Genomic DNA, 461,373 nt, shown 5'->3' with positions numbered 1-461,373 from the left:
CAGCTCCGGTCTGATCGACCAAAGGCTGCCTTGTTTGGCGGGGTATAGGGTTTATGCTGCATCCCGGAGGCGAGGAGGAGTGAAGTCATGATGCCCGGCTGGCTGGTTTTCGGATCAGCCCTTTTTTATCTGCTGATGCTGTTTGCCATCGCAACCTATGGCGACCGCTCGGCGCGCCAGCGGCGCAGGCGGACAGCCGGCCGCCCGATCATCTATTCGCTCAGCCTGGCCATCTACTGCACCTCCTGGACCTATTTCGGCGGCGTTGGCCTCGCCGCCTCGCGCGGACTGGAATTCACCGCGATCTATATCGGTCCGATCCTGATGTTCACGCTGGGGATGCCGATCCTCAGGCGGATCGTGACCCTGGCCAAGGCGGAAAAGCTCACATCCATCGCCGACTTCATGGCGGCGCGCTACGGCAAGAGCCCGCTGGTGGCCGCGCTTGTGGCCCTGATCGCGGTCATCGGCACGATTCCCTATATCGCGCTGCAGCTCAAGGCGGTCTCGTCTTCGGTCGCGGTGATGGTCGATGTCGAGCAATTGAACCGGGTGACACAGACCTTCTTCCTCTCCGACATCGCCTTCTTCGTCACCCTGGTGCTTGCTGCCTTCGCGGCGATCTTCGGCACGCGCCACACCGACGCCACCGAACACCAGGACGGCCTGATCCTCGCCATCGCGATGGAATCGCTGGTCAAGCTTTTGGCATTCACGCTGATCGGGCTGACAGTGGTGTTCATGCTTTTCGACGGTCCCTGGGACCTGTTGCAGGCCGCGACCGCCAATGCCGAGGTGATGACCGCGCTGACGCACGAGACCCCGCTGTTGCGCTGGGTCCTGCTCACCGTGCTTTCGGCATTCGCCATCATCCTGTTGCCGCGCCAGTTCCATGTCACGGTGGTGGAGAACAGGACGCCGGGCGAGTTGCGGCTGGCGGGGTGGCTGCTGCCGCTTTATCTCATTGCCATCAACATCTTCGTTCTGCCGGTGGCGATTGCCGGTGTCCTGCAGTTCGGCTCCGGCGGCGGAAGCGATCTTTTCGTGCTTGCGCTGCCGATGGCCAACGACATGCCGATGGTCACGCTGATCACCTTCATCGGCGGTTTTTCGGCAGCGACGGCCATGGTGATCGTGGCCTCGGTGGCCGTCGCCATCATGATCTCCAACGACATCATCGTGCCGGTGGTGCTCAGGCGCCGCACCCGCCGCGGCCAGAGCGGCGATTTCGCTAACCTGATCCTTACCATCAGGCGGACAGCCATCGTCGCGATCCTGCTGCTCGGATTTGCCTATTATCGCGCTGCCGACACCAATGCCGGCCTTGCCTCGATCGGGCTCTTGTCCTTCGCGGCCATCGCCCAGCTCGCCCCGGCCTTCTTCGGCGGGCTTTTCTGGCGCCAGGCAAATGCGCGCGGCGCCATTGCCGGCCTTTCCAGCGGTATTGCGATCTGGGCCTACATCCTGATGGTTCCGAGCCTGGGCGGACCCGATAACAGCCACGTCGCGGCCTCCATCCTCGATTTCATCATTCCCGGTGCGCAGTTTTCCGGACCGGGGGCAGACCCGCTGTTCAACGCGGTGGTTCTGAGCCTGCTGGTCAACTGCCTGTGCTATGTGGTCGGATCACTGTCGCGGCGGCCAAAGTCTATCGAGCGCATACAGTCGGCCGTGTTCATTCCGGAAAGCCAGCGGATGACCACTTCGGGGCGCAGCTGGAAAACCAAGGTGACGGTCGGCGACCTGAAGCAGACCATCAGCCGCTATCTCGGACAGGAGCGGACCGAGCGGTCGTTTCATTCGCACGAGCGCGCCATAGGCCGGTGGATCAACGAACATGATCCGGCCGATATGGGCATGTTGCGGTTTGCCGAGCAACTGCTCGGCAGCGCCATCGGTTCGGCCTCGGCGCGGCTGGTGCTGTCGCTGCTGTTCGAGCGCGCCGATGACATTCCCGGCGACACGGCGCGGCTGCTCGACGAGGCATCCGAAGCACTGCAATACAACCGCGATCTCTTGCAGACGGCACTCGGACAGATGGACCAGGGCATTACGGTGTTTGACAACACCAACCGGCTGACGGTCTGGAACAAGCGCTTCCGCTCGCTTCTGGAATTGCCCGAGCAGGTCGGCCAGGTCGGATTCCCGCTGGAAAACATCATCTCCATCCTCGTCGAGCGCGGCGACCTGAAGGCGGGCGAGGAGCAGGAAGCCCTGGACCGCTTTCTGATCATGGACAAGCCGTTCTCGCTGACCATCGGCCCGGAAAGGCGGATCATCGAAATCCGCTCGAACCCGATGCCTGACAGCGGCATCGTCACCACCTATGCCGACATCACCGAGCGGGTTGCGGCCGACATGGCACTCAAGCAGGCCAACGAGACGCTTGAACAGCGTGTTACCCAGCGAACCGCAGAACTGACCCGCGTCAACCGCGAGCTGGAAAAGGCGCAACTGACCGCCGAAGAAGCCAATATCGGCAAGACGCGGTTCCTTGCCGCAGCCGGCCACGACATCCTGCAGCCGCTCAACGCCGCCCGCCTCTATTCCTCGACACTGGTCGAACGGCTGGGCAATTCGCCAGACCAGAAGCTGGTGCAAAACATCGATTCCTCGCTTGAATCGGTGGAGGCCATCCTGGGCGCGGTTCTCGATATCTCGCGGCTCGACACCGGCGCGATGAAGCCGCAACTGGCGAGCTTTCCGCTCAATGACCTGTTGCAGCGGGTGGTCACCGACTTTGCGCCGGTGGCGCGCGAGAAAAACCTCAGATTCACCGTGATGCCCACAAGCGTTCACGTGCGCTCCGACCCCAACCTGTTGCGGCGGCTGATCCAGAACCTGGTGTCAAACGCCATCAAATACACGCGCGAAGGCCGGGTCCTGGTCGGCGTCCGCCGGCGCGGCGACAAGGTCATCATCCAGGTCATCGATACAGGTATCGGCATTCCGACCACCAAGTTCCGTACGGTTTTCAGGGAGTTTGCCCGGCTTGAAGAAGGCGCCCGGACGGCGTCCGGGCTGGGGCTCGGCCTGTCGATCGTCGACCGCATTGCACGCGTGCTCAAGCATTCGGTCGATATTGCGTCGCAATCCGGCAAGGGGACCGAGTTCCGGGTGGAGCTGCCGGTCGAAACCAACATCGTGCAGACCAAGGCACAGCCGCGCCGTGCCGGGAGCAGCGCCGCAAACAGCAACCTCAAGGGCCTGCGCGTCCTGTGCATCGACAATGAACCGAAGATCCTCGAAGGCATGACGCTGCTGCTGAGCGGATGGGGATGCGCCGTGCTGGCGTCGGATTCGTTGAAGGACAGCCTGAGGATCGCGGAAACCGAAGACGCGCCAGATGCGATTTTCGCGGATTTCCACCTTGATGACGGCACCGGCATCGAGACAATCATCGCACTGCGCAAGCTTTGGAGAATGGACATCCCCGCTCTGCTGGTAACAGCCGACCGGACCCCGGAAGTGCGCGGCATGGCAGAAGCCGAGCGGATCGCTGTTCAGAACAAGCCGATCAAACCCGCCGCGCTGAGGGCGTTTCTCAATCAGGTGACGGTCATGCGGCGCACCGCCGCGGAGTAGCCGGTGCGCTCAGTCGCCCTGACTGAGAACCTCGGCGCCGATCTTCGAAAGCTGGATCACAGCCTGGGTGCGGCTGTCGACGCCGAGCTTCTGCAGAACGGCGGACACATGGGCCTTGATCGTGGCTTCGGAGACGCCGAGCTCATAGGCAATCTGCTTGTTGAGCAGGCCTTCGGCGAGCATGCCAAGGACCCGTCCCTGCTGCGGTGTCAGGGTCTGGATGCGGGCGATCAGGCTGGCGATCTCCTGATCGTGCTCGGATCCCAGATCAACGTCCGGCGGCGTCCAGATCCCGCCACCGAGAACGGTGCGCGCGCCTTCCCGGATTTCATCGATGCTGGCGGATTTGGAGATGAAACCGGATGCGCCGAGTTCGAGTGCCCTGCGCATTGTGGAGACATCATCGGTGGCAGAGACGACCACCACCGGAAGGCTTGAAAACTCGGCGCGAAAGGCAATCAGGCCGGACAGGCCCGAGACGCCTGGCATGGTCAGGTCAAGAAGAATGAGATCGGCTTCCGGGTGGTCGCCGGCTTTCTTGCGTGCGCTTTCCAGATCCCCGGCCTCGAGAATTTCAATGTTTGCATCAATCCCCTCCAGGGCCTGCCGCATGGCACCCCGGAACAACGGATGATCGTCCGCAATAATGAATGTCATCTGCGCCATGCACTCTCCCCCTCCCGATCGCGCTGCCGCTGCAAACCGGCATGAAGCCGGCTTGGGCAAATCACTCTAGCGGCGCGCTAAGCCCTCGCGCAATAGCACGGGCGAGATGATGCTCCAAACGCAGGCAGACTCCAAGGTGTATCGGCGCTCAGGTCCGATCCGGGATCGGTTCCAGGGGTATCTTCGGCTTGTCCTCGAATTCCTTCTCAAGTTCTTCGACCATTTCGAAGAACCGGCGCATCATCTTTTCCATCGCATTCAAGGCACGGTCGAGTTCAGCCTCGTCGGGAATGCCAGGATCTTGCTCCGTGGGCGCCACCAGGTCGAGCCGCTTCTCAAGTGCTTCAACACGCGCAGACAGGTCCGAGAGGCTTTCCTCGAACGCCCGGCGTTCATCGGCGGCCAGCCGGCAGACAAGCTGGCCGGTCTTTTCGGTGCAGATCGACATCTCACCGGTCCGGGTGTCGAGCCGGACAAATCCGTTCTCGGTCCTTTCGAGTGTATAACGGCTTGAACCCGGTTCCTGGGCATAAGCCGCAGCTGCGATCGGCAGGGCGAGAACGGAAGCGGTGAGAATTGCAAAACGGGTCATGACGGCACACTCCTGTTTCTGTATGTGATGACACGCAATAAAGACGAAATCGAGAAGTGGACCCGGTGGGCCCGCCCAAAACGGGTTTCCAGGCGCAACAGCGGGAAAGCGAGACGCACCACAATGCATGCGACCATCTACAAGATCACGCCCGAAACGCTTTGGCGCGCTGCGGAAGCCGAAGGCCGGTTCACAGGCGCACCCGTCGATCTGGCGGACGGTTTCATTCACTTTTCCACGCGAGACCAGGCGATCGAAACCGCACAAAAACACTTCAGCGGTCAGGAAAACCTGCTGCTGGTTGCTGTCGATGCCAGCGCATTGGGCGAAAAGCTGGTGTTCGAGACATCCCGCGGCGGGGCGCTTTTCCCGCACCTGTACGCCGACATGCCGTTGTCGGCGGTCAAATGGGTCAAGCCGCTGCCGCTCGGACCTGACGGCGCCCACGAGTTTCCGGACATGGAGTCGTGATGAGCCTGATTGACGGAATTGCACGGGGTGCGCTTTTCAAGCTCGATCCGGAAACCGCGCACGGACTTTCGATCACGGCGCTCAAGAGCGGGCTGGTGCCAGGCTGCCGGGCCAACCTTGACCCGCGGCTTTCGGTCAACGTCGCAGGACTGGCCTTCCCCAACCCGCTGGGCATGGCCGCCGGATTTGACAAGAACGCGGAGGTGCCCAATGAGCTCATGCGCCTCGGGTTCGGATATGCCGAGATCGGAACGCTGACACCGAAGCCGCAACAGGGAAATCCGAGACCGCGGATCTTCCGGCTGGTCAAGGACCATGCCGTGATCAACCGGCTGGGCTTCAACAACCAGGGACACGCGACAGCACATGCGCGGATAACGGCACGCCCGCGTGACGGCATTCTCGGTATCAACATAGGCGCCAACAAGGACAGTGACGACCGCGCCGGGGATTATGTCGCCGGCATTGATCTGTTCGCAGATGTCGCCGACTATTTCACCGTCAACATCTCCTCACCAAACACACCGGGGCTGCGCAACCTGCAGACCCGAGAGGCCCTTTCCGAACTCATGGGCCGGGTGCTGGCCGAACGCGACCGGAAGGCAAGGCGGATTCCGGTGTTCCTCAAGATCGCGCCGGATCTGACCGAGCCCGATCTCGACGACATCGCGGCCGAATGCCTGACGCACCGGCTCGACGGCGTGATCATCTCGAACACGACGCTGTCGCGCAACGGCCTGTCCGCGGACCCGAAGCGTGACGAATCGGGTGGATTGTCGGGACGCCCGATGTTTGCGCGCTCGACCATCGTGCTTGCCAAGATGCGGCAGAAGCTCGGGACCGACATGCCGCTGATCGGCGTTGGCGGGATCGACAGTGCCGAGACGGCCGCGGAAAAGATACGCGCCGGCGCTGACCTGGTTCAGCTCTACACCGGCTTCATCTATGGCGGTCCTATGCTGCCGGGGCGGATCTTGCGCGGCCTCTCCCGCCTCTGCGACCATGAAAACCTCAAATGCATCTCGGACCTGCGTGACAGCAGAACCGGCCACTACGCCGGAATGGCCATTCCGGAATAGGATCAGGCGGGGCCGAAAGCCGTGTTGCTGCGTCGCGGCAGCAGCGCCATCAGGGTGAAGCCCCGCGCCATCAGGAAGATGTTGAGCGAGATCCAGAGACCCAGATTGCCCCAGACCTGGGTGAAGACGATCGACAGGCCGATAAACAGGGCAAGGGACAAAAGCATCATGTTGCGCATGTCGCGCGACCATGTGGCGCCAATGAAGACACCGTCCATCTCGAAGGCGAGCACGCCCGAAAGCGCCGTCAGCGCCGCCCAGAACAGATAGGCGCCTGCCTCCAGCCGAACCGGTTCGAGGGTCGTCATCAGGCCGATGACGGCATTTCCGAATATCAGGAAAAACACTGTCGTGAACCCGGCAAGCGCGAAGCCCCAGAACACCGTCAGGCGAACGGCCTTGTCGAAAGCCGGACGGTGGCGGGCGCCGATGGCCCGGCCGGCGAGCTGCTCGGCGGCGGTGGCAAAACCGTCGAGATAATAGCCCGCGACCATGAAGAAATTCATCAGGATGGCATTGGCGGCCAGGGTGGTTTCGCCAAAACCGGTGCCCTGCCGGGTGAACCAGGCAAAGGCCGCGATGAGCGCAAAGGAGCGGATCATGATGTCACCGTTGAGCGCCATCAGCCGCATGACCGCCGGCCGGTCGATGATCTGCTTCCAAGATGGGCTGTGGGCGCGGTCAAACCTCCGCCGAATGACCAGGAAACCCATGGCGCAACCGGTGAACTCGGCGATCACCGTGGCCAGAGCAACGCCTTCAAGGCCGTAGCCCAGCCCCAGTCCGAACCATATCGACAGGATGATGTTGGTGCCGTTGATGACCGATTGCAGCAGCAGGCCGGTTCCGCCCATGCCGCGGCCGAGCACATAGCCAAGGATGGCGTAGTTGGCCAGAGCCGCGGGAGCCGAGAGAGCGCGTATGACCAGATAGGTCGAGGCGGCCGCCGCCACCTCGCCCTGGGCGCCCATGAAAGCCAGCCCTGCAGCCAGAAGCAGCGGCGTGGCCGCAATAATCAGCAAACCGGCGACGACGGAGATCATCAGCGACCGCCAGAAAACGGCCTGTTCTTCCGTCGGATAACCCCGCCCCATGGCCTGGGCGACCAGGCCGGTGGTGGCCGAGCGCAGGAAGTTGAAGGTGGTGAACACCAGATCAAACAGGATCGCCGCGATCGCCAGGCCACCCAGCAACGCCGCATCGCCCAACCGTCCGACCACGGCGGTATCCACCAGTCCCAGAAGCGGGGTGGTCAGAAAGGCCAGCGTCATCGGCACCGCGATGGCAAACACCATGCGGTTGGTCACCTCGAAAGCACGACCTTCCGGCGGCAGGACATCGGTTTTGAGAAGCATATCTGACAAGCGGCGCAAACCCAGCGGGAATAGATGTCTCTTTCCTGTTCGAGTTCGATCCTGCTGTAAAGGGCCGCACGCATCACACGGCATCAATGCTTTTGATGAATCGGAAGGGGGCGAAATGCCGCGACGCTCCCGATGGACGATTGGCGCAGCCCCGGGCATAAGAAGCCATGCCTCTGCTGCCGATTGTCCACGCCCCAGACTATGATGCCAATTTCGACCCTGGCCATCGGTTTCCGATGGGCAAGTACACACGGCTGATGGAGCTGATCCGGGACAGCGACACGGGATCACGTTCTGTCTTTCACGCACCGGCGCCGGCGTCTGCGGCATGGCTGTCGCTTGCCCATGAACGCGGCTATGTGGATCAGGTGCTGGCCTGCAAGGTCCCGTTGCCGATCGAGCGCGAGATCGGGTTTCCGGTCAATGAACGGGTGAGCCTGCGCGCGCGGCTCGCCACCGCCGGCACGGTGATGGCGGCACGGCTGGCTCTCCATGGCGGCATTGCCTGCAATACGGCTGGCGGCAGCCATCATGCGCGGCGGGCGCAAGGGGCCGGCTTCTGCACCTTCAACGATGTGGCGGTGGCCGCGCTTCTGCTGCTCGCCGATGGCGAGGTGGGCCGTGTCCTGGTCGTCGATCTCGATGTACACCAGGGCGACGGCACAGCGGAGATCTGCGCCGGCATCGACGCCATCCGCACCGTGTCGATGCACAGCGAGAAGAACTACCCGGTGCGCAAGCAGACCTCGTCGGTCGACGTGGCGCTGCCGGACGGGGTACGCGACGAGGCCTATCTTGAAACGCTTGACTGGCTGCTGCCGCGCAGCATCGACAACTTCTCGCCCGACCTGGTGTTCTACAATGCAGGCGTCGATCCGCATGAACACGACCGGCTCGGGCGGCTGTCACTGACAGACCGGGGGCTGAAGCACCGCGACCGGCGGGTTTTCTCGTTTTTCAGGCAACGAGGCATCCCGGTGGCGTCAGTTCTTGGCGGCGGCTACAGCCGCGACGTCGACGCCGTCGCCCGGCGGCATCTCATGACCTTCGAGGCTGCGTCCGAATTCGTCTGAGAGCGGGCGCTATCTGCGCAGGCTGAGCAGCCGCATGATGATGAAGACCGGGATCACGACACCGGCGCCAAGCACGAGATAGCCGCCGAAACGGCCGAGCGCGGCAAAGCCGGTTTCCCACAGGTTCACCAGAAAATCGCGAACGATGTAGAGGATATCGACCGGATACCAGTTGAAGGCCGCCATGACGACGCCGACCACGAAAGAGGCCACCAGCAGCTTGAGTGCCGTACGACCGGGCGTATCACCCAGAAAGCGTGTCAGACCATTGCTCATGCCGGCGATTCCCGTGTTTCGTCGGCCTTCACATAAGCACGGTAGAGGCCGCGGGCAATACCGTCATTCGATGCCGTCGATCATGCGCTCGAGCGTTTCCAGCCTGTCGGCTTCGCCCGGAGGCTTGTCCCAGCGCAGGCGGTTGATGCGCGGAAACCGCATGGCGACGCCGGACTTGTGACGGGACGAGCGGGCAATCCCCTCGAACGCAACCTCGAAGACGAGCCCCTTGTCTGCCGCGGCGCGCACCGAGCGGACCGGACCGAAACGCTCGATGGTGTTGTTGCGGACATATTTGTCGATCTCGAGGAGTTCCTCGTCCGTGAAGCCGAAATAAGCCTTGCCGACGGGCACAAGCTCGCCCGGCTCGCGCCACACACCGAAGGTGTAGTCGGAGTAGAAGCCCGAACGTTTGCCGTGGCCGCGCTGGGCGTACATCAGCACCGCGTCGATCAGGAAGGGGTCGCGTTTCCACTTGAACCACTCGCCCTTCGGCCTGCCGGGCAGATAAGGCGCCGACTTGCGCTTGATCATCACCCCTTCGATTACCGGGTAAGGCGGATCGGCCCGGAGAGCGGCAAGGTCATCCCAGCTGTCGAATGCCAGCATCGCGGAGCAGTCGAAACGTTCCGGGTTCAATCCGGCAACAAAGCTTTCGAGGCGGGTGCGGCGCTCGATAAAAGGTTTCGAGCGAAGATCCTCTTCGCCATCCTGCAGCAGGTCATAGGCGCGGAAGAAGGCCGGATGATCGCGCAGCTGCCGTGCTGTTACAGTCTTGCGGTTGAGGCGCTGCTGCAGATCGGAGAAGCTGCCGGTCTCGATGTGACCGCCGGCGGAACGCGCCACCAGCAGTTCGCCATCGAGTGCGCCGTCGAAGGCGATGGCATCAACAAGATCGGGAAATGCCGCCGAGATATCGTCGCCGGTGCGGGTGTAGAGCCGGCTGATGCCGCGTTCGGAGGCCGCCTGGACGCGGATGCCATCCCATTTCCATTCCGCGGTGAAATCCGCCGGATCGAGTTTCTCGAAATCCCTGTCCTCAATGGCGTGCGAGAGCATCACCGGGCGGAACGGCGCGGCGCCGGCATTGACCGGTTTCGGACCTGATCCCTCGAGCCAGGCAAACAGATCGGCATAGGGCGCGCTCAGACCGTGCCACAATTCCTCGATCTCGTTGACCTCGACCTTGCCGAATGCGGCCAGCGCCTGCTTGATCAACCGGCTCGAAAGTCCCATGCGGAACCCGCCGGTGACCAGTTTGAGAAGCGCATAGCGGCCCGGCGGATCGAGCCGGTCGAGCCAAGCCTCGACGAGGCCGGGGCCTTCGCGGCGCGAGGAGGCCTGCAGGGTCTCGACCACCTCGGCCAGTCCCGGTGCGTCATTGCGGCCCGGACGAGAGACCGCCTTTTCAGGCCAGGCCAGGGCGATGGTTTCGGCCAGGTCGCCGACATAATCGTAGGAATAGCCGAAGAGTTCAGGATCCATGCGCGACGAGATCAGTTCACGCAGTTGCGCCGGCTTGACCGCCGGGATGTCGAGATCGCGGGCGATGGCGGCGAGCGCATAGCCGCGTTCGGGATCGGGGACTCTGCGGAAATAGTCCTGCAGTAGCGAGAGTTTGGCATTGCGCGAGGGCGTAAACGCCAGCATGTCGAGAAGATCGGCGAAGCGGTTCACGGCTCAATCCCCCTCATCTTCATAGCCGACCAGATGCAGCGGCCTGGCGGGGATACCCTGCATGGCACACCAGCGCACCAGCGCCTCCTCGCGGCCGTGGGTGACCCAGACCTCGCCCGGCGCCACGGTCTTGATAGTTTCGGCAAGCTCGTCCCAGTCGGCATGATCGGAGATCACCAACGGCAGTTCGACGCCGCGCTGGCGGGCACGCGCCCTGACCTGCATCCAGCCGGAAGCGAAGCTGACCAGGGGATCGGGGAAGCGGCGCGCCCACTTTTCGCCAAAAGCCGAGGGCGGGCCGAGAACGATGGCACCGGCGAAATCGCCCTTGGCACCGGCGGCGACGGTCGCCGGACGCAAATCGCCGAGCCCGATGCCCTGGCTTTCGTAATAGTCGCATAGTTTTTGAAGCGCGCCGTGGATATAGAGCGGCTGGTGATAGCCTGCGTCACGGATGAGGCGGATGACGCGTTGCGCCTTGCCCAGCGAATAGACGCCGACCAGATGGGCGCGCTCGGGATTGCGCGAGACCGAACGCAGCAGCCGGCCGATTTCGTCAGCCGCGATCGGGTGCCGGAATACCGGCAGCGCAAAGGTCGCTTCAGTGATGAAGACATCACAGGCGACCGGCTCGAACGTGGCGCAGGTGGGATCCGGTCTTGGCTTGTAGTCCCCCGAAGCGACAATGCGCATTCCCTCCCTCTCGACGGCGATCTGGGCCGATCCCAGGACATGGCCGGCGGGATGAAATGTCACGGTCACGTCCCCGATCCGGATCACCTCGCCCAGGCCCGCCGGCTGGGTGGCGCCAGCGTGGTCGGCACCATAGCGGATCGCCATGATGTCGAGCGTTTCCGCCGTCGCCAGCACATGGCCGTGACCGGCGCGGGCATGGTCGGCATGGCCATGAGTGATCAGCGCCCGATCGACGCCGCGCACCGGATCAATGAAGAAATCCCCCGGCGGGCAATAGAGCCCTTCGCGGCGGGGGATCAGCAGATCTTCAGGTTTCATTTTCATGCCAATCAATTAGGGCGGCTGCGTGACTTGCAAAAGGGCTTGCGTATTCTGCGCGGCCAACGCATAGGCTCCATCAACGGTTCCTGTTTGGTCCACACACATGACATCCTACCAGCTTTCCTCTGGCGATCTGACTGCCGATCGCCGCGCTCACTACGCCCGTCTGTACGCGGAATCCGGCGATCTGGCTGCTGCAGCCGATCTGCAGTCACAGGCGCTTGAACTTGCGCCGCACTGGGCCGCGGGCTGGCACCAGCTTGGCGGCTACCTCGAAAAGTCCGGCGATCACGCGGGGGCTGCCGATGCATGGCGCAAGGTGCTCACGCTTTCGCCAACGGACATTTTCGGCGCAAGCCTGAAGCTGTCGCTGACCGGCCAGGCGGAGATGCCGTCGACCCCGCCCTCAGAATATGTCGAAGCGCTGTTCGACGGCTATTCCGACCGTTTCGATACAGCCCTTCTGGAAGATCTCGGCTATTGCGTGCCGGAACGTCTGACCGCCCTGCTCGGCGAAACTGCCGGCAACGAGACCCAGTTCGCCAGGGTGATCGACCTGGGCTGCGGTACCGGCCTGTTCGGCGAACGGATCCGGCGCATGACCTCCTGGCTCGAAGGCTATGATCTGTCGCAGGGCATGCTGGCTAAGGCCGGAGAGAAGGGTCTGTACGACCGGCTCGGTCAGGCCGACATCCTGAAGGGGATCGCCGCTGCGCGACTTCCGGGCGCGGAACCGGCCGAGCTTGTCGCCGCAGCGGACGTGTTTGCCTATTTCGGCAACCTCGCGCCAGTCATCCAGGTGGCGGCGAACCTCGTCGCAGCCGGAGGACTGATGGCCTTTTCGCTGGAAGCCGGCCCGGAGGATTGCGATTGGCTGTTGCAACCTTCGCTGCGCTACTGCCACGGCGAACCCTATCTGCGTGGCCTGCTCGAGCAGCATGGCCTCGACATCCGTCGACTGTCGCGGGAGCCGATCCGGCGGGACGGCACCGAGGTGATTTCGGGTCTGCTGGTGGTCGCGCGCAAGCGCCCGGGCGTGGTGGCGACAAAGCAGCAAACGGCCGACTTGCTCTCCGACCCGCCTCGTGTCGCGCTTAACTGAAAGCTCCGGACACGGAAGTTTCTGAGGTCAGGCCAGGACGAAGCGAACGGCAATGGCCTGGCAGGTGCTATGGAACAGGCGGACCGTGCCTGGGCTTGATGCAGGCCCATGTTCCCGGGCCTATCGTCACGACCCGTCTTGGACTGGCCGCGGCGCTGCACTAGATTGCCAGCCGTGAAAGCCGAATCTGCGCCTGCCACCGACAATCCGGGATTTGCATTGCCCGAGCCGTTCCTGGGCTGGTTCGCCAGCCGCGGCTGGCAGCCGCGCGCGCATCAGCTGGAACTTCTTTCCGAAACCGCAGCCGGGCGCTCGATGCTGCTGATCGCGCCGACCGGCGCCGGCAAGACGCTGGCCGGCTTCCTGCCGAGCCTGACCGAGCTCGCCGCCCGCGGCAAACCCAAGCCCGGCTCCGCCGGTGCGCGATCGCTGCATACACTGTATATCTCGCCGCTCAAGGCGCTGGCCGTCGACATAGAGCGCAACCTGGCGCGACCGGTCGAGGAAATGGGCCTGCCGGTGCGGATCGAGACACGGACCGGCGACACGCCGCAATCCAAGCGCGCCCGGCAACGCACCGATCCGCCCGATATTCTTCTGACCACGCCGGAACAGGTGTCGCTGCTGATCGCCAACACCCACGCCGAGCGGCTGTTTTCCGGCCTGCGCTATGTGATCTTCGACGAACTGCATTCGCTGATCTCCTCCAAGCGCGGCCATCTGCTATCGCTGGCACTGGCGCGGCTGCGGAAACTGGCGCCGGGTCTGCGGACCATCGGCCTGTCGGCGACGGTGGCGGATCCGGAGGAACTGCAGCGCTGGCTGGTGCCGCAATCGCGCCTGACCGATGAGCGCGCCGGGAGGATCACGGTGGCCGGCGGAGCAAGCCCGATCATCACCATTCTTGAGAGCGAAGAGCGGATTCCGTGGTCCGGGCACTCGGCGCGCTACGCCATCCCCGACGTCTACCAGACCATCAAGGATCACCGCACCACGCTGATCTTCGTCAACACCCGCAGCCAGGCGGAACTGCTGTTTCAGGAGCTGTGGCGGATCAATGACGACAGCCTGCCGATCGCCCTGCATCACGGCTCGCTGGATGCGGCGCAGCGGCGGCGGGTGGAGGCGGCGATGGGGCGCAACGAGCTCCGCGCCGTGGTCGCCACCTCGACGCTGGACCTCGGGATCGACTGGGGCGACGTCGACCTCGTGGTGCATGTTGGCGCGCCAAAGGGTGCAAGCCGGCTGGCGCAGCGCATCGGGCGGGCAAACCACCGCATGGACGAGCCGAGCCGGGCCATCCTGACGCCGGCGAACCGCTTCGAGGTGCTGGAATGCCAGGCCGCGATCGACGCAAATTACGTGGGCGCGCAGGATACGCCATCAGGTGGCGACGGCGGGCTCGACGTGCTGGCCCAGCACGTGCTCGGCATGGCGGCGGCGGCTCCCTTCGATGCGGAGGATCTCTATGCGGAAGTGACCAGCGCCTCGCCCTATTCAGACCTCGACCGGGAGACTTTCGACAAGGTGATCGATTTCGTCGCCACCGGCGGCTATGCGCTCAAGAGCTACGAGCGTTATGCGCGGATCCGCAAGCGCGCCGACGGTCTGTGGCGGATCTCCAATCAGCAGGTGGCGCAGCAGTATCGGCTCAACATCGGCACCATCATCGAGGCGCCGATGCTCAATGTGCGGATGACCAGCCGCAAGAACGGCACATTGTCGGGCCGCGGCGGACCGCCGCTGGGCAAGGTGGAGGAGTATTTCCTCGAGACGCTGGCGCCGGGCGACACGTTTCTGTTTTCTGGCAAGATCCTCAGGTTCGAGGGCATCCGCGAGAACGAATGCCTGGTCTCCAAGGCCTGGGACCAGGATCCGAAGGTGCCGGCCTATGCCGGCGGCAAGTTTCCGCTTTCGACCTATCTCGCAGACAGCGTGCGGGCAATGATCGCCGATCCGACGAAATGGGGCGCCCTGCCCGACCAGGTGTCGGACTGGCTCAGGATGCAGCAGCAGGTCTCCCAGCTGCCCTCAAGCGACAGCCTGCTGATCGAGACGTTTCCGCGGGCCGAACGGTTCTTCATGGTGCTCTACCCCTTCGAAGGCCGGATCGCGCACCAGACTCTGGGTATGTTGCTCACCCGCAGGCTGGAGCGCATGCGGGCGCAGCCGCTCGGCTTCGTCGCCACGGACTACTCGCTGGCGGTCTGGGGGCTCGAGGACATGGGGGCGATGATTTCCGATGGCCGGCTTGATCTCGCCGAGCTGTTTGACGAGGACATGCTGGGCGATGACCTCGACGCCTGGCTCAACGAATCCTGGATGCTCAAGCGGACCTTCCGGGCCTGTGCGGTGATCTCCGGGCTGATCGAGAAACGGCACCCCGGCCAGGAGAAATCCGGGCGCCAGGTAACGGTTTCAGCCGACCTGATCTACGATGTGCTGCGCACCCACGAACCCGACCACATCCTGCTGCAGGCGACGCGCGCCGATGCCGCACAGGGGCTTTTGGACATTCAGCGGCTCGGCGCTATGCTCAAGCGAATCAAGGGGCACATCCAGCACCGAGCGCTTGAGCGCATCTCGCCGCTGGCCGTTCCGATCATGCTGGAAATCGGCCGCGAGACGGTTGCCGGCGAGGCGCATGAGAGCATATTGGCCGAGGCGGCAGAGGACCTGCTTACCGAGGCCCAGAACCAGATCTGAACGGAACACCCATGCATGGCGCGAATGCAGCGCTTGAAAGCGACACCCCGGCAACCGGCCCATTGACGGCCGAGCTTTCCGTCAACGGCACTGCGGTGGTGTGCGACCGCATGGGTGTGCTCTGGCTGCCTGGCAGCGCCACGCTTGTGGTCTCGGACCTGCATCTGGAAAAGGGTGCTGCCTTCGCCCGGCGCGGCATGATGTTGCCCCCCTATGACACTGCCGCCACGCTTTCGCGACTAGGCGCGGCGATCGCCAGCTATGCGCCGCGCCTTGTGATCAGCCTGGGCGACAGCTTCCACGACCGGATCGGTTCGGCGCACTTGCCCGAGTGTTACCGGGAACAGTTGCAAGGCCTGCAACGCGGGCGCGACTGGGTCTGGATCGAGGGTAATCACGACCCTGATCGTCCAGTGGGGCTGGAGGGCAGTTTCTGCAGCGAGCTGCATGTGGAGAGCCTGGTGTTCCGGCACGAGCCAAAAGCGGGTGCGGCGGACGGCGAAATCGCTGGTCACCTTCACCCCACAGCGCGCGTCATCAGACGCGGCAAGGGCGTGCGCCGGCCGTGTTTTGCCAGCGACGGCAAGCGGCTTCTCATGCCGGCATTCGGCGCGACCACGGGCGGGCTGGAGCTGCGCCATCCCGCAATGCGCGGTCTGTTCGACCGCACGCGGCTGGTAGCGCACCTTATTGGCCGCGAGCGGATCTATTCGGTTGCTTACAACCGTATGAACGGCTGAACCCGCAAAGACCTGCTATCGCACCGGCCGGCCCGGCATTCACGCAAGCAGGACGAGGCCGATCGAGGCGATCACGATGGCGCTGATGGTCAGGCGCAACCGCCCGAACCAGGTCGGCAGCAGGCCAGTGCCGGCGCTCTTGAAATCCCATGCCGCCTGCAGTGCAAAGCCGGCGGCCAAGAGCAGCAGCGACCAGGGGCGATCGATCAGCAGGGCCAGCCAGGCGGCCAGCGAGGGCGCGACACTCAGGATCATCTGTTCGGCGGCGCGGGCCGGTTGGTCAAGCGTCAGGGCACGCCCCCAGCGAACTCCGCCCATGAACGACAGGATAACGGCGCCGTAGCCCAGAAAGGCCGTTTCACCGCCCAGATGCGCGGCGGCGAATGCGGGCGAAATGACCGCGGCAACCGCCATAGCCAGAAACGGAATTGCTCCCAGTCCCGCCAGAAACCAGGCGGTGGCAATCATGCTGGATTGATTCCGGTGTGCGCTCATGCCGGTCCCTGCTCCGATATGCTGATGATCAGTCCTTGCGGAAGATGACGCTGCCCAGCCATCCGGTCAGCGTTGCGAGAAGCACCGCGACGATGCCGTAGGCCAGTGAATAGACATGGGCAAAATTGTAGATGAACTGCTCGAGGCCAGTCTTGACCACGCGGAGCGGGATCTCTTTTTCCATGACGAACTGGCTGTTCTTGTAGAGAACCGCACGAACCGTGTGCTGGCCGACAGGGATGTTTGCCGGAAGCCGGACGGTGGCCCGGAACAGGGCCTTGGAGATGAACTGCACGCCGGTCGGATCACGCTGGTACAGCCCCCCGACCTGCTTTATGCGGCGCAGCGCGTCGCGAAACTCGGTCAGGCGGGATCCGTCGCCGATGCTGCCGGTGGGAACGAGGCGGATGTTGTTGATGCCGATGTCGCGGGAGGCAAGCTCCATCAGGTTGGCGATATCGGCCAGCGGCCGGGTGCTCGACATCGAATAGGAGGCAGGAATCGGCCCGAACTGGATCGAGTGACGGTTGATCCAGATCCCGGCAACGCGCTCCTTGCGCCTGACGGTGGTGGGTTTGCGCGGACCTTCCAGCGCCACAACCACATCATAGGCGAATGTGGCCAGCAGCAGTTCGTCGGCGCCGTCGATGGCCCCGAACACGGTGATGTCCGCACCGGAGAAATCCGAAGTGATGGCGATCTCGTTGGTGGAGATCCCGATATCGATCCGTTCCGAGAACTTGTCGTTGATGGTGACTGTGGGATCAACAAGCTGGGCCGCGGCGGGGAGAGCCGCCAGCAGGAACACACCGAAGAGGAAGGCTGCGTACCGCATCAGAACCCGAAACTCCCGCTGACCACGGAGTAGATTTCATCGGGTGGCAACACCAGGCCGAAACCAAGCCGGATGCCAACCGCGAGGACGAGCAGTGCAAGGCCTGCGCGCAGCTGCTCGCCACGCATCTTCTGACCGACGCGGACACCATATTGCGCGCCGATAACGCCCGCGACCATCAACAGCCAGGCGAGAACGATGTCGACCGAATAGTTGGTCGTCGCCTGAACCACCGTGGTGAAGGCGGTGACGAAGATGATCTGGAACAGCGATGTTCCAATGACCACGCTGGTGGGGATGCGCAGCAGATAGATCATGGCCGGAACCATGATGAAGCCGCCGCCGACGCCCATCACCGAGGTCAGGATGCCGATGGCGAAACCGAGCAGGATGACCGGGATAACGCTGAGATAGAGCTTCGAACGCTTGAACCGCATCTTGAAGGGCAGCCGATGCACCCAATTGTGCTGGCCGGGCTTGCGCAGCGACACAGGCTTGTTGTTGGCGGCGCGGCGCAGCGAGTTGACGCTCTCCCACAGCATCAATCCGCCAACCGACCCCAGAAACACGACATACAGCAGCGAGATGATCAGATCGAGCTGACCCAGGCGGCGCAGCATGGAGAAGATCTGAATACCGACCGTGGCGCCGGCGAGACCGCCGACAAGCAGGACAAGTCCGAGCTTGATATCAAGCGTGCCGCGGCGGAAATGCGCCAGCGCGCCCGAAACCGAAGAAGCGACAACCTGGTTCGCGCCGGTGGCGACCGCAACCGCGGGCGGGATGTTGTAGAAGATCAGAAGCGGCGTGATCAGAAAGCCGCCGCCCACGCCAAACATACCGGACAGGAAACCCACTGCCGCGCCCATCCCGAGGATGACGAAGATATTGACCGACAATTCTGCGATCGGCAGGTAGATAGTCACCTTGCGCCCCCGGGCGTCAATGACGGGAAAAAAGGTTGCGACCGGGTAGCCCCGACAATACGGTTTTGCGCGTTTCGACGGTGCGAGTCAAATCGGATAAGGTCATCGCGGCAAGGTTTTACCGCAGTTACCTGTATATTTTACATCGTCTGCGGCAACCGGTCTGCGCGTCCCCAAAACAAGGTCCCAAATGTGACAACAAGCCCTTGAACAACGGCTTCTGGCAGCCAACTGTCTTGTCCGCCAATGCTGCCTCAGGGCGGCCACAGGCGTTGCTTGCGGAGCAGCGGGATCAACCGTTGCGCGCGAGCAGCTCCTGAACCAGCCGGTCGTCGATTTCGCCGGTGGCGGCCATGCCGATCGAGGCCTGGAATTCCTTGATCGCGGAAACGGTCTTCTTGCCCATCACGCCATCGGGTGGTCCGGCATCGAACCCGTTGTTGTTGAGGATCGCCTGAATGTTGCGGATCGCCTTGCTCATGTCCACCGAAGCGGTCTCGGTGGAAGCACCCTGCCACGAGGCGGGAACCTCGACTTCATTGGCATCGGCATTGATCGGCTCGGCCGTCCAGTTGGCGACTGCGGCGCGAGCCGCCTCGGCCTGTTCCGGCCGAAGTGCGTTGAACACCTCGTCACGCTTGACCGCGGCGTCCTTGTCTCCGTCATTGGCCGCGATCGCGAACCATTTGTAGGATTTCTCAAGGTCACGGGTCACACCGTCGCCACGGGCGTAGAGGATGGCGAGGTTTACCTGGCTGTCGCGCACGCCGACTTCGGCAGCGCGCTCGAACCACGCGGCGGCATTCTCGTAGTCCGGAACCTGACCGGCTGTGGCGTAGAGAACCGCGAGATTGTGCATGGCGCTGGCATTGCCCTGCTCGGCGGCCAGCTGGTACCACTTCTTGGCAGCGTCGAGGTCACGCTCCAGGCCGCTCCCTTTCTCGTAGAAATTGGCAATACGGTACTGCGACGGGGCATGACCGAGATCAGCCGCACGCTGATACCAGCTTGCCGCCGACTTCAGGTCGACAGGAACACCGCGTCCTTCGGTGAAGCGTGCGCCGATTTCATAGAAAGCCAGCGGATTGCCCGCAGCCGCAGCAGCCTTGAGCGCTCCTGTTGCCGCATCCTGGGGCAGGCCATCCAATGCCGCGGTCAGAACCTCGTCGCCCGCCGGCGCTGCCTGCTCGACCGGTGTGATTGCCGCCGTGGCCTCGGGCGATGTCGATTGCGGCGCCATCTCGGTCATCTGCGAGGGTGTATCGGTACCGGGCTCGATCACCCGGACCTCGGGCAAGCGGGTTTCGACCACTGGCTGTTCGGCCTCGGCACCCGCCACCATGTCGGAAACATCTCCACTCAAGGCAGTCTGATCGGTCGTTTCTGCGGGCTCGACAATTGCTGGCTCGACATTGGCTGTTTCCTCGTTGCCGCCCGAGAGCAGGCCCGAGACCAGCGGAACGGTCATGATGGCCAGCAGGATCGCGCCGGCCGCCATCAGGATCGGCCGGCGTTTCGACTTGAGCACCTCAAGCATTCCGCCGCCACCGCTCTTGCGGCCCTTGCCGATGGTTTCGACCTCCGCGGCAGCCGCCATGGCAGCGCGACGAGCGGATGCGAGAAATTCGGTCTTTTCCGAACCAGTGTCGGCGGGGCCACCGCCACGCTGACGTTCCGCGGCCTGGGCCTCACGTACCTTCTGCAGGATGCGGTTGATGTCGGGCGCGCCCGATCCCGGCTCAAGCGGCATGTTGGCGGTTTCCGCATCCATTTCCATCGACGGATCGAGCGGCGGAGTATCGTTTTCGGTGAACTGGGGTTCGGCCTGTGCCTTCGACGCATCCCGGCCTGGCCGGATGCGGGCCGCCAATCCTGAGAGGAACGACTTGTCACCGGTCTTGCCGGTTTCGGGCATTTCGTCGTCGCCGGCTTCAGCCTCCTGGCTCTTTGCATAGGCCGCCGCCAGGGCAGCCGCTTCGGATGGCGAGCGGGCCGCGTGCGGCTTCATCTCCGCCTCGGAGCCGTCCATCTCGGACAATGCATCCTCATGTTCGCCTGCCAGCTCCATCACATCCTCGAGGGACTGGGCAGAGGCCTGCGGCATAGCGGTACCGAACGCTGCGCGGCTGGCAGGCTCGTCATGCGAGGCGCCCTGATGGAGCCCCGGCGCTGGCGCACCGAGGCGCTCCAGACGTTCGGCGATCTTCATCATGGTTTCCTGGACCGCCTCGAACGCGCGGGTGGTCCTGTCCTCGGTCTTGCGGCTGAGCCCTTCGAGAGCCTTGAGGTCGTCGGCGAGCGCCGTAATAACCTCCATGTTGGCAATTGACTGCGGCGAAGGCGCGCTGCCCATCTGCCCTGAATAGGCAGACAGGGCAGCTTCGGCGGCCTGGCGGGCCGCTTCGACGACAAACTCGTCGCTGGTTGCCAGATGCTCCTCGATCGAGGCCAGACGCTCGTCGAAGGCCTCGGTTCCGGCTGCCGAAGGTGCGGAACTGATCAACCGCGAGAGATTGGCAATCTGGTCCTCAAGACCGCGCATGGCCTCATCGCTGGGGCCGGCCTGACCGGTGCTCGACATGTCGAGCCGATCGGCAATGTCGGCAAGCCTGGCTTCCAGGCTCTCCATCCCGGGCATCATCATCGGTGCCTGATCGACATAGGGTCTGTCGAGCCGGGCCGAAATCTCGGCCAGCTGAGCTTCGACATTTTCAAGTCCGCTTACCGGCTGCATGGCGTGACCGGCAGCCGAGACTTCGGCCTGCTGCAACCTGGCGGCAATCTCTGAAAGGCGGGCATCGAGGGTTTCAAGACCGGGCAGCGGGTCGACGCTGCGGGAAACCGTGGCCTCGGCCCGGCCGATGAGGGCTTCAAGCCGGCCGATTACGGCTTCGGGAACGGTGCCGGTCTGCGGCTGTGGTACCGACAGGCCTTCAATCTGGTGAGCCAGGTGGTCGAGCCGGGCAATCAGCGCGTCATCCACGCCGCGCGCGTCGAGGGCTTCGATCTTGCCGGTGATGTCACTGAGATAATCCTCAAGCTCGGGCATACGGTCTTGGCGGGCGCCGTTTTCGAGATAGGACTGCAGATGTTCGATCCTGGCATCGAGCCGGGCAATGGCCTCCTCGTCGGCCAGCTGGGCGATCCGGGATGAAAGATGTTCGATGCGGCTGCCGATCTGGTTTTCGACGGCGGAGGGCTCGAGTTCGTCGATCTTCTGGGCAACAGAAGCCAGCCGGGCCTCGAGGCGTTCGAAGGGAGCATTGCTGGCGGCAGCCGAACCGGGTGCGGGCAGTGCCGCAATTGCACGGGTGATCTCATCAAGACGGGCGCCGAGAAGCTCGAACTGCTCCGGGAAATCCGGTCCCGCGGTAACCGACTGGCGTGACATCGCCTCGATCGTCTGTGACAGTTCGGCGATCTTGTTCTCGATCACCTGCCCCTGACCGGATTCGGGCATGGTTGCAAGGAATTCGCGGATCTCGTCGACACGGTAGGCAAGATTGACGAGCTCTTCGCGCAGTGCGGCCACGTCGAGACCGGCGACCTGCTCTTCCATGGACTGCCAACGGTTTTCAAGTGCGCGAACACTCTCCTCCCGGGCGAGACGATCGACCATCTCGCGCATGGAATCGAGCTCGAGCCTGAGGGCATCGGCGCCGCCATCCTGCGCGCCGAGCGCATCTATCGAAGCCGAGATACCGGCCAGGTCGCGGCGCAGTTCCTTGGGCAGCGACTGCTCGCGGGCTTCCCTGCGCAGTTCGCCCATCTCGCGGCGAAGCGCTGCCATTTCAGTGATAAGCTGCTCGCCGAGGTCCGGTTGCGAAGCCTGGGGCACGGCTGAAACCGGGTCCACCATTGCGGTCTTTCTGGTGGATTGACGTCCCTGATTGTCGCGGCTGGAGTGTGCTTTGACGCCCTGCGCGGACTTTCCGTGCTGTGCCTGCTCAAGGGCGCGCTGGCGGGCGCGGATATCGTCCAGCAATCCATCACCAAGACCGGAGGGCTTGACCCTCGCCGCTGGGGCTTGTGGCTGTGTCGCGGCCGGATAGCGGCCAGGCGCGGCAGTTGCGCTGCGGCCCATCATCGATTCAATTCGCGCTTCCAGGCTCTCGATCGTACGGTTGAGCGAATCCAGCGAGGAGCCGCCCGTTCCTTGCCTGTTTGAATGAGATCGCGATCCGTTCATTTTTGCTTCCGCTTCGCGTTGTTGACCGGAGCTTGCCGCTCCACCCCCGTCCGCAGCACATCCATTTCGCTCTTCGGCCAACCCGCGAACATCGCCGACGCCGAAAAGCCAGACTTCAAACCGGCAAAAACAAGATACAATGAATCCGGGCTTACTGCTCTTCGCCCACACATTCTGCGAAACGTGGTAAACAACCCGTTAACCAAGGTTACTTTTCTTTCGCGAACGAAGCTGAAATCCGGGCGACTTGACGTGGCGTAAGGTATAATGTCACACCGCGATCGAGCTTTTCGGAAAACAGAGAAATGGCGGCCCAGGCCAACGATGAACACCATGACAGACACCAGCGCGGACCACGATGAAGCGGTCTACAGGATTGGCGATCTGGCCGAGGAATTCGGCGTCACGCTGCGTACCCTGCGATTTTACGAAGACAAGGGCCTGCTCAAGCCGACACGGGTCGGAGTCACACGGCTTTTTTCCAAACGCGACCGGGCTCGCCTGAAGCTCATTCTCCTGGGCAAGCGGGTCGGCTTCTCGCTGACCGAAGTCAAGCGTATGATCGACCTTTATGACCCGCGCGGCAAGAATGTCACCCAGCTCAAGGTTGCCCTGTCGAAGGGGGAAGCGCAAATGCGGGTGCTGGAAGAACAGCGCGCGACCATCAACACGGCCATCGAGGAACTCGAGCGCACCATTTCCGTGGTTCGGGAAATGCTGGCCGAATCAGATGGCCCCTGAACTCGCAACCATCAGCCTTTTTCATGTAACCCGCTCAAAAGGCGGGTTTTTTGTTGGGCGCCGCCCGGCATACCGGTTCGCCGCGGCGCTGCAGGCCTTGTTGCAGCCACAGATGATGACTAGATTCTGATCCGACAGCTAACTGAATTTCGACTTTTTTGTCGTCTCTCCGGTCAAAAAACACTGGTTTTTGCATAGTTTTGGGATCAAGATGAGATCGAGGACGTAATCAGCTCCATTTTTTACGTTTACGCAAACGTCAAAGTTTAGTAAGCAGCTGGACGAGGATCGCCGGGCTATCGTGCCTGCGGCGACGCAACTACAAGGGATGAGGATCCATGCCAGTCTTCAAGGCACCGGTCGACGACACGCTTTTCATTCTCAACGACGTGCTCGGATATGAGCGCTACATGAACCTGCCGGGGTTCGCCGATGCGAGCCCGGACATTGTCGAGGCCATCCTTCAGGAGGGCGCGCGCATTTCCGAAGAGGTGATGCTGCCGCTCAATCAGGTCGGCGATCAGGAAGGCTGCACCCGGCACGACGACGCCACGGTGACCACGCCAAAGGGCTTCAAGGAAGCCTACAAGCAGTATCGCGAGGGTGGCTGGCTCGGACTGGCGGCACCGGTTGAATTCGGCGGCCAGGGTCTGCCTTATGCTTTGCATGTCGCGGTCGGCGAGTACATGTCCTCGGCGAACCTGTCGTTCATGATGTATCCCGGCCTCACACAGGGCGCGGTTGCCGCGATCCACGAGCACGGCTCGGACGAGCAGAAGGCCAAGTACCTGCCGAAGATGATCGAGGGCACCTGGACCGGCACCATGAACCTGACCGAGCCGCATTGCGGCACCGATCTGGGACTGCTGCGCACCAAGGCGGTGCCGCAGGCTGACGGCAGCTACAAGATTTCCGGCCAGAAGATCTTCATCTCGGCCGGCGAACACGACATGTCCGAAAACATCATCCACCTGGTGCTTGCCCGTATCGAGGGCGCGCCGGAAGGGGTGAAGGGCATCTCGCTGTTCATCGTGCCGAAGTTCATGGTCGGTGACGACGGCGCGCTGGGCGACCGCAACCCGGTCTCGTGCGGCTCGCTGGAAGAGAAGATGGGCATTCACGGCAATGCCACCTGCGTAATGAATTACGACGAGGCAACCGGCTACCTGATCGGCACCGAGAATGCCGGCCTCAAGGCCATGTTCGTGATGATGAACGAAGCTCGCCTCGGCGTTGGCCTGCAGGGCCAGGCGATGGGCGAAATCGCCTATCAGAACGCGGTGGCCTACGCCCGCGAAAGGCTGCAGGGCCGCTCTCTGTCGGGCGCCAAGGAGCCTGAGAAGAAGGCCGATCCGATCATCGTCCATCCGGACGTGCGGCGCACGCTGATGACGATCCGCGCCTTCAACGAGGCCGGCCGCGCCTTCATGCTGTGGACCGCGCTGAAATCAGACGTCGCGCACAAATCCGAAGTCGAAGCCGACCGGCAACAGGCCGACGACCTGCTGACCCTGGTCACGCCGGTGGTCAAGGGCGTTCTCACCGACAAGGGTTTTGACCACGCTGTGATGGCGCAGCAGATGTTCGGCGGCCATGGCTACATCGAAGAATGGGGCATGAGCCAGTATGTCCGCGATGCCCGCATCGCCATGATCTATGAAGGCGCCAACGGTATTCAGGCGCTTGATCTGGTCGGCCGCAAGCTTGGCCAGAACGGTGGTCGCGCTGTGATGGCGTTCTTCAAGGAAGTCGGCGATTTCTGCGAGGAGAACCGCAACAACGAAGAACTGGCGCTCTACACCAAGGGCCTGAAGAAGGGTCTCAACGACCTGCAGGCCTCGACCATGTGGCTGATGCAGAACGCGATGGCGAAGCCTGACAATGCTGGTGCCGCCTCGACCGACTACATGCACCTCTTCGGGCTTGTGGCGCTTGGTTACATGTGGGCGCTTATGGCCAAGGCTGCCGTTGACAAACGCGCGTCCGGTGCGGACGGCAAGGACGAGTTCCTCGCCTCCAAGCTGCTCGTCGGCAAGTTCTACATGGAACGGATCATGCCCGAGACTTCGATGCGCAAGGCCCGCATCGAAACCGGAGCGGACACCATGATGGAACTGGCCGCGGACGCTTTCTGAGCACCGCGCACCGTCTGGTCGAGAAAATGGCGGGCGCCCTGCGCCCGCCGGGAATTCTGGGAGGAAGACATGGCGACATTGCCATCGGAAGTGCTTGGCGTACCCCGTCCGGACTGGATGGAAGACGACGTTGCCATGCTCGAGGACATGGCCAGCCGCTGGCTGGAAGCGGAAGTGGTTCCGCATTACGACCGTTATGAGAAACAGGAAATGGTCGATCGCAGCGCCTGGGAAGGCGCAGGCGCGGCCGGCCTGCTCTGCGCTTCCATGCCGGAAGAGTACGGCGGCTCGGGCGGCACCTACGCCCACGAGGCGGCCATTATCGAAGCGCTGGGGCGCACGGGAACCGACGGCTTCGGCATAGCGCTGCACAATGCCATCGTCGCGCCCTACATCCTGCATTTCGGCTCGGAAGAGCAAAAACAGAAATGGCTGCCGAAGATGGCGTCCGGCGAGATGATCGGCGCCATCGCCATGACCGAACCTGGTGCCGGCTCGGACCTGCAGGGCATCAAGACGACAGCCAAGAAGGATGGCAATCACTACGTCATCAACGGCTCGAAGACCTTCATCACCAATGGCCAGCATGCCAATTTGATCATCGTCGTGTCCAAGACCGATCCGACCAAGGGCGCCAAAGGCACCTCTCTGATGGTGGTCGAGACCGACGAGGTCGAGGGGTTCCGGCGCGGCCGCAATCTCGACAAGGTGGGGCTCAAGAGCAATGACACGTCGGAGCTGTTCTTCGACGATGTCCGCATTCCCACCGCCAACATGCTCGGAACCGAGGAAGGCCAGGGCTTTGCCCAGCTGATGACGGAACTGCCGCAGGAACGGCTGCTGATCGCCAACCAGGCGATCTCGATGATCGAACGGGCGCTGGCAATCACCATAGACTATGTCAAGGAACGCAAGGCCTTCGGCAAGGCGGTGATCGAGTTCCAGAACACCCAGTTCAAGCTGGCGGAGCTGAAATCCGAAGCCACGATGGCGCGGGTGTTCGTCAATCACTGCGTCGGCGAGCACCTCAAGGGGCAGCTCAGCTCGACCACCGCCTCGATGGCGAAATACCTGACCACGGACCTGCAGTGCAAGGTGGCGGACGAGTGCGTTCAGCTGCATGGCGGCTACGGCTACATGAACGAGTATCCGGTGGCCCGGATGTTCCGCGACGCGCGGGTGCAGCGGATCTATGGCGGCACCAACGAGATCATGAAACTGCTGATCGCAAGGAGCCTGTGAGCCAATGACCGAATTCACGCTTGATTGCTTCCTGGAAAGCGGCAACGCCTACAAGGTGGCGCTGATGCTCGAACTCAGCGGTGCCGACTGGGCGCCGCGGCGGGTAGCGTTTTTCTCCGGGCAGACACGGTCGCCCGAATTCCGCAGCATGAACGTCATGGGCGAGGTGCCGGTTCTCACCCATCACACCCCTCACGGCGACGTGGTGCTGAGCCAGTCCGGCGCCATCCTCGACTACCTGTCACGCGAAATCGACCGTTTCGGACCCGCGAACGAGGACGAACGCCGGGAAATCCTGCGCTGGCTGTTGTGGGACAATCACAAGCTGACCAGCTATGTGGCGACCTACCGGTTCATGAGCCTGTTTCAGAAAAAATCCGACGATCCGGTGACACAGTTCTTCCACGCCCGGGCCGTAGGTGCCTGGAAGGTGCTCGATGCGCATCTCAAAGGACGCGATTTCATCGTTTCGGGCCATCCGACGATCGCTGACCTTTCGATCTGCGGCTACCTGTTCTGGCCCGACCAGATCGGCATGGATCTGACCACCTATCCCAACATTGCCGCCTGGCTGGACCGGATCGCCGCCCTGCCCGGATACAAGAGACCCGAAGACCTGATGCCGAGCGGGAAGGATCCCGCCACGGCTACCGCCTGACCCGAACACCAAACCCTGGAGATCACCGCAATGGTTGATGTATTTGTCTATGATCACGTCCGCACCCCGCGGGGCCGCGGCAAGAAGGACGGAAGCCTGCACGAAGTGCCATCGGTGCGGCTTGCCTCGCACATGCTCGAAGCTCTGCGCGACCGCAACGGTCTCGACACCAAGAAGGTCGACGACATCGTCATGGGTTGCGTCGACGCGATCGGCGAAGCCGGCGGCGACATCGCCCGCGCTGCAACCTTCGAAGCCGGTTACGCCACAGAGGCGCCCGGGATCCAGATCAACCGTTTCTGCGCATCGGGCCTGGATGCGATCAATTTCGGCACCGCCAAGATCGCCCAGGGCGCGGACGACATCGTCATCGCCGGTGGCGTGGAATCGATGTCGCGCATCGGCATCGGCGCCCAGGGCGGCGCCTGGTTCATGGATCCTTCTGTCAATATCCCGGCCTACTTCATGCCGCAGGGGATTTCGGCCGATCTGATCGCCACCAAGTACGGCTTCACCCGCGATGACGTCGACGCCTATGCGATGGAAAGCCAGAAGCGTGCGGCGAATGCCTGGGAGAAGGGCTACTTCAAGAAGTCCGTGGTTCCGGTCAAGGACATCAACGGCCTGACCATTCTCGATCGCGACGAACACATGCGCCCGGGCACCGACATGCAGGCGCTGGCCAGCCTCAATGCCTCCTTCGGCATGATGGCGGAGATGGGCGGCTTCGGCTCTGTCGCCATTCAGGCGCATCCTGAAATCGAAAACATCAACCATGTCCACCATGCCGGCAACTCGTCGGGCATCGTCGACGGCGCCGGCCTGGTGCTGCTCGGCTCGAAGCGCGGCGGCAAGACCATGGGTCTCGAGCCGCGTGCCCGGATCAAGGCCTTCGCCAATATCGGTTCGGATCCGGCGCTGATGCTGACCGGTCCGGTCGATGTCACCGAGAAGCTGCTCAAGCGCGCCAAGATGAAGATCGAGGATATCGACCTGTTCGAGCTCAACGAGGCTTTCGCCTCTGTGGTGTTGCGCTTCCAGCAGGCCTTCGACATTCCGTCCGACAAGATCAACGTCAATGGCGGTGCCATTGCCATGGGCCATCCGCTGGGCGCCACCGGCGCGATGATCCTCGGCACCGTGCTCGACGAACTCGAGCGCCGCGATCTCAACACCGCCCTTGTCACGCTGTGCATCGGCGCGGGCATGGGCACCGCGACGATCATCGAACGCGTCTGATACCCGGAGAACAATCATGAGCAATGAAATTTACACCGTAGACGTCGACGGCGACGGCATCGCGCTCGTCACCTGGGACATGGCCGACCGTTCGATGAACGTGTTCACGCAGGCAGCCCTCGAGCAACTCGACGCGCTGGTCGACCGCTTCGTCGCCGATGACGCGGTCAAGGGCGTCGTGTTTACCTCCGGCAAGTCGACCTTTTCGGGCGGCGCCGACCTGACCATGATGAAGACCATGCTGGCCGGCATGGCGGAAGAAAAGCGCAACAACCCGGAAAAAGCCCAGCAGATGCTGTTTGATCAGGTCGGCAAGATGAGCTGGCTCTACCGCAAGATCGAAACCTGCGGCAAGCCGTGGGTCTCGGCGATCAACGGTGTGTGCATGGGCGGCGCATTCGAATTGTCGCTGGCCTGCCATGGTCGTGTGGTGGCGGATTCGCCTTCGGTGAAAATGGCCCTGCCTGAAGTCAAGGTCGGCATCTTTCCGGGCGCCGGCGGCACCCAGCGTGTTCCACGCCTGACCAATGCCCAGGACGCGCTGCAGATGATGACCACCGGACAGTCGCTGACGCCGGCGCGGGCCAAGGCGATGGGCCTGGTTCACGAGGTGGTTGAACCGAAGAAGCTGATTTCCGCCGCCAAGGCGATGATCAAGAACGGCCTGTCGCCGGTCGCCCCGTGGGACGTCAAGGGCTTCAAGCTGCCGGGCGGCCAGATCTGGTCGGCGCAAGGGGCACAGCTGTGGCCGGCGGCATCTGCCATCCTTCGCCGCGAGACCCAAGACAACTATCCTGCCGCGAAGGCCATCCTGCAGAGCGTCTTTGAAGGCCTGCAGGTCCCCATCGACACCGGCCTGAAGATCGAGCAGCGCTATTTCAGCTATATCCTGCAGACGCCGGAAGCTCAGTCGATGATCCGGTCTCTGTTCGTCTCGCTGCAGGAGATCAACAAGGGCGCGCGCCGCCCCGAGGGCATAAAGCCGACCAAGTTCCGCAAGATCGGCGTCGTCGGAGCCGGTTTCATGGGCGCGGGCATTGCCTACGTGACAGCCAAGGCCGGCATCCCTGTGGTGCTGATCGACCGCGACGACGCCGCTGCGCAGAAGGGCAAGGCCTACTCCGAGGACCTGGTCAAGAAGGGCGTCCAGAAGGGCAAGACCACAAAGGAAGAGGGCGAGAAGCTGCTGTCGCTGATCTCGACCTCGACCGATCACGCAGACCTCGCTGACGCCGATCTGGTAATCGAGGCCGTTTTCGAGGACCGCGACGTCAAGAAGGCGGTGACGGAATCGATCGAGGCGCAGATCCGTCCGACCACGGTCTATGCATCGAACACCTCGACACTGCCGATCACTGGGCTGGCAAAGAACTCGAAGCGTCCGAAGAACTTCATCGGCATCCACTTCTTCTCGCCGGTGGACAAGATGATGCTGGTCGAGATCATTCTCGGACGCAAGACTTCGGACAAGGCGCTTGCCGTGGCCCTCGACTATGTCGCCGCGATCAAGAAGACCCCGATCGTGGTCAACGACACACGCGGCTTCTTCGTCAACCGCTGCGTGCTGCGCTATATGAACGAGAGCTACAACATGCTTGCCGAAGGCGTGCCGCCGGCGATGATCGAGAACGCCGCGAAGATGGCCGGCATGCCGGTCGGGCCGCTGGCTCTCAATGACGAGGTCGCCATCGATCTTTCACTGAAGATCGTCCGCGCCACCATCGCCGATCTGGGCGAAAAGGCCGTCGACCCGCGCCATCTGGAGCTGGTCGAAACCATGGTCGAGAAGGAAGGCCGGCTGGGACGCAAGAACGGCAAGGGCTTTTACGATTACCCGGCAAAGCCCGCCAAGAAGCATCTGTGGCCGGGGCTGAAGACGCTCTACCCGCAGCAGGACCCTGCCAAGGTTGACGTCAAGGAACTGCAGAACCGCTACCTGGCGGCAATCGCGCTCGAAGCAGCACGGACCGTGGAAGAAGGTATCGTCACCGATCCGCGGGAAGCCGATCTCGGCACCATCCTCGGCTTCGGCTTCGCGCCCTACACGGGCGGTGCGCTGAGCTATATCGACACCATGGGCGCGAAAGCCTTTGTCGACATGTGCAAGGTGCTGGCGCGGAAATACGGCAAGCAGTTCAAGGCACCCAAGCTTCTGGTCGAGATGGCCGAGAAGGGCGAAACCTTCTACGGCCGGTTCAACCCCTACCGCGAGGACAAGGCAGCAGCGTAATCGCTACAATTCTGCAAGGATTACTCAAACGGGCCTTCGGGCCCGTTTTTCATTTTCAGGATTTTGCTGCCACCAGCGTGTAGCACAGCGGCAGTTGCGCCTCGTTGCCGAGATAGATGTCATAGGCAACCTCCCGATTGGAATGCGGATACTCCTTGAGCTCCACGATCTGCAGTCCCGCCTTGACGCACCCGGTGACGATGTCGCCCATGGTGTGGAAATGCCAATAGGAGGGCGGTGCCTTACCTGTTGCCGATCCGTCGTAGACGATTTCTTCCTCGGTGATGAACGGTTCGGTGCGGAAGTAGGAATAGCGCAGCGTGTGGGGATCGGCTGCATAGGGCTCGAACATGTCCAGCACGGGATGGGTTTCGTAAATGACCAAACGCCCGCCGGGAACCAGAAGCGAGGCTGCTACTTTCAGGAAGCGCGGAAGATCCGGCATCCAGTTAAGCAGGCCTATGGTGATCAGGGCCAGGTCGAACCGTCCTTCCAAGCCCTCGGGCAAGGCATAGACATCGGCACAGACAAAGCCGGCCCGGGCACCATACGGTGACACCGCCCGCAGCTCTTGGGCCTGGGAAATGAAGGCATCGGACTGGTCAATGCCGGTGGCATGGGTTGCGCCGAGAGCCAGCATCGACAGGGTTTCGCGGCCATTGTTGCAGCCGATCTGCACGACGCTGGCACCATCAACTCTGTTGGAGGCGAGCACGGCCGAAACAGTGGAATCAAGCGTGGAGAAGGATGGGTCGGCGAAGCCCGAGAGCTGCCGCTGCCATTCCTCGCTCTGCCTGTGGCGAGGCGCCGATGCATTCCAGGCCAACCTGTTGGCTTGGGTAAACTCCTCCGTGTCTCTCGTCATCCGCGAAACCTCCTGCTCTAAACTCGTGCCGATACCCGCAGCGCAGCATCAGTCCCGTCAACCGCATCCCCGATGCAACGCGCGCCTTCAAGATAGCCAGAATATTAACCGGGGCAAAAGCATGATGCGGAATGAAGTTTGCCAAGGGAGCCTTGCCGGAACACCGCGCTTTCGGCACTGTCGGCAAAAAGGGAGGTCTGTCCAATGCCGGTGATCGATTACTATTTCTACTGCGCCTCGCCGTTTACCTATCTCGGCCACAACCTGATCTGCGAGGTGGCGGAGCGGCACAAGGCCACGCTGAACTACAAGCCGGTGAACCTCGCCGCCCTGTGGGATGTATCAGGCGCAGTGCCTCCCGGCCAACGGCCGCCGGTCCGGCAACGGCTGCGGCTGATCGAGCTGCAGCGGCTTGCCGAATGGCGCGGCCTTCCGATCAAGACCACGCCGTTGCACTGGCCGGTGGACGCGGCACTTGCCGACAAGATCATCATTGCGCTGGTGGAAGCCGGCCATGACCCGCGCTATTTCATGGGCAAGGTTCTCTCCGGCTGCTGGGCCAATGACGACAATATCGCCGATGAAGCCGTGCTGACTTCCTACCTGTCGCAGGTCGGTCTGGATGCCAAGCCGGCGATCATGGATGCCAAGACCGACGAAATTGCCATTATTCGCGAGCGCAATTCGCGCGACGCAATCGCCGCCGACGCCGTCGGCGTGCCCACCTACGTCCTCAATGGCGAACCGTTCTGGGGTCAGGACCGGATTGAACTTCTCGATCAGGCGCTGACCACCGGGCGCAGCCCGATCCGGCCTCACTGAAGGTTCAGACAAGCTGTCCGGACCGCGATCAGGAGGGAGGATATTTTTCCTAACCGGGTTTACTCCTCGGCTTCCGATCATGTAGAAAGGTAATGTACGGGTCTGTTTCAGCGGGTCCGGCTCTTGTTCTGAACAGCGGGAACCTTGGACAATGCTCTCGCATGAACGCATCTGGTCGGCGCTCGATGCGCTGGCCGAACGCCACGGTCTGACGGCCTCGGGACTGGCCCGGCGCGCCGGACTGGACCCGACCGCATTCAACAAATCCAAGCGATGCGGAGCTGACGGCCGCGACCGCTGGCCCTCGACTGAATCGCTCGCCAAGGTTCTTGATGCCACCGGATCCTCGCTGGACGATTTCATGAGCCTGGTGCGGGGCGGGCAGACCACGCCCGAAAGCAGTTTTCCCGATGGTGCATTTCCGCCGCAGGCCGGTTCGATCCCGCTTCTGGGTTTCGCGCAGGCCGGCTCCGGCGGCTTTTTCGATGATGGCGGCTTCCCGGCCGGGCAGGGATGGGATGTGGTGGACTTCCCGGCGCAGCCGGCCGAAAGGCCCGGCGTCTATGCGCTGGAGGTGCAGGGTGACAGCATGTTGCCGCTTTACCGGGACGGCGACATCCTGATCGTCGAGCCGGGTGCACAGATCCGCCGCGGCGACCGGGTGGTGGTTCGCTCGCGCGAGGGCGAGGTGATGGCCAAGGTGCTCAACCGGCAGACACCAAAATCTGTTGAACTGATCTCACTCAACCCCGACCATCCCAATCGCAGCTTCGATGTCAGCGAGATCGACTGGATCGCCCGCATCATCTGGGCAAGCCAGTAAGCGCTTCATCACCCGTCGGAACCATGCAGCGTTCCGGAACAAGGCTGCCGGGACACAGATGAGCGGCAGGTGCGGCCTTTTACGGTTTTGTCGCCTTTCGGCTTGTGTGAAACGGCTGCGGCTCTTATCTATCGTGAAAATTCAGGAGACGAACTGCCAATGTCCGAACGTGTTACCACCCATGATGCGCTGATCTATCTGATGGTTACCATGTCCGCCGTCGACAAGGCCATGAACGATGCGGAACTGGCCCGGATCGGCCGACTGGTGACGTTCCTTCCGGTGTTTGACGGCTTTGATGCGGAGCGCCTCGTCGGCGTCACGCGGGCCGCAGCCGAACTGCTCAAGGGTCCTGAAGGCCTCGACATCGTGCTCGAGGTCGTCCGCGATGCGGTGCCTCCGAAACTTTACGACACCGCCTATGCGCTGGCCGTCGAGGTTGCCTCCGCCGACTACAATATCCAGCAGGAGGAAATCCGGCTGTTGCAGATGGTCCGCGACCGGCTTGGTCTCGACAAGCTGACCTGTGCCGCCATCGAACGAGGCGCGATCGCCCGCTTTCGCAGCGCCTGAGTGCGGCCCCTGCCGTGGCCCCCGCGCCGACGTGTCGCAGGCTTTCACCGGATCGTGTTTCGCCAGAAGCCGGAGGCTGTGGCATGAGGAGACCGTTACACGATACGGAGGCGCACAATGACGCTGTTCGGCCTGTCCGAGCCGGTGATCCGGATTCTGGCATTTTCCACGATTTTCATCGCGCTCGCTGCCATTGAACTGCTGGCACCGCGGCTTGAACGCAACGAGATGCGCGGGGCGCTTAAATCCCGCCGCTGGATGACCAACCTTGCCATGGTGGTGCTGTCCTCGGTGGCGCTCAGGGTCGTGTTTCCGCTCGCCGCAGTCGGCACCGCGCTTTGGGCGCAATCCAATGGTTTCGGCCTGTTTCCGCTTCTCGGTGTGCCGCTCTGGGCGGCGGGAATCATCGCCTTCGTCCTGCTCGATTTCGCGGTCTGGCTCGAGCATGTGGTCAGCCACAAATGGCCATTGCTGTGGCGCATCCACCGCATGCACCATGCCGATACCGGGTTCGACCTGACCACCGCGTTGCGATTTCATCCCCTTGAAATCGTGTTGTCGATGTTCTGGAAGGCGGCCGTCATCATAGCGCTCGGTGCGCCGCCCGTTGCGGTTCTGGTCTTCGAGATCATTCTCAATGGCGCGGCGATGTTCAATCACGCCAATATCCGGCTGCCCAAACCTGTCGACGCCGTGCTGCGGCTCCTGATCGTGACGCCGGACATGCACCGGATTCACCATTCGACCGATCCGCGCGAAACGGATTCGAACTATGGATTCAACCTGGCTATCTGGGACCGGCTGTTTTCAACCTACACGCAAACGCCACGGCGCGGCGACACCGGTATCGAGATCGGGCTGTCGGAGTGGCGCGACAGCCGCACCGCCGGTCTTGGCTGGGCGCTGGCCCTGCCGTTCCGGTTTCCACCCAGGCCAAGGCCGGATCGCCGCACCGGTCAGTAAAGCCCGTTGGGAAACCAGCGCAGGTAGAGTTCGGTGAAACGCCCGTTTCTGTTCAGGGCTGCAAGTGCGTGGTCGAAAGCCTTGGCGAGAGACGTGTTGCGCGGCCGTACCGCGATCGCCAGCCCCTCCCCCAGATGCGCCTGGGAAAAAAAGGGGCCGCCTAAGAACCGGCAACAATTCTCCGCCGAGCGGCTGGACAGCCAGAATGACAATTGCAGGCCGTCACCGAAGACGGCATCTATGTTGCCGGCCTTGAGCGCATCGAACATCCATTCCGTCCGGGTGAAGGTGACCGGCCTCGTTTCTGAGAACCAGTCGCGCAGCATCACCTCGTGTGCGGTGGATTCCAGCACCCCGACGCGCTGGCCGCCAAGCGCCACTGCGCTGTCCTCGCCAGAACTCGCCTCGCCTGCGAGCACGAACCGGGCCGGCAAGGCCAGGTAAGCGCGCGTGAAGCGGTATTTCGACCGGCTTTCCGCGGTGATCGCCAGGCCCGAAATCAGCGCTTCGGCCTGCCCCTTTTCCAATGCACCCTCAAGCTCACCCCAAGGCAAGGCCTGGATCTGGCAGCGCGGCAGCACATCCAGCTCCTCACATATTGCGCGCGCCAGATCGATGTGAAACCCGGCAAGATGGCCGGTCTGATCGAGAAAGCTGAAGGGCGGAAAATCAACCGTGGTGACGAAACGGATACGGCTGTAAGGCGCCAGATCCGGAAGCGGAACGCGCTCCCGCGGGTCCATGTAATTGGGAACGATCAGGCCGTCAGCGCTCGCGGCCGGGAAAACCGCGGCAAGAAAAACAACCAAAGCGCACATTATGCGGGAAATACCCCGCAATATTAGGGGTGCATTAATGCGCGTTTTCACTACCATAGATTTAGTATCCCACTCCAACAGCCTTGTATGTATCAGAGTCATGGCAGCAAGCAAAAGCTCAGATCATCCGGTTTCCGGCAAGGCCGGCGAGGACATGACCGCCGATGGGGTGATCGGCAACGGATACGATCCGGTACAGCCTGTCCGGTTGCATCCTACCCTGAGCGAGACGAGCCCCGAAGCCCGCTTCTTTCTGCAATGCGGCATTGGCAAACCTCACGTCAGAGCCGCCACAGAAGCCGCGCGCGCCAACGCAACCACCATAGAAAAGGAACTGATGGCGGAGGGCCTGATCGACCCCGATCTCTACTATCGCTGGCTGGCGTGTGAACTCGGTCTCCCGCATCTCGATGAGATAGATCCGGAAGAAGTTGTCCGGCTGCCGTCAATGGACGTGCTTTTGCACCGGGACGGACCGCTGAGGCTTTTGCGCGCCGGCGGACAAGTCACGGCAATCGTGCCCGAAGCACGGCAGATGGACGACTACCGGAGCCGCCTGCGCGACATGCCAGGGCTGCGCGACAGCCTTGCCATCGCCTCACCTGCCACCATCCGCAAAGCTGTCTGGCAGGCCGATGCAGCCGAACGGGTGAGGCGGATCACCTTCGAACTCGACCAGGACCGGCGTGACGCAAGTGCCCGTCGGGTCATGACCGGCTCACAGGGGTTTCTTCTGGGGCTGGCGGTCTATCTTTCCGCCACCTGTCTTGTGCTGTGGCCTTTCGCGGCCTTTACCGTGCTGCATATCGTCCTGACGCTGTTCTTCTCCGGTGGTATCTTGCTTAGGCTTTGCGCTCTCGTGATGTCCGCTTTCAGGCGGAACCGCACACACGCCTGCGAGCCGCCGTCCGGGACCCGGCTTCCGGTCTATACAGTGCTCATTGCCCTGCATGACGAAGCCGAGATGATCCCAGCCATCGTCTCACGGATCTCGGCGCTACGCTGGCCCAAGAGCCTGCTGGACGTGAAATATGTTTGCGAAATCGATGACACGGCAACGATATCGGCGCTGCAGGCGCAACAGCTCGGGCCGGAATGCGAAATCGTTCTCACTCCCGATTTCGGCCCGCGCACCAAGCCCAAGGCCCTGCAATATGCGTTGCAGGGAGCACGCGGGTCGCTGGTCGCGGTCTACGACGCGGAAGACAAACCAGCACCGGGACAGTTGCTTGAAGCCTGTGCGGCCTTTGCCGAGGGTGACGACCGGCTTGGGTGCGTACAGGCACCATTGGCAATTGCAAACCTTGGTACAAACTGGATTTCCGGACTGTTCGCACTCGAATACAGCGGCCTGTTTCGTGTGCTCATTCCCTTTCTGGCACGGGTGCGGATGCCGATCCCGCTTGGCGGGACATCAAATCATTTCAGGAGGGTTGCCCTCGAGGCTGCCGGCGGATGGGATCCGCACAATGTGACGGAGGACGCGGATCTCGGCCTCCGCCTCTATGCCCATGGCTACCGTACAGGGACGCTGAACAGCGCAACCGTCGAAATCGCCCCCTCCACACTCGAGGTTTGGACACGCCAGCGAACACGCTGGCTCAAGGGCTGGGCCCAGACCTGGCTGGTGGCCATGCGCCGGCCGGTGCACACTGTCAGGGCGCTTGGACCAGCCGGATTCGTGGTTTTCCAGCTTATGATCGCCGGCATGCTCGTCTCCGCGCTGGCGCACCCGCTGATGTTCGCCTTCATCGGATTGACGCTGGCCTGGCTGGCAAGCGGCATGGCTTCTCCAGTCTCGGACCTGCACCGCATCCTGATGTGGATCGACCTTATCAACATCGCCGGCAGCTACCTGGTGTTTGCCAGCATGGGATGGAGAGGTTTCACGCGGCACGAACGAACCCGGCTGAAGCGCCGATGGGTGCTGCTGACACCGCTCTACTGGCTGCTGATGTCGGTCGCCGGGTGGCGGGCATTGGGACAGCTCGTTTCCAATACGCATCTTTGGGAAAAGACCCCTCATCCCGCAGCGCCGGAATGGGCGGCCATGGCGGAAGCTGCGAACAACCTTGCGAAAAATCCGGGAATGGAGCGGGTGAAGGGAATCGAACCCTCGTCTTAAGCTTGGGAAGCTTCTGCTCTACCATTGAGCTACACCCGCCTGCGCCGGTGATCCTTGGCGGTGTTGAGCAGCCGTGTCAAGCAGGATCAATCCGCAAGGCGGCTTGACGCGCCGCGGGCGCCACCTCATATCAGTGGCGCTTCTTCAAACCCCAGAATTGCTTCATGGACCAGTTGAAAACCTTTTTGTCGTCGCGCCGCTTCGAGGCCTTCATCACCGCGCTGATCGTGATCAACGCGATCACGCTGGGCCTCGAGACCGTACCCGAAGTCATGCAACGCTTCGGTGTGGTGCTGACTGTGCTCGACCGGGTCATTCTCGGTGTTTTCGTGGTGGAGGTGTCGGCCCGACTTCTCGCCTGGCGGCTCGACTTCTTCCGCGACCCCTGGCGGATCTTCGACCTCCTGGTGGTCGGGGTGGCGCTGATCCCTGCGACCGGCAACCTTTCGGTGCTTCGCGCGCTTCGCATCCTGCGCGTACTGAGGATCATCAGCATGGTGCCGTCGCTCAAGCGGGTTGTGGGCGGACTGGTCAGCGCGTTGCCGGGCATGGGATCGATCATGCTGCTCTTGACGCTGGTGTTCTACGTGTTCTCGGTGATGGCGACGAAACTCTACGGCGACACGTTTCCGGACTGGTTCGGCTCGATTCCGGCTTCAGCCTATTCACTGTTTCAGGTGATGACGCTGGAAAGCTGGTCGATGGGGATTGTCCGTCCGGTGATGGAAGTGCATCCGATGGCCTGGACGTTCTTCATACCGTTCATCGCCTGCACCACGTTCACGGTACTCAACCTGTTCATCGGCATCATCGTGTCAGCCATGCAGGAGGAGCACGAAGCCGAGGCGACCGCAGACCGGGAAGCCATGGCATCCGACCAGAGCGCCATGCTGGAAGAACTCAAGGCAATCCGGAAAGAGCTTGCCGAGATGCGCGCCGCACAGGCTGGCGGCCAAGGGATAAGCTGACGGCTGGCCAGAAGCTGCCCTCACCGGAACTCAGCTGCGAAAATGTTTCGACAGTTTGAGGCCTTGAGCCTGGTAGTTCGATCCGGCCCCGGTGCCGTACAGAGCCGCGGGCCTCTCCAGCATCCGCTCGTAGATCAGCCGGCCGACGATCTGGCCATGCTCAAGAATGAACGGGACCTCGTGGCTGCGTACTTCGAGTACGGCACGGCTTCCTGCACCACCGGCCTCGCTGTGTCCGAACCCCGGATCGAAGAAACCGGCATAATGAACCCGGAACTCGCCGACCAGCGGATCGAACGGTGTCATCTCGGCGGCATAGAGCGGAGGAACGTGTACGGATTCACGGCTGACCAGAATGTAGAATTCATCCGGATCGAGGATAAGGTCGGCGGAACCGCGATTGTACAAGGGCTCCCAGAAATCGAAGACCTCCTGGGCGCCGCGCTTGTCGACATCGATAACCGCGGTGTGGTGCTTGCCGCGATAGCCGATCAGACCATCCTCGCCCTGCCCCATCAGATCGATCGACAGCGCGATGCCGCCTCCCGAGACATTCGGCGTTTCGGAGGCAACCAGAGTTTCGGTGCGGTGAAGAGCCGAAAGTTCATCCTCGTCCAGCACCGCGTGCCCCTGTCGAAAACGGATCTGCGACAGGCGCGAGCCGGTACGGGCGACAATCGGGAAGGTGCGCGGGCTGACCTCAAGCCACAGGGGGCCAGTGTAGCCGGGAGCGATCTTGTCGAACTCCTGGCCGTGATCGGTCATCACCCGGGTGAAAATATCGAGACGCCCGGTCGAGCTTTTCGGATTGGCGGAGGCGGATATCTCCTGCGGCAGATCCAGGCTTTCAAGCAACGGCACGATATAGACGCAGCCAGTCTCAAGCACAGCGCCTGCGGTCAGGTCGATCTCGTGCATGCTGAGACGGGCGAGCTTGTCCTCGACCCTTGCCGAGGGGCCTGGCAAAAAGCTGGCGCGAACCCGGTAGGCGCGGGCGCCGAGCCTCAGGTCAAGGCTGGCAGGCTGGATCTGGTCGGCATCGAGCGGTCGACCGGAGGCAAGCTTGCCGGCATCAAAGAGCGCCTTGATTGCGCGATCTGAGAGAATGCCCGCTGCCACGGTCCGTGCGCTCCGTTTTCCAAGATGTCTTGATGGCAAGGGGAAGCGATTGACGCAAGCGCGGGAAGCCCCTAAAAGCGAGGTTATCCCGTGGTGATTTGGCCGACCGGCTTGCAGCCACGTAAAACAAGTCGCTAAAAAGGTCGGGTTGCAAAACCGGCTCGCGACTTCGCAAGCCGGTTTTTTTGTGTGTTGGACAAAGATCATGACAAGCAACCGACAATTCCGCCCCGCCACCCAGCTCGTGCATGGCGGCACCAGCCGCTCCGGTTTTGGAGAAACATCCGAAGCAATCTTCCTGACGCAGGGCTTTGTCTATGACAGCGCCGAGGCAGCGGAAGCCCGCTTCAAGGGCGAGGATCCCGGTTTCGTCTATTCACGCTACGCAAACCCGACCAACGACATGTTCGAAAAGCGCATGTGCCTGATGGAGGGCGCAGAGGACGCACGGGCAACGGCGTCTGGAATGGCGGCAATTTCGGCGGCGCTGTTGTGCCAGCTGAGGGCCGGAGACCATGTGGTTTCCGCGCGCGCCCTGTTCGGTTCCTGCCGCTGGGTGGTGGAAACATTGCTGCCCAGATACGGCATCGAGTCCACCCTCGTCGACGGACGTGACCTTGCCAATTTCGAAACCGCGATCCGGCCCAACACCAAGGTGTTCTTTCTTGAAAGCCCGACCAATCCGACACTGGAAGTGGTCGACATTGCAGGCGTCGCCAAGCTCGCCAACCAGATCGGCGCCAAGCTGGTGGTCGACAATGTGTTTGCAACACCGCTGATGCAGAAACCGCTCGAACTGGGCGCGCATGTGGTGGCCTATTCCGCAACCAAGCATATCGACGGCCAGGGGCGCTGTCTGGGCGGCGTTGTGCTGTCGGACAAGGACTGGATTGACGAGCATCTTCACGACTATTTCCGTCACACCGGCCCGTCGCTGTCGCCGTTCAACGCCTGGACCCTGCTCAAGGGGCTTGAAACCCTGCCTCTGAGAGTGCGGCAGCAGACAGAGAACGCGGCACGGGTGGCCGATTTCCTGGCAGACCATCCGGCGATCGCGCGAGTGATCTATCCCGGTCGCGCCGACCATCCGCAGGCCGAGATCTGTGCCCGGCAGATGAAGGGCGGGTCAACACTGGTGGCGCTCGAGCTGAAGGGCGGCAAAGAGGCGGCATTCTCGATGCAGAACCGGCTCGAGGTGGTGAAGCTGTCCAACAATCTCGGCGACACCAAGAGCCTGATCACGCATCCGGCGACGACGACGCACAAGAACCTCTCGGAAGAGGCCCGCGACGAGCTGGGAATTGGCCCCGGGGTGCTGAGACTGTCGGCCGGGATCGAGGATGCCCAAGACCTGATCGAGGACTTCGATCGCGCGCTCTCAGGCCTTTGAGGCCGGGTCGGGAAACTCGGCGCGTGCCTGCATGATCCGCGACAGCGCTGTGTAGAGGCAGATTGCCGCAAAGACCCAGGCCACCGGCGCAAACCAGGCCGGCCAGAGGCAGAAGACTGCAAACACGATATAGGTCTCGCTGGCTTCGGCGAGACCGGTGGTGAAGTAGATCGATTTGACGCCCCGTGCCTCGGTGCTGAGCCCGCGTTTTTCCGCAACGATCGCATAGGCAAGAAAGCTGGCGCCGTTAACGTAAAACGAGAAGATCAGCGCCGCACCGGCCAGTGCGTTCGCGCCGGGATCGAGGACGACAAAAGCCAGGGGAACGGCTCCGTAGAAAACGAAATCCAGCGTGATGTCGAGATAGCCGCCGAAATCGGTCGTCCGGGAGGCGCGCGCCACCGATCCGTCCAGGCCGTCACACATCCGGCTGACAATGATCAGCGCCAGCGCGGCAATCATGTAATCCAGAGCGATCAATACCGCTGCGGCAAGGCCGATGACGCACGCGAAAATCGTCACGTGGTCGGCTTTCACACCACGCTGCGCCAGCCACACGCCTGCCCGGTCGAGGCCGGGCTGTATGATCTTGCGTGCGCTTCCGTCCATCATGAGCTGATCTCCCCGTTCGGCTCCGAGTGATAGCGCTGCGGCTGCGGCCCGTCACCTGCCGCGTCCGCACCGCTTCATCACAATCAAGTCAACGCAAAGCGTGAAACCAGCCGGTTTGTGGGCATCTGCATGCTTGACGCAAGCACCTCTGTGTAGAATGAGTGTCGCAAGGAGTGGCATATGTACCGTGCGCTAACACGCGAAATCGAAGTAACGGTGGAACCCTATTATCTCGAGGACCAGTCGGACCCCGAGGACGGACGCTATGTCTGGGGCTACCGTATTGTCATCATCAATCACTCCGACCAGATCGTGCAACTGCAAAGCCGCTACTGGAAGATCACCGACGAGAACGGCATTGTCGACGAGGTGCGCGGCCCCGGCGTTGTGGGCGAGCAACCGGTTCTCGGCCCCGGTGACACCTATGAGTATTCGTCGGGCTGTCCACTGGACACGCCATCGGGTGTCATGGTCGGCACCTACCAGATGCAATCGGCTGCGGGCGAGCTGTTCGACGTCGAGATCCCGGCCTTCTCGCTGGACCTGCCGGGAATGGCAAGAACGCTGAATTGACCGCTTTTTCCGAATTCCGCCCAGTCATGCTGGTGACCGGCCTGCTGGTGGCGACACTGGGCGTGGCCATGCTGCTGCCCGCTCTTGTCGACCTGGCGGCCGACAACAAGGACTGGATGATCTTTGCCAGTTCTGGCACGATGACGATGCTCGTCGGGCTCGGCCTGTTTGCCGCCAATCGCGGCATTCCGAAGGGTCTGTCGACTCGCCAGGCGATGCTGATGACCGTTGTCTCCTGGGTCGCACTGGTGGCGTTCGGCGCACTGCCATTTCACTGGTCGGGGGTCGTGCCGAGCTACACCGACGCGTTCTTCGAATCGATGTCGGGGCTGACCACCACCGGCGCCACGGTCATCACCGGCCTGGATGGCGCTCCGCCCGGCATCCTGTTCTGGCGCGGGCTGCTGCAATGGCTCGGCGGTCTGGGGATCATCGTCATGGCGATTGCCGTGCTGCCGATGCTGCAGATCGGCGGCATGCAGCTGTTCAAGGCCGAGGCCTTCGACACGGCGGAAAAGATCCTGCCCCGCGCCACCCAGATCTCGACCTCGATCACGCTTGTGTTCATCGCCATGACCGGGCTTTGCGCCGTGGCCTACATGGCCGTGGGCATGGCAGCCGATGACGCGGTGATCCATGCGATGACCACGGTGGCGACCGGGGGGTTCTCGACCAAGGATGCATCCATCGGATATTTCAACAATGCCGCCGTCGAATGGATCGCGGTGGTGTTCATGGTGCTCGGCTCGATTCCGTTCATTCTTTATGTGCAGATGCTGCAGGGACGTTTCCGTCCGTTTCTGGCCGATGACCAGGTGAAGGCCTTTGCCGGCTTTCTCGCCGTCGCGATTCTTGCAGGCTGGATGATGGCGCATTTCAGCGAGAACCATATCGGCCTCGAGGGCTTGCGGCATTCCGCCTTCAACGTGGTCTCAATCGCCACCGGCACCGGATACGCCTCCACAGACTACGGCCTCTGGGGCCCCCACGCGGTGACGTTCTTCTTCATCATCATGTTTGTCGGCGGTTGCGCCGGCTCCACCTCCTGCGGCATCAAGATCTTCCGGTTTCAGGTGCTGATCGAAGCTGTCCGGCAGCACGTCTCCCAGGTGATGTATCCGCATGGCGTGTTTCGCGCACGCTTCAACGGAAAGCCGATCCAGGACCGGGTCATCGCCTCGGTGATGAGCTTCTTCTTCCTGTTCATGACCTCGTTCGTGGTGCTGGCCATCCTGCTGCGGTTGAGCGGGCTCGACACCGTCACGGCCCTGTCGGGTGCAGGCACGGCGCTTTCGAATGTCGGGCCGGGCCTGGGCGAGATCATCGGCCCGTCCGGAAACTTCCAGTCGCTGAGCGACCTCCAGAAATGGCTGCTTGCGGCCGGGATGTTGCTTGGACGGCTTGAGCTGTTCACCGTGCTGGTGCTGTTCCTGCCGCGGTTCTGGCGGTCGTAACCCGGTTCAGGCGCGCTGTCCGACCGTTCGCCTGCCATAGATGTAGGAAAAACTCCTGGCAATATCATCACCGATGCCGACCAGTGCCGGAACCAGAAACAGAACCAGCAGCGTGGTCATCGCCAGTCCAAAGACGATGGTGATCGCCATGGGCAGCAGGAACTGGGCCTGAAGGCTTGTTTCGTAGAGCAGCGGCAGCAGCCCGCCGATGGTGGTCAGCGAGGTTAGCAACACGGCCCGCAGGCGATCCCGGCTGGCGCCGATGGCTGCCTCTGCAAGACTGTCTCCCTCGGCGCGTCGCTCTTCCAGGCGAGCCACCAGGATGATGGAATCATTGACCAGGATGCCGGCCAGGCCAAGCAGCCCGATGAAGGACAGGATTGTCAGCTGATAGCCGAGCACCCAGTGGCCGAAAATCGCCCCGATGACGCCGAACGGGATGATCAGCAGCACCGCAATGGGCCGCCAGTAACTGGCGAAGACCCAGGCAAGAATGATGTAGATCACGCTCAGCGCCACGGCGACCCCAAGCTGAAGGTCGGCAAAGGCGTTTTCCTGCTCCTCGGAGCGCCCACCGAAAGTGTAACTCACGCCATGACGGCCGGCGATCAGGTCGAGTTCACCGCTGCTGGTAAGTTGCTCTACAACCCCGCCCGTTGTTGTCACCGCGGTGTCGATGTCGCCGGTCACCGAGATGGTGCTCTGGCCGTCTCGGCGCTGGATCGCTGAAAAGCCCTGGCGCTCGGTCATGTCGACCACTTCCGACAGCGGCACAAAGGTTCCGCCTGGGCTCCGCAGCTCAAAATCCCGCAAGGCCTGGGAGCCTGGCGAAGCAGGCTTCTGGACCAGGCGAACGGTCACCTCGTCATCGCCGCGGGGAAACCGGAACGGTACGGATCCATCAAAGGCGTTGCGGATCTGGCGGCCGACCTCCTCGATGGAAAAGCCGAGTGCGGCGCCATGCGGCGTCAGTTCCATGATCAGCTCGGGCTTGCCCCAGGGAAGGTTGTCATCCAGTCCGGTGATGCCGTTGATGCCCGACAGCAGCGCGACCACATCGGCAGCAGCGGTTTTCAGCGCCGCTACCCGTTCACCCTGCAGACGGACCTCGATGTCCCTGCCCGGAGGACCGCCGCGTGACTGGGCGACAGTGAAGCGGGTCACCCCTGCGATATCCGGAACGGCCTTGCGCCAGGCATTGACGATGTCGGGAGTGCGGATGTCCCGCTCCTCGGATGTGGTCAGCTGCACCCGGATGCGGGCGGTGGCGCTGCCGCTACGGCTTGAGGCTCCAAAAGTGGTGAAAACCGCCTTGATCGAAGAGGGACCGCTGCCTGACAAGGCCCTGTCGGCTTCGCGCAGGGCTTCCTCGTGGGCGGCGATCGCTTTCAGTGCGATGTCTTCCGGCAGACCTGCGTTGAAAATGATGGTGCCGGAGATGTTCTCGGCTTCCGGCGAGGGGAAGAAGACAAACTCGACGCGTCCGGAGCGAGCCAGGCCGATGGCCAAAACCATGACCATGGCAAGCGCGATCGACAGGGTCACGTAACGCCAGTTCCAGGCCATTTGCACCAGGCGGGCGAAGGGGACATCACGAAACCAGTCGAAGCCCCGGTCGAATGCGCGCCGGAAGCGGCTCTCGCCGGCATCCTCCATACGCACGCCCGCGCGGCTGTTGCGCCGGCGCAAAACCAGCAGCCCCCATTCCATCAGTGTTGCCAAAGCCAGCGACACCGCCACCACAATTGCCATCCTGGCCAATTGCGGAAGGTCAGCAAACCCGCGCGCGGCGGCGCGCACGCCGCTGTCCTCGGCACCCAGCGCGAGGTCCACCGCAAGCCGCCCCGACAGCCCGGTGAGGAATACCATGACTATGAGAGCCACCAGGAACTGGCGCCACCAGGACCAGCCGGGCGGCTTGCGGCCGGCCAGCGAATTGGCCAGGTGTCCGGGAAGGATGAGAAAACATTCGAGCAGGCTGGAGACCAGCACCGCGATCACCACCATCGGCAGCACCGCCATCATCTGGCCGATTGTATCGCCGATCAGCAGGATGGGGGCGAAGGCCGCCAGCGTGGTCGACATCGCCGCGATCACCGGGGTGAACATCATGCCGACACCGTTTTCGGCAGCCGTTTGCGGATCATCACCCATCTGCAGCCGCGTGGCAGTGTGCTCGCCAACGACAATGGCATCGTCAACAATGATGCCGAGCATCATGATCAGCGAGAACAGCGACATCATGTTGATCGTCTGGCCGGACGCGTACATGAAGCCGATTGTGGCCAGCATCGCCACCGGGATGCCCGCGGCCACCCAAAAGGCGATGCGGGCATTGAGAAACAGGAACAGGATTGCCACGACGACGAGCAGGCCGCCCAGCCCGTTCTTGACCAGGAGCCAGATCCGCGCCGACAGCGCATCGGAGGCGACCTCGTAGGTAGCTATCTCGACACCAGGCGGAAGCCTGGGCCCGATCTCGTCGATATAGGCAGACAGGATCGCAGCCGTCTTGAGCGTATCGGCCGTCGGGGCGCGCCGGATGTCGAGTTCTATGGCAGGCGATCCGCTGGCCAGGCCCCTCGTGTCGTCGGCGTCAAACCCGTCGGTGATGGTGGCGATGTCACCCAGCAGGACCTTCTCGCCGCCAGTGAAGGACTTGACTTCAACGCCGGCCAGTTCCCTTGCGCCCTGGGCATCGGCCAGCGTCCGAAGCTGGCGGTCGACCGCGCCCTCGACCGTACCCGAAGGCAGATCGCGGCTGTTGGCGGCAATGGCGGAGGACACGTCGGATATCTTCATGTCCAGACGCCGCAGTTCGATCTCGGGGACCTCGACGCGGATCTCCGCGCCACGCAGGCCGGTAAAGTTGATCTTGTCGATACCGCGATCGATCAGTTCGTCGCGGATGCGCTTGGCCCAGGCCCGCTTGACCACTTCGTCGGCGCTGCCGAAGACCGCGAGCTTGGCAACGGTGTCAAAGAACACCGACCTGGTGATCGTTGGTTCTTCCGCATCCTCGGGCAAATTGCCGACCGCCTTGACCGCGGTCTCCACATCGGTCATCGCCTGGGTCATGTCGGTGCCGTCGGCAAACTCGAGCCGGACCGTGGCCGAGCCTTCCGCTGCCGTGGACGTCATCCGGTCGACGCCGGAGATGTAGCGCACCTCCGGTTCAACCAGAGCCAGCACATTGGTTTCGACGTCCTCGGCGCTGGCACCCGACCAGGCCACACCGATGCTGATTGTCGGGCGGTCGATGGTGGGGAAGAACTGGGTGTTGATGCGGGCAATCGAGAAAGCGCCGAACAGGATCATCAGCACCATCAGCAGATTGGCGGCGTTGGGGTGGCGGATGAAGGTGCTTACCAGACCGCGTCCGGCAAACAATCCCCGGCCCGGCAGGTCGCTGCCGCTCATTCCCCGGCGTCCACGGCTGGAGCGGAAGGCTGTTGCGGATCCGATGCAGCGCCGCCAACGGAAGGCTCACGCACGCGCACGCCTTCTGTGGCTTCTGTCAGGCGGGTGACCAATACGGTGTCGCCATCCTCAAGGCTGCCATCGACAATCGCATCCTCGCCGTCCCAGGCGATCAGCCGGACGGCGCGCCGCTCGAGCTTGCCGTCGACCACCACGAAGACATGATCGGAATTGCGCACGGCGGTCTCGGGAAGCCGGAATGTCTCAGGCCAGATACGGTCTGGCACGGTCAGCGACACGAAGGCGCCGGGGCGCAGTTGCACCGGGTTGTCGGCCTCGCCGATGCGGGCAAAGACTTCCACCCCACCGCGTTCGGCGGTCACGCGGGCGCCGATCCTGTCGATGACTGCCGGCCAAGTGTACCGTGTACCGCCAACGCTCCAGCCCAGTTCGACCTGGCGGCCGACAAGCGGGTCAGTATCGGTGGCCATGCGGCCATATTGCGCGTTGGTGAGGGTGAATTTCACATCGAGCGCCGTATCGTCATAGATCGACGCAACAACTTCATTGGCGTTCACCGACCGGCCGGTCTCAACGGTTTCATCGGAAATGATGCCGTCAAAAGGAGCAATCAGCGCGGTCTCCTCGAGCCTTCGCTGAGCTTCGCGGATTTTCCATTCAAGCCGCTCGGCATTGGCCTCCTGCTGGGTGCGCTGTGCTTCCGCAATCAGGATGTTGTTGCGCCGCTGGCTCGAGGCCTGCTCGCGCTGGGACACGATCAGGCGTCGTGCATCAACCTCCTTGTCGGTCAAAGCGCCTGAATCCGCGAGCGAAAGAGCCCTTTCCAGATCGGCGCGACCAAGTTCGAGCTGTGCTTCCGAAGCTTCAAGTTGTTCGCGCTCGGAGGCGAGACGCGCATCGATCTCTGCAATTGCGGCGCGGGTAGAGGCCAGATTGGCGCGCGCCTCGACCAGAGCCCCTTCATAGGCAAAAGGGTCGATACGCAAAAGAACAGTCCCCTCGGCGACGCGGCGCCCGGCGACCATATCGGGATGGATCTCGACGACGTCACCGCTCACGGTGGTGCGCAGGTCGACATTACGGCCAGTCTCGACCTGCCCGTACAGGCGGATGTCCGGACGGTTGTCTGCGCGCTCCGCAGCTGCTGTCTCAACGGTGTAGACCAGCGGCGTAAACGGTCTGGGCGTACGCTCACGCTTGGAGGCGGCGAGGCTTTGCATCGCCAGCCAGGCACCGGCGAGCACCAGCGCCATCAGGGCAAACTGAACCAATGGCCGCAAAAATCCGAGGCGTGCCGACGGCGATCGGGCGCGCGAGGGTTCCAAAGGCACGTCCAGAGGCTTGTCCGCCTTGTCGAGCATCACTTCACTCCGTTGCAACCCAACAGGTAACGTAATGCGGACACATGGCAAATTAAAGTTTCGTCATCTTTACGGGCGCAAGCCCTCAGCGCCGGAACTCGGCCGGATCGAACTTGTAGGCCGTCGAGCAGAACTCGCATTGCACGGTGATCACGCCGTTCTCGATACTGTGCTCAAGCTCTTCTTCCGAAAACCCATCGAGCACCTCACCCAGCCGTTCGCGCGAGCAGCTGCACTTGTCGAAGACCGGAACCGGCGGATAGACCTTGGCACCGCGCTCATGGAAGAGCCGGTAGAGGAGGCGCTCGGCGCCGACCTCCGGATCGGTCAGTTCGCCCGGATCCACGGTTGTGACCAGCGCCTTGGCTTCCGCCCAGCTGTCGTCTTCATCATGCATGATGGCTTCCATGCCTTCCGGCAGGTCACCGCCCGGAAGGTCGGGGGTGCGCATGCGATCGGGTGCCTGCGGCAGGAACTGGACGACGATGCCTCCGGCCCGCCAGCTGTGACGCGGCTTGCCGTCTTCATCGCGGTCGATGAGCTCGGCGACAGCCAGCCGGACAATGGTGGGAATCTGCTCGGACTGGCGAAAATAGGTTTCAGCCATGGCTTCCAGCGTATCGCCCTTCATCTCGACGATGCCCTGGTAGCGCTGCATGTAGGCGCCCTGATCAATGGTAAAGGCGAGAATTCCATTGCCGAGCAGTTCGGCGGGCTTCGTCGTCCCGGCAGCCTCCGCAGCAGCCAGGCGCTCTGCATCAAAGCGGGCATAGGCGCGCAGATTACCGGGCGTCGAGAAGTCCGCGACCAGCAGGTCAACAGGTCCATCACCCTTTGTCTGGACGATCAGCTTGCCTTCGAACTTGAGCGAGGTGCCGAGCAGCACTGTAAGCGCGATGGCTTCGGCGAGCAGACGCGCAACCGGCTCGGGATAAGCATGCCGGCCGAGAATCGCGTCGATCATGGGGCCAAGCTGAACCGTCCGGCCACGCACATCGAGGCCGTCCACCTCGAACGGCAGGACGCGGTCGTCTCCGGCGAAGTCCTGTTCGCCAGGGGTCTGGATTTCGGTTTCCATCATCAATTCCGATTGTCTATCGTGGCACAGGGCACACATTGACCATTCAGGGTTGGCCGGTCAGGGCTGGCCGGTTCCACTTTTCAACCGGCCATATAGGTACTGAACGCCGAAAGCGCCAGAGGCGCTACAGAACGCCCATGCACCAGCGCATGATCGCCTTTTGCGCATGCAAGCGGTTCTCCGCCTCGTCAAACACCACCGACTGCGGCCCGTCCATCACACCGTCGGTGACTTCCTCGCCGCGATGAGCCGGGAGGCAGTGCATGAAGAGAGCATCCGGATTGGCCTTCTGCATCAGAGTTTCATTGACCTGGTAAGGCACGAAGATATTGTGGCCGCGCGCCTTGTGTTCCTGGTTCATCGACACCCAGGTGTCGGTGATAACGCAATCGGCACCGTTTACCGCGCGATCAGGATCGGCACTGATGTCGATTTCCGCGCCCTGCTTGCGGGCCCACTCGACGAATTTCGCCTCGGGTTCCGACCCTTCAGGGGTTGCGATCTGCATGCGGTACCCGAACTGCGCAGCCCCTTCGATGAGCGAATGCAGCACATTGTTGCCGTCGCCCGTCCAGGCCAGCGTCTTGCCCTTGATTGGCCCGCGATGCTCCTCGAACGTCAGAATGTCGGCCATGATCTGGCAGGGATGCGTGTCGTCGGTCAGGGCATTGATGACAGGCACCGTGGCATGTTCGGCGAGTTCGAGCATACGGGAATGATCCAGCGTCCGGATCATGATGATGTCGACATAGCGCGAGAGAACCTTTGCCGTATCGGCAATGGTTTCGGCCCGACCGAGTTGCATCTCCGTTCCCGACAGAAACAGCGTTTCGCCACCGAGCTGCCGCATGCCGACATCGAAGGAGACACGAGTGCGTGTCGAGGGCTTCTCGAAGATCATGGCCAGCATCTTGCCAGCGAGTGGCTTGTCCGCTTCGGTCGCCGTCTTGGCGGATCGCGCCGCGTCGAGCATGGCACGCAACTCTCCGGCGCTGACGGCGGAGAGATCGAGAAAATGCCGGGTGCTGGCGGATGGGGTCTTGGTCATAAAATCCGGTCCGTTTAGTTGGCTGCACCGTTGCGGGACAGCATTTCGAGCGCGGCCTCTGTCTTTGCGAGCGCTTCGCGGGCTTCTTCGGCGGTCACGATCAAAGGCGGCAGCAAACGGACGACATTGTCGCCGGCCGGGACTGCCAGAAGATGCTCACTGCGCATCGCCGCAACCAGATCCGCATTGGATTTGGCACACTTGATACCGAGCATCAGGCCGGAGCCGCGGACGTCAGCAATCAAATCCGGATAGCGATCCTTGAGTGAAGCCAGTCCCTGCCTGAGCACCAGAGCAACATCATTGACGTGCGGAAGAAATCCATCGTCGAGAATGATATCCAGCACGGCATTGCCGACCGCCATGGCAAGCGGGTTGCCGCCATAGGTGGTGCCGTGGGTACCGAGCGTCATGCCGTCTGCCGCACTGGCCGTGGCCAGGCAGGCGCCAAAGGGAAAACCGCCGCCGATGCCTTTTGCCACTGCCATGATGTCCGGCTCAATGCCGGCCCATTCATGGGCGAACAACTTGCCGGTCCGGCCCACACCCGACTGAACCTCATCAAGGATCAGCAGGATGCCATGTTCATCGCACAGCTCGCGCAGGCCGCGCATGCATTCATTGGGCAGCGGACGGATACCGCCCTCGCCCTGCACCGGCTCGACCAGAATGGCGGCTGTTTCACTGGTAATCGCCGCCTTCAGCGCCTCATGATCGCCAAATGGAACCTGATCAAAGCCTTCAACCTTCGGCCCGAAGCCTTCGAGGTACTTTGGCTGGCCTCCGGCGGCAATCGTCGCCAGGGTCCGGCCGTGAAAGGCGCCCTCGATAGTGACTATGCGATAGCGCTCGGGCTGGCCATTGACGAAGAAATGACGCCGCGCGGTCTTGATGGCACACTCCAGCGCCTCGGCACCGGAATTGGTGAAGAAGACCTTGTCGGCAAAGGTCACTTCGGTCAGCCGTTGGGCGAGGCGGGACTGATCGGGGATCTCGTGCACATTGGATAGGTGCCAGAGACGATCGGCCTGGGCCTTGAGCGCCCCAACAAGATGCGGATGGGTGTGGCCAAGGGAATTGACCGCTATGCCGGCGGCAAAATCGAGATACCGCTCGCCCTCGGGTGTTTCCAGCCAGACGCCATGTCCACGCTCGAACACGATCGGAACGCGGTTGTAAGTGTCATAAAGCGGCTTGGCTTCAGCCATGGCGCTTCTCTCCCCCTTCGAGAACGGACAATACGGCACCACCCTTGCCTTGCGACCGCTACGGCGAGACAAGGCAGGGCATGCCGGAAAACCAAAATGCCGCCCTTTCCGGGGCGGCGTGGGCACTATTTACAATTAGGGCATGCCTGTCAATGAGACAGCAGGCGCGGCTCGGGCCACGGCGATCGCTCCGGTCATTCGCCCAAGCAGCCGGGGATATCACCCCCAAGTCAACGCTGAATGGTGAGAATTGATACCCACCTCCTAAGTTGGGGAAAACCGCAAAAAGGAATCAGCATGATTCGGCTGACTCTTGTCACGGAGTCCGCCGACCACTAAGTTGAAGGCATGAAATAGACGTTCGCGGCGGACACTATTCACCTCACTGTAACCGAGCGTTCGAGTTCCGGTCTTCCGGGGCGACGGTGAGGGATTCTGCCATCCCGGGATACGGGATACGGGGAGAGTATTGCATGAACTGGACTGATGAACGGGTTGAAAGACTCAAGAAACTCTGGGCGGACGGGCTCAGTGCCAGCCAAATCGCGGCTCAGCTGGGCGGCGTCAGCCGGAACGCGGTGATCGGCAAGGTGCACAGGCTCAACCTGCCCGGTCGCGCCAAGAGCGGCGGGCAGGCATCGGTGCGCACCAAGCGCACGACCGCGGCGCCGCGCGCACCGAATTATGCCGGGCGGACAGCAAGCCAGACGACAACCAGAACCGTCAGCCGATCGAGTGGCGGCGCAGCCCTGAAGCAGGATCTGGATGTCGTTGCATCGGAAGAGATCGACACCCGTCCGATGGAGGATGTGGTGGTGCCGATTTCGCGCCGGCTCTCGCTGGTGGAGCTTTCCGAGCGCACCTGCAAATGGCCGGTCGGTGATCCGCTGCAGGAAGGTTTTCACTTCTGCGGCAATGATTCCGGCGATTCCTCGCCCTATTGCGGCTATCACGCCAAGATGGCCTTCCAGCCGTCGAGCGAGCGCAAGCGCGCCCGCTGAATTGATATGCCTCTCACAGGCAAAAGGTTTGGATCACGAAAAAGCCCGGGGTGAAGCCGGGCTTTTTCGTTGGAGCTCTTGTCTGAGATGGCGGTAAATCCCGCGTCAGCCCTCGATCGAGTAGCCCGCGCCGCGAACGGTGCGGATGGTGTCGCGCATGCCGGAGAGATTGACCGCCTTGCGCAACCGCCCGACATGCACATCGACCGTGCGCTCGTCGACATAGACATCATGACCCCAGACACCATCGAGAAGCTGGGCGCGGGAGTAAACCCGGCCGGGTGAACTCATCAGGTATTCGAGAAGCCTGAACTCGGTCGGCCCCAGCTTGATGTCCCGGCCACGGCGCTTGACCCGGTGGGTTTCGCGATCGAGTTCGATATCGCCGACCTTGAGCAGGCTGGAAATGACTTCCGGACGGGCGCGGCGCAGCATGGCCCTGACACGGGCCAGCAGTTCGGGCGTCGAGAACGGCTTGACGACGAAATCGTCGGCACCCGTCGCCAGACCGCGAACCCTCTCGCTCTCCTCGCCACGTGCGGTGAGCATGATGATCGGCAGCCGCTCGGTTTCGGGCCGGGCGCGCAGACGGCGGCACAACTCGATGCCGGAGATGCCCGGCAGCATCCAATCGAGGATCAGCAGATCCGGAACCCGCTCCTGAAGTGCAATTTCAGCCTCGTCACCGCGCAGCACGGTGTCGACCTCGTAGCCTTCAGCTTCCAGATTGTAGCGAAGCAGCACCGAAAGTGCCTCTTCGTCCTCAACCACAGTAATACGTGGACTCATCGCCATGGGTCATGCACTCCGTAGCGCTCTCAGTCCGAACCCGGTGCGGGCGCGACCATGGTGGCGGTATCATCGTCCTTCGGCCGTTCGGCTGCCAGCTGCTCGCCGGTGGCCACGTAATAGACTGTCTCGGCGATATTGGTGGCGTGATCGCCGATCCGCTCAATGTTCTTGGCGCAGAAAAGCAGGTGGGTGCAGGCAGTGATGTTGCGCGGATCTTCCATCATGTAGGTCAGAAGTTCGCGGAACAGCGAAGTGTAGATCGCGTCGATCTCCTCGTCACGCTCGCGGATCGAATTTGCGAGATCGGGCGAACGGGTTGCGAAGGCGTCCAGCACTTCCTTGAGCTGAGTCAGAGCCAGTTCGGCCAGATGCTCGAGGCCGCGGACCAGCTTGCGCGGCTGGGCCATGGTGTGAACGGCGATCACCCGCTTGGCGATGTTCTTGCCCAGATCGCCGACCCGCTCAAGATCGGAGGCGATCCGGATCGAGCCGATGATCTCACGCAGATCCGAGGCCATCGGCTGGCGCTTGGCAATTACCAGAACTGCCTTGTCGTAGATTTCACGCTCGCCATTGTCGAGCAGCAGATCTTCGGAGATGACGCGCTGGGCTGAGCCGGTATCGGCATTGACCAGGGCCGCGACGGCGTCGGCAACCATGCGCTCGGCAATGCCGCCCATTTCCGACAGCCGGCGCGTCAGGAAACGAAGGTCATCATCATAAGAAGTGACTGTGTGTGCTTCGGGCATGGTTTGATCCTTCAATCCTGTAATCGTGACGCAAAAGGCAGTCGCATTAGCCGAAGCGGCCGGTGATGTAGTCCTGGGTCAGCTTGTTGTCGGGATTGGTGAACATCTTGTCGGTATCACCTTCCTCGACAAGATAGCCCAGATGGAACATCGCCGTGCGTTGCGATACACGGGCAGCCTGCTGCATCGAGTGGGTCACGATCACGATGGTGTAATTGACGCGAAGCTCGTCGATCAGTTCCTCGACCTTTGCGGTGGCGATCGGGTCGAGCGCCGAGCACGGCTCGTCCATCAGAATGACTTCAGGGCTTACGGCGATGGCGCGTGCGATGCAAAGCCGCTGCTGCTGGCCGCCCGACAGACCGGTGCCCGGCTCCTGCAGACGATCCTTGACCTCGTTGAAAAGGCCGGCCTTGATCAGGCTGCGCTCGACAACTTCGTCCATCTCCGCGCGGGTCGAAACCTGGCCGTGAATGCGCGGTCCGTAAACGATGTTTTCGTAAATGGACTTGGGAAACGGGTTGGGCTTCTGAAAGACCATGCCGACGCGTGCCCGCAATTCCACGACATCGATCATCGGGGCGTAGATGTTTTCGCCGTCCAGCGTGACTTCGCCGTTGACCCGGCAGATATCGATCGTGTCATTCATCCGGTTAAGACAGCGCAGAAAAGTCGACTTGCCGCAGCCAGAGGGTCCGATGAGCGCCGTCACGCTGTTCTTGCGGACATCGAGATTGACATCAAAAAGCGCCTGCTTTTCGCCGTAGAAAACGCTGACGTCGGTGCCGCGCATCTTGATCGCGGATTCCTCGATGGCAGCATCAACCGCTTTTTCAGTCGCCGCTTCAGACATGATGTTCATCTCCGTCTTCCCTTCAACAGTTTCAGTATACTCAGGGCTTGGTTGATTCAAAGGTGACAGCCGGGTCCTACCAGCGGCGCTCAAAGCGTCGGCGCAACAGGATGGCGATGGCGTTCATGACGAGCAGGAAGATCAGCAGGACAATGATCGCGCCCGATGCCCGCTCGATAAAGGCCGGGTCGCCCCGCTGGGTCCAATTGTAAACCTGGACCGGCAGTGCGGCAGCCGGGTCGAAAAAGCCTTCGGGCGGCGCAGCAGGATACTCACGCACGAATGCCACCATGCCGATCAACAGCAATGGTGCCGTTTCACCCAGTGCCTGGGCCAGACCGATGATTGCTCCGGTCAGGATGCCGGGAGCCGCGAGCGGCAGCACATGGTGGAAAATGGCCTGCATTTTCGAAGCGCCAATTCCGAGCGCCGCGTCACGGATCGATGGTGGGACTGCCTTGAGTGCGGCGCGCGTGGCAATGATGATGGTGGGCAGCGTCATCAACGTCAGCACCAGAGCACCGACAATCGGAGCGGACTGCGGCAGGCCGACGAAATTGATAAACAGTGCCAGACCCAGAATACCGAACACGATAGAAGGCACAGCAGCGAGGTTTGCAATGTTGACTTCAATAAGGTCAGTCCACCGATTCTGCGGCGCAAACTCTTCAAGATAGATCGAGGCTGCGACACCGATTGGCAGCGACAAGGCCAACACTATCATCATCATGTAGGCAGATCCGAGAATGGCAACGCCGAGGCCAGCTGCTTCAGGCCGGGTGTCAGAGGCGTCAGGCGCGGTGAAGAAAGCCCAGTTGAAGCGAAGGTCCAGAATTCCGGCTTCCTTCAACCTATCGGCAAGAACCAGCTGCTCGGGCGAAATGTTGCGGTCGAGTGCCGCGCTTTCCATGGTCACCCTGCCCTTGAAGTAGCCGTCGATACGACCGGACGCGAGGAGATCGAAGGAAATCGTTTCGCCTATCTGGTCGGGGTTGGCCAGAATGAAGCGGCGCAGTTCAGCCGGGGCTTCCCCCGAAATGAGCGCAGCCGCTTCATTCGGGTTGACGCCTTCGGCCGCAAATCCGCGTTTGTCTAGCATGTCCTGCACAGCAGTCTTGATCAGAGGCTGGATCGTGAAAGTCGTGATCTTCTGCAGATCCTCTGGCGCGCGGTTGCCATTCTTGTCCAGCTTTGCAGGATCAAGATAAACGTCCAGGGCGATATAGGTCTGGTTGAAGGACGACAGACCGTTCGACAGGATCGATGCCATCAGTCCTACAAGCGCGAAAATACCAATTGCAACGGCCGCAAGGCCCATCATCCGGAAGCGCTTCTCCGCCGCATTGCGTTTGCGGGTACGCTCTCCAACATTCAAAAGCGAGCGTCCGGTGGTGCCAGCCCCGGCGGAATGATCGGCGGTGATTTCGGTCATTCGTATTGCTCCCGGTATTTGCGCACAATGTAGAGCGCCAGAACATTCAGGCCGAGCGTGAAGACGAACAGGGTCAGGCCAAGCGCGAAGGCCACAAGGGTCTCGGGGCTGGCAAACTCGGTGTCTCCAGTCAACTGGCTCACGATTTTCACGGTGACGGTTGTCATTGCCTCAAAGGGATTGAGGTCAAGGCGAGCCGCAGCCCCTGCCCCCATGACGACGATCATGGTTTCGCCGATGGCGCGGCTGGCAGCCAGCAGGAAAGCCCCGACAATTCCCGGAAGAGCGGCAGGGAGGATAACCTGCTTGATGGTTTCCGACTGGGTAGCGCCGAGGCCATAGGAACCATCGCGCATCGCTTGCGGCACAGCATTGATAATATCATCGGACAATGACGAGATGAACGGGATCAGCATGATGCCCATCACAAGGCCGGCGGTCATCACCGATGCTGACGACGTTCCAAGGCCCAGCGGCTGGGCTATCCAGTCGCGAAGAAACGGGCCGACTGTTATGAGCGCAAACAAACCATAGACGATCGTTGGGATACCGGCGAGCACCTCGATGGCGGGCTTGGCGAAGCTGCGCAACGCACGTCCGGAATATTCGGCAAGATAGATCGCGATCATCAGGCCTATCGGGACGGCCACGAGGAGGGCGACGAAGGATACGTAGAGCGTACCCCAGAGCAAAGGCAGAAACCCGAAATCGGAGCCACCGCGAAACTGCGGATTCCAGACAGTCGAGAAGTAGAATTCGCTCGCCGGGTAGAGCTGGAAGAACTGCAATGATTCAAACAGCAGCGATGCCACGATCCCGACAGTGGTCAGGATAGCCACCAAAGAGGAGCCCATCAGAAGCGCCTTGATAAAGGTCTCTGTGATGTTGCGGGCGCGCATTTTGGGCGTGATACGTGACCAGGCCCAGAAAGCGAAAGCCAGAGCGACGACGATCACGGCGACGTTTCGAACCGAAGAGGCGATGCTGTCGAACTCGCGGTAGGACTTGGCCGCTTCAAAAACGGCAGGGGCCACGTCGGAGCCAAGCGCCACACCGACTTCGGCAAGCCGAGAGCGGACATTGGTCAGGTCGGCCCGCATGTCCACCAGCTCGCTTTCAGAAACATCTCCTTGAGCGAGGATCAATCCCAAACCATCGGAAATCCGACGTACATCGACCATCACCAGGCTCTTGGCACCGCCTTCCGGAACCACCGAGTCAGGGATTTTGGCGCTGATGCTGCTCTCGATGACGATGGGCTGCAGAAACAGCCATGCGGCCATCAAGAAAAGCGCGGGCACGGCAGTAAAAAGTGCGACCGATTCTCCGTAATAACCTGGAAGAGAATGGAGCTTCACCCCCTCCCGCTTTGCGGCCTGCAAAGCGCGCCGCCTACCCAGAACATACCCGATCGCGGCGAGTATGAGCACGATGATTGCGATGGTGCCTGGAGTCATTTCGAAGTCGCCCTGTTCGCGAGGAAGGGCGGCGCACCAGGCGCCGCCCTCTTGGCGTCAAACGGATCAGTTCAGCGCGCCCATCGGGGTACGGCTCTTCACCATTTCCTGCGTCTTGGCGAGCTCCGGATCGGAAACCAGACCGTAGGCAGCGAGCGGGCCGTCGGGGCCAGCGATTTCGTCAGAGACGAAGAACTCGACATATTCCTGGAGACCAGGGATCACGTCCAGATGTGCGTTCTTGACGTAGAAGTAGAGCGGACGCGAAACCGGATATTCACCCGAAGCGATCGACTCGACCGAAGGAACAACGCCACCCATGGTGCCGACGCGGATCTTGTCGGTGTTGTTCTGATAGAAGGACAGGCCGAAAACGCCGATGCCGTTCTTGTTGGCGTCAACACGAGCCAGCGTCTCGGTGTAGTCGCCGTCGATGTCGATCGAGACGCCATCGGTGCGGAGAGCCATGCAGGCGTCGTCCACGTCTTCGGCACCAGCGGCCTTGTGGGCCTCAGCAGCGCCGTTTTCTTCGCAACCAGCGATGATGACCTTCTCGTCGAAGACTTCGCGGGTGCCGTGCTTGGTGCCGGGAACGAATGCCAGGATTTCCTGAGCCGGAAGATCGGCGCGGATTTCGTTCCAGGACTTGTAAGGGTTGTCGACCAGCTGGCCGTCCTTCAGGACCTTGGCAGCAAGTGCATTGTGCCAGTCCGAAGGGGTGAACGCGTACTCAGGACCATTGATGTCCGAGGCGAACACGATGCCATCGTAACCAATGCGGACCTCCTGGATCTCGGTCACGCCGTTGGAGGCGCAAAGGTCGATGTCGGACTGCTTGATGCGCGACGAAGAGTTGGCAATGTCGATGGTGTTTTCGCCAACACCTTCGCAAAGCTTCTTGCGGCCTGCGCCCGAACCGCCGGATTCAACAACCGGGGTCGGAAACTCGAAGTTTTCACCGAAGGCTTCGGCAACAATCGAGGCGTAGGGAAGAACAGTGGAGGAACCAGCGATCTGGACCTGGTCACGGGCGACAGCAGCACCGGTGAGTGCCGAGGAAGCCAGGATGGCGGCTGCGGCGAGTTTAATTGCGTTCATGGGAATCTCCCGTCATGGGTCAGGGTGGCAAGGCCCTTTTGCAGGACCATGGTGTCAGCCATCTAAGGCTGGCCTTTTCTAGGCCTTTCGGGATTCCGTTTTATGACAATTAGATCACTGTTTTATGACATTTTAAGTCATTGATATTAATTGTATAATTGATTTTTTGTTGAGATCTTGCCGGAGACGGAGGGGCCGAATTTGACAGTGAAGGCCGATCCCTCCCCCGGCGTGGAGCGTACAACCAGCCGGGCTCGATGGCGGGCAAGGATGTGTTTGACGATCGCCAGGCCAAGACCGGTCCCCTTTTTCGCCCTGCTGGTCTCCACATCGACGCGATAGAACCGTTCGGTGAGGCGGGGAACATGCTCCTTTGCTATACCCGGGCCAAAGTCCCTTACCGTGACATGCGCGCCTTCCCCCTCGGTGTCGGCAACGGTGATCTGAACGCGCTTGCCGGTCTGGCCGTATTTGCAGGCATTCTCGATCAGGTTGGAAAAGACCTGGATGAGCTCATCGACATCGCCGGTGACGACGGCTGCCTGTTCGGGCAGTTCCAGTTCGATCTCGACGCCGAGGTCGCTTGCCATCGGCTTCAGCGTATCAACCACGTGCGCGACCGTCCGTCCTAGATCGACTTCCCCCTCAGGGGCGACATGGGCGCGCATCTCGAGCCGCGACAGCGACAGCAGATCGTCGATCAGGCGCGCCATGCGTTGCGCCTGTTCCAGCATGATGCCGAAAAACCGGCTGCGAGCGGCTTCGTCGTTGCGTGCCGGCCCCTGCATGGTCTCGATGAATCCCATCAGCGAAGCCAGCGGCGTTCTGAGTTCGTGGCTGGCATTGGCAACAAAGTCGGTCCGCATCCGGTCCATGCGCCTTGCTTCCGTGAGATCGCGGAACGTGATGACAAACAATCGCTTGCCCGGATCGGCAGCAGTGGAAACCGGTGCAACCCGGACCTCGTGCCAGCGCTCCGATGGCACCCGCTCTGTATGCTCTACGCTCTCGGGAATGCCGCGAGCGACCACCCGCGCGACAAGATCGAGTATGGCCGGCGATCTTATCCGTGCCGACAGCACCGCGCGCTCGGGATAGGCGCCGACAAGGGATCTCGCGGCAGCGTTCTGGCGCACGATCTGGGTGTCCCGGTCGAACACGATCGTAGGCATGTCGAGCGCCTCGATAATGGCAAAATCCGGCGGGTTCAGTTTCGCAGCCTTTTTCCTCGCGCGAGACCGGGCGCCGGCCTTGCCCGTGCGCCAGAACAGCAGACCTGCCGCGAAGGCGCCGTAGCCGATCAGAGCCTGCCACGGCTCCAGACCCGCAGGCACCGTGGCAATCGCGGCCACACCAGCCAGAACAAGCGGGAGCACGTGGGACCTGAGGCGTGCGGCAAGACCAGTCCGGGCCTCTTCGCCTTCCGGCAGATCCTGTGTGTTTTCGACCATTGATTTCCCCGTCCGGACTTGTCCGCTTGCGTGATGCTCTACTTGTTTAACTCCACAACTTGAAATCACAATGACGATGTGGCCTTTCAAGTGGGAAACCGGCCGGTCCGGCAAAAGAACAGGTGATCAGGATACCCGGAATGTCCAGTTACAGAACCGAAACCGACAGCTTTGGCCCGATCGAGGTGGAAGCAGACAAGTATTGGGGGGCGCAGGCACAACGCTCGCTCGGCAATTTCAAGATCGGATGGGAAACCCAGCCGCTTTCGATCGTGCGTGCACTGGGAACCGTCAAGCGGGCCGCGGCGGAAACCAACATGGAGTTGGGCCGCCTTGATTCGGAGACCGGCAAGGCCATCGTGGCCGCTGCGCAGGAGGTGATCGACGGCAAGCTCGATGGGCATTTCCCGCTTGTGGTCTGGCAGACAGGATCGGGCACCCAGTCCAACATGAACGCCAACGAGGTGATTTCCAACCGCGCCATCGAGATGATGGGGGGCGAGATGGGATCGAAGAAACCGGTCCATCCCAACGACCATGTCAACATGAGCCAGTCTTCCAACGACACCTATCCGACGGCCATGCACATTGCCTGCGCCGAGCAGCTGGTCCATCACCTGCTGCCGGCGCTGAAACAGCTGCATGGGGCCCTTGATGACAAGGCGAAATCCTTTGCCGGGATCATCAAGATCGGCCGGACCCACACGCAGGACGCAACGCCGCTGACGCTCGGGCAAGAGTTCGGCGGATACGCAGCACAGGTCGCCTCCTCGATCCGCCGGATCGAAACGACCTTGCCCGGCCTTTACGAGCTGGCCCAGGGCGGCACGGCGGTCGGCACCGGACTGAATGCGCCGGTCGGCTTCGCCGAGAAAGTGGCCGAGCGTGTCGCGGCCATAACTGGGTTGCCGTTTGTCACCGCTCCCAACAAGTTCGAGGCGCTGGCCGCCCATGACGCCATGGTGTTTTCGCACGGCGCCATCAATGCCGCGGCGGCGGCGCTGTTCAAGATCGCCAACGACATCCGCTTTCTGGGCTCAGGCCCGCGCTCGGGTCTGGGCGAACTGGCCCTGCCGGAGAACGAGCCGGGCTCGTCGATCATGCCCGGCAAGGTCAACCCGACCCAGTGCGAGGCGATGACCCAAGTCTGCGTGCAGGTGTTCGGCAACAATGCAGCCTTGAGCTTCGCCGGCAGCCAGGGGCATTTCGAGCTCAATGTCTACAATCCGGTGATGGCCTACAATTTCCTGCAGTCGGTGCAACTGCTCGCCGATGCCGCTGTCTCTTTTACCGACAATTGCGTTGTCGGCATCGAGGCCCGAAAGGACAATATAAAGGCGTCGCTGGAACGCTCGCTGATGCTTGTCACCGCGCTGGCGCCAACGATTGGCTATGATAACGCGGCGGCGATTGCCAAGAAGGCGCATGCGAACGGCACCACCTTGCGTGAGGAGGCTCTCAAGAGCGGCCTCGTGACAGCGGCCGATTACGACCGTATTGTCCGTCCCGAAGAGATGACCCGTCCCGGTTGAAGCATCGTGACGTCGGTCCGTTCTCAGGGTGAAGCGCGTAGCGAAAGGAAGAGAGAATGGGCAGCGATACAACCAGCCGGGCAGTCGAGATCGAGGTCGATGGCAAGCTGAGGAGCTTCGACATCGACGATCCGAAGTTGCCGGACTGGGTGGATGACCATGCCTTCACGTCGGACAACTATCCCTACAAGAAGAAACTTGATCGTGACGAGTACGAAGACACGCTCGAAGCGCTGCAGGTTGAACTGGTCAAGGTGCAGACCTGGCTCGGCGAGACCGGCAAGCGGGTGATTTCGGTGTTCGAAGGCCGCGATGCGGCCGGCAAGGGCGGATCGATCGGCGCGACCCGGGCCTACATGAACCCGCGGTCGGCCCGCATCGTGGCCCTGCCCAAACCCACCGAGACCGAGCGCGGGCAATGGTACTACCAGCGCTATGTCGATCATTTCCCGACATCCGGCGAATTCGTGATGTTCGACCGCTCCTGGTACAACCGCGCCGGGGTGGAGCCGGTGATGGGGTTCTGCACACCCGAGCAGCACGCGCATTTTCTCGAGGAAACCCCACACTTCGAACGCATGCCGGTGAATGCTGGCATCCACCTGTTCAAGTTCTGGCTCAACATCGGACGCGAAATGCAGCTCAAGCGCTTCCACGACCGCCGCCACAGCAAGCTCAAGTCCTGGAAACTGTCACCGATGGACATCTCCAGCCTGAACAAGTGGGATGACTACACGGAAATGCGCAACCTGATGCTCAAGCAAACCCATAGCGACCATGCGCCATGGACCGTGGTGAAGGCCAATGACAAGCGGCGTGCCCGGATCAATGTCATTCGGACGATCCTGAAGGAACTGCCCTACACCGGCAAGGACAAGGGCGCCATCGGCGAGATTGACGAGGCAATCGTCGGAATGGGCGCCGATGCGGTGGGCAGATAAACCCGAGACGGCGCATTTGACGACTTCTCAAGCCATCTGGGCGCTTTCAGCCAGAGGCTGTGACCAATAATGCACGAAATTTTGACGCTTACGTCAAGGGAAGGCATTGCAACGGGGATCGTGGCATTCTAAATCTTGAAGGAACCGGCGTGAGGGAAGAGGAGCAGCAGCCACACCAAGGCATGCGCCCGCATCCGGATATAAAGAGGGAGTGAGACATCATGAACACGACTGCTGCCAAGGATCGCATCTGGCTGGCGTCCTATCCGCCAAACACCGCTTCCGACATCGGAGCGCTGCACTACTCGTCAATCGCAGGGCTGATCGAGGATTCGTTCAAGCGGTTTGCCAGCCGGCCGGCCTATACCTGCATGGGCAAGACCATCACCTATTCGGAAATGGAAAGCATGTCCTCGGCGATCGGCGCCTGGCTGCAATCGCTTGGCCTTGAGAAGGGCGACAGGGTTGCGGTGATGATGCCGAACATCCTGCAGATGCCGGTGGCAATGGCGGCTGTACTGCGCGCCGGCTACACGGTGGTCAATGTCAACCCGCTCTACACGCCGCGTGAACTTGAACACCAGCTCAAGGATTCGGGCGCCAAGGCCATTCTCATTCTCGAGAACTTCGCAGTGACGCTGCAACAGGTGATTTCCAGAACCGACGTCAAGCATGTCTGCGTGGCGACCATGGGCGACCTGCTGGGCCTGAAGGGCCACCTGGTCAATTTCGTTGTCCGCAAGGTCAAGAAGATGGTCCCGGACTGGTCTCTGCCCGGCCATGTCAGCTTCAAGGCGGCGCTTGCCGCCGGCCAGGGAAAGACACTCAAGCCCGGAAACTCGAAGCCCGATGACGTAGCCTTCCTGCAATACACCGGCGGCACCACCGGTGTGTCCAAGGGTGCCACGCTGACCAATGCCAACGTGCTTTCGAACGTGGCGCAGAACGACCTGTGGCTTCCCGCAGCCTTCATCAAGAAGCAGAAACCCGATGTGCTGCTCTATGTCTGTGCGCTGCCGCTCTACCATATCTTCGCGTTGACGGTGAATGCGCTGATGGGCATGTCGCAGGGTGCACACAACCTGCTGATTCCAAACCCCCGCGACATCCCGGGCTTCGTCAAGGAACTGGGCAAGTACGAGTTCCACGTCTTTCCGGGACTGAACACCCTGTTCAACGCGCTGCTCAACAACGAAGACTTCCAGAAGCTGAACTTCAAGCCGCTGCTGCTGTCGCTTGGCGGCGGCATGGCGGTACAGCGACCGGTTGCGGATCGCTGGAAGCAACTGACCGGCTGCGTGATCTCGGAAGGCTACGGGTTGTCGGAAACCGCTCCGGTGGCCACGGCCAACCGGTTTGACGCCGATGATTTCTCCGGGACGATCGGCTTGCCACTGCCTTCGACCTATATCGACATCCGTGACGAGGATGGCAAGTCGATGCCGCTGGGCGAAGTCGGCGAGATCTGCATCAAGGGTCCGCAGGTGATGGCGGGTTACTGGAACCGAGCGGACGAGACCGCCAAGGTGATGACCGATGACGGCTATTTCCGCTCCGGCGACATGGGCTTCATGGACGAGAGCGGCTACACCAAGATCGTCGACCGCAAGAAGGACATGATCCTGGTCTCGGGCTTCAATGTCTATCCGAACGAGATCGAGGAAGTTGCGGTATCGCATCCGGGCGTGGCCGAAGCCGCAGCCGTTGCGGTGCCCGACGAGCATTCGGGCGAAGCGGTCAAGCTGTTTGTGGTGCGCAAGGATCCGAACCTGACCGAGGCCGATGTGAAGGAACATTGCGCCACCGGGCTGACCAACTACAAGCGCCCGAAGATCGTTGTGTTCAAGGATGAATTGCCGAAGACCAATGTCGGCAAGATCCTGCGCCGCGAATTGCGCGACGCCTGAGCGAAAACTCGATTCAAGACATACGAGGCCCGCGGGAAACTTGATTTCCCGCGGGCCTCGCCGCATAGGTGGGCATCCCAAACATGGAGTTCCCGCCTTGTCGAAGATCACCCATCAGGCTTTGTCCGCCCTCAAATCCCACCTTGCAAGCGATGCGCCCCGTGACCTCCGGGCTGCCTTTGCAGAGGATTCCGGCCGTGCTCGCCGTTACACGGTCGGGCTTGACGATCTGCGGATGGATTTCTCCAAATGCGCGGTGAATGACGAGACCCTGGCGCTGCTTTCCGGACTGGCCAAGGCAGCCGGTGTCGAGGCGCAGCGGGACCAGATGTTTGCGGGTGAGGCGATCAACACGACGGAAGGCCGCGCGGTTCTGCACACCGCCCTCAGAGCCGCAGCCGATGCCGACATCCGCGTCAATGGCGAGAACGTGGTGCCGCAGGTCCATGCGGTGCTTGACGCCATGGGACGGTTCTCGGACGGGGTGCGCAGCGGATCGATCCTCGGCGCAACCGGCAAGCGCTTCACCGATGTGGTCAATATCGGCATTGGCGGCTCGGATCTTGGCCCGGTAATGGCGACGCTGGCCCTGGCGCCCTACCATGACGGCCCGCGGCTGCATTTCGTCTCCAATGTCGATGGCGCGCATATTGCCGACACTTTGTCCGGCCTCGATCCGGAAACAACGCTGATCATCGTCGCCTCGAAGACCTTCACAACGATCGAGACCATGACCAACGCCGCAACGGCGCGGGAATTCATCGTCTCGAGCCTGGGCGAAGCCGCGGTAGCCCTGCATTTCGCAGCGCTCTCCACCGCGCTCGACAAGGTGGCCAGGTTCGGCCTCAAGGAAGACCGCGTTTTCGGTTTCTGGGACTGGGTCGGCGGTCGCTACTCGCTGTGGTCGGCAATCGGCTTGCCGCTGATGATTGCCATCGGCAAAACCGGTTTCGGAGATTTCCTGGCCGGAGCGCGGGCCATGGACGAGCATTTCAAGTCCGCTCCGATCGAGCGCAACCTGCCGATGCTGCTTGGACTTCTGGGCGTCTGGCACCGGCTTGTCTGCGGCTATCCGAGCCGGGCGATCATTCCCTATGACCAGCGCCTGTCGCGGTTCCCGGCCTATCTGCAGCAGCTCGACATGGAATCGAACGGCAAGTCTGTCGGACTGGACGGCAAGCCGGTCGAGACCGCATCGGGACCGATCGTCTGGGGCGAACCCGGAACCAACGGCCAGCACGCATTCTTCCAGCTGCTGCACCAGGGCACCGACGTGATCCCGGTGGAATTCATGATCGCCGCCAGAGGCCACGAGCCGCAGCTTGCGCATCAGCACCAGTTGCTGGTCGCTAATTGCCTGGCGCAATCGGAAGCGTTGATGCGCGGCCGCACCACGGAGGAAGCACGGGCGCAGCTGATGGCCGGTGGCACTTCGGAGAGCGAGGCCGACCGGCTTGCGCCACACAAGACGTTTCCGGGCAACCGGCCGTCGATCACTTTCGTCTACGAGATGCTGACACCTTTTGCGCTTGGGCGGCTGATCGCACTCTACGAGCACCGGGTGTTTGTCGAAGCCCAGATCTTCGGGATCAACGCGTTTGACCAGTGGGGTGTCGAACTTGGCAAGGAGCTCGCCACCGCGCTGCTGCCGGTGGTCAAGGGCGAGAACAGCGGCGAAGGTCATGACAGCTCGACCCTGATGCTGGCAGAAACCATTCGTCAGATGCGCGGCGACGCCTGAGGGCCTGATCAGAAAACGGTCAGAAGCCGATTTCCCGGGCCCAGGGCGGATTGGCGCCCGGCCGCGAGACCGTGACGGCGGCGGCCCGGGCGCCGAGGCTGAGCGCATTGCGGATGGCATCAGCGGAGAGGGTCTTCATCGCCTGCTTGGTCAGCAGATTGTCGCGTTTCAGCGAAGCGAGAATGCCGGCGTTGAATGTGTCGCCAGCGCCGACCGTATCGGCAACCGTGACAGCGACACCGTCAACCTCGACCGTGTGTTCGCGGGTAAAGCCGATGGCGCCCCTGGCACCGCGGGTGAAGACCACCAGGCTGGGCCCCTGCCCGAGCCAGAGCCTTGCCGCGGTTTCCATGTCGGGCTGGCCAAACCATTCGAGGTCCTCGTCCGACATCTTCAGGATATCGCTCATGGCGATCATGCGGTCGATGCGGGCGCGGTGCTTGTCCGTATCGGTGATGAAGCCGGGCCGGATGTTGGGATCGAGCGACATGACGCGCGATCCCTGCTCGCGCCGCATCAGGCTCTCATAGGTGGAGCCGCAGGGTTCGGAGATCAGGCTGATCGCGCCGAAGTGCAAGGCTTCGACGGTTTCACCGAGATCCGGCAGATTTGCTTCGGTGATCATCCGCCCGGCGGTGTTTTCATCAAAGAAGGCGTAGCTGGCGTGGCCATCGACCAGCCGGACGAATGCCAGCGTGGTGTTCAGATCAAGTGTCGCGCACGGACTGTGGTCGACGCCGCTGGCGGTCAGCGCTTCGCGCAGGATATCGCCGAACATGTCGCTCGAGAGACCCGTGAAGAAACTGGTGTCGACACCGAGGCGACCGAGTGCCAGAGCCGTATTGAACACCGCGCCGCCGGCATAGGGCGCAAAGGCGTCCTCGCCTTGTGTCGATGTCCGCGGCAGCATGTCGATCAGCGCTTCGCCACAACAGATGATCATCGTGTCTCCTCCACATGGTGCCCAAGCGGACAGGGTTGCCTTGCCTTATGCCGGAAGTTCGGAGACGCCGCCATGCTGCGCCGACCATTCAAGCGGCGCATCGAGGAAGGCCTCGACAGAGGCGAGCGTTGCCGGATCGAAGGCTTTCTGCCTTGTCGCTGCAGCCAGCACGTCGCGCCAGGTGGCGAGATAGTGCAGCTCGACATTGCCGTTGGCGAAACGCTTTCCGGCCTCTTCAAAGATGCCGTAGTAAAACAGCGCAATGCCGTGATCGACCGTGCAGCCCGCCGCGCGAATGGCGTCGATGAAGGTGAACATCGATCCGCCGGCGGTGGTCAGATCCTCGATCACCAGCACCCGCGACCCTTCGGGCAGTTCGCCCTCGATCTGGGCGTTGCGGCCATGGCCCTTGGGCTTCTTGCGTACATAAATCATCGGCAGGCCGAGCCGTTCGGCGAGAAAGGCGGCGAAGGGGATGCCTGCGGTCTCACCGCCGGCCACACAGTCAAACTGCTCGAAGCCGGCTTCCGACAGGATCGTGGCGGCGGCGAAGTCCATCACCGCGGAGCGGATGCGCGGATAGGAAATGAGCTTGCGGCAATCGATGTAGACCGGGCTCATCAGCCCCGAGGCAAACTTGTAGGGCTCGGTGGCGTTGAAATGCACCGCCTTGATTTCCAGAAGCTGGCTGGCAACAAGTTCGGCGATCTTCGCCTTGTCGGGAAACGTGTTGGAAAACATCGGCGTTGCCTCCAGGGTCGGGCCCGGACACCAGGTCCGGCGAGGGTTTCGGGGATCCGAATACCAGTTCGGACCACGCGGTTAAAGTGCGCTCAGGCAACTTCCCAGTGGATGGGCACAAGCGGGTCGAACACCGTCACTGGCCCGTCACCGGTCTCGATCCTGTCGGGCCAATTCACCGGCTGGTCGCGCCGGACCAGTGTCACGGTCTCGCTGTTGACCGGCAGTCCGTACCACGCCGGGCCGTTAAGGCTCGCGAATCCGGCAAGCCTGTCGAGCGCCTTGTCTTCCTCGAAAACGTGGGCGAGGCACGACAGGGTGTTGATCGAGGTGAAGATGCCGGCGCAACCGCAGGCGCATTCCTTCAAGGGATCGACATGGGGTGCGGAATCGGTGCCGAGAAAGAAACGCCTGTCACCGGAAGTCGCAGCCTTGCGAAGCGCCAGCCGGTGGCTCTCGCGCTTGGCGACAGGCAGGCAATAGTAATGCGGCTTGATACCGCCTGCGAGGATGGCGTTGCGGTTGATCATCAGGTGATGCGTGGTGATGCTGCCAGCGAGGTTGGCGTCCGAACCCATGACATAGTCGATGCCGTTGGATGTGGTGATGTGCTCAAGCGTGATCTTGAGCCCGGGCAGGTTTCGGCGCAGCGGATCGAGCACGGTTTCGATGAAGACAGCTTCCCGGTCGAAGATATCGACCGCAGGATCGGTGACCTCGCCGTGAATGCACAGCGGCATGCCGATCTCGGCCATCTTCTCGAGCACGGGCATGACCTTGGCAAGGTCGCGGACACCGGAGTGGGAATTGGTGGTGGCACCCGCGGGATAAAGCTTCACCGCCGTCACCAGCCCCGAGGCATGGGCGCTTGCGACATCCGCCGGATCGGTGCCTTCGGTCAGATAAAGCGTCATCAAGGGCGTGAAATCGAGTCCTGAGGGCAAGGCCGCCATGATGCGGTCGCGATAGGCTTCTGCATCCGCACTGGTGACCACCGGGGGCACAAGGTTGGGCATGATGATGGCGCGGGCGAAATGCCGGGCGCTGAAGGGCAGAATGCCTTCGAGCATGGCGCCGTCGCGCAAGTGCAGGTGCCAGTCATCAGGCTTCGGAATGGTAATCTCGACCACGCTGGGGTTCTCCCTGGATTAGCTTGCCCTATCTGCCCGGCTCTGCCGGGGTTGACCTTTTCGGCCTCGGGCGGCAACTGATAGGCATGCCTTTAGCAGGCAACAGGCAAACAGGGAAAGACTTCATGGATCTGGGATTGACAGGAAAACGTGCTCTTGTGCTGGCGTCATCGCGCGGACTGGGCCTTGGCATCGCGGAAGCCATTGCCGCCGAGGGCGCTGATGTGCTGATCACCGGACGCGATGGCGCGCGTCTGCAAGCGGCGGTCGAGGCGATCAATGCGCGCGGCGCGGGCACCGCACGGTTCGTGGTGAGTGACCTTACCGACAAGGCCACGCCGGCGCTGCTTGAGGAAACCGTCAAGCGCGAGTTTGGCGGCCTGGATATCCTGGTCAACAACACCGGCGGCCCGCCTCCCGGCCTGATGAGCGAGGCCGACCTGTCGGTTGTCCACCGCCAGTTCGAGATCATGGTGATGAGCGTGATGGACATTACCGCACGCTTCCTGCCCGGAATGCGGGCGCAGGTCTGGGGCCGGGTGTTGACCGTGGCCTCCTCGGGCGTCATTCAGCCGATTCCCAATCTGGGACTGTCCAACGCGCTGCGCTCGACGCTCGTCGGCTGGTCGAAATCAATGGCCAACGAAACCGCGGCTGACGGCATCACCTTCAACATGCTGCTTCCTGGCCGCATCGATACCGAACGGCTGAAGGAGCTCGATGCCGCCAACGCCAAGCGGTCGGGCAAGGATGTGGCTGAGGTTGCCAAGGCGGCCCAGGGCCAGATCCCGGTCGGCCGTTACGGCGAGGTCGAAGAATTCGCCAATACGGCCGCATTCATCGTCAGCGCGCGGGCGAGCTACGTCAACGGATCGATGATCCGCTGCGACGGCGGCGCTATCAAATCTGTCTGAGATTAAATGCGAGCCGGGTCCCTGCGGCCCGGCTCGACATTACAGAGCGCGCTTGAGGCTTTCCTCGATATAGGTCTTGCGCAGGCCGAGCGTGACCGGACCGGGCTTACCGCCCGACAGCTCTACGCCGTCGATCGAGATCACCGGTCCGACAAAGACGGAGGCAGAGGTGATGAAGGCTTCCGCGGCGTTCTTCGCTTCCTCGATGGTGAATTCGCGCTCCTCGACCTTGGTGCCATTGGCTTCCGAATAGACCATCAGGGCTGCGCGGGTAATGCCGGGCAGGATCGAGTGCGACAACGGCCTCGTAACGATGGTGCCGTCCTTGGTGACGATGAAGGCATTGTTGGAGGTGCCTTCGGTGACCACGCCATCGCGCACCATCCAGGCATCATCGGCGCCGCGCGCCTTGGCTTCCATCTTGCCAAGCGAGGGGTAGAGCAACTGCACCGTCTTGATGTCGCAACGGCCCCAGCGCAGGTCCGGTATCGAGACGACCTTCATGCCGTTCTTCGCCACCGCCGTATCGATCAGCGGACGGCTCTGGGTAAACAGCACCAGCGTTGGCGTAAGCTTTTCGGTATCGAAGAGGAAATCCCGGTCGATGGCGCCTCGGGTCATCTGCAGATAGACCACGCCTTCCTCGACCTGGTTGCGGCTGACCAGTTCGCGGTGGATTGCCAGCAACTCATCGTCATTTACGCTAAAGCGCATGCCGAGTTCGCCGGCGGAACGGTGCAGCCGCGCGATGTGGGCCGGAAAATCGATCAGCTTGCCGCCCAGCACCGAAGCGACTTCGTAGATACCATCGCCGAACAGGAAGCCCCGGTCGAAGACCGAGATCTTGGCTTCGTTTTCCGGCACATAGCTTCCATTGACATAGACGGTGCGCATGGCGGTCCCCTTGTTGCTCGCTTCCACCTCATGCCAAATTTGGCTGGCGCCGCCAACAGCTATTTTGGCGCGCGGCGCAATCTCCACGCAGGGTCGGAGCGCTAGACAGAGGCGGACCGACCGCTGGAAAAGCTTCCATGACAGCACGCATTGCCTATACCAAACCATCCATCACGGAGCTGGAAGTCAGCTACGCCACAGACGCCGCCCGAAACGGCTGGGGCGCACAGTGCTACGACTATCTCAACCGGCTGGAACGCGACTTCGCGGCCCATCTTGGCGTCAGGCACACGATCGCGACGTCAAGCTGCACCGGGGCCCTGCATCTCGGACTGGCGGCGCTGGGCATCGGGCCCGGCGACGAGGTGATCATGGCGGACACCAACTGGATCGCCTCGGTGGCGCCCGTCGTCCATCTCGGCGCCACACCTGTTTTCGTCGACATTCTGGCAGACACATGGTGCGCCGACCCGGCGCAAGTGGAGGCGGCGATCACACCCAGGACCAAGGCGATCATGGCGGTCCATCTCTACGGCTCGATGTGCGACATGAACCGGCTTCTAGATGTCGGAGAGCGCCACGGCATCGCCATTGTCGAGGACGCAGCCGAGGCGATCGGCTCCGCCTGGGGCGAAAAGCGCGCCGGGTCGATGGGCGCCTTCGGCACGTTCTCGTTTCACGGAACCAAGACGATGACCACCGGCGAAGGCGGCATGTTCGTCACCAACGACACGGCGCTTTTCGAGAAAGTGAATACGCTTTCCAACCATGGCCGCGACGCAAGTGAGCCGCGCCAGTTCTTCCCGCTGATGACCGGATACAAGTTCAAGATGTCAAACATTGCCGCGGCCATTGGTTGCGCGCAGATGGAACGTATCGACGAGTTGATCGACGGCAAGCGGCGGATCATGGCGCACTACCGCGAGCTGTTGGCAGGGGTGAACGGCATTTCTCTGAATGTGGAACCCGCCGGCGTCACCAATGGCTACTGGATGCCGACGGTGGTGTTTGATCGCGATACCGGGGTCAGCCGCGAGCAGCTGATCGAGGCCTTCAAGCAGGCCGATATCGATGCGCGGGTGTTCTTCTGGCCGCTGTCCGAACTGCCGATGTTCGAAGCCAGGCCCGGCAGCACGAATGCCCGCGACATTGCCGCCCGCGCCATCAACCTGCCGAGCTATCACGACATGGATGAAGCGGCACAGGCGCGCGTTGCCGACGTGATCAAGGGTGCGCTCAAGGCGTGATGAGATACGCCTTTGGCATCATTCCTGACCAGGTGTCTGGTCCAGTCAGCCGACGGACTTGCCTGTAAGCGCTGTCGCAACCTTGGCCTTTTTCTCGGTCAGCTCAACCTCGACCTTGGCCGCTAGCTTCTTATCGCCAGCTTCGGAATCGCGGTCACGAACTGTCCACCCCAGTCGCTGATAAAGGTAAGCTGGGTCCTGATTTCTGTCTCTATGTTCCATGGCAGAATTACCACCCTGTCTGGTTGGTCGGAGATGAGCCGATCTTCCCCGACAATCGGAATGTGCGAGCCGGGCATGAAGCGCCCCTGCTTGGCCGGATTCCGGTCGACGACGAAGGCGATGTCGCCGGCATCGACACCGGCGAAATTGAGAAGCGTGTTGCCCTTGGCGGCAGCACCGTAAGCTGCAACTTTCAAACCGGCTGCGCGGGCTTCGGCGAGAAAACCGCGGAAACCGTCCCGCGCCGCTTCCGCCGTTGCCTGGAAGCCGGAATAGAAATCGCGGCTGTCCATTCCGGCGCGGCGTTCGGTGTCGAGCATGGCTTCGACCGCCGGCGTCACCTGATGGGCGGCGTGATCGCTGCGACAGGCAAAGACCCGGAGACTGCCACCGTGGTGCGGGGTGGTTTCGACATCGAAGACCGTCAGGCCGTTGGCCTTGAAGATGCGGGAGACGGCGAGCAGCGACAGGTAGGAGTAGTGCTCGTGATAGGCCGTGTCGAACTGGTTGCCGCGGACCATTTCGTAGAGATGCGGGAACTCGAAGGTCGCGACACCCTCAGCCTTGAGAAGCGTTGCGAAGCCGCCGACGAAATCGTTGATATCGGGTACGTGGGCAAGCACGTTGTTGGCGGCGATGAGATCGGCCTGCCGCCCCTCGGCTGCAAGGCTGTCCGCCAGTTCCCGTCCGAAGAATTCCTCGACGATCTCGATGCCCCTGGCGCGCGCGGCTTCGGCGGTGCTGCGGGTCGGCTCGATGCCGTAGCAGGGAATGCCGAATTCGCGCGCATATTGCAGCAGGTAGCCATCATTGGCGGCGACCTCGGCGACGAGACTGCCGGGGCCAAGAGCGAAACGGTCGCGCATCGAGGCGACATAGGTCCTGGCGTGCTCGAGCCAGGTTTTGGAGAAAGAGGAGAAATAGGCGTAGTCCCCGGAGAAGAACTCCTCCCGGTCGGCGAAATCCTCGGTCTGGGTCAGCCAGCATTCCGTGCAGGTACGGATGACAAGCGGATACCGCTTCTCCGGCCGGGACACGCCTGCCTCATCGAGATAGGAGTTGGAGGGCGGTGCTTCGCCAAGATCGAGAAACGGAATGAAATCGGTGTCACCGCAATGCCTGCAACGCATCATGAGAATTGCCCCGCTGCGGCGATCACCGGATGGGCGGCATCACGCGCCGAAAGACCTGTAACCGGCAGCGGCCAGGCAATGCCGAGCGCAGGGTCGTCATGACGCAGGCCGGTTTCGTGTTGCTGGTTGTAGGCGACAGAATGGATATAGATCAGCTCCACATCATCGGTCAGCGCCTGGAACCCGTGGGCGAAGCCTTCCGGGATCAGGATGGCGGTGCCGGCGTCCGCTGAAAGCTCGACGCCAACATGCGCGTGACGGGAGGGGCTGTCCCGACGGATGTCGACGGCGACATCGTGGACGGCGCCGCGAATGCAGACGACCAGCTTGGCCTCGGCATGCGGCGGTCTCTGGTAGTGCATCCCGCGCAATGTTCCGGCCCTGGAGGTGCGGCTGTGGTTGATCTGCGCCACAGGGCCGGGCCAGCCGATTTCCGCAAGAGCCTCAGCGCAGAAGATGCGGGTAAAGACGCCACGCTCGTCGACAAAGGGTTTGCGCTGCACCAGCACCGGCCCGTTTTCGCAATCGGGCATCAAGGGGGTCAGCGTGAACGGGGACGCACTCACCGGATGCACGCCATCGCCGCGCGCCGGACGTCCTCGAGATAGGCGCAGCAATCGGCCTCGCACAATTCCCGCGCCGGGCGGCCGGACAGGAAATCCCGGTACCAGCCGGCGGTTCGGGTTACGGTCCTGTCGAGGTCCCAGAGACCACGAATGCCAAGGCCGGTTTCTGCCAAGGTAGGATCGAGATCAAGCTTGTGTGCTTCCGCCGGCCCTTCAGGGGTGTCTGCGAAATCGGTTCGCACCTCACCAAACTCGCGTGCCGCCAGCGACAGTACGGTGCGGACCGAAGCGCTCTCCGCGCGTGGGCCAAAATTGTAAGCCGGAGCCGACGCATCTGCCGAGGCCAGGCTTTCGGCAAGCACCAGATAGCCGCGCAGTGGTTCGAGCACATGCTGCCAGGGCCGCGTCGCCTCGGGTCGCCGGACCTTGAGCGTTTCGCCCGATGACCAGGCCCGGACGGCATCGGGGATCAGCCGATCCCCGGCCCAGTCTCCGCCGCCGATCACGTTGCCGGCCCGGGCGGTGGCGATGCTGCATCCCTCGTCGGCGAGCCGGCTGCGCCAGCCTTCGACCACCATTTCACAGGCCGCCTTGCTGGCGGAATAGGGATCATGTCCGCCAAGAGGATCGGTTTCGACGAAGGCGCGTCCGTCATTGACGTTGCGGTAGACCTTGTCGGTCGTGGTCACGACAACCGCCCGGACAGTCTTCACCTGCGCCAGGGCCTGCAGCAGATTGTTGGTCCCTTCGACATTGGTGGCGAAGGTTCCGTGCGGATCGCTGTACCCGCGCCGCACAAGGGACTGGGCGGCAAGATGGAAGACGATCTCGGGCCGCGCCCGCCTGACAAGACCCTCAAGATCATCTGCATTGCGGATATCGATGGTCTCGCTTGCCAGCCGTTCGGGCGCATGCAACTCAGCGAACAATGATCGTGGCTGCTCCGGCGCCAGCGAGCAGCCGGTTACCCGCGCACCCATGGCTTCCAGCCAGAACAGCAGCCAGGCACCCTTGAACCCGGTGTGACCGGTAAGAAGCACCTTGCGCCCGCGCCAGAAGTCACGGCTGGGAAGTCCCTCGATCACCAGCTTCTCCAAGGCGCGCTCCCTTCGGTCCAGAGCGCCTCGAGCATGGTCTTGTCGCGCAGCGTATCCATCGGCTGCCAGAAGCCGCGGTGGAAGAAGGCCCGCAATTCGTTCTCGTCCGCCAAAGCGGACAACGGCTCGCCCTCGAAGCTGGTGCGGTCACCCTCGATACGCTCAAGTACCGGGTTGGAAAGAACAAAGAAGCCGCCATTGATGAAGCCGCCTTCGCCTTCCGGCTTTTCGATGAAGCCCTGGACCTTGTCACCGTCGAGCTTGAGCGCGCCGAAGCGGGCGGGCGGGCGCACCGCTGTTACCGTGGCAAGCCGTCCATGGGATTTGTGAAACCTGATGGTGGCGGATATGTCGACATCCGAAAGCCCGTCGCCATAGGTGAAGCAGAAACTGTCCTCGCCTTCGAGATAGGGGGCCACCCGTTTCAGGCGTCCGCCAGTGAGGGTGTTTTCGCCGGTATCGACCAGTGTCACCCGCCAGTCCTCGGCGCTCTGCCGGTGAAAATGGACGGTGTTGTCGGACATGTCGAAGGACATGTCCGACATGTGCAGCGCGTAGTTGGCGAAGTATTCCTTGATCACATAGCCGCGGAAGCCACAGCAGATGATGAAATCGCGCAGACCGTGGGTGTGGTAAAGCTTCATGATGTGCCAGAGAATCGGCCTGCCACCGATCTCCACCATGGGCTTGGGCCGCAGATGGGTTTCTTCCGAGAGCCGCGAGCCCAGACCTCCGGCCAGAATGACAACCTTCATGAAACCGCTCCCGGATCGGAGCTGCAATGACGCAAGCCATCCGCTGGCCCGCCGGGCCGGCAGATGGATACAGGCCTCGTTGTCGCCCCATGGTTCATGGTGCCCGTCGTTCCCCTGACAATCAGCTACCCGAACCTAGAGAGACAAGCTTTCCCGAGGCTGGCGCGGATCCCGATCATTCGGAGGATGCCGGTTCATTCAGCCTCGCTGATCAACCGGGGCGAGAAGCATTGTTCATCAGTGCGGGCTTGCCTATAAGTGGTCGAGATGCTTGCGCGCGGCGCATGCGAAAGCCCAACCGCCGCTCGCGGCGCAGCACGAGGACGATATGCTCGAAGAAGGCAAGCTTTACGTCGGCACCAGCCGCAACCCCGACGACAGCATCAACAAGGGCGAATATCTCGATCTGAAATACGCCAACCGCCACGGCCTCGTCACCGGCGCGACCGGCACCGGCAAGACCGTGACGCTGCAGATTTTGGCCGAGAGCTTTTCCAATGCCGGCGTTCCGGTGTTCTGCGCAGACGTCAAGGGTGACCTTTCGGGCATTGCCGCAATTGGCGAGTACAAGGACTTTCTTGAAAAGCGGGCCAAGACGATCGGGCTCGATCCCTACGAGTTTCAGGAATTTCCGGTCATCTTCTGGGACCTGTTCGGCGAGAAGGGCCACCGCGTCCGCACCACGATCTCGGAAATGGGGCCGCTGCTCCTGGCGCGGCTGATGGATATGTCCGACGCCCAGGAAGGCGTGCTCAACATCGCCTTCAAGCTGGCCGACGAGAATGGGCTGCCCCTGCTCGACCTGAAGGACCTGCGCGCGCTGCTCAACTACATGGCGGGCGAGACCGAAAGCCTTTCGGCCATGTATGGCAACATCACCAAGCAGTCACTGGCCACGATCCAGCGCGGGCTGCTGGTGCTCGAGCAGCAGGGCGCCGAGCACTTCTTCGGCGAGCCGGCGCTCAAGATCTCCGACATCATGCGCACCACCAATGACGGACGCGGCGCAATCTCGGTGCTGGCAGCCGACAAGCTGATGATGAATCCACGACTCTACGGCACCTTCCTGTTGTGGCTTCTGTCGGAACTGTTCGAGGAGCTTCCAGAAGTCGGTGATCCCGACAGGCCACGGCTGGTGTTCTTCTTCGACGAGGCGCATCTGCTGTTTGACGAGGCGCCGAAGATCCTCATTGACCGGGTCGAGCAGGTGGTGCGGCTGATCCGCTCCAAGGGTGTCGGGGTCTATTTCGTCACCCAGAACCCACTTGATGTCCCCGAAACCGTACTTTCCCAGCTCGGAAACCGGGTCCAGCATGCGCTTCGCGCCTATACGCCGCGCGAGCAGAAAGCGGTGAAGGTTGCGGCCGAGACGTTCCGGCCCAATCCCGCCTTCGACTGCTTCGAGGCGATCACGCAACTGGGTGTCGGTGAAGCGCTGGTTTCGACACTGGGTGCCAAGGGCGTACCCTCAATGGTCGAACGGACACTCATCCGGCCGCCTGCGTCGCGGCTCGGTCCGATCACCGAACCGGAACGCCAGAAGGTGATGGCCGTCAGCCCGGTTGCCGGACAATATGATACCGATCTTGACCGCGACAGCGCCTTCGAGATGCTGGCGCGCCGCGCAGAGGAGGCCGCGAAGGCCGAGGAAGAGGAGCGCCGCCGCGAGGAGGAGAAGGATCAGGAACGGCCCGAAAGCCGGCGCTGGACCCTGCCCGGCTATGGCGACGAGGATGACGAGGACGATCGCGGCCGGAGCAAGTCCTCCCGGCGCAAGAGGTCGAGCCGCTCGCGTCCGGGCTACCAGCGCCAGACCGTGACCGAAACGGTGATCAAGTCGGTTGCGCGATCGGCCGCGACATCGCTTGGCCGCGCCTTGGTGCGGGGCATCCTGGGGTCCCTCAAGAAGGGCTTTTGACCAGGCTCGCCAAGCCTTTCCGGTTATCCTGGGCCGCATCCGGCGACCTGTTGGCGCCGGAACGGCAAGGGACGGGATAGGTGGTCCGGAACCCGTCCGGCTCTGTCGTCGCGGCAGGATCAAAGCAACTGACCTGCCCGACGCCACCCACCCAGATCCTTTGCGGATCTATCGCCCTGGTGACGTTCGGCCGGACTTCGCGATGCACCTCGAAGTGCAGGTGCGGAATGCCGCCAGCGAGTGCGCCGGTGTTTCCAAGGGTGGCTATCATCTCGCCCCGCTCGACCCTGTCGCCCTTTGACACTTTCCGGCTGTTGAGATGCTTGTATACCGTGATGTCTCTCAACCCGTCAGGGCCGGGTCCGTGATCTATGGTCACCCGGTTGCCATAGGCGGGCTCAAAATAGGAGCCTGTCACCTGACCACCCGCGGCAGCGAGCACCGGGGTGCCGATCCTGTCGACGATATCGATTCCCAGATGACCAGACCCATCCGGATCCCGGTAGAACTGCTGCGAAATCGACGGCGCACTCTGCGGCATGATTACCGGGATCTTTGCATTGTGGTCAGGCAGGTATGACGTCGCCCAGCCGGACTCCTGGGGCACGCACCCCGCGGACAGGAGAAGACTGGACAAGGCCGCGGTCGCGGCAAGCATGCGAGGCGTCTGAGGCATTCCCGTATCCCGGAAGTCGATGCCGGTATCACACCCGGCTGCAAGACCAATCTGGGTTCGAGATAGCACGAGCGGGCAAATCTGCTCAATAGTCAGGACGTTGCAATCCGGGAACGTCCGACACAGAGGAAGCTTGAGGCATGAAAAGAGGCGCCCGATGCGGCTTCCGGAGCCACATCGGGCGGGGAAGGCTTCAGATCACCAGGATCGGAGTCCGCGTCGGCACCCGGTCGTAGAGGTCGCAGATATCCTGATTGAGCAACCGCACGCAGCCTGACGACACGGCCTTGCCGATCGACTTGTATTCGGGACTGCCATGGAGGCGGTAGAGCGTGTCTTCGCCGTTCTGGAAGATATAGAGCGCACGGGCCCCGAGCGGGTTGTCGAGGCCGGGCGCCATGCCTCCGTTTGCAGCCGAATAGGGCTCGAGCTCGGGCTGACGCGCGATCATTTCAGCAGGCGGCGTCCATTTCGGCCATTTCTGCTTCCACTGCACGACGGCACGGCCCGACCAGGCGAAGCCGTCCCGTCCGATGCCGACGCCGTAGCGCATGGCACGGCCGTTCTCGCGCACCAGGAACAGGAAGCGCTGGGACGTGTCAACGACGATCGTCCCGGGGCGTTCACCGGTGGGGTCGGCCACTTCCTGGCGCAGAAACGCCGGGTCGATTTCCTGATAGGGAATGGCCGGCAGCGGGAAAGGCTCATCAAGCTTGGGGCCGTACATGCTGTCATAATAGGACGAGCGGCCGACCAGTCCGGATCCGCGATTGTCGGGTACACGGTAGGTGGGCGAGGTGTCAGCCACAAATTGTTGCGTGGTCTGGGGGCCAGCGCATCCGGCCAGCGTGGCGGTTGCCGCCGTTCCGAGCGCCAGAAAGCTCCGCCTGGTCAGGTGCGATGTTGCACTTGCGCTTGCTGACACACCGGTCAAGTTCTGTCGTTCGTCATTCAATCCGGTCATGCCGCGGAAATCCTCAGGTCTCAAGAAATGGAAATCGTCGCCGACGTCCGTCCGGAGATTTCCCCGGCCCGACTCAACGCGCTGGGGCACATTTGAGTTCCGATTGTGACTTTCCCACGTCTGGCTTGTGGCGAACTTGCCACAGGCTCCGGATCCCCGCTGACATTTGCGTGAAGGGCTGGTGAATGGGGCCGTGCGCCCGCGCCGGGTTCTACTCGACGCCGTTGAGATCGGGCAGGATCAGCGAGGGCGAAAGGTCGCGATACTCGTCGGGCATCCTGGCCCGGTTGATCCAGACCGTACGAAAGCCGAACTTGGTTGCACCGGCAACATCCCAGCGGTTTGACGACTGGAAAGACACCGCGCCAGGATAGAGCCTGTAGGCCGTCGTGACCATGTCATAGACCGCCGGATCAGTCTTGAAGGTTTTGAGTTCGTCGACCGAAAAGACATCATCGATAACCGTGTCGAGAGCGGCGTTGCTGACGGCCGAATCGAGCATCTTCACCGATCCGTTGGACAGGATCGCAACCCTTGCGCCGGTGGCTTTCAGTGCCTTGAGCACGGCTGGAACTTCCGGATAGCAGTCGAGCCTGAAATAGGCCTCGAGCAATTGCAGCCTGAGGCTCTTGTCTGCGCTTGGCACGCGCTCGAAGGCATGGTCGAGTGCCTCTTCCGTCAACGCCCAGAAGTCGCGCCACTGGCCCATGAGCGCCCGGGTCCAGGAGTATTCCAGCTGCTTGGCCCGCCAGATCTCCGACAGCAGCTGCCCATCCGGTCCAACGGCATCCGCGTGACGGCGCACGGCGGAATGAACATCAAACAGGGTTCCATAGGCGTCAAAGACATAAGCGGCGTAGGCCATTTTACAATTCCTCTCGTACTGGGCGCACGATGCCCGTGTTGCAGTGCAACAGTCAAGCGCCATCCACCACACACCGGCCGTGCGGGACACGTCCAATTGTTTCCCGACCGGGCGGCCGGACGCAAGGATCGTGCGATTGGCTAAGCGCCAGCGGTTTGTCGCGGCGGGATGACTTGACGGCAGGGCCAGCGGCGGTCGAATGTCGGGTGACAGAGTACTTACCGGCAGGAGGACACCATGGCCGTCAACACCCAAGCCCGCACCAAGACCTGGACCTATGTCGATGGCGAGTGGCTCGAAGGCAATCCACCGCTGATCGGACCGGTCAGCCATGCCATGTGGCTCGGCTCGACGGTGTTTGACGGGGCGCGCTGGTTTGACGGGGTGGCTCCAGATCTCGATCTGCATTGTGCGCGGGTCAATCGCTCGGCCGATGCGCTGGGAATGCGGGCCACCATGGAAGCCGGCGAGATTGAGGCGTTGGCACGCGAAGGGCTGAAGAAGTTCGACGGCAAGACCGCCGTCTACATCAAGCCTATGTACTGGGCCGAGCATGGCGGATACATGTCGGTGCCGGCAGACCCGGACTCCACGCGGTTCTGCCTGTGCCTGTTTGAAAGCCCGATGATTGCCTCCTCCGGTTTTTCGGTAACCGTCTCGCCGTTCCGCCGCCCGACCTATGAAACCGCGCCGACCAACGCCAAGGCAGGCTGCCTCTATCCCAACAACGGCCGGGCGGTGATGGAAGCCAAGTCCCGCGGCTTCGACAACGCGCTGGTGCTCGACATGCTCGGCAATGTCGCCGAAACCGGGACATCCAACATCTTCATGGTCAAGGACGGGGTGGTGTTCACGCCAGCTCCGAACGGAACTTTCCTGACCGGTATCACCCGGTCCCGTGCCATCAGTCTGCTGCGTGAGTCCGGCACCGAAGTGGTGGAGAAATCGCTCTCCGTTGCCGATTTCATGGATGCCGACGAGATCTTCTCGACCGGTAACCACTCGAAGGTGGTTCCGGTGATCAAGATTGAGGACCGGGAACTGCAGGCCGGGCCGACAGGCCGCAAGACCCGCGAACTCTACATGGACTGGGCGCACGGCTGAGACGTCGGGGCGAGAGACAGGGTCGACCGAGATGAGCGAAAGACACAGATATTCCACCGGATCTCCGTTCGAAAAGGCCGCGGCCTATTCCCGTGCCGTGCGTCAGGGGCCGTTCGTGCACGTCTCCGGCACCACCGGCTATGACTATGAAGCCATGGAGATGCCGGCCAGCGTCGCTGACCAGGCGCGCAACTGCTTGACCACGATTGCCGCCTCGCTGGCGGCTCTCGAAGCCAGCATGAGCGACGTGGTGCGGGTAAGGTATTATATCACCAAACCCGAACATTTTGATCTTGTTGCGCCGGTCCTGGCGGAACATCTGAGCGGCATCGATCCTGCAGCGACAATGATCGTCTGCCAATTGATCCGACCGGAAATGCTGATCGAGATCGAGGTGACCGCCCAGGTCGAGTAACCGCCGACCGGGTCAGACCCGGATCTCGCCCGCCATCTCGTCCTCGATGTGAATGCGGATGATCTCATCGAACGAGGATTCGGCGCTGAACCCCAGCGCCAGCGCCCTGTCGGGGGCAAAGCCGCGCGGCCAGGCCGAGACGATGCGCATGATCTCGGGCGCAGGCTCACGGCGGATGAGCGCCACTGCCTTGTCTCCCGCAATGCGCCGCAGCGCCTCGATCTGGTCTGCCACCGTGGCCGATACTCCGGGCATGTTGAGCGCCCGGCGATGTCCGACCGGGCCCGTGTCCATCGTCGCGGCATGGATCAGGAAGCCGACAGCGGCGCGCGGGCTTGCATGCCAGTGCCGGACCGTATCGGGGACCGGGAGGACGGCCGGCTTGCCCGCCAGCGGTTCGCGCAAGATGCCCGAGAAGAATCCCGATGCAGCCGCGTTGGGCAGCCCGGGGCGGATGCAGATCGTCGGCAGGCGGATAGCCATCCCGTCAAAAAAGCCGCGGCGGGTGTAATCCTGCAGCAACAATTCGCCGATCACCTTCTGCGTGCCGTAGCTGGTCAGCGGCGCGGTCAGGAAGGTATCGTCGATCTCGTCGGGCACGGGAGCGCCAAAGGCCGCGACGGAAGACGAAAACACCACGCGCGGGCAATAGCCGTCCATTTCGGAGAGATGACGGATCGCATCAAAGAGGTGGCGGGTCCCATCGAGATTGATCCGGTAGCCCTTGTCGAAATCCAGTTCCGCCTCTCCCGAGACAATGGCCGCCAGATGAATGATCACATCGGGCCGGCCGGCGACCAGCTGGCGTGCGGCTCGGGGATCGGAGATATCGAGCGCAAGGCCTGCGGCCTCGCCTGAAAACCCTGCCGGAATTTCCGGCTTGACCACGTCCGCGAGTGTCAGCCTGGACACGTCGCGATCACCCAACCTGCCGGAGGCCACAACGGCACTCAGCAACTTGCGGCCGATCATCCCGGCTGCTCCGATCACCAGTAGATGCATTGTGCCGCCCTCCCGTTCCCCAATCCAATCGGGACGGTAAGGCGAGAAACCTCAAAGCGCAATTGACAAGGGTACATCGTGATGCGGCAACTTATCAAAAGCCCGAAATGCGCCGACCGGTGCCAGGGTGATTGTCGCCGCCGTCCGGTTGGCCTAAACCGGTATGTCCACAAGTGAGTCTTCGGCACAGGGTTCTCCGGCCGGAAACACGGAGAGCCCCGCGCATGTCCCAAACCTACCGGCCGGTCCAGGCTGCCCTCTGGATGTGCGGATCGATCAGTTCCTTCTCGGCCATGGCCGTGGCGGGCCGCTATGTCTCGGCTGTCCACTCGACCTTCGAGATCATGGCGTTCCGTTCTCTGGTAGGCCTCATCATCGTTCTGGGTCTGGCCAGCGCAAGCCGCCGGCTTGGCGAGGTCAGGCGTAACCGGCTGAAACAGCATTTCTTCCGGAACCTGTTCCACTTCACCGGACAGAACCTCTGGTTTTTTGCTCTCGCGTCAATCCCGCTGGCGCAGGTGTTCGCGCTCGAGTTCACGACACCCGTCTGGGTCATCCTGTTGAGCTTCGCGTTTCTGGGTGAAAGGCTGACCGGCTCCAAGATCATTGCCGCAGGCCTGGGCTTTCTGGGCATTCTCGTTGTTGCGCGGCCGGATTTCGGCTCGCTGGAGCCCGGTTTGATCACCGCGGCCATGTCGGCGATCTTCTTCGCAGCCACCATCATCATGACCAAGGCACTGACCCGTCACGAAAGCATTGTCTCGATCCTGTTCTGGCTGACCTTGTTTCAGCTGGGCTTCGGTTTTGTGGCGCTGGTGCTGCAGCCCTCGGTCACCTGGCCGACGCTCGCAACGCTGCCATGGCTGCTGGTGATCGGCGCCGCAGGCTTGCTGGCGCATTACTGCCTGACCACCGCGCTGTCGCTGGCGCCGGCAAGTTTCGTCATGCCGATAGACTTTGCCCGGCTGCCGCTGATCGTCATCATCGGCGCCATACTGTTCGGTGAAAGGGCCGACGTCTTCATCCTGCTCGGCGGAGGCATCATCATCCTGGCCAACTGGATCAACATCCGCGGCGGGAAGAGACAGGCGCGCCAGATCGCCGGCTGATGCACACACATGCTGCGGAGAAAGACGCTTTTACAAGATCGGGAAATGGTGCCGCTTACGTGACTCGAACACGTGACCCCGTCATTACGAATGACGTGCTCTACCAACTGAGCTAAAGCGGCAGGCCAGTTCATCGGCGGGTTCGGGGTTTTGGCTCCGCGCCCGCATGATGGAGCGCAAATACCGTGATTGCGGTGCAAATTCAAGTCAGCATGTAGATAGCGTTGCAGTTTTTGGGCATGCCAGCCACCGCAGGCTTTCGCCCGGACAGGGAGCCGACTTCCGCAGCTTTTGCCCGCCTACAGTCCGGTCTGGTCGCCGGCCAGCGGATCGGGGCCGTACTCGTTGCTGCCATCAGTGCCCTTCTGGACGAACCACCACAGCAGCACGAGAAAGCCGATCAGCGGGATCAGCCCCAAGAGCAACCACCAGGCCGAGCGGCCCGTGTCATGAAGCCGGCGCCCGCCTGCGCAGATCGAGGGGACGACGGTTGCCAGGCTGAAGATGGCGGATAACACGTTGGCATCCCCGAACAGGATGGTGTCGACCAGGCTCAGCACGCCATTGCCGATCAGCAGGAAGAGCGCGAACCACCAGTATTCGGAACGCCGGGCGCGGCCGGATATGGTGGCATATTTCTGGAAACAGGTCCTGACAGCGGTTTGGAAATCCATGACAGCGCTCCTTCGACTATCCCGACGCCCGGGATTTGAGAGCAAAGTGGTGCGGCTGTCCAGTCATTCGCAGTGTAAAACAGTCAACAAAGATGACCGGATGCGATCCCATCGGGACTGCATCCGGAGTTCCGGCGGCGCCGGGAAGAGTGACCTAAAGCGCCAGGCGCGTGCGGGCGGCATTGTATTCGGTCTCCAGCCGGTCGACGAGTTCGGACACCGGGCCGATCTTCTTGACCGCTCCGATACCCTGCCCGGAGCCCCAGATTTCCTTCCAGGCCTTCGGTCCGGATGTCGACTTGTCGAAGTCCATCTTGGTCGGATCGGCCTCAGGTAGATTGTCCGGATCAAGGCCGGATGCGGTGATCGAAGGCTTGAGGTAGTTGCCCGGAATCCCGGTAAAGAAGTTTGAGTAGACGATGTCCTTGGCTTCGCTGTCGACGATCATCTGCTTGTAATCATCAGTTGCGCGGGCCTCGTCGGTGGCTATGAAGGGCGAGCCGATATAGGCCATGTCGGCCCCCATGGCCTGGGCTGCGAGAACGGCTCCGCCGTTGGCAATCGAGCCCGAAAGCAGCAGCGGTCCGTCAAACCATTCGCGGATTTCCTGGACCAGCGCAAAGGGCGAGAGCGGACCGGCGTGGCCACCGGCGCCGGCGGCGACCGCGATCAGTCCATCAGCGCCCTTGTTGATGGCCGAATGGGCATGGCGGTTGTTGATGATGTCATGCAGCACGATACCGCCATAGGAATGGATCGCGGCGTTGACTTCGGGCACAGCGCCGAGCGACGAGATCACCACCGGCACCTTGTATTTGACGCACATGGTCAGATCGTGCTCGAGCCGCTTGTTGGAGCGATGGACGATCTGGTTGACGGCAAAGGGAGCGGCCGGGCGGTCCGGGTTCTTGGCGGTGTGATCGGCGAGGCCTTCGGTGATTTCGGCGAGCCATTCGTCAAGCTGGGCTTCGGGGCGGGCGTTGAGCGCGGGAAACGACCCCATGATACCCGCCTTGCACTGGGCCATGACCAGCGGCGGATGGGAAATGATGAACAGGGGTGCGGCAACGACTGGAAGCCGGAAATTGGTCTGGAGAACGGCGGGAAGGGTCATATGGCCTCGCAAATCACAATGACGTTTACGCAAACGTCAATTTCCATAGCAGAGCCCACCGGCACTGAAAAGACTTGACTTGGCCAGCCCAACTCCACAGGCCGATTGGCCCCGTTTTTCGAGCAAGCTTGAGTTTTACCGGGTTAGCGGATACGCACAGCAGGAAGGCACGGGCGGCCAGATGGCGATTTGACCACGGCATCCTGTCTGAACCGGGCCCTGGTGACCCGGGGGTGCCAGAACTGATTTTTGCGGACCGGCTGTGGCCGGACCGCGTGGCACGGAGACAGACCATTGACCGGCATGGAAGCGGCAATTCGCGGGGCTTTGGACAAGGCGGGAATACCCGGTGCGCAGGCCCGCCGCCGTATTTACGATTCCGCCAGGGCGGCGCTCGACCGCAGCCTCGAGCGGCAGGGCATCACCGATCCGGAACGGGTGGATGATCACCGGCACAGGCTGGAACTGCTGATTGCCGAGATCGAGGCCGAATGGACCCCTCCCGCTGCCGAAGAGCCGGCACCCGCAGCAGCTGCCCCTTCCGTGGAACTTCCCGCAGACACCGGTCCGGCGAAAGCCGAGGCGCCTGCCACTTCCCGGCCGGTCTACGATGTGCAGGCGGTCCTCGGCCCCGAACATGATCAGCCGGAGGTCACCCATGTCTCCCGCGACGGCACCGATGCCGGAGTGGACGCACCGCAGCAAGCCGCACCGACCGTGGGTTCGGTATCGCGGCGGCCAAGCGCGCCGGCTGCCGGTGCCAATCTCGATTTTGCTCCCGACGCGCGCGATCATGAAGGCGCAGGCGCTCCGGTTTCCGTTGCTGCCGAGGAGCGTCCCGCGCACATCAAGGCCCCGGCTTCCGGTTCCGGAAAACCGGCCAAGAAGGTCAAGACCCCAAAACCGCGCAAGGAAAAGCGCCGGCGCCCGGTGTTTGCCTCGATCTTCTCTGCCGCGGTCATGCTGTCGTTTCTGGGAATCGGTGTCTGGTGGCTGATCGAAAGCGGCGCACTCAAGAGTGCAGCCGAACGCGACACCGGCGTACCCAATCCTCCGCCTTCGCTCAGCCGGGATGATTTTGCCGGAGGGCCGCAACAGCTCAATCCAGGCTCCGGATTTTCAGGAGAATGGGCGAATGTGTTCACGCCCGGCCGCGACGGCACGCCGGAGGTCCGCGGCAATGCCCGCGCGGAGGTGATCGAGGAAGAGGAAAGCACTGCGCTTCGAATTTCGTCGGGCAGCGGCGGCACAAGTGGAGAGGTGCTGGTGCCGCTCGGACCTGAAGTCATGCAGGCGCTTGCAGGCCGGCAGTCGGTGCTGGCGCTGACCGTCCGCTCCGCTTCGCCGGAGACAACGCAGATCTATGTCAAATGCGAGTTCTCGGTACTGGGCGATTGCGGCCGCCGCCGCTTTGACGTGACCTACGACACAACCGATGTGCTGTTCAGTCTCGACTTCGACAGGGCGCTGGCCCCGAATGAAGGCGGTTACCTGGTGATCAACAGCGACATTTCCGGCGCCGGAAAGAGCATCGACCTTCTGGCGGTACGGATCCGCCCGCTGAATTGATCTGCCTGATCTTGGGAAATGGCTGCCTCATCGCCGTTTGACTGAACAAAAACGCCCGCTTCACAGCGGGCGTTTTCTGTTGCGACAGCCTCAGCCGACTTCGGTGACGCGGAGATAAGGGCGGATCTCCTCCCAACCCTGCGGGAAGATGCCCTTGGCGTCCTCGTTGCTGACGGAAGTCGGGATGATGACCTTGCCGCCCGGACGCCAGTCAGCGGGGGTGGCGACCGTCTTTGCGTCAGCCAGCTGCAGGGCGTCGATGACCCGGATGATCTCATCGAAGTTGCGGCCGACATTCATCGGATAGGTCATCGTCAGGCGGATCTTCTTGTCCGGATCGATGATGAACACCGACCGCACGGCGGCGGTGGTGCTCGCATTGGGATGGATCATGTCATAGAGCTCGGCCACCTTGTGGTCCTTGTCGGCCACGATCGGGAAGGTCAGGGTGGTCGATTGCGTGTCGTTGACGTCCCTGATCCAGGCCATGTGCTCCTCGACGCCGTCCGTCGACAGCCCGATCGGCTTGACGTTGCGGGCTGCGAACTGGTCGGAAAGCTGCGAGGTGCGGCCCATTTCGGTGGTGCAGACCGGGGTGAAATCAGCTGGATGGCTGAAGAAAAACGCCCAGGACGAGCCGATCCACTCGTGGAAATCGATCGGGCCGTTTGTGGTGTCGGCCTTGAAATTTGGGGCAGTGTCGCCAATCCGTATGGTCATGAAAATCTCCTTAGTCTGGTTGGGAGGTTGTGATCCTGGTTTGTGAAGGTCCGGCGGCAAGCTCGAGCGCCGCCTGATGCTGGCTGAGGAAAACCTTGCCACTGAGATGCTGCAGGAAATCGCCGCGGCGCAGCCGGTCCATCACCGGGCCCTTGACCTCACTGAGATGGAATGTGACGCCGAGCGCATGCAGACGCTCGTTGATCGCCTCCAGCGATTCCAGCGCGCTCATGTCGATCTCGTTGACCGCCGGGCACATCAGCACCACGTGCTTGAGCTGCGGACGCGCCGCCACCATGTCGTAAAGGCTGTCTTCCAGATAGCGCGCATTGGCGAAATACAGGCTTTCGTCGACCCTGAGCGTCAGCACGGTCTCGTCGATCTCCACCTTGTGGCGCTTGACGTTGCGGAAATGCTCGGTGCCGGGAACCCTGCCGACCACGGCCATGTGCGGCCGCGACGACTTGTAGAGATGAATCAGGATCGAGAGCAATACGCCAGCGGTGACGCCGACCTCGACGCCGAAGAGCAGCGTCAGGGCGATGGTGGCTGTGACGGCGGCGAAATCGGCGCGCGAATAGGCCCAGGTCTTTTTCAGGATCGAGAAATCCACGAGCGAAAGGACCGCCACGATGATGGTGGCGGCAAGCGTCGCCTGCGGCAGGTTGTAGATCAGCGGCGTCAGCAGCATGGCTGCGAGCAGCAGCCCAACCGCGGTATAGGCGCCGGCGGCAGGCGTTTCCGCGCCGGCATCGAAATTGACCACCGAACGGGCGAAACCGCCGGTGACCGGGTATCCGCCGGTGAACGCCGCGCCGACATTGGCGGCGCCCAGGCCGATCAGTTCCTGATCGGGCACGATGCGCTGGCGCTTGCGGGCGGCAAGGGTCTGGGCGACCGAGACCGATTCGACAAAGCCGATGATCGAGATCAGCACCGCGGGACCGATCAGCTGGCCGAGCAGATCGGGCGAGAACGACGGCATGGTCAGCGGCGGAAGGCCCTGCGGTACATCGCCAACGACCCGGACGCCCGCGGTTTCACTGAGATTGAAGACCCAGGCGATGAAGGTGGTGACAAAGACCGCAGCCACCGGCCCGGCCTTGGCCAGCACTCCGGCCAGCTTGGGCTTCATGCCTGTCGACAGCAATAGCGGCATCAGCCCCTTGCGCACCCAGAACAGGAAGGCCGTGGCGCTCACTCCGATTGCCAACGTGATCCAGTTGATCTCACCCAGATGCTCGAACAGGGACTGCAGCAACTCCGGCAGGTTGGCGCCTCCGGCAGAAATGCCAAGGATATGGCGCAACTGGCTCATGGCGATGAGTATGCCCGAGGCGGTAATGAAGCCGGCGATGACCGGATGCGAGAGGAAGTTGGCAAGAAAGCCGAGCCGGAAGATCCCGAGCAGGATAAGGAAGGCACCCGACAGGAAGGCCAGCGTGACGGCGGCAAGCAGCAGTTCGGGCGAGCCCGGTTCGGCGATGTTACCGATCGCTGCCGCAGTCATCAGCGAGACCACCGCCACGGGTCCCACGGCCAGCGCCCGGCTGGTGCCGAAGATGGCGTAAAGCACGATGGGCGCGATCGAGGCATAGATCCCGGTCTCGGCAGGCAGGCCGGCCAGCAACGCATAGGCCAGCGACTGCGGGATCAGCATGATGGTGACGATGACCGCCGCGACAAGGTCATTGCCCAGCGCGTCGCGATCATAGCGGCGGCCCCAGTCGAAGACCGGCATGACGCGGGCAAGGCGATTGATGATTGCGTGATCTTTTTGCATGTCGATGTCCTTGCAGCGCATCCAGCGCCGGCGTTTAGCAACAGATCGGGATGCCGGCGCCCTTTCCGGAGCGTCGGGCCAGATTTGTCATTGTGGTTCCGTCAGTTCAGCCGACGACTTCCGGCCTGGCCATCCATTCCTTGCCCTTGAGCATGGCCTTCCAGTAGATCGGCGGCAGGATGCGCTCCTTGAGCAGCCAGGAGATCCGGCTCGGCCTGGTGCCGTCGACGAGAAAGCCGGGAAAACTCGGCAGCAGCTTACCGCCGTAGCCGAATTCGGCGAGAACGATCTTGCCACGCTCCACCGTCAGCGGGCAGGAACCGTAGCCGTCGTAATGGGCGATGCCCTTGACGCGTCCTATGTCGGCCAGGACGTTGTTGGCGACCACCGGGGCCTGCTTGCGGGCGGCGGCAGCCGTCTTGGCGTTGGGCGCGTTCATCACATCGCCCAGCGACCAGATGTTCTCGAAAGTCTTGTGGCGCAGGGTGGTCTGATCGACATCGACCCAGCCTGCCGCATCGGCAAGCGGGCTGACGCGGATGAAATCCGGTGCTGTCTGCGGCGGCACGACATGGATCATGTCGAAAGACTTTTCGACTATCTCCTTGTTGCCGCCGGCATCGGTGACCGAGAACCAGGCCTTCCTGGCCGGGCCATCAATCCTGACCAGATTGTGCATGAAGCTCAGTTGGGCATTGTACCTGGCGATGTACTCTTGAAGCGCGGGCACATAGTCCTTGACCCCGAAGAGCACGCCGCCGGCGTTGCAGAACTCGATCTCGATGTTTGCCAGATCGCCGGACTTGAACCAGTGATCGCCGGAAAGATAGAGCGCCTTCTGCGGTGCTCCGGCACATTTGATCGGCATCGGCGGCTGGGTGAAGATCGCCTTGCCCGATTTCATGCCCTTGACCAGCTTCCAGGTATAGGGCGCCAGATCATAACGGTAGTTCGACGTCACACCATTTCGTCCGAGGGTTTCGGGCAGCCCTTCGATGGCGTCCCAATCGAGCTTGAGGCCGGGGGCGACAATCAGGCGATTGTAGCGGACCACCCGGCAGCCATCGAGGATCACCGCGTTGTTGGCGGGCTCGAAGGCTGAAACGGCGGCCTTGATCCAGGATACACCGCGCGGGATCAGCGATCCCATGGTGCGGGCGGTGACTTCGGGTTCGAAGATGCCGCCGCCGACCATCGTCCATCCGGGCTGATAATAATGAACGTCCTGCGGGTCGATGATGGCGATGTCGAGGTCGGACACCCGGGCAAGCAGGCTGGCAGCGACGGAAACGCCCGCCGACCCCCCGCCGATGATGACGATGTCATGGGAGAAATCGGCAACATCCGTGGGTGTCTTGCCGCCATTGGCAATGCGCCTTACGACGCCCGACATGTCGTATCCGGCCGCCTTGGTGGCGGCCAGAATGGTGGGCAGAGGCGTGCCGCGCGCACCTTCGGCCAAGGCCCAGAGCGTGGTCGACCGGGTGCCGGTGCGGCAATAGGCGAGCACGGGACCGGGAAGATCAGAGATCGCGGCATCGAACCTGCCGGCGTCCTCGTCGGCCACGCGACCGGGAATGATCGGCATGTAGTGGGCCTCAAGGCCCGCGGTGCGGGCTGCCTCCTCGATTTCGGCGAAGGTCGGCTGGTCATTGCCCTCGCCGTCGGGGCGATTGCAGATGATCGAACGAAAGCCCGCCATCTTCAACTCGGCCACGTCGGCCGGGGCGATTTGCGGGCTCACCGAGAGCCCGCGGTTGATCTTCCTGATGTCCATGACTGCTTTCATCCAATCCGTGGTTACGGCCTGTCCGGTGTCGCTTTATGGTCGAAGGAGCCCGTCAAAGTCCGTTGACGGGAACCTTCAGCATTGCACGCCCGTCCTTATCGGTCGGAATGTCACCGGCGCGCATGTTGACCTGCAGCGACGGGATGATCAGCCGCGGCATGGCCAGCTGGGCATCGCGCTCGGTGCGGAACTTGATGAAATCCTCACGGCTCTTACCGCCACCGACATGGATGTTGTGAGCCTTCTCGTCGCCGACCGTGGTTTCCCACTGGATGTCGCGACCGTTCGGACCATAATCATGGCACATGAACAGGCGCATCTCGTCGGGCAGCGACAGCACTTTCTGGATCGAATCGTAGAGCGTGGCTGCATCGCCGCCAGGGAAATCGGCGCGGGCCGATCCGCCATCGGGCATGAAGAGGGTGTCGCCGACAAAGGCGGCATTGCCCATGACATGGACCATGCAGGCGGGGGTGTGGCCCGGCGTGTACATGGCGACGGCCTGCATCGTGCCGATCTGATAGGTATCGCCATCCTTGAACAGGGCGTCGAATTGCGAGCCGTCGCGCTGAAACTCCGTGCCTTCGTTGAAGATCTTGCCGAAGGTGTCCTGTACGACCATGATCTTGTCGCCAATGCCAATCTTGCCGCCCAGCTTGTCCTGGATGTAGGGCGCGGCGGAAAGATGGTCGGCGTGAACATGGGTCTCGATGATCCATTCCAGCGTGAGGCCATTCTCCTGAATGTATTCAATCATCCGGTCGGCGTGGCCGTAGGTGATCCGGCCGGCGGCATAGTCGATGTCCATGACGGAATCGACGACAGCGCAGGACTTGGAGGCAGGGTCCCTGACCACATAACTGATGGTGTTGGTGTCGGGGTCGAAGAAAGCCTTGACCTCTGGTGTGACAGACATGTCCACTGGATAGTTCGACATTGTATCATCTCCTCTTTTCGTCAGGTCGGATTTTGCGCCGCCGAAGGTTGCGGCGCCATGTTCACGATGCCGGGTCACCCGGAGGCAACCCGGCGCTTTGCTCAGAATGCCTTGGCAGGCTTGTGGCGCAGGCCGTCGAGCGACCGGGCCAGCACGATGCCGATGATCATGGCGCCAACGAAGGCGATGACATCAAGGCCGCCGAAACCGAGCGCAGGGATAGCGCCGCCGGGACAAAAGCCGGCAATGCCCCAGCCAATTCCGAAGATGGCCGAGCCCCCGATCAGCCTCGCATCAATGGTCCGGTTGATCGGAAGATGGAATTCCGCATCGAAGACCGGCTTCTTGCGGGCGCCGAACACCAGCACGTAACCGATCGCAGTCGTTATCAGTGCGCCGCCCATCACGAAGATCAGGCTGGGATCCCAGCTGCCGGCAACGTCGAAGAAATTGAGCACCTTGGCCGGGTTGGCCATGCCGGAGATGGCAATGCCAAGACCGAAGATCATTCCGGTGAGGCCGGACAGGAGAAGCTTCTGCATGGATCAGATCCCCGCAATGTGACGGACGACATAGACGGTCAGTCCGGTGAAAATCATGAAGGTGATCGTTGCCGCGATCGAACGCGGCGACAGCCGCGCCATGCCGCAGACACCGTGGCCCGAGGTGCAGCCGGCACCGTAGTAGACGCCAACGCCGACGATCAGGCCGCCCAAAGCCAGCAGCGGCAGCGAGACGGGAACGGCGTAGGGAATCGCACCACCGGCAGCCAGAAAAACCATCGGACCAATCACAGCGCCGGCAAGAAAGGCAATGCGCCAGGCCCAGTCAGTCGATATCGGCGGAATAATGCCCGTGAGAATACCGGTCATGCCGGCAATGCGGCCATTGAACGCCATCAACAAGATTGCCGAAAGGCCGATGAGAATGCCGCCGGTCAGTGACATCCATGGCGTGAATTCTGTTTCCATGCTTGTGTCTTCCCTCTTTGGATTGTGCCGTTTGAAGGCAGGGCGTCGTTGCGCCCGATCCAGATATATATAAGCGATATTCCATATTCAAGAGGTTAAATATATCTTCGTGTGAGGTAAGCTCACAAAAAAGAAGCGCCGCACCGGCGACGCTTCCAATAGCAGGCTCAACTGCTGCTTCGGCCTAGCCGGCAGCCATCTTCGGCTTGCGGATGTCCGGATGCAGGGTCTTGCCCAGGATATGGTCATCTGTCCCGATGACATGACTGCTTGAACCGACAATCAGCCGGTCCGGGTGATGGACAACCAGATGATCCTTGTTGGGATAGGGCAGGCTCGACAGGAAGTGCTTCATGCAATTGAGTCGTGCGCGTTTCTTGCAGTCGGACTTGACGATGGTCCAGGGCGCGTCGGCTGTGTCTGTGTAGAAGAACATCGCCTCCTTGGCCTCGGTGTAGTCGTCCCACTTGTCGAGCGAGGCCTTGTCGATGGGCGACAGTTTCCATTGCTTGAGCGGATCCCTCTCGCGCTGGCCAAACCGCCTGAGCTGTTCGCCCTGCGTCACCGAGAACCAGTACTTGAACAAAAGGATGCCGGAACGGGTGAGCATGCGCTCGATCTCGGGTGCCTCGCGCATGAATTCGAGATATTCAGTCGGCGAAGAAAACCCCATGACACGCTCAACACCTGCGCGATTGTACCAGGAGCGGTCGAACAACACCATTTCGCCCGATGCCGGCAGATGCTCGATGTAGCGCTGGAAGTACCATTGCGAGCGTTCCCGGTCGGTTGGCTTGTTGAGGGCCACAACACGGGCGGTCCGCGGGTTGAGATGCTCCGTAAAGCGCTTGATGGTGCCACCCTTGCCGGCCGCATCCCGGCCTTCAAACAGCATCACCACCTTCTGGCCGGTATCCTCGATCCAGCGCTGGGCCTTGAGCAACTCGACTTGCAGTCTGGCCTTTTCCTTTTCATAGGCAACGCGGCGCATTCGTGTCTTGTAGGGATAGACCCCCTGCTCGAACAATTGCGCGATCGCAGCTTCGTCCTTGCGGATGTCTGCTGTGGTCAACCGCGGTGGCTTGGCCTCAACCGTTTCCTTGTCCGATGTTTCGAGCACCGTCTCGGAGAGTGCGGCCGCCACGTCGTCGACCGTTGTTTCGAGTTCGCTTTTTGTGTCTTCCATTTCATGCCCCGCTCAAACAAAGGGGCAGTATAGCCGCAAGACGCACATCCAGCCTTGACCAGTGTCAAACCATGACAAACAAAATGGCGCCGGGCGGCGTCGCTGGCATCGGTAAATGGGACGACGCCTCAAAACCCGACGGTTTGCCTCAGCCGTTGCGATAGGTGTAGCTGTAGCCGTTAAGCGCCGGAGCTCCTCCGAGGTGGGCGTAAAGAATCTTCGAGCCTTTGGGGAAAAAGCCCTTTTGCGCAAGATCGATCATGCCCTGCATCGACTTTCCTTCGTAGACCGGATCGGTGATCATTGCTTCTGTCCGTGCGGCAAGGCGGATCGCCTCATTGGTCTCGTGGCTTGGGACGCCATAGGCCGGATAGGCATAATCGGGGTTGATGACGATCTCGTCGTCACGCACCTTGCGGCCAAGCTCAACAAGATCCGCTGTGTTGTCCACGATGCCGCGGACCTGTGCACGCAGCTGCTCGGGGGTTCCAGAGCCATCGATGCCGATGACCCGGTTCGCCCGGTCGTCGGCAGCAAAGCCCACGATCATGCCGGCCTGTGTCGAACCGGTGACGACGCAGACAATGATGTAATCGAAGGTGATCCCCATTTCGGCTTCCTGGGCGCGCACCTCCTCGGCGAAACCGACATAGCCGAGGCCGCCGTATTTGTGCACCGAGGCACCGGCCGGGATCGGATAGGGCACGCCGCCGCGGTCGCGTACCGACTGCAGCGCATCCTCCCAGCTCTGGCGGATGCCGATGTCGAAACCCTCGTCGACCAACCTGCTGTCGGCGCCCATCAGGCGAGTGAGCAGGATATTGCCAACCCGGTCGTAGACCGCGTCATCATGCGGCACCCAGCTTTCCTGGACCACCACGCATTTCATGCCGATCTTTGCTGCAGTCGCGGCGACCATGCGGGTGTGGTTGGACTGGACGCCGCCGATCGAGACCAGGGTATCAGCGCCAGCGGCGATCGCGTCGGGCACGATGTATTCGAGCTTGCGCAACTTGTTGCCGCCCAGCGCCAGGCCCGAATTGCAGTCATCCCGCTTGGCATAGATCTCCACATCGGCACCAATGGCTGCGCTCAGACGCGGAAGATGCTCGATCGGGGTCGGGCCTGCGAAGGTGAGCGGGTAACGGTCGAATTTGGCGAGGTTCATGGGTGTCTGTCCGTGGGTTGGGGCCTGGTCGGCGCGAGGTGGCTTATTCAGGAGAGAAACCTAACCCGGATCGCATGAAAGGTGCTTTCAAACTCGTCGTGTGGAATTTATCATGCAGCAAATTCGAAGCAAAATTTCGATGGATCTTTCCATAGGAATATCAATTTACGGAAGTTTCTTTCATGCCTGCTGATCTTGATAAAATTGACCGCAAGATGCTCAAGCTGCTGCAGGCGGACGGGCGGCTGAGCAATGCCGATCTCGCCCAGAAGGTCTCCGTCAGCCCTGCAACCTGCCATCGCCGCACCCAGCGGCTGGTCGACGAGGGCTTCATCAAGGGGTTCAGGGCATTGATCAATCCGCACGCAGTTTCGCGCGGCGCGCTGGTCATGGTCGGCGTGGTGCTCGATCGCTCAACGCCCGAGAGTTTCGCAGCCTTCGAGACGGCGATCCGCAAGTTGAGCTTCGTGCTCGACTGTCATCTGGTCGCCGGCGACTTCGACTATTTCCTGAAAGTGCGGGTGCAGGACATGGCCGATTTCAACAAGCTGCACGGCGAGCAGCTCATCGCCTTTCCAGGCGTGCGCCAGATCCGAAGCTTTTTCGTGATGAAAGAAGTCACCGACAACGCGCCGCTCGACTTCTGAGGTCGGTCGCCCGCCTCAGTTGGTGGCGCTCACCAGTTTGGCGACGCGGTCGATCGCCAGCAGGTAACCCTGCGTGCCGCAGCCGGCGATGACGCCGTCTGCGCGCAGCGACACATAGGAATGGCGGCGGAATTCCTCGCGCTTGTGCACGTTGGAAATGTGGACTTCCATCACCGGGCCTTCGAAAGTGTTGAGCGCATCGAGGATCGCTATCGAAGTGTGGGTGTAGGCGCCGGGGTTGATGATCACGGCTACCGCATCTTCACGGGCCTCGTGGATCCAGTCGATCAGCTGGTGCTCGGCATTGGATTGCAGGAACCGGACGGCAAGGCCATAGCTTTCGGCCTGGCTCAGGCAGGCGGCCTCGACATCGGCCATGGTTTCGTGGCCATAGATTTCCGGCTGGCGCTTGCCCAGAAGATTGAGGTTCGGTCCGTTGAGGACATAGATCGTGCCGGTCACCGGGTCTGCCTTTCGCTGATGCCCCGAAACGGGGCGATGCAAATTCCTAGCCCGAGCGCACGACATGCCGCAAGCCTTGCCGGCGATCATTCCAATCCGTAGGGCACTGTTTTGCGGGTGTTGGGATCGACCACCAGACGGCGCTTGAGTGGGGGGACTGCGCGCTGATGGCAGTTGCGGCGCTCGCAGATCCGGCAGGAGACGCCGATCGGTTCGAAGGCCTCGGCGCGGGCGATGTCGAGATCGTCGGCGTAGACCAGTTCGCCGGCGTGAGCCACCTCGCAGCCGAGCGCTAAGGCATAGGACTGCACCGGATCGCGCCAGCCGCCGGAGGGTTTGGAGACCGCAGTGGCAAGGCAGAGATAACGCACGCCGTCCGGCGTTTCGGCCAGCTGCCGGATGATCCGGTTCGGGGTCTCGAAGGCGGAATGCGCGTTCCACAAGGGACAGGCAGAGCCGAAACGGGCGAATTGCAACTTGGTGGCGGAATGACGCTTGGTGATGTTGCCGGCCTTGTCGACCCGGGCGAAGAAGAACGGCACGCCCTTCTGTCCCGGCCGCTGCAGGGTCGAAAGCCGGTGCGCCACCTGCTCGAGACTGGTTGCGAACCGGTCGGCCAAAAGCACAAGGTCGTGGCGCAACTCGCGTGCAGCGGCGCTGAAAGCGCCATAGGGCAGGATGGCGGCGCCGGCAAAGTAGTTGGCAAGACCGATGCGGCAGATACCGGCGGCATCAGCCGAGCGGAAGCGCGCCTCGGAGATGATCCGGGTCATCGCCGCGTCATGCTCGATCAGCGCAATCTGGCAGGCAATCTGGAAGGCCTGGGTCGAGGCCGGCGTGCGCGGATTGAGCCAGAGCACGCGGCTGACCGGATCGAAACGGCGCAGCCCGCCGCCATTCGCATCGCCCTGCCCCGCCCCCGGCTCGCTGCCGGCGCCGATCACCACCCGCACCCGGTGGCGCCGTTCGATATGGTCGGCCAGCGCCTTGAGGCTGACGCCGCGGCTCTTGGCCAGGTCCCGGCTCAGCGCCTCGCCGGCGAGATCCAACTCGTGGATGTAGTTGTCGACATAATGGAAGAAATCGCGGACTTCCTCGTATGGCGTCGGCTCGCTCAGTGCGCCGGACCGCTCCAGCGTCTCGTCGAGTTCGGCGAGCTGGTCGCCGGAGCGGCGCATGGCCTGGTGCAGAGACAGGAAGGCGCGGGCAAAGGACGGGGCGTTCTGCACCACCAGCTTGACATCGGTCAGCGACGGTTGTGCCCCGCCCGAGACCGGATCGGCGAGCGCCTCGGAGACATCGGCGAGCAGCCGGTCGCTATCCTGGTCGGACAGGGTGGTGATGTCGACGGAGAAGGCTTCGGCCAGGGCCAGCAGCACCGAGGCACTGACATGGCGTTGGTTGTTCTCGATCTGGTTGAGATAGCTGGTGGAGATGCCAAGCTTCTGGGCAAAGCCGGCCTGGGTCAGGCCGTGCTCGCCGCGGATGGCGCGGACCTTGCCGCCGATGAAGAGCTTGCGTGCCCGCATGAATGTTCGCAACTTTGCAAAATTGCAGATGCAAACATTACTAGTGCAACATGCTTACCTTTTCAACCCTGTTGCGGCACGTTCATTCGCGCTACCACCGGACAATCATTTCCCGGTTTCACGGAGTGCCCGCCTTGACCCTTTATGCCGCCCTGACCGCCTCCCGGCCCGAAAAACTGGCCATCGCCAGCCTCGTGGCCATTGCCGGCTCGATTCTGCTGACGCTGTCAGCCAAGCTCTCGATCCCCTTCTACCCGGTGCCGCTGACCATGACGACGTTTGTCGTCATCGGGCTAGGATTGGCGCTAGGGTCCCGGCTCGGCTCTGCTGCGGTGGCGCTGTATCTTGTCCAGGGTGCGCTCGGCCTGCCGGTGTTTGCCGGCACGCCGGAGAAGGGCATCGGCCTTGCCTACATGATGGGACCGACCGGGGGCTATCTGCTCGGCTACCTCTTGGCTGCCTTCGCTGCCGGCACGCTTGCCGAGCGCGGCATGGACCGCTCGCCGCTGAGCGCGTTCCTCGCGGCCATCATCGCCAGCGCCATCATCTATGTGCCCGGCGTTTTGTGGCTCGGCGCGCTGTTTGGCTGGGACCAGCCGATCCTCGCCTGGGGGCTGACGCCGTTCATCCTTGGGGATGCGACCAAAGCAGCCTTGGCAGCGGCAGTGTTTCCGGCAACATGGGCGATGATTGCGAGAAAGGGAGGCCTGTGATGCGGGAGATTATCGAAGAGGTTGAACACCGGCGCGAACAGGCCCGGCTCGGCGGCGGGCAGGCGCGCATCGACGCGCAGCACGCCAAGGGCAAGCTGACCGCGCGCGAACGGCTGGAAGTGCTTCTCGACGAGGGATCGTTCGAGGAATACGACATGTACAAGACCCATCGCTGCACCGATTTCGGCATGGAAACCCAGGTGTTCCCCGGCGACGGCGTGATCACCGGCTGGGGCACCATCAATGGCCGCCCGGTCTACGTGTTTTCGCAGGACTTCACCGTGTTCGGCGGCTCGCTGTCAGAGACGCATGCCGAGAAGATCTGCAAGGTGATGGATCTCGCCGTGCAGAACGGCGCACCGCTGATCGGGCTCAACGATTCCGGCGGCGCGCGCATCCAGGAGGGCGTGGCCTCGCTCGGCGGCTATGCCGAAGTGTTCTGGCGCAATGTGCAGGCCTCGGGCGTGATCCCGCAGATCTCGGTGATCATGGGTCCCTGCGCCGGCGGCGCGGTCTATTCACCTGCGATGACCGACTTCATCTTCATGGTCAAGGACACGAGCTACATGTTCGTGACCGGCCCGGACGTGGTCAAGACCGTGACCAACGAGATCGTCACGGCGGAAGAACTTGGCGGCGCCTCGACCCACACGAAGAAATCCTCGGTGGCCGATGGCGCTTACGACAATGATGTCGAGGCGCTGATCGAGATCCGCAGGATGTTCGACTTCCTGCCGCTGTCGAGCCGCGAGACACCGCCGGTGATCCAGACGGCAGACGCGCCCGACAGGATCGAGAACGCACTCGACACGCTGATCCCGGACAATCCGAACAAGCCCTACGATATGCGCGAAGTCATCGCCCGGGTCGGCGACGAGGGCGATTTCTTCGAGATCCAGGCCAACCACGCCAAGAACATTCTCTGCGGCTTCATCCGCCTCAACGGCTCGACCGTCGGCGTCGTCGCCAACCAGCCGATGGTGCTGGCCGGCTGCCTCGACATCGACTCGTCGAAGAAGGCGGCGCGCTTCGTGCGCTTCTGCGACGCGTTCAACATCCCGATCCTGACGCTGGTCGACGTGCCAGGCTTCCTGCCGGGCGTCGGTCAGGAGTATAACGGCATCATCAAGCATGGCGCGAAGCTCCTGTTCGCCTACGCAGAGGCCACCGTGCCGAAGGTCACGGTGATCACGCGCAAGGCCTATGGCGGCGCCTACGACGTGATGGCGTCCAAGCACATCCGCGCCGACGTCAACTATGCCTGGCCAACGGCGCAGATCGCGGTGATGGGGGCCAAGGGCGCGACCGAGATCCTGTATCGCTCGGAGCTTGGCGACCCGGAGAAGATCGCGCAGCGGACTGCGGATTACGAAGACCGCTTCGCCAACCCGTTCGTCGCCGCCCAACGCGGCTTCATCGACGAGGTGATCATGCCGCATTCAACCCGGCGCCGCGTGGTCCGCGCCTTCGAGATGCTGAAGACCAAGAAGGTGACGCAGCCCTTGCGTAAGCACGACAACATTCCGTTGTAAGCCGCCGCAGCCCCCCGGAGGAGCACACCATGAAGATCACCCGCGCAGGATCGACGCCCTCGGCAAAAGGGCCGGAAGAGTACTTCACCGGCACGGTGCGGCTCGACAGGCTGTTTGTGGCCGAGGCACCAGGGCGGGTCCAAGGGGCGGCGGTGACGTTCGAGCCGGGCGCGCGGACGGCATGGCACACGCACCCGCTGGGGCAGACGATCATCGTCACATCGGGGCTCGGACGGGCGCAGCGCGAGGGCGGACCGATCGAGGAAATCCGGCCGGGCGACGTGGTCTGGTTCGAACCGGGCGAGAAGCATTGGCATGGCGCGGCTCCGGAAGTGGCGATGACGCATCTCGCCATCCAGGAGGCGCTTGACGGAGTTGCTGTGACGTGGCTCGAGAAGGTGGAAGATGCGGATTATCTGGGTTGATGCAGCGCCTTGCGGGCGCTCACGGGATTTTGACAGGAACGGCGCGGTTGCTGGCGGCTGCAATTCTCCGACTTTCGGCCTATATGCTCCGGTGAGACAATTCTCACCAACAAGGATCCCATTTCATGACTGATGACACCAGCTTCCCGCCAGAAAACAATTTTCCCGCCGGCTACCAGCCTGCAAAGCTGTGGGAATGGAAACAGGGCAATGGCGGCCGCTTCGCCAATATCAACCGGCCGATTTCCGGCCCGACGCATGACAAGGACCTGCAGGTCGGCAAGCATCCGCTGCAGCTTTATTCGCTGGCGACGCCGAACGGCGTCAAGGTGACGGTGATGCTGGAAGAGCTGCTCGCCGCCGGTCACAAGGGCGCGGAATACGACGCGTGGCTCGTCAATATCGGGGAAGGCAACCAGTTCGGTTCGGGCTTTGTCGACGTCAATCCGAACTCGAAGATCCCGGCGATGGTGGACCATTCGACGCCGGAGCCGACACGGCTGTTCGAAAGCGGCTCGATCCTTCTTTACCTGGCCGAGAAGTTCGGCGCGTTCCTGCCCAAGGAGCACCATGCGCGCACAGAAGCACTCAACTGGCTGTTTTGGCAGATGGGCTCGGGTCCGTTCCTGGGTGGCGGCTTCGGGCACTTCTACGCCTATGCGCCGATGAAGATCGAGTACGCGATCGACCGCTTCGCCATGGAGGTCAAGCGCCAGCTCGACGTGCTCGACAAGAACCTCGCCAAGAACGAGTACATGGCCGGAGCTGAGTATTCGATTGCCGACATGGCGATCTGGCCCTGGTACGGCACGCTGATGCAGGGCAACGTCTACAATGATGCCGCCACCTATCTCGACACCGGCATCTACACCAACCTGAAGCGCTGGACCGACCAGATTGCCGCGCGCCCGGCGGTAAAACGGGGACGCATGGTCAACCGCGCCTTTGGCGATCCGTCCGAGCAGTTGCACGAGCGTCATGACGCCAGCGATTTCGAGCTGCGCACCCAGGACAAGCTCGACGCCCAGAAGGAAGGCAAGGCCTGATGGCAAAACTGCCTGAAATGACCAAGCACCGAGGGATCCCGTCCGGCCTGCCCGGCACGGGGTTCCAGTTCACCATCCGCAGGGCCAATCCGCGCGGGGTCTCGCCGATCATCAACCGCCGCCGGATGGCGGACCGGACATCGACGGAAAAGCTCGCCGATGCGGCCTTTCTGCATGCGCTCTGGCACCTTTACGGCGACGAGCCGTTTGAGCGCGGCAACCTCGATGCGGGGCGGATCAGTTGGCTGTTCGGGCGGGAGATCGTGCCGGCAGAAGAGCCGTTCGATCCGAAATCATATCAGGCGCTGCTCCGGATTGACGAACGCGTGGGGCGGGCGAGCTATCCCGCCGCATTCGAGGATGTGCTTGAGGTCTGAAGACCATGGCTCTCTCCTGAATGGGGAGAGCCGCGAACAGGCATCCGGATGACCGGGTGTCTGAAATACCCCGGGCACGGACCCGGGTGAAACGACTGGAAGTCATGGGCCACAGGCCCATCAGCGGGGGTAGAAGTGCATGTTTTCCAAGATCCTCATCGCCAATCGTGGTGAAATTGCCTGCCGGGTCATCAAGACCGCGCGGGCAATGGGCATCAAGACGGTTGCCGTCTATTCAGACGCCGATCGCAATGCCGTGCATGTGGAGATGGCTGATGAGGCCGTGCATATCGGTCCGCCGCCGGCCAACCAGTCCTACCTGATTGCTGACAAGATCATTGCCGCGTGCAAGGAAACCGGCGCAGAGGCCGTGCATCCGGGTTACGGCTTCCTGTCCGAGCGGGCCTCGTTCTGCGAGGCGCTGGAGAAAGAGGGCATCGCCTTCATCGGCCCGAAGGTGAAGGCCATCGAGGCGATGGGCGACAAGATCACCTCTAAGAAGATCGCCGCCGAAGCCGGTGTCTCCACCGTGCCCGGCCACATGGGGCTTATCGATGACGAGGCGCATGCGGCCAAGATCGCCGCCGAGATCGGCTATCCGGTGATGATCAAGGCATCCGCCGGCGGCGGCGGCAAGGGCATGCGGATTGCCTGGAACGACGCCGAGGCGCGCGAGGGCTTTTCCCGCTCGAAATCGGAAGCGGCAAGTTCGTTTGGCGATGACCGGATCTTCATCGAAAAATTCATCGAGGAGCCGCGCCACATCGAGATCCAGCTGATCGCCGACAGCCACGGCAACGCGGTCTATCTCGGCGAGCGCGAATGCTCGATCCAGCGCCGGAACCAGAAGGTGGTCGAAGAGGCCCCCTCGCCCTTTCTCGACGCGGAAACCCGCAAGGCCATGGGCGAGCAGTCGGTGGCGCTGGCAAACGCCGTGGACTACCAGTCTGCCGGCACGGTGGAATTCATTGTCGACAAGCACCGCAACTTCTATTTCCTCGAGATGAACACGCGGCTGCAGGTCGAGCATCCGGTGACCGAGCTGATCACCGGTGTCGATCTGGTCGAGCAGATGATCCGGGTTGCAGCGGGCGAGAAGCTCCCGTTCACGCAAGCCGATGTGAAGCTCAATGGCTGGGCGGTCGAAAGCCGGCTCTACGCCGAGGACCCCTACCGCAACTTCCTGCCCTCGATCGGCCGGCTGACGCGCTACCGGCCGCCGCAGGAAGGCACCAGCGACGGCATCACCATCCGCAACGACACCGGGGTCACCGAAGGCTCGGAGATCTCGATGTTCTACGATCCGATGGTGGCCAAGCTGTGCACCCACGCGCCGACCCGGCTCGAGGCCGTCGACGCCATGGCCGACGCGCTTGACCGGTTCGAGGTCGAGGGCATCGGCCACAATCTGCCGTTCCTGTCGGCGCTGATGCAGCACCCGCGCTGGCGCGAGGGCCGGCTGTCGACCGGCTTCATCGCCGAGGAGTATCCGGAGGGCTTTGCCCCGGTGCCGCCCAATGATGACACCATCAAGCGCTTTGCCATTGCGGCGCTGCTGCTCAGCCACATCTCGGGGGAGCGCAACGCACAGATCTCCGGCGCGCGATTCAGCCAGGCGGAAAAGCGCGCGCATGAGGACAAGGTGGTTCGGATTGCTGGCCAGGAGATCACCGGCCATATCGACGACACCGACGATGTCTACCTGGTGCGGCTGCCGGGACGCGAGCCGCTGTCGGTGACAACAGACTGGACGCCAGGCGCAAAGCTGGCAGCATTCGATATCGATGGGGTGACCAACGCCATCAAGGTCGAGCCCGCCGACGCCGGATGGCGGCTGCGGCAGCTTGGCGTCGATGTGCGGGTGCAGGTGTTCAGCCCCCGCATCGCCGAACTGGCCCGGCTGATGAAGGAGAAGGTGGCGCCCGATACATCGAGCCTGCTGCTCTGCCCGATGCCCGGCCTGATCGTCTCGATTGCCGTCAACGAGGGCGACGAGGTGCAGGAAGGCCAGACGCTGGCCGTCGTCGAGGCGATGAAGATGGAGAATGTGCTCAAGGCCGAGCGCAAGGGCGTGGTCTCACGCATCCCGGTGAAGGCCGGCGACAGCCTCGCCGTCGACGAGATCATCATGGAGTTCGCGAAATGAGCAAGACCACGCGCGACTGGCTCGAGCTTGCCACCAAGGATCTCAAGGGCAAGCCGATCGAGAGCCTGAACACCGAAACGCCGGAAGGCATTACGCTGAAGCCGCTCTACACCGCGGATGACCTGCCCGAATCCGCCGCCTCCGAACTGCCGGGCTTCGCGCCGTTCACCCGCGGGGTGCGCTCGACCATGTATGCGGGACAGCCCTGGACGATCCGGCAATATGCCGGCTTCTCGACGGCGGAGGATTCCAACGCGTTCTACCGCAAGAACCTGGCGGCGGGCCAGAAGGGCCTGTCCGTTGCCTTCGATCTCGCCACCCACCGGGGCTATGATTCCGACCACCCGCGGGTGACCGGCGATGTCGGCAAGGCCGGCGTGGCGATCGATTCGGTCGAGGACATGAAGATCCTGTTCGACGGCATTCCGCTGGGCGAGATGAGCGTGTCGATGACCATGAACGGCGCTATCATCCCGGTCTTGGCGATGTTCATCGTCGCTGGTGAGGAACAGGGCGTCGAGCGCAAGGCGCTGACTGGGACGGTGCAGAATGACATCCTCAAGGAGTTCATGGTCCGCAACACCTACATCTATCCGCCAGAGCCCTCGATGCGGATCGTTGCCGACATCATCGAGTTCACCGCGGCCGATATGCCGAAGTTCAACTCGATCTCGATCTCCGGCTATCACATGCAGGAGGCCGGGGCGACGCTGGCGCAGGAACTGGCCTACACGCTGGCCGACGGCATGGAATATGTCCGCGCAGCACAAGCCAAGGGGCTGAGCGTCGACGCGTTTGCCGGCCGGCTGTCGTTCTTCTTCTGCATCGGCATGAACGTGTTCATGGAGGCGGCGAAACTGCGCGCGGCGCGCCAGATGTGGTCGAAGATCATGACCGATTTCGGCGCGAAGTCCGAACGCTCGAAGATGCTGCGCACGCATTGCCAGACCTCGGGCGTGTCGTTGACCGAACAGGATCCCTACAACAACGTGGTCCGTACCGCGTTCGAGGCGATGGCGGCGGTGCTCGGCGGCACCCAGTCGCTGCACACCAATTCATTCGATGAGGCGATCGCGCTGCCGACGGAATTCTCGGCCCGCATCGCCCGCAACACGCAGCTGATCCTGGCGCATGAGACCGGCATCACCAATGTGGTCGATCCGCTCGGCGGCTCCTATTATGTCGAGAAGCTGACCGCCGATCTGGCCGAGAAGGCCTGGGAACTGATCGCCGAGGTCGAGGCGCTCGGCGGCATGACCAAGGCGGTCGAGCAGGGCCTGCCGAAGATGCGCATCGAGGAGGCGGCGGCCCGCCGGCAGGCGCGGATCGACCGGGGCGAGGACGTGATCGTCGGCGTCAACCGGTTCCGGCTCAACGACGAGCCGCAGGTCGATATTCTCGACATCGACACCGACAAGGTGCGCGCCGGTCAGGTGGCGCGGCTGAAGAAAATGCGCGACAGCCGCGATCCCAAGGCGCACGAAGCCGCGATCGCAGAGCTCGAACAGGTGGCGAAATCCGGCAAGGGCAATTTGCTTGCCGCCGCCGTCGAGGCAGCGCGGGCGCGGGCCTCGCTGGGCGAAATCTCCGACGCCATGGAGCGCGGCTTCGGCGGCCGCCACCATGCCATTACGAAGGTTATCGGCGGAGTCTACGAGGACGTCTATCACGATGATCCGGAATACCAGGCAATCCGGGACCGCATCGCTGACTACACCACTGACAAGGGCCGCGCGCCGCATGTGCTGGTGGCCAAGATGGGCCAGGACGGCCACGACCGCGGCGCCAAGGTGATCGCCACGGCGTTTGCCGACATGGGCTTCAAGGTGGATCTCACCGACATGTTCGAAACGCCGGCCGAAGTCACCGACAAGGCGATTGCACTCAACGTCGACGTGGTCGGAGTCTCGTCGCTCGCCGCTGGCCACAAATCGCTGGTGCCCGAACTCATCACCCGGCTGAAGGACAAGGGCCGCGCCGACATCCAGGTCGTCGTCGGCGGCGTCATCCCCGAACAGGACTACGCCTTCCTGCGCGAAAAGGGCGTGGCCGAGATTTTTGGGCCCGGCTCGAATGTGCTCGATGCGGCAAATGCCGTGCTGGCGCGGATTTCGGGGCTGAAGCGGAATATGTGAGCCCCCTCATCCGTCAGCGTTGCTGACGCCTTCTCCACCACGGGAGAGGGGAGGAATTTGCGGCGGCCGGCGGTAGACACCTCTTCCTTCTCCCCTCGTGGGAGCAGGTGGATCCGGGCGTTCCGTAAACGACCGGAGACGGATGAGGGGTATTCTCAGTGGCCTATCGCCAGTCCTGCTTAAGCGACGGGTCCCGCGCAAAGGCCAGGATCGTCGCGCAAGCGCTTTCCAGATCGCTGATCACATCGTCATTCCACAGCCGCAGAATACGGAAGCCACGCTCTTCAAGATTTGAATCGCGGGCCTTGTCCCGTGGGCTTTCTGCGTGCTGACTGCCATCCAGCTCGACAATCAGCTTCGCTTCCATGCAGACGAAATCGGCAATGAAGCCACCTATCGGCACCTGGCGACGGAACTTCAGCTTGTCGAGCCGACGGTTGCGCAGAACGCCCCATAACCGCTGTTCCGCCTCGGTCGGAGCTCGGCGCATATCACGTGCGAAACCTCGCAGCCGTTCGATATCCTTGCTCATCCAGCGCCTCATCAAAGTTGACAAGCCCCCTCATCCGTCTGCGCCGGTTCACGGAACCGTCGCATCCACCTTCTCCCACGAGGGGAGAAGGGAGTGGCGGCACGGCGGTCGGCTCAGCCTCCCCAGGTCCGCTCCAGCAGCGATACCCAGTTATTCCGCGCGATCTTTTCGATCAGCTCTTCGCCATATTGCCGCTCCCGCATCTGATCGATCAGCGCCTGAACGCCAGTCACATCTCCAATCACGTCAGGGAGTTCGGCGCCGTCGAAATCTGAGCCGAAGCCGACATGGTCTTCGCCGAGCTTTTCGACAAGATGATCAAGGTGGCGCATCACCGGATCCCAGCCGCAATCGGTCGATTTGCGGCCATCGTCGCGCAGGAACACGGTGGCGTAGTTGAGGCCGACCATGCCTCCGCTCTCGCGGATCATGGCCAATTGCCGGTCGGTCAGGTTGCGGGTCGAGGACGTGACCGCGTGGGCGTTGGAATGGGTGGCGACCAGCGGCGCGTCCGAGAGGCTGGCGACATCGTCGAAGCCCTTCTCGTTGAGGTGCGACAGGTCGATCATGATCCTGAGCTCGTTGCAGACCCTGACCAGGTTCTTGCCGGCGTCGGTGAGGCCGGAGCCGGTGTCGGGATCGCCCGGAAAGCGAAACGGGACGCCGTGGCCGAAGACGGTCGGGCGGCTCCAGACCGGGCCGAGCGAGCGCAGGCCCATGGCGTGGAAGGCGTAGAGCGCATCCAGATCAGGCCCGATGGCTTCCGCACCTTCCATGTGCATGATCGCGGCGATGGTTCCGGTTTTTATGCAGGCACGCAGGTCGGCGGTGGTGCAGCAGATCTTCAGCGCGCCTGCGGAAGCCCGCTCCATCCACATCAGCTGGCCGGCCATTGCGAGGGCCGTCGCCTGGGTCTCAGCCGCTGTCATCTGCGGAGGTAGCGGCAGATCATAGGGCGGCGCGTCCATCATCGCCTGATAGTCGGGAGCGCCATCCTCTTCGGGTGACGGGATGTAGATGGCGAAAAAACCGCCCGCAAAGCCCGCCTCTCGCATGCGCGGCAGGTCGAGATGGCCTTCCAGCCCCTGCTCTAGCCACAGCGTCTCGCGACGCTCCGGTTCGCGCAGCAGGCGCAGCAGGAAATCATTGTGGCCGTCAAAGAACGGAACAGTCGCCATGGCTGGCTCCATCAGCGCCGAAGGGCGGGATCGCGGGTGAAGCCCTCGCTCGCCGTCAGCAGGTTGCGGGTGTAGTCCTTCGCCGTAGCATGGGCCTGCAGCGCCTCGCGGGTCAACTCTTCGACCACCTCGCCGCCCTGCATCACCATCAGGCGGTCACACATGTGCGAGACGACGGCCAGGTCGTGACTGACCAGCACATAGGTCAGGCCGCGCTCGGCGCGCAGCCGGTCAAGCAGGTTGAGCACCTCGGCCTGGATCGAGGCATCGAGCGCCGATGTCGGCTCGTCGAGCAGGATCACCTTCGGCTCGAGGATCAGGGCGCGGGCAATGGCCACTCGCTGGCGCTGGCCGCCGGAAAGCTGGTGCGGATAGCGGAACCGGAAGCCAGATCCGAGGCCGACATCCTCGAGCGCCTGTTCAACCCGGTCTTCGGCGTGATCGAAGCCGTGGATGGCGAGTGGTTCGGACAAGACCCGATCGACGGTGTGGCGGGGATGCAGCGAGGCATAGGGATCCTGGAACACCATCTGGACGCGGCGGTAGAAGGCCTGGTCACGCGGCATCTGCACCGGATCACCGGCAATGCTGATCCGGCCGCCGGTTACCGGCGCCAGACCGCACAGCGCGCGCAGCACGGTGGACTTGCCGGACCCGCTCTCGCCGACGATGCCGAAACTCTCCTCCTCCTCAACGGCAAGCGACACGCCCTTGAGCGCACGCACCTGCCGACCGCTGCCTTCAAAGGTGACTTCGAGGTCCTCGATATCGATGAAAGCCATCCGGATTTCCTACTCGAGCCAGGCAGCGTCACGCGCCAGAACGGGCAGCGGGCGGCTGTCGCCGGTGATGGTCGGCAGGCAGTTGAGCAGCCCCCTGGTGTAGGGATGGGCGGCTTCGCTCATCCGCCGGGCGTCGAGCTCCTCGACCACCCGGCCGGCATACATGACCAGCACCCTGTCGCAGAAGGTGGACACCAGCCTCAGGTCATGGCTGATGAAGATCAGCCCCATGCCGCGCTCGCTGACCAGCCGGTCGAGAATGCGCAGCACCTCGATCTGCACCGTCACATCAAGCGCCGAGGTCGGCTCGTCGGCAATCAGCAGATCGGGCTCGGTGACCAGCATCATGGCAATCATGGCGCGCTGGCCCATGCCGCCGGAGAGTTCATGCGGATAGGCCGCCATCACCCGCTCGGGATCGCGGATCTGCACGGCTTCCAGCATGGCGATCGACTTGTCGTGCGCCTCGGACTTGCCGCCATGCAGCTTGACCGCCTCCATCAGCTGCCGGCCGATGGTCATCACCGGGTTCAATGAGAATTTAGGATCCTGCATGACCATCGACATGCGCGCGCCGCGCAGCTTGCGCCATTGCCTGGTGCTCGCGTGGCGCAGATCGATGCCATCAAATTCCAGCCGGTCCGCGGTTGCTGTTCCCGAAACAGGGGTCAGGCCCAAGAGGGCGCGGCCAGTTTGGGACTTGCCCGATCCACTCTCGCCGACAATACCAAGCCGCTCACGCCCCAGGCTGAAACTGACACCGCGCACCACCTCGACCGGTCCCTGTCGCGAGGGGAAGGCGATGCGCAGGTTCTCGACGGACAGCAGCGGGCTCATTTCTCGGCCTTCGGGTCAAGCACGTCGCGCAGGCCGTCGCCGAGCAGATTGAAGCCGAGCGAGACGGTGAAGATGGCGATGCCGGGCATGGTCGCGACCCACCAGTAATCGATGATGAAGCGGCGCCCGCCGGCAATCATCGCGCCCCATTCGGGTTGGGGCGGCTGCGCACCGAGACCCAGGAAGCCCAAGCCCGCGGCAGTGAGGATGATGCCGGCCATGTCGAGCGTGACGCGGATGATGACCGAGGACAGGCACAGCGGTACAACGTGGCCCCAGATGATGCGCCCGGAGGACGCGCCCTGCAGGCGGATGGCGTCGATGTGCTCGGCATTGCGAATGGTCAGCGTTTCGGCGCGCGCCAGCCGTGCATAGGGGGGCCAAGAGGTAATGGCGATGGCGATGATGGCGTTCTCGATGCCGGGGCCCAGGGCCGCGACAAAGGCCAGCGCCAGGATGAGCCGCGGGAAGGCCAGGAAGATGTCGGTTATCCGCATCAGCACGGTGTCGACCCAGCCGCCGAAATAGCCCGAGACGGTGCCGACCAGCAGGCCGATCGGCGTGGCGATGATGGCAACCAGCGCCACCACCATCAAGGTCAGCCGTGCGCCGTGGATCACACGGCTGAAGATATCTCGGGCAAGATCGTCGGTGCCCATCAGATGATCAAGCGACGGCGGCAGCAGCCGCTCTGTGCGCAGGTCGCCGCCGAGCACAGGATCATACGGCGCAATCACATTGGCAAAAATGGCGACCAGGACCAGCAGGACGACGATGGCCAGGCCGATCATGCCGAGCCGGTTGCCGGTGAACAGGAGCCAGGTGCGCCAGGCCTGGCCAAGGCGCGCCTGGCGGCGTGAGGCCGGCTGCTCGCTCTGCAGCCATTCGCTCAGGCTCCGGCGGGAGGCATCGATGCTCATGCGCGCCTCCTGACCCGGGGGTCGAGAACGGTGTAGAGGAAATCCGAGAGCAGGTTGAGGCCAACGAAGATGATGCCGATCAGCAAAGTCCCGCCAAGCACGGCGTTCATATCGGCGTTCTGCAGCGAATTGGTAAGGTACTGGCCGAGGCCGGGCCAGGCAAAGACCGTTTCAGTCAGCACGGAGCCTTCCAGAAGGCTGGCATAGGACAGGGTGACGACGGTGACCAGCGGCACGGCAGCATTCCTAAGCGCGTGCACCCAGATGATGCGCCATTCGGCGACGCCCTTGACCCGCGCGGTGACGATGTATTCCTGCGCCAGCTCGTTGAGCATGAAACTGCGGGTCATCCGGGCGATATAGGCCATCGAGAAATACCCGAGCAGCGAGGCCGGCAAGGCGATGTGCGAGACCACATTGCGAAACGCACCCCATTGGCCCTGCATCGCGGTATCGAGGAGAAACAGGCCGGTGGTCGGCGTGAAGGCATACTCGTAGGAGATGTCGATGCGGCCAGGGCCTGCGACGATGCCCCATTTGGCGTAGAAAACCAGAAGGCCAAGCAGGCCGAGCCAGAAGATCGGCGCGGAATAGCCCATCAGGCCGACGATGCGCACCACCTGGTCCACCAGTTTGCCCTGCCTGACCGCGGCCCAGACGCCGACCGGGATGCCAAACAGCGTGCCGATCAGGATCGCCACCGTCGCCAGTTCAAGCGTTGCCGGGAAAGCCCGGGCAATGTCGTTGATGATCGGCTTCTTGGTCAGCAGGCTTTCACCAAAATCGCCGGTGACAGCCTTTTCGACATAGAGGCCGAATTGCACGTAGAGCGGCCGGTCGAGGCCAAGCTCGACAAAGGCCTTGTCATAGGTCGACTGTGAAGCACGGTCGCCAACGACGGCGAGCACCGGGTCAACGGGCACCACCCGGCCGATCAGGAAGGTGACGACGAGCAGGCCGAAAATGGTGACGGCAATGGTGGCAAGCAGCCGGACGGCCTTGCCCAGGAAAGCCGGAAGGGCGCGGCTGCGCCCTTCCGCAAAAGCGGACGTCGCAGACACTTACTTGGTCACGGCCTTGAACGAGTTGTCGTTGAAGGACGGGCCGACGACAAAGCCCTCGACATTCTTGCGGCGGGCGAGAACCTCGATTTCCTGGAACATGATGACAAACGGCGAGGTCTGCTGATGCTCGGTCTGGAGATCGATATACATCTGCGCCCGTTTTTTTGCGTCTCCCTCGAGGATCGCCGCATCAGCCTTGAGCGTCATTTCAGGGATGTCCCAGGCATTGCGCCAGGCCAGCGGCTTGGAGGCGGCGTCATCGGAATTGTCGGGATTGCGGGCAAAGGTATCGGCATTGGTGTGCGGATCCTGATAATCCGGGCCCCAGCGGCCGATATAGATGTCGTGGTTGCGGGCGCGGTACTTGGTCAGCGTTTGCTGGCCATCGCCCGGGATCAGCTCCATCTTGATGCCGGCCATCGCCATGGTCTGCTGGATTGCCTGCCCCATCGCGGTGATTTCAGGCGTGTTGCGGGTGTCCATGGTGACGGTGAAGCCATCCGGCAAACCTGCTTCGGCAAGCAGTTCCTTGGCCTTTTCGACATTGAGCGAAAACGGTGTCTCCTCAAGAGCGCCCAAAAAGCCGCGCGGCAGGAAGGCCTGGTGCGGGATAACCTTGCCCTTCATGATGGTGTCGGAAATCGTGGCGTAGTCGACCAGATATTTCATCGCCTGACGAACCTGCGGCTTGGCAAGGTTCTCGTTTTTCTGGTTGAGACCGAGGTAGTAGATCGATCCCTTGACGCCGCTTTCTACGACAATATCCGGATTTTCAGAGAGGGCGGTGATTTCCTCGGCGCCGACATTGCGGGCGATATCGATATCACCCTGCTCGAGCAACAGGCGCTGGGTGGCGGTTTCGGGAATGTGGCGATAGATGGCCCGGGCCATCGGGGCAGCGTCGCCGGAATAGTTATCGTTGCGTTCAAGCACAATGGCTTCGTTGGCGCGCCAGTCGCGGATGGTGAAGGCACCGGAGCCGGCATAGTTTGTCTTGAGCCAGTCATAGCCGAAATCGCCATCGACCTCGTTGCTCTTGACCAGTTCGCTGTCAACGATGAAGCCCACGGTTGCCGTCAGGCAGTAAAGTACCAGTGTCGGCGCATAGGGCTTGTCCATCTCGAATTCGAAGGTCATGTCGCTGGTCTTGCGAATCATGGCGTCGACATTGTCGGCGGAAAAGCCGAACTGGGTCAGGATGAAGGCCGGCGACTTGTCGAGCTTGATGGCGCGCTGCAGCGAGTAGACCGCATCTTCGGCGGTGATCGGATTGCCCGACGCGAATTTCATGCCGGGGCGGATGGTGAAGGTGAAGGTCTTGCCGTCTTCGGAGACCTCCCATTTCTCGGCAACGACGCCAAAGATCTCGGAGACATCCTTGACGTTGTAGCCGATCAATCCCTGATAGGAGTTGCCGAGAACCTCGGAGGCGGTGAACTCGAAGACCTCGGCCGGATCGAGCGAAATGACGTCGTCGATCGCCCAGGCCTGGATCAGTGTATCAGGCGGTGTTTCAGCCTGCGCAGTGACTGGAGCGAAGGCAGCAGCCGTGCACATCAGCGCAACAGCCATTAATTTCTGAACGTGTTTCACGGCAAAACTCCCAGCTAAACGTGTTCCCGAACAAATCCTTGCGGGGGCCAGCATTTTGCCTTGTCACCCTGCGGATGCTCCATTGAGGTCACAGGCCGGAGAGACTGTCAAGCGCGCCGCTGGCAGCCGGAGGCCGCTGGTCACCATCAGCCCCGACGGGAACACGCGGGAAACACGAAAAATCCTGCTGGGAAATCTCGAGGGCAATACATCTTATTGTTTTAATTATATATATTTGCCCAACGCTGTTCCAAACAGCGTCAGCTGGCGGCAAGTCCGAAGGATACTGCAGTCCAGGCAAGGCCAAGCAGAAACACCGTCTCCAGCACGATGACGGCAACGTGACGCCAGCCCAGGTCCATCATGGCCTTCATGTTCGTGCGTACCCCGAGCGCCGAGATCGCGATGACCAGAAACCAAGAAGATGCATCGACAAGCAGTACCGCAACAGCAGCAGGGATCAGGCCGACACTGTTGGCGATTGTGACCACACCGAAGCCGACCACGAACAGCGGCAGCCGCACCTGGGAGAAGCCTGATTCGCGGCGGGCGGTCGCCAGTGCGACAATGATCAGAACCACCGGCAGAAGTGTGACGCGCAGCAGCTTGACGATGGTTGCGGTGTCGCCGGCCTCAGTCGAAATCGAGTAGCCAGCACCGACCACCTGAGCCACGTCATGAACTGTCGCCCCGATCAGAAACCCGCTTTGCTGATCGCTCAAGCCGGCAAGGCCGAACAGCACCGGGTAGATGATCATGGCGATGGTCGACAGCGTGGTCACGGCCACGACCGTGAACAGCACATTGCGTTCGGTCTTGTCATTGGCGGGGATCACCGCTGCCAGCGCCAGCGCCGCGGAAGCACCGCAGATGGCGACCGAGCCACCGGTCAGGATGGCAAAGCGCCAACCGCGCGAGAACAGCTTGGCGCAGATGAAACCGAAGCCGATCGTCAGCGCCATCAGGCTTGCCACGGTTACCAGCCCGGAAGTTCCGATGCCAGCGATGTCGCCAAGCGTGATGCGGGCGCCGAGCAGCACGATGCCAAGCCTGAGCAGAGTCTTGGAGGCAAAGACCACGCCTTCGGACGTGCGCTCCTGATCGGCCATGAAGTTGAAGGCCATGCCAATGAGCAACGCGAACAGCATCACCGGCGCAACGTAATGCTCGGACAGAAACTTCGCCGCCGCAGCTATCGTGAGAGCAAGAAGCAGGCCCGGAAACAGGGTTTTCGCCCGCAGGGGAAAATTCAACATGGAGGTCATCTATTCAACTTTGCAGATCAACACTTCGAAAGATCAATACCCGGCATGACATGCAGCATGGACATGACACCAGGCTGTCCGCTTCGATCCAATCCGCAGCGGTCCGTCAGCGGGCAACTCGAACCGCCCTGCAATTCCGGGGCAACTTCATGGCTCACGCAAAACCGGAGGATGGAGCCCGGCCCCATCCCGCGCTCACGGCCTCAGGACAATCTTGGGCGCGGCGGCCCGTCCGGCAAGAATGTCGGCAAAAGCCCTAGCGCCGTCCTCAAGAGGGCGCTGTTCGGCCCAATCGAGGCTGCCGAGGCGGCCATCGAAGATCGCCGCGGCGGTATCGCGGAAATCCTGGGGGCTGTAGGTGTAGGCGCCGATGAAGGTGATCTCCTGCAGGGTCAGCCGCCGGATATCGAGGCCCGAAGACGCGTCGCCCAGCCCAATGTGGACAATGACGCCGCCCGGCCGGGCGGCGCGGCTGGCCGCCGCCCTGGTTGCCGCAAACCCGACACCGTCAATCACAAGGTCATAGCCTCCCGGGTCCTCGGCCGTGATCTCATCGGGTGTGGCAACAATGAAATCTCCGGCAGACTTCAACGCCGGCAAGCGGCGCTGGTTGGCTTCACTGATGGTGATGTCTACCGCACCAATTGCCCTGAGCGCCAGAGCCGCACCGAGACCGATTGCGCCACCACCGATGACCAGGCACCGCGCAGCCTGCAGGGGAACATCACCAGCGCGCGCTCCCAGCCGCACGGCGTGCCAGCCACAGGCCAGCGGTTCGGCGAGACATGCCTTTTCGAAAGACACATGATCGGGCATGTCGACAAGATTTTCCGCCGGGATGGCGATGTACTCGGCAAAAGCGCCCTGACGCGGCGCCATGGACAGGATCTGTCGCTTTGCACAGAGGTTGTTGCGCCCGGTCTTGCAGGCCCGGCACTTGCCGCAGGTGGCAAGGGGGTTGACCGTAACCCGCCGCCCGGCACCGGGGCCATCAACGACGACGCCCGAAGCCTCGTGGCCAAGAATCAAGGGTGCAGGGCGACGCTCGTCATGGCCGAGATAGGCATGCATGTCAGAGCCGCAGATACCCACCGCCTCGACCCGGACAAGGCACTCGCCGGACGGCAAAGAGGGGGCGGGTTCATCACGCCAGACCAGGCTTTCGGGTGCTGTGTAGACAAGCGCTTTCATCTGGCGGTGTATCCCCCGTCAACGAAAAGGACCTGGCCGGTCACGTAGACAGAAGCCTCGGAGGCAAGGAACAGCAGCGGACCTTCGATGTCTGCCATCTCGCCATTTCGGCCGATGCAGGTCGATCCCGCATGCATGGCCGAGACTGACGGGTCGGCAAACACGGGCCCGGTCAGTTCGGTGGGAAAAAACCCGGGTGCAAGCGCGTTGGCATTGATGCCGTCACGGGACCAGGCCTCCGCCATGGCGCGGGTCATCTGCTCGACCCCGCCCTTGGAGGCGCCATAGGCAATGCCGTTGCTGAAGGCGCGGCGCGATTGCAGCGAGGCGAAATTGATGATCCGGCCCCAGCGTTTGCGGCGCATGCCCGGAACAAGCGCCTGGGCAAGAAAGAAGGGCACCGTGAGATTGAGCGCGATGGTCCGCTCCCAGCCTTCGGGCGTGACCTGATCAGCCGGCTGGCGCAGATTGAGCCCTGCGGCATTGACCACGATATCCGGCGGACCGAAGGGCTCGGAGACCCTGGCCGCAATCGCGGCAATGTCGGCGCCTGCAGCCAGGTCAGCGGCAAGGCTTGCGGTTTGACCATCCGTCTCCGCACGCCATTGCTCGAGAGACTCCGCACGCCGGGCGAGACCAACGACGCGGGCACCCGCCAGGGCGAGAAAAGTCGCCGCAGCCCGGCCAAGCCCCGAGCTTGCACCGGTGACGAGCGCGACCCGGCCCTTCAGGCCGAACAAAGCCTCACTGCTCATGTCAGATATCCTGGCCGGTTCCCGAGAGATCGAAGTTCTCGCCGGGGAAATACTTCCGCAGCCTGATGTCGGCGGTGCGGGCATGACCTTCCATGCCTTCCAATCGCGAGATCCGGGCCGTCGCCTCGGCTATGGACTTCGAGCCTTCACGGGTGGCACGCTGCCAGGTGACGATCTTCATGAACTTGTGAACCGACAGCCCGCCGGTATAGCGCGCAGCACCCGAGGTGGGCAGCACGTGGTTGGTGCCCGACGCCTTGTCGCCGAAGGCTACCGTGGTTTCCTCGCCCAGGAACAGCGAGCCGTAGCAGCCCAGCCGACCCAGCCACCAATCGGTATCGGCGGCCTGCACAGTGAGATGTTCCGGTGCGTAGTCGTCGGAAGTTGCAGCCATTTCCTCGCGGCTGTCGCACAGAATGACCTCGGCGAAATCGCGCCAGGCGGCCTCGGCGTTGTCGCGGTTGACCTCGGGCAAGGTGGCGATGTGCTTGGGGACGAGCGCCATAACCGCCTCGGCCAGCGCGCGATCATCCGTGACCAGCCAGACCGGAGAGTTGTAGCCATGCTCTGCCTGACCGACGAGATCGGCGGCGACGATTTCCGGATCGGCGTCCTTATCGGCCAGGATCAGGCTGTCGGTGGGACCGGCAAACATGTCAATGCCGACACGGCCAAACAGGATGCGCTTGGCTTCGGCGACGAACTGGTTGCCCGGTCCGACGAGAATACCCGATGGCGGCACGTCAAACAGCCCGAAGGCCATCGAAGCCACACCCTGGACACCGCCCATGGCGAGGATCGTGTCGGCACCGCAGATGTCGGCGGTGTAGAGGATTGCCGGATGAACCCCGACATCGGGGCGCGGCGGCGAACAGACGGTGATGTGCTTGCAGCCCGCCACCTTGGCCGTGGTCACCGTCATGATCGCGGACGCCACATGGCTGTAGCGGCCACCGGGCACGTAGCAGCCGGCGGCCTCGATCGGGATGGTCTTCTGCCCCGCCGTCAGGCCCGGCACGATTTCGACCTCGATGTCGGTGAGGGTCTTCTTCTGGGCCTGGGCGAACTTGCGCACATTGTCGTGGGCGAAGCGGATATCGTCCTTGAGCTTCTGTGGCAGGCTTGCTGCAGCCGCCTCGATCTCCTCGCGGGTGACCTTTATATTGCCGGTGTAGCGGTCGAACTTCTCGGCATAGCTGCGTGCCGCCGCCTCGCCACCAGCTTCGATCTCGTCGAGAATCGACTGGACCGTGTCGCGGACCGACCCGGAATCGGAGGTGGAGGTTTTGACGGCTTTCTTGAGATAGGTACGGGACATGTCTCCGGTCCTCCTTATTGATGATTTCGGACTACTGGTAGATTTCCGGCAGCAGGGTTGTTGAGAGTGCAGGGACATAGGCAATGATCAGCACGACGAGCAGCATGAAGAATACAAACGGGATTGCCTGCCAGGCTATTTTCAGAATCGACTCACCAGTGATGCCAGACACGACAAACAGGTTGAGACCGAGCGGTGGCGTGATGAAGCCAACGCCGAGCGATGTGATCATCATGATGCAGAACTGGATCTCGTTCATGCCGATGTTGTCGGCCAGCGGTTTTAGAATGGGCGCCAGGATCACAATGTTGGGGGTCGTTTCCATGACGCAGCCGGCAGCGATCAGGATGAAAATCATCAGCAGGATGAGAATGTAGGGATCCTCGCTGATAGAGGTCACCGCAGCGACGAAGCCTTGCGGCACGCCCATGATGGCAAGCGCCTGGGCCAGCGGCAGCGAGAAGGCAATGATCGGCAGGATCACGCCGACCACCTTGGCGGACCCGAGCAGCATGGCGGGAAAGTCCGACAGTTTCAGCGTCTTGAGGAAGAAGCCCATGATGATGGTGACGATGACGGCGGTGGCGCCAGCCTCGGTGGGTGTCAAACGCCCGGAGAAGATGCCGTAGAAGATGATTCCGGGCACCAGGAACGCGTACCAGCCAGACTTCAGTGTCGTGCGCAGATTGCTGAACCACTCGGCGAACGTCATCGGTTCGCCACCTTCGTACTTGTAGATCCGGTTGACGACGATGTTGGTGATCAGGATCGAGATCAGGATACAGATCCCGGGAATGAGCGCCGCCAGGAACAGCGTGGAAGCGGAGATGCCAAGCACCAGACCGATGATGATGTAGGCGATCGATGGCGGGATCAGGATGCCGGTACAGGCACCTGCTGCAACCAAGGCACAGGCATAGGGCCGCGGATAGCCGCTTTCCACCAGGCGGCCGATGGTCATCCGGCCCACCGCAGCCGCACCGGCGGCATCGGAGCCCGAGATGGCTGCAAACATGCCGCAGACCAGAACCGTGGCGGAGCCAAATCCGCCCTTGGTCCAGCACGTCAGCGCCTCGGCCACATCGAGAAACTTGCGGCTTAGACCGGTGCGAACAAGCACGTCGCCGGTCAGGATAAAGAGCGGGATCGCGGTGAGCGCAAAGTGATCAATCCCGTCAAACAGGGATTCGCCGACCAGAGAAAGTGGCAGCGCACCGGACATGATCAACATCATGATCGCGGCCGAGCCGATTGCCGCCCAGACAGGGATGGCAAGCGCGCACAGGACGACAAACAGGATCACCGGCGCGTAGAAATCCCAACCCAGGACAACCGTGTTTAATTGCTGATTCCACAACATGGCTGATCCTCAATCAAAGAGCTGGTTGCCTTCGAACACCGGCCGGCCGGTTCGAAGCGAATTGAAATCGTGGATGAAGGACTGGATCAGCCGTGCGATGAGAAGTGTGAAACCAATCGGCACCGCCATCAGGAACCAGACCATGGACACGCGCAGGCCGTGGCTGACGGACCCAAATTTCCAGGACACCGTGACAGTTTCAAAAGACCAGTAGAGCGCAACCAGGGCCACCGAAAACATGACCAGGTCGCCCAACATGTAGAGCAGCGCTTTCATGCGCGGGCCGAGGTAATGCATGATGACATCAATGCGGATATGCGCGCGCTCGCGCACCGCGGAGGCCGCCCCGATCCAGGCGAGATAGATGAAGGAATAGCGGACCACCTCCTCTCCCCAGATTGACGAGTAGGAAAAGGCTTCGCGCCGCAGAACTTCAACGGCCATCGTCACCACAAGCAGAACGTAGAAGACCAGCAGGGCCCACCGTTCCGCATTCCTGTCCAATGCTTTGAGAAATCCCGGCACGTCTATCCCCTCCTGCGCGACCGCAGGAAACACTCCCCGTGGTGCAAGCTGACATGAAAGACTTTTAAGTGGGGCCGGCGCCCGGTGAGGCGCCGGCCTGGATCAGGCATTACGCGTCGTGGACGTAGTAACGGCCCATCGTGCTTGCGGCTTCATCAAGCTTGTTGAAGACATCCATCGATCCGGCCAACTCCACCTTGAAGGAGTCCCAATCGGACTTCTGGTAGCCGCCAACGTCTTCCCATTCCGCGAGCTGATCATCGGTCAGCGAATGGAATTCGACACCGGACTTGCGCAACTCGGACATGGCGTAGTTGCGGGCTGCGGGAACCTTGGCGAGGTTCTGCTGTGCGGTGATCTCGCCGGCGAACTCGATGCCTTCCTGCACGTCAGCAGGCAGGCCGTTGAACCATTCCAGGTTCATCGAAAAGACCTGGCTGTCAGGGACGGCCTGGGTAAAGGTCACATGGCTCAGAATGTCCTTGAAGCCAAAGACAAAGAGCGCTCCGACGGACGGATCGAGTGCATCGGCAACACCCTGCTTGATGGCAGACGGGGTTTCGCCCCATGCCACCGGTGTCGGGTTCGCGCCGACCATACGATAGTATTGCTGCAACATCGCCGAGCCGGGAACGCGGAACTTGACGCCTGCCATATCAGCCGGCGACATGACCACGTTGCCGCCCTTGCGGACTGCGACAACACGTGGGTCGATCACGATGTAGAACAGAGGCTTGAAACCGGCTGCCTCGATCTTCGGATGGACTTCCGACTTCCAAGTGTCGGAGTTGACCAGATTGACGAATTTCTGGTTGGCGCCGCAGAAATAGGGAAGATTGATCAGGTCGGCAGCGGGCGCGAAAGGCGCGAAGTTGGACAGCGAATGCTGTGCCGCCTGAATGGTACCACCCTGAACCTTCTGTACAAGAGCACCACCGGCCCCCAGCTGGCCGCCAGGTGCGAGCCGGACGTAGACCTTGCCGTTTGTGGCGTTCTGGATGTTTTCCTTCAGGTCAAGCTGCATGATCGGATAGCTGCGTGACGCGCCGAGAATATAGGCAGTGGCAATGGTCATGACGTGCTCGGCCGCAGCCTCGCGCTCGCTCTCTTCCTTGGCTGTCTGCGCCACGGCCTGATCCGACCACAATGTGCCCGCAGCGCCGGCCACCATGGCAACGGTAAACGCGCCTGCGCCAGTCAGCTTAAGAAAATTGCGCCTCTCGATCGAAGCCACTTCATCCTGGATTTTCTTGTCAGTCATCGGGTTTCCTCCTCCCTTTGAATTGTCATGGATTTGTCGTCGCTTCGCTGTCCCTCAAGACTGAGAATACCGACGACAAAGAAACAGCAGGAGATTGCAAGCACCAGTGCTTCGGCTACATCGGACATGAAGGCCGCGCGAAAAAATGCACCGGCAAGAACATCAGCAGTGAACAGCGCCATAAACAGGGCTGCGATCCAGAATGCGGATTTTCGAGCTTGCGTCATGACCCCTCCCAAGGTTCCAACAAAATCGAGTGTAAGCGCTTACATCAAATCATGCAAGCGCTTACATCGTGCATCTTGAAATTTGCGGGTATAGTGAAACAAAGAGGGGCAATGAACGAATTCGCAAAACCAACGCTGGATGACGTGGCGCGCGCGGCAGGAGTGTCGACGGCGACGGTTTCACGTTGCCTTAACGCGCCGGACCGGGTGATCGCTACGACACGGGAGCGGGTGATGCAGGCGATCGAGACGCTCGGCTACACGCCGGATTTTGGCGGGCGGGCGCTGGCCTCCCGCCGGACCAACACGGTTGGCGCGATCATTCCGACCATGGACAACGCCATTTTTGCGCGGGGATTGCAGTCGTTCCAGGAGGCCCTGTCGCGTTTCGGCAAGACGCTGCTGGTGGCGAGCTCGGGCTATTCGCCGGCGCGCGAACGCGAACAGATGGAAGTGATGGCAAGCCGCGGCGTTGACGGCCTTTTGCTGATCGGCTCTGCGCGGCCCGAGGCGAGCGTCGAATTCCTGCGCCGCCGCGGCATTCCGTTTCTCGGCGCCTGGAACCTTGGCGGTGAGGACGGCTATTTCGTCGGCTTCGACAATCGCGCCGCCGCGGCCGGACTGACCGAGAAAGTCCTGGCAAAGGGGCATCGCCGGCTCGCCATGATTGCCGGCATCACCGAGATGAACGACCGCGCCGCCGACAGGATGGAAGGCGTGCGGGCCGCTGCGGAACGCGCCGGCATTCCTGCGGATGAGCTACCGGTGATCGAGGCGGCCTACACGTTTGACGAGGGCGCAAAGGCCTTCGGGAACCTGATGGCGCTTGCGCCACGTCCGACGGCGGTTCTGTGCGGCAATGACGTGCTTGCGGTGGGGGCCATGCAAAAGGCGCGCGAACTCGGCCTGCGGGTGCCCGAGGACGTATCGATCACCGGGTTCGACGACATCGATCTGGCCGGCGTGGTCGATCCGAAACTGACCACCGTGCGGGTGCCGCACAACCGCATGGGTGAGGCCGCAGCCGAGATGCTGATCAGGCTGATCAACAAGGAACAGGTGGAGCGGCGGATCGAGATCCCGACGGCAATTGTCGAACGCGGAACGCTGGGGCCGCCAACGCCCGATCCGGCGACATAGCCATTTCCGCTAGCGCTGCCCGCCCTGCCTGGCCTTCGCATCAGTGGAAGTTCCTGCCTTTAGGCAGAGCACGGCCTGCATTTCTGGCTGTCGCCAGTTCCTCATAGTCCCGGCGCAGTTCCGGTGCCTCGCGGATCAGCCTGATGATGCGGGCGGCGGGCTTGGTGCGCGGGCGCATGTCCTCGATCGGGCGGCGCACCTCGTCGGCATTGGCGAGCCCGCCCATCTCGGCTGCCATGTCAGAAATCTGCGCCATCATCGGGGTCAGGTCCTCGAGATACTCGGCCACGACATGGATAACCCCGTCCTCGTTCTGCAGCCTGCCGCGCACACCGACGCAGCGGCTGCCGAGCACGATGGCGCGGAACTTCTCGAACACCTTGGGCCAGACGATGATGTTGGCGACACCGGTCTCGTCCTCGATGGTCTCGAACACCACGCCCTTGGCCGAGCCGGGCCGCTGCCTGACCAGCACGAGGCCTGCAACCTTGACCTGCCTGCCTGAACGGATGTCCTGCAGATCGGAGTTGGGCCGGCAGCCCTTGCCCGCCAGCCGCTCGCGCAGGAAGGACATCGGGTGCGCCTTCAAGGAAAACGACAGCGCCTGGTAGTCATTGATCACCTGCTCGCCCAATGGCATCGGCGGCAGGTGGACATCGGGTTCCTTCTGCAGATCATGGCTGTCGGCAAGGGCGAACAGCGGCAGCCGCTCGGCACTCGAGAGCGGGTCGAGCGCCTTGACCGCCCACAGCGCATCACGGCGATCGAGCCCGATCGAGCGGAAGCAATCGGCCTCGGCCAGCTGTTCGATCGAACGGCGCGGCAGGCCGGAGCGCATCCACAGATCGCGGACACTGTCATAGCCGCGGCCGCGGTTCTGCATAAGCTGCAGGGCTTCGGCTTCGCCGAACCCCTTGACGTGTTGCAGCCCCAGCCGCACCGCATGGGCGTGCTTCATGATGCCCTTCATCTCGCGATACCGGGGTGAGAGCGGCTGTGGCGCCGGATCCGGCTCCAGTGTCGCGTTCCAGTCCGAGCAGTTGATGTCGACGGCGCGGATCTCGACGCCGTGCTCGCGGGCGTCGCGGACAAGCTGGGCGGGCGCATAAAAACCCATCGGCTGGGAGTTGAGAATGGCGGCGCAGAAGACATCCGGGTAATGGCACTTGAGCCAGCAGGAGACATAGACCAGCAGCGCGAAGCTCGCCGCATGGCTTTCGGGGAAACCATATTCGCCAAAGCCCTCGATCTGGCGGAAACAGTGCTCGGCGAAGTCGCGCTCGTAACCGTTCCTGACCATGCCTTCAACCATCTTCTGCTGGAATGAACCGATGGTGCCGACCCGGCGGAAGGTGGCCATGGCGCGGCGCAGCTTGTCGGCCTCGCCGGGTGAGAAGCCGCCGGCGACGATGGCAATGTTCATCGCCTGCTCCTGGAACAGCGGCACGCCGAGCGTCTTGCCGAGCACATTGCGCAATTCCTCCTTCGGAAAGGAAACCTGCTCCTTGCCCTGACGGCGGCGCAGGTAGGGATGGACCATGTCGCCCTGGATCGGGCCGGGCCGGACGATCGCCACCTCGATGACCAGATCATAATAGCAGCGCGGCTTGAGGCGCGGCAGCATCGACATCTGGGCACGGCTTTCGATCTGGAACACGCCGATGGTGTCGGCGCGGCAGATCATGTCATAGGTGGGTTTATCGCCATCGGGCAGCGAGGCGAGCGTTTCGGCGCGGCCGTAATGCGTTTCCAGCAACGCGAAGGCCTTGCGGATGCAGGTCAGCATGCCGAGCGCCAGCACGTCGATCTTGAGCATGCCGAGACTTTCGAGATCGTCCTTGTCCCACTCGACGATGGTTCGGTCCTCCATCGCCGCGTTCTCGATCGGGATCAGCGAGGACAGCTTGTCGCGGGTAATCACGAAACCGCCGACATGCTGCGACAGATGACGCGGAAAGCCAACGATCTGAGAGGCAAGATCGAGCATCTGCGCCAGGTGCTTGTCGGCCGGATCGAGACCTGCCCGGCGGGCGTCCTCGGCGTCGACCTCGCGCGACCAGCCGCCCCACTTGGTGCCGGATATGGCAGAAATCGCATCGTCGGAAAGCCCGAACACCTTGCCGACCTCGCGGATCGCCGAGCGGGCGCGGTAGGTGATGACGGTGGCGGCGAGCCCTGCCCTGTCGCGCCCATACTTCGCGTATATATACTGGATCACCTCCTCGCGCCGCTCGTGCTCGAAATCGACGTCGATGTCGGGCGGCTCGTTGCGCTCCTCGGAGATGAAGCGCTCGAACAGAAGGTCGACCTTGCCGGGATCGACCTCGGTGATCTCGAGGCAATAGCAGACGGCGGAATTGGCGGCCGAACCGCGGCCCTGGCAGAGGATTTCCTGCGAGCGGGCGAAGCGGACGATGTCATAGACAGTGAGGAAATAGGGGGCGTAATCGAGCTTCCTGATCAGCTGCGTCTCATGGGCAATGGCCTTGAGCACCTTTTCCGGCGCGCCGCCGGGATAGCGCTTCTTCAGGCCGATGGCGGTGAGCTGTTCCAGCGCCGCTTGCGCAGACAGAGGCTCTGGCCCGAGTTCGGCGAACATCGGCGCATCGGGATACTGATAGCGCAGTTCATCGAGCGAGAATCGTATCCGCCCGAACAGAATGGCGGCTTGCGCCACCGCCGCCTCGTAGCCCCTGAACAGATGCAGCATCTCGGCATGCGATTTGAGGTGCCGCTCGGCATTGATCTCAAGCCTTGTACCGATGCTCGCCAGCGTCCTGCCCTCGCGGATGCAGGTCAGCACATCCTGCAAAGGCCGGCGTTCGGGCGCGTGGTAGAGCACGTCGCCGATCGCCACCAGCGGCAGATCATGCTCACGCGCCAGCCGGGCAAGGCTTGCCATGTGGCGCTGGTCGGTGCCGCCATGGGCGCGGGACAGGGCAAGATACAGATGGTCGGGAAAGGCTTTGCGCAATGGCTCCAGCACTGAGGCGAGACCCGCCCCGGCGGCTGCGGCAGGTGCGACGACGGCCATCAGCAGGCCTTCGCCATGTGTGAGCAGATCGTCGAGCGTCAGGTGGCATTCGCCCTTCGGCGCGCGGCGTTTTCCCGTGGTCAGCAGTTCGCACAGATGCGCATAGGCCGCGCGGTCCTGGGGCCAGACCAGGATATCGGGAGTGGTATCCATGAACACCAGCCGGCAGCCGGTGGCAAAGGCAAGCCCAGCCTCCTTCGCCGCCATGTGGCCGCGAACGACGCCGGCCAATGAATTGCGGTCGGTTATCGCAATACCGCCGAGGCCGAGCCGGGACGCCTGCACCACCAGTTCCTCTGCATGCGATGCGCCACGCAGGAAAGAGAAATTGCTGGCAGTGGCCAGTTCGACATAGGCCGGCCCGATGCGGGGCGAGCCCACATTTGGTGGAGAGATCTCATTCATGCAAACAGCCCGTGCATGTACCAGGCGGGCTCGCTGGTTTCGCGGCCGTAAAGCCCGTGGCGGAACATCCAGAAGCGGTAGCCCTGCCGGTCCTCGACGCGGAAATAGTCGCGGGTGCGGGCACCGCGTCCGTCGCGCCACCATTCGCAGGCGATGCGCTCGGGCCCCTCGGAGCGGGCGACCTCGTAGGAGACATTGCGCCAGCGAAACCTGAGCGGCGGACCATCGGGCACCTCGGCGATGGTCTGCATCAGTTCCGGCCGGTCGAACAGGATCAGCGGCCGGGTGATGATCTCGCAGGGAGCTTGCGGATCCGGCGAGAACGCCAGCGCGGCATTGCCCGCGGCGGATCTCCGGGCTCCAGAACCGGGGGCGCCAAGATGAGCGACCGGCTGGCGGCCGAAACTGCGCTCGGGAATATGGGTATCGGCGAGCACGAAGCGCTGGACCCGATCCAGCCCCAGCCGCGCGCCCAACCGGTCGACCAGGGCATCATGGCCCTGCCCGGCAGCGTGATGCGCCATCATCTCCGTTTGCCCGCCTTCGAACGGATCGGCATGGACCACATCGAGCCGGATCAGGTCGAAACCGAAGCCGGCGTCGAGATCATCATGCAGGCCGGCGATGCGTTCGGCGAAGAGGCGGCTGATCATGCGGGCATCGCGCAACGGTCTGGCGGTCTGCACATCAAGCAGGCTCACATGGCCGTCGACCCGGAACAACTTGAGCCGGCAGTTGCGCAGGCCGAGGCCGCGACGCTCAAGCGGTTCGATGATGCCCGCGGCGAGGGCTGCGATCACATGGCTGATCTCGTCCTGGTGGGTGACCGGCTCGGCGAAGCGGCGCTCGGTGGAGAGTTCAGCCACCGGCATGATCGGCGAGATCGCCTCGGCCTCGCGCCCCAGGGCCTGGTCGAGCCGCTGCATCAGCCGGGCGCCGAAGCGGGCGGCCAGCGGCGCGCGCGGCAGGCCGGCAATGCAGCCGATGGTCTTGAGGCCGACGCGGCCAAGCGAGGCGACCATTTCAGGCGGCAGGCGCAGGCCGCTGAGCGTCAGCGGCAGCACCGCCTCGGCATGCGCGCCCCCGGCAATGATCCGCGCCTGGCCATAGCGCGCCATGGCCCAGGCGGCGCCCGGGGTGTCGGCGAGGCAGAGCCGGACGTGAAAGCCCTGCGCGCGCAGCCTTGCCTCTAGGTCGGCGATAAGCGCCGCCTCGCCGCCAAGCAAATGGGCGCAGCCGGTGATGTCCATGAACAGGCCGTGATCTCGCGCCACCTCCGGGGCGGTATCCAGCGCAACAAGCGGCGTATAGCGCTCGCACCAGCCGGCGATCTTCACGAGCAGCGCCCGGCTTGCCTCGTCGTCGGCAGGATGGCAATCGAGATCGGGCACCAAGGCGCGGGCGTCGCTGAGCGTCTGGTTCGGCCTGATGCCGCGGGCGCGGGCGCGCTGATCGAGCGCCACGATGCGGATGGCGTTCTTGACCGTATCGGTGACGACGACAGGCGGCGTTTCAGGATGCGCGTCCAAAATCCTGCCGGCGATCCAGGACTTGCCCCATCTGGCCCGGTGCACCCGGTCGGTCGGCAGATGCGGGAAGGCGATCGAGAGGATGCGCTGACGGCTTGGTGCGTGAGGCTGGATGGGGTGCGGCATGGTGGAAACTTCTGTCTCTGGGGTTCCAGGCTAAAAGCCATTGGCCGGTCCGTCCGGCGCGGTTGCGTTCCAGCGTGAGCAACAGCCGCATTGCCCCCACGCCACGTTCAAGAGTGTCGTCCGCCCCCGATGGTTTGGTGTTCACCCGCCAGCGCGTGGCCGCTGCACTGGCCTCCTCCTCGCCACTCTGGCGCAAAGTCAGCGCCAGCACACCGCTTTGCCGAGCGCGCAGCATCAACCGCCGCGTGGCGGTGATGTCGAAGCGCGCCGGATTGCCCTTGATCTGGAAGACCAGCGCCGCCAGCCCCGCGCATCCCGCCGCCTCGTCGGCCGCCCACATGGCGCCCTGCAGATCGCCCGGCTCGACCATCGTCATCGATGACGGGTCGAGCCCGTACTGGGCGAGGCCCGCCGGGAAAAGCCCGCCGCCATCAACCCGGGTGGCCGGATCGCTGACCCAGACGATGCCGCTGCGCCCCATCCTATCGGTGTGAATGGCACGGGCGGCGAGGCCGAGCGCAAATCCGGTGGCAGCACCGATGTCGCGCGCCAGCGGGCTGCGCACCTCGTGCAATCCGCCGCAGGCCAACCCGCCATCGAGACAGTGATCGACCGCGCTGGCGCCGAGCGGCAATGGTTGAGCCTCGCTTCCATCGCCAAGCGCCATCCCCCGGTGCGCCTGATACGCCTGGGCCTCATAGGCGCGGGTGCGCGCCTTCAAGATATCGGTCGCGGTCTGCAGCCTCGAGAGACTCATGCTTGATCCAACTTGTTCCTGTTATGTTCTAATAAACACCGGACTCGAGGCGAGAGTCAATCGGATGATTTGTGGACAAGAACTGAGGGGATTTTTTACCGGATGGAGCAAGCCCATCCGGCGTTTCGCATCAGATCGCGCGCGACGTGGCGAGGATCACATCACCGCGCCCATTTGCCAGGGCACGAATTCGGCGCCGCCGAAACCCAGCTGCTCGCTCCTGGTTTCCTCGCCGGAAGCCACGCGCAGGAACAGCTCGAAGATCTCGCGGCCCTTGTCCTCAAGGCTGACGGCATCGGTGATGATGTCACCGCAATTGACATCCATGTCCTCGGACATGCGGCCATACATTTCCGAATTGGTGGCGAGCTTGATGCAGGGCGTCGGCTTGTAGCCCGACACCGATCCACGGCCGGTGGTGAACGCGATCAGATTGGCGCCAGAGGCGATCTGCCCGGTCACCGAACAGGGATCGTAACCGGGGCTATCCATGAACACGAAGCCGCGCTCGGTGATCGGTTCGGCGAATTTGTAGACCTGGGTCAGCGGCGCGGTGCCGCCCTTGGCGACAGCGCCCAAGGATTTTTCGAGGATGGTGGTCAGCCCGCCCTTCTTGTTGCCGGGCGAAGGGTTGTTGTCCATCTCGCCGCCATTGCGCGCGGCGTAATCCTCCCACCAGTGAATGCGCTCGACGATCTTGGCGCCGACCTCGGGGGTGACCGCGCGGCGGGTCAACAGGTGCTCGGCGCCGTAGATTTCCGAGGTCTCCGACAGGATGGTGGTGCCGCCATGGGCGACCAGCAGATCCGACGCCGCACCGAGCGCCGGATTGGCGGTGATGCCGGAATAGCCGTCGGAGCCGCCGCACTGCATGCCGATCACCAGATGTTCGAGCCCTGCCGGCGCGCGCGCAATCTTGTTGGCCTCGGCTGCCATTTCCCTGAGCTCAGCGACACCGCGCTCGATGGTCTTGCGGGTGCCGCCGGACTGCTGGATGGTCATGTAGCGGAAATTGCCGTCCTTGCGCATCCTGCCCCGGCCAACCAGATCAGGCACCTGCATGACCTCGCAGCCGAGGCCCAGCAGCAGGATGCCGGCGAAGTTCGGATTGCGGGCATAGCCCTGCAGGGTGCGGAACAGGGTGTCGTAGCCCTCGTCATTGCCCGACATGCCGCAGCCAGTGCCATGCACGATCGGCACGACGCCATCGACATTTTCAAATTCGTCGAGCCAGCCCTGCTTCTCCACCGCCTCGGCGATGAAGCGGGCGACAGAGCCAGAGCAGTTCACCGAAGTGAGAATACCGAGATAGTTGCGGGTGCCGACAGAGCCATCCGCCCGGTGATAGCCCATGAAGTGACGCTTTTCCGAAGGCGCGGCAAGCGGCCGGACCTCGGTCGAGAATTCCTGCGCCTCGGCGTGGCCGCCCATGCCGAGATTGTGGACATGGACATGTTCGCCGGGCGCAATTGCACGGGTCGCGATGCCGATGGTCTGGCCATAGCGGAGCACCTTCTCGCCTTCGGCAATCGGTCGTACCGCAATCTTGTGTCCGCGCGCCACCGCTTCGGCGAGCGGGACATCGAGCCCGGGCACGATCGCGCCCCCGGCCAGATCCTTGAGGGCAATGATTACATTGTCGTCTGCGTTGAGACGGATTGTCTGGAGGAGATCTCTTGTCATCGGTCAGAGCGCTTCGTGGTTGCAAAGCCGGATCGGAACCGGATCTCGGACCGGATCGTGGCTTGACAGGAGGATAACTCTATCTAACATGTTAGTATGCCAGTCAGCGAGGATAGTCCACTGCGAGACGCGAAAAAATTCCTGCCCGCGCTTCAGCCCCTGAATGATTTTCCCGGCTCGCTCTCCCAGAAAGTCTACATGTCGCTCAAGCAGGCAATCCTGTCGCTGGCCTTCCGCCCGGGCGAGCTGATGCAGAAATCTCAGATCTGCAAAGAGCTCGGCGTTTCGCGCTCGCCGGTGACCGAAGCCATGGCGCGGCTCGCCAGCGAAGGCCTGGCCGATATCGTGCCGCAGGCGGGAACCTATGTGACGCGGTTTTCAATGGCGGAAATCCGCGAGGGTGCATTCCTGCGCGAGGCGCTGGAACTCGCCGCCGTCGAGCGGGTTGCCACCACGATCACCGAGGAGCAACTGGTCCTGCTCAAGCGCAATCTGCGGATTCAGGAAGTGCTGATGCAGGATGGCGACACGGCAGGCTTCCACCAAATGGACGCAGAGCTGCACGAGCTGATCCTGTCGTTCACCGGTTACCGGCGGCTGGCATCGCTCGCGGAAACCGCCTGGATCCACGTCAACCGGGCGCGTCATCTCAACCTGCCGATGCCGGGCCGGATGCAGGCCACGCTCGCCGAGCACAAGGCCATCGTCGCAGCACTCGAAGCGCGGGATCCGGAAGCCGCCCGCCAGGCAACCCGGCATCACCTGCGCCAATTGATCCTGCTGCTCGAACCGCTGGTCGCGGAACGGCCGGAGATGTTCACCAACGGATAGTCCGCCATACACAAGGTATGGCGGCAATCTTCTCAGGCATTGACCGGGGCGTCTTCGCGCATCAGCCCTTCGGTCTTCAGATCGGCCCAGAGCACGGGCGGTATTTCCGCGCCGGCGGCAACCGCATTGGCCTCCATTTCAGCCACCCCCTGCCCGCCCGGAATCACCGAGACGACGGCCGGATGGCGCAACGGAAACTGGAACGCCGCATCGACCATACGCGTGGTATGGTGTTTGCAGACGGCCTCGATGCGGGCAACACGATCCAGAATCGGCTGCGGCGCGGCATCGTAATTGTAGAAGGCCCCCGGCTTCGGGCCGGTTGCCAGAATTCCCGAATTGTAGGGGCCGCCGATGATGATGCCGATGCCCCGCTCGGAAGCCAGCGGCAGGAATGTTTCAAGCGCCTGCTGCTCCAGAAGCGTGTAACGGCCGGCAAGCAGGAACAGGTCGAAATCGCCACGCTCGGTCAGCCACTGGCAGGCCTGCCATTCGTTGACACCGGCGCCGAACGCCTTGATGACGCCCTGATCGCGCAAAGACAACAACGCCTTGTAACCGCCGGCCATCAGCTCCTCGAGCCTCGCATTGCGTGCCGCTTCGCTGCCATGGGTGAAGATGTCGAGATCATGAGCATAGAGAATATCGATGCTGTCGACGCCGAGGCGTTCGAGAGAGAATTCGAGCGAGCGCATGACGCCGTCATAGCTGTAGTCGTAGACTTCCCGACGTGTGGGCACGTCGAAGAACTTGCCCGCGCCGGTGCGCTCCTCGCCGGGCTCGCAGCGGCGCAGCAGACGTCCAATCTTGGTCGAAAGCACGTAGTCGCCGCGCGGCTTGCCGCGCAGGAAGCGGTTGAGCCGGGTTTCGGCAAGCCCCAACCCATAGAGCGGCGCAGTGTCGAAATAGCGGACTCCGAGATCCCAGGCTTTGGTCAGCACCGCATGGGCCTCATCATCGGAAATGGCGCGATAGAGATTGCCAAGCGGCGCCGTGCCGAAGCCGAGTTCGGTGAATGTGAGCCCGCCATTGCCGATCCTGTCCCAGTGCCGTGTCTTCATCTGTCTCTCCCTGTTCGCGCGGAAACCTAACCGATCCTCTCGTGAACCGCATCCCTCCTATTGCCTGTGTCGGCAATTTGCAGTGGGAGAACCCGTCCGCAGGCCGATAGGGCTTGAATAGCGGACTGTCCCGCTGCAGGATCGCCGGCAATCGCGCCCTCCGGCAACGGCGCGCAAGGACATTACCGGGAGGACTTCATGCTCAAGGGACTGGATCCGCGGCTCAATGCCGAGGTGCTCTACGCGCTTCGCGCCATGGGGCACGGCGACACGCTGATTATCGCCGACACGAATTTTCCGTCAGACACGCTTGCCCGGCAGACGGTGCTCGGCGAGCTGCTCAGGATGGACAACCTGACCTCGGCCCAGGCCGTGGAAGCGGTGCTTTCGGTGCTGCCGCTCGACACGTTCGTCGACGACTTTGCCGGCCGGATGGAAATCGTCGGAAGTCCGGATGAAATCGCCCCGGTGCAGGCGGAAGTCCAGGCTGTGATCGATGCGGCGGAGGGCAGGCACCGGCCGATGATCGGAATCGAACGGTTCGCCTTCTACGATACCGCCAAACAGGCCTATGCGGTGATCCAGACCGGCGAACGGCGGTTTTACGGCTGCATCATGCTGCGCAAGGGCGTTATCCCGCCGGACGCATAGGCCAGCCGCGCCGATTATACCGGAGTTGACGGGCGGGAAGCCTTGCAAGCCCACCCGCCACTCAAGGCACCGGAATGTAGAGCATGTATTTGCGGCTCTCCGCAACCGGCGCGCCGACATTGCCGAAACGGGCCAGGAACTCGGCCTGGCGGTATTTCGGCACCATTACCCCGTCGCCTGCGGCAAGCCAGCTTTCGAGATCCTCAAGTGAGTTGAGCCGGGTGATATCGCCATCTGTGTAGAATTCGGCAGAAAAACTCCGGTCCCAGAGAATTGCCAGCCTGCCGGATGCGTTGAAGGAACCTATCAGCGCCGCTTCGGAAGGGAGAGCTGTGCGGGCGAGGCCAAGGACAGAGACAAGGATGATGCCCCCCGCGACCACCACAACCTCCGCCACGCCGAGATGGACCCACTTCGCCTGGGCAGGGCCGGAGCGCAGCCAGAGCATGACGGCAAGCAGCGAAGCTGCCGGAACACCCGGAAGCACATGGGTCACAATCGTATTTTGCACGGGCGTGAACAGCACCAGCGGCGTGAGAACGAACAGCAGCAGGTAGAGATACAGACCGGTGTCGTCGGGCGTCTTGCGCGGCACGCCCTTGCGCAGGCGCCAGAGCAGGATCGGCAACAGCGGGCTCCAGGGAAGCGTGGCGAGAATCCAGAACAGCCAGATCATGCCCCTGGGATGCGCCGGCCCGGAACTGTATAGCCCGCCGGCCCATCCCGGCTCGAAGTAGCGCTGGACGTGCTCGCCTATGATGGAGATCCCCAGATATCCGGGTGCGATGCTTTCTGCAGCGACATACCAGGGCATGACCAGGATCGCGATCAAGGCGATTCCGCCGATCCAGGGCAATTGCTGCAGGTCCTTCCAGCTGCCGCGCCAGACCATATAGAGGCCGATCGGCAGCAGCGACAGGATCCAGGCCACGGGGCCCTTGGCCAGAAGCCCGACGGCGAGACCTGCGAAGAACAGCCAGCCCCAGCGGCGGCTTCCCGACAGACCATTGTAAAATCCGGCCATGGCGGCAGTGACACCAAGAGTGAGCGCCATGTCTGCCTGAACCAGGGCCGACGCCACGAAAAAGAGCCCAGAGCTCGCCACCAGCAGTACCGCAACGGCGGCTGTTATCCGGTCAGTGAGACTTCGCGCCCACAACCACAGGATCGCCAGTGTGGCGAGAGCCGACAGAAGGACACCCAGACGCACGGCAAAGGCCGTGACACCGAACAGCGCTATTCCGGACGCCGAGAGCCAGCTGTGCAGCGGCGGCTCGGCCAGGTACGGAATGCCAAGGTCGAACAGCGGGGTTATCCAGTTACCGGTTTCGGCCATCGTGCGGGCGATTTCGGCATAGCGCGCCTCCGTCGTATCGGTCAGCGGAACCCAGACCATCGCGGCCACGCGCACGGCCAGCAGCAGCAGCAAACCCGAGAGGATGGCCTGGCTTTTGGTCAATTCATTGTCCCTTGAAGCAGGATTTTTGTCTCGCAGTCGCGGCTTTCCGGAGCATGGCCGGCGCATTGCATTTCATCATCGGCATCACCGGGGTGCACCATCATCAGGCAGTCCGGACCCGCCGTTTCCAGCAGGCGAGGTAACCAGTGACGAACACTGGCCGGATCGTCAAGACGAAGGAAACCAGAGAAATCCCGGTTGACCTCGTGTCCCGCCCGCCTGAAGACCCGCCGCGCCCACGCGGCCAGCGCCATGATCAGCACGCCCTTTGCGCCACCGGCGCGAAGATTGCGCCACCGCCCCATCCATGTGGCAGGCAGCGGCACCCTGATCCAGGTTTTCGGTCCAAAAGGCAATTCCGCGGCCAGCGGCGCGATCCACGGAACACAGTGGCAATGCTGGTGGCCATCATAATAGTCGGGCAGATGATCGAAGAGCGCGACAAATGTCTTGGCCTGTTGCCTGAGCGAGGCTTCAACGACCTCGCGCAACCGGGCATCCGGCAACAGCCGCAGGAGCCGCGACAGCGGCCAGACATCGGCGTATCCGGGCAGCGCCTGAGTGAGATTGAGATGCAGGCCGACCTGCGCGCCCGCATCCCTCAGTGCCTTGAGCCGCGCAACGTCGCTGGCGTTGATGGCATCATTGACCATCACGGAGGTTGCATCGAGCCGCCGGGCCTCCATCAGCGAAAGGATGACCCGGTCATGCTTGCGGCCAAGCCCGAAATCATCAGCGATCCTCAACAACGTCTCCCTTGCGGCTGATGTCTTCCGCCAGGATGTAGGGGGGGCGTTTCTTGGCCTCCTGAACGGATTTGCCGATGTATTCTCCAAGCAGGCCGAGAAAGATCATCTGGACGCCGCCGAAGAACGCGATCAGTGTCAGGACCGAGGCAATGCCGTTGGCCACCCCTGTGAAGAACAGCGTCTCGATGACGACATACAGGCCGTAAACCAAGCTGAACATGGCGATAACAATGCCCGCCATGGCCATCAGCCGCAGCGGCGTTGTGGTAAAGCTGGTGATGGCGTCCATCGTTATCGACAACAGACGGAGCGCACCGAAGCTGCTCGTGCCGTGCTCCCGCACGGCGGGCGCGAGCGGCAGGCCGACCTGGCGGAAGCCGACCCAGCCATACAGCCCCTTCATGAACCGGTCACTTTCAGGAAGCGAGCAAAGGGCCTTCATGAAGCGACGATTGATCAGGCGGAAATCGCCGGCGCCCGGCGGAATCTTATAGCGGATGTTGCGGTTGATAACCCAGAAGAAAACCCTGGAGGCCGCAGCCTTCAGATAACCCTCCGAGGAATGGCGGCTGACCTTGTAGGCATAGACGCTGTCGGCGCCTTCATCGAGCCATATCCGGACGAACTTGGTGATCATCTCCGGCGGATGCTGAAGATCGGCATCCATCAGAACCGCCGCATCGGCGGACCGGGCAGCGTCTATGCCTGCCGACAGCGCGGCCTCCTTGCCGAAATTGCGGGAGAATTGCAGAAGGCGGACCGGGCGCGGACCGAAATCATGGGCATTCAGAATGGAAAAACTGTCATCGCTGCTGCCGTCGTCAATGAAGATGAAGCCGACGGCGAGCTTGAATTCGTCCGCCAGATTGCCGGAAATGGCTTCCAGCCGGTCGAGCAATTCTGGCAGCACCGCGGCCTCGTTGTAGACGGGAACGACGATTGACAGGGTTTTTCCGGTCATGACGGCTTCTTTGCGAAAATGACTGCTGACGACACAGCGAAATTGATAATCGAGGCCACACCGATCGCGACAAGCAGCGCCACGGTCAGGGGCAGACCGGCATAAAGCGAGAGTTTTAGCAGCAGGGCGCGCAGAAGGAAGACCAAACCGCTCCAGGCCATGAAAATCAGATAACGCCGCACCAGGTTGTCATTGGCTTCATGAAACGTGATGCGGCTGTGAAAAAGGAACACAACGGTAGCACTGACGATCATCGTCAAAGCCAGAGCGATGGCGGGATCAAGGCTCATCCAGCGGGCCAGCGCCAGTGTCGCCAGATAATCAATGGCTGCGCCAATGACCGATCCGCTGGCAAAAAGGGAGAATTTCCTGAGCATCGTCAATTCTTCCGGTTGAGGGCGGGCCCTGACCGGTGCGATCCGATCATGTGACGCCCGCTGCCACCGCTGACGCGGTGAGCCCCAAATTCAAACTGTTGGGGAGCCGGTATATTGGGTGCCGCCACCAACGGCAATAGTTGGATTGGGAGCCGGCGGACGGGCGCGCCGCAATCACCGGCGTCTCTTGGCCGGGCACGACCGGGTGCCGCCCAGCGCGGCGATCAGGCCCCGTTCCACTCCCGGGCGGGAGGGAATCTCAGGTCATCGCCTGTTCACTCGGCGAGCAATGCCTTGTAGGCGTCGCGCAGAACGTTCTTCTGTACCTTGCCCATGGTGTTGCGGGGCAGTTCATCAAGAACGACGACACGCTTGGGCTGCTTGAAGCGGGCGATCTTCGGCTTGATGCTTTCGAGGATGGCCTCCTCTTCAAGCTTGGCACCCGGCCTGGGCACCAGCACCGCCACCACACCCTCGCCGAAGTCGGCATGCGGCACACCAATGACGGCGGATTCCAGTACGCCGTCTTCCTCGTCAAGCAGGAGTTCGAGCTCTTTGGGATAGATGTTGTAGCCGCCGGAGATGATCAGGTCCTTGGAGCGGCCGACGATCTGGACATAGCCGTCTGCATCGATGACGCCGACATCGCCGGTGATGAAGAAGCCGTCATCGCGGAATTCTTCTTTCGTCTTTTCCGGCATCTGCCAGTAGCCGGAAAAGACGTTGGGACCCTTGACCTCGATAATGCCGATTTCACCCTGCGGCAGGACCTTGCCAGTCTCGGCGTCGACGATGCGCAAGTCGACGCCGGGCAGCGGGAAGCCAACGGTGCCCGCGCGGCGCTCGCCGTCATAGGGGTTGGAGGTGTTCATGTTGGTCTCGGTCATGCCGTAGCGCTCGAGAATCCGGTGGCCGGTGCGCTGTTCGAACAGGACATGGGTTTCGGCCAGAAGCGGCGCGCTGCCGGAAACGAACAGCCGCATGTGCCTAACCAGATCACCGGTGAAGGCGGGCTCATCAAGCAGCCGCGTGTAGAAGGTCGGAACCCCCATCAGTGCGGTTGCCTCAGGGATATTGGAGATGATCGCCTCGGCGGAGAAGCCGGACAGGAAGATCAGCGACGCGCCGGCGCTCAAGGTCACGTTGGTGGCAACGAACAGGCCGTGAGTGTGGAAGATCGGCAGCGCATGCAAGAGCACATCGTCGCTGGTGAAGCGCCAGACATTGACCAGGGTCTGGGCATTCGACAGCAGGTTGGCATGGCTGAGCATCGCGCCTTTGGAGCGGCCGGTGGTGCCCGACGTGTAGAGAATGGCGGCAAGGTCACCCGCCGACCGCGCGACGGTTTCAAAGGTGGTCGGTGCGGCCAACCCGGCGTCATTGAGCGAGCCCGCGCTGGTTTCGTGGCTCTGCCAGACGCCCATGGTTTCAAGCCCGATGCCAAGCCTGGCGGTCAGCGTCTCGTAGTCCGCGCGTGTCTTCGGATCGCAGACGAAGATACGGGGGGTGGCGTTATCGAGAAAATACTCGATCTCCGCCGGCGTGTAGCCGGTGTTCAGCGGCAGAAAGACGCCGCCGGCACGAACCACGGCAAGATAGAGCATGATGGCTTCGATGGATTTCGGCACTTGGACGGCAACGCGGTCGCCTGGTTTGACGCCCAGGCCCACCAGCACATTGGCAAAACGGCCCGACACATCCTCGACATCGCCATAGGTGTAGCGGCGGCCGTCTTTCGGCAGGGTCGCAAACAGCGCGTTTCGGCCGTCCGGTGTCGCCAGCTTGTCGGCGAGCAGTCCGTCAAAAAGATAGTTGTCAGCCATTTTCATTTCCTGCCATTGCTGTTTGCGGCCGCTGCATCGGCCAGCGTCTTCACATCCCGCGAGGCCGCCACGGTGTGGTTTTCGGCAAAGCCTTCGTGGAACTGACCGATCTTCCTGAGATCATAAAGGTAGTTCACCATCAAGCCGCAGGACTGCCGCACCCCGTTTGCCGAGAGGTCCGCGCCGGCGTGGATGTCGTGCACCATGGCGCCGTTGTTGAGGTGAAAGCGCGCCACCGGGTCTAGCGGCAGGCCGTTGCGGTCCTTCTGGTTGATCAGGTAGCTCGCCGCCTGGCGGCGCAACCACTGCGACTGGTCCCCAAGCCCGGCCAGATCACCGGTGTCCGTCGCAACCTTGACAGCCTGGGCCACCGCGTCCGCATTTGGCTGATCGGCGAGAGACTGGCTCAGCCAACGACAGAGGCCTGGAATCGGCGACAGGGTGACGAAGGTGGTGATTGACTTCACCTCGGCCTGCAGATCCTCGACCACCTGCTTGATCAGCGAATTGCCGAAGGAGACGCCGCGCAGTCCCGCCTGGCAATTGGAAATCGAGTAGAACACGGCCGTGTCGGCACTTGCGGGATCGAGGATCTCGCGGTTCTCGGCCAGAATGGCCTGCACCGAACCTGGAACACCCTTCACCAGCGCAACCTCGACAAAGATCAGCGGATCATCCGGCATGGCGGGATGAAAGAAGGCGTAGCAGCGCCGATCGGCGGGTTCGACACGGCGGCGCAGGTCATCCCAGTCATCGATGGCATGCACTGCCTCATACTTGATGATTTTTTCGAGAATATTGGCCGGGCTCTGCCAGTGGATGCGGCGCGGCACCAGGAATCCGCGGTTGAACCAGGAGCCGAACAGGTGCTGGAAATCCAGATCAGTCCGGCCGAAGCTTGGGTTGTCCCTGAGCAATCCGAGGAGGTGTGCGCGCATGCTGACCAGTTCGCCGGTGGCGCCCGGAACCCTGTTGATGCGGCGCAGCAGCTCCTGACGCCTGGGTTCGGCGGCTTCCAGGAGGCCCGCAAGGTTGTCCGGAGAACGGTCGGCCTGATAGGCCGCGGTCAGCGCCTTCAACTTTTCGGTATCGATATCGAGCTGTTCGGTAAGGTAGCGGAAGAATTCAACTTCGGCCTCTGGCGTGAGTTCACTGAACTGCGACAGGATCTGCTGCCCCATGCTGTGCGAGGCCCCCTCGCTCGAACTTGTAATCAGCGCCTCGCAGAGCTCGGTGATCGAGCGCCCGTCGCCCTTGATGCGAGCGAGGTTCGGTCGTTCGAACAGCGTCGAGAGCAGGTCGTAGAAGAAACCCGACCGGTTCAAATCGCACCCCCCATGATCAGGTTTGGCAGGAAGGTTGCGATCGACGGGAAGATGCACAGAAGCACGATGGCGAGGATCATGCACATCACGTAAGGCAGCGAACCGCGCAGGATGGTGCCGAGCGAGATGTCCGGGGCAATCGAGTTGATGACGTAGAGGTTGAGGCCGACCGGCGGCGTGATCAGGCCGATCTCCATGTTGATGGTCAGCACGACGGCGAACCAGTAGGGATCAAATCCGGCATTGATGATGATCGGCAGCAGGATCGGCGCGGTCATCAGGATCACCGCCACCGGCGGCAGGAAGAAGCCGGCGACCAGCAGGAAGACATTGATGATTGCCATCAACACCCAGCGGTTGACCTCAAGGTCGGAAATCCAGCCGGCGATGGACTGGGTGACAAAGGTCGAGGACAGGGTGAAGGCGAAGAGTTCGGAGGCCGCGATGATCATCATGATCATCACCGATTCCCTGGTCGAATCGCGGAACATCGACAGGAACGGCTTGGCCGAGAACATCTTGTAGACCACGACCACCAGCACCAGACAGAACAGCGCGCCCACGCCGGCGGCTTCCGACGGCGTGGCGACCCCGCCATAGAGTACGAACAGGATACCCGCGACGATGGCCAGGAACGGCAACACCCGCGGCAGGATCTCGAGCTTTTGCTTGAGCGAGTAATGCTGCGTCACATCTGACAGCTTCAGACCGCTGCGCCAGCAGGAAAACAGTGTCCAGGCCATGAAGATGGCGGTCAGCATCAGACCGGGAATTAAACCGGCGAGGAACAGCCGGCCAATCGAGGTTTCGGTCGAAATGCCGTAGACAATCATGGTGATCGAGGGCGGAATGAGAATTCCGAGCGTACCGCCGGCAGCGATCGAGCCAGCCGAAATTCCGTCCGGATAGCCACGCTTGCGCATTTCGGGGATGCCCATCTTGCCGATGGCAGCACAAGTGGCGGGCGACGAACCGGACAGCGCCGAGAAGATCGAGCAGGCGCCGAGATTGGACAGCACCAGGCCGCCCGGCACGCGGTTGAGCCAGCGGTCGAGTGCCTCGTAGAGATCCTTGCCGGCAGGAGAATTCGAGACCGCGGCACCCATCAGGATGAACATCGGGATCGAGACCAGCGTGAACGAGTTGAGCCCGGAGAAGAAGGTCTCGCCAAGAATGTCGAGCGAACGGAAGCCGTCGATCAGCAGCAGGGTTCCGATGGAGACCGCGCCAAGTGCAAAGGCGATGGGCATGCCGATGGCAAACAGCGCGATCAGCACGAGGAGAATGAGGAGGCCGATTTCAAGCGGGCTCATGCTGCGGCCTCCGAGGTTCCGGTCCAGTTCTTGTAGATTTCCGCGACGTATTGCAGGCACAGGATGATGATCCCGAGCGGCAGGGGCAGAAGCGGGATCCACAAGGGCAGAGCCCAGACGGTGTCTGTGGTCCAGCCCTTCGACAGCGCTTCGTAGAAGTAATGCCAGCCGGACCAGGCGAGCAGGCCGCAGAACGCCAGGCTCAACAGCGCAGCAAGGACATCAAGCAGCCGCTTGGCCGTGCCTCCGAGCAGATTGGGCAGAAGGTCAACCGAGACATGGCCCTTGAGCATCAGCACGTAAGGTGCACCGATGAACGTGGACGCGATCATGGCGTAAACCACGAATTCGGTCTGCCAGATGGTGGAGGCGCCCAGGAAATAGCGCATGAATACCATATGCGAAACCACAAGCGTGGAAGCGGCGATCAACAGCATGGACGCCATGCCGCACAGTCGCGACGCCGCCTCAATGGCCGAAACAAAACGTTTCATCTGTGGGAAATCCTCGGATCGAAGAAGGGGCGGAGCAGACGGAAGAAGGGGGAGGCGAACCTCCCCCCGGTCCGCCGCTTTATTCTACTGCGAGCGCCGCATCGATCAGTTGCTGGCCGCCATCCACCTTTTCGGCGAACTGCTTGTAGGCAGTCTCCTTGGCTATCGCCAACCAGGCGTCGTAGTCTTCCTTGGACATCGACACCACTTCGACGCCGGCCTTCTTGAAGGTTTCGACCATCTTGTCATCGAGGCCTGCGGCCTCCTTGTCGAAATACTCCTCGGCCTTCTTGCCGGCGGCCATGACGGCAGCCTGCTGCTCCGGCGTCAGACGGTCATAGGTTTCCTTGGAAATGAGCATCGGCTCGTACATGAACCAGAGCGAGTTCTCGCCCGGTTCGGTCAGGCAGGTGACCTGCTCGTAGATGCGATAGGACACGAACGAGCCCGAAGAGGTGTTGGTGGCATCGAGAACGCCGGTCTGCATGCCGGTGTAGATTTCCGACGACGCCATCGAGGAAATCGATGCGCCTGCGCCAACCAGCATCTGCTCGAAGGCAGGGCCCGCGGCGCGGGTGACCTGACCCTTGATGGTGTCGGGCGAGGTGATGCAGTTCTTTTTCGAGGCGAATGCGCCGCCGAGCCAGGCGTCGGCAATGACAATGGCGCCATTGTCCTCGATCAGCTTCTTGATCTCGGTCATGAAGGGCGAGGCGTTGAGCCGCTTGGCTCGGTCATGATTGCGCACCAGGCCCGGCATCAGAGTTGCCGAAAACTGCGGCACGCGGCCCGATGCGTAGTCGAGCGGGAACGAGGTGATGTCGAGCTGGCCCTTGGTCAGCGCGCCCCACTGTTCCTTGGCCTTGTAGAGCGACTGACCGGGATAGACCTGAACATCAAGCCCGACATTGGCGGCCGCCAGTTCCCTGGCGAAAAGCTGAACCATCTCATCGCGCGCATCGCCCTTGCCGCCCGGAAACTGGTGCGACGCCTTGAGCGTTTCTGCCTGTGCAAGCCCGGTCATGGCGATGGATGCGGCAAGCATGCCCGCAAGAGCTGATAATCCTAGTTTCATGTCTACCTCCCAGAAGATTGTGGCCAGCGAACCTCCTCCGGTCCTGGCCACCAAATGGGATCACTTTCTGAATGCAATGTCAAATCTCTTGTATACAAGAATATTGAATTTGCATTTCGGAACGGATTGCGCATGATGCGATCCATGGGCACACGCATCGCAGACACCATTCGCGAACGCATCGAACAGATGATTGTCACCGGCGAGTTTGCCGATGGCGAACGGCTCGATGAAGTCAAGCTGGCCGAGCAGTTCGGCGTGTCCCGGACGCCGCTGCGCGAGGCGTTCCAGTCTCTCGCAGCCTCGGGGCTGCTGACGCTGGAAGCGCGGCGCGGCGCCTTCATCCGGCATCCGGATTTCGTCGAACTGGTCGAGATGTTCGAAGTGATGGCCGAACTTGAGGCGATGTGCGGTTTCCGCGCCGCGCGGCGGGTGAACGAGCAGCAGATGCGCGACATCGGCCGCACGATCGAGGCTTGTGAGGCTGCGATCGCACGCGGTGATTCCGACGAGTACTACCGCGAGAACGAGACCTTTCATCATCTGCTCTACGAGGCCAGCGGCAACAGTTTCCTGGCGCGGGAAGCAGCAAGGCTGCACAAGCGGCTCAAGCCCTACCGGCGCATGCAGTTGCGCGTCAACGGCCGCATGCCTCAGTCAATGCGGGAGCACAGGGCGGTCTATGCGGCGCTCGAGAAGTCCGATCCGAAAGCCGCCGCGGCAACATTGCGGCAACACGTCGCCATCCAGGGCGAGCGCTTCAATGATCTCATGGCAAGCTACCGGCAGATCGCGCCGAGGAAAGCCGGCTGACGGCTGCAGCCGTCCCCCAGCCTGGATGCCGGGCGGAACGTAAAGACCATACTCTCTTAAGCGACGGGCAGGTTTTCAATGGCCTTCTTGGAACAGGCCGGCAGACGTTCGGGTGCCAGCTTGAGCATGGATTCCAGACCGCAATTGCCACGCACGAGATCGTCGAGCGTAACCATATCGAGTTCGTGATAGAACGCTTCCACCGCACGCTCGATAAAACTGCGCAACCGGCACTCAGCGGTGAGCGGGCAGGTGTTCTGATCGCCCGCGAAACATTCGGCGAAGGGAACACTCGATTCGAAAACCCGGAAAATCTTTCCAATACTGATCTCGGACGGCTTGAGACCCAGTTGCAACCCGCCGGTCCGGCCTCTCAGGGTCTCGACAAAACCATGCTGCTGAAGCTGGTGAATGACATGTCCGAGATGATTGCCCGACGCATTGCACGCCCTGGCGATGTCGGAGGACCGGACCACCTTGCCGTCATTGACGGCGCAAAACATCAGCACACGGGCGGCGAGGTTGGTTCTGGTTGTCAGTCGCATGGCATGTTTCCGTTGGATTTGACCAACTTGGAAAATACACTTCGTTGATCCGTTGCGAGTTGATCCAGATCACTTTCCTGCCCTTAGGGAACAGATAACACGCATTGTGAAAACAACTTTGCAGGCGAATATGTCGTCACAACAAGATGCCCACCCGAAAGCGGATGCGCAAATGCTCGAACAAATGATGAGCGCCGCTGAGGGGAAAGTGCGCCTTGCCTCGATGCTGAGCGCAGCCTCTTCACTGATCTGGCCGCTGCAGGCCGGGGTCGTCGCAATGGCGATTGCCGGGCTGCTTGGGCCGGTGGAGGGACCGGAACCGCTTGCAGTCGCATCGGTGTTCGTCCTGCTCGGACTTGTCAGGGCTTTGCTGAACCACCAGGCGGAGCGGCTTCTGTTTGCGGCCGGCGTGACCATCGTGAGCAGCGCGAGGGAGGAAATCGTCCGGCGCGAGATGCGCACGACGGACAGTGGCGGCGCGGCGTCCACAGCCGTCCTGGCGAGCGAGAAGCTCGACCACATGATTCCTTACGTGACCCGTTACGCACCGGCGCAGGCGCGGGTGATGACAGTGCCCCTTGTCATCCTGGCCTTGAGCTTCTGGTTCTCCTGGGCGGCAGGACTGGTTCTGCTTGTCACCGGCCCGCTGATTCCTGTTTTCATGGCGCTGGTCGGGCTTGCCGCAAAGGAGGCAAGTCAACGACAGATGGCGGATATCGGTACGCTCAACGATCTTCTGATCGACCGGCTATCGGCACTTGTCGACATCAGGCTGCTTGATGCCGGACCGGCCGTGATCGCTGATTTCGCCGCCAGTGCCGACCAGCTCAGATCCCGCACCATGAACGTGCTGAAGATTGCCTTCCTGTCCTCAACGGTGCTGGAGTTGTTTGCCGCGATCGGCGTGGCGATGATGGCTGTCTATGTCGGCTTTGCCCTGCTCGGGGCCATCGAGTTCGGATCCTATGCAGCACCACTCACTCCCGCCGCCGGGATCTTTCTGCTGCTGCTGGCTCCGGATTTCTACCAGCCATTGCGGGATCTTTCGGCAGCCTGGCACGACAAGGCCGCGGCGCTGGCGGTTGCAGGCGAATTCTCGGAATGGCGGGCGCGAACACCCCGGGAACTGGCGGGCAAGGGAGGCGCCTCGGAGCGCCTCCCCGGAGCAGCGGAGATCAGACTTGAGGGCGTGGCGGTGCATATCGGCGGCCGGGTGATCCGCTATCCGGACATTGCGATCCAGGCGGGAGAAAGCGTGGCCCTGATGGGGCCATCGGGTGCGGGCAAGACCACGCTGTTGCGGCTGCTTGCCGGATTGGCGCTGCCGGAAGAGGGAGTGATCCATGTCGCGGGCGAGAAGCTTGATTCGGCGACCGCGGATGGCTGGCGCGCGCGGCTCGGCTGGATGCCGCAGGCGCCGCATTTCCTCGATGCCAATCTGGCCGACAATGTAAGCCTTGGGAAGACCGGCGATCTGGAAGAGGCGCTGCAGGCCGCCGCGGCAGGCTCGGTGATTGCTGCACTGCCCGGTGGAAAAGAAGCATGGCTCGGAGAAACCGGCGGCGGCATTTCCGGCGGCGAAGCCCGGCGGATCACGCTGGCGCGGGCGATCTTCGCTCGGCCCGACATTCTGCTTGCCGACGAACCGACGGCCGATCTCGATGCCGAAACCGCCGGTGTGGTGATGGCCGGACTGGCCAGGCTGGCCGGCCAAGGCTGCGGTCTGATTATTGCCACCCATGAACCGGCGCTGGCCGCCCGGATGGACCGCACAATCCTGATCGGAGCTGACGCATGACCGCGAGCAATCACAATCGCCATCGTGGCGGCGCGGCGTTGTGGCAGGTTTTCCGGCTGATCCTGCGGGACCAGTCAACCGCGTTGATCCGCGGCGCCGCGCTGAGCCTTGTCGTGCTGATCGCCGGGATCGCGCTTCTCGGCCTTTCCGGATGGTTCATCACCGCAGCCGCGGCTGCGGGACTGGCCGGGATGGGCGCGGTCTTCGATGTCTTCCGGCCCTCGGCCATGGTCCGCTTTCTGGCACTTGGCCGGACCGCCGCACGTTATGGCGAAAGGTTGCTGACCCACGACGCCACGCTCAAAGCACTGACGACGATCCGGGTCCGGCTGCTGGCCACCACCGTCACCGCCCCGCATGACCTGCTGGTGCGGCTGCGTGGCCCCCAGGCCCTCAACCGGCTGATGGCGGATGTCGACGCGCTGGATGGTGTTCCACTGCGGCTGATCCTCCCACTCGCGGCCGGCATTGCAGCGCAACTGATCACCTTCGCGGCGCTATGGTGGCTGGTGGATCTGAGCGTGGCATTATGGATTGCGACCGGCTTCCTTGGCGCGGCAGCCATTGTCCTCGCTCGCGCAGCACGCGCTGCCGCACGCTCTTCCGGCGAAGAAGAGGCCGCGGCTCAGGCCTTCCGGTCGCAGCTCATCGATCTGATCCGTGCCCGCGACGATCTGGCGGCCTATGGACAACTGACGCGCCAGGGCGAGACCGTTCTGGCTACCGATGCCGAACGGCACCGCCGCCGCGCTGATCTGGACCGTATCGAACGGCGGGCAGGGTTCGCGCTGTCACTGACCGGAACCGTGGTGGCGGCAGGCGCTCTTGCGATCGGGATGATGCTCGCACGCAACGGCATGATCACACCGGCACTGGCAGCCATCGGGTTCTTTGCTTCACTGGCATTGATGGAAACCATCGCTCCCCTGCGCCGGGCGATGGCTGATCTGGGCCGGATGGGCGTGGCCGCACAACGGGTTGCGGCAAGCCTGAACACTGTCGCGCTGGCACCCAAGGACGGGCTTTCCGGCCAGACTGCCGAGTTGCAGATCAGGGATCTCTCCTTTCGACGCGACGGGGCGCTCCTGCCAATCCTCGACAAGGTGTCCCTGGCCATTTCGGCAGGCGAAAGCGTGGCCATTACCGGGCCGAGCGGATCGGGAAAAAGCACATTGCTGCTGCTAACCGCCCGTCTGCTTGCACCGGAAGCCGGACAGATCACGATCGGCTGCCTGCCCCTCGCAGATTGGGACGAATCCCGACTGCGCGCCGTTGTCACTCTGGTTCCGCAACGCAGCGCGCTGATGGCGGGCACAGTCGGGGATGCCTTGCGGCTCGGGTGTCCGGACGCATCCGATGCGGCCCTGTGGGAGGTGCTCGAGGCCGTCTCGCTGACGTTAGTCATCCGTTCCAAAGGCGGGCTGGAATGCAGGCTTGGTCCACAGGGAGCGGGCCTGTCGGGTGGCGAGGCCCGCCGGCTTGTTCTTGCCCGCAGCCTGTTGCGGCGACCAGGACTGCTGCTCATGGACGAGCCCACCGAAGGGCTGGACGAAAAGACGGCCCTCGCCGTGCTCGCCGGGATACGGGCCTACCTGCCGGCGGCATCCATTCTGACCGCGTCCCACCGTCCTGCCGAAATCGGCTGGGCGGATCGCGTCATCCAGCTGGATCAATGCCGAGCCATGGGACCGGCGGGACCCAAAAAGCTCCAGCCGTCCAAATAAGATACATCAGTAATGCAGCTTTATTGATCCAAATCAATGTCAGCCACCCCGCCCTGACATATTCAAAAATTCATAGATATATTCTGGGGGTGCATGGTGTGCTCCCCGTTCCAAGGAGCAAAGCAAATGGAGTTCGGGATCGTCGAGCTGTCACGGCTGCAGTTCGCCATGACGGCCATGTATCATTTCCTCTTCGTGCCGCTGACGCTGGGTCTTTCGATCCTCGTGGCCATCATGGAGACGGTGTATGTGATGACCAACCGTCCGATCTGGCGGCAGATGACCAAGTTCTGGGGCACGCTGTTCGGCATCAATTTCGTGCTCGGCGTCGCCACCGGCATTACCATGGAATTCCAGTTCGGCATGAACTGGAGCTACTACAGCCATTATGTCGGCGACATATTCGGCGCGCCGCTGGCGATCGAGGGGCTGATGGCCTTTTTCCTCGAGGCGACCTTCGTCGGGCTGTTCTTCTTCGGCTGGGACAAACTGAGCAAGGTGGCCCACCTGACCGTCGCCTGGCTGGTGGCGATCGGCTCCAACTTCTCGGCATTGTGGATCCTGATTGCCAATGGCTGGATGCAGAACCCGGTCGGCGCTCAGTTCAACCCGATGACCATGCGCATGGAAATGACCGATTTCTACGAGGTGCTGTTCAACGAGGTTGCCCAGGCCAAGTTCGTCCATACCGTCTCGGCCGGCTATGTCACCGCCTCGGTCTTCGTGCTCGGCGTCTCGGCCTGGTACCTGCTGCGCGGACGCCATATCGAACTGGCCCGGCGCTCGATCACCGTGGCCGCCGCCTTCGGTCTCGCATCTGCGTTCTCCGTGGTGCTGCTGGGCGATGAATCGGGCTACAGCGCCACGCACAGTCAGAAAATGAAGCTCGCTGCCATCGAGGGCATGTGGGAAACAGAGGCGGCGCCGGCCTCGTTCACGGCCTTCGGATTTCCCGATCAGGAAGCGCGGACCACCCACTATGCCATTCATGTTCCCTATGTGATGGGACTGATCGGCACCCGCTCGCTGACCACTTCGATACCGGGCATCGAGGAGCTCGAAAGCCAGGCGGAAACCCGCATCAAATCCGGACTGATCGCCTATGACGCGCTGATGCATATCCGCGAGGCGCGCGACAATGCCGATCCGGCGGAGACCGCTCGGTTCGAGGCCCATTCCGCCGATCTCGGCTTCGCGTTTTTGCTGAAGAAATATGTCGACGATCCGCGCCAGGCGACGCCCGAGCAGATTGTCCAGGCCGCCAATGACACCATCCCAACCGTCTGGCCGCTGTTCTGGGCCTTCCGGATCATGGTTGCGCTTGGCTTCGGCTTCATCGCGACGATGCTCTACTTCTTCTATCGCGCCTCGTTCAAGGGCATGGATTTCCCGCGCCCGGCCCTGCATCTGGCGGTGTGGATGATCCCTGCGCCCTGGATTGCAGCGGAACTGGGCTGGTTTGTCGCCGAATTCGGTCGTCAGCCTTGGACCGTGGACGGCGTGCTGCCGACGGCCATGTCGGTCTCGGCGCTTTCAATGACCGAGGTGGCGCTGACGCTTGCCGGATTTGTCATCTTCTACACCGTCCTGTTCGTCATCGAGATGGGGCTGATGCTCAAATACATCCGCAAGGGCCCCTTTCAGGACGTCGAGGAAACCGACGCCTGGGTTATCAGACACACAGAACGGCTGGCCGGACGGCGCAATGCCGACGCCATCGCCATGCCAGCGGAGTAAGAACCATGATCCTGCACTCTCTTATCGACTATGACATCTTGCGCGTGATCTGGTGGGGTCTGCTCGGCGTCCTGCTGATCGGCTTCGCGCTCACCGACGGCTTCGACATGGGTGTCGGCGCCCTGCTGCCCTTCGTTGCCGAAACCGATGTCGAGCGCCGCGTGGCGATCAACACCGTAGGCCCGGTCTGGGAAGGCAACCAGGTCTGGTTCATTCTCGGCGGCGGCGCGATCTTCGCCGCCTGGCCACCGCTCTACGCGGTCTCGTTCTCCGGCTTCTACCTGGCAATGTTCGTGGTACTCGCCGCTTTCATCGTCCGGCCTGTCGCCTTCAAGTACCGCTCGAAGCGGGATGACGTGCGCTGGCGGACGTCCTGGGACTGGGCATTGTTTGCCAGTGGCGCGATCCCCGCTCTCTTGTTCGGCGTTGCCGTCGGCAATGTCATCCAGGGCGTGCCGTTTCATTTCACCGATGATTTGCACACCATCTACGAGGGCGCCTGGTACACCAAGTTCATCGGCCTTCTCGATCCCTTCTCGCTGCTTGCCGGGGTGGTGTCGCTGTCGATGCTGGTGATGCATGGCGGCGCATGGCTGACGCTGAAGGCGGAAGGCAATGTGCGTGACCGGGCCCGCCGTTTCGGCTCCATCGCGGCACTGGTTGCCGTGGCGGCCTATGCGCTGGCCGGCGTCTGGATGGCCCTCGGGATCGAGGGCTACCGCATCGTCGGCGACTACCTTACCACCGGCCCGTCAAACCCGCTGCATTTCGAGGTGGAAAAGACGGCAAGCTGGCTCACCGCCTATTCGGACCGCCCATGGATCGCCATTGCACCCATCATGGGCATTGCCGGCGGCCTGCTGACTTTCCTCGGGCTGCGCGCCGGGCGCGAAGTCTCGACGCTGCTGGTTTCCAAGATGGCGATCCTCGGTGTGATCTCGTCGGTCGGGCTGACGATGTTCCCGTTCATCATGCCGTCCTCATCCGACCCGCGGTCGTCACTCACGGTCTGGAACAGTTCATCCTCGCACATGACCCTGTTCATCATGCTGGTGGTGACCGTGATCTTCATGCCGATGATCCTTGCCTACACGGCATGGGTCTACAAGGTGCTGTGGGGCAAGGTCACCGAGGCCGACGTCACCGACAATTCTCATTCCGTCTACTGATCAGGAGGATCAAGATATGTGGTATTTCGCCTGGTTGCTGGGGCTCCCGCTGGCCGCAATGTTCGCCGTCGTCAACGCCATGTGGCTGGAACTGCAGGAAGACAGCCGCATGATCAATGACCAGGGCGGCAATCCTCATCGGGATAAAACCCGAGGCTGATCCGGCTGTCCCGATCCGAACCTCAAAGGCGCCCTGAACCGGGCGCCTTTTTTCGCGATACCCCATTTTATAAAAGAATATAAATATATGAATGTATTTTGACCCAGATCAAGGTTTGCCGGCAATTCATGTGGCAAACATGCGGTATAATTCAGGAGAAGGACGGGATGACCCAATCAGCTTTCGCACCCTCGAGACGCATCTTCCTGGGCCTTGCCGCAAGTGGCATGGCCGCAGCCGCCTGGAGCGGTCCGGTCCGCGCGGCCCCGGTCAAGACCTCCGCGCGCGTGGTGATCATCGGCGCGGGCGCCGGCGGCACCGCCCTGGTCAACAGGCTGATCGATCGCCTAGACGGCGCGTCAATCACCATCATCGATCCCAGCGAGAAGCACCTCTACCAGCCCGGGCTTTCGCTGGTCGCGGCGGGGCTGAAACCAGCATCTTACACCGAGAGCAGGACCACCGACTGGCTGCCCGGCGGCATCACATATATCAACAAGGCCGCCGCCGGTATCGATCCCGAGACCCGCAGGGTGACGACCTCCGGCGGACAGGCGGTCGACTATGACTTCCTGGTTGTCGCCCCCGGCCTTGTTCTCGATCACGACGCAATCGAGGGCTTCTCGCTCGACCTCGTCGGCTCGAACGGTATCGGCGCGCTCTATGCCGGTCCGGAGTATGCCGCGCGCACATGGCAGGCCGCGTCGAAATACACCGAGGAAGGCGGTGTCGGGATTTTCACGCGCCCGGCGACCGAGATGAAATGCGCCGGTGCGCCGCTCAAGCACACCTTCCTGATCGATGACATCGCCCGTACCGCAGGCAATGCGGGCAAGACCGAGATCATCTACGCCGCCAACAACCAAAGCCTCTTCGGCGTTCCGATCGTTTCGGAAAAGGTGCGGATGCTGTTTGAGAACCGCGGCATCACGCCGGCCTACAGCCATGTGCTCAAGTCCATCGAGCCGGGCAGCCAGCGCGCCACATTCGCCACTCCCGACGGTGATACGGAGCTTGAATACGACTACCTGCATGTCATCCCGCCGCAGCGCGCGCCCGACGTGATCCGGCAGTCGGGCCTGTCCTGGGCCGACAAATGGACCGACCAAGGCTGGGTGGAAGTCGACAGGCAGACGCTCAGGCATCTGCGCTACCCGGAAATCTTCGCGCTCGGCGATGTCGCCGGCGTGCCCAAGGGCAAGACCGCCGCCTCGGTCAAATGGCAGGTTCCGGTGGTCGAGGATCACCTTGTCGCAGCCATTGCCGGCACGGAAGGCACCGCGACCTACAACGGCTATACCTCCTGCCCACTGATCACCCGCGTCGGTCGCGCCATGCTGATCGAGTTCGACTACCAGAACAATCTCACCCCCTCCTTCCCCGGAATCATCGCGCCGATGGAGGAGTTGTGGATCAGTTGGCTGATGAAGGAAGTGGCGCTGAAGGCCACCTACAACGCCATGCTGCGCGGCAAGGCCTGAGGAGAACGCCATGAAAGACCTGACCTTCACCACCCTGATTGCCGTCTTCGAGGAGATCTTCGGCCGCGGCCTGTTCTGGGCCATGGTGGTGGCCGCAGTCGTGATCACCGCCGCCTATCTCTACGTGCTCGTGCGCGACCGGTCGATGTCGATGCGCAAGTTCCTGCTGGCGCAGCTGTCGATGCCGTTGGGCGCCATCGCCGCCGTCCTGTTCGTGCAGCTGATCACAAACTCCGGCTTCAGCGACATCGGCGGCCCGATCGACCTGATCGTGCTTCTGGGCGTGGCAAGCCTCGGCGCTGTCGGCATCGCCGTTCTGGTCTACACCCTGCAATCGCTCATTCGATCCCGGACCGGATAGAATCCGCAATCCCGGGATACGTGCGGGGCGGCATCTCTCCGCACAACACCCTGCCCCGCGACGATGGAGTTGCGTTTCAGATTTTTGCCGCCAGACTGCCAGAAACGCCGGTTCTGCCGACCCTTCCCCAGCCGACCTTCGCCCTTGGCAGCGATGCCAGGTCTCCGCCATCCTCGTCTTCGGCGATGACGCGAAACCAGGTGTCGGGGTCAAAACCGGATATCTTGGCTCCCGATGCGCAGCCGGCCGTCAGTTCCGCCATTTTTCGAGAGAGAAGACGGGTAGCCTCGGCGGCTGCGAAACTGGTGCCGGTGATCGGATGACCGAGCCGTCAAACCGCGTGTTTCGCCACCCGTATTCCTACCCGGACGAACACGAACCTGACCCTATGTGGCGGTGAGTCTGAAGGTGATAACGCAAACCGTGCCGGGTTTGCCGGAGGCGGCCGCTTCTGAGAGAGTTGATCCGATTCACGTTCCCTGCCGTGACAAGACTAGATCTGTCTCGACCCTCTCTGCGGGGCTCAAAGTCCGCCTATGCAAGTGTATTTTGTGTCGAGATAGTCGTCGATCCCCTGCCAGCTCCCCTCCTTGCCGATACCAGATTCCTTGAGGCCGCCAAACGGTGCCTCAGGGCTGACAATCAGCACCTCATTGATGCCGATCAGGCCATATTCGAGCTGATCCTGCAGCCGGAACATCCTTGCCAGATCCCTGGTGTAGGCATAGGCGGCAAGCCCGTAGTCCGTGTCGTTTGCTGCAGTGATTGCCTGCTCCTCGGTGTCGAACCGGTAGACCGGAGCAACAGGCCCGAAAATTTCCTCCCGGGTAAAGCGCATCTCACTGCTCGCGCCGGAAAGCACCGTGGGGGCATAGAACAGACCACCGCGCGTGTGCCGGTCGCCTCCGGTGACGACCTGTGCCCCTTTTGACAGCGCATCGCCGACGAGCTCTTCCATTTTTGCCAGTGCGGCTTCATCGATCATCGGGCCTTGCTCGGCACCGTCCTCGTTGCCCGGCGCAACCTTGAGAGCTGCGACCCGTTCGGCAAAGCGTGCCGTGAACTGATCGTAGATGCCCGACTGAACGTAGAGCCTGTTCGTGCAGATGCAGGTCTGGCCGGCATTCCTGAACTTGGCAATCAATGCGCCTTTCACCGCGCGGTCGAGGTCCGCGTCGTCGAAGACGATAAAGGGCGCGTTGCCTCCCAGTTCCATCGACACGCGTTTGACGGTGCCGGCCGCTTCGCGCAGTATCTGCTTTCCAATTTCCGTCGAGCCCGTAAAGGTGATCTTGCGGACCAGCTTGTTGGCGGTGATTTCTCCGCCGATCTCGCCCGCCGAGCCGGTGAGGATATTGACCACACCGGGCGGAAAGCCGGCCTGCTCGGCCAGAAGCCCCCAGGCCAGCCCCGACAAGGGAGTTGCCGTGGCTGGCTTGACAACGACCGTACATCCGGCGGCCAGCGCCGGTCCTATTTTCCGGGCGAGCATGGATGAAGGGAAGTTCCAGGGTGTTATCGCGGCAACAACGCCAACCGGGTGGCGCGTGGTCATCAGTTTCCGACCCTTGACCGGCGCCGGAATGACGGCCCCGTCGGTGCGGCGTGCCTCTTCCGCGAACCACAATACGTACGCCGCGGAGGAGCCGACCTCGGCGCGCGATTCCGCAAGAGGCTTGCCCTGTTCAGCTGTCAGCAGCGAAGCCAGACCTTCGAGATTGTCGACAATCAACTGATGCAGCCGGCGCAACAGTACGACGCGCTCGTTAAGCGGCATTGCGGCGTATTGCGGAAAGGCAGCATGCGCCGCTTCAATGGCGCGGCGGGTTTCTGCGGCACCGCAATTCGGCACCGTCGCAATCACACTGCCGTCAGCGGGATTGACCACATCAATGGTCTTCCCCGAGTCCGCTGAAACCCAGTTTCCGGAGATAAGATTGGCCTGACGGACAAGGTGCTCATGCGACATTGGACGTTCCATTTCGTGTTGGTAAAGGCCTTCGATGGCCGATTGGTCGTGCCCGCCGCGGTCAGCCAAGAACTTCCTGAACCGCGCCCTGCAAGGCCTCCACAACCTGATCAACCTCCTGGGGGGTAATGCAGAGCGGGGGAGCGAAACCGATGATGTCGCCTTCGGGCATCGGGCGGGCAATGACACCACGCCGCAGCATCGCCGCGGAAATCTTGCCGCTCATGCTCATCGGCGGCTCAAACCACTTGAACGTGCCGGGATCCTCCATGAATTCGACAGCAGCCATCAGGCCTACACCGCGGACTTCCGCGACATTGGGATGGCTTCCGACAGCATCACGCAAGCGCTGAAGCAAATAGGGACCGGTGCTGGACGCGTTGCCGAGCAATCCCAGTTCATCGACCAGATTGAGCGTGGCAATTCCGGCAGCGCAACTGACCGGATGGGCGGAGTAGGTCCAGCCATGGGCAAGAGCGCCGAAATCATCGGACCCCTGCATCAGGACGTCGAACACCCTTTGGGAAATGACCGAGCCCGACAGCGGCGCATAGGCGCTGGTCAGCCCCTTGGCGATGGTCATGAAATCGGGCTTCAGGCCATAGTGGGTTGCGCCGAACATGCTTCCGGTGCGGCCAAAGCCGCAGACGACTTCGTCGCTGATCAAGAGGATATCGTAGCGATCAAGCAGCTCCTGAACCCGTCCCCAGTATCCCTCCGGTGGCGGCAGGATCCCACCGGTTCCCATGACCGGCTCGCCAATGAATGCCGCGATGGTTTCAGGCCCCTCAGACAGCATCATCGCCTCGAGATCGGCGATGAGACGGTCGGTGAAGGCAGCCTCGCTCAGTGTCGCATCGTCCCTGCGCAGATAATGCGGTGTTGCGGCGTGCAAAAACCCTTCAAGCGGCAGATGAAAGCGGGCATGGTAGGCCTTCAGACCTGTCATCGACCCGGATACGATTCCGGAACCGTGATACGCCCGCCAGCGGCTGATGATCTTTCTCTTCTCAGGCTTGCCGCGCAGGATGTTGTAATGCCAGGCAAGCTTCACATTGGTTTCGTTCGCATCAGATCCGGACAGGCCGAAATAGACCCTGGCCATGTGCTCCGGCGCCCGATCCATGATCAGCCGGGCCAGTGTTATCGCCGGTTCATTGCCGTGCCCGGCAAAAGCGTGAAAATAGGCGAGTTTTTGCGCCTGATCATTCATCGCGTCGGCGATTTCCGTGCGACCGTAGCCGACATTGACGCAGTAGAGCGCAGCAAACGCGTCCAGGAACCGGTTGCCGTCGCGGTCCTCGATATGAACACCCTTGCCGCCAGTCACGATCCGGCCGGGCACATCGCCGCGGGCGTGGTTCGCGGTGTGCGTGGTGGGATGGAGCAGACAGTCCCGATCCCAGGCAGCAAGTTCGTCGTTGATCGGGCCTGCCAAACTCATATGAAGCTCTCCAGTCGGGTGTTGCTGATCAGTTCGGGCACGGATGCCTGATTTGGCAGAGAGAGAACAAATGCCACCATCCCAGCCACAGTTTCCGGCTGGAGCCTGTCGGCCTTCGGGGTGGCGGCGGGGGCATTGCCGATCAAGTCGGTATCGATCGCGCCCGGACACATGGCGGTCGCCCGGACGCCTTCGTCCCATCCTGAAAAGCGGACCGCCTGGGTCATGGCCAGAAGAGCATGCTTGGTCATCGCATAGCCGACAGATGTTCCGCCTCTAAAGCGCTTCGCGTCGGTTGAAGCGATGTTGACCACACGTCCCTGCCCGGTTTGCTTGAGATGAGGGAGCGCGGCGCGGATCAACCGGAACGGCGCCTTGACGTTGACCGACCAGAGATCATCGAGATCTTCTTCGCTGCCCTGCTCGAAGTCGACCATTCGCAGGATGCCGGCATTGTTGACCAACGCATCGATGCGACCGAAATGCGCAACCGTCTGGTCGACCCATGATTGCGCAGTGGCAGCATCAGCGGAATCGAAACGACAGCAAAGCATACGGCCTTGCGCTCCCGCTTCCATGTCAGCTTGGGCTTTTGCCGGATTGCGCATGCCGAGCGAAACCGACCAGCCGTCAGCCAGCAGCCGCTCTGCAATGGCCGCGCCAAGACCGCGCCCAGCACCTGAAATCATGGCAACACGCGTTTCCATCTAGAAAAGCCCCTGATAGACGCCGCCGTCGTTTACGATGTTCTGGCCCGACATGAAGCCGGACTGGGCAGAGCACAGGAAGGCGATCAGGTCCCCGCACTCACTGGGGTCTGCGAACCGCCCGGCGGGACAGGTCGACAACCGGTTTTCCACGATGGCTTCGTAGGTGGTGTTGCCGCGCTTGGCATGGCCGTGGAGATTGGTGTGCAGCGCGTCGGTATCGAACAGGCCCGGGCAGACCGTGTTGATCGTCACATTGTCGGGCATCAGTTCCCGGACCATGGCAGCGACCGCACCCGACAGCGCCAGTCGCGCGGCATGGCTGTGAGCAAAACCCACCTGCGGAAACTTGATGAAGCTGACCGACATGTTGACGATGCGGCCGAACTTGCGGGCCTGCATTCCCGGTGCGACGGCGGTGATCATTTCCAGCGACGACAGGAAATGGGTCTCCATCCAGTACCGCCAATCCTCGGCCGAGATCTTGGCATAGGGTGTCGGAACCTGCCTGACCCCGGGGTTGTTGACAAGAATATCGACATCACCCGCCGCATCGAGGATCTGCTTGCGGCCCTCGGCGGAGTTGAAATCGGCAGCGACCGTTGTCACCTCGACGCCGAATTCCGAACGAATATCGGCGGCAGACTTCTCCAGTGCCTCTGCAGACCTTGCGTTCATGATCAGCGAAACGCCTTCGCGCGCCAGCGAACGTGCGGCGGCGAGGCCAAGCCCCCTGCTTGCAGCGGACACGATGGCCTTGCGGCCCTTCAATCCAAGATCCATGTCTATCTCCCTTGATCAGGCCGGTTCCGTGACAGGCGAAAGCAAGGCTTCCAGCCCCTTGCTCAATCCAACCAATGCAGTGCCGGTCAATGGCAGCAACGGTGGACGCGGCAAACCGCCACCCGGCAATTCCAGCAGGTTCATCGCAGCCTTTGTCGCCGGGTATAGCGTGCGGCCGTCACTGGTGAACAGATCCGTAAGTTCCATGCCGGTCTGCTGCAGTTCCCAGGCTTCGTCGAGACGACCGGCGACCGTTGCATGCCAGAGATCGAGGCACCCCTTGGCCCAGACATTGGGGAAACAGTCGATCAGGCCATCTGCGCCCGCGAGCGTCGCCGGCACGCCATAGACCGAGGAGGGGCCGCAGAAGACCAGCAGGCGGTCCTTGACGGCATTGAGCGTGGCATGGAAGTTTCTCCAGCTGCCAGAGCTTTCCTTGATACCGACAACCATGTCGAGATCGGCGAGCTTGTCGGCAATCTCGGGCGTGATGGCATTCCCGGCATTTCCCGGAATGTTGTACAGCAGGATCGGCAGCACCGCTTCTTTGTTGACCGCTTCAAAATGGGCAATCGTTTCCGCTTCCGTCAGATGCGCGAAATAGGGTGGCATAACGAGAACACCGTCCGCTCCGGTTTCCTTCGCCGCATGGATCTGGTCGATCACGTCTTCGGGACGAATTGCGCCGGTACCGATGATGGCAGGGCCTTTGCCCTTGCAGGCCTCTACGGTCAGCCGTGCAACCTGAGAGCGCTCTTCCATGCTCATCGCCCAGAACTCTCCCGTACATCCGGATGCGACCATTCCAGTGGCTCCGGCATCGAAGAGACGTTCTATATTGGCGACGAAAGCCGCTTCGTCGATGCTGAGATCCGTGCGGAATGGTGTTGTTATGGCGGGCATCGGCCCGAACCAATTTACAGATGAGCGGTTCAACTTGGATCTCCTGAGGAAAGTGCAGCTTTGAATGGGTAACGGGTCACGGCCGGACCGCGACGGAAGCGATGTTCAGTCTCCTGCCCGTGGGGCCAGCCGCAAATACGTGGGCTGCTTCGGACTGAATGGACATCTGGATTGTTTCGCCGGTTTTCCAATCAGTGCTGGCAGGCACTCGCCCGGTCATGCGAAGGCCACCTTCGATCTCGACAACCACGATGTTCTCGTGTCCCGTTCTCTCGACCAGTTGCACCACTGCCGGCGTTGGCCCCTCGCCCAGCAGCAGATTTTCCGGGCGCACTCCGAGGCAGGCTTCACCGCCCCGGGCATCGGCGACCAAAGGCCCCACGGGTACCGAAATGCTTCCCGACCGGAACATCCACCGATCACCTTCTTGGGAAAGGTCACCGTCTATGAGGTTCATCGACGGCATCCCGATAAAACCGGCGACAAACCGGTTGGCGGGTTCGCGATAGACCTCTTGCGGTGGGGCAAATTGCTGAAGCTTCTTGTCATACATGACCGCGATCCGATCTGACATGGTCATCGCTTCAAGCTGGTCATGGGTCACGTAGACCATGGTTCGGCCGAGGCGCTGATGCAGCTCGACCAGTTCAGCGCGCATGATTCCTCGAAGCTTGGCGTCGAGGTTGGACAGCGGTTCATCGAGCAGGAACACTTTCGGATCACGCACCAGAGCACGACCCAGGGCCACACGCTGCTGCTGGCCGCCGGAAAGCTGCCTTGGCTTGCGCGACAGCAGCGGGGTCAGTTGCAGCATCTCTGCAACACGGGCGATCATGGGGCCCTGCTCGCTGCGGGGAACGCCCCGTTTCTTGAGCGGGTAGGCGATGTTCTTTTCCACCGACATGTGCGGGTAGAGCGCATAGCTCTGAAAGACCATTGCGATATCGCGCTTACCGGGCGGCAGATCATTGACCACCCTGTCGCCGATGCTGATCTCCCCGGAACTGGGAAATTCCAGTCCGGCAAGCATGCGCAGCGTCGTTGTCTTTCCGCATCCGGACGGTCCAAGCAGAGAGACGAATTCGCCTTCTTCTATCGACAGGTCCAGTCCTTCAACGGCAATGAAGTCGCCGAATTTTTTGTGGACGTTCTTGAATACTACATCGGCCATGATCAACCCTTGACCCCGCCAGCGCCGAAGCCGCGGGTTAGATAACTTTGCAGGAAGGCAAACACGATGATCAGCGGAACGCTCATCATCACCGAGGCCGCCATCAACAGCGACCATTCGACGTTGAATGACGAGATCAGCATGTTCATCACGCCGGTTGTGAGGGGACGGGTGTTGTCGGAATTCACCAGCACCAGAGCGTAAAGATATTCGTTCCAGGACAGGATGAACGTGAACAACGCCGTCGAGATGATGCCCGGCAGAAGCTGCGGCAAGATCACGTCGCGAAACGCGCCCATGCGGGAAGCGCCGTCAACCAGGGCAGCCGATTCCAGATCCTCCGGTATTCCTGCCATGAACGAACGAAGCAGCCACAGCGCATAGGGCAGCGCAAAGGTCGTATAGGCTATCACCAGGCTGAATATCGTGTTCGACAAGCCAAGGCCGACCAGCATGAGATAGAGCGGAATGATGAGGACGACCGAAGGCAGCAAGTAGGTAAAGAGGACAAGAAACGCCAGGCTCTCGCGTCCCCAGTACTTGAAACGCACGATCGAATAGGCGCCAAGCGTCGCGATCGAGACGACCACCACCGTGGTGACAACCGAGAGGACCACCGAGTTCTGGAAGTAGGTGAGGAAATTCGTTTCACTGAGCAGCCGCCAGTAGTGCTCGAACGTGGTGACTTCCGGCAATATTGTCGGAGGTCGCCGGAAGAGCTCGGACTGCGGCTTGAGCGACGTGACCACCATCCAGAACAGCGGAAAGGCGACTGCCAGCACAATGGCCCAGGCCATCAAGTTGAAGAGAACGCGGCGTATCATGCGTCTTTCTCCCCGGTCTTGCGAATGTAGAGGATCATGAAGACCAGCATCACCGCCATCATGGCGACCGCGTAGGCCGCAGCCATTCCCATGTTGTTGAGGGAGAAGGCTTCCTTGTAGACGAGCAGCGGCAGTGTCTGGGTCGAGGTGACGGGGCCACCACCGGTGAGCAGGAAGATCAGGTCGAATTCCTTGAAGTCCCAGATTGCGCGCAGCATGATGATAACCACGAGCACATCACGCAGCTGAGGCAAAGTGATATCGAAAAAGCGTGCAACCGGGCCGGCGCCGTCAATGCGGGCAGCCTCGTAAAGCGAGTCGGGGATCGTCTGCAGCCGTGCCAGCACGGCGATGACAACAAACGGAAAATACTTCCATGCACCCACGAGAATGACCGAAATCATCGCATTGGGCATGGAACCAAGATAGTCGACCGGCATGTCGATCAGCCCTGCGGCCATCATCAGATGGTTGAGGATGCCGTAGAGATCGTTGAACAGCCAGCGCCAGACCAGAACCGCAACAACGGTCGAGATGAAATATGGAAACAGGATCAGGCTGCGTGCAAGACTGCGAAACCAGATGTTCTGGTGCAGCACCAGGGCCATGCCGATACCGAACAGGATCTGAAGGCTGAGTGTGCCAACGGTCCAGATCAGGTTGGTGCGAAGAGATGCCCAGAACTCACCCTTGCCAAGCAGCTCGCGATAATTGTCCAGACCGACCCATTCGCCTTGCAGCGTCGGGGTGTAGATGTCGAACAGGCTCAGATAGATTGCCGAAACCAGCGGGTAGACGATAACCGCGCAAAACACCAGGACGGTAGGCGCAATCAACATCATACCCAGAGTGGCGTAGTGCCGCTCCAGCTTTGTCTGCTTGTTTTTGATCATTGGGTTTCTCATGAGCGCGTGGCGGCGAAATCACCGCCACGCGAGTTGCGATCTCAGCCCTTCATGATGGCTTCGATTGTCTTCGATGTCTCGCCCAGAACAGTATCGGCGTTCTCGCCGTTGAGCACGACGCGCTGAACAAGGTCCGCAATCACTCCGCTGCCGACAACCTCACCGCCCTTGTCGTTGGACTTGTGCGCTGCCGATTCATAGCCGAGATTGTAACCGCCCGCCGCAGCGGAAGCCATCAGATCGACTTCGGATTCGTACGCCTTGATGATCGCATTATCGAGATACATCGGATTCGTGCTGATCGACTTGAGCACCGGCAGCACATGGCCGGGAGCTGCGTGCAGCTGCTTGATGTAGCCTTCCGGGTTGAACAGGAAGGCCGCGAACATCTTGGCCGCATCCTTGTGCTTGGACTGCGCCGGGATAAAGACGCTCGGGAAGTCGTTGAACGTCCAGGGAGCCACATCGGTCGAGATCCGGGGATAGGTCACGCAGGTGACGGAGTTGGCGATGCCCGGATTCTGAGCATTGACGTTGGCCAGCACGCGGCCTGCATAGATGCCGGTGGCTGATGCGCCGCTGACAAATGCAGTCAGGCTCTCGCCCCAGCTGTAGTTGGTGGCACCGGGAGGGCACAGCTCACGCATGGAAGCATAGAAGTCCAGCGCAGCGCGAGTGGCGTCGCTGTCGATGTCGACTTCAAGATCCGGCGTGAAAACCTGCCCGCCTGCCTGGTGGATGACGCCGATGAAGATCAGCGAGGTCATGGAATTGCGGCCATAGGGCAGCGGGGCACCGTACACGCCACCGCCCTGCATGGCCTGACAGGCCGCGCGCAATTCGTCCCAGGTCTCGGGCGCCTTGTCGACGCCGGCAGCTTCCATCAGGTCTTTTCGCAGCCAGAGCATGTTGGCGGCAGTGTTGCCGATGCCCGTGCCGATGTACTTTCCGTCGGCAGCCTTGAAGACATCATTGGCTCCAGCATAGTAATCATCGGCGCCGATAGCCTCGATGACATCGTCAAACGGCTCGACCAGACCGTTCGCGTAATAGCTCGCGACCGCAAAGGACGGCAGGTGCGTAACCACGTCCGGCACTTCGCCGCTCGAGAACGCAGCAGCGAGCTGCGGCGCATACCCCTCATCCGACGTCGTCTCGAAGACTACCTTGATACCGGGATGCATGGCTTCGAACTGCTCGATCTGGAACTTGTAGGCCGCCACCTGGTCGGGTGAGCCTTGCGGCGACCACCAGCGCAGGGTCACATCTTGGGCCCATGCCCGCACCGGAAGCGTCGCCAAAACGGTCGAAGCCGCCAGGCCCTTGAGTGCGCCGCGGCGCGTCACATCGAATTTCCCATTCCCCGAATTGCTCATTATCGTCTCCCTTGGTTGCTGATTTTGTTCACATACCGTACTCTTGTGCGATATAACACCATTTTTGGATTGTGTGGCAAGTGTTGATTTTGAGATTTTTCCGCTGCACCCCCACAATCGCGTGTGCTAAGGCGTCTGGGAAATTTACAATTGTGCGCGAGGAGCCGAATCATGGCGCAGAAACCCAAATCGGAAGCCAAGCATGAGAGCACTGGCATAGGTCCAAAGTCCGGGCAGCGCACAGGTTTGATGACCGCTTCATCCGATTTCCAGGATGATCCAGACAATGGTGGCCTGAATCCGCGGGACTATGTGAGTTCGCTCGCCCGGGGGCTTGAAGTGCTCCGCGCCTTCAATCGCACACGCCGGAAGATGACCCTGTCGGAAGTTGCCGCCGAAACCGGAAACACCAGGGCCGGTGCCCGGCGGATTCTGCTGACCCTCGTGCATGAAGGCTATGCGGTCGCCGATGGAAAACTCTTCGACCTGACCCCGCAGGTGCTCGAACTGGGCTATTCGGTGCTGTCCTCCAAGGGCGCCTGGGATATTGCGCGTCCCTTTCTCGACCATCTTTCCGAGGAGATCCGCGAATCGGTGTCAGCAGCGGTTCTGGACAAATTCGAAGTGGTTTACGTCAGCGGCACCCAGTACCACCGGGTGATTTCCGTAGGCATAACCGTAGGCGCGCGTTTCGCGGCTCACTGCACAGCGACGGGACGCGTGCTGCTGGCCGCACAACCACCGGAGATGTGGCCGGGCATTCTGCAGAACATTCCGCTGTTTCCCATGACAGATCGCACCGTGACCGACCGCAACGAGTTTCGAAAGATACTCGAAACCGTCCGAGACAAAGGCTGGTCGATTGTCGACCAGGAACTGGAAAAGGGCTTGCTGTCGATCGCGGTTCCTCTGCGCAATTCCTTTGGCGGCCTCGTTGGCGCAATCAATGTCGGCGCCCCGACCCTGCGCATGAGCGCGGACAACATGGTGGAAACGGTGTTGCCCAAGCTGCAGCAGACCGCAGCGACCATCTCACAGGCACTCAAGCACTGAACCGCCCCGGCGTGAATGGATCGATATCCAGTGGCGGCTCATTGCCGAGCGCCAGGCAAGCGGCCGCCCGCCCACACAACGGTCCCAATGTGTAGCCGGCGTCGCCGGGCACTGCGAGGATGATCCTTTCGGCGCCGGGCACGCCGCCCAGAAGCGACTTGCCGTCCAACGTCGTGTTCATCCCCGCCCAGGTTCTGATCACCCTGAGCTGACCGATGGAAGGCACCAGCCGTGCCGCCAGGGCAATATTGCCGAGCAGGGATTGCGCCAGAACGCCGGGCACATCCTGATTGCCGCGGCTCTGCGCCTGCCATCCACCGCCAATAACGATCTGGCCTGATCCGAATTGTTTGAGGGTGATGGACCGCTCAGCATGCTGAATGAGATGATTGATCTGCCCGGCCCCCGCCTCGGTTATGTTCATATGCAGTGGCTCGGCCCTGACGGGCAGGTCCAGTCCGAACCCCTGCACAAGAGATCCAACCCCCCAGGCGGCTGCAAGGATGACCTTGTCGCAGTGATGAACACGGCCGCTGGCGCAATGGACGGTGACATGTCCCTGCTGTCCCAGCCCGGTCACATGATCGATCTGCATGTCCACTCCCAGCTCGATGGCACGCGCGCGGAGGCGGACATTGGCCACAAGCGGGTTCAGCTTGCCTTCATCGTGGCAGAGCTCGGCACCGACGATCTGTTCTCCAAGCCAAGGGGCAAGCTTGTCCAGTTCGCTTCGACCCAGCAAGTCAACGTGAAGACCCTGGCGAGCTTCCCGCGCAGCCTTTTGCTCGAGAAACGCCATTTGCTCCGCGCTTTCAGCCAGCATCAGGCCGCCCTTTCGGACAAGTTCGAACGGCCCGATCTCCCTGTCCAGCCGCTCCCATTCCTTCACGGCACTGAGGTAAAGCGGCAGCGAGGCCTCGACGTTGGGGGCCTGATCGGGAAACAGCCTGATGAACCGGCTTTGCATCTGGACATGAAGGCTGCCCGCATTCGCGTTCGATCCCGCGTTGATGGCCGCGTCGACGAGTGCAACACGTGCGCCGCCTTCGGCCGCAGCGATCGCCGCCGTCAATCCGACGATACCGCCGCCAACGACAAGCAGATCAATCGTTTCCATCCAGCATCTCCTGTGCTGCGAGGATGGCGGTTATGCTGACGGGCTTGATTGGAACCCGTGGCGCGTAGAAACTACGGTCTTCCACCTGACGATTGTCCCGCTCCGCGACCATGCGCGCCGTCACCGGCCCGCAATAACGCCCCTGACACCTGCCCATCCCGGCCCGCGTCGCGCGCTTGACCGTTCCTGCGTGCCCGGGCGCGGTGCCCAGCGCCTGGCGAAGCTCGCCGAGAGAAACCTCTTCGCAGCGACACACGACAAGATCATCGTCCTGCGCCGACAGATCCCGAGGCCCAATGTCATAGAGTGCCCACAGCCGTTGCTGGAACCGGCGATGCGCGGCAAGACTGGACTGCAGTTTTCGCAGATCCGGCACTGGCGTGTCGCGGCAGTAGGAAGCGGCAGCCAGCCCCGCAATGGTGCCCTCGACGCTGGCAGCAGGCGCGCCGCCCAGGCCAGCGCAGTCGCCTATGGCATAAAGCTGCGGCACGCTCGTTTGCATGGTTGAATCCCGCTTGCACCGAAGGTGGCCAAAAGCTGGGTCATACCTCATGTCCGCACCAAGCAAACGCAGGATTTCGTTCTGAGGCTCAAAACCATCATTCATGCACACGGCATCCACCAGGTGGTCGATCTGACGTTCGTGGGCATCCTTGAAACTCGCCTTCAGACCGTTTTCGACCTCAACGACACGGGACAGGCTGGTCTGATGGGCCACGTTGACCCCGCGTTGCCGCAACCCCAGCGACATCGCCAGCCCGCGTGCCGCAAGCCGAGGGCCCGCAGCAACCATCCTGGCGGCAGCCAGCGGCTGCCGATGTGGCGGGCGGGCGGACTCGGAGACCATCACCACATCCGCCCCACCGCGAGACAGTTCCAGAGCTACCTGAAGATTGAGCGGCCCGGAGCCGGCGACGACCACGCGTTTGCCCGGCAGGGTCCGATAGCTCCGCCAGAGCGTTTGTGCGGCACCGGTGGTCATGACTCCGGGCAGCGTCCAGCCAGGCACCATGCGTGGGCGCTCAAAGGCGCCCGTCGCGACGATGAGTGTCCTGGGTCTGGCAATGAGCGCTCGGCCTTCGTGATGGGCCATGACGAGAAGGCCTTCAAACACGCCCCAGACCTCAACCTCCGAGAGGATCTCCACACCGGCGGACACGGCCGCGGCGATCAGTGCCGCACCATCCTGCTGCTGGGTATCCAGCACAGAGGCGGCCCCGGCCGCCTGCTTATAGTATTGCCCGCCCGAGACCTTGCGCTCATCAAGGACGACAACTCCGGCACCGGATCCGGCCGCTGCGATTGCTGCATTGAGCCCACCGGCTCCGGCACCGATGACCAGAACGTCTGGCGCAAGCTGCCGGCCTTCCTGCGTTTGCACGGCCGGCTGCTCGGTCAGCGCGGCAAAGGCGACCTGCGTGGCAACCTGCATTCCGTCCCTGGCGGGCGTCATACAAGCTCGCTGGTTCGGCACGCCATTGACGGTGACCAGGCAGTCCTGACACACACCCATGCCGCAGAACATGCCGCGCTTTTCCCCCTTCGCCGTGACGCGGAAAGGGCGCTGGCCGGCTTCGGTCAATGCTGCAGCCACCGACTGGCCGATGCGCAATGCGACCGGACGGCCATTGAAGGTGAAACCCGAAGGTTGATCAGACATCGGCCTCTCCCAGCAGTTTGTCACGAACGGCCACAAGCCGCGCGACAGCCTTTACACGCCATTCCGCCCGTTTCGGAAGAGCCTGCTCGGAAACAACCGCGCGGCGTTCCGATTCAACCCGCGACACCAGCGCTGTACTCCAGTCGCAGCCGGTTTCGCCTCTGCCCTCTCCCATCGCCCGATAGGCCGGACCCATTCGCGCAGCATGGGCGCGGATGCCGCCCGGCGTATTGAGTTCCGCCGTTTCAAAGGGACCCGAGAGTGCCCATCTCGGGCCGAGACCGAGCCGCATGACCGCATCGAGATCCTCGGCGCCGACGACTCCTTCGTCAACCAGCCGGTAGGCCTCGCGCAGCACGGCCCCCTGAAGACGATTGAGCACAAAGCCCTCGATCTCGTGACCCAGCCGGACCGACCGAAAACCCGCACGATCGAAAAGAAGCGAAGCCTTCTCCATGGTCTGTGGAGATGTCGCCGGCGCCGGGCACAATTCAATCAGGCGAAGGATTGCGGGCGGATTGACCGGATGTGCCACCAGACAGCGTGCCTGATCCGCGGGACGGGGGAGAATGCGTGACATCGGAATTGCCGACGATGCCGTCGCGAGGATTGCATCCTGGGATGCCCGCTCCAGCAGATCCAGGAAGATCGCCTGCTTGTCCTCAAGGCGTTCAGGCCCAGCCTCAATCACCATATCGGCTTTTTCCACGGTACTATCGAGGCTGCCCACTACATTCAGCTTGCCGTTTCCGCCACGCTCCAGACCGGCCAGTGCCATTGCAGCGCGCTGCGCTTCAATGGCCTGCGTTGCAGCGCTGCTGCGTTCCGTATCAGGGTCGCAGATGGTGACTTCGAAACCGGCATCCCGGAACACGGCTGAAAAGGAAACGCCGATTGATCCGGCTCCCAGAACGACAAGATGGCCTGCTTGCTTCATGAATCTTCATTTCTTGCATTTTGAGTTCACATAACGCACAAATGTACGAAACACCTATAGGATGAGGATGCGGGACGCGCAACATGGCAAACACCAACAGTCTCAAAGGTCGCACCGCGGTGGTCACCGGTGGCAGCCGCGGCCTCGGACGAGCGATAGCCCGCAAGCTGGCCGATGCCGGATCAGCCGTCGTGATACTGGATCTGCCGGAGGCGCTGGCAAAGGCCGAGCTGCCATCAGACTGGACAACATTCGACATCGATCTTTCCCGGCCGGATTGCGGTCAGGCGCTTGAAGCGATCGCAGACGAGGTTGGAGCTGTTGATATCGTAATCGCCAATGCCGGAGTGGTGCCGCCCTGGCGTGGGATGCGCCAGCTTGACGCAGCCGAGTGGCAGACCGTGATGACCATCAATGTATGGGGTGTTGCGGCCACTCTTGGCGCCTTTGCCGCAGCGCTGGCCCGCTCGGATCATGGCAGCGCTGTCGTGATGGCATCCATCAATGGCTACAAGGCCCATCCAAAACAGGTCCTCTACACAACATCCAAGCATGCCGTGCTTGGGGTGATGCGCGCCGCTGCGCTCGACATGGGGGCCGACGGGACCCGGGTGAACGCGATAGCTCCGGGTCCGATCGCCACGGATGCCTTGATGGCGCGACTGGAAAGCCGGCACAGCAACGGCGGCCCCTCGCCAGATCAAGCCCTGGCGATTCTCGCCGCAGAGACCTCAACCGGCCGCCTTGCGACCGAGGATGATGTGGCCGAGGTGGCGTTGTGGTTGGCATCGGACGCTGCGGGCGGAATCACGGGCACCGTGGTGCCCGTGGAATCCGGCCTGGGCTGATCAGCCCAGAGGTTTCCAGCCATGGCTGGCAAGGATCGCATGACTTGCGCGAATATCTTCGTCCGGATCGGAATTGGCATCCAGGGCATCGGTGATGATCTCCATCACGGTCGCGCCCCGATAGCCGATCTCCTGGAGTGCCTTGAAGGACGGGCCCGGATCGACAATCCCCGTTCCGAGTCGCGCGTGCTTGAACTCTTCGGCGCCTGAATCGGATATGTGAACGTTCTTGAGCATGTCACCAAGCATATGGATGGCCGCAGCCGGATCTTCCTTGATGAAGACCGAGTTGCAGATATCGAAATTGATCCCGATCGACGGATCGATCAACTCGGCGGTTTCCTTCATGTCCTTTGCGGTCGGAAGGAAGGTGAAGGGAACGTTCTCAAGAAGCAGGGTCACGCCGGTTCCCCTGGCATGGTCGACCAGCTTCTTCATGCCCTCGACAAACCAGTCCAGCATCCATTTCGTCGGCGGATTGATCAGGCTGTTGACCGGTCCCGGAATGGCGACAAGGTAAGGACATTTCCATTCCGCCGCGAGGTCGATGGCTTCCCGGTACCGGTCAAGCGTATACTCACGCATCAACTTGTCGACACCGTTTGGATTGTTGTCGAGCAGGGGGTAGCAGAACGAGGTGAGACTGCAGCCTTCACCTTCCAGCCAATCGCTGTAGGAACGCCGCTCTGCGGCATCCATTTCGCGCGGCCAGCAGTGGGGAGGAAAAATCATCATCTCAAACTTGTCATAGCCCAGACCGCGCAAATGCTTCAGCGCGTCGAGGCCACCATGGGAATAGAGGAAGGGAAAGGTGCTGGCTGCAACGTCGGTACCGGACATAAAAAATTTCCTTTTCGCTTGTCAGGCCTTGCCCGACATGTTCATTTGCGCACAAATGTTACTATACCGCACGAAGCGGATCATTCAACTCGAAATCCGGGAACCTCATGTCCAGTCTGCTGTTTTCACCGCTCACCATTGGCAAGCTCGAACTTGCCAATCGAATTGTGGTTGCGCCGATGTGCCAGTACATGGCCAGTGACGGCGTACCGGCAGACTGGCACCTGGTCCATCTGGGCCAGTTTGCGCAGTCCGGGCCAGGGTTGATCCTGGTTGAAGCCACCGGTGTCGAGGCCGAGGGGCGTATTACCCCTGCTTGCACCGGCCTTTATTCCGATGCCTCGGAAGCAGCCTTTGCCAGGATCATCGATTTCTGCCGCTCGGTTGGCGAGAGCAAGATCGGGATTCAACTCAGCCATGCGGGGCGCAAGGGCAGCACGCGCAAACCCTGGGAGGGTGCAGGCCAGATCAGTCTCGCGGAAGGTGGGTGGAAAACAGGCGCTCCTTCGAACGAGCCCTATCTGGAGGGCTGGGAACCGCCTTCGGAAATCGATCACTACGGCCTTGATCGCATAAAGGCGGCCTTTGTGGATGCCACACGGAGGGCAGCTCGCGCCGGCTTCGATCTCATCGAGGTGCATGCGGCGCACGGCTATCTGTTGCACCAGTTTCTCTCGCCGATCAGCAACCGCCGCAAGGATGCCTATGGCGGCTCTCTGGAAAACCGCATGAGGTTTCCGCTCGAGGTTTTCGATGCGGTGCGGCAAGCCTTTCCCGCCGACCGGCCGGTTATCCTGAGGCTGTCAGCCACGGACTGGATCGAGGGCGGCTGGGACCTGGTGCAATCGGTCGAGTTTGCCAAGGCGCTCAAGAAAGCCGGATGCGAGATGATCCATGTGAGTTCAGGGGGACTTGATCAACGGCAGGAAATCGTTGCCGGCCCCGGCTATCAGGTCCGGTTTGCCGACGAGATCAAGTGGCAGGCTGAAACAGCCACGCTGGCGGTCGGACAGATCACCGATCCGGTTCAGGCGGAAACCATTCTCTTGAGCGGGCAGGCAGATGCCGTGGCTCTGGCTCGCGGAATGCTGTGGGACCCGCGCTGGGTCTGGCACGCCGCCAAGGAGCTGGGCGCGGAAGTTCAGCTTCCAGCCCCGTATGCGCGCTGCAATCCGGCGATGCGCGGCAAGCCATTCATCACCAGGAGCTAGCAATGTCGCACAATCTTCAAGGAAAGACGGTGATCGTTACCGGTGCCTCGAAGGGTATCGGAGCCGCAACAGCCAGGGCCATGGTTGATGCCGGCGCGAAAGTCATCGCCCATTACGGCGGCGACCGCGCCGGTGCGGAATCCGCCCTCGCGGATGCGAAACCTGATCAGGCCCACCTCGTGCAGGCCGATTTCAGTGACATGCACCAGGTCGAGCGGTTCTGGAGCGAGGCAATCGAGATTGCCGGCAAGATCGACGTGCTCGTCAACAATGCAGGCATCATGCGCCAATCCGGCGGCATCGCTGACCCGATCGAGCAATGGGACAAGGTCTGGCAGGAGGCGATGGCGGTCAACGTCCATGCACCGGCTCGGCTGATGCGTTTTGCTGTCCAGTCGTGGCTTGACGCGGGCTGTGGCGGAGCCGTCATCGGAATCGGGAGCTGGGTAAGCACGCGCGGATCGTCAAATCCCGGCGCAATTGCCTATGCAGCATCAAAGGCTGCAATCGCAGCGGCCACCAAGACGGTCGCCCGCAATCACGCAGCCGACGGAATTCTTGCCTATGTGATTGCGCCTGGTGTTGTGCGCACACGCATGTCTGAAGAGTCGGCGGCCCGCACCGGAGGCGAAGCCGCCGTCACCGCCACCCTGCCGATGGGGGAATGGGTTCCACCGGAAGAAATCGCGGATCTGGCGGTCTACCTGGCCCATGGGCGTGCCCGCCATCTCACCGGGAGCACCATCGACATCAACGGTGCGGCCTATATCCGATGAGGAGGCCCGCGCTTCGTTCGCGCGGACCTTCCGCACCGTGTTCCTGCCACGGAATGCGCCCGCTGGCGGCCTGCCTGCTACGAGCCAGCCTCGATCCTGTCGACAATACGTTCAAGTTCGGCCATGAGTGGGACCATCTTGGCCACACGTTCAGCGCCTTCCTTGCCAAGCGAGGCGAATGTCGTGATCGGAGCGCGCACATCACCGACCGGGTAACCCGCTGCCGCAGCCAGCGCCTTCGAGTAACACTGATGGCCGTAGAGCGGATGGCCCTCCGTGATGATGGCGTCGAATTTCTTGATCACGCTTTGCACTGCCCAGACATCCTCCCAGCGCCCCTGCTCCGCCCACTCCACGAACTTGACCGAGGCTCTCGGAATGTAGTTGCCATAGGGGTTGACGTAACCGGTGGCGCCCATCTTGTAGCTTTCAAGCACACGCTGTCCCGCCCAGACATTCATCACCCCCTCGCTTGCAACGATGATGTCATGGACGCGCGCGGTGTCCTGACTGGCCTCCTTGATATAGCGGATCTGGCTGAACGCCTTGGTCAACCGGGCAACAAGCGATGCGGACATGTCGACGTTGGACGTGAACGGGTTGTTGTAGAGCATGATCGGGAGGTTTTGCGCTTCGCATATCGCCTTGTAATAGTTGAAGATCTCGTCTTCGGTCGGCGTGTAATAGTAAGGCGGGATAATCATCAGTCCATCCGCACCGAGCGCCTCGGCCTCCTTGGAATAACGCACAGCGTTCGGAGTGTAGGCATTCATGGTCCCGACCAGCACCTTCATACGGCCGTTGACGTGTTTGACGGTTGCTTCGACAAACGCACTGCGCTCTTCGTCGGTGATCGTCAGAAATTCGCCAGTGGTGCCGAGAATGATGATGCCGGGAACACCGCAGGCAACCTGCCAATCGAGAAAGCGCTCCCAAGCCGAATAGTCAATCGCTTCTCCACCCGGCGTGAAAGGCGTGATCGTAACCGTATAGCTGCCGGAAAAAGTCGTCGTCATTGGATGGTCCTCATGAGTCCCCGGAATGCCCGGGCTGGGTTGAAGGTTGGATATGAAAACTGATGTTCTCGTGATCGGCGGCGGTATCGCAGGGGCGGCGACCGCCTATTACCTGGCCACCGAAGGTGTCGATGTGACACTGGTTGAAGCCGATGATCTCAACACCCAGGCATCCGGCGCGAATGCCGGGTCGATTCACGTGCAGATCCAGCACCCCGAATTTGTCAGCCTGGGGCCTGACTGGGCCCGAGCCTATGGCCCCACACTCCGGCTTCTGATCGAATCGCAACAGATGTGGCTGGGACTGGGTGCAGAACTTGGGGTGGATCTTGACGTCAGCCTGGGAGGCGGATTGCTCGTCGCCACAACACCGGAACAGATGCGGCAGATCGAGGCAAAGGCCAAGATCGAGCGCAGTTTCGGGGTTCCCATCGAGATCCTCGACAGGGACAGCTTGAGAATACTCGCGCCCTATCTCGCGGAGACCGCGATCGGTGCCGGGTTCTGCCCCATCGAGGGAAAGGCCAACCCGCTGAAAGCGACGCCGGCATTTGCGGCGGCTGCAGAACGCCGGGGCGCGAGCATGCTGACGCGGACCCGCATCCTCGGCCTTGAACCGACGTCCGGAGGATACCGCGTGAGGACCGGGGAGAGAACAATCGAGGCGCGCAGGATCGTCAACGCCGCCGGTGCAGCGGCCGCCGACATCGCGGCCATGCTCGGGATCCCAATTGCTCTGCAGGGCGTTCCGCTGCAGGTCACGGTCACCGAACCGGTGGCGCCGCTGATTCCGCATCTGGTCTATTCCGCAGCGGGCAAACTTTCGCTCAAGCAGGCCCACAACGGCAGCTGCCTGATTGGCGGCGGATGGCATGCCCGCCGCCTTGCCGACGGACGGCTGGTGACCAATCCGGCTCATCTTGCCGGCAACATGACCAATGCAGCCAACCTGGTGCCCACGCTCGGGCAGGCCCGGGCGGTTCGAAGCTGGACAGCGACTGTCAATGGAACGGAAGACTGGAGACCAATCATTGGCGAGGTGCCAGGCCATAAGGGTTTCTTTCTGTCGCTGTTTCCCTGGGTGGGCTTCTCGGCGGGTCCGATCACCGCAAGGCTGACGGCCGACATGATTCTCGGCCGCCAACCGCGATTGCCGCTCAACGGTGTTTCAGCGCTTTTCTGAGCACCAAGGCACCAGCATCGCCAACACGCCTCAGGCTGAACCGCTGCGCGCCTTCGCGTCGCCAGCACGCTTTCGCTGCCACGCCCGCCAGGTCATTGCCCATGCTTTCGGATCCTCGAAGACGCTGCCGTCAACCTGGGCGATCGCCTGGTTGTGAGGAGCCGACTTGACCAGTTCGGGCGTCTCCCGGGCTTCCTGGACAATACGGGCGACGACACCGATCCACTGGTCAATGTCCTGTTTGGACCACAATTCCCCGGCTTCCGGCGTGAACGGTTCGGCAACGATCCAGGGCTCATGGCTCATCCACCACGGATCGATGCCGTAGTCGGCCATGCGATTGGCGAAATCGGCGGTGCCGATTCCAGTCTCCTGAGCCAGTGGTCCAAGCGACCAGCGGGTCATCTCCATGCGCCGCTTGCGGATGTGCGGATTGGATATCTCGATACCGGCAATCTCACCGAGCTTCTTGTCCATGTAGTTGTTGGCCACGACGGAGATATCGGAGGCCATCGCGATCCCCTCGGCGCCCATCGCGCGGGCCCATGCATAGGCCTTCACGACCTGGGGGACATTGCCCCAAAACTCGCGGATCTTGCCGAGCGATTTCGGACGGTCATTGTCGAGGCGGTAGGTGTCGCCCTGCTTCACCACAACCGGTGCCGGCAGATAAGGAGCAAGTTCATCCGAGCACCCAAAGGCGCCAACTGCCGGGCCACCTCCACCCTTGGGGGCACCAAAGGTCTTGTGGAGCATGAACATGCAGGCGTCGAAACCGAGTTCACGGGCAGACAACTTGCTCATCACGCCATTGAAGTTTGCGTGATCGTAGAAGCACAGGGCGCCGGCCTCCTTGGCCAGGCGCACCCATTCCTTTATCTCCGGATTGTAGATGCCCATGTCGTCGGGATTGTTGATCATGAGAAGCGCGGTCTTGGGACCGATCGCAGCCTTCAGTGCTTCGATTGACGGGTAGCCGTTTTCCTCGAGCGGCAGATTGATCACGGTAAAGCCGGCGGCCGCAGCCGTTGCCGGATTGCACGGATGCGCCTGGATCGAAGTCACCATCTCGGTGCGTTGCCCAAGCTCGCCCCGGTCGGCCCAGTAGGCGCGGGCGAGTGCCGCCATCGTATAGGCTGCGTCCGCGCCGCCGCCTGCCTGGAACACAAACTGGTCCATTCCCGAGAGGTTTTGCAGGATTCCATCGAAATCATGAATGATTTCAAGAACGCCTTGCAGGGTATCCGGGTGCTGATAGGGATGAACCTCGGCCAGTTCCGGTCGCAAGGTTGCCGCTTCTGCTGTCTTGGAATTGTACTTCATCGTGCAGGTGCCAAACAGGCTGATGCCCATCATGCCGAGCGTCATCTGAGACAGGTGGAGGTAGTGGCGCTGCGCCTCGAACTCGGTGATCTCGGGAAGTTCCGGCCTGTCCTTGCGCTGCATCGCCGCGGGGATCTCGGCCACCTCAATTTCCTGCTCGGGCGCGGGAAACAGCTGCCCGCGGGCGCCGGGGCGTCCCAGCTCCATGACTACCGGTTCATCCCAACGGGGGGCGTGATAGTTTGGCAGTTTCATTGGCAAATCTCCTTCACTGCATCGGCAAGTCGGCGGATATCGGCGGCGCTGTGGACTTCCGTCACGCAGTAAAGCGCCGCCTGCCCCAAACCGTGCCCCTCGCCTGAAATGTCCTTTCCACCAAAGATGCCGCGCGCCCTCAGCGCGTCATTGACGGCTTCAACCGTCTTTCCGGTGTCATCGAAATTGACCACAAACTCCTTGAAGCCTGTCTCGGGCCAGACTGCCTTCACGCCCGGGATCTCGTTCAACAACCGGGCTGCATATCGGGCCCGCGACAGGATGAGGGTCCCGACCTCGCGGAATCCTTGCGGCCCAAGCAGGCTCATGTAGACCGCACCGGCGATGGCCCAGAGATAGGTGGAATTGCCGGTCCAGTCCTTGCCATGCTCGCGCGAGCCATAGGAATTCTGGTGTGAGGCGGCGAGGCCGAAACCCACTTGGCCGGGTTCGGCCGTGGGGGCGATGGAAACAAGAAACCCGTTGTATTCCCGGACATAGCGCTCTTCGTCACGAGAGGCGATGAAACCTCCGACCCCGCCACCACAATGCATGTGCACGCCAAGGGGCTGAACCGGACCGGTGACGATATCGGCGCCATAGTCCCCCGGAGCCATCATCACACCGAGGCTTATGGGGTCCACGCCGACAATCGTTTCCGCGCCGGCTTCGCGTGCAAGCCGCGCTATCTCGGCGGCACCGTTCTCGATCGTTCCCAGATAGGCGGGGTTCTCGAAATAGACAGCGGCAACATCCGGGCCCAGTTTCGATTTCAGGTCACTGATTGACAATCGTCCGCTGGTCGGATCGGCCGCGACGGGCACCACCTCGATGTGGCTTTCCATTTCGCTGGGCTGACAGTAGGTCCTGATCACAGAGAGCCTCTCAGGGTCTGACAGAACAGGAAGCAGCACCTTGCGCCGGCCCGTCAGCCTGGTGGCCATTCGTATGGCGTGGCCTATCGCGCAGCCCCAGGAGTAGACCGGCAACTGCACGACATCGAGATTGAGCAAAGCACCCAGCTGGCTCGAGAATTCGAACCAGGCCTGGTTGCGACCGTGGTCGGACTGGTATGAGCCCCAGACATTTGTGGCAAACTCGGTCCGGCCGACGATCTCATCGACAACGGCGGGAACATGGTGCTGCCAAACGCCCGCGCCGAGAAAGCTCAGATTGGTCTCGCAATCCTCGTTCTTGCGCAGCTTGGACACGAGATCCCGCTTCAGCTCCATTTCCGAGCCCAGCGCGGGAGGCAGATCAAGTGGCGCCTTGCGAAAGTGGTCCGCGGGAATCTGCTCGAAAACGGCGGCCACATCCTTAACCCCGATTTCGTCAAGCATCTGTTGCAGCGCTCCCGGCGCCGATAGAGCCATCCATGGATGGGCACGCTGTTCGATAGTCATGGAATTTTCACCTCACCTGCAATTTTCGTACAAAGGTTCGCACAACGCACGAATTGTTTCAACTCGCAACGACACGCATCATCATGAATCTGCCCCTGTCCGTCTGCACACGGATGAACCCGGCCAACTCCTGATCGAGATCCGGATCGCCTGTATCGACGAACAACGCGGCAGCGGAAAGAGTGGAGAGCTTGTCTTCTGTCGCCAGAACCCTGAGCCCTTCGCGTCCTGCGCGGCGTATGACGTCAGCGCTGATTTGCTGGTTGCCTCTACCCAGCAAGAAGCCCTGCTGACCCGTCACTCCAAGCACAATGCGTACCGGCCGGTCATCGAGGAATGATTCAATCCGGGGTGCCGTCGCGTCCTGAACAAGACATTCACCGTCTCTGAACACATCCACACCGAGAAGCGTCGGCTCATGACCGAGAGCCCTTGCGAAAGCTCCGGCGCTGCTGCCGGGGCCAACGATGTAGAGAGCGCCAGGCTCGCAAGCCCGTGCACATTCGTGTGCGGCAGCGGCAAGAGCCGCCGCCGAATCGCGGCGCGGCCCACCCTTGGCAGCCTGCATCCGGTTTGCCACCACCGGAACCCGCGCGAGACCATAGAGACGCGGCGCAAGGCGTCCAGCACGCAAGGCCACTTCATCAATGTCCATGACTTCCGCCTCATCCGTCCAGCCGGCCCTGCCATTGCCTTCGACAAGATCAGCGAGGATGTGCCCCGCGCTCTCCGGAGACACTGCGAAGACACCCGAATGCATCTTCACCCCACAGGGAATTCCGAGCATGCCCGCCCCGCTGGAAAGCGCTCCGGCAACATCACGGGCTGTCCCGTCACCGCCGGCAAAGACGACCATGTCCACCGCACCCAGCACCGCAATCGCCTCACGTGTGTCGCGCGCGGTACCGGTTGGCGGGCCTGCGGACACAACGTCAAGATCAAGTCCGAGGTCACTCGCCCAACACTGACCGAGGCTTCCGGCAGCAACCCTCAGCCTGGCCCGAGGGCATCGTTTTGCAAGAATTGCCAAGGCCCTGCGCGCCCGCGGTCCGGACTGGGCCTCGGCCCCGCGGCGCAAGGCTTCGGCGACCGCATCGGGACCATCCGTTCCCTTGAGTCCAACGGTGCCCCCCATACCCGCGATCGGATTGACAATCACGCCGATCTGCATGTTTCGCCGTCACTATGCGACATCACCAGCGCTCCAGAACCCGCACAGATGTTTGCCAATGGAGAAAACCTTCATCAATCGCCATCCAACGCTGAAATCTGCCTTGCCACAAGGCAACATATCGAACTTTTGTTTATTATGCGCACTTTTCTGCTTGACGCAACGCCATCGAGGCGCACCATTGGCCACAGGCATGCAAATGCGCCGGCAACCGACCAGGATTGGAGAGCCACGTGATCAAATTCTTCTACAACGGGGCCCCAAATCCGCTGAAAATTGCCCTCTTCCTGGAAGAGGCGGGAATGAGCTACGAGGCCATACCCGTGGACACGAAACGCGGCGACCAGCACAGCGACAGCTTTCGGGCGATCAACCCGAACTCCAAGGTGCCGGCGATCGTCGATGGCGACACCGCAATCTTCGACAGCAACGCGATCCTGCTCTATCTGGCTGAAAAGGCGGACCAGTTTCTGACAAGTGAGCCTGAGAAAAACCGGGGGCAACTTCTTTCATGGCTCATGTTCGTGGCCTCCGGGATCGGACCCTATTCGGGACAAGCGGTTCATTTCCGCCATTTCGCGCCGGGTGAAAACGAGTATGCGCGCGAGCGATATGCACATGAGGCGCGACGACACTGGCAAATCATCGAAGACCGGCTGAAGCTCTCGCCTTACATGCTGGGCGAGGATTACTCGATCGTGGACATGTCGGTGTGGGGGTGGGCAAGCAGGATCCCTTTCATGATGGGGGAGGATGCCATGGCGGATTACCCTTCGATCGCGCGGCTCATGACCGAAATCAATGCGCGCCCTGCAGCAGCCCGCGCAATGGCGCTGCCTGATCGTCACTCTTTCAAACAGGCCTTCGACGAAGACGCGATCCGCAATCTCTACCCGCATATCCACGCCATCAGGCAAAGCCAGTGACACCGCTCCTTCCGATGGGGCGAGTGCCGAAGTCCGTACCCGTTCATGCCGCACTCACCCGCGGCGCCGATCTTGCCGAAGCTGAATGGGTTCTGCCGCCGCTGGCATGCCTGGGCATGTCGGGTGCGCTCTTGCCTCTTGTCCCGCGCCAGTCACAAACACATACCCCAGGCGAGTGTTCCGGATGAACAAGCCGCCACCTGTCGATTGGCCCGAAAGCGTCTGGCGAACAGCCGTTTCGCGTGTGCGCGCGGGGCGCCGACTGGCGCCCGATCACTGGCCGGACAACGCCCGGTGTGCGCTCGCCCTGTCCTTTGACTGCGACCATGAAACCGCCGAGCTTGGCGCGGGAGGGCAGGCCGTCGGCCGACTTGGGTGGGCCGAGTTCGGACGCCGGGTCGGCGTGCCGCGCATTCTCAACCTGCTGACACACTACTCTGCTTCGGCCAGCTTCTTCATTCCTGCCGTCGCTGCCTTGATCGACCCTGATGAGCCGCGCCGCATTGCCGCCGAAGGGCACGAGGTCGGTGTCCACGGCTGGATTCACGAGAACACCTCGACCCTCGACGCGGCTACGGAGAAAGCCATGCTGGTGCGCAGCCGCGACACGCTTGAGCAAATCACCGGGCAGCGACCAACCGGGCATCGAGCAGCCCATTGGGACCTGAGCGAGAACACCATTCGACTGGTTGCCGAACTGGGGTTCGCCTACGACAGCTCAATGATGGCGGACGAGGACTGCTACGAGCTGGTTCTGGACGGGACAGCCTCGGGAGTGGTCGAGATCCCCGTCGATTGGGTGCGCGATGACGCGGTCTATCTGTCCTTCAACAGGACTCCACCTGCACGACCCTACGCTTCACCTGAACAGGTTCGAGACATCTTCATTCGGGAGTTCGATGCCGCATTCGACGAAGGCGGCCTCTGCCAGCTGGTGATGCACCCGTTCGTGATCGGATACAGGTCACGTATCTGGATCCTGGAGGAAATCCTGCGCCATGCCAGGGCCCGCGGGCCAGTCTGGATCGCATCCCACGACGCCGTGGCGCAGCACGTCAAGGACAGTTGCCCCGTAAAGTAAAACCGGGACGGTCAGGCCGTCTTGCGCGTTGCGCAACTGCAACCCGAGAAGACAAGGCCCTGCCCGCCGAGGCGCGCAACCGTGCACGCAGTCACGGATCGGGGCACGAAAGTAGATCTGGCACGCTCTCCACAATTACCGAGAAACAGGATTGACATGAGCCGGATTCTACAAGAGGCTAGATTATCGCACAAATGTTCGTTTAGCGCACAAGTGCGAAATCGCCTGCTACGGAGCACGTAGCCAGGAAGACACCACTTGGCCCGAAACGGGCATTCATATGGGAGAAGATGTCACATGCTCAGAAGAACTCTGCTCACTAGCATTGCCGGTCTGGCAATTGCCGCTGCAACGGTGACGACGGTCCAGGCCCGAAGCCTTGATGACATTCTGGCTGACGGCAAGATCCGCATCGGCATCAACCCGAACTTCCCCAACATGAGCGTGCGCAACAGCGCGGGCGAATGGGAAGGTTTCGACATCGAGATCGGCAAGGCCCTGGCCGCAGCCATCGGCGTGGAAGTCGAATGGGTGCCGACAGAAACTCCGCAGCGGGTACCGTTCCTCGTCTCGGACCGCATCGACATGTCGCTTGGCGCCCTGACCCGAAATACCGAGCGCGCCAAACTGATCGACTACACCGTTCCGCTGCACACCGAAGTTCTTGCTGTGCTGACCACCGAAAACGTCGAGGGCAACAACTGGAAGGACTTCGACCGGGACGGAATGACACTGGCAAACATGCGCGGTAACTGGACGGTCGACTGGACCGCGGAAAACATGCCGACCGCAAACGTTGAGCTTGTCGACACGCTCGCCGACACGGTGCGAATGGTCGCACAGGGCCGCGCCGATGCAATCGTCGAGAACATCGACTTCTACATGGCCTTCACCAAGAACTACCCTGACGTGAAATGGCGCGTTGTAGATGATCCGATCTTTGTCGCCTACTGCGCCATCGGCGTCAGCCAGGGCAATGACAACCTCACCGAGGTCCTCAACATCGCCCTCTACAACCTGCATTCGGAGGGCACTGTGAACGCGACCTGGGAGAAGTTCTACGGAGCCCCAATGCTGCGCGCAGTCATGCCAAACCCCTACTTCTGATAGGAAACCGGCGTTCGCACCCGTGGCCTGCAGGCCGCGGGTGCCTCGGGGCGAAATCGGCACATGAACTACACGTTTCAATATGGCGTCGTCTGGAAAAACCTTGGCGAACTTTTCGACGGGGCGATCCTCACGTTCCAGCTCGGGGCCGTTTCCTTTGCGGGGGGCGCGCTGATCGGGCTGTTTTGCGCCGCCCTGATCGCCTACGGCCCGTTCATCCTTCGCCTTCCGGTCCATGTCTATGTCGTGGCCGTGACCAACACGCCGGCCCTCATCCAGATCTACTTCCTTTACTACGGCCTGCCAGAGTTCGGGATACGCTGGTCGAGCGAAGCCTGCCTGCTGATCGGACTGATATTGAACGCAGGTGCCTACCTGACCCTGATCATGCGAGCCGGCTTCCTGTCGGTGCGGCGGACCGAACTGGAAGCGGGCCAGGTCCTCGGACTGTCGATCGTGCAGCAGGTGCGGTACATCGTGGTGCCGCACATCGCCAAGTCCATCTATCCCGCAATGGCCAATTTCTTCATCGTGATCCTTGTGATGGGAACTTCCATCGGGTCGCTGATCGGCGTCGATGAACTGACCGGACAGGCGATCAACCTGTCTTCGGTGAATTACCGCTGGCTCGAATACTTCACGGTTGTCGCGCTGATGTATGTGGTGCTGACCTTCATCGCCAGCGTGGGACTGGCCCTGCTCGGCCGCTGGGCCTTCCGGGTCAAGGCGAGGATCTTCTGATGGACCGCCTGATCGAACAGATCCCGCGCTTCTTTACCGCCAGCAACGTGATGATGCTGGCGGAAGCGGCATACATGACGCTGGCCATCACCGTCGTCGGCTGCCTGATCGGTTTTGGGCTTGCGCTCGTTCTGGTCTACCTTCGCCAGACGCCCGGTCTGTGGGCGCTGCCGCTCAGACTTGTCTGCGTGACCTATGTCGAGTTCTTCCGGCGCATACCGTTCCTCGTGATCGTCTATCTGGTGCTTTTCTTCATCCAGGCCCTGACGCCAAACGCATCGCTGTTTTCGATTGCCGTCATCGCCATCTGCCTCTACGCGATAGCCTACACGGCAGACATCATCCGCGGCGGACTTGAATCCGTGCCTCAGACCCAGGTCGAGGCTGCGCGTGCCATGAACCTTTCGCGTTTCCAGACCACCTTCATGATCGTTCTGCCGCAGGCGTGGCCGGTCATTGTTCCGCCGTCGATCGCCTTTGCAGTGTCTTTCATCAAGGACACCGCACTTGTCAGCCAGATCGGCGTGTTCGAACTGACGTTCCGCGGCAAGGAGTTGAACAACCAGGGTTATTCGGGTGTTCTCGTTTTCGGCACGATCGCGCTTTGCTATTTTATTCTATCCTTCCCACTCACCCTCTTGGGCCAACATCTGGAGAAACGGCTTGCTACACCTCGGGGTCAACGACATTCGCGCAAGCTACGGCGCCCTTGAAGTCCTGCGCGGCATCAGCATGTCCGTCAAGAAGGGCGAGATTTCCGCGCTCGTGGGCCCTTCGGGGTCGGGAAAATCAACCGTCCTGCGCGCGCTGGTCGGTTTGACACCGATCACCGGCGGCAACATTGAAATCGCAGGTCAGACCATCGACTATCGCAGCGCACGCTCGGTCCGGGCTGCCCGCGACACCATGGCCATCGTGTTTCAGCAGTACAACCTGTTTCAGAACATGACGGTAATGGGAAATGTCACGTTTGCACCGATCAAGATCAAGCGGCGTCCGGTCGCTGAAGTCGAGGCCCAGGCAAAGAAACTTCTCGACCTCGTCGGATTGGGAGACAAACATGGCGCTTATCCCGACCAGTTGTCCGGCGGCCAGCAACAGCGTGTGGCGATCGCCCGGGCGCTTGCCCTCGAGCCAAAGATCCTGCTTCTAGACGAGGTGACGTCCGCTCTGGACCCTGAACTCGTCACCGAAGTGCTCGACACGATCCGGCGGCTTGCTGGAGAGGGAATGACAATGATCCTTGTCAGCCACGAGATGGCCTTTGTCCGGGAAGTCGCCAATCAGGTCGTCTTCATGGACCGCGGAGAGATCATCGAGAGCGGAACGCCGCGGGAGATCTTCGACAATCCGAAGACAGACAGGGCCCAGGATTTCTTCAGCAAGATACTCAGGCACTGACCGACTTGAAGGAAACCGCCGTTCGCTGATTGAACCAGGCAGGTAGCACAGTCAGCCAAGGGAGCCGGTCGATAATGCCTTGAGCCGCCATGTCGGCAAGTGTCTTGCGGGCAATGGTGACGATTGCCCTTGTACCATTATGACAGTGTTGAGCGTCGAGGCGATCCGCGAACCGCCGGGTTTCGGCAAGCAATGCATGCGGGCTGCAGATGGCGACGAGATCGATCCTGTCACCGCCGGCATTGAACTTCCGCCACGGCTGACTCAGATCGTCGGGCGCCCGGGACAGATGCTCGAGCCCGGTGAGAACCGGAATGCCTGCCGGGGACCTGCTTCCGGCCAGCCAGCCGAGCATCGGCCACAGCGCATCGTCGAATGACGCAGGCAAAGCCACGCGGATTTCGCAGACTGGCTTATCGCAATGAACCGGTAGGGCGTCTCACCTCTAGCTTTGCGTCAGCCTGCCTTTTGCCCTGGCGGTAAAGTTTGCGAGTGCCGCACGTCAGATTTTCCTGGTTTTCGCTCAGGGAAGGCACGACGGCTTGACAAGAACCAGCTTCTCCACCGCGTCTCACACCAACAGTTCGGTGGCGACCCGTTTGCAACTCATCATGAAGAATGCGCTTTCAGCATAAGCTGAGAACACGCGCCTTGCTGATCCAGAGAGGAAGAAATGGCGCGCCCGAAAGGATTCGAACCTCTGACCCCCAGATTCGTAGTCTGGTGCTCTATCCAGCTGAGCTACGGGCGCGCGCTGCAGGTGTCTTTCGCCTGCGAGGCGTTCTCCTAAAACGGACTGCGGGGGATTGCAAGCGGATTTGGCGAAAAAAGCGATTGTCCCGCAATTGTCGCACATCTGGCCAAACCGGGCTGGCAAGCGCATGGTTTTCCAAGCTTCGAAGGCTGCCGCCGGGGCGGGTTGCGGCCATACGGCAGGATGTAGCGTCCATGCCGCCGGAATCAGGCGCGGGCCCGGTACCCGTCAAGCGGCACCGGCTGGTCGGGCAGTTCGATGCAGAAGGATGTTCCCTGCGAAACGGTGTCGTCAAGGGCGATCGAGCCGCCATGGGCCAAAACCAGTTCCCGGGCGATGGCCAGTCCCAGGCCGGTGCCGCCGGATCTTGCCGAGCCCCGGAACGGCTGGAACAGGTTCTCCCGCGCCCGTGCCGGAAGCCCCGGCCCGGTATCGCTGACCCGGATCTCCACCACCGACCCGGTGCGGTGCGCGGACAGGGTCACACGCCGGACAAGCACCGGATCATCAGATGGGTCGGAGGCAAAAGCCTGCACGGCGTTGCGCACCAGATTGTAGATCACCCGGAACAGCTGATCGCTGTCGGCCTCGATCTCGAGCGTTCCATCGACATCGACCACGTAGTCGATATCGGCCTCGGTCTCCTCGGCAACGATCTCGGTGACCTCGCGGGCAAGGGCTGCGAAATTGAGGAAGCGTCGGCGCGGCTTGGCCTCGCGGGCCTTGCCATAGGCCAGCACCTCGCTGGAATAGCTCACCGCCCGGTCGATGGTGCGCAGCAGCTTGGGTGCGAAGCGCTTGACCATCGGATCATCGACCGTCGCCAGACGGTCGGACATCAGCTGCGCGGAGGTGAGGATGTTGCGCATGTCGTGGTTGATCTTGGAAACCGCAAGACCGAGATCGGCGAGATGGCGCTGCTCCTTGAGCGTCTGCTGGAGCCGTGTCTGCATGTCGGCAAGATGGCCCTCGGCGGCGGTCAGTTCATCGACCGGCGGGCTCGGGACGATGATGTTGCCCGGATTTTCCGGGTCCTTGGCGAAGGCCTTCATGTTCTCGGTCACGCGGTGGATCGGGCGGATCAGCATGCGGCTGATCGAGAAGAAAACCAGGCTTGCGGTGATGAGCGAAATCAGCACCGAAAGAAAGAACACGTTGCGCCCGTAAATCAGCATGGCGTGGCGCAGTTGCGCGTCCTCGAGCACCAGCTCGATGGTCATGCCCGGGTCGTCCGCCACCAACCCCTCGACCCGGATCACCCGGTCGCCGCCAAACAGGATGGTGTCGAAGGCATCCGCCAGCGCGCTCAGCGGCGTGACCGCCGACAGATCATAATGATGAGTGACGACAGGCGGCATGTCACCGCTGGCGATCATGCGGGCAGCACCGTCCTTGTGCAGGACAATGGCCTTGGTGCCGGTTGCCATCAGCGCATCGTTCTGGATGGATTGCGGCAGATCCATTTCGTTGACGCCGTCAACCACCACGGCGGCCGCAGCGGCGGTGTTGAGCCGATCCTGCAACCAGCGGACCCTCGTATTGGCAACCGACGGCACAAAAATCAGCACTTCGGCGATCATCACGAACAGGATGGTAAGCCACAGGAGCCTTGAAGACAGGCTCATTCCCCTCATCACTTGCCCGGCCGGAACCGGGTCAGTTTGCGTCTGGTCGTCGTCCGCCATGGCCGGGCCCCTGCTTTGTGTCCCTCATCCGAAACGCCTCAAGAAGCGCACGAGCCAGCGCACGAACGGCTTGCGGGTCAAGGGTGTATAATAGGAAACCGCGGCGCGTTTTCCAATCTCCGTCATTGTCGGATAGGGCGGGACGTAGCCACGCACATCCTTGAGCGTCATCGAATTGGTGATCGCGAGCGCCCACATGTTGATCATCTCGCCTGCGCCGGCACCGGCGATGGAAACACCGAGGATGCGGGCCTTGCGGTCGACCACCAGCTTGATCAGTCCGGTTGTCCTGCGCTCGGCCTGGGCTCGGTCGTTCTCTGCATAGGGCCAGCGCAGGATCGAGATCCGGCCGCCGTGGCGCTTCGCAGCCTCTTCCTCGGTCAAGCCGACATGGGCCAGCTCGGGGTCGGTATAGGTTGCCCAGGGGATGATGTCGCGCTTTTCCTTCGCAGGCAGGCGAAACAGGATTTGCTGCACCACCAGGCCGGCATGATAGCCCGCGACATGCGTGAACTGCAGGCCGCCCGCGACGTCGCCAATGGCATAGATGCGCTTGTTGCTTGATCTGAGATTGGCGCCGACCTTGATGCCGCGCCGGTCATGTTCGACGCCGGCGGCATCCAGACCCAGTCCATCGACATTGGCGAGGCGGCCAACGGCAACCAGCACGTCGGAGCCGTCGACGAAGCCTTCGCCCGATTCCGTTTCGTAATTGACGCGGACGCCGGTCTTGCCGCGCTTTTCGACCGACGTCACCTTGGAGCCTTCGTGGATGGTCACGCCTTCGGCGCGTATGTTCTCGAGCACGATCGCCGCCAGTTCCGGATCGTCCTTGCCCAGTGCCCTCGCGCCCTCGACAACGCTGACCTCGGCGCCGAGCCTGCGATGGGCCTGGGCCATTTCCATGCCGATCGGGCCGCCACCGATGATGATGAGGTGTTTGGGCGCACGGGTGCGCTCGAACAGGGTTTCATTGGTCAGGTATTCAACAGTATCAAGGCCCGGAATCGGCGGTACGAAGGCAGACGACCCGGTAGCGACGACATAGCGCCGGGCGCGGATCTCGGTCTGGCCGGCCATCAATGTCGTCTTGTCGACAAAGCGGGCTTCCGCCTCGATCACGTTGACGCCCATCGCACGGAAGCGCTCAACGGAATCATTGGGCGCAATGGCACCGATGACCGAATGAATGTGATCGTGGACCTTTCGGAAATTGACCTTGGCCTCGCCCGCGGTGACGCCGAATTCAGGCGCCTCGGCAATGGCGTGGGCATGCTTTCCGGCGGCGATCATCGCCTTGGAAGGCACACAGCCGTAGTTGAGGCAATCGCCACCCATCTTGCCCTTTTCAACGAGCACAACATCGACGCCGAAAGCCGCGGCGGCGGCAGCGACCGAGAGCCCGCCGGAGCCTGCGCCGATGATGCAGATGTCAGGTGTCAAAGCGGTGCTCATAGGCTGTCTTCCATTTGATGTGAACGCTGGCGGGGAGTGGAACCGTCCGGTGTCAGCCGCGCCCGCGAAACTTGCGGACTATGGTGGGGATTGCCGCGACGATTGCAAGCCCCAGAAAGGCGATGGTGATCTCCGGCGTCACCAGGTCCGAAATCGAGATCTCGCGCCCGGCCGCAGCAACGATGACGCTGTCGAGGCCCTGGCCCAACCAGGTGTAGGCGAAGGTGCCGGGAATGATGCCGAGGAAGGTTGCCGCCACGTAGGTGCGCAGCTTGATGTCGAAAAACGCCGGGGCAATGTTGATGACAAAGAATGGAAACACCGGGGCAAGGCGCAACACCAACAGATAGCTGAAGGCGTCCCTGGAAAAGCCGTCGGCGAGCCTGGCGGCAAAGGGACCTGCGCGCTTTCGCAGGACATCGCCAAAGGCGGACCTTGCGGCAAGGAAAATCGCAGCGGCACCGGTGGTGGCGGCAAAGACCGTCAGGGTGCCGGCAATGAACCAGCCGAACACGAAGCCCGCAAAGATCGTCAGGATCGAGGCTGCGGGAAAGGCAAAGGCGACGGCCAGTGCATAAAGCACGAAATAGCCCAGCGCCGAGGCAATGCGGTGATCGGCGACGAACTGCTTGAGCGCGTCACGCTGCTCGGCCAGCACCGCAAGCGAGATGTAATCCTGCACGCCCGCGGCATAGGCGGCCACAAGGCCCATCACGATGATCGCCAGCGGCAGGTAGCGCCGCCAGCTGGCAGGCTTGGCGGTGTCCGGCGTTGCCTTGGGGGTCTCTGCCATGGCCTTGTCCATCTGCCCGGTCGGGGATTGTGACGTCATGCGGGATCTCCAGGTTTGTTGCGGCTGCTTGCTTGCCGTCGGGTTTGCCTGAAGCATGAATAGAAGACTGCGGCCTCCACCGCCAATGACAATGCCTCGCCATTTCCCAAACTCGCGTGAGCCCGGAACGCTTAAATCTCACGGCAGCGTGAGAGCGGCGTCATCAGGCCTAAAGCGCGTTGATGCTCCAGTCGTAGTCATAACCTGAAATGGAGGCGGAGGCGATCCGTGCCGCCTTCTGCGGTTCGGCCAGTGACATCCAGTGTTCCTTGAGCCGGCCCTTGCCACCGAAATCACCCGCATACCAGGAGTAGATCTTCGAGGCCGTGATGCGTCCGCTGTCGACCGCCACGCCGCGGGGATGGTTGACATAGTCCACCGCGTTGACGCGCAGAAGCGCATCGACATTGGCACCGGTGAAGGCGCGGGTGGCAAGGTTGGGACAGGAATAGGAAGCGCAGTTGAGCCCGTAGTGGGACATCGGATCATTGAAAAGGGCACGGACGATCTCGTGCTCGACATCGTCAAGCGACAGCTCGGTTGCGTTGACTGTAATGACCTTGGCTTTCCAGGGGCCAGAGCCAAACAGGAACGAACCTCCCAGATTGATCTTCTTGATCGAAGTCACCGGATAGGCCTCCGCCACGATCTCAAGGGTCTTGGCGTTGTAGAGGTTGATCCAGTAGGCGTGGGCCTCGTTGCGGGACAGGGATACCGGATTGACCGCCTCCAAAGCGGCAATGTAGGCGCGCAGGGAGGCCAGATTGGCCTTTACGCCGCGATAATCGACCCGGTTGTAGCCACTGGCATCCGGCTTGACCAAAGCCTTGAGAAGCGCGTCAAAGGCCGCATGGTCGACCCCCGCCTGCCCTTTTGGTCTGAAACCGGTCATGGCTGCGAGTGCGGGTACGGGTCCAAACGCGGTTGTTGCGGCAAGGCTTGCAGATCCGATGAGAAGAGTGCGGCGATCAAGGGTCATGGTTTCGGCTTCCCAGGTTCTAGGCGGCGCGGTATTGCTGACAAGGACTTGGTGCAGGTTGCGAGCCGAGGCAACCACCTGAGCCGCAATGTCACCGGCTTGTGAACGGACGTGAGCGGAGTGCATCCCGCCAGAAGCGGCTTCGGATGCAATGAAAATGCGCTCAGACCTTGCGCGGCAAGCCGTACTGGCGTGCGGCGACGGCGGAGGGCTCATTGACTTTTGGCCCCGATCGCGCCTATAAGCCGCTCGTCCGTGGAAGCTTCCGGTTTCCGGGAGCGTGTTTTGACGGACTGAACACCCAAACCAAGATGTTCCAAGAAGGGCCGCACACCGCGGTATTAAAATAAATGCCAAAGCGTACTTACCAACCATCCAAGCTTGTTCGCAAGCGGCGTCACGGTTTCCGTGCACGCATGGCAACCAAGGGCGGCCGCAAGGTCATCCAGGCTCGCCGCGCCCGCGGGCGCAATCGTCTGTCGGCCTAAGCGCTGGCGACGGGCCCGCGAAGGACTACGATCGCGTGGCACAGGACGATACCATCATGAAACCCGGGCGGCTTAAAACCCGGCCGGATTTCCTCGCCGTGCAGAAGGGAAAACGCCTGCGCGGCCCCTATTTCCTGCTCGAAACCCTCGATCGAGGCGCTCCCGACCAGCCCGCCCGCATCGGTTTTACGGTGACTAAGAAGCAGGGCAATTCGGTCGAGCGCAACCGCATGCGTCGACGCCTCAGAGAAGTCGTGCGGCAAATGGCAGGGGTTCCATTCAAGCCCGGACATGACTATGTGGTGGTCGCACGCAGGGATACGCTCGGCGCGCCGTTTGCCGGACTGATCACCGCGCTCACCGAGCGGGTGAAGGAAGCCGACAGACAGAAACGGCCTCAACAGACGCACGCCGGCGCCGCCCGGCGTAACGGACAACACCAGACCAACAGGCAGCCTAGGCCTGAACATCAGGATTGAGTGATGGAAAACAATCGCAATTATTTCGTCGCAATTCTCTTGTCGGTGCTTGTCCTGATTGCCTGGCAATTCCTCTATGTCAGTCCGAAGATCGAACGCGAACGTCTCGCGGCGGAAGCGCTTCAGGCCGAGCAGGCGGCGCAAGCCCCTGCAGCTGGCACCGGCGGTGCGGTCACTCCCGGCGCGGTGAGCGGCTCGGCGCCCGGCAGCGATGCGGCAGTTCCCGGAACGATCACGCAGGCCGCGGGCCTGTCGCGCGAGGATGTACTCGCCCAGACCGACCGGATCAGCATCGACACACCGTCGATCACCGGGTCGATCAACCTGTCCGGCGCCCGCATCGACGACGTGCTGCTCAAGGAATACCGCGAAACGATTGATCCCGAGAGCCCGATCATCACGCTGTTCAGCCCCGCGGCCATGGCCAACGGCTATTTTGCCGAAGTCGGCTTCATTGCCGATGCGCAGTCGGGCCCGGCTCCTGGTCCCAACACGGTCTGGACCGCCGCTCCAGGACAGACCCTGACGCCGACCACGCCGGTCACGCTGACCTATGACAATGGCGAAGGCCTGGTGTTCACGCGTGTCATTTCAGTCGATGAGCATTCGCTGTTCAACTTCGAAGACACGATCACCAACACTGGCGATGAAGCCGCATCGGTTGCCGGCTACGGCCGGGTAACGCGGTTCTTCAAGCCCAAGACCCAGGGCATCTACGTACTTCACGAGGGCCTGATCGGCGTCGTCGGCGAAGAAGGCCTGCAGGAAATCGACTATTCCGATGTCGAAGACACCCCGGTCATCAGCGTCGCCAAGGCAACTGCGGGCTGGATGGGCATCACCGACAAGTACTGGGCGGCAGCGCTGATCCCGCCACAGGGCTCCGGTTTCGAGACCCGTTTTGCCCACTTCACCGACGGGCGCGCCCGCTACCAGTCGGACTTCAAGTCAGATGCAATGGCAATCGCACCGGGCGGCAGCGCCACCTCGACCACGCTGGTCTTCGCAGGCGCCAAGCAGGTCCCGATCATCGAAGGCTACCAGGATCAGTACAATATTCTCAATTTCGACCTGATGATCGACTGGGGCTGGTTCTACTTCATAACCAAGCCGATGTTCTGGCTGATCGACTACCTCTACAAGCTGTTCGGCAACTTCGGCCTTGCGATCCTGGCCACCACCGTTGTGGTGAAACTCATCTTCTTCCCGCTGGCCAACAAGTCCTATGTGTCGATGGCCAACATGAAAAAGGTTCAGCCCAAGCTCGAAGAGCTCAAGGCCAAGCACGGCGACGACAAGATGGCGCTGCAGCAAGGCATGATGGAGCTCTACAAGAAGGAAAAGATCAACCCGGTGGCCGGCTGCTGGCCGGTGCTGTTGCAGATCCCGGTATTTTTTGCGCTCTACAAGGTGCTTTACGTCACCATCGAAATGCGTCACGCGCCGTTTTTCGGCTGGATCCAGGACCTGTCGGCGCCCGATCCGACCTCGATCTTCAACCTGTTCGGCCTGCTGCCCTATGATGTGCCGACGTTCCTGATGATCGGCATCTGGCCGCTGATCATGGGCATCACCATGTTCATCCAGATGCGGATGAACCCGACGCCTCCGGATCCCACCCAGGCGATGATCTTCACCTGGATGCCTGTGGTCTTCACCTTCATGCTGGCCACCTTCCCGGCCGGTCTGGTGATCTACTGGGCATGGAACAACACGCTGTCGGTGCTCCAGCAGGGTGTGATCATGAAGCGCCAGGGCGCCAAGATCGAGCTTTGGGACAATCTCAGGGCACTGTTCAAGCCCAAGAACAAGACCAGCTGAACGGCGCGGAGGCCGGAGCGATGACCCAACTGTCCGCAGATCCGGCAATGCAAGCTGCCAAGGAGCTCTCGGCGACGCTGTTTTCCAAGCCGTGGGTGTTCATTCGCGGCGTGCCTTCACTGAAATTCCTGCCGCCTGAAGGGCCGCCGGAGATTGCTTTTGCCGGTCGTTCCAACGTGGGCAAGTCCTCGCTGATCAACGCGCTGGTCGGTGTCAACGGGCTTGCACGGACGTCGAACACGCCGGGCCGGACCCAGGAGCTGAACTATTTCGTTCCATCGGGCTATTCAGGCGATGAGGGTGATCTGCCACCAATGGCGCTGGTCGACATGCCCGGTTACGGCTACGCAAAAGCGCCGAAGGACCAGGTCGACCTGTGGACCAAGCTGGTGTTCGACTACATGCGCGGCCGGTCGACCCTGAAGCGGGTCTACCTGCTGATCGATTCGCGCCACGGATTGAAGAAGAACGACGAGGGCGTGATGGACCTGCTCGACAAGGCGGCGATGTCCTATCAGGTGGTTCTGACCAAGACCGACAAGATCAAGGCCGCGGGCGTGCCACGGCTGATCTCCGAAACCCTTTCGGCGCTCAAGCGCCGGCCGGCGGCCTATCCGGAAGTGATCGCCACCTCGTCCGAAAAGGGCGAAGGCATTTCCGAGCTGCGAACCGCGATCGCTCTTGCGATCACGCTTTAACACATCCGTTCTCAGTCATTGCCGGCCGGTTTGAAGGTCAGGGCAAAACCGTTGATGCAGTGACGCTTGCCCGTCGGCGGCGGGCCGTCATCAAAGATATGGCCGAAATGGCCACCGCAGCGGCGGCAATGGACTTCGGTGCGTACCGAGAACAGCGACCGGTCCTCCTTGGTGCGCACGGCATTGTCCTCGGCCTCCCAGAAACTCGGCCAGCCGGTGCCGCTGTCAAACTTGGTTTCCGACGAATAGACCGGAAGATCACAGCCGGCGCAATGAAACATGCCTTTTCGCTTCTCGTAGTTGAGTGCGCTGGTAAATGGACGCTCGGTGTCTTCCTCGCGCAGTATGGCAAACTGTTCGGGCGTCAGGCGATCGCGCCATTCCGCTTCACTGAGCGTGATTTCGAATGAGCCTTCCGACGCGGTCGCAGGGGTCCATCGGCCAAACACCGACAGGGCCACTCCGGCAACGCCGGCAGTCAAAAGCGCGCGGCGGCTCAATTCTGTCTTCGTCGTCATCGTGTTTCTCCTTTTGGTGATCTGAACCTAGGGTGGCTCTCGGACAAAGGCCAACCACATGTTTTCACTTGCCTGTGAGGTGCCCCCCCGCCCCTAAGGGCGAGAGGTCGGCCTGGCGTGACACGCCTGTGTCTTTATCAGGGGGTGGCGTGCCACGCCGCAGCCTCGGGGAAGCCGGGGTTCAGGTTCAGCCCTTGGGCAGAAGCACCTTGTCGATGACGTGAATAACGCCGTTCGACTGGTCGACATCGGCAATGGTGACATTGGCCACAGCACCGGTTTCGTCCTCGATCATGATCTTGTCACCCTGGTAGGTAACGCTGAGCATGCAGCCGCCCACAGTCTTGACCGGATGCGCGCCGCCATCATCGTCAACCATCTTCATGATCGCTTCAGACATCGCGTCGGCGGCAACAACATGACAGGTCAGAACCTTGGTCAGCTGGTCCTTGTTCTCAGGCTTCAGCAGGGTGTCGACAGTGCCATCCGGCAGCGCGGAAAAGGCTGCGTTGGTGGGTGCGAAGACGGTGAACGGACCTTCGCCCATCAGCGTGTCGACGAGGCCCGCGGCCTTGACCGCAGCAACCAGTGTGGTGTGATCGGCAGAGTTGACGGCGTTTTCGACGATGTTCTTGTCGGGGAACATTTCGGCGCCGCCGACCATCTTGTTTCCGCCATGACTTGCGGCAATGGCCAGGCTTGCGCCGGAGAAAAGGACTGCTGCTGCAGCAATGGAGCGAAGAGTATTTTTCATAATCAGCCTCTTTTGTGTTTTCAGGCCGGATCATCCGGGCCTTGTTCACCCGCCGCATCTTTGCTGCGGCGGTTAAAGAGGAAGACGGGAGGCATTCGGAAAAAGTTTCGGATGCCGGGATTATTTTCTGCCAAGAGGTCCCGACAGCACGACAGGACCGGTGACCTCGCCAGTCGGCGAGCCACCCAATGGCTCCACGCTGACAGCAAGCAGGGCGCCGTCGGAGATCTTGCTGACCAGGCCCTGATCGAGAACCAGGCGGCCGCCATCAGCCGGCACCAGGCCCAGCGAAACCGGCTGAGCCCCCTCGCCTTCCACCAGCCACAACTCGAGCGACTTGCCGTCATCGGGCGAGAACGCTGCGGGAGTGATGGTGAAGGCGCCGTCCGCCGGGTCGAGGGCGGCAATCAGGCCGACGGAGCTTCCGGGAGCGCCCAGCTCGGCAACTAGCGATGGCTGCGCACCGCGACCGGCAGGCCCTGCCAGATTGCTGGTATAGATGCCAAATGCGGCCGCAGCGGCAACCGAGGCAAAGGCAAGACCGCGCCAGAAGACCAGCGAGCCCCACAAGCCGCCTGCCGGCCTGGCGGCTTCGGCAAACAGGCGCGCGTCGATCCGCGCCTTGACGCCCTGTGGCGGGCTTTCCGGCGTGTAGGCATCGTCGAGATTTGAAAGATCAGCCTGCCACGAGATCACCAGCCCCGCGAATTGACTGTCGCGGGCCATGCGCTCCTCGACCATGCGGCGCTCGGCGAGCGGCAGCACGCCAAGCACATATTCGCCGGCCAGGGCATTGTCGTCGGGGATTTGCGCACCGCTACTCATCGGTTCAAGCACTCTCTCAGTTTCATCAGGCTGCGCCGCAGCCAGGTTCGCATTGTGTTGAGCGGCACCGCGTTGCGGTCGGCCAGCTCCTGATAACTCAACCCCTCCACATAGGCCGCCACGACCGCGGCAGCCTTGTTTTCCTCCAGCTCGCCCAGGCACCCGTCAATGCGCCGCGCTTCACCGCTCAGCATCGCGCGGGCCTCCGGATCCGGCGCCGCATCGGCGATTTCCGGCGCATCGTCATACTCCAGCGTCGCAGGCTGACGGCTTCGGATCAGGTCGATCGCCTGATTGCGGGCGATCGTGACAAGCCACGCCATGGCCGAAGCCTGCTCCGCCCTGAAACTGCCAGCGCGTCGCCAGATGCGGACATAGACCTCCTGAATCGCATCCTCAGCCTGGGCCCTGTCCTTTAGAATACGCAGGGCGACGCCAAATAGTTTCGCGTTGGTCTCATCATAGAGTGCAGAAAACGCCTTGCGGTCACCCAGCGCGGTGCGCGCGATCAATTCCGAGAGTAATTCTTGACTCATAACAGCTTCGGTTTCTCCGCAGGTTCACCCAACAGATAGCAGTTTCCTGAAATCCTGAAACCCTATACGGCGAAATTGCAGGCGGGGTTGCACGGTTTCGGGCCGGCTGGCGCAATGTTTGAACCAGTTATTGAAGCCGGGCCGGATTGGAGCTAAACAGCGCCGGACCTTTTGTCGCCTGCGCGCAATCAAAACCGGGACGCCACGCCAATGTCTGACACTCCAAGCGGCGACGCCGCCACACAGGCCCGCCTGCTCGCCGAGGCGCTGCCTTTCATGCAGCGCTACGAGAACAAGACGGTCGTGGTCAAATATGGCGGACATGCGATGGGCAATGCCGCGCTCGGCAAGGCCTTTGCGCAGGACATCGCCCTGCTCAAGCAATCCGGCGTCAATCCGATCGTGGTCCATGGCGGCGGCCCGCAGATCGCCGCCATGCTCGCCAAGATGGGCATCGAATCGAGGTTTGAGGGCGGTTTGCGGGTGACCGACGAGAAGACCGTCGAAATCGTCGAGATGGTGTTGGCGGGCTCGATCAACAAGGAGATCGTCGCGCTGATCAACGCCGAGGGCGAATGGGCCATCGGGCTGTGCGGCAAGGACGGCAACATGGTTTACGCCGAGAAGGCGCACAAGACCATGACCGATCCCGATTCCAACATAGAGCGCGTTCTCGATCTCGGTTTTGTCGGCGAACCGGTGGAAGTCGACCGCACGCTGCTCGACCTCCTCGCCAAGTCGGAAATGATCCCGGTTCTGGCGCCGGTCGCGCCGGGTCGTGACGGCCATACCTACAACATCAATGCCGACACCTTTGCCGGCGCGATCGCGGGCGCTGTCGAAGCGTCACGGCTGCTGTTCCTGACCGATGTTCCCGGTGTTCTCGACAAGAACGGCAAGCTGATTGACGAGCTGACCGTCCGCGAAGCGCGGGCACTGATTGCCGACGGCACGATTTCAGGCGGGATGATCCCCAAGGTGGAAACCTGCATCGAAGCCATCGAGCGGGGCGTGAAGGGCGTGGTGATCCTCAACGGCAAGACCGCCCATGCGGTGCTGCTGGAGCTGTTCACCGCCCATGGCGCCGGCACGCTTCTGGTTCCCTGACAGGGCCTGTCCGGCCGGCGTCTTGAACAAAAGCCCAAGCGCGCCGCAATCCGTCCCGCGCCATCGCCTACCGGCAATCTTGGGCGGCATCGCATTCAGGCGCGGACGGCAACTGGCCGGAGAGGTTCGGTGTCAGTCCCGCCGCCCCGAGACCCTGGCCGAAACGCCTGGATTGCGCGGTGAAAGCATCGCGGGAGTTGGGATCAAGAATGGCGATCGGTGCAGTGATCGCGGCGCCAGCCACGGACCCGACGGTGTTGGACAGGGTGATCGCGGACGCGCCGAGTTCGGTGCCAAGACTGACATCCTGATTGGTAACGGTCTGGCCGGCGATCAACCGCTGACCCAGCAGTCTGACCACTTCCGGGCTCTCGGCAAATTTCGAATGGTTGAGGCTGTCACCGACCTGCAGCGCTGAGAGATCGAGCACCGTGATCCCGCTGCGCTCGAGGCTTTCGCGATAGACCGGGTTGCTGATGTCGATCTGGCCAAGCCGGTCGACATTTCCTGAAATCCGGCGCGACAGGGTCAGGGCGCGGTCATCCTTGGAGACGAAGACCGTAAATTTCGGCCGCTTTGCGCCCATGTCGACGATCTGCTGTTGGAAGACGTCAACGTCGAGATCGGGAGAGGCGAGGATGACGTCGCTGATCTTGGCCGGGATGCCATCGTTGCGGATCGCCATCTGCCTGAGAGATTCCACCGTCAGCCAGGTCCCCATCGAATGGGCGAGGATCGTGATTTCCTTGATCTCCGGCACGGCCACCGCTCCGGTCAGAAGCAGTTCGAGTGCGGAGCGCGAGTAATTGGTGCTTTCCTTGTCATAGCCATAGTCAAAGACATTGCCGCGCGAAGGCCAGGTGAACATAACCGGGGTGGCGTCGGTCTTGCTGTCATGGGCGATCTGGGCGAAGCGATAGACCGCGCTCTCGTAGCGGGTGTTGAAGCCGTGAACAAACACCAGCAACCGTCCGCTGGACGACCGGTTGCGATCATACCAGGCCTCCACCTCGGCAACCGAGTCCATCTGTTTGGCCGAGAGGGTGGCAAAATCCCGCGCCGGATCGGGCGGTATCTTCTTCGGCCACTGGACCTCGCCGATCTTGCGGCGGCTGTCGGGCGGAATGGAGACGACAATTTCGTTGAAATCAATGCGGGCGCCACGCTCTCCGGAGTATAGCAGGCCCGGATTGTCGGAGGGCGCACGGGTGGTGGCGACCATGATCGACACCTCGGTCGCGTCCGATGCGGTCTGGGCCACGGGGGCCAGCACACCTTCGGGCGGGCTGGCGCAACCGGACATCAGCGGCCCGAGCAGAAGAAGCGCCACGGCGAGCGGTCGCTGCAGGGGGCGGCCCCTGGGCTTCATCATCTGCGGGCGCCGGGCGGGCATAACTCTCTTCCGTTCCTGTTCGCTGTGAAACCGGCGTCGGTTAAAGTGCCACCGCCACACCGCAGTTCAGACCAGCAAAAGCACGAGTATGCCGGCTACGATCAGGATGCAGCCGGCAATCTCAAGCTTGTTGACGTGTTCCTTGAAGACTAGCACCGACGAGGCGAATGTGAAAATCATTTCGATCTGCGCCAATGCCTTGACGGCGGCGGCGGTCTGCAATGTCATCGCCATGAACCAGCCGAAGGACGCTGTTGCGCCGACGAGGCCGACCATCGCCGAGATCTTCCAAGCGGCGCGAACCCTAGCCAGTTCGCCGGGGGATTTCATTCCCATCCAGATCAGCATGATGATGGTCTGCAGAATGATCGCCACAAGCAGTGTAACAGCAGCCTGCATCATGAAATTCGGTCCCATGAGCGACAACGAGGCAGCACGGTAGCCGACGGCGGCGATACCAAAAAACGTCCCCGAAGCCAGGCCAAGAGCCGCGGTGCGAGAGAAGACCGATCGCATCAGCGCGGCCGCGCCCGACGCCGAGCGGGCGACCGAGATCAGAACAACGCCGACGAGGCTGATGGCGATTGCGGCAAGGGTTCCGGCGCTGACCCGGTCGCCCAGGAAGATCAGTCCGAACAGCGCGGCCTGGGCAGGTTCGGTGCGCGAATAGGCGGTGCCCACCGTAAAATTGCGGTGGCTGAACATCTGGATGAGAAAAGCCTGGGCGGTAATCTGGGCAACGGCGGCCAGGGTGACCCATCCGAAAAACGCAGGATTTGGCCGGGGAAGCGGGTAGCCCGCGCCGAAGACAAGCAAGGCGACGAAGGCCAACGCGAACGGCACGCCGAAACCGAACCGGACGAAGGTCGCGCCGCTGGTGCCCATCACCCCCTTGAGATGTTTCTGCAGAACCGAACGGATGTTCTGCAGGAATGCGGCGGCAATGGTTATGAGAACCCAGGTTTCCATGTTGATGCGGCAGATCCAGTTTCAGGAAGCAGACATGAGACGCCCCGCCTTCCTGCAAAACCGAAGCCGGGCCACTAACGGCAGGATCAAGGATCTAGCAGCCGCGCACCCGGCGCGGCAAGCCAATCGCAGAAGAAGCAGAGTTAAGAAAACTTCTTACGCCGCGCGGGTCATCCCGCCGGCGATGACCACACAATTCCGGCCGTTGCGCTTGGCTTGATAGAGCTGGCTGTCGGCCTGGCGCATGACCTCCTTGGTGCGGGTATCCGGAGCGAAGGGGGCTCCACCGATGCTGACCGTGACCTTCAGCTGGCTGCCGTCCGCAGCGGTGATACAGATGTCCTCTACATTGCTGCGGATCCGCTCGGCGATCCCCGTGGCATTTTCGGTGCTTGAACCACGGAGGATCACCGCAAATTCCTCGCCGCCAATCCGGGCACCCAGATCGGTGTCCCTGATCGATCCGGCAATCGCCTGCCCCACTGCCAGCAACGCCCCATCTCCGGCATCGTGACCGTGAAGGTCGTTGATCTGCTTGAAGTGGTCGGCGTCAATCATCAGCAGATAGCCCGAATCGGACTGGCGCTTGAGGTCGGAGAGATGGGCAAGAAACCGGTCCCGGTTGGCAAGCCCGGTCATGGTGTCGTGACTTGCCCGGTGTTCGAGATCCTCGTGGGCAGCCTTCAGCCTGGCATGGACCTCGGAGAGGTTGCGATGCGCTTCGCCCAAGGCCTTGTTCGCGGCCTGGAGTTCCATGGTGCGGCGGCAAAAGACATAGGTCGCGGGAGGGGTTACCAGCAGCGGGCAGAAACCGGCGATGGGAAGCGCCAGCGGCAAGGCACCGGTCTCGCCGATCAGTACCATGATCGTCGTGGTGATCACCAGCGAGAGGACAACCGAGCCCCCAGTCAGCAGAACCATCTTTCTGAGTATCGCAAGTGAAACCGTCGGCGGCGTGCCGGTCGTTTGCATGGTGGGCGCTTCCTGCTGTTGTGGCGGGCGATGCTTCGCAGGATAGTTTTGACAGCGGGTATACAGACTAGGTAAATCTGCTGTTTACAAACGGCGCCGGTGTCCCAGGTTGAACCATACCGATGCCCTTCAGACAGGATTGAGATCTTCATGCACGAAAAATCGGCCCTGCCCGATCCCTCAGCGTTCGCCCATGTGACCGAATGGGTGTTCGATCTGGACAACACGCTCTACCCGCGCCACATCGATCTTTTCTCCCAGATCGACAAGAAGATGACGCACTATGTCCGAACGCTGCTCGGGCTTGAACATGACGACGCGCGCGCCATCCAGAAAAAATATTATCGTGAGCACGGCACCACGTTGCAGGGGCTGATGTTGCATCACGGCATCGATCCGAATGACTTCCTCGAGAAGGTTCACGATATCGACTACTCCTGGGTCAAGCCGGACCCGGCGCTTGGAGAGGCAATCAGGGCGTTGCCTGGCCGCAAGTTCATTTTCACCAATGGCGATACCCCGCACGCCGAGCGGACGGCGCGGGCGCTCGGGATCCTCGATCATTTCGACGATATCTTCGACATCATCGCGGCAGACCTCAAACCGAAACCGGCGCCCGAGACCTATGACAGGTTTCTCGCCAGGCATGGCGTGCACAAGGACAAGGCGGCGATGTTCGAGGACCTGCCGCGCAACCTGCTGGCTCCGCATGCGCTGGGAATGCGAACCGTGCTGATCGTACCCAACAATCTGGACGTGGTGCTGGACGAGGTCTGGGAGCACGAGGGCAAGGACGGCAACCATATCGACCATGTCACCGACGACCTTGCAGCCTTCCTGAGCCGGATCGTGTCGTGACAAGGCAAAGCCCGCGAGAGTGGGGCCGGCGAGAGTGGGCCGGCAAGCGCTGGACCGACGCTTTCCTTTCCAAAGTTTAATCTACATTACAGGGCTTTAAGTGGTGATCGTCAGCGGGAGTGGCCACATTGGGGTGGAAGGCAACGCAACCCCGACAAAAGGACATCTCTCATGAAAAAGACATTTCTCGCCACAATCGCCGCCGCCCTGATCGCATCCACCGCCGCACCGGCTCTGGCCGCACAAGGAGGCGGACAGAGCAAGGGAGACGGGCCGCGCCACGGTCCACGCATCGAACGGATGATGGAACGCTTTGACGCCGACCGCGACGGTGCTGTCCTGCTCGAGGAAGTCTCGGCACATCGCCTGGCGATGTTCGAAAGCGCCGACACCGACAAGAACGGCTCGCTGAGCAAGGACGAGCTCAAGGCCTTCGGCGAGATGCGCAAGGAGATGCGTCAGCAAAACCGCGAAGAGCGCCGCGCCGAACGCCAGGGCAAGATGGACGGCGATCGTGACGGCCGGATGGCCGGCAAGCATGATGGCAAGCGTCACGGTGAAGGCAAACGCCACGGCGGCGAAAACCGGGCAGAGCGTCGCGGCGGACCGCGCATGGAACGCCTGGATGCCGACAAGAACGGTGAAATCAGTCTCGAGGAGTTCACCTCGCTTGACGCCAAGATGTTCGAGCGTTTCGACCGGAACGGCGACAAGAAGATCGACGTCACCGACTTCTACCGTTCTGCCGCCGCCGACAACAACTGATCCTGAAGGATCGTCGCACATGGAACCAGGCCGGTGTCACATCCGGCCTGGTTTTTTCATGGAGCGCTGATAATGCCGTAATGGGCGGCGATGACGGCCCAGGCTTCATCGGCGGTGTCGACGAAATTGAGCAGGTCGAGATCGCCCGGAGAGATGGTGCCGAAATCGGCCAGCGCCTGAAAGTCGACGATGGAGTTCCAGAACTCGGATCCGAACAGGATCAACGGCACATGCTCCATGCGGCCGGTCTGGATCAGGGTCAAGGATTCGAACAGCTCGTCCATGGTGCCGAAGCCGCCGGGAAAGATGGTGACCGCCTTGGCGCGCATGAGGAAGTGCATCTTGCGAATGGCGAAGTAGTGGAAGTTCAGGCTGAACTCCGGGGTCACATACTCATTGGGCGCCTGTTCGTGCGGCAAGACCACATTGAGACCGATCGAGGCCGCACCGACATCATGGGCACCACGGTTTCCCGCCTCCATCACGCCTGGCCCGCCGCCGGTGCAGATGACGTATTCCTGGCCTTTGGTGGTCAGCGAGTGGTTTGAACAGATCCGCGCAAATTCCCGCGCCTCATTGTAGTAGCGGGCCGCAGCAGTGAGATTCTTTGCCTGAACATCGTTCTTGGCGGCCCAGGGCTCCTTGCCGGGTTCGGGAATGCGCGCGCCGCCAAACATGACCACCGTCGAGCGGATGCCGGCTTCCATCAGGATCATTTCCGGCTTGAGCAGTTCCAGCTGCAACCGGACCGGCCTGAGTTCCTCGCGGCAGAGAAAATCCTCATCGGCATAGGCCAGCCGGTAGGCCGGCGACATGCTTTGCGGGGTCCGGGGCTGGCGGTCGGCCCTGAGCTTGTCCTCGCGGCTGTCGGCCAGCGGATCCCATACCTGATTTGTGCGCTTGGCATTCATCTGCAAATTCCCGTTTGACGTTGCCCGCCAGACCGGAATTGACCCCGCGCCCTGCCTCCCTTAGGAGATGTGCAACGGCGCCGGCGGGCCGGCCCGACAGGCCAAGGCCGCCCATACTAGACGTTGAACCCTTAAGGAATCGCCACGATGAAACATGATTTGGCCGCTCTCGCCAGCACGATCGAAACCGCCTTTGACGCCCGTGATACGGTCTCCACCTCAACCCGCGGCGAAGTCCGCGATGCTGTGGAAACGGCGCTCAACCTGCTCGATCTCGGCGAAGCCCGCGTCGCCTCGCGCGGCGATGACGGAAGCTGGACCGTCCACCAGTGGCTCAAGAAAGCCGTGCTCCTGTCGTTCCGGCTCAATCCGATGGAAGTCATCAAGGGCGGTCCGGGCGAAGCTGTCTGGTGGGACAAGGTGCCGTCGAAGTTCGAAGGCTGGAGCGCCAATGAATTCGAACGCGCCGGGTTCCGCGCCGTTCCCGGCTCGATCGTCCGTCGCGGTTCGTTCATCGGCAAGAACGTCGTGCTGATGCCGTCCTTCGTCAATCTCGGCGCCTATGTGGACGAAGGCTCGATGGTTGACGGCTGGGCCACGGTCGGCTCCTGCGCGCAGATCGGCAAGAATGTGCACCTGTCGGGCGGCGTCGGCATCGGCGGGGTTCTCGAGCCGCTGCAGGCCGGCCCGACCATCATCGAGGACAACTGCTTCATCGGCGCGCGCTCGGAAGTCGTGGAAGGCTGCATCATCCGTGAAGGCTCGGTGCTCGGCATGGGCGTCTACATCGGCAAGTCGACCCGCATCGTCAACCGGATGACCGGCGAGATCAGCTATGGCGAAGTGCCGCCCTATTCGGTGGTTGTTGCAGGCTCGATGCCGAGCTCCGGCACGATGGGCAACGGGGCGGCTGCGCCAAACCTCTATTGCGCGGTGATCGTCAAGACGGTCGACGCACAGACCCGGTCGAAGACCGGCATCAACGAACTGCTCAGGGCCTGAGAATAGCTGATGGCGCGGCGGCCCGGATCCGGCATGCGCTGGCTTCTGTTCAGCGTTTACGGCCGGCTGTCGCGCAAGACCTATGCTCTGACCATGTTGTTCTGGACAGCGGTGCTGTCGATCCCGGTCTCGGCGGCGGTCCAGGCCGACCCCGACAGCGGTGCAATGGCCATGGCCGGCTTCGGTTTCATCTTCTCCTTCCTGCTCGCCGCCTGGTCGATCGCGGTGACGAGCATCAAGCGCCTGCATGATGCCGGTCTGCCGGGCATTCTGGTCGGTGTGCTGGTGATCCCGGCGGCCTCCTTCTTCATGCTGCTGATCATCATGCTCTGGCCGTCGGTGAAGGGCCCCAACAAGCATGGGCCCGGACCGGACCAACCGGGATACTGAACGCGGCCTTTTCTCGCGGTCCGCGCCAGTCGACAGTGCCGGGCCAATCGTCTAATCACGAAGCATGAAACTTACCGATCCGACTCAAACACTTGCCGCCCTGATCCGCTGTCCGTCGGTGACCCCGGAAGAGGGCGGGGCGCTGACCACGCTTGCCGAAATGCTCGACCGGCTCGGCTTTCGCAATGACCGGGTGACCTTTTCCGACGAAGCCACGCCGGATGTGGAGAACCTCTATTCCCGGCTTGGCTCGGGCGGGCCGCACCTGATGTTCGCCGGGCACACCGACGTGGTGCCGGTCGGCGACGAGGCTGCCTGGACGCAGGGGCCGTTCGGCGCAGAGATCGTCGATGGCGAGATGTATGGCCGCGGCGCTGTCGACATGAAGGGCGGTATCGCCTGCTTCGTTTCCGCCCTGGCCCGGCTGATCGAGCGCAAGGGTGCGCCCGAAGGTTCGGTTTCGCTGCTGATCACCGGCGACGAGGAAGGCCCCTCGATCAACGGTACCGAGAAGCTGCTCGCCCATGCAAAAGCCAAGGGCGAGAGCTGGGATGCGGCCGTGGTTGGCGAACCCACCAACCCAGCCGAGATGGGCGACATGATCAAGATCGGCCGGCGCGGTTCACTGTCGGGTACCCTCAGGGTCGACGGCGTGCAGGGCCATGTCGCCTATCCGCACCTGGCCGACAATCCGCTGCGCGGACTGGTCATGCTGGCCGATGCATTGCTCGACCCGCCGCTTGATGCCGGAAACGAACGTTTTCCGCCGTCCAATCTCGAAATCACCAGCATCGATACCGGCAACACGGCGACCAATGTGATCCCGGCGCGAACAACCGCCCGGTTCAACATCCGCTTCAACGACATGTGGAGTGCCGAAACCCTGGCGGACGAACTGCGCGCCCGCCTGGAACGGGCCGCGAGACAGGCGGGGCTCCGGCCAGGGCGGGATCCGGTGCGCTACACTGTGGAGTTCGACCAACGTTCCTCGCCCTCATTCCTGACACGTGATGATGCGCTGATCGATGCGCTGTCGGAAGCGGTCAGGGAAGCGACGGGACGGACGCCGGCGCTGTCGACCACCGGGGGGACATCCGATGCGCGGTTCATCAAGGATTACTGCCCCGTCGTCGAGTTCGGGCTGGTCGGCAAGACCATGCACATGGTCGATGAACGGGTTGCGCTGAGCGATCTTGAAAGCCTGACCGGGATCTACGAGCTTTTCATCGAACGCTGGTTTGAACGCCAGCGCTCAAGGGCGGGCTGAGCTTGGCAGGCGGCCTCGTACCATCGCGGCTTGAGGCCGGACGGTCCCTGGCCGGACTGTTCTACCTGATCCTTGGCAACCGTGACGGCTTGCGCCTGTTCGATCTGTCTGCGGATGGCTTCTGGCGCTCTTTCGGGGCATTCTTCTGGGCCTGGCCGGTGCAGTGCTTTCTGTGGACCGGGATCTGGCGCGCGGCGCCGGAAACACGGCCCGAGAGCGCCCAGGAGATCTTCAGGTTCTTCCTCGTCTCGACCGGGTTCGACGTGGCTGCCTGGGTGCTTCCGGCACTGCTGCTGCTGGCCGTCTGCCAGTTGTTCGGTATCTCTGCGAAAGCCCCAAGGCTGGTTATCGTCAACAACTGGTTCGGGCTGCTGTCGGCCTATATCGGGTTCTTTCCCGCGGCACTGCGCTATCTGACGCCGGTCTCCGACACCGCCAACGCCTTCATCTCGCTGGGCGTCTACGCCTTTGTCATCTGGCTCTACTTCCGGGTGGTGCGGATGAGTGTCGAGGGTGACCTGATGATTTCCATCTTCATCACGTTGATGATGGTGATGACCGGCCTTACCGTTTCCGAAATCGCCTTCAGCGCACTGACCCGCTGACACCACGGGTTCCACAAGCGGACGGGCTTTCGCATCGTCGGGTGCTAAAAAGCCATCCCTGCCCCTTCATCGAGAAAGGATCAGGGATGGCTCGGATCAGGATTCTGCAGTGTCGATCAGGCGGCGAGTTCCTCGTCCGTCGAGAACAGCGCATCGAGATCGAGGTAGCAGATCATCTGTTCGTCGACCGGAATGATCGCCCTGGTCAGTGCCCGCTCGGCGGCCGGCAGTACATCCGGGGCCGGCTGGAGATCGGCATTGTTAACGGTGATCATGTCGGAGACGTTTTCGACCAGAAGCCCAACCAGCTTGCCGGCAATGTTGGTCACGATGATTGCCGAGCGCTCGGTCGGCTTGATCGCCGGCAGGCCAAGACGGATGGCCATGTCGATGACCGGGATCACCGAACCGCGCAGGTTGATCACACCAAGCACATGCGGCGGCGAGTGCGGCAGGGTGGTCGAAGGCGCCCAGCCGCGGATTTCACGGACCGACATGATGTTGACGCAGAAAACCTGCTTGCCCAGATGGAACGAAATAATCTCAAGATAGCCGCTGTTGGCCACGTTGTTGTTCGCGGATTCTTGCATCAGAATTCCTCCCAGTCGTCCTGTGACGCTGCGGTTGAGTTGTTGGATTTGCCGACACCAAAAGCGCTGGCGACGGTTTTCAGCATGTTTCGGGCCGGAGACTGAACTGGACGCGACCCGGCGGTGGAGGCGCTGACACTTGCCGGACCATTGGCGCCTGCCGCCGGCCTGTGTGAAGCGGTCTGTTTGGCGGAGCCGGACGCCGTGGCGTGGACCGGCACGGATGCAGAGCGGCTGCCTGTAAGGTTGAACTGACGGACCAGCCCCTCAAGCGAGGCCGCGCCGCTGGTAAGCCGGTGGGTGACAGCGGTGGTTTCCTCGACCATGGCGGCGTTCTGCTGGGTCACCTGGTCCATCTGGTTGACCGCCGAGTTGATCTCGGTAAGTCCATTGGCCTGCTCGCGTGCGGCGGTGGCGATGGAGTTGATCTGGTCGTTGATGGCGCTCACGTGCTCGGCGATCAACGAAAGCGCCTCACCGGTTTCGCGGACCAGGGTGACGCCGGACTTGACCTCTTCACCCGACTTGTTGATCAGGCCCTTGATGTCCTTGGCGGCGGTCGCAGAGCGCTGTGCCAGTTCCCGGACTTCCTGAGCCACCACGGCAAAGCCCTTGCCGGCCTCACCGGCGCGTGCAGCCTCGACCCCGGCATTGAGCGCCAGCAGGTTGGTCTGGAAGGCGATCTCGTCGATCACGTTGATGATCTTGGAGATCTCGCCGGAGGCATCCTCGATGCGGCCCATGGCATGAATTGCCTCGGCCACCACCTTGCTTGACGTCTCGGTCGACTGTTTGGCTTCAGCCACCTTGCTGGTCGCCTCGTCGGCGCGCTGGGAGGAGTTCTTGACCGTGGCGGTGATTTCGTCGAGTGCCGCGGAGGTTTCCTCAAGCGAGGCGGCCTGCTGCTCGGTACGCCGTGACAGGTCGTCGGCTGCGGCACGCAGTTCGCCGGTGTCGCCATTGATGCCGAGAATGTTCTCACTCACGTCGCTGAGCGTTGCATTGAGTTTCTCAACCGATGCGTTGAAATCAACCCTGAGCCTGTCGAGGCTTTCGATGAACGGCTCGTTGAGCCGGATTGTCAGATCGCCTTCCGAGAGCTTGTGCAGACCATTCGCAAGCGCGTCGACAGCCTGCTGCATCCTGGCGGTTTCCTCGGCCTTGGCGGTTTCGCGATCCTGGCGCCGCTTTTCGGTCTGGGTGCGGGTCTCGTCAGCCTCACGCTCGAGCGCTACCTTTTCGATGGCGGCATTGCGGAACACGGCCACGGAGCGCACCATTTCACCGATTTCGTCCTTGCGATTTTCACCGGCGAGTTCAATCGACGTGTCGCCCTCGGCAAGCCGGCGCATGTTTTCCACAAGCGATTCGATGGGTTTGGTCATCGAGCGGGAGAACCAGGTGCTTACGGCAATGGCGCCAAGCAGAAGCAGCAGCGCAATGCCAAGGATGGCGTTGCGCATCATCACCATGCTGGCGCCGGCCTCGCGCTGGTCGATCAGCGCAGCGACGGTCCAGTCGGCGCCATCGAACTTGACGCCGGTCATGGCGACGTCGGCCTCCATGTTGCGGTAGCCGTCAACCGTACCGACGATCACGGCGGACCCATTGGCCTGCGCGACGAGATCGCTGTCGACCTTGACGGTGAGCTTGTCGTTTTCCGGCGTCCGGACCGAGTCGCTGATCAGGTAGCCCTGAGAGTTGAGCAGCACGGTTTCACCGGTTTCGCCAAGTCCTGAAGTGTTCGAAATGATATCGGCAATCTTGCCACTGGGCACGCGGATGATGATGACACCGACCATACCCATCTGAGAATTGAGCGCATGGCCCATGAAGGCGACGGGCCGACCGTCAGCTGCCGGATAGGCGGTGTAATCGGCGAACACCGTACTGTCGGTCACATTGGCGCCGACAATGCCTTCGAAAACCCGTCCGATGCCGGTGTCCTTGAGAGCCTCGGAACGCAGATTGCCGGCATAGTCGTTGTTCTTGTTGACCGAATAGATGACGTTGCCACTCATATCGACGAGGTAGAAGTCCTCCCATCCACGGCTTTCCGTCATCTCGCGCAACTGTGCATGATAGCGCTCGTGGGTCTGGTCGTAGGAACTCACCTTGGCGACATCCGGATCCTTGGCGGTGTCATACTTCTGGCGCTCGCCTTCCGGGAAGGGATTGTCGGTGATGTAGCGCCGCTTCAGCTCGTTGGTAACGTCGTTACCAAGGAAGCCCCAGTCGTACTTGAAACTCTCGAGCGCCATGCGCATCAGATTGTTCTGCGACGTTGCGGTCAGGTCCTGCTGAAGGTTGGCGAGGAAGGTTTCAAGCTGGTTGCGACGACCGTCAACGACAGCTTCGAGCTTCTCGACGATCTTCTCGTTAACCGCACTGGACCCAATCTGAAGGCTGACAACGCTGGAAACGCCGATGGACATGATTGTCAACAAGGCGGCGGCAAGCGGCAGTTTGCGCGAAATGAGCATCAGGATTCCCGGTGTTCGAACAACTTCGTTGACATGTCTCGCTGTGTCGAAGACATCCAGCACGGCATCATGCGGTCCACGCGAGCGTAGATACTGGCTTCGGAAGCTTTCCGTCTTTTATGTTATTATTCAGTTAACCGAGGTTTGCGAGTTTTCGGAATTGTAACATTGAGGGATGATTTCGCTCCAAATTGGCCCTGGAGACGATTCCATCCGGACTGTTGACCCGCAAGCAAACCATTCACGCGGTGCCGGACCGGATGACAGCAAACGGTTTGACGGGCGACCGAGCTTCGATCAAGTCCCGTGGCAAGCCAGACCATTTCCGGTGAAAAGCGGACTGGCCGAAAAAGCCCTGGCTTACTGTTTCACGCCATTCCGGACGCGAAACCGGTTCCCACTCTTGCGGGAACAGCTCCAAGATCCGCATGCCTCAACTGTCAGGATCGGGATATTCGACCGCGCGAAAATACAGGCCCTGGGGAGCGGCCACCGGTCCGCAGGCCTTGCGATCCCTGGCCACGAGCGCGGCCTCGACATCATCGGCGGACCACTTGCCTTCGCCCACCAGCCGCAGCGTTCCGGCAAAGGAGCGGATCTGGTTGTGCAGGAAGCTGCGCGCGGAGGCGTGGATCTCGATGAGACCATCGGCATCGCCCGTGACCACATCGAGACGCTCGAGGCTGCGCACGGGCGAATTGGCCTGGCAGCTCATAGAGCGGAAGGTGGTGAAATCGTGCCGACCTACGAGACGCTGCGCGGCCTCGTGCATGGCAGCGGCATCGAGCGGTTTGGGTGACCAGAGGGCCCGGTTCTTCTCGATCACCAGCGGCGCGCGGCGGCAGACTATGCGATAGATATAGTGACGTTTCACTGCCGAAAAACGGGCATCGAATTCCTCATCGACCTGGCGGGCGGCCAGGATGACAACCCGCTCCCTGGCCATCAGCAGATGCGCGTTGATGGCATCACGCACCGTGTCCTCGGGCCAGGTTTTCTCGAGATCGACGTGGGCGACCTGGCCGAGCGCGTGAACACCTGCATCGGTCCGTCCGGCGCCGCGGATGCTGACGGTCTCACCACAAAAGCCATGAATCGCCGTCTCGATCGCCTGCTGGATCGAAGGATGATCGTCCTGGCGCTGCCATCCGGCATAGCCGGTGCCGTCATATTCGATATCAAGCCGGTAGCGCGGCATCAGCCGATCACCGTGCCCTGGGGAACCGGCGTTCCGCGCAGAAAATCCCCGGCCGCGAGCGGCTTGCCGCCGGCCTTCTGCAAGGTGAGCAACCGGATCGCGCCCTCGCCGCAGGCGATCGTCAGGTGGTCATCGAGCGCGGTCCCGGGACCGACCTGATGCAGGCGGGTGTCCGCGAGCTCTGTGGCCAGCAGCTTGACCCGTTCGCTGCGGCCGGCGGCGTCGAGCTCGAACCAGGCGCCCGGCGACGGGGCGAGACCGCGCACATGGTCATGCACCTGCTGCGCAGATCTGGAGAAGTCGACCCTGGTTTCGGCCTTGCTGATCTTGGCAGCATAGGTGATGCCGTCATCGGGTTGCGGCGTGACCGGCAGCAGGCCTTCCGTTTCAAGCCGCGCCATGGCCTCAACCATCAGCTCAGCCGTCACAGCAGAGAGTTTGTCATGCAGTTCGCCAGTGGTCATGCAGGGCGTGATGGCGACGGTTTCTGTCAGCGCCACCGGACCGGTGTCCAATCCCTCGTCCATCTTCATGATCATCACGCCGGTCTCGGTGTCGCCCGCGATGATGGCGCGCTGGATCGGGGCTGCACCGCGCCAGCGCGGCAACAGCGAGGCGTGGCCGTTCCAGGCGCCCAGCCGGGGCGCATCGAGGATTGCTTTGGGCAGGATCAGACCGTAGGCGACGACCACCGCCGCGTCGGCTTCAAGCGCCCGAAACGCCGCCTGCTCCTGTTCGTTCCGGAGGCTCTTTGGGGTGAACACAGGAATGCCCAGCCGCTCTGCGATGCGGTGAACCGGTGACGGAAGCACTTCAAGCCCGCGGCGGCCGGCCGGGCGCGGCGGCTGGGAGTAGACCGCAACGATCTCGTGGCCAGCCTGATGCAGCGCCTCAAGTGTAGGCGCCGCGTAGTCCGGCGTTCCCATGAAGATGATGCGCATGGCGGTTCCTCAAAACACGGTCGCGGCAGGCGAACAGCCGCCAAACGGCAAATTCCAAGCCTGGTCTCAGGCGGTGACGCGCTGCTTGGCGAGCTTTGTGAACTTGCGCACCACCATGTCCCGCTTGAGCTTGGAGATGTGGTCGATGAACAGGACGCCGTTCAAATGGTCCATCTCGTGCTGCAGGCAGGTGGCGAGCAGGCCGTCGGCCTCGGTCACCTGTTCCTTGCCGGCACGGTCGAGATGCCTGACGGTAATCGTGGCGGGACGCTCGACCTCGGCATAGTAGTCGGGGATCGAAAGGCAGCCCTCTTCGTAGACGCTGGTCTCGTCGCCGGTCGCCACCAGTTCGGGGTTGATGAAGACCTGCGGATCGGGCTCTTCGTCCTTGCCGGCAACATCGATCACAAGCAGCCGCCGCGGCACGCCGACCTGGATCGCCGCCAGGCCGATGCCCGGCGCGTCGTACATGGTTTCGAGCATGTCATCGATGAAACTGTTCATTTCCGAATCGACACGCTCCACCGCCAGACTTTGCTGGCGGAGGACTGGGTCGGGCAGGTAGATGATCGGCTTGATGGTCATGGCGGTGAAATAGTCATTGATCCGCGCGGCGTCAATCTGTGACCGACATCGCACCAACACGATGTTCCCGTTTTGATCTGACAAAGGGCGGAGAATCAGCTAGGCCATGGCGATGCAGACTGGCACCACGCTGTTTTCAACCCCGCTTCTCGAGCTCAACGGCCACATGGTCACGCTGGGCGAAACCCTGCTTGGCGCGCTGGCAGCGCTCATGCTGATTGCGATCTGGCTCGGTGTCAGCCTGGCGCGCACCAGCCGGAGACGAGCCACGGCAGAGGCAGATGCCGCGGAGCGAACAGCTCAGGCCGAAGCACGGCTCGCCGAGATCCTCAAGGCGCAATCGGAAATGCAGGGCCGCATGGGCGCCATGGCCGAGCTGTTTGGTGCGCGGCAGGCCGAACTCAATCAATCCATCGGCCAGCGCATCGACGGCATGACCCAGCGGCTGGGGTCCTCGATCACCGAGCAGACCAGGTCGACGCACGAAAACCTTTCGAAACTGCAGGAGCGGCTGGCGGTGATCGATACGGCGCAGAACAACATCCAGTCGCTGGCGCGCGATGTGGTCGGGCTTCAGGCGATCCTGTCGAACAAGCAGACCCGAGGTGCTTTCGGCCAGTCGCGGATGGAAACGATCATCCAGGACGGGCTGCCTATGGGGGCGTTCCGGTTTCAGCCGACGCTGACGAACGGGATGCGGCCGGACTGCACCATCGCCATGCCGAATGGTGCGCCGGACCTGGTCATCGATGCAAAGTTTCCGCTGGAAGCCTGGAACGCGATGCGCGAGGCGGAGGCCGAAGGCAGCGGCGAGCAGGCGGCGCAAAATGCACAGCAACGCTTTCGCCGGGACATCGAGGTCCATATCCGCGACATTTCGGACAAGTACCTGATTGCCGGTGAAACCCAGGACACGGCGTTCCTGTTCGTGCCCTCGGAATCGATCTTCGCGGAGATCCATGAGAGGTTCGAGGCGATCGTTCACAAAGCGCAGCGCTCACGGGTGGTGATCGTCTCGCCGTCGCTGCTGATGCTGTCGATCCAGGTGATCCAAGCGCTGCTCAAGGACGCACGGATGCGCGAACAGGCGCACCTGATCCAGGGCGAAGTGATCCGGCTGATGGAGGATGTCTCGCGGCTCGATGACCGAGTGCGCAAGCTGCAGGCGCATTTCTCGATGGCGCAGAAGGATGTCGACCTGATCCTGACCTCCTCTGACAAGTTGACCAGGCGCGGCGCAAAGATCGAGGCGCTGGAATTTGCGCAACTGAGCGAGGGGACGGCAGCAGCGCCTGCTCCGGAACAGACCACGACCGACGCCGGGTCACGCGAGAGCCCGAAATTCGAACCGCGCTCCTCAACGCTCAAACTGCGTGTTGTCGATGAAGACGACTGACCCCTTTTCTCCACACCGATAAGCTGACAGAAAGCTTGCGACACGATTGCGAGCGCAGCCCGGTTGCCACATGGCGGATGCGGGCAAGCAAGGGAGGCCGCCATGATCACCGTCATCGGATCAGTCAACATGGACCTGATCGCCACCACGCCGAGACTTCCTGAACCGGGCGAGACCGTCTCCGGCACGGATTTCACCACGGCGCAGGGCGGCAAGGGCGCCAACCAGGCGCTGGCGGCGCAACGGGCCGGCGGAGCGGTGAAGATGTGTGGCGCAGTCGGCAATGATAGCTTCGCCACCGAAGCGCTCGCCCTGCTTGAAGACGCCGGCACGGACCTCGGCCGCGTCCGCCACATCGAAGGCCCCACGGGCACCGCGCTGATCCTTGTTGGTGGTGATGGCGAGAACATGATCGCCGTCATTCCCGGTGCCAACGGCCATGTGACGGCTGAAGACGCCGATCAGGCGGTAGCGGCGATGGCGGCGAGCGACACGCTGGTCCTGCAAATGGAGATCCCGGCGGCGGCGATAGGGGCGGCGCTGAAGGCCGCAAAGACCAGGAGCGTCCGAAGCATCCTCAACATCGCGCCGCTGACCGATGCGGTCGAACGGCTTGCGCCGCTTGCCGACATCGTCATCGCCAACGAGACCGAATTCAGCCGGCTGTCCGGCCGTCCGGCGGAAACGCTCGCTCTGGCGCGCGACGAAGTCGAGGCGTTGCATGCCAGAACCGGTCAATGCCTGATCGTCACGCTGGGCGGCGACGGCGTGCTGTGGGCGAGAGACGGCAAAGTGGAGCACGTGGCATCGCTGAAAATCAAGCCGGTCGACACGGTGGGCGCCGGCGACACGTTCTGCGGCTATCTGGCCCAGGGGCTCGACGCCGGGATGGACTTTGCCACAGCTGTCCGCCGCGCCGCCGTGGCAGGCGCGCTGGCCTGCCTCAAACCCGGCGCACAGCCGTCGATTCCGCTTTCTGGAGAAGTCGATGCCCGGCTCTAAAGCCGGCCGACGCGCTCGATAAACAGATCGAAAAAGCGGTCGGCGTCGACGTCCCTGACGACAAAGGCATTCTCCGTCCGGCCGGTGACCTTCCACCAGTCGACCACGGTGGCGCCGAGGGTGAGGTCAGAACCGGTCTCGATCTCGACATTGCATGAGCGGCCGGAAAATATGCCGGGATCAATCAGCCAGGCGATAACCGTGGGGTCATGCAGCGGGCCGCCGTCGGTGCCGTATTTTTCCTCGTCAAATCGCTCGAAGAACTCCAGCATGTCGGCCATTGCCACCGAAGGACGGTTGCCGTTGGCGCGCAGGCGCTCGACCCGGACCCTAGTGGTCAGCACCTTGTGGGTGACATCGAGCGGCATCATGGTGATGGCGACACCGGTGCCAAAGACGATCTTCGCGGCTTCGGGATCGACATAGATGTTGAACTCGGCAGAAGGCGTGATGTTGCCGCCCTCAAAATAGCCGCCGCCCATCAGTACGATCTCCTTGATCCGTTCAACGACATCCGGCGCGCGCTCAATGACTGTGGCGATGTTGGTGAGCGGACCAAGCGGGCAAAGCGTAACTGTGCCTGCCGGCTCCCTGCGCAGGGTCTCGATGATGAAGTCGACAGCATGAACCGTCTCCAGGGGTCTCGCGGGCTCGAACAGATCGATACCGTCAAGGCCGGTCTTGCCATGCACGTGCTCGGCGGTCACCAGCTTGCGGGCAAGCGGCCTGTCGGCCCCCGCATAGACCGCGATGTCGCTTCTTCCGCAGATCTCGGTGACGATGCCTGCGTTGCGCGCCGTCAGCGCCAGCGGCACGTTGCCAGCGACCGCGGTCACCCCGAGCACCTCCAGTTCCGGGCTGGCGAGGGCCAGCATGATCGCGGCAGCGTCGTCCTGGCCAGGGTCGGTGTCGATGATGATCTTGCGCGGCGTCATGGTCGGTCCTTCGGGGAATGCGATTCGGTTGGCGCGACCTTAAGAGCCGTAACCGCGATCGGGCAAGGTTCTTGCGAAGCAGGAATGAAGTTCCCATATTACCTGCATGCCGGATGCCGATCGAGGGTCTGGCGCCTGTCGCTTGAAAACGAGGACAAGCCATGTCTCGCATGACGCCCTTTTCAAGCCCGCTGCTGCTGGGCTTTGACACGATGGAAAAGACCCTGGAGCGGATCGCCAAGGGCTCTGAAGGCTACCCGCCCTACAATATTGAACGAATCCGGGCCTCGGCCGACGGAAGCAAGGCCGAGCGGCTGAGGATCACACTCGCCGTTGCCGGCTTCTGTGACGAGGATCTGGAGGTGACGACGGAAGAAAACCAGCTCGTCATCCGTGGACGCCAGTCCGACAATGACGGCCGGGAATACCTGCACCGCGGCATCGCCGCGCGGCAATTCCAGCGCATGTTCGTGCTGGCCGATGGCATGCAGGTCGTCAGCGCCGAATTGAAGAACGGATTGCTTTCCGTCGATCTAATTCGACCGGAACCGGAGCGCATGGTGCGAAAAATTAACATTTCGGTTCGAGACTGAAGATTAGAGTTCGAGCCAACAGGATGTTTCCTGCCACCTACAGGAGGAAATCGACGTGATTGCCAAATCGGGAAAGACCCAATTGTCCGCCAATGATCTGGCCCTGCTGGGCGCCGGCAAGATCGGTTATATCCGCAAGATGCGTTCCGAGGACGTCAGCGCCCGCTTTCCGGAAGCGCCGGTGCTCGACCCCGGCCTTGAACTCTGGGCGCTGTTCGGCGCCGACGGTACGCCGATCCTGTTGACCGACAACCGGTCGAGCACCTTCTACCGCGCCGCCGAAGACGAACTCAAGACAGTCGCCCTGCACTAAAGTCAGTCATCTTCGGCTGGAATCGCTCCAGGCCCATCGGCCAAAACCTGGATGCGCAAAAATTGAAGCCCGAAAATCCTTTGGATTTCCGGGCTTTTCACTGTGGTCAATTTGAAGATTGGTGCTTGCGCTGTCGGCAGCCTTCAGAACGCACGCGCCCTCAGGCGGCGTTGGATTCCGGCTCCTCGGTCAGGAAGGCATGCAGCGACGCGGCGTTGTCGGTGGCGCGCAACTTGGCCACCATCTCGCTGTCGCGCATGACACGGGCGATCCGCGAGAGTGCCTTGAGATGATCGGCTCCTGCCCCCTCGGGCGCCAGCAGCAGAAACACCAGGTCGACGGGCTGATCGTCCAGCGCCTCGAAATCGACGGGCTGGTCGAGGCGCGCGAACACGCCGACAATCTTGTCAAGAGAGGCCAACTTGCCGTGCGGGATGGCAATACCGTTGCCAACGCCGGTGGAGCCGAGCCGCTCACGCTGCAGAATGACGTCAAACACCTCGCGCTCGGCAAGTCCGGTGACTTCCGAGGCTTTGGCTGCCAGTTCCTGCAACAGCTGTTTCTTGGAGTTTGCCTTGAGCGCTGGCAGAACAGAGTTCTGCGCAATCAGATCAGCAAGCGCCATAATAAATTCCTTGTTCCGGGTCCGCTTTCCGGACCTCATTGTTCGCATCATGTGAACGGCTGCAGGCCGCCGCCGGTTCCATCGGGCGCCAGCCTGCCTGCCTTATATCATATCAGCCAACGCCGTCAGGACCTGACCCCGCCTGCGTCTATCCAGCCGATATTTCCATCATCGCGGCGATACACGACGTTAAGGGCATCATTGCCCGCATTGCGGAACATGAGGATCCGTTCGTCCGTCATGTCCAGAGCCATAACAGCATTGGCCACGCTCATCGTCACCAGTTGCTTGGTGCTTTCGGCGATAATCGCCGGGGCATAGTCCTCAGGCACTTCAACGGCATCGTCATTGGCCGAGTCCACAACCGCATAGGCCAGCTCCGCCTGAGCCTGATGATTGTTGGCGTGATGATCCTTGAGACGGCGCTTGTAGCGGCGAAGGCGCTTTTCCACGCGTTCCGCTGCAGCGTCGAAAGCCGGCTGCGGATCCTGGGCCTCCCCAGTGGCGTGCAGCACGACACCGGTGTCGAGATGGATCTTGCAATCAGCCTTGAAACGCGACCCCGACTTTTCCACGATCACATGGCTCGAAAAGCCACCGTCGTAGTACTTCCGAACCGCACCTGTGACATGGTCCTCAATGCGGGTCATGAACGACTCGCCGATTTCCATATGCTTACCCGACACTCGCACGCTCATGGGTCATCCCTTCTTGTTATGACTTGGGAATTTAGTCTAAGCCATGCGCCGCGCTCATCCAAGCGTCCGACGGCGGTCAAATGGTCCGGTCCATGCAATTTTTCGCTTGACAGTACCGGCTCGAGGCGCGCGGTCAAAACACGCCACCCAATGCGGAGCGGCTTCTACGCCGATGTTGCCAGACTGTCAAGTTTGGCACGGCTTTTGCTTAAATCGAAAACAAATTCAAGCCATTGACGGCCGCGGATCAAACCGCCGCCGCGCGGGCCCTCGCCCGTTTTTCGCGACGCCGCTGCACCGACGAGGGAATGGCCATGGCTTCGCGGTACTTGGCCACCGTTCGCCGGGCAATCTCGATCCCTGCCTTCTTGAGCAGGTCAACGAGATCATCATCGGACAGCACCGCTTCAGGGGCTTCCTGATCAACCAGCACACGGATCCGGTGACGCACTGATTCGGCAGAATGCGCGTCGCCGCCGGCCTGCGCCGAAGCGATGGAGACGGTGAAGAAGTATTTCAGCTCGAAAACGCCGCGCGGCGTGATCATGTACTTGTTGGAGGTCACCCGGCTGACGGTGGATTCATGCATGCCGATGGCCTCGGCCACCGCCTTGAGATTGAGCGGCCGCAGGTGATCAACGCCATGGAGCAGAAATGCATCCTGCTGACGGACGATTTCGGAGGCCACCTTCATGATCGTGCGGGCCCTCTGGTCAAGCGACCGTGCCAGCCAGTTGGCGGTCTGCAGGCACTCACCGAGAAAATCATGTCCGGCGGCATCTTTTGGCATCTTGCCGGTGACGGTGGTGAAATAGGTCTGGTTGACGAGCACCCGAGGCAGCGTGTCCGGGTTGAGTTCGACGTTCCATCCTCCATCAGAGGAGGGGCGGACCGAAACATCCGGCACAATCATCTCGCTCGAACCGGTCTCGAACCGGGTGCCCGGCTTGGGATCGAGCGCCCGGATCTCGGCCATCATGTCGAGCAGATCTTCCTCGTCGACACCGCAAATCCGGGTCAGCGCGGCAAAGTCACGGCGCGCCAGCAGTTCGAGATTGTTGACCAGGGCCGCCATTGCCGGATCCAGCCGGTCCTTGCGGGCGAGCTGCAGGGCGAGACACTCGGACAGGGAGCGGGCAAACAGGCCGGCGGGCTCGAACTCCTGAAGCCGGGCCAGCACGCCGTCGACCTGCTCCGGATCGGCGCTCAGCCGCTCAACGGTTTCCGCCATGTCTCCGACCATGTAGCCGGCAGCATCAAGCTGGTCGGCAAGCTCGGTGGCGATCAGACGCTCGGCGGGCTCGGCAAAGGCGAAGGCGATCTGTTCGGCGACATGATCGCGCAAGGTCGGCGCCCTGGCGGCAAAATCATCAAGATCGTAGCCTTCACCCGACCGACCGCCATCGCTGCCGGGCATCGATTTCCAGTTGTCGATGAATTCGGGCTGATCCACTCGTTCGGTGCCATGATCGTCGGGAAAGACATTTTCATAGCGCGCGTCGATTTCCGAGGTCATCCGCTCCGCCTGGGAATCGGCATTTCCAGCCCAGGTGGCATCCTCTCCCGGATCGCCTTCCGCCACCTGCGGCTTGGCCGGTTCTGCAGCTTCGGAGACACTATCGGGCTGATCGTTTTCGGAACTGACCAGTTCAAGCAGCGGGTTGCGCTCGACTTCCTGTTCGATGAATCGGGTCAGCTCGACATGACTGAATTGCAGCAGACGGATCGACTGCATCAGTTGTGGCGTCATGACCAGTGATTGGCTCTGACGCAGTTGAAGACCGGCTGACAAGGCCATGGCGACGCACTACTCCCCGCTCGGGCCGCCGCCAGAACAAAAACGGCACCGCCGCCTTCCTTCTGTCCGGATTCGGGACGCCTCCATCGACGCCCCTTCGACCCATCTGGCCCGAAAATTGCTTTTTTCTCCCTTCGGGTCAAGTGCGACCTATGGACAGGGTAAAAATGCCTCCCGCCGGCCCCGGAATGCAGCAAATCCATCGTCCGGAAGCCCGGCACAAGGCTCCACCAAGTCAGAGGGAGAATTGTTCGCCGAGATAGAGCCGTCGCACATCGGGATTGGCGACAATATCAGAGGGACGGCCATGGGTCAGGAGCACGCCCGCATTCATGATGTAGGCCCGGTCAATCAGGCCAAGCGTCTCACGCACATTGTGATCGGTGATCAAAACACCGATGCCGCGCCGGGTGAGGTGGCGCACCAGGTCCTGAATGTCGGAAACGGCGATCGGATCGACGCCGGCAAAGGGTTCATCGAGCAGCATGAACGTCGGATCGGAAGCGAGCGCGCGGGCGATTTCCAGCCGGCGCCGTTCACCGCCGGACAGTGCAATCGAGGGGGACTTGCGCAGATGCGAGATATGGAATTCCTCGAGCAGGCTGTCGAGCTTGTGCTCGCGCTTGGCGCGGTCCTTTTCCACCACTTCGAGCACGGCGCGGATATTGGCCTCGACACTCAGTCCGCGGAAGATCGAGGCTTCCTGCGGCAGGTAGCCGACGCCGAGGCGGGCGCGGCGGTACATCGGCAGGCTTGAGACATCATGGCCGTCGATCTCGATCGAGCCGGCATCGACCGGCACCAGCCCGGTGATCATGTAGAAACAGGTGGTCTTGCCGGCGCCGTTCGGGCCGAGAAGACCCACCGCCTCGCCGCGGCGCACACCCAGAGAAACACCGTCGACCACGCGGCGCGACTTGTAGGACTTGGTCAGATTGCGGGCAATCAGTGTACCGTCATAACGTGCGCTGGCGGCGGGGGGCTCCTCGCCGCTCCCGATCACACTCTCGTTAACTCGCTTCGAGAACAGGCCGCGAATCACTGTTTGGGTCGCGATTTGGGGTCAAGCTGGATCATCACCCGGCGGCCGCAGCTGTCGAGCTTAGCCTGGCCATTCTTCATCTGCACGGTCAGCTTGCAGCCAATGAAGACGTTTTCGGCGTCGGTGAGCACGACCTTCTCGCCCGTGAGCACCAGGATCTCGTCGGCCATGTTGAAATTACCTGCATCGGCGGTGGCCGTCTGGGTGCCCGAGCGGATCAGCACCTTCTTGTAGAGTTCGATCTCGCGGATATCAGCCGTACCGGAGGATACCGAACCACCGTCATTGGTGTAGTTGACGATCATCTCGCCCGCCTGCAGCACGGTATCACCCTGCACCACCTTGACGTTGCCGGTGAAGGTGGCCTGGCTGGTTTCCTCGTTGATCTTGAGCAGGTCGCTTTCGATCTGGATCGGCTCGTCGCCCGAAAGGGCGAGGCCCGACATCCGGCTTTCGGTCGTCTGGGCCTGGGCGGCAGGCGCAAGCAGGACGGCGGCGAAAACGACCGCAGCAACCCTCAAGATATGCAAAGGCGTTCTTGCCATGTCAGTTCTTCGCTCCATCCGTCGGCTTGATGGCCGATGGGTTGATCGTCATGCGGACCTTGTCCTGAAAGATGATGACGCGGCCCTTATCTGTCATCTGCATGGATTGCGCAACCACGGAGGCCTCCCCCGAACTGATCGAGACCGGCGCATCCGAGCTCAGTCCGCCGCTGGCAAGATCAATGTTCGCCGATTGCAGCTCCGCCGAAAAGCCGTTTTCACTGGTCACGGTAAAGGGCTTGTCGAACATCATGGTTTGAGCGGTGCGATTGTAGGTACCGCTGACGGCATTGAGCACCGCCTGGTCGCCGTTCGACACCGGAAGATCGGCAAGAATCTCCTCGAGCACGATGACGTCGGGCGAGGTCAGGTCCTGCACCGCGCGGGCGGCGCGCATGGTGTAGGGCCGTGCACCGGGCCCCTCGCCGCTCATCACCGGGTTCTGCATGACGAGCTTTCCATCGCGGATCACCACCGATTCGATGCCGACGCCCTCCGGCACCAGGCCATCGACCCAGGAGACGAGAATGAAGGCGAGGATTACAAGAGCCGCCGACAGCGGCAGCAGGATCTTGAACAATCTGACCAGCCGGGAATGGGCCAGCGCGCGCTTGTATTCGGCATGAGACCGCCCGGCATAACTGCCGCTGTTGGGCATCCCTGAGACTGACGATGTTGTCATTCGGTCCTGCGGTCTTGATGGCTTTCGGCGCCGATCTGCACTCGGATGCGGCAAGGTCAGATTTTCAGTCCGGCTGTGGCGCCAAGTGTCGGTTGCGGTTGGTTTCACATGCCAATATGGTGATTTTGCGAAGCAGTCGACGCAGATTGCCACGCCTTGGCGACAATGGCAAAACCATAGCGGATATCGGGCACAGGCAAAATGCTCTGGCCCTGCCGGCTTGCTGCCTTAAATAGGCGATAGCGGCCGATGCCGAACCTGCAGCGGCGTGCGTTTGATCAAGCGCACGCCGCTGCAAGACTGTAAACCACTGCATGGTGCAGTAACTGCCCGTTTTGGGAGGAACACGCGTGACTGACCCGAACATTCTTGCAGACCGCCGCCGGATCCGGCGCAAGCTGAGCTTCTGGCGGTTCATGACCGTTGTCGTGGCGATTGCGCTGGTGGCCGGCCTGTTCGCGCGTTTCCAGGGTTCGGGCCGGAACAGCGACCATATCGCCCGCATCGATATCAGCGGGGTGATCACCGACGACCAGCGGCTGCTCGACCTGATCGAGGACGCCACCGAGAACGAGGCGGCAAAGGCGCTGGTGGTTTCGATCTCCTCACCGGGCGGCACCACCTATGGCGGCGAGCGCATTCACAAGGCGCTGGTCGAAGCCGGCAAATCAAAGCCGGTGGTTGCCGACATCCACACGCTGGCCGCATCGGCAGGCTACATGGTCGCGGCCTCCACCGACCATATCGTGGCCGGCGAAAGCTCGATCGTCGGCTCGATCGGGGTGATCTTCCAGTATGCGCAGGCACAGGATCTGCTCGACAAGATCGGAGTCAGGCTCGAGGAGATCAAATCCTCGCCGCTTAAGGCCGAGCCGTCCCCATTCCACGAAGCGAGCGAAGAAGCCAAGGCGATGATCCGCTCGATGGTGCTCGACAGCTATGACTGGTTCGTCGATCTGGTGGCCGCGCGCCGCGAGATGGAACGTTCACAAGTTCTGACGCTGGCCGACGGCTCGATTTTCACCGGACGCCAGGCGCTGGCCAACGGCCTCGTCGACGCGCTGGGGGGCGAAGCCGAAATCCGCGCCTATCTCAAAAGCCGCGATATCGACGATACGCTCGAGTTTGTCGACTGGGAACCTGCCAGCGAAAGCGAAAACCTGTTGCTCGGAGCAGGCGTGGCGAGCATTCTGCGTCAACTGACCGGCCTGCCGGCATCGCTTTCCGATGAAATCGACCGCCTGTCGGGTGGCAAGTTGTTCCTTGACGGCCTTGTGTCTGTTTGGCAGGTTGGCTCCCAGTCGGAGCGTGTCGAGTAGGGGCGAGGAAACATGATCAAATCGGAGTTGGTTCAAGCGGTTGCGGCGCGAAACCCGCACCTCTATCACCGTGATGTCGAGAATATCGTCAATGCCGTGCTGGACGAGATCACCGAGGCTCTGTCCGATGGCAACCGCGTCGAACTGCGCGGGTTCGGGGCCTTTTCGGTGAAGAACCGTCCGCCACGCTCGGGACGCAACCCGCGCACGGGCGATCCGGTGTTCGTCGAGGAAAAATGGGTGCCGTTCTTCAAGACCGGCAAGGAGTTGCGCGAGCGGCTCAATCCGGACGACAAGGACTGAGCTTGCGCGATCCGCGGTGCGGCCCTATCTGCAGGATCGAGGCTGAGCGGTTTTCGGCCTCGACAAAAAGGCGGTCTAGCCGCGTGGATCAAGGACAAGACAGGATCGAAACATGATCAAGCGCATCATCGCACTGGCCATCTTGGTTCCATTGGGCATCGTTCTCATCATGCTGTCGGTTGCCAACCGCACCGCCGTGACGCTGGCGCTCAATCCGTTCGATCCAACGGACACGGTGCTTTCGGTCACCCTGCCGTTCTTCGTGTTTCTGTTTCTTGCCCTGATCACCGGCATGATCCTCGGATCGCTGGCAACCTGGTTCAAGCAAGGCAAGCACCGCAAGCAGGCGCGGGTTCAGGCCAATGAAGCGGTGAAGTGGCATACGGAAGCCGACCGCCAGAAGGCCAAGGCCCAGCAGATCGCCGCCGCCCTGCCCGCACCCGACAAGCGCGACGCTGCCTGAGGCAGTAGCGGACCATCCGGCCACCTTGGGACGAACCCCACACAAGGCGCAGCCAGCACACATCTTCCTCCCGGCGACAAGCCCCCCGCCGGATTGCCCCCTCCCCCCAGTGCGTCTCTCGCCTAGGCGACCTCACGCGATCGCTTTGTTCGACGGCGAAACAAGAACCAGCCACCCCAAAGGACGACATTGAGCAGCAGAACTGCATAGATTGCCGGTTGCGGGCTTTCAATCGAGCTGATCGAGCCGGCATAGCTGGCGATCAGCACGTAAGGAAGGGTGCCTACCGCATAGAACATGCAGTAGCGGGCAAACCGCATCCCGGTGGCTCCCGCGATGCAGGCGGTCACCTCAGGCACTATCGGAACGGCCCGCGACAGCATGATCATGACCGGTCCGCTTTGCTGGAAGGAACAAGCGAGCGATCGGCGCTCGTCGGGATCCCTGATCAGCAGCGCGATGGCGCCTTCACCCCACATACGGCTGATCCAGAACCCGGAAAACGCCGCCAGAGACATGCCGGCGAACGCCGCCGCTGCGCCTGCCGGAAAACCCACGAAGAACCCGGCCAGGATCGTTATGGTCAATGTCGGCACAGCGACAAAGAGATCCGCGTAAAGCAACAGCACCACAATGCTGATGACCCAGACAGGATCCACGGACTGGGCCCATTCCAGCCAGAGCCGTACGTTGTCGACCGTGAGAATGCCGAGCAGCCGCCCGACAATGAATGTAAGGGCGAAGATAGAGCCGAGGGTCAACATGACTTTGAGAAGAGATCTCATCGCTTATCCCCTTTTCATGATCTTGGCGGCAAGGCCCGGGGCTATGCGCAGGAGGATCCGCAGGGCCTTTACCCTGCCGACGTCGATGGTGGTGCGATCCGATGCGAGCCCGGTGATGATCGTTGTGGCAACCCTGTCGGGGGGCAGCTTTCCGCCGCCGCGCCCGTTGGTCATCGCGGTATCGACCAGAGGAAGGAAGACCTGCCTGACCGCAACATTCGTGTCCTCAAGCTGATAGGACAGCGACTGCGAGAAGATGTTCAAGGCAGCCTTGGTGGCGCAATAGATCGCCGAACCGGCCTTCGGCGCCAGCGCCAGACCGGAATTGATGTTCACGATCATTCCGGCGCCCGACTGCATCAGGCTTGGCAACAGAAGATGAACGAGGGTGCAGATGGAAGCGAAATTGACATCGATCTCGCGCCGGATGGTTTCGTAGCGGAAATCCGAATCGGTAAAGCGGGGGGTATACTGCACAGCCGCATTGTTGATCAGCACGTCGATCGTCCCGGCGGATTTCGCCAGCGCATCGGCAGCACGCTCAACGGAGCCGAGGTCGGCAAAATCGGCTTCATAGATGTCAACATTCGGGAACGCCCGACGCAATGCCTCCAATCCCGCGGAAGGTCGAGCGATGACCGAGAGGCGGTTGCCGGGTTGAAGCTGGCGCAGCAACTCCAGTCCAAGGCCCGAGGCCGCGCCGGTGATAACAATATGTTTGTCGTGAAGGTTCATGCTGATTACCTGTTTTCCACGTCACTTTTCGTGGAAACTAGGCTTGCGACCGCGCTCTGGAATTAACCCGGGATAACACGGATGAAAATTGCCGACTTCATCGCCGCCAATGGCCGCCACCTTGAAAGGGACACCGGCGAGCATCTGTTTCGGCAGGGCGACGAGGTCTCATCCCTGTTCCTGGTGAGCCGTGGCCTGCTGAAGGCCTATTATCTCTCAGGCGACGGGAAGGAGAACATCAAGTCCTTCATTCTGCAGGGCGATGTCATCGGCAGCCTGGCATCCTGCCATGGCGGCGGGAGCTGCACCTTCAGCCTGATATGCCTGGAACCCTCGGAACTGATCCGGTTCAGTTTTACCGAACTTTCCGCCGCAATCCGCTCGGATGCGGAACTGTCGGCCGAGACAGTGGACTTCCTGCTGGGCTTCGGCATGAAGAAGGAAATGCGCGAATATGAGCTTTTGTGTCTTTCCGCGGAGGAACGATACCGGCGGCTGCTTCAGGCAACGCCCCAGCTGTTCGAGCGCGTCACCCAGAACGAGATCGCGCGTTATCTGGGCGTCACCCCGGTCGGACTGAGCCGCATCAAAAAGCGAGTGCTCGACCGTCGGGCCTAGCGCGCGTCGGCGATTTCCCTGCGGTGCCGCGCGGCGGCAACCGCCCCCCTCACGCCCCTGCAGCCTTCGCACTCACCACTTCGTTGAATTTGGTGAAGAACTGGCCAGCCAGTTTCTTCGAAGTGGAGTCGATCAGGCGGGAGCCGAGCTGGGCGAGCTTGCCGCCGACCTGGGCCTTCACATCGTAGGTGAGCACGGTTTCCGCACCGTCCTCGACGAGCTTGACGTCGGCGCCACCCTTGGCGAAGCCGGCGATGCCGCCCTTGCCTTCGCCGGAGATTGTGTAGCTTTCCGGCGCGTTGATGTTTTCAAGCGTCACATCGCCGGTAAATCTGGCCGAGACCGGGCCGATCTTGATCCTGACGGCCGCCGACATCTCGGTGTCGGAGCTCTTTTCCAGGCTTTCGCAGCCCGGGATACACTCACGCAGCACGTCAGGATCATTGAGCGCTTCCCAGACCAGTTGACGCGGGGCGGCAATGCGTTCTTCGCCGTTCATTTCCATCGGACATATTCCTCCCTGAATGCTGCCCTATCTATGCAAAGCGAAAACGGCTTTGCCAAGTCCATATCGGGTTGCTATGTCCAAACCCTCATGAAATCGCCGGTCATGGCATCGCCTGTGCCCTGACCCCATTCGCAGACTGGACATTCCGGACCTTGGCCGACAAGCGCACCCAAAAGCCACGACGCGGCAGTTCTTCCAGACCCGGTGATGCCAGACCGAAGGCCGCCGCCAGGTCGAAGGCTGGCGGACCGGGCGGCGGCAAGCCCCGTGATGACAAACGGAGCGACGGCCCGAGGGACGGTGTGTCGGGTCCAAAGCCGGCTGCTGCAGGCGCCCGTACGGCCCCGCGCGCGCGGCCGGACCGGAAGCCCGCTGACAGGCCCGCGCCCGACAAGCGCGGGGATGTTCAACAGCAAGCGCCGATTAGACCATTGATCAAGCGGCAGGGCGCACTGCCAAGCCAGACCGCGCCGCTGATCCTGGAAACCGGCAACGAGGACGGCTACCAGCTGCTCGACATGGGGCTGAACGAGGCCGGCCAGGGCGAGAAGCTCGAACAATATGGCAGCCTCAGGATCGTCCGCCCGGAAGCGCAGGCGCTGTGGAGCCGCGGGCTGCCGGATTCGGAATGGACCAAGGCGGACGCGGTGTTTACCGGCGACACCGACGAGGACGGCATCGGCCGCTGGGCATTTCCCAATGTCCCGCTCGGCGAAACCTGGCCGATGAAGCTGCTCGGGGTCGACTTTCACGGCCGGCTGACTTCGTTCCGCCATGTCGGGGTGTTTCCCGAGCAGATCGCCCACTGGCGCTGGATGGCGGACAGGATCACGGACTCCAGGCGGCCTCTGAAAGTGCTCAATCTGTTTGGTTATACCGGGGTCGCCTCGCTGGTGGCGGCCAAGGCCGGAGCCGAAGTCACCCATGTCGATGCCTCGAAGAAGGCGATCGGCTGGGCGCGGGAGAACCAGGCGCTGGCCCGGCTCGAGGACAAGCCGATCCGCTGGATCTGCGAGGACGCGATGAAGTTCATCGCCCGCGAAGAACGCCGCGGCAACCGCTACGACATCATTCTGACCGATCCTCCGAAATTCGGACGGGGACCGAATGGCGAAGTCTGGCAGCTGTTCGAGCATCTGCCGCTGATGCTCGACATCTGCCGCGAACTGTTGAGCGACAAGCCGGTGGGCCTGGTGCTGACGGCGTACTCGATCCGGGCCTCGTTCTACGCCACACACGAGTTGCTGCGCGAAACCATGCGCGGCGCCGGCGGCCGGGTGGAGTCGGGCGAACTGATCATCCGCGAGAGCGGCAAGCCGGAGGCGGACGAGTGCCGGGCGCTGTCGACATCGCTTTTTTCAAGGTGGCTGCCCCAATGAGCGATCACGAAACTCCACGGAGTGGTGCGGCTCGGGTGGGACAGGTGAAGGACATCACCAGCCTTTCCAATCCGATCGTCAAGGACATCCGCGCGCTGTCGATGAAGAAGCACCGCGACGAGACCGGCACCTTTCTCGCCGAGGGGCTAAAGCTGGTGATCGACGCGATCGATCTGGGCTGGTCGATCCGGACGCTGATCTACGCCAAGGCGCAGCGCGGCAAGCCACAGGTGGAGAAGATCGCGGCGCTGACGGTGGCGCGTGGCGGCCTGGTGCTGGAAGTGAGCGAGAAAGTACTGACCGCGATCACGCGGCGCGACAATCCGCAGGCGGTGATTGCCGTTTTCGACCAGAAACTGGCACCGCTTGCGGGCATTTCGCCGGCAAAGGACGACACATGGATCGCGCTCGACCGGGTCCGCGACCCGGGCAATCTCGGCACCATTATCCGCACCGCCGACGCGGCGGGCGCCTCCGGCGTGATCCTGATCGGCGAGACCGTCGATCCGTTCTCGATGGAAACGGTGCGCGCCACAATGGGATCGGTTTTTGCAGTTCCTCTGGTGCGGGCCAGCGAAGCCGAGTTCCTGAGCTGGTCGAAAAAATCGTCCGCGCTTGTGGTCGGCAGCCACCTCAAGGGCAGCGTCGACTACCGGACGATCGGCTACAAGGACCAGCCGGTGGTGCTCTTGATGGGCAACGAGCAGCAGGGCCTGCCCGATACCCTGGCCACAGCCTGTGGCAAGCTGGCGCGCATCCCGCAGACCGGCCGGGCGGACTCGCTCAACCTGGCGATCGCCACCGGCGTCATGCTGTTCGAGGCGCGCAGGCACCTGCTCGAGCTTGACGAGCCCAGCGCATGAGCGGGAGCGTGAAGAAACCGTCGGCGCTGAGCCGGATCGTGCCGATGCTGTCGCTGGTGACCGGCGCCGTGGCGCTGGATCAGCTGATCAAGTGGCTGGTTGAAACACGCCTGCCGTTTCACGAGCTGGTACCGGTGATCCCCATGTTCGCGCTCTACCGGACCTGGAATGAGGGAATCGCGTTTTCGCTGCTCAAGGGGCTGCCCGATTCAGGCCTGCTGGCGCTGACAGCTGTGGTGATCGTCTTCGTGCTTTACCTTTGGTGGCGGACGCCTTCGGACCGCGGCATCGCGCATCTGGGTTTTGCGCTGATCATCGGCGGAGCGCTCGGCAACCTGATTGACCGGGCCGTCTATGGCCACGTGGTCGACTACATCCTGTTTCATACCGAAAGCTGGTCGTTTGCCGTGTTCAATCTTGCCGACAGCTTCATCAGCATCGGTGCAGGGCTGATCGTGCTTGATGAAGTGATCGCCACACTCCGCGAGCGCAAGAACCGAACCTGAGATCCGACCCGGCGCCGCCACCCTTGATCTTGGGATCGGGGCGGGCCAGTCTGGGCCAACACATGAGAGGAGCTTCCATGCAAGACCGTTTCAAGGGCATTCTGCTCACCCGCGACGAAAACAAGGTGATGTCGGTCAATGTGACCGAACTCGGCCTTGATGACCTGATGGAAGGCGACGTGGTCGTCGAGGTCGAATGGACCACGGTCAACTACAAGGATGGCCTCGCCATCACCGGCAAGGGACCGGTGGTGCGGCGCTGGCCAATGGTGCCGGGCATCGACTGTGCCGGTACGGTGGTCAGTTCCGAGAACGAGCGTTTCAAGGCCGGCGACAAGGTGATCCTCAACGGCTTTGGCGTCGGCGAGGTGCACACCGGCGCCTATGCGGCTTATGCCCGGCTGAAGGGCGACTGGCTGATCCCGATGCCCGAGGGCATGGATGGCCGCTCGGCGATGGCGATCGGCACCGCCGGCTACACCGCCATGCTGTCGGTGATGGCGCTTGAACGCCATGGCATCACGCCCGGACGCGGCCCGGTGGTGGTCACCGGCGCCAATGGCGGCGTCGGCACGGTTGCGATCGCGGTGCTGGGCAAGCTCGGCTACGAGGTCATCGCCTCGACCGGACGCACCGAGGAAGCCGAGTTCCTCAAGAGCCTCGGCGCCTCCGAGGTCATCCATCGCGACGAACTCTCCGGCCCGGCCAAGCCGCTCAACAAGGAACGCTGGGCCGGTGCGGTTGACGCGGTGGGCAGCCACACGCTGGCAAACGTTCTGTCGATGACCTCTTACGGCGGCGCGGTGACTGCCTGTGGCCTGGCACAGGGCATGGACCTGCCCACATCGGTAGCGCCGTTCATCCTGCGCGGCGTTTCGCTGCTCGGCATCGATTCGGTGATGGCTCCGCTGGCGCTCAGGCAGGAAGCCTGGTCGCGCCTGGTCAAGGATCTGGACATGGGCAAACTCGAGGCGCTGTCGACCGAGATCGGCTTTAACGGCATCGTCGATGCGGCGCATTCGATCATAGACGGCAAAATCCGTGGACGCGTGGTCGTCGACATGAAGAAGAGCTAATGCGCAATCTCTAAAATTTGACGGTTTCGCTGAAGTCTTTGCTCACGGGGCCCGTGCTATCACGGGCCCATGATGACAGAACCGCTCCGACTGCAAGAAACCCTCCAGCGCGCCCTGAGCGAACAGGTTGCGGCGCATTCTAGCGCGCCGCACATCGACCTGGCACACCGGCAACCAGTTCCCGACATTGTCGTTGACAGCGAACGGCGCTCGCCGGAGATCCCGGATACCCCGGCATCGCGACCGTTGTTCGCGGTTGCAGCCGCGCTGGGCGCCACCGCAGCCTCGGTGGCCTTCAACGCGCCCGCTGTGCTGCTTGCCTCGGTGGCCGGGATCGCGGTTTTCGCGGCCATGCCCTTGTTGCGACGGTCCTTCAACATCTCCGCAGCGACAAACCCGGCCCGTGCGAAACCGGTCGCCAACCGGTTTCAGGAACATGAGAGTGACCGCAAGTGGGAACTGGGCGAATTTTCCAACCAGCTCGCCGGGCTGTTTGATGCGCTAGGCGACATGGTGGTCATTTGCAGCCTGAACGGCCAGATCGTCTATGCAAACGAGACTTTCAGGACCGCGACGGGATTTGACAATCCGGTCGGCCTGACGCTCGCCATGGCCGGGGTCGAACCGGTCGATTCCAGCGGCCAAGGCCCTCTCGAACTGCTGCTCGGCGAAGGGCCGGAGCAGACCATCTGGTCCTGGCACGAGACCACGGCCCGCGATCCCGTATCCGGCACACTGACCCGGCAATGCATCGGTCGCAACATCACCGAGGCAAGGCGCACCGAAGCCGAACTGGTCGATGCACGGGAAAGAGCGGAAGCCGCCAACCATGCCAAATCGCGTTTCCTGGCAACCGTCAGCCATGAGATCCGCACGCCGCTCAACGGCATTCTGGGCATGACCCACCTGCTCGAGCAGACCCAGACAACGCCCGAACAGGCAAGCTATCTGAAAACCGCAAGCGAATCCGGCATGGCGCTCTTGTCGCTGATCGAGGATCTGCTCGATGTAACCTCGATCGAGGCCGGCCGCCTGCACCTTCGGCACGAGGAAGGCAGTCTCGAAGACCTGGTCAACGGCGTGTCGGAACTGATGGCCTCGCGCGCCCACGAGAAAGGCATCGAGATTGCGGTTCACATCGCACCGGAAGCGCCGCGGCGGATCACCTCCGACATCGGCAGGCTGCGACAGGTGCTGTTCAACCTGGTCGGCAACGCCATAAAGTTTACCGAAACCGGCGGCGTGCTGATCGAAGTGACGCGTGAAGACGGCCAGCTTGCGTTCATCGTGTCCGACACCGGACCGGGACTGAAGGACTCCGATCAGGCGCGGATTTTTGGTGAGTTCGAACGGGCCAGCAACGGTCCGACCCGCAAGCATGGCGGCGCCGGTCTTGGGCTGTCCATTTCCGCGCGCATCGTCGAGGCGCTGGGCGGTGAGATCGGCGTGGCCTCGACGCCGGGGCAAGGCAGCGCTTTCCGTTTCACCGTGCCGGTGAGGGAACTGGCGGTGCCGGAGAACGGCGCTCCGGTTCGTGGCCCGCTGGCCGACCGTGCCGTGCTGTTGATCGCACCACGCGGTCCGGTCTCGACAGCCCTGCTGTGGACGATCCGGGATCTTGGCGGAATCGCCGAGACTGCCGACGACGCCGAAAGCATGATTGCAGCGCTGACCCGGCTGTGCCGCTCCGGCGCCCAGATCAGCGACATCGTCATCGATCGCCGGTTCGCCGATCGCGCGGATAGCCTTCTGGCATCGGCGCCGATCGAACTTCCCAACGACATCGCCCGTACTCTGGTGATCGCGCCGGAAGACAGCCGCGATCTGGAAAGTCATTCCGGCCATGGCGCCAATGCCTGGCTGGTTCGTCCGGTCCGGCGGGACTCGCTGATCAATGTGCTGACCCGCCGCGACGACCGTGAGGATCGCGACCGGTTGTGCGGCAAGCCCAGGCCGGTGATGCTGGAGCGGTCGTCCGACAACCCGACCCTCGATATCCTTCTTGCCGAGGACGATCCGGTCAACGCGCTGGTCGTGCGCACCAATCTCGCGCGTCAGGGCCACCGCGTGACTGTCGTGGTCAACGGACGCGACCTGGTAACCCAGGCGATGGAACGCCCCGGCGGCTCCGCCGGCTACGACCTCGTCATCACCGACCTGTCCATGCCGGAACTCGATGGACGCAGCGCCATCGAACAGATCCGCGCGGAGGAAGCCGCGGGCCACCTCGCCCGTCTGCCGATCATCGTGCTGACGGCCGACGGACAGGCGTCGACCCGGGACGACCTGCTTGCCGCTGGAGCTGATGGACATGCGGAAAAACCGGTCGATCCGGAGTGGCTGCTGCAGCTTGTGACCATGACCGCCGGCAAGAGAGTGCGCGCTGCGGGCTAAGGTCCGTCTCGCAGACAAGTCTCCACTTGAAGGTCAGCAAGGGTTTTCATCGCATCGGCCTTGCCGGAACACAGTATGACCTCCAAATTACCACATGCGGGATGGCAAATGTCACTCGGATGTCGCAGAATCATGGTTGATACCCGGCATCACCAAGCGGGAGATTACCCATGGAAACGCAATTGAACCGGTCTGTTTCTCATCCATTCCCGGCCCCCCTCGCCGGCTACGAGCCGGCAAGCCGGGTGCTTGGCCGTATCGGTTCGCTGGAAGTCCGGCTGGCCGCAACGCGGAGCGAGATCGAGGCCGCACAGGTGTTGCGCTACAGGGTGTTCGTCGAGGAGATGGGGGCAAAACTTCCCGAAGACGCCATGCGGCAGAAGCGGGATTTCGACACGATCGACCGTTATTGCGATCATCTCCTGGTGCTCGACACGGCCCTTGCCGGTGCCGTCGAGGAACAGATCGTCGGGACCTACCGGCTGCTCCGGCAGGAGGTCGCAGCGCGCCATGACGGTTTCTACTCGCAAAGCGAGTACGATGTGATGGATCTGGCCGCGCGCAACCCCGGCAAGCGCTTTCTCGAGCTTGGCAGATCCTGCGTGCTGCGCGAATACCGCACCCGCCGGACGCTTGAAGCGCTGTGGCAGGGCAACTGGGCCTATGCGCTTGCCCATGGCATTGACGTGATGTTCGGGTGCGCCTCGTTCCCCGGCGACCGTCCCCATGCGCATGCGCTGGCGCTGTCGTTTCTCAATCACAGCTGCGCAGCCGATGCGGACTGGAAAGTGAGCGCGATCGCCGGCCGTGGCCTGTCAACGGACATGATGCCCGTCGAAGCGATCAATCCCCGCGCAGCGCTCACCGCGATGCCGCCGCTGATCAAGGGCTATCTCAGGATCGGGGCGCTGGTCTCTCACGAAGCCGTCGTCGATAGCGCCTTCGGCACCACCGATGTGCTGGTGATCCTGCCGGTCAAGCAGATCAACGGCCGTTACATCAATCACTACGGCGCCGACGCTTCGCGTTTCGCGGCGTAAACATCGCGGACTTTTCGCTCTGCGCGAACCAATCGGACCCCCTTGAAGGGCCAGACGCCTTGCGTCTTCGCGTGCGCTGCCGATCAACTGCAGACAGCAGCAGAAGGGCAAGGCGTTCGTTCTGGCTGGCGCGAGAAGGGAAAAAATCGGGCGCTATGCCGATCTTTTGCTTTCCGCAAGCAGCAGCGCCGCCATCGTCATGACGAAAAAGACAAAGAGCTGCCGGTTGACGTTCCAGATCAGATACGTATCCGAGAGGCCGAAGACAAACGATCCCGCGAGGGTGATGAGCCCGGCCTGTCCCAGCATCTTCCTGACCGGTTCTGGCCTCAAGTAAGCGCGCCAGAACACGACAGCGGACACGGCGTACACCAATGCCCAGCTCAACAGGCCAGCCAGGCCCTTTTCCGCAAGGATCTGTATCGGCTCACTGTGCAGGGCCCCGAAGCCACCCAGCCCATTGGCTACATCTTTGTGAGCGAAGTTTTGCTCAATTCTCTGCGTCACCCCCTCCCTTGTGTGCCCAAGCCAGGGTTTTTCAGGCCAGATGGTCAACCCGAGCTTCCACAGCTCCAGGCGCGGCGATACGGAACCGTCAACCATTTCCCCGCTCCGGAACCATTCCATCGCCCCGATCGCGGCATGGTTGATGCGTTCCATGGTACTCTTGACCGGCATGAGCGGCAGAAGCGCGAGAAAGGTCACGGCCACGAGAACCAGTGACAGCCTTTCGCGCCTGGAGGCGCGCCAGAAATCCTCGACGACAACCCAGGCAAAAACGAGAGGCGCGAGCGGCCAACCTCCTTTTGAAAGGGTCAACAGACTGGCGGCGAGTCCCAGTAAGAAGCCGGCATAGGCCAATGCAAGCCAAACCGGCTTGCGCAGGTTGAAGGGCGGGTCATGTCTGCCGGCAAGCGTAACCGAGCCCAACAGAAGCGCATTGTTGCCGAAGAAAATCGGACTGGTCAGGAAGCCGCTCGGCCGTTCGGCGCCAAGGTGGATCGATTGATACATGGCGATGGCGCATGCAAGGCCGGCGCCCAGCAAACACCCAAGCCATATGAAGCGGCGATCGACCCGACCGTCCAGCACGGCCAGGAAAATCAGCGGCGCCCACAGGAACGGAATATACATTTCATAGTAGCCGGCCGGGGCCTGCTGCCACAGGCTGATCGCTGCGCCGACGAACGCAAAAGCCATGAAGACCAGAGGCAGCTTTCCAGCCAGAGTGGGCTGGATCAACGGTGCGCGGGCGAAAAGGCGCTTCGCGAGAAAGACCAGACCCGCAATGGCAATTATCGCGGTGCCGATTGAATACCCCCCCGGCACCGACAGGCTTGCCGCCAGAAAAACCATCAGGCCAAGGCTTGCCAGTATCGAGACCAAATCCGGTTTCCGGGCAGGTGTTTCAGCTGTTAAGGCGCTCATCGAGAATTGATATCTCCGTTTTCGATTTGGCTCCGAAAGGGCGTCAACACTGGACAAAGCTCCGACCAAAGTCCACTGACACGGGCGCACTGCTTGCGATTATCTCACCCAACCCGCTCAAGGAATCATTTTCTTTCCGGCTTGAGGTCAGTTCGGTTGCCAGACCGTGACCGCTTCCCGCGTCCCGTCGGTTACCGGAAAGCCGTTTTCTGACGGGCGGCATGGCCAAATCCCCGAGTGCAGATACGCGTATCGCGGCACCGGGGCCAGCGCGGCGGCCCGCGTTACCAGTGAATTGTCCGCATCTGAGTTACAGGCCACCTTTTAGGGTTGCATTTCAAAGGCGTATTGCTGTGAGTGACCATCCGGAATTAAACCAAAATTAACCATGAATGCCGCAGTCTGGATCTTCATGTTGCAGCCGAACCCGAGGATCGCTTCCGCACGGTCTGCTGCAAGCCGAAAATGCACTTTGAAGGTTTGAGTTCGTGCAGCATTTGCAAAAGGCCGCAGAATTTCCGAACCGCCATCAGCAGATGGCGGACCGCGGATGAAGCGGGTTGACCGGCTCCGGATCCGTCACGACGACGAGATCGCAAAATTGATGGAAACAGAAGCCGGCCAGGCGGAGTACTGGCGCCGGCTTGATGACGAATGCCATCAGAGCCCTTTGATCTGGCTTCTGGAAGAGAGCCTGGAGCTTGAGGGTGACGTCATCGAGTGTGGCGTGTACCGCGGCGGCAGCACCCGCCTGATGGGCCGCAGGATGCGCGATCTCGCGCCCGGAAAGCCGCTTTTTGCCTGCGACAGTTTCGAGGGATTTCCCCAAGACCGGATTCTCGACGCCGATCTCGGCCCGTTCCGCTTCCGCTTCAAGATCCGCCGCAAGTTCCGCCATGCGATGGATGTGCCGGGTCGGCTGATTGCATTCTTCGACACCTACCGTGTCAACGGCCACGTGGTGAAGGGGTTCTTTTCCGAAACGCTGCCCCGGATGCGCCGGCGCAAGTACTGCTTCATGTTCATCGACTGCGATATCTATGAATCGCATCTCGACTGCCTCAACGTGCTCTATGACCAGCTGGTCCCGGGCGGCATCGTGGTGTTCGATGATTACGCCGAACCGAAATGGCCCGGCGCCTCGCGCGCCGTGGACGAGTTCTTTGCAGACCAGCCGGTCAAGCCGGAACAGCTGATGCTCGGACGCAAGTCGGTCTGGTTCGTTCGCAAGCCGCAGGCCGAACAACAACCGGCGGAAATTTACGAACCGCTATTGCTCAAGCGCGCCTGAACCGAAGCACTGCCTGCTCTCCGCCGCTCAGTTCGACGCGTTGTAGGCCGCAATCGCCGCCATGTTGACGATGTCGGAATCCTTGGCACCCATCGAGACGATCTGGATCGACTTGTCGAGGCCGACCAGCAGCGGGCCGATGACGGTTGAGCCACCGAGTTCCTGCAGCATCTTGGTCGAGATCGAGGCCGAGTGGAACGCCGGCATGACCAGCACGTTAGCGGTGCCCGACAGGCGGCAGAAAGGGTATTGCTCCATCACCTTGGAATTGAGCGCCACATCGGCCGCCATCTCGCCGTCATACTCGAAATCGACCCGGCGCTTGTCGAGGATCCTGACCGCGTCGCGCACCCGTTCCGAGCGCTCGCCGGTCGGGTGACCGAAGGTTGAATAGGCCAGCATCGCCACGCGCGGCTCGTAGCCGAGCCTGCGGGCCATGCCTGCGGCTTCCTCGGCAATATCAGCCAGTTCCTCGGAGTTGGGCATGTCGATGACGGCGGTATCGGCGACAAACACGGTGCGGCCCCGGCACAGTGCCAGGGAGACGCCGATCATCCGGTGGCCGGGCTTGACGTCGACGCAGCGGCGAATGTCCTCGAGCGCGGTCGAATAGTTCCGCGTCGTGCCGGTGACCATGGCATCGGCATCGCCGAGAGCCACCATGCAGGCGCCGAAATGGTTGCGGTCGGTGTTGATCAGCCGCTGGCAATCGCGGTGCAGGTAGCCTTTGCGCTGCAGCCTTGCATAGAGATAGTCGGTGTAGGCATCGACACGGCGCGAGACGCGGGCATTGACCAGTTCGAGACCCGGACGGTCGAGATCGATGCCAGCCTGTTTTGCGGTCTCGCGCATCTGCTCTTCGCGGCCCAGAAGGCAGGCGGTGCCGAGCCGCTGGTTCACATAGGAAACAGCGGCACGCATGACTTGCTCTTCCTCGCCCTCGGCGAAGACGACGCGGCGCGGGTGGCGGCGGACACGCTCGTAAAGCCGCTGCAGCGTCGAGGCGATAGGGTCGCGCCGGGCGGAGAGCTCCTGGGCATAGGCGTCCATGTTGAGGATCGGCTTCTGCGCCACCCCCGAGTCCATCGCGGCCCTGGCGACCGCAACAGGAATAGCCGAGATCAGGCGCGGATCGAACGGCACCGGAATGATGTATTGCGGACCGAAGCGGGGGCGGACGCCCTGATAGGCCGCGGCGACATCGTCGGGCACATCCTCGCGGGCCAGATTGGCCAGCGCCTGGGCGGCAGCGATCTTCATGTCCTCGTTGATGGTGGTGGCCCGCACATCCAGCGCGCCGCGGAAGATGTAGGGGAATCCGAGGACATTGTTGACCTGGTTGGCGTAGTCCGAGCGGCCGGTCGCCATGATCGCGTCATTGCGGATCGAGGCGACCTCTTCGGGCGTGATTTCCGGGTCCGGATTGGCCATGGCGAAGATGATCGGGTTCTTGGCCATCGAGGCGATCATCTCGTTGGTCAGGGCACCCTTGGCCGAAAGACCGAAAATGACGTCGGCACCTTCCATGGCATCGGCCAGCGAGCGTGCCTTGGTCTCCACCGCATGGGCCGATTTCCACTGGTTCATGCCCTCGGTGCGGCCCTTGTAGATCACGCCCTTGGTGTCGCAGAGCGTGATGTTCTGCGGCGCAAACCCCATCGCCTTGACCAGCTCGACGCAGGCGATTGCCGCGGCACCAGCGCCGTTGCAGACGAGCTTGGTGGTCTTGAGATCACGGTCGGTCAGATGCAGCGCGTTGATCAGGCCCGCAACCGCGATGATCGCGGTGCCGTGCTGATCATCATGGAACACCGGGATATCCATGATCTCGCGCAGGCGCTGCTCGATGATGAAGCAATCGGGCGCCTTGATGTCCTCGAGATTGATGCCGCCGAAGCTCGGCCCCAGAAACCGCACGCAGTTGATGAACTCGTCGACATTTTCGGTGTCGACCTCCAGATCGATGGAATCGACGTCGGCGAAGCGCTTGAACAGCACCGACTTGCCTTCCATCACCGGTTTGGAGGCCAGGGCGCCGAGATTGCCAAGGCCCAGAATGGCGGTGCCATTGGAAATGACGGCCACCATGTTGCCCTTTGCGGTGTAGTCGAAGGCGCGCGAGGGATCCTCGGCAATGGCCTTGACCGGAACGGCAACGCCCGGCGAATAGGCCAGCGACAGATCGCGCTGCGTCGCCATGGGTTTTGTCGGGTTGATTTCGAGCTTGCCGGGCCGGCCGCGGGCGTGGAAATCCAGCGCCTCCTGATCGGTGACCTGAGAAATCGAGCGATCTGACTTGTCCGTCCCTGGCATATGTCTCCATCCCGTTGTGGGCGACCTTGTGTATGGCGCCTCGTAACTGTTGTCTTTGTCCTCATCCCACCGTTAGGGTGGTTGGCACGGCCTGTAAAGCCGCGCGGCCGGTGAAGCTTACATCGCAAAGATTTGAAAACCCAAGACAGGCATTACCTCTTGAACGCCGAATCCCCGCTTAATCCTGCCATACTGACGACCGCCCAGCTTGCCTCGCCGGAAAGCCGGGCGACCGCGACGCCGATGATGGAGCAGTTCATCGAGATCAAGGCGAACAATCCGGATTCGCTGCTGTTCTACCGGATGGGGGATTTCTACGAGCTGTTCTTCGAGGACGCGGTGGACGCGTCGCGGGCGCTCGGCATCACGCTGACCAAGCGCGGCCAGCACCTGGGCCAGGATATCCCGATGTGTGGCGTGCCGGTGCATGCGGCAGACGATTACCTGCAGAAGCTGATTTCGCTCGGCTTCCGGGTCGCCGTCTGCGAGCAGACCGAGGACCCGGCGGAGGCGAAGAAACGCGGCTCGAAATCTGTGGTACGGCGCGACGTGACCCGGCTGGTCACGCCCGGGACGCTGACCGAGGAAAAGCTGCTCGATCCGTCGCAGTCGAACTTCCTGATGGCGCTGGCCCGGGTCAAGGGCGCGGGTGAATCCCAGTTCGGGCTGGCCTGGATCGACATTTCCACCGGTGCGTTTCATGTCGGCGAAAGCCGGCTGGCGCGGCTTCTGGCCGACATTGCCCGGGTGGAGCCGCGCGAGCTGATCCTGGCCGACAACGTGTTCCACGACCCGGAGCTTCGGCCGCTGGTCGACCAGCTCGGCCGGGTAGCCGCACCGCAGCCGGCGGTGCTTTTTGACAGCGCCTCGGCGGAAGGCCGGATCGCGCGGTTCTTCGAAGTCAGCTCGCTGGATGGTTTCGGCAGTTTCTCGCGGGCGGAACTGGCGGCGGCGGCGGCGGCGATTGCCTATGTCGAGAAGACCCAGATTTCCGAGCGGCCGCCGCTGGGCCGGCCCGAGCGTGAAAGCGACGGCGCGCGGATGTTCATCGACCCGGCGACGCGGGCAAGCCTCGAGCTGGTGCGGACACTGTCGGGCGAGCGGCAGGGCAGCCTGATCAAGGCAGTCGACCGGACCGTGACCGGCGGCGGCGGACGCAAGCTCGCCGAATGGCTGATGGCGCCGCTGACCGATCCGGATGCCATCAATGCGCGGCTCGACGGCGTTTCGCATCTGATCGCCAATCCCGGCCTGAGCGAGAAACTGCGGCGGGCGATCAAGGGCGTCTCCGACATGCCGCGAGCACTGTCGCGGCTGGCGCTCAACCGCGGCGGACCGCGCGATCTCGGCGCCATTCTTGCCGGATTGAAGGCCGCCACCGATATCGCCGCACTGTTTGGCGACGGGGAAACGCCACCGCATTTGCAAAGTGCGGTGAATGCACTCAGGGCGGTTCCCGGCGAGATCGGCGCTCGGCTGGCAGCGACACTTGACGACGAATTGCCGCTGATGAAGCGCGACGGCGGCTTTGTGCGGGCAGGACACTCGCCGGAACTCGATGAACTCCGGGCGCTGAGAGATCAGTCGCGGCGGGTGATTGCCGGGCTGCAGCTGTCCTATGCCGAGGAAACCGGGGTCCGGTCTCTCAAGATCAAGCATAACAATGTGCTGGGCTATTTCATCGAGGTGACGGCGCTCAATGCCGGACCGCTGACCGAGGGCGACGAGGCCAAGTCCAAATACATCCACCGGCAGACCATGGCCAATGCCATGCGGTTTACCACCACCGAACTCTCGGATCTGGAAACCCGCATCGCCAATGCGGCGGGCGAAGCGCTGGCGATCGAACTATCGGCCTTTGACGAGCTGGTGCTGATGGTTGTGGCCCACGCCGATGCGATCAAGGCGGCAGCAGACGCGCTGTCGGTGATCGACGTGACCGCCGCACTCGCGGAGCTTGCCCAGGAGCAGGGGTACTCGCGCCCGAAGGTGGACGACAGCCTCGCCTTCGAGATCGTCGCGGGACGCCATCCGGTGGTCGAGCAGGCGCTGAGAAAGCAGGCAGCGCAGCCGTTTGTCGCCAATGACTGCAACCTGTCGCCACCCGAGGGAAGCGATGATGGCGGCGCGATCTGGCTGCTGACCGGGCCCAACATGGGCGGCAAGTCGACCTTTCTGCGACAGAACGCGCTGATTGCCATCATGGCGCAGATGGGCTCGTTCGTGCCAGCAGGCAGTGCCCATATCGGCGTGGTCGACCGGCTGTTCTCGCGGGTCGGGGCCTCGGATGATCTGGCGCGCGGGCGCTCGACCTTCATGGTCGAGATGGTCGAGACCGCGGCGATCCTCAACCAGGCCGGGCCGCACTCGCTGGTCATCCTCGATGAGATCGGCCGTGGCACCGCCACCTTCGACGGGTTGTCGATCGCCTGGGCGGCGGTCGAGCATCTGCATGCCCAGAACTGTTGCCGGGGCCTGTTCGCGACCCATTTTCACGAGCTCACCGCGCTGTCGGAGAAACTGCCGCGGCTTTCGAACGCCACCATGAAGGTCAAGGAATGGCAGGGCGACGTCGTGTTCCTGCACGAGGTCGGCGCCGGTGCCGCAGACCGCTCCTACGGCATCCAGGTGGCGCGGCTTGCGGGCCTGCCCGACGCGGTGGTGTCACGCGCCCGCGAGGTGCTGCAGCTGCTTGAAACCAGCGAGCGGGAAAACCCGGCGGCACGGCTGGTCGACGACCTGCCGCTGTTTGCGGTGCCCGTGCACAGGGGAGTGGAGAAGGCTGCAAAGGGACCGTCGCAGTCCGACGCCTACCTCACAGAAATCAACCCGGACGACATGACCCCGCGCGAGGCGCTGGAGGCGCTGTATGAACTCAAGCGGCGGCTGGTTGAGCCGGGGAAAAGCTGAGCCTCGGCACGGCACGCACCTTTGGCGGGGTTCCATCCCGACCAAAAACCGATAAGAGAGGACCGGCTGCGCAGCACGATCGCAGTTCGGTAACGAGGAAACGGAATGAGCCAGTTCGACGTCCTGTGCATCGGCAATGCGATTGTCGATATCATCGCCCGCTGCGACGAGACCTTTCTCGTCGACAATGCCATCATCAAGGGCGCGATGAACCTCATCGACGCCGAGCGGGCGGAACTGCTCTATTCCCGCATGGGCCCCGCCATCGAGGCCTCGGGCGGCAGCGCCGGCAACACGGCGGCCGGCATCGCCAGTTTCGGCAGCCGGTCGGCCTATTTCGGAAAGGTGGCCGATGACCAGCTCGGCAAGATCTTCAACCACGACATCCGGGCGCAAGGGGTTCATTTCGAGACCCGGCCACTGAAAGACACGCCGCCCACCGCGCGCTCGATGATCTTCGTGACACCGGATGGCGAGCGTTCGATGAACACCTATCTCGGCGCCAGTGTCGAGCTTGGCCCCGAAGACGTTGAAGCCGACGTGGTGGCCGGCAGCAAGGTCACCTATTTCGAAGGCTACCTGTGGGATCCGCCACGGGCCAAGGATGCGATCCGGCTCTGCGCCGACATCGGCCACAAGCATGGCCGGGAAATGTCGATGACGCTGTCGGACCCGTTCTGTGTCGACCGTTACCGAAACGAGTTTCTCGAGCTGATGCGCTCGGGTACCATCGACATCATCTTCGCCAATGCGGACGAAGCCAAGTCGCTCTACCAGACCGACAATTTCGAACATGCGGTGTCGCAGCTGCGCAAGGACTGCAAGCTTGCGGCGATCACACGTTCCGAGCATGGCTCGGTCATCGTCCGGGGTGATGAACGCTACGACATCGACGCGATCGACATTGATGAGGTGGTCGATACCACCGGCGCGGGCGATCTCTATGCGGCGGGTTTCCTGCACGGCTACGCCCACGGCAAGCCGCTCGATGTCTGCGGCAAGCTCGGCAGCCTGGCCGCCGGCCTGGTGATCCAGCAGATCGGCCCACGGCCGCAACTGTCGCTCAAGGACGCCGCCCTCGACGCCGGGTTCGTCTGACCCCAGCCTGCCTTACATGACGTCTTCGGGCGGGCGGCCTGCGCGTGAGCGGTAGGGCGAAAACGCCCAGCCATAGCGAATGGCGCCGCCGCGGACGGCAAAGGCGGCGGTGACACCGATGGCCGACGCCAGGATCAGTGGCGCGCCGAGCAGGCTGGCGGCGACATAACCGCCGGCCCCGACCAGAGCAGCCGAGACATAGATTTCGGGACGCATCAGCACCGAAGGCTCGCCGGAGAGAAGATCCCGCAGGATGCCGCCCAGTGTCGCCGTCATCATTCCTGTTACAAGGGCGACGATCGGCGAGCCGCTGAGCGCCAGACCCTTGGCCGCGCCCATCACCGCATAGGCGGAGAGACCGATGGCGTCGAGCCAGAGCAAGAGCCGATAGCGCGATTCCACCAGGTGCGCGGTGAAATAGACAATCACCGCGACAAAGACGCAGACGACCAGGTAGGCGGGCTTGCCAACCCAGAACACCGGCGTTGCGCCGAGCACGATGTCGCGGAAGGTGCCGCCGCCAATGCCGGTCACGGCGGCAAGAAAGACGAAGCCGATCATGTCGAGCTGTTTGCGCGAGGCGGCCAGCGCGCCGGTGGCGGCAAAGACCGCGACACCGGCATAGTCGAGTGCATCAAGCGGGGTCATGGGTGGTTCCTCTCCCCGCCGGGGCAGGCCTCAGACGTCGTAGCCGGAGGCCGGATCCGGGCCATCGGAATCTGATTGCGCGGCTTCGGGCTGCGCGGTTTCCTTGGGGCCACCCTTGGAAACGCCGACCATGGCCGGACGCAACATCCGGTCGCCGATCACGTAGCCGGGCTGAACCACGTCGAGGACGGTGTTGTTGGGCACCTCGGTGTTTGGGACCTCGTACATGGCCTGGTGGAAGTTCGGATCGAACTTCTGGCCCATCGGCTCGAGCTTGCGCACACCGTGACGCTCCAGCGTCGACAGCATCGCGCGTTCGGTCAGTTCGACACCCTCGACGAGGGTCTTCAGGCCGTTGTCGGACGCAGCCTCGGACTGTTCCGGAACCGCCGCGAGGGCGCGCTGAAGATTGTCGGAGACCTGCAGCATGTCACGGGCGAAGCCGGAAATGGCGTAGCTCTTGGCGTCCTTGATCTCGCGCGCGGTGCGGCGGCGCAGATTTTCCATCTCGGCGGCCATGCGCAGGCGCTGGTCCTTGAGATCGGCAATCTCGGCCATCAGCACCTGCATCGGGTCCAGCTCCTGTTCCTGGCCAGGATTGGCGGCCTGTTCAACCTCGGGTGCGGCGTCGGCCTGCGGCTTATCGTGTTCGCGGCCCTGGCTTTCATCGCTCATGTTGTGCATGTCCTGACTGTTGTGATGAGTGTCTGAGGATCACCGATTGCATGGATGACCCGGAGATATGCCACGCATATCGACGTTCGGGCCGTAAAAATCAAGGCCCTGCAACGCGGCGGCGTGCTTGCGCCGGCCTGCAGGGCAAGCGAAAACCGCAATCTGCGGAACCCTGCCAAGCCGCCCTGCGGCAGCCATGTCCTGGCCCGGCCGCCGCGCTATTTGCGAACCAGGCGCGAGACCAGCTGCGCGGTGTAATCGACCATCGGGACAATACGGGCGTAGTTGAGCCGGGTCGGGCCGATGATGCCGACGGCGCCCACGACCTTGTCCTCGCCGTCGCGCCAGGGCGCCACGATCAGGGATGAGCCCGAGAGCGAAAACAGCTTGTTTTCCGATCCGATGAAGATCCGCACACCGGAGCCCTCCTCGGCCAGCGTCATCAGCTCGATCAGGCTTTCCTTGCGCTCAAGTTCGTCAAACAGCAGCTTGAGACGATCGAGCTCCTCGCCAGCAGAAAGGCCTTCCAGAAGATTGCCGCGGCCACGCACGATGAGCCGCGCGGTGCTGGCACCCTCGCGGCTTCCGGCCCAGACCGCCAGGCCGCGCTCTACCAGATCGCGCGAGAGCACATCGAGCTCGGAGCGGACCTCGTCGGTGATCCGTTCCAGTTCCTGGCGGACCTCGCTCATCGTCCTTCCGGCCAGATGGGCATTGAGAAAATTAGCCGCCTCGGTCAATTGTCCGGCGGTAACGCCATCCGGCAATTCCATCACACGGTTCTCGACCTGGTCGTTGCCACCGACCAGCACCACCAGCGCCCGCTTTGGGTCGAGCCTGATGAACTCGATATGGCGGATGGTGGAATCCTGCTTGGCGGCGATGACGAGGCCTGCCCCGCGGGTCATGCCCGACAGCATCTGGCTGGCCTCTGTCAGCAGTGTCTCGACCGGACGGCTGGTGTCTTCGGAATGGACCTGACGCTCAATTGTCTGGCGCATCTCCGGCTGCAGATCGCCGACCTGCATGAAGGCGTCGACAAAGAAGCGCAGGCCCTTCTGGGTCGGCAGCCTGCCGGCACTGACATGGGGTGCGTAGATCAGGCCGAGATCCTCGAGATCACTCATCACGTTGCGGATGGATGCCGGTGACAGCGACATCGGCAACATCCGCGAAAGACTGCGGGAGCCGAGCGGATCGCCGGATTCCATGTAGCTTTCCACCAGTGCGCGGAAAATTTCGCGCGAACGTTCGTCAAGCGCCCCGACAAGGTCCGCCGGGATGGATGGGGTGTTCATGGTCATGTCTTGGTCATGGTCATGTGCAGTTTCCTACAGGCCGCCTGCGGCGCTGCCTAGCGGGAATATAGGTATTTGCGCCTCAACACGGAAGAGGCAACCCGCACCTGGCGGCATTGGCATCAGCCTCGGCGCAATCGTCGGGGTGGAGCGCTTTTTCTTTGCATCGGGCGGCGCGCGCCGATAGAAGGCGGCAACATTGAAATCAGGAGAGATATCATGCGCCCATCGGGCCGGAACACAGACAAGATGCGGGCGGTCAGCTTCGAACGCAACGTTTCCAAGCACGCCGAGGGCTCTTGCCTGGTCAAGTTCGGCGACACCCATGTGCTTTGCACCGCCAGTCTTGAAGAACGGGTTCCACCGTGGCTGCGCAATGGTGGCAAGGGCTGGGTCACCGCCGAATACGGCATGCTGCCGCGCTCGACAGGCGACCGCATGCGCCGCGAAGCCTCCTCGGGCAAGCAGGGCGGCCGGACGCTTGAAATCCAGCGCCTGATCGGCCGCTCGCTGCGCGCCGTCGTCAATCTCGAAGAACTCGGCGAACGCCAGATCACGGTCGATTGCGACGTCATCCAGGCCGATGGCGGCACCCGCACGGCCGCCATCACAGGCGCATGGATCGCGCTGCACGACTGCCTGAAGTGGATGGAAGCGCGGGCCATGGTTCGCACCGAGCGCGTGCTCAAGGACAATGTCGCCGCCGTCTCCTGCGGCATCTTTGCCTCGCAGCCGGTGATCGATCTCGACTATCTCGAGGATTCCGCGGCGGAAACGGACGCCAATTTCGTCATGACCGGCTCGGGCGGCATCGTCGAGATCCAGGGCACGGCCGAAGCCGAGCCGTTCACGCAGGAACAATTGCTCGAACTTCTGGAACTGGCCAAGAACGGGATTGCCGATCTGGTCGCCATGCAGAAGGAAACGGTCGCAGGACCGCTGTAACACCGATGACGGACGCGCCCCTCACCAAACTGCTGGTCGCCAGCCACAATGCCGGCAAGATCTCGGAAATCCGTGACCTGTGCGGACCGCTCGGCGTCGAGGTCACCTCGGCGGCAGAACTCGGGCTGCCGGAACCCGAGGAAACCGGCGATACATTCGAGGCCAATGCGGCAACCAAGGCGCTTGCCGCCGCGAAGGCCTCGGGGCTGATCGCATTGTCGGATGATTCAGGCCTGGTGGTCGACGCGCTCGATGGCGCACCCGGAGTGTACACTGCCGACTGGGCGACGCTTGAAGACGGAAGCCGCGACTTCAACGTGGCCATGCAGAAGGTCGAGGATGCGCTCAAGGCGCGCGGCGCGGAAACCGACGCGCAGCGTACCGGACGCTTTGTCAGCGTGCTGTGCCTGGCAACGCCCACGGGCGAGGTCAGCTTCTATCGCGGCGAGGCGGACGGCGTTCTTGTCTGGCCACCGCGCGGGTCGCTGGGCTTCGGCTACGATCCGGTGTTCCGCCCCGATGGCCATAGCCGCACATTCGGCGAAATGCCGGCTGAAGAAAAGCATGGCTGGACTCCCGGCCAGGCGACCGCGCTGTCGCACCGCGCGCGCGCCTTCAAGCTGTTTGCGGAACAACGTCTCGGTGTAGCCGCAACGTGAGCACGCCGTCCCGCCCAACGGACCAACCGGTATCCGGATCCGGCACCCACAGCGGTACCGGCGTGAACGCCACCCATGCAGCCGACAGCATTGCGCCGGACACCGGCAAGCCCGGGTTCGGCGTCTACCTGCACTGGCCGTTCTGCGCCGCAAAATGCCCCTATTGCGATTTCAACAGCCATGTCCGGCATGCCGGTATCGACCAGCAGGCCTATGTTGCGGCTTTCAAGCAGGAAATCGCAGCGATGCGGGCCATGTCGGGCCCCAGGGTTGTCACCAGCATGTTCTTTGGCGGCGGCACGCCGTCGCTGATGTCACCCGACACGGTCGGCGCCATTCTCGATGCGGTTCGCGACGCCTGGGTGGTGCCGGAAGGGATCGAGATCACGCTGGAGGCCAACCCGTCGAGTGTCGAGGCCGGCCGGTTTCGCGGCTACCGGCAGGCGGGGGTCAACCGGGTGTCGATGGGCGTGCAGGCCCTCAACGACCCTGACCTGAAACGGCTGGGACGGCTGCACAACCGGGCCGAGGCGCTGAAAGCCATCGGGCTGGCGCGCGAAATCTTCCCGCGGATGTCGTTCGACCTGATCTATGCGCGGCCGGATCAAACCGCGGAGGCCTGGGCAGCGGAACTGGAAGAGGCCATTTCGCTGGCCGCCGACCACCTGTCGCTCTACCAGCTGACGATCGAGGAAGGCACACCGTTTTACGGATTGCACAAGGCCGGCAAGCTGATCGTCCCCGATGGCGACCTTTCCGCCGAGCTTTATGAACTCACCCATCGGGTGTGCGAGCGGCACGGGCTGCCCGCCTACGAGGTGTCGAACCACGCCCGGCCTGGCGCCGAGAGCCGGCACAATCTGACCTACTGGCGTTATGGCGACTATGCCGGCATCGGCCCCGGCGCGCATGGCCGGCTGTCGACCAAGACCGGCAAGATTGCCACGGCGACCGAGCGCACTCCAGAGACCTGGCTGAAGCTTGTTGCAGAAAACGGTCATGGTATGACCGAAACAACCGAACTGACGGCACAGGAGCAGGCCGACGAATTGCTGCTGATGGGATTACGGCTGCGCGAAGGCATCAACCTGAAACGCTGGGGCGCATTGGCCGGGCGAGGACTCGATCCCGACCGCACCGATTTCCTGATCCATCACGGCATGATCGAGAAGATGGGTGCGGACCGGATCCGCTGCACGCAAGCGGGCATGCTGGTGCTCGACGCGGTGGTTGCCGATCTCGCGTTCTGAGTGTCAGGATGCTTGTCGAGGTTTCGACACGCCACTGAACAATCCGCTCTTGCCGTGCACCGCCGTGCGCCTGCCTGCCGATCTTGCCTGACCTCATGGCGCGCCGATCCGGTCACCCCTTCCCCGTTGCGCAGTGTGAAAACTGTGTTGATACTGAACATGCGTTTCGAAACGGGCCAATCAAGCGGCTTCAAAACCAGGAAACATTGACTCTTTCCTCTTCATTTTCGCGCAAGTTTTGCACATTAAACTCCTGTCGATTACATCTATATTTTGTCAGGACAGCAGAACATGTCCAAATTACTCACGTTCCTCAAAGGAATAACCGGCAGGGTGACTACTCTCCTGGTCCTGATCGTTTCTGTTTCAATTCTCATCACGGCAACGCTGGGCTATTTCAAGCTCTACCAGGTGACCGCAGCGAATTCCGAGATCCGCATCGACCGCGCCGCGCGGGCAGCCACGGCACTGTTTGCGGAGCGTCTCGCCTCCGAGTTCACAGTGATCCGCGACGAGGCCGGTACTCCGCTGGCCCTGCGGCTGAAAGGGGAGGATCCGACGGGAGCCCTAACCTTCCGTGACGCCCATGACGCGCTTCTCAAGGAGATCGGGGCTATCAACCAGGGTGCCGCCAACCTGTTCAGACTCAATCCCGAGTCCCAGGCGTTTGACCGGTTTGCCACGACTTTCCGCAGACCGGACGGATCGATGCCGCCGCCGATGTCGATCGGGATCATGCACCCCGCCTATGACAATCTGATCAACAACCGGCCGCATCTTGGCGAGGTTCCGGTGATGGGGCGGATGCGGCTGGCCTATCTGACGCCGATCCAGACGGCCACCGGCAGTGTCGCCGGCGCACTGGCCGTCGATGTCGGCTGGGTGGACGATCTGGTCGCGGCAAGAAACGAGCTGCGGCGGCAGATCATTATTGCAACCGGCCTCATTCTCGTCCTGGTCGCCGCCTTCGGCGCCGCCAGCCTGGGTGCCGAGCTCAAGCCGCTCAGGGCGCTTTCGCGGTATGCCGAGGACCTGGCTGCCGGAGCCCCAGCGGGCGCGGTGCCCTACAGGAAGCGGAACGACGAGATCGGCGCGCTGGCGCAGGGGCTCGAAAGGGTGGTCGCGCTGCAGGGAAAGCTTGCCCACCTCGCCTATACCGATCCGTTGACGGGCCTTGCCAACCGCAGCAGACATCTCAACGACCTCGACCAGGCGCTGAGCGAAAGTCTCTCGGGGCAGCGCAAGTGGACCCTGCTGCATATCGACCTCGACAAGTTCAAGCAGGTCAACGACGGATATGGCCAGAGCGTCGGCGACCGGGTGATCAAGCTCATCGCTGCCCGCATCAAGGACACTGCCGGAGACAGCGCCCGGATTGCCCGCCTGGCCGCGGACCATTTCGCGGTGCTGATCGGTGATGGCCGCCCGGCCGAGGAGGTGGAAACACTGGCGGAAAAACTGCTGACCGAGATCCATGAGCCGCTGCAACTCAACGCCGGCGAAATCCGCCTGACCGGCTCGATCGGGATCGTTCTACTGCAACACGACGCCAGCGATGCCGATGAGGCCCACCGCAACGCCGGCCTCGCCCTGCGCAAGGCCAAGGCAAAGGGCGACCGGGCGGTGTTCTTCTCATCCGAGATGCTTGACGATTTCCAGAACCACATGCGGATAGAGCGGATGCTGAGGCTGGCGATCGCCGATCGCGAGATCGAGGTTCACTTCCAGCCGCAGGTCAACCCGGCGACCCACCAACTCGCCGGTGTCGAGGCGCTGGCACGCTGGACCCATCCGGCGGAAGGACCGATTTCGCCGGGCATGTTCATTCCGATCGCCGAGGCCAGCGGCCAGATCGTCGACCTGGGAACCCTGATTCTCGAACTGGCCTGCGAACAGGCTGCGAAATGGCGCGCGGCCGGTTTCGGGTTCCGTCACATCTCGATAAACGTTTCGCCGATCCAGTTGTGGCAGCCGAATTTCATCGAGGTGGTCAAGGACGCGCTCAAACGCCATGACCTGGCGGGCAACGAGATCTGCATCGAAATTACGGAAGGGGTGTTTGTCGACCAGAGCAAACAGCGCATCGAAAAGGTTCTGGCGGCGTTGCGTCAGCTCGGTGTGCTGCTGTCACTTGATGATTTCGGATCGGGCTATTCCTCGCTGGGGTATCTCAACCGGCTTCCGTTCGACCAGCTGAAGGTCGACCGGAGCTTCGTCTCCGACATCGACACGGATGTGCGCAAGCAGAAGGTGATGCGCGGGATCCTCGAACTCGGCCGTGGCCTGGGTTTTGACATCGTCGTCGAAGGTGCCGAAACGCTCGAAGAGGTCACCGTGATCCGTGACATAGGCTGCGATGCCATACAGGGCTATTACTATTCCAGGCCGGCCCCCGCCTTGCTGATCCCGGAAGTGGTCAAGAAGATCCAGCGCCTGAAGCCGAGCGAGCAAGCCCGCACCGCCTGAGCGGCTATTGACCGGCAAGAACCGTTGACCACCACGCGCCAGCTCCGCTGCGACAGGAGGCTCAACCCGCCTTGCGGCCCAATTCGGGCCGGGGAAGAAATCTCCCGATCTCGCTCCCAGCGACGGGGGCGGAGTAATAGTAACCCTGAACCAGAATCCCGCCGAGCTTCTTGAGCACCTCGAGCTCCTCGCTGGTCTCGACGCCTTCGATGACACAGTCCAGATCCATGTCGGAGCTGAGTGCAAGCAGGGACTTGACGATCTTGTAGCTTGCCGGGTTCTTGTGCAGACCGGAGACGAAACTGCGGTCGATCTTGATCTTGGTCAGCGGCAGCGCGTGCAACTGGCTGAGGCTCGAATAGCCGGTGCCGAAGTCGTCCAGCGCCATCCCGCAGCCGAGGATCTTGAAGATCTCGATAGCGGCCTTGGCCTGGGCAAAATCATACATCATCGCCGTTTCGGTGATCTCCAGATCAAGCCGCCTGGGATCCATGCCGCTTGACAGGATGATGCCGACAATGGTCGCCACATCGTCGGATGAACTGATGTCGTGCGTGGACAGGTTGAAGGACAGGCCCACCTCCTCAGGCCAGGTGATGGCCGTAGCAAGGGCCTTTCTCAGCAATGTGCAGGTCAGTTCGCTGATCAGCCCGATACGTTCGGCAACAGGGATGAACACGGCAGGCGAGACGTTGCCGAGCACCGGACTGTTCCACCGCGCCAGGGCTTCGAACGAAACGGTCCTGCCGCTTTGGATGTTGACGATGGGCTGGAAGAAGACGGTCAGCTCCGCATCAAGATCAGCCTTGCTGAGCAATTGCTCCAGTTGCTGGTTCTGCTCGATGGCGGCAACATGTTCCTTGCTGAACAGAAGCGCATGACCGCGGTTTGATTCCTTGCCCTTGTAGAGCGCGTAATCGGCCCGCTCATAAAGCTGGTGCACGTCTTCGGCGAGCTCGGGATACACGGAAAAGCCAATCGATCCGGAGATCAGGACCGTCGAGTCGCTCAGCACGAACGGGGTCCGCAGCGCTGCGCAGATCTCCTCACCAAGGCCGATCAGGGCCTCGTTGTCGGGACAATCGTCGACAATGAAGGCGAACTCGTCACCACCCAGCCTTGCGACATGACCACTGTCGCCGACAAACGCCAACAAACGCTGGCCAACCTCGTAAAGCAGGCTGTCACCGGCGGTATGACCATAGAGATCATTGACGGGCTTGAAGCCATCGAGATCGATGAGACCGACAGCCAGCCGCCGGCCTTTCGCGTTTGAGAAGTCCTGTTCAAGCCGTGCGAAGAACTGGCGGCGGTTGGACAGTCCGGTCAGGCTGTCCAGGTTGGCAAGCCGTTCATTTTCGTGGTTTGCAGTTTCCAGCTTGGCTCGGGCTGTCACCGCTGCGGAGAAATGCCGGTACTGCACCGTGACGACCAGCAGCAGGGCGACTGACACCAGCACCAGGTTCACAGCCATGCCCAAGAAGGAGGCGATCCCGGCAAGGCTGAAATAGGTCACGAACGAAATGTTGATCACGGCCGCGACAATGAACGCCGCCGAGGGCAATTGCTGCAGACAGATGATCACACCCAGGCCGGTGATGCCGACGAAGAAAGCGATATTGCCGCGCATGTAGGCATCGCCATAGGGATAGAGCGACAACGACCATGCAACGAGAGCAGCAGTGAGGATGAAGCTGAACTGATTGGTTCGGGTCAGCGCCTTGTGCGCGGTTTTGGCATCGGGCACGGCGGAGACGGAGCGCCACCAGCTCGCGACTCGGACACAGCACACCACTGAAATGAAGGCCGGAATCCAGATCGTCAGCCAATCGGGCGCCCGTTGCGCAAAGGTGATGGCAAGCGCCCATGCATTGATCAGCACGATCGCATACATCAGGGGCACCTGTTTGGAAAAAACCTCAAACTGGGCCTTCAGCAGATCTGCATTGTCGGCAGGCACCACCAACAGACGTCGCAACCGAGAAACTGCAGTTTTCATCACTTTTGAGTGCCGTCGTGGATTGCCGGAAAGAAACGCTCACGATGGAAATACATAAAGTATATTAAATTTGAGTATCCCGGACTTGCGGGGTTGATGCCGCGGCGCCAGGACCGGAAAGACAGACAAGCCAAGGAAAACCGGCGGCAGACTGCCAGCTCCGGTCGCGCAGACGAGGAGGCCGCTGTTCATATGCTCACCATGATGACGCAGTATACCGGGCTTGCCGGGGCCGATCTGGCTATTGTTCTGGCGGCAGTGTTCCTTGCGGGTCTCATCCGTGGCTTCGCCGGCTTCGGATTGTCGGCCATCGTGATGGCCTCCGCTGCGACCCGGATTCCACCGGTTGAACTGATACCGGTCTGCTACCTGCTTGAGGGGGCGGCGAGCCTGGCGATGTTCCGGGGCGGGATGGCGCATGCCGACATGAGAATTGTCCGCGGGCTGGTGATCTGTTCGGCCATCGGTATTCCGATTGGGCTGCTGGCCACCACAAGCATGGACATCGAGCTTTCCAGAAAACTGGCGCTGTGCCTCATCCTGGCCTTGACGGCGGCGCAGTTCTTCCGCCTGAGGCCTGCTTTCCTGAGCACCACAAAGGGTCTGTATGCCAGCGGTCTTGCCGCCGGGATCGCAACCGGGCTTGCATCTGTCGGTGGCATGGTGATCGCTCTCTACGTGCTGGCCAGCGAAGCGCCGCCCAGACAGATGCGCGCGTCGCTGGTCATGTTCCTGGCGATCAGCATGTTCACCTCGCTGATCTGGCTCATCGCCTACGACCTGATGACCATGCAGGCAATCTGGCGCGGCGCATTGATGGCTCCGGTGGCGCTGCTCGGGGTGTGGGCTGGAATCCTGCTGTTCCGGCCGGCCTATGAGCCAATCTACAAGACCGCCTGCCTGATGCTGCTCGCACTCCTGTCTGCAGTCGGATTGATCAGCCAGTTCAACTGAGACCTTTTCCCACCGGCCTCACAGCTGATCAAGCAGCATGCGCCGGATCCTGGCAGCCTTTTCAAAGTGATCGAGCCGGTGAGTGCTGATCCACCATGTCGCCGCTTCCATCAGCAGTTCCGGATCGTCATTCCTGTTGGCAAAGAAGGCATAGAAGGACAGCCCGACGCCTTCGCCATTCCGCGCGATCTTCGTCTCGCAGACGGCGATCGCCTTTTCTCTCAGTGATGCACGCATGAAGGCTCCCCGTATTGGCACCCGCTTCTAGAAGGGCCAGCGGTCAAAAGCTGTCAGCAGCAGTGTCCAGCAAGCTCGAAGGCGGGGGCAACCGCCAAAATTCCGGGCGGTTGCCTCTCACACCCGGTTCAAAAACTCTGCTACACCCGCCCTTGAGACTGAAACATGGCCCGCCGGGGTGACAGACCAGGCCGGGTTACGGGGCACAGATGACGCGCGGAAAATCAACAGCTTCGGCTGACGCCGGCAACAAGGGCACAATGGAAGCCGACCGGCGGGCACGGTCGTTTCGCATCGGTGCGCACGAGATCGCCGCACGGCCGCTCGAGCCGGGGCTCTATCTGGTTTCCACCCCGATCGGCAATCTCGGCGACATGACCATCCGCGGGCTGGAGACGCTTTCGGGCGCCGACATCATCGCCTGCGAGGATACCCGCGTCAGCCGGGTGCTGCTCGACCGCTTCGGCATCGCCACCCGTCCCCACGCCTATCACGAGCACAATGCCGAGCGCGCCGGGCCGAAGCTGATGGAAGCGCTCGAAGCCGGGAAAAGCGTGGCGCTGATCTCCGATGCCGGAACGCCGCTTGTCTCGGATCCCGGCTACCGGCTCTCGCAGACCGCGATCGAGGCCGATATCCCGGTGATCCCGGTTCCCGGAGCCTCGGCGCCGATGGCAGCCCTTGTCGCTTCGGGCCTGCCCAGCGACACCTTCCTGTTCGCGGGCTTCCTGCCGTCGAAAGACAAGGCGCGGCGCGATCGTCTGGCATCGTTTGCTGCAACCGAGGCGACGTTGATGTTCTTCGAAAGCCCGAACCGCATCGCCGCCTGCCTGAAGTCAGCCGCCGCGGTTCTGGGCGCAGATCGCCCGGCTGCCGTATGCCGGGAGCTGACCAAGGCTTACGAGGAAATCCGGCGCGGCACGCTGGGCGAGCTTGCCGCACGTTACGAGGACGAGAGCGTGCGCGGCGAGATCGTGCTGGTGATCGGCCCCGGCTCGACGCCGGCTCCTTCGGAGGGCGATGTCGACCTCCTACTGGCCAAGCTTGCAGCCGATCTGCCCGCCGGCAAGGCTGCGACGGAAGCGGCCAGGCTCACCGGCCTCAACCGCAAGGATCTCTATGCCCGATTGCTCGCCCTGAAAGCCATTTCACCGGAAGGCGAGGCGTGAGCGCGGGCGACAGGCTCGACAGGAAACGGCGCTCCGAGCGCAAGGGCCGCCGCGCGGAATGGTTTGCGGCGATGGCACTGATGCTCAAGGGTTACCGCATCGTCGCCCTGCGCTACCGCACGCCGCTGGGGGAAATCGACATCGTGGCGCGCAAGCGTGATCTCATCGCCTTCATCGAGGTCAAGGCGCGGCGGGATCTGGCCTCGGGAGTGGATGCTGTGAGCTATTCCGCGCAACGGCGGATTCAGGCTGCGGGCGAGTTGTTCATCGGTCGGCAGCCGGCTTCCGCAAGCCTGTCCTGGCGGCATGACATCATCGTGGTCAGCCCGTGGAAGTGGCCTGTGCATCTCAAGGATGCTTTTTAAGGGGCGTGGTCGCGGAAGCCAGCCTGCACGGTTTCTTTTTGCCGCGATCTTTCATGACCGGACCGTCATGCTCAGCTTCAGTAACACGGCTTGCGCCGCTGCTGCCACGCACGAGCAAGATGACCCAACCGGCGGCCGCATCGATCAGGCAGACAATCCGGTAGATCAGCTGCGCTCCGCGTCCGCCATGCAGTTCCATGAAGGCATCCTCCTGACGCTCGGCCCTGGTCTTGCCGGCCTGCGGGAAGGGCCGTGAGCCAGCTCCCTTTCCTGAATTGTCGATACGCATCTACCTGCTCCCCGGCTTGGGCCCTTGAAGGGTTTCTTAACGGGCCAGTCTTGACGAGAGCCCAGAGTAGTGGCTGGCTGGCACTTTCGAAATGAAACGAATTGAAAGGTTCATTTCATGAATGAAACGACTGCCAGGTGGGAGGACCTTCATCTTTTTCTCTCGGTTGCACGGGAGGGCGGGCTGTCGGCTGCGGCGCGGGTGACGGGCCGCAGCGCCGCGACGCTGGGGCGGCGGATGCTCTCACTCGAGCGCTCGATGGGGCGCGAGCTGTTTGTCCGGCACGAGCGCGGTTACGAACTGACCGGCGAAGGCCGTGACCTGCTTGTGGAACTGACCGAGATCGAGGCTCGCATCACCAGGCTTGCGGTCAGACCCGGCAGCGGCGAGAGGCGGCTGGTGAAGATTTCCGCCGGCTCCTGGACCACGCTGCTCCTGCTCGACAATCTTGACAGGATCACCGGAACCCCGGCCGATCTCCGGCTCCGCTTTGTTTCCGCCGAAACTTCGCTGAACATAACCCGCCGCGAGATCGCCATCGGCATCCGCAATGCGCGCCCGACGGATCCGGGCCTTGCCGGGCAGAGCCTGTCGCGCGTGGAATTCGCACCTTATGCCAGAGCAGGTGCGCCAGATCGCTGGATCAAGGTTATGGCCGACACACCCTCGGCGCGCTGGCTCGACAGGATGACCGGCACCGATGCGGTCTGCGAGGTCACCGCGCCGCGCAACAGCCTCGACCTCGCGCTTGCCGGCAAGGGCATTGCCCTGCTGCCCACCTTCATCGGCGACCGGCAGACTGGGCTTGATCGGGCAGGCAGCACCATCGCGGAACTGGCGCATGAACGCTGGATCGTCACCCACCAGGACGATCGCCATCTGCCCGAGGTCCGCCGCGCCATAGACCGGTTGGCCCGGGTGCTCGGAGGGCGGTGAGCGGTCAGGCGGCGGGCCTGAAACCGATATGGATCTCTGCGGAGAACACTGTTCCGTTGTCAAATGTGTAGATGTGGGACCCACCAAGCTGCATCACCATTCCCCTGATGATCTTCGTTCCCATCCCCATGCTGATGGTGGCCGGGTCAAACCCGGGACCGTTGTCGGTGATCACCAGCCTCGCCAGATCCTCCGACATTCCCTTGAGGCTGATGGATACCGTTGCTCCGGCTCTTTCCAGATCGGCATATTTGAGCGCGTTGGTGACGACCTCATTGATCAGCAGCGCCAGTGGTGTGGCGCGCTCGTGGCTGATCAGCAGCGGATCGATGTCGAGGGCCAGCTGCGCGGAGGTGCCATAGGCCTGGAAGAGCTTTTCGGTGATCGAGGAGATGAAGGCCGGCGCATCGAGCGCAGCATAGGCATCCCGGTTGTACATGTGCTCATGCACCGCCGACATGGCTGCAAAGCGCAATTGGATGTCCGTCTTGATGGCTTCGGGAAGATTCTGCATCCGGACCAGCGACTGCATGGACTGCATGTTGTTCTTCACCCGGTGATGGATCTCGCGAAACAGCATGGTGTTGGTCGCTAGCGCATTTTCCAGCTCATCATTGCGGCGTCCGTCCTTCTGCAGAAGCCTTATGATCCATATCGCACAGAGTGCCAGGGCGAGAGTCGTCGGGATGACGACAATCAGGAAGATCCAGACCCGGCGCCAGAACCGCCACATCGTTTCAGCGGTTGAGACTGACGCCAGCGCGATGAGATCGGTGCCCGGAACCGACTGGTAACTGACCACACGTTGCACTCCGTCAACCGGGGACCTGGCGGTGTAGACACCGACGTCCGAGCTGGGAAGCATATGCGTGAACAGCGTGTGCCGGCTAAGGTCGACGGGGCCTTCGGCCGGCGGGTAGCGGGCAACCAGCATGCCGTCGGAACGCAGAATGCTTATGGTTGATCCGGGCCCCAGATCGAGGGACTCCAGCAGGCTCTCGAGCAGAACTCCGTCAAAGGAAATGATGGCGACGCCAATGAACACGCCCTGGCGCTCCAGGCGTCGGCTGAAGGTAAAGATCTCGCTGCCGTCGAGCCGACTCATGAGAAGCGACGAGGTGAAGAAATGCTTTCCTGCCGCGGGCTGTGCAAAATACTCCCGGTCGCGAATGTCGATGTCCACAAAGTTCGGATCCGTGGTGTAAAGGGTCTGTCCCCCGGCGGCGACAATGTAGGCCTTGGCGGTGGCGGGAAGCCCTTCGAGAGCATCCCGGAGGCCGGTCAGGGTGGTGGTCTGGTTGGGCTGGACGTCCCGGCCCAGAGCCGAATCCATTCGCCTGAGCGCCTGTGCTGCGACCTCCACAATCCATGCCGTATTGACCCTGACCGCCTTGGCAGCCGCCGATGCGGTGGCTTCCGCGCGATCCTGCTGTTCGTTTACCCCCTGATAGATAAAGGCACCGATGATGGCGGAATAGATCAGCAGAGTTGCAACGATAAAGATTATTGCGGCCCGCGCCGAAGCGGCAATCGCTTTTGTGACCATTGGGGATCCTTTGCACAGCCCACCCGACGCAACGTGCGGCGGCAGCCGAATTGACGGCCGCAGGCGGGTTCCCGCGGTCGTCATCATCACACCTGCAATTTTCCGGCGGAACTCAACGTGCCGATCCGCAAAAGGTTCCCTAGACTTTTCTGCTGGTGGCAAAAAAATTTCGGAAAGGACAGCTGCCACTCTCTCCCAATACGTCCCTCCCCGTTGCAATCCTCCCCCCTCAGCGCCTATGTGAGAGCCTGAGACTTGGCGGAGACACACTACCCATGAGCAAGATCAAGAATGTCGCGGTCCAGATGGACCATGTGAGCTCTATCAAGATCGGCGGCGATTCCACCTTCGCCATGTCATTGGAGGCGCAGGCGCGCGGCTACAAGCTGTTTCACTACACGCCGGACCAGCTGTCGATGCGCGACGGCGTCGTCCAGGCGATCGCCGAGCCGATGATCCTGCGCGATGTCGAGGGCGACCATTTCGAGCTCGGGCCGCAGGAGAAGATTGATCTTTCGAGCATGGACGTGGTGCTGCTTCGCCAGGATCCGCCGTTCGACATGTCCTACATCACCTCGACGCATCTTCTGGAGCGGGTGCATCCGAAGACGCTGGTGGTCAATGATCCGGCCTGGGTGCGCAATTCGCCCGAGAAGATCTTCGTCACCGAGTTCCCCGACCTGATGCCGAAGACGCTGATTTCCCGGGATCCGGCGACGATCAACGCCTTCCGCGCGGAAGTCGGCGACATGATCCTCAAGCCGCTCTACGGCAATGGCGGCGCCGGCGTGTTTCACGTCAAGCCGGACGACCGCAACATGTCCTCGCTTCTTGAAATGTTTGCGCAGATGTACCGCGAGCCGTTCATCGCACAGGAATACCTGTCCGATGTCAGGGCCGGCGACAAGCGCATCATCCTGATCGACGGCGAGCCGGCGGGGGCGATCAACCGGGTGCCGGCCGAGCACGATTCCCGCTCCAACATGCATGTCGGCGGCCGCGCCGAGCACAGCGAACTGACGAGCCGCGAAAAGGAGATCTGCGCCCGCATCGGGCCGTCGCTGAAGGCGCGCGGCTTCATCCTGGTCGGCATCGACATCATCGGCGACAAGATGACCGAGATCAACGTCACTTCGCCGACCGGCATCCGCGAAATCAGGAATTTCGGCGGACCGGATGTGGCGGCCCTGTTCTGGGATGCGGTGGAATCCAAACGCGCGCACTCCTGATCCACGCTTCCTGCGGCGGCCATTGAACCAACCACGGCCACAGGCGTTCAAACCCTGAGTGCAACGCACAGGGGGAGACGATGCCGCGGTTGATGACACTGATGACTGCCCTTGCTCTTGGCTGGCTTGCCGGGCTCGCCGGCAGTGCGGCCGCCCAGCAATCCGCACCGGGAGATGTCTACTTCGAAGTCGAGGCTCTGAACCCCGGCCTCGCCGGAGAACCACGGATAAACCGCAGCACCCCGCAAGCCGCGCTCGAGAGCTTTCTGGATCTTGCAAAGGACGGAGACTACGCCAGGGCCGCGCATCTGCTTGACCTGAGCTCGATCGCGGTGGCGGACCAGCCCAGCGCCGGACCACAACTGGCACGCCAGCTCGAGAAGATCCTCGAACGCAAGGTCTGGATCAATTGGGAAGGCCTCCCCGACCGTCCCGATGGTCTCGACATTACCGCCAGCCCGAAGGACCTCCTGGCCGGCAGCCCCCGCCGGTCGCTGCGGCTCGCGCTGATCGAGCTCGACGACCGCCCGGTGCCTCTCCGTCTGGAGCGTGTCAAACCGGCAGACGGCCAACCGGTCTGGGTGTTTGCGGCCCGGTCTGTCGAGACCATTCCGGCGCTGCACCAGGCCTATGGCGAGAGCTGGCTCGAGCGGTCGATGCCGGCCTGGGCGCAAAAAGAGATAGTGTCAGGTCTCGCCGCCTGGCAGCTGCTTGCCCTGCCGCTGCTGCTGATGTCCGCGGGGCTGGCGGGGTGGCTTGTCTACAGGATGCTGCGAAATGCCGGCAGCCAGCTGCGGCCGGGTTTCTGGGGACGCTTGCTCAGCCGGCTCGCCTTGTCATTCGGGGTGCTGACCGGTGCGGTAACCGGCTACGCGATGCAGGGGCGCCTTTTCGTGTTCTCAGCCACTATCGATACATTTTTCGCCCCACTGCTGCTGATGATCCTGTTTGGCGGCGCGCTGACGGTCTTTGTGCAGACCATCGACATGATCCTTGAACGCACCCTGACCAAGGACATCTCCGAACTCGAGAAACCCGAGAACCGCGAGATGCGGGCGTTCCAGACCAATCTTTCGGCGTTTCGCCGGATCGGGATCGTGCTGGCCATCATGCTGGCCGCCGGTGTGCTGCTGACCCAGATCAACCTGTTTGCCACGACCGGCGTCGCCCTGATCGGCTCGGCCGGGGTCGTGACCCTGATCCTGGCTTTCGCTGCCCGCTCGGCACTCAGCAACATTATGGCCAGCTTGCAGATCGCCATCTCCAAGACGGCGGCGATCGGCGATTCGCTGTTCTTCGAGAACCGCTGGTGCTACGTCGAGAAGATCAACTTCACCTATGTTCTCTTGAAAACCTGGGACAGCCGGCGGCTGATCGTTCCGGTGACCTACTTCGTCTCGGAGCCATTCGAAAACTGGACCAAGCGCGACCCGACCATGACCAAGGTTGTCCGGCTCCGGCTGCACCACAGCGCCGATATCGACAGCCTGCGCGAGCGCTTCGCAAGCTTTGTCCGGGACAATGACAAGGTCATCGACAAGGACGGTGCGCGCGTGCTCGTCGTTGACCACGACGCCACCGGCATGCTGGTCGGGTTCTACGCCACCGCGGAAGAGCCGCTGACGGCGTGGACGATGGAATGCGAATTGCGCGAGGCGATGCTCAAGGCCGCCAGCGAGCTCGAACTGGAGCGCAGCGAAGGCCGGCAGTTCCTGCCAGCCGAGCGCGACAGCCGGATTTCCGACTTTGCCGGGATGCAAGACACGCAACAGGGCGGTGCAAGGTCCGCGACATGAAACCTGTCACGGTCCGGCCTGAGGGTCTGCACACCAGAGGGATGCGGTTCGGCCGGCAGATTTCGACCTCGCACATCGGTGCCGATCAGCGGCCCGGCTACTTCAGCGCCGCGGCGACATTGCCGGGAATGAATTCGGTGATCTTGTAGCGGGCGACACCGGCCATGTGAAACGGGTCGGCGGTGATCAGGTCCTCGATATCGGCGACAGACCGGCCGCGGGCGATGATGACACCGCCGGTGCGGGGCACCTTGGCGCCCGAGGCCAGGAACAGGCCTGCGGCATAATTGCGCTCGATGAAGGCCATGTGCGGGGCGACCAGCGGGTCGATGGTTTCAAGCGCGGTGATGTAGGTCAGGTCGATGACGAACAGGTTTTCGCCATCCTTGAGAAAGGCCATTCTACTGCTCCGTGCCGGAATGACCGCGAGATGCTTTCCGGTCGACTGCCCAAATTTCCGGGGCCAGCCCGGAACGAAGCTCACCACGTAATTCAGTTTCCGCTGATTTTGTACCCCACGCGGGCAACAATCATGTGCAGATCGCAGGTTTTCTCATTGAATTTTTCAGGCTGCGTATTGCTCAGGTTGAGACTGCGCTTCCTGGACCGGCATAACCAGGTTCCAGAGCAGCAACCGGTGCAGGAAATCTGCCAGGAGCGATGCTCGATTGCATCGCCCAGGCCGCAGACCGATGGAATCGGTGGATTCTGATCAAGTTCTGGCAATCGGGCGTTCCGGCCCTGCAACCCGGCACAACCCATTTCTCCTTAATGGTGTATTTGTTGCCATATTGTTCTTGTTTTAGTCCGCATGCCGTGTTTCAATGGAATCCAGATCGCGTATAACGGGTATTCGATCATGCCCGGCGCAGGTGGACAGGCAACATGAAGGGGCAGGCACACATGGTTGCGCGGGTCAGCACGGTTTCATTTCAGGGTATCGAAGCGGTGCCGGTCGACGTTCAGGTTATGATCGCGCCGGGCAAGGTGAACATGCATATCGTCGGGTTGCCGGACAAGGCCGTGGCCGAGAGCCGCGAGCGGGTCCAGGCCGCCCTGCATGCCTCCGGGCTGTCGCTGCCGGCCAAGAAGGTGACCGTCAACCTGGCGCCGGCGGACCTGCCCAAGGAGGGCAGCCATTTCGACCTGCCGATCGCGCTTGGGCTGATGGCCGCCCTCGGGGCTATTCCCGGCGATGCGCTGGACGGTTACGTGGTGCTGGGCGAACTCTCGCTTGACGGCACCATCGCCAGCGTCGCCGGCGCGCTGCCGGCCGCCATCGGGGCGAACGCGCTCGGCAAGGGACTGATCTGCCCGGCGGCAAGCGGGCCGGAAGCGGCCTGGGCCGGCGAGGAGATCGACATCCTGGCGCCGCGCTCGCTGATCGCCATTGCCAACCATTTCCGCGGCACCCAGGTGCTGGGCCGCCCGGTACCGGCCATGCGGGCAGCACCCGCCAACCTTCCGGACCTGTCGGACATCAAGGGCCAGGAAACCGCCAAGCGGGCGCTCGAGGTGGCTGCAGCCGGCGGTCACAACCTGATCATGGTCGGGCCTCCCGGGTCCGGCAAGTCGATGCTGGCGGCGCGGCTGCCCTCGATCCTGCCGCCGCTGTCGGCGGCGGAACTGCTGGAAGTCTCGATGATCCACTCCATTGCCGGGCAACTGGCGGGCGGCAAACTGTCCGACCGGCGACCGTTCCGGGCGCCACATCATTCAGCCTCGATGGCGGCAATGGTCGGCGGCGGTTTGCGGGCCCGGCCGGGCGAGGTGTCGCTGGCGCACAACGGCATCCTGTTTCTCGACGAGTTCCCCGAATTCACGCCGCAGGTGCTCGATTCACTCAGGCAGCCGCTGGAGAACGGTGAAAGCGTGATTGCACGGGCCAATCACCGGGTCAGTTACCCGGCCAACATCCAGCTGATCGCGGCGATGAACCCCTGCCGCTGCGGTATGGCCGGGGAACCGGGGCACAGCTGCTCGCGCGGACCGCGCTGCCAGACCGATTACCAGGGCCGGATCTCTGGCCCGCTGATGGACCGGATCGATATCCGCATCGATGTGCCTGCTGTTACCGCGCAGGACCTGATCAGGCCGGAAGCGGCAGAAAAAAGCGCCGATGTGGCTCTCCGGGTCGCGCGGGCGCGGGCCATGCAGCAGGACCGCTTCCGAGGCCTCGGACGCCCCGACATTCGCACCAACTCCCAATGCTCGACTTCGCTTGTCGAACAGGTGGCGAAACCTGACCAGGCCGGACAGGCACTGCTCAGCGATGCGGCCGAGAAGATGCGGTTTTCGGCCCGCGCCTATCACCGCATTCTCAAGGTGGCGCGAACGCTCGCCGATCTCGACGGCGCCGAGACTGTCGGCCGCATCCACCTCGCCGAGGCGATCTCCTACCGGATCGGGGCGGAACGGGTGTCGGCGGCGGCGTGAGCTTGATCGCAATAATTGACATCTATTAAATCTAAAGCTTATTCTAATCAATCATTCAAATATCGGCACATCCTAGATGATAAAACAATTTCTTTCATTAACGATCATCGCTCTTGCTACATTTAATGCAAATTCTCAGGATTACTTCGGAGAATTTGACGGGGAGCCGAACGGTGTTTTTATTCGGGGCGGAGAAAGACCACTTTTCAGACTTAACAGCCCACTGACTTACATTGATCCCAATAGCCTCAAGTGGACGGCGCCTTCAGGCGAAGTTGTTGATGGGGCATCCATTCCACAATACGCATGGAGCATCATCGGTGGCCCATTTTCGGGCAACTATATTCGGGCCGCAATTATCCATGATTACTATTGTTGCGCCAAGACACGCGACTTCGCTGATACGCACAAAGCATTTTGGCGCGGGCTGCGGCTTGACGGAATCGGCAATGCGAAGGCCAACCTAATGTGGGCGGCAGTCCGGGCTTTCGGCCCCAACCGTTGGAATGTGGACCCCAAGCGGACTCCACCTGTGCCATGCGACTTAGGAGATAGCGCTATTGAGGGAAAAAGTGTGCAAGTGCGTGGGATCGCTGCGACCAAATTGATCGCCATGCGTCGGACCTTGGAGTCAACTGGGGGGCGGGTTCTTGATGTGATAGATGGGACGGTTGTTCTGGCCGAATCCGAACAAGCAGCCGAGTACCTGGACTTTTTGCACGACGCAATGCTGGAAAATTTCAACGTCCCACGCGAAAAACTCGGCTTGTTTTCCAACCTAAGCGACTTCGAATTTTCACAGCTTGCCAATGCGGATAACCGCGACGCAACTGTGTTGGTGTGGAACATCGAACAGGTACCTGAATTAGCAGCTTACTATTCAGACGAAGCCAAGGCAGTTTCCGATGCATATGCTAACAACGGATTGGAGATCGGCGGTTCCATAGCCGAGCCGTTTGCCCAGTCATCCTGGAATCCCGCGCTCAATAGAGTTGAGAGTATCCAGCGGTGAGTAACTTTTCCGCTTTCTCCGCGGTCTGGTAACGCTCCGCCTCAGCCGCCCAGACCGTCGAACAGCGCCGTCGACAGATAGCGCTCGGCGAAGGAGGGGATGATGACAACGATCTGCTTGCCGGCATTTTCCGGACGCTGGCCAACGCGCACCGCCGCTGCCAGCGCCGCTCCGGAGGAAATTCCGACCGGAAGGCCTTCGAGTTTCGCCACCCGGCGGGCCATGTCGAAGGCCTCGTCATTGGTGACCTTGGCGATCTCGTCATAGATGCCGGTATCGAGCACGCCCGGCGCGAAGCCGGCTCCGATGCCCTGGATCTTGTGCGGACCGGGATTGCCGCCCGAGAGCACCGGTGAGTCTGCCGGCTCGACGGCGACGACCTGAACACCAGGCTTTTTCGCCTTCAGCACCTGGCCGACGCCAGTGATGGTGCCACCGGTGCCGATGCCGGAGACCAGGATATCAATGGCGCCGCCGGTATCGTTCCAGATCTCCTCGGCGGTGGTGGTGCGGTGGATTTCCGGGTTTGCAGGGTTCTCGAACTGCTGCGGCATCACCGAATCCGGAATTTCGTTCAGCAATTCCTCGGCCCGGGCGATGGCGCCCTTCATGCCTTTCGGCCCCTCGGTCAGCACCAGTTCGGCACCGAGCAACGCCAGCATCTTGCGGCGTTCGACCGACATGGTTTCCGGCATGGTCAGGATCAGCCTGTAGCCCTTGGCAGCGGCCGCGAAGGCCAGCGCGATGCCGGTGTTGCCCGAGGTCGGCTCGACCAGCGTGGTCTTGCCTGCCTCGATCTTTCCTTGCGCTTCCAAGCTCTCGACCATGGCGACGCCGATGCGGTCCTTGACCGAAGCGATCGGGTTGAAGAACTCGAGCTTGGCAAGAAGATCGGCCTTGACGCCATCGGCGTTCGCAAGCTTGCCGAGCCGCACGATCGGCGTGTTGCCAATGGTGTCGATGATGGAATTGTAAATGCGGCCACGGCCAGGCGTTTCACTCGAGTAAGCGGACATGAAAATGCTCCTTCTGGTTGGCGCGAGTGTAGGTCAGGCCCTGACCTCGCGCCAGCCATCACCATCGACGAGGCGCTGATCGACGCGCAAATTTGTTCTCGTTCTGAAGCTCATCGCGGAATGGTATTCCGCTTTTCGGCTCAGACGGCATGATCCTGGCCGCGAGCATCCAGGAACGGTTCATTCTCCGCCCGCGTCCGGGTGCAACGTGGGCACCCAGTGCATGGCCCAATCGCCCAGCGGTTCCAGATGGCTGAACAGTTCCCGGCCCGTTGCCGTCAGTGCATAGCCCTCACCGGTGTTCTCGATCAGGCCGACACTGCGCAACTCCTTGAGACGGGTGTTGAGGACACTGGGCGACGCCGAGCCGCAGCGCGCCTGCAGGTGGCGGAAGGTTCGAGGGCCTTCGGCCAGGTTCCACAGAATGCCCATGGCCCAACGCCGGCTCAGCAGATCAAACAGCACCATGATCGGCTGTCCGCTCCGTGAGCCGCGAACCGGCTCTCCCAATCTGGCAACCGGCTTGCCATCGCTGGTCATCGCTGCCTCCCCTTGATGCGCAGCTCACGCCAAGCGCCACGCGTCTTGCTACTATATTCGTAGCGGTGTACTGCTACTGATAACGTAGCAGGCTACAGGAACAGCTGGAATGGGCAAGGCATCTTTCATCGACATCGTGCTCTGGCTGGCTCTGGCCGCGATGTGGAGCTCGTCATACGCTGTGATCAAGATCGGCGTTGCAACGCTCGAACCGGCGGTCCTCGTTTTCGGACGATTGCTGGTGGGAAGCGTCATCATCTACACGGTCATGCGTTGGCGCGGGCTGGCTCTTTCACGGGATCCGGCGGTATGGTTCTCCTATGGGGTGACCGGGCTGCTGGGCAGCGCTGCGCCGTTTCTGCTGATCACCCATGGCGAGCAATCGGTCGACAGCGCGCTCGCCTCGATCCTGATGGGCGCATCGCCGGTGATGACCCTGCTGCTTGCCGCATGGCTGATCCCGCAGGAGCGGCTGACGCTGCGCACGTCAGTCGGCATCATAGGCGGGTTATCGGGCGTCGCCGTGCTTGTCGGGCCGGCAGCACTTGCGGGGCTGGGTGCACAGCTCGGCGGACAACTGGCGATCCTCGCAGCCACCGCCTGCTATGCCGCCTCCACGGTCTATATCCGCCGGGCAGTCACACGCCCGCCCCTGGAGATGGCGGCCGGATCAATGCTCTTTGCCAGCCTGATCATGGGATGCGTACTGGCGCTTTCGGGCGCTCAGCTTGGTCAGATGGACTTCGGCGTCACATCGCTGGGCGCAGTGCTCTATCTCGGGCTGTTTTCGACGGCCTGCGCCAACCTGATTTACTTTCACCTGGTGCCACGGCTGGGGGCGACGCGGATGTCGCAGGTCAATTTCGCTGTTCCCGTTGGCGGGGCGTGGCTGGGTTTTCTGCTGCTTGGCGAGGCCTTGACCACACAGCGGCTGATCGCGCTGGCGATCATCATCGGGTCGATCTATCTGGGCACCAGCAGGCCCGCAAAGCCACTCAACGGACAAGGAACCCCGCCGCCAGCGGATCATCCTGCTCGACGGTGAACTCCGCCCTGCCCGCATAAAATGCGCGTCCGGAGACGAGCGCGGTGATGGCCGAATGCGGCCCGCAAGTCGTTACCGAAGCGACCGATCCCGAAAAACGGCTGCCGATAATGCTTTCAAATGTCCGTGCCTGACCCGGCGCGATCTGGCCGCGGGCATGCATCGCCGCCAGCCGGGCGGTAACGCCGGAGCCGGTGGGCGACCGGTCGACCTGCCTTTCGGCAAAGACGCAGACATTTCGGGTGGGCTGATCGGAAAAGGCGTCGCGCCCGTCAGTCAGGATCGAGCCATAGAGGAATGCCAGGTCCTCGGCATCGGGATGGCTGAGCCGGGTGGTGGCCTGAACGGCCCTGGTCAACTGGTCGGCCGCCTCGACAAAGGCCGAAACCGGATCGCGGCCGAATTCGAGCCCGAACTGGCGGGCGTCGGCCAGAGCATAGAAGGCGCCGCCATAGGCGATGTCGAAGCTGATCTTGCCGTGGTTTTCGAGGCCGCGGTTTTCGAGCGTGAGCTCCTGATCCCGGGCGAACAGGAACGACGGCACGCTCTCGAAGCTGACATCGGCAGCCTTGCCATCGCGGATAACCACTTCGGCGCGCACCATGCCACAAGGGCACTCGATGTTGACCGTGGCGCGGTCGCCTTGGGCCTCGACCAGGCCCTTGTCCACCGCATAGCGACCAAGCGCAATGATGGCGTGGCCGCACATGGTGGAATAGCCCTCATTGTGCATGAACAGCACCGCCAGGTCGGCGCCGGGCAGATCCGGTTCGACCAGCAGCGCGCCATACATGTCCGCATGGCCGCGCGGCTCGAACATCAGAATCTTTCTGAGATGGTCGAGATGATCGCGGACATAGGCGCGCTTTTCGAGGATCGTGCCCCTGGGCAGCTCGGGATAGCCGGAGGTGACAATCCTCAGCGGTTCGCCGCCGGTGTGCATGTCAATGACGGTGAGCAGGCCGCTCATGCCGTTCCCGTGGAGCCGAAACCGCCGTCGCCTCGGGAGGTTTCGCTCAGACTGTCCTGGATGACGATCCGCGCCTGGACCACGGGGGCGATCACCAGCTGGGCGATGCGCATGCCGCGGGTGACGGTGAAGGTTTCGGTGCCGAGATTTGCAAGGATCACCATGACCTCGCCGCGATAATCGCTGTCGATGGTGCCGGGCGTGTTCAGGCAGGTGATGCCGGACTTCAGCGCCAGGCCAGAGCGCGGACGAACCTGGCCCTCGAAGCCGTGCGGGATTTCCATGGCCAGCCCGGTGGGAACGGCGGCACGGGCCCCCGGCGCGATTTCCAGAGGAGCATCGTCGGCGACGGCGGCGCGCAGGTCCATCCCGGCGGAGCCGGTCGTCTCATAGGCGGGAAGCTCCAGTCCCTCGCCATGCGGGAGGCGGCGCACAAGCAGCACCGGTGTAGCATCAGCGGCGGACGGGGACAGGTGGGCAGGCTGGATCATGGGACAAGCTTTTACTCTTGGCGGGCCGAGGTCAATTGCATGGCGGGCGGCAAGACGGTAGAAGGCAGCGCAATCAACAGGAATCCGCCGCCAATGCCCGAACCACTCGCAGAGGAAGTCGGCCGCCGCCGCACCTTCGCCATCATCTCTCACCCGGACGCCGGCAAGACCACGCTGACCGAAAAGCTTCTGCTGTTCGGCGGCGCGATCCAGCTGGCAGGCGAGGTCAAGGCCAAGAAGGACCGGATCCAGACCCGCTCGGACTGGATGAAGATCGAGCGTGAGCGCGGCATCTCGGTGGTCACCTCGGTGATGACGTTCGAGTATGACAATCATGTCTTCAACCTGCTCGACACGCCGGGCCATGAGGACTTTGCCGACGACACCTACCGGACGCTGACGGCGGTGGACGCAGCCGTGATGGTGATCGACGCGGCCAAGGGCATCGAGCCGCGAACTTTGAAGCTGTTCGAGGTCTGCCGGCTCAGAGACATTCCGATCATTACCTTCGTCAACAAGATGGACCGAGAGGCGCGCAATCCGTTCGAGATTCTCGACGAGGTGGAGCAGAAGCTGGCGCTCGACTGCGCGCCGATGACCTGGCCGATCGGACAGGGCAAGAGCTTTTCGGGCACCTATCACCTCGCCAAGTCGGCGATCCGGCTGTCGGACAAGGAAACCGCGCTGACCCCGGTGAACGGGCCGGAATCGGACAAGGTGGCGGGGCTGTTGCCGGAGAATGAACGCGAGACCTTCATCGAGGAGACCTCGCTTGCGGCGGAGGCGTGCAAGCCGTTCGACCTCGAAGCGTTTCGCGAAGGCCACCTGACGCCGGTCTATTTCGGCTCGGCGCTGCGGAATTTCGGGGTGCGCGACCTGATCGACGCACTCGGCGCATTCGCGCCGCAGCCGCGGGCTCAGGTGGCGGACACGCGGACGGTGGAGGCCACCGACCCGAAGATGACCGCCTTCGTGTTCAAGATCCAGGCCAACATGGACCCAAACCACCGCGACCGGATCGCCTTCGTGCGGGTCTGCTCGGGCAAGCTGGAACGCGGCATGAAGGCGCGGCTGGCGCGCACCGGCAAGCCGATGAGCCTGTCGGCGCCGCAGTTCTTCTTCGCCTCGCAGCGCCAGATCGCCGACACGGCCTATGCCGGTGACGTGGTCGGCATTCCCAACCACGGAACCTTGCGGATCGGTGACACGCTGACCGAGGGCGAGGCGCTGGTGTTCCAGGGCGTGCCGAACTTCGCGCCGGAAATTCTCCGCCGGGTCAGGCTCGAGGATGCGATGAAGGCGAAAAAGCTCAAGGAAGCGCTGCAGCAAATGGCCGAGGAAGGCGTGGTGCAGCTGTTCTCGCCCGAGGACGGTTCGCCGGCGATCGTCGGCGTGGTCGGCGCGCTGCAGCTCGACGTGCTGAAGGAGCGGCTGCACGCCGAATACGGGCTTCCGGTGAGTTTCGAGATGGCGCGGTTCTCGATCTGCCGCTGGATCTCGGCGGACGACAAGGCCGACCTCGAACGGTTCGTCACCAGCCACCGCGGCGACATTGCCCGCGATCTCGACGGCGACCCGGTGTTCCTGGCCTCCGACCAGTTCTCACTCAACTACGAGGCCGAGCGCTGGAAGATGATCGACATGGTGGCGATCAAGGAATACCACGTGGCCAAGGCCGCCTGAGGCGGGTTCCGGAGCTTTCCCCCGGGGCGTCCACAGCCCGCGCCAGCAAGGCCGGAACAATCCGCCCGCCCCTGCGTTGTCCGACAGAGTCCTGTCGCAGACCACGGGGGTAGAAAGCATGTCCACGTCCTACATCCGCTTCGCAGCCATGATCGCCACATCGACGCTGGTGATGTTCGGACTGATGTATCTCAACACCTTTGCGGCCGACCATGCCTGGTTCAGCCAGACGCGGATGTGGATGGCGCTCTACATGGGTGCTGCCATGGCCGCGGTGATGCTGAGCTTCATGCTCGGTATGTACAGGAACACCCGGCTCAATGCGGCGATCTTCGTGGCCGCGGCGCTGGTGTTTGCGGTCTCGCTCTACCTGGTGAGAAGCCAGGACACGGTGGGCGACGAGGCCTGGATGAAGGCGATGATCCCGCATCACTCGATCGCCATCCTGACCAGTTCGCGAGCCAATCTCGAAGACCCGCGGGTGCGCGAGCTGGCTGACGATATCATCGACACGCAACGGCTGGAAATCGCCGAGATGGAAGCGTTGATCGCCGACCTGAATGGCGGCCCGGAGGCAACCCCTGAAGTGGATGGACGTTAGGTTACCTCCGGTAAAACGCCCCCCCGAAACTACCCGGACGTGTTGATCTCCCGCCTGTCCGGAATCGCAACCGGCCCCCGCCTTCGTTGAACTTGCCCTGAAGCCAGCCCCGACCCGGCCGCCGGCAGCGCGGCTCGGCACTTGCCCCCAAATCCGGACCGGTTTCCAGCCACGGCAAAAAACCGCGCGCGAAAATCTCGCCGGCGGGATGGGGCAGTTCCAGGCTCCGGCGTCAAAACCGGTGTGCGGGGCACGGGCAACCGGCCCGTGGTGGTGGTGAAGAAAGGGCTTGGCACAGTCTCCCGCGCCCCGCCGGTGACGGATCTCCCGCGCCTTCCGGGCACGGGCGGGCTTCTCCTCCTGCAGCGGATCATCTTGAGCCCCGGGCGGTTTCGTCCTGTTCGGCGCGTGAACCGAACCCGCCCTCTCCCCGCATGCGCGCGCGGCAAGCCGTGCGGCATCACCTCTGGGACTTGTCAGGCCGGCGTCTCAAAGCGGGCGGTGCCTATGGCGCCCGGCCAGCCCGCCGGGCACGCACACACACCTGAAACGCCGCCGGGGCCGGCAGAGCCGGGCCTTCCGGTTCCGGCCTTCGCATGATCACCCTGATGTCAGCTCCGCTTGAGGCTGACGGGCACCGGTGCTGGCCGGGATGATTTTCCCGCAAGCGCCTAGCGCGCGATACGGCCGCGCCCGCCAGACCTCACCGCCTCCCGCCAACCGCAGCTCCGTGGTCCGCGATCATCCGTTCCGACGGAAGGTGGAGTGATGATCGCATGGCGAGAGAGGGTGGGGAAAAAGACGGAGGGATTTTCTGGGTTGAACGCTTGGGATGAGTCCGCGAACAGATGTTCAGTCAGATACGACGGGTTCTGTCCTGCATAGAGTCTGCACGGGTGAAATCAATCGTCACACCTCATTCAAATCGAAGAATTACCGCAACCCAAATTTAAGGCGCACTAATATACAGAGACGATGATGTTTCCACGTAAAACAAGGCCAAGCCTCGCCTCACGGAATCCAAATCGCAAGAAACTGAATATGTGTTTGCGTTGACATCGAAGGAATTGTCGAGCGAAGCAGACGGAGATACGAGAAATATTTTCATGAGACTCGATACCATTGCCAATTATCTGACGAAACTGGAGGATCCGGTAAGACAGCAGGCAATGGTGGACTCATACTCGCTTGTTCTGCGACCCATTCTGATACCCGCCTGCGCATATTATCTGTTCGTCACATGGGAACACTGGCAAACGCAGACCGGAATTCTGCTGATCATGTTCTCTTTCATCAGCATGACGACCGCTCTCAGCTTCTATATGTTTCACAAGCATTTGACGAGCAATCGGACGATGTCTCTGGCCAGGCTCGAAGTTCATAGCCTGGCAATGCATCTTTTCATGTACCTCAACCTTTTGAGTTACCTTCTCGTCTACGACGTACAGACTCGCTACATCTATTTCGTTTTATTGGCATTCATCTTTGCGATAACGGGTGCAACTGCGCGCACAGTCATGATCAGCGTTCCACTGTCATTGGCAACGCTTTACTGGTTTTCCACATCGCTCCCCAGCGACCTTTATGCCGAATATCTATCCATTATCGTTGCAACTGCCTTTGCCTCAATCAGCATGACCGGGCTACTCAGGCATGCGATCATTCGTCAGATCGACGCACGATTACTTGCCGATGAAATGACGGCCAAGGCACAATCCCTTGCAGACTCCGACACACTAACGGGGATTCCCAACAGGCGGGCTATCTTCGAGAAGATCGACGCTTTGATTGAGCGTGGCAAGCCGTTCTGGCTTGGAATATTCGACCTCGACGGGTTCAAGGCGATCAACGATGTGTATGGCCATTCGATGGGCGACCGCCTGCTCTGTGCAGCCGTAGACCGGGTGATGGAACAGGTCTCGGAAGGGGTAATGATCGGCCGGATCGGCGGTGACGAATTCGCTGCCATTCTTCCCGGAAACCTCACCGAACAGCAGGTCAAGAAACTCGTCAGCAACGGGATAGAATCGATCACTTCCCCCTACGTGATCGACAACCAGGAACTCACGGTAGGGGCTTCGGCGGGTTTATCGCATTTTCCGGACATGGGAACCCACAGCACGCAACTTTATGAACAGGCCGATTTCGCGCTGTACAAGGCCAAAACTCATTTCCGCGGACAGTGTATCCTTTTTGAAGCGGCCGACAGTGAGGAAATGAAAAACGCAATCGCGATCGAGCGGGAATTGCGTGAAGGCAACCTTGAAGAAGAACTGTTTCTCGTTTTTCAACCGCAATACTCACCGAGCCAGAAGCGTGTCCTGAGCTTTGAAGCACTTGCCCGCTGGGAAAATCCAAAGCTCGGGCTTGTCCGCCCTGACCAGTTCATTCGTGTGGCCGAACGCTCCGGTTTCATTCAGAAGATAACTGGAATTCTGTTCCGAAAGGGACTGGCGGAGCTGAAGAGATGGCCCGACGACATCGGCCTGTCTTTCAACCTTTCGGCGCGCGACATCTCGGATCAGACCTTCGTCCTGTCTCTCCTCGGAGAGATCATGAAGGCGGAGCTCTCGCCGGCCCGTCTGGAGTTCGAAATAACCGAAACAGCGGTCATGTCTGATCTGGCAACCTCCAGCGCCGTTCTCAGCCGGCTGAGGAGCAGCGGCTGCAAAATCGCACTTGATGATTTTGGTTCTGGCTACTCAAGTTTCGAGTATCTCGATCAGCTGCCGCTAGACAAGGTCAAGATTGACAGGAGTTTCATCCGCAAGGTTCCTCACAGCATCACTTCGCGTGAAATTGTGGCGGCCATCAATGGATTGTGCTCCAAGCTTAACCTGCGGTGTGTGCTGGAGGGCGTCGAGACCGACCACGAAATGGCCGTTCTCGAGGAACTACAGCCCGACCTGATTCAGGGATACCTGTTTGGCCGGCCGATGAGCGGGGAGGACGCAAGGCAGTTGATCGCGGACCAGCAGCAGCAAAACGCAGATCACGCTGTACGGTACATCCAATCCGCTTAAAGAGTGCACTTGATCATGTCACTGAGCTGGCTGTGCTCATTGCGGTTATGTTGCATCAAAATTTGAAAACGGCCTCTGCACGGAAGTCATTTATGGGCGGCAAAGCGAACTCTGGTTCGCCGCTTAACAGAACTTTTCGAAAAGAGCCGAGTGGCGGCTTCTGCACAATCGATCCAAAACGACAAACGACCGCAATGGGAGTGCAAAACCGCCCCCACCCCCTCACCTGATCACATGCACCGCGCATTTGGCGTGGCGGACGACGCGACCGGCGGTGGAGCCGAGGAAGTAGTCCTGCAGGCCGGGGCGGTGGGAGGCGATGATGATGCAGTCGATGTCGTGATCGTCGGCGTAATCGACGATGGTCGAGCCCGGGTGGCCGCTGACGACCACCGGCTTGACGTTGGCCACGCCTCCGAGTTCCGCCTTCAGGCGTGCCTCGGCCTCCGCATGCCGTGTGCCGGCCTGCTCTGCGGGGACATATTGCGCCGCATAGGCTGGGATGTCCTCAAGCACGTGCAGCGCCGTCAGCGACGCGCCCCCGGCGGCGAGCGCGCGGGCGATATCGAAGGCCGCGGCGATGTCATGGGCGTGGTCGAGTGCGGTGGCAACAAGGATGTTCTTGTACATGGTCAGGTCCTCCTCAATCTCGAAAAACTAGCACAACCGCTCTGCAGCCGTGTTGATTTGGCTCAAGGAATGGGCGGATTTCGACTTGCCGGGCGCCAACGGCCGCTCGCCGGGCAGCCTGCCTCGTCAACTGGGTCAGATACTTGGGCAAGGTATCCGCGCCGGGCAGTTTGACCGCGACCGGGCGGGCGGAAGGCGCGGGATCAGGTCGGTCCGGCTTAACCCGTTGCAGCGGGCTCTCGTCATTCTCAGGCGGCGGTCTATATGGCCGGGTGTGGCGCACGCGCGGACGGACGGAAGGGCGCGTGTGAGGCTTGCAAGGCAGGATTGTCAGCAGGGGGATGCGCGTTATGAAGACTGGCCTTTATCGGATGGCTTGCGGCGCGGCGGCGATGGCCACTGCACTGGGGTGCGCTAGTGCCGCGAACTCGGACGCGGAACAGGCGCGGCTCGACGGTTTTGCGATCGACCGGACCGAGGTCACGGTCGGCGCCTTCAAGGATTTTGCCCAACGCGCAGGGCTTGAAACCATGGCCGAGCGCGAGGGCGGAGGTTTCGAATGGGGCGCTGGATGGGAGCGGCGGCCGGGCTGGACCTTCCGCACACCCTTCGGGCGCGCTGCAGACGACAGCGAGCCCGCGGTGCATGTGAGCTGGGAGGAGGCGGACGCCTTCTGCGCAGATGCCGGCGGACGGTTGCCGACGCGCGAGGAATGGAGCCGCGCGGCCTATACCGAACAGCGCCCGAGCCCGACCGACGGGTTCGAGACCGGGCGCAGCTACGTTTACCCGGTGGGTGACGCGCCGGAGGGAATGAACAACAACCGGACAGGGCATGTGGCGGCTGGCAGCACCAGGCGCGGCGTCAACGGGCTTTACGACATGGGCGGGAATGCCTGGGAATGGCTCGCCGACCGGCGCGGCGAGGACGCGCTGACGGCGGGCGGCAGCTGGTGGTACGGGCCAAGCGCCACACAGGCCGAGGGCATGCAGTGGAAACCCGCCTCATTCTACGCGGTCTATGTGGGGTTCCGCTGCGCTTATGACTGAAGAGACTTCAGCCCCCCGCGGTCTTGCCAGGAGACTGCCGGGACAGCCGAGGGGCTCCGCGCAATGCGGCTCGCTGGAGCCGGCCGCATTGCGCGATAGTATTGCTCAGGCCGACTGCATGTCGAGCGCCTTGCCGTCAAACCGACCGGTGATGGCAGCTTCGGCGAGAAGCCGTGCAACATCGGCGCGGGCGGCCTTCGCAGTCTTGTCGACATTCTCGCCGAGGACGACGTTTTCGCTTTCATCGCCATCGGTAAGCGCCACCGGGCGCAGGATGGCATGGGTTACGGACGAACCCTTGAGGTGTTCGTCGGCGGCATGCTTGGCCTTTAGATAATGGGCGAGATCGCCTTCGGGGTCGGACTGGTCGGCACCGATGGAACTGAGCATGACGAAGCGCTCGACACCGGCGCTTGCGGCCAGATTAACCAGGCGGATGGCGCCGTCGCGGTCGACCTTCTCGGTCATTTCCGGGCCGGTGGAGCCGCCTGATCCGGCGGCGAAGACAACCACGTCGACGCCCTCGCAGACGCCGGGCTGAAGATCGGTAAGGTCGCCCTGACGCAAGGCAACGCCCTCGGGCAGAGTGCTGGTGTCGGAGCTTTCGCGGACAAGCGCGATCGGGCTCTGGCCCTGATCGAGCAGGGTCTGGACCAGATGGCGGCCGGTCTTGCCGGTGGCGCCGGCGACGAGGATAGTCTTGGGCATGATGAATGTCCTTTTGAGTTCGAATGGCAATCGGGGGCCGGCTGGCCCGGAACGGGAAGCCGGGAGACCGGGTCGGGTACGGCGGTTTATTCCGAAGGCGGGACCATCGGCCCCGCGGCTTCGGTGGCGGCGATGTAGCCTGGCTGGCGCTGCAACTGCTTCCAGTAATCGGCCACGGCCGGATGGCCTTCGAGAAGGCCGAAACGGTCAAGCATCGCGATCAGGTAGGAAAACTGGATGTCTGCCAGCATCGGCGCCTCACCGAAGAGAAGCGGCCCCTCGCCGCGTTCGCCGGCGATATAGGCGAGATGGTCGTCGAGCGCCGCCTGCGCCTGCTCGGGCACCGGCTTGCCGTCGAAGGCCGGCAGGATGGCGCGCAGGACGACGGGGGCGAAGGAGCCCTCGACGTAATCAAGCAGCGCTTCGTGCCGCCAGAAGGCGGGAGTGCCGTGGGGCGGCCGGTGCGTGGTGTCGCCGTATTTCTCGACGAGGTAGCGCAGGATGGTGGCGGATTCGGCGATGGTCTCGCCATCATCCTCGACCACCGGCGACTTGCCGAGCGGATGAACCCGCGACAGGTCTTCGGGGGCGCGAAACGCTTCGGTGCGCCGGTAATCCACCCGTTCGCAGGGCTGGCCAAGATCGGCCAGCAGCCAGAGCACACGGGTGGCGCGCGAATACTGAAGGGCGTGCAGCGTGATCATGGCAGGAAGATCGCCTTGGCGTTGACGAATTCCTTCATGCCGAAACCGCCGTGCTCGCGACCGTAGCCGGAATCCTTGACGCCGCCGAAGGGCATGTTGGGATCAGCTGCGCCGAAGGAATTGATGCGAACCATGCCGGTGTCGAAATGATCCCGGGCGAGCTTCAGCGCCCGGCCCTCGTCGCGCGAGAAAATGCCGCCGCCGAGACCATAGCGGCTTTCATTGGCAAGCTGCATGGCGTGCTCGTCGTCGCGGGCGCGGATGATGGAGGCGACCGGGCCGAAGATCTCGTCGTCATGGGCAGGCATGCCGGGCTTGAGGTCGCCGAGCACGGTGGCCGGGTAGTAGGCGCCGGTGCGGTCCGGCGCTTCGCCGCCGCAGAGAATGCTGGCGCCCTTTTCAACGCTTTCGTCGACTTGGCTCTTCACGGTGTCGAACTGATCCTGGCTCGACAGCGGGCCAAGGTCTGTGTCCTCATCCATGGGATCGCCCATGGTGACGGATTTCATCTGCGCAACGAAGGCCTCGACGAAGGCGTCGTAGACCTTGTCGGTGACGATGAAGCGCTTGGCCGACACGCAGGTCTCGCCATTGTTGTAGAGCCGGCCCATAGCCGAGAATTTCACCGCGGTTTCGATGTCGGCATCCTCGAGCACGAGATAGGCATCGTTGGAGCCGAGTTCGAGCACGGTCTTCTTCAGTGCCTTGGCCGCAACCGAGCCGATATGCCGGCCTGCGCCATCGGAGCCGGTCATCGTGACGCCACGGACCTTCGGGTGCTCGATCAGCTTGTCGCTGGTATCATGGTCGATGAGCACGACCTGGAACAGGTCTTCGGGCAGACCGGCCTCGATACACAGTTCACGCAGGCGCAGGCCCGAGCCGGTGCAGATGCTGGCATGCTTGAGCACGCAGCCATTGCCGGCCATCAGATTGGCGGCAAGCACGCGGATCGGCTGGTAGAGCGGAAAGTTCCATGGCTGGATCGAGTAGATCACGCCGATCGGCTGATAGCTGACAACTCCACGCTGACCCTTGGTGCCATGGGTCCGCTCCTCGTCGGCCAGCATCTCCGGCCCGTTCTTGGCGGTGTAATCGAGAATGGCAGCACAGATCTTGATCTCGGTGTGACCATCCTTGAGCAACTTGCCGGTCTCGCGGGTCATCAGTTCGGCGAGTTCATCTGCATTGTCACGCAGCTTCTGCGCGATCCTGGTGAGATAAGGTGCCCGCTCCTGATGCGAGAGTTTGCGCCATTCGAGAAAAGCCTCATGGGAAGCCTCAAGACGGCGGGTGGCTTCTGCCTCGCTCATCAGCTCATAGGTCTCGATGGGTTGTTCTGTCGCGGGGTTGATGGTTGTGATTGTTGACATGCCTGCTCCTTTTGGGATTCGGCAGGTCAACGGGCAGGGCTGGCAGAAGTTCCGCGCTGCGGCGAGATCGCACAGGCGGGATGAAGCCCGGTTTTCCGGGGTTTCGGAGCATGGCTCGTGGTTTGCGACCTGTCACGAAAGCGTGAGTACAGCCCGTTTTCCGTGCTTTCGCAGGTTACTCGATCTCAGGCCGGGGGAAGCGGCAGCGACAGAACACAGTGAAAATTCGGCTCAAGCTCCGTCGTCACCTTGCCAGACCATTTGGATTCGACCAGCTGGCGGATCAGCCTGGTTCCGAAACCGGTCCCGGGCGTTGTCGCCGCCGTCTGGCGAATGCCGTCGCTCCATTCGAGCACGAAGCTCTTGCGGTCACCGTCGGAGGTAACCGACCATTTGAGACTGACCCGGCCGCTCTCGCCTGCGAAGGCGCCATATTTGCTCGAATTGGTCACAAGTTCATGCAGCACAAGGCTGAGATCGAAACACATGTCGGCAGACAGGATGACGTCACGTCCGGTGATATCGGTACGGTCGGTGAAGGGTTCGATTGTCTGGGCGACAAGCTCTCGAACACTGGCCTTGGTCCAGCCGCCATTGGAAATCAGTAGGTTCGACCGCGACATCTGGGCCAGCCGCGCCTCGAACTTGACCTTGGCCTCGGCGAGGCTGTCGGCATTGCGAACGGTCTGGTTGAAGATCGAGGTGACGAACTGCAGCATGTTGCCCGAGCGGTGGGCGATCTCACGCACCAGGAGCCGCTGGCGCTTGCCGGCTTCATGCTGGCGGTGGCAGCTGGCGATGAGATTGGCAACCGTGACGAGGAACGCGACCTCGCCATCATCAAAGTCACGGATCCGGGTGTCATGCACGCCGATGACGCCGAAGGGGCGAGCGCCCGTGCCCGGAATAGTGACACTGATGCCGCTGCGCACGCCATGCTCGTGCAGAAGCGGCGGGCCGTCAAAGCGGGTTTCGCTGCGCAGATCATGGACCACCACCGGCCCCTGCACCGACAGCGTGTAGCCCGCCTGCGAGGCAAGCTCGACGCCAACGCTTGCGGTGCCGACGAGCCCCTCGTGCCAACCCACACCGGACGCCAGCCAGAGATGATCGGCCTGGTCGGCGAAAGGCAGGATCTTTGCAAGAGGCAGTTCCAGCACCTGGGCCACCAGCGCAATGGTCCGGTCCATGAAGGACTGAAACGATCCCTCGGCAAGGGCCAGCGTTCCAATCTCGGTCAAGGCCTCCTGACGCGCCAGTTGCCGGGTCTTGTTACGCGCTTCGCGCAATTCATTGGTGATGTCGCGGGAGATCACCAGATATCCGGTCGGCGTTCCCCTGGCGTCGGTGATCAGCGACAGCATTTCGTCCCAGGTGGTGCGCTTGCCCGAAGGGCTTACAAAATCAGCGGTGAACCGGCCAGCGCCCGACAGTTCGGCAGTCTTGGCCGCCGCCATTGCCGAATCGCGATCGGCACCCTGCCAGAAATCGAAATAGTTCCTGCCAACCGCATCCTCGGGCGAGGCCATTTCGAGGCTTGAGCAGCCGCAGGGATTGATGGAGCGAAGCGTGCCGTCCAGATCGACCAGCTTGATGCAATCCTTCGAATTGCGCAGGATCGATTCGGTCAGCTGATTGCTGGTGTCACGCTGACGTTCGCTTTCACGCAGTTCGGTGATGTCATCGAGTGTGTTGATGGCGCCAATCATCTGGCCATCAGCGTCGCGGATCGGCTGCGGCGAGACCAGAACGTGGCGCAGGTCGCCATCTGGACGTTCGACAAGCATTTCGGTTTTGCCGACCGGCTCACCGGTTTTCAGGCAGACCGCCATGGGGCAGTCTTCAGGATTGACCGGTGTTCCGTCCGGACGCCTCAACCCCAGTGATCCACACCAGAGGCTGACTCCGATTTCCGGTTCGCGCCCCCAAAGGGCAGTAGCCGCAGGATTGAAATAGGTGATGATGCCGTTGCGGTCCGTCGTGTAGACCGCGTTGCTCATCGCATCGAGGAGCGGGCGCGAGGTCTCCAGTCCACCGCGGTCGGAGATGTTCGTAACGGGCTTTGTCGACATGGCCGTGATACCCTTTACTGCGTGTGCCCCGGTTGGATGCACGAATGTGCCGATCTACCGCATTTTCTGAAAATGAACAGGGCGCGAAGCTGCTACCAGAACATAGGTACACCTTATCCCGGTTTCCAATCAACCAACTGCGGTGTAAGCCCTTATCGAACTTCCCACATCCTGACCGGTCCCGATCATGAAAGCCATCCTGTACGAAGCCTTCAGCCAGCCACCAAAACTGGTCAGCCTTCCCGATCCTGCACCGAAGCCGCACGGGGTGGTGATACGGGTGATGGCCACCGGTGTGTGCCGGAGCGACTGGCATGGCTGGGTAGGGCATGATGCCGATATCGTGCTGCCGCATGTGCCGGGGCATGAGCTTGCGGGAATAGTCGAGGCGGTGGGTAACGAGGTGACGCGCTGGAAGCCGGGCGACCGGGTGACGGTTCCGTTTGTCGGCGGCTGCGGCTCCTGCCCGGAGTGCCATGCCGGACATCAGCAGGTTTGCGACAACCAGTTCCAGCCCGGTTTCACGCATTGGGGATCGTTCGCGGAATATGTGTCGATCGAACGCGCCGATCTCAATCTGGTTGCGCTGCCCGAGAGTCTCGATTTCGCCACCGCGGCGAGCCTGGGCTGCCGGTTCGTCACTTCGTTCCGGGCGGTCATCGATCAGGGCAAGGTTTCCGCCGGTCAATGGGTTGCCGTGCATGGCTGCGGCGGTGTCGGGTTGTCCGCCATCATGATCGCTGTCGCGGCGGGCGCCAATGTGGTGGCCGTGGATATCTCCGAACCGGCGCTTGCTCTGGCGCGCAAACTGGGCGCGGTGGCGACGGTCAACGCCCGCGACGTGGACGATGTGCCCGCGGCGGTGCTGGAGATCTCCGGTGGCGGAGTGCATGTTTCGCTCGACGCACTGGGTGCGATCGGTACATGCGTGAACTCGATCCATTCGCTGCGCAAACGCGGCAAGCACATACAGGTCGGCCTGATGCTGGGAAATGACAGCATGCCGCCGGTGCCGATGGGCAGGGTCATCAGCCACGAGCTTGAGATCCTCGGAAGCCACGGCATGCAGGCGCACCGCTACGGCGCGATGTTTGAAATGATCGCGGCGGGACGGCTGAAGCCGGCCGAACTGGTGGGACGAAAGATCACCCTGGCCCAATCCATCGACGCACTGATGGGAATGGACCGGTTCGAGGGGGTCGGCGTGACTGTGGTCACCGAGTTCTGACACCGTGGCGTGAGCCCCGGATCCCGGCTCGCGCGCGGCCTGGTTCGCCATCTCTCTGGACTTTCGACCCGGGCTAGGCAGCCATCTCCGCATTGAGCTTCGCGAGGCCCGATTTGAGCGCAGCGATACAGGCCGGATCGAAGGCGGAACCGGCGTCGGCATCGAGAATGGAGAGCGCCTTGGAGATGGGCATGGCGGCGCGGTAGGGCCGCTCCGCCGAGAGCGCGTCGAAGACATCGGCAACCGTGAGTATTCGTGCTTCGAGGCAGATTTCGGCGCCGGCAAGGCCATAGGGATAGCCCTTGCCATCAAGCCGCTCGTGATGGGCGGCGGCGACCGGAGCTATATCGGTGAAGGCTGCAACGCGCGCAAGGATGGCCTCGCTTTGCACCGGGTGGCGCCTTATCGACGCCCACTCCGCTTCGTCCGGCTTGCCGGGCTTGTCGAGCACCTGGTTGGAAACCCCGAGCTTGCCCAGGTCATGCAGCAAGGCGGCACGGCGAAGCCAGCGGCGGTGGGCGGCATCAAGGCCAAGTTCCTCGGCGATCATGTCCGTGTAGAGCGTGACACGATTGGAATGGTCGGCGGTAAAAGGGCTCTTGGCGTCAACCACATCGGAGAAGGCGGCGGCGACATCATCGAGATAGTCTTCATCCACCACTTCCGAGGTCAGCCCCGGCTGCATCGCAAATACGCGGGCCTCGATATCCGGCGCGACAAGCGCAGGCCAGAATTCCGGATCGGACTGGGCCTGCAGGAAGGCGTCGACCAGCGCGGGATCGAACCAGTCGCCGGCGCGGGCCCCGGCTTCACGAAGTGCCGCGGCGGCGCCGTTTTCGTTGTGGAAAATGTCGATCACCTGGGCGAGAAGCGCGATGTTGGAGATCACCGGGATTTCCTGCGCCTTCAGGCCCTCGGGCTTGCCTGAGCCATCCCAATGCTCATCAAGCGAAAGGATGCCGCTCTGAACAGCCTCGGAAAAGCGCATCCGGGCCGCAATGTCGGCGCCGCGATGGCAGCGGGTCTCGATCAGGCTGCGGGATATCTCGCCGCCGTTCTGCAGGATGTTGACGATGGCGCGGATGCGCTCGCTCAGGCCCGATTCCAGCCCGGTCTTCTTGAACACGAAGCGCAAGGCGGACGAGAGACTGCCGTCAATGGTCTTGAAATCGCGCTTGAAGGAAATGTCGTCGGCGAGATAGAGCTCGCAGATCCGCGCGGCGTTGCTCGAGCAGCCGAGATCCTTGAGCAGCAAGGTGTAGTAGAGATCACTGAGCATTTCGACGGGCAGGTTCAGCGCCTCGCCGATACGGGTTCCAATCCAGCAGCAGCGGATGCAGTGGCCTTGCGGCTGCCCCTCGGTCAGGTCCAGCGCATAGCTGAGTGCGCCCAGCAGTTCGGCGCGTCTGAAGGCCTGGGGACGGAGTTCTGCGATTCGGGTCAGGTACAGGCTTTTGCTCATCGGGTCCCCTTTAGCGACACCATCCCTATCAGGCGCGGCTTAAGAAGCCTTTACTGCCGAAGCGCATGGCGAGACGCGCTTGACGAAATCCGGAAGCAGGATTATTCCTTATATGGAAATTAATCTCATATACGGGAATTCACTTGACAAACCTGAACTCAAGACTTGCGGAGCGGCTGAAACAGATCCGGGCTGAAAGGGGCTGGTCACTGCAGCAGTTGGCGGAGGCCAGCGGGATCAGCCGCTCGACACTGTCGCGGGTGGAGAACGGCGAAGTCAGCCCCACGGCGGAGACACTCGGCGCTCTGTCGACCTGTTACCGGATGACGATATCGCAGTTGCTGGCACCGATCGAAGCACCATTCGCACCGCTGGTGCGGAAGGGTGAGCAGAGCCAGTGGCAGGACGCCGACAACGGGTTTTCACGCCGGGTGGTTTCTCCGCCCAGCGGCGGGCTGTCCGCAGAGGTGGTGCGCTGCGACCTCGACGCCTACCAGGACATCTCCTACGCGGCCCCTTCCCTGCCCGGGCATGAGCATCACCTGCTGATGCTTTCCGGCAGGCTGACGGTCAACACCAGCGGCGAGGAGTACCTGCTCGAGGCGGGCGACTGCCTGCGCTACCAGCTTTACGGCCCTTCGCGCTTCCGGACCGGCAGTGATGCCGCGTCCTATCTCATCGTTCTTGTGTGAGGCATCATGACCAGCATCAGCATTCATTCACTCGCGGCCGACGCGCTTGACTTTCATGCCGGCAGACTTGCGGAGATCATGGCGCATACGGTCAACGACGGTGCAGCGATCGGATACATGCAGCCCTTTTCAACTACCGACGGGCGCGCCTTCTTCACCACCCAGGTATTTCCGGAAGTCCGGGCCGGTAAGCGCAAGCTGCTGGCAGCGGAACTTGACGGAGAGATTGCCGGGAGCGTGCAGCTGATCCTGGCGCTGCCGCCCAACCAGCCGCACCGTTGCGAGGTGGCGAAGATGATGGTGCATCCGGTGGCCAGGCGAAAGGGCGTCGGACGCGCCCTGATGGCGGCCCTTGAGACGGAAGCGCGCGCCGCGGGCAAGACACTCATCACGCTCGACACCAAGACCGGCGACAAGGCCGAGCCGCTCTACAAGGCTGCCGGATTCCGCACCGCCGGGATCATTCCCGGTTTTGCGCTCGACCCGGACGGAGCGGCGATGCACGCCACCACCTACATGTACAAGGCGCTGTGACCGCTGGGGCGAACTTCATCGAGACCCCACAGATGGATGCCCGGGCTTTCAGTCATCGCTCACCGGTTCGCGATTTTCATCGAGCAACCTGCGGATCGTCACGAGCGTCGGCATAGCACCGACCATGGCTTGCCGGTGCTCGTCTTTCAGGAAGCTCCCGAAGGTGCGCGCAGAGGCTGCAATTGCCTGACTGTGGAAATGGCGGCCGCTATCAGTCAGATAGACCAGCTTTGAACGGGCGTCCTGATCGCATGGGCGGATTTCGATGAAACCGCGTTTTTCCAGAACCTTGAGCGAATGACTCATCGTGGCCTTGCTGACCTCCATGGCACCGGCCAGAGCCTGTGGCGTCTTCTCATCACCCAGCCGGACAAGATGGAGGATGATGGCGAAATGGGACGGATGGACGCCGTCCGGCAAGATCTTCGAGATCAATGTCTTGCAGAGCAGGTCAATGGTGTTGACCTCATTGAAAAAGGCGTAGGCTTCGTTGCGTTCCTTGCCGGAATTCGTCACGTGTCTTTTTTCCCCTTGCTTTGCCCCGACGGCCGGGACCGAAGGCGAACGGTCCGGACCAGAGGCCAGCCGCACTGGCATTCCGCCATCGCGGAATTCAGTTTCGCAGGGCTTGGTAGCATAAACAGCAAAGATTTTCTCGTCTGTGACTCTCAAACTTTTGGTGGCGAGCCCGTGAAGCGCTGACTGCTTCGCATCACGGCGGACGCCGGTACGGGACGCTGGTTCGGGCTCACAAGACGCGTTGAGGTTTCAAAACGACGGCGCGGCTCAGTGGCTTCACTTGATGCCCGGATTGCGGTTTTGATCTAGCAGCGTGCGAATCGCGGCAAGACCTGGCAACAGGTCGCTGATTGTGTCGATGTGGGACTCGCGCAGGAACTGGCTGAAGGTGCGGGCTGCGGCACCAATCGCTTCGCCCTGGAAGGCGCGGCCGGAGTCGGTGAGGAAAACATTCTTGGACCGGGCGTCGGTTCCGTTCGGCCGGATCTCGATGAAGCCATGGCCTTCGAGGACCTTGAGCGAATGGCTCATGGTCGCCTTGGTCACCTGCATGGCGCTGGCGAGTGCGCCCGGCGTCTTGCCGTTGCCGGCACGCGCGAGATGGACCACGATGGCGAAGTGAGACGGGTGGACGCCGTCGGGCAGCACCTTTCCGAGCAGCGTTGTCCCCAGTTGGTCGATTATGGCGACTTCATTGAAGAACGCGAAGACCTGGCCTGCTTTGTTCCCCGAATCCATTCTGTCCAGAGTTCCCTCTACAATTCTCGCCAGCCCGGCAATACCGAACGGGTTGCCAAAACTCGGTGCGGTCTTCCTGAAATCAACCATCTTCCGACGCAAATCCCGAAGGACCTTAGCACGGAACATTCCCTTTGCGGGAAGGCCCTGTCATATAATCAAACTGTTCCGGCCACCGCGCATCATGCCTGACGGCCAGAGTGTTGGGTGTCCCGGTCTGAAAGCCGCTTCCTGCAACCGTTTCAAGCGGGTGCTTCAGTCCGGCCCGACGGCGCTGTTGCTTTCGAGCAGCCGGCGGATCGACACGAGACTGGGAAGCGCTTCGCCCATCACCCGGAAATCGTCGTCACGAAGAAAGACCCCATAAAGCCTGGTCAGCGCGGCAACCGCCTTTTGCTGAAAATCGCGTCCGGCATCGGTGATGAAAACCTCCTTGGACCGGGCATCCGACACGCTTGGCCGGGTCTTGATGAAACCGCGCTTCTCAAGCACGGCAAGCGAATGACTGATGGTCGTTTTCGTCACCTGCATGGCATCGGTGATCTGCTGGGGCGTCTCGCCATCGCCGCCCCTGGCCAGATGATTGACGATGTAAAAATGAGAACGATGCAGATCGTCCGGCAGGCATTTGTCAAGCAAGGCTTCCGAGAGCTGGGCGGTCTGGCAGGCTTCACGAAAATAGGCGAACACGTCCGCAGGGCCGTAGTTGGTTTTTCTCAGGCGGTCGGAACTCATCGTGTTCACACCTTTCGCAACGCTGGTCTGGCAAGGCGGCGTGAACAGAACCGATCCACAGCCTTACCGGTTCGCGAACATTTGCACCGTACGGCCTTCAGTTGCAAGCCGGCTTGGCTTTCGTGGTAAACCAAAAGCCTCGATCGGCTTCCCTTTAGAATATGATAAAGCTTTTAATATCATGGGCTTGAACCATTCGCCCGGCGGCCGTCATCGGGATGGGGCACCGAGCCGCAAATGAAAACTGGCTGATTGCAACTTGAAGGCGGGGAGCGCTGGATGGAGGCAAACCGCTGTCGCCCGAATGAAGCTTCTGAACGTCACATCGCAACTGGTTTGACATCAAACATCATCCTGTCCCGAGGGATCCGATCGAGCTTGAAAGCACGCATCCGCCCGCCGGGATGGTGGGCTGACCAGGCACAGCCGGCAAAAACAATGCCGGGACTGATCCCGGCATTGTCACGCTCAAGAGGTTGACCGGCGCTAGTGTGCCGGCCTGATGAAGGTACCGTTCTGCAGTTCGGTCACCGCCTGGATGAGTTCCTGGCGGGTGTTCATGACGATCGGGCCATGCCAGGCGACAGGCTCCTGGATCGGCTTGCCGGAGACCAGCAGGAAGCGGATGCCCTGGTCGCCGGCCTGAACCGTGATCTCGTCGCCGGTGTCGAAGACCACCAGCGTGCGGTCGCCCGACATGTCGCGGATCTGGATTTCCTCGCCTTCGACTTCCTTTTCGACCAGCACGCCGAACGGCCTGGATGCATCACGGAAGGTGCCGGAACCGGCGAAGATGTAGGCGAAGGCCGAACGGTAGGCGTCGACCTTGAAGGTCTTGCGCTTTCCGGGCGGCACCGAGATGTCGACATAGGACGGCTCGGCGGCAATGCCGTCGACCGGGCCGCGCTTGCCCCAGAACTCGCCGCAGATGATGCGGGCGGCGGTGCCGTCATCATCGATTTCGACCGGGATGTCGGAGGCGGTGACGTCCTGGTAACGCGGTGCGGTCATCTTCATCGACGACGGCAGGTTGGCCCAGAGCTGGAAGCCGTGCATCTTGCCGGCGAAATCGCCCTTGGGCATTTCCTGGTGCATGATGCCGCTGCCGGCGGTCATCCACTGCACGTCGCCCGCGCCCAGGGTGCCGGTGTTGCCGAGGCTGTCGCCATGCTCGACGGTGCCGGCCAGCACATAGGTGATGGTCTCGATGCCGCGATGCGGATGCCAGGGAAAGCCCTTGAGATACTTCTCGGGCTGGGAATTGCGGAAATCGTCAAACAGCAGGAACGGATCGGTGAGCGACGGATCGTCGAAACCGAAGGCGCGCTGAAGATGCACACCGGCACCTTCGAGGTGCGGCACGGCGGTGGACTGGTGGCGGACTGGCCTGATGGACATGGAAGTCTCCTCGGTATCGTTGCCGGATAAAGGGCCGGCAGGATTTGCGTTGGCTGGAATGTAGCGGGCGGGACGGCGTCTTATAAGGGTCTACATGGAAACGGATTGTTCAATTTCGGGCACCCATTGCCGGAACTCCGGCGGGCAGCACGCGTTGTCAACCTGTCACACGAAAAGGAGACCGAGATGAGCCTCAAGATGGATTCCAAACTCGAGACCGAACTGACGCCCGAAGAAGTTTCGGAGCACAACAGCCTGACGACCGACGAGAAGATCGAACGGATCACCAACATGAAGTTCGAGCTGGAGCGGCAGACCGGCCGCGGCACCGCCGATCTTGACCAGGTCGAAGCCCGGATGGCGTCGATCAACATGGCGCTGTCGCGCCTGAAGGACCGGAAGGACTGACGTTTGGGCTCAAGCGCCCTTTCAGCCTGATGAGCCGCGACCGAGCGCGGAGAGCGGGATCTGCGTCGTCTCCTTGATCTCCTCCATGACGAAGGAGGCGGAGACGTCGGCCAGTTTCACCTTGGCGATCAGCCGCTGGTAGAGACGGTCATAGGCCTTGACGTCGGACACGCGGGCGCGGAGCACGTAATCGAGATCGCCGGAGGTGCGGTAGACGCCAACGATCTCGGGAAAGCCTGCGACTGCCTCGCGAAACTGCCTGAGCCAGTCGGCATCATGGCTGGCGGCGCGGACGAAGATGAACACCGAAAGGCCGCAGCCGGCCGCTTCCGCATCAAGGATGGCGACGCGATCCCTGATCAGCCCACGCTCCTCCATCAGCTTGACCCGGCGCCAACAGGCATTGCGCGACAGGTTGACCCGCTCGGAGAGCGCGTCCACCGACAGGGTACCGTCGCGCTGGAGCTGGGTGAGTATTCGGACATCCATATCGTCAATCTGGTGCATGTCGGGACATATATCCCAATTTTTTATTACGATAAAGGACAAATGGGACATTTCTCCCTCTGAATCGGGCTATCCTCTCAGGAACCAATTCAAATGAGGGATACAAGCACATGTCCAACCAGATCGCCCGCCTTTTCACCGACCACCCGCAATCGGTCGACGAGACCTATTTCGAACACCTGGTTTTCGCCGGCAAGTTTTCGGCCAAGCTGTTTGCTGCCGGGTTTTGCGCGCTGATCCACGCGATCCTGCCGTTTACCTTTGAGAAAACTGCAAGCCGTATGATCAACGAGATGCATCACCGGATGCACAACCGGAGCAAATAGACGCGCATGTGCCGATGGGCCGCCTACCGTGGAACGCCGATCCCGCTGGAGCAGATCATCTCCGCGCCGGGTCACTCGCTGGTCGAGCAATCGCAGCAGGCCACCCAGGCCAAGACGGCAACCAATGGTGACGGCTTTGGCGTGGCCTGGTATGGCGAGCACCCCGAACCCGGGCTTTACCGTGACGTGCTGCCGGCCTGGTCGGACTGCAATCTGAAATCGCTGGCGCGGCAGATCCGCTCGCCGCTGTTCCTGGCCCATGTGCGCGCCTCGACCGGCGGGGCGACCAGCCGCGACAATTGCCACCCGTTCGTCAATGGCCGCTGGTCGTTCATGCACAACGGCCAGATCGCCGGCTTCGAGAAGATCCGGCGGCCGATGGAAACGGCCCTTTCTGACCGGCTTTACCAGGCCCGGCACGGCACCACCGATTCCGAGCTGCTGTTCCTGCTGGCGATCGAATTCGGGCTCGAGACCGATCCCGCGGCGGCCTTCGGCGAAGCCATCCGCTTTGCGCTTTCGGAAGCGGCCCGCGCCGGCGTGCGCGAGCTGGTGCGGTTCACCGCGGCGTTTTCCGACGGCGAGACGCTGCACGCGATCCGCTACTCCAACGACGACTACGCGCCGACGCTCTATTCCGCACCGACCTGCAACAACCAGGGCCACTGCCTGGTGTCCGAACCGTTTCACGACACGGACACGAAATGGCACGAGATCCCGGCGGGGAGCATCGTCACGCTGACTGCGGGCGGGATATCGTCGGCACGGTTTGCGCCGGTGCAGGTGGCGGCGGTGAAGGTGGCTGAAGTGGCCTGAGGACGGACAAGGTTCGAGGAGCGCCATAGCAACGACAGCCCTTTCCCCGAGCGTCGACCCTTGGATGCCGCATTTCGGCCGATGTCGAATTCTGACAAGGGATTCGTGGATTTCTGGTTGCTTCGGTGATCGCCAATCCAGATTGCGCACTCTTTGAGCGGAAGCGAACCATGTTTCTCTTGATTTAGCAGGATTTGTCGGTCGCACCTCACCTAACATGGGTTGAGGTATCGCAATCTGGAGAAAATGATGAAGCCAACCCCAAAGAGTTTTACCGTGGAAAGGTCCGGCTGGTCTTCGATATTGAGCAAAGCACCAGACGGGAAGAAGGTCTTGGCGCTTTTCATCGTCTCGAACCTTGTCTATGTGCTCATGCTCACGGTTACCATACCGCAAGTTCAGCAATACTCCGGAGGGCTGCTGCCTTTCGATATCATGCCAACGGGCTACGGCATCGATTACGCACAGACATTTCTGGACAGTCTTGGCGAGGAGGGCAGGCACTATTACCTGACCCGCCAGTTGGCATTGGATATGATTTACCCGGCTCTGTACGCTCTGGCAGGCGCAGCAGTCTGGTTATGGCTCCTTGGAAAATTTCAAAGCCGAACAGCTTTCCCAAGTTGGATTTGCGTCTTGCCATTGATTAGCGGCGCGGCGGATTACATCGAAAACGGACTGGTCATTACACTCTTGATGCACTTTCCAACAATCTCGCCTTCTATCGTTTGGCTCAGTTCCGTGTCTACCGTTTTCAAGTCGGGTGTGATGATGTTCTTCGCCCTCCTCTTGATACTGCTGGTTCTCTCGATCGGGTTGCGTAGATTATCGAATGGGGGGGCTTGATCTTGCCCCCCACAGCGGTGAAGGCAATGCGAGCAACGCAACAGAGCTATCGTGACCGTCTGGACCGTGTCACAGCGTATCTACATGCCAACGTGGAAAGCGACATCGACATTGTCTCGCTGTCCAATGTGGCCTGTCTGTCCAGCTATCATTGGCACCGGATTTACACCGCCATGGTCGGAGAGACTGTAGCCGCCACGCTACGACGTTTGCGCTTACAACGCGCAGCTGACCGTTTGGCTAACTCAGATATGAAGATATCAGACATCTCGAAACTGGCACAATATCGCTCGCAGGACGCCTTTTCGCGTGCTTTCCGTGACGCCTACGGCAAAACACCGGGTGCTTATCGTCTAAGCGGCAGCCATGCCGCATTCAAAGCCGCTATTGCCAATGCGAATGCGAAAGGCTTTCACGTCAGCATAGAACATCATGACGCGGTCCGATGTGTCAGTGTCCCCCATATCGGTTCATACTTACGAATCGACGCCGCGATGACACGACTCTTTAGCATTTTGACAAAAGCACAAATGTTGGCGCAAAACGCACCGATGCAGGCAGTTTTCTACGATGACCCAGATCTGCGACCTGAGGAAACTCTGAGGTCTGCGGCCTGCACACCCTGGTCTGAGGGTCTGGAAATACCGAAGGGTACTGAAGAACTGCTGCGACCAGCCGGGCGCTATGCCAAGCTAAGATACAAAGGGCCTTACGCGAATATGAGGGGCGCCTATCACTGGCTCTATGGTGTCTGGCTGCCCGGTTCAGGCTTTGAAATCTCGGAGCGTCCGGGATTTGAGGCGTACCTCAACTCACCTGTTGATACCAAACCGGAGGATCTGCGCAGCGATATCTTCCTGCCCATAGACGACCAGCAATGAGAACTATCCTAGGTATTCCTCAGCAACTCGGCAGCCATAGATTTCAACTGGCCGGGCGGCAATGACGGCTGTCAATTCAACGAATCTGCATTTCTCGATTGCAGCCAGATCGCTGGGCCTGCTTCATCCAGTGCTGCCACGACGCGCCATTTCTGGATCAACGAGAGCTGAGCCAAGCTAGTCCCAGTCGGCGATGAACTTGGCAATCCTTGCCGCCAGCCTTGCCGCAGTTTCGTCCTTGCTCAGATCGGGCCAGTCCTCGACGCCATCTTTCGAGACAATACGGACGCGGTTGCGGTCGCCGCCCATGATGCCGGTTTCTGGCGAAACGTCGTTGGCGACGATGAAATCTGCGCCCTTGCGGGCGAGCTTGGCTTGCGCATTGGAGATCACGTCGGCGGTTTCGGCGGCGAAGCCTACCACCAGCTGAGGACGGTTCTGGTGGTGGCCGATGGTCCTGAGGATGTCGGGGTTTTCGGTCAGTTCGAGCGGCGCGGGCCCCTCGCCTTCCTTCTTCTTGATCTTGTTGTCCGCCGAGGCTGAAACGCGCCAGTCGGCGACGGCGGCAACGAAGACGGCGATGTCGGCGGGCAGGGCATTGGTGACGGCATCAAGCATCTCGCGGGCGCTCTCGACATGGATGACGTTGACGCCTGCGGGATCGGGGATCGTCACCGGGCCGGAGACCAGCGTCACTTGCGCGCCGAGACGGGCGAGATGGGCGGCGATGGCGTGGCCCTGCTTGCCGGACGAGCGGTTGGCGATGTAGCGCACCGGGTCGATCGGCTCGTGCGTCGGGCCCGAGGTGACGATGGCGGTCCTGCCGGCGAGCGGCTTCGGTGCGTCGTCCATGAGCGCCTCGATGGCGGCCACGATCTGCAGCGGCTCGGCCATGCGGCCCTCTCCGGCCTCATTGCTTTCGGCCATCTCGCCGGACATCGGGCCGATGAAGCGGATGCCGTCCTGCCGGAGCATTTCCACGTTGCGGCGGGTGGCGGCGTGGGACCACATCGCCGGGTTCATGGCGGGTGCGACCAGCACCGGCTTGTTGGTGGCGAGCAGGACGGTGGAGGCGAGATCACCCGCGAGGCCGTTTGCCATTTTCGCCATCAGGTCGGCGGTCGCGGGGGCAACGCAGATCAGGTCGCAGTCGCGCGCCAGCCTTATATGGCCGACATCCTGCTCGTCCTCGCGCGAGAACAGATCGGTGTAGACGTGGCCGGAGGACAGCGCGCCGACGGCCAGCGGCGTGACGAACTCCTGCGCGCCCGCCGTCATGACGGGCCGCACCTCGGCGCCGCGTTCGCGCAGGCGACGGATCAGGTCGAGCGACTTGTAGGCGGCGATGCCGCCCGAAATGATCAGGAGGATGCGTTTGCCTGAAAGCGTCATGATGCGGGTTCCCAGGGGTTGATGAGCGTGACACCGCAATCGGCAAAATCGCGGGTATTGCGGGTGGCAATGGGCAAGCCGCGACGAAGTGCGATGGCGGCAATCTGGGCATCAACACCAGTTATGGGTCGGCCCATCCGTTTTCGCCGGCTGACAATCTCAGCGTAGAAAACAGCGTCCGCAGTCTCGAAAGGCAAAATCCGGCCCTGCTCATATGGCATCAGGAAATTCTTCACGAAGGTCTCAAGGATGGATTTCCTCCGGCCATCCGGAAGAAGTTCTATTCCAAGCAGGATCTCGGCTTTGACAATAGCCGGAACATAGAGGCCATCTTCGGGTACGGAACTGAACCAGTCGACAACTGCCCGCGACGGTTCAGCCGCCACAAATTCCGAAATCACATTTGTATCGAGGATCATTGACGGTCTTGCCAATCGGCAAACGCTTCACGTTCCCCGGCCAGTTCCGTGCGTTCGGGGATTTCCAGATCTGCGGTCCCGTATTTCTCGCGTAGCCTTGAGACCCTGTCCCAAAGACTTTCCCTGGCCTCGGCAGACCCGGAAAGGCCGGTGCGCAACAGCACGCGGGCCTCTTCTTCCATCGACACGCCATGACGGGCGGCGCGCTCGCGCAGCGCCTGCTTCACGGAGTCGTCGAGATTGCGAATGGTCAGCGTTGCCATGATGCACCTCACGGGCAGAGATCTTTCTATGACTGCAATGTAGGCATTGCATGCATTGCAGTCAAACGCGACCGGTCACGACGCATCGCGGCATCTGCCCGGGCCGCTGATCATCACAGAGGCAGGGCATCCTCCGTGGAAGCGACAACCCGGCGCCGGGCCGGGTTGTCCAGGTCTCATGCGGTCAGGCCGCCCTGATCAGGCCGCCTTGACGATCTCGACCATCTCGATTTCGAACACCAGGTCCTGTCCGGCCAGCGGGTGGTTGGCGTCGACGGTCACTTCCTGTTCATCGAGGGCGGTGATGACGAGCGCCACCTGGCCTCCCTGAGGCGTCTGAGCCTGCAATTGCATGCCGGCCTGCGGCTCGAGTTCGGGCGGCAGGGCGCTGCGCGGGATTTGCTGAACCTTGGCGGCATCATGGGGGCCGTAGGCCTCTTCGGCCGGAACGGTAACCGTCTGCTTGTCACCGACCTTCATGCCCGCGACTTCGCGGTCAAGGCCGGGAATGATCTGGCCGGAACCAACCTCGAATTCCAGGGGCTCGCGTCCCTCGGAACTGTCGAACCGGGTGCCGTCTGTCAATTTGCCGGTGTAGTTTATCCGCACGATATCGCCGGATTTGGCCTCGCTCATATGTTCATCCAATGCTTGTGTGTACCCCGGCATATCAAAACGCGGAAACGCCAGAGGCATTCCGCTGCCGGGTTTTCTGTCGGGACGGCGCTCAGATGGCCCGTCGGCGAATGCTGGCCCGGCCCAATGGCCGGCGCACGGCACAAGCTAGCGCAATACGGGCGCGAATTGCAAATTCCTCCATGCCAGCCCGCATACATGCCCGACCGGGGACGGGGGGATTTACCTGAGCCCCATTGTGTGGGTCGCCTCGGTCTCGTCGACCGGCACGAAACCGAGATGCTCATAGAAGCTGCGCGAGGCCGGGGTGGCACGGAGGCGGACGCGGGGGAACCAGACGGAGGCACCGTCGAGAGCCCGGTCGACAAGGGTCCGGCCAACGCCGAATTGGCGGTGATCGAGATCGACATAGAGATGTCGGATGCGCCCGGCGATTTCGCTTATGTAAGGGTCCCGGTTGAGGCCGCAGAAGCCGATCAGACTTGCGCCATCGAAGGCACCGACAAGGCGTTCACCCGGACCGTCGAAGCGGTTCTCGCCTGACTTCCAGTCATGCCTCATGCGCTCGACAAAGGGATAGCCATCGGCCCAGGCCTCATCGGCCAGGGGCTCCACGTCGATATCGTCAAGGGAAATGGGACGGTAAAAGGTCACACTTACCATATAGGGTGGAAGGCGAGCGCCATCCAGACCGCAGCCGCAGCGATGATCCACAACGCCACCCGGCCCGAACGGGTGTGGCGCGCCTCGGCCTTGCCGATGGCTTCGGAGGTGGCGGGATCGAAACGCAGACCGTTTTCGGCCATCTCGCCGACCTCCTGCGAGAAGCGTTCGGTGCGGGCAGCAAGATCCGGCAGTTGCTCGGCAAGCTTGAAGGCGGCGATGGCGCCTTCGCGGATGTCAACGGCGATGCGCTTGGGACCGAGATTGTCGCGGATCCAGTCGCCCACCACCGGCTCGGCGGCCTTCCACATGTTGAACCTGGGATTGAGCGTGCGCGACACGCCCTCGACCACGACCATGGTCTTCTGCAGCATCACCAGCTCTGGCCGGGTTTCCATGTCGAACAGCTCGGTGACCTCGAACAGAAGCGTCAACAGCCGTGCCATCGAGATGGTTTCCGCCGGCTGGCCATGGATCGGCTCGCCGATGGCGCGGATCGCCTGGGCGAAGCTCGCCGGGTCATGCCTGGCCGGCACATAGCCGGCTTCAAAATGCACGTCGGCGACACGGCGGTAATCCCGGGTGATGAAACCGTAGAGGATTTCGGCGAGGAAGCGGCGTTCCTTCTTGCCCAGCCGGCTGACGATGCCCATGTCGACAGCGACGATCATGCCCGCCGGGTCGACGAAGAGATTGCCCTGGTGCATGTCGGCGTGAAAGAAGCCGTCGCGCAGGGTGTGGCGCAGGAACGACTGGATCAGCGTGTCGGCGAGCTGATCGAGATCGTGACCGGCAGCCTTGAGGCCCGACACATCACTCATCTTGATGCCGTCGATCCATTCCATGGTAACCACATCGCGTCCGGTCCGCTCCCAGTCGACTGCCGGCACGCGGAAGCCGGGATCGTCGCGCGTGTTGTCGGCCATCTCGGACAGGGCGGCGGCCTCGAGCCTGAGATCCATCTCGATGCGGGTGGTCTGTTCGAGCGTCTTGGTGATCTCCACCGGGCGGAGCCGGCGCGAGGACGGGATGAAGCGCTCCTGCAGTTCCGAGACCAGGTAGAAGGCTTCGAGATCGCGCCTGAAGCGCTGGCGCACGCCGGGGCGGACCACCTTGACGGCGACCTTGCGGGTGCCGTTTCCATCGGTGACTTCGGCGGGATGGACCTGGGCGATCGAGGCCGCCGCAATCGGCGGATCGAAGCGCGAGTAAAGCTCGTTGACCGGTCGGCCGAGCGAAGCTTCGATTTCCGCGCGGGCAAGCGCTTCCGGGAAGGTCGCCATCCGGTCCTGCAGCCCGGAGAGATCATCGGCGATCTCGGCGCCGACCACATCGGGCCGCGTGGCCAGGAACTGGCCGAGCTTGACCCAGGACGGCCCCAGCCGCTCGACGGCACGGGCCAGCCTGTCGGTGCGTTCGGCAGTTCTGGCCTTGCGCCGGGCCAGCAGGCCGGCGACCCGGTGGCCGAATTTCGCCGGTGCCGGGAGCTCGTCGGCTGGCAGTGACGAGATCACGCCCTCGCGCACAAGGATGAAGCCCGCCCGCATCAGGCGCAGATAGGTACCGAGACTTGCCATGCCGGTCAGATCTTCCAGGCCGAATGAAGCGCCGCGATGCCGCCGGTGTAGTTGGTGTAGCCGACACGGGAGAAGCCGGCACGCTCGATCATCCGGGCGAAATCGGCCTGGCGCGGGAATTTGCGGATCGATTCGACCAGATACTGGTACGGCTCGGCCTCGCCGGCAATCGCCTTTCCAACCGCCGGAATGCCGTTGAACGACCAGGCATCATAGACGCGATCGAGGATCGGCATCTCGACTTCGGAGAATTCAAGGCAGAGGAAGCGGCCGCCGCGGCGGAGCACGCGGTAGGCTTCTCTCAGCGCCTTGTCGATGTCGGGCACGTTGCGGATGCCGAAGGCGATCGTGTAGGCGTCGAAACTCGCGTCCTCGAACGGCAGTTCCTCGGCATTGGCCTCGACAAAGTCGAGATTGCCGGAATAGCCCTTCTTTTGGGCGCGTTCGGCACCGACGCCGAGCATCGAGCCGTTGATGTCAAGCACGGTGCCCTGGGCCTGACCGTCCGAGGCCGCAACAATGCGGAAGGCGATGTCGCCGGTGCCGCCGGCCACGTCGAGAAAGCGGAAGCCGGGGCGGCGCGGCGGATTGAGGCTTGCCACCATGGCATCTTTCCAGACCCGGTGCAGTCCACCTGACATCACATCATTCATGATGTCATAGCGCTTGGCGACCTTGTGAAAGACATCATTGACCAGATCCTGCTTTTCGCCATCGGAGACGGTGCGGAAGCCATAGCTGGTCTGCATGCCGCCATCTGAGGAAACGCGCTGTTCTGACATCTCTTAATCCCGTACTTCTTCACGCCAGCGTCAAGCCGTCGGGCTTTGCGCATGGGAACCAGTCAATTCTGCCGCGACCATAGCGGATCGCTCCGCTCCACGCTATCTAGGCAGGAAACACCAGCCTGCGGCAAAGCGCTCCGCCTTATAGGTCAGCCATTCGCATATTGCCACCAGCCCGAGGAGTTCGCATTGCCTGAATTGCCAGAAGTCGAAACGGTGCGCCGCGGCCTCGCGCCGGTGATGGAGGGCGGCAGCATCATCCGCGTCGAGCAAAGGCGCGGCGACCTGCGATTTGCCTTTCCGCCGGACTTTGCAGCGCGACTTGCCGGCCGGCAGATCATCTCGCTGGGCCGGCGGGCAAAATACCTGGTGGCCGATCTCGACGACGGCATGGTGCTGGTGAGCCATCTGGGCATGTCGGGTTCGTTCCGGATCGAGGCGGATGAGGGGGGAAGCCTGAAGCCTGGCGTCTTCCACCACGCGCGCTCGAAAGACGACAAGCATGACCACGTCGTGTTTCACATCGACGGGCCGGCGGGCCGGGCACGCATCATCTACAATGACCCGCGCCGCTTCGGCTACATGGACCTGATGGCGCGGAGCGCACTGGCGGAGCATCCCTGGTTCAGAAGCCTCGGAGTGGAGCCGACGGGCAACAGTCTCGACGCCAATGAACTGGCGAGCCGTCTTGCCGGCAAGACCGCCCCGCTGAAGGCGGCGTTGCTCGACCAGCGCATCATCGCGGGCCTGGGAAACATCTATGTATGCGAGGCGATGTGGCGGGCGGGGCTGTCGCCGGTCAAGCTGGCAGGAAGACTCGTCACCAGGACCGGGCGTCCGCGCAGGGAACTTGACGTGCTGACCCAGGCGATCCGCGCCGTGATAGAGGAGGCCATTGCCGCCGGTGGATCCTCGCTGAGGGACCATATCCGGACGGACGGCACGCTTGGCTATTTCCAGCATGGATTTTCCGTCTATGACCGTGAGGGAAAGGCTTGCCCACGGCCGGGCTGTGGCGATACGGTCCGCCGCATCGTGCAGAGCGGTCGATCGACATTCCATTGCCCGCGCTGCCAGAAAAGCTGACCGGACCAGATTGCCTGCCGGGGAGGACAGCCCGAAAGGCTGCAACAAGGAGAGATACGCGATGGCGCTCAAGACTTTGAAGACTGAAACACGCGGCCGGGTGGCCATCATCACGCTCAACCGGCCCGATGCGCTCAACGCGCTCAATTCGGAGCTCTTGAGCGAGCTGCGCGAGACTCTGGCCCAGTATGGCGCGGACGAGAAGATCGGCGCGATCGTGCTGACCGGTTCCGAGAAGGCCTTCGCGGCGGGCGCCGACATCAAGGAAATGCAGCCAAAGGATTATGTCAGCGCCTATATGGAAGACTTCTTCGAAGGCTGGAGCGCGGTTTCCTCCACCCGCAAGCCGGTGATCGCGGCGGTGGCGGGTTATGCGCTCGGCGGCGGCTGCGAACTGGCGATGATGTGCGACTTCATCATTGCCGCCGACACGGCGAAGTTCGGCCAGCCGGAAATCACGCTTGGCGTGCTGCCGGGCATGGGCGGCACCCAGCGGCTGACCCGCGCTGTGGGCAAGGCCAAGGCGATGGACCTGTGCCTGACCGGCCGGATGATGGACGCCGAGGAAGCCGAGCGCTCGGGCCTGGTGGCTCGCGTGGTTCCGGCAGCCGAACTGCTGGCGACGGCAACCAAGGCAGCCGAGAAGATCGCCGGCTTCTCCCTGCCGGTGGCGATGATGGTGAAGGAATCGGTCAATCGCGCCGACGAGGTGCCGCTTGCCGAGGGGCTGCGCTTCGAGCGGCGGCTGTTTCATTCGCTGTTTGCCACGGAAGACCAGAAGGAAGGCATGTCCGCCTTCATCGACAAGCGCAAGGCACAGTTCAAGCATCGCTAGGTAAATGCGGTGGCGGGCGCCCGGAAATCGGTTTTTCGCGTTGACGAAAGCCGCGATACCCGGTATAGGCCCGCCATCGAATGGCAGCTTTCGGGCTCGCCGTGGTTTTCTCGCATTCCGCATGTCAAAGCGACACACCTCGCAAGAGGCGCTTTCCGGTCGGAACAGAGCATGTGACACATTGAGAGGCATTCATGGCCAATACAACTTCGGCGAAAAAGGCGACCCGCAAGATTGCCCGCCGCACTGACGTAAACAAGGCACGCCGTTCGCGTGTCCGCAGCTTCCTCCGCACCGTCGAGGAAGCCATCAGCTCCGGCGACCAGACCGCTGCAGCCGCAGCGCTGAAGGCCGCCCAGCCCGAGCTGATGCGCGCCGCCAGCAAGGGCGTGGTGCACGCCAATACCGCTTCGAGAAAGATTTCGCGGCTGTCTAACCGGGTCAAGGCACTGAGCGCCTGATCGTTCAAAATTTTGTTTGTCGACTAAAGGCCCGGTTCGTCCGGGCCTTTTTCGTTGTCCTACAATGACTTGCGCCAGCGCTGCCCGAGAGCCCGGCAAAGACCTGTCATGCACCTGTCATCGTGACATCGAATTTTCTTTAAAAACAATTACTTGCCAGAGGTACCGGATTCGGCTGGTGATAACGAAACCGGAATCACCGCTTATCCTGTCAAGCCCCGAAATTTTGTATCCAAGACTTCCTGACGCCCTCAAAAATGAATGAGCCGGTGAAAAGGCAATGAATCCAATCGCCTGTTCCCGAGGCTCTCGAGAAGCTTTTTTCAACCTTTGCGAGTCAATCCCTAAAGTGTGAATGAAACGTAAATATCCTGCTTGATCTGACCAACCCATCCTGCCTAAATACTCCTCGACAAGGGGCATGGAGCCGGGCGGCTCCGAGGATAGTTTGGCTTATTTCAGGTAACCTTTTCCAGCCTGCCTTTTGTTGCGCGGCGGTTTTTGCCGGGCAAACCCAAAATAAAACCATCGGTTGCACTGGCTGAGCTATCAGCCATGCGGTGGCGCTTTAACTCTGTCGAAACAGGTGTTTCGGCGGAACGATGAAGATGTGTCCAGGATCGCGATACGAGGTCGGCGATCTGGACGGGACAAAAGGAGCGACGAAGGCGGGGGGCCCGCAGCATCAAATGGACATGACGATCGGGACACTGTCCGAGCCGGACCATGATGGTCGGGACGGCTTACCTAAATGTGGCAACAGGGAAATACAGCGGCGATGCAAACACAAATCACACCAGCGCTTAGGGCGGCACAATGGAGCGCACAGGAAACCGACGCCCAACCGCTTGGCGAGAATGTTTGCCCGACGACTGACAAAGGGGCGGACATGAACAAGAATACCAAGACCTTTGATCGGGTCATGGCGCGATTGAAAGCGCAGGTCGGGCCGGAGGTCTTCACAAGCTGGTTCGGGCGGCTCAAGCTGCAATCAGCCTCCAAGAGCGTGGTGAGGCTGTCAGTGCCGACCGCATTTCTCAAATCCTGGATCAACAACAAGTATCTCGAGCAGATCAGCGCGCTGTTCAGCGAGGAAGATGCGGACATCCTGAAGGTCGAGATCGTCGTGCGATCGGCGACCCGGGCCAGCCGCCAGGTACCCGAAACCGACACCGATGCGGCCGCAAATTCATCCGCCGTCCAGCCGGCACCGGCTCAAGCGCGCAAGGACCTTCATCTTTCGGTCAAGGGCGCGGGGGCGCATCTTTCGACCTTTCCAAAGGGGCCACAGGCCGCCAACACGGTGATCGGTTCGCCGCTCGACCCGCGCTACACCTTTGAGAGCTATGTCGAAGGCTCTTCCAACAGGGTGGCTCTGGCGGCAGCCAAGACCATCGCCGAAGCGGGCACCGGCGCGGTGCGGTTCAACCCGCTCTTCATCCATTCCAATGTGGGCCTGGGCAAGACCCATCTCCTGCAGGCGATTGCCGCGGCAGCCAGCCGGCATGCCCGCAATCCACGGGTGGTCTATCTGACCGCCGAATATTTCATGTGGCGCTTCGCCACGGCGATCCGCGACAATGATGCGCTGTCGTTCAAGGAATCGCTGCGCAATATCGATCTGCTGGTGATCGATGACATGCAGTTCCTGCAGGGCAAGTCGATCCAGCACGAGTTCTGCCATCTGCTCAACATGCTGCTCGATTCCGCCCGCCAGGTCGTGGTCGCCGCCGACCGCGCGCCGTGGGAGCTGGAATCGCTTGATCCGCGTGTTCGCTCGCGGCTGCAGGGCGGCGTCGCCATCGAGATCGAGGCCCCTGACTTTGACATGCGCCTGGAAATGCTGCGCCAGCGGCTGGCGATTGCCCAGATCGATGACGGCACGCTTGATATCGGCGAGGACATTCTCGCCCATGTCGCCCAGAACATCACCTCAAGCGGCCGCGAGCTGGAAGGCGCGTTCAACCAACTCCTGTTCCGCCGCAGCTTCGAGCCCAACCTGACGCTGGAGCGGGTTGACCAGTTGCTTGGCCACCTTGTCAATGCGGGTGAGCCCAAGCGGGTGCGCATCGAGGACATCCAGCGGGTGGTTTCGCGGCACTACAATGTCTCGCGGCAGGAGCTGGTGTCGGATCGCCGCACGCGGGTGATCGTCAAGCCGCGACAGATCGCCATGTACCTGGCCAAGACGATGACCCCGCGGTCGTTTCCCGAGATCGGGCGGAGATTCGGCGGACGCGACCACACCACGGTGCTGCATGCGGTGCGCAAGATCGAAGAGCTGATCAACTCGGACACCAAGCTCGGCCACGAGATCGAACTGCTCAAGCGGCTGATCATCGAATAGGGCGCAATTGCCGGTGCTTATCCCCAGAATCCCGGTCCGGGCCGAAAGGTCCGGGCCGGTTTTTGTTGCAATTCGGGGGCATAATCTGCCATTTTGTCCGCCCGGCCTGGGCGCTCCATGCGCCTTTCCATGGCCTCGACCGGACAAAGCCGGACAAGACAGAATTTGAAAGGCCGGCGCGGCCAAGCGCGGGCCCCCAGCCAAACGGTAGTCAAACCATGCGTGTCACCCTCGAGCGTTCCAACCTCCTCAAGTCGCTGAACCATGTTCATCGCGTGGTCGAGCGGCGCAACACCATTCCGATCCTGTCGAATGTGCTGCTCAAGGCCGAAGGTGCAACGCTTGACATGAAGGCGACCGACCTCGACCTGGAGATCACCGAGGCGACACCGGCGATGATCGAGCAGGCGGGCGCCACCACGGTGCCGGCGCATCTGCTCTATGACATCGTGCGCAAGCTCTCCGACGGCTCCGAGGTGCTGCTGTCGACCGATGCCGACGGCACGTCCATGACCGTGGCGTCCGGCCGCTCGAAATTCTCACTGCAGTGTCTGCCGGAATCGGATTTTCCGGATCTGACCGCGGGTGCCTTCACCCATACGTTCAGATTGCCCGCAACGCAGCTGAAGATGCTTATTGACCGGACCCAGTTTGCGATCTCGACCGAGGAGACCCGGTACTATCTCAACGGCATCTTCGTCCATTCGATCGAGAGCGAGGGCGCGTTGAAGCTGAGAGCCGTTGCCACTGACGGTCACCGCCTGGCGCGCGCCGACGTCGACGCACCCTCCGGCTCCGAAGGCATGCCGGGCATCATCATTCCGCGCAAGACCGTGGGCGAACTGCAGAAGCTGGTCGACAATCCGGATGTCACCGTCACGGTCGAGCTGTCGGATGCAAAAATCCGCTTTACCATCGGCTCGGTGGTGCTGACCTCGAAACTGATCGACGGCACCTTCCCCGATTACCAGCGGGTGATCCCGACCGGCAACGACAAGGAACTGACCGTCGATTGCCAGAGCTTTGCCCAGGCCGTCGACCGGGTTTCGACGATCTCCTCGGAGCGCGGACGCGCGGTCAAGCTGGCGATTGCCGACGGGCAGCTGACGCTGACGGTGAACAATCCGGATTCGGGCAGCGCGACGGAAGAACTCGCTGTCGGCTATGATCGCGATCCGCTGGAAATCGGCTTCAACGCCAAGTATCTGCTGGACATCACCAACCAGCTGTCGGGTTCGGATGCGGTGTTCATGCTGGCTGATCCCGGCTCCCCGACGCTGGTGCGCGACACCGCAGGCGACGATGCGCTCTACGTGCTGATGCCTATGCGGGTGTAGAGGGCGCTGCCCTCACGCACCGAAACGGGCTGCCGGCCGGAACACGGCTGAGCGGGGAGTTGCATGGCCGCCAGGGTGCATATCGAAAAACTCAAACTCACCGGGTTCCGCAACTATGCGAACCTGTCGCTCACTCTCGACGAGCGCCATGTGGTGCTTACGGGCGACAATGGTGCGGGCAAGACCAATCTCATGGAAGCGGTGTCGCTGCTTACCCCCGGCCGGGGCATGCGGCGAGCCCCCTATGGCGACCTGATCAGATCTGGACCGAGGCCTGATCCTGGGGCCGGAACGGAGCCAGCAACCGGTTTCAGCATTTTTGCCAGCCTGGAAGGCATGGCCGGCGCGACCGACATCGGCACCGGCGTGGACGGCGGCGAGGAAGGCGGATCGCGCCGGGTGCGGATCAACGGTGCGCCGGCACGGACCACCGACGAGCTTCTCGACCATCTCAGGCTGTTGTGGCTTACCCCGGCGATGGACGGGCTGTTTACCGGATCAGCCGGCGACCGGCGGCGGTTTCTGGACCGGCTGGTGCTGTCGGTGGACCCGGCTCATGGCGGCCGGGCGCTGAACTATGAACGGGCCATGCGCAGCCGCAACCGGCTGTTGTCGGAAGGGCGGGCGGATCCTGCCTGGCTCGACGGGCTGGAAGCGCAGATGGCCGAACTCGGGGTCGCGATGGCGATGGCGCGCAACGAGGTGGTGAGCCTGCTTTCCGATCTGATCGAAAGCCATGCCGGGCACAGCGTGTTTCCCGCCGCGACGGTGCGGCTGGAAGGCTTTCTCGAAGACGAGGCGCTGGCATCGGCGAGCGACATGGAGGCTGCCTTCGCGCAGATGCTGGAAAGCGGCAGGCGGCGGGATGCGGCGGCCGGGCGGACATTGTCGGGGCCGCACCGCTCCGACCTGATCGTGCATCACCGCGCCAAGGCGATGCCGGCGGCGCTGTCCTCGACCGGGGAGCAGAAGGCGCTCTTGATCGGGATCGTGCTGGGGCATGCGCAGCTGGTGCGGGCCATGACCGGGCATGCGCCGATCCTTCTGCTCGACGAGATCGCCGCGCATCTTGACGAAGGCCGCCGGGCGGCGTTGTTTGATCTGATCGAGGCGCTCGATTGCCAGGCCTTCATGACCGGAACCGATGTCTCGATGTTTGCAAGCCTTGGGTCGCGGGGACAGATCTTCCTGGTGGCGGATGGCCAGGTGACGCCGCACGTGGACGCCGCTGCCGGTTGAGGCCTACGACAGATTGATGCCCGGGGGCATCCGGAGAGCAGACATGGACAGTTCACATCTCGATCCCGACGAAGTGGCGCGCTACGCAAGGCACATCGTGCTTGCGGAAATCGGCGGCGCCGGCCAGCAGCGGCTGAAGGCGGCGCGGGTGCTGGTGATCGGCGCCGGCGGGCTGGGCTCTCCGGTGCTGAGCTACCTGGCAGCCGCCGGCGTCGGACTGCTGGGCGTGATCGACGATGACGAGGTGTCGCTGTCCAACCTGCAACGCCAGATCCTGCACGACACGGCCAGTGTCGGCATGGCCAAGACCGAGAGTGCCGCCCGGTCGCTTGCCCGCCTCAACCCGCACACGCGGGTGGTGACCCACCAGACGCGCCTGACGGCGGACAATGCGGTGGATGTGCTGACCGCCTATGACATGGTGGTGGACGGGTCGGACAATTTCGACACGAGGTACCTGCTGGCGGACACCTGCGAGACGCTGAAGATCCCGCTGGTGACCGCCGCTGTCGGGCGCTTCGACGGATCGCTCACGGTGCTCACACCCTATGAGAAGAATGCCGAGGGCAAGCTATGCCCAGGCTACCGGGACCTGTTTCCCGAACCGCCGCCGCCTGGGCTGGTGCCCTCCTGCGCCGAAGCGGGCGTCGTGGGCGCGCTCACCGGCGTGATCGGTACGCTGCAGGCAATGGAGGTGATCAAGCTGATCACCGGCGCGGGCGAACCGCTCATCGGACGATTGCTGCTCTATGACGGGCTTGCAGCGAGCTTCCAGACCATCCGCTACGGGCGGCGGAAAGGCTAGGCACGGGACAGTTTCCTCTTGCCCGCGCTCACGGTGAAACCGAACCCAGCAATTGAGGGGTAAAGGTAAACTGTCCCCGAACTTCTGAACTCCGAACTCCGGCCTCAGTTTCTCAGCGGCAGCACGCGGTCGGGCGGGCGGTGGCCGTCGAAGAAGGTGCGGATGTTGATGATCACCTTGTCGCCCATGTCGATGCGGCCTTCGATGGTGGCCGAGCCCATGTGCGGCAGAAGCACCACCTTGCCTTCCGAAGCAAGCTTGAGCAGCCGCTTGTCGACCGCGGGTTCGTGTTCGAACACATCGAGCCCGGCACCGGAAAGGCGGCCGTCGCGCAGCGCCTGGATCAGCGCATCCTCGTCGATGATGCCGCCGCGGGCGGTGTTCACAATGTAAGCGCCAGGTTTCATAAGCTCTAGCCGACGGCTGGAAAGCAGATGGAACGTGGCGGGCGTCGAAGGGCAGTTGACCGAGACGATGTCGACGCGCGCCAGCATCTGGTCGAGGCTGTCCCAGTAGGTGGCCTCAAGCTGATCCTCGGTGGCCGGGTCGACACGGCGGCGGTTGTGATAATGGATCGACAGGCCGAAGGCCCTGGCGCGGCGGGCAACGGCAGTGCCGATGCGTCCCATGCCGATGATGCCGAGCCGCTTGCCGCCGATGCGGTGGCCGAGCATCCAGGTCGGCGACCAGCCCTTCCAGCTGCCATTGGCGCCGATGATGACATTGGCGCCCTCGGTCAGCCGCCGCGGCACGGCAAGCATCAGCGCCATGGTCATGTCGGCGGTGTCATCTGAGAGCACGTTCGGGGTGTTGGTGACGGTGATGCCCTTCTTCTGCGCGGCCTCGACATCGATGTTGTCGACGCCATTGCCGAAATTGGCGATCAGCTTCATCTGCGGACCGGCCTGTTCGATCAGCGCGGCATCGATCCGGTCGGTGACGGTGGGCACCAGAACATCGGCGGATCGCATGGCGGCAACAAGTTCGGGCTGGGTGCGTGGGTCGTCATTGATATTGAGCTCGGCGTCAAACAGTTCGCGCATGCGTGTTTCAACCGCATCCGGCAGACGGCGGGTGATATAGACCTTCGGTTTTTTCTTGTTGGGCATCTTATTCAGGTCCAGCGTTGAGAGCTTCTTAACCAAACTCGGCGACATTGATTTCAGCGTTACGCTTTTTCTAACAGACCCTCCGGCGATGACAATCCAAAGCGCCGGGATTGCTGTTTAAAAAAGCGTCACAGGCTCACAACCGGCCACAGGCGGCGCTCCCCGAGCTCGACGCCAGGGCCCGTCCAACGCCCGCCGGGACGGCGGCACAAGCGAGCCTGGAACCAGAACTGCAGCGGCGCCGCCCCTCCCCGGCGCCCCAACCCAAAAGGTGTGAGTCATGCGTCGCCTTTCCCTTTTTTCCGCAACCTGCCTGGCGCTTGCGGGCCTGGCGATCAGCCCGATGCTCGGGTCCGGAACAACCGCAGGCTTTGCGGCTCATGCGCAGGCGGCGACGAAAGGCCCCAGCGGCCTGCCGCTGCCGCGCTTTGTCAGCCTCAAGGCCAAGCGGGTCAATCTGCGCATCGGCCCGGGCCGGGACTACGCGGTGGCCTGGCTCTACACCCGCTCCGGGGTGCCGATGGAAGTGATCCAGGAATACGACAACTGGCGCCGGGTGCGCGACGCCGAAGGCACCGAGGGCTGGGTCTACCAGTCCCTGCTGTCAGGCGAGCGCACGGCGATGACCGCGCCCTGGAAGAAGGGCGAGGCCACGGATGACTTCATCAACATGCACCGTGAAGCCCGCACCAATGCCGATGTGGTCGCCCGTCTCGAACCTGGCGTGGTGGTTTCGGTGAAGACCTGCAACGGCGACTGGTGCGAGGCCGAAGCCGAGGGAACCAGCGGCTGGGTCGCGCAGAGCGAGATCTGGGGCGCCTATCCGGGCGAAGCCTTCAAATAGGCCCGGATCGGACCCTCGCAGCGTTATCGCAGCGGATGATTTCGAACTCTGTGGAAAACGGGTCATCGCACTGTTGATGTGACTTACCGGTCTTTCGGGGCTTATGCAGGCCAACTTCCCGGCGCGCATCGCCAACCACCACATGTCGGATGCGATGCAATGTCCCCTGCCGCTCCAGCGCGCGTCATCGGGACTTCATAAACACATGACAAGGCCTCCGCGGGGATATGTTTCCTCTCCGCAGCTACAGGAGGTCATTGTGACTCTTGCAAACATTCAATTTTCACGTCGTAATCTTTTAAAATCCGGCGCCGTCGTCGGCCTGACAGCCATGTCGCCATTCCTAACGTTTCGCTCTGGCGCCGCCGCTGAGGGCGAATTGCAGATGGTTGCCGCCACGCCGAATCCGAACGGCGCTTTCGAGCGGCTGTTCCTGCTCAAGGGCGATCCGTTTTCCGGCCCCATCAGCACCATCATCACGGCCGAAGGCAACCCCGTTCCGCAGTCGTCCATGGCCGCCGGCGAACGCCGGGTTCTGCGGCTGATGCATTTCAATGACCTGCACAATCACCTCACCGACACCCATGGGAAAAAAGGCGACACGCACCGGCTGTCGCAGATGGTCAAGACGGTTCGCGAAACCAAGGCCGCGGCAGCAGACAACGAAGCCGTGCTGTTCATTTCCGGCGGCGACGACCACACCGGCTCGGTGTTCGACGAATTGCTGGGCTGGTCGCCGGAGGGCTTTGTCGCCGATCCCGCCTATCGCAGCTATTCAGCGGCAGGTCTCGACATTGCGGTGCTCGGTAATCACGAGTTCGACCGTGGCTGCGAAGTGTTGAAGACGGGTCTCGCAGATGCGACTTTCCCGGTGTTGTCGGCCAATGTCCATGGTTCGAAATTCATGGCCATGAACAAGGATTATTCCTGTGCGGCGATTGCCGAAGCCAAGGGCATGCGCATCGGATTCATCGGCCTGACAACAGCGGTCGATACACGGGTCGGTCAGGAGTCCGATTCGGATCTGGCGGTTTCCAGTCCGGTGGAGGCCGTCCGCAATCTGCTGCCGGCTGTGGCCTCAATCTGCGATGTCGTCGTCATCCTGTCGCATTGCGGCTACGGCTCCGGCAATCACATGAGCGGCAAGGCGGCGACCAACCGGATGATCGGCGAAGGCGATTTCGACATCGCTGCCGCTGCGGCTCCGCTGACCGACAAGCCGATCGTGCTGATCGGCGGCCATTCGCACACGCGTCTGAATGCCGAAGGCATCGACCTCGACAACATGATCGAGGGCGTGCTTTTGACCCAGGCCGAAGCCAACGGAGCCTATCTCGGCGAGATCGCGATGTCGATCGCCGCCGACCAGGGCCGCAAGGACTGGTTCTCCTCGGTCAGCCTTCACAAGGTGAAATCGCGCGATGACCGTGTGGCCGCCGACGATCCGAAGTATGCCGACCTCGAGCATGACGGCGATTATGACGCCGAGTTCGAGACGGCGCATATTGCGCCGCTGCTTGCAGCACTGGACGAGAAGCTGACGGAAATCATCGGCACCGTCGAGGACGGAGAGCTGGTATCAACCGAACGCACCATCGCCGATCGCTACATCCGCGAATGCGCCATTGCCAATTTCATGAATGACGCCCTTGTCGAGCGCTCGGCGACCTTTGCCAATGGCAGGATCGACATCGCCATGTTCAACGCCACAGGCCTCGCCTCGGGCATCGCCGAGGGACCTCTGACATTCAAGCAGTGGTTCGACGTCATGCCCTATGCCGACAATGTCCACGTGGCGACCATGAGCGGGGCTCAGATCCAGGAGATGCTGGACAACAATGCCAAGCGCATCCTGCGGCCTGAGGAACTGACGAGCAGCGACATCAAGCTCGACAGCTTCGTTTCCCGCGGCTTCCTGCATTTCTCCAAGGGCGTGCGCTATCGCATCGATTACGGCAGTTCGGCACAGGAGGCCCGGGCGGTCGAGGTCGAAATCAACGGCCAGCCACTCGCCGAGCAGATGGACAAGAGCTTCACCGTCGCCTTCAACACCTATATCTCGCTGGGTGGCTTTGGCGAATCGTGGAACGGCAAGCCGATCGGCGGCGGTGTCGCGGGCGATCTTCCAAGCATGGACCTGCGCCAGCTCACCTATCTGCACACCGGCCTGGTTTACCGCAACGAGATCATCGCCTTCATCCGCGATGCCGGCGTCGTCTCGCCCCAGACGGGCGTGGTGCTCGACGGACGGCTGCAGGCCGCGGCCGCCTGAGGCAGGGCTTGGCGGGCCGGCATGGCCGGCCCGCGGAATGTTTCAGCATCGGTCGTCGGCACATGGCCGGTTGCGCACAGCTCAGAGAATGCGAACGGCGCCCTTGGAGGCGCTGCTGGTCATTGAGGCATAGGCTTTCAGCGCGGTCGAGACGGCACGCTTGCGCGGCTTTTCGGGCTGCCAGCCTTCGGCTTCGCGCCGGGCGCGGCGTTCAGCCAAAGTTGCCTCGTCGACAGCCAGGTGGATGGAGCGTGCGGGGATATCGATCTCGATGATGTCGCCGGTCTCGACCAGGCCGATGGTGCCGCCCTCGGCGGCTTCGGGCGAGACGTGGCCGATCGACAGGCCCGAAGATCCACCGGAAAAGCGGCCATCTGTGACCAGGGCGCAAGCCTTGCCCAGCCCCTTGGATTTCAGGTAGCTGGTCGGGTAGAGCATTTCCTGCATGCCGGGTCCGCCGCGCGGCCCCTCGTAGCGGATCAGCACCACTTCGCCGGGCTTGACCTTGCCGGTCAGGATGTCCGAGACCGCATCGTCCTGGCTTTCGAAGATCTTCGCAGGCCCGGAGAATTTGAGGATCGATTCATCGACGCCGGCGGTTTTGACGATACAGCCATCCTCGGCGAGATTGCCGAACAGCACGGCAAGGCCGCCATCCTGCGAAAACGCATGCTCGGCGCTGCGGATCACGCCGCCTGTACGGTCGATGTCGACACTGTTGTAGCGGCGGGACTGCGAGAAGGCGGTCTGGGTGGGAACGCCGCCGGGAGCCGCGCGGTAGAAATCATGCACCACTTCGTCGGAAGACTGCACGATGTCCCATTTTGCCAGAGCGTCGGCCATGGTCTTTTCATGAATGGTGCCAACGGACGTGTCGAGCAGCCCGGCCCGGTCCAGCTCACCGAGGATCGCCATGATGCCGCCGGCGCGGTGGACATCCTCCATGTGCACATCGCTCTTGGCAGGGGCGACCTTGCACAGCACCGGCACCTTGCGCGACAGCCGGTCGATGTCGGCCATGGTGAAATCGACCTCGCCCTCATGGGCGATGGCGAGCAGATGCAGCACCGTGTTGGTGGAGCCGCCCATGGCGATGTCCAGCGTCATGGCATTTTCGAACGCGGCGAAGGAGGCGATCGAACGCGGCAGCACGCCGGCGTCGTCGCCGTCGTAATACTGCTTGGCGAGACCAACGATGGTGCGGCCGGCCTCGCGGAACAGCCGTTCGCGGTCGGCATGGGTTGCAAGCGTCGAGCCGTTCCCGGGCAGCGCAAGACCCATGGCCTCGGCGAGACAGTTCATGGAGTTGGCGGTGAACATGCCCGAGCAGGAGCCGCAGGTCGGACAGGCCGACCGTTCGATGGCGGCAACATCGGCGTCGCTGATGCTGTCATCGGCAGCTGCAACCATGGCATCGACCAGGTCGAGCGCCTTCTCGGTGCCATCCTCGAGGATGACCTTGCCGGCTTCCATGGGGCCGCCGGAGACGAAGATCACCGGGATGTTGAGCCGCATCGCCGCCATCAGCATGCCGGGCGTGATCTTGTCGCAGTTGGAAATGCAGACCATGGCGTCGGCGCAATGGGCGTTGACCATGTATTCGACGGAATCGGCGATGAGTTCGCGCGAGGGCAGTGAATAGAGCATGCCGTCATGGCCCATGGCGATGCCGTCATCGACGGCGATGGTGTTGAATTCCTTGGCGACGCCGCCGGCTTTTTCGATCTCGCCGGCGACAAGCTGGCCGAGGTCCTTGAGATGGACGTGGCCGGGCACGAACTGGGTGAACGAGTTGACCACCGCGATGATCGGCTTGCCGAAGTCACTGTCCGCCATGCCCGTCGCCCGCCACAGGCCGCGGGCGCCCGCCATGTTGCGGCCATGGGTGGATGTTCTCGAACGATAGGGCGGCATGTGTTTTCCTCTCGGCTCCCAAAACGAAGACCGTCATGCGCGCAAGAGCCTGACGGGACTGACACGCTAGTAATGGGAAATTGCCCACTTTTCCAGAGCGATCGACGCAGATCGCTCATGGTGTTGTCAACGAGAGGCTCGGCGGGCTTGAAAAGGGTGTGGCCGGAGGCTGTCCGGCCGTGCGTCAGCGCTTGGGACGGACTCGGATGACCACATCGACATGGGTGATTTCCATGCCTTCGGGCGCCTCGGGCAGGTCGGAAACCGAAATGTTGCCCACCGGAATATCGAGCACATCATTGGAGCCCTCGACCACGAAGTGATGGTGGTCGGAGACATTGGTGTCGAAATAGGTCTTGGCGGTTTCGAGCGACAGTACCCTGAGCAGACCAGCCTCGGTGAACTGGTGCAGAGTATTGTAGACCGTGGCCAGCGAGCACGGCACCCCGACGCCGACAGCCTCTTCATGAAGCTCCTCGGCTGTCAGATGGCGATCCCCCTTGGCAAACAGCAGGTCGGCCAGCGCCACGCGCTGGCGTGTTGGGCGAAGCCCTGCCCCGCGCAGGCGCAGAGCCGATTCGCGCTCGGAGGATTTTGATCCGTGTGCACCAGGCATGCTTGATGGCGTCCGATCGATAGATTTCATAGGTTTCATATATCTTTTGTGGGCATTGCTTTCAATAGATCTCTGAAATCCACTTTCCGCCTGCCCCCCCTTTCACTTGAATGGCTCATCCGGTATTCGGGGGTGCCGTGCCCGGTGGCTTCGCCAGGGCACTGGCCTGTGCTAGTTTGCACACCACGAATTGAAGCCGCGCGGAGAGACGGCGAACGAGGAGACGCTTTTTTCATGGTCGACAGGCAATCGAGCTACACATATGACGAGATCCTGAAATGTGCGGAAGGCGAGCTCTTCGGACCCGGCAACGCCCAGCTGCCGCTGCCGCCGATGCTGATGGTGCACCGGATCACCGATATCTCGGAAACCGGCGGTGCATTCGACAAGGGTTATCTGCGCGCCGAGTTCGACATCACCCCCGATCTCTGGTTCTTCCCGTGTCACTTCAAGGGCAACCCGGTGATGCCCGGCTGCCTTGGCCTTGACGGCATGTGGCAGCTGACCGGCTTCTATCTGGGCTGGCTTGGCGAACAGGGCCGCGGCATGGCGCTGTCGACCGGCGAGGTCAAATTCAAAGGCATGGTGACGCCGACGGTCAAGAAGCTCGAATACGGCATCGACTTCAAGCGCGTGATGCGCGGCCGGCTGGTGCTCGGTATCGCCGACGGCTGGCTCAAGGCGGATGGCGAGACGATCTACAACGCCAGCGATCTGAAGGTCGGCCTTGCTAAGGACAAAACTGCCTGACACTCCCGCTCAAGGCGCGCGATTACGGCGCCGGGAAATTTCAGGACCCTCTACAAGAAAGGGCAGGACATGAGACGAGTCGTCGTGACAGGCATGGGGATCGTATCCTCCATCGGCAACACCGCGGACGAGGTGACACAATCCCTCCGCGAGGCCAAATCGGGCATCAGTTTCAGCGAGGACTTTGCAGAGCATGGCTTCCGCAGCCAGGTCTGGGGTGCGCCGACGCTGGATCCCACCGAGATGGTCGACCGCCGCGCCATGCGCTTCCTGTCGCGCGGCGGCGCCTGGAACCATGTCGCCATGAAACAGGCGATCGAGGATGCCGGCCTTTCGGAGACCGAGATCAGCAATGAACGCACCGGCATCGTGATGGGTTCGGGCGGACCGTCAACGCGGACGCTGATCGACGCCGCCGACATCACGCGCAAGAACGGCAGCCCGAAGCGCATCGGCCCGTTTGCAGTGCCCAAGGCAATGTCCTCGACCGCATCGGCAACGCTTGCAACCTGGTTCAAGATCCACGGCGTGAACTACTCGATCTCGTCGGCCTGCTCGACTTCGGCGCATTGCATCGGCAACGCGGCGGAAATGATCCAGTGGGGCAAGCAGGACATGATGTTTGCCGGCGGACACGAGGATCTGGACTGGACCATGTCGAACCTGTTCGACGCGATGGGCGCCATGAGTTCGAAGTACAACGAGACCTCGCCGACCAGCGCAAGCCGCGCCTATGACATCAGCCGCGACGGCTTCGTGATTGCCGGCGGCGCCGGCGTTCTGGTTCTCGAGGAACTCGAGCATGCAAAAGCCCGCGGTGCCAAGATCTACGCCGAACTGACCGGTTACGGCGCAACATCAGACGGCTACGACATGGTCGCCCCGTCAGGTGAAGGCGCTGTCCGATGCATGCGCCAGGCACTTTCGACAGTGAAGGGGCGGGTTGACTACATCAACACCCACGGCACATCGACGCCGGTGGGCGATTCCAAGGAAATCGGCGCGATCCGGGAAGTCTTCGGCAACGACATGCCGCATGTGCAGTCGACCAAGTCGCTGACCGGTCATTCACTCGGTGCGACGGGCGTTCAGGAGGCGATCTACTCGCTTCTGATGATGAAGGAGAACTTCATCGGCGAAAGCGCCCATATCACCGAACTGGACCCTGAATTCGACGGTGTGCCGATCGTGCGCTCGCGCATCGATGATGCGAAGATCGACACGGTGCTGTCGAACTCGTTCGGCTTCGGGGGGACCAATGCCACGCTGGTCTTCCAGCGTCACAACGGGTGAGATCGAAGGGGATGACGGGGATGGACGGTATCATGAAAGGCAAGCGCGGCCTGATCATGGGGGTCGCCAATGACCACTCGATCGCGTGGGGGATTGCCAAGCAACTGGCTGACGCCGGGGCCGAACTGGCGTTCACCTACCAGGGCGAAGGCTTTGGCCGCAGGGTGAAGCCGCTGGCGGAAAGTGTCGGCTCGAAGCTGATACTGCCTTGCGATGTCGAGGACATTGCTACAGTGGACCAGGTGTTCGAGCGACTCAAGGCCGAATGGGGCACGATCGATTTCGTGGTCCACGCCATCGGATTTTCCGACAAGTCGGAGCTCAAGGGCCGCTATGCCGACGTGACGACGCGGGCCAACTTCTCGCGCACCATGGTGATCTCGGCCTATTCCTTCACCGAAGTGGCGCAGCGCGCAGCCCCGCTGATGAGCGAAGGCGGTTCGATCCTGACGCTGACCTATGGCGGCTCGATGCGGGTGATGCCGAACTACAACGTGATGGGTGTCGCCAAAGCCGCGCTTGAAGCCATGGTGCGTTACCTGGCCGCCGATTACGGCCAGAACGGCATCCGCGTCAACGCGATCTCGGCCGGGCCGGTGCGTACGCTGGCGGGCGCGGGCATCGGCGATGCCCGGGCCATGTTCAATTACCAGAAAAAGAATGCGCCGCTGCGCCGCACCGTCGATATCGGCGATGTCGGCAAGTCGGCGCTTTACCTGCTTTCGGACCTTTCGTCGGGCGTGACCGGCGAGATCCACTACGTGGATTCGGGCTTCAACATCACCTCGATGCCGATCGTCTCCGAGTTGAAGCGGACCGACACGGAACCGAGCTAGAGGCTGCCAGCCTGCCGCATGCAGAAGCCCCGGATTGCAGGATCCGGGGCTTTTTCACGTGTGCAAGCGGACGATGGGAGCGAAACCAGCCGAATTCTCCGCCGTGGCGTCGGGGCTCATTGCTCAGACCATTCCACCGCGGTGGCTTACCCACAGCGCGGACCCCTCATCACTCCTCGAAGACCAGCCCGTCCGGGTCGGCACCGATCTGCCTGAGCGCGTCGTTGATGCTCTCTACCATATCGTCGGGGCCACAGACATAGAACTGCTGATCCGTGTTTCCGATCAGGCGTTCGAGCATCGGCTTGTCGATACGGCCATGCTCGAAACCGTTCTTTTTCTCTTCGGAGAGGACGTAAACCACCTCGAGGCCCGGCATGGCATCGAACTCGTCTCGCAGGATGATGTCTGCCTCGCGCTTGTTGGCGAAGATCAGCCGATGGCCGGACAACTCACCACGCTCCTTGAGCATGCGGAGAATCGCGATGAACGGGGTGACACCGGCACCGCCGGCAATGAATGTGCCCTTCCCCTTGTACTCGATGGTGCCCCAGGGATCGCCGACAATGAAGCTGTCGCCCACTTTCATCTTGCCGATCTGTTCGGTCAGTCCGTCGTGCGAAGGGTAGACCTTGATGGTGAACTGCAACTCGTCCCATTCGGGCAGTGCGGTGAAGGTGAAGGGATTGCCCGCATCACGCCAGCCGTCCTTGTCGATCCCCACCTCCGCCGCCTGTCCCGGCGTGAACTCGAAGCCCTCGGGTTTCTCGAAGGTCAGCTGACGGACATTGTGGGTGATTTCCTCGATGCTGGCGATGGCAAGCGTATGGCTCATGAAGTGTGCTCCTGCGTTTGTCTTGCCGGGGCAATGCGTGAGTGAGGGTGATTGTTCCCCTTCCGGCAGCAATAGGCCCGCGGCAATACCGCGCGCTGCCGGTTCAGAAGGATTTCGAGAACCTGGCTGCGACCCCATGGCTTTGTGTCCGGGTGCCCAGTTCACCCTGGTAGTCGAGGTTGAAGATCGCGCCATCCTCGAAATTCAGCCTGAGCCCGGCTTCGATCTGCGCAGTGTCACGATCGAGCGGCAGGCCCGAGATGGTGAAAGCGTTGCCCGAGGAAAAGCGCATGCTCGAGGACTGCTCGGGGTCGCCAATCATGTGGGACCAGCCCAGAGACCCTCCGAGCGATGCGGTATAGCTCTCGCCAGCCGCCACCTGACGCTCGACGCGCAGGCCGATGGTGGTAACGCCCAGGGTCTGAGAGGCCGAAGCAACAGAGAGCGCCGCCGCGCCACCGGTCTCGGTGAAGGCGGGGGTGTGCTGATGGATCAGTGCGATGGCTGCAAAGGGCTCGAACCGGGCGCCGCCGCCTTCAAGAGAGTAGCCGACCTCGCCAAAGAGCTGGGCGGTCGAGGCGACATGGCCCGTACTCAGAGTATTGCGAAGGGTCCCAGCGGACACGTGGCGGCTCGTGGATAGGTCGTGAAGGGCGTAGCTGGCGCCGAGGCGGAGGCCGAGCGGACCGACCTGACGCCCTGCATAAGCCCCCAGCGTATAGCTGTGCGCATCGCCGGAAGAGACGCGGGCATCGACATTGAAGCTGACGTTGCCGTAGCCCGCCATCAGACCGCCGCGCCATCCCGCAGCCATGTCCGCATCGGCCCCGAAAAGGAACCCGCCGCTCGTGGTGTTCATGCCCGCGGCGTTGCCATTGCCGCCGAACCGGCTCCAGCTGCCATAGGTGTGCCCCCAGACTGCAGCGCCAACGGGCACGCCGCCGAGGTCGTCGAAAGCCATCACCGGCTGGTTGCCGCCGGGAACTCCTTCGAAGGCCGAGCGAATACGGTTGCCGGCAGCGTCCCGGGCAAAGCGGCTGTTCCCGATGAACAGGCCCGCAGTAGAAGCATGGATCTCGCCCGACAGGCTGTCAAAAGCGGTTCGGGCACTGGCCTGGTTGAGCACAACGACCGCGTCATAGACCGCGTTGCCGGCGCGCAGGCTGTCCAGGCCGTTGGCCGCCGCGCGCTGGTTTGCGGTGATGGCGGCGGCGGCAAAGCTTGTATCATTCCGGGTCAAAGTCAGGGTGACCGCGTTGGCGCCATAGCCGAGCGCCGCATCGAGGAAGGCAAAATTTTCGCTCACCGAACCGAAAGTGCCGGTGATCCCGGCTCCCGCGGTGATGATCGTGTAGGTGGTCGAGACGGCATAGGTGGAGCCATCGTCCGTGCCATTCTCGGCGGCAACAGTGACCTTGGCGCCGCTGTCGATGGTGACCGTGCCTGTGGCGGCGAGCCTGTCAGAGTTGCCGGCGCTGTCGACCTCGACAGCATAGGTGGAGCCGGAGGCGAAGGCGGAATTCCCGGCGACATTAAGGGTGCCGATGGAATTGCCCGGCGCGATCGTGCTGCCGGTACTCGCGGTAAGGCCGCCTAGCGTGCCTGACCCGCCCACGGTACCGCCATTCAGGGTCACCGCGCCGATGCTGCCATTGACCACCAGCTTGCCGGCGGAAATCGTGGTGCCGCCGGTGTGGGTGTTCGTCCCGGTCAGCGTCAACGTGCCTGCGCCGGACTTGGTCAGCGAACCCGTGCCGGACATGGCGCCCGCATAGGTCAGGGCACCCGAGCGGTTGAAGATGAGAGCCGAATTGTTGGTGATGTCGCCGCCGATGCTCCCCGAGGCGCCACCGTCGCCGACCTGAAGCGTGCCAGATGAGATCGTCGTGCCACCGGAATGGGTGTTCGTGCCCGTTAACGTCAGCGTGCCCGCGCCGGACTTGGTCAGCGAACCGGTGCCGGACATGGCGCCCGCATAGGCCAGGGCACCCGAGCGGTTGAAGATGAGGACTGCATTGTTGGTAATGTCGCCGCCGATGCTCCCAGAGGCGCCGCCGTTGCCGACCTGAAGCGTGCCAGAGGAGATCGTCGTGCCACCTGAATGGGTGTTCGTCCCGGTCAGCGTCAACGTGCCTGCGCCGGACTTGGTCAGGGAACCCGTGCCGGATATGACGCCAGCATAGGTCAAGGCATCGTTGCGATTGAAGACAAGGGCGGCGTTATTGGTGATATTCCCGCCGATGCTCCCCGAGGCGCCGCCGTCGCCGACCTGAAGCGTGCCAGAGGAGATCGTCGTGCCGCCGGAATGGGTGTTCGTGCCCGTTAACGTCAGCGTGCCCGCGCCGGACTTGGCCAGCGAACCGGTGCCGGAAATATCATCTGAGAAGATCAGAGCATTCGAGCGGTTAAAGGTAAGGGCCGCATTGTTGGTGATGTCGCCGCCGATGCTCCCCGATGTGCCGCCATTGCCGATCTGAAGCATTCCGCCAGAAACCGTCGTGCCGCCGGTATGAGAATTCGCACCGGTGAGCGTCACAGTACCTGCCCCGGACTTGATGAGCGAGCCCGTGCCGCTGATCACACCGGCATAGGTGGCGGTGCCCGACTGGTTCACGGTGAGCCCGGCATTGCCCAACGCAACAGTTCCGCCGGAACCAGACAGCGCCGACATTGTGAGATTGTGCCCGTTGAGATCAAGTGTGCCGCCATTGACAGTGTAGGCCGTATTTGCGGTGAAGGCACCAGCTGAGCCCGCCCGCAAGGTACCCGCTTCGACCGTGGTGCTGCCGGAATGGGTGTTCGTTCCTGTCAAGGTACGCGTGCCCGCACCTGATTTGGTCAGCGACCCCGTGCCGGAGATGTTCCCAGCATAGGTCAAGGTGTCATTGCCATTGAAGATCAGGGAGCTGTTGTTGATGACATTGCCGGTGATGGTTCCGGTCACATAGGCCGTTGCGCTATTGGTCAGATTGCCGGTGAGAGTACCGGCTATGTTGAGCGTGCCACTATTGTTGACCAGATCGTCGGTCAGGTTCACGCCCGTATTGATGTTGATGACCGATCCATTGTTCGTCAGGTCGAGGGTCTGGGACGCGGTCATATTCACCGTCCCGCCCTGCGCGGCCACGCCGCCGGCAAAGGTGCCGCCCGCGGCATTCAGCGTACCACTTTGAACGCTTGTCAGTCCGTTGACCGCTCCGCCCGTGCTGTTGGTGAGGGTTCCGCCATTCACGGTGACGGAATTCGAGATGGTTCCCTCATTCGTGATCGTTCCGCCGGTAAGGGTCGTGCCACCGGCATCGGTCAATGTTGCGTTGAAATTGATCGTGGTCGTCCCGCCGCTCTGCACGAGGTCGGTGTTCAGCGTAAAGGCATCCCCCACGTCAATAACGCCACCGGTCATCGTTGTCGTCCCGACAGTGGCCGAGCCGTCGACATTGAACTCCCCTGTACCGCTGATTGTGACATTGCCGCCAAACGTTCCGCCGCTGGCGATCAGGGTACCGCCGCTGACCGATACCGCGCTGGTGATCGCGCCGCCGCCATTGTTCTGCACCTCGCCACCGCTGATGGCGACCACGCCGTCGGTATCCGTCAGCACACCGCCAGCAGCAACGCGGGTCTCGCCGCCCTGTTGCACGAAATTGGTGGTCAGCGTCACACCGCCTGTCTCAACCAGGACTTGCCCGCCGTTGTTGGTCACGGAGTTGGGTGTCGAAGAAACCGTGACGTTGACCGTGTCACCATTGTTGGCGACAACGTCCCCCGTCAGCGCTTGTGCCCGTGCCGGGTCCATCAGCGCGGACGAGACGACAAGGCTGCCAGTCAGCGCGGTTGCCAGCAGAAGGACTTTCCTGCTCATTTGCAACGAGGAACGGCGAATCTGGACAGTCCGCGGGTGGAGAACCTGGAACGAATGCATTGGGGTCCGGCGATTGCTAAAAATGTTTCGGTGATGAAAACCGACTTCAGTTAGGCAAAATTGTTTCGGCCCAGGACTGGTCCCGGGCATAACCAACAGGCTCATGATAGGAACTCGAAGCAGGAGCGGCTATCCGATAACCGCAACGCCGAGTGCTGAACCGCCGCGCCGGCAAGCCAGGCATGACATCAGGACGCAAGCGTTTCCGAAGGCGTCGCGCCGAACAGGCGTCTGTAGTCTCCGGCAAACCGGCCAAGATGGAAAAAACCGAACCGCATGGCTACCTGCGTGACTGTGGTGCTTGCCGGATCGGCAGATACCAATTCAACGCGCACGCGGTTCAGCCGACAGACCCGAAGGTAGGCAACTGGCGACATTCCGACATACTCGCGAAAGGCATATTGCAAGGTCCGCTCGGAGACCCCCAGTGCCATGCAGATATCAACGACGGTCGGCAGCATATCGGCATCGAAACGATCATCGACGAAGGTTCGGGCGTTTCGGCCGATCTGTAAGGCCCGCCGGCGTTCGCCAAAGGATAGGACGGTGTCATTTTCAGAGGTGGCAGCGATCTTGAGAACAGCATGCAGCAGATGGTTTTGCAGACGAGCGGCATCCGGCGGATGACCGGGCAGATGATGCGCATCGGCGGCGCTCAGCCAGAGGTCGACGATGGTCTTGAACTCACGGTGCATGGGGGTGGGCAACGCCACCACGCCTTGCGGCGGGCTTTCCCACATCGCGGGATTGAGCGCCCTGGCCGCTTGCAGAAACGCCTGCCAGCTGAAACCGACATAGCTCGTCTCGACACCTGCCGGCACATGAATGTCATATTCGACGTTGCCCGGCATGAAGAAGACCGTGTCGCCTTCAACGCTCAGATGTTCCGAAAAACGCGTTGCCTCGCCTGCACTGGACATCGACACCGTACAGAAGTCCGCAGGTGCGAAACCCAGTTTCTGGACGGCAGCAGTCTGGCGTTCGCGGACGATCTTCGGGCCGCCGAAGTCGAGGCTCTGCATTTGCGCGACATGGCGGCCGCTCGAGAGCTGGTAGCACTCCATCTCCACCCATGGCTGGAGGCGCGCCTGCTGCGCGGGGTCCTCGATATCTACCACCCGGTGCATGCTGCCAACGCCCTCCTCCGGTATTGCCCGTGGAGGCAACCCCTCCGATTCTTCACATCCGCGCTCCGCCTCGGCCGGAGTATGCCCGGCAATCCCTGGTCCGCTGCCGAGATGGCCAGTCCCAAGCCTGAATGCTCCCGAAGCGGGTAGCCGTTGCATGGGTCTACTAAGACTTGTCCCGGATCGCAAGTTGCTGGATCGCGGGTGTTCGATCCATGAGCCTGCAAGAGACCGCCTGTTCTCAAAGCGGAAAGCCCCCGGATCGTCAGATCCAGGGGCTTTCTCGTTCATAGGCAAACAGGTGTACTGTTGCCCTTCGGCAATCGCAGCCCGGCTTACTCGCCGGCTTCGACTTCCTTGCCGGTTTCCTGGTCAACGACCTTCATCGACAGGCGGACCTTGCCGCGCTCGTCGAAGCCCAAGAGCTTGACCCAGACCTTCTGGCCTTCCTTGACCACGTCGGAGGTCTTGGCGACACGCTCGGCAGCCAGCTGCGAGATGTGGACCAGGCCGTCCTTGGGACCGAAGAAGTTCACGAAAGCGCCGAAATCGGCGACCTTGACCACGGTGCCTTCATAGATCACGCCGACTTCAGGCTCGGCAACGATCGAGTGGATCCACTTCTTGGCGGCCTCGATTTCCTTGCCCGAGGACGAGGCGATCTTGATGGTGCCGTCGTCGTCGATGTTGATCTTGGCGCCGGTCTTCTCGACGATCTCGCGGATGATCTTGCCGCCGGTGCCGATGACGTCACGGATCTTGTCGACCGGGATGTTCATGACCTCGATGCGCGGAGCGAATTCACCCAGCTGGCCGCGGCTTTCGGACAGGGCGTTGCCCATTTCGCCGAGGATATGGAGGCGGCCGTCCTTGGCCTGGCCAAGCGCGATCTGCATGATTTCCTCGGTGATGCCATCGATCTTGATGTCCATCTGCAGGGCGGTGATGCCGTCGGAGGTACCGGCGACCTTGAAGTCCATGTCGCCCAGGTGATCTTCGTCACCGAGAATGTCGGAAAGGACGGCGAACTGGTCGCCTTCCTTGATCAGGCCCATGGCGATACCGGCAACGGGCTTGGCCAGCGGCACGCCTGCATCCATCAGCGCCAGCGAGGTGCCGCAGACGGTGGCCATCGAGGACGAACCATTGGATTCGGTGATCTCGGACACAACGCGCAGCGTGTAGGGGAACTGCTCGGGCGACGGCATCATCGGGTGGATGGCGCGCCAGGCAAGCTTGCCGTGGCCGATTTCGCGGCGGCCGGGCGAACCGGTACGGCCGGTCTCACCGACCGAGTAGGGCGGGAAGTTGTAGTGCAGCATGAAGGTGGCCTTGTAGGTCCCCGTCAGGCTGTCGACATACTGCTCGTCCTCGCCGGTACCGAGCGTGGCAACGACGATGGCCTGGGTTTCGCCGCGGGTGAACAGCGCCGAGCCATGGGTGCGCGGCAGAAGGCCCACTTCCGAAACGATCGGGCGCACGGTCGACAGATCACGACCGTCGATGCGGCTCTTGGTCTCGAGGATGGCTCCGCGGACGACCTTGGCCTGCAGCGACTTGAAAACCGCGCCGATGACTTCGGACGTAAAGCGGGGCTCTTCGCCCTCAGCCGGTGCAAAGTGGTCCTTGACCTTGGCCTTGACCTCATCGATGGCGGCGTAGCGCGCTGCCTTGTCAGTGTTCTCATAGGCCTTGCGCAGATCCGCTTCGCACATGGCGAGCATTTCGGCTTCAAGTTCGGAATGATCCGGAGCGGCAAAGTCGCGCGGCTCTTTCGCTGCGGCTTCGGCGAGCTTGATGATCGCGTCGATGACCGGCTGCATGGACTTGTGGCCGAACATGACCGCGCCGAGCATGACTTCTTCACCGAGTTCCTTGGCTTCGGATTCAACCATCAGAACGGCGTCGGAAGTGCCCGCAACGATAAGGTCGAGCGCCGATTCCGGCATTTCGTCGACATGCGGGTTGAGCACGTAATCGCCGTTGATGTAGCCGACGCGGGCGCCTGCAATCGGGCCCATGAAGGGGATGCCGGAGATGGTCAGGGCAGCCGAGGCTGCGACCAGCGCCAGAATGTCGGGGTTGTTTTCCAGGTCATGCTGCAGAACGGTGATGATGATCTGGGTGTCGTTCTTGTAGCCATCGGGAAAGAGCGGGCGCAGCGGGCGGTCGATGAGGCGCGACGTCAGCGTCTCGTTTTCGCTCGGGCGGCCTTCGCGCTTGAAATAGCCGCCGGGGATCTTGCCGGCCGCATAGGTCTTTTCCTGGTAGTTGACGGTCAGCGGAAAGAAGTCCTGGCCGGGCTTGGGCGATTTCGCCGAAACGACGGTGGCCAGCACGGTGGTCTCGCCGTAGGAGGCGATAACGGCGCCATCGGCCTGGCGGGCAACCTTGCCGGTTTCCAGGGTGAGCGGACGACCGCCCCATTCAATCTCGACCTTGTGGGTATCGAACATGTCTTGTCCTTCAAGTGCGGGCATGTGGGCGTGACCGGTTTTCGGCCGCGCGCTTCACTGTCCCGTGTGTTTAAGCGCATCTCGGGCAAGACAGCGGGAGGCTTTGAGGGACCGCGTTGCAAACCGCGGCAAAAGCATCCGGCAATCCTGCCCCATGACAGGCCATTCTGGTGTCGTCGGAACCGGACTACCCGGTCTTCGGACGGTTGCGGCGCGATTTTCCGGCCCTCTGGCCAGTGGCGCGCGCCTTGGCGCCGGGATCCCGTTCCAGGTCTGTCAGGACCGGAAGCGGGGAAAGCATCCGGCGGGCGAAACACGTGGCCCGCCCGCCGGAGAACCGTTTAGCGGCGGATGCCCAGACGGGCGATCAGCGCAGCATAGCGCGCTTCGTCCTTGCGCTTGACGTAATCAAGCAGCGAACGGCGCGTGGAAACCATCGTCAACAGCCCGCGGCGTGAGTGGTTGTCCTTCTTGTTTTCCTTGAAGTGGCCGGTCAGGTTGTTGATCCGTTCGGTGAGAATGGCAACCTGGACTTCCGGCGAACCGGTATCGCCTGGCTTCGTGGCGTATTCTTCGATCAGCGCAGCCTTGCGCTCAGCAGTAATCGACATCGTAAATCCTTTCAGTCTGGATGGATATGGCGCCCGCTGCCGGGATGTCGTCCAGCAGGGGCCTCGAAGCGTCACGCCGGACAAACCGGCGATAACGGCTGGGCTATAGGCCAAATGCGGCAAAATTGAAAGGGAAATGTGGGGTGCGCCCGGGCCACGCCCGCTTCAAGGTTACCAAGGCCGGCATCGGCGCGCGTGAAGCCGCCGCGTCAGCAACCTCGCTTGACATAGGCATCCGGCACCGCCTCGATCCAGGCCACGGAGCCTGCATCATCCCGGGAGACATACGGACCGTCGGCGACACAGTAGAAACCGCCCCGGAATCCGTCAAAATCGGAGGTGTTGATCACCCGCGATCCGGCGCCGCCGCCGACCATGGGACCGCCCAGATCGATGAGTTGCCGCTTGGCGTCGACACGGCTCTTCGAACACCCCAGAACGATGTACCAACCGCAACCCTGGGCATCGAAACCTGGGCTCTGGGCGCCCGACGGAGCGGCGCCAGCGACAAGGGTGATGGCGGCAAGACCTGCGATTGAGATGACAATGGATCGTGATTTCAAGGCTGGTTACCCCCCGAACGTGTTCCCTGCCCGCACGAATGCGGCCGGCGCGGCTTTCAGGCGATCAGTGTGCAACAGCGCAAGGGCCGCCGCAAGACGGTGATCAGGCCTTGAACACCCGCCGGGGACGGAACTCGCCGCCGGCGACTTCGCCGATCGAGAGCAGCTGGCCGCGCACGAAGGCGCAAGCATCGTCGGTTGCGACCGGCGCATCGCGTCCGCGCAGGATGATCGGGTTGCCCATGCGTATGCGATGGGCCTGATCCTCGCTGACATCGATGCGGGGCAGCATGCCGAGCGCCTCGCCTGCAGGCACCAGATAGGCATCCAACCGGGCAAGCCGCTCGGTATCGTCCTCGATTTCCTCGAGAGCCACCAGATCGGCGAGCGGCACCATCACCTCTTCTGAAAACGGAGCGACCATGGTGCGGCGCAGGGCCGAGATATGGCCGCAGCAGCCAAGCTGACGGCCAAAATCGCGGGCCAGCGCCCGCACATAGGTGCCCTTGCCGCACTCGACCTCGAACACCGCATGGTCGGCGTCCGGACATCCCAGCAGCGTGATGCGGTGGATCTCGACCTCGCGGGCGGGGATTTCCACCACCTCGCCGTCACGCGCCATGTCATAGGCACGCTCGCCGGCTATCTTGACTGCGGAAAAGGCCGGCGGAACCTGCTCGATGACGCCGGTATAGGCCGGCAGGATAGCCTCGATGGCCGCCTTGTCGGGGCGCGCGTCGGAACTTGCCGTCACCTTGCCCTCGAGATCGTCGGTGTTGCGCTCCTCGCCCCAGGCGACGGTGAACTCATATATCTTGCGGCCGTCCATGACATAGGGGACCGTCTTGGTGGCGTCGCCGAGCGCAATCGGCAGCATGCCCGAGGCCAGCGGATCGAGAGTGCCGGCATGGCCTGCCTTTTCGGCCTTGAACAGCCACTTGATCTTCGAGACAGCCTCGGTCGAGCCGAAATCCCACGGTTTGTCGAGAACCAGCCAGCCGGAAACCGGACGGCCCTTCTTCTTGCCACGACGCCCCATTTCAGGCTTTCCCTTCGCCTTCGGGGCCGGCGCCATCACCGGTCTCGTCCGCATCCTCGTCATGGTCGAGATCGCGGGCGACTTCGGGCGAGCGCAACAGCGCGTCGATCTTCGAATAGTTCTCGAAGCTGGTGTCGTCGCGGAAGCGAAGTTCGGGGATGTTGCGCATCTGGCGCAGATCCGGCGAGACGCGGCCGCGGATGAAGCGGGCATTCTTGTTGAGCGCCGCGATGGTTTTGGCGTGATCGTCGACGCCGAGCGGCGTGACGTAGGCGGTGGCGACCTGCAGGTCGGGCGACATGCGCACCTCGGTCACCGAGATCAGGGTGTTGGAGATCACCGGATCACGGACCTCACCACGCTGCAGGACCTGGGTGATGGCGGCGCGCACCTGCTCGCCGACACGGAGCATGCGCTGGGACGGACCCGATGAGGATGACTTGGCCATGGTGTTCCAACCGAAAGTGCGGGCACGACGGCCCGAGACAGCGCAAGACGGAGGCTTGCCCGGCGCCGAAGCGCCGGGATCGCTATCCGATCAGAGCGTGCGGGTGACGTGTTCGACGCGGAAGCACTCGATGACGTCGCCTGCGCGGATGTCCTCGTAGTTCTCGAAGGCCATGCCGCATTCCTGGCCGCCATTGACCTCGGCGACTTCGTCCTTGAAGCGCTTGAGGGTCTTGAGCTTGCCTTCGTGAATGACAACGTTGTCGCGGATCAGGCGGACGCCTGCGCCACGCTCGACCTTGCCTTCGGTGACACGGCAACCGGCAACCTTGCCGACCTTGGTGATGTTGAACACCTCGAGGATCTCGGCATTGCCGAGGAAGGTCTCGCGACGTTCCGGCGACAGCATGCCCGACATGGCGGCTTTCACGTCATCCACCAGATCGTAGATGATGTTGTAGTAGCGGATCTCGACGCCATCGCGCTCGGCCGCGTCGCGCGCCTGCTTGTTGGCGCGGACGTTGAAGCCGATGATCGCCGCGCCCGAAGCTTCGGCCAGCGAGATATCGGATTCGGTGATGGCGCCTGCGCCGGAATGGATGATCCGGGCGCGAACCTCGTCGGTGCCGAGCTTCTCGATGGCACCGGCAATGGCCTCGATCGAGCCCTGCACGTCACCCTTGACCAGAAGCGGAAACTCCTGGCTGCCGGTGTCCTGCAGCTGGGTCATCATCTGCTCGAGGGAACCACGTGTTCCGCTCTGGCGTGCCGCCGCCTTGTCGCGGGCAAGCCGCTGGCGATACTCGGCAATTTCACGAGCGCGGCTTTCATTCTCGACCACGGCAAAGCGGTCGCCGGCCTGCGGCGTGCCCTGAAGGCCGAGAATCTCAACCGGGAACGCGGGTCCGGCTTCCTTGACATGCTCGCCACGGTCATTGACCAGGGCGCGCACACGGCCCCACTGGTCGCCGGCGACGAGAATTTCGCCCGGCTTGAGCGTACCGGTCTGAACCAGAACGGTGGCAACCGAGCCGCGGCCACGATCAAGCTTGGCCTCGATCACGACACCCTCGGCGGTGCGATCGGGGTTGGCCTTGAGATCGAGAAGTTCGGCCTGCAGCAGGATGGCATCAAGCAGCTTGTCGAGGTTGAGCTGCTTGGTGGCGGAGACCTCGACGTCGAGGACTTCACCGCCCATGCTTTCAACGAAGACTTCATGCTGCAGGAGATCGGTCCGGACCTTCTGCGCATCAGCCGTCGGCTTGTCGATCTTGTTGATCGCCACGATGATCGGAACACCGGCCGCCTTGGCGTGATTGATCGATTCAATCGTCTGCGGCATCACGGCGTCGTCGGCCGCGACCACGAGAATGGCGATATCGGTGGCCTGGGCGCCGCGGGCACGCATCGCGGTAAAGGCGGCGTGGCCCGGAGTATCGATGAAGGTGATCAGCTGACCGTTCTTCTCGACCTGGTAGGCACCGATGTGCTGGGTGATGCCGCCGGCTTCCCCCGAAACCACATTGGCATCGCGGATGGCATCGAGCAGCGAGGTCTTGCCGTGGTCGACATGGCCCATGATGGTGACCACCGGAGGCCGAGATACCATCTCGCCACCTTCGTCCTCGACATTGAAGATGCCCAGTTCGACATCGGATTCCGAGACGCGGCGGACGGTGTGGCCGAATTCACCGGCAATCAGCTCGGCCAGATCGGCGTCGATGACGTCGCCCGGCTTCATCATCTGGCCTTCCTTCATCAGGTACTTGATCACGTCGACCGAGCGTTCGGCCATACGCTGCGAGAGTTCCTGGATGGTGATGGTTTCAGGCAGGGTGACTTCGCGGGCAATCTTCTCGCGCGGTTCCTGCGCCATCGACCGGCGCATCTTTTCCTGACGGCGGCGCATGGCCGACAGCGAGCGGCCGCGCGAATTGCCGTCATCGTTGAGAGCAGCGGTCAGCGTCAGCTTGCCGCGGCGGCGATCTTCTTCTGCCTTCGGACGGGCCGGCTTGGGCGTTTCGGGCCGCGTGACCTTGGCGCCCGGTCGTGCCGGGCCACCGGGACGGGCCGCGCCACCCGAGCGGGAGGGAGCCTCTTCTTCCGCAGCATCGCGACGGCGACCGCGCGGGGCCTCTTCGGCGGCCGGCGGAATAGCCTCTGCAGGTGCGTTGACAGCAGCTTCCTCCGCGGCAACAGCCTGCTCAGCGGCTTCCTTGGCCAGCCGGGCATCCTCTTCCGCCTTGATGCGGGCGGCCTCAGCCTCTTCGGCTGCACGGCGTGCATCTTCCTCGGCGCGGCGCGCGGCCTCTTCTTCGGCCCGCTTGCGCTCCTCGACATCGCGGATGCGGCTGTCCTGAAGGGCGCGACGGCGCGCCTCGACTTCACTTGCGGAAAGCTGGTTGAGAACGGCACCACGCGGCGCAGGCTTGGCAGCCGGTGCGCGCGCGGGAGCCGAAGGAGCAGCCGGCGTTGCCGCGGCGCCTGCCGCAGACTTGGCGGCCGGAGCCGGTTCCGCAGGCTTTTCAGCCGCGGGCGCCGGACGTGGCTTCAGGGTCACCGGCGGGACCGGCTTGTCGTCTTCAGGACGGTTGATGCGGCGCTTGCGCGTCTCCACCACCACCGCCTTTGTGCGCCCACGGCCCATCTCCTGGCGCACCATCCCCTGTTCCACAGAGGGGCGCTTCAGCGAGAAGGTCTTCTTGCCGGTAACACTGGTTGTCTTGTCGTCGTTGCTGTCGCTCATTCCGTATCCGTTTCCGCGGGAAGCCGCATCGCACCTGTGCGCGCCGGCTTCTTGATCGATCGCATCCGGGGTTCAACACCCCTTAGCCCGTTTTCAGCCCGGCCCCGCATCGGGACCGTTCCTGTAGCGCGCAAGCATCTTTGCGCGCTTCACTACACCCTCACCGGCCTGCCCTGCAAGCGCGGCGGCATGGATAAAAGCGCCATCGCCCATGACAAGCGCCAATTCATCGGCTGAAAACAGCCGAAAGACGGGTATCTCCGCCTCTTTGATCCCCTTGGCGCGGGCCGTATTGGCCTGACGCAATTTTCGTACGCCGTCTTCGGCCGCGTCGCTCGCATGCATCAGCGCCCGTGCGGCGCCTGAGCGGATGGCATCATCCACCTTACCAGATCCGGTGACGAACTGGCCGGATTTCCGAGCCATGTTCATCATACCAAAAAGGCTGTCGCAAAGCAGCCTGTCGACCACGCCCCCCAGATCCGGGTCCGTGGTCACCTCTGTTTTCAGAGCCCGACCGAAGAGCTTGCGCTTGACGGCCAGGTCAATCACGGACCGCTCCGCCTTGACCCAGCAGCCGCGCCCCGGCAGGGCATGGCGCAGGTCAGGCACAACGGTTCCGTCAGGACCGGCGACAAACCGGATCAGATCATCCGGCTGGCCACGCTCCCTGGTCACTATGCACATGCGGTCGTTCACGGGTTCGATCCTGACCTTCACTGCAAAGCCTCCGGAGACGCCGGACCTCAGGCTTCTTCTTCGCCAGCTTCCACTTCCGCTTCAGCCTCTTCTTCTTCCTCGGCCACCAGTTCGTCTTCGGTGATCCAGCCAACTGCAAGACGCGCCTGCAGGATCATCTGTTCGGCTTCGGCGCGGGACACGTCGAGGCCGGTGAACAGGCCGTCGAAGCGCTTGGTCTCACCATCCTTGCGTTCCGACCAGCCGGTCAGATCGTCAACAGCGCAACCGGCGAAATCCTCGACAGTCTTGATCCCGTCTGCGCCCAGCGCAACCATCATCGGCGTGGTGATGCCGGGGATCGAACGGAGTTCGTCCTCGACGCCGAGTTCCTTGCGCTTGGCATCCAGTTCCGACTCGACCTTGTCGAGATATTCGCGGGCGCGGGTCTGCAGTTCGTTGGCGGTTTCCTCGTCAAAACCCTCAATCGCGGTGATTTCACCGAGATCGACATAGGCCACTTCCTCGACCTGGCTGAAGCCTTCGGAGGCCAGCACCTGGCCGACCATTTCGTCGACATCGAGCGCTTCCATGAAGAGTTGCGTGCGCTCGTTGAATTCCTTCTGACGGCGCTGGCTTTCCTCTTCCTCGGTGAGGATGTCGATGTCCCAACCGGTCAGCTGCGAGGCCAGGCGGACATTCTGGCCACGGCGGCCGATGGCCAGCGACAGCTGCTCGTCCGGCACCACCACCTCGATCCGCTCGGCGTCCTCGTCAAGCACCACCTTGGCCACTTCGGCCGGCTGCAGAGCGTTGACGATGAAGCTTGCAGGCGACGGCGACCAGGGGATAATGTCGATCTTCTCACCCTGCAATTCGCCAACCACGGCCTGCACGCGGCTGCCGCGCATGCCGACGCAGGCGCCGACGGGATCGATGGAGGAATCGTTGGAGATCACGGCGATCTTGGCGCGGCTGCCCGGATCACGGGCGACCGAGCGGATCTCGATGATGCCGTCATAGATTTCCGGCACTTCCATCGTGAACAGCTTGACCATAAACTGCGGATGGGTGCGCGACAGGAAAATCTGCGGGCCGCGCTGCTCGCGGCGGACATCATAGACATAGGCGCGGACGCGGTCGCCATAACGGAAGGCTTCGCGCGGAATGGTCTCATCACGGCGGATGATGCCTTCACCACGGCCAAGATCAACAATGACATTGCCGTATTCGACACGCTTGACGGTGCCATTGACGATCTCGCCGATGCGGTCCTTGAATTCGTCAAATTGGCGGTCGCGCTCGGCTTCGCGTACCTTCTGCACGATCACCTGCTTGGCGGACTGGGCAGCGATACGGCCAAAGTCCATCGGCGGCAGCGGGTCGGCGATAAAATCGCCAAGCTGGGCATCCGGGTTGCGGTCGCGGGCGAGAGCCAGCGGGATCTGCAAGGAGTAGTCCTCGGCGTGGTCAACAACCTCGAGCAGGCGCTGCAGGCGGATCTCGCCGGTCTTGGCATTGATGTCGGCGCGGATGTTGGATTCCGATCCGTAGCGCGAGCGTGCGGCTTTCTGGATCGCGTCGGCCATGGCGGCGATGACGATCTCGCGGTCAATGGACTTCTCGCGCGCGACCGCGTCGGCGATCTGAAGAAGCTCAAGCCTGTTTGCACTGACTGCCATGTCTGTCTCCATATGTGGGACCGCGGCTTGCGGCCCTGCTCTGGGTTGGGTCCGTCAAGCGGACCGGATCAACGGCACCGCGATGGATGCCCCAAAATACTGTCGCCGGTTCAGGCCAGATCGCCCGAGCCGGATTCGTCCGCATCGTCACCGCTGTCATTTCCGTTTGCCGCCTGGGCGGCCTTCGCGGCCTTGTCGGCGCGCAATGATTCGCGGATCAGTTCGTCGGTCAGCACCAGCTTGGCCTCGGCAAGTGCCGAGAACGGGATGACCGCAATGTTTTCCTCGCCATAGGCCGGCTGGTCACGCTCGACCGAAAAGCCTGTGTCGGTGACATCGCGGATGAAGCCGCGAAAGCGCTTTCGGCCATTGATCAGCACCGACGCGTCGCAGCGGGCAAGATGGCCTTCCCAGCGCACGAAATCGGACCTGCGCACCAGCGGCCGGTCAATGCCCGGCGACGAGATTTCCAGATGATACGCCTTTTCGACCGGATCCTCCACATCGAGAACCGGTGAAATTGCCCGGGACACCGCTTCGCAGTCCTCGACACTCATGGTTCCGTCATTGCGCTCGGCCATGATCTGCAGTGTCAGGCCATTCTGGCCGGAGAGACGCACCCGCACCAGGCGCATATCCATCGATTCGATGAGCGGCTCGACAATTTCAGCAATGCGTGCGTCGACGCCGGTTTCGGTCACCAGGCGGTCATCATTGGGCATTGCGGCTTCGTCTGTCATCGGCACCGTATCCTGACTGCTGCAAGCGCCCTCGAACCGCTGCCGGTTCAGTGGCATGATGATGCAACACTTTAAAAACGCTGCAGCGTCCAGTCGCCGTTTCCGGCGTCATCCGCGCTGCAATGGTTCATCCGATCGTCCGGCAACAAAAAAGAGCGGGTCCTCGCGGGCCCACTCTTGTTCTGACGATCAAGAATTTGGGAGGTATATAGACCCATTCAACCGCTTCCGCAAGGGAATTCCGGCATTCCGGCGTGGCCCCGCCCTGCGGCCGCACGGATCGACTGCGAGGAAGGGTGGGACTATCAGTCCAGGCGTTCGAATTCCAGGTAGCAGGGCGTACGGCGTTCGCGAATCGCCTTGGCCTCGTAGCGCGTGCCTGGCCATCCCTGCCACGGCTCATGCCAGTCCGCGGCCTTTCGGGCCACCCACTCGAACTGCGGATGGGAGGCGATATGGGCCAGGGTCCAGTTGATGTAGGTGTCGATGTCCGATGCAAATCCGAACCGGCCGCCGGGCCTGAGAACGCGGGCGAAGCGGTCGAGATTGAGCCTCGAGACGAAACGACGCTTCCAGTGCTTCTTCTTGGGCCAGGGGTCGGGATAGAGCAGGTCGATGCGATCGAGACAGGCATCGGGAAGCCAGTCCAGAACCTGGGTGGCATCGTCGTCATAAAGGCGGATGTTGTCCAGGGCTTCACTGTCGAGCGCCGCCAGCAGCTTGGCCATGGAGTTAACGAAGGGTTCGACACCGATGAAGCCCGTGTCCGGAGCTTCGCGGGCACGATGAAGCAGGTGTTCGCCCCCTCCGAAACCGATCTCCAGCCTGATCCGAGAAACAGGTCTGGGCCACAGCGTTGCCAGCTGTACGGGCGCAGGCACAGACAGATCGAGCTTCAGCACGGGCAGAAGCGCGGAAAGCGCCTCGGCCTGCGGCGCCTTGAGCGCCTTTCCCTTGCGACGACCGTAAAAGGCTTCGGTCGCACGGCTGCGCCTTTGCGGGCTGGACATGGTTTCGGATCCCGAGCGGAAAGCCTGCCTCAGCCCTTCAGCGCTTCCTTGAGCGGCTTGACCAGATCAAGCTTCTCCCAGGAGAACGAGCCGTCACGGCCGGCCTTGCGGCCGAAGTGACCATAGGCCGCGGTGCGGGCATAGATCGGCTTGTTGAGATCAAGATGGCTGCGGATGCCGCGCGGCGTCAGATCCATCACCTTGGGCAGCGCCTCTTCGAGAGCGGCCTCCGACACCTTGCCGGTGTCGTGAAAATTGACATTGATCGACAGCGGCTGCGCCACGCCGATGGCATAGGAAAGCTGGATGGTGCAGCGCTCGGCAAGGCCGGCGGCGATTGCATTCTTGGCCAGGTAACGCGCGGCATAAGCGGCCGAGCGGTCGACCTTGGTGGTGTCCTTGCCGGAGAACGCACCGCCACCGTGGGGAGCAGCGCCGCCGTAGGTGTCGACGATGATCTTGCGTCCGGTAAGGCCCGCATCGCCGTCGGGACCGCCGATGACGAAGGTGCCGGTCGGATTGATGTACCATTTGCAATCGTCGGCAATGCTCAGACCGGCAAGCGCTTCGCGAATATAAGGCTCGACGACCTCACGCACCTTGGCCGAATTCCAGCTTTCATCAAGATGCTGTGTCGACAGCACGATCGATACGACCTCGGAAGGCTTGCCATCGACATAGCGAACGGTGACCTGGCTCTTCGCGTCGGGGCCGAGCCTGGCTGCATCGCCCTCGCCCTTGTGGCGGGCCGCGGCCAGAAGCTCGAGAATCTTGTGACTGTAGTAGATCGGGGCCGGCATCAGTTCCGGCGTTTCGTTGCAGGCGTAGCCGAACATGATGCCCTGATCGCCTGCGCCTTCCGATCCCTGGTGGTCGGCCGCGTTGTCCACGCCCTGCGCGATATGCGCGGACTGGAAGTGCAGGAGCACATCGATCTTGGCGGTTTTCCAGTGGAACCCATCCTGTTCGTAGCCGATGGACTTGATGGCCTTGCGGGCGGCGGACTTGAACTTGGACGGATTGATGGCGTCGTTGCCATTCTTGTCCTTCTTGACCAGCGAAGGCGGAACGCGGACCTCTCCGGCGATCACGACGCGGTTGGTGGTCGCCAGCGTTTCGCAGGCAACGCGGACGCTCCACGGGTCCACTCCGGTCTTCTTTGCCTCGCGATAGACCAGGTCGACGATCTCATCCGAAATGCGGTCGCACACCTTGTCGGGGTGTCCTTCCGAAACGGATTCGCTTGTGAACAGGAAAGTCGAGCGCTCCATTGCAGGCTCCATCAGATTGAAGTGGTGGAGAACGTTTAGTGGCAACGCGCGAGTCTGACAAGGTCAGAATGACATAAATATATCTTGATATGATTGAGGGCGCTCGCCGATTGCCTTGCTGCGCGGCACAGCTTCCAGACGGCGAACGCGCCGCTCCCGGACTGCAGGAGCCCGAAGCGCGGCGCTGTTGCACTTCATGGCCCGAAGGCCTGCCAGATCTCCGGTGAGGCGATCAGTCGGAATCCGGCTCGGACGCCAGCGACTTGACAAGATCGACGAGCTTGCGGCGCACCTTGGGATCGGGGATCTTGATAAAGGCGCGATTGAGCTGCAGCCCTTCCGACGAGGACAGGAAATCCACGACATAATTGGAGCTGTTGGCCTCGGCCATGCCCGGCTGTGCCGTGGACGGGTCACCCGGTGCGTCCTCGAAGAAGAAGCTCACCGGAACATTCAGGATCGTCGAGATGTTTTGCAGACGGCTGGCGCCGACGCGATTGGTGCCCTTTTCATACTTCTGGATCTGCTGGAAGGTGATGCCCAACGCTTCGCCCAGCTTTTCCTGACTCATGCCAAGCATGGTTCGGCGAAGACGGATCCGGCTGCCGACATGAATGTCGATCGGATTGGGCTTTTTCTTGTTCTCAATCATTCTTTCGTCCTGACAAGAGCCTTGGCTCCATGGTTGATTTATCCCGCTTTGATTGCAGTCGAAGAAAATCGGATACACCCGACCATCCTTGCTGTGACCGAGACGGGAAATGGGTTGACGAAACAACTATGCTATTTTGGGGGTTTTGCGTCAATCGAACCGTTGATTTTTACTTTTACGAGCAAGAAGCGCCGTCAATACCATTATGACGATAATCAATCCAAAGTTAAATCGCCTAATTCTCATAAGCAAAAACTCGTCTGCCCCCGAAGGCAACCTCACATCGAAGACACCCGCCTCGCCAAGCGGCAGGCTGCCAACGATGCGCCCGCCAGGATCAACCACAGCGGAGATGCCGTTGTTGGCGGCCCGCACGAGCGGAAGACGGGTCTCGACTGCCCTGAGCTGCGCCTGGCGGAGATGCTGATAGGGCCCAGGGGTCAGACCATACCAGGCATCGTTGGTCAGGTTGAGAAGAAGCGATCCACGGCCGTCTTCAAGGCTGGACATCTCCGGAAAGATGGCTTCGTAGCAGATCAGCGGCACCGCCCCCAGCCCACCGGGCAGACCCAGCAGGCCGCGGCGGTCAGCGGCGGTAAATCCGCCGAAGGTCTCGGCAACCGGGGTCAGCCCCCAGCGACGCAGCAAGGCCTCAAAGGGCAGGTATTCGCCAAAGGGCACAAGGTGCGCCTTGTCAGCGGACCCGATGATTTGCCCTTCGTCATCAATCACATAGATGGTGTTGAAGAACCGCGGCGGTGAACCTGCCAGCCCGTCCTCGAACCGGACAGCTCCGGTGATGAGGGTCTGGCCAACCTGCAACATGTCGGCGATGCGGGAGAGCGAACCGGGGTTTTCCGTCAGGAGAAACGGCAGTGCTGTCTCCGGCCAGACAATGTGGGTCGGCCTGGGTTGGCCTTCGCGTGGCGGCAGAGCGGAGAAGGCAAGAAGCCGCGAAAAAATCTGCTCACGTTCGGCCATGTCCCACTTTGCAGACTGATCGATCGCCGGCTGTACAATCCGCACGACCGCTTCAGTCGGCGTCATCTGCGACCGGTCGAGACGGTCAAGCGCGAACCATCCATATCCGACATGAGCAGCGAAGAGCACCAGTGCCGCGACCAGGCCGGCAACTGCGCCGCGTCTTGTGCCGACCAGCGCGGGCGCCGAAAACACGAACACGGTCAGCGCGGACATGCCGAAAACACCGACGATCTCGGCCGATTGCATCATCACCGGCGCCGGCATTGCCGCATAGCCGATGGCGTTCCAGGGGAACCCGGTCAGAACAAAGCTGCGGACCCACTCGATCAGACCGAAAGCCGCGCCAAGCGCCGCGATGCGTCCGATTCCATCCGACCACAGCAGCCAGGCAAGCGAGGTGGCGACGCCGTAAAACAGCGCGAGCAGCGCCGGCAGCCCAAGGACTGCCAGCGGCAGGGCCCAGGCAAAGCCGCCCGCATCGATCAGCAGCGCATTGCCAAGCCACCAGAGGCCGGCCACGAAGTAACCGAAGCCGAACCACCAGCCGGTGGCAAATGCCGGGCGCATTCGCCCCAACAGACCCCGCTCCGGCGGTCCGCTGGCACCGTCGAGGAGCCAGACCAGCACCGGGAAGGATATGAACAGGGCGGCAAAAAAATTGAACGGCGGCAGGGCCAGAACGGAGAATGCGCCTGCGGCAAACGCAAGAACAGCGCGCTTGACGCCCCAACTCAGCATGATGGATTCAGCGATCCGTTCCAAACCCGGTATTCTCCCCGCCAACAAAGATCCGGCTATTGCAATGCGCTTTGGCCAAGCGAATCAGTTGCCGTATCCTTTCAAAAAACCGCGGCAATGTCCGGCGTTGCGCGCGGCATTTTTCAACGCGTAAGTTACAGGCGGATGATCGAGCGAGGCTGGATGAATATCCGGGATGTGACGACGCGCAGCGACGGGTCTGGAGCCGTTATGTGGCGCCGGCGTCTTCGGGTTCGGTTTTCTTGGGGGCAGCCTCGCCACGGGCCGGACGGCGGCGCGGAGCCTGGCGCTTCCTGATGATCCGGACGCGCTTGACGCGGCGCGGATCGGCATCCATCACGTGGAACTCGAAGCCAGGCAGAGCCTGGACCACTTCGCCGCGGGCCGGGACGCGACCGAGTTCGGAAAAGATCAGGCCGCCGATGGTATCGACTTCCTCGCTCTGCTCGCGAATGTCGAAATCCGATCCGATTTCCTCGGCCAGATCCTCGAGCTCGGCCTTGGCGTCGACAACCCAGATGTCCTCGCCGGCCTTGCTGATCAGCGTTTCCTCTTCATCGTCATGCTCGTCGGCAATATCGCCCACAACCATCTCGACGATGTCCTCAAGCGAGACCAGGCCGTCGGTGCCGCCATATTCGTCGATCACCAGCGCCATCTGGATCCGGTTCGCCTGCATGCGCTGCATCAGGTCGGAGGCCAGCATCGAGGCCGGCACGAACAGTACCTTGCGGGTAATGCCTGACTCCTGAAGGGTCTTGCTCAGATCGACGCGCGAAAGCTCGAGCGCGTTGAGCGAATTGACCTTCTGGTTCGTCGCAGCATTCTTGGCGGTGGACTTGCGCTTGGTCCGGGCCTGCTTGGTAATCCAGGCCAGCAGATCCCGGATATGGATCATGCCGCGCGGATCATCGAGATTTTCCGCATAGACCGGCATTCGGGAGCGGCCCGATTCCTCGAAAATCTCCAGCAGCCGGCCAAGCGAGGTGGTCTGGTCGACCGCCTCGACATCGGCGCGCGGGACCATCAGGTCTTCGACCCGGACCTCGCGCAGGCGCAGGATGTTGTGCAGCATGGCGCGCTCATCGGCAGAGAACGCCTCATGAAGCTCGCCGCCCGACTGCAACGCGTCATTGAGATCCTCACGGATGGATTCGCGGTCGGAAGGCGGGAACAGGGCACGCACCAGACGCTGCCACAGCCCCATGCCGCCACGCTCATCCTGTTGCACGACCATCTCGTTCCGGTGCACAGGCACGGGAAGATAACTGGGGGCGTCTTCGCTGGGTGGGGCGCTCGAAGCGCCTTGCGCGTCTCCGGTCTGTGCCGGGGCATTGCTCTCTGTCATCGTCTCTTCAATGTCAAACCGGCTCTGTATCGCCGTAAGGGTCAGATAGGCCAAGCGAGGTCAAAATGCGAGTCTCGATCGCTTCCATTTTCTCGGCATCGTTGTTTTCAATGTGATCGTAGCCGAAAAGATGAAGAAATCCGTGCACGATGAGGTGCGCGACATGCTCCTCCACCGGCTTGTTCAGCTCCTGCGCCTCCCGCTCGATCGTCCCGCGGGCCAGGATGATGTCGCCGAGCATCGGCCCTGGCTGACCGCCCGGCACGAGCGGGAAGGCGGGAAACGACAGCACGTTTGTCGGCTTGGGCTGATTGCGCCACTGGCCGTTGATATCCGCCATCATCGCATCATCGGCCAGCACGAGCGAAACCTCGGGCTCGATGTCGGGAAAGGGCTGACCCTCGCGTTCGCTCAGATCACGCACAGCCGCAGCAAGAGCGGTCTCGGCCAGTGCTTCGATTGCCCCGGCATCGCCCCAGTCTCCGGCCTCGACGGCAAGCGCCAGGCTGATCGCCGGACCGGAGGTCATGCGCCTCCTTCGGCCTTGGGGTAGATCCGCTTGTCATAGGCCTCGACAATGCGCTGGACCAGAGGATGGCGCACCACGTCGGCGCCGCGGAAGCGGCAGGTGACAACACCATCGACTCCCTCGAGGATGGACAGCGCCTCGACCAGACCGGAGGTAACGCCGCGCGGCAGGTCGACCTGGCTCGGATCGCCGGTGATGATCATGCGCGAGTTCTCGCCCAGACGGGTAAGAAACATCTTCATCTGCATCTGCGTGGTGTTCTGCGCTTCATCCAGAATGACCGCGGCGTTGGCAAGGGTGCGGCCGCGCATGAAGGCCAGCGGCGCGATCTCGATGACGCCGGCGGTGATGGCGCGTTCGACCTTGTCGCCCGGCATCATGTCGTAGAGCGCGTCATAGAGCGGCCTGAGATAGGGGTCGACCTTCTCCTTCATGTCGCCGGGCAGAAAGCCAAGCCGTTCGCCAGCCTCCACCGCGGGACGCGACAGGATGATGCGTTCGACGGAGCCGCGCTCAAGCAGTTGCGCCGCGTGGGCAACCGCCAGATAGGTCTTGCCGGTGCCGGCCGGGCCAACGCCAAAGACCAGTTCCGAACGCTCCATGGCGCGCATATAGGCGTCCTGGGTCGGGGTCCGGGCAATGACGGTCTTCTTGCGCGTCGAGATCTGCGCCAACGTCATCTTGCCCTTGCGTTCGAGCGTCGGCAGCACGAGCTGGTCGTCCGCGGCAAGCGCCATGCGGATGGCGCCCTCGACGTCGGAACTCTCCACGCTGGCGCCCTTGAGCAGCCGGTCATAGAGATAATCCAACGCCCTTCGGGCCTGATTGGTGGCGATTTCATCACCCCGCAGGTTGACCGTGTTGCCACGGGCCCGCGCGTCAATCTTCAGCTTCTGCTCAAGAAGCGCCAGGTTCTGGTCAAACTGGCCAAAAAGTTCGCTGGCAAGACGGTTGTTTTCAAAGGTGAGCGCGAGGTGGGTCGCGTCCGAGGCGCCCGATGCGGGCGTCGCAGCTTCTGTCCGGGACAGGTGCTCAGCTGTCAAACGATCTGGCTCCATAATTGCACTTGGCGGTCATTCCGCAGGCTCCGCGTAAAGACCGGTGGTGCCGGGTTGCGTGATTCGCACCCTGACAATGTCACCGATTTCCCCCAGCTTTGCATCAACTATTACCGGCTGCAGCCAGGGAGAGCGGCCAATTAACTGGCCGGTGTTGCGTCCGGGTTTCTCCAGCAGCAGATCGACCACTTTTCCGACACATTCGCGGCCAAAGGCCCTGGTCTGCTCGTTGATCAGATCCTGCAGCCGCGCCAGGCGCTCGGTCTTGACCGCCTCGTCGACCTGGTCATCCATATCTGCTCCCGGGGTACCCGGCCGGATCGAGTACTTGAAGGTGAAGGCCGAGGCGTATCTGACCTCGCGGACCAGCCGCATGGTGTCTTCGAAATCCGCATCCGTTTCGCCGGGAAAGCCGACGATGAAATCACCCGAAAGCGCGATATCCGGGCGGGCGGCGCGGATGCGCCCGACCAGGTTCACATATTCAGCCGCGGTGTGGCGGCGGTTCATGGCCTTGAGGATCCTGTCCGAGCCGGCCTGCACGGGCAGATGCAGGTAGGGCATCAGTTCGGGCAGATCGCGGTGCGCCGCAATCAGCGCGTCATCCATGTCGCGCGGATGGCTGGTGGTGTAGCGGATGCGGTCAATGCCCTCGATCGTCGCCAGGCGACGGACCAGTTCACCCAGACCCCATTCGCGGCCATCCGCGCCCTTGCCGTGCCAGGCATTGACGTTCTGACCCAGAAGCGTGACCTCGCGGACGCCGGCCTCCGCCAAGCGTTCGGCCTCTCCGAGGATCCGGTCGACCGGACGGGAGACCTCGGCGCCACGGGTGTAAGGCACGACGCAGAAGGTGCAGAACTTGTCGCAGCCTTCCTGGACGGTGAGAAAAGCCGCCACACCTCGGGCGCGGATGGCTTTTTCCGGCGCGTTCGGCAAGCCGTCGAACTTGTCTTCGGCGGGAAACTCGGTCTCAACGACGCTCTCGCCGTTTCGCGCGCGCGCCAACGCCTCGGGCAGGCGGTGATAGGTCTGCGGGCCGATGACGACATCGACCACCGGCGCACGGCGGATGATTTCCTGACCCTCGGCCTGGGCAACACAGCCGGCAACCGCGACCATGAGGTCGCCACCATCGGCGTTGCGTTGCCTCTTGAGCTTGGCCAGCCGTCCGAGCTGGGAATAGACCTTTTCGGCGGCCTTTTCACGGATATGGCAGGTGTTGATGAGGATCAGGTCTGCCGCCTCGACCGTATCGACGGTCTGATAGCCGTCACGGGTCAGTGCGTCGCCCATGCGCTCGCTGTCATAGACATTCATCTGGCAGCCATAGGTCTTGACGAAGACCTTTTTGGACTGTCCGCCGGCTTGCGCGCCGTCACCTGCTTTGGAAGCGGTGTCAGGTATGAGGGTTGCTTGTGTCATGCGGGGCTTTTAGCGGCAAAATCGTGGCTTGAAAATGGCCCCTCAGGCATTGAATTTGCCGCGAAGGGCTGCACTCAGGCCGTCGCGCACCCGGGCCTCGACCAGACGGGCGGTCTTCTTGCGGTCAGTGGCCGCATCAAACGGGATGGCCTCGTTGAAGACAACCTCGACATCAAGGGCGCCGTCGCGGATGACACGCAGCATGTGCGGCCCCAGCGCCACATCTCCCGGCCAGCCGGCAACGGGCCGGTGATAGCGCCCCATCGGCATGCCGTGAATGCCGGTGTAGGCGATGGAAACCGGCTGTATGTGGACCACGCCGCCGGGGGCAAAGGGCAGAGCCGCACTCGCCGCACCAAACAACGAGGAATTGAACGGCATCACCCGGTTGCCGTCCGACGTGGTTCCCTCGGCGAACAGCACCACCACTTCTCCCGCCAGCAGCCGGCTGGAGACCTCGGAAATCTGATCGCCGGTCTTGCGCCGGACCTCGCGCTCGACAAACACCGAGCGCTGCAGCCGGGCGAGCCAGCCCAGCACCGGCCAGGTGCGGACTTCCGACTTGGCGATGAAGACGACGTCTGCCACCGACCCAAGCACCAGAATATCCTTCCAGGAGACATGGTTGGCGACCAGCAGGAGAGGTCTTTCCAGCGCCAGGCTGCCCCGGACATGCACCCGCAGGCCGATGACACGGCACATCAGCCGATGCCACCAGCGCGGCAGGCGCTGCATCACCGAGTGGCCAAATCCCAGGGCCAGCAGCTGGACGGGCAGAAGCGACAGCGTCAGGACCAGAAAGGCTGCAAGGACAAAGACGATGCGCAGGGCGGCAATCATGGCAGAACCGGCAGGGCTGGCAGACGGACAATATCCGGCATCGTCATGCTATTTCTTGTCGGGCTTGATCGGGATTCCATAAAGCTCCAGCCGGTGATCGACCAGCCGGAAGCCATGTTCGCGCGCAATGCGCTCCTGCAGCGCCTCGATTTCCGGTGAATGAAACTCGATCACCTCGCCGGTTCGCAGATCGATGAGATGATCATGGTGTTCTTCGGGCACCGTCTCATAGCGGGAGCGGCCGTCGCGGAAATCATGCCGCTCGATGATGCCGATGTCCTCGAACAGTTTGACGGTCCGGTAGACGGTGGACATGGAAATGCGCGGATCGACCAGGACAGCGCGGCGGTGCAGTTCCTCGACATCGGGATGATCATCGGCGCCATCGAGCACGCGGGCGATGACCCGACGTTGCTCGGTCATGCGCATGCCGCGCTCGGCGCACCTGTCTTCCAGGGATTTCTGCTCGTCCATCGCCTGCCCCGCCGGTTGATAGGGAGAGGTTATGCCGGCGAACCTCAGCCGACGATCCCCTGCGGACTAGCGAAGATCGCAGCGCATGACAAGCGCCGTCGTGCTCGACGCGCCCGCCTGTGCATAATAGGCGCGGCGTTCACCAACCTGGACGAAGTCGAGCCTGCGGTACATGGACACCGCAGCCGTGTTGGTCTCGTCGACCTCGAGAAACATTTCCTCGGCGCCGCGCCGCCTGGCTTCCTGCATGGCGCTGAGCATCAGGCGCCATCCCAGACCTGCGCGGCGCTGGCGGGGCGAGATGCCGATCGACAGGATCTCGGCCTCCCCCGCAGCTTCGCGCGACAGCACAAAACCGGCCGCCGCGTCACGGGCGCGCCCCTCCGGACAGGCAAGGAAACCGAAGACGGACTGCTGGGAAATGAGGCTTTCAAATTCGCCATCCCCCCAGGCCCGTGCGAAGGCCTCGCCGTGAATGCGCGAAGCCGTGCGCGCATCCTGCATTTCAATTGCGAGGATCAGACACTGTGGTTGACGCGAGAACAGGTTGAAGACCATCAGATGACCGCCTCGTGCGGAAGCACGAAACCGGCCTGCGGCTTGGCGTCGGCATCCCGAAGGTAGCGCGGTTCGGCCGGGTTCGACACGGGATCGAGGCCTGCCGCAAGACGAGCGACATCGGCGATATCCGGTGCGACCGGGTCGCCGATGATGCGCGTGTTGAGAGACGGAACATTGCTGGCAAGAAGCGGTGCGCCGCTGCCGATGATCATGCAGCCGGTTTCGACGGCCCGTGCGGACGCGGCCTCGGGCATCAATTCGGCCGCCGGGGCGATCACCGTGCCGTCCGCGGCAACCAGCAGTGCCCAGACGTGATCGCGCCTGGCATCGAGAACAGCCATGACGGCCTTGCCCCGGTCTCTTGCCGCCGGGAGAGCGATCGCTTCGAGCGATCCCACGCCCAAAGCTGGCACATCGAGCGCAAGCGCAAGACCGCGGGCAAAGGCGACTCCGACCCGGATTCCGGCAAATGAACCGGGCCCGATGGTCACCCCGATGCGCCCGACCTGCGACAGCTTCTTACCGGCATCGGCCAGCACCGCCTCAAGCACGGCCGGCAGCTTCTCGGCATGGCCACGGCCGATATCGGGGCTGGCGGACGCAACAATCCTGTCCTCACCCGCGTCATGCAGGGCAACGGCGCAAAACCTTGCGGAACAATCAATGGCGAGCGTCAGCACCGGGCAGATCCATGGGAACGGGCCGCACGAACAATGCGCGGCAACTTCATGCCGTTGTTAATAGGCAGAGGGGCCGGCGTGGTAAAGACTGTTCGCGTCAGACGGCTTCGACTTCGCGCACTTCGGGCACGAAATGGCGGAGCAGGTTCTGGATGCCGTGCTTGAGCGTTGCGGTCGACGACGGGCATCCGGCGCAGGCTCCCTTCATGTGAAGGAACACCTTGCCATCGCGGAAACCACGGAAGGTGATGTCTCCGCCGTCCTGGGCCACGGCCGGCCGGACCCGGCTTTCAAGCAGTTCCTTGATGGTGGCGACGATGGTCTCGTCACCCGCCTCAAAGAATTCCTCATCGGTCGCCGGAACGCCGTCATTGCCCGCCGCCATGATCGGCGCGCCTGACATGAAATGCTCCATGATGGTGCCGAGAACGGCCGGCTTGAGGTGCTGCCAGTCGGGCCCGTCCTTGGTGATGGTGATGAAGTCGTAGCCAAAGAACACGCCGGTAACGCCGGGAATCCCGAACAGCTTGGCGGCGAGCGGCGAAGCCAAACCGGCTTCGTCAGCATCCCGGTAATCGGCGGTCCCCTGATCCATCACCACCTTGCCAGGCAGGAACTTCAGGGTCGCGGGATTGGGGGTGGATTCGGTCTGGATGAACATTGTCGGTCTCCCTGCCAGTTGCAATGACCGGCTAGTTTAGAATTCTTCAAAACAAGATAAGCCTCGATGGGCCCGCAATCAAGGGCGGATATGCTTCAACTCAATGCATCGATCTCGTCATCGGAGAGTGCATCGGGAATGACGGTGACCGGGATCGGGAAGGCCGCGCCGCGTCCGGCAATCGAGGTCACGAGCGGCCCGGGACCGTCCTTGGCGGAGCCTGCGGCGAGAACGAGGATGGCAATATCCTGGTCTTCCTCGATAACCGCGTGGATTTCCTCGGTGGTCTTGCCTTGCCGGATCACCACTTCAGGATCGATGCCGATGATCTGGCGCATCTTCTCGCTGGCCTTGGCGAGCGTCGCCTCGGCCTCTTCCATCGCTTCGGCGCGCATGATCTCCTCGACGCCGAGCCAGTGCTGGAAATCGCCAGGCTCGATCACATAGACCAGAACCAGACCGCCGCCGGAATTGAAAGCCCGCATCCCGGCGTAGCGCATGGCGCGCTCACACTCGGGCGTGTCGTCGATAACTGCGAGGAACTTGCGGCGGTGGCCAGCCTCGCGTGAACGTCTTCGTGATACCATGGGCGGGACAATGCCATCAGAGCGGGCTGCCCCGCAAGTGCGATTTTGAGACCCGCAAAGGCGGGCGGATCAGGCCGCATCCGGAGGAATGCTGCCTGATGCCAGGCGGATGGACCGGCCCTAGACGAAGCCGATGATCTCGCGAACGTCGGCCATGGTCTTTGCGGCGATGGCGTTGGCGCGCGCGCTGCCATCCTTGAGAATCGCGTCGATGTGGCTCGGATCGTCCATCAGACGATGCATCTCGCGGCTCACCGGCTCAAGCACGTTGACTGCCAGATCGACCAGCGCCGGCTTGAACACGGAGAACTGCTGGCCGGCATATTCGTCGATCACATCCTTGCGGGTGCGGTCGCTCAGCGCGGCGTAGATGCCGACCAGGTTCTGCGCCTCGGGCCGGCCTTCGAGCTCCTCGACCGTTTCGGGCAAGGGGGCTGGATCGGTCTTGGCCTTGCGGATCTTCTTGGCGATCGTATCGGCGTCGTCGGTGAGATTGATGCGCGAGAGGTCCGACGGATCGGATTTCGACATCTTCTTGGAGCCGTCGCGCAGGCTCATGACGCGCGGCGCGGGGCCCTCGATCAGCGGTTCGGTCATCGGGAAGAAGCCCGAGACCTTTTCCTCGCCGACCATCATCTCGACGCCAAGACCGGCCGCACGGATCCGGTCGGAGAAATCGATGTTGAACTTCTGGGCGATGTCGCGGGTCAGCTCAAGGTGCTGCTTCTGATCCTCCCCGACCGGGACATGGGTGGCGCGGTAGAGCAGGATGTCGGCGGCCATCAGGCTCGGATAGGCGAGCAGGCCGAGCGAGGCGTTCTCACGGTCCTTGCCGGCCTTGTCCTTGAACTGGGTCATGCGGTTCATCCAGCCGATGCGCGCGACACAGTTGAAGATCCAGGCGAGTTCGGCATGGCCGGGCACGGCGGACTGGTTGAAGACAATGTGCTTAACCGGGTCGATACCCGAGGCAATGAAGGCGGCGGCGATGGACCGGGTCTGGCCCTTCAGGTCCTCGTGAACGAGCTGGGCGGTGATCGAGTGCATGTCGACCACGCAGAAGATGCAGTCATGCTGATCCTGCAGCGCCACAAACTTGCGGATGGCGCCAAGATAGTTACCCAGATGGAGATTGCCGGTCGGCTGGACGCCGGAGAAGACGAGCGGCTTGAAAGTGGCGGACATGGTTTGCTCCCGCCGGGCTTGTGGAGGGCCCGGATACCTCATTGAAATCGGGCGGGGTTATGCGGCTGCAAAGGTGTGAGGTCAAGGGCCTATCAAGCCCGACCGTCAGGGTCCGGACCCTTTTTGCGACGTTTGAACAGCCGGGCGAATTCACGCCGGTCGAGTGCTCCGGTGAGAAAAGCAAATCCGAAATAGACCACGGCACTGGCGAGAACGGTCACAAGCACCGATGCCAGACGAACCGGCAGCGACGCATCAAGCAGGAGATGCGGGAAGCTGGCATCGGCCCACCACAGCAGAACGCCCATCAGCGCCGCGCCGGTAACGATGAGCAGGATGCGGCGAATGGTGAGAGCAGCCGGCCGGAACAGGTCTCTCGTCACGAGCTGCTGGCCGAGATACAGCGCCGAGAGCCAGCCGGCGAGACTGGTTGCAATTGCAAGGCCCATCACGCCAAGCCGTGGAAACAGCAGCAGGCTGCCGGCAATGTTGACAACCACCGATATCGACGAGGCCCATAGCGGCGTGCGCATGTCTTCGCGGGCATAAAACACAGGCGTGAAGATCTTCATCAGCACGAAGGCAGGCAGACCGATGGAGAATGCAGCGAGGACCTCAGAGGTGACAAGGGTGGTTTCCCGGGTGAAGGCACCGCGTTCAAACACCAGCGCGATGATCGGTTCGGGCAGCAAGGCAAGGCCGACAGCGGCGGGAACGGTAATCGCCATGCCGAATTCGAGGCTGCGGTTCTGCAGATGCAGGGCTTCCTTGGTGTTTCCCGCCCTGAGCGCACGGGACAGCTCGGGCAGCAGGACGACACCGATGGCGATGCCGATGACACCGAGCGGCAACTGGTTGAGGCGGTCGGCATAGTTGATGATGGCGATGGCCCCGTCCTGGGCGGACGCGATGATCTGGCCGACAAGCAGGTTGATCTGGGTGATGCCGCCGGTGACCGCGGCGGGCAGGGCCAGCCACAGGAGACGCCGCACGGCCGGCGTCAATCTCGGGCGGACGAACCCGATGCTGAAATTCTCGCGCCTGAGTGCCCAGACCAGCAGACCAAGCTGCAGCACACCCGAAAGGGTGACCGACCAGCCCAGCACCTTGCCGATATCCGGTGCGGAAAGATCGAGGTAGCCGGAGGCCGTCAGTCCCGAAACAAGCACCACATTGAGCAGAACCGGCGCCAGTGCCGCGAGGAAATAGCGCCTGAGCGAATTGAGGATGCCCGCCAGCATGGCGACAAGGCTCATCGCGGCCAGGTAGGGAAACATGATGCGCGCAAGCAGCACGGTCAGATCGAACTTTTCCGGATCCGAGGCAAATTTGGGGGCGATCACGGTGCCGACGAGGAACGGCATGAAGACCATCGCCAGCGCCGACAGCACGAACAGCGACAGGAGCAGGACCGAGAGCACCTGCTCGGCGAACTTCCTTGCCGCCGCCTGCCCGCCGCCCTCGATCTCCTTGGCGAAGAGCGGCACGAACGCCGCATTGAACGCGCCTTCGGCAAACAGCCTGCGAAACAGGTTGGGGAACCGGAAGGCGGCGTAGAACGCATCGGCGACGGGACCGGCACCGAGAAATGCCGCGATCATCGCCTCACGAACGAAACCGAGAACGCGGCTTGCCATGGTGGCGCCGCCGACGCTTGCGAATTTTCCGATCAGGCTCATGCGGCTGGTCTCTTCATGCCGGGATCACGCCGAGGTCTTGCCGCGCCGGGTCGAGCCTTGTGGTGCGATCATGCCCGGAGGCATCCTGTCGCGCACCTCGTCTTCTTCCTTGGCGAGCACTGCCTTGAGCCGTGCGATTATGTTGATCTGGCGGTTTTCGTTGGTGATCTTCATGCCAACCAGATCCCGCACGTAGAAGGTGTCCACCACCTTCTCGCCGAAGGTGGTGATGTGGGCCGAGGCGATGTCGAGCGAGAGATCGGACAGGACCGAGGTGATCTCGGAGAGCAGACCGGTGCGATCGAGGCACTCGACCTCGATAACCGTGAACTTGTTAGAGAGCGTGTTGGAAATCGTCACCTGCGGCTTGACGATAAAGGGCCGCTTCTTCGACTTGCCACGGGTCTTGCGGGCGATCACTTCAGGAATGTAGGCCCTGCCGGCCAGCACTTCCTCGATCATCCGGCCGACTGATGCGCCGCGTCTGAGCTCATCCTCGTCATCGGGCAGTTCGCGGTTGATCAGGATGGTGTCGAGCGCGCGGCCGTCGGATGTGGTGAAGACCTGGGCATCAGCGATGTTGGCGCCGGCGGCGGCGCAGGCGCCGGTGACGATCGACAGCAGCCGCGGATGGTCGGGCGACAGCAGGGTGATTTCGGTGATGGCGTGGAACGCGTGGGTGCGCACCATGGTGGCCAGTTGCTTCTTGGCCTTGTCGGCCTCGCGGACAAAACTGGCATGGCGCACCTGTTCCTCCAGCGGAACAGCCAGAAGATAGGGCTCGTAATGCAGCTTCAGATAGGCCTTGCGGTCCTTCTGGCTCCAGTCGGACAGGGCCTCGCCCAGCGCATCGCGGGCATGGGCGGCGCGTTCCTTGCGCGAGACTTCGGAGAAGCCGCCCGAAAGCATCAGTTCGGTCTCGTAGTAGAGCGTGCGCAGCAATTGGCCCTTCCAGCCGTTCCAGACGCCGGGACCGACGGCCCGGATATCGCAGACCGACAGGATCAGCAGCATTTTCAGCCGCTCGAGCGTGCGCACACTCTCGGCGAAGTCGCTGATCGTCTTGCGGTCATTGAGGTCGCGGGTCTGGGCAACCATCGACATGGTGAGATGCTCCGCGATCAGCCAGACCACGAGCTCGGTCTGGTGCGGATTGAGGCCCAGCCGCGGGCAGAGCTTGCGCGCCACCTTGGCGCCGGCGACGGAGTGATCTTCAGGCCGTCCCTTGGCGATGTCGTGCAGAAAGACGGCCACGTAAAGCGCCTCGCGCTCCTCGATGCCGGGCATCAGCTTGGAGGCCAGCGGATGTTCGCGCTCGCCTTCGCCCTTGTCGATGCCCGACAGCACCGAAACGGTGCGGATCAGGTGCTCGTCGACCGTATAGTGGTGATACATGTTGAACTGCATCATCGCGACGATCTTGCCGAATTCCGGAATGAAACGGCCCAGAACGCCGGCCTCGTTCATGCGCCTCAGAATGACCGCCGGCTGCCGCTTGGAGGTCAGGATCGACATGAAAAGCCGGTTGGCCTCCTCGTTCTCGCGCAGTTCGGCATTGACCAGCCGCAGCGAACGGGTCACGCGCTTGAGTGCATCGGGATGGAACTCCAGTCCGCGGATATCGGCGAGATGGAACATGCGGATGATGTTGACCGGATCGCGCTTGAAGACCTCTGCATCGGCAAGGTTGATGCGGCCCTTGTCCTCGAGAAAATCCAGCGTTCCCGGGATCTTGCGCGGACGGCTGGCAAAGCGGCTGATAACGCCGGTAAGTCCCGGAGCCTGCTTGGCCTGCTGGTCCTCAAGCCCGGCGCAGAAAATCCGGGTCAGGTCGCCGACATCCTTGGCGACAAGGAAATAGTGCTTCATGAAGCGCTCGACCGCCGACAGGCCGGGGTGATCCTGGTAGCCAAGGCCCGAGGCGATGTCGCGCTGGATATCGAAGGACAGCCGCTCCTCGGACTTGCCGGTGAGATAGTGCATGTGGCAGCGCACGGCCCAGAGGAAATCCTCGGCCTTGACGAAGAGGTTGAACTCGCGGCGCGACAGCACGCCAAGGCCGACCAGCTCCTCGGTGTCACGAATATGGTAGAAATACTTGGCGATCCAGAACAGGGTGTTGAGATCGCGCAGGCCGCCCTTGCCTTCCTTGACGTTGGGCTCGACCAGATAGCGGGTGTCCCCGGCCTTGCGGTGGCGCTCGTCACGCTCGGCCAGCTTGGCGGCAATGAATTCGGGTCCCGTGCCATCCACCACCTCGTTTTCGAAGCGCTGGCCCAGGTCGCTGAAGAGCGCCCGCTCGCCGCAGATGAAACGGGCTTCGAGAATGGCGGTGCGGATGGTCATGTCAGAGCGCGACAGCCGGATGCATTCATCCACGTTACGGGTGGCGTGGCCGACCTTCAGCCCCATGTCCCAGAGAATATAGAGGATCCATTCGACAACCTGTTCGGTCCAGGCGGTGTTGCGATAGGGCAGCACGAACAGAAGATCGATGTCGGAGCCCGGTGCAAGTGTGCCGCGGCCGTAGCCGCCAACGGCGGTGACGGTCATGCGCTCGGACTTCGAAGGGTTTTCGACCCGGTAGACGTGAACGCTGGCGTAATCATAGAGCGCGGCGGTGATAACGTCCTGCAGATGCGAGATCCGCATGGCGCAGGCGGTGCCACCGCCATCGTCGAACAGCATGGCACGGGCGGTCTCGCGGCCCAGCGCATTGACGCGCTTGACCTCGGCGAGCACGTCCATCCGGGCCTCGTTGCTGGCCCCGCCATGCTTTGCGGCGATGGCGTTGAGCGCCTTGCGCAGTTTTGCCGGATCGACAATCTTGTTGAGATCGAGGCTGTCTTCGGCGGCTTTGAGCATGAAGTGGGTCCTGGTCGCAATCAATGTGCCGGCCCGGCGCAGCGAGCCGCGGCTGCTATAGCCTGTTTCGCCCGGAAACGACAGCCCGCGCGCGACCGGAGGCGCAAGGCCTGGCGCATCAAGCCCGGCTCAGGTCGCTATGCGCTCGATGAACCAGTTGGTCAGCCGGGTCCAGACCTCGTCCTTCTCCGCCGCGTCCTCGACGCCGTGCTCGAGATTGGGGTTGTCGTTGACCTCGATGACGAAGACGCCGTCATCGGTTTCCTTGAGATCAACGCCATAGAGACCGTCACCGACCGAACAGGCGGCACGAAGGCCGGTGTCGAGCACCAGCGGCGGCACCTGGGCCAGCGAGAACGACTTGAAGCCGCCTTCCAGCGGCTTGCCGCCGGTGTCGTGCTTGACGATCTGCCAGTGCTTCTTGGCCATCAGGTACTGCACGGCAAACAGCGGCTTGCCACCGAGCACGCCGATACGCCAGTCGAACTTCGTCGGCATGAATTTCTGCGCGATCAATACTTCGGAATCGTTCAGCCAGGCGCCGGCCAGAGCCTTGAGTTCGGCCATGGAGGCGACTTTCTTGACGCCCCGGGAGAACGACGAATCGGGCACCTTCAGCACCATGGGAAAACCGAGCTGATCGGCGGCGCGCTGGAAATCCTCCGGCCCGATCAGCATCACCGTGTCGGGCACCGGAATGCCGTTGGAGGCCATCAGCTCGTCAAGATAGACCTTGTTGGTGCAGCGGATCATCGACACCGGATCATCGATCACCGGCATGCCCTCCTGCTGGGCGCGGCGGGCGAAACGGTAGGTGTGGTTGGAGATCGAGGTGGTTTCGCGGATGAACAGCGCATCGAAATTGGCCAGCCGCGGCAGGTCCTTTCGACCGATCGGCTCGACCGAAACCCCCATGCGCGCTGCGATCCGCGACCAGTGCTTCAGGCTTGCAATCGAAGACGGCGGCAGGGCTTCGTCCGGATCGACCAGGGTGGCGAAGGAGTAGCGCGCCGGAGCGCGCGACTTGGCGTCCTTCCACTGCCGCGCCGTATAGCGCGCCATGGCCTGGAAGAAGGCTTCGCGTCCCGTGTCATCGAGCTTGCTGATCGACTGCAGTCCGATCCTGGTGATGGAGACCCAGTCGCCGTCCTTCAATGTCAGTTCAAGAATCGGGGCCCGGAACCAGTCGAAAAGCAACCGGCCGAAACGCTCGAGCCGGGCATCGGTCGAGGTGCCGAAAAAGATCCGCAACCGCGACGGCAGAGGCTCGCCCTCCTGGCCGCGCAGGCTCCTGTTGAGCGAGTCCTCGAGCTCGGGAATGGCATTCTCGTAAAGCTTGCGCGCCGACAGGTCGATGATGGTTTCGACGGAGGGAATCACCCGCTGACCACGGGCGGCGGCCAGCAGCGAGGCATAGTATCCGCGGCTCTGATAGGCATAGGAGCGCGACAGGTTGATGATGTTTGGTCTCGCACCACGGAACATTTCCGGCCGGGCAAGATAATCCCGGGTGGCAAGCACCTTGTGCTTGGTGGCGGCATGATCGAAACCCGCCAGCGCGGTGGACAGGATGATCCAGTCAGACATGGGCAAACTTTCCCTTGATGAGAACGGCGGCGCGCAGGCCCGTGCGGCCGAAACGGGCGATCCGGTCGAAGACCGCGTAGGGGACCGGGATGTTCGCGGCGTCGGCGACGGTTTCGCCGACCTCGTCCTCCACCCAGGGATCATGAACGAAAATGTGGCGGCCGTCATCGCCATGGGCGAGCACCCAGTGCGGGACCTTCTTGCCCATCATCAGGTAACCGCTGACCAGGATGATGGCGACATGCCCCTCGGCCAGTCTTTGGCGGAGCCAGTCGAGCGTGAACGCCTCGTAATGCACCGGTGTCCCCGCCTCGGCAACGCGGGCGCGAAAATCGGTCTGGGCCAACTCCATGACGCGCCTTTTTTCCGGATCGCGCACGGTTTCAAGAAATAGCAGTTCCTCGGTCGAGCACCAGACCTCGGGAACGAGGCCGTGCTCGTGCGCCACCATGGCAAGACCGAACGGCTCGCAGCCACCGGGGCCTGAGAGCATGAACACCGTGGTAGCCTCGCGCCAGAGCCGGATTTCCCAGACCGGATCGAGAAATTCTCCCGAGCGGAAGCGGGCCAGCGCCATCAGCAGGCAGGCCGAGCCGCAGGTGAAATCGGCAGTCTGCTCATAAAACGGGGTCAGCACATCCGGGGCCTCCGGGCCGCGCAGGAGCTTTTCAAAGCGAAGGGCTGCCATGCCATCTTCATAATAGTCGGCAACCCGGCCGATGCGGCGGTAGCCGGCATTCCTGTAGAGCGTTATTGCAGCCTCGTTGTCCTCGCGGACCTCAAGCCTGAGCAGGATTCGATCATGCTCCATCGCGGCCTTTTCGGCGGCTGCCAGCAGTGCCCTTCCGTAGCCCTTGCCTGCTTCGCCCGGGGCCACGGCAAGCGAATAAAGACGGGCGAGCGCGGCGCCCGCGCGAAACAGGATCATAGCGTAGCCACGGATCTCGCCGTCGGCTTCCAGCACCAGCGTCTCAGCCGTCGGGCGGTCGATCAGCGTACGGAAAGAACGGCGGGATATCCGGTCGGCTGCGAAAACAGCCTTCTCGATCGCATCCAGCGCATCAATGTCGGAAAGGGTGGCTGGACGTATCCGCTGTGCGGACATGGGCGTTTACCGGAAACAAGTGAATAGAGCCATTTGCGGCCTGCCCCTGAGGCACTCGAATCATGGCTGATTTGTGTCGATCTGTCATCCTGTCCCGGCGAAGATTCGGCCTCCTGGTGGAGTCCGCCAGACGTGGCAAACGTTGACCCTGCGTACGGCAGTCCCCACATGAGACCCGCCGCCGGTCCGGCAAGACGGGCAAGCCCTGTTTGCAACAACCGGGCCGGTTCGCAGATATAGAAGAAGGGAAGCCGCCGATGATCATTGAAGCCGCCAGACTGGCTGGATCGAACCTGTTCGCACCGGCTTCGCGCTCGGTGCTGTTCAAGTCGCTGGGGCTGACCATCCTGCTTCTCGCGGGACTGTGGTTCGGATTGGGCGAGGCATTTTCGGCGTTCGCCATGCCCTGGCTCGAAAACCTGCTTCCGGGACTGCCCGACTGGGCCGGATGGGCAGGCACGGTGGCGGCGGTCATCGCCGGCATAGGGCTGGCCCTGGTGCTGGCGCTGTTCGTGGCGCCGGTGACGGCGGCGATGGCGGGCCTGTTTCTCGATGACATCGCCGAGGTGATCGAGACCCGCGACTACCCGTACGAAACACCTGGCCGGCCAATGCCGTTGATGCAGTCGATCCGGCAATCGCTGGGCTTCTTGCTGGTGGTGGGACTGGGAAACCTGTTTGCCCTGGTGCTGCTCCTGGTACCCGGTATCAACCTTGCGGCGTTCTTCCTCGTCAACGGCTACCTGCTGGGGCGGGAATATTTCGAATTCGCAGCGATGCGGTTCATATCGCCTGCTGACGCCAAGCGGCTGAGATCGCGCAACTCGACGACGATCTTCTTCGCCGGCCTGATCATCGCCGCCTTCCTGTCGGTGCCGCTGCTCAACCTGCTGACCCCGATGTTCGCCGCCGGCATGATGGTACATCTGCACAAGATGATCGCGGCGAAGGCGGGCGGCGACCGGCAATCTGGGGTCAGGAGCGATCGGGTAGATTGAACGGTGCACCGCCTTGAGCGGAAAAACGACGCTTGCTGCTGCGCGAGGGAATGTGCCCTTTGCAGATGAAACGGCCGGATCGATCCACGACACCGGCGACAAGCGGCGCAATCGCGCGCTCCGAAGCCACGTTAGCCAGATGCCACGGCGCCCGACGCGTCGGGTCCCATAGCGCTGTCCACCCATTTAAACGCTTGTTCGTTGACCACCATTAATGCCAGATTCAAAAAAACGAAGTGCAGGAGGACATGTTTGTGTTTCACGGCAAGGTACTGGTCGCCCAGGGGGGTGGCCCGACGGCGGTTATCAATCAGTCGATGGTCGGGGCGGTCCTGGAATCACGCAAGTTCCGCTCTGTCGAGCTGATCTACGGCGCCGTACACGGTGTGCGCGGGATCCTGGATGAGGATTTCTACGATCTGACCCAGGAGACAACCCACAATCTGGAAATGGTCGCCAATACGCCGTCTTCGGCGCTTGGCTCGACCCGGGACAAGCCGGATCTGAAATACTGCCGCGAAATCTTCAAGGTCCTTCGGGCGCACGAGATCGGTTACTTCTTTTACACCGGCGGCAACGATTCCTCGGACACGGTCCGCATCGTGAACGATGAAGCGCGCAAGGCGGGCTACGACCTGCGCTGCATCCACATTCCCAAAACCATCGATAACGACCTGGTCGAGAACGACCACACGCCGGGCTTCCCCTCGGCCGCGCGGTATGTGGCTCAGGCGTTCATGGGCATCAATCTCGACAATGCGGCGCTGCCTGGCATCTACATTGGCGTTGTCATGGGGCGTCATGCAGGCTTTCTCACCGCCGCCTCCGCCCTGGGCAAGAAATTCTCCGATGATGGTCCTCATCTCATCTACATGCCCGAGAGAACCTTCGAGATCGATCAGTTCCTCAGGGACGTCAAGCAGGTCTATGACCGGCTCGGGCGCTGCATCGTCGCCGTCAGTGAAGGCATCCATGACGACTCGGGTCAACCGATCATCGCCAAACTGGCCAAAGAGACCGAACGCGATGCCCATGGCAATGTGCAATTGTCCGGAAGCGGTGCGCTCGCCGATCTGCTGACGCAGAAGGTCAAGGAGGAACTGCAAATCACCCGGGTCCGTGGTGATACGCTCGGCTATATCCAGCGCAGTTTTGTCGGATGTGTTTCCGATGTTGACCAGAATGAAGCCCGCGAAGTCGGCGAAAAGGCGGTTCAGTACGGGATGTTCGGCGATCGCGACGGATCGGTCACGATCAAGCGCACCGGCCACTACTCGGTCGACTACGAACTGGTCCCGCTGGAGATGGTTGCCGGAAAGACCCGCACAATGCCCGACAACTTCATCTCCGCGTCCGGTCACGACGTGACCGACGCGTTCCGGCAATATCTGCGTCCCTTGCTGGGCAGTGGAATGCCCGACGCCTATCGCCTTCGACCGAACAAGGTGCCGAAGATCCTGGCGGCTCGGTCATAGAAGTCAGCACTTGGGCGGGGTCGCGGCGTAGGCCAGCTCTCACAGCGCCGGCACTTGAAAGCGGCACCAGCTTAAACGGTTCCTGAGACGACGCGAACCTCCGGTCTTGCAGAGGCTGCACCCGGCGCCGACATGCCGGCGAACCATGACTTACCCTTAGACGATCTGCGCCGGCAGTTCGACCAGCGGCGCGGGTGCGTCGGTGGTCTTTTCCTTCGATTTGCAGATGTCTGCGATGACGCAGCGTTCGCATTCGGGCTTGCGGGCCTTGCAGCAGTAGCGGCCATGCAGGATCAGCCAGTGGTGCGCGTGGAAAAGGTAGTCTTCGGGGATGATGCGCAGGAAAGCTTCTTCGACTTCGTCGGGGGTCTTTCCCGGTGCGATTCTGAGCCGGTTGCCGATGCGGAAGACATGGGTGTCGACAGCCAGCGTCGGCACGCCAAAGGCCATCGACATCACCACATTGGCGGTCTTGCGGCCGACGCCGGGGAGCGTCACCAGTTCCGCCTCGGTGCGCGGCACCTCGCCGCTAAAATCATCGACCAGCTTCTGGCTTAGCGCGATGACGTTTTTTGCCTTGTTGCGGTAAAGCCCGATGGTCTTGATCATGTCACGGACCCTGTCCTCACCGAGCGCCAGCATTTTTTCAGGTGTGTCTGCCACGGCAAACAGCGCGCGGGTGGCCTTGTTGACGCCGGCGTCAGTGGCCTGGGCCGAGAGCGCCACGGCGACCACCAGGGTGAAGGGATTGACATGCTCCAGTTCGCCCTTCGGTTCCGGTCTCTGGATCGAGAAACGGCGGAAGATCTCGCGAATCTCGTCCTTCGAATAGGGTATCCTCGGGCGGCGGGCGGCAGGTTTGCGCGCCGGGCCTGCCTGCGCGCGGGCCGGCTTCTTTGCCGCCGGGGAAGAAGCAAGCGACAATTTGGCGGATTTCGGGCTCTTGGGCTTTTCCATTCCTTCCCTATAATCAAGGTTCGGGGACATTGGCAAACCAGGCATGATGGAGACCGGGGGTCCATGAACGAAGAACCATTGTTTGAAGCGGTCCTCAGTCCGCACCGCTCGCTTGGCCGCCTCGGCTTCGTGCTGCTGATGAGCGTTGTAACGGTCATTACCGCGGTGCACATGGTGATTTTCGCCCGGGTCGGTGCCTGGCCGGTGTTCGCCTTTTTCGGGCTCGATCTGGCGCTCCTGTTCGGCGCGTTCTGGCTGAGCTACCGCTCCGGGCGGATGCGCGAGTTCATTCGCATGTCGCGCACGGATCTCGAGGTGAAGAAGGTGTCCCCATCGGGACGGGCGGTCGATCACCGCTTCAATCCGTTCTGGACACGGTTCAACATTGACCGTCACGACGAGATCGGCATCACCGGCATGCAGATCAGCGGACAGGGTCACAAGACCGATGTCGGCTCGTTTCTCAATCCCGATGACAAGGAGAGCTTCGCCTCGTCCTTCCAACGGGCGCTGGCGACGATCAAGAAACGCTGAAGTGCTTTCTCCCGGTCTTTGTTCAAGGCCGGCGTGTTTCGGGTGGCAAGGCGGGCTGACGCGTGATTGATTGGGTCCGTTGCCAAACATGTTGCAACGGATCATCACGCCGTTGCGAGGAGCCTGATCATGACCATGACCGCCCAGCTAGACCGCGACATCACCCCGAAGGGCGATGACTACGATCTCGTTCGCCAGACCATCGAGCGGATTTCGCTGGACTACCGGGCGCAGCCATCGCTGGAAGACATCGCATCCGATCTTGGCGTGGCACCAGGCAAGCTGCAGAAGACCTTCAGCCGCTGGGCCGGACTGACGCCGAAGGCATTTTTGCAGGCGGTCACGCTGGACCATGCCCGCCGGCTGCTCGGTGATGAGGGTCTGCCACTGCTCGATGCAAGTTACGAGCTTGGCCTGTCCGGCCCCGGACGGCTGCATGATCTGTTCGTCACCCACGAGGCGATGAGCCCGGGCGACTTCAAGACCGGCGGCGCGGGGCTTGAAATCAGCTACGGGTTCCACCCCTCGCCTTTCGGCACCGCGGTGATAATAGTGACGGAACGCGGGTTGTGCGGTCTGGCCTTCGCCGATCCGGGCGAGGAGAAGGCCGCACTCGAGGACATGACGAAGCGATGGCCCGGCGCAAGGTTCTCGCCGGACCAGGCGATGACCGCACCTTATGTCAGCCGGATCTTCTCACCCGAGCAGTGGCGCGCTGACCAGCCGCTCAGAATCGTCATGATCGGCACGGATTTCCAGGTGCGGGTGTGGGAGGCGCTCTTGCGGATCCCGCTCGGAGCCGCCTCGACCTACCAGGACGTGGCGCGGGCCATCGGCAATCCGAAAGCCTCGCGCGCGGTGGGGGCTGCGGTTGGGCGCAACCCGATCTCGTTCGTGGTGCCGTGCCACAGGGCGCTGGGCAAATCCGGCCAGCTCACCGGCTATCACTGGGGGATTACCCGCAAGCGGGCGATGCTCGGCTGGGAAACGGGATGCCTGCAGGCGGGCACTTCGCAGAGCAGCTGAAACAGAAAACCCGCCAGACGATGTCAGGCGGATTTCTCGTTGTCGCGGCCCTGCAAAAACGCTGTCAGTGCGCCTTGGACATGTCGCCGAGCACTTCCTTGGAAGCGACGGTGGAATCGGCATTGAGCTTGTAGACCATGGGCACGCCGGTGGCGAGGTTGACCTTGAGGATCTGCTCGCGGTTGAGGCGGTCGAGCACCATCAAGAGCGAGCGCAGGGAATTCCCATGGGCTGCGACCAGCACGGTCTCACCGCGCAGCACGCGGGGCAGGATCTCGGTCATGTAGTAGGGCCAGACGCGGGCACCGGTGTCCTTGAGGCTTTCGCCACCGGGCGGCGGCACGTCATAGGAGCGGCGCCAGATGTGAACCTGCTCCTCGCCCCATTTCTTGCGCGCATCATCCTTGTTGAGACCGGCCAGATCGCCATAGTCACGTTCGTTGAGCGCCTCGTCGCGGATCACCTCGAGATCGGTCTGGCCGATACCGTCCATGATCAGGTCAAGCGTGTGCTGGGCGCGGATCAGGTTGGAGGTGAAGGCAATGTCGAACTTGAGGCCGGTTTCCTTCAGCGCCTGGGCACCGGTCTTGGCCTCCTCGATGCCGAGCTCGGTCAGGTCAGGGTCCTTCCAGCCGGTGAAGAGGTTTTTCAGGTTCCATTCGCTTTGGCCGTGGCGGACAAGGACGAGTGTTCCGGACATGGTGATTTCCCTTTCTCAGGCGTTTCGGGTTCAGGCGGCTTGATCAGTGGTCGGCAAGACCGAGCACATCGAGCATGGAATAGTAACCGGGTTTCTGGCCACGCGCCCAGAGCGCGGCACGCACGGCACCGCGGGCAAAGATGGAGCGGTCGGTGGCACGGTGGCTCAGTTCGACGGTCTCCCCCTCGCCGGCAAGAATGACCGAGTGCTCGCCGATCACCGAACCGCCGCGCAAGGTGGCAAAGCCGATGCTGCCGGGTTCGCGCGGCCCGGTGTGGCCGTCGCGGACGCGCACAGAATTTTCGCTCAGGGCAATCTCGCGGCCCTCGGCCGCGGCCTCTCCGAGCAGCAGCGCCGTGCCGGACGGGGCGTCGACCTTGTGGCGATGATGCATTTCCAGCACTTCGATGTCCCAGTCAGCGGCGTTGAGCGCCTTTGCTGCCTGGCGCACCAGAACCGAGAGCAGATTGACGCCCAAGCTCATGTTGCCGGACTTGACGATGCGGGCATGGCGCGAGGCAGCGTGAAGACGCGCCTCGTGGCTTTCGTCCATGCCGGTGGTGCCGATGACGTGGACAATGCGGGCCTGGGCGGCGAGATCGGCGAATTCCAGCGTGGCCTGGGGCGCGGTGAAATCGAGCACGCCTTCGGCCCTGGCGAAGACCGGCAGCGCGTCGTCAGTGATGATGACCCCGTTCGGGCCAAGGCCGGAAAGCTCGCCGGCATCCTTGCCCAGCACGTCCGAGCCGGGGCGCTCGATGGCGCCGGCAAGGTGGACGCCGTCGATATCGGCAATGGTGCGGATCAGCGCCTGGCCCATGCGTCCGGCGGCGCCGACCACGATCAGTCCCATGCTTCCGGTTGGTGCGATCATGCCTTGCCTCCGTTCGAATCGGTGTTTGTCGGGGTTGCGTCCGCGGAAACGCTCGAGCCTTTTTCGCTGTAGGCCTGCAGCCGTGCATAAAGCCCGTCGGTGGTGGCGCTCAGATCGGCATGGCTGCCGATCTCGACCACCTTGCCCGCCTGCATGACTACGATGCGGTCCGCCCTGGCGATTGTCGACAGACGGTGGGCGATGACCAGAACGGTGCGGTTGCGCATGGCGCTTTCGAGCGCCTTCTGCACCGCTGCTTCGGATTCATTGTCGAGCGCGGAGGTGGCTTCATCGAGCAGCAGGATCGGCGCATCACGCACCAGCGCCCGGGCGATGGATATGCGCTGGCGCTGGCCGCCTGAGAGGTTGACGCCGTTCTCGCCCAGCATGGTGCCATAGCCTTGCGGCTGAGCCAGGATAAACTCGTGGGCGTTGGCCAGTCTCGCCGCGTCCTCGATCTCGGTATCGGTGGCGTCAGGGCGAGCGTAGCGCAGATTATCGCGGATCGAGCCTTCGAACAGCCAGGGCTGCTGAGAGACGTAGGCGATCTGGTGGCGCAGGGACTTCTTGGTGACGGTGGCAATGTCGGTGCCGTCGATCAGCACCTGGCCAGAAGAAGGATCGTAAAAGCGCGGCACCAGCGAAATCAGCGTCGACTTGCCGGCGCCCGACGGCCCGACAATGGCCGTGGTCTTGCCGGCCTCGGCGGTGAAACTCACATTCTCGAGAACCGGCTCGCCCAGGCCGTAGCCAAAGCCGACATTGCGGAATTCGATCTCGCCGCCCCCGACCGCGAGCTCGGACGCATTGGCGCTGTCGCCCTGCGTGGGTTGTTCATCGAGGATCTCGTAGATCATGCGTGCATTGACGACGGCGCGTTCGAGATTGATCTGCAGCCGCGCCAGCCGCCGCGCCGGATCATAAGCCAACAGCAACGCAGTGATGAAGGAGAAGAAGGCGCCCGGCAGGACGTCGCCGTAGATCGAACGGAATGCCGCATAGGCAATGACGCCGGAGATCGCGATGCCGGCGACGGTTTCCGTCAGCGGCGAGGTGCGCTCGGTGAGGCGGGCAATGCGGTTGGAGCGTTCTTCGGCCGACTTGATCAGACCCGCGGTGCGACCGCTGATCTGCTCTTCCATGGTGAACGCCTTGACGATGGTAATGCCCTGCACGGTTTCCTGCATGGCCGACAGCACGCGGCTGTTGAGATCGATGGATTCGCGGGTGGCGCTGCGCAGACGCTTCGAGATGTAGCGCAGCGCCAGCAGCACCGGCGGCGACACGACGAGGACGATCAGGCTGAGAACCGGGTCCTTGGTGATCATGACGATGATCAGTGCGACCAGGGTGAGCAGATCTCGCGCAAAGGAGGTGATCGTCAGGTTCATGACGTCACGGATGCCAGCGACATTCTGCGAGATCTGGGCAGCGATCTGGGCCGACCGGGTATCGCCGAAGTAGCTGACGCCGAGCGACATGAGATGGTCGATCAGGCGTTGCTGATAGCGGGCAACCAGATTGTTGCCGACCTGCGCCAGCGCCACGGCCTGCCCGTAGGAGGCAGCGCCACGGATGACGAATGCCGCCAGCACGGAGCCGCAGATCACCCAGATCAGGTCCGCATTCTTCTTGGCAAAAGCCTCGTTGATGACGGCTTCCATGATCCAGGCCATGAAGGCGGTGGAAGCGGCCACGAGGACGAGGCAGAAAGCGGCAAAGATGTAGGTCTTGACGTAATCGCGGCCATTCTCACGGATGATCCGGCGGATCACCATCGTCAGCGATTCCACATCCTGCTTGATGTTCCTGCCGCGCGCCAATTCTCGTCATCCTGCATGGCGCCCGAAAGAGCGCCGTCTCACTCAACCCGGAATGCTCCCGGCCGTTCCTGGCGGCTCTATAGCGGGTTGAAAGCGGTTTGCCTATGCTTTCCAGCGCCTGCCTTCGGTGGCAACGCCAAAGCGGACCGGGGTGCGGGCATAGGCCGCAAGACCAGACAGCGCCGCCAGCGGGTGGGTAATCACGAAAGTCGGGACGTTCTTCAGAATGGCCGTGTGGGGCGCCTTGTCCTCGAAAGCCTCGCGGAAACGTGGCTCAGAAAGCGCCGGCAGGATCTTCTGGACGATGCCGCCGGCCAGAAAAACGCCGCCGCGCGCCATGAAGATCAGCGCCAGATCGCCCGCCACGCGGCCGAGATAGGTGACGAACAATTCGATCGTCTCCACCGCGGCCGGATCCGAACCTTGAGACCAATGCGCGGTTACTTCGGCGGGTGTCGTGGCGGTCGGCTTGCTGCCATTGGCCTTGCAGACGGTCCGGTAGATGTTCATCATGCCGCGTCCGCACAGCAATTGCTCCGCGGATACCCGGCCCTCAATGGTCTCATAGAGCGGGAACAGCTCGTAATCCCGACTGGTGCGGGGACCGATGTCGATGTGGCCGCCCTCGCCGGGAACAGGAAACCAGGTGTGGCGGGCATGGACCAGGCCGGAAACGCCGAGACCGGTGCCGGGTCCGACCACCACGCGCGAGGTGGAGGGACGGATCTCACCGCCGCCGATCTTTTCGAGAAATTCCGGGCCCAGCGATGCGGCCGCAAGTCCCTGGGCTTCGAAATCGTTGATCACCACGACATTCTCGAAACCGAGATCGCGGATCATGACCCTGGGCTGGATCACCCAGTCGCAATTGGTCAGGTCGATTTCATCGCCCTTGATCGGGCCGGCCACGGCGAGGATGGCAGATCGCGGCTGCAGCGAGGTGCGATCGAGCACACCGGTCTGGATTGCCTCGTCGATGGTCGGGTAGTCGGCCGTTGCCAGAACCGGAAACTCCTTCGGCTCTGCATAGGCGTCGGTGAGAATGGCGAAGCGCGCATTGGTGCCGCCGATATCGCCGATCAGGACCGGAAATGCGATGGAATGGTCGGTTTCATGAGAAGAGGGCATGCTCTGTTTCCCGTGGGGCGTGGTCTGTTGGCGGCGCGGCCTTAAGGCGGCGCCATGTTTGGTCGGCCGGCGGACTATCCAAGCGCCTTGAGCAGGGTGTCAGCCGTGGCGCGGTTGAGCGCCATTGGAATATCATAAACGATGGCAAGCCGCATCAGCGCCTTGACGTCGACATCGTGCGGCATGGCCGTCAGCGGGTCGACGAAGAAGATTACAAGGCCGACATCGCCGGTGGCGATCAGGGCGCCGATCTGCTGATCGCCGCCCAATGGCCCGCTTTTGAGCCGTTCGATCTTGAGCTCCGGGCAGGCCTCGGCGATGCGCCCGCCCGTGGTGCCGGTGGCAACGATCGGAAACCGCGAGAGCGCCGCCTGGTGGGACTTGGCGAAATCGGCCAGGTCATCCTTCTTCTGGTCATGCGCGATCAGTGCAACGGCTTTGTGAACAGTCATGGAGGCCCATCATCGGAAAAACCACGAGAAGTTCGCGGCTTAGACGCTTTCAATCGATTTGATACGCCGATCTATAGCCCGTACCCTGATCAAACAAAAGCCACCGCAGCGATGAATTTTCGATGACAGGAAGCTCCAGACCGGTCAGTTGGCAGGCCGTGGAACCGGCAGCGGGATGCGCCCGGGCAAGGGAAGCGGCGCAAAGGCCGATGCCCGGATCGCCGCATTGTTGGCGTTCGCGCGGGCAATGCGGGCGATCGGATCGGCGCCCAGCGTCACTTCCGCTTCCGATGCCGGGCCCGGCGCAGCAATTACCATCCTGCAGGCCGATGGCAGATCGGACAGCTGGATGTCGCGCTTCTTCGGTTTGGGCTTGCCGTCATCCTTCTTGGGCTTGGCCGGCGCCCAGGGCTCATCGGTAAACCACCAGGCAAGAGAACTGTCGCATCCCGCGCCAGCCGGAGGCGGGTTCTGGCTCCTGCAGCCGCTGGCGCCAGGCGGACACTTGATGCGGATATGAAAATGATAGTGGTGCCCGTAATAGGGCCGGATCTTGCCCATCGCCGCGCGGCTGCCGGTCCAGCTGTCACAGAGCTTTTTCTTGATGCCCGGATGAACGAAGATGCGCTCGACCTCCGGATAGCTTGCCGCGCGCATCAGCAGCCGGGCATGGGCCGGGGTCCAGATCCGGTCATCGACATAGAGCGTGTTCTTCCTGAGCATCGATGTCGCCGACAGGTTCTCCCGCTCGGCTGCGGAGAGTTTGCGATCCGGCATCGGCGTGAGCCAGACATCGGCATCAAGACCAACCTGATGCGAGGCATGGCCCGAGAGCATCGGACCGCCGCGCGGCTGCGCTATGTCGCCGACCAGCAGGCCAGGCCAGCCATCCTGAGCGGCGGCTTCAAGCGACAGCTTCTCGACCAGCCGGATGAGATCGGGATGACCCCAGCGCCGGTTACGTGACAGCCGCATGGCCTGCCAGGTCGGCCCGTCGGTCGGAATGGCAATGCCGCCGGCGAGACAGCCCTTTGAGTAGAAGCCGATGGCGCGCGCCGGCAGCGCGGCCGGCAGGTCCGCGGCACCGAACACCTGCTTGGCGGGCTGATCGGCGGCTGTCGGCTGTGCTGCCCCGGCGGCCGCCATTGCGGTGGCAAGCGCCACAAACAAAGCCTTGCGCACCAGGCGCACAAGGTTGCGGCCCGGGACATGACGCAGATTGCGAACTGAGGTCATGGGCTTGGTCTCCGGGCGCTCGGACGGGATGACGAACAAATCATTCCAGCAAGTCTAGCCCATCCAGTCCCCCAACGGAATCGGCGGGCAGGCTTAAATTGCGTCCGGCCCGCCAGCCAATGGCCCAGATGACCGGGTTCCGGCTCCTGGCCTCAGGGCAGAACGCGGTAAAGCTGCAATGGCTCGTCCTCGGTGCCGGGGACCGGTTCCAGCCAGTCGGGCACAACACCCTTGCTCAATTGCGCGTAGAGTCCTTCGGGGGCGACGGTCTTGACGATCCCGATCTGCGGATCGCTCGCGCAGAAGGCGACAAGCGTGACTTCGGCGCCACGAAGGAACTTGACCGCATCCCCGGGACTGGCCATCGCCGCATGCAGTTCGGTGAGCATGCCGCCCTGATTGCGGTGATAGGGAGCCGCCAGCACCCGGTGCTCAGTGAAGCGCAGGATATGGGCTCCGAGGTTTGACGGCCCGGCGACCACGCCTGCGGGTTCGCGGGCGAGAAACCGCATGGCGCCGGCATCGGTGCAGACTTTCTCTTCCTGGGTGGGAAGGCCGCTGATCTCCTGGCCGGTCACCTTGTCGACCGCCATCGACAAACCCAATCCGGCAAGAGCCCAGACGAAGGGGACCGAGGCAAGCGCGGTGGCCGCAAAGGCAAGTCCCTTGCGCAGATCCTTCTGATCGGCATTGGCCCTTGTACGCATCTCCGCGACCAGCGCCGCCATCGGAATTGTCGAAAGGAGGTTGGCAAACACGGCACCGCGCACCTGAACCAGGGCGATCCCCCACGAAACCGCCAGCAGTGCAAGCAGGACTGCGTGAGCCTGAACATCGCGGCGCTGGAGGATCTGCCGCAGACACAGCGCCATCGCCAGGACCGGAACGAGATAGAAGCCGCCGGCGGTCCAGGGGTCCTGGCTGAGCTGGGCCCAGACAGACTGGGCCTCGGTGACATTGTTGAGCCACATGCTGACCAGCAGCGGGTCGAGGGTCGCGAGCGGATTGCCGAGGCATTGCGGTGCTATCACCACGGCCGCGGCAAGCGTGGCCGCACCGACCAGGCCGAGGGCCGCGCCACGCTGGGCAAGGCTGCGGGCGGAAACGGCCGACACGGCAAGGAAGAAGCTGCCTGCGCCAATGACGCCGAGCGCATAAAAACCGGTCGACAAGGCATCACAGGCGACCATGCCGTAGTGTGCGGGGGGAACCGTCAGGAAGAAGACCGCGGTCAGGGTCGTGGCCATGGTAAGGGCGAAGGCTGAAGCGGCGGCTTTCATGCCGTCGCCCAGCCAGAGCCACTGAACGGCAACAATGGCGCAAGCAACAACGATATGCGGTGTCGTTTCCGCGCCGATGGCAATGGCCAGGGCAGCAGCGAAGCCGGCAACCGCGTGGGCATAGGGCGGGCGGCCGGGGAGGATGAGACAGGCTGCAATGGTTGCGATCAAACCAAGCTGGACATTGTGATGGTCGATTGATCCTGGCTGGAACCGGTTGACGCCCAGAACGAACAGGAAGGCCAGCGCCAGCGCCAGCAATCCACCCTGCCGGCCGGCCAGAACCGTGCCCCCGGCAGCCATCGCATAGAAGACAGGAATCGCGGTCAGCAGCGGCCAGGTGAAAAGGGCCGCGGCCTCGGCCATTTCCGGGCCGACGAACAGCGAGAACAGCATGATGAGATTGGCGATCGGCAGATCGATCAGTCTCGACCAGTGCATCAGCGTGCCGCCATCAAGGCCGAGGCGGTACTGCATGAGATCGAACCAGCCCTGCCCGGCGAGCAGGTCGCGCACCTCTACCAGCCGCATGACATCGTCATTGTCGGCGCCGACGTAATCGACATAATTGGCGAAATGCATGACTGCAGTTACGGCCACCAGCACGAGGAAGCTCAGCAGAACCGGACGGTGCAGCGCGGAAAGCGGACTTGAACTGCCTTGCCGTTCGACCTGCCCGGCGGGCGCGCTGCCGGTCTCCCCGGCCACGGGGCTGATATTGGTCAATGGGAACTCCAACGCAGATTTGTCCGACACATTCAACCTAGCCTTAACCTTCTCAAGAAATAGTAAAGCCACGGGCGATTCCGGCCCGCAGCGAACGGGGATTCCCATGACGGACGGCTTGATTGAAGGTCTCGACATTGCGGTGCTGCTGCCCTGCTACAACGAAGCCGCCACCATCGGCGAGGTCGTGGCCGGGTTCCGCGCCGCCATTCCGGGTGCCCGGATCTATGTCTATGACAACAATTCGAAGGACCAGACGGCGCTTCGCGCGGCGCTGGCCGGGGCGACGGTCGTGCGCGAGCCGCGGCAGGGCAAGGGCCATGTGGTGCGCCGCATGTTCTCCGACATCGATGCCGACATCTACCTGATGGCCGACGGTGACGGCACCTATGCCCCCCAGGACGGCCCCGAACTGATCCGGACGCTTCTGACCGAGCGCTGCGACATGGTTGTCGGCACCCGCCGCGGTGTCACCGACGATGCCGGACGGCGCGGACATGCCTTTGGCAACTCGATCTTCAACACGCTGTACAAGACCATCTTCGGCAAGGATTTCACCGACATCTTCTCCGGCTACCGGGCGTTTTCGCGCCGGTTTGCGAAAAGCTTCCCGGCGGTGTCGGGCGGCTTCGAAATCGAGACCGAAATGAGCGTTCACGCTTCGGTGCTGAAGCTGCCGGTGACCGAACTGGCACTTGATTACGGCCGCAGGCCCGAGGGATCGCAATCGAAGCTGTCGACCTTCAAGGATGGCGCGAAGATCCTGTGGATGTTCGCGATGCTGATGAAGGAAACCCGGCCGTTCATGTTCTTCAGCTATCTCAGCGTGTTCACGCTCGCCACATCGATGATGTTCATGGTGCCGGTGCTCAACGAATACTTCCTCACCGGCCTGGTCACGCGCATGCCGACCTGGATGCTGGCCATGGCGCTGATGATGATGGCGCTGATGATCTTCGCCGCAGGCGTGATCCTCGATTCTGTGGCGCGGGGACGGGCCGAGCAGAAGCGCTTCCACTACATGTCGATTGCGCCGACACGCACGGCCCAGGCCCGGGCGGCAGAGCCCGACACAAGGGCCGCACAAATGGAGAGCCTTGCGCGCACGGCAGAAAGCCGCAAACTCGCTTCATGAGAAAGCTTGCCTTCTTTGCCTTTGCGGGGGCGACGGGCTTCGCGGTGGACATGGGCGTGCTCTGGCTGCTGCTCAGCCTGACGCCGCTCGATCCGTTCAGTGCCCGGGTGCTGGCGATCGCCACGGCGATGCTGTGCACCTACCTGATCAACCGGACCTTCACCTTCGGCGCATCGACACGGCACGTGGCGGTTGAAGGCGCACGCTACGGCAGCGTCGGCATTGCCTCGGCGCTGGTCAATTATGCGGTCTATTCCGGCCTGCTGATCGCCTGGTCGGGACTGTCTCCCTACGTGGCGCTTTTCTTCGGTTCGGCGGTGGCCACGCTGTTTTCCTATCTCGGCTATTCCCGTTTCGTGTTCGGGACCAATCGCTGACGAAGAGACCCAGGCGGGTTCACAGCCCGGCCCACCGTCTCAGACGGTCTCCCAGCCATCGTGGGTGGCGGCGCGGTAGACCGCGTCGATGAATTTCTGATTGAGCACAGACTGCTCAAGCGTGAACACCTCGTCATCGCTGCCGCCGACCTTGCGGACAAAGGCTTCGGCCTCGAGCCGGTACTGGCGCACGCCGCCGAAACGGAATGTGGTGGCCTGGTCGTGGCCGCGGCTTTGGAGCACCACCGTCGGGTGACCGTAGTCACCCGAATTGAACGGTGCGGTCACCTCGATGAAACCGTCGTCGCCGTGGAAGACCATCGACTGGCGCGCCGCCATCTGGGTGGAGCAGTAGAAGCTCATTTCGAACGTGCCGAAATCGGCCTTGACGCTGGCATAGCGGTCGGTGCCGAAATCCGGATCCATCTCCACGGTCGCCTGGACCCTGAGCGGCTCCCTTCCGGTCGAGAACCGGGTGGTGACCGTCGGGTAGACGCCGATGTCGGGAAGGCCGCCGCCACCGAGCGCGGCATCATTGCGCATGTTGGTCGGATCGGTGTTGAAATAGCTGAAGGCGCCCTGGACATGGCGCAAGCTGCCGATGGCGCCCTCGGCGATCAGCGAACGGACCTTGCGCCACTGAGGGTGATAGGTGACCATGAATGCTTCGCTGACCAGGACGTTGTTGGCGTCGCGCGCGGCGATCAGCGGCCCGATCTCGCCGGCATTGAGCGAGATCGGCTTTTCGCACAGCACGTGCTTGCCGGCCTCGGCCGCCTTGATCGACCATTCGATGTGCTGCGAGGTGGGCAGCGGGATATAGATGCCGTCAACCTCGGATGACGCCAGAAGCTCTTCGTAGGATGAGTAAGCCAATGGCACGCCGAAGCGGTCTGCCAGGGCGCGGGCGCGGGCATGATCGCGGCTGGCAATTGCGGTCACCACGCCGTTTTCGGCATCCTGGAATTGCGGGATCACATGCTCGCGGCCGATCTTTGCGGTGGACAGAATTCCCCATCGAAACATGTTCAATCCTCTCATTCCTGCTTGTGTGCGGCGGCAGGTTGCCATGCCGCAAATCAGCGGGCATTGAAGCCCGCCCGATATGGTGCATGTCAACACCCGGGTTGCATTCAACCATGCATTGGGTGGATATGGGCGCATGAATTGTGACGACGCCGGCCACGCCGGGTTGACGCTCGCATTATTGTAAGCGAGGACTTCCAGACCTCCGGCCGGGCCGAAATCCCGGTTGCCCAAACCGAAAGCCGATATCCCTCCACATGAAAAAACTCTCATTCTTCCTGTTTGCGGGTGCCGTGGGCTTCGTGGTGGACATGGGCGTGCTGTGGCTGCTGCTCGAGTTCAAGATGCTTGACCCGTTCACCGCACGCGCGCCGGCAATCGGTGCTGCGCTGGTGTGCAGCTACATCATCAACCGCACCTTCACATTCGGCGCCTCGCACAGGAAGGTCGCTGTGGAGGGCGTGCGCTATGGCGGCGTCGGCCTTGTCTCGACGCTGATCAACTATTCGGTCTATTCCGGGCTGCTGCTGGTGCTGCCAGGCATCTCGCCCTACCTGGCGCTGATCTTCGGATCGGGGTCTGCGACCACATTCGCCTATCTGGGCTATTCCCGATTTGTCTTCGGTCCCGGGCGGGACCTGTAAACCGTACTTTTTCCAGCGACAGACCGGCCCTTAGGGCACCCTATTCCCCGGATGCCGCCCGTTCGCGGATCTGGGCGAAGGTCCAGTCGACCAGCAATTCGCCATCCTGCCAGACCGGCTGCATAAGGTTTGTGCGATCCCCGAGATCCTTGAGCGGAACCGCCAGCAGGGTTCCGTCTTCGCGCACCACAGCCTGGCGGTAGCGTTTTGACGCCTTGCCGGGGTCGGTCTTGGGGTTCTTGTTGATGCCGTGCCACTGGCCGTCATCGTCCTGGCGGGCATTGGCCTTCATGGCGAAGCGCAGCGTGTCACGGTTGACCTTCTGCAACAGGCCCGCACCCATGCCGAAGGCGATGTTTTCCGCTGACCAGCCCTTGTCCTCGAGCCGGCCGAGAATGATCCTGATCGTCTCCGGGGTGACACCGTCTCCCTGGATCACCCGCACCGCCGGGTTGAGCACCTTGTAGCCCTTGGCGTTGACCGAGAAGCCGAAGATCTCGCCCAGCATCTGCACCGTGTCGACCGGCACGCGGGTGGCATCGCCGGAATCGGGCCGCACCACCAAGGTGCCGCCCGAGGCCTCGACCTCGGCCTTGAGTTCCTCGCCCCAGATGTTCTTGACCGCGCGGTAGAGATCATAGGAATCCGACACCACGGCGACGAGTTTTCCAGGACCGGCAAACTGGGTGAGCATGTTGCGGTAGGCCTCGGTCTCGCGGTCCTCGCCCCAGCTGGTCATGGTCGAGTGCTCGGCGGCGGGGATCGAGAAACCCGCCATCTGCTCGTGATAGAAGCGGCGCGCATAGACCAGCGCGCTCACCGTATCGGTGCCCATGAAGCTGACCAGGTGGGCGACGCCGCCGATGCCGGCCTGTTCGAGCGAGGTTGCACCGCGGGCGCCGAAATCATGCAGGCGGAAGGGCAGTACGTCGGCCGGTGCATCGCAGGTGCGCTCGAGCGAGGCGGAGATGATCTGGCGCGCGCCGTGTGAGACCGTCGCGACTGTCGAGGGATACCAGACGGCGCGCAGAAGTGCTGTCTCGATGAAGGTCGGCAGCCAGAAGAAATCCGGATCAGTGTTCCTGACCTGCACCAGCGGCGTGCCGGTGGGCGCGACCATGCCTTCGGGCAGCGCCTCGATCAGCAGCGGAAAGTGGCCGTCATGGCGGGTGACGATCTTCTCGAAACCCTCGCGATGGAACGGCAGCCCATGCGCCGTGATCATCGCCTCGGCTTCGTCGACGTCGGCCATGGTGATCTTTCGCGACAGATAGTCCTTGAGGAACATCTGCAGCCCGAAGAACAGCACATGGTCATGCGCCCCGCCGGGCCGCGCCTCGATATAGGCCGAGATCGCCGCAGTTTCGGGCGGATACTGCGCGAAATGCGAGTACTTGTAGCTGTCTGAGTTCAGAATGAGGTTCATGGGCTCGTTTCTCACGGACGTTCGGATCGCTTATAGCCCGCCCGGCGACCGTTCGCCTACCTCGCGCGATGAAAATTCCCCGGCTGTATGTTCGACGGTCGCAAGTGCCGATCGGTCGCCAACCGGGTATGGGGCTTGCAATGCACCGGGACGATCGCTAAAGGGGGTATTGTTATGTTATCACGTGACGTATTGATTCAAGGGAACCACTCCCCAACTCTCGAGGTTTCAGATATGAAAGACACAATTTCCGACCTTTTCGGCAAAGCTCTCGGCATCGGCTGCGCGATTCTGGTCGCAACGATGGCGCTTGCCGCCAGTCCCGCAGCGGCGGCATCGGACAAGAGCCACAGCCACGAGGCGCACAAGAGCGACGACATCTATCGCGGCTATTTCGAGGACAGCCAGATCGAGGCCAGAACGCTCGCGGACTGGGAAGGAGACTGGCAGTCGGTTTATCCGTACCTGCAGGACCGGTCGCTCGACCCGGTCCTGGCTCACAAGGCAGAAAGCGACGAAAAGACCATAGAGGAATACCGCGCCTACTATCAGACCGGCTACAAGACCGATGTCGAGCGCATCGTCATCGATGGCGACACATTCACCTTCTACCGCGAGGGAAATGCCACAAGCGCGCAATATGCGTCCGACGGACACGAAGTCCTGACCTACAAGAAAGGCAATCGCGGGGTCCGCTACATCTTCCGGAAGACCGGCGGCGATGCCGCAGCACCGATGTTCGTCCAGTTCAGCGACCATGCCATCGCTCCGGTGAAGGCAGGGCACTATCACATCTACTCGGGCGACGACCGCGCCGCCCTACTGAAGGAGGTCACCAACTGGCCGACCTACTATCCGTCGAGCCTGACAGCAGACGGCATCGTCCAGGAAATGCTGGCGCACTGATTGCGCGCAGCAAGACCGTGATCTCATGATAAAGGCGGCGCTCTTGAGTGAAGAGCGCCGCCTGCTTTTTACGGTTCGTTCGGGGTCCGCAACCGGGTATGAAGCGCCTCACCCCCTCAACACGCCGCCCGAGGATTTCTCGACATTGGCGATGACGGATTTCGCCAGCCTGTCGAGATCCTCGTCGGTCAGCGTGCGTTCGCGCGGCTGGATGGTGATCTCGATGGCGACCGACTTCTTGCCTTCGCCGAGCGAGGGGCCGGCGAACAAGTCGAAGACATTGACGCCGGAAATCAGAGCCTTGTCCGCCCCTTGGGCAGCGCGCACCAGCGTGGCGGCGGGCACATCGCTGTCGACCACGAAAGCGAAGTCGCGGCGCACGGCCTGGAAGGCCGAGAGGCTGAGGCCCGGCTTGGTGCGGGTGGCCTTGCGCTTGGCTTCGGGGATCGCATCGACGAAGACTTCGAAGCCGCAGAGCGGTCCGGAGACATCGAGCGCGTCAAGCGTGTTGGGGTGGAACTCGCCGAAATGGCCAAGAACCGTTTTCGGGCCAAGCTTGATCAGGCCGGAGCGGCCGGGGTGGTACCAGCCCGGCGCGCCGGGTTCGAAGGTGAGCCGGTCGGCCGGCGCCCCGCAGGCCTCGAGCACAGCGATGGCATCGGCCTTGGCGTCGAACACGCCGACGGGCTTGGCGGCGCCATCCCAGTGGCGGCCGGAACCGGTCATCTGGGCGGTGCCACGGCGGATGCCGCCGGCAACCCGGCGCTGGCCCTCGGGCGTGTCGTTCTCGTAGGTGCCCGAGACCTCGAACAGCGCCACGTCGCCGAAACCGCGGTCTGCATTGCGCTGGGCGGCGAGGATCAGGCCCGGCAGCAGCGAGGGGCGCATGTCGGACATGTCAGAGGCGATCGGGTTCACCAGCTTGAGCGCGCGGCTTCCGCCGCCGAACAATTTGGCATGGTCTTCGGCAATGAAGGACCAGGTGACGGCTTCCATCATTCCGCGCGATGCAAGCGCGCGCTTGGCCGAACGGGTGCGGACCTGGATGGTGGTGAGGATCCGGCCATTGACGCTGCCCGACGGGGCCAGCGGCTCGGGCCTGATCTCGTCGACGCCATGGATGCGCATGACCTCTTCCACCAGGTCGGCCTTGCCGTCGACATCGGGACGCCAGGAGGGAACAGCCACCTTGACCGTCTCGCCCTTGCCGGAAACCTCGAAGCCGAGACCGGTGAGGATCTCGCGGGACTCGTCGTTGGAAACGGTGAGTCCGGTCAGGCGCTTGACCTCGGAGAAGGGGAAATCGACGATCTTCTTCTGATGGCCGTTGTACCCAACGACGCGGGCTTCCGCGGCCTCGCCGCCGCACATCTCTAGCACCAGCTCGGTGGTGCGCTCGAGGCCGGGCAGCATGTATTCGGGATCGACGCCGCGCTCGAAGCGGTAGCGGGCGTCGGTGATGATGCCGTGGCTGCGGCCGGTCTTGGCGATATTGATCGGGTCCCAAAGTGCGGATTCGATCAGCACATTGGTGGTGGTCTCGTCGCAGCCGGAATGTTCACCGCCCATGACGCCGCCGATGGATTCAAGGCCGTTGTCATCGGCAATCACCACATTGGCGGGATTGAGCTTGTAGGTGCGCGTGTCGAGCGCGAGGATTTCCTCGCCTTCGAGCGCGCGACGCACGACGAGGTCGCCCTTGACCTTGTCGGCGTCGAAGACGTGCATCGGCCGGCCCTGGTCGAAGGTCATGTAGTTGGTGACGTCAACCAGCGCCGAGATCGGGCGAAGGCCGATGGCGATGAGCCGCTGCTGCATCCATTTCGGGCTGGGACCGTTCTTCACTCCGCGCACCAGCCGCCAGGCGAAGCCGGGGCACAGGCTCTCGTCGTCGAGAATGATCCTGACGTTCTGCGATGTCTCGCCTTCGACCGGGAAGTCCGGCGCCTTCGGGGTCTTCAGTTTCCCGAGCCCGGAAGCGGCGAGATCGCGGGCAATGCCGAAGATCGAGGTGCAGTCGGGACGGTTCGGCGTCAGGTTGATCTCGATGACAGGATCGTCCAAGCCGGCATAGGCTGCGAAGGAGGTGCCGATTGGTGCGTCCTCGGGCAGATCGATGATGCCGTCGTGCTCGTCGGACATGTCGAGCTCTCGCTCCGAGCACATCATGCCGTGGCTTTCGACGCCGCGAATGTTGCCGACAGAGAGCGTCACATCGATGCCCGGCACATAGGTGCCGGGTTCTGCCAGCGCGCCGATCAGTCCGGCGCGGGCGTTGGGCGCGCCGCAGACGATCTGCACCGGCTTGCCGTCGCCCTTGTCGACCATCAGAACGCGCAGCTTGTCGGCGTTCGGGTGCTGCTCTGCGGAGACGACCTTGGCGATGGTGAAGGGCTGGTAGGCCGCCTTGTCGTCGACATCCTCGACCTCGAGGCCGATGGCGGTCAGACGCTCGCAGATCTCATTGAGCGTGGCGTCGGTTTCAAGGTGATCCTTGAGCCAGGAGAGGGTGAATTTCATGGGTCTGTACTCCTTACGCGCTCAACTCAGGCACTGAGGCCGCCGAACAATGTCGGCACATCGAGCGGACGGAAGCCGTAGTGGCTCATCCAGCGAACATCGGCGTTGAAGAAATCCCTCAGGTCGGGCATGCCGTATTTGAGCATGGCGATGCGGTCGAGCCCCATGCCCCAGGCAAAGCCCTGGTACTCGTCGGGATCGAGCCCGCCGGCGCGCAGGACGTTCGGGTGCACCATGCCGCAGCCGAGGATCTCCATCCAGTCGGTGCCCTCGCCAAACTTGACGATCGGCCCGGAGCTGCGGTCGCACTGGATGTCGACTTCGAACGAGGGTTCGGTGAACGGGAAGAACGAGGGACGGAAACGCATGGTGACGCTGTCGACCTCGAAGAAGGCCTTGCAGAACTCTTCCAGCACCCAGCGCAGATGGCCGACATTGGCAGTCTTGTCGATCACCAGCCCCTCGACCTGATGGAACATGGGCGAGTGGGTGGCGTCGCTGTCCTGCCGGTAGGTCTTGCCCGGAATGACGATGCGGATCGGCGGCTTCTGCGTCTCCATGGTGCGGATCTGCACCGGCGAGGTGTGGGTGCGCAGAACCTTGCGCTCGCCATTGTCGTCGGGCTCGAGAAAGAACGTATCGTGCATCTCGCGGGCCGGGTGGCCGTCGGGGAAATTGAGCGCGGTGAAATTGTAGTGGTCGGTCTCGATGTCCGGACCTTCGGCGATGGAAAAGCCCATGTCGGCGAAGATGGCGGTGATCTCGTCGACGATCTGGCTGATCGGATGAATGCGGCCGCGCTCGGCAGGCGAGGAACGCACCGGCAGGCTGACATCGACGGTTTCGCGCGCCAGACGTTCGGTGATGGCAGCGTCCCTGAGTTCGGTCTTGCGGGCGGCGATGGCATCGGCGACGCGCGCCTTGAGGCCGTTGATCGCCGGACCCGCCTCCTGGCGCTCTTCCGGTGTCATCTTGCCCAATCCCTTGAGCAGTTCGGACACCGAGCCCTTCTTGCCCAGTGCCGCGACCCGCACGGCCTCGATGGCCGCTTCATCGGCGCTGGCGGCGATCTCGTCCATGATGGAGGTTTCAAGCGTCTGGTACTGGCTCATGGTCTTTGACTACCTGTATCTTACTGGCTGTATCTTGCTGGCCGTATCTGGCGGGCACCGGGCCCCGGCTCAACCGAATTGGCACTCTCGAGAAACAGGCGATCGCCCGGCTCTCAAACGACGAATCCCGCGCCAGCCGTGCCAGCGCGGGATCCCAAAATTCAAATTCAGTTTTCGGGAAAACGCTGGCTTAGGCGACAGCGCTTTCAAATTCGTTCGGCGTTGCATCCTTGAGGTACTCAAGTGCCTTCTTGGAAGCCGCAACCAGAACACCGAATGCTTCCGCGTCATGGATCGCCATGTCGGAGAGAACCTTGCGGTCAACCTCGATGCCGGCCTTGGTCAGGCCGTCGATGAAGCGGCCATAGGTCAGGCCGTGCTCGCGGACAGCGGCATTGATGCGCTGGATCCAGAGCGCGCGGAAATTCCGCTTGCGGACCTTGCGGTCGCGGTAGGCGTACTGCATCGACTTGTCGACGGCAGCCTTCGCGGCGCGGATGGTATTCTTGCGGCGTCCGTAAAAGCCCTTGGCTTTCTTGAGGACCTTCTTGTGTTTTGCGTGGGCGGTAACGCCCCGTTTTACGCGTGCCATATCATGATCTCCTTAAAATCGCTGGTCCCGGCTCTGTTTACAGGCCGTTGGGGAGGAACTTCTTGACGATCTTGGCGTCAGGTTCGGAAAGAACCATGGTGCCGCGTGCGTCGCGAATGAACTTGTTGGACCGCTTGATCATGCCATGGCGCTTGCCGGCGGCTGCAGCGAGGACCTTGCCGCTCGCCGTGATCTTGAACCGCTTCTTGGCAGACGATTTCGTCTTCATCTTGGGCATTTCGCTACTCCTTATCAGACCTCAGGGTGCCTCGTGGGCACCGCATGGCCATTTCTTGTTGGGTGAGACGCAAAAGGGCGAAGACCCCTTTTCCATCAAGCGTTGGAAACCGCCTCGGCATGCCCTGCCGGCCGGTTTGAACGCGCGCCTTATAACTGTCACCTGACAAAAGCGCAACGGGCGTTGCAATGAATCCGCCTGATAAAAGCAAAAACCGGCCCTGGCATCTGCCGGGCCGGTGCGAATCAGGCGGACGAACCTGTTACTTCGGCGCCAGGACCATCATCATCTGACGGCCTTCGAGCTTCGGCTCGGCCTCGACCTTGGCGATCTCGATGGTGTCGTCCTTGACCTTCTGAAGCAGTTTCATGCCGAGTTCCATGTGGGCCATCTCGCGACCGCGGAACCGCAACGTCACCTTGACCTTGTCGCCTTCATCAAAAAAGCGGTTCATGGCGCGCATCTTCACGTCATAATCATGCGTGTCGATGTTGGGGCGCATCTTGATTTCCTTGACCTCGACGGTCTTCTGCTTCTTGCGCGCCTCGGAGGCCTTCTTCTGCGATGCGTATTTGAGCTTGCCCAGATCAACGATCTTGCAAACCGGAACATCGCCATTGGAGTTGATCTCGACAAGATCAAGGCCGGCTTCTTCGGCCATAGCGAGAGCCTGTTCTGTCGGCAGGACGCCGTGGTTCTGACCTTCGGCGTCAATGAGCTGGACCGATGCGGCCCGGATACTCTGGTTTGCGCGGGGGCCTTCGTTTACGGTTGGCGGCGCTCTGAATGGTCTGCGAATGGCTTTGGTCTCCTGATTAACTCGTACAATTCCGCCGGATACGGCGCACGAGCACGTATGTCTCGAGCGCAATGTCGTCATCGGCTGGCTGGTGTCAATAGCATGGCTTCGCGAAAAAATCACCACAGGGCCGGTATCGCGCCGGCGAATCTTGTAAAAGAGGCAAAATCGACGGAATGGGAGCCTCTTGAAAATGACTGAACCGGTCGCCGGCAAACTGGACGTAGGCACGGGCGCTGACATGCGCTCGATCGCAGCGCTGACCCGAAAGGCGACGGAGAAAGGTGCCGGCTTGCCCGGCGTGGTCTGGCTCGGCGGATATCGCTCGGACATGACCGGTTCGAAAGCCGAGGCGCTGTGCCAGCAGGCCGGCCGCAGCGGGCAGGCTTGCCTGCGGTTCGACTATTCCGGCCATGGCGCTTCGGGCGGGGATTTTCGCGACGGCACGATTTCGCGGTGGCTGGAAGAGAGCCTGGCGACGTTCGATCACTATACATCGGGTCCGCAAATCCTTGTCGGTTCATCCATGGGCGGCTGGATCGGGCTGCGCATGGTGCAGGAACTGAGGGCCCGCGGACAGGGAAACCGGGTGGCCGGCCTCGTTCTGATTGCACCTGCACCGGATTTCACGCTGGAACTGATGGAACCGGAACTGACCGATGCACAACGCCAGGCGCTCGAGCAGGACGGGTATTATGAAGAGCCGACACCCTACGGGCCAGATCCGAACATCTTCACTCAAGCGCTGTTCGAGGATGGCCGCAAGAACCGGGTTCTCGAGGGCCTGATCGAGACCGGCGCACCGGTCCATATCATCCAGGGGATGGCAGATCCGGACGTTCCATGGCGCCACGCCCTGCGCCTGATGGAACACCTGCCCTCGGAGAACGTCACCCTGACGTTGATCCGCGACGGCGACCACCGACTGTCGCGGGACGAGGACATCGCCCGCATCCTGGCAGCCGTGGACGGGATCGCCAGCGGCAGTTGATCAAGCCATGCCCAAAGGTCGCGGATTGTCCCGAAACCGGACATCGCCGCTGGCGTCCGAGGGTGTGATGCAAATGCCGCGGCCGGTAACCATGTCTGAACAAGGCCAGGCACGCGCAATTGACTCTTCCGGTCATCCATTCTTAACTGTTTGTTAACGAAATGGGACGGCGTGGAGTTAACCGGCAATGTTGTGCGGACCGGGACGAACAAAACGGGCAATGATTGCCCTGGTGGCGTCGATGATGTTGCCGGCGGGTGCCCTTGCCTCCGGGTTGTCGATGCAGGTCGGGCGGATAACGTCACAGCCGATCGGCCATTACGAGTTCTGCAAGAAGTTCACTGCCGAATGCGAGCCGGTCAAAGGCTCGGGCGCCGCTCCGAAGGTTACCGACTACGGCTGGGACGTGATTCGTGAGATCAACCGAGCGGTCAATTTCTCGGTGATGCCGAAAACAGATCTGGAGCTGTTCGGCAAGGAAGAGGTGTGGACCTATCCCAACGTCGCCGGCGACTGCGAGGATTATGTGCTGCTCAAGCGGCACATGCTGATCGAGCGCGGCTTCTCGCCGGCCGATGTGCTCATCACCGTGGTCCGCAAACCCGACGGCGAAGGCCACGCGGTGCTGACGCTGAGGACCTCGGAAGGCGACTTCGTGCTGGACAACCTGGTTGACGAAGTCAAGCACTGGCGGAAAACGCCCTACAGCTATCTCAAGCGCCAGGCATCGACCAATTCCGGCCGGTGGGTCACCATAGAGAACGGTTCCGACGTTCTGGTCGGCGCATTGAAGTAACCGCGTCCGGGGATGCGGGCTCGTGAGATCAAGCGGCCTCTGGCGCTTCCATGAATCGTACCAGCGCCAACAGCGAAATCAGTGAAAGCAATGACAGGGCGACGAGACAACCGATCGCGGTTGCCGTTCCCAGGCGTTCATTGAGGAAAATGATCGTAAACGGTGCCGACGCCGACAGCACCATGCGGAAACCGGACAGTGTTCCGGTGCGGCGTCCATAGCCTTCCGGACCGAAGTAATGCAGCGGCAGCATGCCGCGGACAATCGATGTCAGGCCCTGGCCAACCCCATACATGACAGCGAAGGCGAAGAGGAAAGCCGGGACCAGCGCCAGCAGCGTCACCCCCAGAAGAGCCAGTCCGAGCACCATGGCTGATGCCGCGATGATCGCAGTCATCGGGGGAGAAAAATGGCTGCGCCGCGCATATTCAAACAGGCGCGCCGCCACCTGGGACGGGCCGATACAACTCGCGGCAATGGTCGCTGTCGCCGTGGCGAAACCGATGTCGTCGAGAAGAATCAGCAAGGACGCCCCTATTGCCGACAGCACGAACCCACCGCTCGCCAGGCTGATACCCAGCAGGATCATCGGGCGGCTTCCGGTGACGTGCTGGTAGGACTTGACCAGGGCCAGCGCATTGGGCTCCACCAGCATCTCCGGCGGCGTCAGCCGACCCTTCGGCATGGTCAGGTGAATCGGCAGGGCGATCAGGAGATTCATCGCAGCAAGCACCAGATACACCTCGCGCCAGGTCATCTGCGTCAACAGCCATTGAATGAGCGGCCAGAACACGGTTGATGCGAAACCCGCAATCAGTGTGACGAGCGTGATCTCGGCGCGGGCATTGCGGCCATAGCGCTGGGCAAGGGCTGCAAAGCCTGCATCATATTGGACCGCAATCGCCACGAACTCCGCCATCAGCGCGAGAACGGTGAACTGCCAGGCATTCTGCATGACGGCAATCAATGCGAGTGTGGTCGCGGCAAACAGCGACCCAGCGCTCATCACGGAACGGGCGCCGAAACGGTCGATCATCCGGCCAATGATCGGCGCCGAAATGGCTCCGGCCAGCAGACCGATCGAAAAGATGGCAAAGACAAAGCTCTCCTCCCATCCGAATTCCCCGGCGATTTCGGGAGCGAGCACAGCGAAGGAGTAATAGAGTGTCCCGTAACCGATGGTCATGGTGACACCCAGACCGATGGTCGAGGGAGATATCTTCATGGGGCCGCAGATAGATGACTTGAATGGCGACTGGATGACACTCCAGCACCCGCCAAACGTCAACCCCATCCGAACGGCGCAGTTGCCTGGCTATCCCGGTAAACAGCGGCACAAGCTTCGGGCTTGAGACACAAACCGTCGGATCACTCAGCTTCCAGCCCCATGCCGGCGACACGACGCAGAAACTCGAGCAATCGCTCCCGGTCTTCACTGACCGTCAGATCCTGAAGTTCGCGGAACATCTCTTTGATATCGAGGCCTTCGGGAGCAGATTCGGCGGCAACGGTAATCTTCTGGTGTGAAGTCGGCTTTGCCGCCTCGACGGAGAAATACAGTTCCTCGTGGAGCTTTTCGCCGGGACGCAGGCCGATCTCGTGAATGGCGATGTCGCCAGTGGGGTTGGAGGCATCACTGACGGTCAAGTTCGACAGCTGCACCATCTTGATGGCCAGATCCCGGATACGAACCGCATTTCCCATGTCGAGCAGGAAGATGCGCCCCGGGAAGTCTTCACGAGCATCATTGCGGCGGGCCAGACTTCCGGCCTGAATGACCAGTTGGGCGGCTTCCTCGATGGACATGAAATAGCGTGTGGTTTCGGAGTGGGTCAGTGTGATCGGCCCACCCTTGCGGATCTGCTCCTTGAACAGCGGTATGACCGAACCGCTGGACCCGATCACATTGCCGAAGCGGACGGCGCAGAACACCTTTTCCTTGCCGTCCTTTTGCGCCTTCTCGGCGAAATCCTGGACAATAAGTTCGGCGACGCGCTTGGAGGCGCCCATGATGCTCGATGGCCTGACAGCCTTGTCGGTCGATATCAGGACGAAAACCTCGACATCGCTGTCATAGGCGGCCGACGCGACCGTGGACGTGCCCAGCACGTTGTTCTTGATGCCTTCAAACGGATTTGCCTCGACCAGGGGCACATGCTTGTAGGCTGCAGCATGGAAAACCGTCTTGACCGCATGCTCGCGCATGACCCGGCGCATCAGGGCCGGATCATCGACGGATCCAAGCACCGCAACCCGTTCAAGGCCGCTCTGGCTGGCCAGTTCCCGGTCGATCTGGTAAAGCGCGAATTCGCTCGAATCCAGCATGATCAGCCTGGACACTCCGACCGCGCTCAACTGCCGGCAGAGTTCGGATCCGATCGAGCCGCCGGCGCCGGTGACCAGAACCACCTTGTTGCGGGTATTGGCTTGCATCAGGCCAGGATCCGGCGGCACCGCATCCCGCCCGAGCAGATCACCGATCTCGACGTCGCGGATCAGATCAACCGTATGCTTGCCGTCTGCGATGTCGACAAAGGCGGGCAGGATACGCACCCGCAAACCGAGCCGGCTCAGACGTTCGACCACCTCGACACGGCGCGCCGAATTGGCGCTGCGCATGGTCACGATGGCTTCACTGATGTCCTTCTTCTCGATCAAACGCTCGAGATCCGCCGGATTTCTGATCTTGATTCCGCCGATCGTGGCGCCCCACATGGTCGGATCGTCATCGACCTGGTGGATCATGATCCGGTTGCTGTTCTGTTTCAGCGTCGCGGCGATCTGGCGGCCGGCATCGCCCGCGCCATACACCAGGATGTTCCTGCGCTGCGTTTCTTCCTGGGTGAACTCGAGGATGACCCATCGCGAGACATAGCGAAAGCCGGAGATCAGGAGCAGGGAGAGGAGCCAGAACAGCACCAACACGGTGCGCGGCACAAGGGTGGAGCCCTCGAGACGGGCAACATAAGCCACCACCGCCCAGAAAACCGCGGTCAGCGCCACGGCCTTGAAGATCGTCCACAATGCATGTTCGCCGACATAACGCGTGATCGAGGTGTAGAGCCCGAAGGCATACATGATCGGGATCCCGATCGCCGGCGCCGCAATAATGAGAAGCACCTGATTGATGTCGGGATCGTAGAGCGCGTTGTAGCGAAGCGAATAGGCCAGCCACACCGCGCTCGCAAACAAGACAATATCCATGATGATAAGTATGTATTGCTTGGAGCGTCGGCTTCTCGCCGCAAGCCAGTTGATCACCTTACGCATCATGCCCGAAGTCTCATGTTGTTGTTCATTTCCCCGCCGAAACACGAAATCCGACAGGAGCTCAATGGCACAGCCCCCGGCGCTTGGCAACACGAACGCCGGAAGCCGCCCGCTCGATTGTATCGGGAGCTCCGCACAACAAGACTTTGGCCGCTGGCGGGTCAGGCCTCATTTCATACCGGGATCGGAGCTGGTCACAAGCATCGCTCAGGCAGGGCGCCTTGGATCAGCCACGGCGTCAGTCCGCACGGAAAAGGCGGTAAATACCCTCAGGCGTTGCCGATCAACAGACCCGCGGCAAAGACCAGCGCGCCGCCCAGAACAACCTGGAAGATCGCGCGGCTCCACGGCGTGTCCATCCAGTGGTTCTGGATCCAGGCGATGGCCCACAATTCGACGAACACTACGGCAATGGCCACCGTGGTGGCGATGGTGAAATCGGGAATGAGATAGGGAAGCGCGTGACCGAGGCCGCCGATCGCCGTCATGATGCCTGATGCAAGGCCGCGTTTGAGCGGCGATCCGCGGCCTGAGATGACGCCATCGTCGTGGGCGGCTTCGGTAAAGCCCATCGAAATGCCCGCGCCGACCGAGGCTGACAGGCCGACGAGGAAGGTGGTCCATGTGTCCCCTGTGGCAAAGGCGGTGGCAAAGATCGGTGCGAGCGTGGAAACCGATCCGTCCATGAGACCGGCAAGACCAGGTTGGACATAGGTGAGGATGAACTTGCGGCGATCGGTCTGCGCTTCCTCAGCCTGAACATCCTCGGGCGTGTGTTCGAGTCCCAACCGGCGGGCCAGAGATTCATGACTTTTTTCCGCCAGCGCGAGGTCGCCGAGCAGCTTTCTTGTATCGGCGTCCTCGGTACGCGCAGCCGCGGCGAGATAGAAATTGTGGGCCTGCGCCTCCATTTCCTCGGCGGTCAGGCGAATCTTGTCGATCGACTGGTTTCTGACCAGCCAGTCGGGTTTGCGTTCGTAGAAACCGCGGACATGCTCGCGGCGAATGAGAGGAATCCTATCGCCGAAGCGCGTCTTGTGGCGCTCGATCAGCCGTGCCCGGTGAACACTCTCCTCTTCGGCCATCTCCTCAAAGACCCTGGCCGATTGCGGGAAGTCATCACGCAGGTGATCCGCATAGGCGAGATAAATCCGCGCATCATCCTCTTCGGACGATATGGCGAGGGCCAGAACTTCCTGTTCGCTCAGCGATTTGAATGACCGTCGACCGGAACCGAGAATACGAGCCAACATGGCAAACCTCACATATTAGAATAGTTCTAAACTATGCGGTTCCGCTCCTGTTATCAAGTCCGGAAAACACAAAGTTGAAGCCAGCCGGGTTGATCAATGCGCCGGCGCAGGCCAAGTGTTGCGCCATGACCGAAGCGCGCGACATGGCAGACAGCTTTCTCGATCGTCTTGGACGTTTTCTGGCCCGGCGGCTGCACTCAGCCAATGCCGGATATGAACCCTATACACCCTCCGATCCCGCAACGCTTTCCCGCACCCTGCAGCCGGGCGATATCGTGCTCGTGGAAGGAAACCAGAAGGTCTCCGCGGCAATCAAGTACCTGACCCAGTCGACCTGGTCGCATGCGGCGCTCTATGTCGGCAACGCGCTCAAGCCTGACGAGCAAAGCGGACCGGACTATCCGCAACTCGTCGAGGTCAATCTTGGCGAGGGCTGCGTTGCCGTGCCCTTGTCGAAGTACAGCCGGTTCAACACACGGATCTGCCGGCCGGTCGGGCTGACGCCGGAGGATCGGGCAGCGGTTGTCTCGTACATGGTGGAACGGCTGGGTGTCCGATACGACATGAAAAATATATTCGACCTGCTTCGCTACTTCTTCCCGACGCCCCCCGTACCGGTGCGCTGGCGCAGACGGATGATCGCATTCGGATCAGGCGATCCGACCCGTGCCATCTGCTCCTCGATGATCGCTCAGGCCTTCCAATCGGTTCACTACCCGATCCTGCCAGAAGTGACACGCGCTCCGGGCCGGCAAAGGGCGGATTCGGAATACTCCCGGCGGGAAATCCTCCACATCAGGCACCATTCGCTGTTCGCGCCGCGGGATTTCGACCTTTCGCCTTACTTCAGGGTTGTCAAGCCGACGCTCGAATACGGCTTCGACTACAAGGCGCTGGAATGGAGCCACAAATCACCGGCCCCTTTGGCCGGACCCGGCGCGTCCTCCGGGGCTGATGATTGACAATCTCCTGCCTGCGGCGGGAGATATGCTGCAATCAGGGGGTCATCATGACTGAGTCGGCAGATACTGACGGTACAGTTCGTACGTATGACCGGGTCTTCCATCCGAAGATCCTGACCACCTTGCGCGCTTATGATGGCCGCACTTTTCTTTCGGACCTGGGCGCCGGGCTGACCGTGGCGATGGTGGCGCTGCCCCTGGCGATGGCGATTGCCATTGCGTCGGGCGCCAATCCGGGCGTTGGACTTGTCACCGCCATCGTCGCCGGGCTGACGATTTCCGCACTGGGCGGCAGCCGGGTTCAGATCGGCGGACCTACCGGCGCCTTCATCGTGGTGGTCTACGCGGTCATTGCCGATCACGGTTATGATGGGCTGGTGATTGCTACCTTCATGGCCGGCATCATCTTGCTGATTGCCGGTTTTCTTCGCGCTGGAAGCCTGATCCGTCACATTCCCGAGCCGGTGATAAACGGGTTTACCATCGGCATTGCCGTCATCATTGCCTCCAGCCAGGTCGCGGATTTCTTCGGCCTTGGCGTCGAAGGAAAGATGCCTGCAGATTTCCTGCCCAAACTCGCGGTCCTGTGGGAGGCTTCCGGCAGCGTCTCGGTGCCCAGCGCAATTGTTGCGCTGGCGACGCTGGTCATGATCGTGCTGTTTCGCCGCGCCGCACCGAAGCTGCCCGGGCTGGTCGTCGCCGTTGGCCTTACGTCGGCCGCGGTGGCAATGTTCGAGCTTGATGTCGACACGATTGCCAGCCGGTTCGGCGCGATTGCCCCGCATCTTCCGTTTCCATCCCTGCCGGAACTGAGCTTCGACAGGATCGTGGAGCTGTTGCCCTCGGCTATCATCATCGCCTTTCTCGCCGGCGTCGAGTCACTGCTGTCTGCGCTGGTGGCCGACCGCATGGCGGGCACTGCGCATCGATCAAACACAGAAGTGGTGGCTCAGGGTGCGGCCAATTGCGTGTCCGCCCTGTTTGGCGGGCTTCCAGCGACCGGAGCAATCGCCCGGACCGCAACCAATATCCGGGCCGGAGCGAAGACGCCGGTGGCAGGGATCATGCATTCGCTGTTCCTGCTGGCCTTCATGATGTTCGCAGCCCCGCTGGCCGGCCTTCTGGCGCTTCCGGCCCTTGCCGCCGTTCTGGTGCTCACGGCATGGAACATGGCCGAGCCGCAGCATTTCATGAGCCGCATACGGACCCGCAGATCGGATCAGCTATTGCTGGTCATGACATTGCTGCTGACGGTTCTGGCCGATCTGACGGTGGCGATCGGCGCCGGCGTTGCGGTCGGCCTGATGCTTCGGCTCAGGCGCCGCGGCGCGCCGGAACCGGACTGGCAGGCTCCGGACCGATAGGCTCACTCGAACAGGCGGCGACCCTGGCATCCTGCCTGTCGGACCCGGGCCGGGTTTGATGGTTACGCGCCAATTCGCGTTTCACCTCCGGCACCCGCGCTGTCGCACCTCGAGAGACAAGATTCACCGCGGCTTTTCGTTACTTGACGCGGTTGGTGAGCAGGTTCCAGCCCAGACGACTATCTGTCATGAGGATCAGGGAAACCACGGCGGCCAGGTAGCTTGATGCCGTGCCGATGGCCGCGCCCTCGATCCCCACCACCGGGATCAAGGCGAGGTTGAGAGACACGTTGACCACAAAAGCAACCGCCTGCTGAAGGGTCTGCCTGCCGGGATACCCCGAAATCAGCATCATGTTGTCAAAGGGGATAAATGGCGAGGTTGCGACCAGGCCACCGAGCAATATCAGCAGAACCACCGTACCCTCCTGCAAACCGCGCTCGGGAACCAGCTGGAATGCAACCAGCCAATAGAAGGCAAAGACAATCGCGGACAGGGCGATCATGATCAGGGGGATGAACCGCTTTGACAAACGCAGCAGGCGCTGCGCTTCCGGCCAGCCGCTGTCGCGAACGCAATTGACGAGGATAGGGTTGAAGTTGACCCGGACCATGGCGAGGAGATGGTAGAGGCCGTCGAGAAGCATGGCGACGAAGCTGTAGATGCCGACTTCGCGGTCGCCGAGGAAAAGTCCAAGGCACAGCACGTCGACCCGTGTGTTGATCTCGCCAAACATGCCGGCGAGGAGGCTTCGTCCGCCAAAGCTCGTGTGCTCACGCAACCAGCTTTTCTTGATCCGGACGAGCTGCACGAGGCGCTGCGAGGCGATGTAGATGACAGCGGCGGCCAGCGTGACGATTTCGGCCACGACAAAACACAGGGATGCAAGCGTAAAGTCCTGGTCACTCACCGAAAAGGCAGTCACCACCGCCGCAACCATGATGTAGCGCGCAGCCTGCAGCACCGAGAAGGCCTTCATATGCCGCAGACCGTTGAGAAAGGAGATGAGTACCTTGCTTGCGGGAAAAAGGGCTATTCCAAATGCCGCATAGGAAATGGCCCGGGCGGCACGTTCGCTGTCATAGGCTCTTGCAAAGAGCGGTTCGGACACAAAGACCAGCCCTGCCATGAGCAGGCCAAGCACCGTCACCACAAGCAGCGCCGAACCCAGCATGGATCCCAGCTCCCGTGGGTTCTCCTGGTTCATCGCTGCGTAGCGCAGAACCGAGTAATGCACCCCGAGCGCGGCAATCTGCGAAACGATTATGTAAACCGAGTAAGCGAGGTTGAAGACACCCAGATCCTCGGTTCCCCGAAAATAGGCGACGACAATGTTGATCACGATCCCGCTCATCGCAAGGATCATGAAACTGCCCATTGTCCAAGCGATGTCGCTCGAAAGCTTGTTGCTCAGAACATCGACAATGCGTTTACGAAGGTTCACGGATCACTTCGCGCCGTTCAAGGGGAGGATTGAGATGCTTGTTCTCCTCGTAATCAAACCACATCGCAAAGGAAATCGCATTGAAGCTGATCGAGAAGGTGAACAGCCAGCTCAGGAAGGTGATTTCCGGCACTACGCCCTGATCGATCCAAAGAATGATGAACCGCAGGAAAAACAACACGCTCAGCGCAGCTGTCAAAAAGCCGAAACTGTAGAAGAAGACGAGGGGGTGGAAGTTGCGGATAATGTATTTTTCCCGCAGCCTCCAGAAGAACAGCCTGACGAGCAGCGATCCGATGGTAAAGATCACTTTCCGGATGTTGATTCCCGACTGCTCACCGACATTGTAGACCGGCTCGACCGGCACATCCTGGACCCGGAAGCCTTCGACGTTCAGCTTGACCAGAAGATCATTTGGCTGACCGTAGCGCTTGAACATCTTGTCCCAGTTGATGACCTTGAGGGCGCGCGCGTTGATCGCCGTGTAGCCGGTCTGGGAATCGGCAACATGCCAGTATCCGGACGCAATCTTGGTAAAGAGCGACAAGGCCGAGTTTCCGAAAAAACGGATCTTGGGGATCCGCTTGAAGGCTTCGCCGGTCACCAGCCTGTTGCCCTTGGTGTAATCCACTCGGTCCTCCACCACCGGATCGAGGATCGCGGGAAGATCGGCCGGGTTCATCTGGGCGTCACCCGCCATCACGACGCTGATGTCGATCCCGTTGTCGCGACTCCATTTGTAGCCGGTGGCAATCGCTCCGCCGACGCCCTGGTTTTCCTCATGGTTGATCAGCACGATCCGTGAATCACCATAAGCCGGGTGCGATGTCACCACTTCAGCGGTACGGTCCTTGCTGAGGTCGTTGACGATAACGATATGATCAACGAGGTCGGGCATGGTATCGATGACGATCGCGATCTGCGTCTCCTCATTGTATGCCGGGACGACGACGCTGATCTTCTTGTTTCGGTACATTGAAAGTCTACCATTTATCTTGAGGTCCGCCCCATTCCGATCGGGACGTTGGCGCTATAGCCTTTTCGTGATGCCACTTCAATCCGAATTGCCTGCCGCACAGCGAACCAGAACATTTCGAAGCGCGCGCTCGGACGCCCGGATGTCATCTTCGGTCATCGACGGATGGACCAGCATCGCAAAGGCATGCTCGCCAAGCCAATGAGCCACCTGCAGGGGCTTTTCGGGCCGCCATCCAGTGCCGTCCCATGCTTTCTCCCGGTAGATCTCCGAGCAGGATCCCTGGAAACAGGGAACTCCTTCGGCAACAACCTCGGCGACGATCCGGTCACGGGTCCATCCAGACGGCGCGTCCTCTCCCAGAACAGCGTAGAAGCGGTAGTAGGCGTGCGTCACATCTTCGGGAACGGCTGCCACGCGGACAAATTCGAACGGCTCGCAGACGGCTGCAAGGCGATGAGAGATCTCCGTTCGGCGTGCCGTCCAGTCCTGCATTCTGCGGAGCTGAATCCGGCCGATGGCCGCCTGCATCTCGATCATCCGGTAGTTCGACCCAACCGAGTGATGAAGCCAGCGGAAGCCCGGCGGATGATTGGTCGCATTGACCGCGTCCCAATCCTTTCCGTGATCCTTGAAGGACCACATCTTGCGCCAGACCTCGGGATCATTGGTGGTGACCATGCCGCCCTCGCCGCCGGTGGTCATGATCTTGTCCTGGCAGAACGACCAGGCGCCGACGTGACCAATGGCGCCCACGCTGCGGCCGCGATACCGGGCACCGTGAGCCTGGGCACAGTCTTCGATGACATAGAAACCGTGTCTGGCGGCAAGATCCATGATCGGATCCATGTCGCAGGGCCTTCCCGCCAGATGGACCAGGATGACCGCCCGGGTGCGCGGGGAAAGTGCGGCGGAAATGGTTTCGGCCGAGAGACCCTGGGTTTCCGGGTCAACGTCGGCGAAAACAGGAACGGCTCCGACCAGCGGCACACTGCTTGCGGACGCCATGAAGCTGCGCGGGGTGACGATCACCTCGTCTCCCGGACCGACGCCCAGGCCCCGCAGCGCGAGTTCGATGGCGAGGCTGCCATTGGCAAGCGCAATGGCATGATCAACCCCGACCCACTGCGCATACTCGCGTTCGAAATGGCGGCATTCCTCACCGGTCCAGTAATTGACCCGGTTCGATGCCAGCACCCGGGCCACGGCAGCGACTTCTTCCGCACTGTAATCCGGCCAGGGCGCCAAGGCAGTGTTCAGCATTCCAGTTCCTCTTCAGAAAGATCCCGCCGGTAACGCGCGGGATTACCGTAGGCGATACAACGGGCGGGCAAGTTGCGGACCACAACCGAACCAGCCCCCACCATGGTCCAGTCACCGATAGCCACAGTCTCGCGCACTGACGATCCGACGCCAATCCAGACACCCGTCCCCATGAAGACTGCGCCGGAAAGATGCGCGCCAGGGGCTATGTGGACATAATGCCCAATGCGGGCATCGTGATCCACGCTGCTGGAGGTGTTGAGGATGGCTCCGTCACCGATTTCGGCATTTGGCCCGGCCACTGCGAGCGGTGCAGCGAAGACACCGGTGCCAAGCCGCGCGCTGGGGCTTATCACCGCCGAGGGGTGCAGGATATTGACCATGGGGGCCTGCCTCGTCGCAAGGTGAAGGGCGGCGCGGCGGCGAAAACGGTTTGCGCCGATGGCCACGATCACACCGTCAAACTCATTCAGGCTGTCGAGGAGCGCAGCCAGGGTGCCTTGCGCGGAAGCAACATGGTCGTCAAAAAAGGCGATCTGATCCCAGCCGCCGACAGCGGCTGCGTCCGCAACAACCCGGCCATGGCCACCCGCGCCGAGAATGGCGAGCCGCCCGCTCATGAGGAACCATCCTGCTTACCTGCGGGCCGGGATGCCTGCGCCCCGAGAAATCGTTCCGCGGTGACGCTGCCCTCGGCAGCCACGCCCTCGCGGCCGAGCACGCGCCCCACGGTCATGAACAGGATCTTCAGATCCAGCAGCAGCGAATGATTGTCGACGTACCACACATCATAGTCGAACTTTTCCTCCCAGCTGATCGCATTGCGGCCATTGACCTGGGCCCAGCCGGTGATGCCCGGACGCACTTCATGCCGCCGCGCCTGCTCGGATGAATAGAGCGGCAGGTATTCGGGCAGGAGCGGGCGTGGTCCCACCAGGCTCATGTCGCCCCTGATCACGTTGATCAGTTCGGGCAATTCATCAAGGCTCGATGCCCGCAACCAGCGGCCAAAGGGTGGAAGCCGGTCCGCATCGGGAAGAAGCTTGCCGCCTGCATCGCGCCCGTCGGTCATGGTGCGGAACTTGAACATGGTGAAAATCCGGCCACCGAGACCGGGCCGCTGCTGGCGGAAAAGAACCGGGCTGCCGAGCCTCATCCGCACCAGACAAGCAACAACCAGAGCCGGTACGGCCAGGATAACCGCCAGAGGAATGGTGATTGCAAGATCGAAGATGCGTTTGAGCATGGATGGTTTCTATCGCCCTCAAGGACCGGATTTCAAAGCACCGGTGGAAGAATTCTGATCTGGGTTACAACACCTTGTCCATTCCGGTGGGTGTGGCGGTCGCTTTGTCGGCGATGCTTCCTCATCGCCGCGATGCCAAAACCCGCCTCAGCCAAGCGCCTGCATACACTTGAAACCGACACGCGCGCAAGAAAGGGTCCGGAACCCCTCGCCAGCGCGAGAAGCAAGGCGCTCCGCATCTTTGCAGTATCCAGTCTCACCAGCGCCGTATCCCGCGACTGCGGATCAGCAGTGCCTGTGGCCGGTACAGACCGTACCGGGACCTCCTAGTCCTGTTGCTTCCGGGTGATTTTCAGAAGGTCGAGAGCATTCCTGAGCACATGGCCGTCACGGGTTACCGCAAAGAATGCCATGAGCGCAATCGCCACCGCCCCGCCATGCGACAGCATCACGGTCACGAAATCCGACAGAATGAAATTGAAACTTATCACCGCTGCCAGGCCAACCCCGATCGGGTACAGCGCGTTTGGAACACGCAGCAGAAGAACGGACACGATGATGTCGGTGATGATCACCGCCAAGAGCGACAAAACCAGGCCTACGACACCCAGATAGGCCGGATAGGCCAACAGGAAACTGGTTGGCGATGTGCTTGTGCTGGTCTTGTCGCCATGCGCAAACACGCTGCCATATTTCTGGTACACGAGTTCCGGCATATTGACCGAACTTCCGGTCAGACGCCTTGCGAAGGGCATGGCGGCGAAACCCGGGGATCCCATTTCCTCTACATAGAGAAAGTGCCATGCAGCGACCTGGGTCGGTATGACCAACGCACGGTAGATAACGCCTTCGAGATAGTATCTCGCCGCTTCATCCACCGCCATCTCCGTTTTTGGAGCGATTTCGAGATCGTCGTATGACCAGGGCGACTGATTGGGGACTCCCTCCTTAGGCTTTTCACAGGCGAACCTCAATTCCTTCTCAAGGGCCTGGACCCGGTCCTTGTAAAGCCCAAGCGATGCATCCCGCTTGTAGAGTGAAAGTATGAGCTCCTTGCCCTGTTCACAGGCTCCCAACTGCGCGGTGCATTGCCCGAAGGGGTAGGCGCCGGTTTCATTCCAGCCACGATCTCGAACCACCTCGAAGACAACCAGGGACCCGAAAAGAAGCAGCATGGAGGCTGCAGCGGCAATTCCCTTCCGGATCAGGTTGCGGTTCCACAGTATCGACGCCACCAAGATCACGATGATCGACGGCAGCAGAAGCCCTTTGGCACCGCTGAGCATGCACACGAAGACCGCGGCCAGGATAATGAGCGGAAACAGGACGAGCTGGAGTATGTTTCTCGTTCGCAGCGCATGCCAGATCATCGCAACGCTCAGGGCGATAACTACCGGAGCAAGAGCGTTTGTGAAAGCTCCGAATGAGCTCGTCGCAATGAATGAGCCTGCAAACTTGATACTGACCTCACGGGCCAGCAATGTAACCTGCGGATCAAACAACACCGCATAGAGCGCCGTGCAATCAAAAGGCACTTTCCTCAGATAGAGAAAAACCAGAACGGCACCGAGAAAAATCGAGAAAAACACATGTCCCCGCCTGAACGAAATCTTCTCAGGATGAAATGCCCTTGTGAAATTCGACGTCGTCAGAATTCCATAGGAAAGAAGCACGACCACACTGATCTGGACGACGAAAAAATGCCAGTACGGATTCTCAAGCGACTCCTGGAGAATATCGGATATCAGGAACATCGGCCACTGGAAAAAAATGTTCGAGAGTGCCGCCGTGAAGAAGGAAACCCGCAATATGCTGTTGAATTTCGCCAGGAAAATGTAAAGCAGGATAAGGCTTGCAACCAGAGCGCACGCAAAGCTCAGCGACGAAAACAAGTCAAATTCAGGAATCCCCAAAGAGAACCTGTGGACAATCGTAGGCATCTAATCCCCCTCCTTGATTTCAACCAGTTCGGCGGAAATTATCTTGATTCTGCTTGTACCGATACTCTCGACAGACAGAGCCAAGGAATCCGTTGCCTTCAAGGTCCTGAAGCGAAAGCCAAATTTTCTATTCTTCTGCTTATCACTCATTTCAAAAGTGACGATCTCGGACCTTTGCACTAGTTCGCGCGGACCGCCCGCATCCGCTTCCGCGAACTGATCCACCGTGATCTTGACAAGCCCCGCCCCTTCCAGAGACAGGTCGACGGCATACTGGGTGAAAGGCCTTACCCTGAGGGCGCTTACCGGATCACTTCCTCCATCTGCAGATGCCGCGCCTGTCGTTAATCCGGAAGACCAGTTCCGCTGAAAGAGATCATATGGCAATCCTCCGCGGTACTCTGCAGTAGTTGCCGAGGCACTGGTGCCACTGATTTTCACCAATTCCTTGCGCCCACCCAGCAGGACCGCAGTCTGATACATCCAATCCCTTTCAACCAGAGAGACTCTCGTTTGCGAGCCGGTTACCAATTTCTCGGGCTCCAGAGAGTAAATCTGTCCCTTTTCGCTTTGATATTGAAGGGTCGAAAGGGCAGGATCGCGAATTATCGAATAAAGAAGGCTGTTGTATAGCGGCGGAAGCCCGTAATCCGGCACGTGAATGTGCGTTACGCCCATCTCGGTCAGAACTGACAGAGCAGCCGACGCATCTTTCGCTGAATAAAAAGGCAACAGCCGCTCATCAAGGTAGCTGACCATCCGGCTCTTTGCATAGTACATGTCTGCAGGCTTCATCGAGAAAACCAGGCCATCGGCGCCAACTTGCGCGTTCATTCTCTCAATGAGGGCGTATTCTGACGCGACTACCAGTTTTTCGTGCATCTCGGTAAAGGCATCGGCCAATCCCATTCCATGCTTGGCCATCCGGTAAGATGTGAAGACCGAAACCTGGAGGAGGAGCACGATCGAAATAAACGACAAGAAAACTACGTCCAGAAGCCTGCTTCGCGTTTCAGAAAATCTCACCAGGCGCATATACCCATATGAACAGAAAACAGACACCATCGGCAAGGTTACCAGCAGGTACCGTTCGTTCTTGACCATGTGATCAATGCCAAGCGCCACCGAGAGGACTACCCCGGAAATGTAGACCAGCAACATCCCGACCATCAGCCACAAGGCAGAGTCACGCTTCCCGAAGCTCCCCGCGCCATCCAGAACCAGTCTCCTGATTGAGGCCAGCCTGTTGCCGGCCAGGAAAAACAACACGCCAACCGCCATGCCCCAGAATATGAACCCATAGGATTCTAGCGCAAACCAGCCTTTAAAAATGCCGTACTGGAGCATTGCTGTGAAATTGTTCAGCCCCCGGTTGATGGAGAAATAGTCATCCCAGTGCAGTTCCGGCATTGCAAAGACAGCCGGGTTATCGCTGATGGGTGAGCCGAAAAGCATCATGTTGCGCCAGTAGGGCCAGGCACCCACCAGCGCGGCGACACAGACAAGCGCCACGGCAGCGGAGGCAAGGCCGCGCCAGTCGCGCGCGCCCCGCTCGATGCCGATGGCCGCAAGAGCCAGCGGGACGAACAGTATGGCCTGCGAATGGGTCCAGAGGGCCAACCCAAGCAGCGCGCCAATCACCGCGCCGAAGACTGCCGGTCGTGCCTTGAGACCAATGACTGCGGCCAGGATAAGTGTGAAACCGAGGACGGGCAACGGATCCAGAAGGGCTGATCCAGCGCCAAGGAAAAACAGCGGGGGAGACAGGAACAGCAGGCAAGCCAGGAGTCCCACCGCCCGGCTGACGAATGAGCCAAGCGCATGGGCGACAATTGCGCCGGAAAGCATGAACCAGGGAGAAACCAGCTGGATCAGACCCGGGGAATCCGCATGTCCCTGAATGACTTCAGCCATGTAGAGCATCGCCACATAGAGCGGCGGATGCGTCCAGGGACCGAAAAAGCCCGTCAGGTTCACTTCCGGGTTGAGTACCGGGTAGGTCAGGAGATCCCGCGTGGCAAAGAGCTCGCGCGCGGCAAGCGCATATTCAAGCGCGTCATTCTGAGTGAGCGGCACAAACAGGGAAATGAACAGCAGCGCCAGCACTGAAAACAGGATTGCCGCGACAAGCGGCCACTCCGCCGCGCGCAGCCTCTGCCATCGCGACCTTCCCAGCCTTGGCGGCCGAGGGACGACAAGGAACACTGCAGCTGCGGTGCCAGCAAGAACAATGAAAACCACCGCCAGATGCGTCGAATGCGCCGCTCCGCGAAAAACTCCGAGCGCCAGCACACTGGCCATACCAAAAAGAAACGGACCGAGCGCCACGCCAACTGCGCGGGCAAGACCGGTCTGCCGGGCATCGTCGGACCAGGGCATCGCTCTCGACAGGACAAGCCCGGCACCGGTTGCCAACAGAATGCAGACAGAGAACACCAGGAACGCATAGAGAGGCGCGTTAATCACGAGATGTAAGACCTATACGTTGCTTTCCGAGCATCACAGGAAAACATGGTGTTCTCAACCCTGCTGCAAGTCCGGCGCTTATAGCTCGTTTAGCAAGTCAACCTCAACCCAAGAATCGGGATCCGGGGACTTGTCCAAGGAATCATCCGGCTCGCCACCAGAACGGCTTGCGCCCGGCTTTGCAAAGGGCCTCGTCATGCAGGAAAGATCCCGCGATTCCGAGCGTTTGCCTGGAGGCTCGGGCAGACCTCTCCCGCAACGGATCAATCGGGGATCCTTGCCTGCTTGCCCTGGTGGGGGATGGCGACCGGATCCAATGCCCGACCTCGCCCCAACCAGTTCTGATCACAGTCTTGTCGGCAGCGCACCCCACAAGCTGCCGCAAGTGTCGGGCCAGGCGGCAGTGGGCAAACATGATTCAAGATGGCTGCTTTGACGGGAAACCGGCCCAAAAACCGGGCCTGAGAAACGAGCGCGGGGTGTCAGGAGGTCTTTCATAGTGGATGAGAGCGCGAGAATTGCATGGCTATGCAATTGATTCCCATGATGTTTGGCGCTCGTTTGGCAGAACTTCATGCACGTCCATCAGCGCACCTCGATACTTCCTGAAGACCCTGACCTTCAGAAGGAACCCGATCGTGAGCGACACCACCCCGCGCCTTGCCTTGCCGCTTCTCGCCGCAGCCCAGGCGCAAAAGCATGTTACCCACAACGAAGCGCTGGTCCGGCTTGACCAGATCCTCCACCTGAGTGTGAAGAGCCGGCTGGCGCCAATGCCGCCCGGCGACCCGGCGAAAAACGAGAAACACATCGTGGCTGATGCGGCAGGAGGTGCATTCGCCGGGCAAAGCGGGAAAATCGCCTGCTTCACAAACGGCGACTGGGACTTCATCTCTCCGTCAGACGGCTGGCTGGCCTGGGTCGAGGATGACGCCGCGCTGGTTGCCTATCACGCCGGGGCATGGGTCAGCGCCGGCACCGCCGTAGCGCTCTCGACGCTTGGCATCAATGCAAGTGCAGACATGACCAACCGGCTTGCGGTCTCGAGCCCGGCCACCCTGTTCAACCATGCCGGTGCCGACCACCGCCTGAAGATCAACAAGGCCGCGGCCGGGGATACCGCAAGCATCGTGATCCAGGATGGCTTCTCCGGGCGTGCCGAATTCGGTCTTTCCGGCGATGACCGGTTTTCCATCAAGGTCAGCCCTGACGGCATCAACTGGACAGAGGCTGTCAGCATCGACAATGGGACCGGTGTGGTCAGCCTGCCGGAAACTCCGGGAGGCGGCGCGGAAGCCGTTGCGGTCCGCGAGAACCTGCTTATCAATGGAAACTTCACTCTCAATCAGCGCGCGTTCGCAGGCGGCAGCCTGGCAGCCGGCAGCTACGGGTTCGATCGCTGGAAGGCGGGGGCGGCCGGCGCCAATCTCTCACGGACGGGTGACACGCTGACGCTTGCATCGGGTTCGATCATCCAGGTGGTCGAACCGGCCATTTTCGGGCTCGGCGACATTGCCAACGAGACGCTCACGATTTCGCTTGATCATGTATCCGGCGCAGCGGTCACCGTATCGGTTTTCGGTGACGATCGGATCATCGACGCTGTTGCCGGCAGGTCGTCGACCAGCTTTCAGGTTCCCGGCGGGCATGGCGGCACGATAGAGATCACGCTCGCGGCGCTGTCCGGTCCTGCTGGTGTGGCGAGGGTCAAGATGGAGATCGGATCAGGCCCGACCCCTTACCAGGCCCGGGCCCTGCCGCTGGAGGAAACGCTTGCGAACCGATACTTCAAGCACATCGAGGGGCCGATCGCCCTGTTCCTCTATGCCCAGGCCTACGGAAACTACTTTTTCAACAGCCTTCCAACACCCGTCACCATGCGCACCGTGCCTACCGTCTCACGCGTCCTTGGCGCCTATGGAAATATTTTCGCAAACGATCCGGCGCAAGCCGTAGCCACCGCGACATCTCCCACCGCCTTCCGTCTGTCGATCCGGGCCAATGCGGCGGGAGAATGCTACGCGAACTTCAATTCGATCTCGCTCGACGCCGAACTCTAGCCGGCCTTATGCGCCGTAAAGCTTGGGAATCCGGTCGATCACTCGAATGGCCTCGTCAAAATCGATATTGATGAGTTGGGTATATTCGCGGATCGATTTCCAGCGGGGCTGGTTGTCCCGCTCGACGAGCTCCATCGCCCGGTCCCGGGTGAGCTGGCCTTCGCGGATCTGGTTCGAGCGGAAGGTGTCGTGCTCGGAGAAGCCCGCAACCGTGGTGTAGATGTAGTTGTAGAAAGCCGCCGTACCGTCGCCAATCCGCCAGGTGCATTCCGTGTCGTCGGCGAGCTCCCAATCATAGCCGTTGATCAGAACGTCGTCGATGACGTCCTCGTCCCAATCGACATAGTCGAAGAGATAGAGATGGTCCTGGTTAATGCCGTAATAGGACAAGAACGCCCATGCGGTATCCGGGATGGACCGGTTGATGTAACGAGGGTTGGACAGATAGCGCTTGCCGTACTGCATCAGCATCTGGGCCTTGCGGCCCATCCCGAAGGTTGAGGGCTGATTGAAACCGTCGACCTGAGGCGGCATGTCCAGGAAACCCAGCTTGAAATCCGTCTTCTCGAGCCGGTTGGTGCAGAACACCATCAGCGGAATGCCGGTCTGCTTGATCAGTTCGTTGGCATACCAGAAGAACTGCTTGTCGCCGGCCATGAAGAGCGGGATGATGCCGAGATCCGGCTTTTTCAGCCAGGCAAGCACGTTGGCGCGAATGTTGGCGCGCTTTTCCTTGATGTTGGCGGAAATCCAGATGTGCTCGATGCCGAGCTTGCCGCACATGCGGGCTTGGTTGCGGCGCGCAAGATCCGTGACCATTCCCCAGTCATAGCTGAAGGTGATGGGCTGCATGCCGAATTTTTCCTTCAGCAGATGCAGGCCGTAGGAGGAATCCCGGCCGCCGGAAAAGGCCACCACACAGTCAGGCGACTTGCCGTCGCCACGAAACCTGGCCAGATACTCCTCGATCTCGCTCTCAGGCTTCTTCTCCCACGGCTCATAGGTGTGGCAATAGTTGCACACGCCATCGGCATCATAGGCGATGTAGGGCATGGTCTCGGGCAGAAGGCATTTCGAGCACCGCTGCATGGTCGCCTGGGCATGGCGGAGACGGTAAGACTTTTCCTCGATGTTGCGCTGGGTGGCGAGCATCGGACTGATCTGCGGCGTGGCCAATGCGCTGTCAAAACCGAAAGTCTTCACCTCGATGGAGGACAGATCGATGCTCATCCCGTTGCCGGCGGTGAGCTGATGAACAGGCACGCCGGCAAAACCCGGTATGGTTTTGTCGCCGGATGTCAGCTTCTGGCAGATCCATTTCTCGGACGCAAAGAAGAAGGCATCGCCCTTGGCCGAGATGCAGTAGTGCACCGAGCCGGTGTTGGTGCCGATCATCAGTTCGTTGGTGCCGCGCTGGAAGAACGCAATCGAGGTTTCGCCGTAGATATCATCAAAGGCGCGGCTCATGGCCTTCTGCGTGGTGTCGCCTTCAACCGTGTATTTGTGCATCAAGGCCGCGATGACTTCGGTGTCGACTTCCGCGCGTGGCTTGATGTCGGGGTTCTCAGCCCAGAGCTCGGCCCAATTGGTGACGATGCCATTGTGCACGATGACGATATCGTCGCGCCACACCGGCTGGTTGTTGGCATCAATTCCCTGAAGCCCATTGGTCACCAGCCGCGCATGGCCGACAACACTCAGCGCGCTCTTGTCGCCCGGAGCCGCGAAAAACCCGTCGGCGCCGCGGCTGACAGCGGTCTTGTAATCCGCGGTCTTCAGCATCGCCTCGGCGGAAACGGAATCCTTGTGCACCACGATCTCGTCGGCATTAGCGATCGCGATGCCGGCCGCCTCCTTGCCGCGTGATTGCGAAAGAATGAAAAGGTTTCTGATGGCGCGATCCCACGCCGCGCGGTCCAGCCCCTGGCGGGACGATGTAACCAGTCCGAAAATTCCGCACATTACGATATAGTTCCTGTTTCCACTGCCGCTGCGGCCTGTCTATGCCAATTTTACGGCATCAAAGGCAAGCCAAAACAGGCAAATCATTAATCCGCTTCGTTCGCAAGTGCGAGATAGGCCCATGCTGCACTTTGCAGGTCCCAGGGTGAATTTATGCGAGCATACCGCATAGCTACAATTGGCTTGAGAACTGCTGGCTCGCCATGTTTTGTAAGCTCGTAGTTTACAAATGGATATAGTTTTCCCGACGCAACAAGATAGGAGGCCGAACGCAGCAGGTTCTCCTTTATCCATTCCGGCAGTACAGTGCTGGCTGCGAGATTGGACATAGCATCGATGGATCGAAACGATATCCAAGCCTTGATATGATCACCAGGATATTCCGGCTTGTTTATGGAAATGCCATCGCTGGCCTGCCAACCATCATAGGCGGTTCCCCACCAGTAGTCCCACACGCCGTTAGCAGGCAACTCACCATCTGGTGCAATCCGGCGCTGGAAGTGTTTAATTATCTGGATCGCAGCCTGCTCTGCTTCGGGACAGCTCGAGGAACTTCGCGTCTCCAGAACTGAGTAAGCCCATTCGTTCTGGTGATTGAAAGGCACCGCCACGCCATCGAAATAGAACTTACCACCCTTCTCCCACCTTAGGTTTGCGGTCTCGCCTGAAAGCCAATGCAACGGTTCGACACCGTAGGCCAGTGTATCAATGTGGTCTTCCAGGCAATGGACCGCCTGAAGCAGGGTCCCATAGCCCTCGAGTTCAACAGGAGCCTGTAGCTCATTGAGGTAACGATCCATGAGAAGGAGCAAACGACTGGTTTGGACCGCAAATAGTGCGGGGCTGCGATCTATCGTGAACGCACGCGTTTGAAATCTTCCTTCTCGCCAGTGCTGATCAATTATTGCCATTTCGAGGTCGAGCCGGCGCCGTATACCAGGCACGATATCACCGATCATGTCGGCCATGTTGTCGTTGCGTTCGGCGAGGTAGATGAAGTCCAGGAAGCCATTCAGGTAGTAAATCTGCGACCAGGGAATTCGCGCTTCGGCGTTGCTGATGCCATACTCAAGCCAGCCGTTTTGCTGAATGCGCTCTATGTCAAACAGCAACATCTCCCTGTAACTGTCGGGATCGTCCGCATGCTTGATGGACAGTGAACCCCTTCTGAAGGAGAGGTTGTAGGGCACCACGCCGCTCTGGATCCTGGGAACATTGACACCGCTGGGCGCCACCACGAAATACGGTTCGGCGGCACCTTCGGCAGCCAGACATAGCGCTGCAGGTCCCGAAGGGGTTGCCACTGCCTCAATGATCTTGTGGCAACCATCCATACGCCCTTCCTCGACAACATCGCCGATGATCCGCGCGTTCAAGGTACCTCCGACAATATGAACAGCGTTGTCAGAAGCCAGAACATCAACCCAAGGGATCATCTCGTAAGTGCCACCTGCGGGATCAAGCAGCAACGGCAGTGTGATCAACTTCCCGTCTCTTTGAATCTCGCCATCTCTAACCAAGTAACGCTCCAGGAAATTGCCTTGGGCGATATTGTCGTAATAAACCAGATACAGCGTCTGCCCTACAAGCCGAGCGGCACGGAGCATTGGTTGAGTGTCGGCGCTTGCGGTGATCGAAACGAGGCTCGTTTCGGAGCCGTCTGAAGAGAGCAGCTTCAGCAGCAACCTGTCATCTGGCAGCGTGCGCGTGATCGAAAGATTGCCATTCCCAGTTGGGAAAATGGCGAGCGGCAGCTCGGTGGCTTCAAAGGACAACGAACTCCCGTCGTGTACGACCGAAATGGCTGCTGGTGTGGCGATGAGTTCTACGCGCCCCTCTCCCGAAAACGGACGCACGAACGGTATTACTTGATTGTTGTCTGCACCTGGCGCGAATTCGTTCGTCGTGTCTGAAAGGCGTACGCTGGTAACACTGTCTTTCAAGTTACGGCTTTTAGCAGCCTCACAAGCGACTACTCCTCGATAGAGATAGGCTTCATATTCGTTCACGACCAGCGGATCTGCATATTCAGAACCAACCGGGTATTTGAGGTATGCGCCATCTTCGGTCTTGTACTTGACAAGCTCCGAGATCATTTTTCTCGACAGTTCCGGGGAGTAGTTCAAATTGCAGAGCAGACTCAAGGCCATGCCGATGTCGTAGGTTCTCGCAGAGCGCTCTATGTTTTCCTGAAGGAGTGGCCAGCCACGGATGTAGCCTTCCCTGTCTGCGCTCGCCGGTGCTTCGAATTCCTTGATGTGGGCAAGAACGGCATCGAAATCAATTTGTGCTGAAAGCTCACCCTCGTATCGAATGTAGTTCAGAAGCCCATGAATGATGTAGCTCGCATGAGGCAGATCGTTCGACACGTTTTCCTGAACAGAATACCGCCAGTACCATGACCCTGTTTCCGGATTGACCATCTTGTAATCGAGCAATGCCTGTACCGTATCATCAGCGGCACCCCGCAACGCCGCGGCGAAACCCTTGTCCGGGGTAATCAAACTGAAGCGCTGCAACTCTCCGGCGAGGTAGGCAGCCGGGTTGAACGTATCGTACTGTCGATCCGTCTCGACAAAAGAGTAGGGCAAAAGCCCCGCGGGTGTCCGCATTTCGGGATCCACAAAGGGACGGAGGGCTTCGTCTACCTTCGCAAGGATCTGCGGGCCCGGCGAATTTGGATCCTGCTCCATCCAATCCAGCAAAGCCTGTACGGTGATGGCCGTGGAAATGGTGTAGGCGGTATTGGCAGGGTTTTCCGAACCATCACCATAGGCATCCCACGCAATGGGGACGCCCCACCCAACCACACCGTCCTTATCGAGATCACTGTTGTCGAGAAGCCAGCGACCAGCCTGGGGCGCGAGGTTTGGCAAATCCACAGACAAACCGTTTCGGGTACGCTCCAACTCAGCGATGAGTATTTTCGCGTAGGATTTCGGGACGTCAGCCGCCGCATTGCCCGGGTAGTCGGTGGCTCCATATCCAGGCCGCAGTGGATCGAACCGGGCGTGCAACTCCGGAATCAGATACGGTTCGGGCTCAGGCGAGTGGTCGATCCAGGCAACAACGCCCGTCAACAAAAGAGACAAACAAAGAAAACTAGCGATTACATATTTCGGTGAGTTGCGGTTCATCGGCTTGAGACCACCAACACTTCAAGCTCTCCCATCATTGGCTGTATCCATAGGCAACCGGCACCTCAGTTTCGAAACTCGAAAACTGGTCGGCGTCTAGCCCTACTCTCGGGCTCTGCCAACGTCCAAGCAGCTGGCGGAGCCAGAAATACTCGAACGTCGGGGAATCATCTGTATTGGGATCAATATGCAAAAGGCCATCAACACTCCTAAAGACCCGTATCGCCATTACTGATGCTCGATCATCCTTCAGGTCTTTGCCTGGCAGGAGTCGTGTCCAAGCAGCAGCGATCTCAGGTGTGACCCGTGCTTCGGTCATTTCAGGTAGCGGTCCGTTCGGGAAGTAGACATGGTAATAGCCAGGGAAAACCGCGCTCCCAAAAACACCAATCGCATCCCGCACATGCCCAACCAAGGGGCGCACACCCAAGTATCCCCCTGGTGAAAGCAGGGCTTTCTGCATGGCAAAGAATTCCGACGTGAAGAGATTTCCAGAACCAGCATGCCATGGCTCGTTGATCTTCGTTTGAATTAGATCGTAGGTCTCACCTTTGGACAGCGCCATCTGAACAAAACGACGACCATCGCCCACAACAATATTGACCCTGGGGTCGGTGAACACCCGCGCAGTCGACGTGAGAGTCTTATCACGGACCGCCTCCACAACTTCTGCGGAGATATCGACAACCGTTATATGCTCCACGAAATCCAGATCCAAAAGAGCATCTATGAGATAGGCGTGCCCGATCCCGATAATCAGTATGCGGCGAGGCCGGAATGCGGGATCGAGAACCAAAAGGTCCGACAGATTCCAGCGCCAAGCTTCATAAAACTCACCCTTCTTGGGATCCCGTACCATGGCCGAAGCGGATGCAGTTCGATTCATGTCTACAATTTCATAGAACTGCGGCGTCGGAACCGTAGTCACCACACCGGACCGACCTTCATACACGCTTGAGATCTGATACTCGCCAAACGAGAACGAGCGATAGTAGTCCCTTGGAATAAGAAGTGCGAAAAGGACTCCTACCGCAACGAGAGCGAGGGGTTTTGCGGTCCGGCCGATCACGGCCGCAGCAACGCCGACTATAATGATCGTGAAAATCACGGACAGCCCGGTTCCAACGGCGGGAAGGATCACAATGCCAAAAATGAAAGCGCCCAGTACGTTGCCAGCCGTGTAAAGCGAATACAGCCGCGCAAATGCCGTTCCCGCCACATTGATGTCGCGGGTCACAACCTTCAGCATGACCGGGAAGAGCGCTGCCCAAGGTAGCACTGACAGCATCATCACCAGACTGAAGGCGAACACAACTGCGGGGTTGGGATCACCGATCAAATGGCGGTACTGTTCCGCGAGAAGCGACCCGTTGAAAGTAGTGAACCGGAGAATTCCAGCCTCTGCTATCCACGGCGGGGGCAAAATCAAGGCCGCGGCCAAAAGTGCGGCACCGACCATGAACAGGGCGGACAAGACAAGCGGCAATTTCTGCGGAAACCGGTCCGCCAATCGTCCACCGACCTCCTGCCCAAGCGACATGAGCAGAAGGTAGGCCGCTAACATTGCCGGAAACACCGTCGTGGACATCGTGAAGTAATTGGTAAGCACACGAAACAGGGCAATTTGGATTGCGAGTGTACCGAATCCAAATAGTACAGCCGCCAACGCCGCACGTGGTATGAGGGGCTCCGACCGAACGATCTCGCCACCCAGGCCGAAACGACCTGACGAGTACAGCACCCAGGCAAGCAGCACACCAACGACGATATTGAGGAAGGCGGCAACACGAACAGATCCGCCAAGACCTATCAGCTCGATCAGTACAAGCCCTGTCACCAGTGCTCCGACGGCCGCCCCAAGGATGTTAAGTCCATAAAGGCGTCCTACCACGCGCCCGAGGTTATCAAGCCGCGATTTGACCAGATGCACGATAAGTGGCGTTGTCATACCCATGGCGATAACCGGTGGCGCAAGCAGGACAAAGTTCAGGATCGAATCTGCAAGCAACGATTCCATGCCCACCGTTGCCCACCACGCATTGGCTGACCGGAGGATCTCAAGTGACAAAAGCCCGTAGATGCCTATGCCAACTTCGAGCACCGCATATGCAATCGCGACCGGTACCCGGGGAGAGCGGAGGAACGCGCGCCCTGCTTCTGCGCCAAGCCCGAGTCCAATCATGAAGATGGACACGATAAGGACTGCGGAGATCGCATCAGCGCCGATCACCTGTGTCAGCACACGTTGCCACACAACCTGATAGACGAGAGCGGAGAAGCCCGAGGCGAAGAAGGCGACGGCAACCAGGCGTACAAATCGAGTATTGTCCATCAAACCCTCACTGAGTCAGCCATGTCTCCAGATTGCTTTGCACGGCATATGAAAAAAATCCGGCGTGACCACCGGGGGGAGGGGGCGGCGAAAGAGCCCTAAACCCATCATCCCTTCAGCGCGGTGCGGACCGCGGTGACGACCTGGTTCTGGTCTTCTTCGGTGAGGTACGGGCCCATGGGCAGGCTCATCACCTCGCTTGCAACCTGGTCACCGGTCGGCAGGCTGGCATCGGGATCGGCGACGGCGGGCTGCTGGTTAAGCGGGATCGGGTAGTGGACGGCGGTGGGGACGCCCGCCTGTTTCAGGCTTTCCTGGACGGCCTCGCGGTCGGGCGTGCGGATCGTGTATTGGGCCCAGGCGCTCTGGTTGAAGCTCTCGACAAACGGGGTCGTGGTCACGCTGGCATCGCCCAGAAGGCTGTCATAGCGTTCGGCCACGGCCTGACGAGCGGCGAGCTCCGCGTCGAGCCGGGCGAGCTTGGGCAGCAGCACCGCGGCCTGGATCGTGTCGAGACGGCTGTTCACGCCGACGCGGATGTGGTGATAGCGGCGGTCCTGGCCATGGCGGGCGATCTGCCGGATGATTTTGGCCAGTTCGTCGTCACTGGTGAAAATCGCACCGCCATCGCCGTAGCAGCCCAGAGGCTTTGACGGGAAGAAACTGGCGCAGGCGATCAGGCTGAGATTGCAACTCTTGCGGCCCTTGTAGGTCGCGCCGAAACTCTGCGCCGCATCCTCGATCACCGGCAGGCCGTGACGGGCTGCGATCTCGTTGATGGCGTCGAAATCCGCGCACTGGCCATAGAGGCTGACCGGGATGATCGCCCTGGTGCGCGGCGTGATGGCCGCCTCGAGAGCCGCGGGATCGAGATTGTAGGTGCGGGGGTCTACGTCGACATAGACCGGCTTGGCGCCCAGCAGCGCCACGGTTTCCGCGGTGGCAATATAGGTAAAGCCCGGGGTGATGACCTCGTCGCCCGGCGCAATTCCGAGCGCCATCTGGGCAATCTGAAGCGCGTCGGTGCCATTGGCGACGGTGATGCAGTGCTTTGCCCCGACATAGGCTGCGAGTTTTTCCTCGAGTTCGGCGACCTCGGGTCCGAGAATGTACTGGCCATGCTCGAGCACACGGTGGATGCCCGCGTCGATCTCGGATTTCAGAAGCTGGTACTGGGTCTTGAGATCAATGAACTGCATTTTCCTGCCCTTACACCTTTTGAACCCGGCCGTCTTGCAAGACATATGTATCGCCCGTGTGGGGACAGACCGTCCGCCCGGCTCCGGTCAGGGGCAGATCCAGCCGTTCGCCGAACTCGCTCATCCAGCCGACATGCCGCCCCGGAACGCCAACCATCAGGGCATAGTCGGGAACATCGCGATTGATCACCGCTCCTGCCCCGACAAACGCATAGGCGCCGATGGTGGTGCCGCAGACAATGGTGCAATTGGCGCCCAGCGTCGCGCCGCGGCCAACCCTCGTGTCGCGGTACTCGTTCTTGCGCTCGATCAGCGAGCGCGGATTGTAGACATTGGTGAACACCATGCTCGGGCCGCAGAACACCCCCTCTTCGAGGGTGACGTTCTCATAGACCGACACATTGTTCTGGATCTTGCACTTGTCGCCGATCACCGTCCGGTTGGCGACGAACACGTTCTGCCCCAGCGAAACGCCGCGGCCAATGACCGCGCCGCTGCAGACATGGACAAAATGCCAGACCCGCGATCCCTCGCCAATCTGGGCGCCTTCGTCGATGATGGCGCTGGGATGGATCTGGACACTCACCGCAAGCGTGCCACAAACGGGTGAACAGCGGATCCACCCTGCCGGATCGGCGCGGTGCGGATTTCCTCCACCGTCTCGATGCAGTGGCGGGCGTCGGACAGCCCGTAGCCGCGGCCCGCCAGGATTTCCTCGTAGCTGACCGTGTGAAGATCGGTGAAGCCTTCGGAGAACTCGAGCTGCTCGCCGCTGATATCGATGTTGCGATAGGTCGGCTTCTTGCCCTTCACATCATCGGGAAGATCGTCGGCATCGATCGACAGGAACCAGATCACCCGGGCGCGCTCATATTCGAGATAGCCGGCGGCCTTGCTGTCGGAGGCATAGTGGACGACGTTCTGCTGCAGGTCACCGAAAATGAAATGCAGCATGTCGTAGAAATGCACGCCGATATTGGTCGCCACGCCATAGGACTTGCGCGGGTCGCCCTTCCAGCTTTCCATGTACCATTTGCCGCGGCTGGTGATGTAGGTCAGGTCCACATCGAATTTCTTGTCCGCGGGCGCGGCGGCAACCTTTTCCCGCAGCTTCAGGATGGATGCGTGATGGCGCAGCTGCAGGATGTTGAACACCCGCTGTCCGGTTTCACCTTCCACCAGAGCCAATTCATCCAGAAGCGTCGAGGTCGGAACCAGCGGCTTCTCGCAGATCACGTCGCATCCCAGGCGCAGCCCGGCCGCGATGTGGGCGTGGTGCAGATAGTTGGGGCTGCAGACGCCGACATAATCGAGCCTTGTGGCCGGATCACGCTTCAGGACATGCGCGTGCTCCTGGAAGCGCTCGAACTCGGTGAAGAATTCGCTCTGCGGCGAAATGCTGTCGATCACGCCGACGGAATCATTGATGTCGTAGGCGACCGCAAGACGGTTTCCGGTGTCCTTGATGGCCCGCATGTGGCGGGGAGCAATGTAACCGGCGGCCCCGATCAGCGCGAAATTCTTCATGGTCAAATCCTAAAGACGGAATACGCTGAAGCCCTGGTCAGCGAGAAGCGTGCGATCGTAGAGGCTCTTCAGATCCGCGATCACGGGTGTTGCGGAGGGACGGCAATAAGACCGCAGAACGGCCGGGTCGAGCTGGCGGTACTCGTTGTGACCGACGGCCACAACAAGGCTGTCGACCGGCGCATCGGGAGACAGTTCGGACAGGTCATAGCCATATTCGTGCTTGACCTCCTCGGGCAGCGCCCAGGGATCACACACCACAACCTTCACATTCCAGCTCTCGAGTTCGCGAATGAGATCGACGACCTTGGAATTGCGGATATCGGGGCAGTTTTCCTTGAAGGTCAGGCCGAGCACGCCGACGGTGCTGCGGGATACGTCGATCCCGTTCTGCAGCATGCGGCGCACCACCGAGCGTGCGGCATAGCGCGCCATGTTGTCATTGATCCTGCGCCCGGCGAGGATGACCTGGGGATGATAGCCCAGCATCTCGGCCTTGTGGGTGAGGTAATAGGGGTCGACGCCGATGCAGTGCCCACCGACCATGCCCGGGCGGAAGGGCAGGAAGTTCCATTTGCTCCCGGCCGCCTCGAGCACCTCAAGCGTGTCGATGTTCATCCTGTCAAAGACCACCGACAGCTCGTTGACAAAGGCGATGTTGAGATCGCGTTGGCTGTTCTCGATCACCTTGGCAGCCTCTGCAACCCGGATCGAACTGGCCTTCCAGGTGCCTGCCTTGATGATGGAGGCGTAAAGCGCATCCACGGCATCGGCTGCTTCAGGCGTGCTGCCCGACGTGATCTTGCGGATCTTGGTCAGGGTGTTTTCCTTGTCGCCCGGATTGATGCGCTCGGGGCTGTAGCCGCAGAAGAAGTCGACATTGAACTTCAGCCCGCTGGCTTCTTCCAGCACCGGGACGCAGACCTCTTCGGTGGCGCCGGGGAAAACAGTCGATTCATAGATGACGACATCGCCGACCTTGAGCGCTTCGCCAATGGTCCGGCTCGCCTTCTGCAGGGCCGAGAGATCCGGGCGGTTGGCCTCATCGATCGGGGTCGGCACCGTCACGATGAAGATCGTCGAATCGTGCAGATCGGCCGGGTCGGACGAGAACGAAAGATCTGAAGCCTGCGCCAGTTCCTCCGGCTCGACTTCGCGCGTGCTGTCACGTCCCGACTTGAGTTCCGAAATCCGGGCCTTGTTGACGTCAAAGCCAAGCACCTGGCGATGCTTGCCAAACTCAACAGCCAGCGGCAGCCCGACGTAGCCCAGACCAATAATCGAAATCTTGCCAGACAAAAGATCCAATAAATCAACTCCCGTACATCGATACGCCGCCGTTGCTGATCACTGATCGAAACATTGTCGGGTGATGTTACATTATTTGGCTATTGACTGGCGCGGCGAGCCGGCCGACAGGCACAAGCTGCTTTGCAACGATCAATTTCTCACCGCCTCCATTAAGGGATGACAGGGCGCGTTTCAAGTAACTAAATCCGAAGCTACCGGGCTGCCATTGCGGCGCGCAGCAGGGTAGCGAGCTTCTCTGCTGCAGCGATCAGGGCATTGGCGGAAGCGCCCGCGATCAGCGGATTGATCCGGACCAGAACAAGTCCGCAGGCCCTCCCCGGACGCAGATCCGCCATGGAGCGGTTTCCACCATTGAGCGCGATGCCGCTGAAGATCGGAATGCCGCAGGCATTATCCTCGATTGCCTTTTTCCGCAGTCCTGCTAAATCGCGAGCTATGACAAACACGCCCCTTTCCCATATTCGCAATTTCTCGATTGTCGCGCATATCGACCACGGCAAGTCGACGCTCGCCGACCGGCTGATCCAGACCTGCGGCGGCCTGGCCGACCGGGAGATGAGCCAGCAGGTTCTCGATTCCATGGACATCGAGAAGGAGCGGGGCATCACCATCAAGGCCCAGACCGTGCGATTGCACTACAAGGCCAAGGATGGGGAGATGTATGTCCTCAACCTGATCGACACGCCGGGCCATGTCGACTTCGCCTATGAAGTGTCACGCTCGCTCAGGGCCTGCGAAGGCTCCCTGCTGGTGGTGGACGCATCCCAGGGCGTGGAAGCGCAGACGCTGGCCAATGTCTACGCGGCGCTCGACGCCGACCACGAGATCGTGCCGGTGCTCAACAAGATCGACCTGCCGGCGGCCGAGCCCGACCGCATCAAGGAACAGATCGAGGAAGTCATCGGGCTTGATGCCTCCGATGCCGTGATGATTTCGGCCAAGACAGGCATCGGCATACCGGATGTGCTGGAGGCGATCGTCACGCGGCTGCCTCCACCCAAGGGCGGCAGCGTCAAGGATCCGCTCAAGGCCATGCTGGTCGACAGCTGGTACGACACCTATCTCGGCGTGATCGTGCTGGTGCGGGTGATCGACGGCGAGATGAAGAAGGGCCAGCAGATCCGGCTGATGGGGACCGACGCCCGCTACACGGTGGAGCGGATCGGCGTGATCACGCCGAAGCTGGTGGCCACAGAAACCCTTGGCCCGGGGGAAATCGGCTTCATCACCGCCTCGATCAAGGAAGTGGCCGATACCCGCGTCGGTGACACGATCACCGAGGAGCGGCGGCCAACGGCTCAGGCCCTGCCCGGATTCAAGCCGGCGCAGCCGGTGGTGTTTTGCGGATTGTTCCCCGTCGATGCGGCCGATTTCGAGGATCTGCGCGCGGCGATGGGCAAGCTCAGGCTCAATGACGCCTCGTTCTCGTTCGAGATGGAAACCTCGGCAGCGCTCGGCTTCGGCTTCCGTTGCGGCTTCCTCGGGCTGCTACACCTGGAAATCATCCAGGAGCGGCTGGAACGCGAGTTCAATCTCGACCTGATCGCCACGGCTCCGTCGGTGGTCTACCGGATGAACATGACCAATGGCGACGTGATCGAGCTGCACAATCCGGCCGACATGCCGGACGTGGTGAAGATCGCCAGCATCGAGGAGCCGTGGATCAAGGCGACGATCCTGACGCCGGACGATTATCTCGGTCCGATCCTGAAACTGTGCCAGGAGCGCCGCGGCATCCAGACCGACCTTTCCTATGTCGGCAAGCGCGCGATGGTGACCTACCAGTTGCCGCTCAACGAGGTGGTGTTCGATTTCTACGACAGGCTGAAATCGATCACCAAGGGCTATGCCAGCTTCGACTACCAGATCACCGGCCATGAGGCGGGCGATCTGGTGCGGATGTCGATTCTTGTCAACGAGGAGCCGGTCGACGCGCTGTCGATGCTGGTGCACCGCTCGGCAGCGGAAAAACGCGGCCGCGTCATGTGCGAGAAGCTCAAGGACCTGATTCCCCGGCACATGTTCAAGATCCCGATCCAGGCGGCCATCGGCGGCCGGGTGGTGGCGCGCGAAACCATTTCGGCGATGCGCAAGGACGTGACCGCCAAGTGCTATGGCGGCGACGCCACCCGCAAGCGCAAGCTCTTGGACAAGCAGAAGGCCGGCAAGAAGCGGATGCGCCAGTTCGGCAAGGTCGAGATCCCGCAGGAAGCCTTCATCGAGGCACTGAAGATCGGCGACTGATTCCGGGGCCTTTGATTCCCGGGCCATTGATTCCGGGGCCATTGATTCCGGGGCTCAGGATCAGCGCTGACAGCCAGGTCCCGGCCTGAAAGCACCCGCGAGCGTTCCGCTCTCCAGAAGACCTGCTGCCGGACTTCTCAATTCGGCAGCGGCAGCGCCGTGCGGCGGCTCATGTGCCATTGCCAGAGAATGTGGCCGACCAGTGCTGCGAACACCATACCCCCGCCCAAAAGCGTCCTGGGGGCCGGCACCTCGGCATGGATCAGCCAGACCCAGATCGGCCCGAAAACCGGCTCCATGGTGGAAATCAGCGCGGCCAGCGCCGATGGGATCAGCCGAGCGCCGGTGGCGAACATCGCCATGCCAAGGCCGAGGTTGAAGGCGCCGAACAGGAACAGCAGGCCATAGTCGCGGGCGCTGACGATCAGTCCCGATGACAGCACCACACCGACGACGGTGCCAATGATCACCCCGAGGCAGACAGCCGGCGTCATCCTTACGCCGGAGAAGCGCCGGGTGATGACCGTGGCGGCTGCAAACACCACCGCGATGACGAGCGCCAACCCGTCGCCGATGAAGGACACGTTGGCGGCGAAGGAATCGGACACCATGACGCCGATGCCGGCAATCACCGCCAGAATTGCGCCCCAGGTGACGCGGTCGACCGCTTCGCGCAGGAAGACCACCCCCAGAAGAGCCGCGATCAGCGGCACGCCGGCCTGCATCAAGAGGATGTTGGCAACACTGGTGTAGCCGAGCGCCACCACGAAGGAGATCGACGCGGTGGCAAAGCACACCGCCACCGCGACGCCCGGCAGGCCCATGGTGCGAAACAGGCGGACGGTGCCCGCCGGCCCGTCGCGCCAGAGCATGAAGCCCAGCAGGAACAGGGCTGCGAAGAACGACCGCCAGGCAATGATGGTCCAGGGATCGCCGACATCCAGCCCGCGGGCGATGGCGCCGCCGAAACTCCAGACCAGCGCCGCGCCGAACACCAGGAGCACGCCGTTGCGCGCGTCCGCAGCACCCGGCAGCGGGGACGTGATTTTTGCGGCGGAGACGGCGGTTTCGGAATCCATCGAAAATCCTTAGTCAGCCCGCCGGTGTTTGAAAAGCCGGGCGGCGCGACATTTCGGGGCGCGAACAGACTGCGGTGGCATTCGCGACCTTCCGCGGGGCCGGACCCGCCATCCTGCCGCTCCACCGGGAGCGCAAAACCATCACCAAGGCCCCGATCCGTCCCGAGGCAGAAACAAAAGCCAAATTAATGAGACGGCTGCGCATTCAGGCGTTGACACGACCGCGCGCAACCCCTAAATCGGCCCGCATGCCCAGATGGCGGAATTGGTAGACGCGCCAGCTTCAGGTGCTGGTACTGGCAACGGTGTGGAGGTTCGAGTCCTCTTCTGGGCACCAATTTCAAGTTTCAGACTGTCCGATACAGTCCAGAAACACCCTCAAAAGCCCGCGAAAGCGGGCTTTTTTGTTGGTTTTGGCAGGCTTCACGTCCCTGACCGTCCATCGGCAAGTGATGGCATCCAGAAAAATTGATGGCATAATTGATGGCATCGCAGCAACCATGCCCTCACGCTATCGAGTCGGATGCCATCACATGCCACTCACTGACACCAGGATTCGCGCGCTCAAACCAGGCGAGAAACCAACCAAGCACGGAGACGGCGGTGGCCTGTTGCTCGTCGTCAATCCGAATGGCAGCAAGCTTTGGCGAATGGTCTATCGCTACGGGGGCAACCAGAAGCAGCTGGGGTTCGGTGCATGGCCGGATGTCTCGCTCGCCTAGGCCCGCGCTCATAGGGATGCCGCGAGAAAACTGCTCGCCGACGATGGTGACCCATCGCAGAAGAAAAAGCAGGACAAGATCGCCAGGGCTTATGCTGCAGCCAACAGCTTTGAGGCGCTGGCAGAGGAGTTTCTCGATAAGAACCGTCGCGAAGGAAAATCGGAGGCGACGCTCAACAAGAAGCGCTGGCTGATAAGCCTTGCGCTCAAGGATCTGCAATCCAAGCCGATAGGCGAAATCGACGCGGCCGACATTCTGGTTTCTCTGCGCAGTGTGGAGGCGCTCGGAAACTATGAGACTGCGCGCCGGCTGCGCGCGGTGATCAGCCAGGTGTTCCGCTACGGAATTGCGACGGCCCGGGTCAGCAACGATCCCACCTTCGGATTGAGAGGCGCCATCATTGCGCCCAAAGTCACTCACCGAGCGGCTGTAACGGAATGGGAATCGTTCACCAGGCTGATCAAGAGCATCTGGGCTTACACTGGCTCCATCGAAACACGGACAGCGATGAAGCTGATGGCACTGCTGTACCCGCGGCCAGGCGAATTGCGGCAGGCGGAATGGACAGAGTTCGATCTGGACAAGGCAACCTGGACGATCCCGGAAGAGCGGGCAAAAATGCGCCGGGTTCACCGGAAGCCGTTGCCGCCCATGGCCATCGACATCCTGCGCGAACAGCAGCAGCACACCGGCAATCTGCGGCTCGTGTTTCCGTCGAGCACATCGCTCGAAAGGCCGATCAGTGAAAACACACTGAACCAGGCCCTGCGGCGGATGGGCTTCGAGAAACACGAAGCGACCTCCCACGGGTTCCGCGCGACCGCGTCCACGCTTCTGAATGAATGCGGGCTATGGAATGCCGATGCAATCGAGGCCGAACTTGCACATGTCAGCGGCAACGGGGTCCGCCGCGCCTATCACCGTGGAGCCTATTGGGAAGAACGCATCAGGATGGCAGAGTGGTGGGCTGAGCGGATTGGGGAGGTGGTGGCCAGGTCATCGGAAGAGTATGCCCACAAGCGTGGCTAGCCTAAAGAGTTGCGTTTCGTAGCATTTAGGTTCGCGCGAGATTATGGAACCAGTGTAGCGTCACTTGCTGGCCAGATTGCCACCCAGCAGCGTGCAATGGCGGTGAGTGGACTGGCGCCATTGGTGACACGGCCGTTACAAGTCAGTTGCGACCGTCAACCAGTCCGGACCGGTTCCCCTCTGCGTCGGATTTCTTTTTTGCTGTCATTTCCGATCCATGGCTCCCGACCCGAGATCGATCGGTGCGCTGGCAGCACGGCATGAAGATGCAGGAGGCCAGTAGCATTCCAACGTGCCACTCGTGGCTCTCCAACTGGATATGGCAGTCCCACAATAGGGCAGACGTTGCATGGTCCTATATGGCAGCATGACCGGTAGTCGCCCCAAGTCGGTCGTCCAGTATCCCTCATCGACTTCCTGGAAGCAGTCACTCCTTTTCCTCTGAAGCCAATGCGAACTAGACCGGCGGCATTGCGACCATCTTAGCTTGGGTCCTCGGCCTTGCTGGTGCCAGACTTCAGAGTTTTGTCGCGCTCCACAAGCTCATCATTAAACCGCCGGCGGACGTGAGTTCTCCCTATCCTTCGCGACTGCAGAAATTGACCGTTGGAAGGGCTCTTTCTGCGGTGACCATCATGGAGTTGGACCAAAACTACCTCACAGCTGCGGATGACATCCTGTTTTCGTATCTTGGGGCCATTTGAAACCGATACTACCACTTGACGATACAGAGGTAATTGCTCTCAACTCAGCATTGCCAGTGCACGACTTGCTTAGCAGTAGGGGGAACTGCAATTTTGGAATTCACCACTCTTACCGATGAGCAGCTTGCCTCAGTTTTTCAGAGAAATCAGGCAGATTATACGATTTTGAATGCGCTTAACGAGGAGCTGAAGGGGCGCAACTCCGACTTTGCCTGCGATCTCCATATGAGTGTGGTTGTGGCATTGCGCCTGGCGCGCCGTGCAACTGAAGAGGGAGCTCCGGTTGCATGTAATGCTAAGCCGACCCAAAAATCTGGTCCGATCAGGGAATGGCTGAGAAATTTTCGGGGTGCCCGCAATCTAAAGGGGCCAGATGGCCGAGCGCTGTATCGCTATCGGATGACCGATGAGGAATTCCTGCAAGCTCGGGATATTCTAGGTCACGTCGCTCGTCGCGGACGGCTTGAGGAGCCCGATCTGCGAAGTGGTGCCTTATTTGTCGCTTATTGCGCAGAGTGGTTCCGGCGCGAATCGGCATCGACCTTCCTCAAATGGGACGCCATTGACCCCGAGCTATTTCCGAAAGTCCCCTACCCCAGCAAACAAAAGCTGACCGAACTTGGTCTGCAGTATTGGGAGCGCGATCTCCGGCGCAGCCAGCATGGCCGAGAATTCCTGCTCACCTTGGCGCTGGAGGGTGGATTCCCGGTGAAAGTGTTTTTGGAGGGCGCGCGGAGCTGGCTGCAGGAGTATTTGCGCGCCGTGCTTCGACGGGCGCTTGACGAATCTATCGTAATCGATGATCGACTGCTGGAGATCGCCGTCGAAGAGCGCTGGCGGGTGAGCAAGAGCTACGACCACGATGACTTCGTTGCCCTGTGTGCAGAGTTGGCAGGGGCAGTGCTCGGCCTGCGTCGGCAAGCGGAGGAACGTGGCCTCTCTGGGGTGAACAACTCCGCAATTCTCGATGCCATCCATGCCGATTGGCGCCAAGATCTGCCTATCTACGTTCCTGCCGAGGATGAAGCCCTTGCGCGAGAATTGTTGACGGGTTTGCTCGACGAAAAGTTCAGCGGCCACGTCGCACGTGGCATTGAAGCCCGGCGCTACCTGACATTACGCGATGGAGAATGGCTACCAGCGCTACAATTGCTGGCTGATGGAGAGATCGCCTCATCGAGTCTAGCAAGCTTTTCTCCGCTTGGCCGCATTCGCGTTACACCAGCTAGCCAGTTAGTCGAGCACGTGTCTGGCGAAATCGCTTTGCTCGAACCGCCTACTGAGGGCGGAAGGGCCTGGCGCATGCGTCCGCTGATGCGGACATCCCGCCTTCTTTGCCCTTATCCGCTTTCCGTTCAGGTGTCTGTTACGCTCAGTTCTGCGAGCAGCCCACCCGTGACCTGGACATGGCCTGGCGGCGAAGCAAGGCACTCTGATGTCCTAGTGTTTCAGTTGGAGGAAGGGACGGCAGGTCGCGACAAACTATTGCGGCTTGTTCGCAGTGGATCCGCCAGCTTACCGGCGCAGAGTTTGCATGTTCTATTCCCTGCGGATTGGTTGATGGAAATCGGCTCTGAAAGCGCTGTGATCAGTGATGTGATTGTGGTTAGTCTTCGGCGCCGGCTGGTCGAGGTTCAGGGCACTATCTATGTGTGGGGGCCCAAAGATGATGCGCGCTATCGCATTGAAACGGGCGTGCAGGCTCGCTCGATCGAATTGCAGCTGCCCTTCGCTGATGTCAACTTTCGCCTTTCTGAAAAAGATCGCGAAATCGTCTCGCTTGGGACCACGCCAATGGTCAGCGAAACCGAGCGCCCAAGGTTGGCTAAGCCCGGTGAAATCTATTGCCGGCGTGCCGGCGAGCCTTGGCGCGAGCTGCGCGGTCCTTTGAATGCCCCGGGCCTACACGAAATCTCACTACGTGACCCTAAGGCCAACATTCAAATTGACAAGGTGAAGCTAGCCCTTTTGCCATACGGATCTCGTCTCGATGCACGTATGTCCGGGCCCTCGATGGGCCATCTGCGACTCGAGGGACTTGCGGGATGGTCGGTTTCCGCCCCGCAGCTTTCAGCTACCGATGATCCCACTTTACTCAATATCACTTTTCCAGGGCGACCAAACTACCAGCTCCCTGTGACGTTGCACCCGCCGCAAGGGCGCAGTTTCGATGTGGTACTGTCCATAAGCGGGAGCGAGGCGGTCGTGACGCTGGCCGATGGCTCGGTGCTGCCGGCCGGAGCAACAGTCAATATTGGCGCGTTGCGCGGTGCATCAGTGATTTCGCCCTCTCGGGTCAGTCTCGAAATTGCGCCCAAAGGTGCCCGCTCCGGCAGTCTGGTTGCAGAAGTTGATGGCGAGTTGCCGTTGGGTGTTCTGCGCAGCGCAATGCAAGAAATCCTAGCAACGCTCGGCGAACAAGATGACCTGCTCGAACTTTCATTTCTGGGTGATACACGCACACCCATTCGCATCACCCGATTTAGCGAGAAGATGTTGCCGCTAGAGGCAGGTGAAGTTGTCTGGGCGGGCGACGCCGAACTGGTGGCACGGATGATTTTAGATCCGCGTCACGAGCATGCGCTTGAACCTTTGGACGAGAGCCATTGGAGGCTGCCCGAGCGTTGCCAAGGACCATGCCTGGTATATCTGCGTGATGGCCCTGACGTCCTGTCGCGCCCGCGCATCATCTCCGGCGCGACGTTAGGCGAGGCTCCGGCGCTACTCGCAGCAGCAGGACTGATCAGGGACTATGACGAGCGGCAATCGGCAATTGCCGCGCAGTTGCAGACTTTGGCTGATGGTCATGCATCGCAGGCCGATTTTAGCTGGCTGACCAACACTGTCACGCACCTGCGCGGACTGCCCGCCAACACCATTGATGCCCTGCGGCTTTTGCCCGCCCATCCTCACGCTGCAATCGCTTTGCTGGTCAAGGCCGCCGACACAGATCGTGCAGCCATTTGGGCATTGCAGGACGAGTTGCCTCTGCTCTGGCTGGGGCTACCGCTAGAAGGTTGGAATATGGCAATGACGGCCATTGGTGCCAGCATGTTCGAGTCTCTGCAACCCATTTTCGGAAATGACAAAGCGGCAGCTATGGCGCTCGATAGCGTCAACAAGGCGACTGAGCAGCTGTCCGTGCTTGAACCTGCCCTGACGGCGGCCGTAGCAGATGCAGCTAGGCGCAAGCATGCACAATCCACGTCGCCATCCCTTAACACTCTTGTCAGCGAGTACATCAAGGCCCAGTTCGACCGGCATCGCGACGACCCAAATGACATCGCAGAGGCATTGTCGAGTCGAAAAATTCCAATACCGCAGGAAATTTTGACCAAGACCCATGAATTATTCGCCGGGCTTTTCGCGCCCGTGCTGCTGGCAGCCAGCGCTCTCGGCAAGGTCAAAATTTCTAAAGAGGATGCTTTGCTCATCAGACGGGTGCTGCGCGAGGACCCCTTCTATGTCACAGCGACCTGGATACATATGATCGACTTTTATGGAGCAACTGGCAAATGAGCCCGTTCGATGTGCTGGAAAATCTTAAATTTCGGACTGCTGATGCGATCATCGCGCAATCCGGCATTACCCATGAAGGTTTACGACGTCACCTGCGTGAAATGCTGGCCGGCAGCGCCCCCAGAGCTGGCGCATTGCTTCAGCAGCCAGTAATTGAAGGGGCGCATCCCTTTGTGACCGCCGAAGCGAACCTCGATGCCTTGGCGAGGTCGATACTGCATCCCGCTTTCGTGACTGCCATTGACGAATTACCTGAGGGACACGACTATCGGTTTCCGCGCAACAGAAAGCCTTTCAAGCACCAGCTCGAAGCCTGGCAGTTACTTTCTTCCGCAGATTCAAAATCAGTCGTAGTCACGTCGGGAACAGGTTCGGGCAAGACCGAATGTTTTCTCTTCCCCATCCTCTCTGATCTTGCGGCGCAATCTCAGGACAGTCTCGAACCAATCGAGGGCGTCCAGGCAATCATGCTCTATCCGCTTAATGCGCTTATAGAGAGCCAGCAGGAGCGCCTTTCGGCATGGACGCGACCGTTTCGTGGAACTATTCGCTACGGTCTCTATAACGGTGACATGGAGCGCACCAGCAGCGCCAGCGATCGCCGCGCCAGGCCGGAACAGGTTATCGACCGCGAGACATTGCGGGCATCACCACCGCCCATCCTTGTCACCAATATCACTATGCTTGAATACATGCTGGTGCGAGCTGAGGATCAGCCAATCCTCAATGCATCGCGTGGCAAGCTCAAATGGATCGTACTCGACGAGGCGCATTCCCTGGTAGGCGCCGCCGCCGCGGAAGTAGCCCTGCTGCTACGCCGCACGATGCTCGCTTTTGGTGTGAAACCCGATGAGGTGCGCTTCGTAGCCACGTCCGCGACCATCGGATCGGGAAAAGGTACATTACAGCAGCTTCAGAAGTTTCTCGCCGACGTAGCGGGTGTCTCTGAGGACCGCGTGCATGTCGTCGAAGGGCGGCGGCAGATGCCAACGCGACCCACGCCGGCGCCGCTGCCTGTAGATTTGGATCTTCCGGCGACGCCATCTGATCGGCTCTACGAGATTTTAGGGGGGCATACTCCCAGTTGGGATCTTGTCAACCGCATGTTTGATCAAGGCGTTCCATTGGCTGACTTTTCCGCTGCAGCGCAAACCCTCAAGATCAATCCCAGCGGATTGGTCGATGCTATGTCGCGCGCATCCCGTACGCTTCAGGACGGTACCGAAGAGCGCCTTGCTCCGATGCGTCTACACGCTTTTGAGCGTGCCTTACCTGGCTTATGGAGCTGCGTAAATCCGGCTTGCAGCCACCAGGTAGCCGAGTGGCCCTTTGGCGCCCTTTTGCCCGATCGGGCCGATCAGTGCCCACACTGCGCGGCACCGGTTCTCGAAGTGGTTAGTTGCACCGAATGCGGCGAGGTCTATCTGGACGGTGAGGAGACTAATGGACGCATTTCAGCGCCTCTGCGCAATCCACCGAGGGACGAATTCGCCTTTGATCTCGTGCACGATACAGATCTTCGCGATGATGATGATGAGGAGGAGGTCGAGAACCCCGAGCAGGCCGACGATGAGGCCCTTACGCTTACCCTAGAACATCTGTTTGCCGCAAACCCAACGACGTGCGCGCGGCCTTTCTGGCTCGATCCGCATCCCGATGGCTGGCGCGTCGCAGACGGGGCTACTGCGGATACACTTTCTTTGCGCTCCGAGCGAAAGGACGGCGCCTATGCCTGCCCACATTGCACCCCGATTAAGGGCGCCAAGGAGATATTACGACCCGTGCGTTTCGGCGCGCCTTTCTTGCTTGGCAATGCAGCGCCAATCCTGCTTGAGGCTGTGCTTCCCTCCCAGCAGCGGGGCGAAAAGCTCCCTTCGCTCGGGCGCAGGTTGTTGTCCTTTACCGACAGCCGACAAGGCACAGCTCGAATGGCCGCCAAACTGCAAACCGAGTCCGAGCGCAGTTTCGTACGTTCGTTCATCTATCATCAAGTGCAGGCCTCAATGGGCGCCACTGGCGACCTGGACAAAATCGAAGCCTCGCGCGCCGCCATCAAGGGCCTTGAAGTCGCTGTTGCCGCGTCGCCCAGTCCGCAATTGGACGACCTGTTGCGAAACGAGCGTAAAAACCTCGACAAACTAACGCTAGGATCTCAAGACGGTATCGTCTGGAGCGAACTAGTCACGCGACTCGCGAGCAGGTATGAGGTCCAAGAATGGATCTTTCCACTCTGGCAGCCTCGCGGCGATGGCGTAGTTTTCACCGACGAGTTCAAACTCGCCGAATTCCTGGTACTGCGAGAGTTTGATCGTCGTCCGAAGCGAGCCACATCGCTCGAGTCGTTCGGCCTCGCCAAGCTCATCAATCCCGCGATTGCCGGACTGACCGATGCCACCCTGCCTAGGCCATTCAAGGCGCGGGGAAAGACCCTCGGCGACTGGAAAGCCTATCTCGATACAGTGCTGACGCATTTCGTGCGAAACAACCGCTTTACCACCATCGACAAGAGCCTGTTGCACTGGATTTCGCACAAGGCGGTGCGGCGCTCACTGATAGGCCCTGATCGCAATACCGATGGCGACACAACGCTCCGCGCGTGGCCAAACGGCCATTTCCGCGCCAGCCCGCGTTCGCGTCCCGTGGCGCTACTGCTAGCGGGTTTGAAGCTCCATCTTGGCAATAATGCCGACCGTGAGGAGCTGGACGAATGCCTGTATGAGGCTTGGAAGCAGGTGCAGTCCAGCTTCTCCGACGATCCTGAACGGCGTATCTTCGATTTCGCCAAAACACGTGTGGCACCGGTCGTCGACGCCTTCTGGTGCCCTGTGACGCGCCGGGTTCTCGACTGCGCTCCCTTCGGACTCACCCCATATGGCCTAACAGAAACCAGCGACGAACGAAGGCAGGGGAAGCCGCTGACCATGCCACGCCATCCAAAGCCTCTGCTAGGTCATGTGGATTTTTCACAGGCGAAAGCCGAGACCCAACTCTGGCTGGAGGGTGAGGAAGTCGCCGCATTGCGCAATAAGGGCGCCTGGACCAATATCTCGGATAGGCTGGCCCTCTTTTCCGACTATGCCCGCTCGGCCGAGCACTCGGCCCAACAGGAAAGCCGTCGGTTGAGGCAATACGAACAGCAATTCAAGGCCGGCCAGATCAACATCCTGAATTGTTCAACGACGATGGAAATGGGGGTTGATATCGGCTCGGTGTCATCGGTGATGATGACAAATGTACCGCCTTCGATAGCAAATTATCGGCAGCGCGTCGGGCGTGCAGGCCGTCGTGGTCAATCTCTGGCGTTGGCTTTCACCTTCTGCAAAGACCGTCCACTCGACCGGGACGCCTTTGCCAATCCCTCGGCTTTCCTGCAACGAGCCATGGCAGCGCCCAAGGTTACACTGAGCAGTCGGCCTATTGTTCAGCGCCACATCAACGCCTACCTTCTGGGCCAATTCATGCGAGAGCGGTCAGGGGACCCGCTGAAGATGCAAATTGGCGCATTTGTTGGGTGTCCCGAAGATCCCAAGATGCCCCGCCTTCCCAAGAGCGAAAGGCCGATTTCTGCCTTTATCGAATGGCTAATCCGGCCATCGACAATGCTCGCTCATCAAGAAGCTATCAGCAGCCTGACTTCACGCTCCGTACTTTCCGGTGACAATCACCTCATCGAAACAACAGCGGAGTCAGCCGAGGCGATCGAGAAGAGATTTTTGCAAGAATGGAGTGGCCTTGTTACCCTGACGCGCGACGAAGACCTCCGCGACGCTGCCAAGTCCAGAATGGCCATCGAGCTCCGCCGCCTCTGTGGCGAGTTCCTGTTGAGCGGGCTCGCCGATCGAGGCTTTTTGCCGGGTCATGGGTTCCCCACTGACGTCGTCACATTCCTTCCGGGCAGGGAGTTCAAATTGCCCCCAGCGTCGCCACAGGACGGCAGCCGGCAATCACGTGCTTTGGGACCACAACGCTCCCTCGATATTGCTATCCGTGACTATGCTCCAGGCTCTGAAATCGTACTTGATGGCTTGGTTCATCGATCCGCGGGCGTCACACTGAATTGGAAACGCCCAGCGACTGAGGAAAACCTGGCCGACGTCCAGAGCCTCAAGCAACACTGGCAATGCCGGGATTGCGGCGAGAGCGACGTATCCCATACCCCCGAACAGTGTCCTGCTTGCGGCTCCAGTCCTCTCAAGGTGGTAAACTTCTTGCGTCCTGCTGGTTTTTCGGTGGACCCACGCGAGAAAGCACATTCCGAGACTGACACTCTGAAATTCGTAGCCGCCGAGGATCCGTCCGTTTCAGTACGCGAGGCACCCTGGCAGTGCCTGCCCGTGCCAGAATTGGGCCGCTACCGATCCAGCCGCGAAGGACTTGTCTTCTATCACAACAATGGAGGTCAAGGGCGCGATGGGTTCGACATCTGCCTCCAGTGCGGCAGGGCAGAACTGCACGATGATCAATCTGCCCAAAGTCCTTTGAAGGACCACAAACCGCTCCGTTATCGCAAAGACATCGATATTTGTCCGGGGAATGACAAACCATTTTCTATCCAGCATCTCGCGCTTGGAATGGAGATAACAACCGATGTCTTCGAGCTGCAATTGCCTCGGCAGATCAAACGGGCGGCGGCTCATGCCCTGGTGATCGCTTTGCGTGAAGGCTTGGCACAGGAGCTGGGCATCGATGCAGACGAAATGGGGTTTGCCGTTACCCAAGGCAGGAACAACCTTGGCGGACCGGCCGTTTCCCTTCTGATCTTTGACCGTGCCTCGGGCGGTGCAGGCTTCTCAGTATCCATGTCGGATCTCATGCGGCCGGTTCTTGAGCGCGCAGACCGCATCCTTGACTGTCAGACCCCCGGCTGCCAACGCGGCTGCGCTGCCTGCGTGCTTACAATCGATGCGCCTGAAGGGCATGACGATCTCGATCGTGGAGCGGCCCTAACGTATCTGCGTGAACATCTGACACTGCCTTCAGACCTGTCACTGGAAGATCGTTTTGAGACGTCGGCGAACCTGTCGATTGATCCTATCGATGAAATCGACAAGGCACTCAAATCTCGGCCTGACGCAGCCCTAACACTTTTCCTTGGGTCTGAGCAGATCGCAGAGCACATCGAGGAATGGCCCCTTGCCAAATACCAGTTGCGCACCTGGAGCAAGGCTGGCCACCCGATACGATTGGTGGCTCAGGCAGACTGGATCGCTGGATTGACGTCTGCAGAGAAACTTTCTCTCCGCGACTTTGCATTGAGGTACGATGTGGCGCTTCTAAAAGGGAACGCTCCAAAATTTTTCAATGGATCGAAGGCATTTGCGGCAATCGGTTCTGCCTCGCACCTCGCCCATGTCTGGGCGACACGGGACATACAATCCGTTGTCGCCGGTCCGGATTGGGGCCAGCCACATAAGTTTCCTTTGGCCCACGCCGAAGTCTCGATTGAGTTCGCAGCCATCCCAATTCCGCATGATACTCTGCTCCCGAAGGCAGGCACCGGATATCAAGCCATCACGAACCAGCTTGATGGGCCGCTTGATGGCTTCGGTACTTGTGCAGCGCGACTAATCGAAAAACTCTTGGGCGACTGCGGGATCAAGCTAGCCGGGCGCGCTGTAAAGGCGACTTACAGTGATCCATTCGTGGCTTCTCCACTAGTTGCTCGCCTCATGATAGATACCGTCGCCATCCTTGCCGATACCTCGCAGGGGAACCCTGCTGTGCTGGTAGTCGAGACGAGGCCGCCGCGTACAGCCACAAGCCGATCACCTTGGCAGATGATCCATGACTGGCCCGATGCTGACGATCAGAAGGCGACAGTCGAAGCGCTCGGCAAGCTCCGGGGTCTGCACACCCAACTACGTCATGGAGACGTCCCACATGGGCGGTACTTGCAGCTCGACATAGATGGACAGGACCGCGTGACTATTGTGCTGGACCAAGGCTTCGGAGCCTGGTCGTACAATCGGCAAATCCTGGCTAAGCATGATTTTGAAGCGATGCCGGCTGATCAGGCCATGGCCATTAGCAGAACAAACATGATGCTCTCCAGCCGTGGCGGCGGGGGCACATATATCGTAGTAAGCCAAGGCTAATAAGCGATATCAAATTTTGCTAATACTCTAATATAGACTGCGTAAACTGTATTCTCCTGCTGCGTTGTGCTTTGAAAGTTTCCTTTGTTGAAAGCGCAACGGCGGTGGCGAGTGCCTTCTACCGACCGCCAGGGCCTGAAAACCGCCTCATCGCTTCCTGCCCCTATCCGTACGTTGCAAAGGTTTGAATTCAGGAAGAGCACTATCGAAGCGCCTTTTGTCAAACAGTTTACCCCTCCGAATTCCGCTCATAGATACCCCTTGCCCGCTCGTAATCGGGGTCTGCTAAAGTGATCTCACCGCGCTCGAAGGCCAGGTAGAGCTCGAGTTCAGTCCGGTGCGAAAGAGCGCGGCGACAAAGCTCGTCGAGGATTTCTTCGCGCTCACCGTTCTGCATGGAAGCGTAGTGCTTGCGGATTGTCTCGGTTGGCGTGTGACCGAGATTAAGCTGCAAGGCTACCTCCTCGATGATGGCCATACTTCCTCGTTTAGAGAGGAACGGATGCAGGATCTTGCGGAAGTCATGTGAGGAGATGTTTTCCTCCGGAATGTCGGCAGCCTGGGCTGCATCCTTGATGATCCGCTGAATTGGGTCATCCGACTTCCAGCATTCCGGGACTGAGGTTTCAGCGGAGCGATAACCGAGGCCGATCGCGTTTGATTGGATGTAGCGATCGGGCAAAAAGAATGGCGCATCCCTGCCAAAGCCATTTGCCTGGCGCCATCGATCCCATTCCTGAATTGCATCAAGAAGCCCGTAGCCAAGATCCAGGCAGTAAGTATGAATGTGCTTGCTGAACTTGGTGTTCACCTCCCGCGGATCCTGATTGATCCATCTGGTCATAATGTTCACATGCTTGCCGCGGAGAGTGACCAACGCTGCCACGCGAATGCCGGTCGTGGTAAGCATGGCGATCACGGCGCGGTTCCGAACCTCGATCGGCGTTGATGCGGGCATCGCCATAAACAGACATAGTGCCTGATCGAAGTTGAGGCTCGTTCCCTTCACCATGCTCGACTCGGCTGCCCGTTCCTTACGGGAAAGTTTGAAGTAGCCGGGAAGATCAGGATCCATCGTAATGGCCGGCCGGCGCTGCAGCCATGTGAAGAGAGTGCCGCAGCAACTCAGAGTGTGCAGAACCGTCGACCCGCTTAGTCCCTGACTCCCGCCCAGCTCCCGTCTCCTGCGAAGCTCGTCCTTGAACCTGCGAGCATCGGCAATGCTGATCTGTTCGAAGGGCTTGTGGCCAAGCAATAAACTCATACGGCTGACGGCGCGCAGATATTCATCAACAGTCCTCTCGTCCAGCTCACGGTTGCTTTCCAGATAGATCCGGAAGTCATAGAGCCTATGCAGATTGGCACTGTTGGTTTCCGGTGGAATTGAAGCCCCGTTTCTGCAAACAGCCCCCGAGACCCCATCACCAATTACTTCGGACGAGTCTCCGGGTAAATTGATGGACGCAGCGAAGATCTCGGGCACAACATCAGGTGATAAGTCAGCTTGTAGCATACTGTGGCAATCCGTGCACATGCCTGTCACTGAGAGGCATGTGGTGCCTACCGAAGAGGTATTGATCGTCTCGGTGACCAGCGCCTTGAAGCCGATGCATACTGAGCAGAACAGGCGGCCATTTTGAGGTGGACGGCCATCCGGCCATCGCATGTTTGTCAGGAACTGGCGCAGCTTGTATCCTGCAAACAGCTGGGGGCGGGTGTTCTCGACGGGCTTCAGACCGGCACGTACCCAGTTCGAGATGGTGCCATCACACACACCGTACATCTCTCGGACTTCTTCACGGGAATAGACCCAATGCCGTCGCGCTTTGGTGGGATCGTGTTTGCGAGACATGCTCAGCGACCGTTTCGCCTACGCGCTTTGTAGACCTCCAAATAGTGATCCACTTCCAACCGCTCCCAGCGCGTCGAGCCACCAAGCCTGATGGGTTGTGGAAAATCGGGATCCTTGCGCCGCGAACGCCACACCTTGGAGACGCTCATTCTCAAATAGGTTGCAACATCTTCAACGGTCATCAGGCAAGGAACGATGACTGCCGCTGTTTGTTTTGCGCGATCATCTTGGGCAGAAATCTCAGTCTCGACCGAGCCTGTTTCAGTATCAACTCGTTGGTTTTGCTTTTCAGGTTCCACCGGTTCAGCGGTCGAAACCTCGCCACTCTCGTCAGAACGAGCTGGCGGACCAGACTGAGCGCATGGAGCATGCTCGATAGGACAAGGCTTCCTTCCGCGTCCAAGCGCCTGGCTAGCTTCCGCGTACGGGTTGATATGGCCTTCCTGGTCTGCCCGATTGGAGCCTTCGGTGAAAAGGTCCCCGTCGGAGATCCCGACGGTACCCGGACCGTTACCGGATCCATCGCCTCGCTGTCTTGATCGATCCATAGAAATCACTCCACGGGAACAAGGGCTGCTTGCCTGGAAAGAGCTCTGATAAGCCTTTGAGCTAGACACAGAGCATCGAACCGGGACCGATCAGCGTGGATCGTTCGATGCTGGCAAAGCTGCGATGAACCGCTCGAGATCCTCGCGCAGGATCAGCGTGCGCTTGCCAAGCTTGCGCACAGGCAGGCGGCCGTCCTTGATGATGCAATAGAGTGTGGAACGACCAATCCCGAGAAGGCGGGCGGTCTGGGCAATGGACAGCGCTGACGTTTCCTGCATGGCTTCATCTCCGTATGAACCCGAACAATCTCGGGTGGATACGGAGAACCTGCCGTGCGCTGCGATCAAAACCTAATTGCGCAATTCGGCCGGCGTGATTCTTTGGCCTAATTTCTCGATATACTGCCGACGATCAGGCTCGCGGGCGCCCCTAGGACCCGACTTAGACGCAAGCCTGAGTATATCCCAGGCATCTCGGACCTGGTTCCTGGTCGCTTTGGGGAAGATTTCCTTAACAAGTTCGAACATCTCAATTTGTGTGATTGGTGCTCTATCCTCGCTAGCCAGATTGATGGCTGTCTTGATCACGCGAAGCACCGCAGGTGGCACGGAGGCGGAACGTGGGATTGACGGTTTCTTTATTTCTGCCTGCTCAGCGTCTGGCAGGGTAGCAGCTTCAGGTAGCACAGGATTGATGTCCAGCGTATGTTCTGGCCATCTTTCGAGAATAAAAGCAGACTGTATTTGCACCCTTTGATAACCGGGATTCTCCCCTTCTCTAAGTGCACTCACGCGAACAATTGAACCACCCCATTCGTCGTGTTCGTCGGTCCCGATCAATCTAAACGGTAGGCCGGCATCGTTCGCATCGGATGTTGCGGTTTGACGCCAGATTCCGCTGATCACCGGGACAAGAACATCATCTGAACCGGCTTCTGCACCTCTTACAATAGATTCAGCAAATGCAGGCCGCAGGTCTGCGAGGGTCGTGACCAATACCTCGTCAGCCTCGTTTTCACGATTGCGGTACAATTTGAGAGACGTTGGTTGCCCGCGAAGCGCTATCCATTCCAGCGCAGCCCCAAGGCCTATCCAAGTCTTAGTCAGATCTTCCCGCGTAACCGATGGTTTCACATCATCATCGTTTGCGCGCGAGTCCGATTCAAAATTTTCATCCATAGGAACCGCCTCCAATCTCATAACGTTATGAATGGACGTTGTAGGACCTCTATGCAAACGTTCGGTGAGTTGCGGACAGTTAGACAAGATCGCCTTTTCCACAAGATTTCTTGAGGTTCGCAAAGGCGTGCCCGCTACGATCGCGCGTTTGATGGCATTTTTGATGGCATCACTGTCTTCTTCAGAAATATTAATACATTATATCAATATGATAGATATTTTGTTTGGGTCCTCTTCTGGCACCAATTTCTTGTTCCGGAACGTCCCGGAAAATCCAAGAACCCCGCGAAAGCGGGGTTTTTTGTTGGGTTCTTCGGGTTTCACGTCCCGCACCGTTCATCGGCGTGTGATGGCATCCAGAGAATTTGATGGCATCGTAACGCCATGCCATCCCGCAATCGGGTCGGATGCCATCACATGCCACTTACTGACACCAGGATTCGCGCGCTCAAACCGGGCGACAAGCCAACCAAGCACGGAGACGGCGGCGGCCTACTGCTCGTCGTCAATCCGAATGGCAGCAAGCTTTGGCGAATGGTCTATCGCTGCGGGGGCAAGCGGAAGCAGCTGGCGTTCGGTGCATGGCCGGATGTCTCGCTCGCCCAGGCCCGCGCTCATCGGGATGCCGCGAGAAAGCTGCTAGCCAACGGTGGTGACGGTTTCCAGATGATGAAGCAGGCAAGATCGCCAAGGCCGACACTGCAAAGGGCAATCGATGCTCGAAGCCAACGCTTCGATCGTGCCGTCACCCCTAACCCGGCGGGGTGACGCGCGGCCAGCGCGCGCCCGCTATCAGCGAAGCAAATGTACCGTGAGCGAAAATGGCGGAGAGAGAGTCCGACAAACTAGCGTACTGTGGCGTCTGTCAAGGTGTATAGAAGGGCCGCAAAACCAAGCATTTGACCAGTGTTTCGTCTTTTGTTGTCCGCGCTTATCCGCTATCATCCCTAACTCAAGGTAGGGATAAAGTTAGGGTCAGATGATGGCGCGGGCGATAAACAAGCTGACAGATACGGAATGCAAAGCCGCCGCAAAGCCGGGAATGCTTGGCGATGGTGGCGGGCTTTACCTGAACGTGAAGCCATCGGGTGCAAAGTCCTGGGCCTTCATCTGGAAGAAGGATGGCAAGCGCAACGAGATGGGCTTGGGGGCCTATCCGGCTGTAAAGCTCGCCAAGGCGCGGGCGCTGGCCGCTGAATGCCGTCAAGCAGTTGCCGAGGGGCGCAATCCGATTGATGAACGGAAAAAGGATGCGGTCCCGGCTTTCGGCGAATGTGCCGATATGTTCCTCGCTTCAATGGAAGGACAGTGGCGCAACGAAAAGCACCGGGCGCAATGGCGCATGACGCTTGAGCAATACGCATCGCCGCTTCGCGCCAAATCGGTTGCCGACATCTCGACTGATGACGTTTTGAAGGTACTCACGCCAATCTGGCAGACCAAGGCGGAAACGGCTTCCCGGCTTCGGGGGCGCATGGAGCGGGTGCTGGATTATGCCAAGGCGCGGGGCTGGCGAACTGGCGAAAACCCGGCACTGTGGCGCGGCCATTTGAAGAACATTCTTCCCGCTCGCCAGAAGCTCACACGCGGCCATCATGCAGCCATGCCCTACAAGGATGTCCCGGCATTCATAGAGCCGCTTCCCGGCAAGGATGCGATGGCGGCAAGGGGGCTTGAATTTCTTATTCTGACAGCGGCGCGGTCGGGCGAAGTGCTTGGCGCGACATGGCAGGAAATGGATCTCGAAAACGCGGTCTGGACCATCCCGGCAAAGCGCATGAAATCGGGCAAGGAACATCGCGTTCCTCTATCGCCAAGGGCGCTGGCCATTGTGAAGGCGCTGCACGAAACCCGGATTTCCGATTTCGTCTTTCCCGGCCAGAAGCAAAACAGGCCGCTTTCGGGCATGGCTTTTGAAATGCTCATGCGCCGCATGAAAGCCGATACATTCACGGTGCATGGCTTCCGGTCGGCCTTCCGGGACTGGGTCGGCGATGAAACCCAGTTTCCCCGAGACATTGCCGAGCAAGCCTTGGCGCATCGGATTGGCGACGCAACGGAGCGGGCCTACCGGCGTGGTGACGCCCTTGAAAAACGGCGTAAACTCATGACGGCATGGGCTGATCATTGTGAGTCTGCCCCGGTCGACAATGTGATTTCCTTGGTGCGCACATGAGCGAAGATTGGAAGAAAAAGGCCGAGGCGTTTGAGGCCAGAAACACGCTCATTGCGGAGGTCCATTTCGGGCGCATGACGCCGGGCGAAGCCGAGGAAGCCGCGAAAACGCAGGGACTTATGCCCTTGGCCGAAAAGCCGGACCCGGCGCTGTTCAATCCCATGGATGAGCCGACTTGGACCCTCGCAATGGCCGTGGGATGGATTGTCTGGCGAACGCCAGAAGCCGTCCGAGACAATTGGGACGATTACCGGCTGGAGTGTTGGGACTGGATTACGCTGACACGTCGTTTACCCGTCAATGATGGAAAGGGCTTCCAAGAGACGACGGTCGCCGAATTGCAGCAGCTGTCACACGCGACGCTTATGGGGCTTATGGCCGTGGAAGCGTTTGATCATGCATCGGAAGCCGAGGTCCGAAAACTGGTTTCGGTGAAGACCGCCAAAGAGGACCTTTGGAGGCGTTTGGCCGAAGGTGCATTGATAGCAACGGCTGTGGCCGAAGTATCCGGGAAACCCGTTCAAGTTCCGGCTCACGAATGGTCCTATCTGACAGCGCTGGCAGATAAAGATTTGGCGGACGAATTGCGGTACTCGCAAACAGCGCAGACGGTTGAATACCGGGAAGTGACGTTCCGTCGCGAGGACATTATCCGGCTTTGGCCTCCAATCGCGCGACGCTTGGATGCAAGCGCGTTTCCGGGCATCGAATTTGAGGATGGGCAAGCTGTTTTCACGCTACTTGAAGCTACGATGTGGGTGGGCGGCGAAGGTAAGAATCTGGCAACGGAAACAATCGATCTAGATTTTGTGGAGGAGAAAGGCAGCACAGCGCTGTTTTTGGCCCTGTTCAAAGGGCAGGTGACGGCAACCGGAGTGAACAGAGCAACTAAATTAAGGGAACCGATTCCGCAGGAATATTGGGAGTGTGCAACAAGCAATCCGAATAAGGCGAGTGTTGGTCACTACGTGAGTCTTGTGGATCGTTCAGGGACAGATAGTAGGCAGAATGCAGGAACACTAGAGCCATATGGCGAGACAGAACCGCGCTGGGTTAACATCCAAATACCCGGCCCAGAATTGAGAAAAGCATTCCCTGGAATTGGCAAGGATGATGACAGCATTATAGCTTCTGAAAAAAAGAAGCAGACAGTTCATGATATCATCCGCCAGGCGGTGGAGGCGTTATGGGATGGCCGTGTTCCGGCAAGTCTTGTGAAAAAAGAGCGCGACAACCAAATCATGAATTGGTGCCGGGCCAATGATAGGAGGCCTCCCGCAGAGCGTTCGCTTCGGAATTTTTTTAACTCCTGAACCGGCAAAACCGGCATTGCCGGTATTGCCGCTAGATGATTGGCGTTCCATGTGGATTATGGGCCGTGAACAGGCATCCAAGCCTGTTCGCGCACTGGCCGTTTAGCCAGCCCCGGACTGACCAATATGGACAAAATTGCTGTCACGTTGCCGGAAGCTGCAGAGCTTTCCGGAATCGGGCGTTCCTCGCTCTACAAGCTGTTCAATGAAGGCAAGCTTACGCCGCGCAAAAATGGCAAGCGGACGCTAATCCTTGTCAGCGAGCTGGAAAGCTACCTGAAAAACCTTCCTACGGGAGGGCCATCCCATGGAGCATGAAAAAGAAACCCCGGAGGCACTGGCAGGTGCCGTCCGGGGTCATGGTGTCAAAACAATTGCGGCTGTTTCAGACAATGCCAAAGCTAACGCTGATGGCTTGTCCTTTCAAGCGGCTTATGTGGCAAAGCGGTATCGGCTTTCGCCATGCATGGCGCGGCTGGTTTGCCAGCTTGCCCAGATTGGCGGGAGGCTGGCATGAACCATCTTCCGAAACTCCATAACGATGACTGCGCGGCTGGTCGCTCTCCGTGCCCTCCTGACCCAACAAATAACAGAGAAGAATCGGAGAACTATCGGGCCATTGTTGCGGAGCTCAATGCGGACTGGCGCATCATCGAGTGCCGAGACGCCATTCAATGGATTGTGCAACGCAGGGCCGGAAAAAGGTACGGAGAGCCGCGTTGGGATGGCAGGTGCTATTGCCGGACACGGCAAGGTCTCTTGCGCCGTGTCCGTGAGATAGTGGGCGAATGCGATGCTGGGGCTCTGGCCGTCATCGGCTCGCTTCCTGATTTCGTGGAGGGCGGTCGATGAAAAAGCTTTCCGTCCAATTCAGGATTGAACCCGATGGCCAGATGCAGATTGCAAAAGGCCGGGATGCCTGGGCTTTGCTTAAGCTGGAAAAGGCGGGCGAGAGCGGATGCACTCCCATCACCACGCCGGGGCCACGTTGGAGCGCCTACGTGTTTAATCTCCGCGGGATGGGCCTCATCATAGAGACTATTTACGAGAGTCACGATGGGCCTTTTCCCGGTACTCATGCTCGGTATGTTCTGCGGACGCCTTCACTGATGATTGAAAACTTGGAGGCTGGACGATGAAGCGCCCGCCGACAGGAAATGAACCGGTGTCCCCTTCGGGGGGCACTACTCCACAGCAGCGCAAGGACGCGAAACGGGAAGCCGCTGAAAACGCAAAAAGCGCCACGTCTGAGAAACTCGATTGGCTGGATGCGCTTTGCATCGATCCACGCCTTAGACCATCGGATTTCAAGGTGGCTTTCAAGCTCATCCAATTTCGTAACGCCCAGACCGGGATTTGCAATCCATCCTATGAAACGATTGCTGATGAAACAGGTCTCAAACCGGAGACAGTGCGGGCCTGTGTGAAGCAGCTCTCAAATCGCGGATGGATAGCGGTCAAGCGCCCGAACCGCTCCAAGCCGAACGTTTACAGGTTCCTCCTTGACCACGTTAACGGCATGCTGGACCGCCGCATTATGTTGCGGGAGGCGCGGGAAGAGGAACGCAAGGAGCGCGCAACCCAGACAGCTCTGCAAGCCTTCGACCGTGATAGGGAAAACGGTGTCTCACTGCTAGACCGTGATGAAAATGACGGTCGGCTCTGTGAGCTGCGTAACGGGGAACACGTTAGTGACCACCTGTTAATAGGGGCCGGGAACAAATGGTCTCACTAGAGTAGTGCTTTTTGCCGCACGCTAAGGGCCGGGGCGTCAGAGTACTCCGGCCTTTGTTTGCAATGAGATTGGCCTACTTCGAAGGCTTCCATTCACGCGCCAAGCGTTGAGCTTCTGCGACTTGCTCACCAGTCATTTTCTTTGCTACCAAATCACGGTTGTTTGCGGCTGCATCAATCCCTTGTGCGGCGGCCAGATTGAGCCACATGTGAGCCAAGACAAAGTCCTGCGGTACGCCTTCACCGGCAAGATAATTGTAACCCAGCTTTCCTTGTGCATCGGCCAAGCCCTGATTGGCGGCCATTCGCACCCACTTAACCGCTTTAGCGAAGTCTTGCGGTACCCCGTCTCCGAAATAATAGCGCGTACCAAGGTCGGATTGTGCGATTGCCTCTCCGTTTTCGGCAGCTAGGTGAAGCCATTTCCGCGCCTCAATCGTGTCTTGCTGTACGCCTTGGCCGTTAGCATATGCGGCACTCAGATTTAATTGTGCACTGGCGTGGCCCTGTTCGGCTGCCAGGCGATACCAGTTTACCGCCGCTGCATAGTCCTGTGGCACGGCTTCGCCTTTGTAGTAGAGCAGACCTAGCGTGTGTTGAGCATTGGCATGCCCTTGTTCGGCTGCGGCCTGAAACCATTTCAACGCCTCGCCATTGTCCTGCGACACGCCTTCACCCTTGTGGTATAGCAGCCCAAGGTTGAATTGAGCGCTGGCAATTCCCTTTTTGGCTGCCTCCGTAAAGTGTCTTGCAGCCGTGCTTACGTTACCGAGATTATAAGCCTCTACGCCATCCTCAAATGGCCCGGCCAAGGTAGAACTTGCTGTTGTCAGCAGAAGACCGATACTTAGAATAAAACACTTCATGGCAGGGTCTTTCTAATTCGATGACCTGAGTAACCGGGGCGATAGATTCATTCTCTCAAATGCCCCTATGTGCTTTGCAGCTTCTGCTGATTTCACAGAGAATTCCAAGCGCCACAGAAAAAGCGATCAAGACAAGGCCGCCGTCTATCGCCTCACCCGTGGTCGATGTTCCAAGGTAACGCTTGGCAGCGGCTATGTTGAGTTCATTGCCGAGTGTGCCACTTGCAATGAAAATTCCGGAAGCTACACGCAATACGCCGAGTATAATGCCGATATATGCGAGCAGTGTCCCAATCTTTGTAAAAAACACTCTGTGTTTCTCCTAGTTTGTCTCTTCTGTTTAGCAGATGAAATGATTTGGCCGCGCAACTGTGTCCACGAGCAGTGAATTTCTCACGGCATGTGGGTGATGCGGTTTCGATGCCGAGGGGGGACGCGATAGAGAGACACTCGCATTCCGCTTACCGTGTACAACCGCCTACGACGCGATAGGCCCCTCCGCTAAATTTGGGCCAGTCGCAGGCGAGCCTTGCCTCAACCAACGCCCTAGCGATGTCCATACCGCCGACATAGCACTGCGCCACTATTCGGTCCCGATTTGTCCGTTTTGATCTACCGTCGCAGACCGTTCCTTCGTTGACAGCTATGCACTTCACAGATTTCCCGGAAGTGAGTTCGCGAAGGTAATTTGTAGCCTCCTGGGCCCCAGCCGTGCCGACTTCCGGCGCATCGATGCCACATAGGCGGATTGGTTGGTTCCTAATTACAAACGTATCACCATCTCGAATATGGCTTACCGGGCCGGTTATGGGCTCAGCCTGGACGGCAGGTATGGCTAGCCCCATAAATGTGGCCACGGCTAACGATGCCGACCGCAAAAAGCGCTGGAGCCTTTGGTTCCCTCGAATCTGTTTGTCAAAATACATGATGGGTCTCCGGACTTTCGCGTAACGGGCATTAGCAAACCAAGAACACTGAACACGTCATGACATCAGTATGTGATAGACGACAGTCCCGTTTGCAGCCGCCGCAAAAGACCACGTCTAAATCGAGGGCCTTAAAAAAGCGAGCGCGGCTGAGGCTATCGCAAAAAGAGATAACCAAGCCGTGTTCATTTGCTCTCCGGTGCAAGTCTGTCTAAGTGTGAGTGCCACTGATACTTGTTAAGACTCGCACATTGCAACTTCAGAGGTCAATGCCAGTTAGGTGATCGGTCGGCCAAGGGCTTTTGTGCACAATCGATTTCCCACATGATTTCGATAAAATCGGAGACGATGAAATGGGCGGAGTTGGCTCCGGGAATATATGGCGATGCGGAAGCCGGGACACATGCGAAAGCTATACCCGCATTGAGCTTCCCTTTCTCAGAAGGCGGGGAATGCTGCAGCCGGGATATTATGGCTCGCTGTCTTGGAACAGGGGCGGGGAGCCTTCAGGCAACATCCGCTTTCGAATGCACGAAAGCAGCATGGAGCTGATTTACAAATACCGGGCGCATGGTGGCGGGGAATGGCAAGCCGTGAACGAGGCGATTCCCTTTGCCTACTCACAACAGCATCTAGGCGGTCAGCGGCGCTGGTTTGTCTGTCTGTCATGTCGCGGGAAATGCGCTGTCCTTTACGGTGGGACGCACTACCGGTGCCGCAAGTGCTGGAACCTGGCCTATCAATCGCAGCACGAAGCACCCTATCAGCGGGCGCTTTCCAAAGCGCAAAAATTCAGACAGCGCCTTGGCGGCTCACTTTGCATTGATGACCCTTTCCCGGAGAAGCCAAAAGGGATGCACTGGCGAACTTATGATAGGCATTTTCAACAAGGTGTTTCGTTAGATGCGAAAGCTGAGGGACATCTGATGAACGTTTTAATGAGCTTGCTCGGATGATACTGATTGTGACCACGCATCCGTCGCTGGGGCAGTGTATAGGCGAAGCTCACGGGAATCGTCCTAAAGTCAATGGATTGAGAATTTGACCGACTGACCATGGCGTGGTTACTTTTGGTGGCTCGAACACGACTAGGTTGGCGGTCTGTATGATAATTCTGCGTATCATGTTCACATTTGCATTGTTGTTCCCTTTGGCAACGAGTGTCGCCTTCGCGAACTATCGTGACTCCCAGCGTTGGTTCAATAGCCAGCCGGAATTGGGCCGCAAAGAGATTCAAAAAAGGCTTGTTTTTTCCGGGCATTATCGCGGATTCATCGATGGCCGGTTTGGTCAACAAACGTTCTCCGCAATAACCGAGTTTGAAAAAACATACGGATTTGTTGCAGATGGCGTGATTACCCAGCGCGAATTAACGCAACTAAATGAGGTCTATAACGGGAGATTCGACCTTTTTGGCTTTCAAGATGTTTTTGATGCCAAGACCGGCTTCATGGGGCCGCTTCCCAAAAAAATACTAAGTGAATTCAGTGAGGCCGACAATGGAATTGCGTATTACAGCGCGGACAAATCCATAAACTTTAATACACTCATATTTGATGCATCAAAAACGACGCTGGAGCAAGCATTCTATTCGATGGTGCTAATAAAAAACCCCAACAAAGTCGAATATAGCAAACTCAATGATGATTTTTTTGTTATTACAGGTGAAGATGAGGACGCAAAATATTATATTTTGATGGAGCGTAACGGTATATATCATTCGGGTTTTGTTATTAATTGGATTAATGTACCGGACAACGTAATAAACCCAATAATCTCTTATACGGGTTCTGCCTCTCGTTACGTCGCCCCGCAAATTAAGCCCGATTTTTCCAGACCGAATGAGGTCCCAAATAATACAATTGGAACGCCTTCAGGTTCTGGTGCCTCCAATCAGGAAAACGCCCAGTCGCGGCCAGATGATGATGCCAGTACTAGAGGTTCATCGGGGAGTGGATTCTTTGTATCTACGAATGGCCTTGTCCTAACCAACGCTCATGTGGTGGGTGGCTGTAAGACCATAAACGTTGTCGGATACGGGGCCGCAGAAATTCTGCGCTTTAACCGTGAATTGGATTTAGCTGTTGTTTTGGTGAAGCCTAATGGAAAAGCCATCACAACAGCTATTTTCAGTGATGGCGCGTCACCACTTGGTGCATCTTTGATTGCCGGTGGCTTTCCACTTTCAACGCTTATGAACAATGATTTCACTGTTGTCTTTGGGAAGGTTACCGGTCGGCGTGGTATCGGCGGCAATAGCAATCTTTTTTCAATCTCATTGCCTGTCCAGCCCGGAAATTCGGGTGGACCTTTAGTCAACGCCGAAGGCAAAGTCGCTGGGGTCATTGTCGGGAAACTTGATGACGGCATTATGCTTGAGGCTGTTGGAAGCACAGGGGCAAATTTCAGCTTTGCAATAAGTGGCCTAATCGCGCGGGAGTTTATCGCTCCTTTCCAAATTCAATCAAATAATGACCTTATGAAGCGGCCCGCCGACCAACGCCTTACCGATGAAGAAATCGTCAGGAATATCGAACAATACGCCGTTCAGATTCTTTGTGAATGAGATTAGCTCTTAAGGCGACATCTTGGGCTATACGGATTAGGTCTCTGTCCGCCTAAACGGGATACGGGCCGACGGTTGAGTTAGGGATACAGTTAGGGTCGCCTCACTCACAAGGTAGAATAACATTTAAAAATCAATGATTTAAATGGAAATGATGGCGGAGAGAGAGGGATTCGAACCCTCGAGACGGTTCCCCGCCTACACACTTTCCAGGCGTGCGCCTTCGACCACTCGGCCACCTCTCCGCATATCCGTCCGACGGGCAAGTACCCGGCCATGCCGTCCGCTGTCTAGGCGGTTGCCCTGGCGCGGTTTCCGATGGCGACGCATCAGAAATTCCCGGTCCGGATCGGGCGGCACTATAGCCAAGACGCCTTGCTTGGCAACCGCTATTTGGCCGTGGCGCCGACATTCTTGTCTGGCTGCGCGCCGGTGCAAGCAAACTTGTCATTGCATGAAGGTTTTGGGGCCTCTATGTCACGGGTCTGGGCGGTGATGCCGGTGCGGAGTGCAGATCCGGCAGGCTGCCCGAGCGGAGGATGAGATGCGATTTGTCGCGCGTGTGCTGAGCTTGATTTTCCTGGTGTTCGCAGTGCTGGCCGGGCTGGTCGACGCGATCCAGTCTGTGGCCGCGAGCGAACTGGTGCTGACACCGCTGATCGAAGCCTGGAGCGCCAGCAGCCCCGACACGCTCGGTTTCGTTGAAGGCCTGGTCGCCCAGTACCTGCCGGGCCCGGCCTGGGATACGGGGCTTGCCTGGGTGCTGGCGCAGCCGGCCAGCGCGGTCTTCCTGGCGGTGTCGCTGCTGTTTTACCTGGCGGGCTACCGGCGCGCGAAACCGGCGGGCCGGTTTGCAGCCTGAGCGCCGGGGGGCCGCCTGCCGCACAGCGCGGCAGGAGCGCTCCGCGAAGATTTGCGGCGTTGCCGGCGCGGCTGCAACAATGAGCCCAAGCACGAGCCGGACCTCCGGCGGGCGCTTGGGGATAAGGAGGTGAACCATGTTCCTGGTCGAGATGTTTCAGCGCAAGACGACGATGCCGACGGCTGCGGAAGCGCTGGCCGGACGCAACGAAGCGATCGAGACAACCGCCCATCACGGCGTCAACGGTAAGGCATTGAAGCCGCCGTTTCCCCCGGACTGCGAAGTGGCCTATTTTGCCATGGGCCGTTTTTCCCGCGCCGAACCGCTGTTCTGGTCGCTGCCGGGCGTTCATGTGACAGCCGCAGGCTATGCCGGGGGGCTGACGCCCAACCCGACCTACCAGGAAGTGCTCTCCAGCCTCACCGGCCACACCCAGACGGTGATGGTGGTCTTTGATCCCGAAACACTGGCCTATGAGAGCCTGCTGGAGCTGTTCTTCGAACGGCACGATCCGACCCAGGTGATGCGCCAGAGCGATGATATCGGCACCTTCTTCCGCTCGGCGGTGTTCACCACCACGCAGGCACAGGCCGAGCAGGCGAAAGCCGCACGCGACGCCTACCAGGCGGCGCTCAAGTCAGCCGGGCATACCGGCAAGATCGTTACCGAGATCGCCCCGATGCAAGCGTTCTACTACGCCGAAGCCAGCCACCAGCAACATGCGCAGCGCAATCCTGCCGCACGGTCGGGCCTGAAGGGCACGGGCGTGCGCTTTCCCACTTCCGCCTGAAGGCCGGGTCTGCCTCCACCCAAAGGCCGGGCCGGCTTCTTCTTGAAGGCTGGGCCTGCTTGCGGCCACAGGCCCGGGGCACGGCGATTGCCAGGCTGACGCAGTACCGGTTTAGGTTATCTGCGGCCGACGCAAATCGGCGTTGGATTTTTCACAAAAGCCATGCAAGGATAAGCCCTTCCGGCTGCGCGCGGCCGGCATATTCCGCAGGTCTGCCCGAAAGGGCATGCGGGAGGAACAATAAAGATCAACAAGTAACCTACAGGGCTGCACATCATGAAACGCACGCTTTTGAGCTTCCTCGCTATGGCCGCCATGTCGGCGACCGCCATGGCCGCCGACATCAAGCCGGCAATCATCTACGACCTCGGCGGCAAGTTCGACAAATCCTTCAACGAGGCCGCCTACACCGGCGCCGAGAAGTTCAAGACCGAGACCGGGATCGACTACCGGGATTTCGAAATCGCCAATGACGCCCAGCGCGAGCAGGCGCTCCGCCGCTTTGCCAAGGATGGCAACAACCCGATCGTCATGGCCGGTTTCTCCTGGGCTGCCGCACTTGAAAAGGTCGCTGCCGAATATCCCGACACCGATTTCGCGATCATCGACATGGTCGTTGACCAGCCGAATGTCCGTTCGGTGGTCTACAAGGAACAGGAAGGTTCCTACCTCGTCGGCGTGATGGCCGCCAAGGCCTCGCAAACCGGCACGGTCAGCTTCATCGGCGGCATGGACATCCCGCTGATCCGCAAGTTCGCCTGCGGCTACAAGGGCGGCGTCATGGCCACCAATGCGGACGCCAAGGTGCTTGAAGCCATGACCGGCACCACGCCGGAAGCCTGGAACGATCCGGTCAAGGGCGGCGAGATCGCCAAGTCGCAGATCGACCAGGGCTCCGACGTTGTCTACGCGGCAGCCGGCGGCACCGGCATCGGTGTGCTTCAAGCAGCAGCTGACGCCGGCAAGCTCGGCATCGGCGTCGATTCGAACCAGAACGGCCTGCAGCCGGGCAAGGTTCTGACCTCGATGCTCAAGCGCGTCGACGTGGCCGTCTACAACGCCTTCATGGACGCCAAGAATGACGGCTTCAGCTACGGCTTCAGCTCGCTCGGTCTCGCCGAGAACGGCGTCGATTACGCCATGGACGACAACAACGCCAGTCTCGTCAGCGACGAAATGAAGGCCGCCGTCGAAGCCGCCAAGGCCGACATCATTGCCGGCAAGATCACCGTTCACGACTACATGTCGGACAACAACTGCCCTTACTGAGGCGGTCGTTCGGCGGGTTCGCTGATCTGAAGACCATGCGGCCGGGCTCTTGCCCGGCCGTTTTGTTGCCTACCGGCCTATCCTCGCGCTATAGCCAGCCAGCGACGAAACAGGAACAGTTGAAATGGCCGAAATCCGCACCCACAAGGGCGATCTTTCCGATGAGGCAATGGCGCGCTACACGGGCGACATTGCGATCGATACCGAGACGCTTGGGCTGGTGCCGCGCCGCGACCGGCTGTGCGTGGTGCAGCTGTCGCCGGGCGACGGAAGCGCGGACGTGATCCAGATCGCCAGCGGTCAGAATCGGGCGCCCAACCTGGTTGCGCTCATGAAAGACCGGAAGAAGCGCAAGCTGTTTCACTACGGCCGTTTCGACATCGCCGTGCTCTACAATGCCTTTGGCGTGACCGCCGCGCCGGTGTTCTGCACCAAGATCGCCTCACGGCTGACCCGCACCTACACCGACCGTCACGGGCTCAAGGACGTGACGAAGGAGCTGCTCGAGATCGACCTGTCCAAGCAGCAGCAATCTTCCGACTGGGCCGCCGAGACGCTGACCCCGGCGCAGCTCGACTATGCCGCCTCCGATGTGCTGCACCTGCATGCGCTGACCGAGAAACTGACCGAGCGGCTCAAGCGCGACGGCCGCGAGGCCCATGCGAAAGCCTGCTTCGAATTCCTGCCGACCCGCGCCAAGCTCGATCTGATGGGCTGGGAAGAGACGGACATTTTCGCCCACAGCTGAACCGGGCACAAATCCCGGGGAACCGTTGCCCGCCTGATGCGTTTCAATCTCAGCTGTCCGCATGACAATTGGACACAATCGGCGTGAATGGCCGGGCCTTTTTCCAGTTTCGGCCCGGGACGTCAGTTTCGTCTGACGCCAGTGATTTGCAACCGGTTTGCGGGCGGCGCACTTTTCCCCGCAATTTCAGCGCATTCGCACCCGTTACGGCCTCCGGTGCGCGACGGCCGCAAAGCCCATGCGAAAGCCTGTTTCGAGTTCCTGCCGACACGGCCGAAGCGGCGATCGCTATCGCCTTGGCCTGACAATGCCGATGCGCAGCATCACTTCGCGGGGAATGCCATAGAAACCCTGCACGTCGCGGGAGGCATGGAGGCCGAAAGCCTCGCGCTGGATGATCAGCGCCTGGGTAAGGTCGGCGGCTTCCTGCAGCAGGTCTTCACGGTCGCGATTGGGGTTCGGCGTCTCGTCATGACGCTTCAGGGCCTCGAGCGCATCTTCCAGGCGCTTGCCGACACGCCCAAGTGCCGACGCGGCCTCCTGCTTGGCTTCGTGGGCAATGGCGTCGATCGTGTCGTTGCCCTGCCTGAGGGCCAGGCGCAGCCGGTCCGAGAGTTCCATGCATGAAAATGTGTTTCCGGCAGGGCACGCCGTCAATGGCGGATGGCAAATAAACCGGCGGCGAATGGCAAAAAACCAGCCTGCCACTTTTACCAACCGGACCGGAAATGCACTGACGCATTGCGCAAGGTTTTCCACACCCCGGTGAAACTCTTCCCAGGCCGCAGCCGTCCCTGCAGGGGTCAACGCACTCCGCATGATGCAGTGTGAAGCAAGAGAAGGATATCGAGATGACGAAGACCCTTACCGCCTCCGCCCTGTTTGCCGCAGGCCTCCTCGCAACCCAGGCCTTCGCCGCCAGCCATGGCGCCATGGCAGTGATGGGCGAAGACCAGGATGTTTCGGGCGGCACGGTCACGGCGACATCCATCATGGCCGCAGCCAATGGCTGGCTCGTGGTTCACCGCACCGATTCCGACATGAAACCCGGGCCGGTGGTGGGTTACGCGCCGCTCAAGGCCGGTGAGAACACCGATGTCACCGCCATCCTCACCGAACAGGTCAACAGCGGCGAAATGCTGATGCTGATGCTGCATGGCGAAGAGGGTGGCACCAAGACCGGCATTTTCGAGTACACGCTCGGCGCCAAGGAAGATGGCCCGGTGCGCGTTGACGGCAAGCTGGTGATGACCGTCATCTCCGCGCAGTAAGACGATCCATCTGCCTCCCCTGTTGGCAGCACCTGGCGCCCGGGCTTCGGTCCGGGCGCCTTTTCCCTGGGCAACCCGGCAGGCGAACCTGGAGCGTGAGCAGCGCCATCGCCTGATGTTTCAGGTTGCGGCCGATCCGTTGCAAGCGGGATCTGGCAGGATTTCATCAACCCGCCGGCCTGATCACGGCTCGGCCGGGAAGCGGGCATGCGAACATCCGCCGCGCGGGAAACCCGCCGGGGTGCGAGATCAAGCTTGTATTCCGGAGGGCCGCCCGCGGGCTTTGCCTTCTGAAAAATGATTGGTATGGCTGGCGCGGCTCGCGCGCGGCCCGAGCTTCGCCGGATGATGTCCACATCCGACAGGCAGTGGCGTGCCGCGTCCTGCCACCCGGACATGGGCAGCGATCAGCGGCGGGTGGCATCGTCCGGCACGGGCTGGGCCTTGCGTTGACGATTCGGGAACGCCAGGGCGGCTGACACTGCGCCAGACACCCTCCCCGCATCCGCAAGACGGCCCGCCACAGGCCCGTTTCCACCCCCACCCTGACAGCCGGCCGACGCTGGCCGACACAAGGGGCAAAGGTTTCTCCGGTGGCTGGCTTGGCCGATCATCCTGCGTGGTGATCCTGCTGCCAGCGGAACCCGCCGGTGCACCGCCTCCTCCATCGTCCCGCCGCACGTTACGGCAAGCCCCCGGAGGCCTTCCCCCCGCCTGGACCGAGACGTTGACGATCCATCCGGTGACGGGAGCGCTGGAATGATGGCATGGGGTTTGGAGGGTGTGTAAAAGATTGCCGGGTAATTCGGGTATGTCATTGGCACCGCTGGCGCGGGGGCCAGGCTTTATGCACGCGAAGGCTACGTTTTCCCGGAACCCGATCTCCCCCCTTGCGGGGGAGATGTCTGCGAAGCAGACAGAGGGGGGTATGGTTCAGCCTGTCTCGAGCGCGCATTTTGGGGAGGGTTCACCCCCCTCTTTCACCTACGGTGACATCTCCCCCGCAAGGGGGGAGATTGGGGGGCGGCGACTTCCGCGTTCGCTCTCCCAGATCCCACATTCGCCATCCTCGCCCCTGAGGCGAGGATCCACTCCATGATCCATCCGCGAGCCATCAAAAAACCCGCCGGATCGCTCCGGCGGGTTTCGTGTTTCAGATGTCAGATCCGACAGGGATCAGTCGTCGTTGTTCTGCTTCTTGAGTGCTGCGCCGAGAATGTCGCCGAGCGAGGCGCCCGAGTCGGACGAGCCGAACTGGGCGACTGCCTGCTTCTCTTCGGCGATTTCCAGCGCCTTGATCGACAGGCCGACCTTGCGGTCCTTCTTGGAGAAGCTGGTGACGCGGGCGTCGACCGTCTGGCCGACCGAGAAACGCTCGGGGCGCTGCTCGTCACGGTCACGCGACAGGTCGGAGCGGCGGATGAACGAAGACAGGTCTTCGTGATCGACCAGAACCACTTCGAGGCCACCATCGGTGACAGCGGTCACCTTGGCGGAGACGACAGCGTTCTTGCGCAGTTCGCCGGAGGCAGCTGCTTCGCCGATCGAATCCTTGCCAAGCTGCTTGATGCCGAGCGAGATGCGCTCCTTGTCGACATCGACGTCCAGCACGACGGCCTTGACCATGTCGCCCTTGTTGAACTCCTCGATGACCTGCTCGCCCGGACGGTTCCAGTCGAGGTCGGAGAGGTGAACCATGCCGTCGACATCGCCTTCGAGGCCGATGAACAGGCCGAATTCGGTCTTGTTCTTGACTTCGCCTTCGACTTCGGTGCCGGCAGGGTGGCTCTGGGCGAACACTTCCCAAGGATTCTCGAGCGTCTGCTTGAGGCCGAGCGAAATGCGGCGCTTGTTCGGGTCGACTTCGAGAACGACAACGTCAACTTCCTGCGTTGTGGACAGGATCTTGCCGGGATGCACGTTCTTCTTGGTCCAGGACATTTCCGAAACGTGGATCAGGCCTTCGATGCCCGGCTCCAGCTCGACGAATGCGCCGTAGTCGGTGATGTTGGTCACGGTACCGGTGATGCGCTTGCCGGCCGGATACTTGACGCCGATGCCATCCCACGGATCGCTTTCCAGCTGCTTCATGCCCAGCGAGATGCGGTGTGTGTCCTGGTTGATGCGGATGATCTGGACCTTGACGGTCTGGCCGATCGACAGGATCTCGGACGGATGGTTGACGCGGCGCCAGGCCATGTCGGTGACGTGCAGCAGGCCGTCAATGCCGCCAAGATCAACGAACGCACCGTAATCGGTGATGTTCTTGACCATGCCTTCAACGGTCTGGCCTTCTTCGAGGTTCTGCACGATTTCCGAACGCTGTTCGGCACGGCTCTCTTCGAGCACGGTGCGGCGCGAGACCACGATGTTGCCGCGACGCTTGTCCATCTTGAGGATTTCGAACGGCTGCGGGATGTGCATCAGCGGAGACACGTCGCGGATCGGACGGATGTCCACCTGGCTGCGCGGCAGGAACGCCACGGCGCCGTCCAGATCGACGGTGAAGCCGCCCTTGACCTGGTTGAAGATGACACCTTCAACACGCTCCTGCGCATTGAACTTCTCTTCCAGACGGACCCAGCTTTCCTCGCGGCGAGCCTTCTCGCGCGACAGCATGGCTTCGCCCAGGGCGTTTTCGATACGCTCGACATAGACTTCGACTTCATCGCCGACCTTGAGCGTGCCGTCCTTTGCCTTGGCGCCGAATTCCTTCAGCGGAACGCGGCCTTCGACCTTGAGACCGACGTCGATGATGGCGACGTCCTTCTCGATGGCCATGACGATGCCCTTGGCGACATAGCCTTCGGCGAGGTCCTGGGTGGCAATGGATTCAGCAAACAGGGATGCGAAATCCTCTGTCATGTTTGCAGTGTTAGACATGAATTCTCCTGGCGACCGCGCACAGGGCGTTCGGTCGGATGCGCCTGGTTGGTGTTGTTCGGACCGGCGATGCCTGTCTGTCCCTGACCTCAAGGAGGCGGGACACGTACGGCGCGGGACAGGCTCGCTGGCTTTCGTTCAGTGTTCGAGCGCAGCATCCACAAGACGCCGGGCAGCATCGAACGCGGCTTCTATACCCATTTCGGTGGTATCTAGCAAGTGCGGGGCTTACTCCGCGGCATCCAGCGTTGCACTTATTGCCCTGGCCCAGATTTCAGCCAGTTCACGCCTGTCCTGCGGCAGCGCGCTTCGGGTCACGCAATAGCCCTCGAAAAGCGGCATCAACACCGATACGGCCCGGTTGATATTGTCGTCGCCCGCCGTCTGATCGAGTGATCGCAGGGTTTGCGCATAGAAGCGTGCCAGCTCGCGATAATAGGCGGTCATTTCCGCAGCCAGACTGTCCGACTGTTGCGCCGCGGCCCAGAGCTCCTTGAAGACGCGGGACGCCTCGGTCTTGTCCAGCAGTTCGAGGCCGCTGCTCAGAATAGCCGACAGATCCTTTTGAAGATCGCCGGTCGGCTGAAATGACCGGTCCCGGACAAGCGTGACATAGTTGGCGATGAAGGATGCAAGCAGCGCCTCCAGAAGGGCCTCACGTGTTGCGTAGTGGTATTGCAGATTGCCGAGGCTCATGCCGCAGGCATCGGCCACCTTGCGCATGCTCAGGCCGGCGCCCCCCTCACGGACGAGCAGCGCTTCCGTCTGTTTTAGAATGAACTGCCGCTTCAGTTCGGCTTTCGACATCTACCGGCTCCGAAAAACACGGATGCATAGATACAGCTCTTGCATTCTGGGTCAAGTGACCTAGTATATAGGTCAATTGACCTAAAATGATCTTATGGAGTGTGGAATGAAGGCTCTGGTTTGTGAAAACAAGGCGGTGAGGTTGGCGGACCTCAATGAACCACCGGCACCAAAACCAGGCGAGGTGCGGGTGCGGGTGGCCGCTGCCACGGTGAACCCGACCGACCAGGACATGCTCGCCGGCTCCTATGATCTGTTTCTGAAACTCTATGGTGCGCGTGGCCCCGTGAAAACCGGACTGGAATTCGCCGGCACCGTTGAAGAGGCAAGCGGGCGCTACAGGAAAGGCGAGCGCATTTTCGGCTATACGAACCTCATGAAAGGGCCGAAAACCCATCAGCAGATTCTCAACGTAAAGGAGGAATGCACCGCTGCGATCCCGGGCGGCCTCTCCTTCGAACAGGCCGCAAGCATCGCCATCGCCGGGAACAGCAGCCTTGTTCTGATCGACGACATCGCCAAGCTTTCGGCAGGCCAGTCGTTGCTGATCAATGGCGCCAGCGGCGGCGTCGGGGTCTTCGCCCTGCAATATGCGAAACATCGCGGATTGCGAGTGTCCGCCACCGCAGGTCCCGGCCAACAGGACTTCCTGAAGGGCCTGGGCGCCGACGAGATTTATGACTACACCAAACAGCCCCTCGATACGCTTGGGACCACTTTCGACTCCATTCTGGACTTTTCAAACCGGCTGAAGTTCCGCCACGTCCGGCATTTGCTGTCACCAAGGGGCATCTTCATTCCGGCCGACCCGCTGAAGAACCTTGTCGACATAGCTGCCAATCCGCTGCGCAGGCAGAAGACGGGATACTTTCTCGTCGAAGAGGGCAACGCCGGCAAGCTGTCGCAGGCGGCTGCGCTGGTTGCCGGGGGAAGCATCAAGGCGGAGATCGACTCGCGTTTTTCGCTAACGGATTACCGGGAGGCGTTTGACCGTCTTGCAATGAAGGGCCGCCGGGGACGCATCATTCTCGATATGGCGGAGGCGGCGAGCTAGTCGCGGTGCTCAAGCTGCGGCCAGAGCCTTTTCTATGATCGACATGGCCGTCTCAAACGCCTCTTCGATCCCCTGATCGGACGTATCGATCATAAGGGCGTCGGCTGCAGGCTTGAGCGGTGAATCGGCGCGGCCAGCGTCACGCGCGTCGCGCTTCTCGAGATCCGCGAGGATCGCCGGCAATTCAGCGCTGCCGCCCTGGCTGATGATCTCCTGGTAGCGGCGGCGTGCCCGCACTTCGGGGCTGGCTGTTACATAGAACTTGATCAGGGCATCCGGGCAGACAACCGTGCCGATGTCACGGCCGTCGAGCACCGCGCCCGGCTCGATGCGGGCAAACTCGCGTTGCGCCTCGACCAGCGCCCGGCGGACTTTCGGCATCACCGCAACCTTGGAGGCGGCCTCGCCGATCTCGTGCGCCGACAGAACCGACCGGTCGAGCCCGGACAGATCAAGCGCGCGGGCCGTCTCTGCCGCCACGTCCTCGTCATCAAGCGGCAGCCCGCGATCAAGCAGCGCCTTTGCCGTGGCGCGGTAGGTCAGGCCGGTGTCGAGATGCCTGAGCCCGTAATGTTCTGCCAGACGGCGCGACAGCGTGCCCTTTCCGGCTGCCGCCGGGCCGTCGACGGCGATCACGATGTGGGGATGTCTCGATGTCATTGCGTGACCTTATGTATCCTGGAGGCCGCCATAGTGCCCAACGAGCCCGGCCATGTCGTCATTGTTCTCGCCCGTCAGCCCGGCATGGACGCCGCGCCGGTCGGCTTCGGGCCGGTTCTGGCTGACTTTCCATTTGCCCGTCAACTGGGCGACAGCGATTTCGATGCCGACGATGCCGCGCAGTTGCGCGGCGACGAAAGCCTCCGGGGCGTCCTCGACCTTCCACGCGGCCGGCCGGTCGGCTTCATGACGGTCGGTCAGCTCGCTGACCTGCGGCCTCAGCCATTCGGGTGTCTCATGCACCGTTGCGGTTCCGCGCGCCTGCACCATCGCATAGTTCCATGTCGGGACGACCTTGCCGTGCTCGGCCTTGGATTGATACCAGGATGGCGTGACGTAGCTGTCACTTCCCTGGAACACCACCAGCACGCTGGCGCCATCGCCGATGTGGCTCCACTGCGGGTTTGCCTTTGACAGATGCGCGCGAAGCGTCGTTACGCCATCCCTGACTGAAACAAGAAACGGTACCGGGTTGGCCAGCACATCGCCCCCCGAGGCCGAAATCAGCAGACCCAGCGGATGCGCCTCGATCAGCGCCCGCAACACGGTCTCGTCCGTTTCAATGAAGTGTGGCGGTTGGTACATTGCGATGGCTCCTGCCAGACAAAGCGGCCCTGGAGATACCGGGGCGGGAAAATTGCGGGGTTCGGGACCAGCCCGTTATCCCGCAGATCGGCTCTCTGTGCTACTTGCGCGCGATCCCGATGGTCACGTCATCAAGATGCCGGTAGGGCTCGCGTTCGAACAGGGCTTCATCGTCAAGCCAGGCCAGCAGCATGTCGAAGGCGTCGACGCCCCAGAACACCTCGTGCCCCGAGCCGGATGCGCAGACAAGGCTTGGCACGCCGAAGACGCCGCGCTCGATCGCCCGGTCGGTGTTGGCCCGGAGTGCTGCCTTGGCACGGTCGTCAGCGGCCAGTTCGAGCGGGATCCCGACGGCTTCGGCAAAGGCCGCGATTTCCTCGTCCGTGTCGGGCGCGCGGCCTTGCGAGAACACGAAATCAAAGCCGCGGCGCACGGTATCGAGATCCGCGTCCGCACCTGCCATCAGACGCTGGGCCTTGAGCGGATTGAACGGGTGACGGGGCGGAAACCGCATCTCAACGCCGTGCTGTTTGCCCAGAAAAATCGACTGGCGGTAGGTATGAAGCCGCTTGGCGGAAATCTCCGCCGGGCCGCGCTGGCCCCAGTGATTGAGGATCGCGCCGAGCAGGACCGGCACCGGCTTGACCGTCACGTCACCCGGCAATTCCCCAAGCCGGGCGAGCAGCACATGGGCGAAGGGCGATATCAGGTCGTAGTGAAGTTCGATTGTCCGCGTTTTCATTGTCCGGTGATCTCCGCGCCGATGCCGGCCATGATGGCCATGAACTCAGGAAAGCTGGTGGCGATGATCGAGCAGTCATCGACCGTCACCGGGTTCTCGCTGGCAAGGCCCATGACAAGGAAGCTCATGGCGATGCGATGGTCAAGCGAGGTGACGACGACGGCATCCCTGGCTATTGCACCCAGCCCCTTTCCATCCGGGCGCCCGCGGACCGACAGCCAGTCGCGGCCCTCGGTGCAGTCGACGCCGTTGAGGGCAAGCCCGCTGGCCACGGCCGCCAGCCGGTCGCTTTCCTTGATCCGCAACTCCTCAAGACCGTGCATGACGGTCTCGCCCTTGGCAAAACCCGCGGCGATGGCGAGCACCGGATATTCGTCGATCATCGACGGTGCCCGGTCGGCTGGCACGGTGACGCCGGTGAGCTCGGACGCCCGGACCCTGAGGTCTGCCACATCCTCACCACCCGAATGCCGTGGATCTAGGATTTCGATATCCGCTCCCATCTCCTGAAGGGTCAGGATCAGGCCGGTGCGCGCCGGGTTCATCAGCACATTTCGAAGGGTGAGGTCCGACCCCGGCACGATCAGGGCGGCGACGAGCGGAAAGGCCGTCGAGGAGGGATCGCCCGGAACATCGACGGTCTGGCCTTCAAGCCGGCCACGGCCTTGGAGCCGGATGGTGCGCGCGCCATCGGCCGCGGTTTCCACCTCCAGCTCGGCGCCAAAGTCCTTGAGCATCCGCTCGGTATGATCGCGGGTCGGAACCGGCTCGATGACGGTGGTGGTGCCCGGAACATTGAGGCCGGCGAACAGGACAGCGGACTTGACCTGGGCCGAGGCCATCGGCACCCGGTAGCTGATCGGGGCAGGTGCCCGCGGTCCGCGCAATGTCACGGGCAGCCGGTCGCCGGGCCGGGCAGTGACCTGCACGCCCATCAGCCGCAAGGGGTCGAGAACCCGCTGCATCGGCCGGCCTGAAAGCGATGCATCGCCGGTAAACGTGGTTGTGAAATCATAGGGGCTGACCAGCCCCATGGCGAGACGGCAACCGGTGCCTGAATTGCCGAAATCCAGCGCGGTTTCCGGCTCGAGCAGGCAACCGTTGCCGACACCGTTGATGATCCAGATATCGCCCTGTTTGCGGATGGTGGCGCCCATTGCCTGCATGGCCGCGCCGGTCCGCATGACATCATCGCCCTCAATTAGGCCGCTGATCTGGGTCTCGCCCGCCGCGAGGCCGCCGAGCAGCAAGGCGCGGTGGGAAATCGACTTGTCGCCGGGAACCCGGATGTCGCCGCGCAGCGCGCCGCTTTTTGCGGATCTTGCGGGTCGAAGCGATGTGGCGGCCTGGCCCATGACTGTTTTCCGGCTGAAGTGGACGGATCATGCCGGTCGTGCGGCAGGAGTGCACGGGTAACTATCACAGCCCCGGGGGAAGCGTCATCCGGCTTGGTTGAATTTTTGGCGAGAATGGCTTTGACAGGTGCGTTCAACATCATTATGGGGACCGGACCCGCCGAAACGGGAAGGCAGGTATTCCAACCTTCGCCCTCCTGCCAGTTCAAGAGGCTTCGACAGTGGCAAAACCGGAACTTGGAACAAAACGCGTTTGCCCCGAAACCGGGCGCAAATTCTATGATCTGAACAAAGATCCAATTGTCTCTCCCTATACAGGGAAGGAATACCCGATTTCCTATTTCGAAGAGACGGCACAGAACGCCGTGATCGAGAAAGAGGAAGAGGAAGAAGTCGCGGAAGTCGAGGCAGATTCGGCTGACGTCGAAATCGTATCGCTCGAAGAGGCCGATGAGGACACATCGAGCACCGGCAAGTCCGAAGACCTTCCCGATCTCGACGACGATGTTGAAATCGACGATGACGATGATGACGCGTTTCTCGCCGATGACGACGATGATGAAGATGACGACGTCAGCGATATCATCGGCGTGAACGACGAGGACGACGACTGAACAGAGAATTCCTTCCCGGCGCTGAAAACCGAAAGGTTTTCAAAACTGAAAAAAGGATTGAATTTTCATCTTGATCTTGTGCGGCTGCAGAAGTATGAAGCCGCACCTGCCCGCCACTTCGGGGTGGCAGGCACCTCGCAGGGAATGACATTGCGTTCAGTCCCTTGCGTCCCGGGGCCATAGCTCAGCTGGGAGAGCGCCTGCATGGCATGCAGGAGGTCAGCGGTTCGATCCCGCTTGGCTCCACCATTTCCTTCTTGCGAATTGCCGCCACGCCAACCCTACCCGTGTGGTTTCGGTTCGAGGATTGTCATCTCATCTCCTCCATTTTGTTTGCGCTTTGCCGCCCGCCAACCCAAAGCGCGATGGCTCCGGGTTCGGACTGTGTCCTCTCTCCTCCACCATTTCCCCAATTGCAAACACAAGCAGCAGGGAACCGGATATTCCGACCGATGCCGTGCAGATGGTTGCGTCGCGAGGCACTGGAAAGTGCCGGTGCAGCCTCTGGTGATTGTCGCAACCGTTTGATAACCACACCGTGCAAAACCCGCCGCCCGGTCCGCTTAAATCACTCCCGGAAGCGATCTTTTACCGGAATTGAAGTGTTTTTCCCCCAAAGCTCGGCCGGAACCAAGCGGGGAAACAATCATGGATGCTGTGAGCGACAACCGGCATGTACCACTTTGCATTGATCTTGATGGCACGCTGATTGCCACCGACACGCTTTGGGAAGGGCTGGTCTCGGTGCTGATCAGCCAGCCCTGGCTGTTGTTTGCGGTCATCGGCTGGGCGATCTCGGGAAAAGCGGTGCTGAAACGTGAAATCGCCGCCCGTTACGTGCGCAAGGGCGACGAATGGCCCTATCGCGCCGAGGTTCTTGAACGAATCAGGCTCGCCCGCGAATCCGGACAACCGGTCTGGCTGGTCACCGGTGCCGCCGAATCCACCGCCCGAATCATCGCCGATCATCTGGGCCTTTTCGATCGCGTCCTGCATTCGTCCGACACCGAAAATCTCACCTCCCGCCGCAAGCGCGAACGCCTGGTGTCGCTGTGTGGCGACGGCGGCTTCGACTATGCCGGCAACAGCCGCGACGACCTGGCCGTGTTCGACGCAGCGCGTCGCGCCATCATCGTGGCACCCGACCGGGCGGCCAGCCGTTGGGGCAGCAGCAATGAAGCGGAACTGCTTCCGCTGGAAAAGATCTCGCCGCTGGCCATCCTCAAGTCCATCCGCGTGCACCAGTGGCTCAAGAACATCCTGATCGCGGTGCCGCTGGTTCTCAATCACGAAGTCGCCAATTTCGGCCTGCTGCTGGCGGCGATCGTGGCGTTTTTCTCGTTTAGCTTCCTGGCCTCGGCCGTCTATGTCGTCAACGATATCTCCGACCTCGCCAACGACCGCCAGCATCCGCGCAAACGTCTGCGTCCCCTCGCATCGGGCGCGGTGTCGATCCCGGTAGCCAGCGCCACTGCCGCGGCGCTCCTGCTGGCGTCGATCGGCCTGGCGAGCCTGCTGCCGCCCTTGTTCTGGGCCGTCCTGGCGCTCTACGCGCTGGTGACCACGGTCTACACTTTCGTGCTCAAGCGCAAGCTGCTGGTCGACGTGTTCACCCTCGCCGGGCTTTACACCGTGCGCATCATTGCCGGCGCCGCCGCAACCGGTGTCGACCTGTCGTTCTGGCTGCTCGCCTTCTCGATCTTCTTCTTTCTCAGCCTGGCGCTGGTCAAGCGCTACGTCGAGCTCGACGAACTGGCCGAGGAATCGGATATGCAACTCAAGGGTCGCGGTTACGTCGGCAGCGACAAGGACATGATCGGTCAGGCCGGGATCGCCTCGGCATTTTCCGCCGCCATGGTTCTGGCGATGTATGTTCACAGCAACGAAGTCGTCTCCATGTATCCGCAGCCGGCGCTTCTGTGGCCGCTGTGTCCGCTGATCCTTTACATGCTGCTGAGGATCTGGGTGTTGGCGCGCCGCTCGCAGATGCACGAGGATCCGGTGGTCTTCATCATGCGTGACTGGCGCAGCCAGCTGACCACCATCGCCGGGGCCGGCCTGGTGCTGCTTGCGGCCTTGCTGTGACGATGACAAGCCCGGACTTCGACAGCTGGGGCAGGGTTCAACGCCGCAACCGTGCGGTGGCGCACCCTTCTGATTTCAGGCGCGGCGTTGCCGGCGGTTTCCTGCCCTTCGGCAACGGCCGTTCCTACGGCGACAGCTGCCACAATGACCAGGGCCGCCTGTTTGCCATGCGGCCGGGCGCCGCCATCAGCGCATTCGATCCCGAAACAGGCGTGCTGACCGCCGATGCCGGCGTCCTGCTCTCCGAAATCCTTGCGCTGGTCATGCCGCACGGTTTTTTCCTCGAGGTCACGCCCGGCACGGCCCAGGTGACACTTGGTGGCGCCATCGCCAATGATGTGCACGGCAAGAACCATCACCGCCGCGGCACGTTTGGCGGCTCGGTCGTCTGCTTCACGCTTTTGGGCAGTGACGGTGGAAACCGGCTGTGCTCGCCGGAATCCAATACGGACCTTTTCGAAGCCACCATCGGCGGCATGGGCCTGACCGGGATCATCGAACAGGCTTCCATCCGGTTGATGCGTGTCCCCTCCGCCAATGTGCGCCAGACCGCGGTCCGCTTTTCCGATATCGACGGGTACTTCGATGCCATCGACGCGATTGACGCGAAGCATGAGTATTCTGTCGCCTGGATCGATCAGCTGGCTCGCGGCGGCAATCTCGGGCGCGGCGTTCTGATGGCCGGCGATCATGCCGACGATGGCGGTGCGGCGAAGCCACCTTCCGCTCCCAGGCTCGCAGTGCCATTCTCGCCGCCGGTCAACATGCTCAATCGTCTGACGCTGAAGGCGTTCAATGCGCTGTATTACGGACGGGCGCCAAGCCAGCCAGTAACCGGGATCGTGCCCTGGTCATCCTATTTCCATCCGCTGGATGCGATCACCGGCTGGAACCGGCTCTACGGGCCGCGCGGGCTGTTCCAGCATCAGAGCGTCTACCCGGCGGACCGGGCGCGCGAGACCACCATCGCGCTGATCGAGTGCGCCCAGAAACATGGCGCGGCTTCGTTCCTGACGGTGCTCAAGCGCTTTGGCGAGACGCGCTCGCCGGGTCTGATGTCGTTTCCGCGGCCCGGCTTCACCCTGACCCTGGATTTCGCCAATTCCGGCGACCGAACCCTGCGCATGCTCGACGCTCTCGACGAGATCGTGATTGCGGCCGGCGGCGCGCTCAATCCCTACAAGGACCAGCGCATGTCGCCGGCGATGTTCGAAGCCTCGTTCCCGCAGTGGCGGGAGATGGAGGCGATGCGCGATCCGGCGCTGGTCTCTGACTTCTGGCGGCGCACAGCCATGGTCCTGAACCAGGAGCTTCAGCCACAAAGGCATGCCGCCAGCGCATGAACCTCGTCCACCGGCTTGTCAGCCAGCGTCGACGCCAGTAATTGAATGGCTCACCTGCCCGCGCTTGATCCCGGCGGCATCAACCTCCCGAAGGACTTCGAACCATGGCCCGCATCTGCATTCTCGGTACAGGCGCCTGGGGAACCGCACTGGCCACGGCGTTCGTCAGGCAGGGCCATGATGTGCGCATGTGGGGCCGTAACGCAGAGACTTGCGCAGAGATTTCGGAAACGCACAGAAACCATGCCTATCTCGGCGAGGCATGCTTGCCGGATGGGTTGAGCGCATCAACCGACATGGCCGGCGCGCTGGAAAATGCACAAATCGTGCTGTTCGTTGCACCGGCGCAGTCGACCAGCGACGTCGCCGGTCTGGCGGCACCGCAGCTTCCGGGCGACGCACTGCTGATCGCCTGCGCAAAGGGGATCGACAGGCGCAGCGGCCAGACCCAGAGCGAGGTGATCGACGCCTGCCTGCCAGACCATGTGGTGGGTGTGCTCTCGGGCCCGAGTTTTGCCGCCGATGTGGTTCGCGGACTGCCCACCGCCCTGACGCTTGCACTGCCGGACCAGGCAAGGGCGCAATCCCTTGCACAGACGCTTTCGGGCGATGCAATCCGGCTTTATGCATCAGACGACATCGTCGGGGTACAGATCGGGGGGGCCCTGAAGAACGTGATGGCCATCGCCGTCGGCATCTGCCGTGGCGGCGGAATGGGAGCAAGCGCCGAAGCCGCGCTGATCACCCGGGGCTATGCGGAGCTGGTGCGTCTCGGCGTGGCCATGGGGGCGCGAGCCGAAACCCTGATGGGGCTATCGGGCCTTGGCGATCTTGTGCTGACCTGCTCATCGGAACTGTCGCGCAACTTCTCCTATGGCATTGCGGTCGGCAGCGGCCATGACGTCACCGGCCTCAAGCTGGCCGAAGGCGTTCATACGGTCTCGATCGCCAACGAAATCGCTGCACGCCACGGCATCTCCTGCCCGGTCATGCAGACAGCGGACCTGGTGCTGTCGGGCAGGATGTCGGCCGAGGAAGCGCGAACCGCGCTGATGTCGCGCCCGATCAAGGCCGAACACCCGGAAATCGGCCAATGATGCCGGATCGGGAGCCTCCCGGCAGTTCAGCCGGAATCATGAGAAGATTTTTCATTTTTTCCCGTTCTAATGAGCGGGTTCAGCGAAACGGGCCGGAACTCAAACCGGCTGTTGCGCAAATCGGAGCATCTCATGGTCTCAAGCCATAGCATCACGCCTGTTATCCTGTGCGGCGGCGCTGGGTCCCGGCTCTGGCCAATGTCGCGGGATTCGAAGCCGAAACAGTTCCACAAGCTGGTCAACGACAAGACCCTGCTGACCAACACGCTTGAACGCGTCGACCACAAGGGCGAAGGCCTGCGCTATCTGCCGACCCGGATCGTCGGTGGCATTGCCTTTGAATCGCTGCTGACCGAGCAGGGCGAAACCGGGAGTGTGGAGGTCGAACGCTATGTGCTCGAACCGCTCATTCGCGATACTGCCGCCGCCATAGCGGCCTCCATCGCAGATCTCGCGAAGACCGATCCTGACAGGATGGTGCTGGTGCTGCCGTCGGACCACCAGATATCCGACGCCGGGGCGTTCTTCGGCGTGATCCGGACCGGGGCACGAGCGCTTGCCGAGCGTGGCGGCATCATGACCATCGGCATCGCGCCGACGCGGCCAGAGACGCAATATGGCTATATCGAGCGTGGCGACGGGGATGGCCCGGTTTACGACGTGTCGCGGTTTCGCGAAAAGCCCGATCTCGAAACGGCCGAGACATTTCTCCGCTCAGGACGTTTCTTCTGGAACGCCGGCATCTTCATGTTCCGCGCCGGCGAGATGGGCGCCGAGTTGGCCCGGCAGCAGCCGGAGGTCTGGGCGCAAGCCCGGCTGGCCGTCGAACGCGCCGATATCGAGGGCAAATGCTACCGGCTCGATCCCGAGGCCTTTGCCGCCAGCCCCAAGATATCGATCGACTACGCGGTGATGGAAAACGCGCCGCGCATCGGCGTGGTGGCCGCCAGCTTCGACTGGAACGACCTGGGTTCGTGGAACCAGCTGCATGACGGATCGCCGCTCGACGAGCACGGCAATGCAAGGTTCGGCGATGTGCTGACCATCGACGTTCACAACAGCTATCTGCGCTCCGAAGACCGGCTGCTGGCGGTGGCAGGCCTCGACAACATCATCGTCGTCTCGCAGCCCGATGCGCTGCTGATCGTCCATCGTGACAAGTCGCACCTGGTCAAGGACATTGCCGGCAGCGTCAAGAAGGGGGGCGAATGGCCACCGCTTGCAGTGGCCCATTCCGGCCGGCCGGTGCCCTCGCCGCGGGTGATCCGCAAATGGCTGTTCGACACCGCACTGCCGCTGTGGGCCGGGGCCGGCGTCGACCAAGTGCATGGTGGTGTCCACGAGGCGCTCAATCATGACGGCAGCCCGGCCGATCTCGGCTACAAGCGGCTCCGGGTTCTGGCCCGGCAGATCTACTGCTTTGCCAATGCCGAACTGCTGGGCTGGGAAGGGGACGCCCGCGCGGTGCTTGAGCATTGCTTCACCACGCTCACCACCACCGGCTGGCATGCCGAGGGCGGCTGGATCCATCTGTGGAACCCTGACGGCACGGTGAAGGATCCGCAGCGCGATACCTACGACCAGTGTTTCGTGCTGCTGGCCCTGGCCTGGCTCTGGAAGGCAACGAAATGGCCGGAGGCCCGGGTCTGGGCGGAGCGCACAATCGCCTATATGGACGACCATCTGGTCGACCGCGCCAATGGCGGGTTTTACGAATCCAGCCTGAGGCTCGATTATCGCCGTGCCAACCCGCACATGCATTACCTCGAGGCGATGCAGGCCTGGTACGAGGTTACCGGCGAACGCGCCTTCCTCGACCGGGCCCAGACCGCGGTGGAACTGTTCAAGTCGGTGTTCTTCAATCCCGAGAGCTGGAGCGTGACCGAGCATTTCGAACGCGACTGGTCGGTGCGAAAGGACAAGCCCGCCCGGGTCGAGCCCGGTCACCATTATGAGTGGGTCTGGCTGCTGTTGCGTCAGGCCCGCTTCGCCGGCCAGCCCGAACTCAAGGAATATTGCCGCAAGCTCTATGCCACCAGTCACGCTTTCGGCCATGCGCGCGGCACCGACGCGGTCTGCGATTCAATGGCGCCCGATGGCTCGGAAATGCTCGGAACGGCGCGGCTGTGGTGCCAGACCGAGGCGCTGAAGGCGGGGCTGCTGGCGCGCGCGGAAGGCCTTCCCGGCGACGAGACGCTGTTCATCCGCATGCTCGACGTGATCTTCAACCGCTACCTGACGACACCGGCGCCCGGCGGCTGGTATGACCAGATCGACCCCAACGGACGGGTGATCTCCAAGCACATGCCGACAAGCACGTTCTACCATGTGTTCTGCGCGCTGGTGGAGTATCTCCGGCACGAGGAAATGCTGCTGCTGCCGTGACCGGGCAGGGACGCGGCTGAGGAAACAGGTCTGCCGGAAACGCCGCGCGCGGGTGCGGACAGACAAGACGGGAGTTGGACAGACATGGCTGCGAAATTCGGCACAAGCGGACTGCGCGGCCTTGTCGGAGAGCTGACCGACGGCACGGCGGCGGCCCATGCCCGCGCCTTCGCCCGGCATCTCAAGCAGGCCGGAATGGCTGCCGCGGGGGCGCCGGTCTTCATCGGCCGCGACAGACGCGCCTCAAGCCCGGAAATCGCGGCACAATGCGCCGCGGCACTGTTTGACGAAGGTCTCGAGCCGGTCGATTGCGGTGTCCTGCCGACCCCCGCCCTGGCGCTGTACGCCATGGGCCAAGAGGCGGCCGCCCTGATGATCACCGGCTCGCACATCCCCGATGACCGCAATGGCGTCAAGTTCTACCGGCCCGACGGCGAGATCGACAAGACCGACGAGGCGGCAATTTCAGGACTGGCTCCGCAATGCGCGGGGCTGCCCTCAACAAGGGCGAAGCTCATGCGCGACAGGTCGCTGGAGGCCAATGCCGGCTTCATCGAACGCTATCGCGGCTTTGCGCCGGACGGACTTCTGCACGGCCTTCGCATCGGGCTTTACGAGCACAGCTCAGCGGCGAACGAGACCCTTGCCGCCATTCTTCAGGCGGAAGGAGTCGAAATCATCCGGTTCGGCAGATCGCCGGTCTTCATTCCGGTCGACACCGAGGCCGTGTCCGAGGAAACGCGGGCGCTGGCTTCGGGCTGGGTCCAGTCCGAGGCACTCGACGGGCTTGTCTCCGCCGATGGCGACGGCGACCGGCCCATGGTGGTCGACGAGAGCGGACGGGTTGTCCGCGGCGATGCGCTGGGGCTGATTGTGGCGCGCTATCTCGGCGCCGATGCGGTTGTCACCCCGGTGACGTCCAATTCCGGAATTGATAGCCGCTGCGACGCTGCGGTCAGCCGCACAAAGGTCGGCTCGCCCTTCGTGATCGCCGGGATGGCTGATGCCGTCGCCCGCGGCAGGCACTGCGTCATCGGCTTTGAAGCCAATGGCGGCGTTCTGACCGGCAATTCCATCAGGGTGGGGAACGCGGATCTTTCGGCACTGCCGACGAGGGACAGCGTGCTGCCGATCCTGTGCGCCTTCGCTGCCGCCCGCCAGGCCGGACAATCGCTCTGTGCCCATGTCTCAGGGCTGGGCCTGCCGGTGGCTGCCAGCGATCGCATCGAGAACTTTCCCACGGCAGAGAGCCAGGCGCTGGTTGCCCACCTGTCGCAGGACGAGGCGATGCGGCAAGACTTCTTCGAGCCGTTCGGGCAAGTCGCGCATGTGGATCTGACCGACGGACTGCGGGTTGTCCTTGAAAGCGGCAACATCTTGCACCTGCGGCCATCCGGCAATGCCCCGGAGATGCGGGTCTACAGCGAGGCTGCGACCGAAGCACTGGCGCGGGACATTATCGCCAAGGCCTTTGCGCGGATCAGGCAGGTTGCACATCCCTGAGTGACGCGCCTAACGCTTCGGCATGCCCCTGGGCCGCATGTGCCGCTTTTGCGCGGCAATCCGGAACTGGGCATTTGCCGCACCGTATCCGCCGTATCCGCCGCGGCGCTCGACGATCTCGAAGAAGAAGCCTTCTCCAAAGCCCGGGCTGTAGATCTGGAAGTACTCGCCCTGCCCGTCGCGATCATAGAGGATACCTGCCGTTTCCAGCCGGTCGACGAAGGACTGCTCAAGATCGAAGCGGGCCGCAAGATCGTCATAGTAGTTGGCGGAGATCTCCAGCGGTCTGAAGCCGTTTGCCGACAGCGCCTCGACGGTGGCGAAGATATCATCGGTTTCGAAGGCCAGATGCTGTACGGCCGAGCCGAACCGTTCGGCGATGAAATGCCCGGCCAGGGTGCGGCGGTTGTCCGCGCCGTTGAGGGTGATCCTGAGCGTACCGGTCTCGTTCTCGATGGCCTGGCTGCGCACCAGTCCGGCCGGATCCACCACATCGACCATCGGTGTTTTCCGGGTCTTGAAAATCGAGGTATAGAACAGCAGCGAGGTGAGCATTTCCTCGTAATTCATGGTCTGGGCGACATGGTCGATCCGCTTCAGACCGACGCCTGCCGCAGGCTTCTGCGCGCTGAGCGGGCGGAACTCGATGTCCCAGACCCTGGCCAGGTCACTTTGCTCGTCGATGAAATGAATGAGCCCGCCGCCCAGGCCGCGGATGGCCGGGATCTTCAATTCCCCGGGTCCGACCGGCTGATCGAAAGGTTCGGCATCGAGCGCCTGGGCGCGCAGGACCGTTGCCGCGGCATTTTCCACCTTCAGGCCGATGTCACAGACATTCATGCCATGGACGACGTGGGAGGCGTGGGCGAAGCCTTCGCGCTCGGTGTTGATGACGATGTTGATGCCGCCCTGCCGCCAGAGATCGACATCCTTGGAGACGTGCCGCCTCTCACGGGTGAAGCCGAGCATCCGCAGCAGATCAGCAATCTGCGCGGCTTCTTCCTCATCGGCAGCGAACTCGACAAATTCGACACCGCTGACCGCGATCCGGTCCGGCATATCGGCACATTCAATACGGATATCGGGCTCGGAGCGCCGCACCTGATCCATCAGGTAGACAAGCGAGCGATGACCATCGACGGAAATGAACTTCGGTGACCCGCCGCGGAACTGGTCGTTGAAAATCTCGAGCGACAGCGTGCCGTCATAGCCGGTGGCGGCAACCGCCCGCATGAAGCCTGGAACATCGAGATCGCCCTCGCCCGGCATGTTGCGGAAATGCCGGCTCCAGTAGAGCAGATCCATATCGATCTTCGGGGCGTCGGCGAGTTGCACGAAGAAGATCCAGTCACCGGGAATCGACCGGATCGTGTCGGGATCGATCTTGCGCGCCAGGGTGTGAAACGAATCGAGGATAAGGCCGACACTGGCGTGATCGGCCCGGCGTACGACCTCCCAGGCATCCCTGTGATCATTGACATGCCGGCCCCAGGCCAGCGCCTCGTAGCCGACGCGGATCCCGTGCCTGGCGGCACGCTCGCCAAGTTCATGAAAGTCACCCGCCGCGCGATCGATGCCGCCGAGCGAGGCGGGGGAGACATTGGAGCAGACCAGCACCAGATCGGCGCCGAGTTCGCCCATCAGGTCGAACTTGCGTTCAGCCCGATCGAACGCCCTGGCACGCTGCGGCTCCGGCATGCCTTCGAAATCCCGAAACGGCTGAAACAGGGATATCTCCAGCCCGTGGTCGCGCACCATCTGCCCGACATCGCGCGGGCTGCCGTCATAGGCAAGAAAATCATTCTCGAAGATCTCGACGCCGTCAAACCCCGCTGCCGCGATGGCAGCCAGCTTCTCGCTCAGATCACCGGCGATGGAGACCGTTGCAATGGCGGTCTTCATCCCGGATATCCAAACATGCGCGGCAGCCACAGGACGATTCCGGGAAACAGGATCAGTGCCGCGAGAGCGAGCAGCAGGACACCGAGAAACGCCCAGATCTCGCCGATGATCTCGCGCAGCGGAATCTGCGTGACCGCATTGATGACGAACAGGAGAATGCCATAGGGCGGCGTGATCAGACCGATCATGCAGTTGATCACCGCAACGACGCCGAAATGAACCAGATCGATTCCCAGCTCTTCGCAGGCCGGCAGGAACAACGGGATGATGACCAGGATGATGGTGGTTGCGTCGAGCACACAGCCGAGCAGCAGGAACAGGATGTTGACGCCGATCAGGAAGGCCAGAGGCGAGACGTCAAGGCCGACCAGCGACTGCGCCACGATGTTCGGTATGTTTTCCGACGCCACCACATAGTTGAGGATCAGCGCGCCACCGATGACCAGTCCGACGGCAGCGGAGGAGCGGGCGCTGTCGACCAGGATGCCGTAGAGAGCGCGCAGCGACAGGGCGCGGTAGAACAGCCCGGCCAGCAGCAGCGCGTAGGCGGCAGCGACGGCTGCGGCTTCCGTCGGCGTGGTCACGCCTCCATAGATGCCGTAGAGCAGGATCGCCGGCATCAGCAGCGCCGGAAAGGCGTTCGCGGTCTGCCGCGGCAGGTCCCTGAGCGGAACCGGTTCCTCGATGGCGAAGTTGCGCCGTGTGGAGATCAGCGTGTTCATCATCATCAGCACCGCGCCCATGAACAGGCCCGGCACGATACCGCCCAGAAACAGATACCCGATCGACGTGTTGGAGACCAATGCGTAAAGCACCATCGGGATCGATGGCGGGATGACCGGGCCGATGGTCGCCGAGGCAGCGGTGATCGCCGCTGCGTAGCCGCGACTGTAGTGTCCGCTCCTGGTCATCATGCCGATGATGATCTTGCCAATTCCCGCT

412 protein-coding genes, 6 tRNA genes, 1 pseudogene and 1 riboswitch (1 of these 420 cut by a window edge) are annotated in these 461,373 nt (G+C 61.7%); of the genes and pseudogenes, 170 read left to right on the top strand and 249 right to left on the bottom strand.

All coding sequences use genetic code 11. The annotated features are described in order from the left end of the window. Nucleotides 1-87 precede the first annotated feature (87 nt). Nucleotides 88-3,585, top strand: coding sequence for a hybrid sensor histidine kinase/response regulator (locus GTW23_RS14725; protein WP_252916279.1), 3,498 nt, complete (start codon nt 88-90; stop codon nt 3,583-3,585). Nucleotides 3,586-3,594: 9 nt separating this feature from the next. Here GTW23_RS14725 and GTW23_RS14720 read toward each other — a convergent pair whose 3' ends face one another. Continuing rightward, on the bottom strand, nt 3,595-4,251 hold the full coding sequence (locus GTW23_RS14720) for a response regulator (protein ID WP_252916278.1): 657 nt from the start codon (nt 4,249-4,251) through the stop codon (nt 3,595-3,597). Nucleotides 4,252-4,399: 148 nt separating this feature from the next. Continuing rightward, nucleotides 4,400-4,843, bottom strand: a complete 444-nt coding sequence (locus GTW23_RS14715) for a hypothetical protein (protein ID WP_252916277.1) — start codon at nt 4,841-4,843, stop codon at nt 4,400-4,402. A gap of 123 nt (nt 4,844-4,966) precedes the next feature. On the opposite strand from GTW23_RS14715, the gene GTW23_RS14710 reads away from it, so the two are divergent. After that, nucleotides 4,967-5,314, top strand: coding sequence for a DUF952 domain-containing protein (locus tag GTW23_RS14710; protein WP_152010249.1), 348 nt, complete (start codon nt 4,967-4,969; stop codon nt 5,312-5,314). Further along, on the top strand, nt 5,311-6,393 hold the full coding sequence (locus GTW23_RS14705; RefSeq protein WP_382265871.1) for a quinone-dependent dihydroorotate dehydrogenase: 1,083 nt from the start codon (nt 5,311-5,313) through the stop codon (nt 6,391-6,393). Before GTW23_RS14710 ends, GTW23_RS14705 begins: the two co-directional genes overlap by 4 nt. Before the next feature lie 2 nt (nt 6,394-6,395). Here the strand turns inward: GTW23_RS14705 and GTW23_RS14700 are convergent, their stop codons facing one another. Beyond that, entirely contained in the window at nt 6,396-7,748 is a 1,353-nt protein-coding gene (locus GTW23_RS14700; RefSeq protein ID WP_252916332.1) for an MATE family efflux transporter, read from the bottom strand. A 176-nt stretch (nt 7,749-7,924) separates the two neighbouring features. Between GTW23_RS14700 and GTW23_RS14695 the strand changes: the two genes are divergently transcribed. Continuing rightward, nucleotides 7,925-8,830, top strand: a complete 906-nt coding sequence (locus GTW23_RS14695) for a histone deacetylase family protein (RefSeq protein ID WP_252916275.1) — start codon at nt 7,925-7,927, stop codon at nt 8,828-8,830. 9 nt (nt 8,831-8,839) lie between these two features. Here GTW23_RS14695 and GTW23_RS14690 read toward each other — a convergent pair whose 3' ends face one another. From GTW23_RS14690 to GTW23_RS14680, 3 genes are all read right to left on the bottom strand, one after another. Further along, complete coding sequence (locus GTW23_RS14690; protein WP_152010252.1) at nt 8,840-9,106, bottom strand: DUF6460 domain-containing protein; 267 nt, start codon at nt 9,104-9,106, stop codon at nt 8,840-8,842. 63 nt (nt 9,107-9,169) lie between these two features. After that, nucleotides 9,170-10,783 (bottom strand): cisplatin damage response ATP-dependent DNA ligase, encoded by a 1,614-nt coding sequence (locus GTW23_RS14685; RefSeq protein ID WP_252916274.1) that lies wholly within the window; start codon nt 10,781-10,783, stop codon nt 9,170-9,172. Between the two features lie 3 nt (nt 10,784-10,786). Continuing rightward, a complete protein-coding gene (locus GTW23_RS14680) occupies nt 10,787-11,797 on the bottom strand; it encodes a ligase-associated DNA damage response exonuclease (protein ID WP_252916273.1) in 1,011 nt (336 codons plus the stop codon). Between the two features lie 106 nt (nt 11,798-11,903). Here GTW23_RS14680 and GTW23_RS14675 point away from each other — a divergent pair, with 106 nt between their 5' ends. The 3 genes from GTW23_RS14675 to pdeM all read left to right on the top strand — a co-directional run bounded on the left by GTW23_RS14675 (nt 11,904) and on the right by pdeM (nt 16,348). After that, on the top strand, nt 11,904-12,902 hold the full coding sequence (locus GTW23_RS14675) for a class I SAM-dependent methyltransferase (RefSeq protein WP_252916272.1): 999 nt from the start codon (nt 11,904-11,906) through the stop codon (nt 12,900-12,902). A gap of 165 nt (nt 12,903-13,067) precedes the next feature. Continuing rightward, complete coding sequence (locus GTW23_RS14670; protein WP_252916271.1) at nt 13,068-15,608, top strand: ligase-associated DNA damage response DEXH box helicase; 2,541 nt, start codon at nt 13,068-13,070, stop codon at nt 15,606-15,608. An 11-nt stretch (nt 15,609-15,619) separates the two neighbouring features. Beyond that, the gene (gene pdeM / locus GTW23_RS14665; protein ID WP_252916270.1) at nt 15,620-16,348 is read left to right on the top strand and encodes a ligase-associated DNA damage response endonuclease PdeM; all 729 of its coding nucleotides are present in this window, start codon (nt 15,620-15,622) and stop codon (nt 16,346-16,348) included. Between the two features lie 39 nt (nt 16,349-16,387). Here pdeM and GTW23_RS14660 read toward each other — a convergent pair whose 3' ends face one another. The 5 genes from GTW23_RS14660 to GTW23_RS14640 all read right to left on the bottom strand — a co-directional run bounded on the left by GTW23_RS14660 (nt 16,388) and on the right by GTW23_RS14640 (nt 23,128). Next, on the bottom strand, nt 16,388-16,843 hold the full coding sequence (locus GTW23_RS14660; RefSeq protein ID WP_252916269.1) for a DUF3429 domain-containing protein: 456 nt from the start codon (nt 16,841-16,843) through the stop codon (nt 16,388-16,390). A gap of 28 nt (nt 16,844-16,871) precedes the next feature. Beyond that, nucleotides 16,872-17,678 (bottom strand): TIGR02186 family protein, encoded by an 807-nt coding sequence (locus tag GTW23_RS14655; RefSeq protein WP_252916268.1) that lies wholly within the window; start codon nt 17,676-17,678, stop codon nt 16,872-16,874. After that, nucleotides 17,678-18,604: a sulfite exporter TauE/SafE family protein gene (locus tag GTW23_RS14650; protein ID WP_152010259.1), complete on the bottom strand. Its 927-nt coding sequence runs from the start codon at nt 18,602-18,604 to the stop codon at nt 17,678-17,680. The genes GTW23_RS14655 and GTW23_RS14650 overlap by 1 nt, the downstream gene beginning before the upstream one ends. A gap of 292 nt (nt 18,605-18,896) precedes the next feature. Then, nucleotides 18,897-22,793, bottom strand: a complete 3,897-nt coding sequence (locus tag GTW23_RS14645) for a peptidoglycan-binding protein (RefSeq protein ID WP_252916267.1) — start codon at nt 22,791-22,793, stop codon at nt 18,897-18,899. Next, entirely contained in the window at nt 22,790-23,128 is a 339-nt protein-coding gene (locus GTW23_RS14640) for a hypothetical protein (RefSeq protein ID WP_152010261.1), read from the bottom strand. Before GTW23_RS14640 ends, GTW23_RS14645 begins: the two co-directional genes overlap by 4 nt. Between GTW23_RS14640 and GTW23_RS14635 the strand changes: the two genes are divergently transcribed. From GTW23_RS14635 to GTW23_RS14610, 6 genes are all read left to right on the top strand, one after another. Further along, entirely contained in the window at nt 23,127-23,534 is a 408-nt protein-coding gene (locus GTW23_RS14635; protein WP_152010262.1) for a MerR family transcriptional regulator, read from the top strand. The two genes, GTW23_RS14640 and GTW23_RS14635, sit on opposite strands and share 2 nt — an antisense overlap. 338 nt (nt 23,535-23,872) lie before the next feature. Further along, the gene (locus GTW23_RS14630; protein WP_252916266.1) at nt 23,873-25,669 is read left to right on the top strand and encodes an acyl-CoA dehydrogenase C-terminal domain-containing protein; all 1,797 of its coding nucleotides are present in this window, start codon (nt 23,873-23,875) and stop codon (nt 25,667-25,669) included. 69 nt (nt 25,670-25,738) lie between these two features. Continuing rightward, nucleotides 25,739-26,911 (top strand): acyl-CoA dehydrogenase family protein, encoded by a 1,173-nt coding sequence (locus GTW23_RS14625; protein ID WP_252916265.1) that lies wholly within the window; start codon nt 25,739-25,741, stop codon nt 26,909-26,911. A gap of 4 nt (nt 26,912-26,915) precedes the next feature. Further along, nucleotides 26,916-27,569 carry a glutathione S-transferase family protein gene (locus tag GTW23_RS14620; protein WP_252916264.1) on the top strand — a complete coding sequence of 218 codons (654 nt, stop codon included), beginning with the start codon at nt 26,916-26,918 and terminating at the stop codon, nt 27,567-27,569. A 30-nt stretch (nt 27,570-27,599) separates the two neighbouring features. Beyond that, the gene (locus GTW23_RS14615) at nt 27,600-28,808 is read left to right on the top strand and encodes an acetyl-CoA C-acetyltransferase (RefSeq protein ID WP_252916263.1); all 1,209 of its coding nucleotides are present in this window, start codon (nt 27,600-27,602) and stop codon (nt 28,806-28,808) included. Between the two features lie 16 nt (nt 28,809-28,824). Then, the gene (locus GTW23_RS14610) at nt 28,825-31,038 is read left to right on the top strand and encodes a 3-hydroxyacyl-CoA dehydrogenase NAD-binding domain-containing protein (RefSeq protein WP_252916262.1); all 2,214 of its coding nucleotides are present in this window, start codon (nt 28,825-28,827) and stop codon (nt 31,036-31,038) included. Nucleotides 31,039-31,093: 55 nt separating this feature from the next. Here GTW23_RS14610 and GTW23_RS14605 read toward each other — a convergent pair whose 3' ends face one another. Then, a complete protein-coding gene (locus tag GTW23_RS14605) occupies nt 31,094-31,903 on the bottom strand; it encodes a class I SAM-dependent methyltransferase (RefSeq protein WP_252916261.1) in 810 nt (269 codons plus the stop codon). Nucleotides 31,904-32,107: 204 nt separating this feature from the next. On the opposite strand from GTW23_RS14605, the gene GTW23_RS14600 reads away from it, so the two are divergent. The 4 genes from GTW23_RS14600 (at nt 32,108) to GTW23_RS14585 (ending at nt 35,084) form a co-directional block, all read left to right on the top strand. Next, complete coding sequence (locus tag GTW23_RS14600) at nt 32,108-32,725, top strand: 2-hydroxychromene-2-carboxylate isomerase (protein ID WP_152010269.1); 618 nt, start codon at nt 32,108-32,110, stop codon at nt 32,723-32,725. A gap of 151 nt (nt 32,726-32,876) precedes the next feature. Further along, complete coding sequence (locus GTW23_RS14595) at nt 32,877-33,548, top strand: S24 family peptidase (protein ID WP_252916260.1); 672 nt, start codon at nt 32,877-32,879, stop codon at nt 33,546-33,548. 159 nt (nt 33,549-33,707) lie between these two features. Next, nucleotides 33,708-34,121, top strand: coding sequence for a tellurite resistance TerB family protein (locus GTW23_RS14590; RefSeq protein ID WP_152010271.1), 414 nt, complete (start codon nt 33,708-33,710; stop codon nt 34,119-34,121). A gap of 117 nt (nt 34,122-34,238) precedes the next feature. Continuing rightward, nucleotides 34,239-35,084: a sterol desaturase family protein gene (locus GTW23_RS14585; RefSeq protein WP_252916259.1), complete on the top strand. Its 846-nt coding sequence runs from the start codon at nt 34,239-34,241 to the stop codon at nt 35,082-35,084. On the opposite strand, the gene GTW23_RS14580 is transcribed toward GTW23_RS14585, so the two are convergent. Beyond that, nucleotides 35,078-35,902, bottom strand: coding sequence for a transporter substrate-binding domain-containing protein (locus GTW23_RS14580; RefSeq protein ID WP_252916258.1), 825 nt, complete (start codon nt 35,900-35,902; stop codon nt 35,078-35,080). The genes GTW23_RS14585 and GTW23_RS14580 overlap by 7 nt on opposite strands. Before the next feature lie 100 nt (nt 35,903-36,002). On the opposite strand from GTW23_RS14580, the gene GTW23_RS14575 reads away from it, so the two are divergent. Next, nucleotides 36,003-38,027 (top strand): glycosyltransferase family 2 protein, encoded by a 2,025-nt coding sequence (locus tag GTW23_RS14575; protein ID WP_252916257.1) that lies wholly within the window; start codon nt 36,003-36,005, stop codon nt 38,025-38,027. Here GTW23_RS14575 and GTW23_RS14570 read toward each other — a convergent pair. Next, a tRNA-Gly gene (locus GTW23_RS14570) sits at nt 37,993-38,066 on the bottom strand. The two genes, GTW23_RS14575 and GTW23_RS14570, sit on opposite strands and share 35 nt — an antisense overlap. A gap of 125 nt (nt 38,067-38,191) precedes the next feature. Between GTW23_RS14570 and GTW23_RS14565 the strand changes: the two genes are divergently transcribed. Continuing rightward, nucleotides 38,192-38,995 (top strand): ion transporter, encoded by an 804-nt coding sequence (locus GTW23_RS14565; protein WP_152010275.1) that lies wholly within the window; start codon nt 38,192-38,194, stop codon nt 38,993-38,995. Nucleotides 38,996-39,025: 30 nt separating this feature from the next. Here GTW23_RS14565 and GTW23_RS14560 read toward each other — a convergent pair whose 3' ends face one another. After that, nucleotides 39,026-40,114, bottom strand: coding sequence for a 2'-deoxycytidine 5'-triphosphate deaminase (locus GTW23_RS14560; RefSeq protein ID WP_252916256.1), 1,089 nt, complete (start codon nt 40,112-40,114; stop codon nt 39,026-39,028). Between the two features lie 80 nt (nt 40,115-40,194). Further along, a riboswitch (SAM riboswitch) is annotated at nt 40,195-40,273 on the top strand. A gap of 46 nt (nt 40,274-40,319) precedes the next feature. Here GTW23_RS14560 and GTW23_RS14555 point away from each other — a divergent pair. Beyond that, on the top strand, nt 40,320-41,504 hold the full coding sequence (locus tag GTW23_RS14555; RefSeq protein ID WP_152010277.1) for an O-succinylhomoserine sulfhydrylase: 1,185 nt from the start codon (nt 40,320-40,322) through the stop codon (nt 41,502-41,504). Here the strand turns inward: GTW23_RS14555 and GTW23_RS14550 are convergent. Next, nucleotides 41,493-42,116 carry a CDP-alcohol phosphatidyltransferase family protein gene (locus GTW23_RS14550; protein ID WP_152010278.1) on the bottom strand — a complete coding sequence of 208 codons (624 nt, stop codon included), beginning with the start codon at nt 42,114-42,116 and terminating at the stop codon, nt 41,493-41,495. The genes GTW23_RS14555 and GTW23_RS14550 overlap by 12 nt on opposite strands. Before the next feature lie 180 nt (nt 42,117-42,296). Here GTW23_RS14550 and apaG point away from each other — a divergent pair, with 180 nt between their 5' ends. Both apaG and GTW23_RS14540 read left to right on the top strand, forming a co-directional pair. Continuing rightward, nucleotides 42,297-42,689, top strand: a complete 393-nt coding sequence (gene apaG / locus GTW23_RS14545; protein WP_152010279.1) for a Co2+/Mg2+ efflux protein ApaG — start codon at nt 42,297-42,299, stop codon at nt 42,687-42,689. Continuing rightward, nucleotides 42,686-44,143, top strand: coding sequence for a TrkH family potassium uptake protein (locus GTW23_RS14540; protein WP_244615249.1), 1,458 nt, complete (start codon nt 42,686-42,688; stop codon nt 44,141-44,143). Before apaG ends, GTW23_RS14540 begins: the two co-directional genes overlap by 4 nt. A gap of 6 nt (nt 44,144-44,149) precedes the next feature. Here GTW23_RS14540 and GTW23_RS14535 read toward each other — a convergent pair whose 3' ends face one another. The 5 genes from GTW23_RS14535 to GTW23_RS14515 all read right to left on the bottom strand — a co-directional run bounded on the left by GTW23_RS14535 (nt 44,150) and on the right by GTW23_RS14515 (nt 52,282). Beyond that, nucleotides 44,150-47,563 carry an efflux RND transporter permease subunit gene (locus GTW23_RS14535; RefSeq protein WP_252916255.1) on the bottom strand — a complete coding sequence of 1,138 codons (3,414 nt, stop codon included), beginning with the start codon at nt 47,561-47,563 and terminating at the stop codon, nt 44,150-44,152. Continuing rightward, on the bottom strand, nt 47,560-48,945 hold the full coding sequence (locus GTW23_RS14530) for an efflux RND transporter periplasmic adaptor subunit (RefSeq protein ID WP_152010281.1): 1,386 nt from the start codon (nt 48,943-48,945) through the stop codon (nt 47,560-47,562). The genes GTW23_RS14535 and GTW23_RS14530 overlap by 4 nt, the downstream gene beginning before the upstream one ends. A gap of 85 nt (nt 48,946-49,030) precedes the next feature. Next, a complete protein-coding gene (locus tag GTW23_RS14525) occupies nt 49,031-50,023 on the bottom strand; it encodes an Hsp33 family molecular chaperone (protein ID WP_152010282.1) in 993 nt (330 codons plus the stop codon). Nucleotides 50,024-50,150: 127 nt separating this feature from the next. After that, nucleotides 50,151-51,074 (bottom strand): ornithine carbamoyltransferase, encoded by a 924-nt coding sequence (gene argF, locus GTW23_RS14520; RefSeq protein ID WP_252916254.1) that lies wholly within the window; start codon nt 51,072-51,074, stop codon nt 50,151-50,153. A 14-nt stretch (nt 51,075-51,088) separates the two neighbouring features. Beyond that, a complete protein-coding gene (locus GTW23_RS14515; protein WP_152010284.1) occupies nt 51,089-52,282 on the bottom strand; it encodes an aspartate aminotransferase family protein in 1,194 nt (397 codons plus the stop codon). Nucleotides 52,283-52,755: 473 nt separating this feature from the next. Here GTW23_RS14515 and GTW23_RS14510 point away from each other — a divergent pair, with 473 nt between their 5' ends. Next, complete coding sequence (locus GTW23_RS14510; protein ID WP_152010285.1) at nt 52,756-53,283, top strand: GcrA family cell cycle regulator; 528 nt, start codon at nt 52,756-52,758, stop codon at nt 53,281-53,283. Nucleotides 53,284-53,388: 105 nt separating this feature from the next. Here GTW23_RS14510 and phoB read toward each other — a convergent pair whose 3' ends face one another. From phoB to phoR, 7 genes are all read right to left on the bottom strand, one after another. Further along, nucleotides 53,389-54,072, bottom strand: coding sequence for a phosphate regulon transcriptional regulator PhoB (gene phoB / locus GTW23_RS14505; protein ID WP_152011632.1), 684 nt, complete (start codon nt 54,070-54,072; stop codon nt 53,389-53,391). Between the two features lie 29 nt (nt 54,073-54,101). Continuing rightward, nucleotides 54,102-54,824 (bottom strand): phosphate signaling complex protein PhoU, encoded by a 723-nt coding sequence (phoU, locus tag GTW23_RS14500; protein WP_152010286.1) that lies wholly within the window; start codon nt 54,822-54,824, stop codon nt 54,102-54,104. 46 nt (nt 54,825-54,870) lie between these two features. Next, nucleotides 54,871-55,686 carry a phosphate ABC transporter ATP-binding protein PstB gene (pstB, locus tag GTW23_RS14495; RefSeq protein WP_252916253.1) on the bottom strand — a complete coding sequence of 272 codons (816 nt, stop codon included), beginning with the start codon at nt 55,684-55,686 and terminating at the stop codon, nt 54,871-54,873. Nucleotides 55,687-55,753: 67 nt separating this feature from the next. Further along, nucleotides 55,754-57,109 (bottom strand): phosphate ABC transporter permease PstA, encoded by a 1,356-nt coding sequence (gene pstA / locus GTW23_RS14490; RefSeq protein ID WP_152010288.1) that lies wholly within the window; start codon nt 57,107-57,109, stop codon nt 55,754-55,756. Next, nucleotides 57,106-58,566, bottom strand: coding sequence for a phosphate ABC transporter permease subunit PstC (pstC, locus tag GTW23_RS14485; protein WP_152010289.1), 1,461 nt, complete (start codon nt 58,564-58,566; stop codon nt 57,106-57,108). The genes pstA and pstC overlap by 4 nt, the downstream gene beginning before the upstream one ends. 66 nt (nt 58,567-58,632) lie before the next feature. Then, nucleotides 58,633-59,664: a substrate-binding domain-containing protein gene (locus GTW23_RS14480; protein ID WP_152010290.1), complete on the bottom strand. Its 1,032-nt coding sequence runs from the start codon at nt 59,662-59,664 to the stop codon at nt 58,633-58,635. Between the two features lie 146 nt (nt 59,665-59,810). After that, nucleotides 59,811-61,115, bottom strand: coding sequence for a phosphate regulon sensor histidine kinase PhoR (gene phoR / locus GTW23_RS14475; protein ID WP_152010291.1), 1,305 nt, complete (start codon nt 61,113-61,115; stop codon nt 59,811-59,813). A gap of 140 nt (nt 61,116-61,255) precedes the next feature. On the opposite strand from phoR, the gene fumC reads away from it, so the two are divergent. The 4 genes from fumC (at nt 61,256) to pgi (ending at nt 67,236) form a co-directional block, all read left to right on the top strand. After that, nucleotides 61,256-62,647, top strand: a complete 1,392-nt coding sequence (fumC, locus tag GTW23_RS14470) for a class II fumarate hydratase (protein ID WP_252916252.1) — start codon at nt 61,256-61,258, stop codon at nt 62,645-62,647. Nucleotides 62,648-62,703: 56 nt separating this feature from the next. Further along, nucleotides 62,704-63,588: a polyphosphate kinase 2 gene (ppk2, locus tag GTW23_RS14465; protein ID WP_252916251.1), complete on the top strand. Its 885-nt coding sequence runs from the start codon at nt 62,704-62,706 to the stop codon at nt 63,586-63,588. Nucleotides 63,589-63,809: 221 nt separating this feature from the next. Further along, nucleotides 63,810-65,495 (top strand): long-chain fatty acid--CoA ligase, encoded by a 1,686-nt coding sequence (locus tag GTW23_RS14460; protein WP_152010294.1) that lies wholly within the window; start codon nt 63,810-63,812, stop codon nt 65,493-65,495. A gap of 106 nt (nt 65,496-65,601) precedes the next feature. After that, the gene (pgi, locus tag GTW23_RS14455) at nt 65,602-67,236 is read left to right on the top strand and encodes a glucose-6-phosphate isomerase (RefSeq protein ID WP_252916331.1); all 1,635 of its coding nucleotides are present in this window, start codon (nt 65,602-65,604) and stop codon (nt 67,234-67,236) included. Between the two features lie 19 nt (nt 67,237-67,255). Here the strand turns inward: pgi and GTW23_RS14450 are convergent, their stop codons facing one another. From GTW23_RS14450 to pyrC, 3 genes are all read right to left on the bottom strand, one after another. After that, a complete protein-coding gene (locus tag GTW23_RS14450; RefSeq protein ID WP_252916250.1) occupies nt 67,256-68,179 on the bottom strand; it encodes a carbohydrate kinase family protein in 924 nt (307 codons plus the stop codon). Between the two features lie 45 nt (nt 68,180-68,224). Beyond that, nucleotides 68,225-68,920 (bottom strand): orotate phosphoribosyltransferase, encoded by a 696-nt coding sequence (locus tag GTW23_RS14445; RefSeq protein ID WP_252916249.1) that lies wholly within the window; start codon nt 68,918-68,920, stop codon nt 68,225-68,227. Between the two features lie 92 nt (nt 68,921-69,012). Next, nucleotides 69,013-70,050, bottom strand: a complete 1,038-nt coding sequence (pyrC, locus tag GTW23_RS14440) for a dihydroorotase (RefSeq protein ID WP_152010298.1) — start codon at nt 70,048-70,050, stop codon at nt 69,013-69,015. A gap of 125 nt (nt 70,051-70,175) precedes the next feature. On the opposite strand from pyrC, the gene GTW23_RS14435 reads away from it, so the two are divergent. Further along, a complete protein-coding gene (locus tag GTW23_RS14435; protein WP_252916248.1) occupies nt 70,176-70,964 on the top strand; it encodes an SDR family oxidoreductase in 789 nt (262 codons plus the stop codon). Between the two features lie 39 nt (nt 70,965-71,003). Here the strand turns inward: GTW23_RS14435 and GTW23_RS14430 are convergent, their stop codons facing one another. Then, nucleotides 71,004-71,858 carry a D-amino-acid transaminase gene (locus GTW23_RS14430; protein ID WP_152010300.1) on the bottom strand — a complete coding sequence of 285 codons (855 nt, stop codon included), beginning with the start codon at nt 71,856-71,858 and terminating at the stop codon, nt 71,004-71,006. 137 nt (nt 71,859-71,995) lie between these two features. Between GTW23_RS14430 and GTW23_RS14425 the strand changes: the two genes are divergently transcribed. Then, nucleotides 71,996-73,105: a DegT/DnrJ/EryC1/StrS family aminotransferase gene (locus GTW23_RS14425; RefSeq protein WP_252916247.1), complete on the top strand. Its 1,110-nt coding sequence runs from the start codon at nt 71,996-71,998 to the stop codon at nt 73,103-73,105. A 122-nt stretch (nt 73,106-73,227) separates the two neighbouring features. Here the strand turns inward: GTW23_RS14425 and GTW23_RS14420 are convergent, their stop codons facing one another. Genes GTW23_RS14420 through rfbF form a run of 4 tightly spaced genes read right to left on the bottom strand, consistent with a single transcriptional unit; the run spans nt 73,228 to nt 76,878 of the window. Further along, nucleotides 73,228-74,457: a class I SAM-dependent methyltransferase gene (locus GTW23_RS14420; RefSeq protein WP_252916330.1), complete on the bottom strand. Its 1,230-nt coding sequence runs from the start codon at nt 74,455-74,457 to the stop codon at nt 73,228-73,230. Continuing rightward, nucleotides 74,457-75,026, bottom strand: a complete 570-nt coding sequence (locus GTW23_RS14415) for a dTDP-4-dehydrorhamnose 3,5-epimerase family protein (RefSeq protein WP_324288367.1) — start codon at nt 75,024-75,026, stop codon at nt 74,457-74,459. Before GTW23_RS14415 ends, GTW23_RS14420 begins: the two co-directional genes overlap by 1 nt. Continuing rightward, nucleotides 75,023-76,123, bottom strand: coding sequence for a CDP-glucose 4,6-dehydratase (rfbG, locus tag GTW23_RS14410; protein WP_252916246.1), 1,101 nt, complete (start codon nt 76,121-76,123; stop codon nt 75,023-75,025). The genes GTW23_RS14415 and rfbG overlap by 4 nt, the downstream gene beginning before the upstream one ends. After that, on the bottom strand, nt 76,108-76,878 hold the full coding sequence (gene rfbF, locus GTW23_RS14405; RefSeq protein WP_152010303.1) for a glucose-1-phosphate cytidylyltransferase: 771 nt from the start codon (nt 76,876-76,878) through the stop codon (nt 76,108-76,110). Before rfbF ends, rfbG begins: the two co-directional genes overlap by 16 nt. 328 nt (nt 76,879-77,206) lie before the next feature. On the opposite strand from rfbF, the gene GTW23_RS14400 reads away from it, so the two are divergent. Beyond that, complete coding sequence (locus tag GTW23_RS14400; protein ID WP_152011635.1) at nt 77,207-78,796, top strand: helicase HerA-like C-terminal domain-containing protein; 1,590 nt, start codon at nt 77,207-77,209, stop codon at nt 78,794-78,796. On the opposite strand, the gene GTW23_RS14395 is transcribed toward GTW23_RS14400, so the two are convergent. From GTW23_RS14395 to GTW23_RS14385, 3 genes are all read right to left on the bottom strand, one after another. Further along, nucleotides 78,780-79,472 carry a M23 family metallopeptidase gene (locus GTW23_RS14395; protein ID WP_152010304.1) on the bottom strand — a complete coding sequence of 231 codons (693 nt, stop codon included), beginning with the start codon at nt 79,470-79,472 and terminating at the stop codon, nt 78,780-78,782. The genes GTW23_RS14400 and GTW23_RS14395 overlap by 17 nt on opposite strands. 193 nt (nt 79,473-79,665) lie before the next feature. Continuing rightward, complete coding sequence (locus tag GTW23_RS14390; RefSeq protein ID WP_152010305.1) at nt 79,666-80,436, bottom strand: L,D-transpeptidase; 771 nt, start codon at nt 80,434-80,436, stop codon at nt 79,666-79,668. Between the two features lie 211 nt (nt 80,437-80,647). Continuing rightward, entirely contained in the window at nt 80,648-81,301 is a 654-nt protein-coding gene (locus GTW23_RS14385; RefSeq protein ID WP_152010306.1) for a haloacid dehalogenase type II, read from the bottom strand. A gap of 237 nt (nt 81,302-81,538) precedes the next feature. Between GTW23_RS14385 and GTW23_RS14380 the strand changes: the two genes are divergently transcribed. Together GTW23_RS14380 and GTW23_RS14375 are read left to right on the top strand one after the other, a co-directional pair. Continuing rightward, nucleotides 81,539-82,405: a branched-chain amino acid aminotransferase gene (locus tag GTW23_RS14380; RefSeq protein ID WP_252916245.1), complete on the top strand. Its 867-nt coding sequence runs from the start codon at nt 81,539-81,541 to the stop codon at nt 82,403-82,405. Between the two features lie 31 nt (nt 82,406-82,436). After that, nucleotides 82,437-82,820: a RidA family protein gene (locus tag GTW23_RS14375; RefSeq protein ID WP_252916244.1), complete on the top strand. Its 384-nt coding sequence runs from the start codon at nt 82,437-82,439 to the stop codon at nt 82,818-82,820. Nucleotides 82,821-82,832: 12 nt separating this feature from the next. On the opposite strand, the gene denD is transcribed toward GTW23_RS14375, so the two are convergent. Further along, nucleotides 82,833-83,822: a D-erythronate dehydrogenase gene (gene denD, locus GTW23_RS14370; protein WP_252916243.1), complete on the bottom strand. Its 990-nt coding sequence runs from the start codon at nt 83,820-83,822 to the stop codon at nt 82,833-82,835. 224 nt (nt 83,823-84,046) lie between these two features. Here denD and GTW23_RS14365 point away from each other — a divergent pair, with 224 nt between their 5' ends. Next, nucleotides 84,047-84,931 carry a DMT family transporter gene (locus tag GTW23_RS14365; RefSeq protein ID WP_252916242.1) on the top strand — a complete coding sequence of 295 codons (885 nt, stop codon included), beginning with the start codon at nt 84,047-84,049 and terminating at the stop codon, nt 84,929-84,931. 46 nt (nt 84,932-84,977) lie between these two features. Here GTW23_RS14365 and GTW23_RS14360 read toward each other — a convergent pair. The 3 genes from GTW23_RS14360 to GTW23_RS14350 form a co-directional block, all read right to left on the bottom strand. Beyond that, nucleotides 84,978-85,053: transfer RNA gene (locus GTW23_RS14360), tRNA-Thr, on the bottom strand. Nucleotides 85,054-85,230: 177 nt separating this feature from the next. Further along, on the bottom strand, nt 85,231-85,605 hold the full coding sequence (locus GTW23_RS14355; protein WP_152010310.1) for a DUF805 domain-containing protein: 375 nt from the start codon (nt 85,603-85,605) through the stop codon (nt 85,231-85,233). A gap of 154 nt (nt 85,606-85,759) precedes the next feature. Beyond that, the gene (locus GTW23_RS14350; RefSeq protein ID WP_252916241.1) at nt 85,760-86,719 is read right to left on the bottom strand and encodes an NAD(P)H-dependent flavin oxidoreductase; all 960 of its coding nucleotides are present in this window, start codon (nt 86,717-86,719) and stop codon (nt 85,760-85,762) included. A 294-nt stretch (nt 86,720-87,013) separates the two neighbouring features. Between GTW23_RS14350 and GTW23_RS14345 the strand changes: the two genes are divergently transcribed. Continuing rightward, nucleotides 87,014-88,288 (top strand): hypothetical protein, encoded by a 1,275-nt coding sequence (locus tag GTW23_RS14345; protein ID WP_252916240.1) that lies wholly within the window; start codon nt 87,014-87,016, stop codon nt 88,286-88,288. A gap of 90 nt (nt 88,289-88,378) precedes the next feature. Here GTW23_RS14345 and GTW23_RS14340 read toward each other — a convergent pair whose 3' ends face one another. From GTW23_RS14340 to GTW23_RS14305, 8 genes are all read right to left on the bottom strand, one after another. Further along, nucleotides 88,379-89,008 (bottom strand): peroxiredoxin, encoded by a 630-nt coding sequence (locus tag GTW23_RS14340; RefSeq protein WP_252916239.1) that lies wholly within the window; start codon nt 89,006-89,008, stop codon nt 88,379-88,381. Nucleotides 89,009-89,018: 10 nt separating this feature from the next. Beyond that, nucleotides 89,019-90,791, bottom strand: coding sequence for a SulP family inorganic anion transporter (locus tag GTW23_RS14335; protein ID WP_252916238.1), 1,773 nt, complete (start codon nt 90,789-90,791; stop codon nt 89,019-89,021). Nucleotides 90,792-90,897: 106 nt separating this feature from the next. Continuing rightward, nucleotides 90,898-92,568, bottom strand: a complete 1,671-nt coding sequence (locus GTW23_RS14330; protein ID WP_252916237.1) for a bifunctional protein tyrosine phosphatase family protein/NAD(P)/FAD-dependent oxidoreductase — start codon at nt 92,566-92,568, stop codon at nt 90,898-90,900. A 64-nt stretch (nt 92,569-92,632) separates the two neighbouring features. Then, entirely contained in the window at nt 92,633-93,517 is an 885-nt protein-coding gene (locus GTW23_RS14325; protein WP_152010316.1) for an MBL fold metallo-hydrolase, read from the bottom strand. Nucleotides 93,518-93,618: 101 nt separating this feature from the next. Beyond that, a complete protein-coding gene (locus GTW23_RS14320) occupies nt 93,619-94,059 on the bottom strand; it encodes a DUF6691 family protein (protein ID WP_252916236.1) in 441 nt (146 codons plus the stop codon). A gap of 3 nt (nt 94,060-94,062) precedes the next feature. Next, entirely contained in the window at nt 94,063-94,551 is a 489-nt protein-coding gene (locus GTW23_RS14315) for a YeeE/YedE family protein (protein ID WP_152010318.1), read from the bottom strand. Between the two features lie 121 nt (nt 94,552-94,672). Then, nucleotides 94,673-95,674 (bottom strand): polyphosphate kinase 2, encoded by a 1,002-nt coding sequence (gene ppk2 / locus GTW23_RS14310; RefSeq protein ID WP_252916235.1) that lies wholly within the window; start codon nt 95,672-95,674, stop codon nt 94,673-94,675. Nucleotides 95,675-95,822: 148 nt separating this feature from the next. Continuing rightward, entirely contained in the window at nt 95,823-96,842 is a 1,020-nt protein-coding gene (locus GTW23_RS14305; protein WP_252916234.1) for a 1-aminocyclopropane-1-carboxylate deaminase, read from the bottom strand. A gap of 182 nt (nt 96,843-97,024) precedes the next feature. On the opposite strand from GTW23_RS14305, the gene GTW23_RS14300 reads away from it, so the two are divergent. Then, nucleotides 97,025-97,489, top strand: a complete 465-nt coding sequence (locus GTW23_RS14300; RefSeq protein ID WP_152010321.1) for an Lrp/AsnC family transcriptional regulator — start codon at nt 97,025-97,027, stop codon at nt 97,487-97,489. Between the two features lie 15 nt (nt 97,490-97,504). Here GTW23_RS14300 and aroQ read toward each other — a convergent pair whose 3' ends face one another. Together aroQ and GTW23_RS14290 are read right to left on the bottom strand one after the other, a co-directional pair. Then, complete coding sequence (aroQ, locus tag GTW23_RS14295) at nt 97,505-97,951, bottom strand: type II 3-dehydroquinate dehydratase (RefSeq protein WP_252916233.1); 447 nt, start codon at nt 97,949-97,951, stop codon at nt 97,505-97,507. An 86-nt stretch (nt 97,952-98,037) separates the two neighbouring features. Next, entirely contained in the window at nt 98,038-99,480 is a 1,443-nt protein-coding gene (locus tag GTW23_RS14290) for a helix-turn-helix domain-containing protein (protein WP_252916232.1), read from the bottom strand. Between the two features lie 134 nt (nt 99,481-99,614). On the opposite strand from GTW23_RS14290, the gene GTW23_RS14285 reads away from it, so the two are divergent. From GTW23_RS14285 to scpA, 7 genes are all read left to right on the top strand, one after another. Further along, entirely contained in the window at nt 99,615-100,193 is a 579-nt protein-coding gene (locus GTW23_RS14285; RefSeq protein ID WP_252916231.1) for a biotin transporter BioY, read from the top strand. Beyond that, nucleotides 100,193-101,725, top strand: coding sequence for an acyl-CoA carboxylase subunit beta (locus GTW23_RS14280; RefSeq protein ID WP_252916230.1), 1,533 nt, complete (start codon nt 100,193-100,195; stop codon nt 101,723-101,725). The genes GTW23_RS14285 and GTW23_RS14280 overlap by 1 nt, the downstream gene beginning before the upstream one ends. Before the next feature lie 29 nt (nt 101,726-101,754). After that, entirely contained in the window at nt 101,755-102,150 is a 396-nt protein-coding gene (locus GTW23_RS14275; RefSeq protein WP_252916229.1) for a (R)-mandelonitrile lyase, read from the top strand. Between the two features lie 125 nt (nt 102,151-102,275). Then, nucleotides 102,276-103,196, top strand: coding sequence for a glutathione-dependent disulfide-bond oxidoreductase (yghU, locus tag GTW23_RS14270; protein ID WP_252916228.1), 921 nt, complete (start codon nt 102,276-102,278; stop codon nt 103,194-103,196). Then, nucleotides 103,196-103,573 carry a hypothetical protein gene (locus GTW23_RS14265; RefSeq protein WP_252916227.1) on the top strand — a complete coding sequence of 126 codons (378 nt, stop codon included), beginning with the start codon at nt 103,196-103,198 and terminating at the stop codon, nt 103,571-103,573. Before yghU ends, GTW23_RS14265 begins: the two co-directional genes overlap by 1 nt. A gap of 139 nt (nt 103,574-103,712) precedes the next feature. After that, nucleotides 103,713-105,719 (top strand): acetyl-CoA carboxylase biotin carboxylase subunit, encoded by a 2,007-nt coding sequence (locus GTW23_RS14260; protein ID WP_252916226.1) that lies wholly within the window; start codon nt 103,713-103,715, stop codon nt 105,717-105,719. Beyond that, entirely contained in the window at nt 105,716-107,854 is a 2,139-nt protein-coding gene (scpA, locus tag GTW23_RS14255) for a methylmalonyl-CoA mutase (protein ID WP_252916225.1), read from the top strand. The genes GTW23_RS14260 and scpA overlap by 4 nt, the downstream gene beginning before the upstream one ends. Before the next feature lie 163 nt (nt 107,855-108,017). Here the strand turns inward: scpA and GTW23_RS14250 are convergent, their stop codons facing one another. The 15 genes from GTW23_RS14250 to GTW23_RS14180 all read right to left on the bottom strand — a co-directional run bounded on the left by GTW23_RS14250 (nt 108,018) and on the right by GTW23_RS14180 (nt 122,662). Continuing rightward, nucleotides 108,018-108,386, bottom strand: a complete 369-nt coding sequence (locus GTW23_RS14250; RefSeq protein ID WP_252916224.1) for an endonuclease domain-containing protein — start codon at nt 108,384-108,386, stop codon at nt 108,018-108,020. A gap of 113 nt (nt 108,387-108,499) precedes the next feature. Then, nucleotides 108,500-109,564, bottom strand: a complete 1,065-nt coding sequence (locus GTW23_RS14245; protein ID WP_252916223.1) for a dipeptidase — start codon at nt 109,562-109,564, stop codon at nt 108,500-108,502. Between the two features lie 11 nt (nt 109,565-109,575). Then, entirely contained in the window at nt 109,576-110,346 is a 771-nt protein-coding gene (locus GTW23_RS14240) for an ABC transporter ATP-binding protein (protein ID WP_252916222.1), read from the bottom strand. A gap of 9 nt (nt 110,347-110,355) precedes the next feature. Continuing rightward, complete coding sequence (locus tag GTW23_RS14235) at nt 110,356-111,183, bottom strand: ABC transporter ATP-binding protein (protein ID WP_252916221.1); 828 nt, start codon at nt 111,181-111,183, stop codon at nt 110,356-110,358. Next, on the bottom strand, nt 111,180-112,103 hold the full coding sequence (locus tag GTW23_RS14230; RefSeq protein ID WP_152010335.1) for an ABC transporter permease: 924 nt from the start codon (nt 112,101-112,103) through the stop codon (nt 111,180-111,182). The genes GTW23_RS14235 and GTW23_RS14230 overlap by 4 nt, the downstream gene beginning before the upstream one ends. Then, a complete protein-coding gene (locus tag GTW23_RS14225; RefSeq protein ID WP_382265922.1) occupies nt 112,100-113,164 on the bottom strand; it encodes an ABC transporter permease in 1,065 nt (354 codons plus the stop codon). The genes GTW23_RS14230 and GTW23_RS14225 overlap by 4 nt, the downstream gene beginning before the upstream one ends. Further along, entirely contained in the window at nt 113,165-114,739 is a 1,575-nt protein-coding gene (locus GTW23_RS14220) for an ABC transporter substrate-binding protein (RefSeq protein WP_382266263.1), read from the bottom strand. A 281-nt stretch (nt 114,740-115,020) separates the two neighbouring features. Further along, on the bottom strand, nt 115,021-116,016 hold the full coding sequence (locus GTW23_RS14215; RefSeq protein WP_252916219.1) for a YeiH family protein: 996 nt from the start codon (nt 116,014-116,016) through the stop codon (nt 115,021-115,023). Nucleotides 116,017-116,220: 204 nt separating this feature from the next. Further along, nucleotides 116,221-117,216, bottom strand: a complete 996-nt coding sequence (locus GTW23_RS14210; protein WP_252916218.1) for an alcohol dehydrogenase catalytic domain-containing protein — start codon at nt 117,214-117,216, stop codon at nt 116,221-116,223. Further along, nucleotides 117,213-117,971 carry an SDR family NAD(P)-dependent oxidoreductase gene (locus tag GTW23_RS14205; RefSeq protein WP_252916217.1) on the bottom strand — a complete coding sequence of 253 codons (759 nt, stop codon included), beginning with the start codon at nt 117,969-117,971 and terminating at the stop codon, nt 117,213-117,215. The genes GTW23_RS14210 and GTW23_RS14205 overlap by 4 nt, the downstream gene beginning before the upstream one ends. A 1-nt stretch (nt 117,972) precedes the next feature. Further along, on the bottom strand, nt 117,973-119,289 hold the full coding sequence (hisD, locus tag GTW23_RS14200) for a histidinol dehydrogenase (RefSeq protein WP_252916216.1): 1,317 nt from the start codon (nt 119,287-119,289) through the stop codon (nt 117,973-117,975). Nucleotides 119,290-119,320: 31 nt separating this feature from the next. Further along, nucleotides 119,321-120,649 (bottom strand): TRAP transporter large permease, encoded by a 1,329-nt coding sequence (locus GTW23_RS14195; protein ID WP_152010341.1) that lies wholly within the window; start codon nt 120,647-120,649, stop codon nt 119,321-119,323. Nucleotides 120,650-120,658: 9 nt separating this feature from the next. Further along, a complete protein-coding gene (locus GTW23_RS14190; protein ID WP_210385795.1) occupies nt 120,659-121,174 on the bottom strand; it encodes a TRAP transporter small permease in 516 nt (171 codons plus the stop codon). Nucleotides 121,175-121,283: 109 nt separating this feature from the next. Continuing rightward, nucleotides 121,284-122,435, bottom strand: a complete 1,152-nt coding sequence (gene dctP / locus GTW23_RS14185) for a TRAP transporter substrate-binding protein DctP (RefSeq protein ID WP_152010342.1) — start codon at nt 122,433-122,435, stop codon at nt 121,284-121,286. Then, a complete protein-coding gene (locus tag GTW23_RS14180; protein WP_152010343.1) occupies nt 122,432-122,662 on the bottom strand; it encodes a hypothetical protein in 231 nt (76 codons plus the stop codon). The genes dctP (GTW23_RS14185) and GTW23_RS14180 overlap by 4 nt, the downstream gene beginning before the upstream one ends. Nucleotides 122,663-122,773: 111 nt before the next feature. Here GTW23_RS14180 and GTW23_RS14175 point away from each other — a divergent pair, with 111 nt between their 5' ends. After that, nucleotides 122,774-123,802: a LacI family DNA-binding transcriptional regulator gene (locus GTW23_RS14175; RefSeq protein WP_252916215.1), complete on the top strand. Its 1,029-nt coding sequence runs from the start codon at nt 122,774-122,776 to the stop codon at nt 123,800-123,802. Nucleotides 123,803-123,842: 40 nt separating this feature from the next. On the opposite strand, the gene GTW23_RS14170 is transcribed toward GTW23_RS14175, so the two are convergent. The 4 genes from GTW23_RS14170 to GTW23_RS14155 all read right to left on the bottom strand — a co-directional run bounded on the left by GTW23_RS14170 (nt 123,843) and on the right by GTW23_RS14155 (nt 131,336). Then, nucleotides 123,843-127,241: an error-prone DNA polymerase gene (locus GTW23_RS14170; protein WP_252916214.1), complete on the bottom strand. Its 3,399-nt coding sequence runs from the start codon at nt 127,239-127,241 to the stop codon at nt 123,843-123,845. Continuing rightward, entirely contained in the window at nt 127,238-128,845 is a 1,608-nt protein-coding gene (locus GTW23_RS14165; protein ID WP_252916327.1) for a Y-family DNA polymerase, read from the bottom strand. Before GTW23_RS14165 ends, GTW23_RS14170 begins: the two co-directional genes overlap by 4 nt. Continuing rightward, entirely contained in the window at nt 128,754-129,653 is a 900-nt protein-coding gene (locus tag GTW23_RS23520) for an ImuA family protein (RefSeq protein WP_252916213.1), read from the bottom strand. The genes GTW23_RS14165 and GTW23_RS23520 overlap by 92 nt, the downstream gene beginning before the upstream one ends. Nucleotides 129,654-129,809: 156 nt before the next feature. Beyond that, nucleotides 129,810-131,336 (bottom strand): UxaA family hydrolase, encoded by a 1,527-nt coding sequence (locus GTW23_RS14155; RefSeq protein ID WP_252916212.1) that lies wholly within the window; start codon nt 131,334-131,336, stop codon nt 129,810-129,812. A gap of 96 nt (nt 131,337-131,432) precedes the next feature. Between GTW23_RS14155 and GTW23_RS14150 the strand changes: the two genes are divergently transcribed. Beyond that, a complete protein-coding gene (locus GTW23_RS14150; RefSeq protein ID WP_152010348.1) occupies nt 131,433-132,167 on the top strand; it encodes a GntR family transcriptional regulator in 735 nt (244 codons plus the stop codon). Between the two features lie 32 nt (nt 132,168-132,199). Here the strand turns inward: GTW23_RS14150 and GTW23_RS14145 are convergent, their stop codons facing one another. Next, nucleotides 132,200-133,228 (bottom strand): aldo/keto reductase, encoded by a 1,029-nt coding sequence (locus GTW23_RS14145; RefSeq protein ID WP_252916211.1) that lies wholly within the window; start codon nt 133,226-133,228, stop codon nt 132,200-132,202. A 198-nt stretch (nt 133,229-133,426) separates the two neighbouring features. On the opposite strand from GTW23_RS14145, the gene GTW23_RS14140 reads away from it, so the two are divergent. Next, nucleotides 133,427-133,879, top strand: a complete 453-nt coding sequence (locus GTW23_RS14140; protein WP_152010593.1) for an RbsD/FucU family protein — start codon at nt 133,427-133,429, stop codon at nt 133,877-133,879. 61 nt (nt 133,880-133,940) lie between these two features. Here GTW23_RS14140 and GTW23_RS14135 read toward each other — a convergent pair whose 3' ends face one another. The 9 genes from GTW23_RS14135 to dctP (GTW23_RS14095) all read right to left on the bottom strand — a co-directional run bounded on the left by GTW23_RS14135 (nt 133,941) and on the right by dctP (GTW23_RS14095) (nt 143,455). Further along, nucleotides 133,941-135,338, bottom strand: coding sequence for an ArnT family glycosyltransferase (locus GTW23_RS14135; RefSeq protein ID WP_252916210.1), 1,398 nt, complete (start codon nt 135,336-135,338; stop codon nt 133,941-133,943). Beyond that, nucleotides 135,335-136,087 carry a ChbG/HpnK family deacetylase gene (locus GTW23_RS14130; RefSeq protein WP_252916209.1) on the bottom strand — a complete coding sequence of 251 codons (753 nt, stop codon included), beginning with the start codon at nt 136,085-136,087 and terminating at the stop codon, nt 135,335-135,337. Before GTW23_RS14130 ends, GTW23_RS14135 begins: the two co-directional genes overlap by 4 nt. Then, nucleotides 136,071-137,048: a glycosyltransferase family 2 protein gene (locus GTW23_RS14125; RefSeq protein ID WP_152010596.1), complete on the bottom strand. Its 978-nt coding sequence runs from the start codon at nt 137,046-137,048 to the stop codon at nt 136,071-136,073. Before GTW23_RS14125 ends, GTW23_RS14130 begins: the two co-directional genes overlap by 17 nt. Next, on the bottom strand, nt 137,045-137,425 hold the full coding sequence (locus GTW23_RS14120) for a GtrA family protein (protein ID WP_152010597.1): 381 nt from the start codon (nt 137,423-137,425) through the stop codon (nt 137,045-137,047). Before GTW23_RS14120 ends, GTW23_RS14125 begins: the two co-directional genes overlap by 4 nt. Before the next feature lie 275 nt (nt 137,426-137,700). Further along, nucleotides 137,701-139,254: a malonate--CoA ligase gene (locus GTW23_RS14115; protein ID WP_252916208.1), complete on the bottom strand. Its 1,554-nt coding sequence runs from the start codon at nt 139,252-139,254 to the stop codon at nt 137,701-137,703. After that, nucleotides 139,251-140,573, bottom strand: a complete 1,323-nt coding sequence (locus GTW23_RS14110) for a malonyl-CoA decarboxylase (protein ID WP_152010599.1) — start codon at nt 140,571-140,573, stop codon at nt 139,251-139,253. Before GTW23_RS14110 ends, GTW23_RS14115 begins: the two co-directional genes overlap by 4 nt. Further along, the gene (locus GTW23_RS14105) at nt 140,570-141,886 is read right to left on the bottom strand and encodes a TRAP transporter large permease (protein WP_252916207.1); all 1,317 of its coding nucleotides are present in this window, start codon (nt 141,884-141,886) and stop codon (nt 140,570-140,572) included. The genes GTW23_RS14110 and GTW23_RS14105 overlap by 4 nt, the downstream gene beginning before the upstream one ends. Continuing rightward, nucleotides 141,883-142,380 carry a TRAP transporter small permease subunit gene (locus GTW23_RS14100; protein WP_152010601.1) on the bottom strand — a complete coding sequence of 166 codons (498 nt, stop codon included), beginning with the start codon at nt 142,378-142,380 and terminating at the stop codon, nt 141,883-141,885. The genes GTW23_RS14105 and GTW23_RS14100 overlap by 4 nt, the downstream gene beginning before the upstream one ends. Before the next feature lie 79 nt (nt 142,381-142,459). Further along, nucleotides 142,460-143,455 (bottom strand): TRAP transporter substrate-binding protein DctP, encoded by a 996-nt coding sequence (dctP, locus tag GTW23_RS14095; protein ID WP_152010602.1) that lies wholly within the window; start codon nt 143,453-143,455, stop codon nt 142,460-142,462. 132 nt (nt 143,456-143,587) lie between these two features. Here dctP (GTW23_RS14095) and GTW23_RS14090 point away from each other — a divergent pair, with 132 nt between their 5' ends. Beyond that, nucleotides 143,588-144,268 carry a GntR family transcriptional regulator gene (locus tag GTW23_RS14090; protein WP_244615290.1) on the top strand — a complete coding sequence of 227 codons (681 nt, stop codon included), beginning with the start codon at nt 143,588-143,590 and terminating at the stop codon, nt 144,266-144,268. A gap of 56 nt (nt 144,269-144,324) precedes the next feature. Here GTW23_RS14090 and GTW23_RS14085 read toward each other — a convergent pair whose 3' ends face one another. After that, on the bottom strand, nt 144,325-144,813 hold the full coding sequence (locus GTW23_RS14085) for an Rrf2 family transcriptional regulator (RefSeq protein WP_152010603.1): 489 nt from the start codon (nt 144,811-144,813) through the stop codon (nt 144,325-144,327). 172 nt (nt 144,814-144,985) lie between these two features. Here GTW23_RS14085 and cydD point away from each other — a divergent pair, with 172 nt between their 5' ends. The 7 genes from cydD (at nt 144,986) to GTW23_RS14050 (ending at nt 153,243) form a co-directional block, all read left to right on the top strand. Then, complete coding sequence (gene cydD / locus GTW23_RS14080; protein ID WP_252916206.1) at nt 144,986-146,611, top strand: thiol reductant ABC exporter subunit CydD; 1,626 nt, start codon at nt 144,986-144,988, stop codon at nt 146,609-146,611. Further along, nucleotides 146,608-148,335: an amino acid ABC transporter ATP-binding/permease protein gene (locus tag GTW23_RS14075; protein ID WP_252916205.1), complete on the top strand. Its 1,728-nt coding sequence runs from the start codon at nt 146,608-146,610 to the stop codon at nt 148,333-148,335. The genes cydD and GTW23_RS14075 overlap by 4 nt, the downstream gene beginning before the upstream one ends. A gap of 126 nt (nt 148,336-148,461) precedes the next feature. Next, a complete protein-coding gene (locus tag GTW23_RS14070) occupies nt 148,462-150,072 on the top strand; it encodes a cytochrome ubiquinol oxidase subunit I (protein WP_252916204.1) in 1,611 nt (536 codons plus the stop codon). A 5-nt stretch (nt 150,073-150,077) separates the two neighbouring features. Then, a complete protein-coding gene (gene cydB, locus GTW23_RS14065; protein WP_252916203.1) occupies nt 150,078-151,241 on the top strand; it encodes a cytochrome d ubiquinol oxidase subunit II in 1,164 nt (387 codons plus the stop codon). Nucleotides 151,242-151,257: 16 nt separating this feature from the next. Continuing rightward, nucleotides 151,258-151,401 (top strand): cytochrome bd-I oxidase subunit CydX, encoded by a 144-nt coding sequence (gene cydX, locus GTW23_RS14060; protein WP_152010608.1) that lies wholly within the window; start codon nt 151,258-151,260, stop codon nt 151,399-151,401. 167 nt (nt 151,402-151,568) lie between these two features. Further along, a complete protein-coding gene (locus GTW23_RS14055; protein ID WP_252916202.1) occupies nt 151,569-152,882 on the top strand; it encodes an NAD(P)/FAD-dependent oxidoreductase in 1,314 nt (437 codons plus the stop codon). 10 nt (nt 152,883-152,892) lie between these two features. Next, nucleotides 152,893-153,243 carry a DUF5368 domain-containing protein gene (locus GTW23_RS14050; RefSeq protein ID WP_252916201.1) on the top strand — a complete coding sequence of 117 codons (351 nt, stop codon included), beginning with the start codon at nt 152,893-152,895 and terminating at the stop codon, nt 153,241-153,243. Nucleotides 153,244-153,319: 76 nt separating this feature from the next. On the opposite strand, the gene GTW23_RS14045 is transcribed toward GTW23_RS14050, so the two are convergent. The 10 genes from GTW23_RS14045 to GTW23_RS14000 all read right to left on the bottom strand — a co-directional run bounded on the left by GTW23_RS14045 (nt 153,320) and on the right by GTW23_RS14000 (nt 163,325). Then, complete coding sequence (locus tag GTW23_RS14045) at nt 153,320-153,505, bottom strand: hypothetical protein (RefSeq protein ID WP_252916200.1); 186 nt, start codon at nt 153,503-153,505, stop codon at nt 153,320-153,322. Between the two features lie 261 nt (nt 153,506-153,766). After that, nucleotides 153,767-155,212 carry an NAD-dependent succinate-semialdehyde dehydrogenase gene (locus GTW23_RS14040; protein ID WP_252916199.1) on the bottom strand — a complete coding sequence of 482 codons (1,446 nt, stop codon included), beginning with the start codon at nt 155,210-155,212 and terminating at the stop codon, nt 153,767-153,769. A 61-nt stretch (nt 155,213-155,273) separates the two neighbouring features. Continuing rightward, entirely contained in the window at nt 155,274-156,656 is a 1,383-nt protein-coding gene (locus tag GTW23_RS14035; RefSeq protein WP_252916198.1) for an aminotransferase, read from the bottom strand. Beyond that, complete coding sequence (locus GTW23_RS14030) at nt 156,653-157,363, bottom strand: SDR family oxidoreductase (protein WP_252916197.1); 711 nt, start codon at nt 157,361-157,363, stop codon at nt 156,653-156,655. The genes GTW23_RS14035 and GTW23_RS14030 overlap by 4 nt, the downstream gene beginning before the upstream one ends. After that, nucleotides 157,364-158,146: an SDR family oxidoreductase gene (locus tag GTW23_RS14025; protein ID WP_252916196.1), complete on the bottom strand. Its 783-nt coding sequence runs from the start codon at nt 158,144-158,146 to the stop codon at nt 157,364-157,366. A gap of 15 nt (nt 158,147-158,161) precedes the next feature. Further along, the gene (locus GTW23_RS14020; RefSeq protein ID WP_252916195.1) at nt 158,162-159,049 is read right to left on the bottom strand and encodes a dihydrodipicolinate synthase family protein; all 888 of its coding nucleotides are present in this window, start codon (nt 159,047-159,049) and stop codon (nt 158,162-158,164) included. A gap of 76 nt (nt 159,050-159,125) precedes the next feature. Beyond that, the gene (locus GTW23_RS14015; RefSeq protein ID WP_345780637.1) at nt 159,126-160,337 is read right to left on the bottom strand and encodes an ABC transporter ATP-binding protein; all 1,212 of its coding nucleotides are present in this window, start codon (nt 160,335-160,337) and stop codon (nt 159,126-159,128) included. Beyond that, nucleotides 160,223-161,044 carry a carbohydrate ABC transporter permease gene (locus GTW23_RS14010; RefSeq protein WP_152010617.1) on the bottom strand — a complete coding sequence of 274 codons (822 nt, stop codon included), beginning with the start codon at nt 161,042-161,044 and terminating at the stop codon, nt 160,223-160,225. Before GTW23_RS14010 ends, GTW23_RS14015 begins: the two co-directional genes overlap by 115 nt. Then, nucleotides 161,041-161,937 (bottom strand): carbohydrate ABC transporter permease, encoded by an 897-nt coding sequence (locus tag GTW23_RS14005; protein WP_193217361.1) that lies wholly within the window; start codon nt 161,935-161,937, stop codon nt 161,041-161,043. The genes GTW23_RS14010 and GTW23_RS14005 overlap by 4 nt, the downstream gene beginning before the upstream one ends. 53 nt (nt 161,938-161,990) lie before the next feature. Further along, the gene (locus GTW23_RS14000) at nt 161,991-163,325 is read right to left on the bottom strand and encodes an ABC transporter substrate-binding protein (protein WP_152010619.1); all 1,335 of its coding nucleotides are present in this window, start codon (nt 163,323-163,325) and stop codon (nt 161,991-161,993) included. 171 nt (nt 163,326-163,496) lie between these two features. Here GTW23_RS14000 and GTW23_RS13995 point away from each other — a divergent pair, with 171 nt between their 5' ends. After that, on the top strand, nt 163,497-164,378 hold the full coding sequence (locus GTW23_RS13995; protein WP_152010620.1) for an IclR family transcriptional regulator domain-containing protein: 882 nt from the start codon (nt 163,497-163,499) through the stop codon (nt 164,376-164,378). On the opposite strand, the gene GTW23_RS13990 is transcribed toward GTW23_RS13995, so the two are convergent. From GTW23_RS13990 to GTW23_RS13980, 3 genes are read right to left on the bottom strand one after another with little or no spacing between them, the layout of a single operon-like run. Further along, nucleotides 164,368-165,495 (bottom strand): NAD(P)/FAD-dependent oxidoreductase, encoded by a 1,128-nt coding sequence (locus GTW23_RS13990; protein WP_252916194.1) that lies wholly within the window; start codon nt 165,493-165,495, stop codon nt 164,368-164,370. The two genes, GTW23_RS13995 and GTW23_RS13990, sit on opposite strands and share 11 nt — an antisense overlap. Beyond that, entirely contained in the window at nt 165,482-167,155 is a 1,674-nt protein-coding gene (locus GTW23_RS13985; protein ID WP_252916193.1) for an FAD-dependent oxidoreductase, read from the bottom strand. Before GTW23_RS13985 ends, GTW23_RS13990 begins: the two co-directional genes overlap by 14 nt. Beyond that, nucleotides 167,148-168,092, bottom strand: a complete 945-nt coding sequence (locus GTW23_RS13980) for a 3-hydroxyacyl-CoA dehydrogenase NAD-binding domain-containing protein (protein ID WP_252916192.1) — start codon at nt 168,090-168,092, stop codon at nt 167,148-167,150. Before GTW23_RS13980 ends, GTW23_RS13985 begins: the two co-directional genes overlap by 8 nt. 83 nt (nt 168,093-168,175) lie before the next feature. Between GTW23_RS13980 and GTW23_RS13975 the strand changes: the two genes are divergently transcribed. After that, nucleotides 168,176-168,940 (top strand): SDR family NAD(P)-dependent oxidoreductase, encoded by a 765-nt coding sequence (locus GTW23_RS13975; protein WP_252916191.1) that lies wholly within the window; start codon nt 168,176-168,178, stop codon nt 168,938-168,940. Here GTW23_RS13975 and GTW23_RS13970 read toward each other — a convergent pair whose 3' ends face one another. Next, nucleotides 168,941-169,780 carry a sugar phosphate isomerase/epimerase family protein gene (locus GTW23_RS13970; protein ID WP_152010625.1) on the bottom strand — a complete coding sequence of 280 codons (840 nt, stop codon included), beginning with the start codon at nt 169,778-169,780 and terminating at the stop codon, nt 168,941-168,943. Between the two features lie 107 nt (nt 169,781-169,887). Here GTW23_RS13970 and GTW23_RS13965 point away from each other — a divergent pair, with 107 nt between their 5' ends. Together GTW23_RS13965 and GTW23_RS13960 are read left to right on the top strand one after the other, a co-directional pair. Then, nucleotides 169,888-170,991 (top strand): NADH:flavin oxidoreductase/NADH oxidase, encoded by a 1,104-nt coding sequence (locus GTW23_RS13965; protein ID WP_252916190.1) that lies wholly within the window; start codon nt 169,888-169,890, stop codon nt 170,989-170,991. Nucleotides 170,992-170,993: 2 nt separating this feature from the next. Further along, nucleotides 170,994-171,767 carry an SDR family NAD(P)-dependent oxidoreductase gene (locus GTW23_RS13960; RefSeq protein ID WP_252916189.1) on the top strand — a complete coding sequence of 258 codons (774 nt, stop codon included), beginning with the start codon at nt 170,994-170,996 and terminating at the stop codon, nt 171,765-171,767. A gap of 77 nt (nt 171,768-171,844) precedes the next feature. Here the strand turns inward: GTW23_RS13960 and GTW23_RS13955 are convergent, their stop codons facing one another. Continuing rightward, the gene (locus tag GTW23_RS13955) at nt 171,845-172,783 is read right to left on the bottom strand and encodes a dihydrodipicolinate synthase family protein (RefSeq protein ID WP_252916188.1); all 939 of its coding nucleotides are present in this window, start codon (nt 172,781-172,783) and stop codon (nt 171,845-171,847) included. 52 nt (nt 172,784-172,835) lie between these two features. Here GTW23_RS13955 and GTW23_RS13950 point away from each other — a divergent pair, with 52 nt between their 5' ends. Further along, a complete protein-coding gene (locus GTW23_RS13950; protein WP_252916187.1) occupies nt 172,836-173,966 on the top strand; it encodes an NAD(P)/FAD-dependent oxidoreductase in 1,131 nt (376 codons plus the stop codon). A gap of 30 nt (nt 173,967-173,996) precedes the next feature. Here the strand turns inward: GTW23_RS13950 and gcvPB are convergent, their stop codons facing one another. Genes gcvPB through GTW23_RS13935 form a run of 3 tightly spaced genes read right to left on the bottom strand, consistent with a single transcriptional unit; the run spans nt 173,997 to nt 178,118 of the window. After that, nucleotides 173,997-175,544, bottom strand: coding sequence for an aminomethyl-transferring glycine dehydrogenase subunit GcvPB (gene gcvPB / locus GTW23_RS13945; RefSeq protein WP_252916186.1), 1,548 nt, complete (start codon nt 175,542-175,544; stop codon nt 173,997-173,999). Continuing rightward, nucleotides 175,541-176,947 (bottom strand): aminomethyl-transferring glycine dehydrogenase subunit GcvPA, encoded by a 1,407-nt coding sequence (gene gcvPA, locus GTW23_RS13940; protein ID WP_252916185.1) that lies wholly within the window; start codon nt 176,945-176,947, stop codon nt 175,541-175,543. The genes gcvPB and gcvPA overlap by 4 nt, the downstream gene beginning before the upstream one ends. A gap of 58 nt (nt 176,948-177,005) precedes the next feature. Continuing rightward, nucleotides 177,006-178,118, bottom strand: a complete 1,113-nt coding sequence (locus GTW23_RS13935; protein ID WP_252916184.1) for an ATP-NAD kinase family protein — start codon at nt 178,116-178,118, stop codon at nt 177,006-177,008. A 233-nt stretch (nt 178,119-178,351) separates the two neighbouring features. On the opposite strand from GTW23_RS13935, the gene GTW23_RS13930 reads away from it, so the two are divergent. The 6 genes from GTW23_RS13930 to GTW23_RS13905 all read left to right on the top strand — a co-directional run bounded on the left by GTW23_RS13930 (nt 178,352) and on the right by GTW23_RS13905 (nt 183,374). Beyond that, nucleotides 178,352-179,044: a glutathione S-transferase family protein gene (locus GTW23_RS13930; RefSeq protein ID WP_252916183.1), complete on the top strand. Its 693-nt coding sequence runs from the start codon at nt 178,352-178,354 to the stop codon at nt 179,042-179,044. A 184-nt stretch (nt 179,045-179,228) separates the two neighbouring features. Continuing rightward, nucleotides 179,229-180,125, top strand: a complete 897-nt coding sequence (locus tag GTW23_RS13925; protein WP_152010633.1) for a polysaccharide deacetylase family protein — start codon at nt 179,229-179,231, stop codon at nt 180,123-180,125. Nucleotides 180,126-180,422: 297 nt separating this feature from the next. Then, the gene (locus GTW23_RS13920) at nt 180,423-181,232 is read left to right on the top strand and encodes a transporter substrate-binding domain-containing protein (protein ID WP_152010634.1); all 810 of its coding nucleotides are present in this window, start codon (nt 180,423-180,425) and stop codon (nt 181,230-181,232) included. Between the two features lie 63 nt (nt 181,233-181,295). Continuing rightward, on the top strand, nt 181,296-181,973 hold the full coding sequence (locus GTW23_RS13915) for an amino acid ABC transporter permease (protein WP_152010635.1): 678 nt from the start codon (nt 181,296-181,298) through the stop codon (nt 181,971-181,973). Beyond that, the gene (locus tag GTW23_RS13910; RefSeq protein WP_210385806.1) at nt 181,973-182,686 is read left to right on the top strand and encodes an amino acid ABC transporter permease; all 714 of its coding nucleotides are present in this window, start codon (nt 181,973-181,975) and stop codon (nt 182,684-182,686) included. The genes GTW23_RS13915 and GTW23_RS13910 overlap by 1 nt, the downstream gene beginning before the upstream one ends. Further along, nucleotides 182,637-183,374 carry an amino acid ABC transporter ATP-binding protein gene (locus GTW23_RS13905; RefSeq protein ID WP_252916182.1) on the top strand — a complete coding sequence of 246 codons (738 nt, stop codon included), beginning with the start codon at nt 182,637-182,639 and terminating at the stop codon, nt 183,372-183,374. The genes GTW23_RS13910 and GTW23_RS13905 overlap by 50 nt, the downstream gene beginning before the upstream one ends. Here the strand turns inward: GTW23_RS13905 and GTW23_RS13900 are convergent. The 6 genes from GTW23_RS13900 to GTW23_RS13875 form a co-directional block, all read right to left on the bottom strand. Next, entirely contained in the window at nt 183,364-183,768 is a 405-nt protein-coding gene (locus tag GTW23_RS13900; protein ID WP_252916181.1) for an aconitase X, read from the bottom strand. The two genes, GTW23_RS13905 and GTW23_RS13900, sit on opposite strands and share 11 nt — an antisense overlap. Nucleotides 183,769-184,048: 280 nt before the next feature. After that, a tRNA-Arg gene (locus GTW23_RS13895) sits at nt 184,049-184,125 on the bottom strand. 209 nt (nt 184,126-184,334) lie between these two features. Next, entirely contained in the window at nt 184,335-185,762 is a 1,428-nt protein-coding gene (locus GTW23_RS13890) for a sensor histidine kinase (RefSeq protein WP_244615467.1), read from the bottom strand. A gap of 75 nt (nt 185,763-185,837) precedes the next feature. Further along, a complete protein-coding gene (locus GTW23_RS13885) occupies nt 185,838-187,268 on the bottom strand; it encodes a dihydrolipoyl dehydrogenase family protein (RefSeq protein ID WP_152010638.1) in 1,431 nt (476 codons plus the stop codon). Nucleotides 187,269-187,320: 52 nt separating this feature from the next. Further along, nucleotides 187,321-188,100: a TVP38/TMEM64 family protein gene (locus GTW23_RS13880; protein ID WP_382265970.1), complete on the bottom strand. Its 780-nt coding sequence runs from the start codon at nt 188,098-188,100 to the stop codon at nt 187,321-187,323. A 169-nt stretch (nt 188,101-188,269) separates the two neighbouring features. Next, on the bottom strand, nt 188,270-189,079 hold the full coding sequence (locus GTW23_RS13875) for a DUF547 domain-containing protein (RefSeq protein ID WP_252916179.1): 810 nt from the start codon (nt 189,077-189,079) through the stop codon (nt 188,270-188,272). A gap of 350 nt (nt 189,080-189,429) precedes the next feature. On the opposite strand from GTW23_RS13875, the gene rpmH reads away from it, so the two are divergent. From rpmH to yihA, 4 genes are read left to right on the top strand one after another with little or no spacing between them, the layout of a single operon-like run. Further along, entirely contained in the window at nt 189,430-189,567 is a 138-nt protein-coding gene (gene rpmH / locus GTW23_RS13870; protein ID WP_007199880.1) for a 50S ribosomal protein L34, read from the top strand. Nucleotides 189,568-189,623: 56 nt separating this feature from the next. After that, nucleotides 189,624-190,046: a ribonuclease P protein component gene (gene rnpA, locus GTW23_RS13865; protein ID WP_152011667.1), complete on the top strand. Its 423-nt coding sequence runs from the start codon at nt 189,624-189,626 to the stop codon at nt 190,044-190,046. Between the two features lie 3 nt (nt 190,047-190,049). Beyond that, the gene (gene yidC / locus GTW23_RS13860) at nt 190,050-191,867 is read left to right on the top strand and encodes a membrane protein insertase YidC (RefSeq protein WP_152010640.1); all 1,818 of its coding nucleotides are present in this window, start codon (nt 190,050-190,052) and stop codon (nt 191,865-191,867) included. Nucleotides 191,868-191,914: 47 nt separating this feature from the next. Then, entirely contained in the window at nt 191,915-192,565 is a 651-nt protein-coding gene (yihA, locus tag GTW23_RS13855) for a ribosome biogenesis GTP-binding protein YihA/YsxC (RefSeq protein ID WP_382266268.1), read from the top strand. Between the two features lie 11 nt (nt 192,566-192,576). On the opposite strand, the gene msrB is transcribed toward yihA, so the two are convergent. From msrB to GTW23_RS13835, 4 genes are all read right to left on the bottom strand, one after another. Further along, nucleotides 192,577-193,083 carry a peptide-methionine (R)-S-oxide reductase MsrB gene (gene msrB, locus GTW23_RS13850; protein ID WP_252916177.1) on the bottom strand — a complete coding sequence of 169 codons (507 nt, stop codon included), beginning with the start codon at nt 193,081-193,083 and terminating at the stop codon, nt 192,577-192,579. Nucleotides 193,084-193,270: 187 nt separating this feature from the next. Then, nucleotides 193,271-193,837 (bottom strand): fasciclin domain-containing protein, encoded by a 567-nt coding sequence (locus tag GTW23_RS13845; protein ID WP_152010642.1) that lies wholly within the window; start codon nt 193,835-193,837, stop codon nt 193,271-193,273. Nucleotides 193,838-193,957: 120 nt separating this feature from the next. Beyond that, on the bottom strand, nt 193,958-194,662 hold the full coding sequence (locus GTW23_RS13840; RefSeq protein WP_252916176.1) for an anti-sigma factor: 705 nt from the start codon (nt 194,660-194,662) through the stop codon (nt 193,958-193,960). Then, a complete protein-coding gene (locus GTW23_RS13835; RefSeq protein WP_152010644.1) occupies nt 194,659-195,198 on the bottom strand; it encodes a sigma-70 family RNA polymerase sigma factor in 540 nt (179 codons plus the stop codon). Before GTW23_RS13835 ends, GTW23_RS13840 begins: the two co-directional genes overlap by 4 nt. A gap of 210 nt (nt 195,199-195,408) precedes the next feature. On the opposite strand from GTW23_RS13835, the gene argB reads away from it, so the two are divergent. Further along, nucleotides 195,409-196,305 (top strand): acetylglutamate kinase, encoded by an 897-nt coding sequence (gene argB / locus GTW23_RS13830; protein ID WP_152010645.1) that lies wholly within the window; start codon nt 195,409-195,411, stop codon nt 196,303-196,305. A gap of 67 nt (nt 196,306-196,372) precedes the next feature. Here argB and GTW23_RS13825 read toward each other — a convergent pair whose 3' ends face one another. From GTW23_RS13825 to GTW23_RS13815, 3 genes are all read right to left on the bottom strand, one after another. After that, nucleotides 196,373-197,677: an alpha/beta hydrolase gene (locus tag GTW23_RS13825; RefSeq protein WP_152010646.1), complete on the bottom strand. Its 1,305-nt coding sequence runs from the start codon at nt 197,675-197,677 to the stop codon at nt 196,373-196,375. An 87-nt stretch (nt 197,678-197,764) separates the two neighbouring features. Continuing rightward, the gene (locus GTW23_RS13820) at nt 197,765-198,667 is read right to left on the bottom strand and encodes a DMT family transporter (protein WP_252916175.1); all 903 of its coding nucleotides are present in this window, start codon (nt 198,665-198,667) and stop codon (nt 197,765-197,767) included. 156 nt (nt 198,668-198,823) lie between these two features. Further along, on the bottom strand, nt 198,824-199,639 hold the full coding sequence (locus tag GTW23_RS13815; RefSeq protein WP_252916174.1) for a GGDEF domain-containing protein: 816 nt from the start codon (nt 199,637-199,639) through the stop codon (nt 198,824-198,826). A gap of 150 nt (nt 199,640-199,789) precedes the next feature. Between GTW23_RS13815 and GTW23_RS13810 the strand changes: the two genes are divergently transcribed. Both GTW23_RS13810 and GTW23_RS13805 read left to right on the top strand, forming a co-directional pair. Then, nucleotides 199,790-200,497, top strand: coding sequence for a pyrimidine 5'-nucleotidase (locus GTW23_RS13810; protein ID WP_152010649.1), 708 nt, complete (start codon nt 199,790-199,792; stop codon nt 200,495-200,497). Between the two features lie 171 nt (nt 200,498-200,668). After that, nucleotides 200,669-201,262, top strand: coding sequence for a hypothetical protein (locus GTW23_RS13805; protein ID WP_152010650.1), 594 nt, complete (start codon nt 200,669-200,671; stop codon nt 201,260-201,262). Between the two features lie 56 nt (nt 201,263-201,318). Here the strand turns inward: GTW23_RS13805 and GTW23_RS13800 are convergent, their stop codons facing one another. Further along, nucleotides 201,319-202,173 carry an LOG family protein gene (locus GTW23_RS13800; RefSeq protein ID WP_152010651.1) on the bottom strand — a complete coding sequence of 285 codons (855 nt, stop codon included), beginning with the start codon at nt 202,171-202,173 and terminating at the stop codon, nt 201,319-201,321. Between the two features lie 147 nt (nt 202,174-202,320). On the opposite strand from GTW23_RS13800, the gene dapD reads away from it, so the two are divergent. The 4 genes from dapD to GTW23_RS13780 all read left to right on the top strand — a co-directional run bounded on the left by dapD (nt 202,321) and on the right by GTW23_RS13780 (nt 205,437). Continuing rightward, nucleotides 202,321-203,175 carry a 2,3,4,5-tetrahydropyridine-2,6-dicarboxylate N-succinyltransferase gene (dapD, locus tag GTW23_RS13795; RefSeq protein ID WP_152010652.1) on the top strand — a complete coding sequence of 285 codons (855 nt, stop codon included), beginning with the start codon at nt 202,321-202,323 and terminating at the stop codon, nt 203,173-203,175. Between the two features lie 33 nt (nt 203,176-203,208). Then, entirely contained in the window at nt 203,209-203,565 is a 357-nt protein-coding gene (locus tag GTW23_RS13790) for a DUF805 domain-containing protein (RefSeq protein ID WP_252916173.1), read from the top strand. Between the two features lie 64 nt (nt 203,566-203,629). Further along, on the top strand, nt 203,630-204,832 hold the full coding sequence (gene dapE / locus GTW23_RS13785) for a succinyl-diaminopimelate desuccinylase (RefSeq protein WP_252916172.1): 1,203 nt from the start codon (nt 203,630-203,632) through the stop codon (nt 204,830-204,832). Nucleotides 204,833-204,834: 2 nt separating this feature from the next. Beyond that, a complete protein-coding gene (locus GTW23_RS13780; RefSeq protein ID WP_252916171.1) occupies nt 204,835-205,437 on the top strand; it encodes a hypothetical protein in 603 nt (200 codons plus the stop codon). A 116-nt stretch (nt 205,438-205,553) separates the two neighbouring features. On the opposite strand, the gene GTW23_RS13775 is transcribed toward GTW23_RS13780, so the two are convergent. From GTW23_RS13775 to def, 5 genes are all read right to left on the bottom strand, one after another. Then, nucleotides 205,554-206,027 carry a chemotaxis protein CheW gene (locus GTW23_RS13775; protein ID WP_152010656.1) on the bottom strand — a complete coding sequence of 158 codons (474 nt, stop codon included), beginning with the start codon at nt 206,025-206,027 and terminating at the stop codon, nt 205,554-205,556. Then, on the bottom strand, nt 206,027-208,510 hold the full coding sequence (locus tag GTW23_RS13770) for a methyl-accepting chemotaxis protein (RefSeq protein ID WP_252916170.1): 2,484 nt from the start codon (nt 208,508-208,510) through the stop codon (nt 206,027-206,029). Before GTW23_RS13770 ends, GTW23_RS13775 begins: the two co-directional genes overlap by 1 nt. A 433-nt stretch (nt 208,511-208,943) precedes the next feature. Further along, a complete protein-coding gene (gene truA, locus GTW23_RS13765; RefSeq protein ID WP_152010657.1) occupies nt 208,944-209,708 on the bottom strand; it encodes a tRNA pseudouridine(38-40) synthase TruA in 765 nt (254 codons plus the stop codon). Further along, nucleotides 209,708-210,649, bottom strand: coding sequence for a methionyl-tRNA formyltransferase (fmt, locus tag GTW23_RS13760; protein WP_152010658.1), 942 nt, complete (start codon nt 210,647-210,649; stop codon nt 209,708-209,710). The genes truA and fmt overlap by 1 nt, the downstream gene beginning before the upstream one ends. A 66-nt stretch (nt 210,650-210,715) precedes the next feature. Then, nucleotides 210,716-211,234, bottom strand: coding sequence for a peptide deformylase (gene def / locus GTW23_RS13755; RefSeq protein WP_152010659.1), 519 nt, complete (start codon nt 211,232-211,234; stop codon nt 210,716-210,718). Nucleotides 211,235-211,346: 112 nt separating this feature from the next. Between def and GTW23_RS13750 the strand changes: the two genes are divergently transcribed. Continuing rightward, nucleotides 211,347-212,630 (top strand): DNA recombination protein RmuC, encoded by a 1,284-nt coding sequence (locus GTW23_RS13750; protein ID WP_252916326.1) that lies wholly within the window; start codon nt 211,347-211,349, stop codon nt 212,628-212,630. A gap of 102 nt (nt 212,631-212,732) precedes the next feature. Beyond that, complete coding sequence (locus tag GTW23_RS13745) at nt 212,733-213,632, top strand: ribokinase (RefSeq protein WP_252916169.1); 900 nt, start codon at nt 212,733-212,735, stop codon at nt 213,630-213,632. Here GTW23_RS13745 and GTW23_RS13740 read toward each other — a convergent pair. Next, entirely contained in the window at nt 213,629-214,567 is a 939-nt protein-coding gene (locus tag GTW23_RS13740; protein WP_252916168.1) for a nucleoside hydrolase, read from the bottom strand. The two genes, GTW23_RS13745 and GTW23_RS13740, sit on opposite strands and share 4 nt — an antisense overlap. Nucleotides 214,568-214,728: 161 nt before the next feature. Here GTW23_RS13740 and GTW23_RS13735 point away from each other — a divergent pair, with 161 nt between their 5' ends. Together GTW23_RS13735 and GTW23_RS13730 are read left to right on the top strand one after the other, a co-directional pair. Continuing rightward, nucleotides 214,729-215,160 (top strand): Hsp20 family protein, encoded by a 432-nt coding sequence (locus tag GTW23_RS13735; RefSeq protein ID WP_152010662.1) that lies wholly within the window; start codon nt 214,729-214,731, stop codon nt 215,158-215,160. A 55-nt stretch (nt 215,161-215,215) separates the two neighbouring features. Next, a complete protein-coding gene (locus GTW23_RS13730) occupies nt 215,216-215,473 on the top strand; it encodes a BQ00720 family protein (RefSeq protein WP_152010663.1) in 258 nt (85 codons plus the stop codon). Nucleotides 215,474-215,633: 160 nt separating this feature from the next. Here the strand turns inward: GTW23_RS13730 and ptsN are convergent, their stop codons facing one another. From ptsN to lptC, 6 genes are all read right to left on the bottom strand, one after another. Next, nucleotides 215,634-216,098: a PTS IIA-like nitrogen regulatory protein PtsN gene (gene ptsN, locus GTW23_RS13725; protein ID WP_152010664.1), complete on the bottom strand. Its 465-nt coding sequence runs from the start codon at nt 216,096-216,098 to the stop codon at nt 215,634-215,636. Nucleotides 216,099-216,223: 125 nt separating this feature from the next. Then, the gene (hpf, locus tag GTW23_RS13720; RefSeq protein WP_152010665.1) at nt 216,224-216,796 is read right to left on the bottom strand and encodes a ribosome hibernation-promoting factor, HPF/YfiA family; all 573 of its coding nucleotides are present in this window, start codon (nt 216,794-216,796) and stop codon (nt 216,224-216,226) included. Nucleotides 216,797-217,043: 247 nt separating this feature from the next. Next, a complete protein-coding gene (gene rpoN, locus GTW23_RS13715) occupies nt 217,044-218,594 on the bottom strand; it encodes an RNA polymerase factor sigma-54 (RefSeq protein WP_252916167.1) in 1,551 nt (516 codons plus the stop codon). A 235-nt stretch (nt 218,595-218,829) separates the two neighbouring features. Then, nucleotides 218,830-219,597 (bottom strand): LPS export ABC transporter ATP-binding protein, encoded by a 768-nt coding sequence (gene lptB, locus GTW23_RS13710; protein WP_244615297.1) that lies wholly within the window; start codon nt 219,595-219,597, stop codon nt 218,830-218,832. Between the two features lie 35 nt (nt 219,598-219,632). Then, nucleotides 219,633-220,181, bottom strand: a complete 549-nt coding sequence (locus tag GTW23_RS13705; protein ID WP_152010667.1) for an LptA/OstA family protein — start codon at nt 220,179-220,181, stop codon at nt 219,633-219,635. A 1-nt stretch (nt 220,182) separates the two neighbouring features. Beyond that, nucleotides 220,183-220,863, bottom strand: coding sequence for an LPS export ABC transporter periplasmic protein LptC (lptC, locus tag GTW23_RS13700; protein WP_152010668.1), 681 nt, complete (start codon nt 220,861-220,863; stop codon nt 220,183-220,185). 350 nt (nt 220,864-221,213) lie between these two features. Between lptC and sppA the strand changes: the two genes are divergently transcribed. From sppA to GTW23_RS13685, 3 genes are all read left to right on the top strand, one after another. Further along, nucleotides 221,214-222,182, top strand: coding sequence for a signal peptide peptidase SppA (sppA, locus tag GTW23_RS13695; RefSeq protein ID WP_244615298.1), 969 nt, complete (start codon nt 221,214-221,216; stop codon nt 222,180-222,182). A gap of 12 nt (nt 222,183-222,194) precedes the next feature. After that, entirely contained in the window at nt 222,195-222,485 is a 291-nt protein-coding gene (locus GTW23_RS13690) for an integration host factor subunit beta (protein WP_152010669.1), read from the top strand. A gap of 112 nt (nt 222,486-222,597) precedes the next feature. Continuing rightward, nucleotides 222,598-222,948 carry a DUF1049 domain-containing protein gene (locus tag GTW23_RS13685; protein ID WP_152010670.1) on the top strand — a complete coding sequence of 117 codons (351 nt, stop codon included), beginning with the start codon at nt 222,598-222,600 and terminating at the stop codon, nt 222,946-222,948. A gap of 122 nt (nt 222,949-223,070) precedes the next feature. Here the strand turns inward: GTW23_RS13685 and GTW23_RS13680 are convergent, their stop codons facing one another. Both GTW23_RS13680 and GTW23_RS13675 read right to left on the bottom strand, forming a co-directional pair. Beyond that, nucleotides 223,071-223,733 (bottom strand): VTT domain-containing protein, encoded by a 663-nt coding sequence (locus tag GTW23_RS13680; protein WP_252916166.1) that lies wholly within the window; start codon nt 223,731-223,733, stop codon nt 223,071-223,073. Nucleotides 223,734-223,736: 3 nt separating this feature from the next. Further along, complete coding sequence (locus tag GTW23_RS13675; protein WP_252916165.1) at nt 223,737-224,468, bottom strand: SDR family oxidoreductase; 732 nt, start codon at nt 224,466-224,468, stop codon at nt 223,737-223,739. 81 nt (nt 224,469-224,549) lie between these two features. On the opposite strand from GTW23_RS13675, the gene GTW23_RS13670 reads away from it, so the two are divergent. After that, on the top strand, nt 224,550-225,086 hold the full coding sequence (locus GTW23_RS13670) for a Crp/Fnr family transcriptional regulator (RefSeq protein ID WP_252916164.1): 537 nt from the start codon (nt 224,550-224,552) through the stop codon (nt 225,084-225,086). Between the two features lie 49 nt (nt 225,087-225,135). Here GTW23_RS13670 and GTW23_RS13665 read toward each other — a convergent pair whose 3' ends face one another. After that, nucleotides 225,136-225,591 (bottom strand): SRPBCC family protein, encoded by a 456-nt coding sequence (locus tag GTW23_RS13665; protein WP_252916163.1) that lies wholly within the window; start codon nt 225,589-225,591, stop codon nt 225,136-225,138. A gap of 155 nt (nt 225,592-225,746) precedes the next feature. Here GTW23_RS13665 and GTW23_RS13660 point away from each other — a divergent pair, with 155 nt between their 5' ends. The 6 genes from GTW23_RS13660 to olsB all read left to right on the top strand — a co-directional run bounded on the left by GTW23_RS13660 (nt 225,747) and on the right by olsB (nt 232,852). Next, the gene (locus tag GTW23_RS13660) at nt 225,747-226,973 is read left to right on the top strand and encodes a class I SAM-dependent methyltransferase (RefSeq protein ID WP_252916162.1); all 1,227 of its coding nucleotides are present in this window, start codon (nt 225,747-225,749) and stop codon (nt 226,971-226,973) included. After that, nucleotides 226,970-227,836 (top strand): TrmH family RNA methyltransferase, encoded by an 867-nt coding sequence (locus GTW23_RS13655; RefSeq protein ID WP_252916161.1) that lies wholly within the window; start codon nt 226,970-226,972, stop codon nt 227,834-227,836. Before GTW23_RS13660 ends, GTW23_RS13655 begins: the two co-directional genes overlap by 4 nt. A gap of 44 nt (nt 227,837-227,880) precedes the next feature. Further along, the gene (lspA, locus tag GTW23_RS13650) at nt 227,881-228,342 is read left to right on the top strand and encodes a signal peptidase II (RefSeq protein WP_425494113.1); all 462 of its coding nucleotides are present in this window, start codon (nt 227,881-227,883) and stop codon (nt 228,340-228,342) included. 77 nt (nt 228,343-228,419) lie between these two features. Then, a complete protein-coding gene (gene acuI / locus GTW23_RS13645; protein ID WP_290128958.1) occupies nt 228,420-229,418 on the top strand; it encodes an acrylyl-CoA reductase (NADPH) in 999 nt (332 codons plus the stop codon). Between the two features lie 72 nt (nt 229,419-229,490). Beyond that, a complete protein-coding gene (locus GTW23_RS13640; RefSeq protein WP_252916160.1) occupies nt 229,491-231,812 on the top strand; it encodes an ATP-binding protein in 2,322 nt (773 codons plus the stop codon). Nucleotides 231,813-231,982: 170 nt separating this feature from the next. Beyond that, on the top strand, nt 231,983-232,852 hold the full coding sequence (olsB, locus tag GTW23_RS13635; RefSeq protein ID WP_152010680.1) for a l-ornithine N(alpha)-acyltransferase: 870 nt from the start codon (nt 231,983-231,985) through the stop codon (nt 232,850-232,852). Between the two features lie 153 nt (nt 232,853-233,005). On the opposite strand, the gene GTW23_RS13630 is transcribed toward olsB, so the two are convergent. Next, a complete protein-coding gene (locus GTW23_RS13630) occupies nt 233,006-234,280 on the bottom strand; it encodes an O-antigen ligase family protein (RefSeq protein ID WP_252916159.1) in 1,275 nt (424 codons plus the stop codon). A 550-nt stretch (nt 234,281-234,830) separates the two neighbouring features. Here GTW23_RS13630 and GTW23_RS13625 point away from each other — a divergent pair. Next, nucleotides 234,831-235,571 carry a TylF/MycF/NovP-related O-methyltransferase gene (locus tag GTW23_RS13625; protein WP_252916158.1) on the top strand — a complete coding sequence of 247 codons (741 nt, stop codon included), beginning with the start codon at nt 234,831-234,833 and terminating at the stop codon, nt 235,569-235,571. A gap of 27 nt (nt 235,572-235,598) precedes the next feature. Here the strand turns inward: GTW23_RS13625 and GTW23_RS13620 are convergent, their stop codons facing one another. After that, the gene (locus GTW23_RS13620; RefSeq protein ID WP_252916157.1) at nt 235,599-237,884 is read right to left on the bottom strand and encodes an NADP-dependent malic enzyme; all 2,286 of its coding nucleotides are present in this window, start codon (nt 237,882-237,884) and stop codon (nt 235,599-235,601) included. A gap of 159 nt (nt 237,885-238,043) precedes the next feature. On the opposite strand from GTW23_RS13620, the gene mutS reads away from it, so the two are divergent. Both mutS and GTW23_RS13610 read left to right on the top strand, forming a co-directional pair. After that, nucleotides 238,044-240,794: a DNA mismatch repair protein MutS gene (gene mutS / locus GTW23_RS13615; protein WP_252916156.1), complete on the top strand. Its 2,751-nt coding sequence runs from the start codon at nt 238,044-238,046 to the stop codon at nt 240,792-240,794. Between the two features lie 105 nt (nt 240,795-240,899). Continuing rightward, nucleotides 240,900-241,892 carry an adenosine kinase gene (locus GTW23_RS13610; RefSeq protein ID WP_252916155.1) on the top strand — a complete coding sequence of 331 codons (993 nt, stop codon included), beginning with the start codon at nt 240,900-240,902 and terminating at the stop codon, nt 241,890-241,892. Between the two features lie 12 nt (nt 241,893-241,904). Here GTW23_RS13610 and GTW23_RS13605 read toward each other — a convergent pair whose 3' ends face one another. From GTW23_RS13605 to hrcA, 3 genes are all read right to left on the bottom strand, one after another. Next, nucleotides 241,905-242,540 (bottom strand): trimeric intracellular cation channel family protein, encoded by a 636-nt coding sequence (locus GTW23_RS13605; protein WP_152010685.1) that lies wholly within the window; start codon nt 242,538-242,540, stop codon nt 241,905-241,907. Nucleotides 242,541-242,570: 30 nt separating this feature from the next. Then, on the bottom strand, nt 242,571-243,224 hold the full coding sequence (gene grpE, locus GTW23_RS13600; RefSeq protein ID WP_267661029.1) for a nucleotide exchange factor GrpE: 654 nt from the start codon (nt 243,222-243,224) through the stop codon (nt 242,571-242,573). A gap of 209 nt (nt 243,225-243,433) precedes the next feature. Further along, a complete protein-coding gene (hrcA, locus tag GTW23_RS13595; protein ID WP_375591195.1) occupies nt 243,434-244,513 on the bottom strand; it encodes a heat-inducible transcriptional repressor HrcA in 1,080 nt (359 codons plus the stop codon). 219 nt (nt 244,514-244,732) lie between these two features. Between hrcA and rph the strand changes: the two genes are divergently transcribed. The 4 genes from rph (at nt 244,733) to GTW23_RS13575 (ending at nt 249,833) form a co-directional block, all read left to right on the top strand. Then, entirely contained in the window at nt 244,733-245,458 is a 726-nt protein-coding gene (rph, locus tag GTW23_RS13590) for a ribonuclease PH (protein WP_152010688.1), read from the top strand. A gap of 5 nt (nt 245,459-245,463) precedes the next feature. Further along, nucleotides 245,464-246,117, top strand: a complete 654-nt coding sequence (locus GTW23_RS13585; protein ID WP_252916153.1) for a non-canonical purine NTP pyrophosphatase — start codon at nt 245,464-245,466, stop codon at nt 246,115-246,117. A 62-nt stretch (nt 246,118-246,179) separates the two neighbouring features. Then, on the top strand, nt 246,180-247,367 hold the full coding sequence (gene hemW / locus GTW23_RS13580; protein WP_252916152.1) for a radical SAM family heme chaperone HemW: 1,188 nt from the start codon (nt 246,180-246,182) through the stop codon (nt 247,365-247,367). 291 nt (nt 247,368-247,658) lie between these two features. Continuing rightward, the gene (locus GTW23_RS13575) at nt 247,659-249,833 is read left to right on the top strand and encodes a putative bifunctional diguanylate cyclase/phosphodiesterase (RefSeq protein WP_252916151.1); all 2,175 of its coding nucleotides are present in this window, start codon (nt 247,659-247,661) and stop codon (nt 249,831-249,833) included. A gap of 61 nt (nt 249,834-249,894) precedes the next feature. Here GTW23_RS13575 and GTW23_RS13570 read toward each other — a convergent pair whose 3' ends face one another. Continuing rightward, nucleotides 249,895-251,832 carry a putative bifunctional diguanylate cyclase/phosphodiesterase gene (locus GTW23_RS13570; RefSeq protein ID WP_252916150.1) on the bottom strand — a complete coding sequence of 646 codons (1,938 nt, stop codon included), beginning with the start codon at nt 251,830-251,832 and terminating at the stop codon, nt 249,895-249,897. Between the two features lie 192 nt (nt 251,833-252,024). On the opposite strand from GTW23_RS13570, the gene GTW23_RS13565 reads away from it, so the two are divergent. After that, nucleotides 252,025-252,786: a sulfite exporter TauE/SafE family protein gene (locus GTW23_RS13565; RefSeq protein WP_252916149.1), complete on the top strand. Its 762-nt coding sequence runs from the start codon at nt 252,025-252,027 to the stop codon at nt 252,784-252,786. 18 nt (nt 252,787-252,804) lie between these two features. Here the strand turns inward: GTW23_RS13565 and GTW23_RS13560 are convergent, their stop codons facing one another. Beyond that, on the bottom strand, nt 252,805-253,023 hold the full coding sequence (locus tag GTW23_RS13560; protein ID WP_252916148.1) for a DUF6500 family protein: 219 nt from the start codon (nt 253,021-253,023) through the stop codon (nt 252,805-252,807). Nucleotides 253,024-253,283: 260 nt separating this feature from the next. Here GTW23_RS13560 and rsmI point away from each other — a divergent pair, with 260 nt between their 5' ends. Then, on the top strand, nt 253,284-254,192 hold the full coding sequence (gene rsmI / locus GTW23_RS13555; protein ID WP_252916324.1) for a 16S rRNA (cytidine(1402)-2'-O)-methyltransferase: 909 nt from the start codon (nt 253,284-253,286) through the stop codon (nt 254,190-254,192). Then, the gene (locus GTW23_RS13550; protein WP_152010695.1) at nt 254,189-254,557 is read left to right on the top strand and encodes a YraN family protein; all 369 of its coding nucleotides are present in this window, start codon (nt 254,189-254,191) and stop codon (nt 254,555-254,557) included. The genes rsmI and GTW23_RS13550 overlap by 4 nt, the downstream gene beginning before the upstream one ends. Here GTW23_RS13550 and GTW23_RS13545 read toward each other — a convergent pair. Continuing rightward, nucleotides 254,541-254,846 carry a hypothetical protein gene (locus GTW23_RS13545; protein ID WP_152010696.1) on the bottom strand — a complete coding sequence of 102 codons (306 nt, stop codon included), beginning with the start codon at nt 254,844-254,846 and terminating at the stop codon, nt 254,541-254,543. The genes GTW23_RS13550 and GTW23_RS13545 overlap by 17 nt on opposite strands. Nucleotides 254,847-254,963: 117 nt before the next feature. On the opposite strand from GTW23_RS13545, the gene GTW23_RS13540 reads away from it, so the two are divergent. After that, nucleotides 254,964-255,782 (top strand): LysR family transcriptional regulator, encoded by an 819-nt coding sequence (locus tag GTW23_RS13540; RefSeq protein ID WP_252916147.1) that lies wholly within the window; start codon nt 254,964-254,966, stop codon nt 255,780-255,782. A gap of 4 nt (nt 255,783-255,786) precedes the next feature. Here the strand turns inward: GTW23_RS13540 and GTW23_RS13535 are convergent, their stop codons facing one another. Further along, nucleotides 255,787-257,328 carry a sensor histidine kinase gene (locus GTW23_RS13535; protein WP_252916146.1) on the bottom strand — a complete coding sequence of 514 codons (1,542 nt, stop codon included), beginning with the start codon at nt 257,326-257,328 and terminating at the stop codon, nt 255,787-255,789. A gap of 275 nt (nt 257,329-257,603) precedes the next feature. Here GTW23_RS13535 and gshB point away from each other — a divergent pair, with 275 nt between their 5' ends. Both gshB and GTW23_RS13525 read left to right on the top strand, forming a co-directional pair. Beyond that, nucleotides 257,604-258,557 (top strand): glutathione synthase, encoded by a 954-nt coding sequence (gene gshB / locus GTW23_RS13530; RefSeq protein WP_152010699.1) that lies wholly within the window; start codon nt 257,604-257,606, stop codon nt 258,555-258,557. Nucleotides 258,558-258,649: 92 nt separating this feature from the next. Next, nucleotides 258,650-260,353 carry a mechanosensitive ion channel family protein gene (locus GTW23_RS13525; protein ID WP_252916145.1) on the top strand — a complete coding sequence of 568 codons (1,704 nt, stop codon included), beginning with the start codon at nt 258,650-258,652 and terminating at the stop codon, nt 260,351-260,353. Between the two features lie 97 nt (nt 260,354-260,450). Here GTW23_RS13525 and GTW23_RS13520 read toward each other — a convergent pair whose 3' ends face one another. Then, nucleotides 260,451-260,753 (bottom strand): YciI family protein, encoded by a 303-nt coding sequence (locus GTW23_RS13520; RefSeq protein WP_252916144.1) that lies wholly within the window; start codon nt 260,751-260,753, stop codon nt 260,451-260,453. Nucleotides 260,754-260,845: 92 nt separating this feature from the next. Beyond that, nucleotides 260,846-261,079 (bottom strand): hypothetical protein, encoded by a 234-nt coding sequence (locus GTW23_RS13515; protein ID WP_252916143.1) that lies wholly within the window; start codon nt 261,077-261,079, stop codon nt 260,846-260,848. Between the two features lie 177 nt (nt 261,080-261,256). On the opposite strand from GTW23_RS13515, the gene GTW23_RS13510 reads away from it, so the two are divergent. Together GTW23_RS13510 and GTW23_RS13505 are read left to right on the top strand one after the other, a co-directional pair. After that, nucleotides 261,257-262,789: a YifB family Mg chelatase-like AAA ATPase gene (locus tag GTW23_RS13510; protein WP_252916323.1), complete on the top strand. Its 1,533-nt coding sequence runs from the start codon at nt 261,257-261,259 to the stop codon at nt 262,787-262,789. Nucleotides 262,790-262,865: 76 nt separating this feature from the next. Beyond that, nucleotides 262,866-263,801, top strand: a complete 936-nt coding sequence (locus tag GTW23_RS13505) for a DUF1353 domain-containing protein (protein WP_252916142.1) — start codon at nt 262,866-262,868, stop codon at nt 263,799-263,801. Between the two features lie 41 nt (nt 263,802-263,842). On the opposite strand, the gene cysK is transcribed toward GTW23_RS13505, so the two are convergent. Together cysK and GTW23_RS13495 are read right to left on the bottom strand one after the other, a co-directional pair. Next, on the bottom strand, nt 263,843-264,817 hold the full coding sequence (gene cysK, locus GTW23_RS13500; protein ID WP_252916141.1) for a cysteine synthase A: 975 nt from the start codon (nt 264,815-264,817) through the stop codon (nt 263,843-263,845). A 180-nt stretch (nt 264,818-264,997) separates the two neighbouring features. After that, the gene (locus GTW23_RS13495; RefSeq protein ID WP_252916140.1) at nt 264,998-265,357 is read right to left on the bottom strand and encodes a winged helix-turn-helix transcriptional regulator; all 360 of its coding nucleotides are present in this window, start codon (nt 265,355-265,357) and stop codon (nt 264,998-265,000) included. Nucleotides 265,358-265,466: 109 nt separating this feature from the next. On the opposite strand from GTW23_RS13495, the gene GTW23_RS13490 reads away from it, so the two are divergent. After that, a complete protein-coding gene (locus tag GTW23_RS13490) occupies nt 265,467-266,402 on the top strand; it encodes a DMT family transporter (protein WP_252916139.1) in 936 nt (311 codons plus the stop codon). On the opposite strand, the gene GTW23_RS13485 is transcribed toward GTW23_RS13490, so the two are convergent. Further along, on the bottom strand, nt 266,353-267,372 hold the full coding sequence (locus tag GTW23_RS13485) for a proline racemase family protein (RefSeq protein WP_252916138.1): 1,020 nt from the start codon (nt 267,370-267,372) through the stop codon (nt 266,353-266,355). The genes GTW23_RS13490 and GTW23_RS13485 overlap by 50 nt on opposite strands. Beyond that, entirely contained in the window at nt 267,369-267,863 is a 495-nt protein-coding gene (dut, locus tag GTW23_RS13480) for a dUTP diphosphatase (RefSeq protein ID WP_252916137.1), read from the bottom strand. Before dut ends, GTW23_RS13485 begins: the two co-directional genes overlap by 4 nt. A 93-nt stretch (nt 267,864-267,956) precedes the next feature. Here dut and GTW23_RS13475 point away from each other — a divergent pair, with 93 nt between their 5' ends. The 3 genes from GTW23_RS13475 to GTW23_RS13465 all read left to right on the top strand — a co-directional run bounded on the left by GTW23_RS13475 (nt 267,957) and on the right by GTW23_RS13465 (nt 273,170). Then, nucleotides 267,957-269,546 (top strand): peptide chain release factor 3, encoded by a 1,590-nt coding sequence (locus GTW23_RS13475; protein WP_252916136.1) that lies wholly within the window; start codon nt 267,957-267,959, stop codon nt 269,544-269,546. Nucleotides 269,547-269,664: 118 nt separating this feature from the next. Beyond that, a complete protein-coding gene (locus GTW23_RS13470) occupies nt 269,665-270,147 on the top strand; it encodes a DUF305 domain-containing protein (RefSeq protein WP_210385807.1) in 483 nt (160 codons plus the stop codon). 1,106 nt (nt 270,148-271,253) lie between these two features. Continuing rightward, nucleotides 271,254-273,170, top strand: coding sequence for a putative bifunctional diguanylate cyclase/phosphodiesterase (locus GTW23_RS13465; RefSeq protein WP_252916135.1), 1,917 nt, complete (start codon nt 271,254-271,256; stop codon nt 273,168-273,170). Nucleotides 273,171-273,392: 222 nt separating this feature from the next. On the opposite strand, the gene GTW23_RS13460 is transcribed toward GTW23_RS13465, so the two are convergent. Continuing rightward, the gene (locus tag GTW23_RS13460; RefSeq protein WP_252916134.1) at nt 273,393-273,800 is read right to left on the bottom strand and encodes a universal stress protein; all 408 of its coding nucleotides are present in this window, start codon (nt 273,798-273,800) and stop codon (nt 273,393-273,395) included. Between the two features lie 350 nt (nt 273,801-274,150). On the opposite strand from GTW23_RS13460, the gene GTW23_RS13455 reads away from it, so the two are divergent. Then, nucleotides 274,151-274,849, top strand: a complete 699-nt coding sequence (locus GTW23_RS13455; protein ID WP_252916133.1) for a formylglycine-generating enzyme family protein — start codon at nt 274,151-274,153, stop codon at nt 274,847-274,849. Between the two features lie 105 nt (nt 274,850-274,954). On the opposite strand, the gene GTW23_RS13450 is transcribed toward GTW23_RS13455, so the two are convergent. The 4 genes from GTW23_RS13450 to GTW23_RS13435 form a co-directional block, all read right to left on the bottom strand. Beyond that, on the bottom strand, nt 274,955-275,557 hold the full coding sequence (locus GTW23_RS13450) for an SDR family oxidoreductase (protein ID WP_252916132.1): 603 nt from the start codon (nt 275,555-275,557) through the stop codon (nt 274,955-274,957). An 86-nt stretch (nt 275,558-275,643) separates the two neighbouring features. Beyond that, complete coding sequence (locus tag GTW23_RS13445; RefSeq protein ID WP_252916131.1) at nt 275,644-276,261, bottom strand: glutathione S-transferase family protein; 618 nt, start codon at nt 276,259-276,261, stop codon at nt 275,644-275,646. Beyond that, nucleotides 276,258-277,634: an NAD-dependent succinate-semialdehyde dehydrogenase gene (locus GTW23_RS13440; RefSeq protein ID WP_252916130.1), complete on the bottom strand. Its 1,377-nt coding sequence runs from the start codon at nt 277,632-277,634 to the stop codon at nt 276,258-276,260. The genes GTW23_RS13445 and GTW23_RS13440 overlap by 4 nt, the downstream gene beginning before the upstream one ends. Before the next feature lie 185 nt (nt 277,635-277,819). Next, nucleotides 277,820-279,706: a PAS domain-containing sensor histidine kinase gene (locus GTW23_RS13435; protein ID WP_252916129.1), complete on the bottom strand. Its 1,887-nt coding sequence runs from the start codon at nt 279,704-279,706 to the stop codon at nt 277,820-277,822. 187 nt (nt 279,707-279,893) lie between these two features. On the opposite strand from GTW23_RS13435, the gene GTW23_RS13430 reads away from it, so the two are divergent. After that, nucleotides 279,894-280,934 (top strand): zinc-dependent alcohol dehydrogenase family protein, encoded by a 1,041-nt coding sequence (locus GTW23_RS13430; protein ID WP_252916128.1) that lies wholly within the window; start codon nt 279,894-279,896, stop codon nt 280,932-280,934. Between the two features lie 73 nt (nt 280,935-281,007). Here the strand turns inward: GTW23_RS13430 and GTW23_RS13425 are convergent, their stop codons facing one another. After that, complete coding sequence (locus GTW23_RS13425) at nt 281,008-282,396, bottom strand: HD-GYP domain-containing protein (protein ID WP_252916127.1); 1,389 nt, start codon at nt 282,394-282,396, stop codon at nt 281,008-281,010. Between the two features lie 143 nt (nt 282,397-282,539). On the opposite strand from GTW23_RS13425, the gene GTW23_RS13420 reads away from it, so the two are divergent. Beyond that, nucleotides 282,540-283,088, top strand: a complete 549-nt coding sequence (locus tag GTW23_RS13420) for a helix-turn-helix domain-containing protein (protein WP_252916126.1) — start codon at nt 282,540-282,542, stop codon at nt 283,086-283,088. Nucleotides 283,089-283,094: 6 nt separating this feature from the next. After that, nucleotides 283,095-283,622 (top strand): GNAT family N-acetyltransferase, encoded by a 528-nt coding sequence (locus GTW23_RS13415; RefSeq protein WP_252916125.1) that lies wholly within the window; start codon nt 283,095-283,097, stop codon nt 283,620-283,622. 48 nt (nt 283,623-283,670) lie between these two features. Here GTW23_RS13415 and GTW23_RS13410 read toward each other — a convergent pair whose 3' ends face one another. The 4 genes from GTW23_RS13410 to GTW23_RS13395 all read right to left on the bottom strand — a co-directional run bounded on the left by GTW23_RS13410 (nt 283,671) and on the right by GTW23_RS13395 (nt 287,012). Then, nucleotides 283,671-284,294: a MarR family winged helix-turn-helix transcriptional regulator gene (locus GTW23_RS13410; protein ID WP_252916124.1), complete on the bottom strand. Its 624-nt coding sequence runs from the start codon at nt 284,292-284,294 to the stop codon at nt 283,671-283,673. A 123-nt stretch (nt 284,295-284,417) separates the two neighbouring features. Further along, entirely contained in the window at nt 284,418-284,969 is a 552-nt protein-coding gene (locus GTW23_RS13405; RefSeq protein ID WP_252916123.1) for a MarR family winged helix-turn-helix transcriptional regulator, read from the bottom strand. A 165-nt stretch (nt 284,970-285,134) separates the two neighbouring features. Then, a complete protein-coding gene (locus GTW23_RS13400; RefSeq protein ID WP_152011679.1) occupies nt 285,135-285,614 on the bottom strand; it encodes a MarR family winged helix-turn-helix transcriptional regulator in 480 nt (159 codons plus the stop codon). Nucleotides 285,615-286,100: 486 nt separating this feature from the next. Beyond that, entirely contained in the window at nt 286,101-287,012 is a 912-nt protein-coding gene (locus tag GTW23_RS13395) for a pirin family protein (RefSeq protein WP_152010720.1), read from the bottom strand. Nucleotides 287,013-287,198: 186 nt separating this feature from the next. Between GTW23_RS13395 and GTW23_RS13390 the strand changes: the two genes are divergently transcribed. After that, nucleotides 287,199-287,420 carry a hypothetical protein gene (locus GTW23_RS13390; protein WP_252916122.1) on the top strand — a complete coding sequence of 74 codons (222 nt, stop codon included), beginning with the start codon at nt 287,199-287,201 and terminating at the stop codon, nt 287,418-287,420. Between the two features lie 21 nt (nt 287,421-287,441). Here the strand turns inward: GTW23_RS13390 and GTW23_RS13385 are convergent, their stop codons facing one another. Continuing rightward, the gene (locus GTW23_RS13385) at nt 287,442-287,927 is read right to left on the bottom strand and encodes an Lrp/AsnC family transcriptional regulator (RefSeq protein WP_252916121.1); all 486 of its coding nucleotides are present in this window, start codon (nt 287,925-287,927) and stop codon (nt 287,442-287,444) included. Nucleotides 287,928-288,037: 110 nt separating this feature from the next. Here GTW23_RS13385 and GTW23_RS13380 point away from each other — a divergent pair, with 110 nt between their 5' ends. The 4 genes from GTW23_RS13380 (at nt 288,038) to GTW23_RS13365 (ending at nt 290,796) form a co-directional block, all read left to right on the top strand. Then, nucleotides 288,038-288,253, top strand: coding sequence for a DUF6356 family protein (locus tag GTW23_RS13380; RefSeq protein WP_152010723.1), 216 nt, complete (start codon nt 288,038-288,040; stop codon nt 288,251-288,253). 6 nt (nt 288,254-288,259) lie between these two features. Beyond that, complete coding sequence (locus GTW23_RS13375) at nt 288,260-289,069, top strand: class II glutamine amidotransferase (protein ID WP_152010724.1); 810 nt, start codon at nt 288,260-288,262, stop codon at nt 289,067-289,069. Between the two features lie 249 nt (nt 289,070-289,318). Continuing rightward, a complete protein-coding gene (locus tag GTW23_RS13370) occupies nt 289,319-289,915 on the top strand; it encodes a hypothetical protein (RefSeq protein WP_152010725.1) in 597 nt (198 codons plus the stop codon). Between the two features lie 26 nt (nt 289,916-289,941). Then, complete coding sequence (locus tag GTW23_RS13365) at nt 289,942-290,796, top strand: AraC family transcriptional regulator (RefSeq protein ID WP_252916120.1); 855 nt, start codon at nt 289,942-289,944, stop codon at nt 290,794-290,796. 177 nt (nt 290,797-290,973) lie between these two features. Here GTW23_RS13365 and coaBC read toward each other — a convergent pair whose 3' ends face one another. The 7 genes from coaBC to ubiE all read right to left on the bottom strand — a co-directional run bounded on the left by coaBC (nt 290,974) and on the right by ubiE (nt 296,528). After that, on the bottom strand, nt 290,974-292,188 hold the full coding sequence (gene coaBC / locus GTW23_RS13360) for a bifunctional phosphopantothenoylcysteine decarboxylase/phosphopantothenate--cysteine ligase CoaBC (protein ID WP_252916119.1): 1,215 nt from the start codon (nt 292,186-292,188) through the stop codon (nt 290,974-290,976). After that, nucleotides 292,185-292,607 carry a type II toxin-antitoxin system VapC family toxin gene (locus tag GTW23_RS13355; protein WP_252916118.1) on the bottom strand — a complete coding sequence of 141 codons (423 nt, stop codon included), beginning with the start codon at nt 292,605-292,607 and terminating at the stop codon, nt 292,185-292,187. Before GTW23_RS13355 ends, coaBC begins: the two co-directional genes overlap by 4 nt. Continuing rightward, nucleotides 292,604-292,870, bottom strand: coding sequence for a FitA-like ribbon-helix-helix domain-containing protein (locus tag GTW23_RS13350; RefSeq protein WP_252916117.1), 267 nt, complete (start codon nt 292,868-292,870; stop codon nt 292,604-292,606). The genes GTW23_RS13355 and GTW23_RS13350 overlap by 4 nt, the downstream gene beginning before the upstream one ends. A gap of 198 nt (nt 292,871-293,068) precedes the next feature. Further along, nucleotides 293,069-293,506 carry an FKBP-type peptidyl-prolyl cis-trans isomerase gene (locus tag GTW23_RS13345; RefSeq protein ID WP_152010730.1) on the bottom strand — a complete coding sequence of 146 codons (438 nt, stop codon included), beginning with the start codon at nt 293,504-293,506 and terminating at the stop codon, nt 293,069-293,071. Between the two features lie 222 nt (nt 293,507-293,728). After that, nucleotides 293,729-294,160 (bottom strand): GNAT family N-acetyltransferase, encoded by a 432-nt coding sequence (locus tag GTW23_RS13340; protein ID WP_252916116.1) that lies wholly within the window; start codon nt 294,158-294,160, stop codon nt 293,729-293,731. Nucleotides 294,161-294,162: 2 nt separating this feature from the next. After that, nucleotides 294,163-295,746 carry a 2-polyprenylphenol 6-hydroxylase gene (gene ubiB, locus GTW23_RS13335; RefSeq protein ID WP_252916115.1) on the bottom strand — a complete coding sequence of 528 codons (1,584 nt, stop codon included), beginning with the start codon at nt 295,744-295,746 and terminating at the stop codon, nt 294,163-294,165. Between the two features lie 5 nt (nt 295,747-295,751). Then, nucleotides 295,752-296,528, bottom strand: coding sequence for a bifunctional demethylmenaquinone methyltransferase/2-methoxy-6-polyprenyl-1,4-benzoquinol methylase UbiE (gene ubiE / locus GTW23_RS13330; protein WP_252916114.1), 777 nt, complete (start codon nt 296,526-296,528; stop codon nt 295,752-295,754). 192 nt (nt 296,529-296,720) lie between these two features. Here ubiE and mutM point away from each other — a divergent pair, with 192 nt between their 5' ends. From mutM to GTW23_RS13295, 7 genes are all read left to right on the top strand, one after another. Beyond that, nucleotides 296,721-297,617 carry a bifunctional DNA-formamidopyrimidine glycosylase/DNA-(apurinic or apyrimidinic site) lyase gene (mutM, locus tag GTW23_RS13325; RefSeq protein WP_252916113.1) on the top strand — a complete coding sequence of 299 codons (897 nt, stop codon included), beginning with the start codon at nt 296,721-296,723 and terminating at the stop codon, nt 297,615-297,617. A 61-nt stretch (nt 297,618-297,678) separates the two neighbouring features. Continuing rightward, nucleotides 297,679-298,452 (top strand): enoyl-CoA hydratase, encoded by a 774-nt coding sequence (locus GTW23_RS13320; protein ID WP_152010735.1) that lies wholly within the window; start codon nt 297,679-297,681, stop codon nt 298,450-298,452. Between the two features lie 194 nt (nt 298,453-298,646). After that, the gene (gene rpsT / locus GTW23_RS13315; RefSeq protein WP_152010736.1) at nt 298,647-298,913 is read left to right on the top strand and encodes a 30S ribosomal protein S20; all 267 of its coding nucleotides are present in this window, start codon (nt 298,647-298,649) and stop codon (nt 298,911-298,913) included. 889 nt (nt 298,914-299,802) lie between these two features. Further along, nucleotides 299,803-301,260: a chromosomal replication initiator protein DnaA gene (gene dnaA / locus GTW23_RS13310; protein WP_152010737.1), complete on the top strand. Its 1,458-nt coding sequence runs from the start codon at nt 299,803-299,805 to the stop codon at nt 301,258-301,260. Nucleotides 301,261-301,478: 218 nt separating this feature from the next. Next, nucleotides 301,479-302,597: a DNA polymerase III subunit beta gene (gene dnaN / locus GTW23_RS13305; protein WP_252916112.1), complete on the top strand. Its 1,119-nt coding sequence runs from the start codon at nt 301,479-301,481 to the stop codon at nt 302,595-302,597. Nucleotides 302,598-302,660: 63 nt separating this feature from the next. Next, nucleotides 302,661-303,836, top strand: coding sequence for a DNA replication/repair protein RecF (recF, locus tag GTW23_RS13300; protein ID WP_252916111.1), 1,176 nt, complete (start codon nt 302,661-302,663; stop codon nt 303,834-303,836). 43 nt (nt 303,837-303,879) lie between these two features. Beyond that, on the top strand, nt 303,880-304,641 hold the full coding sequence (locus tag GTW23_RS13295) for a molybdopterin-synthase adenylyltransferase MoeB (protein ID WP_252916110.1): 762 nt from the start codon (nt 303,880-303,882) through the stop codon (nt 304,639-304,641). A 104-nt stretch (nt 304,642-304,745) separates the two neighbouring features. Here the strand turns inward: GTW23_RS13295 and GTW23_RS13290 are convergent, their stop codons facing one another. After that, the gene (locus GTW23_RS13290) at nt 304,746-305,750 is read right to left on the bottom strand and encodes a 2-hydroxyacid dehydrogenase (protein WP_152010741.1); all 1,005 of its coding nucleotides are present in this window, start codon (nt 305,748-305,750) and stop codon (nt 304,746-304,748) included. 280 nt (nt 305,751-306,030) lie between these two features. On the opposite strand from GTW23_RS13290, the gene GTW23_RS13285 reads away from it, so the two are divergent. Both GTW23_RS13285 and GTW23_RS13280 read left to right on the top strand, forming a co-directional pair. Then, entirely contained in the window at nt 306,031-306,594 is a 564-nt protein-coding gene (locus tag GTW23_RS13285) for an SH3 domain-containing protein (RefSeq protein ID WP_252916109.1), read from the top strand. A 331-nt stretch (nt 306,595-306,925) separates the two neighbouring features. Beyond that, the gene (locus GTW23_RS13280; RefSeq protein WP_252916108.1) at nt 306,926-308,866 is read left to right on the top strand and encodes a bifunctional metallophosphatase/5'-nucleotidase; all 1,941 of its coding nucleotides are present in this window, start codon (nt 306,926-306,928) and stop codon (nt 308,864-308,866) included. A gap of 81 nt (nt 308,867-308,947) precedes the next feature. Here GTW23_RS13280 and ilvD read toward each other — a convergent pair whose 3' ends face one another. Further along, nucleotides 308,948-310,780 (bottom strand): dihydroxy-acid dehydratase, encoded by a 1,833-nt coding sequence (gene ilvD / locus GTW23_RS13275; RefSeq protein ID WP_152010744.1) that lies wholly within the window; start codon nt 310,778-310,780, stop codon nt 308,948-308,950. Between the two features lie 184 nt (nt 310,781-310,964). Then, the gene (irrA, locus tag GTW23_RS13270; RefSeq protein ID WP_152010745.1) at nt 310,965-311,396 is read right to left on the bottom strand and encodes an iron response transcriptional regulator IrrA; all 432 of its coding nucleotides are present in this window, start codon (nt 311,394-311,396) and stop codon (nt 310,965-310,967) included. 234 nt (nt 311,397-311,630) lie between these two features. Between irrA and fabA the strand changes: the two genes are divergently transcribed. From fabA to fabI, 3 genes are all read left to right on the top strand, one after another. Beyond that, the gene (gene fabA, locus GTW23_RS13265) at nt 311,631-312,146 is read left to right on the top strand and encodes a 3-hydroxyacyl-[acyl-carrier-protein] dehydratase FabA (protein WP_252916107.1); all 516 of its coding nucleotides are present in this window, start codon (nt 311,631-311,633) and stop codon (nt 312,144-312,146) included. A gap of 69 nt (nt 312,147-312,215) precedes the next feature. Continuing rightward, nucleotides 312,216-313,439: a beta-ketoacyl-ACP synthase I gene (fabB, locus tag GTW23_RS13260; protein ID WP_152010747.1), complete on the top strand. Its 1,224-nt coding sequence runs from the start codon at nt 312,216-312,218 to the stop codon at nt 313,437-313,439. 20 nt (nt 313,440-313,459) lie between these two features. Continuing rightward, nucleotides 313,460-314,275, top strand: a complete 816-nt coding sequence (gene fabI / locus GTW23_RS13255) for an enoyl-ACP reductase FabI (protein ID WP_252916106.1) — start codon at nt 313,460-313,462, stop codon at nt 314,273-314,275. Nucleotides 314,276-314,444: 169 nt separating this feature from the next. Here fabI and GTW23_RS13250 read toward each other — a convergent pair whose 3' ends face one another. From GTW23_RS13250 to GTW23_RS13100, 31 genes are all read right to left on the bottom strand, one after another. Beyond that, nucleotides 314,445-315,110 (bottom strand): ferredoxin reductase domain-containing protein, encoded by a 666-nt coding sequence (locus GTW23_RS13250; protein WP_252916105.1) that lies wholly within the window; start codon nt 315,108-315,110, stop codon nt 314,445-314,447. A gap of 103 nt (nt 315,111-315,213) precedes the next feature. After that, the gene (locus tag GTW23_RS13245; protein ID WP_252916104.1) at nt 315,214-318,972 is read right to left on the bottom strand and encodes an autotransporter domain-containing protein; all 3,759 of its coding nucleotides are present in this window, start codon (nt 318,970-318,972) and stop codon (nt 315,214-315,216) included. 248 nt (nt 318,973-319,220) lie between these two features. Beyond that, nucleotides 319,221-320,159 carry a helix-turn-helix domain-containing protein gene (locus GTW23_RS13240; RefSeq protein WP_252916103.1) on the bottom strand — a complete coding sequence of 313 codons (939 nt, stop codon included), beginning with the start codon at nt 320,157-320,159 and terminating at the stop codon, nt 319,221-319,223. 335 nt (nt 320,160-320,494) lie between these two features. Further along, nucleotides 320,495-322,615, bottom strand: coding sequence for a polyribonucleotide nucleotidyltransferase (gene pnp, locus GTW23_RS13235; protein WP_252916102.1), 2,121 nt, complete (start codon nt 322,613-322,615; stop codon nt 320,495-320,497). Nucleotides 322,616-322,956: 341 nt separating this feature from the next. After that, on the bottom strand, nt 322,957-323,226 hold the full coding sequence (gene rpsO / locus GTW23_RS13230) for a 30S ribosomal protein S15 (protein WP_152010753.1): 270 nt from the start codon (nt 323,224-323,226) through the stop codon (nt 322,957-322,959). A gap of 209 nt (nt 323,227-323,435) precedes the next feature. Beyond that, nucleotides 323,436-323,789: a hypothetical protein gene (locus GTW23_RS13225; protein ID WP_252916101.1), complete on the bottom strand. Its 354-nt coding sequence runs from the start codon at nt 323,787-323,789 to the stop codon at nt 323,436-323,438. A 103-nt stretch (nt 323,790-323,892) separates the two neighbouring features. Beyond that, the gene (gene truB, locus GTW23_RS13220; protein WP_252916322.1) at nt 323,893-324,828 is read right to left on the bottom strand and encodes a tRNA pseudouridine(55) synthase TruB; all 936 of its coding nucleotides are present in this window, start codon (nt 324,826-324,828) and stop codon (nt 323,893-323,895) included. Nucleotide 324,829: 1 nt separating this feature from the next. Further along, nucleotides 324,830-325,276 (bottom strand): 30S ribosome-binding factor RbfA, encoded by a 447-nt coding sequence (rbfA, locus tag GTW23_RS13215; RefSeq protein WP_152010756.1) that lies wholly within the window; start codon nt 325,274-325,276, stop codon nt 324,830-324,832. Between the two features lie 90 nt (nt 325,277-325,366). After that, nucleotides 325,367-328,021 carry a translation initiation factor IF-2 gene (infB, locus tag GTW23_RS13210; RefSeq protein WP_252916100.1) on the bottom strand — a complete coding sequence of 885 codons (2,655 nt, stop codon included), beginning with the start codon at nt 328,019-328,021 and terminating at the stop codon, nt 325,367-325,369. A 93-nt stretch (nt 328,022-328,114) separates the two neighbouring features. Then, the gene (locus GTW23_RS13205) at nt 328,115-328,729 is read right to left on the bottom strand and encodes an RNA-binding protein (RefSeq protein ID WP_267662090.1); all 615 of its coding nucleotides are present in this window, start codon (nt 328,727-328,729) and stop codon (nt 328,115-328,117) included. A 38-nt stretch (nt 328,730-328,767) separates the two neighbouring features. After that, complete coding sequence (gene nusA, locus GTW23_RS13200) at nt 328,768-330,381, bottom strand: transcription termination factor NusA (protein ID WP_152010758.1); 1,614 nt, start codon at nt 330,379-330,381, stop codon at nt 328,768-328,770. Between the two features lie 110 nt (nt 330,382-330,491). After that, entirely contained in the window at nt 330,492-331,121 is a 630-nt protein-coding gene (gene rimP / locus GTW23_RS13195; protein WP_152010759.1) for a ribosome maturation factor RimP, read from the bottom strand. A gap of 305 nt (nt 331,122-331,426) precedes the next feature. Next, a complete protein-coding gene (gene trmB / locus GTW23_RS13190) occupies nt 331,427-332,131 on the bottom strand; it encodes a tRNA (guanine(46)-N(7))-methyltransferase TrmB (RefSeq protein ID WP_252916099.1) in 705 nt (234 codons plus the stop codon). Nucleotides 332,132-332,160: 29 nt separating this feature from the next. After that, a complete protein-coding gene (gene metK / locus GTW23_RS13185; protein ID WP_152010761.1) occupies nt 332,161-333,402 on the bottom strand; it encodes a methionine adenosyltransferase in 1,242 nt (413 codons plus the stop codon). 232 nt (nt 333,403-333,634) lie between these two features. Next, on the bottom strand, nt 333,635-334,054 hold the full coding sequence (locus tag GTW23_RS13180; protein ID WP_152010762.1) for a helix-turn-helix domain-containing protein: 420 nt from the start codon (nt 334,052-334,054) through the stop codon (nt 333,635-333,637). A gap of 150 nt (nt 334,055-334,204) precedes the next feature. Next, nucleotides 334,205-335,800 (bottom strand): apolipoprotein N-acyltransferase, encoded by a 1,596-nt coding sequence (gene lnt, locus GTW23_RS13175; protein ID WP_252916098.1) that lies wholly within the window; start codon nt 335,798-335,800, stop codon nt 334,205-334,207. Between the two features lie 205 nt (nt 335,801-336,005). Further along, complete coding sequence (locus tag GTW23_RS13170) at nt 336,006-337,145, bottom strand: hemolysin family protein (RefSeq protein ID WP_252916097.1); 1,140 nt, start codon at nt 337,143-337,145, stop codon at nt 336,006-336,008. A 13-nt stretch (nt 337,146-337,158) separates the two neighbouring features. Next, nucleotides 337,159-337,674 carry an rRNA maturation RNase YbeY gene (gene ybeY / locus GTW23_RS13165; protein ID WP_252916096.1) on the bottom strand — a complete coding sequence of 172 codons (516 nt, stop codon included), beginning with the start codon at nt 337,672-337,674 and terminating at the stop codon, nt 337,159-337,161. Continuing rightward, complete coding sequence (locus GTW23_RS13160; RefSeq protein WP_252916095.1) at nt 337,671-338,732, bottom strand: PhoH family protein; 1,062 nt, start codon at nt 338,730-338,732, stop codon at nt 337,671-337,673. The genes ybeY and GTW23_RS13160 overlap by 4 nt, the downstream gene beginning before the upstream one ends. Before the next feature lie 15 nt (nt 338,733-338,747). Further along, nucleotides 338,748-340,157 (bottom strand): tRNA (N6-isopentenyl adenosine(37)-C2)-methylthiotransferase MiaB, encoded by a 1,410-nt coding sequence (gene miaB, locus GTW23_RS13155; RefSeq protein ID WP_252916094.1) that lies wholly within the window; start codon nt 340,155-340,157, stop codon nt 338,748-338,750. A gap of 42 nt (nt 340,158-340,199) precedes the next feature. Then, nucleotides 340,200-340,997, bottom strand: coding sequence for a lyso-ornithine lipid O-acyltransferase (olsA, locus tag GTW23_RS13150; RefSeq protein WP_252916093.1), 798 nt, complete (start codon nt 340,995-340,997; stop codon nt 340,200-340,202). Nucleotides 340,998-341,045: 48 nt separating this feature from the next. Further along, nucleotides 341,046-341,471, bottom strand: a complete 426-nt coding sequence (locus tag GTW23_RS13145; protein ID WP_252916092.1) for a Fur family transcriptional regulator — start codon at nt 341,469-341,471, stop codon at nt 341,046-341,048. A gap of 66 nt (nt 341,472-341,537) precedes the next feature. Continuing rightward, nucleotides 341,538-342,029 (bottom strand): GNAT family N-acetyltransferase, encoded by a 492-nt coding sequence (locus tag GTW23_RS13140; protein ID WP_152010769.1) that lies wholly within the window; start codon nt 342,027-342,029, stop codon nt 341,538-341,540. After that, nucleotides 342,029-342,712, bottom strand: a complete 684-nt coding sequence (gene tsaB / locus GTW23_RS13135) for a tRNA (adenosine(37)-N6)-threonylcarbamoyltransferase complex dimerization subunit type 1 TsaB (RefSeq protein WP_252916091.1) — start codon at nt 342,710-342,712, stop codon at nt 342,029-342,031. Before tsaB ends, GTW23_RS13140 begins: the two co-directional genes overlap by 1 nt. Before the next feature lie 97 nt (nt 342,713-342,809). After that, on the bottom strand, nt 342,810-343,373 hold the full coding sequence (locus GTW23_RS13130; protein ID WP_252916090.1) for a NifU family protein: 564 nt from the start codon (nt 343,371-343,373) through the stop codon (nt 342,810-342,812). Nucleotides 343,374-343,468: 95 nt separating this feature from the next. Beyond that, on the bottom strand, nt 343,469-343,960 hold the full coding sequence (locus GTW23_RS13125) for a universal stress protein (protein WP_152010772.1): 492 nt from the start codon (nt 343,958-343,960) through the stop codon (nt 343,469-343,471). A gap of 120 nt (nt 343,961-344,080) precedes the next feature. Beyond that, on the bottom strand, nt 344,081-345,145 hold the full coding sequence (gene trpS / locus GTW23_RS13120; RefSeq protein ID WP_252916089.1) for a tryptophan--tRNA ligase: 1,065 nt from the start codon (nt 345,143-345,145) through the stop codon (nt 344,081-344,083). Between the two features lie 92 nt (nt 345,146-345,237). Next, the gene (gene murJ, locus GTW23_RS13115) at nt 345,238-346,824 is read right to left on the bottom strand and encodes a murein biosynthesis integral membrane protein MurJ (protein WP_252916088.1); all 1,587 of its coding nucleotides are present in this window, start codon (nt 346,822-346,824) and stop codon (nt 345,238-345,240) included. A gap of 24 nt (nt 346,825-346,848) precedes the next feature. Then, nucleotides 346,849-349,689: a [protein-PII] uridylyltransferase gene (locus tag GTW23_RS13110; protein ID WP_252916087.1), complete on the bottom strand. Its 2,841-nt coding sequence runs from the start codon at nt 349,687-349,689 to the stop codon at nt 346,849-346,851. Nucleotides 349,690-349,818: 129 nt separating this feature from the next. After that, nucleotides 349,819-351,276: a RimK family protein gene (locus GTW23_RS13105; protein WP_252916086.1), complete on the bottom strand. Its 1,458-nt coding sequence runs from the start codon at nt 351,274-351,276 to the stop codon at nt 349,819-349,821. After that, nucleotides 351,269-352,381, bottom strand: coding sequence for a peptidase C39 family protein (locus GTW23_RS13100; RefSeq protein ID WP_252916085.1), 1,113 nt, complete (start codon nt 352,379-352,381; stop codon nt 351,269-351,271). Before GTW23_RS13100 ends, GTW23_RS13105 begins: the two co-directional genes overlap by 8 nt. A 257-nt stretch (nt 352,382-352,638) precedes the next feature. On the opposite strand from GTW23_RS13100, the gene GTW23_RS13095 reads away from it, so the two are divergent. Both GTW23_RS13095 and GTW23_RS13090 read left to right on the top strand, forming a co-directional pair. Next, the gene (locus GTW23_RS13095; protein ID WP_252916084.1) at nt 352,639-353,379 is read left to right on the top strand and encodes a sulfate transporter family protein; all 741 of its coding nucleotides are present in this window, start codon (nt 352,639-352,641) and stop codon (nt 353,377-353,379) included. A gap of 248 nt (nt 353,380-353,627) precedes the next feature. After that, a complete protein-coding gene (locus GTW23_RS13090; protein WP_252916083.1) occupies nt 353,628-354,854 on the top strand; it encodes a 6-phosphofructokinase in 1,227 nt (408 codons plus the stop codon). A gap of 156 nt (nt 354,855-355,010) precedes the next feature. On the opposite strand, the gene nth is transcribed toward GTW23_RS13090, so the two are convergent. Beyond that, on the bottom strand, nt 355,011-355,811 hold the full coding sequence (nth, locus tag GTW23_RS13085) for an endonuclease III (protein WP_252916082.1): 801 nt from the start codon (nt 355,809-355,811) through the stop codon (nt 355,011-355,013). A 63-nt stretch (nt 355,812-355,874) separates the two neighbouring features. Here nth and GTW23_RS13080 point away from each other — a divergent pair, with 63 nt between their 5' ends. Continuing rightward, nucleotides 355,875-356,345, top strand: coding sequence for a DUF2244 domain-containing protein (locus tag GTW23_RS13080; RefSeq protein WP_252916081.1), 471 nt, complete (start codon nt 355,875-355,877; stop codon nt 356,343-356,345). Between the two features lie 129 nt (nt 356,346-356,474). Beyond that, complete coding sequence (locus tag GTW23_RS13075) at nt 356,475-357,371, top strand: methylated-DNA--[protein]-cysteine S-methyltransferase (RefSeq protein ID WP_252916080.1); 897 nt, start codon at nt 356,475-356,477, stop codon at nt 357,369-357,371. A gap of 64 nt (nt 357,372-357,435) precedes the next feature. Here GTW23_RS13075 and GTW23_RS13070 read toward each other — a convergent pair whose 3' ends face one another. The 7 genes from GTW23_RS13070 to GTW23_RS13040 form a co-directional block, all read right to left on the bottom strand. Next, nucleotides 357,436-358,071 (bottom strand): 2,3-bisphosphoglycerate-dependent phosphoglycerate mutase, encoded by a 636-nt coding sequence (locus GTW23_RS13070; protein WP_252916079.1) that lies wholly within the window; start codon nt 358,069-358,071, stop codon nt 357,436-357,438. A gap of 43 nt (nt 358,072-358,114) precedes the next feature. After that, nucleotides 358,115-358,945, bottom strand: a complete 831-nt coding sequence (gene dapB, locus GTW23_RS13065; RefSeq protein WP_252916078.1) for a 4-hydroxy-tetrahydrodipicolinate reductase — start codon at nt 358,943-358,945, stop codon at nt 358,115-358,117. Beyond that, the gene (locus GTW23_RS13060) at nt 358,942-360,723 is read right to left on the bottom strand and encodes an ABC transporter ATP-binding protein (RefSeq protein WP_252916321.1); all 1,782 of its coding nucleotides are present in this window, start codon (nt 360,721-360,723) and stop codon (nt 358,942-358,944) included. The genes dapB and GTW23_RS13060 overlap by 4 nt, the downstream gene beginning before the upstream one ends. Nucleotides 360,724-360,870: 147 nt before the next feature. Then, the gene (locus GTW23_RS13055; protein ID WP_252916077.1) at nt 360,871-361,896 is read right to left on the bottom strand and encodes a glucokinase; all 1,026 of its coding nucleotides are present in this window, start codon (nt 361,894-361,896) and stop codon (nt 360,871-360,873) included. Nucleotides 361,897-361,970: 74 nt separating this feature from the next. After that, nucleotides 361,971-362,348, bottom strand: a complete 378-nt coding sequence (locus tag GTW23_RS13050; RefSeq protein WP_252916076.1) for a methylglyoxal synthase — start codon at nt 362,346-362,348, stop codon at nt 361,971-361,973. Between the two features lie 144 nt (nt 362,349-362,492). Continuing rightward, nucleotides 362,493-363,494, bottom strand: coding sequence for a penicillin-insensitive murein endopeptidase (mepA, locus tag GTW23_RS13045; RefSeq protein WP_252916320.1), 1,002 nt, complete (start codon nt 363,492-363,494; stop codon nt 362,493-362,495). 242 nt (nt 363,495-363,736) lie between these two features. After that, entirely contained in the window at nt 363,737-365,590 is a 1,854-nt protein-coding gene (locus GTW23_RS13040; RefSeq protein WP_252916075.1) for a hypothetical protein, read from the bottom strand. Between the two features lie 106 nt (nt 365,591-365,696). Between GTW23_RS13040 and GTW23_RS13035 the strand changes: the two genes are divergently transcribed. Beyond that, the gene (locus GTW23_RS13035; protein ID WP_244615316.1) at nt 365,697-366,725 is read left to right on the top strand and encodes a glycosyltransferase; all 1,029 of its coding nucleotides are present in this window, start codon (nt 365,697-365,699) and stop codon (nt 366,723-366,725) included. Continuing rightward, nucleotides 366,722-367,102: a GtrA family protein gene (locus tag GTW23_RS13030; RefSeq protein WP_152010787.1), complete on the top strand. Its 381-nt coding sequence runs from the start codon at nt 366,722-366,724 to the stop codon at nt 367,100-367,102. The genes GTW23_RS13035 and GTW23_RS13030 overlap by 4 nt, the downstream gene beginning before the upstream one ends. 39 nt (nt 367,103-367,141) lie before the next feature. Here the strand turns inward: GTW23_RS13030 and GTW23_RS13025 are convergent, their stop codons facing one another. After that, on the bottom strand, nt 367,142-368,128 hold the full coding sequence (locus tag GTW23_RS13025) for a Gfo/Idh/MocA family protein (protein ID WP_152011686.1): 987 nt from the start codon (nt 368,126-368,128) through the stop codon (nt 367,142-367,144). A 257-nt stretch (nt 368,129-368,385) separates the two neighbouring features. Between GTW23_RS13025 and GTW23_RS13020 the strand changes: the two genes are divergently transcribed. Next, entirely contained in the window at nt 368,386-368,772 is a 387-nt protein-coding gene (locus GTW23_RS13020; RefSeq protein ID WP_152010788.1) for a GtrA family protein, read from the top strand. Between the two features lie 40 nt (nt 368,773-368,812). Here GTW23_RS13020 and GTW23_RS13015 read toward each other — a convergent pair whose 3' ends face one another. After that, nucleotides 368,813-370,198, bottom strand: coding sequence for a nicotinate phosphoribosyltransferase (locus GTW23_RS13015; protein WP_252916074.1), 1,386 nt, complete (start codon nt 370,196-370,198; stop codon nt 368,813-368,815). A 234-nt stretch (nt 370,199-370,432) separates the two neighbouring features. On the opposite strand from GTW23_RS13015, the gene GTW23_RS13010 reads away from it, so the two are divergent. After that, on the top strand, nt 370,433-371,104 hold the full coding sequence (locus tag GTW23_RS13010) for a ZinT family metal-binding protein (RefSeq protein ID WP_252916073.1): 672 nt from the start codon (nt 370,433-370,435) through the stop codon (nt 371,102-371,104). A 108-nt stretch (nt 371,105-371,212) separates the two neighbouring features. On the opposite strand, the gene pheT is transcribed toward GTW23_RS13010, so the two are convergent. From pheT to infC, 5 genes are all read right to left on the bottom strand, one after another. After that, nucleotides 371,213-373,624, bottom strand: a complete 2,412-nt coding sequence (pheT, locus tag GTW23_RS13005; RefSeq protein ID WP_252916072.1) for a phenylalanine--tRNA ligase subunit beta — start codon at nt 373,622-373,624, stop codon at nt 371,213-371,215. Nucleotides 373,625-373,650: 26 nt separating this feature from the next. Further along, nucleotides 373,651-374,736: a phenylalanine--tRNA ligase subunit alpha gene (gene pheS, locus GTW23_RS13000; RefSeq protein ID WP_152010792.1), complete on the bottom strand. Its 1,086-nt coding sequence runs from the start codon at nt 374,734-374,736 to the stop codon at nt 373,651-373,653. A 190-nt stretch (nt 374,737-374,926) separates the two neighbouring features. Further along, nucleotides 374,927-375,328: a 50S ribosomal protein L20 gene (gene rplT / locus GTW23_RS12995; protein ID WP_152010793.1), complete on the bottom strand. Its 402-nt coding sequence runs from the start codon at nt 375,326-375,328 to the stop codon at nt 374,927-374,929. A gap of 37 nt (nt 375,329-375,365) precedes the next feature. Continuing rightward, the gene (rpmI, locus tag GTW23_RS12990) at nt 375,366-375,566 is read right to left on the bottom strand and encodes a 50S ribosomal protein L35 (RefSeq protein ID WP_152010794.1); all 201 of its coding nucleotides are present in this window, start codon (nt 375,564-375,566) and stop codon (nt 375,366-375,368) included. A 262-nt stretch (nt 375,567-375,828) separates the two neighbouring features. After that, nucleotides 375,829-376,365, bottom strand: coding sequence for a translation initiation factor IF-3 (gene infC, locus GTW23_RS12985; protein ID WP_252916319.1), 537 nt, complete (start codon nt 376,363-376,365; stop codon nt 375,829-375,831). A 193-nt stretch (nt 376,366-376,558) separates the two neighbouring features. On the opposite strand from infC, the gene GTW23_RS12980 reads away from it, so the two are divergent. Together GTW23_RS12980 and GTW23_RS12975 are read left to right on the top strand one after the other, a co-directional pair. Then, the gene (locus tag GTW23_RS12980; RefSeq protein ID WP_382266067.1) at nt 376,559-377,356 is read left to right on the top strand and encodes an alpha/beta hydrolase; all 798 of its coding nucleotides are present in this window, start codon (nt 376,559-376,561) and stop codon (nt 377,354-377,356) included. Nucleotides 377,357-377,576: 220 nt separating this feature from the next. Next, the gene (locus tag GTW23_RS12975; RefSeq protein WP_152010797.1) at nt 377,577-378,152 is read left to right on the top strand and encodes a transglutaminase-like cysteine peptidase; all 576 of its coding nucleotides are present in this window, start codon (nt 377,577-377,579) and stop codon (nt 378,150-378,152) included. A 28-nt stretch (nt 378,153-378,180) separates the two neighbouring features. Here GTW23_RS12975 and GTW23_RS12970 read toward each other — a convergent pair whose 3' ends face one another. The 3 genes from GTW23_RS12970 to mbfA all read right to left on the bottom strand — a co-directional run bounded on the left by GTW23_RS12970 (nt 378,181) and on the right by mbfA (nt 382,675). After that, the gene (locus GTW23_RS12970; protein WP_152010798.1) at nt 378,181-379,377 is read right to left on the bottom strand and encodes an MFS transporter; all 1,197 of its coding nucleotides are present in this window, start codon (nt 379,375-379,377) and stop codon (nt 378,181-378,183) included. 143 nt (nt 379,378-379,520) lie between these two features. Then, on the bottom strand, nt 379,521-381,425 hold the full coding sequence (locus GTW23_RS12965) for a polysaccharide biosynthesis protein (protein ID WP_252916071.1): 1,905 nt from the start codon (nt 381,423-381,425) through the stop codon (nt 379,521-379,523). Between the two features lie 266 nt (nt 381,426-381,691). Further along, on the bottom strand, nt 381,692-382,675 hold the full coding sequence (gene mbfA, locus GTW23_RS12960) for an iron exporter MbfA (RefSeq protein WP_152010800.1): 984 nt from the start codon (nt 382,673-382,675) through the stop codon (nt 381,692-381,694). Nucleotides 382,676-382,800: 125 nt separating this feature from the next. Between mbfA and GTW23_RS12955 the strand changes: the two genes are divergently transcribed. Beyond that, on the top strand, nt 382,801-383,637 hold the full coding sequence (locus tag GTW23_RS12955; protein WP_252916070.1) for a YiiX/YebB-like N1pC/P60 family cysteine hydrolase: 837 nt from the start codon (nt 382,801-382,803) through the stop codon (nt 383,635-383,637). 47 nt (nt 383,638-383,684) lie between these two features. Continuing rightward, nucleotides 383,685-385,001, top strand: a complete 1,317-nt coding sequence (locus tag GTW23_RS12950) for a SulP family inorganic anion transporter (RefSeq protein WP_252916069.1) — start codon at nt 383,685-383,687, stop codon at nt 384,999-385,001. 139 nt (nt 385,002-385,140) lie between these two features. On the opposite strand, the gene GTW23_RS12945 is transcribed toward GTW23_RS12950, so the two are convergent. The 7 genes from GTW23_RS12945 to GTW23_RS12915 all read right to left on the bottom strand — a co-directional run bounded on the left by GTW23_RS12945 (nt 385,141) and on the right by GTW23_RS12915 (nt 394,336). After that, nucleotides 385,141-386,445, bottom strand: coding sequence for an oligosaccharide flippase family protein (locus GTW23_RS12945; RefSeq protein WP_252916068.1), 1,305 nt, complete (start codon nt 386,443-386,445; stop codon nt 385,141-385,143). After that, a complete protein-coding gene (locus GTW23_RS12940; protein WP_152010804.1) occupies nt 386,432-387,421 on the bottom strand; it encodes a glycosyltransferase family 2 protein in 990 nt (329 codons plus the stop codon). Before GTW23_RS12940 ends, GTW23_RS12945 begins: the two co-directional genes overlap by 14 nt. 78 nt (nt 387,422-387,499) lie before the next feature. After that, the gene (locus GTW23_RS12935) at nt 387,500-388,684 is read right to left on the bottom strand and encodes a DegT/DnrJ/EryC1/StrS family aminotransferase (RefSeq protein ID WP_252916067.1); all 1,185 of its coding nucleotides are present in this window, start codon (nt 388,682-388,684) and stop codon (nt 387,500-387,502) included. Next, the gene (locus tag GTW23_RS12930; RefSeq protein WP_252916066.1) at nt 388,678-389,304 is read right to left on the bottom strand and encodes an acetyltransferase; all 627 of its coding nucleotides are present in this window, start codon (nt 389,302-389,304) and stop codon (nt 388,678-388,680) included. The genes GTW23_RS12935 and GTW23_RS12930 overlap by 7 nt, the downstream gene beginning before the upstream one ends. Beyond that, entirely contained in the window at nt 389,301-389,930 is a 630-nt protein-coding gene (locus GTW23_RS12925) for a sugar transferase (protein WP_252916065.1), read from the bottom strand. Before GTW23_RS12925 ends, GTW23_RS12930 begins: the two co-directional genes overlap by 4 nt. Before the next feature lie 326 nt (nt 389,931-390,256). Then, complete coding sequence (locus GTW23_RS12920) at nt 390,257-391,870, bottom strand: hypothetical protein (RefSeq protein ID WP_252916064.1); 1,614 nt, start codon at nt 391,868-391,870, stop codon at nt 390,257-390,259. Beyond that, nucleotides 391,871-394,336, bottom strand: a complete 2,466-nt coding sequence (locus GTW23_RS12915) for an ArnT family glycosyltransferase (protein WP_252916063.1) — start codon at nt 394,334-394,336, stop codon at nt 391,871-391,873. It lies immediately after the preceding gene. A 638-nt stretch (nt 394,337-394,974) separates the two neighbouring features. On the opposite strand from GTW23_RS12915, the gene GTW23_RS12910 reads away from it, so the two are divergent. Continuing rightward, on the top strand, nt 394,975-396,396 hold the full coding sequence (locus GTW23_RS12910; protein ID WP_252916062.1) for a DUF2793 domain-containing protein: 1,422 nt from the start codon (nt 394,975-394,977) through the stop codon (nt 396,394-396,396). Nucleotides 396,397-396,402: 6 nt separating this feature from the next. Here GTW23_RS12910 and GTW23_RS12905 read toward each other — a convergent pair whose 3' ends face one another. From GTW23_RS12905 to GTW23_RS12870, 8 genes are all read right to left on the bottom strand, one after another. Beyond that, nucleotides 396,403-398,358, bottom strand: coding sequence for a hypothetical protein (locus GTW23_RS12905; RefSeq protein WP_252916061.1), 1,956 nt, complete (start codon nt 398,356-398,358; stop codon nt 396,403-396,405). Nucleotides 398,359-398,444: 86 nt separating this feature from the next. After that, nucleotides 398,445-401,495 (bottom strand): hypothetical protein, encoded by a 3,051-nt coding sequence (locus GTW23_RS12900; RefSeq protein WP_252916060.1) that lies wholly within the window; start codon nt 401,493-401,495, stop codon nt 398,445-398,447. Between the two features lie 34 nt (nt 401,496-401,529). Continuing rightward, the gene (locus GTW23_RS23560) at nt 401,530-402,354 is read right to left on the bottom strand and encodes a spermidine synthase (protein WP_425494107.1); all 825 of its coding nucleotides are present in this window, start codon (nt 402,352-402,354) and stop codon (nt 401,530-401,532) included. A 1,580-nt stretch (nt 402,355-403,934) separates the two neighbouring features. Continuing rightward, a complete protein-coding gene (locus GTW23_RS12890) occupies nt 403,935-405,026 on the bottom strand; it encodes a DegT/DnrJ/EryC1/StrS family aminotransferase (RefSeq protein WP_252916058.1) in 1,092 nt (363 codons plus the stop codon). 10 nt (nt 405,027-405,036) lie between these two features. After that, nucleotides 405,037-405,612, bottom strand: coding sequence for an acyltransferase (locus tag GTW23_RS12885; protein ID WP_252916057.1), 576 nt, complete (start codon nt 405,610-405,612; stop codon nt 405,037-405,039). After that, nucleotides 405,609-406,553: a Gfo/Idh/MocA family protein gene (locus GTW23_RS12880; protein ID WP_252916056.1), complete on the bottom strand. Its 945-nt coding sequence runs from the start codon at nt 406,551-406,553 to the stop codon at nt 405,609-405,611. The genes GTW23_RS12885 and GTW23_RS12880 overlap by 4 nt, the downstream gene beginning before the upstream one ends. A gap of 9 nt (nt 406,554-406,562) precedes the next feature. Next, nucleotides 406,563-407,861 carry a nucleotide sugar dehydrogenase gene (locus GTW23_RS12875; RefSeq protein ID WP_152010824.1) on the bottom strand — a complete coding sequence of 433 codons (1,299 nt, stop codon included), beginning with the start codon at nt 407,859-407,861 and terminating at the stop codon, nt 406,563-406,565. A 194-nt stretch (nt 407,862-408,055) separates the two neighbouring features. Further along, nucleotides 408,056-408,310: a hypothetical protein gene (locus GTW23_RS12870; protein WP_152010825.1), complete on the bottom strand. Its 255-nt coding sequence runs from the start codon at nt 408,308-408,310 to the stop codon at nt 408,056-408,058. Between GTW23_RS12870 and lepA the strand changes: the two genes are divergently transcribed. Then, on the top strand, nt 408,243-410,108 hold the full coding sequence (lepA, locus tag GTW23_RS12865; protein WP_382266285.1) for a translation elongation factor 4: 1,866 nt from the start codon (nt 408,243-408,245) through the stop codon (nt 410,106-410,108). The two genes, GTW23_RS12870 and lepA, sit on opposite strands and share 68 nt — an antisense overlap. 137 nt (nt 410,109-410,245) lie before the next feature. On the opposite strand, the gene GTW23_RS12860 is transcribed toward lepA, so the two are convergent. After that, nucleotides 410,246-411,187: a DMT family transporter gene (locus tag GTW23_RS12860; protein WP_252916054.1), complete on the bottom strand. Its 942-nt coding sequence runs from the start codon at nt 411,185-411,187 to the stop codon at nt 410,246-410,248. 250 nt (nt 411,188-411,437) lie between these two features. Here GTW23_RS12860 and GTW23_RS12855 point away from each other — a divergent pair. From GTW23_RS12855 to GTW23_RS12840, 5 genes are all read left to right on the top strand, one after another. Further along, nucleotides 411,438-411,524: transfer RNA gene (locus tag GTW23_RS12855), tRNA-Leu, on the top strand. A 196-nt stretch (nt 411,525-411,720) separates the two neighbouring features. Continuing rightward, nucleotides 411,721-411,909, top strand: coding sequence for an Arm DNA-binding domain-containing protein (locus GTW23_RS23515; protein ID WP_324288353.1), 189 nt, complete (start codon nt 411,721-411,723; stop codon nt 411,907-411,909). A 30-nt stretch (nt 411,910-411,939) separates the two neighbouring features. Beyond that, the gene (locus tag GTW23_RS23510; protein WP_425494105.1) at nt 411,940-412,938 is read left to right on the top strand and encodes a tyrosine-type recombinase/integrase; all 999 of its coding nucleotides are present in this window, start codon (nt 411,940-411,942) and stop codon (nt 412,936-412,938) included. Between the two features lie 797 nt (nt 412,939-413,735). Then, entirely contained in the window at nt 413,736-417,161 is a 3,426-nt protein-coding gene (locus GTW23_RS12845) for an STY4851/ECs_5259 family protein (protein ID WP_252916053.1), read from the top strand. Further along, entirely contained in the window at nt 417,158-423,256 is a 6,099-nt protein-coding gene (locus GTW23_RS12840) for a DEAD/DEAH box helicase (protein ID WP_252916052.1), read from the top strand. The genes GTW23_RS12845 and GTW23_RS12840 overlap by 4 nt, the downstream gene beginning before the upstream one ends. A 229-nt stretch (nt 423,257-423,485) precedes the next feature. Here GTW23_RS12840 and GTW23_RS12835 read toward each other — a convergent pair whose 3' ends face one another. The 4 genes from GTW23_RS12835 to GTW23_RS12820 form a co-directional block, all read right to left on the bottom strand. After that, nucleotides 423,486-425,108, bottom strand: coding sequence for a tyrosine-type recombinase/integrase (locus GTW23_RS12835; protein WP_252916051.1), 1,623 nt, complete (start codon nt 425,106-425,108; stop codon nt 423,486-423,488). A 2-nt stretch (nt 425,109-425,110) separates the two neighbouring features. Continuing rightward, nucleotides 425,111-425,656, bottom strand: coding sequence for a helix-turn-helix transcriptional regulator (locus GTW23_RS12830; RefSeq protein WP_252916050.1), 546 nt, complete (start codon nt 425,654-425,656; stop codon nt 425,111-425,113). A 90-nt stretch (nt 425,657-425,746) separates the two neighbouring features. After that, complete coding sequence (locus GTW23_RS12825; RefSeq protein ID WP_252916049.1) at nt 425,747-425,935, bottom strand: helix-turn-helix domain-containing protein; 189 nt, start codon at nt 425,933-425,935, stop codon at nt 425,747-425,749. A gap of 72 nt (nt 425,936-426,007) precedes the next feature. After that, the gene (locus GTW23_RS12820) at nt 426,008-426,835 is read right to left on the bottom strand and encodes a hypothetical protein (RefSeq protein ID WP_252916048.1); all 828 of its coding nucleotides are present in this window, start codon (nt 426,833-426,835) and stop codon (nt 426,008-426,010) included. Between the two features lie 417 nt (nt 426,836-427,252). On the opposite strand from GTW23_RS12820, the gene GTW23_RS12815 reads away from it, so the two are divergent. The 7 genes from GTW23_RS12815 (at nt 427,253) to GTW23_RS12785 (ending at nt 432,059) form a co-directional block, all read left to right on the top strand. Next, a complete protein-coding gene (locus GTW23_RS12815; protein ID WP_252916047.1) occupies nt 427,253-427,603 on the top strand; it encodes an Arm DNA-binding domain-containing protein in 351 nt (116 codons plus the stop codon). 214 nt (nt 427,604-427,817) lie between these two features. After that, entirely contained in the window at nt 427,818-429,011 is a 1,194-nt protein-coding gene (locus tag GTW23_RS12810) for a tyrosine-type recombinase/integrase (RefSeq protein ID WP_252916046.1), read from the top strand. Next, nucleotides 429,008-430,324, top strand: coding sequence for a hypothetical protein (locus GTW23_RS12805; RefSeq protein WP_252916045.1), 1,317 nt, complete (start codon nt 429,008-429,010; stop codon nt 430,322-430,324). Before GTW23_RS12810 ends, GTW23_RS12805 begins: the two co-directional genes overlap by 4 nt. A gap of 126 nt (nt 430,325-430,450) precedes the next feature. Further along, complete coding sequence (locus tag GTW23_RS12800) at nt 430,451-430,642, top strand: helix-turn-helix domain-containing protein (RefSeq protein WP_252916044.1); 192 nt, start codon at nt 430,451-430,453, stop codon at nt 430,640-430,642. Continuing rightward, nucleotides 430,632-430,841, top strand: a complete 210-nt coding sequence (locus GTW23_RS12795; protein ID WP_252916043.1) for a hypothetical protein — start codon at nt 430,632-430,634, stop codon at nt 430,839-430,841. The genes GTW23_RS12800 and GTW23_RS12795 overlap by 11 nt, the downstream gene beginning before the upstream one ends. Nucleotides 430,842-431,172: 331 nt before the next feature. Then, the gene (locus tag GTW23_RS12790) at nt 431,173-431,463 is read left to right on the top strand and encodes a winged helix domain-containing protein (protein WP_324288351.1); all 291 of its coding nucleotides are present in this window, start codon (nt 431,173-431,175) and stop codon (nt 431,461-431,463) included. After that, nucleotides 431,460-432,059 (top strand): helix-turn-helix domain-containing protein, encoded by a 600-nt coding sequence (locus GTW23_RS12785; protein ID WP_252916042.1) that lies wholly within the window; start codon nt 431,460-431,462, stop codon nt 432,057-432,059. The genes GTW23_RS12790 and GTW23_RS12785 overlap by 4 nt, the downstream gene beginning before the upstream one ends. A 73-nt stretch (nt 432,060-432,132) precedes the next feature. Here the strand turns inward: GTW23_RS12785 and GTW23_RS12780 are convergent, their stop codons facing one another. From GTW23_RS12780 to GTW23_RS23555, 3 genes are all read right to left on the bottom strand, one after another. After that, on the bottom strand, nt 432,133-432,924 hold the full coding sequence (locus GTW23_RS12780; RefSeq protein WP_252916041.1) for a tetratricopeptide repeat protein: 792 nt from the start codon (nt 432,922-432,924) through the stop codon (nt 432,133-432,135). Between the two features lie 55 nt (nt 432,925-432,979). Beyond that, nucleotides 432,980-433,234: a hypothetical protein gene (locus GTW23_RS12775; RefSeq protein WP_252916040.1), complete on the bottom strand. Its 255-nt coding sequence runs from the start codon at nt 433,232-433,234 to the stop codon at nt 432,980-432,982. A gap of 151 nt (nt 433,235-433,385) precedes the next feature. Beyond that, nucleotides 433,386-433,769, bottom strand: a complete 384-nt coding sequence (locus GTW23_RS23555) for a thermonuclease family protein (RefSeq protein ID WP_425494104.1) — start codon at nt 433,767-433,769, stop codon at nt 433,386-433,388. 533 nt (nt 433,770-434,302) lie between these two features. On the opposite strand from GTW23_RS23555, the gene GTW23_RS12770 reads away from it, so the two are divergent. Both GTW23_RS12770 and GTW23_RS12765 read left to right on the top strand, forming a co-directional pair. After that, nucleotides 434,303-434,806 (top strand): hypothetical protein, encoded by a 504-nt coding sequence (locus tag GTW23_RS12770; protein WP_252916039.1) that lies wholly within the window; start codon nt 434,303-434,305, stop codon nt 434,804-434,806. A gap of 167 nt (nt 434,807-434,973) precedes the next feature. Continuing rightward, on the top strand, nt 434,974-436,416 hold the full coding sequence (locus GTW23_RS12765; protein ID WP_252916038.1) for a serine protease: 1,443 nt from the start codon (nt 434,974-434,976) through the stop codon (nt 436,414-436,416). A 155-nt stretch (nt 436,417-436,571) separates the two neighbouring features. Here the strand turns inward: GTW23_RS12765 and GTW23_RS12760 are convergent. Next, a tRNA-Ser gene (locus tag GTW23_RS12760) sits at nt 436,572-436,661 on the bottom strand. A gap of 299 nt (nt 436,662-436,960) precedes the next feature. Between GTW23_RS12760 and GTW23_RS12755 the strand changes: the two genes are divergently transcribed. The 4 genes from GTW23_RS12755 to GTW23_RS12740 all read left to right on the top strand — a co-directional run bounded on the left by GTW23_RS12755 (nt 436,961) and on the right by GTW23_RS12740 (nt 440,085). Next, entirely contained in the window at nt 436,961-437,278 is a 318-nt protein-coding gene (locus GTW23_RS12755) for a hypothetical protein (protein WP_152010829.1), read from the top strand. Nucleotides 437,279-437,414: 136 nt separating this feature from the next. Next, entirely contained in the window at nt 437,415-438,068 is a 654-nt protein-coding gene (gene msrA / locus GTW23_RS12750) for a peptide-methionine (S)-S-oxide reductase MsrA (RefSeq protein WP_252916037.1), read from the top strand. A gap of 276 nt (nt 438,069-438,344) precedes the next feature. Beyond that, nucleotides 438,345-439,337 (top strand): BMP family lipoprotein, encoded by a 993-nt coding sequence (locus tag GTW23_RS12745; RefSeq protein WP_152010831.1) that lies wholly within the window; start codon nt 438,345-438,347, stop codon nt 439,335-439,337. Nucleotides 439,338-439,461: 124 nt separating this feature from the next. Beyond that, on the top strand, nt 439,462-440,085 hold the full coding sequence (locus tag GTW23_RS12740) for a ribonuclease D (RefSeq protein ID WP_152010832.1): 624 nt from the start codon (nt 439,462-439,464) through the stop codon (nt 440,083-440,085). A 288-nt stretch (nt 440,086-440,373) separates the two neighbouring features. Here the strand turns inward: GTW23_RS12740 and GTW23_RS12735 are convergent, their stop codons facing one another. Next, nucleotides 440,374-440,706 carry a DUF6665 family protein gene (locus GTW23_RS12735; protein WP_252916036.1) on the bottom strand — a complete coding sequence of 111 codons (333 nt, stop codon included), beginning with the start codon at nt 440,704-440,706 and terminating at the stop codon, nt 440,374-440,376. Between the two features lie 230 nt (nt 440,707-440,936). On the opposite strand from GTW23_RS12735, the gene GTW23_RS12730 reads away from it, so the two are divergent. Beyond that, nucleotides 440,937-441,356 carry a DUF7282 domain-containing protein gene (locus GTW23_RS12730; RefSeq protein ID WP_252916035.1) on the top strand — a complete coding sequence of 140 codons (420 nt, stop codon included), beginning with the start codon at nt 440,937-440,939 and terminating at the stop codon, nt 441,354-441,356. 1,176 nt (nt 441,357-442,532) lie between these two features. Here GTW23_RS12730 and rpsA read toward each other — a convergent pair. From rpsA to GTW23_RS12715, 3 genes and pseudogenes are all read right to left on the bottom strand, one after another. Then, entirely contained in the window at nt 442,533-444,239 is a 1,707-nt protein-coding gene (gene rpsA / locus GTW23_RS12725; protein WP_252916034.1) for a 30S ribosomal protein S1, read from the bottom strand. Between the two features lie 138 nt (nt 444,240-444,377). Beyond that, a pseudogene (locus GTW23_RS12720) lies at nt 444,378-444,461 on the bottom strand ((d)CMP kinase); the annotation flags it as partial. Nucleotides 444,462-444,467: 6 nt separating this feature from the next. Further along, complete coding sequence (locus GTW23_RS12715) at nt 444,468-445,046, bottom strand: TetR/AcrR family transcriptional regulator (RefSeq protein ID WP_152010836.1); 579 nt, start codon at nt 445,044-445,046, stop codon at nt 444,468-444,470. Between the two features lie 106 nt (nt 445,047-445,152). Between GTW23_RS12715 and GTW23_RS12710 the strand changes: the two genes are divergently transcribed. Beyond that, a complete protein-coding gene (locus GTW23_RS12710) occupies nt 445,153-446,100 on the top strand; it encodes an NAD(P)-dependent alcohol dehydrogenase (RefSeq protein WP_252916033.1) in 948 nt (315 codons plus the stop codon). Nucleotides 446,101-446,109: 9 nt separating this feature from the next. Here GTW23_RS12710 and cmk read toward each other — a convergent pair whose 3' ends face one another. From cmk to aroA, 4 genes are all read right to left on the bottom strand, one after another. Further along, nucleotides 446,110-446,760: a (d)CMP kinase gene (cmk, locus tag GTW23_RS12705; RefSeq protein WP_252916032.1), complete on the bottom strand. Its 651-nt coding sequence runs from the start codon at nt 446,758-446,760 to the stop codon at nt 446,110-446,112. Between the two features lie 9 nt (nt 446,761-446,769). Continuing rightward, nucleotides 446,770-447,405 carry an FMN-binding negative transcriptional regulator gene (locus GTW23_RS12700; protein WP_252916031.1) on the bottom strand — a complete coding sequence of 212 codons (636 nt, stop codon included), beginning with the start codon at nt 447,403-447,405 and terminating at the stop codon, nt 446,770-446,772. 100 nt (nt 447,406-447,505) lie between these two features. Beyond that, nucleotides 447,506-448,147, bottom strand: coding sequence for a 2-hydroxychromene-2-carboxylate isomerase (locus tag GTW23_RS12695; RefSeq protein WP_252916030.1), 642 nt, complete (start codon nt 448,145-448,147; stop codon nt 447,506-447,508). Next, nucleotides 448,144-449,502: a 3-phosphoshikimate 1-carboxyvinyltransferase gene (gene aroA, locus GTW23_RS12690; protein WP_252916029.1), complete on the bottom strand. Its 1,359-nt coding sequence runs from the start codon at nt 449,500-449,502 to the stop codon at nt 448,144-448,146. Before aroA ends, GTW23_RS12695 begins: the two co-directional genes overlap by 4 nt. A 221-nt stretch (nt 449,503-449,723) precedes the next feature. On the opposite strand from aroA, the gene GTW23_RS12685 reads away from it, so the two are divergent. From GTW23_RS12685 to GTW23_RS12655, 7 genes are all read left to right on the top strand, one after another. Next, nucleotides 449,724-450,116, top strand: a complete 393-nt coding sequence (locus GTW23_RS12685; RefSeq protein ID WP_152010842.1) for a TIGR02300 family protein — start codon at nt 449,724-449,726, stop codon at nt 450,114-450,116. Between the two features lie 173 nt (nt 450,117-450,289). Further along, nucleotides 450,290-450,365, top strand: a tRNA-Ala gene (locus tag GTW23_RS12680). 399 nt (nt 450,366-450,764) lie between these two features. Then, nucleotides 450,765-452,201 carry a UbiA family prenyltransferase gene (locus GTW23_RS12675; protein WP_252916028.1) on the top strand — a complete coding sequence of 479 codons (1,437 nt, stop codon included), beginning with the start codon at nt 450,765-450,767 and terminating at the stop codon, nt 452,199-452,201. Between the two features lie 2 nt (nt 452,202-452,203). Beyond that, complete coding sequence (locus GTW23_RS12670; RefSeq protein ID WP_252916027.1) at nt 452,204-453,544, top strand: FAD-binding protein; 1,341 nt, start codon at nt 452,204-452,206, stop codon at nt 453,542-453,544. A 104-nt stretch (nt 453,545-453,648) separates the two neighbouring features. Continuing rightward, nucleotides 453,649-454,641 (top strand): NAD(P)H-dependent glycerol-3-phosphate dehydrogenase, encoded by a 993-nt coding sequence (locus GTW23_RS12665; RefSeq protein ID WP_252916026.1) that lies wholly within the window; start codon nt 453,649-453,651, stop codon nt 454,639-454,641. A 69-nt stretch (nt 454,642-454,710) separates the two neighbouring features. Next, nucleotides 454,711-457,026: an AGE family epimerase/isomerase gene (locus GTW23_RS12660; protein ID WP_425602793.1), complete on the top strand. Its 2,316-nt coding sequence runs from the start codon at nt 454,711-454,713 to the stop codon at nt 457,024-457,026. A gap of 84 nt (nt 457,027-457,110) precedes the next feature. After that, on the top strand, nt 457,111-458,529 hold the full coding sequence (locus GTW23_RS12655) for a phosphomannomutase (protein ID WP_252916024.1): 1,419 nt from the start codon (nt 457,111-457,113) through the stop codon (nt 458,527-458,529). Between the two features lie 9 nt (nt 458,530-458,538). On the opposite strand, the gene GTW23_RS12650 is transcribed toward GTW23_RS12655, so the two are convergent. Next, a complete protein-coding gene (locus GTW23_RS12650) occupies nt 458,539-460,431 on the bottom strand; it encodes a bifunctional sugar phosphate isomerase/epimerase/4-hydroxyphenylpyruvate dioxygenase family protein (RefSeq protein WP_252916023.1) in 1,893 nt (630 codons plus the stop codon). Continuing rightward, a protein-coding gene (locus GTW23_RS12645; protein ID WP_152010849.1) for a TRAP transporter large permease crosses the window boundary here: on the bottom strand, nt 460,428-461,373 show its 3' portion. Its footprint extends 350 nt past the window's final position; 946 of the gene's 1,296 nt are visible here — the last part of the coding sequence; its start codon lies beyond the right edge, outside the window; it ends in the stop codon at nt 460,428-460,430. The genes GTW23_RS12650 and GTW23_RS12645 overlap by 4 nt, the downstream gene beginning before the upstream one ends.

Origin of the sequence: Parahoeflea alexandrii (genome assembly GCF_024105735.1) — a bacterium.
Taxonomy (GTDB): Bacteria; Pseudomonadota; Alphaproteobacteria; order Rhizobiales; family Rhizobiaceae; genus Hoeflea; species Hoeflea alexandrii.
This window is presented reverse-complemented; position numbering and strand designations above follow the sequence as displayed.

Bases quoted from the DNA above. Each gene is read 5' to 3' on its own strand.
- GTW23_RS14725 (WP_252916279.1), top strand. From the start codon at position 88: ATGATGCCCGGCTGGCTGGTTTTCGGATCAGCCCTTTTTTATCTGCTG.
- GTW23_RS14720 (WP_252916278.1), bottom strand. From the start codon at position 4,251: ATGGCGCAGATGACATTCATTATTGCGGACGATCATCCGTTGTTCCGG.
- GTW23_RS14715 (WP_252916277.1), bottom strand. From the start codon at position 4,843: ATGACCCGTTTTGCAATTCTCACCGCTTCCGTTCTCGCCCTGCCGATC.
- GTW23_RS14710 (WP_152010249.1), top strand. From the start codon at position 4,967: ATGCATGCGACCATCTACAAGATCACGCCCGAAACGCTTTGGCGCGCT.
- GTW23_RS14700 (WP_252916332.1), bottom strand. From the start codon at position 7,748: ATGCTTCTCAAAACCGATGTCCTGCCGCCGGAAGGTCGTGCTTTCGAG.
- GTW23_RS14695 (WP_252916275.1), top strand. From the start codon at position 7,925: ATGCCTCTGCTGCCGATTGTCCACGCCCCAGACTATGATGCCAATTTC.
- GTW23_RS14690 (WP_152010252.1), bottom strand. From the start codon at position 9,106: ATGAGCAATGGTCTGACACGCTTTCTGGGTGATACGCCCGGTCGTACG.
- GTW23_RS14680 (WP_252916273.1), bottom strand. From the start codon at position 11,797: ATGAAACCTGAAGATCTGCTGATCCCCCGCCGCGAAGGGCTCTATTGC.
- GTW23_RS14675 (WP_252916272.1), top strand. From the start codon at position 11,904: ATGACATCCTACCAGCTTTCCTCTGGCGATCTGACTGCCGATCGCCGC.
- pdeM (WP_252916270.1), top strand. From the start codon at position 15,620: ATGCATGGCGCGAATGCAGCGCTTGAAAGCGACACCCCGGCAACCGGC.
- GTW23_RS14660 (WP_252916269.1), bottom strand. From the start codon at position 16,843: ATGAGCGCACACCGGAATCAATCCAGCATGATTGCCACCGCCTGGTTT.
- GTW23_RS14655 (WP_252916268.1), bottom strand. From the start codon at position 17,678: ATGCGGTACGCAGCCTTCCTCTTCGGTGTGTTCCTGCTGGCGGCTCTC.
- GTW23_RS14645 (WP_252916267.1), bottom strand. From the start codon at position 22,793: ATGAACGGATCGCGATCTCATTCAAACAGGCAAGGAACGGGCGGCTCC.
- GTW23_RS14635 (WP_152010262.1), top strand. From the start codon at position 23,127: ATGACAGACACCAGCGCGGACCACGATGAAGCGGTCTACAGGATTGGC.
- GTW23_RS14640 (WP_152010261.1), bottom strand. From the start codon at position 23,128: ATGGTGTTCATCGTTGGCCTGGGCCGCCATTTCTCTGTTTTCCGAAAA.
- GTW23_RS14630 (WP_252916266.1), top strand. From the start codon at position 23,873: ATGCCAGTCTTCAAGGCACCGGTCGACGACACGCTTTTCATTCTCAAC.
- GTW23_RS14625 (WP_252916265.1), top strand. From the start codon at position 25,739: ATGGCGACATTGCCATCGGAAGTGCTTGGCGTACCCCGTCCGGACTGG.
- GTW23_RS14620 (WP_252916264.1), top strand. From the start codon at position 26,916: ATGACCGAATTCACGCTTGATTGCTTCCTGGAAAGCGGCAACGCCTAC.
- GTW23_RS14615 (WP_252916263.1), top strand. From the start codon at position 27,600: ATGGTTGATGTATTTGTCTATGATCACGTCCGCACCCCGCGGGGCCGC.
- GTW23_RS14610 (WP_252916262.1), top strand. From the start codon at position 28,825: ATGAGCAATGAAATTTACACCGTAGACGTCGACGGCGACGGCATCGCG.
- GTW23_RS14605 (WP_252916261.1), bottom strand. From the start codon at position 31,903: ATGACGAGAGACACGGAGGAGTTTACCCAAGCCAACAGGTTGGCCTGG.
- GTW23_RS14600 (WP_152010269.1), top strand. From the start codon at position 32,108: ATGCCGGTGATCGATTACTATTTCTACTGCGCCTCGCCGTTTACCTAT.
- GTW23_RS14595 (WP_252916260.1), top strand. From the start codon at position 32,877: ATGCTCTCGCATGAACGCATCTGGTCGGCGCTCGATGCGCTGGCCGAA.
- GTW23_RS14590 (WP_152010271.1), top strand. From the start codon at position 33,708: ATGTCCGAACGTGTTACCACCCATGATGCGCTGATCTATCTGATGGTT.
- GTW23_RS14585 (WP_252916259.1), top strand. From the start codon at position 34,239: ATGACGCTGTTCGGCCTGTCCGAGCCGGTGATCCGGATTCTGGCATTT.
- GTW23_RS14580 (WP_252916258.1), bottom strand. From the start codon at position 35,902: ATGTGCGCTTTGGTTGTTTTTCTTGCCGCGGTTTTCCCGGCCGCGAGC.
- GTW23_RS14575 (WP_252916257.1), top strand. From the start codon at position 36,003: ATGGCAGCAAGCAAAAGCTCAGATCATCCGGTTTCCGGCAAGGCCGGC.
- GTW23_RS14565 (WP_152010275.1), top strand. From the start codon at position 38,192: ATGGACCAGTTGAAAACCTTTTTGTCGTCGCGCCGCTTCGAGGCCTTC.
- GTW23_RS14555 (WP_152010277.1), top strand. From the start codon at position 40,320: ATGACAAGCAACCGACAATTCCGCCCCGCCACCCAGCTCGTGCATGGC.
- GTW23_RS14550 (WP_152010278.1), bottom strand. From the start codon at position 42,116: ATGATGGACGGAAGCGCACGCAAGATCATACAGCCCGGCCTCGACCGG.
- apaG (WP_152010279.1), top strand. From the start codon at position 42,297: ATGTACCGTGCGCTAACACGCGAAATCGAAGTAACGGTGGAACCCTAT.
- GTW23_RS14535 (WP_252916255.1), bottom strand. From the start codon at position 47,563: ATGAGCGGCAGCGACCTGCCGGGCCGGGGATTGTTTGCCGGACGCGGT.
- GTW23_RS14530 (WP_152010281.1), bottom strand. From the start codon at position 48,945: ATGCTCGACAAGGCGGACAAGCCTCTGGACGTGCCTTTGGAACCCTCG.
- GTW23_RS14525 (WP_152010282.1), bottom strand. From the start codon at position 50,023: ATGGAAACCGAAATCCAGACCCCTGGCGAACAGGACTTCGCCGGAGAC.
- argF (WP_252916254.1), bottom strand. From the start codon at position 51,074: ATGACCAAGACCCCATCCGCCAGCACCCGGCATTTTCTCGATCTCTCC.
- GTW23_RS14515 (WP_152010284.1), bottom strand. From the start codon at position 52,282: ATGGCTGAAGCCAAGCCGCTTTATGACACTTACAACCGCGTTCCGATC.
- GTW23_RS14510 (WP_152010285.1), top strand. From the start codon at position 52,756: ATGAACTGGACTGATGAACGGGTTGAAAGACTCAAGAAACTCTGGGCG.
- phoB (WP_152011632.1), bottom strand. From the start codon at position 54,072: ATGAGTCCACGTATTACTGTGGTTGAGGACGAAGAGGCACTTTCGGTG.
- phoU (WP_152010286.1), bottom strand. From the start codon at position 54,824: ATGCCCGAAGCACACACAGTCACTTCTTATGATGATGACCTTCGTTTC.
- pstB (WP_252916253.1), bottom strand. From the start codon at position 55,686: ATGAACATCATGTCTGAAGCGGCGACTGAAAAAGCGGTTGATGCTGCC.
- pstA (WP_152010288.1), bottom strand. From the start codon at position 57,109: ATGACCGAAATCACCGCCGATCATTCCGCCGGGGCTGGCACCACCGGA.
- pstC (WP_152010289.1), bottom strand. From the start codon at position 58,566: ATGACTCCAGGCACCATCGCAATCATCGTGCTCATACTCGCCGCGATC.
- GTW23_RS14480 (WP_152010290.1), bottom strand. From the start codon at position 59,664: ATGAACGCAATTAAACTCGCCGCAGCCGCCATCCTGGCTTCCTCGGCA.
- phoR (WP_152010291.1), bottom strand. From the start codon at position 61,115: ATGGTCGAAAACACACAGGATCTGCCGGAAGGCGAAGAGGCCCGGACT.
- fumC (WP_252916252.1), top strand. From the start codon at position 61,256: ATGTCCAGTTACAGAACCGAAACCGACAGCTTTGGCCCGATCGAGGTG.
- ppk2 (WP_252916251.1), top strand. From the start codon at position 62,704: ATGGGCAGCGATACAACCAGCCGGGCAGTCGAGATCGAGGTCGATGGC.
- GTW23_RS14460 (WP_152010294.1), top strand. From the start codon at position 63,810: ATGAACACGACTGCTGCCAAGGATCGCATCTGGCTGGCGTCCTATCCG.
- GTW23_RS14450 (WP_252916250.1), bottom strand. From the start codon at position 68,179: ATGATCATCTGTTGTGGCGAAGCGCTGATCGACATGCTGCCGCGGACA.
- GTW23_RS14445 (WP_252916249.1), bottom strand. From the start codon at position 68,920: ATGTTTTCCAACACGTTTCCCGACAAGGCGAAGATCGCCGAACTTGTT.
- GTW23_RS14435 (WP_252916248.1), top strand. From the start codon at position 70,176: ATGGATCTGGGATTGACAGGAAAACGTGCTCTTGTGCTGGCGTCATCG.
- GTW23_RS14430 (WP_152010300.1), bottom strand. From the start codon at position 71,858: ATGCGCACCGTCTATGTCAATGGAAGCTATGTGCCGGAAAACGAAGCC.
- GTW23_RS14425 (WP_252916247.1), top strand. From the start codon at position 71,996: ATGACAGCACGCATTGCCTATACCAAACCATCCATCACGGAGCTGGAA.
- GTW23_RS14420 (WP_252916330.1), bottom strand. From the start codon at position 74,457: ATGCGTTGCAGGCATTGCGGTGACACCGATTTCATTCCGTTTCTCGAT.
- rfbF (WP_152010303.1), bottom strand. From the start codon at position 76,878: ATGAAGGTTGTCATTCTGGCCGGAGGTCTGGGCTCGCGGCTCTCGGAA.
- GTW23_RS14400 (WP_152011635.1), top strand. From the start codon at position 77,207: ATGCTCGAAGAAGGCAAGCTTTACGTCGGCACCAGCCGCAACCCCGAC.
- GTW23_RS14395 (WP_152010304.1), bottom strand. From the start codon at position 79,472: ATGCCTCAGACGCCTCGCATGCTTGCCGCGACCGCGGCCTTGTCCAGT.
- GTW23_RS14390 (WP_152010305.1), bottom strand. From the start codon at position 80,436: ATGACCGGATTGAATGACGAACGACAGAACTTGACCGGTGTGTCAGCA.
- GTW23_RS14385 (WP_152010306.1), bottom strand. From the start codon at position 81,301: ATGGCCTACGCCGCTTATGTCTTTGACGCCTATGGAACCCTGTTTGAT.
- GTW23_RS14380 (WP_252916245.1), top strand. From the start codon at position 81,539: ATGGCCGTCAACACCCAAGCCCGCACCAAGACCTGGACCTATGTCGAT.
- GTW23_RS14375 (WP_252916244.1), top strand. From the start codon at position 82,437: ATGAGCGAAAGACACAGATATTCCACCGGATCTCCGTTCGAAAAGGCC.
- denD (WP_252916243.1), bottom strand. From the start codon at position 83,822: ATGCATCTACTGGTGATCGGAGCAGCCGGGATGATCGGCCGCAAGTTG.
- GTW23_RS14365 (WP_252916242.1), top strand. From the start codon at position 84,047: ATGTCCCAAACCTACCGGCCGGTCCAGGCTGCCCTCTGGATGTGCGGA.
- GTW23_RS14355 (WP_152010310.1), bottom strand. From the start codon at position 85,605: ATGGATTTCCAAACCGCTGTCAGGACCTGTTTCCAGAAATATGCCACC.
- GTW23_RS14350 (WP_252916241.1), bottom strand. From the start codon at position 86,719: ATGACCCTTCCCGCCGTTCTCCAGACCAATTTCCGGCTTCCAGTCGTT.
- GTW23_RS14340 (WP_252916239.1), bottom strand. From the start codon at position 89,008: ATGACCATACGGATTGGCGACACTGCCCCAAATTTCAAGGCCGACACC.
- GTW23_RS14335 (WP_252916238.1), bottom strand. From the start codon at position 90,791: ATGCAAAAAGATCACGCAATCATCAATCGCCTTGCCCGCGTCATGCCG.
- GTW23_RS14330 (WP_252916237.1), bottom strand. From the start codon at position 92,568: ATGGACATCAGGAAGATCAACCGCGGGCTCTCGGTGAGCCCGCAAATC.
- GTW23_RS14325 (WP_152010316.1), bottom strand. From the start codon at position 93,517: ATGTCGAACTATCCAGTGGACATGTCTGTCACACCAGAGGTCAAGGCT.
- GTW23_RS14320 (WP_252916236.1), bottom strand. From the start codon at position 94,059: ATGCAGAAGCTTCTCCTGTCCGGCCTCACCGGAATGATCTTCGGTCTT.
- ppk2 (WP_252916235.1), bottom strand. From the start codon at position 95,674: ATGGAAGACACAAAAAGCGAACTCGAAACAACGGTCGACGACGTGGCG.
- GTW23_RS14305 (WP_252916234.1), bottom strand. From the start codon at position 96,842: ATGAACCTCGCCAAATTCGACCGTTACCCGCTCACCTTCGCAGGCCCG.
- GTW23_RS14300 (WP_152010321.1), top strand. From the start codon at position 97,025: ATGCCTGCTGATCTTGATAAAATTGACCGCAAGATGCTCAAGCTGCTG.
- GTW23_RS14290 (WP_252916232.1), bottom strand. From the start codon at position 99,480: ATGCGGGCACGCAAGCTCTTCATCGGCGGCAAGGTCCGCGCCATCCGC.
- GTW23_RS14280 (WP_252916230.1), top strand. From the start codon at position 100,193: ATGCGGGAGATTATCGAAGAGGTTGAACACCGGCGCGAACAGGCCCGG.
- GTW23_RS14275 (WP_252916229.1), top strand. From the start codon at position 101,755: ATGAAGATCACCCGCGCAGGATCGACGCCCTCGGCAAAAGGGCCGGAA.
- yghU (WP_252916228.1), top strand. From the start codon at position 102,276: ATGACTGATGACACCAGCTTCCCGCCAGAAAACAATTTTCCCGCCGGC.
- GTW23_RS14265 (WP_252916227.1), top strand. From the start codon at position 103,196: ATGGCAAAACTGCCTGAAATGACCAAGCACCGAGGGATCCCGTCCGGC.
- GTW23_RS14260 (WP_252916226.1), top strand. From the start codon at position 103,713: ATGTTTTCCAAGATCCTCATCGCCAATCGTGGTGAAATTGCCTGCCGG.
- scpA (WP_252916225.1), top strand. From the start codon at position 105,716: ATGAGCAAGACCACGCGCGACTGGCTCGAGCTTGCCACCAAGGATCTC.
- GTW23_RS14250 (WP_252916224.1), bottom strand. From the start codon at position 108,386: ATGAGCAAGGATATCGAACGGCTGCGAGGTTTCGCACGTGATATGCGC.
- GTW23_RS14245 (WP_252916223.1), bottom strand. From the start codon at position 109,564: ATGGCGACTGTTCCGTTCTTTGACGGCCACAATGATTTCCTGCTGCGC.
- GTW23_RS14240 (WP_252916222.1), bottom strand. From the start codon at position 110,346: ATGGCTTTCATCGATATCGAGGACCTCGAAGTCACCTTTGAAGGCAGC.
- GTW23_RS14235 (WP_252916221.1), bottom strand. From the start codon at position 111,183: ATGAGCCCGCTGCTGTCCGTCGAGAACCTGCGCATCGCCTTCCCCTCG.
- GTW23_RS14230 (WP_152010335.1), bottom strand. From the start codon at position 112,103: ATGAGCATCGATGCCTCCCGCCGGAGCCTGAGCGAATGGCTGCAGAGC.
- GTW23_RS14220 (WP_382266263.1), bottom strand. From the start codon at position 114,739: ATGGCTGTTGCGCTGATGTGCACGGCTGCTGCCTTCGCTCCAGTCACT.
- GTW23_RS14215 (WP_252916219.1), bottom strand. From the start codon at position 116,016: ATGTTGAATTTTCCCCTGCGGGCGAAAACCCTGTTTCCGGGCCTGCTT.
- GTW23_RS14210 (WP_252916218.1), bottom strand. From the start codon at position 117,216: ATGAAAGCGCTTGTCTACACAGCACCCGAAAGCCTGGTCTGGCGTGAT.
- GTW23_RS14205 (WP_252916217.1), bottom strand. From the start codon at position 117,971: ATGAGCAGTGAGGCTTTGTTCGGCCTGAAGGGCCGGGTCGCGCTCGTC.
- hisD (WP_252916216.1), bottom strand. From the start codon at position 119,289: ATGTCCCGTACCTATCTCAAGAAAGCCGTCAAAACCTCCACCTCCGAT.
- GTW23_RS14195 (WP_152010341.1), bottom strand. From the start codon at position 120,649: ATGTTGTGGAATCAGCAATTAAACACGGTTGTCCTGGGTTGGGATTTC.
- dctP (WP_152010342.1), bottom strand. From the start codon at position 122,435: ATGACTGACAAGAAAATCCAGGATGAAGTGGCTTCGATCGAGAGGCGC.
- GTW23_RS14180 (WP_152010343.1), bottom strand. From the start codon at position 122,662: ATGACGCAAGCTCGAAAATCCGCATTCTGGATCGCAGCCCTGTTTATG.
- GTW23_RS14175 (WP_252916215.1), top strand. From the start codon at position 122,774: ATGAACGAATTCGCAAAACCAACGCTGGATGACGTGGCGCGCGCGGCA.
- GTW23_RS14170 (WP_252916214.1), bottom strand. From the start codon at position 127,241: ATGAATGAGATCTCTCCACCAAATGTGGGCTCGCCCCGCATCGGGCCG.
- GTW23_RS23520 (WP_252916213.1), bottom strand. From the start codon at position 129,653: ATGAGTCTCTCGAGGCTGCAGACCGCGACCGATATCTTGAAGGCGCGC.
- GTW23_RS14155 (WP_252916212.1), bottom strand. From the start codon at position 131,336: ATGACAAGAGATCTCCTCCAGACAATCCGTCTCAACGCAGACGACAAT.
- GTW23_RS14150 (WP_152010348.1), top strand. From the start codon at position 131,433: ATGCCAGTCAGCGAGGATAGTCCACTGCGAGACGCGAAAAAATTCCTG.
- GTW23_RS14145 (WP_252916211.1), bottom strand. From the start codon at position 133,228: ATGAAGACACGGCACTGGGACAGGATCGGCAATGGCGGGCTCACATTC.
- GTW23_RS14140 (WP_152010593.1), top strand. From the start codon at position 133,427: ATGCTCAAGGGACTGGATCCGCGGCTCAATGCCGAGGTGCTCTACGCG.
- GTW23_RS14125 (WP_152010596.1), bottom strand. From the start codon at position 137,048: ATGACCGGAAAAACCCTGTCAATCGTCGTTCCCGTCTACAACGAGGCC.
- GTW23_RS14120 (WP_152010597.1), bottom strand. From the start codon at position 137,425: ATGCTCAGGAAATTCTCCCTTTTTGCCAGCGGATCGGTCATTGGCGCA.
- GTW23_RS14115 (WP_252916208.1), bottom strand. From the start codon at position 139,254: ATGAAAATGGCTGACAACTATCTTTTTGACGGACTGCTCGCCGACAAG.
- GTW23_RS14105 (WP_252916207.1), bottom strand. From the start codon at position 141,886: ATGAGCCCGCTTGAAATCGGCCTCCTCATTCTCCTCGTGCTGATCGCG.
- GTW23_RS14100 (WP_152010601.1), bottom strand. From the start codon at position 142,380: ATGAAACGTTTTGTTTCGGCCATTGAGGCGGCGTCGCGACTGTGCGGC.
- dctP (WP_152010602.1), bottom strand. From the start codon at position 143,455: ATGAAACTAGGATTATCAGCTCTTGCGGGCATGCTTGCCGCATCCATC.
- GTW23_RS14090 (WP_244615290.1), top strand. From the start codon at position 143,588: ATGATGCGATCCATGGGCACACGCATCGCAGACACCATTCGCGAACGC.
- GTW23_RS14085 (WP_152010603.1), bottom strand. From the start codon at position 144,813: ATGCGACTGACAACCAGAACCAACCTCGCCGCCCGTGTGCTGATGTTT.
- cydD (WP_252916206.1), top strand. From the start codon at position 144,986: ATGCTCGAACAAATGATGAGCGCCGCTGAGGGGAAAGTGCGCCTTGCC.
- GTW23_RS14075 (WP_252916205.1), top strand. From the start codon at position 146,608: ATGACCGCGAGCAATCACAATCGCCATCGTGGCGGCGCGGCGTTGTGG.
- GTW23_RS14070 (WP_252916204.1), top strand. From the start codon at position 148,462: ATGGAGTTCGGGATCGTCGAGCTGTCACGGCTGCAGTTCGCCATGACG.
- cydB (WP_252916203.1), top strand. From the start codon at position 150,078: ATGATCCTGCACTCTCTTATCGACTATGACATCTTGCGCGTGATCTGG.
- cydX (WP_152010608.1), top strand. From the start codon at position 151,258: ATGTGGTATTTCGCCTGGTTGCTGGGGCTCCCGCTGGCCGCAATGTTC.
- GTW23_RS14055 (WP_252916202.1), top strand. From the start codon at position 151,569: ATGACCCAATCAGCTTTCGCACCCTCGAGACGCATCTTCCTGGGCCTT.
- GTW23_RS14050 (WP_252916201.1), top strand. From the start codon at position 152,893: ATGAAAGACCTGACCTTCACCACCCTGATTGCCGTCTTCGAGGAGATC.
- GTW23_RS14045 (WP_252916200.1), bottom strand. From the start codon at position 153,505: ATGGCGGAACTGACGGCCGGCTGCGCATCGGGAGCCAAGATATCCGGT.
- GTW23_RS14040 (WP_252916199.1), bottom strand. From the start codon at position 155,212: ATGTCGCATGAGCACCTTGTCCGTCAGGCCAATCTTATCTCCGGAAAC.
- GTW23_RS14035 (WP_252916198.1), bottom strand. From the start codon at position 156,656: ATGAGTTTGGCAGGCCCGATCAACGACGAACTTGCTGCCTGGGATCGG.
- GTW23_RS14030 (WP_252916197.1), bottom strand. From the start codon at position 157,363: ATGGAAACGCGTGTTGCCATGATTTCAGGTGCTGGGCGCGGTCTTGGC.
- GTW23_RS14025 (WP_252916196.1), bottom strand. From the start codon at position 158,146: ATGGATCTTGGATTGAAGGGCCGCAAGGCCATCGTGTCCGCTGCAAGC.
- GTW23_RS14020 (WP_252916195.1), bottom strand. From the start codon at position 159,049: ATGCCCGCCATAACAACACCATTCCGCACGGATCTCAGCATCGACGAA.
- GTW23_RS14015 (WP_345780637.1), bottom strand. From the start codon at position 160,337: ATGGTCGCTGTTGATGGCGGCCTCGGTGATGATGAGCGTTCCGCTGAT.
- GTW23_RS14010 (WP_152010617.1), bottom strand. From the start codon at position 161,044: ATGATACGCCGCGTTCTCTTCAACTTGATGGCCTGGGCCATTGTGCTG.
- GTW23_RS14005 (WP_193217361.1), bottom strand. From the start codon at position 161,937: ATGATCAAAAACAAGCAGACAAAGCTGGAGCGGCACTACGCCACTCTG.
- GTW23_RS14000 (WP_152010619.1), bottom strand. From the start codon at position 163,325: ATGAGCAATTCGGGGAATGGGAAATTCGATGTGACGCGCCGCGGCGCA.
- GTW23_RS13995 (WP_152010620.1), top strand. From the start codon at position 163,497: ATGGCGCAGAAACCCAAATCGGAAGCCAAGCATGAGAGCACTGGCATA.
- GTW23_RS13990 (WP_252916194.1), bottom strand. From the start codon at position 165,495: ATGGAAACGATTGATCTGCTTGTCGTTGGCGGCGGTATCGTCGGATTG.
- GTW23_RS13985 (WP_252916193.1), bottom strand. From the start codon at position 167,155: ATGTCTGATCAACCTTCGGGTTTCACCTTCAATGGCCGTCCGGTCGCA.
- GTW23_RS13980 (WP_252916192.1), bottom strand. From the start codon at position 168,092: ATGAAGCAAGCAGGCCATCTTGTCGTTCTGGGAGCCGGATCAATCGGC.
- GTW23_RS13975 (WP_252916191.1), top strand. From the start codon at position 168,176: ATGGCAAACACCAACAGTCTCAAAGGTCGCACCGCGGTGGTCACCGGT.
- GTW23_RS13970 (WP_152010625.1), bottom strand. From the start codon at position 169,780: ATGTCCGGTACCGACGTTGCAGCCAGCACCTTTCCCTTCCTCTATTCC.
- GTW23_RS13965 (WP_252916190.1), top strand. From the start codon at position 169,888: ATGTCCAGTCTGCTGTTTTCACCGCTCACCATTGGCAAGCTCGAACTT.
- GTW23_RS13960 (WP_252916189.1), top strand. From the start codon at position 170,994: ATGTCGCACAATCTTCAAGGAAAGACGGTGATCGTTACCGGTGCCTCG.
- GTW23_RS13955 (WP_252916188.1), bottom strand. From the start codon at position 172,783: ATGACGACGACTTTTTCCGGCAGCTATACGGTTACGATCACGCCTTTC.
- GTW23_RS13950 (WP_252916187.1), top strand. From the start codon at position 172,836: ATGAAAACTGATGTTCTCGTGATCGGCGGCGGTATCGCAGGGGCGGCG.
- gcvPB (WP_252916186.1), bottom strand. From the start codon at position 175,544: ATGAAACTGCCAAACTATCACGCCCCCCGTTGGGATGAACCGGTAGTC.
- gcvPA (WP_252916185.1), bottom strand. From the start codon at position 176,947: ATGACTATCGAACAGCGTGCCCATCCATGGATGGCTCTATCGGCGCCG.
- GTW23_RS13935 (WP_252916184.1), bottom strand. From the start codon at position 178,118: ATGCAGATCGGCGTGATTGTCAATCCGATCGCGGGTATGGGGGGCACC.
- GTW23_RS13925 (WP_152010633.1), top strand. From the start codon at position 179,229: ATGAACAAGCCGCCACCTGTCGATTGGCCCGAAAGCGTCTGGCGAACA.
- GTW23_RS13920 (WP_152010634.1), top strand. From the start codon at position 180,423: ATGCTCAGAAGAACTCTGCTCACTAGCATTGCCGGTCTGGCAATTGCC.
- GTW23_RS13915 (WP_152010635.1), top strand. From the start codon at position 181,296: ATGAACTACACGTTTCAATATGGCGTCGTCTGGAAAAACCTTGGCGAA.
- GTW23_RS13910 (WP_210385806.1), top strand. From the start codon at position 181,973: ATGGACCGCCTGATCGAACAGATCCCGCGCTTCTTTACCGCCAGCAAC.
- GTW23_RS13890 (WP_244615467.1), bottom strand. From the start codon at position 185,762: ATGAGGGGAATGAGCCTGTCTTCAAGGCTCCTGTGGCTTACCATCCTG.
- GTW23_RS13885 (WP_152010638.1), bottom strand. From the start codon at position 187,268: ATGAGCACCGCTTTGACACCTGACATCTGCATCATCGGCGCAGGCTCC.
- GTW23_RS13880 (WP_382265970.1), bottom strand. From the start codon at position 188,100: ATGACGTCACAATCCCCGACCGGGCAGATGGACAAGGCCATGGCAGAG.
- GTW23_RS13875 (WP_252916179.1), bottom strand. From the start codon at position 189,079: ATGACCCTTGATCGCCGCACTCTTCTCATCGGATCTGCAAGCCTTGCC.
- rpmH (WP_007199880.1), top strand. From the start codon at position 189,430: ATGCCAAAGCGTACTTACCAACCATCCAAGCTTGTTCGCAAGCGGCGT.
- rnpA (WP_152011667.1), top strand. From the start codon at position 189,624: ATGAAACCCGGGCGGCTTAAAACCCGGCCGGATTTCCTCGCCGTGCAG.
- yidC (WP_152010640.1), top strand. From the start codon at position 190,050: ATGGAAAACAATCGCAATTATTTCGTCGCAATTCTCTTGTCGGTGCTT.
- yihA (WP_382266268.1), top strand. From the start codon at position 191,915: ATGCAAGCTGCCAAGGAGCTCTCGGCGACGCTGTTTTCCAAGCCGTGG.
- msrB (WP_252916177.1), bottom strand. From the start codon at position 193,083: ATGACGACGAAGACAGAATTGAGCCGCCGCGCGCTTTTGACTGCCGGC.
- GTW23_RS13845 (WP_152010642.1), bottom strand. From the start codon at position 193,837: ATGAAAAATACTCTTCGCTCCATTGCTGCAGCAGCAGTCCTTTTCTCC.
- GTW23_RS13840 (WP_252916176.1), bottom strand. From the start codon at position 194,662: ATGAGTAGCGGTGCGCAAATCCCCGACGACAATGCCCTGGCCGGCGAA.
- GTW23_RS13835 (WP_152010644.1), bottom strand. From the start codon at position 195,198: ATGAGTCAAGAATTACTCTCGGAATTGATCGCGCGCACCGCGCTGGGT.
- argB (WP_152010645.1), top strand. From the start codon at position 195,409: ATGTCTGACACTCCAAGCGGCGACGCCGCCACACAGGCCCGCCTGCTC.
- GTW23_RS13825 (WP_152010646.1), bottom strand. From the start codon at position 197,677: ATGATGAAGCCCAGGGGCCGCCCCCTGCAGCGACCGCTCGCCGTGGCG.
- GTW23_RS13820 (WP_252916175.1), bottom strand. From the start codon at position 198,667: ATGGAAACCTGGGTTCTCATAACCATTGCCGCCGCATTCCTGCAGAAC.
- GTW23_RS13815 (WP_252916174.1), bottom strand. From the start codon at position 199,639: ATGCAAACGACCGGCACGCCGCCGACGGTTTCACTTGCGATACTCAGA.
- GTW23_RS13810 (WP_152010649.1), top strand. From the start codon at position 199,790: ATGCACGAAAAATCGGCCCTGCCCGATCCCTCAGCGTTCGCCCATGTG.
- GTW23_RS13805 (WP_152010650.1), top strand. From the start codon at position 200,669: ATGAAAAAGACATTTCTCGCCACAATCGCCGCCGCCCTGATCGCATCC.
- GTW23_RS13800 (WP_152010651.1), bottom strand. From the start codon at position 202,173: ATGAATGCCAAGCGCACAAATCAGGTATGGGATCCGCTGGCCGACAGC.
- dapD (WP_152010652.1), top strand. From the start codon at position 202,321: ATGAAACATGATTTGGCCGCTCTCGCCAGCACGATCGAAACCGCCTTT.
- GTW23_RS13790 (WP_252916173.1), top strand. From the start codon at position 203,209: ATGCGCTGGCTTCTGTTCAGCGTTTACGGCCGGCTGTCGCGCAAGACC.
- dapE (WP_252916172.1), top strand. From the start codon at position 203,630: ATGAAACTTACCGATCCGACTCAAACACTTGCCGCCCTGATCCGCTGT.
- GTW23_RS13775 (WP_152010656.1), bottom strand. From the start codon at position 206,027: ATGCAAGAATCCGCGAACAACAACGTGGCCAACAGCGGCTATCTTGAG.
- GTW23_RS13770 (WP_252916170.1), bottom strand. From the start codon at position 208,510: ATGCTCATTTCGCGCAAACTGCCGCTTGCCGCCGCCTTGTTGACAATC.
- truA (WP_152010657.1), bottom strand. From the start codon at position 209,708: ATGCCGCGCTACCGGCTTGATATCGAATATGACGGCACCGGCTATGCC.
- fmt (WP_152010658.1), bottom strand. From the start codon at position 210,649: ATGCGCATCATCTTCATGGGAACGCCGGACTACGCGGCGCCTACACTT.
- def (WP_152010659.1), bottom strand. From the start codon at position 211,234: ATGACCATCAAGCCGATCATCTACCTGCCCGACCCAGTCCTCCGCCAG.
- GTW23_RS13750 (WP_252916326.1), top strand. From the start codon at position 211,347: ATGCAGACTGGCACCACGCTGTTTTCAACCCCGCTTCTCGAGCTCAAC.
- GTW23_RS13745 (WP_252916169.1), top strand. From the start codon at position 212,733: ATGATCACCGTCATCGGATCAGTCAACATGGACCTGATCGCCACCACG.
- GTW23_RS13740 (WP_252916168.1), bottom strand. From the start codon at position 214,567: ATGACGCCGCGCAAGATCATCATCGACACCGACCCTGGCCAGGACGAC.
- GTW23_RS13735 (WP_152010662.1), top strand. From the start codon at position 214,729: ATGTCTCGCATGACGCCCTTTTCAAGCCCGCTGCTGCTGGGCTTTGAC.
- ptsN (WP_152010664.1), bottom strand. From the start codon at position 216,098: ATGGCGCTTGCTGATCTGATTGCGCAGAACTCTGTTCTGCCAGCGCTC.
- hpf (WP_152010665.1), bottom strand. From the start codon at position 216,796: ATGAGCGTGCGAGTGTCGGGTAAGCATATGGAAATCGGCGAGTCGTTC.
- rpoN (WP_252916167.1), bottom strand. From the start codon at position 218,594: ATGGCCTTGTCAGCCGGTCTTCAACTGCGTCAGAGCCAATCACTGGTC.
- GTW23_RS13705 (WP_152010667.1), bottom strand. From the start codon at position 220,181: ATGGCAAGAACGCCTTTGCATATCTTGAGGGTTGCTGCGGTCGTTTTC.
- lptC (WP_152010668.1), bottom strand. From the start codon at position 220,863: ATGACAACATCGTCAGTCTCAGGGATGCCCAACAGCGGCAGTTATGCC.
- GTW23_RS13690 (WP_152010669.1), top strand. From the start codon at position 222,195: ATGATCAAATCGGAGTTGGTTCAAGCGGTTGCGGCGCGAAACCCGCAC.
- GTW23_RS13685 (WP_152010670.1), top strand. From the start codon at position 222,598: ATGATCAAGCGCATCATCGCACTGGCCATCTTGGTTCCATTGGGCATC.
- GTW23_RS13680 (WP_252916166.1), bottom strand. From the start codon at position 223,733: ATGAGATCTCTTCTCAAAGTCATGTTGACCCTCGGCTCTATCTTCGCC.
- GTW23_RS13675 (WP_252916165.1), bottom strand. From the start codon at position 224,468: ATGAACCTTCACGACAAACATATTGTTATCACCGGCGCGGCCTCGGGC.
- GTW23_RS13670 (WP_252916164.1), top strand. From the start codon at position 224,550: ATGAAAATTGCCGACTTCATCGCCGCCAATGGCCGCCACCTTGAAAGG.
- GTW23_RS13665 (WP_252916163.1), bottom strand. From the start codon at position 225,591: ATGGAAATGAACGGCGAAGAACGCATTGCCGCCCCGCGTCAACTGGTC.
- GTW23_RS13655 (WP_252916161.1), top strand. From the start codon at position 226,970: ATGAGCGATCACGAAACTCCACGGAGTGGTGCGGCTCGGGTGGGACAG.
- lspA (WP_425494113.1), top strand. From the start codon at position 227,881: ATGCTGTCGCTGGTGACCGGCGCCGTGGCGCTGGATCAGCTGATCAAG.
- acuI (WP_290128958.1), top strand. From the start codon at position 228,420: ATGCAAGACCGTTTCAAGGGCATTCTGCTCACCCGCGACGAAAACAAG.
- GTW23_RS13640 (WP_252916160.1), top strand. From the start codon at position 229,491: ATGACAGAACCGCTCCGACTGCAAGAAACCCTCCAGCGCGCCCTGAGC.
- olsB (WP_152010680.1), top strand. From the start codon at position 231,983: ATGGAAACGCAATTGAACCGGTCTGTTTCTCATCCATTCCCGGCCCCC.
- GTW23_RS13630 (WP_252916159.1), bottom strand. From the start codon at position 234,280: ATGAGCGCCTTAACAGCTGAAACACCTGCCCGGAAACCGGATTTGGTC.
- GTW23_RS13625 (WP_252916158.1), top strand. From the start codon at position 234,831: ATGAAGCGGGTTGACCGGCTCCGGATCCGTCACGACGACGAGATCGCA.
- GTW23_RS13620 (WP_252916157.1), bottom strand. From the start codon at position 237,884: ATGCCAGGGACGGACAAGTCAGATCGCTCGATTTCTCAGGTCACCGAT.
- GTW23_RS13610 (WP_252916155.1), top strand. From the start codon at position 240,900: ATGAGCCAGTTCGACGTCCTGTGCATCGGCAATGCGATTGTCGATATC.
- GTW23_RS13605 (WP_152010685.1), bottom strand. From the start codon at position 242,540: ATGACCCCGCTTGATGCACTCGACTATGCCGGTGTCGCGGTCTTTGCC.
- grpE (WP_267661029.1), bottom strand. From the start codon at position 243,224: ATGCACAACATGAGCGATGAAAGCCAGGGCCGCGAACACGATAAGCCG.
- hrcA (WP_375591195.1), bottom strand. From the start codon at position 244,513: ATGAACACCCCATCCATCCCGGCGGACCTTGTCGGGGCGCTTGACGAA.
- rph (WP_152010688.1), top strand. From the start codon at position 244,733: ATGCGCCCATCGGGCCGGAACACAGACAAGATGCGGGCGGTCAGCTTC.
- GTW23_RS13585 (WP_252916153.1), top strand. From the start codon at position 245,464: ATGACGGACGCGCCCCTCACCAAACTGCTGGTCGCCAGCCACAATGCC.
- GTW23_RS13575 (WP_252916151.1), top strand. From the start codon at position 247,659: ATGTCCAAATTACTCACGTTCCTCAAAGGAATAACCGGCAGGGTGACT.
- GTW23_RS13570 (WP_252916150.1), bottom strand. From the start codon at position 251,832: ATGAAAACTGCAGTTTCTCGGTTGCGACGTCTGTTGGTGGTGCCTGCC.
- GTW23_RS13565 (WP_252916149.1), top strand. From the start codon at position 252,025: ATGCTCACCATGATGACGCAGTATACCGGGCTTGCCGGGGCCGATCTG.
- GTW23_RS13560 (WP_252916148.1), bottom strand. From the start codon at position 253,023: ATGCGTGCATCACTGAGAGAAAAGGCGATCGCCGTCTGCGAGACGAAG.
- rsmI (WP_252916324.1), top strand. From the start codon at position 253,284: ATGGAAGCCGACCGGCGGGCACGGTCGTTTCGCATCGGTGCGCACGAG.
- GTW23_RS13545 (WP_152010696.1), bottom strand. From the start codon at position 254,846: ATGCGTATCGACAATTCAGGAAAGGGAGCTGGCTCACGGCCCTTCCCG.
- GTW23_RS13540 (WP_252916147.1), top strand. From the start codon at position 254,964: ATGAATGAAACGACTGCCAGGTGGGAGGACCTTCATCTTTTTCTCTCG.
- GTW23_RS13535 (WP_252916146.1), bottom strand. From the start codon at position 257,328: ATGGTCACAAAAGCGATTGCCGCTTCGGCGCGGGCCGCAATAATCTTT.
- gshB (WP_152010699.1), top strand. From the start codon at position 257,604: ATGAGCAAGATCAAGAATGTCGCGGTCCAGATGGACCATGTGAGCTCT.
- GTW23_RS13525 (WP_252916145.1), top strand. From the start codon at position 258,650: ATGACACTGATGACTGCCCTTGCTCTTGGCTGGCTTGCCGGGCTCGCC.
- GTW23_RS13520 (WP_252916144.1), bottom strand. From the start codon at position 260,753: ATGGCCTTTCTCAAGGATGGCGAAAACCTGTTCGTCATCGACCTGACC.
- GTW23_RS13510 (WP_252916323.1), top strand. From the start codon at position 261,257: ATGGTTGCGCGGGTCAGCACGGTTTCATTTCAGGGTATCGAAGCGGTG.
- GTW23_RS13505 (WP_252916142.1), top strand. From the start codon at position 262,866: ATGATAAAACAATTTCTTTCATTAACGATCATCGCTCTTGCTACATTT.
- cysK (WP_252916141.1), bottom strand. From the start codon at position 264,817: ATGTCCGCTTACTCGAGTGAAACGCCTGGCCGTGGCCGCATTTACAAT.
- GTW23_RS13495 (WP_252916140.1), bottom strand. From the start codon at position 265,357: ATGACCAGCGATGGCAAGCCGGTTGCCAGATTGGGAGAGCCGGTTCGC.
- GTW23_RS13490 (WP_252916139.1), top strand. From the start codon at position 265,467: ATGGGCAAGGCATCTTTCATCGACATCGTGCTCTGGCTGGCTCTGGCC.
- GTW23_RS13485 (WP_252916138.1), bottom strand. From the start codon at position 267,372: ATGAGCGGCCTGCTCACCGTCATTGACATGCACACCGGCGGCGAACCG.
- dut (WP_252916137.1), bottom strand. From the start codon at position 267,863: ATGATCCAGCCTGCCCACCTGTCCCCGTCCGCCGCTGATGCTACACCG.
- GTW23_RS13475 (WP_252916136.1), top strand. From the start codon at position 267,957: ATGCCCGAACCACTCGCAGAGGAAGTCGGCCGCCGCCGCACCTTCGCC.
- GTW23_RS13470 (WP_210385807.1), top strand. From the start codon at position 269,665: ATGTCCACGTCCTACATCCGCTTCGCAGCCATGATCGCCACATCGACG.
- GTW23_RS13465 (WP_252916135.1), top strand. From the start codon at position 271,254: ATGAGACTCGATACCATTGCCAATTATCTGACGAAACTGGAGGATCCG.
- GTW23_RS13460 (WP_252916134.1), bottom strand. From the start codon at position 273,800: ATGTACAAGAACATCCTTGTTGCCACCGCACTCGACCACGCCCATGAC.
- GTW23_RS13455 (WP_252916133.1), top strand. From the start codon at position 274,151: ATGAAGACTGGCCTTTATCGGATGGCTTGCGGCGCGGCGGCGATGGCC.
- GTW23_RS13450 (WP_252916132.1), bottom strand. From the start codon at position 275,557: ATGCCCAAGACTATCCTCGTCGCCGGCGCCACCGGCAAGACCGGCCGC.
- GTW23_RS13445 (WP_252916131.1), bottom strand. From the start codon at position 276,261: ATGATCACGCTGCACGCCCTTCAGTATTCGCGCGCCACCCGTGTGCTC.
- GTW23_RS13440 (WP_252916130.1), bottom strand. From the start codon at position 277,634: ATGTCAACAATCACAACCATCAACCCCGCGACAGAACAACCCATCGAG.
- GTW23_RS13435 (WP_252916129.1), bottom strand. From the start codon at position 279,706: ATGTCGACAAAGCCCGTTACGAACATCTCCGACCGCGGTGGACTGGAG.
- GTW23_RS13430 (WP_252916128.1), top strand. From the start codon at position 279,894: ATGAAAGCCATCCTGTACGAAGCCTTCAGCCAGCCACCAAAACTGGTC.
- GTW23_RS13425 (WP_252916127.1), bottom strand. From the start codon at position 282,396: ATGAGCAAAAGCCTGTACCTGACCCGAATCGCAGAACTCCGTCCCCAG.
- GTW23_RS13415 (WP_252916125.1), top strand. From the start codon at position 283,095: ATGACCAGCATCAGCATTCATTCACTCGCGGCCGACGCGCTTGACTTT.
- GTW23_RS13405 (WP_252916123.1), bottom strand. From the start codon at position 284,969: ATGGTTGATTTCAGGAAGACCGCACCGAGTTTTGGCAACCCGTTCGGT.
- GTW23_RS13400 (WP_152011679.1), bottom strand. From the start codon at position 285,614: ATGAGTTCCGACCGCCTGAGAAAAACCAACTACGGCCCTGCGGACGTG.
- GTW23_RS13395 (WP_152010720.1), bottom strand. From the start codon at position 287,012: ATGTCCATCAGGCCAGTCCGCCACCAGTCCACCGCCGTGCCGCACCTC.
- GTW23_RS13390 (WP_252916122.1), top strand. From the start codon at position 287,199: ATGAGCCTCAAGATGGATTCCAAACTCGAGACCGAACTGACGCCCGAA.
- GTW23_RS13385 (WP_252916121.1), bottom strand. From the start codon at position 287,927: ATGCACCAGATTGACGATATGGATGTCCGAATACTCACCCAGCTCCAG.
- GTW23_RS13380 (WP_152010723.1), top strand. From the start codon at position 288,038: ATGTCCAACCAGATCGCCCGCCTTTTCACCGACCACCCGCAATCGGTC.
- GTW23_RS13375 (WP_152010724.1), top strand. From the start codon at position 288,260: ATGTGCCGATGGGCCGCCTACCGTGGAACGCCGATCCCGCTGGAGCAG.
- GTW23_RS13370 (WP_152010725.1), top strand. From the start codon at position 289,319: ATGAAGCCAACCCCAAAGAGTTTTACCGTGGAAAGGTCCGGCTGGTCT.
- GTW23_RS13365 (WP_252916120.1), top strand. From the start codon at position 289,942: ATGCGAGCAACGCAACAGAGCTATCGTGACCGTCTGGACCGTGTCACA.
- coaBC (WP_252916119.1), bottom strand. From the start codon at position 292,188: ATGACGCTTTCAGGCAAACGCATCCTCCTGATCATTTCGGGCGGCATC.
- GTW23_RS13355 (WP_252916118.1), bottom strand. From the start codon at position 292,607: ATGATCCTCGATACAAATGTGATTTCGGAATTTGTGGCGGCTGAACCG.
- GTW23_RS13350 (WP_252916117.1), bottom strand. From the start codon at position 292,870: ATGGCAACGCTGACCATTCGCAATCTCGACGACTCCGTGAAGCAGGCG.
- GTW23_RS13345 (WP_152010730.1), bottom strand. From the start codon at position 293,506: ATGAGCGAGGCCAAATCCGGCGATATCGTGCGGATAAACTACACCGGC.
- ubiB (WP_252916115.1), bottom strand. From the start codon at position 295,746: ATGGCAAGTCTCGGTACCTATCTGCGCCTGATGCGGGCGGGCTTCATC.
- ubiE (WP_252916114.1), bottom strand. From the start codon at position 296,528: ATGTCAGAACAGCGCGTTTCCTCAGATGGCGGCATGCAGACCAGCTAT.
- GTW23_RS13320 (WP_152010735.1), top strand. From the start codon at position 297,679: ATGGCGCTCAAGACTTTGAAGACTGAAACACGCGGCCGGGTGGCCATC.
- rpsT (WP_152010736.1), top strand. From the start codon at position 298,647: ATGGCCAATACAACTTCGGCGAAAAAGGCGACCCGCAAGATTGCCCGC.
- dnaA (WP_152010737.1), top strand. From the start codon at position 299,803: ATGAACAAGAATACCAAGACCTTTGATCGGGTCATGGCGCGATTGAAA.
- dnaN (WP_252916112.1), top strand. From the start codon at position 301,479: ATGCGTGTCACCCTCGAGCGTTCCAACCTCCTCAAGTCGCTGAACCAT.
- recF (WP_252916111.1), top strand. From the start codon at position 302,661: ATGGCCGCCAGGGTGCATATCGAAAAACTCAAACTCACCGGGTTCCGC.
- GTW23_RS13295 (WP_252916110.1), top strand. From the start codon at position 303,880: ATGGACAGTTCACATCTCGATCCCGACGAAGTGGCGCGCTACGCAAGG.
- GTW23_RS13290 (WP_152010741.1), bottom strand. From the start codon at position 305,750: ATGCCCAACAAGAAAAAACCGAAGGTCTATATCACCCGCCGTCTGCCG.
- GTW23_RS13285 (WP_252916109.1), top strand. From the start codon at position 306,031: ATGCGTCGCCTTTCCCTTTTTTCCGCAACCTGCCTGGCGCTTGCGGGC.
- GTW23_RS13280 (WP_252916108.1), top strand. From the start codon at position 306,926: ATGTCGCCATTCCTAACGTTTCGCTCTGGCGCCGCCGCTGAGGGCGAA.
- ilvD (WP_152010744.1), bottom strand. From the start codon at position 310,780: ATGCCGCCCTATCGTTCGAGAACATCCACCCATGGCCGCAACATGGCG.
- irrA (WP_152010745.1), bottom strand. From the start codon at position 311,396: ATGCCTGGTGCACACGGATCAAAATCCTCCGAGCGCGAATCGGCTCTG.
- fabA (WP_252916107.1), top strand. From the start codon at position 311,631: ATGGTCGACAGGCAATCGAGCTACACATATGACGAGATCCTGAAATGT.
- fabB (WP_152010747.1), top strand. From the start codon at position 312,216: ATGAGACGAGTCGTCGTGACAGGCATGGGGATCGTATCCTCCATCGGC.
- fabI (WP_252916106.1), top strand. From the start codon at position 313,460: ATGGACGGTATCATGAAAGGCAAGCGCGGCCTGATCATGGGGGTCGCC.
- GTW23_RS13250 (WP_252916105.1), bottom strand. From the start codon at position 315,110: ATGAGCCATACGCTTGCCATCGCCAGCATCGAGGAAATCACCCACAAT.
- GTW23_RS13245 (WP_252916104.1), bottom strand. From the start codon at position 318,972: ATGAGCAGGAAAGTCCTTCTGCTGGCAACCGCGCTGACTGGCAGCCTT.
- GTW23_RS13240 (WP_252916103.1), bottom strand. From the start codon at position 320,159: ATGCACCGGGTGGTAGATATCGAGGACCCCGCGCAGCAGGCGCGCCTC.
- pnp (WP_252916102.1), bottom strand. From the start codon at position 322,615: ATGTTCGATACCCACAAGGTCGAGATTGAATGGGGCGGTCGTCCGCTC.
- rpsO (WP_152010753.1), bottom strand. From the start codon at position 323,226: ATGTCGATTACTGCTGAGCGCAAGGCTGCGCTGATCGAAGAATACGCC.
- truB (WP_252916322.1), bottom strand. From the start codon at position 324,828: ATGGGGCGTCGTGGCAAGAAGAAGGGCCGTCCGGTTTCCGGCTGGCTG.
- rbfA (WP_152010756.1), bottom strand. From the start codon at position 325,276: ATGGCCAAGTCATCCTCATCGGGTCCGTCCCAGCGCATGCTCCGTGTC.
- infB (WP_252916100.1), bottom strand. From the start codon at position 328,021: ATGAGCGACAGCAACGACGACAAGACAACCAGTGTTACCGGCAAGAAG.
- nusA (WP_152010758.1), bottom strand. From the start codon at position 330,381: ATGGCAGTCAGTGCAAACAGGCTTGAGCTTCTTCAGATCGCCGACGCG.
- rimP (WP_152010759.1), bottom strand. From the start codon at position 331,121: ATGACAGACGAAGCCGCAATGCCCAATGATGACCGCCTGGTGACCGAA.
- trmB (WP_252916099.1), bottom strand. From the start codon at position 332,131: ATGTCCAGCCCGCAAAGGCGCAGCCGTGCGACCGAAGCCTTTTACGGT.
- metK (WP_152010761.1), bottom strand. From the start codon at position 333,402: ATGGAGCGCTCGACTTTCCTGTTCACAAGCGAATCCGTTTCGGAAGGA.
- GTW23_RS13180 (WP_152010762.1), bottom strand. From the start codon at position 334,054: ATGATTGAGAACAAGAAAAAGCCCAATCCGATCGACATTCATGTCGGC.
- GTW23_RS13170 (WP_252916097.1), bottom strand. From the start codon at position 337,145: ATGACAGAGAGCAATGCCCCGGCACAGACCGGAGACGCGCAAGGCGCT.
- ybeY (WP_252916096.1), bottom strand. From the start codon at position 337,674: ATGACCTCCGGTCCGGCGATCAGCCTGGCGCTTGCCGTCGAGGCCGGA.
- GTW23_RS13160 (WP_252916095.1), bottom strand. From the start codon at position 338,732: ATGGAGCCAGATCGTTTGACAGCTGAGCACCTGTCCCGGACAGAAGCT.
- miaB (WP_252916094.1), bottom strand. From the start codon at position 340,157: ATGACACAAGCAACCCTCATACCTGACACCGCTTCCAAAGCAGGTGAC.
- olsA (WP_252916093.1), bottom strand. From the start codon at position 340,997: ATGATTGCCGCCCTGCGCATCGTCTTTGTCCTTGCAGCCTTTCTGGTC.
- GTW23_RS13145 (WP_252916092.1), bottom strand. From the start codon at position 341,471: ATGGACGAGCAGAAATCCCTGGAAGACAGGTGCGCCGAGCGCGGCATG.
- GTW23_RS13140 (WP_152010769.1), bottom strand. From the start codon at position 342,029: ATGGTCTTCAACCTGTTCTCGCGTCAACCACAGTGTCTGATCCTCGCA.
- GTW23_RS13130 (WP_252916090.1), bottom strand. From the start codon at position 343,373: ATGTTCATCCAGACCGAATCCACCCCCAATCCCGCGACCCTGAAGTTC.
- GTW23_RS13125 (WP_152010772.1), bottom strand. From the start codon at position 343,960: ATGGTATCACGAAGACGTTCACGCGAGGCTGGCCACCGCCGCAAGTTC.
- trpS (WP_252916089.1), bottom strand. From the start codon at position 345,145: ATGTCCGCCACTTTCAAGCCGCTCGTCTTCTCCGGCGTCCAGCCGACC.
- murJ (WP_252916088.1), bottom strand. From the start codon at position 346,824: ATGAGCCTGATCGGAAAATTCGCAAGCGTCGGCGGCGCCACCATGGCA.
- GTW23_RS13110 (WP_252916087.1), bottom strand. From the start codon at position 349,689: ATGCTCAAAGCCGCCGAAGACAGCCTCGATCTCAACAAGATTGTCGAT.
- GTW23_RS13105 (WP_252916086.1), bottom strand. From the start codon at position 351,276: ATGTCTGACTGGATCATCCTGTCCACCGCGCTGGCGGGTTTCGATCAT.
- GTW23_RS13100 (WP_252916085.1), bottom strand. From the start codon at position 352,381: ATGTCCGCACAGCGGATACGTCCAGCCACCCTTTCCGACATTGATGCG.
- GTW23_RS13095 (WP_252916084.1), top strand. From the start codon at position 352,639: ATGATCATTGAAGCCGCCAGACTGGCTGGATCGAACCTGTTCGCACCG.
- GTW23_RS13090 (WP_252916083.1), top strand. From the start codon at position 353,628: ATGTTTGTGTTTCACGGCAAGGTACTGGTCGCCCAGGGGGGTGGCCCG.
- nth (WP_252916082.1), bottom strand. From the start codon at position 355,811: ATGGAAAAGCCCAAGAGCCCGAAATCCGCCAAATTGTCGCTTGCTTCT.
- GTW23_RS13080 (WP_252916081.1), top strand. From the start codon at position 355,875: ATGAACGAAGAACCATTGTTTGAAGCGGTCCTCAGTCCGCACCGCTCG.
- GTW23_RS13075 (WP_252916080.1), top strand. From the start codon at position 356,475: ATGACCATGACCGCCCAGCTAGACCGCGACATCACCCCGAAGGGCGAT.
- GTW23_RS13070 (WP_252916079.1), bottom strand. From the start codon at position 358,071: ATGTCCGGAACACTCGTCCTTGTCCGCCACGGCCAAAGCGAATGGAAC.
- dapB (WP_252916078.1), bottom strand. From the start codon at position 358,945: ATGATCGCACCAACCGGAAGCATGGGACTGATCGTGGTCGGCGCCGCC.
- GTW23_RS13060 (WP_252916321.1), bottom strand. From the start codon at position 360,723: ATGGTGATCCGCCGGATCATCCGTGAGAATGGCCGCGATTACGTCAAG.
- GTW23_RS13055 (WP_252916077.1), bottom strand. From the start codon at position 361,896: ATGCCCTCTTCTCATGAAACCGACCATTCCATCGCATTTCCGGTCCTG.
- GTW23_RS13050 (WP_252916076.1), bottom strand. From the start codon at position 362,348: ATGACTGTTCACAAAGCCGTTGCACTGATCGCGCATGACCAGAAGAAG.
- mepA (WP_252916320.1), bottom strand. From the start codon at position 363,494: ATGGCGGCCGCCGGGGCAGCACAGCCGACAGCCGCCGATCAGCCCGCC.
- GTW23_RS13035 (WP_244615316.1), top strand. From the start codon at position 365,697: ATGACGGACGGCTTGATTGAAGGTCTCGACATTGCGGTGCTGCTGCCC.
- GTW23_RS13030 (WP_152010787.1), top strand. From the start codon at position 366,722: ATGAGAAAGCTTGCCTTCTTTGCCTTTGCGGGGGCGACGGGCTTCGCG.
- GTW23_RS13025 (WP_152011686.1), bottom strand. From the start codon at position 368,128: ATGTTTCGATGGGGAATTCTGTCCACCGCAAAGATCGGCCGCGAGCAT.
- GTW23_RS13020 (WP_152010788.1), top strand. From the start codon at position 368,386: ATGAAAAAACTCTCATTCTTCCTGTTTGCGGGTGCCGTGGGCTTCGTG.
- GTW23_RS13015 (WP_252916074.1), bottom strand. From the start codon at position 370,198: ATGAACCTCATTCTGAACTCAGACAGCTACAAGTACTCGCATTTCGCG.
- GTW23_RS13010 (WP_252916073.1), top strand. From the start codon at position 370,433: ATGAAAGACACAATTTCCGACCTTTTCGGCAAAGCTCTCGGCATCGGC.
- pheT (WP_252916072.1), bottom strand. From the start codon at position 373,624: ATGAAATTCACCCTCTCCTGGCTCAAGGATCACCTTGAAACCGACGCC.
- pheS (WP_152010792.1), bottom strand. From the start codon at position 374,736: ATGAGCCAGTACCAGACGCTTGAAACCTCCATCATGGACGAGATCGCC.
- rplT (WP_152010793.1), bottom strand. From the start codon at position 375,328: ATGGCACGCGTAAAACGGGGCGTTACCGCCCACGCAAAACACAAGAAG.
- rpmI (WP_152010794.1), bottom strand. From the start codon at position 375,566: ATGCCCAAGATGAAGACGAAATCGTCTGCCAAGAAGCGGTTCAAGATC.
- GTW23_RS12980 (WP_382266067.1), top strand. From the start codon at position 376,559: ATGACTGAACCGGTCGCCGGCAAACTGGACGTAGGCACGGGCGCTGAC.
- GTW23_RS12975 (WP_152010797.1), top strand. From the start codon at position 377,577: ATGATTGCCCTGGTGGCGTCGATGATGTTGCCGGCGGGTGCCCTTGCC.
- GTW23_RS12970 (WP_152010798.1), bottom strand. From the start codon at position 379,377: ATGAAGATATCTCCCTCGACCATCGGTCTGGGTGTCACCATGACCATC.
- GTW23_RS12965 (WP_252916071.1), bottom strand. From the start codon at position 381,425: ATGATGCGTAAGGTGATCAACTGGCTTGCGGCGAGAAGCCGACGCTCC.
- mbfA (WP_152010800.1), bottom strand. From the start codon at position 382,675: ATGTTGGCTCGTATTCTCGGTTCCGGTCGACGGTCATTCAAATCGCTG.
- GTW23_RS12955 (WP_252916070.1), top strand. From the start codon at position 382,801: ATGACCGAAGCGCGCGACATGGCAGACAGCTTTCTCGATCGTCTTGGA.
- GTW23_RS12950 (WP_252916069.1), top strand. From the start codon at position 383,685: ATGACTGAGTCGGCAGATACTGACGGTACAGTTCGTACGTATGACCGG.
- GTW23_RS12940 (WP_152010804.1), bottom strand. From the start codon at position 387,421: ATGTACCGAAACAAGAAGATCAGCGTCGTCGTCCCGGCATACAATGAG.
- GTW23_RS12935 (WP_252916067.1), bottom strand. From the start codon at position 388,684: ATGCTGAACACTGCCTTGGCGCCCTGGCCGGATTACAGTGCGGAAGAA.
- GTW23_RS12930 (WP_252916066.1), bottom strand. From the start codon at position 389,304: ATGAGCGGGCGGCTCGCCATTCTCGGCGCGGGTGGCCATGGCCGGGTT.
- GTW23_RS12925 (WP_252916065.1), bottom strand. From the start codon at position 389,930: ATGCTCAAACGCATCTTCGATCTTGCAATCACCATTCCTCTGGCGGTT.
- GTW23_RS12920 (WP_252916064.1), bottom strand. From the start codon at position 391,870: ATGCCTACGATTGTCCACAGGTTCTCTTTGGGGATTCCTGAATTTGAC.
- GTW23_RS12905 (WP_252916061.1), bottom strand. From the start codon at position 398,358: ATGTGCGGAATTTTCGGACTGGTTACATCGTCCCGCCAGGGGCTGGAC.
- GTW23_RS12900 (WP_252916060.1), bottom strand. From the start codon at position 401,495: ATGAACCGCAACTCACCGAAATATGTAATCGCTAGTTTTCTTTGTTTG.
- GTW23_RS23560 (WP_425494107.1), bottom strand. From the start codon at position 402,354: ATGGTACGGGATCCCAAGAAGGGTGAGTTTTATGAAGCTTGGCGCTGG.
- GTW23_RS12890 (WP_252916058.1), bottom strand. From the start codon at position 405,026: ATGCAGTTCATTGATCTCAAGACCCAGTACCAGCTTCTGAAATCCGAG.
- GTW23_RS12880 (WP_252916056.1), bottom strand. From the start codon at position 406,553: ATGAAGAATTTCGCGCTGATCGGGGCCGCCGGTTACATTGCTCCCCGC.
- lepA (WP_382266285.1), top strand. From the start codon at position 408,243: ATGCCGCAGGCATTATCCTCGATTGCCTTTTTCCGCAGTCCTGCTAAA.
- GTW23_RS12860 (WP_252916054.1), bottom strand. From the start codon at position 411,187: ATGGATTCCGAAACCGCCGTCTCCGCCGCAAAAATCACGTCCCCGCTG.
- GTW23_RS23515 (WP_324288353.1), top strand. From the start codon at position 411,721: ATGCCACTCACTGACACCAGGATTCGCGCGCTCAAACCAGGCGAGAAA.
- GTW23_RS12840 (WP_252916052.1), top strand. From the start codon at position 417,158: ATGAGCCCGTTCGATGTGCTGGAAAATCTTAAATTTCGGACTGCTGAT.
- GTW23_RS12835 (WP_252916051.1), bottom strand. From the start codon at position 425,108: ATGTCTCGCAAACACGATCCCACCAAAGCGCGACGGCATTGGGTCTAT.
- GTW23_RS12830 (WP_252916050.1), bottom strand. From the start codon at position 425,656: ATGGATCGATCAAGACAGCGAGGCGATGGATCCGGTAACGGTCCGGGT.
- GTW23_RS12825 (WP_252916049.1), bottom strand. From the start codon at position 425,935: ATGCAGGAAACGTCAGCGCTGTCCATTGCCCAGACCGCCCGCCTTCTC.
- GTW23_RS12820 (WP_252916048.1), bottom strand. From the start codon at position 426,835: ATGGATGAAAATTTTGAATCGGACTCGCGCGCAAACGATGATGATGTG.
- GTW23_RS12815 (WP_252916047.1), top strand. From the start codon at position 427,253: ATGCCACTTACTGACACCAGGATTCGCGCGCTCAAACCGGGCGACAAG.
- GTW23_RS12810 (WP_252916046.1), top strand. From the start codon at position 427,818: ATGGCGCGGGCGATAAACAAGCTGACAGATACGGAATGCAAAGCCGCC.
- GTW23_RS12805 (WP_252916045.1), top strand. From the start codon at position 429,008: ATGAGCGAAGATTGGAAGAAAAAGGCCGAGGCGTTTGAGGCCAGAAAC.
- GTW23_RS12800 (WP_252916044.1), top strand. From the start codon at position 430,451: ATGGACAAAATTGCTGTCACGTTGCCGGAAGCTGCAGAGCTTTCCGGA.
- GTW23_RS12795 (WP_252916043.1), top strand. From the start codon at position 430,632: ATGGAGCATGAAAAAGAAACCCCGGAGGCACTGGCAGGTGCCGTCCGG.
- GTW23_RS12790 (WP_324288351.1), top strand. From the start codon at position 431,173: ATGAAAAAGCTTTCCGTCCAATTCAGGATTGAACCCGATGGCCAGATG.
- GTW23_RS12785 (WP_252916042.1), top strand. From the start codon at position 431,460: ATGAAGCGCCCGCCGACAGGAAATGAACCGGTGTCCCCTTCGGGGGGC.
- GTW23_RS12780 (WP_252916041.1), bottom strand. From the start codon at position 432,924: ATGAAGTGTTTTATTCTAAGTATCGGTCTTCTGCTGACAACAGCAAGT.
- GTW23_RS23555 (WP_425494104.1), bottom strand. From the start codon at position 433,769: ATGGGGCTAGCCATACCTGCCGTCCAGGCTGAGCCCATAACCGGCCCG.
- GTW23_RS12770 (WP_252916039.1), top strand. From the start codon at position 434,303: ATGCTGCAGCCGGGATATTATGGCTCGCTGTCTTGGAACAGGGGCGGG.
- GTW23_RS12765 (WP_252916038.1), top strand. From the start codon at position 434,974: ATGTTCACATTTGCATTGTTGTTCCCTTTGGCAACGAGTGTCGCCTTC.
- GTW23_RS12755 (WP_152010829.1), top strand. From the start codon at position 436,961: ATGCGATTTGTCGCGCGTGTGCTGAGCTTGATTTTCCTGGTGTTCGCA.
- msrA (WP_252916037.1), top strand. From the start codon at position 437,415: ATGTTCCTGGTCGAGATGTTTCAGCGCAAGACGACGATGCCGACGGCT.
- GTW23_RS12745 (WP_152010831.1), top strand. From the start codon at position 438,345: ATGAAACGCACGCTTTTGAGCTTCCTCGCTATGGCCGCCATGTCGGCG.
- GTW23_RS12740 (WP_152010832.1), top strand. From the start codon at position 439,462: ATGGCCGAAATCCGCACCCACAAGGGCGATCTTTCCGATGAGGCAATG.
- GTW23_RS12735 (WP_252916036.1), bottom strand. From the start codon at position 440,706: ATGGAACTCTCGGACCGGCTGCGCCTGGCCCTCAGGCAGGGCAACGAC.
- GTW23_RS12730 (WP_252916035.1), top strand. From the start codon at position 440,937: ATGACGAAGACCCTTACCGCCTCCGCCCTGTTTGCCGCAGGCCTCCTC.
- rpsA (WP_252916034.1), bottom strand. From the start codon at position 444,239: ATGTCTAACACTGCAAACATGACAGAGGATTTCGCATCCCTGTTTGCT.
- GTW23_RS12715 (WP_152010836.1), bottom strand. From the start codon at position 445,046: ATGTCGAAAGCCGAACTGAAGCGGCAGTTCATTCTAAAACAGACGGAA.
- GTW23_RS12710 (WP_252916033.1), top strand. From the start codon at position 445,153: ATGAAGGCTCTGGTTTGTGAAAACAAGGCGGTGAGGTTGGCGGACCTC.
- cmk (WP_252916032.1), bottom strand. From the start codon at position 446,760: ATGACATCGAGACATCCCCACATCGTGATCGCCGTCGACGGCCCGGCG.
- GTW23_RS12700 (WP_252916031.1), bottom strand. From the start codon at position 447,405: ATGTACCAACCGCCACACTTCATTGAAACGGACGAGACCGTGTTGCGG.
- GTW23_RS12695 (WP_252916030.1), bottom strand. From the start codon at position 448,147: ATGAAAACGCGGACAATCGAACTTCACTACGACCTGATATCGCCCTTC.
- aroA (WP_252916029.1), bottom strand. From the start codon at position 449,502: ATGGGCCAGGCCGCCACATCGCTTCGACCCGCAAGATCCGCAAAAAGC.
- GTW23_RS12675 (WP_252916028.1), top strand. From the start codon at position 450,765: ATGGATGCTGTGAGCGACAACCGGCATGTACCACTTTGCATTGATCTT.
- GTW23_RS12670 (WP_252916027.1), top strand. From the start codon at position 452,204: ATGACAAGCCCGGACTTCGACAGCTGGGGCAGGGTTCAACGCCGCAAC.
- GTW23_RS12665 (WP_252916026.1), top strand. From the start codon at position 453,649: ATGGCCCGCATCTGCATTCTCGGTACAGGCGCCTGGGGAACCGCACTG.
- GTW23_RS12660 (WP_425602793.1), top strand. From the start codon at position 454,711: ATGAGCGGGTTCAGCGAAACGGGCCGGAACTCAAACCGGCTGTTGCGC.
- GTW23_RS12655 (WP_252916024.1), top strand. From the start codon at position 457,111: ATGGCTGCGAAATTCGGCACAAGCGGACTGCGCGGCCTTGTCGGAGAG.
- GTW23_RS12650 (WP_252916023.1), bottom strand. From the start codon at position 460,431: ATGAAGACCGCCATTGCAACGGTCTCCATCGCCGGTGATCTGAGCGAG.